The sequence below is a fragment of the Paenibacillus ilasis genome (genome assembly GCF_043195395.1).
Classification (GTDB): domain Bacteria; phylum Bacillota; class Bacilli; order Paenibacillales; family Paenibacillaceae; genus Paenibacillus_AQ; species Paenibacillus_AQ lautus.
The window spans coordinates 2,753,384-3,214,756 of sequence record NZ_JBHDJG010000001.1 but is presented as its reverse complement, the minus strand read 5'-3'; the positions used below and the strand labels follow the sequence as shown (position 1 = coordinate 3,214,756).

367 protein-coding genes, 3 pseudogenes and 1 other annotated feature (2 of these 371 only partly in view) are annotated in these 461,373 nt (G+C 48.6%); of the genes and pseudogenes, 293 read left to right on the top strand and 77 right to left on the bottom strand.

The features are described 5' to 3' along the window. The 8 genes from ACETK5_RS14445 to ACETK5_RS14410 form a co-directional block, all read left to right on the top strand. A protein-coding gene (locus tag ACETK5_RS14445; RefSeq protein WP_100536730.1) for a hypothetical protein crosses the window boundary here: on the top strand, nucleotides 1–1,469 show its 3' portion. Its footprint begins 193 nt before the window's first position; 1,469 of the gene's 1,662 nt are visible here — the last part of the coding sequence; its start codon lies off the left edge, out of view; the stop codon is at nucleotides 1,467–1,469. A 26-nt stretch (nucleotides 1,470–1,495) separates the two neighbouring features. Then, on the top strand, nucleotides 1,496–2,167 hold the full coding sequence (locus ACETK5_RS14440) for a bifunctional 2-keto-4-hydroxyglutarate aldolase/2-keto-3-deoxy-6-phosphogluconate aldolase (protein WP_100536731.1): 672 nt from the start codon (nucleotides 1,496–1,498) through the stop codon (nucleotides 2,165–2,167). Between the two features lie 247 nt (nucleotides 2,168–2,414). Then, nucleotides 2,415–3,887 (top strand): spore germination protein, encoded by a 1,473-nt coding sequence (locus ACETK5_RS14435; protein ID WP_100536732.1) that lies wholly within the window; start codon nucleotides 2,415–2,417, stop codon nucleotides 3,885–3,887. Nucleotides 3,888–3,944: 57 nt separating this feature from the next. Next, nucleotides 3,945–5,153, top strand: coding sequence for a Ger(x)C family spore germination protein (locus ACETK5_RS14430; RefSeq protein WP_100536733.1), 1,209 nt, complete (start codon nucleotides 3,945–3,947; stop codon nucleotides 5,151–5,153). Continuing rightward, nucleotides 5,150–5,371: a hypothetical protein gene (locus ACETK5_RS14425; RefSeq protein ID WP_100536734.1), complete on the top strand. Its 222-nt coding sequence runs from the start codon at nucleotides 5,150–5,152 to the stop codon at nucleotides 5,369–5,371. Before ACETK5_RS14430 ends, ACETK5_RS14425 begins: the two co-directional genes overlap by 4 nt. A 21-nt stretch (nucleotides 5,372–5,392) precedes the next feature. Further along, complete coding sequence (locus tag ACETK5_RS14420) at nucleotides 5,393–6,487, top strand: GerAB/ArcD/ProY family transporter (RefSeq protein ID WP_100536735.1); 1,095 nt, start codon at nucleotides 5,393–5,395, stop codon at nucleotides 6,485–6,487. 160 nt (nucleotides 6,488–6,647) lie between these two features. Continuing rightward, on the top strand, nucleotides 6,648–7,427 hold the full coding sequence (locus ACETK5_RS14415) for a MerR family transcriptional regulator (protein WP_100536736.1): 780 nt from the start codon (nucleotides 6,648–6,650) through the stop codon (nucleotides 7,425–7,427). Further along, nucleotides 7,424–8,080 (top strand): GAP family protein, encoded by a 657-nt coding sequence (locus ACETK5_RS14410; RefSeq protein ID WP_100536737.1) that lies wholly within the window; start codon nucleotides 7,424–7,426, stop codon nucleotides 8,078–8,080. The genes ACETK5_RS14415 and ACETK5_RS14410 overlap by 4 nt, the downstream gene beginning before the upstream one ends. A gap of 96 nt (nucleotides 8,081–8,176) precedes the next feature. On the opposite strand, the gene ACETK5_RS14405 is transcribed toward ACETK5_RS14410, so the two are convergent. Next, nucleotides 8,177–8,869, bottom strand: coding sequence for an aspartate/glutamate racemase family protein (locus ACETK5_RS14405; RefSeq protein WP_100536738.1), 693 nt, complete (start codon nucleotides 8,867–8,869; stop codon nucleotides 8,177–8,179). 297 nt (nucleotides 8,870–9,166) lie between these two features. On the opposite strand from ACETK5_RS14405, the gene ACETK5_RS14400 reads away from it, so the two are divergent. The 15 genes from ACETK5_RS14400 (at nucleotide 9,167) to ACETK5_RS14330 (ending at nucleotide 29,778) form a co-directional block, all read left to right on the top strand. Next, nucleotides 9,167–9,748, top strand: coding sequence for a biliverdin-producing heme oxygenase (locus ACETK5_RS14400; RefSeq protein WP_100536739.1), 582 nt, complete (start codon nucleotides 9,167–9,169; stop codon nucleotides 9,746–9,748). Nucleotides 9,749–10,011: 263 nt separating this feature from the next. Continuing rightward, nucleotides 10,012–12,300, top strand: coding sequence for a 5-methyltetrahydropteroyltriglutamate--homocysteine S-methyltransferase (gene metE, locus ACETK5_RS14395; protein ID WP_100536740.1), 2,289 nt, complete (start codon nucleotides 10,012–10,014; stop codon nucleotides 12,298–12,300). A 304-nt stretch (nucleotides 12,301–12,604) separates the two neighbouring features. After that, nucleotides 12,605–14,032 carry an N-acetylmuramoyl-L-alanine amidase gene (locus ACETK5_RS14390; protein ID WP_100536741.1) on the top strand — a complete coding sequence of 476 codons (1,428 nt, stop codon included), beginning with the start codon at nucleotides 12,605–12,607 and terminating at the stop codon, nucleotides 14,030–14,032. Nucleotides 14,033–14,125: 93 nt separating this feature from the next. Then, on the top strand, nucleotides 14,126–14,824 hold the full coding sequence (locus ACETK5_RS14385) for a response regulator transcription factor (protein ID WP_100536742.1): 699 nt from the start codon (nucleotides 14,126–14,128) through the stop codon (nucleotides 14,822–14,824). Between the two features lie 3 nt (nucleotides 14,825–14,827). Continuing rightward, the gene (locus ACETK5_RS14380) at nucleotides 14,828–16,285 is read left to right on the top strand and encodes a sensor histidine kinase (RefSeq protein ID WP_100536743.1); all 1,458 of its coding nucleotides are present in this window, start codon (nucleotides 14,828–14,830) and stop codon (nucleotides 16,283–16,285) included. Further along, entirely contained in the window at nucleotides 16,282–17,421 is a 1,140-nt protein-coding gene (locus ACETK5_RS14375; protein ID WP_100536744.1) for a hypothetical protein, read from the top strand. The genes ACETK5_RS14380 and ACETK5_RS14375 overlap by 4 nt, the downstream gene beginning before the upstream one ends. A gap of 309 nt (nucleotides 17,422–17,730) precedes the next feature. After that, nucleotides 17,731–18,183, top strand: a complete 453-nt coding sequence (locus ACETK5_RS14370; protein ID WP_100536745.1) for a hypothetical protein — start codon at nucleotides 17,731–17,733, stop codon at nucleotides 18,181–18,183. A gap of 73 nt (nucleotides 18,184–18,256) precedes the next feature. Then, a complete protein-coding gene (locus tag ACETK5_RS14365; RefSeq protein ID WP_100536746.1) occupies nucleotides 18,257–19,144 on the top strand; it encodes a YwqG family protein in 888 nt (295 codons plus the stop codon). A gap of 81 nt (nucleotides 19,145–19,225) precedes the next feature. After that, nucleotides 19,226–19,957, top strand: coding sequence for a class I SAM-dependent methyltransferase (locus tag ACETK5_RS14360; protein ID WP_100536747.1), 732 nt, complete (start codon nucleotides 19,226–19,228; stop codon nucleotides 19,955–19,957). Between the two features lie 395 nt (nucleotides 19,958–20,352). Further along, nucleotides 20,353–21,975, top strand: coding sequence for a histidine kinase N-terminal 7TM domain-containing diguanylate cyclase (locus tag ACETK5_RS14355; RefSeq protein WP_100536748.1), 1,623 nt, complete (start codon nucleotides 20,353–20,355; stop codon nucleotides 21,973–21,975). A 96-nt stretch (nucleotides 21,976–22,071) separates the two neighbouring features. After that, a complete protein-coding gene (gene ytxJ, locus ACETK5_RS14350; RefSeq protein WP_100536749.1) occupies nucleotides 22,072–22,410 on the top strand; it encodes a bacillithiol system redox-active protein YtxJ in 339 nt (112 codons plus the stop codon). A 40-nt stretch (nucleotides 22,411–22,450) separates the two neighbouring features. Next, nucleotides 22,451–22,783 (top strand): thioredoxin family protein, encoded by a 333-nt coding sequence (locus ACETK5_RS14345; RefSeq protein WP_100536750.1) that lies wholly within the window; start codon nucleotides 22,451–22,453, stop codon nucleotides 22,781–22,783. Nucleotides 22,784–23,350: 567 nt separating this feature from the next. Then, nucleotides 23,351–25,057, top strand: coding sequence for a methyl-accepting chemotaxis protein (locus ACETK5_RS14340; RefSeq protein ID WP_394056398.1), 1,707 nt, complete (start codon nucleotides 23,351–23,353; stop codon nucleotides 25,055–25,057). 55 nt (nucleotides 25,058–25,112) lie between these two features. After that, entirely contained in the window at nucleotides 25,113–28,841 is a 3,729-nt protein-coding gene (locus tag ACETK5_RS14335) for a non-ribosomal peptide synthetase family protein (protein WP_243390642.1), read from the top strand. Nucleotides 28,842–29,100: 259 nt separating this feature from the next. Further along, complete coding sequence (locus ACETK5_RS14330) at nucleotides 29,101–29,778, top strand: protein kinase family protein (RefSeq protein WP_100536753.1); 678 nt, start codon at nucleotides 29,101–29,103, stop codon at nucleotides 29,776–29,778. 134 nt (nucleotides 29,779–29,912) lie between these two features. Here the strand turns inward: ACETK5_RS14330 and glsA are convergent, their stop codons facing one another. Further along, nucleotides 29,913–30,854, bottom strand: a complete 942-nt coding sequence (gene glsA, locus ACETK5_RS14325; protein ID WP_394056396.1) for a glutaminase A — start codon at nucleotides 30,852–30,854, stop codon at nucleotides 29,913–29,915. A gap of 250 nt (nucleotides 30,855–31,104) precedes the next feature. On the opposite strand from glsA, the gene ACETK5_RS14320 reads away from it, so the two are divergent. The 8 genes from ACETK5_RS14320 to ACETK5_RS14285 all read left to right on the top strand — a co-directional run bounded on the left by ACETK5_RS14320 (nucleotide 31,105) and on the right by ACETK5_RS14285 (nucleotide 40,013). Next, nucleotides 31,105–31,872, top strand: coding sequence for an ABC transporter ATP-binding protein (locus tag ACETK5_RS14320; protein WP_100536755.1), 768 nt, complete (start codon nucleotides 31,105–31,107; stop codon nucleotides 31,870–31,872). Continuing rightward, nucleotides 31,859–33,796: an ABC transporter permease gene (locus ACETK5_RS14315; protein WP_394056394.1), complete on the top strand. Its 1,938-nt coding sequence runs from the start codon at nucleotides 31,859–31,861 to the stop codon at nucleotides 33,794–33,796. The genes ACETK5_RS14320 and ACETK5_RS14315 overlap by 14 nt, the downstream gene beginning before the upstream one ends. 22 nt (nucleotides 33,797–33,818) lie before the next feature. After that, nucleotides 33,819–34,184, top strand: coding sequence for a YxeA family protein (locus ACETK5_RS14310; protein ID WP_100536757.1), 366 nt, complete (start codon nucleotides 33,819–33,821; stop codon nucleotides 34,182–34,184). Between the two features lie 26 nt (nucleotides 34,185–34,210). Further along, complete coding sequence (locus tag ACETK5_RS14305) at nucleotides 34,211–36,415, top strand: M1 family metallopeptidase (RefSeq protein ID WP_394056392.1); 2,205 nt, start codon at nucleotides 34,211–34,213, stop codon at nucleotides 36,413–36,415. Nucleotides 36,416–36,506: 91 nt separating this feature from the next. After that, complete coding sequence (locus ACETK5_RS14300) at nucleotides 36,507–37,214, top strand: response regulator transcription factor (RefSeq protein WP_394056390.1); 708 nt, start codon at nucleotides 36,507–36,509, stop codon at nucleotides 37,212–37,214. Nucleotides 37,215–37,217: 3 nt separating this feature from the next. After that, nucleotides 37,218–38,639: a sensor histidine kinase gene (locus ACETK5_RS14295; protein ID WP_394056388.1), complete on the top strand. Its 1,422-nt coding sequence runs from the start codon at nucleotides 37,218–37,220 to the stop codon at nucleotides 38,637–38,639. A 102-nt stretch (nucleotides 38,640–38,741) separates the two neighbouring features. After that, the gene (locus tag ACETK5_RS14290; protein ID WP_326112570.1) at nucleotides 38,742–39,092 is read left to right on the top strand and encodes a DUF2512 family protein; all 351 of its coding nucleotides are present in this window, start codon (nucleotides 38,742–38,744) and stop codon (nucleotides 39,090–39,092) included. Nucleotides 39,093–39,296: 204 nt separating this feature from the next. Beyond that, nucleotides 39,297–40,013 carry a DUF899 domain-containing protein gene (locus ACETK5_RS14285; RefSeq protein ID WP_394056386.1) on the top strand — a complete coding sequence of 239 codons (717 nt, stop codon included), beginning with the start codon at nucleotides 39,297–39,299 and terminating at the stop codon, nucleotides 40,011–40,013. A 161-nt stretch (nucleotides 40,014–40,174) separates the two neighbouring features. Here the strand turns inward: ACETK5_RS14285 and ACETK5_RS14280 are convergent, their stop codons facing one another. Further along, nucleotides 40,175–41,221: a CotH kinase family protein gene (locus tag ACETK5_RS14280; RefSeq protein ID WP_394056384.1), complete on the bottom strand. Its 1,047-nt coding sequence runs from the start codon at nucleotides 41,219–41,221 to the stop codon at nucleotides 40,175–40,177. A 208-nt stretch (nucleotides 41,222–41,429) separates the two neighbouring features. Between ACETK5_RS14280 and ACETK5_RS14275 the strand changes: the two genes are divergently transcribed. Together ACETK5_RS14275 and ACETK5_RS14270 are read left to right on the top strand one after the other, a co-directional pair. Then, nucleotides 41,430–42,260, top strand: coding sequence for a hypothetical protein (locus ACETK5_RS14275; RefSeq protein ID WP_394056383.1), 831 nt, complete (start codon nucleotides 41,430–41,432; stop codon nucleotides 42,258–42,260). Between the two features lie 755 nt (nucleotides 42,261–43,015). Then, nucleotides 43,016–43,378: a hypothetical protein gene (locus ACETK5_RS14270; protein ID WP_326117612.1), complete on the top strand. Its 363-nt coding sequence runs from the start codon at nucleotides 43,016–43,018 to the stop codon at nucleotides 43,376–43,378. A 147-nt stretch (nucleotides 43,379–43,525) separates the two neighbouring features. Here the strand turns inward: ACETK5_RS14270 and ACETK5_RS14265 are convergent, their stop codons facing one another. The 4 genes from ACETK5_RS14265 to ACETK5_RS14250 all read right to left on the bottom strand — a co-directional run bounded on the left by ACETK5_RS14265 (nucleotide 43,526) and on the right by ACETK5_RS14250 (nucleotide 48,666). Beyond that, nucleotides 43,526–44,797 carry a saccharopine dehydrogenase NADP-binding domain-containing protein gene (locus ACETK5_RS14265; protein WP_100536765.1) on the bottom strand — a complete coding sequence of 424 codons (1,272 nt, stop codon included), beginning with the start codon at nucleotides 44,795–44,797 and terminating at the stop codon, nucleotides 43,526–43,528. Nucleotides 44,798–45,032: 235 nt separating this feature from the next. Further along, nucleotides 45,033–46,376, bottom strand: coding sequence for an ArsB/NhaD family transporter (locus ACETK5_RS14260; RefSeq protein WP_394056380.1), 1,344 nt, complete (start codon nucleotides 46,374–46,376; stop codon nucleotides 45,033–45,035). A 41-nt stretch (nucleotides 46,377–46,417) separates the two neighbouring features. Further along, the gene (locus tag ACETK5_RS14255; RefSeq protein ID WP_165789620.1) at nucleotides 46,418–46,573 is read right to left on the bottom strand and encodes a hypothetical protein; all 156 of its coding nucleotides are present in this window, start codon (nucleotides 46,571–46,573) and stop codon (nucleotides 46,418–46,420) included. A 302-nt stretch (nucleotides 46,574–46,875) separates the two neighbouring features. After that, nucleotides 46,876–48,666, bottom strand: a complete 1,791-nt coding sequence (locus tag ACETK5_RS14250) for a hypothetical protein (protein ID WP_394056378.1) — start codon at nucleotides 48,664–48,666, stop codon at nucleotides 46,876–46,878. Nucleotides 48,667–49,160: 494 nt separating this feature from the next. Between ACETK5_RS14250 and ACETK5_RS14245 the strand changes: the two genes are divergently transcribed. The 4 genes from ACETK5_RS14245 (at nucleotide 49,161) to ACETK5_RS14230 (ending at nucleotide 56,713) form a co-directional block, all read left to right on the top strand. Beyond that, on the top strand, nucleotides 49,161–49,574 hold the full coding sequence (locus ACETK5_RS14245) for a YugN-like family protein (protein ID WP_100536768.1): 414 nt from the start codon (nucleotides 49,161–49,163) through the stop codon (nucleotides 49,572–49,574). A 276-nt stretch (nucleotides 49,575–49,850) separates the two neighbouring features. Next, the gene (locus tag ACETK5_RS14240; protein WP_394056376.1) at nucleotides 49,851–53,303 is read left to right on the top strand and encodes a glycoside hydrolase family 2 TIM barrel-domain containing protein; all 3,453 of its coding nucleotides are present in this window, start codon (nucleotides 49,851–49,853) and stop codon (nucleotides 53,301–53,303) included. A 224-nt stretch (nucleotides 53,304–53,527) separates the two neighbouring features. Then, the gene (locus ACETK5_RS14235; RefSeq protein WP_394056374.1) at nucleotides 53,528–54,235 is read left to right on the top strand and encodes an alpha/beta hydrolase; all 708 of its coding nucleotides are present in this window, start codon (nucleotides 53,528–53,530) and stop codon (nucleotides 54,233–54,235) included. A gap of 93 nt (nucleotides 54,236–54,328) precedes the next feature. Then, nucleotides 54,329–56,713: a polyprenyl synthetase family protein gene (locus tag ACETK5_RS14230; RefSeq protein WP_394056372.1), complete on the top strand. Its 2,385-nt coding sequence runs from the start codon at nucleotides 54,329–54,331 to the stop codon at nucleotides 56,711–56,713. A gap of 415 nt (nucleotides 56,714–57,128) precedes the next feature. On the opposite strand, the gene map is transcribed toward ACETK5_RS14230, so the two are convergent. Together map and ACETK5_RS14220 are read right to left on the bottom strand one after the other, a co-directional pair. Beyond that, entirely contained in the window at nucleotides 57,129–57,875 is a 747-nt protein-coding gene (gene map, locus ACETK5_RS14225; protein WP_394056370.1) for a type I methionyl aminopeptidase, read from the bottom strand. A 20-nt stretch (nucleotides 57,876–57,895) separates the two neighbouring features. After that, nucleotides 57,896–58,651 carry a TetR/AcrR family transcriptional regulator gene (locus tag ACETK5_RS14220; protein WP_394056368.1) on the bottom strand — a complete coding sequence of 252 codons (756 nt, stop codon included), beginning with the start codon at nucleotides 58,649–58,651 and terminating at the stop codon, nucleotides 57,896–57,898. Between the two features lie 286 nt (nucleotides 58,652–58,937). Here ACETK5_RS14220 and ACETK5_RS14215 point away from each other — a divergent pair, with 286 nt between their 5' ends. The 8 genes from ACETK5_RS14215 to aac(2')-IIb all read left to right on the top strand — a co-directional run bounded on the left by ACETK5_RS14215 (nucleotide 58,938) and on the right by aac(2')-IIb (nucleotide 68,922). Next, entirely contained in the window at nucleotides 58,938–59,246 is a 309-nt protein-coding gene (locus tag ACETK5_RS14215; RefSeq protein ID WP_394056367.1) for a helix-turn-helix domain-containing protein, read from the top strand. Between the two features lie 33 nt (nucleotides 59,247–59,279). Further along, nucleotides 59,280–60,275 carry a GyrI-like domain-containing protein gene (locus tag ACETK5_RS14210; RefSeq protein ID WP_394056365.1) on the top strand — a complete coding sequence of 332 codons (996 nt, stop codon included), beginning with the start codon at nucleotides 59,280–59,282 and terminating at the stop codon, nucleotides 60,273–60,275. Between the two features lie 114 nt (nucleotides 60,276–60,389). After that, entirely contained in the window at nucleotides 60,390–60,800 is a 411-nt protein-coding gene (locus ACETK5_RS14205; RefSeq protein ID WP_394057440.1) for a VOC family protein, read from the top strand. Nucleotides 60,801–61,241: 441 nt separating this feature from the next. Beyond that, a complete protein-coding gene (locus ACETK5_RS14200) occupies nucleotides 61,242–62,477 on the top strand; it encodes an RICIN domain-containing protein (RefSeq protein ID WP_394056363.1) in 1,236 nt (411 codons plus the stop codon). 130 nt (nucleotides 62,478–62,607) lie between these two features. Next, nucleotides 62,608–64,206 carry an amidohydrolase gene (locus ACETK5_RS14195; RefSeq protein ID WP_394056361.1) on the top strand — a complete coding sequence of 533 codons (1,599 nt, stop codon included), beginning with the start codon at nucleotides 62,608–62,610 and terminating at the stop codon, nucleotides 64,204–64,206. Between the two features lie 551 nt (nucleotides 64,207–64,757). Further along, nucleotides 64,758–65,022: a binding site (T-box leader), on the top strand. 308 nt (nucleotides 65,023–65,330) lie between these two features. Next, nucleotides 65,331–66,416, top strand: a complete 1,086-nt coding sequence (asd, locus tag ACETK5_RS14190; RefSeq protein ID WP_100536778.1) for an aspartate-semialdehyde dehydrogenase — start codon at nucleotides 65,331–65,333, stop codon at nucleotides 66,414–66,416. A 232-nt stretch (nucleotides 66,417–66,648) separates the two neighbouring features. Next, on the top strand, nucleotides 66,649–68,025 hold the full coding sequence (nhaC, locus tag ACETK5_RS14185) for a Na+/H+ antiporter NhaC (protein WP_100536779.1): 1,377 nt from the start codon (nucleotides 66,649–66,651) through the stop codon (nucleotides 68,023–68,025). A gap of 174 nt (nucleotides 68,026–68,199) precedes the next feature. After that, complete coding sequence (aac(2')-IIb, locus tag ACETK5_RS14180; protein ID WP_326115272.1) at nucleotides 68,200–68,922, top strand: kasugamycin N-acetyltransferase AAC(2')-IIb; 723 nt, start codon at nucleotides 68,200–68,202, stop codon at nucleotides 68,920–68,922. 100 nt (nucleotides 68,923–69,022) lie between these two features. Here the strand turns inward: aac(2')-IIb and ACETK5_RS14175 are convergent, their stop codons facing one another. From ACETK5_RS14175 to ACETK5_RS14165, 3 genes are all read right to left on the bottom strand, one after another. Further along, nucleotides 69,023–69,232, bottom strand: coding sequence for a hypothetical protein (locus tag ACETK5_RS14175; protein WP_100539335.1), 210 nt, complete (start codon nucleotides 69,230–69,232; stop codon nucleotides 69,023–69,025). A gap of 82 nt (nucleotides 69,233–69,314) precedes the next feature. Continuing rightward, nucleotides 69,315–70,046 carry a protein kinase family protein gene (locus ACETK5_RS14170; RefSeq protein WP_394056358.1) on the bottom strand — a complete coding sequence of 244 codons (732 nt, stop codon included), beginning with the start codon at nucleotides 70,044–70,046 and terminating at the stop codon, nucleotides 69,315–69,317. Between the two features lie 279 nt (nucleotides 70,047–70,325). Further along, a complete protein-coding gene (locus tag ACETK5_RS14165; RefSeq protein WP_394056356.1) occupies nucleotides 70,326–71,198 on the bottom strand; it encodes a helix-turn-helix domain-containing protein in 873 nt (290 codons plus the stop codon). Between the two features lie 147 nt (nucleotides 71,199–71,345). On the opposite strand from ACETK5_RS14165, the gene ACETK5_RS14160 reads away from it, so the two are divergent. Both ACETK5_RS14160 and ACETK5_RS14155 read left to right on the top strand, forming a co-directional pair. Next, nucleotides 71,346–72,905 carry a HEAT repeat domain-containing protein gene (locus ACETK5_RS14160; RefSeq protein ID WP_394056354.1) on the top strand — a complete coding sequence of 520 codons (1,560 nt, stop codon included), beginning with the start codon at nucleotides 71,346–71,348 and terminating at the stop codon, nucleotides 72,903–72,905. A 210-nt stretch (nucleotides 72,906–73,115) separates the two neighbouring features. Continuing rightward, the gene (locus tag ACETK5_RS14155) at nucleotides 73,116–75,200 is read left to right on the top strand and encodes a DUF5054 domain-containing protein (RefSeq protein WP_394056353.1); all 2,085 of its coding nucleotides are present in this window, start codon (nucleotides 73,116–73,118) and stop codon (nucleotides 75,198–75,200) included. A 92-nt stretch (nucleotides 75,201–75,292) separates the two neighbouring features. On the opposite strand, the gene ACETK5_RS14150 is transcribed toward ACETK5_RS14155, so the two are convergent. Together ACETK5_RS14150 and ACETK5_RS14145 are read right to left on the bottom strand one after the other, a co-directional pair. Next, the gene (locus ACETK5_RS14150) at nucleotides 75,293–76,756 is read right to left on the bottom strand and encodes a 4-hydroxyphenylacetate 3-hydroxylase family protein (protein WP_394056351.1); all 1,464 of its coding nucleotides are present in this window, start codon (nucleotides 76,754–76,756) and stop codon (nucleotides 75,293–75,295) included. A gap of 191 nt (nucleotides 76,757–76,947) precedes the next feature. Continuing rightward, entirely contained in the window at nucleotides 76,948–77,733 is a 786-nt protein-coding gene (locus ACETK5_RS14145; RefSeq protein WP_394056349.1) for a M15 family metallopeptidase, read from the bottom strand. Between the two features lie 175 nt (nucleotides 77,734–77,908). Here ACETK5_RS14145 and ACETK5_RS14140 point away from each other — a divergent pair, with 175 nt between their 5' ends. The 27 genes from ACETK5_RS14140 (at nucleotide 77,909) to ACETK5_RS14010 (ending at nucleotide 116,899) form a co-directional block, all read left to right on the top strand. Further along, nucleotides 77,909–78,472, top strand: coding sequence for an SMI1/KNR4 family protein (locus tag ACETK5_RS14140; protein WP_100536786.1), 564 nt, complete (start codon nucleotides 77,909–77,911; stop codon nucleotides 78,470–78,472). Between the two features lie 36 nt (nucleotides 78,473–78,508). Continuing rightward, nucleotides 78,509–79,693: a phosphotransferase enzyme family protein gene (locus tag ACETK5_RS14135; protein WP_394056347.1), complete on the top strand. Its 1,185-nt coding sequence runs from the start codon at nucleotides 78,509–78,511 to the stop codon at nucleotides 79,691–79,693. Further along, nucleotides 79,660–80,193 (top strand): hypothetical protein, encoded by a 534-nt coding sequence (locus tag ACETK5_RS14130; RefSeq protein ID WP_394056345.1) that lies wholly within the window; start codon nucleotides 79,660–79,662, stop codon nucleotides 80,191–80,193. Before ACETK5_RS14135 ends, ACETK5_RS14130 begins: the two co-directional genes overlap by 34 nt. Before the next feature lie 203 nt (nucleotides 80,194–80,396). Beyond that, nucleotides 80,397–81,617 (top strand): amidohydrolase, encoded by a 1,221-nt coding sequence (locus tag ACETK5_RS14125; RefSeq protein ID WP_394056343.1) that lies wholly within the window; start codon nucleotides 80,397–80,399, stop codon nucleotides 81,615–81,617. Nucleotides 81,618–81,626: 9 nt separating this feature from the next. After that, nucleotides 81,627–83,099 (top strand): sensor histidine kinase, encoded by a 1,473-nt coding sequence (locus tag ACETK5_RS14120; protein WP_394056341.1) that lies wholly within the window; start codon nucleotides 81,627–81,629, stop codon nucleotides 83,097–83,099. Between the two features lie 6 nt (nucleotides 83,100–83,105). Continuing rightward, nucleotides 83,106–83,801 (top strand): response regulator transcription factor, encoded by a 696-nt coding sequence (locus tag ACETK5_RS14115; protein WP_100536790.1) that lies wholly within the window; start codon nucleotides 83,106–83,108, stop codon nucleotides 83,799–83,801. A gap of 131 nt (nucleotides 83,802–83,932) precedes the next feature. Beyond that, complete coding sequence (locus tag ACETK5_RS14110) at nucleotides 83,933–85,417, top strand: S-layer homology domain-containing protein (RefSeq protein WP_394056339.1); 1,485 nt, start codon at nucleotides 83,933–83,935, stop codon at nucleotides 85,415–85,417. Nucleotides 85,418–85,915: 498 nt separating this feature from the next. Then, nucleotides 85,916–88,075, top strand: a complete 2,160-nt coding sequence (locus ACETK5_RS14105; RefSeq protein ID WP_394056337.1) for a helix-turn-helix domain-containing protein — start codon at nucleotides 85,916–85,918, stop codon at nucleotides 88,073–88,075. A gap of 262 nt (nucleotides 88,076–88,337) precedes the next feature. After that, nucleotides 88,338–89,294, top strand: a complete 957-nt coding sequence (locus ACETK5_RS14100) for an ABC transporter permease (protein WP_326119776.1) — start codon at nucleotides 88,338–88,340, stop codon at nucleotides 89,292–89,294. 15 nt (nucleotides 89,295–89,309) lie between these two features. Further along, entirely contained in the window at nucleotides 89,310–90,215 is a 906-nt protein-coding gene (locus tag ACETK5_RS14095) for a carbohydrate ABC transporter permease (RefSeq protein WP_326119775.1), read from the top strand. Between the two features lie 129 nt (nucleotides 90,216–90,344). Continuing rightward, nucleotides 90,345–92,012 (top strand): extracellular solute-binding protein, encoded by a 1,668-nt coding sequence (locus ACETK5_RS14090; protein WP_394056335.1) that lies wholly within the window; start codon nucleotides 90,345–90,347, stop codon nucleotides 92,010–92,012. Nucleotides 92,013–92,164: 152 nt separating this feature from the next. Beyond that, nucleotides 92,165–93,310 (top strand): SGNH/GDSL hydrolase family protein, encoded by a 1,146-nt coding sequence (locus tag ACETK5_RS14085; RefSeq protein WP_394056333.1) that lies wholly within the window; start codon nucleotides 92,165–92,167, stop codon nucleotides 93,308–93,310. Between the two features lie 65 nt (nucleotides 93,311–93,375). Next, nucleotides 93,376–95,094, top strand: coding sequence for a right-handed parallel beta-helix repeat-containing protein (locus tag ACETK5_RS14080; protein WP_243390647.1), 1,719 nt, complete (start codon nucleotides 93,376–93,378; stop codon nucleotides 95,092–95,094). Between the two features lie 26 nt (nucleotides 95,095–95,120). Further along, nucleotides 95,121–97,541 carry a glycoside hydrolase family 95 protein gene (locus ACETK5_RS14075; protein WP_394057439.1) on the top strand — a complete coding sequence of 807 codons (2,421 nt, stop codon included), beginning with the start codon at nucleotides 95,121–95,123 and terminating at the stop codon, nucleotides 97,539–97,541. Nucleotides 97,542–97,781: 240 nt separating this feature from the next. Beyond that, the gene (gene treC, locus ACETK5_RS14070) at nucleotides 97,782–99,497 is read left to right on the top strand and encodes an alpha,alpha-phosphotrehalase (protein WP_394056331.1); all 1,716 of its coding nucleotides are present in this window, start codon (nucleotides 97,782–97,784) and stop codon (nucleotides 99,495–99,497) included. Nucleotides 99,498–99,524: 27 nt separating this feature from the next. Beyond that, a complete protein-coding gene (treP, locus tag ACETK5_RS14065) occupies nucleotides 99,525–101,543 on the top strand; it encodes a PTS system trehalose-specific EIIBC component (RefSeq protein ID WP_394056329.1) in 2,019 nt (672 codons plus the stop codon). A 63-nt stretch (nucleotides 101,544–101,606) separates the two neighbouring features. Continuing rightward, complete coding sequence (treR, locus tag ACETK5_RS14060; protein WP_100536797.1) at nucleotides 101,607–102,344, top strand: trehalose operon repressor; 738 nt, start codon at nucleotides 101,607–101,609, stop codon at nucleotides 102,342–102,344. A gap of 183 nt (nucleotides 102,345–102,527) precedes the next feature. Next, on the top strand, nucleotides 102,528–103,310 hold the full coding sequence (locus ACETK5_RS14055; RefSeq protein WP_394056326.1) for an SDR family NAD(P)-dependent oxidoreductase: 783 nt from the start codon (nucleotides 102,528–102,530) through the stop codon (nucleotides 103,308–103,310). A 326-nt stretch (nucleotides 103,311–103,636) separates the two neighbouring features. Then, a complete protein-coding gene (locus tag ACETK5_RS14050; RefSeq protein ID WP_326115245.1) occupies nucleotides 103,637–104,719 on the top strand; it encodes a Gfo/Idh/MocA family protein in 1,083 nt (360 codons plus the stop codon). Nucleotides 104,720–104,885: 166 nt separating this feature from the next. Next, the gene (locus ACETK5_RS14045; RefSeq protein WP_394056324.1) at nucleotides 104,886–105,404 is read left to right on the top strand and encodes a DUF3189 family protein; all 519 of its coding nucleotides are present in this window, start codon (nucleotides 104,886–104,888) and stop codon (nucleotides 105,402–105,404) included. A gap of 637 nt (nucleotides 105,405–106,041) precedes the next feature. Further along, complete coding sequence (locus ACETK5_RS14040; protein ID WP_100539342.1) at nucleotides 106,042–106,536, top strand: sigma-70 family RNA polymerase sigma factor; 495 nt, start codon at nucleotides 106,042–106,044, stop codon at nucleotides 106,534–106,536. A 21-nt stretch (nucleotides 106,537–106,557) separates the two neighbouring features. Next, complete coding sequence (locus tag ACETK5_RS14035) at nucleotides 106,558–107,997, top strand: hypothetical protein (protein ID WP_394056322.1); 1,440 nt, start codon at nucleotides 106,558–106,560, stop codon at nucleotides 107,995–107,997. A 187-nt stretch (nucleotides 107,998–108,184) separates the two neighbouring features. Further along, nucleotides 108,185–109,780, top strand: a complete 1,596-nt coding sequence (locus ACETK5_RS14030; protein WP_394056320.1) for a spore germination protein — start codon at nucleotides 108,185–108,187, stop codon at nucleotides 109,778–109,780. Nucleotides 109,781–109,811: 31 nt separating this feature from the next. Next, the gene (locus tag ACETK5_RS14025; RefSeq protein ID WP_394056318.1) at nucleotides 109,812–111,017 is read left to right on the top strand and encodes a Ger(x)C family spore germination protein; all 1,206 of its coding nucleotides are present in this window, start codon (nucleotides 109,812–109,814) and stop codon (nucleotides 111,015–111,017) included. Nucleotides 111,018–111,026: 9 nt separating this feature from the next. Then, entirely contained in the window at nucleotides 111,027–111,266 is a 240-nt protein-coding gene (locus tag ACETK5_RS14020; protein WP_100536803.1) for a hypothetical protein, read from the top strand. Nucleotides 111,267–111,283: 17 nt separating this feature from the next. Further along, complete coding sequence (locus ACETK5_RS14015; RefSeq protein ID WP_100536804.1) at nucleotides 111,284–112,408, top strand: GerAB/ArcD/ProY family transporter; 1,125 nt, start codon at nucleotides 111,284–111,286, stop codon at nucleotides 112,406–112,408. 348 nt (nucleotides 112,409–112,756) lie between these two features. Continuing rightward, a complete protein-coding gene (locus tag ACETK5_RS14010; RefSeq protein WP_394056316.1) occupies nucleotides 112,757–116,899 on the top strand; it encodes a X2-like carbohydrate binding domain-containing protein in 4,143 nt (1,380 codons plus the stop codon). A 147-nt stretch (nucleotides 116,900–117,046) separates the two neighbouring features. Here the strand turns inward: ACETK5_RS14010 and ACETK5_RS14005 are convergent, their stop codons facing one another. Further along, complete coding sequence (locus ACETK5_RS14005) at nucleotides 117,047–117,454, bottom strand: hypothetical protein (protein ID WP_394056314.1); 408 nt, start codon at nucleotides 117,452–117,454, stop codon at nucleotides 117,047–117,049. A 209-nt stretch (nucleotides 117,455–117,663) separates the two neighbouring features. On the opposite strand from ACETK5_RS14005, the gene ACETK5_RS14000 reads away from it, so the two are divergent. Together ACETK5_RS14000 and ACETK5_RS13995 are read left to right on the top strand one after the other, a co-directional pair. Further along, nucleotides 117,664–118,506: a hypothetical protein gene (locus tag ACETK5_RS14000; protein WP_394056312.1), complete on the top strand. Its 843-nt coding sequence runs from the start codon at nucleotides 117,664–117,666 to the stop codon at nucleotides 118,504–118,506. A 124-nt stretch (nucleotides 118,507–118,630) separates the two neighbouring features. Further along, a pseudogene (locus ACETK5_RS13995) lies at nucleotides 118,631–118,687 on the top strand (hypothetical protein); the annotation flags it as partial. A 3-nt stretch (nucleotides 118,688–118,690) separates the two neighbouring features. On the opposite strand, the gene ACETK5_RS13990 reads toward ACETK5_RS13995, so the two are convergent. Further along, nucleotides 118,691–118,867, bottom strand: a complete 177-nt coding sequence (locus ACETK5_RS13990) for a hypothetical protein (RefSeq protein WP_243390648.1) — start codon at nucleotides 118,865–118,867, stop codon at nucleotides 118,691–118,693. Between the two features lie 142 nt (nucleotides 118,868–119,009). On the opposite strand from ACETK5_RS13990, the gene ACETK5_RS13985 reads away from it, so the two are divergent. Beyond that, a complete protein-coding gene (locus ACETK5_RS13985) occupies nucleotides 119,010–119,549 on the top strand; it encodes a GrpB family protein (RefSeq protein ID WP_394056310.1) in 540 nt (179 codons plus the stop codon). 50 nt (nucleotides 119,550–119,599) lie between these two features. Here the strand turns inward: ACETK5_RS13985 and ACETK5_RS13980 are convergent, their stop codons facing one another. Then, entirely contained in the window at nucleotides 119,600–120,406 is an 807-nt protein-coding gene (locus ACETK5_RS13980) for a phytanoyl-CoA dioxygenase family protein (protein ID WP_394056308.1), read from the bottom strand. Between the two features lie 134 nt (nucleotides 120,407–120,540). On the opposite strand from ACETK5_RS13980, the gene ACETK5_RS13975 reads away from it, so the two are divergent. The 11 genes from ACETK5_RS13975 (at nucleotide 120,541) to ACETK5_RS13925 (ending at nucleotide 133,855) form a co-directional block, all read left to right on the top strand. After that, nucleotides 120,541–121,347: a helix-turn-helix domain-containing protein gene (locus ACETK5_RS13975; RefSeq protein ID WP_100536810.1), complete on the top strand. Its 807-nt coding sequence runs from the start codon at nucleotides 120,541–120,543 to the stop codon at nucleotides 121,345–121,347. Nucleotides 121,348–121,480: 133 nt separating this feature from the next. Continuing rightward, nucleotides 121,481–121,681: an EamA family transporter gene (locus tag ACETK5_RS13970; protein WP_394057437.1), complete on the top strand. Its 201-nt coding sequence runs from the start codon at nucleotides 121,481–121,483 to the stop codon at nucleotides 121,679–121,681. A gap of 558 nt (nucleotides 121,682–122,239) precedes the next feature. Then, a complete protein-coding gene (locus ACETK5_RS13965) occupies nucleotides 122,240–125,482 on the top strand; it encodes a hypothetical protein (protein WP_394056306.1) in 3,243 nt (1,080 codons plus the stop codon). 426 nt (nucleotides 125,483–125,908) lie between these two features. Further along, nucleotides 125,909–126,868 (top strand): ABC transporter permease, encoded by a 960-nt coding sequence (locus tag ACETK5_RS13960; protein WP_394056304.1) that lies wholly within the window; start codon nucleotides 125,909–125,911, stop codon nucleotides 126,866–126,868. A gap of 38 nt (nucleotides 126,869–126,906) precedes the next feature. After that, nucleotides 126,907–127,803 carry a carbohydrate ABC transporter permease gene (locus ACETK5_RS13955; protein WP_394056302.1) on the top strand — a complete coding sequence of 299 codons (897 nt, stop codon included), beginning with the start codon at nucleotides 126,907–126,909 and terminating at the stop codon, nucleotides 127,801–127,803. Between the two features lie 65 nt (nucleotides 127,804–127,868). After that, nucleotides 127,869–129,461, top strand: coding sequence for an ABC transporter substrate-binding protein (locus ACETK5_RS13950; protein WP_326115230.1), 1,593 nt, complete (start codon nucleotides 127,869–127,871; stop codon nucleotides 129,459–129,461). 119 nt (nucleotides 129,462–129,580) lie between these two features. Beyond that, a complete protein-coding gene (locus ACETK5_RS13945; RefSeq protein WP_394056299.1) occupies nucleotides 129,581–130,711 on the top strand; it encodes a GntR family transcriptional regulator in 1,131 nt (376 codons plus the stop codon). A 196-nt stretch (nucleotides 130,712–130,907) separates the two neighbouring features. Continuing rightward, complete coding sequence (locus ACETK5_RS13940) at nucleotides 130,908–131,867, top strand: AAA family ATPase (RefSeq protein WP_394056298.1); 960 nt, start codon at nucleotides 130,908–130,910, stop codon at nucleotides 131,865–131,867. A 14-nt stretch (nucleotides 131,868–131,881) separates the two neighbouring features. Then, nucleotides 131,882–132,538, top strand: coding sequence for an RNA ligase family protein (locus ACETK5_RS13935; RefSeq protein ID WP_394056297.1), 657 nt, complete (start codon nucleotides 131,882–131,884; stop codon nucleotides 132,536–132,538). A gap of 219 nt (nucleotides 132,539–132,757) precedes the next feature. Continuing rightward, a complete protein-coding gene (locus tag ACETK5_RS13930; protein ID WP_394056295.1) occupies nucleotides 132,758–133,219 on the top strand; it encodes a hypothetical protein in 462 nt (153 codons plus the stop codon). A 186-nt stretch (nucleotides 133,220–133,405) separates the two neighbouring features. After that, the gene (locus ACETK5_RS13925) at nucleotides 133,406–133,855 is read left to right on the top strand and encodes a DUF1569 domain-containing protein (protein WP_394056293.1); all 450 of its coding nucleotides are present in this window, start codon (nucleotides 133,406–133,408) and stop codon (nucleotides 133,853–133,855) included. Nucleotides 133,856–133,967: 112 nt separating this feature from the next. Here ACETK5_RS13925 and ACETK5_RS13920 read toward each other — a convergent pair whose 3' ends face one another. Continuing rightward, on the bottom strand, nucleotides 133,968–134,282 hold the full coding sequence (locus ACETK5_RS13920; RefSeq protein WP_394056291.1) for a hypothetical protein: 315 nt from the start codon (nucleotides 134,280–134,282) through the stop codon (nucleotides 133,968–133,970). Nucleotides 134,283–134,678: 396 nt separating this feature from the next. Here ACETK5_RS13920 and ACETK5_RS13915 point away from each other — a divergent pair, with 396 nt between their 5' ends. The 8 genes from ACETK5_RS13915 (at nucleotide 134,679) to ACETK5_RS13880 (ending at nucleotide 147,802) form a co-directional block, all read left to right on the top strand. Further along, nucleotides 134,679–136,358 (top strand): sensor histidine kinase, encoded by a 1,680-nt coding sequence (locus ACETK5_RS13915; RefSeq protein WP_394056290.1) that lies wholly within the window; start codon nucleotides 134,679–134,681, stop codon nucleotides 136,356–136,358. Then, on the top strand, nucleotides 136,355–138,001 hold the full coding sequence (locus tag ACETK5_RS13910; RefSeq protein ID WP_394056288.1) for a response regulator: 1,647 nt from the start codon (nucleotides 136,355–136,357) through the stop codon (nucleotides 137,999–138,001). The genes ACETK5_RS13915 and ACETK5_RS13910 overlap by 4 nt, the downstream gene beginning before the upstream one ends. A gap of 197 nt (nucleotides 138,002–138,198) precedes the next feature. Beyond that, the gene (locus tag ACETK5_RS13905) at nucleotides 138,199–139,569 is read left to right on the top strand and encodes an ABC transporter substrate-binding protein (protein WP_394056286.1); all 1,371 of its coding nucleotides are present in this window, start codon (nucleotides 138,199–138,201) and stop codon (nucleotides 139,567–139,569) included. Between the two features lie 73 nt (nucleotides 139,570–139,642). Next, nucleotides 139,643–140,545, top strand: a complete 903-nt coding sequence (locus ACETK5_RS13900; RefSeq protein ID WP_100536822.1) for a carbohydrate ABC transporter permease — start codon at nucleotides 139,643–139,645, stop codon at nucleotides 140,543–140,545. 13 nt (nucleotides 140,546–140,558) lie between these two features. Beyond that, a complete protein-coding gene (locus tag ACETK5_RS13895) occupies nucleotides 140,559–141,386 on the top strand; it encodes a carbohydrate ABC transporter permease (protein WP_394056284.1) in 828 nt (275 codons plus the stop codon). Nucleotides 141,387–141,419: 33 nt separating this feature from the next. Then, a complete protein-coding gene (locus tag ACETK5_RS13890) occupies nucleotides 141,420–142,421 on the top strand; it encodes a glycoside hydrolase family 130 protein (RefSeq protein WP_394056282.1) in 1,002 nt (333 codons plus the stop codon). Nucleotides 142,422–142,441: 20 nt separating this feature from the next. Further along, entirely contained in the window at nucleotides 142,442–145,504 is a 3,063-nt protein-coding gene (locus ACETK5_RS13885; protein WP_394056281.1) for a glycosyl hydrolase, read from the top strand. A 171-nt stretch (nucleotides 145,505–145,675) separates the two neighbouring features. Next, entirely contained in the window at nucleotides 145,676–147,802 is a 2,127-nt protein-coding gene (locus tag ACETK5_RS13880; RefSeq protein ID WP_394056279.1) for a galactose-binding domain-containing protein, read from the top strand. 94 nt (nucleotides 147,803–147,896) lie between these two features. On the opposite strand, the gene ACETK5_RS13875 is transcribed toward ACETK5_RS13880, so the two are convergent. Further along, nucleotides 147,897–148,727, bottom strand: coding sequence for a hypothetical protein (locus ACETK5_RS13875; protein WP_394056278.1), 831 nt, complete (start codon nucleotides 148,725–148,727; stop codon nucleotides 147,897–147,899). Between ACETK5_RS13875 and ACETK5_RS13870 the strand changes: the two are divergent. Next, nucleotides 148,727–148,936, top strand: a pseudogene (locus ACETK5_RS13870) (siderophore biosynthesis protein); the annotation flags it as partial. The gene ACETK5_RS13875 and the pseudogene ACETK5_RS13870 sit on opposite strands and share 1 nt — an antisense overlap. An 88-nt stretch (nucleotides 148,937–149,024) precedes the next feature. On the opposite strand, the gene ACETK5_RS13865 reads toward ACETK5_RS13870, so the two are convergent. Next, nucleotides 149,025–149,945 carry an AraC family transcriptional regulator gene (locus ACETK5_RS13865; RefSeq protein ID WP_394056276.1) on the bottom strand — a complete coding sequence of 307 codons (921 nt, stop codon included), beginning with the start codon at nucleotides 149,943–149,945 and terminating at the stop codon, nucleotides 149,025–149,027. An 84-nt stretch (nucleotides 149,946–150,029) separates the two neighbouring features. On the opposite strand from ACETK5_RS13865, the gene ACETK5_RS13860 reads away from it, so the two are divergent. The 12 genes from ACETK5_RS13860 (at nucleotide 150,030) to ACETK5_RS13805 (ending at nucleotide 163,977) form a co-directional block, all read left to right on the top strand. After that, the gene (locus ACETK5_RS13860) at nucleotides 150,030–150,818 is read left to right on the top strand and encodes a phytanoyl-CoA dioxygenase family protein (protein WP_394056274.1); all 789 of its coding nucleotides are present in this window, start codon (nucleotides 150,030–150,032) and stop codon (nucleotides 150,816–150,818) included. 192 nt (nucleotides 150,819–151,010) lie between these two features. Continuing rightward, nucleotides 151,011–152,774 (top strand): histidine kinase, encoded by a 1,764-nt coding sequence (locus tag ACETK5_RS13855; protein WP_394056272.1) that lies wholly within the window; start codon nucleotides 151,011–151,013, stop codon nucleotides 152,772–152,774. Then, nucleotides 152,759–154,102, top strand: coding sequence for a response regulator (locus ACETK5_RS13850; protein WP_394056270.1), 1,344 nt, complete (start codon nucleotides 152,759–152,761; stop codon nucleotides 154,100–154,102). The genes ACETK5_RS13855 and ACETK5_RS13850 overlap by 16 nt, the downstream gene beginning before the upstream one ends. A 120-nt stretch (nucleotides 154,103–154,222) precedes the next feature. Beyond that, a complete protein-coding gene (locus ACETK5_RS13845; RefSeq protein WP_394056269.1) occupies nucleotides 154,223–155,947 on the top strand; it encodes an extracellular solute-binding protein in 1,725 nt (574 codons plus the stop codon). A gap of 82 nt (nucleotides 155,948–156,029) precedes the next feature. Continuing rightward, nucleotides 156,030–156,920, top strand: a complete 891-nt coding sequence (locus ACETK5_RS13840) for an ABC transporter permease (protein WP_127590294.1) — start codon at nucleotides 156,030–156,032, stop codon at nucleotides 156,918–156,920. Nucleotides 156,921–156,940: 20 nt separating this feature from the next. Then, complete coding sequence (locus ACETK5_RS13835; RefSeq protein ID WP_100536834.1) at nucleotides 156,941–157,828, top strand: carbohydrate ABC transporter permease; 888 nt, start codon at nucleotides 156,941–156,943, stop codon at nucleotides 157,826–157,828. 28 nt (nucleotides 157,829–157,856) lie between these two features. Continuing rightward, nucleotides 157,857–159,143 carry a Gfo/Idh/MocA family protein gene (locus tag ACETK5_RS13830; RefSeq protein WP_394056266.1) on the top strand — a complete coding sequence of 429 codons (1,287 nt, stop codon included), beginning with the start codon at nucleotides 157,857–157,859 and terminating at the stop codon, nucleotides 159,141–159,143. 215 nt (nucleotides 159,144–159,358) lie between these two features. Further along, the gene (locus ACETK5_RS13825) at nucleotides 159,359–159,904 is read left to right on the top strand and encodes a hypothetical protein (protein WP_394056264.1); all 546 of its coding nucleotides are present in this window, start codon (nucleotides 159,359–159,361) and stop codon (nucleotides 159,902–159,904) included. A gap of 300 nt (nucleotides 159,905–160,204) precedes the next feature. Continuing rightward, nucleotides 160,205–161,362, top strand: a complete 1,158-nt coding sequence (locus ACETK5_RS13820; protein ID WP_394056262.1) for a type III polyketide synthase — start codon at nucleotides 160,205–160,207, stop codon at nucleotides 161,360–161,362. Next, nucleotides 161,349–162,071: a methyltransferase domain-containing protein gene (locus ACETK5_RS13815; RefSeq protein WP_394056260.1), complete on the top strand. Its 723-nt coding sequence runs from the start codon at nucleotides 161,349–161,351 to the stop codon at nucleotides 162,069–162,071. Before ACETK5_RS13820 ends, ACETK5_RS13815 begins: the two co-directional genes overlap by 14 nt. Before the next feature lie 61 nt (nucleotides 162,072–162,132). Then, complete coding sequence (locus ACETK5_RS13810) at nucleotides 162,133–163,284, top strand: NAD(P)/FAD-dependent oxidoreductase (RefSeq protein WP_394056258.1); 1,152 nt, start codon at nucleotides 162,133–162,135, stop codon at nucleotides 163,282–163,284. A gap of 144 nt (nucleotides 163,285–163,428) precedes the next feature. Further along, a complete protein-coding gene (locus tag ACETK5_RS13805) occupies nucleotides 163,429–163,977 on the top strand; it encodes a DinB family protein (RefSeq protein WP_394056256.1) in 549 nt (182 codons plus the stop codon). A gap of 99 nt (nucleotides 163,978–164,076) precedes the next feature. Here ACETK5_RS13805 and ACETK5_RS13800 read toward each other — a convergent pair whose 3' ends face one another. Continuing rightward, nucleotides 164,077–164,538, bottom strand: a complete 462-nt coding sequence (locus tag ACETK5_RS13800) for an OsmC family protein (RefSeq protein ID WP_100536841.1) — start codon at nucleotides 164,536–164,538, stop codon at nucleotides 164,077–164,079. Nucleotides 164,539–164,779: 241 nt separating this feature from the next. Next, nucleotides 164,780–165,178, bottom strand: a complete 399-nt coding sequence (mscL, locus tag ACETK5_RS13795; protein ID WP_394056254.1) for a large conductance mechanosensitive channel protein MscL — start codon at nucleotides 165,176–165,178, stop codon at nucleotides 164,780–164,782. Between the two features lie 476 nt (nucleotides 165,179–165,654). Here mscL and ACETK5_RS13790 point away from each other — a divergent pair, with 476 nt between their 5' ends. Then, nucleotides 165,655–167,151, top strand: coding sequence for an Lsa family ABC-F type ribosomal protection protein (locus tag ACETK5_RS13790; RefSeq protein WP_394056252.1), 1,497 nt, complete (start codon nucleotides 165,655–165,657; stop codon nucleotides 167,149–167,151). A 174-nt stretch (nucleotides 167,152–167,325) separates the two neighbouring features. Here the strand turns inward: ACETK5_RS13790 and ACETK5_RS13785 are convergent, their stop codons facing one another. From ACETK5_RS13785 to ACETK5_RS13770, 4 genes are all read right to left on the bottom strand, one after another. Beyond that, nucleotides 167,326–167,586: a DUF1796 family putative cysteine peptidase gene (locus tag ACETK5_RS13785; RefSeq protein ID WP_100539346.1), complete on the bottom strand. Its 261-nt coding sequence runs from the start codon at nucleotides 167,584–167,586 to the stop codon at nucleotides 167,326–167,328. A gap of 463 nt (nucleotides 167,587–168,049) precedes the next feature. Further along, the gene (locus ACETK5_RS13780; RefSeq protein WP_326119408.1) at nucleotides 168,050–168,937 is read right to left on the bottom strand and encodes a TetR/AcrR family transcriptional regulator; all 888 of its coding nucleotides are present in this window, start codon (nucleotides 168,935–168,937) and stop codon (nucleotides 168,050–168,052) included. A 93-nt stretch (nucleotides 168,938–169,030) separates the two neighbouring features. Further along, the gene (locus ACETK5_RS13775) at nucleotides 169,031–170,482 is read right to left on the bottom strand and encodes an alpha/beta hydrolase family protein (RefSeq protein WP_394056250.1); all 1,452 of its coding nucleotides are present in this window, start codon (nucleotides 170,480–170,482) and stop codon (nucleotides 169,031–169,033) included. Nucleotides 170,483–170,534: 52 nt separating this feature from the next. Then, a complete protein-coding gene (locus ACETK5_RS13770) occupies nucleotides 170,535–171,995 on the bottom strand; it encodes an MDR family MFS transporter (RefSeq protein ID WP_394056248.1) in 1,461 nt (486 codons plus the stop codon). A 377-nt stretch (nucleotides 171,996–172,372) separates the two neighbouring features. Here ACETK5_RS13770 and ACETK5_RS13765 point away from each other — a divergent pair, with 377 nt between their 5' ends. Both ACETK5_RS13765 and ACETK5_RS13760 read left to right on the top strand, forming a co-directional pair. After that, the gene (locus ACETK5_RS13765; protein ID WP_394056246.1) at nucleotides 172,373–172,747 is read left to right on the top strand and encodes a VOC family protein; all 375 of its coding nucleotides are present in this window, start codon (nucleotides 172,373–172,375) and stop codon (nucleotides 172,745–172,747) included. A gap of 194 nt (nucleotides 172,748–172,941) precedes the next feature. Continuing rightward, nucleotides 172,942–174,087, top strand: coding sequence for an NAD(P)/FAD-dependent oxidoreductase (locus ACETK5_RS13760; protein ID WP_394056244.1), 1,146 nt, complete (start codon nucleotides 172,942–172,944; stop codon nucleotides 174,085–174,087). A 139-nt stretch (nucleotides 174,088–174,226) separates the two neighbouring features. On the opposite strand, the gene ACETK5_RS13755 is transcribed toward ACETK5_RS13760, so the two are convergent. Further along, nucleotides 174,227–174,718 carry a hypothetical protein gene (locus ACETK5_RS13755; RefSeq protein ID WP_394056242.1) on the bottom strand — a complete coding sequence of 164 codons (492 nt, stop codon included), beginning with the start codon at nucleotides 174,716–174,718 and terminating at the stop codon, nucleotides 174,227–174,229. A gap of 177 nt (nucleotides 174,719–174,895) precedes the next feature. Between ACETK5_RS13755 and ACETK5_RS13750 the strand changes: the two genes are divergently transcribed. The 6 genes from ACETK5_RS13750 to ACETK5_RS13725 all read left to right on the top strand — a co-directional run bounded on the left by ACETK5_RS13750 (nucleotide 174,896) and on the right by ACETK5_RS13725 (nucleotide 181,466). Beyond that, entirely contained in the window at nucleotides 174,896–175,252 is a 357-nt protein-coding gene (locus ACETK5_RS13750) for a PadR family transcriptional regulator (protein ID WP_394057435.1), read from the top strand. A 22-nt stretch (nucleotides 175,253–175,274) separates the two neighbouring features. Beyond that, the gene (locus ACETK5_RS13745) at nucleotides 175,275–175,991 is read left to right on the top strand and encodes a pentapeptide repeat-containing protein (protein ID WP_100536855.1); all 717 of its coding nucleotides are present in this window, start codon (nucleotides 175,275–175,277) and stop codon (nucleotides 175,989–175,991) included. Nucleotides 175,992–176,193: 202 nt separating this feature from the next. Continuing rightward, nucleotides 176,194–176,802 carry a TetR/AcrR family transcriptional regulator gene (locus ACETK5_RS13740; RefSeq protein ID WP_394057433.1) on the top strand — a complete coding sequence of 203 codons (609 nt, stop codon included), beginning with the start codon at nucleotides 176,194–176,196 and terminating at the stop codon, nucleotides 176,800–176,802. A 2-nt stretch (nucleotides 176,803–176,804) separates the two neighbouring features. After that, nucleotides 176,805–177,398: a GNAT family N-acetyltransferase gene (locus tag ACETK5_RS13735; RefSeq protein WP_100536857.1), complete on the top strand. Its 594-nt coding sequence runs from the start codon at nucleotides 176,805–176,807 to the stop codon at nucleotides 177,396–177,398. 391 nt (nucleotides 177,399–177,789) lie between these two features. Continuing rightward, nucleotides 177,790–180,975 carry a bifunctional cytochrome P450/NADPH--P450 reductase gene (locus tag ACETK5_RS13730; protein WP_394056239.1) on the top strand — a complete coding sequence of 1,062 codons (3,186 nt, stop codon included), beginning with the start codon at nucleotides 177,790–177,792 and terminating at the stop codon, nucleotides 180,973–180,975. A 119-nt stretch (nucleotides 180,976–181,094) separates the two neighbouring features. Then, nucleotides 181,095–181,466, top strand: a complete 372-nt coding sequence (locus ACETK5_RS13725) for a winged helix-turn-helix transcriptional regulator (protein ID WP_326115175.1) — start codon at nucleotides 181,095–181,097, stop codon at nucleotides 181,464–181,466. 76 nt (nucleotides 181,467–181,542) lie between these two features. Here ACETK5_RS13725 and ACETK5_RS13720 read toward each other — a convergent pair whose 3' ends face one another. Next, complete coding sequence (locus ACETK5_RS13720; RefSeq protein WP_394056237.1) at nucleotides 181,543–182,106, bottom strand: NAD(P)H-dependent oxidoreductase; 564 nt, start codon at nucleotides 182,104–182,106, stop codon at nucleotides 181,543–181,545. Nucleotides 182,107–182,435: 329 nt separating this feature from the next. Here ACETK5_RS13720 and ACETK5_RS13715 point away from each other — a divergent pair, with 329 nt between their 5' ends. Together ACETK5_RS13715 and ACETK5_RS13710 are read left to right on the top strand one after the other, a co-directional pair. Next, the gene (locus ACETK5_RS13715) at nucleotides 182,436–183,251 is read left to right on the top strand and encodes a ZIP family metal transporter (protein ID WP_100536861.1); all 816 of its coding nucleotides are present in this window, start codon (nucleotides 182,436–182,438) and stop codon (nucleotides 183,249–183,251) included. Nucleotides 183,252–183,539: 288 nt separating this feature from the next. Continuing rightward, the gene (locus ACETK5_RS13710) at nucleotides 183,540–184,505 is read left to right on the top strand and encodes a DUF4097 family beta strand repeat-containing protein (RefSeq protein ID WP_394056235.1); all 966 of its coding nucleotides are present in this window, start codon (nucleotides 183,540–183,542) and stop codon (nucleotides 184,503–184,505) included. A 336-nt stretch (nucleotides 184,506–184,841) separates the two neighbouring features. Here the strand turns inward: ACETK5_RS13710 and ACETK5_RS13705 are convergent, their stop codons facing one another. Both ACETK5_RS13705 and ACETK5_RS13700 read right to left on the bottom strand, forming a co-directional pair. Beyond that, nucleotides 184,842–184,991, bottom strand: a complete 150-nt coding sequence (locus tag ACETK5_RS13705) for a hypothetical protein (RefSeq protein WP_394057483.1) — start codon at nucleotides 184,989–184,991, stop codon at nucleotides 184,842–184,844. A 460-nt stretch (nucleotides 184,992–185,451) separates the two neighbouring features. After that, a complete protein-coding gene (locus ACETK5_RS13700) occupies nucleotides 185,452–187,497 on the bottom strand; it encodes a serine hydrolase (RefSeq protein ID WP_394056233.1) in 2,046 nt (681 codons plus the stop codon). Nucleotides 187,498–187,771: 274 nt separating this feature from the next. On the opposite strand from ACETK5_RS13700, the gene ACETK5_RS13695 reads away from it, so the two are divergent. The 4 genes from ACETK5_RS13695 (at nucleotide 187,772) to ACETK5_RS13680 (ending at nucleotide 193,020) form a co-directional block, all read left to right on the top strand. Then, the gene (locus tag ACETK5_RS13695; RefSeq protein ID WP_394056231.1) at nucleotides 187,772–188,560 is read left to right on the top strand and encodes an alpha/beta fold hydrolase; all 789 of its coding nucleotides are present in this window, start codon (nucleotides 187,772–187,774) and stop codon (nucleotides 188,558–188,560) included. Between the two features lie 116 nt (nucleotides 188,561–188,676). Further along, entirely contained in the window at nucleotides 188,677–189,501 is an 825-nt protein-coding gene (locus ACETK5_RS13690) for a MerR family transcriptional regulator (RefSeq protein WP_326115168.1), read from the top strand. Between the two features lie 53 nt (nucleotides 189,502–189,554). Continuing rightward, nucleotides 189,555–190,577 (top strand): serine hydrolase domain-containing protein, encoded by a 1,023-nt coding sequence (locus tag ACETK5_RS13685; protein ID WP_394056229.1) that lies wholly within the window; start codon nucleotides 189,555–189,557, stop codon nucleotides 190,575–190,577. A 238-nt stretch (nucleotides 190,578–190,815) separates the two neighbouring features. After that, complete coding sequence (locus ACETK5_RS13680) at nucleotides 190,816–193,020, top strand: heavy metal translocating P-type ATPase (RefSeq protein WP_394056227.1); 2,205 nt, start codon at nucleotides 190,816–190,818, stop codon at nucleotides 193,018–193,020. A gap of 246 nt (nucleotides 193,021–193,266) precedes the next feature. Here ACETK5_RS13680 and ACETK5_RS13675 read toward each other — a convergent pair whose 3' ends face one another. Then, nucleotides 193,267–195,252: a beta-galactosidase trimerization domain-containing protein gene (locus ACETK5_RS13675; RefSeq protein ID WP_394056225.1), complete on the bottom strand. Its 1,986-nt coding sequence runs from the start codon at nucleotides 195,250–195,252 to the stop codon at nucleotides 193,267–193,269. 134 nt (nucleotides 195,253–195,386) lie between these two features. Between ACETK5_RS13675 and ACETK5_RS13670 the strand changes: the two genes are divergently transcribed. From ACETK5_RS13670 to ACETK5_RS13630, 9 genes are all read left to right on the top strand, one after another. Next, nucleotides 195,387–196,331 carry an AraC family transcriptional regulator gene (locus tag ACETK5_RS13670; protein WP_100536868.1) on the top strand — a complete coding sequence of 315 codons (945 nt, stop codon included), beginning with the start codon at nucleotides 195,387–195,389 and terminating at the stop codon, nucleotides 196,329–196,331. 33 nt (nucleotides 196,332–196,364) lie between these two features. Then, nucleotides 196,365–198,674, top strand: a complete 2,310-nt coding sequence (locus ACETK5_RS13665) for a helix-turn-helix transcriptional regulator (RefSeq protein ID WP_394056223.1) — start codon at nucleotides 196,365–196,367, stop codon at nucleotides 198,672–198,674. A gap of 298 nt (nucleotides 198,675–198,972) precedes the next feature. After that, a complete protein-coding gene (locus ACETK5_RS13660) occupies nucleotides 198,973–199,998 on the top strand; it encodes an ABC transporter permease (RefSeq protein WP_394056221.1) in 1,026 nt (341 codons plus the stop codon). Between the two features lie 15 nt (nucleotides 199,999–200,013). Further along, nucleotides 200,014–200,898: a carbohydrate ABC transporter permease gene (locus tag ACETK5_RS13655; RefSeq protein WP_394056219.1), complete on the top strand. Its 885-nt coding sequence runs from the start codon at nucleotides 200,014–200,016 to the stop codon at nucleotides 200,896–200,898. A gap of 36 nt (nucleotides 200,899–200,934) precedes the next feature. Further along, entirely contained in the window at nucleotides 200,935–202,452 is a 1,518-nt protein-coding gene (locus tag ACETK5_RS13650) for an ABC transporter substrate-binding protein (RefSeq protein ID WP_394056217.1), read from the top strand. A 130-nt stretch (nucleotides 202,453–202,582) separates the two neighbouring features. Then, nucleotides 202,583–206,356 (top strand): Ig-like domain-containing protein, encoded by a 3,774-nt coding sequence (locus ACETK5_RS13645; RefSeq protein ID WP_394056215.1) that lies wholly within the window; start codon nucleotides 202,583–202,585, stop codon nucleotides 206,354–206,356. Nucleotides 206,357–206,467: 111 nt separating this feature from the next. Then, a complete protein-coding gene (locus ACETK5_RS13640; RefSeq protein WP_326119678.1) occupies nucleotides 206,468–207,145 on the top strand; it encodes a hypothetical protein in 678 nt (225 codons plus the stop codon). Next, on the top strand, nucleotides 207,138–211,391 hold the full coding sequence (locus tag ACETK5_RS13635; RefSeq protein ID WP_394056214.1) for a glycoside hydrolase family 2 protein: 4,254 nt from the start codon (nucleotides 207,138–207,140) through the stop codon (nucleotides 211,389–211,391). Before ACETK5_RS13640 ends, ACETK5_RS13635 begins: the two co-directional genes overlap by 8 nt. A gap of 72 nt (nucleotides 211,392–211,463) precedes the next feature. Beyond that, on the top strand, nucleotides 211,464–212,615 hold the full coding sequence (locus ACETK5_RS13630) for a glycoside hydrolase family 88 protein (RefSeq protein WP_394056212.1): 1,152 nt from the start codon (nucleotides 211,464–211,466) through the stop codon (nucleotides 212,613–212,615). 118 nt (nucleotides 212,616–212,733) lie between these two features. Here the strand turns inward: ACETK5_RS13630 and ACETK5_RS13625 are convergent, their stop codons facing one another. Further along, entirely contained in the window at nucleotides 212,734–213,963 is a 1,230-nt protein-coding gene (locus ACETK5_RS13625) for a cytochrome P450 (protein WP_100536877.1), read from the bottom strand. A gap of 197 nt (nucleotides 213,964–214,160) precedes the next feature. Here ACETK5_RS13625 and ACETK5_RS13620 point away from each other — a divergent pair, with 197 nt between their 5' ends. The 4 genes from ACETK5_RS13620 (at nucleotide 214,161) to ACETK5_RS13605 (ending at nucleotide 219,558) form a co-directional block, all read left to right on the top strand. Continuing rightward, complete coding sequence (locus tag ACETK5_RS13620; RefSeq protein WP_100536878.1) at nucleotides 214,161–214,670, top strand: PadR family transcriptional regulator; 510 nt, start codon at nucleotides 214,161–214,163, stop codon at nucleotides 214,668–214,670. A 519-nt stretch (nucleotides 214,671–215,189) separates the two neighbouring features. Beyond that, nucleotides 215,190–216,845: a DUF6138 family protein gene (locus tag ACETK5_RS13615; RefSeq protein ID WP_326115150.1), complete on the top strand. Its 1,656-nt coding sequence runs from the start codon at nucleotides 215,190–215,192 to the stop codon at nucleotides 216,843–216,845. A gap of 951 nt (nucleotides 216,846–217,796) precedes the next feature. Beyond that, nucleotides 217,797–218,135, top strand: coding sequence for a DUF3502 domain-containing protein (locus ACETK5_RS13610; protein ID WP_326115149.1), 339 nt, complete (start codon nucleotides 217,797–217,799; stop codon nucleotides 218,133–218,135). 58 nt (nucleotides 218,136–218,193) lie between these two features. Further along, nucleotides 218,194–219,558 (top strand): BNR repeat-containing protein, encoded by a 1,365-nt coding sequence (locus ACETK5_RS13605; RefSeq protein ID WP_326115148.1) that lies wholly within the window; start codon nucleotides 218,194–218,196, stop codon nucleotides 219,556–219,558. Nucleotides 219,559–219,743: 185 nt separating this feature from the next. On the opposite strand, the gene ACETK5_RS13600 is transcribed toward ACETK5_RS13605, so the two are convergent. Further along, a complete protein-coding gene (locus tag ACETK5_RS13600; protein ID WP_165789622.1) occupies nucleotides 219,744–219,905 on the bottom strand; it encodes a hypothetical protein in 162 nt (53 codons plus the stop codon). A 191-nt stretch (nucleotides 219,906–220,096) separates the two neighbouring features. Here ACETK5_RS13600 and ACETK5_RS13595 point away from each other — a divergent pair, with 191 nt between their 5' ends. From ACETK5_RS13595 to asnA, 5 genes are all read left to right on the top strand, one after another. Beyond that, on the top strand, nucleotides 220,097–220,555 hold the full coding sequence (locus ACETK5_RS13595; protein ID WP_463510126.1) for a MarR family winged helix-turn-helix transcriptional regulator: 459 nt from the start codon (nucleotides 220,097–220,099) through the stop codon (nucleotides 220,553–220,555). Nucleotides 220,556–220,582: 27 nt separating this feature from the next. Next, entirely contained in the window at nucleotides 220,583–221,221 is a 639-nt protein-coding gene (locus ACETK5_RS13590; protein WP_100536885.1) for a nitroreductase family protein, read from the top strand. Between the two features lie 10 nt (nucleotides 221,222–221,231). Beyond that, entirely contained in the window at nucleotides 221,232–221,528 is a 297-nt protein-coding gene (locus ACETK5_RS13585; RefSeq protein ID WP_100536886.1) for a putative quinol monooxygenase, read from the top strand. Between the two features lie 278 nt (nucleotides 221,529–221,806). Further along, nucleotides 221,807–222,442: a LysE family transporter gene (locus ACETK5_RS13580; RefSeq protein ID WP_394056207.1), complete on the top strand. Its 636-nt coding sequence runs from the start codon at nucleotides 221,807–221,809 to the stop codon at nucleotides 222,440–222,442. A gap of 152 nt (nucleotides 222,443–222,594) precedes the next feature. Beyond that, nucleotides 222,595–223,590 carry an aspartate--ammonia ligase gene (gene asnA, locus ACETK5_RS13575; RefSeq protein WP_463510130.1) on the top strand — a complete coding sequence of 332 codons (996 nt, stop codon included), beginning with the start codon at nucleotides 222,595–222,597 and terminating at the stop codon, nucleotides 223,588–223,590. Between the two features lie 44 nt (nucleotides 223,591–223,634). On the opposite strand, the gene ACETK5_RS13570 is transcribed toward asnA, so the two are convergent. After that, a complete protein-coding gene (locus tag ACETK5_RS13570; protein WP_394056205.1) occupies nucleotides 223,635–225,023 on the bottom strand; it encodes an amino acid permease in 1,389 nt (462 codons plus the stop codon). A gap of 145 nt (nucleotides 225,024–225,168) precedes the next feature. On the opposite strand from ACETK5_RS13570, the gene ACETK5_RS13565 reads away from it, so the two are divergent. The 34 genes and pseudogenes from ACETK5_RS13565 to ACETK5_RS13400 all read left to right on the top strand — a co-directional run bounded on the left by ACETK5_RS13565 (nucleotide 225,169) and on the right by ACETK5_RS13400 (nucleotide 272,247). Further along, nucleotides 225,169–226,743 (top strand): spore germination protein, encoded by a 1,575-nt coding sequence (locus tag ACETK5_RS13565; RefSeq protein WP_394056203.1) that lies wholly within the window; start codon nucleotides 225,169–225,171, stop codon nucleotides 226,741–226,743. A 23-nt stretch (nucleotides 226,744–226,766) separates the two neighbouring features. Next, nucleotides 226,767–227,975 (top strand): Ger(x)C family spore germination protein, encoded by a 1,209-nt coding sequence (locus tag ACETK5_RS13560; protein WP_326115142.1) that lies wholly within the window; start codon nucleotides 226,767–226,769, stop codon nucleotides 227,973–227,975. Between the two features lie 70 nt (nucleotides 227,976–228,045). Continuing rightward, nucleotides 228,046–229,140, top strand: a complete 1,095-nt coding sequence (locus ACETK5_RS13555; RefSeq protein WP_394056201.1) for a GerAB/ArcD/ProY family transporter — start codon at nucleotides 228,046–228,048, stop codon at nucleotides 229,138–229,140. Nucleotides 229,141–229,273: 133 nt separating this feature from the next. Continuing rightward, nucleotides 229,274–229,909, top strand: coding sequence for a spore coat protein (locus tag ACETK5_RS13550; RefSeq protein ID WP_394056199.1), 636 nt, complete (start codon nucleotides 229,274–229,276; stop codon nucleotides 229,907–229,909). A 160-nt stretch (nucleotides 229,910–230,069) separates the two neighbouring features. Further along, entirely contained in the window at nucleotides 230,070–231,689 is a 1,620-nt protein-coding gene (locus tag ACETK5_RS13545; protein WP_394056197.1) for a helix-turn-helix domain-containing protein, read from the top strand. Between the two features lie 66 nt (nucleotides 231,690–231,755). Continuing rightward, complete coding sequence (locus ACETK5_RS13540) at nucleotides 231,756–232,715, top strand: ABC transporter substrate-binding protein (protein WP_394056195.1); 960 nt, start codon at nucleotides 231,756–231,758, stop codon at nucleotides 232,713–232,715. Between the two features lie 404 nt (nucleotides 232,716–233,119). Then, nucleotides 233,120–234,619: a malate:quinone oxidoreductase gene (locus ACETK5_RS13535; RefSeq protein WP_326115133.1), complete on the top strand. Its 1,500-nt coding sequence runs from the start codon at nucleotides 233,120–233,122 to the stop codon at nucleotides 234,617–234,619. 179 nt (nucleotides 234,620–234,798) lie between these two features. Continuing rightward, nucleotides 234,799–236,400 carry a helix-turn-helix domain-containing protein gene (locus ACETK5_RS13530; protein ID WP_394056193.1) on the top strand — a complete coding sequence of 534 codons (1,602 nt, stop codon included), beginning with the start codon at nucleotides 234,799–234,801 and terminating at the stop codon, nucleotides 236,398–236,400. Between the two features lie 104 nt (nucleotides 236,401–236,504). Continuing rightward, on the top strand, nucleotides 236,505–237,518 hold the full coding sequence (locus ACETK5_RS13525) for an ABC transporter substrate-binding protein (protein WP_394056191.1): 1,014 nt from the start codon (nucleotides 236,505–236,507) through the stop codon (nucleotides 237,516–237,518). Continuing rightward, the gene (locus ACETK5_RS13520; protein ID WP_326115129.1) at nucleotides 237,515–238,510 is read left to right on the top strand and encodes a FecCD family ABC transporter permease; all 996 of its coding nucleotides are present in this window, start codon (nucleotides 237,515–237,517) and stop codon (nucleotides 238,508–238,510) included. Before ACETK5_RS13525 ends, ACETK5_RS13520 begins: the two co-directional genes overlap by 4 nt. Next, nucleotides 238,507–239,567: pseudogene (locus ACETK5_RS13515) on the top strand (FecCD family ABC transporter permease). The gene ACETK5_RS13520 and the pseudogene ACETK5_RS13515 overlap by 4 nt, the downstream one beginning before the upstream one ends. A gap of 18 nt (nucleotides 239,568–239,585) precedes the next feature. Further along, complete coding sequence (locus ACETK5_RS13510) at nucleotides 239,586–240,386, top strand: ABC transporter ATP-binding protein (protein WP_100536901.1); 801 nt, start codon at nucleotides 239,586–239,588, stop codon at nucleotides 240,384–240,386. A gap of 124 nt (nucleotides 240,387–240,510) precedes the next feature. Then, entirely contained in the window at nucleotides 240,511–241,314 is an 804-nt protein-coding gene (locus ACETK5_RS13505) for a (2Fe-2S)-binding protein (protein WP_394056189.1), read from the top strand. A 189-nt stretch (nucleotides 241,315–241,503) separates the two neighbouring features. Continuing rightward, nucleotides 241,504–242,520, top strand: coding sequence for a glycoside hydrolase family 130 protein (locus tag ACETK5_RS13500; protein ID WP_394056188.1), 1,017 nt, complete (start codon nucleotides 241,504–241,506; stop codon nucleotides 242,518–242,520). Between the two features lie 301 nt (nucleotides 242,521–242,821). Continuing rightward, nucleotides 242,822–244,117, top strand: coding sequence for an extracellular solute-binding protein (locus ACETK5_RS13495; protein ID WP_394056186.1), 1,296 nt, complete (start codon nucleotides 242,822–242,824; stop codon nucleotides 244,115–244,117). A 95-nt stretch (nucleotides 244,118–244,212) separates the two neighbouring features. Next, the gene (locus tag ACETK5_RS13490) at nucleotides 244,213–245,085 is read left to right on the top strand and encodes a carbohydrate ABC transporter permease (RefSeq protein ID WP_326115122.1); all 873 of its coding nucleotides are present in this window, start codon (nucleotides 244,213–244,215) and stop codon (nucleotides 245,083–245,085) included. A 16-nt stretch (nucleotides 245,086–245,101) separates the two neighbouring features. Then, nucleotides 245,102–245,932, top strand: a complete 831-nt coding sequence (locus tag ACETK5_RS13485) for a carbohydrate ABC transporter permease (protein ID WP_100536906.1) — start codon at nucleotides 245,102–245,104, stop codon at nucleotides 245,930–245,932. Nucleotides 245,933–245,952: 20 nt separating this feature from the next. After that, nucleotides 245,953–247,803, top strand: a complete 1,851-nt coding sequence (locus tag ACETK5_RS13480) for a sensor histidine kinase (RefSeq protein ID WP_394056183.1) — start codon at nucleotides 245,953–245,955, stop codon at nucleotides 247,801–247,803. Then, nucleotides 247,766–249,340, top strand: a complete 1,575-nt coding sequence (locus ACETK5_RS13475; RefSeq protein ID WP_394056181.1) for a response regulator — start codon at nucleotides 247,766–247,768, stop codon at nucleotides 249,338–249,340. The genes ACETK5_RS13480 and ACETK5_RS13475 overlap by 38 nt, the downstream gene beginning before the upstream one ends. Nucleotides 249,341–249,379: 39 nt before the next feature. After that, nucleotides 249,380–251,704: a glycoside hydrolase family 3 N-terminal domain-containing protein gene (locus ACETK5_RS13470; protein ID WP_394056179.1), complete on the top strand. Its 2,325-nt coding sequence runs from the start codon at nucleotides 249,380–249,382 to the stop codon at nucleotides 251,702–251,704. A gap of 196 nt (nucleotides 251,705–251,900) precedes the next feature. Further along, a complete protein-coding gene (locus ACETK5_RS13465) occupies nucleotides 251,901–252,461 on the top strand; it encodes a TetR/AcrR family transcriptional regulator (RefSeq protein ID WP_394056178.1) in 561 nt (186 codons plus the stop codon). A gap of 20 nt (nucleotides 252,462–252,481) precedes the next feature. Beyond that, nucleotides 252,482–252,877, top strand: a complete 396-nt coding sequence (locus ACETK5_RS13460; protein WP_394056176.1) for a YvaD family protein — start codon at nucleotides 252,482–252,484, stop codon at nucleotides 252,875–252,877. 377 nt (nucleotides 252,878–253,254) lie between these two features. After that, nucleotides 253,255–254,220 (top strand): hypothetical protein, encoded by a 966-nt coding sequence (locus tag ACETK5_RS13455; protein WP_394056174.1) that lies wholly within the window; start codon nucleotides 253,255–253,257, stop codon nucleotides 254,218–254,220. 85 nt (nucleotides 254,221–254,305) lie between these two features. Beyond that, nucleotides 254,306–255,127: an endonuclease/exonuclease/phosphatase family protein gene (locus ACETK5_RS13450; protein ID WP_394056172.1), complete on the top strand. Its 822-nt coding sequence runs from the start codon at nucleotides 254,306–254,308 to the stop codon at nucleotides 255,125–255,127. Nucleotides 255,128–255,334: 207 nt separating this feature from the next. After that, nucleotides 255,335–256,747 (top strand): ABC transporter substrate-binding protein, encoded by a 1,413-nt coding sequence (locus ACETK5_RS13445; RefSeq protein WP_165789625.1) that lies wholly within the window; start codon nucleotides 255,335–255,337, stop codon nucleotides 256,745–256,747. Between the two features lie 59 nt (nucleotides 256,748–256,806). Beyond that, nucleotides 256,807–258,570: a cache domain-containing sensor histidine kinase gene (locus ACETK5_RS13440; RefSeq protein ID WP_100536915.1), complete on the top strand. Its 1,764-nt coding sequence runs from the start codon at nucleotides 256,807–256,809 to the stop codon at nucleotides 258,568–258,570. Between the two features lie 9 nt (nucleotides 258,571–258,579). After that, nucleotides 258,580–260,208, top strand: a complete 1,629-nt coding sequence (locus tag ACETK5_RS13435) for a response regulator (RefSeq protein ID WP_394056169.1) — start codon at nucleotides 258,580–258,582, stop codon at nucleotides 260,206–260,208. Nucleotides 260,209–260,221: 13 nt separating this feature from the next. Continuing rightward, nucleotides 260,222–262,474, top strand: a complete 2,253-nt coding sequence (locus tag ACETK5_RS13430) for a glycosyl hydrolase family 95 catalytic domain-containing protein (protein WP_394056167.1) — start codon at nucleotides 260,222–260,224, stop codon at nucleotides 262,472–262,474. 106 nt (nucleotides 262,475–262,580) lie between these two features. Continuing rightward, on the top strand, nucleotides 262,581–264,911 hold the full coding sequence (locus tag ACETK5_RS13425) for a helix-turn-helix domain-containing protein (RefSeq protein ID WP_394056165.1): 2,331 nt from the start codon (nucleotides 262,581–262,583) through the stop codon (nucleotides 264,909–264,911). 158 nt (nucleotides 264,912–265,069) lie between these two features. Then, the gene (locus ACETK5_RS13420) at nucleotides 265,070–266,731 is read left to right on the top strand and encodes an extracellular solute-binding protein (protein ID WP_394056164.1); all 1,662 of its coding nucleotides are present in this window, start codon (nucleotides 265,070–265,072) and stop codon (nucleotides 266,729–266,731) included. An 84-nt stretch (nucleotides 266,732–266,815) separates the two neighbouring features. Next, nucleotides 266,816–267,784, top strand: a complete 969-nt coding sequence (locus ACETK5_RS13415; RefSeq protein WP_394056162.1) for an ABC transporter permease — start codon at nucleotides 266,816–266,818, stop codon at nucleotides 267,782–267,784. A gap of 12 nt (nucleotides 267,785–267,796) precedes the next feature. After that, complete coding sequence (locus ACETK5_RS13410) at nucleotides 267,797–268,687, top strand: carbohydrate ABC transporter permease (RefSeq protein WP_394056160.1); 891 nt, start codon at nucleotides 267,797–267,799, stop codon at nucleotides 268,685–268,687. Nucleotides 268,688–268,702: 15 nt separating this feature from the next. Further along, nucleotides 268,703–269,827 carry a glycoside hydrolase family 88 protein gene (locus ACETK5_RS13405; protein ID WP_394056158.1) on the top strand — a complete coding sequence of 375 codons (1,125 nt, stop codon included), beginning with the start codon at nucleotides 268,703–268,705 and terminating at the stop codon, nucleotides 269,825–269,827. Between the two features lie 41 nt (nucleotides 269,828–269,868). Further along, a complete protein-coding gene (locus ACETK5_RS13400) occupies nucleotides 269,869–272,247 on the top strand; it encodes a chondroitinase-B domain-containing protein (protein WP_394056156.1) in 2,379 nt (792 codons plus the stop codon). 68 nt (nucleotides 272,248–272,315) lie between these two features. Here ACETK5_RS13400 and ACETK5_RS13395 read toward each other — a convergent pair whose 3' ends face one another. The 4 genes from ACETK5_RS13395 to ACETK5_RS13380 are packed head-to-tail and all read right to left on the bottom strand — an operon-like array spanning nucleotide 272,316 to nucleotide 276,524. Further along, nucleotides 272,316–273,554 (bottom strand): Ger(x)C family spore germination protein, encoded by a 1,239-nt coding sequence (locus ACETK5_RS13395; protein ID WP_394056154.1) that lies wholly within the window; start codon nucleotides 273,552–273,554, stop codon nucleotides 272,316–272,318. 32 nt (nucleotides 273,555–273,586) lie between these two features. Continuing rightward, entirely contained in the window at nucleotides 273,587–273,796 is a 210-nt protein-coding gene (locus ACETK5_RS13390) for a CLC_0170 family protein (RefSeq protein WP_394056153.1), read from the bottom strand. Next, nucleotides 273,793–274,887: a GerAB/ArcD/ProY family transporter gene (locus ACETK5_RS13385; RefSeq protein ID WP_394056151.1), complete on the bottom strand. Its 1,095-nt coding sequence runs from the start codon at nucleotides 274,885–274,887 to the stop codon at nucleotides 273,793–273,795. The genes ACETK5_RS13390 and ACETK5_RS13385 overlap by 4 nt, the downstream gene beginning before the upstream one ends. Nucleotides 274,888–274,889: 2 nt before the next feature. After that, the gene (locus ACETK5_RS13380) at nucleotides 274,890–276,524 is read right to left on the bottom strand and encodes a spore germination protein (RefSeq protein WP_394056150.1); all 1,635 of its coding nucleotides are present in this window, start codon (nucleotides 276,522–276,524) and stop codon (nucleotides 274,890–274,892) included. Between the two features lie 170 nt (nucleotides 276,525–276,694). Here ACETK5_RS13380 and ACETK5_RS13375 point away from each other — a divergent pair, with 170 nt between their 5' ends. The 17 genes from ACETK5_RS13375 (at nucleotide 276,695) to cntE (ending at nucleotide 295,012) form a co-directional block, all read left to right on the top strand. Further along, nucleotides 276,695–277,360 carry a GntR family transcriptional regulator gene (locus tag ACETK5_RS13375; RefSeq protein WP_394056148.1) on the top strand — a complete coding sequence of 222 codons (666 nt, stop codon included), beginning with the start codon at nucleotides 276,695–276,697 and terminating at the stop codon, nucleotides 277,358–277,360. A gap of 19 nt (nucleotides 277,361–277,379) precedes the next feature. Further along, on the top strand, nucleotides 277,380–279,071 hold the full coding sequence (gene ilvD, locus ACETK5_RS13370) for a dihydroxy-acid dehydratase (RefSeq protein ID WP_394056146.1): 1,692 nt from the start codon (nucleotides 277,380–277,382) through the stop codon (nucleotides 279,069–279,071). A gap of 246 nt (nucleotides 279,072–279,317) precedes the next feature. After that, complete coding sequence (gene ric / locus ACETK5_RS13365; RefSeq protein WP_394056144.1) at nucleotides 279,318–280,016, top strand: iron-sulfur cluster repair di-iron protein; 699 nt, start codon at nucleotides 279,318–279,320, stop codon at nucleotides 280,014–280,016. Between the two features lie 158 nt (nucleotides 280,017–280,174). After that, entirely contained in the window at nucleotides 280,175–281,629 is a 1,455-nt protein-coding gene (yfmT, locus tag ACETK5_RS13360) for a benzaldehyde dehydrogenase (protein WP_394056142.1), read from the top strand. Between the two features lie 18 nt (nucleotides 281,630–281,647). After that, nucleotides 281,648–282,517 (top strand): methyl-accepting chemotaxis protein, encoded by an 870-nt coding sequence (locus ACETK5_RS13355; RefSeq protein WP_394056140.1) that lies wholly within the window; start codon nucleotides 281,648–281,650, stop codon nucleotides 282,515–282,517. Nucleotides 282,518–282,848: 331 nt separating this feature from the next. Next, entirely contained in the window at nucleotides 282,849–283,505 is a 657-nt protein-coding gene (locus tag ACETK5_RS13350; protein ID WP_394056138.1) for an SGNH/GDSL hydrolase family protein, read from the top strand. A gap of 252 nt (nucleotides 283,506–283,757) precedes the next feature. Then, nucleotides 283,758–284,417: a type 1 glutamine amidotransferase domain-containing protein gene (locus tag ACETK5_RS13345; RefSeq protein WP_394056136.1), complete on the top strand. Its 660-nt coding sequence runs from the start codon at nucleotides 283,758–283,760 to the stop codon at nucleotides 284,415–284,417. Nucleotides 284,418–284,597: 180 nt separating this feature from the next. Next, a complete protein-coding gene (locus ACETK5_RS13340) occupies nucleotides 284,598–285,479 on the top strand; it encodes a LysR family transcriptional regulator (protein WP_394056135.1) in 882 nt (293 codons plus the stop codon). 270 nt (nucleotides 285,480–285,749) lie between these two features. Continuing rightward, nucleotides 285,750–286,631 (top strand): diaminopimelate epimerase, encoded by an 882-nt coding sequence (locus ACETK5_RS13335; protein WP_394057429.1) that lies wholly within the window; start codon nucleotides 285,750–285,752, stop codon nucleotides 286,629–286,631. Then, on the top strand, nucleotides 286,612–287,409 hold the full coding sequence (locus tag ACETK5_RS13330) for an SAM-dependent methyltransferase (protein WP_394056133.1): 798 nt from the start codon (nucleotides 286,612–286,614) through the stop codon (nucleotides 287,407–287,409). The genes ACETK5_RS13335 and ACETK5_RS13330 overlap by 20 nt, the downstream gene beginning before the upstream one ends. A 27-nt stretch (nucleotides 287,410–287,436) precedes the next feature. Continuing rightward, the gene (locus ACETK5_RS13325; protein ID WP_394056131.1) at nucleotides 287,437–288,732 is read left to right on the top strand and encodes an opine metallophore biosynthesis dehydrogenase; all 1,296 of its coding nucleotides are present in this window, start codon (nucleotides 287,437–287,439) and stop codon (nucleotides 288,730–288,732) included. 37 nt (nucleotides 288,733–288,769) lie between these two features. Next, nucleotides 288,770–290,377, top strand: coding sequence for a staphylopine-dependent metal ABC transporter substrate-binding lipoprotein (gene cntA, locus ACETK5_RS13320; RefSeq protein ID WP_394056129.1), 1,608 nt, complete (start codon nucleotides 288,770–288,772; stop codon nucleotides 290,375–290,377). Between the two features lie 32 nt (nucleotides 290,378–290,409). After that, nucleotides 290,410–291,342 (top strand): nickel/cobalt ABC transporter permease, encoded by a 933-nt coding sequence (gene opp1B / locus ACETK5_RS13315; protein ID WP_326120689.1) that lies wholly within the window; start codon nucleotides 290,410–290,412, stop codon nucleotides 291,340–291,342. Next, nucleotides 291,342–292,229 carry a staphylopine uptake ABC transporter permease subunit CntC gene (gene cntC, locus ACETK5_RS13310; protein WP_326115061.1) on the top strand — a complete coding sequence of 296 codons (888 nt, stop codon included), beginning with the start codon at nucleotides 291,342–291,344 and terminating at the stop codon, nucleotides 292,227–292,229. The genes opp1B and cntC overlap by 1 nt, the downstream gene beginning before the upstream one ends. Beyond that, entirely contained in the window at nucleotides 292,210–293,019 is an 810-nt protein-coding gene (cntD, locus tag ACETK5_RS13305; RefSeq protein ID WP_100536941.1) for a staphylopine uptake ABC transporter ATP-binding protein CntD, read from the top strand. The genes cntC and cntD overlap by 20 nt, the downstream gene beginning before the upstream one ends. A gap of 1 nt (nucleotide 293,020) precedes the next feature. After that, a complete protein-coding gene (locus tag ACETK5_RS13300; protein WP_394056126.1) occupies nucleotides 293,021–293,767 on the top strand; it encodes an ABC transporter ATP-binding protein in 747 nt (248 codons plus the stop codon). A gap of 30 nt (nucleotides 293,768–293,797) precedes the next feature. Continuing rightward, nucleotides 293,798–295,012, top strand: coding sequence for a staphylopine family metallophore export MFS transporter CntE (cntE, locus tag ACETK5_RS13295; RefSeq protein WP_394056124.1), 1,215 nt, complete (start codon nucleotides 293,798–293,800; stop codon nucleotides 295,010–295,012). A gap of 129 nt (nucleotides 295,013–295,141) precedes the next feature. On the opposite strand, the gene ACETK5_RS13290 is transcribed toward cntE, so the two are convergent. Continuing rightward, on the bottom strand, nucleotides 295,142–296,086 hold the full coding sequence (locus ACETK5_RS13290) for a ketopantoate reductase family protein (protein WP_394056122.1): 945 nt from the start codon (nucleotides 296,084–296,086) through the stop codon (nucleotides 295,142–295,144). Between the two features lie 236 nt (nucleotides 296,087–296,322). Here ACETK5_RS13290 and ACETK5_RS13285 point away from each other — a divergent pair, with 236 nt between their 5' ends. From ACETK5_RS13285 to bahA, 4 genes are all read left to right on the top strand, one after another. Further along, nucleotides 296,323–296,895 carry a TetR/AcrR family transcriptional regulator gene (locus ACETK5_RS13285; protein ID WP_100536945.1) on the top strand — a complete coding sequence of 191 codons (573 nt, stop codon included), beginning with the start codon at nucleotides 296,323–296,325 and terminating at the stop codon, nucleotides 296,893–296,895. 134 nt (nucleotides 296,896–297,029) lie between these two features. Then, nucleotides 297,030–297,743, top strand: coding sequence for a response regulator transcription factor (locus ACETK5_RS13280; protein ID WP_394056120.1), 714 nt, complete (start codon nucleotides 297,030–297,032; stop codon nucleotides 297,741–297,743). Further along, nucleotides 297,740–298,891 carry a HAMP domain-containing sensor histidine kinase gene (locus tag ACETK5_RS13275; protein ID WP_394056118.1) on the top strand — a complete coding sequence of 384 codons (1,152 nt, stop codon included), beginning with the start codon at nucleotides 297,740–297,742 and terminating at the stop codon, nucleotides 298,889–298,891. Before ACETK5_RS13280 ends, ACETK5_RS13275 begins: the two co-directional genes overlap by 4 nt. Before the next feature lie 98 nt (nucleotides 298,892–298,989). Further along, nucleotides 298,990–301,248 carry a bacitracin amidohydrolase BahA gene (bahA, locus tag ACETK5_RS13270; protein ID WP_394056116.1) on the top strand — a complete coding sequence of 753 codons (2,259 nt, stop codon included), beginning with the start codon at nucleotides 298,990–298,992 and terminating at the stop codon, nucleotides 301,246–301,248. Nucleotides 301,249–301,321: 73 nt separating this feature from the next. On the opposite strand, the gene ACETK5_RS13265 is transcribed toward bahA, so the two are convergent. Together ACETK5_RS13265 and ACETK5_RS13260 are read right to left on the bottom strand one after the other, a co-directional pair. Continuing rightward, nucleotides 301,322–302,350, bottom strand: coding sequence for a sensor histidine kinase (locus ACETK5_RS13265; protein WP_394056114.1), 1,029 nt, complete (start codon nucleotides 302,348–302,350; stop codon nucleotides 301,322–301,324). Further along, nucleotides 302,347–303,018: a response regulator transcription factor gene (locus tag ACETK5_RS13260; RefSeq protein WP_394056112.1), complete on the bottom strand. Its 672-nt coding sequence runs from the start codon at nucleotides 303,016–303,018 to the stop codon at nucleotides 302,347–302,349. Before ACETK5_RS13260 ends, ACETK5_RS13265 begins: the two co-directional genes overlap by 4 nt. A 238-nt stretch (nucleotides 303,019–303,256) precedes the next feature. On the opposite strand from ACETK5_RS13260, the gene ACETK5_RS13255 reads away from it, so the two are divergent. The 15 genes from ACETK5_RS13255 to ACETK5_RS13185 all read left to right on the top strand — a co-directional run bounded on the left by ACETK5_RS13255 (nucleotide 303,257) and on the right by ACETK5_RS13185 (nucleotide 325,659). After that, nucleotides 303,257–304,024 carry an ABC transporter ATP-binding protein gene (locus ACETK5_RS13255; protein WP_394056110.1) on the top strand — a complete coding sequence of 256 codons (768 nt, stop codon included), beginning with the start codon at nucleotides 303,257–303,259 and terminating at the stop codon, nucleotides 304,022–304,024. Next, nucleotides 304,011–307,199, top strand: a complete 3,189-nt coding sequence (locus ACETK5_RS13250; protein WP_394056108.1) for an FtsX-like permease family protein — start codon at nucleotides 304,011–304,013, stop codon at nucleotides 307,197–307,199. The genes ACETK5_RS13255 and ACETK5_RS13250 overlap by 14 nt, the downstream gene beginning before the upstream one ends. A gap of 384 nt (nucleotides 307,200–307,583) precedes the next feature. Continuing rightward, nucleotides 307,584–308,633, top strand: coding sequence for an ABC transporter substrate-binding protein (locus ACETK5_RS13245; RefSeq protein ID WP_394056106.1), 1,050 nt, complete (start codon nucleotides 307,584–307,586; stop codon nucleotides 308,631–308,633). Beyond that, nucleotides 308,623–309,612: a FecCD family ABC transporter permease gene (locus ACETK5_RS13240; protein ID WP_100536954.1), complete on the top strand. Its 990-nt coding sequence runs from the start codon at nucleotides 308,623–308,625 to the stop codon at nucleotides 309,610–309,612. Before ACETK5_RS13245 ends, ACETK5_RS13240 begins: the two co-directional genes overlap by 11 nt. Beyond that, the gene (locus tag ACETK5_RS13235) at nucleotides 309,609–310,394 is read left to right on the top strand and encodes an ABC transporter ATP-binding protein (RefSeq protein WP_394056104.1); all 786 of its coding nucleotides are present in this window, start codon (nucleotides 309,609–309,611) and stop codon (nucleotides 310,392–310,394) included. The genes ACETK5_RS13240 and ACETK5_RS13235 overlap by 4 nt, the downstream gene beginning before the upstream one ends. Nucleotides 310,395–310,407: 13 nt before the next feature. Continuing rightward, nucleotides 310,408–311,337, top strand: a complete 930-nt coding sequence (locus ACETK5_RS13230; protein ID WP_394056102.1) for an ATP-binding protein — start codon at nucleotides 310,408–310,410, stop codon at nucleotides 311,335–311,337. Beyond that, nucleotides 311,334–313,298 (top strand): VWA domain-containing protein, encoded by a 1,965-nt coding sequence (locus ACETK5_RS13225; protein ID WP_394056100.1) that lies wholly within the window; start codon nucleotides 311,334–311,336, stop codon nucleotides 313,296–313,298. The genes ACETK5_RS13230 and ACETK5_RS13225 overlap by 4 nt, the downstream gene beginning before the upstream one ends. 38 nt (nucleotides 313,299–313,336) lie before the next feature. Then, nucleotides 313,337–317,044 (top strand): cobaltochelatase subunit CobN, encoded by a 3,708-nt coding sequence (locus ACETK5_RS13220; RefSeq protein WP_394056098.1) that lies wholly within the window; start codon nucleotides 313,337–313,339, stop codon nucleotides 317,042–317,044. 212 nt (nucleotides 317,045–317,256) lie between these two features. Beyond that, complete coding sequence (locus tag ACETK5_RS13215; protein ID WP_394056096.1) at nucleotides 317,257–318,546, top strand: class II aldolase/adducin family protein; 1,290 nt, start codon at nucleotides 317,257–317,259, stop codon at nucleotides 318,544–318,546. Nucleotides 318,547–318,722: 176 nt separating this feature from the next. Continuing rightward, nucleotides 318,723–319,208 (top strand): DUF6530 family protein, encoded by a 486-nt coding sequence (locus tag ACETK5_RS13210; protein WP_394056094.1) that lies wholly within the window; start codon nucleotides 318,723–318,725, stop codon nucleotides 319,206–319,208. Between the two features lie 73 nt (nucleotides 319,209–319,281). After that, on the top strand, nucleotides 319,282–321,501 hold the full coding sequence (locus ACETK5_RS13205) for an AAA family ATPase (RefSeq protein ID WP_394056092.1): 2,220 nt from the start codon (nucleotides 319,282–319,284) through the stop codon (nucleotides 321,499–321,501). A gap of 231 nt (nucleotides 321,502–321,732) precedes the next feature. Beyond that, nucleotides 321,733–322,887: an AI-2E family transporter gene (locus ACETK5_RS13200; RefSeq protein ID WP_100536962.1), complete on the top strand. Its 1,155-nt coding sequence runs from the start codon at nucleotides 321,733–321,735 to the stop codon at nucleotides 322,885–322,887. A gap of 232 nt (nucleotides 322,888–323,119) precedes the next feature. Then, the gene (locus tag ACETK5_RS13195; protein ID WP_100539353.1) at nucleotides 323,120–323,605 is read left to right on the top strand and encodes an RrF2 family transcriptional regulator; all 486 of its coding nucleotides are present in this window, start codon (nucleotides 323,120–323,122) and stop codon (nucleotides 323,603–323,605) included. Between the two features lie 58 nt (nucleotides 323,606–323,663). Then, entirely contained in the window at nucleotides 323,664–324,740 is a 1,077-nt protein-coding gene (locus tag ACETK5_RS13190; protein ID WP_394056090.1) for a DUF1835 domain-containing protein, read from the top strand. A gap of 163 nt (nucleotides 324,741–324,903) precedes the next feature. Further along, nucleotides 324,904–325,659 carry an alpha/beta fold hydrolase gene (locus ACETK5_RS13185; RefSeq protein ID WP_394056088.1) on the top strand — a complete coding sequence of 252 codons (756 nt, stop codon included), beginning with the start codon at nucleotides 324,904–324,906 and terminating at the stop codon, nucleotides 325,657–325,659. 226 nt (nucleotides 325,660–325,885) lie between these two features. On the opposite strand, the gene ACETK5_RS13180 is transcribed toward ACETK5_RS13185, so the two are convergent. The 4 genes from ACETK5_RS13180 to ACETK5_RS13165 form a co-directional block, all read right to left on the bottom strand. Further along, nucleotides 325,886–326,710, bottom strand: a complete 825-nt coding sequence (locus ACETK5_RS13180) for a DJ-1/PfpI family protein (protein WP_394056086.1) — start codon at nucleotides 326,708–326,710, stop codon at nucleotides 325,886–325,888. 2 nt (nucleotides 326,711–326,712) lie between these two features. Then, nucleotides 326,713–327,345, bottom strand: coding sequence for a DUF2306 domain-containing protein (locus ACETK5_RS13175; RefSeq protein ID WP_394056084.1), 633 nt, complete (start codon nucleotides 327,343–327,345; stop codon nucleotides 326,713–326,715). A 112-nt stretch (nucleotides 327,346–327,457) separates the two neighbouring features. Next, nucleotides 327,458–328,498 (bottom strand): DJ-1/PfpI family protein, encoded by a 1,041-nt coding sequence (locus ACETK5_RS13170; RefSeq protein ID WP_394056082.1) that lies wholly within the window; start codon nucleotides 328,496–328,498, stop codon nucleotides 327,458–327,460. Nucleotides 328,499–328,518: 20 nt separating this feature from the next. After that, a complete protein-coding gene (locus ACETK5_RS13165) occupies nucleotides 328,519–328,737 on the bottom strand; it encodes an SHOCT domain-containing protein (RefSeq protein ID WP_394056080.1) in 219 nt (72 codons plus the stop codon). A gap of 206 nt (nucleotides 328,738–328,943) precedes the next feature. On the opposite strand from ACETK5_RS13165, the gene ACETK5_RS13160 reads away from it, so the two are divergent. Continuing rightward, on the top strand, nucleotides 328,944–329,630 hold the full coding sequence (locus tag ACETK5_RS13160; protein ID WP_394056078.1) for a response regulator transcription factor: 687 nt from the start codon (nucleotides 328,944–328,946) through the stop codon (nucleotides 329,628–329,630). Nucleotide 329,631: 1 nt separating this feature from the next. Further along, nucleotides 329,632–330,987 carry a sensor histidine kinase gene (locus tag ACETK5_RS13155; protein ID WP_394056076.1) on the top strand — a complete coding sequence of 452 codons (1,356 nt, stop codon included), beginning with the start codon at nucleotides 329,632–329,634 and terminating at the stop codon, nucleotides 330,985–330,987. A gap of 85 nt (nucleotides 330,988–331,072) precedes the next feature. On the opposite strand, the gene ACETK5_RS13150 is transcribed toward ACETK5_RS13155, so the two are convergent. Genes ACETK5_RS13150 through ACETK5_RS13140 form a run of 3 tightly spaced genes read right to left on the bottom strand, consistent with a single transcriptional unit; the run spans nucleotide 331,073 to nucleotide 335,049 of the window. Beyond that, the gene (locus ACETK5_RS13150) at nucleotides 331,073–332,164 is read right to left on the bottom strand and encodes a GerAB/ArcD/ProY family transporter (RefSeq protein WP_394056074.1); all 1,092 of its coding nucleotides are present in this window, start codon (nucleotides 332,162–332,164) and stop codon (nucleotides 331,073–331,075) included. Nucleotides 332,165–332,198: 34 nt separating this feature from the next. Next, nucleotides 332,199–333,416, bottom strand: coding sequence for a Ger(x)C family spore germination protein (locus ACETK5_RS13145; RefSeq protein ID WP_394056072.1), 1,218 nt, complete (start codon nucleotides 333,414–333,416; stop codon nucleotides 332,199–332,201). A gap of 34 nt (nucleotides 333,417–333,450) precedes the next feature. Then, nucleotides 333,451–335,049, bottom strand: coding sequence for a spore germination protein (locus ACETK5_RS13140; RefSeq protein ID WP_394056070.1), 1,599 nt, complete (start codon nucleotides 335,047–335,049; stop codon nucleotides 333,451–333,453). Nucleotides 335,050–335,242: 193 nt separating this feature from the next. On the opposite strand from ACETK5_RS13140, the gene ACETK5_RS13135 reads away from it, so the two are divergent. After that, nucleotides 335,243–335,788 carry a glutathione peroxidase gene (locus ACETK5_RS13135; protein WP_394056068.1) on the top strand — a complete coding sequence of 182 codons (546 nt, stop codon included), beginning with the start codon at nucleotides 335,243–335,245 and terminating at the stop codon, nucleotides 335,786–335,788. A 15-nt stretch (nucleotides 335,789–335,803) separates the two neighbouring features. Here the strand turns inward: ACETK5_RS13135 and ACETK5_RS13130 are convergent, their stop codons facing one another. Together ACETK5_RS13130 and ACETK5_RS13125 are read right to left on the bottom strand one after the other, a co-directional pair. Then, nucleotides 335,804–336,223, bottom strand: coding sequence for a DUF5367 family protein (locus ACETK5_RS13130; protein WP_394056066.1), 420 nt, complete (start codon nucleotides 336,221–336,223; stop codon nucleotides 335,804–335,806). Next, nucleotides 336,220–336,792 (bottom strand): TetR/AcrR family transcriptional regulator, encoded by a 573-nt coding sequence (locus ACETK5_RS13125; RefSeq protein ID WP_394056064.1) that lies wholly within the window; start codon nucleotides 336,790–336,792, stop codon nucleotides 336,220–336,222. The genes ACETK5_RS13130 and ACETK5_RS13125 overlap by 4 nt, the downstream gene beginning before the upstream one ends. A gap of 189 nt (nucleotides 336,793–336,981) precedes the next feature. Here ACETK5_RS13125 and ACETK5_RS13120 point away from each other — a divergent pair, with 189 nt between their 5' ends. Next, nucleotides 336,982–337,995, top strand: a complete 1,014-nt coding sequence (locus ACETK5_RS13120; protein ID WP_394056062.1) for a helix-turn-helix transcriptional regulator — start codon at nucleotides 336,982–336,984, stop codon at nucleotides 337,993–337,995. A 131-nt stretch (nucleotides 337,996–338,126) separates the two neighbouring features. Next, the gene (locus ACETK5_RS13115; RefSeq protein WP_394056060.1) at nucleotides 338,127–338,921 is read left to right on the top strand and encodes an SDR family NAD(P)-dependent oxidoreductase; all 795 of its coding nucleotides are present in this window, start codon (nucleotides 338,127–338,129) and stop codon (nucleotides 338,919–338,921) included. Nucleotides 338,922–339,025: 104 nt separating this feature from the next. Here the strand turns inward: ACETK5_RS13115 and tatC are convergent, their stop codons facing one another. From tatC to ACETK5_RS13100, 3 genes are read right to left on the bottom strand one after another with little or no spacing between them, the layout of a single operon-like run. After that, entirely contained in the window at nucleotides 339,026–339,769 is a 744-nt protein-coding gene (gene tatC, locus ACETK5_RS13110; RefSeq protein ID WP_100536977.1) for a twin-arginine translocase subunit TatC, read from the bottom strand. Next, on the bottom strand, nucleotides 339,766–339,951 hold the full coding sequence (gene tatA, locus ACETK5_RS13105) for a twin-arginine translocase TatA/TatE family subunit (protein ID WP_100536978.1): 186 nt from the start codon (nucleotides 339,949–339,951) through the stop codon (nucleotides 339,766–339,768). The genes tatC and tatA overlap by 4 nt, the downstream gene beginning before the upstream one ends. 18 nt (nucleotides 339,952–339,969) lie before the next feature. Then, a complete protein-coding gene (locus tag ACETK5_RS13100) occupies nucleotides 339,970–340,653 on the bottom strand; it encodes a hypothetical protein (RefSeq protein ID WP_100536979.1) in 684 nt (227 codons plus the stop codon). Nucleotides 340,654–340,778: 125 nt separating this feature from the next. Between ACETK5_RS13100 and ACETK5_RS13095 the strand changes: the two genes are divergently transcribed. The 4 genes from ACETK5_RS13095 (at nucleotide 340,779) to ACETK5_RS13080 (ending at nucleotide 344,536) form a co-directional block, all read left to right on the top strand. Further along, complete coding sequence (locus ACETK5_RS13095) at nucleotides 340,779–341,540, top strand: gluconate 2-dehydrogenase subunit 3 family protein (RefSeq protein WP_100536980.1); 762 nt, start codon at nucleotides 340,779–340,781, stop codon at nucleotides 341,538–341,540. A 30-nt stretch (nucleotides 341,541–341,570) separates the two neighbouring features. After that, nucleotides 341,571–343,283, top strand: coding sequence for a GMC family oxidoreductase (locus tag ACETK5_RS13090; protein WP_100536981.1), 1,713 nt, complete (start codon nucleotides 341,571–341,573; stop codon nucleotides 343,281–343,283). Between the two features lie 32 nt (nucleotides 343,284–343,315). Then, nucleotides 343,316–343,693, top strand: a complete 378-nt coding sequence (locus ACETK5_RS13085; protein ID WP_100536982.1) for a c-type cytochrome — start codon at nucleotides 343,316–343,318, stop codon at nucleotides 343,691–343,693. Between the two features lie 132 nt (nucleotides 343,694–343,825). Further along, nucleotides 343,826–344,536 carry an alpha/beta hydrolase family protein gene (locus ACETK5_RS13080; protein ID WP_100536983.1) on the top strand — a complete coding sequence of 237 codons (711 nt, stop codon included), beginning with the start codon at nucleotides 343,826–343,828 and terminating at the stop codon, nucleotides 344,534–344,536. A gap of 146 nt (nucleotides 344,537–344,682) precedes the next feature. On the opposite strand, the gene ACETK5_RS13075 is transcribed toward ACETK5_RS13080, so the two are convergent. Further along, entirely contained in the window at nucleotides 344,683–345,468 is a 786-nt protein-coding gene (locus tag ACETK5_RS13075; protein WP_394057426.1) for a helix-turn-helix domain-containing protein, read from the bottom strand. A gap of 285 nt (nucleotides 345,469–345,753) precedes the next feature. Here ACETK5_RS13075 and ACETK5_RS13070 point away from each other — a divergent pair, with 285 nt between their 5' ends. The 5 genes from ACETK5_RS13070 (at nucleotide 345,754) to ACETK5_RS13050 (ending at nucleotide 357,750) form a co-directional block, all read left to right on the top strand. Beyond that, entirely contained in the window at nucleotides 345,754–350,208 is a 4,455-nt protein-coding gene (locus ACETK5_RS13070; protein ID WP_394056058.1) for a glycosyl hydrolase family 8, read from the top strand. A gap of 275 nt (nucleotides 350,209–350,483) precedes the next feature. Further along, nucleotides 350,484–351,836, top strand: a complete 1,353-nt coding sequence (locus tag ACETK5_RS13065; protein WP_394056056.1) for an amino acid permease — start codon at nucleotides 350,484–350,486, stop codon at nucleotides 351,834–351,836. Between the two features lie 304 nt (nucleotides 351,837–352,140). Further along, a complete protein-coding gene (locus ACETK5_RS13060) occupies nucleotides 352,141–353,223 on the top strand; it encodes a peptidylprolyl isomerase (RefSeq protein WP_394056054.1) in 1,083 nt (360 codons plus the stop codon). Nucleotides 353,224–353,304: 81 nt separating this feature from the next. Beyond that, nucleotides 353,305–356,487: a discoidin domain-containing protein gene (locus tag ACETK5_RS13055; protein ID WP_394056053.1), complete on the top strand. Its 3,183-nt coding sequence runs from the start codon at nucleotides 353,305–353,307 to the stop codon at nucleotides 356,485–356,487. A gap of 261 nt (nucleotides 356,488–356,748) precedes the next feature. After that, nucleotides 356,749–357,750 (top strand): alpha/beta hydrolase, encoded by a 1,002-nt coding sequence (locus tag ACETK5_RS13050; protein WP_394056051.1) that lies wholly within the window; start codon nucleotides 356,749–356,751, stop codon nucleotides 357,748–357,750. An 86-nt stretch (nucleotides 357,751–357,836) separates the two neighbouring features. Here ACETK5_RS13050 and ACETK5_RS13045 read toward each other — a convergent pair whose 3' ends face one another. The 3 genes from ACETK5_RS13045 to ACETK5_RS13035 all read right to left on the bottom strand — a co-directional run bounded on the left by ACETK5_RS13045 (nucleotide 357,837) and on the right by ACETK5_RS13035 (nucleotide 359,933). Further along, complete coding sequence (locus ACETK5_RS13045; RefSeq protein ID WP_394056049.1) at nucleotides 357,837–358,892, bottom strand: hypothetical protein; 1,056 nt, start codon at nucleotides 358,890–358,892, stop codon at nucleotides 357,837–357,839. Then, on the bottom strand, nucleotides 358,882–359,457 hold the full coding sequence (locus ACETK5_RS13040; protein WP_326120656.1) for a sigma-70 family RNA polymerase sigma factor: 576 nt from the start codon (nucleotides 359,455–359,457) through the stop codon (nucleotides 358,882–358,884). Before ACETK5_RS13040 ends, ACETK5_RS13045 begins: the two co-directional genes overlap by 11 nt. A gap of 293 nt (nucleotides 359,458–359,750) precedes the next feature. Then, the gene (locus ACETK5_RS13035; protein WP_100536989.1) at nucleotides 359,751–359,933 is read right to left on the bottom strand and encodes a DUF2524 domain-containing protein; all 183 of its coding nucleotides are present in this window, start codon (nucleotides 359,931–359,933) and stop codon (nucleotides 359,751–359,753) included. Between the two features lie 353 nt (nucleotides 359,934–360,286). Here ACETK5_RS13035 and ACETK5_RS13030 point away from each other — a divergent pair, with 353 nt between their 5' ends. The 3 genes from ACETK5_RS13030 to yedF all read left to right on the top strand — a co-directional run bounded on the left by ACETK5_RS13030 (nucleotide 360,287) and on the right by yedF (nucleotide 362,406). Next, nucleotides 360,287–360,787 carry a DinB family protein gene (locus ACETK5_RS13030; protein ID WP_326115010.1) on the top strand — a complete coding sequence of 167 codons (501 nt, stop codon included), beginning with the start codon at nucleotides 360,287–360,289 and terminating at the stop codon, nucleotides 360,785–360,787. A 247-nt stretch (nucleotides 360,788–361,034) separates the two neighbouring features. Continuing rightward, a complete protein-coding gene (gene yedE, locus ACETK5_RS13025; RefSeq protein ID WP_394057424.1) occupies nucleotides 361,035–362,189 on the top strand; it encodes a selenium metabolism membrane protein YedE/FdhT in 1,155 nt (384 codons plus the stop codon). After that, on the top strand, nucleotides 362,179–362,406 hold the full coding sequence (gene yedF / locus ACETK5_RS13020) for a sulfurtransferase-like selenium metabolism protein YedF (RefSeq protein WP_015735163.1): 228 nt from the start codon (nucleotides 362,179–362,181) through the stop codon (nucleotides 362,404–362,406). The genes yedE and yedF overlap by 11 nt, the downstream gene beginning before the upstream one ends. Before the next feature lie 186 nt (nucleotides 362,407–362,592). Here the strand turns inward: yedF and ACETK5_RS13015 are convergent, their stop codons facing one another. Further along, a complete protein-coding gene (locus tag ACETK5_RS13015; RefSeq protein WP_394056046.1) occupies nucleotides 362,593–363,714 on the bottom strand; it encodes a DUF4261 domain-containing protein in 1,122 nt (373 codons plus the stop codon). Nucleotides 363,715–363,968: 254 nt separating this feature from the next. On the opposite strand from ACETK5_RS13015, the gene ACETK5_RS13010 reads away from it, so the two are divergent. The 8 genes from ACETK5_RS13010 to ACETK5_RS12975 all read left to right on the top strand — a co-directional run bounded on the left by ACETK5_RS13010 (nucleotide 363,969) and on the right by ACETK5_RS12975 (nucleotide 370,969). Further along, the gene (locus tag ACETK5_RS13010; protein ID WP_394056044.1) at nucleotides 363,969–364,220 is read left to right on the top strand and encodes a hypothetical protein; all 252 of its coding nucleotides are present in this window, start codon (nucleotides 363,969–363,971) and stop codon (nucleotides 364,218–364,220) included. Nucleotides 364,221–364,493: 273 nt separating this feature from the next. Continuing rightward, nucleotides 364,494–364,664 (top strand): hypothetical protein, encoded by a 171-nt coding sequence (locus tag ACETK5_RS13005; RefSeq protein WP_394056042.1) that lies wholly within the window; start codon nucleotides 364,494–364,496, stop codon nucleotides 364,662–364,664. A 33-nt stretch (nucleotides 364,665–364,697) separates the two neighbouring features. Then, on the top strand, nucleotides 364,698–366,071 hold the full coding sequence (locus ACETK5_RS13000) for a hypothetical protein (protein WP_394056040.1): 1,374 nt from the start codon (nucleotides 364,698–364,700) through the stop codon (nucleotides 366,069–366,071). A gap of 287 nt (nucleotides 366,072–366,358) precedes the next feature. Continuing rightward, a complete protein-coding gene (locus ACETK5_RS12995; RefSeq protein ID WP_394056038.1) occupies nucleotides 366,359–366,901 on the top strand; it encodes a MarR family winged helix-turn-helix transcriptional regulator in 543 nt (180 codons plus the stop codon). A 26-nt stretch (nucleotides 366,902–366,927) separates the two neighbouring features. Continuing rightward, nucleotides 366,928–368,382: an aryl-sulfate sulfotransferase gene (locus ACETK5_RS12990; protein ID WP_394056037.1), complete on the top strand. Its 1,455-nt coding sequence runs from the start codon at nucleotides 366,928–366,930 to the stop codon at nucleotides 368,380–368,382. A gap of 52 nt (nucleotides 368,383–368,434) precedes the next feature. Next, on the top strand, nucleotides 368,435–369,388 hold the full coding sequence (locus ACETK5_RS12985) for an ABC transporter substrate-binding protein (RefSeq protein WP_394056035.1): 954 nt from the start codon (nucleotides 368,435–368,437) through the stop codon (nucleotides 369,386–369,388). 13 nt (nucleotides 369,389–369,401) lie between these two features. After that, on the top strand, nucleotides 369,402–370,181 hold the full coding sequence (locus ACETK5_RS12980; RefSeq protein ID WP_394056033.1) for an ABC transporter ATP-binding protein: 780 nt from the start codon (nucleotides 369,402–369,404) through the stop codon (nucleotides 370,179–370,181). 11 nt (nucleotides 370,182–370,192) lie between these two features. Beyond that, entirely contained in the window at nucleotides 370,193–370,969 is a 777-nt protein-coding gene (locus ACETK5_RS12975) for an ABC transporter permease (RefSeq protein ID WP_326114996.1), read from the top strand. 69 nt (nucleotides 370,970–371,038) lie between these two features. Here the strand turns inward: ACETK5_RS12975 and ACETK5_RS12970 are convergent, their stop codons facing one another. After that, the gene (locus tag ACETK5_RS12970) at nucleotides 371,039–371,593 is read right to left on the bottom strand and encodes a helix-turn-helix domain-containing protein (RefSeq protein ID WP_394056030.1); all 555 of its coding nucleotides are present in this window, start codon (nucleotides 371,591–371,593) and stop codon (nucleotides 371,039–371,041) included. Between the two features lie 123 nt (nucleotides 371,594–371,716). On the opposite strand from ACETK5_RS12970, the gene ACETK5_RS12965 reads away from it, so the two are divergent. Then, nucleotides 371,717–372,304, top strand: a complete 588-nt coding sequence (locus ACETK5_RS12965) for a LysE family transporter (protein WP_394056029.1) — start codon at nucleotides 371,717–371,719, stop codon at nucleotides 372,302–372,304. An 84-nt stretch (nucleotides 372,305–372,388) separates the two neighbouring features. On the opposite strand, the gene ACETK5_RS12960 is transcribed toward ACETK5_RS12965, so the two are convergent. Together ACETK5_RS12960 and ACETK5_RS12955 are read right to left on the bottom strand one after the other, a co-directional pair. After that, nucleotides 372,389–373,321 (bottom strand): L-lactate dehydrogenase, encoded by a 933-nt coding sequence (locus ACETK5_RS12960; RefSeq protein WP_326114992.1) that lies wholly within the window; start codon nucleotides 373,319–373,321, stop codon nucleotides 372,389–372,391. Nucleotides 373,322–373,485: 164 nt separating this feature from the next. Further along, nucleotides 373,486–374,100 (bottom strand): thioredoxin family protein, encoded by a 615-nt coding sequence (locus ACETK5_RS12955; protein WP_326114991.1) that lies wholly within the window; start codon nucleotides 374,098–374,100, stop codon nucleotides 373,486–373,488. A gap of 248 nt (nucleotides 374,101–374,348) precedes the next feature. Between ACETK5_RS12955 and pdxR the strand changes: the two genes are divergently transcribed. From pdxR to csaA, 3 genes are all read left to right on the top strand, one after another. Then, nucleotides 374,349–375,770, top strand: coding sequence for a MocR-like pyridoxine biosynthesis transcription factor PdxR (gene pdxR, locus ACETK5_RS12950; protein ID WP_394056026.1), 1,422 nt, complete (start codon nucleotides 374,349–374,351; stop codon nucleotides 375,768–375,770). Nucleotides 375,771–375,875: 105 nt separating this feature from the next. Further along, nucleotides 375,876–376,748, top strand: coding sequence for an arylamine N-acetyltransferase family protein (locus ACETK5_RS12945; RefSeq protein ID WP_394056024.1), 873 nt, complete (start codon nucleotides 375,876–375,878; stop codon nucleotides 376,746–376,748). Between the two features lie 177 nt (nucleotides 376,749–376,925). Beyond that, nucleotides 376,926–377,255: a chaperone CsaA gene (gene csaA, locus ACETK5_RS12940; RefSeq protein ID WP_100537005.1), complete on the top strand. Its 330-nt coding sequence runs from the start codon at nucleotides 376,926–376,928 to the stop codon at nucleotides 377,253–377,255. A gap of 43 nt (nucleotides 377,256–377,298) precedes the next feature. Here the strand turns inward: csaA and ACETK5_RS12935 are convergent, their stop codons facing one another. After that, nucleotides 377,299–378,663 carry an aminotransferase-like domain-containing protein gene (locus tag ACETK5_RS12935; protein WP_394056022.1) on the bottom strand — a complete coding sequence of 455 codons (1,365 nt, stop codon included), beginning with the start codon at nucleotides 378,661–378,663 and terminating at the stop codon, nucleotides 377,299–377,301. A 338-nt stretch (nucleotides 378,664–379,001) separates the two neighbouring features. On the opposite strand from ACETK5_RS12935, the gene ACETK5_RS12930 reads away from it, so the two are divergent. The 14 genes from ACETK5_RS12930 to ACETK5_RS12865 all read left to right on the top strand — a co-directional run bounded on the left by ACETK5_RS12930 (nucleotide 379,002) and on the right by ACETK5_RS12865 (nucleotide 390,696). Then, a complete protein-coding gene (locus tag ACETK5_RS12930; RefSeq protein ID WP_394056021.1) occupies nucleotides 379,002–381,044 on the top strand; it encodes a penicillin-binding transpeptidase domain-containing protein in 2,043 nt (680 codons plus the stop codon). 77 nt (nucleotides 381,045–381,121) lie between these two features. Continuing rightward, complete coding sequence (locus ACETK5_RS12925) at nucleotides 381,122–381,514, top strand: VOC family protein (protein WP_100537008.1); 393 nt, start codon at nucleotides 381,122–381,124, stop codon at nucleotides 381,512–381,514. A 9-nt stretch (nucleotides 381,515–381,523) separates the two neighbouring features. Then, nucleotides 381,524–381,952, top strand: coding sequence for a GNAT family N-acetyltransferase (locus ACETK5_RS12920; protein WP_326120641.1), 429 nt, complete (start codon nucleotides 381,524–381,526; stop codon nucleotides 381,950–381,952). A gap of 132 nt (nucleotides 381,953–382,084) precedes the next feature. Then, the gene (locus ACETK5_RS12915) at nucleotides 382,085–382,681 is read left to right on the top strand and encodes an AAA family ATPase (protein ID WP_326120640.1); all 597 of its coding nucleotides are present in this window, start codon (nucleotides 382,085–382,087) and stop codon (nucleotides 382,679–382,681) included. A 425-nt stretch (nucleotides 382,682–383,106) separates the two neighbouring features. Next, nucleotides 383,107–384,081, top strand: a complete 975-nt coding sequence (locus ACETK5_RS12910; protein WP_394056018.1) for a metal ABC transporter solute-binding protein, Zn/Mn family — start codon at nucleotides 383,107–383,109, stop codon at nucleotides 384,079–384,081. A 1-nt stretch (nucleotide 384,082) separates the two neighbouring features. Next, nucleotides 384,083–384,811: a metal ABC transporter ATP-binding protein gene (locus ACETK5_RS12905; RefSeq protein WP_326114982.1), complete on the top strand. Its 729-nt coding sequence runs from the start codon at nucleotides 384,083–384,085 to the stop codon at nucleotides 384,809–384,811. Between the two features lie 3 nt (nucleotides 384,812–384,814). Beyond that, nucleotides 384,815–385,753, top strand: coding sequence for a metal ABC transporter permease (locus ACETK5_RS12900; protein WP_326114981.1), 939 nt, complete (start codon nucleotides 384,815–384,817; stop codon nucleotides 385,751–385,753). Beyond that, nucleotides 385,750–386,652: a metal ABC transporter permease gene (locus ACETK5_RS12895; RefSeq protein ID WP_394056016.1), complete on the top strand. Its 903-nt coding sequence runs from the start codon at nucleotides 385,750–385,752 to the stop codon at nucleotides 386,650–386,652. The genes ACETK5_RS12900 and ACETK5_RS12895 overlap by 4 nt, the downstream gene beginning before the upstream one ends. A 130-nt stretch (nucleotides 386,653–386,782) precedes the next feature. Next, nucleotides 386,783–387,310, top strand: coding sequence for a GNAT family N-acetyltransferase (locus tag ACETK5_RS12890; protein ID WP_394056014.1), 528 nt, complete (start codon nucleotides 386,783–386,785; stop codon nucleotides 387,308–387,310). 32 nt (nucleotides 387,311–387,342) lie between these two features. Beyond that, nucleotides 387,343–387,852 (top strand): NUDIX hydrolase, encoded by a 510-nt coding sequence (locus ACETK5_RS12885; protein WP_394056012.1) that lies wholly within the window; start codon nucleotides 387,343–387,345, stop codon nucleotides 387,850–387,852. Between the two features lie 17 nt (nucleotides 387,853–387,869). Next, nucleotides 387,870–388,055 carry a hypothetical protein gene (locus ACETK5_RS12880; RefSeq protein ID WP_394056010.1) on the top strand — a complete coding sequence of 62 codons (186 nt, stop codon included), beginning with the start codon at nucleotides 387,870–387,872 and terminating at the stop codon, nucleotides 388,053–388,055. A gap of 183 nt (nucleotides 388,056–388,238) precedes the next feature. Beyond that, complete coding sequence (locus ACETK5_RS12875; RefSeq protein ID WP_100537018.1) at nucleotides 388,239–389,192, top strand: glycosyltransferase family 4 protein; 954 nt, start codon at nucleotides 388,239–388,241, stop codon at nucleotides 389,190–389,192. A 24-nt stretch (nucleotides 389,193–389,216) separates the two neighbouring features. Next, nucleotides 389,217–389,915, top strand: coding sequence for a galactosyltransferase-related protein (locus tag ACETK5_RS12870; RefSeq protein WP_394056008.1), 699 nt, complete (start codon nucleotides 389,217–389,219; stop codon nucleotides 389,913–389,915). Nucleotides 389,916–389,931: 16 nt separating this feature from the next. Further along, complete coding sequence (locus ACETK5_RS12865; protein ID WP_326114973.1) at nucleotides 389,932–390,696, top strand: glycosyltransferase; 765 nt, start codon at nucleotides 389,932–389,934, stop codon at nucleotides 390,694–390,696. Between the two features lie 71 nt (nucleotides 390,697–390,767). Here the strand turns inward: ACETK5_RS12865 and ACETK5_RS12860 are convergent, their stop codons facing one another. Continuing rightward, the gene (locus ACETK5_RS12860; protein ID WP_394056007.1) at nucleotides 390,768–393,377 is read right to left on the bottom strand and encodes a glycosyltransferase; all 2,610 of its coding nucleotides are present in this window, start codon (nucleotides 393,375–393,377) and stop codon (nucleotides 390,768–390,770) included. 241 nt (nucleotides 393,378–393,618) lie between these two features. Between ACETK5_RS12860 and ACETK5_RS12855 the strand changes: the two genes are divergently transcribed. Both ACETK5_RS12855 and ACETK5_RS12850 read left to right on the top strand, forming a co-directional pair. Continuing rightward, complete coding sequence (locus tag ACETK5_RS12855; protein WP_243390669.1) at nucleotides 393,619–394,050, top strand: hypothetical protein; 432 nt, start codon at nucleotides 393,619–393,621, stop codon at nucleotides 394,048–394,050. Nucleotides 394,051–394,074: 24 nt separating this feature from the next. After that, nucleotides 394,075–394,278 (top strand): hypothetical protein, encoded by a 204-nt coding sequence (locus ACETK5_RS12850; RefSeq protein WP_100537022.1) that lies wholly within the window; start codon nucleotides 394,075–394,077, stop codon nucleotides 394,276–394,278. Here ACETK5_RS12850 and ACETK5_RS12845 read toward each other — a convergent pair. Further along, nucleotides 394,252–395,607: a glycosyltransferase family 2 protein gene (locus ACETK5_RS12845; protein WP_394056004.1), complete on the bottom strand. Its 1,356-nt coding sequence runs from the start codon at nucleotides 395,605–395,607 to the stop codon at nucleotides 394,252–394,254. The genes ACETK5_RS12850 and ACETK5_RS12845 overlap by 27 nt on opposite strands. Nucleotides 395,608–395,816: 209 nt before the next feature. Between ACETK5_RS12845 and ACETK5_RS12840 the strand changes: the two genes are divergently transcribed. Together ACETK5_RS12840 and ACETK5_RS12835 are read left to right on the top strand one after the other, a co-directional pair. Further along, complete coding sequence (locus tag ACETK5_RS12840) at nucleotides 395,817–397,628, top strand: DUF3658 domain-containing protein (RefSeq protein WP_394056002.1); 1,812 nt, start codon at nucleotides 395,817–395,819, stop codon at nucleotides 397,626–397,628. A gap of 75 nt (nucleotides 397,629–397,703) precedes the next feature. Next, nucleotides 397,704–398,777 carry an acyl-CoA dehydrogenase family protein gene (locus ACETK5_RS12835; RefSeq protein WP_394056000.1) on the top strand — a complete coding sequence of 358 codons (1,074 nt, stop codon included), beginning with the start codon at nucleotides 397,704–397,706 and terminating at the stop codon, nucleotides 398,775–398,777. 128 nt (nucleotides 398,778–398,905) lie between these two features. Here ACETK5_RS12835 and ureC read toward each other — a convergent pair whose 3' ends face one another. From ureC to ACETK5_RS12810, 5 genes are all read right to left on the bottom strand, one after another. Next, the gene (ureC, locus tag ACETK5_RS12830) at nucleotides 398,906–400,618 is read right to left on the bottom strand and encodes an urease subunit alpha (protein ID WP_394055999.1); all 1,713 of its coding nucleotides are present in this window, start codon (nucleotides 400,616–400,618) and stop codon (nucleotides 398,906–398,908) included. Then, complete coding sequence (gene ureA / locus ACETK5_RS12825) at nucleotides 400,615–401,259, bottom strand: urease subunit gamma (protein ID WP_394055997.1); 645 nt, start codon at nucleotides 401,257–401,259, stop codon at nucleotides 400,615–400,617. Before ureA ends, ureC begins: the two co-directional genes overlap by 4 nt. Nucleotides 401,260–401,536: 277 nt before the next feature. Beyond that, nucleotides 401,537–402,643, bottom strand: coding sequence for a Ger(x)C family spore germination protein (locus ACETK5_RS12820; protein WP_100537027.1), 1,107 nt, complete (start codon nucleotides 402,641–402,643; stop codon nucleotides 401,537–401,539). 6 nt (nucleotides 402,644–402,649) lie between these two features. Next, entirely contained in the window at nucleotides 402,650–403,726 is a 1,077-nt protein-coding gene (locus ACETK5_RS12815) for a GerAB/ArcD/ProY family transporter (RefSeq protein ID WP_394055995.1), read from the bottom strand. Between the two features lie 6 nt (nucleotides 403,727–403,732). Next, complete coding sequence (locus ACETK5_RS12810; protein ID WP_100537029.1) at nucleotides 403,733–405,238, bottom strand: spore germination protein; 1,506 nt, start codon at nucleotides 405,236–405,238, stop codon at nucleotides 403,733–403,735. Between the two features lie 162 nt (nucleotides 405,239–405,400). On the opposite strand from ACETK5_RS12810, the gene ACETK5_RS12805 reads away from it, so the two are divergent. The 4 genes from ACETK5_RS12805 (at nucleotide 405,401) to ACETK5_RS12790 (ending at nucleotide 410,415) form a co-directional block, all read left to right on the top strand. Then, the gene (locus ACETK5_RS12805) at nucleotides 405,401–406,183 is read left to right on the top strand and encodes a DUF3889 domain-containing protein (RefSeq protein ID WP_100537030.1); all 783 of its coding nucleotides are present in this window, start codon (nucleotides 405,401–405,403) and stop codon (nucleotides 406,181–406,183) included. A 179-nt stretch (nucleotides 406,184–406,362) separates the two neighbouring features. Next, nucleotides 406,363–407,925: an ATP-binding protein gene (locus ACETK5_RS12800; RefSeq protein ID WP_394055992.1), complete on the top strand. Its 1,563-nt coding sequence runs from the start codon at nucleotides 406,363–406,365 to the stop codon at nucleotides 407,923–407,925. Between the two features lie 126 nt (nucleotides 407,926–408,051). Then, on the top strand, nucleotides 408,052–409,302 hold the full coding sequence (locus ACETK5_RS12795; RefSeq protein WP_326114960.1) for a multidrug effflux MFS transporter: 1,251 nt from the start codon (nucleotides 408,052–408,054) through the stop codon (nucleotides 409,300–409,302). Nucleotides 409,303–409,482: 180 nt separating this feature from the next. Then, nucleotides 409,483–410,415, top strand: coding sequence for a VanW family protein (locus ACETK5_RS12790; protein WP_326114958.1), 933 nt, complete (start codon nucleotides 409,483–409,485; stop codon nucleotides 410,413–410,415). Here ACETK5_RS12790 and ACETK5_RS12785 read toward each other — a convergent pair. The 3 genes from ACETK5_RS12785 to ACETK5_RS12775 all read right to left on the bottom strand — a co-directional run bounded on the left by ACETK5_RS12785 (nucleotide 410,412) and on the right by ACETK5_RS12775 (nucleotide 413,255). Further along, nucleotides 410,412–411,233 (bottom strand): cytochrome c oxidase assembly protein, encoded by an 822-nt coding sequence (locus tag ACETK5_RS12785; protein WP_394057422.1) that lies wholly within the window; start codon nucleotides 411,231–411,233, stop codon nucleotides 410,412–410,414. The genes ACETK5_RS12790 and ACETK5_RS12785 overlap by 4 nt on opposite strands. 7 nt (nucleotides 411,234–411,240) lie before the next feature. Next, a complete protein-coding gene (locus ACETK5_RS12780) occupies nucleotides 411,241–411,729 on the bottom strand; it encodes a DUF2243 domain-containing protein (protein ID WP_394055989.1) in 489 nt (162 codons plus the stop codon). Nucleotides 411,730–412,064: 335 nt separating this feature from the next. Continuing rightward, a complete protein-coding gene (locus ACETK5_RS12775) occupies nucleotides 412,065–413,255 on the bottom strand; it encodes a styrene monooxygenase/indole monooxygenase family protein (protein WP_394055987.1) in 1,191 nt (396 codons plus the stop codon). A 265-nt stretch (nucleotides 413,256–413,520) separates the two neighbouring features. Between ACETK5_RS12775 and ACETK5_RS12770 the strand changes: the two genes are divergently transcribed. The 5 genes from ACETK5_RS12770 (at nucleotide 413,521) to ACETK5_RS12750 (ending at nucleotide 418,249) form a co-directional block, all read left to right on the top strand. After that, nucleotides 413,521–414,198 carry a response regulator transcription factor gene (locus ACETK5_RS12770; protein ID WP_100537036.1) on the top strand — a complete coding sequence of 226 codons (678 nt, stop codon included), beginning with the start codon at nucleotides 413,521–413,523 and terminating at the stop codon, nucleotides 414,196–414,198. Nucleotides 414,199–414,497: 299 nt separating this feature from the next. After that, the gene (locus tag ACETK5_RS12765; protein ID WP_207797456.1) at nucleotides 414,498–415,124 is read left to right on the top strand and encodes a GDSL-type esterase/lipase family protein; all 627 of its coding nucleotides are present in this window, start codon (nucleotides 414,498–414,500) and stop codon (nucleotides 415,122–415,124) included. 40 nt (nucleotides 415,125–415,164) lie between these two features. Next, entirely contained in the window at nucleotides 415,165–416,571 is a 1,407-nt protein-coding gene (locus ACETK5_RS12760; protein WP_326114952.1) for an MBOAT family O-acyltransferase, read from the top strand. 48 nt (nucleotides 416,572–416,619) lie between these two features. After that, entirely contained in the window at nucleotides 416,620–417,726 is a 1,107-nt protein-coding gene (locus ACETK5_RS12755; RefSeq protein ID WP_394055985.1) for a DHHW family protein, read from the top strand. Between the two features lie 22 nt (nucleotides 417,727–417,748). After that, nucleotides 417,749–418,249, top strand: coding sequence for a DUF4358 domain-containing protein (locus ACETK5_RS12750; RefSeq protein ID WP_326114950.1), 501 nt, complete (start codon nucleotides 417,749–417,751; stop codon nucleotides 418,247–418,249). Nucleotides 418,250–418,374: 125 nt separating this feature from the next. On the opposite strand, the gene ACETK5_RS12745 is transcribed toward ACETK5_RS12750, so the two are convergent. Then, nucleotides 418,375–419,568: a cytochrome P450 family protein gene (locus tag ACETK5_RS12745; protein ID WP_394055983.1), complete on the bottom strand. Its 1,194-nt coding sequence runs from the start codon at nucleotides 419,566–419,568 to the stop codon at nucleotides 418,375–418,377. A gap of 296 nt (nucleotides 419,569–419,864) precedes the next feature. Here ACETK5_RS12745 and ACETK5_RS12740 point away from each other — a divergent pair, with 296 nt between their 5' ends. The 18 genes from ACETK5_RS12740 to ACETK5_RS12655 all read left to right on the top strand — a co-directional run bounded on the left by ACETK5_RS12740 (nucleotide 419,865) and on the right by ACETK5_RS12655 (nucleotide 444,107). Further along, complete coding sequence (locus ACETK5_RS12740; protein WP_394055981.1) at nucleotides 419,865–421,508, top strand: extracellular solute-binding protein; 1,644 nt, start codon at nucleotides 419,865–419,867, stop codon at nucleotides 421,506–421,508. A gap of 60 nt (nucleotides 421,509–421,568) precedes the next feature. Further along, nucleotides 421,569–422,492 carry an ABC transporter permease gene (locus ACETK5_RS12735; protein WP_326114946.1) on the top strand — a complete coding sequence of 308 codons (924 nt, stop codon included), beginning with the start codon at nucleotides 421,569–421,571 and terminating at the stop codon, nucleotides 422,490–422,492. A gap of 10 nt (nucleotides 422,493–422,502) precedes the next feature. Continuing rightward, nucleotides 422,503–423,384, top strand: coding sequence for a carbohydrate ABC transporter permease (locus ACETK5_RS12730; RefSeq protein WP_326114944.1), 882 nt, complete (start codon nucleotides 422,503–422,505; stop codon nucleotides 423,382–423,384). A gap of 48 nt (nucleotides 423,385–423,432) precedes the next feature. Further along, a complete protein-coding gene (locus ACETK5_RS12725) occupies nucleotides 423,433–424,554 on the top strand; it encodes a glycoside hydrolase family 88 protein (RefSeq protein ID WP_326114942.1) in 1,122 nt (373 codons plus the stop codon). A gap of 233 nt (nucleotides 424,555–424,787) precedes the next feature. Then, nucleotides 424,788–427,133 (top strand): helix-turn-helix domain-containing protein, encoded by a 2,346-nt coding sequence (locus tag ACETK5_RS12720; protein WP_326114941.1) that lies wholly within the window; start codon nucleotides 424,788–424,790, stop codon nucleotides 427,131–427,133. Between the two features lie 20 nt (nucleotides 427,134–427,153). Next, on the top strand, nucleotides 427,154–428,806 hold the full coding sequence (locus tag ACETK5_RS12715; RefSeq protein WP_326114940.1) for an extracellular solute-binding protein: 1,653 nt from the start codon (nucleotides 427,154–427,156) through the stop codon (nucleotides 428,804–428,806). 198 nt (nucleotides 428,807–429,004) lie between these two features. After that, a complete protein-coding gene (locus ACETK5_RS12710) occupies nucleotides 429,005–431,671 on the top strand; it encodes a discoidin domain-containing protein (protein ID WP_326114938.1) in 2,667 nt (888 codons plus the stop codon). Nucleotides 431,672–431,925: 254 nt separating this feature from the next. After that, on the top strand, nucleotides 431,926–434,241 hold the full coding sequence (locus tag ACETK5_RS12705) for a helix-turn-helix domain-containing protein (RefSeq protein WP_394055977.1): 2,316 nt from the start codon (nucleotides 431,926–431,928) through the stop codon (nucleotides 434,239–434,241). 223 nt (nucleotides 434,242–434,464) lie between these two features. Further along, nucleotides 434,465–435,310 (top strand): ABC transporter permease, encoded by an 846-nt coding sequence (locus tag ACETK5_RS12700; protein ID WP_394055975.1) that lies wholly within the window; start codon nucleotides 434,465–434,467, stop codon nucleotides 435,308–435,310. 16 nt (nucleotides 435,311–435,326) lie between these two features. Further along, nucleotides 435,327–436,223: a carbohydrate ABC transporter permease gene (locus ACETK5_RS12695; protein WP_100537049.1), complete on the top strand. Its 897-nt coding sequence runs from the start codon at nucleotides 435,327–435,329 to the stop codon at nucleotides 436,221–436,223. Between the two features lie 31 nt (nucleotides 436,224–436,254). Next, the gene (locus ACETK5_RS12690) at nucleotides 436,255–437,925 is read left to right on the top strand and encodes an ABC transporter substrate-binding protein (RefSeq protein WP_326114934.1); all 1,671 of its coding nucleotides are present in this window, start codon (nucleotides 436,255–436,257) and stop codon (nucleotides 437,923–437,925) included. Nucleotides 437,926–437,940: 15 nt separating this feature from the next. Next, the gene (locus tag ACETK5_RS12685) at nucleotides 437,941–438,813 is read left to right on the top strand and encodes a sugar phosphate isomerase/epimerase family protein (protein WP_326114933.1); all 873 of its coding nucleotides are present in this window, start codon (nucleotides 437,941–437,943) and stop codon (nucleotides 438,811–438,813) included. Between the two features lie 325 nt (nucleotides 438,814–439,138). Next, nucleotides 439,139–439,621, top strand: coding sequence for an Rrf2 family transcriptional regulator (locus ACETK5_RS12680; RefSeq protein ID WP_100537052.1), 483 nt, complete (start codon nucleotides 439,139–439,141; stop codon nucleotides 439,619–439,621). Nucleotides 439,622–439,642: 21 nt separating this feature from the next. Continuing rightward, nucleotides 439,643–440,635, top strand: a complete 993-nt coding sequence (locus tag ACETK5_RS12675) for an LLM class flavin-dependent oxidoreductase (RefSeq protein WP_100537053.1) — start codon at nucleotides 439,643–439,645, stop codon at nucleotides 440,633–440,635. A 142-nt stretch (nucleotides 440,636–440,777) separates the two neighbouring features. Beyond that, nucleotides 440,778–441,515: a DUF4184 family protein gene (locus tag ACETK5_RS12670; RefSeq protein ID WP_326114929.1), complete on the top strand. Its 738-nt coding sequence runs from the start codon at nucleotides 440,778–440,780 to the stop codon at nucleotides 441,513–441,515. A 41-nt stretch (nucleotides 441,516–441,556) separates the two neighbouring features. After that, nucleotides 441,557–442,411, top strand: a complete 855-nt coding sequence (locus tag ACETK5_RS12665; protein WP_100537055.1) for a protein phosphatase 2C domain-containing protein — start codon at nucleotides 441,557–441,559, stop codon at nucleotides 442,409–442,411. Nucleotides 442,412–442,591: 180 nt separating this feature from the next. After that, complete coding sequence (locus tag ACETK5_RS12660; protein WP_394055971.1) at nucleotides 442,592–443,785, top strand: epoxide hydrolase family protein; 1,194 nt, start codon at nucleotides 442,592–442,594, stop codon at nucleotides 443,783–443,785. Nucleotides 443,786–443,936: 151 nt separating this feature from the next. Further along, complete coding sequence (locus tag ACETK5_RS12655; RefSeq protein WP_165789629.1) at nucleotides 443,937–444,107, top strand: hypothetical protein; 171 nt, start codon at nucleotides 443,937–443,939, stop codon at nucleotides 444,105–444,107. A gap of 147 nt (nucleotides 444,108–444,254) precedes the next feature. Here the strand turns inward: ACETK5_RS12655 and ACETK5_RS12650 are convergent, their stop codons facing one another. From ACETK5_RS12650 to ACETK5_RS12635, 4 genes are all read right to left on the bottom strand, one after another. Continuing rightward, nucleotides 444,255–445,454 (bottom strand): Ger(x)C family spore germination protein, encoded by a 1,200-nt coding sequence (locus tag ACETK5_RS12650; RefSeq protein WP_326114926.1) that lies wholly within the window; start codon nucleotides 445,452–445,454, stop codon nucleotides 444,255–444,257. Between the two features lies 1 nt (nucleotide 445,455). Continuing rightward, nucleotides 445,456–446,985, bottom strand: coding sequence for a spore germination protein (locus ACETK5_RS12645; protein WP_100537057.1), 1,530 nt, complete (start codon nucleotides 446,983–446,985; stop codon nucleotides 445,456–445,458). 3 nt (nucleotides 446,986–446,988) lie between these two features. Further along, entirely contained in the window at nucleotides 446,989–448,077 is a 1,089-nt protein-coding gene (locus ACETK5_RS12640) for a GerAB/ArcD/ProY family transporter (protein WP_326114921.1), read from the bottom strand. Between the two features lie 486 nt (nucleotides 448,078–448,563). Continuing rightward, nucleotides 448,564–450,621, bottom strand: coding sequence for a GxGYxYP domain-containing protein (locus tag ACETK5_RS12635; protein WP_394055968.1), 2,058 nt, complete (start codon nucleotides 450,619–450,621; stop codon nucleotides 448,564–448,566). Nucleotides 450,622–450,937: 316 nt separating this feature from the next. Between ACETK5_RS12635 and ACETK5_RS12630 the strand changes: the two genes are divergently transcribed. The 7 genes from ACETK5_RS12630 to ACETK5_RS12600 all read left to right on the top strand — a co-directional run. Then, nucleotides 450,938–452,086 carry a GntR family transcriptional regulator gene (locus ACETK5_RS12630; protein ID WP_326114918.1) on the top strand — a complete coding sequence of 383 codons (1,149 nt, stop codon included), beginning with the start codon at nucleotides 450,938–450,940 and terminating at the stop codon, nucleotides 452,084–452,086. A gap of 165 nt (nucleotides 452,087–452,251) precedes the next feature. Then, the gene (locus tag ACETK5_RS12625; RefSeq protein WP_326114917.1) at nucleotides 452,252–454,483 is read left to right on the top strand and encodes a hypothetical protein; all 2,232 of its coding nucleotides are present in this window, start codon (nucleotides 452,252–452,254) and stop codon (nucleotides 454,481–454,483) included. Nucleotides 454,484–454,507: 24 nt separating this feature from the next. Next, a complete protein-coding gene (locus ACETK5_RS12620; RefSeq protein ID WP_394055965.1) occupies nucleotides 454,508–457,585 on the top strand; it encodes an alpha-mannosidase in 3,078 nt (1,025 codons plus the stop codon). 47 nt (nucleotides 457,586–457,632) lie between these two features. Continuing rightward, nucleotides 457,633–458,559 (top strand): ABC transporter permease, encoded by a 927-nt coding sequence (locus ACETK5_RS12615; protein WP_100537063.1) that lies wholly within the window; start codon nucleotides 457,633–457,635, stop codon nucleotides 458,557–458,559. A 12-nt stretch (nucleotides 458,560–458,571) separates the two neighbouring features. Beyond that, nucleotides 458,572–459,468: a carbohydrate ABC transporter permease gene (locus ACETK5_RS12610; RefSeq protein WP_100537064.1), complete on the top strand. Its 897-nt coding sequence runs from the start codon at nucleotides 458,572–458,574 to the stop codon at nucleotides 459,466–459,468. Nucleotides 459,469–459,540: 72 nt separating this feature from the next. Then, a complete protein-coding gene (locus ACETK5_RS12605) occupies nucleotides 459,541–461,199 on the top strand; it encodes an extracellular solute-binding protein (protein ID WP_100537065.1) in 1,659 nt (552 codons plus the stop codon). 161 nt (nucleotides 461,200–461,360) lie between these two features. Then, a protein-coding gene (locus ACETK5_RS12600) for a glutaminase family protein (protein ID WP_394055963.1) crosses the window boundary here: on the top strand, nucleotides 461,361–461,373 show its beginning. It continues 2,000 nt past the right edge of the window; only the first 13 of its 2,013 coding nucleotides appear in the window; its start codon is at nucleotides 461,361–461,363; its stop codon lies beyond the right edge, outside the window.

Here is a 461,373-nt window from a genome sequence, read left to right as displayed (position 1 = left end):
GGATGGCAGAGGAGGTTCTGGGTCGTGTGCTTCGGCTGCAGAACAGGGACGCGAAGAGTCCAATGTACGGACACTGGCCGCTGAACCTTGGGCCGAAGCCGGAAGAGGCGAGTCCGCATGCGCTGCCGGTAGAATTGATGGGGAGCTTGATGGTTTTGTTCCATCGTAAGTTTGAAAGTGAGATGAGCGAGAGCTTGGCGGCGGAGTTTGAGGCTGCGCTGGAACACATCTACCACGGAGGTTTTTTTCGCAAGCCGCTCACCGTATGCAATCATCATGAGGCTAAATATACAGCGGCCAAGTTAATATTCGGCCAGCTCTTTCGCGATACGGAACTTCTGGAAGACGGAAAACAAAGTCTTCGGGATACTCTGAGTCTGCTCCGCCGGGAAGGTATGGCTGAGTATGGGTGCCTGCCGTGGTTCTGGCATTGGACACAGGCGTTCACCTGTGCGCTGGAATTAGCGGATGAGCCGGAATTGAAGCGGGAGCTTAATGAACTGTTGGATGAGCTGTGGAGCCTGCGCACGGCCTATTATTTGAAAGGGGCTTGGGTAGGAGCCCGCTCCAGGGAATGGCCGCATGATGCGCCGAGGGATGCCAATGTGCTTCACGACTATGTGCAGTTCGGTGATTTCAGCCTCCCGGAGGAGATGCCGCGCACGGAGTATGCCGGTTTTCTGTTCCACGAAGCGCCGGAAGCTAAACGGCGCCTAGCCCTCAATCGAGGCGAACCGACGGAAGTGCGCAAGGCTATGATGAAATCGGTTGACGGCGAGATGAGGCAGCTGCACTCTTATGCTTATGTGACGGCATATTTTGCGGCGGGCGGATTGTGGGAGCGGGTTCGTGAGTTCGACAACGAGCAGCTGCGCTGGATGTTCAGCCTCCCTGTCCGCACCGGCGGCAAGGCCAATCAGCTGTATTTTTTTCACCCGGGAGAGGGATATGATCCTTCTGGAAGCGATCCCCGTCACCAAAGCGAGTGGATGGAGGTGCTGTACCACAAAAATGTGGTGCTTGCGGTTTATCCGCTGCCGGAATCAGCTGATGATGGGGGCGGAGAAGTTGTTGGCGTTCTACCGGAAGGGGAATGGTTGTATGAGGCAGAAGCTTTGTACGGCAAAGTAGATGATGTTTATTTTGCCGTTCATTTGAGTGACGGGACTATTTATGATATTAGGGAACAGTCCGGCTATCATTTGGTTGTTTGTCAGGGAGCAGGAATCGGTCTTACCGTAGAGGCGGTGTCCGTTCAAGAAGCGGAGCACAGGGGCATCGGACAGCTAGCGGCGTTTGCGCGGCGGATGTCCGAACACAGACCGGAATTCAAAACAGACGGCGGGCATGAGGTTGTGTATACAGGATGGATGACCGAGGATCGGCTACATCTGAAGGTTATGGCTTCAGGCAGCTCAGCGAGAACGATAAATGGAGCGGAGTGTACGTTTGAATTGTATTCTGTGTAGTTATCGAATAGAAAAGAGGAGTTAAGATGAAGAAACTGCAGCTGATTCAAAAAATTGCGGAAGAAGGCGTGGTCGCCGTCCTGCGCGGCGATACGCCGGAGCAGGTTGTGGAGATGGCCGAGCAGGCGATTGCCGGCGGCATCAAAGTGATTGAGGTGACGATGACCGTACCGTTTGCGCTCCGGGCTATTGAAACGCTATCGCGTAAATATTCATGGAACGCCCAAGACCCTTCCTCCTACGCCATCATTGGGGTAGGTACAGTGCTTGATCCGGAAACAGCACGTGCTGCGATATTGAGCGGTGCCCAGTTTGTTGTTGGGCCGTGCCTGAGCAGGGATACCGTGATGTTGTGCAACCGCTATCGGATTCCGGTCATGCCGGGGGTAATGACAATCAAGGAAATCCAGGAAGCACTGGAACTGGGGGCGGACATTGTCAAGCTGTTCCCTGGCAACCTGTATGATCCATCCATGATCAAGGCGATCAAGGGTCCGCTGCCGCAGGCGAATATCATGCCGACCGGTGGTGTCTCACTCGACAACCTTGGCGAATGGGTCAAGGCCGGGGCGATAGCCGTCGGAATTGGCTCCGATCTGACAAGCGAAGCTTTGAAGCGGCAGGACTACGGCTTGATTGCCCAAAAAGCGGCCGAATACAAGCGAGCGTATCTGCAGGCAAAAGGGCAGACGCATTAACAATTAACAATACTTTAAAGTGGTAGAAAATTTCGATCAGATAACGCCTGCTGCGGACTCCCCGAGTCTTCGGTAGGCGTTATTTGTTATTTAAAAGTTCATTCTGAATATCGAATGAAAATCAGTAGTCCGTATAAAAAGTATATAATATCCAGCTGCGGGAACAGTAGAGGAAAAGATAAATGAAGGTCATTGAATTCCTTGTAAGGCAAAGCTGGCCATGAGGGAAAAACGAGGAGTCGTTTACATGACGAATAAAACCACGCGCAATCATGTTTCACAAGAAAAATTGCCGGTTTCCATAGCGGAATTTATCGAAAATATGAAGAATCGATTCGGGCAGAGCGGAGATATCATCTACCGGGAGTTGACCTTGGGCGCTATCCCTACTGTGATGGTCTATATTGAAGGGATGGGAGATCCCCGCTTGCTAATCGAAGCGATTCATGCAGATTTACCTCTATTTATTGAATTTCCAAACCAGTCACCGGAAGTACGCATGAACATGCTCAAAGAACTCACGATCACAATGGGGAAAGTGGGAGAAGCCAACACCTTTCAAGAAGTGGAAGGGAAATTGTTGTCCGGGAATACAATCATTTTCATGGATGGAACATCAACCTCACTGTACGTTGGTACTGAAGCGCTGAAGCAGCGCGGAGTTGAGGAAGCCAGCTCACAATCCGTAGTAAGAGGGCCGAGGGAAGGTTTTACCGAATCACTCCGCGAGAATACGGCTCTAGTCCGGCGAAGAATTCAAAGCCCTAAGCTTCGTATTGAAGAAAGAACGGTAGGCGAGCACACCAATACGCTAGTGGCGGTGATGTACGTGGATGGATTATATGATATCGATGTCCTTGATGAGCTGCGCAGAAGATTGGATGGAATCAAGCTGGACAGCGTCCTTGAGAGCAATTATATCGAGGAGATGATTCAGGATCATCGGTACAGCCCTTTTCCGACGGTATATAATTCAGAGCGGCCTGACGTCATTGCATCCGCTTTGCTGGAAGGACGAATTGCGATTTTTGTGGAAGGAACGCCATTTGTGCTGGTGGTTCCGGCGCTGTTCGTTCAACTGTTTCAATCGAGTGAGGACTATTACCAGCGATGGGATTTCGCCAGCCTTGTTCGACTTCTTCGATACTTTTGCTTCGGAATAGCGCTTCTTACACCCTCATTATATATTGCGATTACCACGTTTCATCAGGAAATGCTGCCGACCAACTTGCTGACCAGCTTAATCGGCCAGCGGGAAGGGGTGCCCTTTCCCGCATTTATCGAAGCGCTGATCATGGAGATCACGTTCGAGATTCTGCGTGAGGCCGGCATTCGCTTGCCTAAATCGATTGGCCAATCCGTTTCCATCGTTGGCACTTTGGTTATTGGGCAGGCCGCTGTCGAAGCGGGTCTCGTATCGGCTGCGATGGTTATCGTTGTGTCCATGACAGCGATTGCCAATTTTGCGCTGCCATCCTTCAATATTGGAATCTCGGTGCGGATATTGCGATTTGGACTAATGGGAATAGCAGCGTCGTTTGGATTGTACGGGATGATTATCGGCATGATTATGATTGGCCTTCATCTATGCAGCCTGCAGTCCATGGGGGTTCCTTATATGTCTACTTTTGCGCCTTTACATTGGCGAAGTCAAAAGGATGCTTTGCTGCGAATGTCGCGTCATAGCATGAAGAAATATTTAACCAAATCCAAGACATGAGCCGTCAATTAGCTATGACTTGAGTTCTCTATTTCATATAGATGGGACTGGTTATGTATGTTGGAAAGAAAAATACTTTCAGTCCTGCTCATATTAAGCCTGGCCGTAACACCTGGATGCTGGAGCAGAAAAGAATTGAATGAGCTTGCCGTCGTCATGGCACTTGGAATTGATACGCATGAGAATGGGTATGCCATTTCTGCTCAAGTGCTCAATTCCGCAGAGGCGGGCTCCAAAAAAGGCGGATCGATGGGGAGTCTTCCGGTCGTCACCTATAAGTCAGTCGGCAAAACCATCCCCGACGCCCTTCAGCGCATGTTAAGCATGGCACCTCGGAGACTGTATCTGTCCCACGTTCGCGTGTTGGTATTTGGCGAAGAGATGGCCCGGACAGGGGTCAGCGATGTCCTCGATTATATCTCCCGAAATCATGAGCTTCGAACGGATTTCTTCATGCTCGTTGCGAAGAACGGAAAGGCCGCGGAGATCCTGGAGGTCGTTACGCCATTTGAGTATGTTCCGGCGAACTCGCTCTATTCCTCCATTCTGATATCGGAAAAAAAATGGGCAGCGACGGGGAAAGTCACCTTGCAGCAGTTTGTGACGGAGTTAAAACGCAGCGGCTCAGATCCTGTATTATCCGGTGTCCAATTAAACGGCAGTTTAGCCGAAGGACAGTCTATGGAGAATGTGAAGGAAATCAATCCCTCAACGCTTCTTCAACATACGGGCCTCGGCGTGTTTAAAGGGGACCGGCTTGTAGGATGGCTGGGGGAACCGCCCAGCAAGGCCGTCAATTATGTCCTCAATAAAGTCGACAATACAGCGGGATATATTTCGTGTCCGGATGGCGGCATTGTCGGGTTCGCGGTGAACCGGGCAGACACAACGCTTGATGTTACGCTCAATGTGGAGGGGATTCCCGAATTTTCAGCCGAACTGGAGGTCGAGGCCGACGTGAATGCCGTTCAATGTCCGATTGATATCAGTCAACCAGCTGTCATAGACGAATTAGAGAAGGATATCGAGGATAAATACAGCACCAACATTCGGAAGCACATCGGGCTGGTGCAGCAGCGTTATGGATCCGATGTTTTTGGATTCGGCGAGGTCCTGCACCGAAAATATCCGGACATTTGGAAAAAATACCGGAATCATTGGGGAGAAACCTTTAAAACGATGAGGATCCGCGTGGATACCGATGTAGCGATCCGCCGGATCGGATCCATCATACAACCCTTAAACCAAAAGGTGGATGAGCCGTGAATTGGCATTGGTTATTCATATTGTTCCTATCCATCGTATTCATTACGGAAACCCGGCATCTTATGAAGCTGCGCTCCCTTAGGGACACGATCGTGTTCTATGCGGTATGGGGAGTAACCTTGCTGGCCTTGTTCGGGGATATGATGGAGGTCCCTTATTTAAGGCCGCTGGACTGGATCCGCGCCTTGATGCAGCCGCTGAACAGGTTAATCTCATAATGAAGAAGGGTATGGTAACACGTGATCAAATACAAGGATATCGCCGCACGACAATTTTTTATACTGACTTTCGGCTTGACCATCGGAACCTCGATCCTGGTTACCCCCTCCGGGTTAGCACATACCGCACGGGAAGATGCGTGGATGGCCTCCCTCTTCAGTATCTTCATCAATCTCCTTATGGTTGGGCTGTACATTGCCATCGCGCGTGTCTATCCAGGCCAAACGATCTTCGAGATCCATGAGAAGGTGCTCGGGAAGCTGCTGGGAAAGATCCTCTCGCTGATTTATCTATTTTACTTTTTAATTCTTACGGGCACATTGCTCGGTAACTTGGGGTTTTTTCTGAGCAGCGAAATGATGCCGGAGACGCCGATCGAAGCCATTCAAATCTTGTTTTTGATAGCGGCCGTCATGTGTGCAAGGATGGGCATCATTCTTTTGGCCCGTGTCGGTGAATTAATGTTTCCGTGGATTGTATTTCTGTTTATGGTTCTTGTCCTCTCGCTCACTCCCCAGATCGGTTGGAACCATATCAAACCTATGCTTGAGGAAGGCTGGATGCCTGTTGCCAAGGCCGGATATCATGCCTCCATGTTTCAGGAACTGATTGTGCTGATGGTGTTCCTGCCTCTGGTCAAGGGGGAGAAAAAAGGGGAGAGGGCATGGATGGGGGGAGCTGCTGCAGGCGGATTCGTGCTGAGCATCATCGTCCTGCTCAGTGTGCTGATTCTGGGAATTGAACAGACGGAGAATAGCACGTTTCCGGCATTTGCACTCGCGAAGACGATTAACCTAGGAAACTTCTTTCAACGTGTTGAAGGCATATTGATTACGCTTTGGATCCTGACTTTTTTTATCAAGATCTCTCTATTGTATCTTTCCATTCTTCAAGGAATGAAGACCGTGTTCCGACTGAAGGAACAAAATCCGCTGATCTATCCGTTGTCCGTGCTGTTTATCATCGTGGCCTGGAATACATACATCAACACCGTTTATGTTGCTGATATCATTCAGAATGTGTGGTCGAGTTACGCCCTTCTCCACTTGTTGGTGATTCCCATGGGTCTTTATCTGATCGGGTTAACCAGAACGAAAATTCTCAAATCGAAGTGAATTTCAGATTGTATTAGAACCATGCCCGATACCTCGGGCTTTTTTTTGTGCCGGCTGCATCGAATCCCACAAATGCACTATTTTTTTGTTAAAAAGCTTGAAAGTGACGTAACGTCATCTTATATACTGAAAGTATCAAAGACGATTAAGAAAGCAGGTGATGAAGTCGATTCCCATTCAAGAATTATCCAAACAGACGGGGATTACGGTAAGAACGCTGCGCTATTATGACCAGATAGGCTTGCTGATTCCTGCCGCCAAAACACCGGGCAAACATCGTATATACAGTGATGATGAATTAAAGAAGCTGCAGCAAATACAGTTTCTAAAAAAGCTGGGCTTCAGTTTGCAAGAAATATCGGATATGATTTCAAATCCGGAATGGAACTGGTCCACCAGTTTGATGAATCAGTTGGACTTCGTGTTGAACGAACAAAAAAAGCTGAACCAGATGGAATCGGCGCTGCGGGCTGTGCTTCATAGCATCGCGGTGGAAGGTGAGACAAGCTGGGATGTTATTCAGAAATTAATACACCTCTCCGGAAGAGACCCCTCGTTAAAGCATTCATTAAGGCAACAAATGTTTGAGAAGCGCGAAGTAGAGTTGTTTAGTCTGCTTCCCAATATGAACAGCACCGATCCCGACTCTCTCGAGTGGATTGCGCTGTTGGGGCAGCTCAAACGGCGGATGCAGGACGGACCCGACTCACCGGATGTACAACGAATTGTACGTCGGATGGATGAGAAACGACTGGAGGTATTTGAAGATGAAGATCCCTTCGTAGATAAGCTGTGGGAAATCCGTAAATCCCGGGCACAGTCGGAGCAGATGGGGTTATATCCCATCGAGGATGAACTTCTTCAATTCATGGAACAGGCTTTTGAAATTTATGTATTGCGAAAGGATAAAAAACAAGTTGAAGAGGGGGAGACTACTTGACGCTGGAACTTCTGCTCTCCTTTGGAGCCTTATCACTCTTGGACATGCTGAGTCCAGCCACGCTTGGCGTAACGGTGTATTTGCTCTTGACCGAACGGGACCGGTTAATCCCGCGTTTATTCATTTATTTATTCACAGTAGCGGGTTTCTACTTCCTTGTTGGAGCAGCGCTTATGCTGGGCTTGGATGCTGTTCTGCAATCCGTAACCGGCATCTTTCAGAATCGAACGGTCAGCTGGGTCATGGCCGTGATCGGCGGAGTCCTGTTTGTTGCCAGCTTCTTTATCCCAACAAAAAAATCGTCCGAGCCGCGCCGTCCAAGATCCAACAGCTTCGGGGCCATGATCGGGCTTGGTTTCACGACCTCCCTGCTGGAGGTAGCAACAGCCCTTCCGTATTTTGCGGCCATCGGACTCATGACTAAGGCGCAGTTAACTACAGTTCAATGGATGCCCATCCTGGCAGCATACAATATCGTGATGGTGCTGCCTCCATTCATTTTGCTCGGTTTACACCTCGTATTAGGCCGCATGATGCAGCGTCCGCTGGAGAAGCTGCGCCTGAGAATCGCCAAGAGCTCCGGATCGATTCTGTCATGGGTGCTGTGCATCGCCGGGCTGATCTTGTTGCTGAACAGCATGGATAACTTGTAAAGAAATCCGATTTTGAATGAAGAACTCGCTGGATGAGAGAGGGCCGAGAAGCATCGGCGCCCTCCCTCGAAATCGGGAAGGTCAGCCCATGAAGAGTCAGCCTTCCAACGATGTACGAACAGCTTCAATGGCATGTATGAAGGTTGTATCAAACAGAGGAACTTTGGAATCCTCGGGTTTAATTAATAATCCGATCTCCGTACAGCCTAGAATAATTCCTTCGGCTCCATCTTGAATCAGCCGTTCAATAACCTCTTTATAGTAAGCTTTTGAATCCGATTGGATGTTACCGAGACATAACTCCTCATATATCACTTTATTTACGATCTCTCGATCTTGTTCATTGGGAATAAGCACTTTGATATGAGTAGATTCTAATCTGTGCTTGTAAAAATTCTGCTCCATCGTATATTTGGTTCCAAGCAAGCCTACTGTGCGAATTCCCTGTTCACGGATTTGATTTGCCGTGGCATCGGCAATGTGCAGCACAGGGATATTTATTTTTTCTTCGATATCCTCTAGTACCATGTGCATCGTATTCGAACATATCACAACAAAATCGGCGCCGCCCTTTTCTAAAGAAAGCGCAACTTCGCCCAATGTTTCACCGGCTTTTTTCCAGTTCCCCTCAGATTGATAGCGTTCAATCTCTTCGAAATTCACGCTGTACATAAGGCATTTGGCCGAGTGGAAGCCGCCCAAGCGGCATCTCACCTGCTCATTTATGATTCTGTAGTATTCAATGGAGGATTCCCAGCTCATTCCCCCGATAAGTCCAATCGTCTTCATAGATAAGCTCCTTTGCGATCCTAAGTAAACCCATTATAGGGTGTTTCAACATGCATAACAAATGCTATCTCCGTATCCGATCCATGGTGTTCGCATCCGAGAGACTGCAAGGTAGAGTTTGAGTTTCTGGTCTAGAAAGGATCACCAGGCTACCGTTAAGCCTGCTAAGTATTCATATTATTCTCGTTATGATATATTAATCGCAGGGTTCATCGACGGACCGACACCTAAAACTCGCGGTTTGCAACAGATGTGCTTGTCCTGGCATTACAGCTCGAAACATTGAGGGGGTTATCCATGAGCACACGGATTTTAGAACGGTTACGAGAAGAGACGGCAGCGCAGCATGAACGAATCGAACAGAATCCATACGCCAAAGCTGCATTCGATCAGACCCTGACCATTGATCAATATCGGTCTTATTTAGCAAAGTTTTACGGATTCATTAAACCAGTCGAAGAGCAGCTTATGGAAGATGAAGCCCTGAACCATATGGGATTGGATATGGGGATTCGGATGAAGTCGAAGCTATTGGAAGATGATCTTATCCATCTGGGAATGACTCCTGATGAGATTACACATTTGCCGCCGTGCAGCCGATTGCCCGAGCTGAGAACCCGTGCGCAAATATTGGGGTATTTGTACGTTTTGGAGGGATCTACACTTGGTGGCCAAGTTATTACGAAACAGCTGATGAAGTTCTTGCCACTGGGCCCCGAGTCGGGCAGCCGTTATTTTTATGCATATGGTCAAGAGACCAAGTTAAGATGGACCGAATTCCGGGAAGTACTGCTTTCCAATGCCACGGAGGATTCGGACGTGGTTATTAACTCGGCTATAGAAACTTTCCGTTTATTGGATGCTTGGATCAGAGAATAGGACTAATTTTTGCGAACGGACTCCATCATTCGTGATTTAATCGCATGTGATTGACTTAAATCGCCTTTAATAGCCATAGAAACACTTTTATGAAAAAAAACGTGTCCATATCACGTTTTTTTTATTGGCGTGAAACAAGCTTACATATACTCCTGTCTAGCTATAGCCGTAGGCTATAACTAGATATAGCTTATATGAGTTACACTATACCGATCAATACGTGATATCTTTCTTGTAACAATTTGTATAGGAGTGTTACATAGATGGCAAAGAGCAGTGTACTGGGATATCCGCGTATTGGCGCTGATCGGGAATGGAAAAAAGCCCTGGAAGCATTCTGGGCGGGCAAGCTCGAAGAATCGGAGTTTCACAAGCAGCTGCAGGAGATTCGGTTGAATCATTTACGCAAGCAGCAGGAGAGCGGAATTGATTTGATCGCCGTCAATGATTTTAGTTATTACGATCATGTTCTGGACACCGCGACGATGTTCGGTATCGTACCGAAGCGCTTCGCTTACGAGGGCGGTGTTGTGCCATTGTCAGTATATTATGGTATAGCTCGCGGAACGAAGGACGCTACAGCAAGTGAAATGACCAAGTGGTTTAACACCAATTACCACTATATCGTACCAGAATTGGATGGGGCGGCTCCAGTTTTGACGGAGAACAGACCGCTGGCAGCTTATCGAGAGGCCAAGGAGAAACTCGGGATAGAAGGCAAGCCGGTTATTGTCGGTCCGCTCACTTTCCTGAAGTTGTCCAAAGGCTACCAAGCCTCGGAAACGGATGCCTGGCTTGATAAATTACTGCCGCTGTACGTTCAGATCCTTCAGGAGCTCACTCAAGAAGGCGTTCAATGGGTACAGATCGACGAGCCGATCCTGGTAACGAAATTAAGCGAAGCCGATCTGAAGCGCTTAACAACCATCTATGAAACGTTTGCGACTTCGGCGCCTGGCCTAAACATCATGCTGCAAACCTATTTTGAATCCGTAGAAAACTATCAGGATATCATTCAGCTTCCGGTTAGCGGCATCGGACTTGACCTGGTGCATGGTTACCAGGGCAATGTGCAAGCCATTAAACAGTCAGGGTTTCCTCCGAATAAAGTGTTGGGCGCCGGTATGATCGACGGACGGGGCATCTGGAAGGCGTCGCTTCGCGAGAAGCTGTCGCAATTGGAAGAGCTGACGACATACGTAGCCGCTGAACGGTTGATCGTTCAATCCTCGTGCAGCTTGCTGCATGTTCCAGTGACGGTGAACAATGAAACGAAACTGCAGCCTGAACTAAAAGGGGCGCTCGCCTTTGCCGACGAGAAGCTGAATGAACTGGTACTTTTGACAAAAGCAATCTCTACAGGCACAGCCCGAATCTCCAAGGAACTGGAGGAATGCGAGGCTGCGCTTCAGGCACTTAAACAATCCGAAGAGCGCAATCGACATGACATTCAGCAGACAGTTGCCGAGATTAGTGCTCAGAATCCGGCTCGCAGTCTGCCGTTCGCAGAGCGTCATGTCGCTCAACAGAATAAGTGGAAGCTGCCTATTCTTCCGACCACGACGATCGGCAGCTTCCCTCAGTCAGCCGAGGTGCGCAAGGCACGCCAGGCGTGGCGTAAGGGAGAATGGAATCATGAGCAGTATGAGCGATTCATTCAGGAGCAAATCGATGTTTGGATCAAGCTGCAGGAAGAGATCGGCCTGGATGTGCTTGTGCACGGCGAGTTCGAGAGAACGGACATGGTTGAATTTTTCGGAGAGAAGCTTCGGGGCTTTGCCTTCACTCAGTTTGGATGGGTTCAGTCTTACGGCTCACGCTGCGTGAAACCGCCCGTGATCTTCGGGGATGTGGCATTCGAGAAACCGATGACGGTGAAGGAAACGAAATATGCACAATCGAAGACTAACCGGCCCGTGAAAGGGATGCTTACCGGCCCGATTACGATCATGAACTGGTCGTTCGTCCGCGAAGACATCTCGCGGGAACAGATTGCTTATCAACTGGCCTATGCCTTAAGACAGGAAGTAGAGGCGCTGGAGCAGGCGGGCATCGGAATGATTCAGGTGGATGAGCCTGCGGTCCGCGAAGGGCTGCCGCTGAAGGAGGAAGACCAAGCGGAGTATCTTGCATGGGCTGTTAAAGCCTTCCGTATGACTACATGCACGGTTCAGCCGACCACGCAAATTCATACGCATATGTGTTATTGCGAGTTCCATGACATGATCGATTCGATTGAGGCGATGGATGCCGATGTCATCTCGATTGAAACTTCGCGCAGTCATGGCGAACTGATCCATAGCTTCGAAGTCAATACCTACAGATTAGGAATTGGACTTGGCGTGTATGATATCCATAGTCCACGGGTACCTCGTGTGGAAGAGATGACAAGTATGATCGAGCGTGCACTGCGGGTCCTGGATCCGAAGCTGTTCTGGATCAACCCGGACTGCGGTCTCAAAACACGCGGTAAGGAAGAAACGGTCGCATCTCTCCGTAACATGGTCCAAGCCACGGAGATCGCTCGGTCGTCCTATTCGCTGAACGTGTAACGTTGACACAAGCCTTCTGCCTGTACGATTGACGTCGATCTGTCATTGGAGAATCAGGGAGGAGACACGTCGCAACGGGTTTATAAATTTAAAAGTGTATGATTTCGAGAAAGCCGCACACGTGCGGCTTTTTTTCTGCGCGGTAGTTTTGCCTCGTCATGAATCTATGAAAATACTCTTGTTTGTATCTATAGTACAGTATCGGACACAAGTTGTTGACAACTTGGTAAAATCGTTGTCACATCCGGCGATTATATTCTTCTTATGGAATCGTATCTAGCACGATCACCCAGAAGGAGGAGCCATGAAATATTACAAGAAACGCAAAAAATTTGTCATCCTATTCTATATTCTACTGATTGCCATCATGTCTATTGTCGGCTTCAAAATGGTAGTAAACACAGGTGCATCTACTATGGAGCTGGTACCGGCATCATCGGCCAAACTTGCGGATTCCTTTAAGACGCTTCCTACCGTGCCCCATCATCAAGAGATATTTCGGATCGTCATCGATCCAGGCCACGGGGGAAAGGATCCTGGAGCTACAGGAGTCAGCGGCGCATATGAGAAGGCGTTCAACCTGTCCCTCGCCGGACGGGTTGCTGCCCTCCTTGAGGAGGATCCTATGTTTGAGCCTCTATTGACACGAACGGATGACCGTTTCATTGAATTGGATGAACGGGCAGCGATCGCGAATGATTGGAATGCGGATGCCATGGTGTCCATTCATGGCAACACTTATACCGATCCTATGACATCGGGTACTGAAACCCTATACCGGCACGCGGATAGCATTCCTTTGGCCGAAACCCTGCAGAAGCATTTGGTGAGGGCGATCGACCTTCGTGATCGCGGTATAAAGGAAGAGCAATTAAAAGTGCTTTCAACGCCGATAATGCCGGCAGTGCTTATCGAAGTCGGGTATCTTACCAATGGTGAGGATGAGCGATTCCTGTTAAGTAATGAAGGACAAGAGCTGGCGGCTGAAGCCATTGTTGAAGGGCTCAAGGACTATTTTGCGGGAGCGCAGGAACTTTCCCTTGAGCAGCAAGCGAAGGATGGTTCAGATGAAGAAAAATCATTGGGCACTTCTCAAAGCGGGGAGAAAAAGGTGTATTTTAATGGATCAGCACAGGACGGTAAACAGGTCGCACTTACATTCGATGATGGACCGGATGCCATGGTTACGCCTAAAATTCTTGATATCCTGAAAGAAAACGATATTAAAGCTACCTTTTTTATTCTGGGAAACCGGGCTGAGGCCCATCCTGAGACTGTGCGTCGGATTGCAGAGGAGGGGCACGCGATAGGAAATCATTCCTGGTCACATCCAAACTTTACCGAAATATCGATGGAGGAAGCGCTAAATCAGGTGAAGAATACGCAGGATGAACTGAACGACATTATCGGCTATCGTCCATCCTTGTTTAGGCCGCCTTATGGCGCTTTGGATGAGGACAAAGTGGAAGCTATACAAAATATGGATTTAGCGATCGTGAATTGGTCCGTGGATACGATGGATTGGTCGGGGGCGCCCGCGCAGGAGATCATCAGGACCATTGACGAGCAGTTGAAGCCAGGAGGCATCATTCTTCAGCATACCGCAAATGGTAAGAACCATCTTGCCAACACGCTGGAGGCACTCCAACTGTTCATACCGGATCTGAAAGATCAAGGCTACTCGTTCGTCACGGTCCCGGATCTGCTGCATTTGCCCGAATCGCAGTCTTAATAAGCCTGTAACGGATTAGACTTATCATTTGCAAACCGTATATGCTAAAATCGATTCATCAAATAGGCGTTATGGAAAAAGAATGGAGACTTCATGAAAAAAACTAAAATTCTCATTATCGAAGATGAGGGACCGATTGCCGATTTGCTTGCCTATGGTCTCCATATGGAGGGTTTCGAAACCCGTATTGCGGCCAGCGGAGCTGCGGGCTTAAGGGAGCTTGAGTCATTTCATCCCGATCTGCTCCTGCTGGATTGGATGCTGCCCGATCAGAGCGGACTCGATATATGCAAAAGAGTAACAACGGACTATAACATCCCCATATTCATGATCACGGCAAAGTCCGACATTACAGATAAAGTCCTCGGGCTTGAATTTGGTGCCGATGACTATATTACGAAGCCCTTCGATCTACGGGAGGTTGTCGCCCGAATTCGCACGATCCTCCGACGACTGGATCAGGCGAACCAAGGGGATAGGGAAGGAACGCCGGAAGCCGTGATCCGCTTTAGGGGCATCGAAATTGTAATGGAAGAGCGGCTGGTCAAGAAAGACGGAAGACCGGTTGACCTTACGCCGAAGGAATTCGACCTGCTCATGACCATGTACGGCCATCGGGGGAAGATCTATACCCGCTCGGAACTGCTGGATTTAGTCTGGGGTTATGACTTCATGGGGGATACCCGGACCGTGGATACGCATATTCAAAGGCTCCGCAAAAAACTGGATGCCGGCGATTTGATCACAACCGTATTCGGCATCGGCTATAAATTCGAGAAACAGGCGGAATAAGAGATGATCCGGACCATCAGAGCCAAGTTTATTGTTGGTTTTTTTGTGATCTTCAGTCTGTCGTTCCTCGTACTCAATCAAACTGTCAAGGAGATCATTCGGACAAGCAATCAGAAAATCGTGACTTCCGATCTGGTCGGGCTCAAAAACAACAGCAACGTATATGTAAGGCAAGCATTTCTTATCAACCACTTCACGAACAATAAGCTTTATTTCGGACAGATGGCCGAAGAGATGGTGAATGATTTGAAGCATGCTACGTCAAGCGATGTTAGTGCGTACACCGTAGACGGCAAGTTATTATTCTCATCGGATGAGCAAGAGTTCTCCGGGTCATCCGACGAGGATCTGCGGCAAGCCATCGAGGGTAAAACAGCTTATACCATCACTTATGGCCGGAACAGCGGGACCGTTCTATACTCATACCCGGTTATCATCGATGGTGTCAAGGTCGGCATCTTAAGATTTACCAAAGACTTTACCCTGCTCTATGATCAAAGCGGGCGCATCATGGACATTATTTTCTACATCGCGCTTGCCATATTCGGGGCAGCGTTCCTGTTCTCGTATATGCTATCCAGGCATATCACCGTTCCATTAGTAAAGCTCACCCGTGCATCCACGGAAGTGAAGAACGGGAATCTCGATGTTCGAATCCCGTTCCGGCGCAGAGATGAGATTGGCGAACTGGCCCTGAACTTCAATGACATGATTGACCGGATCGGAAGCCAGATTTCCATGATCGAGCGTGATCGGGATCGTCTGAAGGCCCTTAACGAGCAGGAGAAGCGTTTTTTTGACAATGTGACTCATGAACTTAAAACACCGCTGACGTCCATACTTGGTTATGCCGAAATCATTCGGGAAAAAGGGGATAACGATCGGGAGTTCTTCGATAAAGGTATGAATCACATCGTTGAAGAGAGCCGACGGCTGCATAGCATGGTGCTGAAACTGCTGGAGGTGTCGCAGCATAACGCTGGCGATAAGGATATGGAGCTTGTAGATTCAGGGGCTATTCTGCGCGATGTATGCGACTCGATGTCATTTCGGGCCAAGCGGTATAAAAAGAGCATCGTTTGCGAGGCGGAAGAGGGAGCCTTCGTGCTTGGCCAGCCTAACCGGCTGCGCCAGCTCTTTATCAATCTTCTGGATAATGCCATCAAATATAGTGCCGCCCAATCGGAAATTACCGTCAAGGCTGAGCGTGCAGACGGAAGCGTCCGTTATACCTTCGATAATCCCGGAGAACCCATACCGGCGGACCAGCTTGCAAACGTCTTTCAGCCATTCTACTCGGTGAGCCTGAAGCAGAAGGAAGAGGGCAGCGTCGGTTTGGGACTCAGTATCGTTAAGTCCATCGTCGATGATCACGACGGAACCATCCGTATCGTCAGCGAGAAGTTTCATACTGTCGTCTATGTGGAGATTCCTTATGTAAAGGCGGGGGCTGTCCAATGAGATATCGATATAAACGGTTTAATTTATGCTATGCTCTTGCCTTGATTTTACTGACCGGCTGTGCAAGCGGACTGCAATCAGAGACCGTCATCATCCCCGGCACGGAAACGGATCAAGCCGTGGTTGAGGGAAGCCGGCCATTCCAAGTGAAGACGATTTATCGAATGCCAGAATCCAGGGGTGAAGGTGTATTGCTCGGCTGGTCATCATCGGAGTCGGTGATCGGTCTTTTATATGAAACCGGGGCAGCAGACGAGGCGAAATTGATCTTGGAGCGTTTTTCACCCCCATACGATCGCGCTGACCATTTGTTTGAGGTACAAATGAATAAGCTTTCCTATCAAATGTCGCCCAATGGAAAATTTGTTTCGGGAATTGCCAAAACGGATGAGGGCGTTGTACTGCAATTGATTGCGTACCCGAGTGGGGAGGAGGAAAGCCTTGTGGCGACGACAGATGCCAATCAGCAGCTAGGGTTTGAGGAACCGGCTTGGTCCGACAACAGCCGATTCGTAAGTTATATTGTCATGGAATCAGACACCAGGCAGTCGAGCATCGGGATTTATGACACGGAAACGGAAGCGGCACGAGTTTATAGGCTAAAAGGTCTTGAAACGGAAAGTCTCCCCATGAAGGTAATGGTCTCCGATGACGGGAAGATGGCGCTAATCATTCTGGATGAATACGGTCACCGTCGTCGAATAGCTTTGGGAGCCGTCAACGGAAACGGGATTGATGTTCAGTATGAGCATGAAATCGGCACAGACCAGGCCGCATGGTTAAACAATGACCAATTTGTATTCTTAGGAACGGAGGGAACCCTCTATGTGTATGACCGCAGAAATCACGAGCTGTCCATTCTGTTGGAGAAGGTGGATAGCTTCGAGTTCTCGCTGGATCGCAAGTATGTCGCCTATTCCCAGAACGGGGAAGATACCATTTATGCAGGTAAGCTTCAAGGAAAAAATATACTGAGCGCAGAACCCATCTATCATGGGGTTATCCCTTCTAAGATGTATTGGAGTCCGGACCATCGCCGGCTGCTCGTGAATGGCCGCAAAAATTATTCCAAACAGCAGGGGCCTGTTGCGATCGAACCCTCGGATCAACAGCCATTTATAATCGAACTCAAGTAAAAGGGCTGAGGTATCTTCCACCACCCATAGCGATTCTCCGCGATGCGGCAGATTGAACGATAGGCGTTCGGTCTGCCGCTTTTTCATGGATTCCAGAGGACAATCATGTCAAGTTAGAGATTCGGTATTCTTTCAAAGAGAGGATTGACAGATCAAACCAATAGATGTTAAATTATCCCGCAACCAAACCTTGGCTGATGGGGTTTATATGATGAGAGTGCCGTGCCATTAACATGCATAAGTGGAGGGGGATATGAAAAAAGTGAATGAGATAACCCGTAACCTAAAGGGTTTCAAGGCGGTATCACGATGAGTGACAGGTCATGGCGAATTTTTTTTACAATCGTGGCGTTGATCATATTGTCGGGATTGGTCTTTTCATTGGTTCAATCCAGAACGACCTACAAGGAGTTGATGGGCGATCAGATCCATGACATACAGAAGATAGATCATATAACCATTGAGAAGAGGGGCAGTTCGTACGATGAGGAGCGACTAAAAATTACCGATCCGGCAACCATCGAGCGCATCATGAATAGCTTCTCCGACGCGAAGTTATGGAGGACGGACAATTACCCAAGGGGGACGGAGTACTGGATCTGGATTAATGTTGAATACAAGCCCTTTCAAATACATTATACGGAACCGGATATCATCCGAATCTCTCCGAATAGAGGCATACATAACAAATATACTTGGAGTTACAGGATCACCAATGGCTATGACAAGTCGATCATTGAAGATCTCTTTGAGGAAGAATAACAGGGGACTTCAGACTAGGGCAATTTCGCAATCATGGCAGAATAAAATTCATGAAAAGATGAGGAACCGGACGATGAAGCTAACCGAACAAAATTTGAGCAAAATGCAGAATATCATCAAGGAGCATCAATTCGAACATGCCGCAGACTATTTAATCGAGCATACGCGGCAAGGCGTACGATTATCCAAAAAGAAGCTGGAGGACTATGCCGAGTCAAACAACTCTCGGTTTGGCGGTGACCCGGATCTTCCCCAAGAGGTGGAGTGGCCGCTCAATTCGGAGGGAACACCAATGACGTTTCTGGCACAGCTGCAGTTGAAGGATGTAGCAGCTCAGGACGCCACTAGCTCGCTCCCGACAAGCGGAATGCTGTATTTCTTCGTTGGCGTGGATGAACCCGCCTATAACCTTGAGCACCGTGTGCTCTATCTTCCCGAGGGTCAGAGTTCGGCAGCGGTCCGCCGCCGCGCGCCCGAGGAAACCGCGTTAGATGAGGTGTTTACCGGCTACCGTATGGAAGCCAGAGCCACGCTTGAGCCTCCTAATTATGCTTATGTGGATGATGAGGTTATCGAGGATGAGGAGCACGATTTTGAATCATACGAGGACCTGTGCTTTCAATTGACGGGTCTAAATTCCGGCGACCTCGGGACCATCTTTGGCTATCCTTCGACCCAGCACGGCGATTGTGAGTTTGAGGCTGCATTAATGCTCTTAACCGGTTCGGAGTACAATTACTCTATGGATGCAGCCATGCAGCAGATTACCAAGCATTGCGGCGGCAGCGCGGAACGCGCGCAGCAGGAAATTCAGGATACGGTGCTTCTGCTGGCTGTCGATTCGGACGACGATGTCGGTTTTTGCTGGTGGGATGCGGGAGAACTGCAATTTTTCATTCGAAAAGAAGATCTGCTGGCCAAGAATTTCGAGCGCACGTATTGTTCCCTGTACTCAAGCTGATCGTAATCAAACGAGTTAGTGCGATTATAAGGCGCAGCAATGGGTAGGAATTCAGCAGGTACATATGGAGGTTATGAAGCCATGAAGGAGAAGGTTTTGAAGGCATACGACAAGCTGGCTGGAGACTACGAACGGCATGTGGATTCGCAGAGCGGGCACAATGCCTTTTACGAGAGGCCGGCCATGCTCCGGATGCTGCCACAAGAGATGGAGCAGATGTCCGTGCTTGACGCCGGATGCGCCGCTGGGTGGTACACAGAGCAATTAATTAAACGCGGGGCTCGGGTGACGGCGATCGATCTGAGTCCGTCGATGATTGAAGCCTGCAAAAGGCGAGTGGGCAGTGAAGCGACCATCGTTGAATGCGATCTGACCGAGGCCCTGCCATTTGCAGATGAAGCTTTTGATTACATCGTAAGTTCATTGACGCTTCATTATATTGAGGAGTGGATGCCAACCTTTCGCGAATTCCAGCGGGTGCTGAAACCCGGAGGCAGCTTGATCTTCTCCGTTCATCATCCCTTTATGGATTATAAACTGGTTGAACGGCAGGACTACTTCGCCCGAGCGCTATTGAGGGAAGTTTGGAACAAACCGGAATCCGGACCCGTCGAGGTTGTTTTTTATAGAAGGCCGATGCAAGAAATCATCAACGTGACTTCCTCCTGTTTCAGCATAGAAGAGATTGTTGAGCCGCAGCCTAGCTTAGAGCATAAGGACAAGCCAGAGGCGGGGGCCTGGATGGCAAAATGGTATGAGCGATTAATGACAAATCCTCATTTCTTGATCGTGAAGGCACGGAAATCAAAATAATATAATGGATTCCATCAACAAATGGCGTTGTAAAACCTTATGCATAAGGAGACATGGAAGAATAGTACGGGATTGAACCAACTCCAACCAAACCAACTAACATCCGCAAAAAGGGGAACTGCGAACATCGCGGTTCTTTTTGCTTTCATTTCGGCATTAAATGCTCGGAAGAGCAGGGGATAACAAACCTGCCGGTCCAGGCTAAGACATGATATTCACGCATGACTGCAATCGAGGCATGGTACTGATACGGGAACGAACCGTTTTCCTATTGGGAGGATGAAGCTTCCAACAGATGGAACATTGTTCCGATAGGGGCACTGTGGTAACATCGGTTTAAAGATTCGATCGGTTGAGATGACCGGTTAACCACATGCAGACTTGGAGCCTACAACATGGGAACACCTTACTCCGCTATGATTACGCTAATTGTCACGGCAGGCGTATTGAACATCATCATGGGTCTTTACGCGCTGTCGGGGCGTTCGAAACTTGCTATGGTCAAACCCTTCTTCGTCTTCAGTATGCTGGCATCGATCTATACTTTCGGCGCTGCACTGGAATTGTCCAGCAATTCGCTTCATGAGATTCAATTTTGGATCAAGTTTGAATATTTGGGCATGCCATTTCTGCCCCCCCTTAATCTGCTGATCATTCTGTCCTATCTTGGTATGGAACGATATCTGAGACGTCCTCTGCTGATTGGGATGTTTGCTATTCCAGTCGTAACCATGCTGCTCGTCATGACAAACGAAATGCATCATTTATACTATCGCGACATCGGACTCCACTCAGGCATTTCCAGTCTGAAAGTAGACGTGGTTGCCGGCCCATGGTACATCATTCAGGGCGCCTATACCTTCGCTTGCATGATCGGAGGCGTTATTCTACTGCTGCGGAGCTGGCATAAGATGCCGTCCTACCGGTTTCAACTGAATACGATGCTGATCGGTCTTGTTCTGCCCCTTATAGGCGATTTTCTTTATCTTGGCGGACTTACGCCAGATGGGATGGATCCGATTCCCGTCATCATGACGTTGACCTCGGCCCTTTATCTCTGGGCACTGACATCCAAGGGTTTGTTTCATGTGGCGCCGATTGCGAGGGATAATCTCTTTTCGAGCATGCGGGAAGGCGTCCTCGTATTGGATCTGGACAACCGTTTGGTTGACTTTAATCCGGCTGCGGCAGTTATGATGCCGGAACTGAGCCCTTCCGCCATTGGAGGGCCGCTGCTTGAATTGTGGCATCTTCATACGACCGAGCCCATCTTCGGGATGGAGCAACGGGAAGGATGGGATGCTGGAGAGTCGGACATCCAGGAAATGCGGTGGCAATTAGGGGACCAATCGTTCAACTATCAGATCAGGTCTTCCGTTGTGCGCAATCAGGGAGGACGGGAGGTTGGAAGATTGATTGTCCTCATTGACGTAACCGAAAGGACACGTCTTCAGGAGGAATTGCGGCAGGGAGCCTACTATGATGGCTTGACACGCATCTATAACCGTGCGCACTTCATGAAGCTCAGTTGCACACTTTTAAGCCAGGCTGTTCGCTCTCGTGAACCTATGGCCATCCTGCTGTTCGATATCGATCACTTTAAACGAATTAATGACGTCTACGGCCACGATATGGGCGATCAGGCTTTACTGCACATTGTCGAGTTATCGCGACAGTCTCTGCGGTCAGAGGATCTGTTCGCGCGTTATGGCGGCGAAGAGTTCGTCATTGCCATGCCGGGTCGGACGACGACAGAAGCTGAAGCCGCGGCACAGCGTATTCGTGCAGAATTAAGAACACAACCGATGGCTACGCCGCAAGGACCCCTGTTCATTACAGCCAGCTTTGGCATCGCATCGATAGGGGCAAGCTTCTATAACAGCACGATTGAAGTGGATGCAGAAGAAGTAAAGTGGGATGCAGAGCTTAAGAGATTATTGAAACTTGCGGATCGTGCATTATACGAAGCTAAACACTCCGGGCGTAATACAATTCGAGTGTCGGATGAAGAGTGTTAATCTATAAATATGAAATAGCGGAATCTATGTGTATAATAGCTATTGGTTGTATAATGAATGCAATGCGATAAATCACATCTAAGGGGAGAAAATCATATGCAATGGAATGAAATCACAACACTAGAAGAATGGGATCATATTCTGAAAAAATCTTCCGAACGCGGTCAAGTCATTCTGAAGCATAGCACGACATGCCCGGTTAGCTCCAATGCTTTGGCAGAGTATGAATCTTATTTGAAAAAGGCGCCAAACGGCAATGTGGATTATACATTGGTAAAAGTCATCGAATCCCGTCCGATTTCCAATAAAATCGCCGAGGATTTGAACGTAAAGCATGAATCGCCGCAAATTATTTATGTGAAGGACCAAGCGAAGTACTGGACGGCTTCACATTGGGCGGTTACGTCTGCGCACATCACAGCGGTTCTGGACTGAACAATTAACCTGCATGTCTCCTGAAAGCAAGGTGATCATTATGAAAGAACTGGAACAACTGACATCGATCGAGGCGATCGAACGATTTATTCAAGATCACACCTTCAGTTTTTTATATGTATCCAGGGCAGATTGCAGTGTATGCCACGCGATATTACCGAAACTTCGAGAACGGTTAACGCGGTTCCCGAGTATCTCACTGGGACATATTCAGGCCGAAGCGGTAGGGGAGATCGCCTCAAGATATTTGATATTCACCGCCCCCTCGCTTCTCCTATTCGTTGAGGGCAAAGAGTATCTGAGGGAAGATCGATTTGTACAGTTCGGGGAGTTAGAGCGGAAATTAAACAATATAATGAATTTCTTTAACTAGGCTTCCTCTTCATGTAATGAAGCCATAAGGCGATATTCCAAAGTCATCTGACTAATCGGAATGTCGCCTTTTTTTGCGTTTCCGGTGATGTGGATCCAGCGATCCCAGTTGATGAAATTTCAATGAAAATTCAAATAATTGTCGAAAGCCAGGATTATTTTGCATTCAAATATTACTAAAGTATTAAAAATATAAGGGAGAATGCCGATTTATTAATAGTACAAAAGATGCAAGGTTTATGGAATCATAACGTGAATATGGATCTATTGAACTGAAATTTCACATAACAAGAACATTATGTGGAATGAACCTATGTCAGAAGAATGATGGAGGGGGAAGGCGGTTCATTCAAGACGAACATTTTTGAAAAATGTAATGTATTCATGAGAAATTCCGGAAATATTCAATGTTTCCAGGAAAGTAGGTGATGCGACAGGTTCGCTAAAGAAATCCCTATTTTAAATGGAAGATACATAAGAGATATCAAAGGAGAGACACCAAGTGAGTGAGCGAAAAACGTTATCAAGAGGAACGCGTTTTAAAAATCTGAGCATTGTTACAAAAAACATGTTATGGACGAGCCTGTATATCATTATTACGGGTGCCATTGTGATTGGTTCAAGCTATTATATCCAGGACAGCGTACTGACGAAGCAGCTGCAATCCGATTCGGGGAAAATTATGGATACCTTGGTTAAGTCCGTATCGCTGGAAGATGCTCAAGCGGTGAAAGGCGAGACTGACCGCAATGCGGATATCCAAAAGAAACTAACCAAAACGTTTGATGACCTATCCCTAAGTCATCCCAATATTGCACAAGGCTATATTTTTGGACCGGAGCTCGAGGGTGGCAACAAGACCTCGATTATTGCCATGCCAACGGCAGTGCTCGATATGTTTGCTGAAGAAGACTTGAATCTCGGGGACTTATACGAACAACCGAAGATCCATGCCGATGCCGTGAGAGAAATGCTAAAAACGAAAAAAACCGTCTACACCAAAGGTTATACAGACAATTATGGTACCTGGATCACCGTGCTGCATCCTTTCCAGGATGCCAGCGGCGAAGTTTTTGCTTACATGGGGATCGACGTGGATGCAAGCTTAATCGCTTCCGGGAAACAGGAATTGATCACCAATACGGTTTTTGCGCTGCTGATTACTTTGCTGATTGTATTAGCACTGCAATACTTCACGATTAGACGGACATTCGCACCCATTCAAGCATTAATGGGGGCGCTTGACAAGCTGAGCAAAGGTGACTTCACCGTCCAATTAAAAACCGGCGAAGATGAGCTGGGGCAGGTTAATGCCAAGTTCAATGCAACCGTCAATCATATTAATGAACTAGTTACAACGATCAAAACGGTATCGGAGCAGTCCGCAGAGCAGTCTAAATTCCTCTTCTCGGCAGTGGAAGTCAATAACAATAACTCTTCTGCTATTACTAAAAACATGGAGGAAATGTCGGAACGAGTTGCTTTACAGAGCACGTCCATTACCGAAAGCGTGGTTTCGCTTGAGGAAATCTCATCCGGCGTATCCACGATTGCCGGCAATACATCGGATCTTTCCGAGATATCCATTCAGATGAAGGAGCAGTCGGAACGTGGTAATCACAATGTGGAGCAGGTTATCGAGCAGATGAATTCGATCGATCATTCGGTTAAAAACTCGGTGAATATCATCGAGAAGCTGCAGAATCGCTCACATGAGATCGGTCAAATCGTGCAGGTTATTACCGAAATTTCCTCTCAGACGAATCTGTTGTCACTCAATGCCGGTATCGAGGCGGCAAGAGCGGGCGAAGAGGGCCGTGGTTTTGCTGTCGTCGCCAGCGAAGTGAAGAAACTTTCAGAGGAATCAAGAAAATCGGCGGACCAAATTATTGAGTTGGTTCGATACATTCAGGATGAAACGGCATCTGCGGTAGAAGCGATCAGCGAAGGAGAATACAATGTCGCCAAGGGGATTGAGGTTGTCAAAGAAACCGGTGAGCTGTTTAAAGGCATGCTGGTGGCAACCGATACGGTGACCAGTCAAATTCAAGAGGTGTCTGCGGCTACACAGCAAATGGTTGCCGAAACCGAACAGATTACCGCTGCTATTAAACAACTGGCAGAGCTTGCGGAGAGAAACTCGTCCGTGTCGGGTGAGATCCGGATCAGTGCCCAGGAACAGCAGGCTTCCTTCGCCAAAATCTTCGAGTCTGCAGAACAGATCAACCAGGTTTCCGCTGAGTTGGAGGCCCTTGTTAACAAATTGCAAGTGTAGTGTGTAATGCTTTCGAGAACAGAAACAGTAGAGAAAAAAGATGGAGCTGAAACCTTTGAATACAACATTGATGATCGAACAAGGCAAAGAATATTGGTTGAATGAACTGCAGCTACCTTTACCGGGATTCTATCTGTACACCGATGGTCCAGCGCATCTTCAGCAGCAAGAGCTTGATCGCATGGCGATTAACCTTCGTATCGAAACCGGTAAGATCAAGCGGTTCCGCGATTCATATGACTTGAAGGCGTGGATGCTCACAAGCTATGTGGTATTTCTGTACCGAATGACACACGATACCGATTTGCTGATCGGCGTAAACAATGAGAAGGGCAATCTCCTTCCGCTTAGAGTTAACTTAAGCGGTGACGATTCATTCGCACAGATTTATGAGCAGGTTTCCGTCAAAATGGAGCAGATTGAAGGAAGCAGCTTTTCGCTTGAGGATATAGAAGGATTCACTGGTCAACCGCTCACTCTCCAAACGGTCTATGGCAATAATGGGAATGGTTATGCCTATAGTTCCAGCTCGCTGAACTGGATGGTTCAGGAGGAAAGAAAGGACGAGTGGACACTCTACGTATCCTATGCACAGCCTTTATATAAAGAAGAAACGATCGAAAAATTCAGCAGGCATTTTGAGCAGCTAGCATGCGCGGCTCTTGAGCATGGAGACATGCCGGTTAGCCGTTTGCCTATGCTGACAGAAGAGGACCGGAACGCGTACACGATTCTCAATGACACAAAGAAGGAGCTCCCGGAGGATCCTACCATTGTGTCGATGCTTGCTTCCATTGTGGAGACATTTCCGAAACGAATTGCACTATCGTCGGGTAATGAGCAAGTAACGTACGAACAGCTTGACCGGTTGTCAAACCAAATTGCACATATGCTTATAGACAAGGGGCTGCGTAAAGGCCAATTCGTCTCGATATTTATGAAGAGGGGCCTGGATACAATTATCAGTATGCTCGGTGTGCTTAAGGCCGGCGGAGCCTATATCCCGCTGGATCCATCACATCCAGATGAACGAAATGCCTATATTATCGAGGATACCGAGTCAGCGATTATTCTTACGCATCAGGATTTCACGGCAAAGCTGGATGGACTCCTGGCTGGTTTTCAACCGAAGCCAGCGTACTTCTGTCTTGATGAACAATTCCTTTCATACTCGGCCGAAGCCTGTGGCGTCTGCGTTGAAGGCGATGATTTGGCATACATTATCTATACCTCCGGTTCTACGGGCAAACCGAAAGGTGCCTTAATCGCCCATCAAGGCGTCGTGAATTTGGCACTGGCCAATCAAGAGAAATTACAGATGAGTGAACAGGATATCATTCTTCAATATTCCACATTCAGCTTTGATGCTTCCGTTTACGATATATTCGGATCGCTGGCTTGCGGTTCGCAGCTGCATCTTCTCTCCGATGAGCAGCGTTTCTCCATAGACGCCTTTACGGAGGCCGTGGTAGAAACCAATGCAACGCGTGTCGCGATTTTGCCTACGGTGTTTTTTAATCAATTGGCAGCCTATTTACCTATGGAAGATACTTACAAATACCGCAATATCAAAACGATCGTGGTCGGTGGGGAAGCACTGGCTGGAGAAACCGTTCGTATGTTCCAGAAGAAGCTGCAGATTCCAATCGTGAATCTATACGGACCAACGGAAACGACGGTTGTAGCAACAGGGCATGTCGTCGATTATCCGGTTCCGGACGATCTGGCCACCGTGTATATCGGGACGCCTTTTGCCAACTATGAATTGTATATTGTGAATGAACATAATGAGTTATGTCCAACTTGCGTAACCGGAGAGCTGCTAATCTGCTCGGTTGGCGTAGCCAAAGGGTATCTGAATCAGCCTGAGAAAACCAAAGAAGCCTTCATACTGGATCCGATAACACCGGAATCCGGAAAACAATACTACCGTTCCGGAGACTTGGTTCGCCTGCTGCCGAACGGACAAGTGGAATACCGGGGACGTAAAGATTCACAGGTGAAGATTAGAGGCTTTCGGATCGAGATTGGGGAGATCGAAGATAATCTGGCGAAGCATGAACGCGTAAAGGACATCGCGGTCATTCCGAGAATGGACGAGGACGGAACCAAAATGTTAGCGGCATTCTATACAACCCATGATGGACAGGCGGCTTCCGCTAAGGATTTGGTGCAATTTTTAAGTCAGAAGGTGCCTAGTTACATGGTTCCTAAATACATGTGTTTCGTCGAAGAAATGCCGCTATCCCCGACCGGCAAGATTGATCGTAAGAAGCTGGCATTATACGAGTTGTCGATGGAGATGGAAGAGGATGACTCCCACTATGAGGCATCGGTTAACGATATTCAGCGGGATATTGCTGCAGCCTGGGAAAAAGCACTCGGCCAAACCAAAATCGGCATCCATGACGATTTCTTCGATATTGGCGGTTATTCACTGAAAATTCTGGAGATTCTGGTGCTCCTTAAGCCGCTTTATCCACAGTTGAAGATCAATGATTTCTTTGTGTATCCGACGATTGCAAAATTAGCGGAGCGAGTAGAGGAATTGGGGCAGCAAACGAAACCATCCGATCAAACAGAGGATAGGGATCTTCCGATTCAGGATTTGGCTGAGTATCCGATCTCTTTCCCTATCCATCATGGTTCGGCACAACCCACCTATACCCAGCAGCATATTTTGCTGACAGGTGCCACAGGATATCTGGGATCACATCTGTTGTATGAACTACTGAAACAATCGACTGCTACCGTGTACTGCCTGGTTCGACCATCGAAGCTGATGGAGCCTTATGCTCGCCTTGAGCAGATCATGACCGGATACTTTGGCGAAGATGTCAAGTCTCGAATGGATAAAAGGGTGATTGCGATACAGGGTGACTTGGAGCAGGAGTTCCTCGGGCTCGGAGACCAAGACCGTGCAATGATTGAAGCGCGCATCGATTCCATCATTCATTGCGGAGCTGAAGTGAAGCATTTTGGCGATTCCGACTATTTTGCGAGAGTCAATGTCGAGAGTACGGACCGCCTGTTAGCATTGGCTCAGAGAAGACCGCATATCCGCTTCCACTTTATATCTACGCTAGGGATCCCTGAAGATTTGGCACTGGGCGGTCAATGGGATGCCATCGTTGCCGGAACGGGATATGAAGAGTCGTCCATCGAGAATGTCTACACGAACAGCAAACTGGAGGCAGAGAAGCTGGTCATTAAAGCCGGTGCTGATAGAGGCATCCCGGCAGCGGTTTATCGCGTGGGGAATTTGTCCTGTAACTCGGAGAATGGGATTTTCCAGAAAAACATCGACAACAACGCTTTTTACCGCATGCTAAAAGCGATGCTGCTGTTGAAGAAAGCACCTGGCGTGAGATGGGAAGTGGATATTACGCCGATTAACTATGCCGGGGAAGCCATTACCGCTCTTCTGCTTCAGCAAGAAACGGTCGGGCGAGTGTTCCATATCTGTAACCCGGTTGCCATTCCTTATGAGGACATGGTGGGGCATTTTAAAGCCCATGGATATGACATTTCGGTGATGGACTGGAAGGAATACGAGGCATGGTTATTGGACCCGCAGCAGCCGAAGGATAAGGAAGGCCTTGAGCTGGCGATGGCACAGTTCGAAGGCGACGGTGCGAAGAATTCCATCTACCGGTATACTTGTCCGCAAACATCGGAATTCCTTAAGCACACGGGAGTAAAATGTGCTGTACCGGACAAGCTGTTATTTGAAAAAATGATTGAGTATGCCGCTGGTATCGGATATTTCGTGAAACCGGAATAACGATCAGGCAGCAAGCATGAAAACCGCGAGAAGCTTTCGCGGTTTTTTTGTGTTTAGGATCAGCCACAACATGCACATATTTTTTTTAAGAGATAAGAAAGTATAAACATCCGAGGCTTATCATCCATATCTCGCAAGAAAAACTTCATCTAATTGCGGTCTGTCATCTGTGAAAGTTTGTCGATAGACGTTTTTCTTATGGCGTGAGTGTGGTAATATCATACTGATTTAAGTCCAGTAACACCAAATGAGGTGGCCCATGAATCACAAACATTGGAAGCAGGCAGAAACCGCACTGGCTTGCATGGAAGTTATCAAGAACGGTGAAAACGACCCTGTAACGATTGAAGGCGAATCGGATGACCTGCGCTGCATCGGAATCGGTACGGATGCTGCGGTATTCGTATACGAACCATTGCCTGCCTATGCGTTTAAACTGTATGCTGCGGAGGCGCTGCCTAAGAAGGAAGCGGAGATTAAGGTCTATCAAGAATTGGTGGGAAGCCCCTATTTTCCTGCATTTTTTGGAGCAGGTGAGCGTTATGTGGCGATCAGCCATGAATCCGGATTAACGTTGTACGATTGTTTGCTCTATGGTGTATCCGTTCCAAGGCAGGTCATCGATGATGTCGAGGCTGCACGCTCCTTTGTGCGGAGCAAGGGCTTAAACCCGCGGGATATTCATTTGAAGAATGTACTGCTGCAGGAAGGCCGAGGCAAGGTACTCGATGTATCAGAGTATATTCAGGATGGAAACGACAAGCGATGGGAGCATCTCGTGTGGGCATACGACAACGTATATCCGCTGCTTGAGGGCAAGAAGTTACCGCTCTGGGTATTGGAGGCCGTGAAGAACGGATATTACCGTCTTGACCCATCCAGTGTGAATATGCAGGAATTTGCGGACCGGATTGGGCGACTGTTCTTCAGAAAATAGGATAACCGCCCCCATTCAAAACGGTTAGGAGCATTCCCTTCTTACCCTCTTATCAAACAAAGCGCTATATTCAGAACATATACGGCGGATTCAATCCCCCTGAGGCTGTAACTGCTCCAGGGGGATTATTGTAATTAGAAGATACTCCAGTCCATTTCCCGGGATATGGTTTGCAGCAAATGTACGCCGGCATAGCTGTTGCCCTTGTCATTCAGTGCTGGGCCTAACACACCGATTCCATAACGTCCCGGCACAAAAGTTAAAATGCCCCCTGAAACGCCGCTCTTGGCGGGTAATCCTACATGAATGGCGAATTCTCCTGATGCGTTATACATGCCGCATGTCGTCATGAATGTCTTGGCGATTTGAACATATCTTCGAGGTATGAGCGCTTTGCCGGTTAGCGGATCCGAACCGTTGCAGGCTAGCACCAAGGCCATTCTGGCTAGATCGGCACAATCCACATGGATCGAGCAGTGTCGAAAATATACTTCTAACACCTCTTCAACATCGCCGCTTAGAACCCCGTTTTCCTTCAAAAAGAAGGATATGGAACGATTCAGATTCCCGGTTTCCGATTCTGAGCGGTAAACCCCCAAGTCATACTCCAAACCAGCGTTGCCTGAGAGCTCTTTAAGGAACTGAAGAATTCGGTCGGATTTCTCGTTCGGGCTGCCTCCGCGAATTAAGGAAGAAACGGTAATCGCGCCTGCGTTAATCATCGGATTGAAGGGAATGCCGGGCCTTACTAACTCCAGCTTCAGCATGGAATTAAAGTTGTCTCCGGTCGGCTCCATGCCAACCTTACTGAAGACGGCATCCTCTCCATTATCCATCAGCGCCAATATTAGCGTAAACACTTTGGAGATGCTCTGCATCGTAAAGCGCAGCCCGCAGTCCCCGGCGGTAGCGGATTCGCCCTGGGTGTTCAAAAGGGTGATGCCCAAAGCAGCATGGGGAGCTTTGGATAGCTCGGGGATGTAGGAGGCGACTTTGCCTCTGCCGACACAGGGCAAGCTGCCTTCCAGCCAGCCGGGGAGCTGCTGCCTAATGGTTTCGATTTCGGGTGACATCATTTCTTAAGCCCCTTCCACCATTCAGAATCTCGAACAAGGATTATGAAGACTTTTATAATAGAACGCTTTAGCCCGCCATGGCCATGTCCATGCTGCGGGTTTTATGTTTTGTTCTGGGCAAGCAGGTTCGTGTAAGTGTTCTCCACTAGTTTGTTAAGCTTTATGTAAGGTTCGTATAAAAATCGTGTAAGGTTCGCCTTCTATAATTACAACTGTGCTCAACTAACAACGACTTGAAGGAGAACGCAATATGACAACTATATTACAAGCAAAACATGTAGAAAAAACCTTCGGTATTCAAGGGAATCAATATACGGCATTGCAAGATATCAATCTTGAAATTCAGGAAGGCGAATTTGTTGGCATTATGGGACCTTCCGGGGCAGGCAAATCCACGCTGCTGAATATTTTCTCGACGATCGATACACCATCGGCAGGCGATATTACGATTGCCGGACAACATATCGTGTCGATGGACGAGGAGCAGCTGTCCGATTTTCGCCGGAACCAGCTCGGATTTATATTTCAGGACTACAACCTGCTGGACACGCTCACTGTCAAAGAAAATATTTTGCTTCCCCTGGCGTTGTCCAGGGTGCCTGCGGCCGAAATCGAGAAACGGGTTAACGAGATCGCCGATACGTTCGGCATTCGCGATATCTTGGATAAATATCCTTATCACATCTCAGGTGGTCAGAAGCAGCGTACCGCAGCCTCACGCGCTATCGTTGCCAATCCAAGCCTCATATTAGCGGATGAACCGACGGGGGCTCTGGATTCCAAGTCGGCAACAAGCTTGCTGCAAAGTTTAAAGAAACTGAATGAGTTCCATCGCTCCACGATCATGATGGTCACTCACGATGCTTATGCCGCAAGCTACTGCAAACGCGTCATTTTTATAAAAGACGGACAGCTCTACCAGGAGCTTCATAGAGAAGACCAACTGCGCAAGGTGTTTTTTGATCAGATCCTGGAGGTACTGGCTGCACTTGGGGGTGAGCATGATGACACTGTTTAGCATTGCCAGAAAAAACATCCGCAAAAATTTCACGAATTACTTTTTGTACTTTGCTTCGATGATCTTTAGTATCGTCATTTATTTCACTTTTGTTTCACTAAAATATGATACTGCGATCCAGTCCGCAACGGAAGGGTCGACAAAAATCAGTTCGGCCTTTAGCGCTGCGGCCGTCGTGCTGATCATATTCGTGGCTATATTCATTTGGTACTCCAATTCCTTCTTTACCCGCAAGCGCAAGAAAGAAGTCGGATTATATTCGCTGCTCGGTGTTCGGAAGAAACAAATCGGCCGGATGTTATTTTATGAAAATTTTCTGATGGGTGTGCTAGCTCTACTGGCAGGGATTGCTCTCGGCTCGGTGCTGACGCGTTTCTTTGTATCCCTATTAATGAAGGTCATGGGTTATGACGCAGTGTCGAATTTTTCGATATCGCCTGCGGCCATCATCAACACCACCATCGTGTTCATGATCATTACGCTTATTACGTCACTGCAAGGTTACCGATTGATCTACCGTTTCAAATTGATTGAGTTGTTTCATGCGGATCAGGAGGGAGAAAGGGAACCGAAGGCTTCATGGATCACCGCCTTATTGTCTCTGGCATTCATAGGCACCGGATACTGGCTTGCTCTGCAGAACCTGCTGCAATCCAAGGCCTGGGCGGCGATGGGATTCATGCTAACGCCACTCGTTATCCTGATGACGGTGATTATTGGAACGTATCTGCTGTTCAGTACCCTGACCGTTACGTTGTTGAAATTATCCAGAAATAACAAGAACCGATTCTGGAACGGGATGAACATGATCGGCGTCTCCCAGCTTCTATATCGCATCAAAGGAAACGCGCGGACGCTGACGATCATTGCGGTGCTTAGCGCCACAACACTGACTGCTGTTGGGACGGCGTACAGCTTCTATTACAGCAATGCAAGCAGCGCACAGCAAGCGAATCCGAACAGCATGATGTGGATCTCCCGCGATAGGGATAGCAGCATGACGAAGCGAGTCGACGAGTTGATAGACTCTACTCCGCATCACGAGCTGTTATATCATGTGTCCGTCCCTGTCTTGGAAGTGGATGCTGATGTTAGAGGTCTTAGCGAGGCATTCTTGCATGACATTCAAACATTCAGCATTATATCCCAGCATGATTTCAACGAGCTGGCGAAGGCGCAGGGCCGCAAAGACACCATTACTTTAAGGAGAGAAGAGGCAGTTGCCATGGACCCGGCCTATTTCGAAGGAATATCACCGGCGTATGTGGGTTCTACAGTCACTCTCAAACAAAACAAGCAGGAGCAGCAAATTACCTTTAAGGAATTGAAGAAATACAGCGTGCTGAATATGGGAACGGTCTATTCTACTATGGTGGTAAGCGATGAGCTGTTTACGCAATTGGAGAAGCAGACAAACACCTTCATGCTGGAGGCATATGGCCTATCGAATCAAGACAAAGCGAAGCAGCTGACGGAGGATATTGAAGGCGTCCTGCCGGAAGGCGCGGCATTCGCCAGCTATTATCAGGATTATGCAAGAGGAATGGAATCGTCAGGCCTGTTGATTTTTATGGGAGGATTCCTGGGGCTTGTGTTTCTCACGGCGACCGGCAGCATCATCTATTTCAAGCAATTAACCGAAGCCAATTCGGACAAGGCAAGATATCAGATTTTAAACAAAATCGGCGTGAATCGGCGTGAGGTTAAAAAGAGCATAGCCCAGCAAGTCCTGTTCATCTTTGCTTTGCCGCTCGTTGCCGGCATTGCCCACTGCGCTGTCGCGCTTTCAGCTTTGTCCAAACTTCTGCATATGAATCTTGTGATTCCAGTTGTGATCTGTATGGGCGTCTATACCTGTGTTTATTTGATCTATTACGTCGTGACCGTTAGGTCCTACTATAAAATTGTAACCAAAACAAATTAACCTATCATAAAGGAGTAGAGTCATGAAAAAAACGATGATCTTCGGCGGCATTCTTGTCGCCATCCTCATTGGATTTGTTGTATTTATTCAAAATGTGAACATTAACCGCTTCGGGACCGATTCATATTATGTGCAAATTCAAGATGGAACCAAAGTGGAAGACAAAGCAGATAACGGGGAGAAGTACATCTACTATGAGTACACCTTGGAGGGATTCAACAAAGAAGGGAAAGCGAAGACGTTGACCTTTACGGCGAACAAAGAACTGCGCAAGGAAGCGTACCTGCGTTTATACGTCAAAGAAAAGGGTGTCAGCTCCTATCAAGAGGTACAGGCAGACAAGCTTCCGGAACAAGCCAAAGTAAAGCTCGAAACGTTAGGAAAATAAGGACGATATCAGAGGGAGAGATTAACGTGACTCATGTAAAAGAAAGAACGACGATTCTATCGAAAAAGGTTATCATCGGCTCACTTGCATTGACATTGACTGCATGCCCGCTCATTAGCGCGGGTAGTGTAGCGGCAAAAGCTATTTCCCCTACTGCAATTTCACGAATTTCAGAGAGCGACGAAGCGCATGCACCGATTCAATATCACATTCAGGCGAGACTGAACGAGAAGGACATGACCATACAGGGAAGCAGCATGGTTACCTATCGAAACACCAGTCAGGATACGTTGAATCAGCTGGTATTCCACACCTATGCGGATGCGAACCGTTCAAAATCGACACAGACGTCCATGTTTAAACGATCAAACGAAGAAATCAGCAAGAACCATCCGGATAAGAAGCCGGAAGATTTTCTTGGAGGTATTGATATTCAGGAAGTGAACGCAAACGGCCAATCACTTGTTTTCCATAATGAAGATCAGGCTTTGACGATTCGATTGAAGGAGCCCATACAACCGGGCGCATCGATAACGGTACATATGGACTTCTCTCTGAACATTCCGTATGGTTCGCAGCGGTTGTCGTATTATCAAGATATTGTAAATGGCGCTCACTGGTTTCCGGTTTTGTCGGTCTATGATGAAGAGAAGCATCAATGGAATACGACCCCTTACAGTCCATCATTCGAAAGCGATTATTATACTTCTGCAGATTATGAAGTAGAGTTCAACGTTCCCGACGCTTATCAGGTGGCGATGCCAGGCACGATAACGACACGGAATAACGTGGAACCTGGCCGCAAGGTTGTTTCCACTGTTGCCAACAATACAAGGGAATTCGTATTCTTTGCCAGTCCCAATTTCAAAGTAAACAGCGCTACCCGCGACGGCTTGACGATCGAATATTTTTATTTTGATAACGAACCCGGAAAGAAACAGGTCATGGATCGGTATATCGATCAGGCATTTAAAGCGATCGAATTTTTTGGTGATAAATACGGCGCTTATCCTTATCCGGAATTCCGTATTGTCGAGTCTTACGTGGAAGGCGTGGCTATCGAATATTCGCGGGTCATCCAGATGGGACAGGTTCACAGTAAAGCCGATCCCACGCAGGACACGGTATTCATTCATGAAATCGCGCATCAGTGGTTCCACGCTCTGATCGGGAACGATTCGGAGAAGGAATCGTTCCTGGACGAAGGTTTTGCCGATTTTTCCAAGGTGTATTTTGCCGAGAAGTTGGGGGATAAGCTGAATGGTTTTAAATCCATTCAATTTGACGATTCCAAGGTGGAACTTGCTATTGCATCGACCAATGACGAGGTGGGGGACTTGGCTAGTCCGGTTTATTACGAAAAAGGTCGCCAAGCGATATACCAATTGTACCGGTCCGTTGGCGAAGAGAAGTTTGACCACTTGATGAGGGAATATTTCAAACGCTATGTATATAAAAATGCCACAATTGAGGGACTTCTCCAAACGATTGAAGACGTGCTCGGAAAAGAGGCGCGAAACGAAATGGCCACGGCTTTATATCAACCGGGTTTTGTTCTTAAGCCTGAATACCAACTGTCGGACGCAGAAAAAACCGCATATTTGCATGATCAGTTTCAATTGCTGTATCAATCAGCCCTAACCCAAATTCCAGGCTTGCCCTACGAAACGATGAGCCGCATCATGGAGAAGGCTCTTCATGGAGAGCCGTTATCGATCGTTCTGAGCGACCAAGTAAGCACTCAAACACGCAAGCAGCAAGAAGCCATGGTGAACCAGCTAACGATGCTTCTGGATATCAGCGGAGTGAAATATGATGTTATTCGGGATCGCCAGGTATTAAAAAAGAAATTGAAGAAGGAACTGGGGACAAGCAATCTGATCGTGATCGGCAACGGTAAATCAAACGGGGTGGTGCAGGCGCTGAAATCCGGTATTATCGAGCGGGCGAACAAAATGGGCTTTGCCTGGAAGGATACCATGAATCAACCGAGTGCTTCCGGGGCATATGCGATCAAGCATCCATTCAATCAAAATCGCTTAATGCTTCACTATTTTTGGAATGGTGATCATGTAACAGACGAGGTCTTGGAGACCTACATGGCGAACATGCAGGAATCTATCGGATTCACGAGCGCTTATTATCAGTATTATGTGTTGGACAAGAAGGGCAAGGTGGTGTTAGATAAAAAAGTGGAGAATCCGCTGTCGAAGTTTTTTGCGGAGGAGTAAGCTTGAAGTTCCCTTCTCGACTCTCCAAACGCTGTTGAATAGCAGCTTGGCAGGTGGGAAAAATGTTGGTTATAGCAGGGGGTGAACGAATTTGGCGTTTGATCAAAAGGTACTTGTCGTTGATGATGAGGCGGATATTGTCAGGCTTCTTCAAACCGTGCTGATCAAGGAAGGCATCGACCAGGTGTATACTGCGGGAACAGCGGAAGCGGCCTGGCTTGAATTCCAGAAATGGCAGCCCGATCTTGTCATTCTGGATATCATGCTTCCGGACGGAGAAGGATACGAAGTGTGCAAGAAAATCCGAAGCGTCTCCAATGTTCCGATATTCTTCTTATCCGCGAAGACAGAAGAAATTGATAAAATCCTGGGCTTCGCCATCGGCGGCGATGACTACATTACCAAGCCATTTAGTCCGAAGGAAGTGGCTTACCGGATCAAAGCCCGGTTTCGGAGACCGGATGTTTCTGAGCATGAGGACAAACCGAATCGCGTAATTAAGAAAGGGCCGTTTGAATTAGATGAAGCGAAGGTGGAGCTGAAGAAGAGCGGGAAGGTCATTCCACTGAAACCGAAAGAGCTGGGGCTGCTTACGCTGCTGCTTAAACATCCGGGCCAGATCATTAGCAAGGAAAGTTTATATGATCAGGTATGGGGTGAGGAATTCTTCGGTTTTGATAATACCGTGATGGTTCACATCAGGAGGCTGCGGGAGAAAATAGAAGAGGACCCTTCCAATCCCCGGTATCTCCTCACGGTAAAAGGACTTGGGTATAAGCTTGTCGTAGAGGATGAATAAGGGATGAAGTGGAAGCTGACAGGCAGGTATCTGGTCTCCGTGGTTCTTATCGTCGTCATCGTTATTATTATGAACATCGTGGTGATTATCGGCTTATTCATTCTACAAGCGGTAAATGAGGATCTCCCTCTCTTAAATAGGCAAACCTCAGCAGAATCGATATCCCGATCCTTTCAGGAACATATCGTAATATCGGAATCGGGTGCTACCATAAGCGAGAAGGGCAAGGAGATTCTGGAGAAGAATCAGGCGTGGGTTCAAATTCTGGATGAGGATGGTGAGGAAATCTACCGTTATCTTGCTCCGGAAGAGGCCAAAACCAAGTACGCCCCCATCGATATTGTACAGATATATAAGTATGTCGAGAAGGAAGTCCTTTCCACCGTCTTTATTGGTGAAAAGACAGGCTTCGAACATCGTTACAGTTACTTGGTTGGATTTACGACCCCATACCTGGAGCGGCAAGTGTTAACCATCGATTCACGGAACTTCGCGCAGACGTTTAAGGTTTTTAGTGTGTCCATTATCATTGTTGACGGATTCATCGCCTTATGTATCGCTTATATCTTCAGCAAGCGGCTGACCAAACCCATGTTTATCTTAATCGACAGCATTAAGCGTTTGGCTGGGCGTGATTATACCGTCTATCATCAACCTAAGGGGATATATAAGGACGTGTTCGCCAATATCAATCTTTTGTCCCAAGAGCTGAAATCAAGCGAGATGGAAAGAAAGAAATTGGATGCGATGAAGGAAGAGTGGATCGGAAATATCTCGCATGATATCAAAACGCCGCTTGCTTCGATTCAAGGCTATGCGGAGATGATAAAGGACACGGAATATCAGTTTTCCATAGACGAAATACGGGATTACGCCGGGATCATTGAAGGAAAGTCCAAATATTTGAGTGACGTGATCGAAGACTTGAATCTGTCCACCCGCTTGAGGAATAAAGAGCTGACGTTAAATATGAAAAATGTAAACATCGTAAGCCTGGTACGCAATGTCGTGATCGATACCCTCAATGACCCCAGGTACGCCAACCGGGATATTGATTTTAAGAGCAGTCATGAGGTCATTAAAATCGAGGTTGACGATATTCTGATACGCAGAGCAATAAGCAATCTGATCTATAATGCGATTGTTCATAACCGCGAGGATATTTCAATCAAGGTCGAGGTCGAGAAGAAGGAAGAGCAGATCGGGATTCGTGTGCAAGACAATGGAAAAGGCATTAAGCAGGAGGAGCTCGGAAGGATCTTCGATCGCTATTACCGTGGGACCCATACGGGGGAACTCCATAAGGGATCAGGTCTTGGCATGGCCATTACGCATGACATTGTGATCGCGCATGGAGGACATATTCAGGTGCATAGCAAAGTTGACCAAGGCACGGTTATGGAAATCAAACTGGGGCGTCCTTAGAGCGTCCGATATCCATGATGGTTTTCCGACGGTTAGGGATCTTGGTTAAGAGTAATAATGATGCAAGCAGGTTACACTACCGTTAAAAGGAGTGTATAGTTTATGAAACTGCTTGTTAAGTTATTGGTGCATGGAGTTTTGATTACGGCACTGCTTGTTGGGCTTACCGATGCTTCGTTCACAGGGGCTATATTGACGGCATTAGGAATTGGTATCGTTGCTTATTTGGTGGGGGATTTATATATTCTGCCCCGCACCAGCAATATGATGGCTACGATCGCGGATGCCGGCTTAGTATTTGTTATGCTGTGGATCATTGGCAGCGTTGCGAACTGGAACCTTAATTTCTCGGAGGTCCTGTTAATCGCGGTACTTGCAGGAAGCTTTGAGTATTTATATCATATGTGGCTTCGGGGCGAGAATCTGTTTAAAAAAAGACAGCGAGCCTCGTAAAACCAGAATGGAATCTATGAAACAAACACATAACGCGCGATCCGAAAAGAAGCCTGAAATCAGGCTTCTTTATTTTTATATATCGAAAAGAAGGTTTTGCTGAAAGGGCAAGGCTATAATTCTTGATTTTTGAGCAATTGAGAAGAAATTTTCAGCTGCTATTAGAGATAAACTTAAGAAAATACATGAAGGGAGAATTTCATTATGAAAAATGGAGAAAATCATTTGCAGCTTCCAAAAGTCCTATCCCCGGATGCGTGGCTATTCGATCGTAAGGAACTGATGGCCAAAGAGACTGGAGAGGAATCTCCCAAAATCGTGTCACGGGACGAGTGGCTCGTGGCTCGTAAGGCATTGTTAGCGAAAGAGAACGAAGTTACCCATGAACCGGATGCGATGCTGGTTGAACGAAGAAACCTGCCCATGGTCGAGATGGACAAGGATTACATCTTCGAAGGTCCTGACGGCAAGGCAAGACTGCTGGACTTATTTGACGGTCGAAGTCAACTCATCGTCGGGCACTTCATGTTTGACCCGGACTGGGAACAGGGCTGCCCAGGCTGCTCAGCCGGTGCTGCCGAGATTTCAGATGACCACCTGAAGTTGATGCATGACCGTGACACCTCTTTTGTATACATCTCCCGTGCACCACTGGCAAAGATCGAGGCATACAAAGACCGCAAGGGCTGGAGCTTCCCTTGGTACTCTTCGTATGGCAGTGATTTCAACTACGATTTCCACGTTACGCTGGATGAGGCCGTGACTCCTGTAGAATATAATTACCGCACCAAAGCGGAGTATGAGCAGGAAGGTAATCCACTAGACTTTGAAGGCAAGCAGTCGATTGAGCTGCCAGGAAGAAGCTGGTTTCTCCGGGTCGGCGATCGAGTGTTTCACACCTATTCTGCATACCACGGATAGTGGCCTAAAATCATAAAAGGAGCAGGATACTGAACGATAAGACCACTGCAAGGCCGCCGGAAAATGATATTAACCCTTTAGTAGGCAGTGCGAAGAATGCGCACAATCGTTTACTTGGAGGGGATAATATCATCATGAAGGCAGCCTTGTTTTTTTGACGTTTAATCCAATCTGCCCAATTGATTCATGATGTCCTGTCTTCGCTGATCAATATATTTACGTATCGTATCCGGTTCGGAGTCAAACACCTTGTCGCTCCACTTATGATTAGGGTCCTTATAGATATGGTCCGCAATCGCATTGTGCATTTTGTATACGATCGGCAGTTGGCGCCTCACGGTGAATACCGACTCAAGAAACCCTGACAGGAGAGCTTTATACCTCTGCCTGTGCGGACGGAAGGATAATATTTTCTCGGTCAGCTTATTATAACCTTGAATTTTCACGAGGTCAGAATCTACTAATTTTCCATAGCAATTCCTTCCCCAGGTTCCCTCGTAGTCCCACGGGATCATGCGGTAAGTTCGAGTTTTTCCATGCTCAAACAAAGTGTAATTCTGATTAAAGCCATCATAATTCCCGGTTAATACCGCGCCGCATAACCACCGCAAATAATTTTCGATGTCCAGGTGCTTACGGAGATACTGCTGCAATTCGGCACCTACTTTTAGATGAATCTGCTGTACGAAGTTGGATAGCTTCACACGATCGCGTTCGGAACCTTTGATCAGGTTATAACCCGAGAAGGAGGATTTACCGGATGAACGCTTATCCGTAAAATCGGCATTGTCGTTAACGGCATAAATAATGCTGCGCACGGGAATTCCCCGCTTACGAAAAAAGGGAGTTTTGACTGCCTCAATATTAAGGTATACCCCCAGATTCTCATGATTCAGATGCAGCACGCAGTGGCGGGTCGACGGGCTTGGCACATGGATGGAATTGAAAAAATGAAAGGAGAGGGCGTTTCGAATCATGGAAGGGTCATCATATTCGGCATTGAAGTGGTAGGTATATTTTGAGGTTTTAATTTCATAGGATTTTTTCGGGTATTCACGTGTATGCCCTCCACGATAGCGAATACGTATGGGTATTCTTTTTCCACCGCTAACCAGCTGTGCAGGCACAAAATGATTTGACCAAATATTGCTTTTTAACTGTTCATAATCCTTGTCTTTGATAGTTACGCGATACACAGGCAAGGGCATGAAGCTACCTCCTTCAAACTGGTAGACTATCGTTGATTTTATATGATTCGATTATATTAAACCAGTTCCTTTCTATTACGGGAAACATATGAATATATTACCGATAGACCTGATGGACAATTGAGGGGTATCCAATGCGGTCAAGATGACACCTGAAATATACCATTCATGATCTGTCGAAATATGAATCCTCGAAAGGAGCATGAACATGGCTTATAACAGGTTTGGTTTCGGGAATCTGGTAGGAAGAAACGTGAAGATCAACCGCGGCGGACCGGATTCAATCGAAGGTCTTCTGCTCGATGCTCAGTCAGACTACCTGGTTGCAGTTGCTGATGGCGGTTTCGTTTATGTTAAAGACGATCATGTCAAGAGCATTACGGATACAGGTAAATCCGGTGGAGCGAGAGAAAGCATCGTAAATCCGATCACGGCATACAACTTCGTAGGAGTCATGCAAGCCCTTCGGTATCGCCTTGTTAAAATTAATCGCGGCGGACCAGAAAAACTGGAGGGTATCATCGTTGACGTGAACCAGAACTATCTGATCTTAACCGTAAAAGGTCAAGAGGTCGTTCACATCCCTGTTAGCCATATTAAATCGATCACGGTTGTTCGTGGCGGAGGGAATAACCAATCCGGCGGCAATCAAAATCAAAATCAGAATCAAAATAGCAACTCTCAAGGCAACCAATCCAACCAATCTCAATCGCAAGGCAACCGCTCAGGCAGTAACCAATCGGGAGGCAACCAAGGAGGAAACCGTACGGGAGGCAACCAAGGAGGAAACCGTACGGGGGGCAACCAATCAGGAGGAAACCGTACAGGCGGTAACCAAACAAGAGGTAACCAAACAAGAGGTAACCAAACGAGAGGTAACCAAACGAGAGGCAACCAGACTGGCGGAGACTGGATGAATTGGACAGGCGGCAACCAATCCAGGAACCGTTCCGGCAAGCGCAATCGCAGCGGCAACCGTTCCAATAACCGCTCCGGCAACCGGAATCGCAGCGGAAAACGGAGAAATGGCGGCGAGTAACTTATCGTTCCATTACAAACGGTGTAATAACATCCAATTCCAGCCATCTTCTGCTCACTCATTTTATATAGGAAGCAATAGGAATTTAAACGTAACCAATGTTAGTCCTCCGCAGCGAAACACCTCACATGAATCATTGCGTTCTCCTCTTTTATAAGGTGAGTTGCATGAATATTCCCCCGATTCAGCCCCTTACCGATATCATTGTGCGTGCATTATTCATGTCTTGCCTCTGAATGAGCATTGGCTGCCGAAGGCATCCAATGCTTCCTTCAGGGGAATGTTTATCCAGTTCGACTATTGCAGTTATAAGCATGCACGTTGTCGTTCGATATCAACAATATATGCAGGCGCAGGCGTTAGGTGATGGTGATTCGTGATGCTTAAGATCTAGTTATATGATGTCGAAGCCATCCGTTACGCAGCGAAGTTTTTTTGTAAGGAGGGAAGAGATGGAGCCATTACGTTCAATGATAGGCAAACGTGTTGAGTTGGAGCTTTCGGGCTGCAAGACGCTGCTTCATGGAGAATTCATTGATATGGGAAGCGACGTTCTGGTGTTATATTCCAATTCAAAATATATATATACTCCAATCCATCATTTACAGCATTTACGTTTATATGAAGAATGGGAAAACCCTGCAATGGATAGCTGTCCTGATTCTAAGATTGATCTCACCAATATTTCATATCGCAAAATGTTGATGAATTCCAGGGGCGTTTTTACGGAAATATACTTGGGAGGCTCACATTCATTGCATGGTTATGTGACGGGCATTATGAACGATTTCTTTGTGTATCACTCACCGATGCATCAGGCGGTTTATATTCCGGTTAACCACGTCAAATATCTGATACCGTATCCGCCCAACATGACCCCTTACAGTCTCAGCCAAGAACATTTTCCAGTACAGCCTTCCGGTGTTGCACTGTCCCGCACCTTGGACCAGCAATTAAAAAAGCTTGAGGGGCAGCTCGTCATATTCGATCTCGGCGAACATCCCCACAAAAAAGGATTGCTGAAATCCGTCAATGATAAAATCATTCAATTGGTTCTCGCCGGCGGAGACGACATTTACCTGCATATGGATCACATTAAATCGATCCATCTGCCCTAAAGCTGATACGCTAAATTTTTAGAAAGTTTCAGACTTCCCACTGACAGTTCATCTGGCGGTGGGGTTGCTATTTAACAAGCTCTGAGAAATGCCATATGAGTCGGTACTCATATTAATGAAGTCATTATTTAATCAATGAAGCTCTCCTTAAGAGGGAGGAGGGTATCTTTTCATGCGATCGAGCAGTTGTCCATCCGTGCTCGGATTCTCGCCGCTCACAAAATCTTTCATATAATAGGACAGATAGTCACCGTATCGACTTTCGGTCTGAAGGAGTAATTCATCCACGAAATAAACCCCATTTGCAATTTCATCTTTGAGGAGCGTGCATAATGCGCCATATAGGCCGCAGGCGACCTGAAAATAGGTGGCGTTGATATGATATTGAGGGAAAATGTCATCGCTGCTCAGAACATTATACATATACCGCTCTTTGTCTGGATAAACAAGCAGAACCCCCACTAAATCTTCTCCTCCGACTTCACCATTCACCGGATCAAGCACCTGCTGATCCCATTCCCATATTTCGTCAATATCTTCAAGCTGGGAACGGATTAAATGAATGGTATGGTCGCTTACGCGGTAGATAAAACCAGTCTCCATATCGAAGAGTTTGCCGAGGGTCAATACTTCCTCATGAGGCATTAATGATCCATAGAATTGTTTCTTTCCTAACGTGACCTTGAATTCAAGCTCGTATACCGGAAGATGCATGGTGAACGGAAACCGATGCTTCATGAACATTGGATAGTTGAGAATGGCTTCATCGAGAAAACATTCTGGCGACCAAGTGGAGTAAATCGTGCGCTCTTTAACAAGAGAAGGGTCTTTGTATAGTGAAGTGTCATGTTCAACGATATAACAGGCCAGCGGTTTCTCGCCAGGTGTTTCGTTCATTAACTTGATGGCCATCCACTGGACGACACCCGGATTCATACCGGTGCCGATGATGGCGGCAGATCGTGAGGGTTGATTTCGGCCTTCCTGGAAAATTCGGTACCTTTCCAAGAGCGTATATCCTGCAAGACTCTCATTCTCATCCACTTTCGGATTTTCAAGCGCGGTATTCATATAGTGTACGCCGGTTTCTTGGCAGCATGTAAGCATATCGACCGTATCCGCCCATGATACATCGATGACATGCGTGGTGCCGGTCGAGCGCAAATGCTGGCGAAACTGTTCCAAATGGTTCAAATCGAATTGGTGCAGTGTCGCATGCTTGAGCAAATTCGGCATGAATGTTCGATAATGTGCCGCTTCTTCCTGCTTCAGGTCGATCAGATGAATCTTGCTGTGCTTCATAAAGATATGAATGGGGTCATGGATATCGCCAAGGCTTTTCTCTAAAAGCGAGAGGATTGCTTTAGCCACTCCGCCGGAACTCCCAAGTATGCTGATAACGATGGGAGGCTGCTTCATATTCTACCAACTCCTTTCTAGTAACACATTATTCATAGAGTGGTGGAAAGGTCTGTACGAACACACACGGAATGCTGATATTCGTTCGAAATCATGATATGTACATAGTCAGCGGAACGAATTGGACGTAAAAGAGAGAGCAATGAATGATGTGCGTATTCTTCATCGTTCTTAAAGAACGATGAACGGCGCGCCACATCATTTTCAATGCTCTCCTCGAGTTGCCGCATCAGCATCAGTATAGCCATTGAACCCAAAAGGCCAGAATCACCAGCGTAAATATAAGGGTAGGAGGGATGGTCAATATCGTGACCTTGATATAATCCTTCCATTTGATTTTGACATGGTGCTGTTTCAGAATATGAATCCATATAAGGGAAGCGAGAGTACCCATCGGGAGAAGCAGCGCTCCAATATCACTGCCGATTACACTTGCGAGGTAAGCAATCTTGAGAGTTAGCGGATCAAGGTTCATATTGGTTAGCGTGATGGTGCCTACCATCAGGGCAGGGTGATTGTTAAAGAGGATCGATAATAAAGAGAGAAGGCCACCCATTAACAAGCTGGCGTTTAGTAGATCTGTTGCAACGATAGGTTCGAAGAATTGGATCAAAAGCTGCGTTAAACCGATGTTATGAAGTCCATAGATGAGCACATACATCGCGAAGGCAAAGACAAGAATATGCCAGGGTGTTTTTTTCAATAAATCGTTTGGGGGGATTTTCAGAACGGCCCATCTCCAGGACAATAGAATGGTTGAGCCTAGGATGGCAACAATTTCGATAGGTATTCCTAGATAGGAAGCAACGAATAAAGCAATTCGAACAGTAAAAACAAACAGGAGAACATTACGCATAAACAAATTGCGTATGTGAACATCTGCTGGAGATTTCAGGGAACTGCTTAGCGGATGTTTACCTTCGCCCAAATGTTTCTTCACATGAAGCCTACGCGGCAGCTGATGTTTAAAGCAGAGGAATAACAGAAATACGAGCAGCAAAAGCCCGAGGGTCGCCGGAACGAACATCATCATGGTGTGCATGTAAAGATCCATGTCCACAATTTCTAAAGCGATTAAATTTACGATATTGCTGACGCCTATAGGTGCACTTGATGCAGTGGCTATGAGTGCGCCTGAGAGTAGATAAGGGATTTTTTCATGGTTTTTGAGTCCGAGTCGCTTGAGCAGAATAAGGAGGATCGGCGTTGTAATGAGTATGCTTCCATCATTGTTAAAGAATAGCGTCATTAGAAAACATAATAAATTGACATACCAGAACAGCCGAATTCCCGACCCTCTAGCTCTGGCCGCCAAGCCCTCGGCAGCCCAATTGAAAAACCCGAAACTCTCGAGTATGATGGCCATGACAATGGTGGCTATAATCGTAATGGCAGCGCTGCTTAAGGTTGACCCGATCGTTAGGAGGTCCGGCAACGATACGCTCCCACTTAATACAACGATTGCAGCACCAACGGAAGCCGGTATGGCTTCATTTAATCCATTCGGACGCCATATGATTAGAACCATGGCGATTATAAAGGCTGCAATGGTTAGTGTGATCACTGCTGGACTGAGCATGGAGTGTCTCACTCCCTTCTATCATTGATCGTTTGCAATGGTTACGTATCCTTATTGTCGGGGATCACGACACTAATAAAAGCAACTTGCTCTCTTGCAGCCTCATCCTTAATAGATTCAATTGGAATCTGTTTAGGAGGCGTTAGTAGAGAGTAAAGTCCCCAGCCTGCCAACAAAATAACAATGAGCACGATCACGAATATCACTCCTCGCCGTCACTTATTCATTTTTTGTAAAGATACCTACCATTCATAATTAGTAGATAGATATACTCTATTTATATGTATCGAGGACTGGCATTGCTCTAATGGATTTGCCTTGATCGCGCGATATTCCGCGATTGTAGGGTCGTGCATGCGATAGGTAGTCTTTTAAACATGAAGGGGATGAAGGTAGGATTCTGGAAATGGACAAAAGGGGACGAGTCTGCGGGAACATATAGAATAACCCCGCTGCTCAAATAGAGCAGCGGGGCTATTTTCACCTCAACTTACGGTATTCACGGTTTAGCATTCTTCCAATAAGCATAAGCATGCACCACGCTACCGGTAAAGGAAGGTGAATCCTTCAATAAATCAGGCAGCTTGGCAAGCTCTTCCTCCATGTAACCTGCTCCTTCTTCATAGAAGGAAATATGATCGCCTTCATGGCTGGCTTTGATCTCTACAGAAATCTTGATCGGCTTGCCCAGCTCATCGGCAAATGCAATCTCTTCCTTAGCGACCCCGACAATCCCGTTCGATCCTTCCGCTGTATCCCGGAAGGCCATGAGAGAAACATGGTCCATACGGTTGATCATCCACTTGCTGAGCGACATATCTTGGCCGGTAACTTTATATTTGTCCAGCCATACGGCCATATCCATGCTTGCTTCCAGGTTGGAATCTTTTTTCAATTCCGTAACAAAGACATCCAGATTCGCGGTCCATTCGGAAATAACCTGCTGCGAATTTTCCCTCCATGCAGGCAGCACATAAGGTTCAATGTCCAGATGAATGCCATGAAAACGCTCATTGCCTTCCACTGCGCGGTTGTAGTTCTTCACGTAATTGACCAATCGCAGCATTCTGGGCCGGTTCTCCTCAAGTGCCCATATCGGATGGCCACCCATGGCATGAACCTCAATTCCGGCTGCAGCCGCTTGTTTAACAAACGATGAGTACGAACTGTAAGGCTGCTCCAGGTCCAGCCTTACATACAGCCAGTTCAAGTTTTTCGCTTTCGCAAAATCAAGTATTTCCTGACTGTTTTGAATCACCTCATGGGCTTCCCATATATAGGTGCCTCTTACGATAGGGTCCCGTGTAACCGGATCCGCATCGGGCACGCGACCGCCTTCTCCCGGTTCAGGATCCGGATCGGGGGCCGGCGATGGAGAAGTTGGTTCCTTATCGTCTGGCGGTACGCTCTCATCATCAGACATGTTTTGCCAGTTGCGAATATCGTGGATAGCGATTCCGGCAAAGGATGCATATGAACTGAGCGCACTGGACAGATGCTCCAATTTCTCGTTCATTCTTTCCTTACCATGTCCATAAAAGCTGGTGTGAGACTCACCCGGCATTTCCTTCGTATTAACCCCAATAAGAATCTGCTTACCAAGCCTGTTGGCAAGCTCAAGCTCATCTCGCGTCAGGTCCAGAATCCCATGCTCGGATTCTACCTCGTTCCGGTAGGCCATCACGGTAACATGATCAAATGTACCGATCAGCCATTCATTCAGACTGGTTCCACTACCCAAGGTGTATGGATCAAACCAGAAGGGGATGTCGATTCCGAGCTCCAGGTCGTTCCCGGATACTTGATTCAGGAATACCTTAAGATTTTGTTCCCAGGTGCTGATGATCTTGTCCTTCTCATCCTCCCAGTGGGGAAGCACGTACGGCTCTATATCAAGATGGATTCCGTCAAATCTGGCACCAGCCGAAACCTTGCCGTTATAGTTGATCACCCAATCAGCGAGTCCGAGCATATCCTCCCGATGTTCGGTGAGGGCCCATCTTGGATCTCCTCCTAAAGCATGCACCGCGATTTGATTCTCATGCGCACGCTGTATAAATGCCTCGTAAATCTCGGACGGCAGTTGACGATCAATCTGTAAGTAGATTAGATTAATTCCCTCTTCTCTGGAAAAACGAAGCACTTCTTCGCCGCCATCCTGAATCAGATTCGTCTGCCAGATCCAAGTTGCTTTTTTTGTAGCATTTTCTCCATAAGCCGGGGTATGAAGCCCCACCAGAAGCATGACAGCCAAGAGGCCGGCAAGCATCGGGTAACTTTTTACTTTCATGTTTTTCCTCCGTTTCTCTGCGAGAACTCCACGTATTCTCTATTTAGTAAACGGGGTTATTATAGCATTGATACCTCAAAAAAAGATGAGCCCTTGTTCTCACGGGACAGGGAGCAAGGATTACATCGAACGAATGATCGGTTTAAAAGGAACTACTCTATATTTGGAAATGTTTAACTAAATGAACTAAATTATATGAATTTGAACAAGATTAAGGCTAACTGCTTAGGAAAAAAGTTGTGTTTTTGACTTCGATATGGCCTAGTGTCACTATTTTAATAAAAAACTTCATTAAATTTATGGGTTATGGAGGAGATTTGAAAGCTTACATCATAGCGACTAGTAATTTAAGGGAGAGGAGCGGCTCGTCAGATTTGGACCGCGAGACTCCGCATATATGGAAACGATTTGTCATGTTGAAATCTTAAAATGAGATCCGTATATTGCTTGGAATTCAAGCCCATGCTAGGACTAAAAAGATAAGGCGGGCGCACATGATTAATTTGGAATCGAGATTGGAGAATATTGAAGACCGTTTTGTGAATATTGATACCTATCTATGTAAACATGATTTTACGTTAGCCGGCAATTGGGATTACAAGCATGGCTATCTGGACCGGCGGTTGGACCAGGAGCGGATGGTGTGGCTTCGGATCCCTTTTCTGGTCACCAAAGGCAGCTTGGACGGCGAATGCGGCGGTTGTCATGCTACGATAAAGCTTGGCCGTCCATTCGTGTTCAGACATATATACAATACGGGAACCGACAAGCATGCGGTACCTCGTTTAATGGGAGCTCTCTTTGATCAATTCCAGGCTCCGATCGACCCTGACGCATCGGTGGATGATATGTGGATTGAACAAGCAAGAAAAGTCTTGGACGAAGTGGAGACAGGGTACTTGCACTAACACTCGGCGCTATTCGAGGAGATCAAGTTTTCTTGATCTCTTTTTCATATATCCATCATAACAAGTAAAGGAGCTCTGAGGCATGCTGCCGCCAAAGGGCTCCTTTTTTGTATGGGCAGAAAAGAAATATGGCAATTAAAGAATATCCTTTGAAAACTTTAGTACTTTTGTAAAAGCGGGATCAAATGATCAAGCATCCTGATATAGTAGGATAGACAGGCTTCAATATGCTGCCAACATGGAATGATTAAATAAATGAAGAAGGTGATACCACCCATGAACAAAAAAACATTATTTAATGATGGATGGACATTTGCAAAAAGCAGTCTTGACCTTACGGATTCGGCGAATCTAAAATTCAAACCCGTGGATATTCCCCATGATTGGCTTATTTATAACACGGAGAATTTATATGAAAACAGCATAGGCTGGTATCGGAAGCTATGGTCGTGGAATAACGAAGGCGGTCAGGTTCTGCTGTGTTTTGACGGCGTGTATATGGATTCTTCGGTCTATGTCAATGGTCATTACGTGGGTGAATGGAAGTATGGCTATTCCTCCTTTGAACACGAAATAACGGATGTCCTGGTAGAAGGGGAGAATGTCATCGTTGTGAAGGTGGTGCATCAAAGTCCGAACAGCCGTTGGTATTCGGGTGCGGGCATCTATCGTAATGTGTGGTTAAAGACAAGGGTAGCGAACCATATCGCAACGGACGGTATTTACATATCGACAAAATATCAGGAAAACGGATGGTTGGTCGAAGTCGACACGGAAGTGAACATCGTAAATGATGTGCTTATCAGCCACGTGATCATGAAGGATGGTCAGAGGATCGCAGAGGTGTCAGATCGCGTCAACGCAATCCGCACTGGCAGCATAACGAATACGCAAACTTTAGCCGTAGAGCGTCCATTGCTCTGGAGCCCGGATGAGCCTCATTTGTATCAGTTGGTTACCGAAATGAAGGTGACTGGAACAGATCGACCGGCAGACTCGCACGATGAAATGGTAGAATCGGTATCGCACAACGTGGGACTCCGCCACATTCAGCTTGATCCCAATCAGGGCTTCCTCTTGAACGGCAGTAAACTGAAATTGAACGGCGTTTGCGAGCATCATGATCTCGGAGCCTTGGGAGCAGCCTTCAACAAAACCGCCCTAGCCAGAAGATTGGCCATTTTGAAAGACATGGGAGCTAACGCGATCCGCACCGCTCACAATATGCCTGCAAAGGAATTGATGGATCTTGCGGATGAGATGGGACTGCTGATCGTATCGGAAGCCTTTGATATGTGGGAACGACCGAAAACCTCTTATGATTATGCAAGGTTCTTCCCGGATTGGGTTCGGCGCGATGTGAAGAGCTGGGTCAAGCGGGATCGGAACCATCCGTCCCTCATGATGTGGAGTATCGGTAATGAAATATATGATACCCATGCGGATGAGAGGGGGCAGGATATAACAAGAATGCTGATGGCAGAGGTCCGACGATACGATCCCAAGCAAAATGCAAGCGTTACCATCGGGTCCAATTATATGCCTTGGGAGAACGCTCAACAATGTGCCGACATCGTAAAGGTGGCAGGTTATAACTATGCCGAGAAATATTACGAGAAGCATCACCGGGAACATCCGGATTGGATCATCTATGGCAGCGAGACCGCGTCGGTTGTACAAAGCAGAGGCATTTATCATTTTCCGTTTGAAAAATCCATTCTGGCCGATGATGACGAGCAGTGTTCCTCCCTTGGAAACAGCTCGACAAGTTGGGGGGCCAAATCGGCGGAGGCCTGCATACTGGCTGAGCGGGATATGCCTTTCTCGCTGGGACAGTTTATATGGACCGGATTCGATTATATTGGAGAGCCTACGCCGTATCATACCAAAAACTCTTATTTCGGACAGGTGGATACGGCCACCTTTAAGAAGGATTCTTATTATATCTATCAAGCGGCCTGGACGGATTACCAAGTGAAACCTATGGTGCATCTGCTGCCATATTGGGATTTCAACGATGGTCAATGGATCGATGTTCGCATTTGTTCCAATGCGCCCAGCGTCGAACTGCAGCTTAATGGGGAAACCATGGGTAAGCATGATATTGACCATGCACACGGAAGAGAGCTGGTGGGTTGGTGGAAGATTCCTTACGTGAAAGGCGAATTGAAAGCGATCGCTTATGACGAAGCAGGCCGTATCGTGGCTACGGATATACGATCCTCATTTGGTGATGCCAAGCGAATTGTTTTGCGCCCGGATAAAGAAGAATTAACTGCCGACGGAACAGACCTTATCTTTGTTGAAATCGCGATGGAAGATAAGGACGGCCATGCCGTCGAGAACGCGAATAACCGGGTGGAGGTCCATGTCACGGGTGCCGGGCGATTGCTTGGACTCGATAATGGGGACAGCACGGATTATGATCCGTACAAAGGCCGGAGCAGAAGGTTGTTCAGCGGTAAACTGATGGCGATCATCGGAGCAACATTGGAGCCAGGCCAAATCCGAATCGAAGTGTCTTCGATTGGTATGGAGAGCCGAGTTCTACATTTGACATCCGTCCCTGCACGGGATGAAGTGAGGAAGGGCATATCGGCAAGCATGAATAACGAAGAGGGGCCGTGCCTGACGGGGAGTATGCTGGAGCTTCCGCTTCGCAAGATGGAACTGATCAGCGAAGGAGGTCAAACCTTTCATCCGTCCAATCGGCAAATGGTGGTGCATGCCATTTTACATCCGCCAAAAACCTCATATCAAGAGGTCGAATGGGCTGTCGTGAATGATGCCGGCATCGAATCCAACATCGCCAGTGTGGAAGCCGATGGGCATAAAGCCATCGTGACTGCTCTTGGCGACGGTGAGTTTCGTTTGAGGTGTACGAGTCGGAACGGGACGGATAAAACCAAGCTTATTTCTCAGCTTGAATTTCAAGTCGACGGTTTGGGTGCAGCGTACAAAGACCCATACTCCTTCATTTCTGCAGGACTGTATGACTACAGTCAAGGTGAGGTTGGAAACGGGAACGAAAGAGGCGTAGCTACGAGCAGAGACGGCGAGACGCAAGTCGGGTTTCGGGACATCGATTTTGGTCCCCATGGTTCCGATACGATAACCATTCCGATATTTGCACTATCAAGCGAAGCGTACTCGCTGCAAATCTGGGAAGGCATGCCCGGTGAGGAGGGCAGCTCTTTGCTGGCCGATTGTATGTATCAGAAAGAGTCCAAGTGGAACGTGTATCAGGAAGAAACCTACCGGTTGTCCAAGAAGCTGCGTGGCATCACGTCAATATGCTTTGTCCTTCGTCAGAAGGTGCATATCAAAGGGTTTTATTTTCAAGCGGGGAATCGAGCGTTCGAGCAGAATTTTGCCGCAGATAGCGATCGGATCTATGGAGATACTTTTAAGATTATGGATGACAAGGTTGTTGAAGGTATAGGAAATAATGTTTCCCTTGAGTTTGACTCTATGGATTTTTCAGAAGCAGGTACATCGAAACTGGCGGTATACGGCCGTTCAGCCATAGATAAGAACACGATTCATATCCGGTTTGCCCATTCGGAAGGGGAAAGCAATCAGCTTGTTGAATTTACGCAGTCTGATGGATACGAAGAGCGAGTATTCGATCTGGAGCATGTGACTGGCAAACAGAAGGTGACGTTCATCTTCCTGCCGGGAAGCCAGTTTGATTTTGGCTGGTTCCGGTTTGTACGATCAGGTTCATAATACACGGGTTATCGAGGCTGCTGATCCAATCGGCAGTCTTCTTTTGTTTTAATGAAGATAAGAATATCTCTGAACGGATTCATAGGCATTTAATTAACCCTGCGGTATAATTAAGTGGTTGACATACCTAGATGGAAGGGAACGTGATGGAAATGAGGCCAAACCATAGACCGAAGAGCAAGAGGTGGCGCAGATTCTGCATATGGACCCTATGCATTTTAGTCATGGTGATTATAGCGGCTGGGGTCCTGCTGGACTCCCTCACCTATGAACCGCTGGATGAAGCGCAAGCGGTGTTTCAACATGATACCAAAATAACCATCGAACAACTTAAAGACGGTTATCGTTTCGAGCCAGCGGGCAGGGAGGTTATCCAGCCTGACATTATATTTTATCCGGGTGGTTTGGTGGAGCCCGAAAGTTATGCGCCTTTTGCCAAGAGAATGGCTGAGAAGGGGCACCGTGTGTATGTTGCATCCATGCCTTTGAATCTCGCCGTGTTCGGACAGAATAAGGCGGATGCGTTTATATCGGAGCATCCCGGCAACCGTTATGTCATTGGTGGGCATTCCTTAGGCGGGGTTTTTGCTGCCAGATATGCATCTGAACATGCGGATGTTATTGACGGTGTATATTTTATGGCCTCATATGCGGATGATGGAGGCAAGCTAAACGCATTGAAAATGTCCGCGCTTCAGATGACCGGTACGCAGGATGGTGTTCTTGATCGAACAAAATGGGAAGCTGCAAGAGAGAATCTGCCGGACGATACGACATACGTGGATATTGCGGGCGGCAATCACGGACAATTCGGTTCTTACGGTTTCCAGAAGGGAGACAATGAAGCTTCCTTAACCCCAGAAGAGCAGTTGATCGAAGTGACGGAGGCTATGGACATCTGGATACAGGCTATCGATTCGTTTCAACGCTGAAACTGAAATGTAACCCGATTGAAACTTCTACGTATATAGGTTATAAACATGGGTACATGTTAAACACTTAAAGAAGTTGAGGGATTCCATCATATGAATGTGGCGTATACAGATTATGCCGATACGGGATATCGGCGGGCTGAGCAGAAGGCAGCTCAGTATTTTGCATCACTTTATGTACAGGTCAAGGAAAAGAGTTATGTGCCGATCCTGACAGAAGACATTCTAATGTGGAAAAGGAAGCATATTCATCGTCCTTCATGGCTGTCTTTTTTATCGCCGAGTAAAAAGAAACCGGATACCCGGGATTATCATAGATATATCGGATGGCTCCATTATACCGGTGGATTGGAAGATTACTTGGATCGAAGCATTTCCTATATTTATATGAGAGATCTGGGTATGGCTCTGGACTCGTCTGACACGAAGGCCAGAATTCGGCGCGTTGTTGCCGATACCAAAAAACTTCTCCTTCGCTCCACCAGTGCGAATGGAGGGGACACGCCGGATTATATGAGTTTGGCCGGGCTGTACCGCTGGGCCCAGAAGGAAGGCATAGAAAATGCCGTGATTTGGGTCATTAACAAACTGAAGCATGTGGCGACCCATATTCCGGAGGAGATGGATGCGGAGCAAGCCCAGCGCAAATTGATCAAAATTATTGTTGGCGTTGTCCTGCATGTCATTGAAGATATGGGGGCTGAGACTCCGCCAGCAGAGCGTTCGGCTCGCCTTGATGATGCCATCCGATTGGGTTATTCTTACGGGTTGACCTATCCTTTTATAGACGATCTGCTCGATTCAGGCGTCTTGAACGCTCAAGAGAAGGAACAGTACTCCCAGATGATACGTCAGGCGCTACTCACTGGAACGGTACCAGAGCTTGGTCAGTGGAGCGGTAAGAACATGGATCTCGTTCATTTCGTTCATACGGAGCTTCGGGAGGCATTTGAGTATATTCAGGGGCACCAACGCCCGGAAACGCAGCATGCTTTTTTCGAGCAGTCTAATGTGTTTTTTCAATCTCAGCACATTGACCGCATTAAGGATCTCGCAAATCCCAATTACAGCAACGAGGAATTATATTTGCCGATCATCCTGAAATCATCGTCCTCCCGATTGATCGTCCGCTCCGTCATCAGCGCATCGGCCGACGAAGGCTTTGAGGACCGGACGTTCTTCTACGGTATCTACAACCAGTTGGCCGATGATTTTGCCGATATGTTTCAGGATATGGAGGACGGGGCGGTAACACCGTACACGTACTATTTAAAATATCGCGGTCAGCGTACGGATCTTATCAATCCGTTTGAACTGTACTGGGCGGTCATCTCTCATCTGATTCATGACGTGTATCATTCGGACGCCAAGACGCGAGAGGTGATGCTGGACCGGGCCATTAATGGCCTGAAGCGCTGCAAAGCACGTGTCGGGGCAGAAAAATATAATGAAATCATGGGTGTTTTTGCATCCGGAATCCCGGAGTTTAATCGGCTTATCCAGCAAATGGTTCGCAAAGCCGATCAGGTGGATTTCTTCGATAAATTGCTGCGGGACCAGATGATTTCGGTACTCCGAAACGAGCGGAAGGAAAAGGATTTTTTTATCGATACCTTCAAAACCGTTCGGAATGAGATCAACAACAGCTTGCAAATCGCGAAGTCCCCTGGCATTCCACCAATGAAAGAGTCGCTCATTGACGCCGCCAATTATACGCTCGAAGGGGATGGCAAGCGTCTAAGACCCATCTTGACTTGGGTCATGGGCGTGAACGAATACGGACTGCAAGCTTCCGCCATCGTGCCGCTGCTGAGATCGCTTGAATACATGCACACCGCTTCCTTGATTTTCGATGATTTGCCGTCCCAGGATAACGCCTCTACGCGTCGAGGACGACCGACGTTGCATCGGGTTCATGATAGCGCGACGGCGGAAATCACCGGCCTGTTCCTGATTCAGAAGGCCATCGAGGAACAATCGTCCCTAGAAGGGTTTGATCCGAAAACAGTGCTGAACCTGATTCAATATTCGTCCCAGCGAGCGGGTGACATGTGTGCGGGCCAGGCGATGGATTTGAATTCAAAAGGAAAGGCATTGTCCTTGGAGGAGTTGAATACGGTCTGTTATTACAAGACGGGCATTGCGTTCGAGGCATCTCTCGTTATGCCAGCCATCCTTGCTCAGGTGAAGGAGACCGAAATTGCGACACTGAAGAAATTCGCTTACCATGCGGGCATTGCCTTTCAGATCCAGGATGATTTGCTTGATGTGCAGGGGGATTTGGAGCAGCTCGGGAAACCCGGCGGGCAGGATGTGGAGAACAACACATCGACCTTTGTGAGCATTTTGGGTCAGGAAGGCGCCAGTCGGGAAATGTGGGAGCATTATTGCCTTGCCATGGAGGCGCTCCAGGAGGTACCGCGCAATACGGCGTTTCTCAAGCATTTATTAAATTACATGGTAAATCGAGAACGTTAAATTGCTATAACTAAATTGTTGAATGTAGAGAAAATATCCCGGGTGGAAGTGTTGGCGTGAATGCCAGCACTTTTTTTGTTCCGGCATTCGTTAAGGCCATGCGTGTTACAAGGATGGTTTGTGAAAGCAGCAATCCAGAAGAAATACCGCGTATTCCCAAAAGATATAGGGTCAAGACCATATGCCAAATCCGGAATTGTTGCTGCCATTACTCACAAGCTTTCTTCACAAGCAGTTTGAATGGAGGAGCAAAAAGGCATCCCACCCGGAATGCCTTTTTGCTACGGAATCAACGAACTGGGAAGCAACCCATTAAGGATCATTCGACAAATGAAAAACGAAGTAAAGAAGGGTTAGCAGGCCGGATTGGCGACTTATTCCTAAAATGACGCATTCCCGTCGGTTCGCCTCGATTCTACTGGGCCGTTAAAATCAGCGGTCCGTCCGGCGTGATGGCGATCGTATGCTCATATTGCGCCGACAGCTTGCCGTCGGCCGTTCTCGCCGTCCACTGATCGTCGTCAATCGTGATACGGAACGTACCTTCGTTAATCATCGGTTCAATCGTAAACACCATGCCTTCCTTTAACCGAATGCCTTTGCCGGCTACGCCGACATGCTCGTAGTTCGGCTCCTCGTGCAGGCTCCGCCCGATCCCGTGCGCTAGCAGATCGCGTACGACCGAGAACCCGTTCGCTTCCGCATGCTGTTGAATCGCCGACGTTATGTCGCCGAGCCGGCCTCCGGGGATTGCCCGGGCGATCCCCAGATCCAAGCATTCCTTTGCCACCTTCATGATTTTCTGCGCCTCCGGCCGGATATTGCCTACCGCATAGCACCAGCACGAATCGCCGAACCATCCGCCGTATTCCACGACGATGTCGAGCTTCAACAAGTCGCCATCCATCAGCGCCCGGTTCGAAGGAATGCCGTGGGCCACCACATCGTTGACCGAAGTGCAGGTTTCGGCGGGGAAACCGTTGTACCCTTTCGTAAACTGCTTGCCGCCCAGCTTGGTGATGTGTCTGGCTACAAAGTCATTGATTTCCCGGGTGGTGATCCCAGGCTCGATCAGTTTGGTCACCTCGCGGTAGCAGTCCGCAACAATTTGGCTCGCCGGCTTCATCTCTTCGATTTCTCTAGGTGATTTTAAAATGATCATCTTTGTATATTCGCTCCATTCTATAATTTTAAAAACCGGGCGATATCCCTGGCCTCCTCATGCAGCTTTCCGCGGCGGAGCGAAAGCGAGGCGCAGCCGACCAAGGCGGCCAGCAGCATTTCCGCTCGCAGTAGCAGCGGCGGCTCCGCCGCGTTTCCGCCAGAAGCGGCAGCCCCGTCCGCCGCACGGCCGGTTTCCAGCAGCGCGGCAAGCGGCGCGAGCACCTCCCGGCGAAAGGCGGCCGAGAGCGGGACCGAGCGCGCTTCAGGCAGCGAGGCAAAGCCCTCACCGGCCAGCTTAAACAGCAGGTACAGGGCGTGGTCCTCCGCCCAAAGCTGCAGCAGCCGGACGCCGGCGGCGGCGACGGGGGCAAGCTCTGCGGCAGCGGCCGTTTCACGGCTTCCGCCTCGGGAATCCGCGGCAGCCGGGTTCCCGGTGTCTACCGCAGCCGACAAGCCGAAATGCCCGCCCGCCGGCGCCTCCCCCGAAGCCGAAGCTCGCGGGATCTCCAGCGGAGCTTCTATCGCTGCCTCCAGCGGGGCCTCCAGCCATTCCCCGGCCCGATCCAACGCATCCCATAGCAGATCGTGGAGCAAATCGCCCTTATTGCTGTAATAATGGTATACCGTGCCATAGCCGAGTCCAGCCTGCACGGCCACATCGCGGATTTCCAGTAAAGGCCCTTTATTCAAAAACACATCGGCAGCGGCTTTCCGGATTTGCACCAGACGCCGCAGCCGGATTTCTTCGTTTTGTTCCTTCGTGCGTGGAGTCACCTCGTCCGTTCACCTCTTTTATTTTTGACCTACTCTTATGTCAATATAAAACATCGGCTTGTGAATAACAAGAGATTAGCTGAAGGATTTCCGGCTCAACCTAGAAATCGGTGCTTAACTAACGGGTTAGCCTCGAACCGGCGACCGGTTTGGAAACTTGCTACGCTAACGGTTGTCATAGCAACGCTTCTCATTTTTTGATAAAAAAGTACAGTTCTTCCGGCTTGGAATTTGATATGATGACCTCATGACCAATCCACATAGATAGGGGGCAAAAGTATTTGAAATGCAGAGCAGTGAAATCGTTCAACGCGCCATTGATTACATCGAACATCGTCTTACCGAATCGCTGACACTCGAGGAAATTGCCGGCGTGGCGGCCATGTCATTGCCCAATTTATACCGATTGTTTCATAGCCTGACGGGACACCCCATTAAGGAGTACATACGTAAACGCAGAATCAACGAAGCCGCCATCTGCTTGCGGGATACCGATTTGCCAACAATCGATATCGGATACCGCTGCGGATTTGAGTCCTACCCGACATTCATTAAAACCTTCAAGAGGCACACGGGACTGACACCAGGACAATAGCGGAGATCTCAGCTGGTTTATAGTTTCGAACGGATGAATCTGAATGAACATGTATGCTATTTAGAAGAGCGGCAGTTATCAGAACGATTTCCTGAAGTAAGGGTTATCCGTCTGAATTCTCAGCAAGGGATCGGCCATCTGTTTGTTTCCGAATTTGAGAATGGCATAGAAGTTGCTGCGATCGATCATTTTCGCGAACGATTGTCTTCACACCGCGTCGACCTCAATGGGCTGAGGCTCTTCGGTTGGAACGTGGACATGGAAGATGAAACCAAGCCATTCGGTTATCAGCTGCTCGCTGTTGACCTGATGAACCAGGTCGAGAATTTAAAGCATCGCGAACTATATTCCATAACTCATAACGGCGGTCTATATGCGGTGGCTCGAACGCCATCGGTGGCGGAAGACAGTATTCAAAACACCTGGAACCGTTTGTTCTCCGAATGGCTGCCCCGCAGCGTGTTTGAGCAAGGAAAGCATGAATTCATTGAAGAATATGTTCTGAACCGGGATCAAATCGTTCGCATGAAGCTTTATCTTCCGGTGGAACGAAGCAAGCTGGTGAAGCGTATCGAAATCGTGGAGCTGTCTTCGCTGAAGGTGATGCGTTTTCGAAGGACGGGTGTAGACTGCGTGAAACAAGCGGATGAAGATTCCATTTCCTGGTTATGCCGAAATGGATTGATTGATGATTCGCGAATTCGCGTGTTCATGCACTGTGACGGTGGACTGCTGGACGAAAGCTCTACCTACGAGGTTTATATCGCTCCTCCTAAGGAGTTCCTTCCTTCCCGTGAAGAAGTAGATCTACAAGTTGAGCTGGAAGGTGGACGGTATGCCTGTCTGGAGTCAGGTGCTTATGGCACAATGACGGGTGTACTTGAAAGAGTGGATCGGTGGCTCGATATGTCAACCGAGTATAGGCCAGATCCAGCGCGCTCTTGGTACGCGAGTTACTTACCTAAGGAAGAGGCGGATGACGGGATCATCAAAGTGAAGTGTTATGTTCCTGTTCAAATCATGTCATAGTCATAAGAATGGAGGGAGTTCATGAGCCGATTGCCTATCGAAAGAGTGCAGCCGGAAGGGTATCGTCCGTTTATGACACCCCGCGTGTTAAAAATGATACATGGAGGCAAAACAATGAACGAACAAATGCAGGATCGTCACAACCATGCTCTGGCTAGCCCGATTAAGAACAAAGTGGGCAGCATATTCATTCCGGTTCGGGATATCGAAAGATCGCGCAGCTGGTACTGCCGTGTACTCGGAATAGTGGAAGATGATTGCCAGGTTATGAATGGTCATCTATGCCCTTTACCGATGGAAGGAACGGGAGTGATCCTCGATACCATGCCGAAATGGGGAGGAGATCAGCCGGGGGGAGCACCCTCTATCGATACTCCTGCGTTCATGCTGCTGACAGAGGACCTGGAAGGATCTTTAGCATACATGCAAAAGCTCGGAGTGGAACTCGTGACGGAGATTGAACATAATCATTGGTTCGTCGTGAAGGATCCCGATGGAAACAAACTCATGATATGTCGTGAATAAGTCTGGATGAAATCATATGGCCCAAATAACCTGAATCTCCCTGCGAGAGTTCAGGTTATTCTTGTTCCGTCAGATGGAACTTTGATGTCCAACCGTCGGACCTGTCAATTGAATGGATCTACGATTTTGGAAATGCTTGCAGCCGGCTTTTTTTTGATAGGATAGGGATGCATAAATTACAGATTTTAAATGTAAAAAAATATAAATTAAGGTTGATCGTGGTATATAATGGTTCTATAATGGAAATGTAAGCGCATTATTTCATATGTTATATTCTTGAACAACAAGTGAATCTACCATCATAGATTGGTTGTACGGCAAACAATAGAGAACAGAAAGAGGGGTGATTCGAAGTTTCAGTAGACGGTTCGCGCAATGAACAGCTATGCAAATACACAAAGTGTCCATGAAGCCTAAATCCGATGAAAATTAGGAGGGAACATGATGCTAAGAAAAGGAATATGTGTAGTTCTACTGTTCAGTCTTCTGGTCGTTCTATTGCCTGTCAACAAAAGCAATGCCGCACCGAACTGGAATTTGGTATGGAGTGACGAGTTCAATGGAACCTCGCTCAACAGAGCCAATTGGACTCCGGAGATCGGTACCGGCAGCGGTGGATGGGGAAACAATGAGCTGCAATATTATACCGACCGGGCACAGAATGTGCAGGTTACTGGCGGAAATCTTGTCATCACGGCACAGAAGGAATCCTATGGCGGCATGAATTACACTTCTGCCCGGATCAAAACCCAAGACTTGAAGAGTTTTACTTACGGGAAAGTGGAGGCTCGGATCAAGCTGCCATCGGGTCAGGGCCTCTGGCCGGCGTTTTGGATGCTCGGAAGCAACATCAGCTCGGTTGGCTGGCCGAAAAGCGGAGAAATTGACATTATGGAACGGGTAAACCATAACCCTTACGTGAATGGTACCGTGCACTGGGATGCAGGAGGGCATGCCGAATTTGGACGAGTGTCCGGCAATTTGGATTTCTCCCAGTTCCATGTCTATAGCATCGAGTGGGACTCCAAATATATCCGTTGGTTCGTGGACGGTCAGCAGTTCAATGAATTCTATATTGAGAACGGAACCGGCAATACCGAGGAATTCCAGCGCCCGTTCTTTTTACTACTGAATTTGGCAGTAGGCGGAAATTGGCCGGGAAGTCCGAACAATTCCACGCCGTTCCCATCGCAGATGCTGGTGGATTATGTACGTGTGTATCAGGACACGGGTGCATCGAACGTTATTAGTGATGGGATTTACACGATTGCTTCCAAGGCGAGCGGGAAAGTGATGGATGTTGTGGATGTCTCCACGGCAAGCGGAGCCAAGATACAGCAGTGGACCAACTACGTCGCCAATAATCAAAGGTTCAGAGTAGAAAGCACCGGAGACGGATACTACAAGCTCACAGCCGTGCATAGCGGAAAAGTCCTCGATGTACCGAATTCGTCCACTTCCACTGGCGTTCAGCTGCAGCAATGGGACGATAATGGATCGAATGCGCAGCGTTGGAGGATCGTTGAGGTTGGCGGAGGGTATTACAAACTTGTGTCCAAAGTAAGCGGACTGGCAGTCGATGTAGCCAGTGCTTCCACAGCAGATGGGGCTGCTGTCCAACAGTGGACGGACAATGGTACGGATGCGCAGAAGTGGTTGTTCACCAAAATTAACTAAACTTGTACAAGCAGCTCCGTGAGGGGCTGCTTGTTTGGTTTGGGTGAAGGTTGACTTAGGGCTGCTCCGGCTGACGAGCTGCATGTCTGTCTTGGTATAATAATGGGAAAAATTCGGAGGAAATAAAAACGTGCAACCTATCCTTTTTACGAACGGTAATCTTTTTTCACCACATGCTGCTTCATTGGCGGATTCTATATATGTGGAAGACGGAATCATTCGTGCTATTGGAAGCTCAGCCGAGCTGCGCCTTCAGCTGGCGGATCGGCATTATCGAACGGTGGATTGGGATGGCGCCTGTGTATTACCTGGCCTGGTCGATGCGCATATGCATCTCGGTATGCATGGACTGAAGCTTGGCATGCTTGACTTCACCAAGGCGACTTCGAAGGAAGAGATGCTGGCTATGCTGCGGGCGAGGGTCGCGGTTACGCAGCCTGGCGAGTGGATCATGGGGTTGAACTGGAATGAACATAACTTTCCAGACCAGCGGATTCCGAACATGCAGGAACTCGACGACATGACAACGGAACATCCGGTCTATCTAACAAGGACCTGTTTCCATGCTTTCCTCGGTAATTCGGAAGCATTCCGAAGAGCGGGTATTACAGCGGATACGCCAGACCCGGATTCCGGCGCTTTCGGCCGGGATGCCGATGGGCGTTTAAACGGCTGCATCTACGAGAATGCATCGATACCTTTTGCCAGGGTTCAGCCGGAGCCTGAACCCTTCAGGCTGAAATTAGCGATGCTCGAGGCATGCCGTGATGCGCTTCGTTTAGGCCTTACGGCAGCTCATACGGAGGATCTCCGTCTACTGGGAAGTGCTGAAGCCATGTTGCGGATTCATAGAGAGCTGAGGGAGGAGGGACTGTACTTCCGTACCCATCAGCTGATGTTTCATGATTATCTTGATGAAATGAAGGAGCTTGGCCTCCAGGCAGGCAGCGGCAACGAATGGGACCGTATCGGAGCCGTTAAATTATTCGCGGACGGGGCCGTTGGCGGAAGAACGGCACTGCTGAAGGAACCCTACCATGATGCGCCTCATACCCGGGGGCTGGCTATGCATACTCCAGAGGAGTTAAGGGAGATTGTTGGCAGCGCGCGCAAAATGGGCTTTCCCGTTGCTTTTCATGCGATTGGGGACGGCGCGGCAGAGATGATGACGGATGTGCTTGAATTTTTACCATTAAGGAAGGCAGCGAAACTTCCGGACCGCTTTATCCATGCCCAAATTGTACACCCGGATACGGTTAAGCGAATGAGTAAGCAGAATTTGGCCGTTGACCTGCAGCCCCGATTTGTAGCCAGCGATTTCCCATGGGTGCTGGAGCGTGTAGGTCCTGATCGGACAAGCTATTTGTATGCATGGAAAAAGTGGCTGCGCTCCGGGCTGCCTTGTTCCGGCGGCAGCGATGCTCCTATCGAGCCGCTGAATCCACTGCTCGGGATTCATGCTGCAATCACGAGACGGAAGCCGGAAGAGACTCACGATGGATTTATGCCGGAGGAGAAGCTGAGCTTAACCGAAGCGATCGAATTGTTTACGCTTGGCGGCGCCAAGGCGGCGGGAGAAGCAGGGCAGCGGGGAACGATTGAATTAGGGAAATATGCTGATTTTACCGTTGTGGATCGTTGTTTGGAGGATGATATGGATCCGGATGAACTACTGAAGGCAAAGATCAGAATGACGATTGTCAATGGGGAAATCGGTTACATGCAGTAAATGATCCAATCGAGCAGTCCAGTAATGGACTTGCTCGATTTGTTTTTATGGTTGATTTTTAACGATGTCAAGGTGGGTTATTTCAGATATGATGGATAGGATGCCGCTGGATTTACATCAGGGTGAGATGTTAGAGGCAGAGTCGTTGATCGTTCACAGGCTGCAGGTGCTGCATGATTAAGCTGGATGTGAAGCTGAGTGCTGATCTTCACCCCCTCCGTTTTGCTGCGAGGAATGATGAACTGTAACTGTTCTCCGATCTCTACGCGCAATTGTTCCCATGGAGCAACGAGTATGAAGATGATTCCGTGACTGGCCGGATCCAACATGTTTTGGCATACGATCACCCGTTGTTGAATCCATACATATGATTAAGAACGAGAATGGAAATGGCGATACATCGGGAAATGGAACTCGAGGCACGGCGACTTCAGCCATAAAATGGTTCCGTAAAGCGTTGATAGGATAACAGCTCATGAAATCAGCCGAGTTTCCAGAAAATTTTATAAATAAGGTTTACCACCGAAATGGTTTTATATATAATAATCATAACAAATGCGATGAAGAGACGAGTAAATAAACGAATTCTTGTACAGAGAGCTCCGGCAGCTGAAAAGGGGCAAAGCGTTCTTTATTGAAAAAAGACTCAGAGCAGCACATGGAACCCTCATTGTGAGGAGGATGGTGTGCCAGGAGCTCCTGTTACAGAGCTAGAGTATCTGCATTACCGTGTAATGCCGTACTCGATGAGGCGAATATGGTGACATATTGGCAAATTTGGGGTGGTACCGCGAGTATAACAATCTCGTCCCTAAGACTTATGGTCTTGGGGGTGGGATTTTTTTGTTAAGAGATAAGAGTGTATAAACTTCAGAGGCTTGCCGTCCTTATGCCGCTAGAAAAATTTCAGCTGTATGCGGTCTGTCTTCTGAGAAAGTAAGTCGATAGCGTGATTCTTAAATCAAAAGAAATACGAAGCTTCTGGGTAGGAATCCTACACGGATCGCGCCGGATTGAATAGTTATCTAGAAGAAGCATATTTACTGCATGCTATTGTCCGTACGGTAGATCAGAGTCGATGTATGGGGAACATGACGCCACTATTGAAAGGATATGAGTAACGAATGTCAGAAAAGCTTAAAGTCGGTATTGTCGGTGGAACGGGTATGGTCGGTCAACGTTTTATGCAATTGCTGGATGGTCATCCATGGTTCGAAGTCACTTCCATTTCAGCCAGCAGAAATTCAGCCGGCAAAACGTATGAAGAATCCGTTCAGGGCCGTTGGAAACTTGCGACGCCAATTCCCGAGCAGGTGAAGGGCATTGTTGTGCAGGATGCTTCGCAAGTGGAACAAGTAGCAGCAGAGGTTGATTTTGTATTTTGCGCGGTGGATATGAAGAAGAATGAGATTCAGGCATTGGAAGAAGCCTACGCCAAAACGGGCACGCCCGTCATTTCCAATAACTCCGCTCATCGCTGGACGCCTGACGTTCCGATGGTCATTCCGGAAATTAATCCGGGGCATATTGACGTGATTGCCGCACAGCGCAAACGTCTGGGAACGACAACCGGATTCATTGCGGTAAAGCCGAATTGCTCCATTCAGAGTTATGTACCGGCGCTTCACGCCTTGCTTGATTACAAACCTACCCATGTCGTTGCCTCCACCTATCAGGCGATTTCGGGTGCCGGTAAGAACTTCACCGATTGGCCGGATATGCTGGACAATGTGATCCCGTATATCGGCGGGGAGGAAGAGAAGAGCGAACAGGAGCCGCTGCGCATCTGGGGCAGCGTTGTGAACGGTGAGATCGTGAAAGCCCAATCGCCATTGATTACGACGCAATGCATTCGCGTTCCCGTAACTGACGGCCACTTAGCCACCGTATTTGCATCGTTCGAGAACAAGCCTTCGAAGGATGAAATCCTGGACCGCTGGCAGCAGTTTAAAGGTAGACCGCAAGAACTGAATCTACCGAGTGCGCCTAAACAGTTCATAACGTATTTCGAAGAAGAGAATCGGCCGCAGACGAAGCTGGACCGTGACATCGAGCGCGGCATGGGCGTATCGGTGGGCAGATTGCGCGAGGACTCCCTCTACGATTACAAGTTCGTAGGACTCTCGCATAATACGCTGCGTGGCGCGGCAGGGGGAGCTGTTCTAATCGCCGAATTACTGAAAGCCGAAGGTTACATTCAAGCGAAATAATAAATATACTTGTTAGACAAAGGCGACTGCTCGGGTGCAGTCGCCTTTTTGTGGTCTTGTTCATGGTTCGTACATTGACGAAGTTTGTACTTATCGTTTATAGTGTTACTTTGTGCTTCATTGCACAGAAGCAAAGAAGCCGAAAAGCATAAAAGCGAAAAAGTGAATCATTCATAATCAAACGGACGGGAAGGATCTCCCGCCACGACCATGTATAAGGAGTCTTAGCACCATGGAACGACATCTCAGTTTCTCAAAAAGCATCATTCTTATCGCGTTTATACTGGCAGTACTGTTTGTCTCCATCTTTCTTTTTAAGGCAGAGCCGCATATTCCGCTCCTGGCAACGACCGTGGGCATCGCCACCTTGCTGCGGTTGTTCGGATTTTCCTGGAAGCAGCTCGAATCCGCGATCATTCAAGGCATCCAAACGGCGATTATGCCAATTCTCATCCTTTCACTCATCGGTATTCTGATTGCGGTATGGATGATGAGCGGTACCGTCCCGACCATTTTATACTATGGAATGGACTATATTGAACCTCATTATTTTGCGGTGAGCGCGTTGTATGTGACGATCGTGGTTTCGATGTTTACCGGAAGCTCCTTCACGACTGTCAGTACGGTTGGCGTTGCCTTCATGGGAATCGCCGTAACGACAGGGATTTCTCCGACACTGGCAGCAGGAGCGGTAATCTGCGGCGCTTGTTTCGGTGATAAAATGTCGCCGCTTTCCGACACAACGAATTTTGCTCCTGCGGTCGCGGGCATATCCTTATTCACCCATATAGGCAACATGATCTACACCACGGTGCCGGCCCTAATCGTGACAACGCTCTTTTTCCTGCTTGCACCAACCACGAATACCCTTGATTTATCATCGATAAATCAAATCAAAGCTGCTCTGAATGGCGGATTTCAAATTCATTGGCTAACGTTGATATCTCCGCTTGCGGTTATTGCCTGTTCCATCAAACGGATTCCGATTCTCCCGACGCTTATTGTCGGCATTGTTACCGGACTCATCGTAACGGCCTTCGTTCAGCAGCAGACGGCGATCGATGTCTGGTTCAGCGTCATGCAGAGCGGCTACAAGAGCACGATCGCCAACGAAACCGTTGCTTCCATCGTCAACCGCGGCGGATTACAATCGATGATGGGGTCTGTATCGCTGATCTTGATTGCTTTAGCCTTAGGAGGGCTGCTTCAGCATTGCGGCGTCATTGAAGCCTTCTTCCGCAAAGTCATGCAACCGCTGAAGCGGAAGAGCAGCATTGTCCTGATGACGGGGGCATCCTCGATTGCGGTCAACGGCATGACGGGCGAGCAATATTTATCGATCCTTTTGCCTGGTCAGATGTTCAAGGAAGAATACACCCGCAGAGATATTCCGGCGAAGACGTTGTCCCGTACATTGGAGGATTGCGGTACGCTTGTTAACCCATTGATTCCTTGGGGGGTTAGCGGTGCCTTCTTCGCAGCTACGCTTGGCGTACCGGTCATTGAGTATGCACCGTATGCAGCTTTCTTATGGTTAAGCCCGCTCTTCACGTTTGCCTATGCGTTGATCCCGCGATTGCAGCGGAATTCGCTGGGAAGGAAGATATAACGGTTACCCATTAAACCTAATCTCAATGTTGACCTTGCCTCCCGGATAGGGGGAGACAGGGTCTTTTTTTATTAAAGCGATTCATACCCAGCCTATTCTTGGATTTATCTGTTACGATGGAAAGTGATATGCAGCCAACTTCGTGGATTCAATTCTAAGGGAGGGGATATAAGCATGAACCATTGGATAGATAAAGAGCCAACGGCTGCGGCGCTGATGGAAATGCATGTCCGGGCAATGTTTACGCATGACCGCGATATGCGAATTCGCACCATCAACGAGCCTTGGCCGGGAGAGGAGCTTGCCCCCAGATTTTTCCTGGGTCGCACGATAGACGGTTCCGCGATCTGCCGGTTTCGTCATGATGTTCCCGAAAGAATTGCCGCCCAATTGAAGGCGCTGGTTGAAGATGAGCCGATCGTAAACGATGAGGTTCCGACGAAGCCTAAACATGTTGCCGCTTATATGAATCTCCTTCGTACTGAGCACTATACGAGCGGACCCTGTTACCGGATACCTGACAAAACAACACCGGCCAAACAGACGGTATGGATCACTCGAGAAAATATGAACGACTATTCGCTCACCGGTTTTGAATGGCTGATCCCGGAAATCGATTACGGCCAGCCTTGCGTTGCGCTCATTCATGAAAACAGGGTGGTGTCGGTTTGCCGGAGCGTTCGGATTACGGAAGGAGCACACGAAGCCGGGCTTGAGACGTTAGAGGAATTTCGCGGAAGAGGTTATGCGGCTGCCGTTGTTGCCGGATGGGCAATAGAGGTGCGTAAGAGAGGCGCGCTGCCGTTGTACAGCACTTCATGGGAGAATAACTCTTCCCGGAGAGTCGCAAGTAAATTAATATTATCCTATTACGGGGTTAACTTCACGATCAGATGAGATGCCCGGCAGCGTAGACTCCTTACTGTATGAAGCCATAAAGAAATCCCTCAAAAAAGTTGAGGGATGAAGTGAAGTACTCCATGATGATGTTTAATGATTAGCTCGAGCTGCCTCTTCTGTTCTTATAATAGCCATGGCCTTGGTTGCCATGCCTGTGCTTGTAATCAGACGAGGAACCTTTACGACGCGAATAGCCATGACTGCTGCTGTATTTTCTTCCATAATTCTTCGCGGAACTGCTGTAACGCTTACGGCCATGACTATGGGAAGTAGAGTGGAGAAGCTTGTTCATGATTTTTCTTAACATGTGAAAACATCCTCCTTTCTCGTTCGTAATCATTCCATATAATTTAATCGGATCGTAACATAAATGAAACCCCATAATCAAATTAAAGGCTGCCCTTCTTATCCGAGGGGTGGCTTCTTGTTTCAGCGAGCGACTGCAGCTCGTGCATGAACTCCAAAGAGCTTGAGTAAGGTTCACTCAATTGCAGCAAGCGTTTGATCATATGCTGCAGTCCCGTCGAGAGATGCAATTCTTCCTGCCAGCTTCGCTCCACGGCTGCGCCCCGATTGTGATCCGGTTCATAGGTGGAGTAGAGCATGAACAACATAAAGTGACCAATGTCCCGAAGATCCTCGCTTTCCTTCGAATCCTTAAATTGAACAGAGGACGCCGAGCTGCCTCGCTTGAACTTTTTCCGTACAGGTACTTGAAGCGGAGGGGGTTCACCGATCCTTCTCGCCAGGCCAAAATCAATAAGGTTGATCCTGTCATCCTTAAACAGTACGTTAGGAATCCGCAGATCAAGATGAACATAGCCTTGCTCGTGTAGGTATCGGACCAGCTTCAGAAGCTGCTGTGTGATCTCGATGCATTCGTCTTCTTCGTATTTCATGTTTTGTTCAAATATCAAATCTTCAAGCGTATCACCGTTCATATAAGACATGACCAGATAACGATCGCGGTTGTTCGTGAAAAAATCCCGATATGCCGGAATTTGCGGATGCTGAAGGGATCTTAATACCGCTGCCTCCCGATCCAGCAATTGTCTGGCATAATCGCCTTTGCTGGGTCGTGACTGTTTGACCGCCACCACATCGCCGCTCTGTTGATCCATGCATTTATACAGGATGCCGTAACTGCCTTCCCCTATCCTCTGTTGAACGGTGTAACGATTCCCCAGTATCGTATTTTCTTCAGCCGGGTAATCCCGCCAATTGTTTATAAAGGAGCTTAGGTATGAAAAAAAACGCATATCGATTCCAAATCTCTCCTTTTGGTCCCTCTAGTATGTTTATAGCAAGTGCGATCCCTTGTTATCGTACATTATATGCTTTTTGAATGGATTAGACGAATAGAGGGAATATCCTGCCGGATTAGGGTGAACCTCTGCTGGTCAATCGATATCCTCTCGATCTTTCCTATAATCTAGCGGAGATAAGCCGTTAAGTTGCCGGAACAGCTTCGAAAAATAATGGATAGAAGAGAAGCCGTGCTTCTCGGCGATCTCCGTGATGCTGAGGTCCATATTGCGCAGATCCTCCTTGGCCCGATTGATGCGGAACTGGTTAATGTATTGGGTTGGCGGTAAGCCTGTCGATCTTCTGAACAATTCGAAAAAATAACCTCTACTGACCCGAAGTTCCTCGTAATACGACTCCAATGGACGCAGCTTGCCGTGCAGGATATCCTGATCCAGTCGCTCCAGTAGTTTGTTCATTCTCTGATCGGGAATGGCTTCATCCTGCAATGCGAATGCAAGAAAATACTCGATGAATTGCAGGAACCGGCTTTGTGTCCTTACGCTGCGCATGTAGGTATGCTCATTCTCGAATTGGTTCCCGGTGTAGAATTTTTCAAAGAGGTCGCTCCATACGTTGATCTTCTCAACCCTCATGAGCTCGGGTATGGCATAGGGAAAAGAAGGGCCTACATAGGAAGGAATCAGCTGGGCAATGTCATAACAGATCACGCTGGGATGATCCGCCATAGCCCGGCGGTCCACATAGGACCAGTCGAAATAACAGCAGACATGTACCATGGGATCCTGGCTGTCCGCTATCCAATCATGCGGCTGTCCTGCCGGTATATAGACTAGGGAACCCGGGTCGGTATGGTATGTGCGGCCTCTGGTGCGAAGAATGCCCTTACCCTCGGTAATTAGATAAAGCGATGACGAATAGCAGTGCCGGTTGTTATTACTTTGACCTTTGGAAAAGGGATACCGTGTCGCATAAAACACATAGGGATGGAAGACGGCAAAATCCACGTATTTATTTCCACATCCTTATAAGATAAGATTCTATAAATATTCGCATGACGATTGTACAAAAGCCTGACGTTTATGTAAATACAGCGATCGTCACCATTGCTATACTAACACTGAATTCATTTCATGCATGAGGAGGGAATTAAGATGTTGGATTGTGAATGCCTGTTGACGGATGAACAAATCATTCAATTTATTACGAAGGGGTATGTGGTGCTTCACAACGAATTGCCGGATCAGCTTCATGCTGCCGTCAGGGATAAAATGAATGTTGTATTGCACGAGGAAGGAAATCCTGGCAATAACATCCTGCCCCGTGTGCCCGAGATTCAGCAGTTCTTCGAAACGCCGGTCGTTAAAGGGGCTTTGACGAGTGTACTCGGACCGGATTACTATATGCATCCGCATCGGCATTGCCATTACAATCAGCCGGGCGATCCGCTGCCGGGAGGCGGGCAGTGGCACAAAGACGGTTACTGGTCCAGCATGCGCAGCCACCGGCCTTGGTGGGCGATGATTTTTTATTACATGCAGGATATCACTGAGGAAATGGGACCGACCGCCATCATGCCCGGTACCGCATATTACGAAAAGTTTGTAGGCGATCAAGGCGAGACGCTGCTGCCGACCGGCAAAGCCGGAACGATGGTTCTGGTTCATTTTGATTTATGGCATAAAGCTTCGCTTAATGTCTCCGACATGGATCGTTACATGTTAAAGTTTCAATTCGTTCGATTGCATGCGCCGGAATCGCCGAGCTGGAATCATCAAGAGAAGGAGATGAGCCTTACGGGCGGAACACCTTACGTGCATTTGAATCTATGGAGAGATGTATGGAATTGGATGCGCGGCGAACCGGGTCAGGGGATTCCCACTGCAACGGGAGGCAAAGCTCAAATAGAGCAATTGGCAGAAGATCTAAAGTCTGAGGACGAGACCGTTCGCGCAAGGGCCGCGGATCAAGCTGGATTGCTAGGAGAAAAGGCCGCTTCGTTGGCTCCTGAACTGGCCCGAATGTTGAATGATAGGGAGCCGGTAGCTTTGAATGCCGGTTATGCGCTTGGCCAACTGGGCTCCGCCGGCATCGATGAATTGATACGCCTCATTTCCGAAGGAACAACGCAAATCGCAGAGAGAGCGGCTTACGGACTGCAAGGTGCCGGCGCTGGTGCCGTTCCAGGACTGCTTGCACTGCTGAAACACGCAAACGAGAAGCGCAGGGCGCTTGCTGCTTTCGCGTTGGGAGCGATGGTACCTTCGACGCATGAGGTTTCATCGGCATTGATCGCGTGCTTGCAGGACCCGAGCGATTGGGTTCGCCGAAATGCAGTCGAAGCGCTGGGCATGATGGGGAGCGAGGCAGGCGATGTGTGTCAGGCCTTGGCAAACGTATTGGAACAGTCGCTTCTGCAAGAGGGAAGTGGAACCGTGGAAACCGATGAAACGGACTTCAGCCAGCAGAGCTATATCCTAAATAAAATGGGATACACTGCGGCCTTGTCGTTGCTTCGTACCGCCAAGGCTCCTGATGTTCCCCTTATTATCCATTCGCTTGAGCAAGCGCTTCACAGCAAGGATCGTTATGTAAGGGCGTATGCCTTCGAAACGCTTACCCATCTGCGGACACCCGAAGCGATAGATGTCCTGATTCGATATTATCGACCGGCCAGATGGTGTCCGGACACAACGAAGGTGAGCACTTTCTGATATCCGAATTTGCCTTCCGAAGCCCTTCCCATTCCCAGCCGAAATGAGAGGGGCTTTTTGGAATGCCTAAAGCTCCGGCGCGATTCATGGCAGGTGTCCTTTTTTTGCAAAAGCATGACCCTTTCATGCAAAGACTTGTGCGATTTGCTCTAGTAAAATGGGGCTCAAAGTTCGGCGTTAGCCGTTTATTGTTGAAAGGGGAAGTCATGGATGGCAACATCAATCAAAAGAGTTCATGTCGTATTCAAGACCCATCTGGACATCGGGTTTACCGATTTGGGAAAGAACGTAATCGAGCGTTATATGGAGCATTTCATACCCCAGGCTCTGGAACTGTCCGAACAGCTGGCAAGTGAAGAGGGGAACGTAAAATTCGTATGGACGACCGGCTCATGGTTAATCGATGAATTTCTGCGAACGGCTTCTCCTGACATGCGGGCGCGTATGGAACATGCCATTGGGGAGGGACGCATCGTTTGGCATGGGCTGCCGTTTACGACGCATACGGAGATCATGGATGCCCGGCTATTCGAATTTGGAATCTCCATTTCGGGCGGCTTGGACCAAAAGTATGGAAAAACCACGGTTGCCGCTAAAATGACGGACGTCCCGGGCCATACCCTTGCCATGGTACCTTTGCTGGTTAAACACGGCATACAATATTTGCATTTGGGCGTTAATATGGTGTCCAAAAATCCCAAGGTGCCGGAGATGTTTGTATGGCGGGCTTCCGACGGCTCGGAGATCATCGTTCACTATGCGGATAGTTACGGCAAGCCGTTTCACATGGAAGGGCTGGAAGATGCCTTGTATTTTGCCCATACTCATGATAATCATGGTCCATCTTCTATGGAGGAGATCCGTGTTTTATTTGAACAGTTGGAGCGGGATTATCCAGGGGCGGAAATCATGGCCTCGACACTGGATGCATTTGCCCGGCGGCTTCAAATCGTGAAGGGCCGATTGCCTGTCGTGAGCGAAGAAATCGGGGATTCGTGGATACACGGCATTGCCTCGGATCCTTGGAAAATTTCCCGCTACCGAGAATTGCTTCGCCTCCGGGATCGCTGGATCGAATCCGGTCAATTGGACAAGAACAGTGATGCGTACGATCGATTTTGCAACCGTCTGATGCTGATTCCCGAGCATACCTGGGGGCTGAACAATTCCGTCTATCTCGCCGATTTTGTTCATTATTCCGCCACGGATTTAGCCGCTGCAAGAGCACGGGATATCGTTGAAGACAATACATTGAGAAAATATGACTACCTATGCCGGCAGGCGATTGATACCAGGTCGTACAGCCATTACGAGAGCTCTTGGCAGGAGCAGCGGGATTATCTTGAGGAGGCCGTTCAATCGCTGCCGAAGTCGTTGGCAGCTGAAGCGAGAAGGGAGCTGGATCGGATGAGCCAGCATCATCCCCTTCCGGGATCGGAGCCGATGGAGTACAAACAACCGATCGAGACAAACGAGCTGTACGAATTAGGTCAGTTTCAGGTGAGTTTCGCCGCCGACGGCTCGATAAACCGATTATTGGATCGATCCGGGAAGGCGTGGGCGGATGACCATCAGAGACTGGGCACTTATAGGTATGAAACCTTCAGCAAAGAAAACTACGACCGTTTCTTCAAAGAATACATGACCAATCTGGATATCCATCATGGCTGGGCAGACAACGATTTCGGCAAGCCGGGAATCGAGTATGTCAAGCCGCGGCCGGAGCATCGGCGATATACTGCGTCCTTGCGGACGTTGCACCTGGAGAGGAACGCCGATTATGATATCGTAACGGCGGAAATGAAGCTGCCGGAGATTCTCAGCAATCACTATGGGGCTCCCCGCCGATTGAACGTAATCTATACGTTCCTTGCGAATGAGCCCGTCATAGAGGTAAGTCTGAGCTGGAAGGGCAAACCAGCCTGCCGTCTTCCGGAAGCAAGCTGGTTCTCGTTTGCCCCCCTTGTGGATAATCCCAACGCATGGATGATGGATAAGCTGGGCCAGCGTATATCTCCGTTATTCGTCGTGAAGGACGGTAACCGGAACATGCATGGTGTCAATTCCGGCCTCTATTATGAGGGGGCAGACGGAACGGTGGTTATTGAAACCTTGGACGCGCCGCTTGTGTGCCCGGGGGAACCGCGTTTGCTGCAATTCGACAACTCCTATGCTTCATTGACCGGTGGATTCCATTTCAATCTGCACAATAACATTTGGGGTACAAACTTTATGATGTGGTTCGAAGACGATATGAAGTATCGGTTCAGATTGAGACTGCATTCTCATTCGTGAGCTATATGTGCCCATCATGAAAAACAACACGGAAAGATGTGAGTTTATAACTCGCATCTTTTTTATATATGCACGATCATCCGTCGATCAAGTTATGATGAAGGATGGTTCTTGGTAATAAAATCGATAATCCTGCTTCGTAGCTGCCCATGCTGTGCAAAATGGTTATACATGCGATAAGCTGCCGTCTGCGCATTTCCGAAGAAAAATCGTTCAAACTGGGTTTGCCGACCACCGAACGAGCTCGCACCAAGCTCCCAAGCAAGCCTGAACAATGCGATTCGATCCCAAGCCTCCGTAGTGGATCCTTTTAAATATTGGTTAAGGTAAGGTCCGGAATCCGATTGAAAATCCAATTCGGAAGGGATCATAATCAGGCCGCTGGAGCCTAGCAGCTGAATCATCTCTACCATCTCGGGATAGAATTTGGGGAAGAGGATGCTGGATGCGAGAAGAGGACCGGCGGCAGGAACAAAATATCCGAATGGATCCTGGCTGGCCCCCTGCTCGGACGCCAATCTTAATGCTTTGAAGGTCTCCAGAAATGTAATCATTTTCGCAACATTCGAGACCATATGGGGCTCGAGCCCTACGTTCTGTTCATCTGCCAAGGATTCCAGCAAACCGAGCATGAATTCGGTTTTAACGATATATCGGATGGCCATTTGGTGGGCGATATGCGTATGAAAGTGACTCTCGCCGAATAAACGCCCGGCGTAAGTCTCGTCCCCATAGTAAAATATTCGATCATGAGGGACCAGCACGCGGTCGAAGATGACAAGCGTGTCCATCTCTTCGTATCTGGCGCTTAGAGGATAATCATAGGAAGAAGTGGCACCGTAGCTTTCGCGGCATATAAAAGTCATCCCCGGTAAATCGTTGGGAACCGCAAATGCAAATGCAGAAGGATTCACATCCTGGGACAACGTTGTGGACGGTGTCGGGAATACCAGCATTTCTTCGCATGTTGCGCCTTGTGTTGCCATCATGAAGGCTCCGCTTATGATCATCCCTTCATCGTTAATCTCTATGACTTTAGCTGCGATAGAGTCTTCAGCAGCATCTTGCTGACCGGACATCTTACAAGCATAGGGCTGGATGAAGGCGTGAGATAATGTAATGTCATGATCACGACAGTACTTATAATAGTTCCGGAGATTTTCCGCATATTTCGGGTGATGTTCCTCCAGAATATCGGCAGCGGTATATAAGGACATGATCGCGGTGTTCATATAATCGGGAGAGCGCCCTAGAAATCCGTGGTGCCTGTTCGCCCATAACTCCATCATCAGTCTGCGTTTCTGCAAATCCTCAGCGTTCTTTGGCGGGAGAAAAGACAAGCCTACGCGTTCGCCCGTATCGGGTGAGGGGTACGTCATCTGTTCGATATAACTTGCTTCACATTGCATATCGTATAGATCGGCCTGGGTTTGAATAAGACCTTGGAATGCAGGATGCTCGGATAAAGGTCCCTGGATAGGCTCTCCTTTATACCAAATGTTAATATTCTGTCGGTCAATCCGTTCGATATACTGCTTTCCCGATTTAATAGGCACGTTGTTCACCCCATTTGCGAAAATCATAGCTAACGAACCTGTCTACTGCTGTTAATGTACGTGCTTATTCTATACGAAGTACGTTGTCCGCCGGATACGAAGTAAAATATGCGAATGTACCTTAGAAGCTTAAGCCAAGAAATGCAGGCAAAAAAAACGGACCCATTATGGTCCGTTTCTTGATTGTGCGATTATTGGGATTGGCCCAGATACTGCTCAAGCGTCAGGTTTTGTCTCGTGATTTCTCCCGCTATATAGACGCCAACGTAACGAACATGCCAAGGCTCATAAGAATAGCCGGTTAATTTCTCCTTGCCTTTTCCGTAACGAATGATAAATCCGTATTTCGGTGCATTGGCTTTCAGCCATTTGCCTTCCTTGGTATTTCCGAAGCTTTGCTCCAAAGCATACCCCACGGAAGCACTGGATATATCCATGCTGAGCCCGGTCTGATGCTCGCTTTGTCCCGGACGCGCGCTTGTTTTGTTAGCGACAGCCTCGCCCTTATTACGGGCGTTGCGTTCGAATATGGCTTTTTGGGTGGCATAGGACCGGTAGCCCGACACGGCTTTGAGGTCAATCCCGTCTTTCTTGGCTGCCGCAAACAATTTTTCCAGCGCAGATGCCGCTACCTTTTTCATCTGTTTTTTAGGACTGGGCCCCGAGAAGCTGAACGGAATATGGGGTACAACCAAGTCTTGCGGAACATAACTCGATGGTAGATTTCTTTGCTTGTTGACGAGTACAACGGTACTTGATAGATTGGTGACCGTATTTATACCATGAACGGTCTTTAAAGTCCGGTGAGGTGCGTTGTTTTCCAAAAACTTAGTAAATGATAAGCTGGAAGAAGATGCAGCGGCAGCTTCCACCTTACCAATACCTGTGCTGCTGAGAACACTAGATAAGGCTAGGCTTGTGACAACGGAACCTATGATGACCGTGGGTATGATGGATTTGACGATTTTTTTGTGCATTTGAAGTCCCTCCTCGTTAGCTATCTCTGAGTATATAAGAGAGTTATATCGATAGAATCTCTGACTTGTTTCTGAATTGTAAACAAAATAGAATAGATCGAATCTAATAATAACCCAAAAATAGATGATAGTGATATGAAATAGAGACCAATTTCTACATAAGGAGACATTTTAGATGGAAATACGCAATTATATCAAACAAGGGTTTGAGACCTATTACGCCAAATACAGTCAAGTTACGGAGGAGGGATTCTGCAGGTGGATGCGCCCGGACGTTCCCGCAGAGATGAAGGCCGTCGATACGGGTGAGGAGTGGTCCATATGGAAGTTGGTGCCTTCTACTATAAGCGAAGTTCATATTGGGGCGATGGAACAAGAGTATGGATTGACTTTTCCTGAGTGGTATAAAGCATTCATCTCCACGTACCATCATTACTTTGACATCATACCAGAACAAGCTGTGGACGAGCCGCTGGATAACGTCAGGGACATGTACAATCCCTTGTTATGCCGGCTGGGATATCTTCCTTTCACATGGGATTCCGAATACGGCAAAATATGGTGTATCGATGTAAACGAAGACGCGGGCGATGGCTTCGGGGCTATCTATGAGATCGAACATGAAATATGTTTTGATCTGGATGAAGAACAAACGGATCGGGCTGAGCTTCAAAAGTCACTGGTATTTCTATATCCTGATTTCAAGGCGTATTTTGACCATACGTTCCTTGAAGGATGATGCGGTCCATTTTATACATAGAAGGAGAAGTTTCATATGCAAAATGAACAGCTGCAAGAAATTTTGAACGAATACGGCATCCGGGAACCCGAGATTACGTTTATTCGGCATAATGAAAATCGAACCTATAAGGTGGAAGACCATGACGGAAGTACATATCTGCTGCGCATTCATCAACCGGTAAAAGACGGCATGGCAGGTCAGCAGCATACCTATGACGGTTTGCTGGGTGAACTCCAAATGCTGGAGCACTTGTCAGGCCGGGATCAACTGCTTGTCCAAAGGCCGCTGCGTAATCGGGAAGGCAAACTGATTACGATCATCGAACACGAAGGGAAGCGTTGGAACAGCTCCATGCTTACCTGGCTGGAAGGAAGAGACCTGCAGAAGGATGACCTAAGCGAGCCGGTCATGGTCGAGAAGCTGGGGGCCAGTATTTCAGAGCTGCACCAATTCTATGGTCAGTACGTGCAGGAGGGCTTGGATAAGCGTCCGAGTCAGGGGATTGCTTACAATCAATACATGATCGAGGTTATCAAGCAAGGGTTAACAAAAGAATTGTTTACTTTCTCCGATGTTTCCGTCATTGAAGAAACGATATCGTTAGTTAACGCGCGGCTTAAGGACAGGCGCAACGAAGAAGCCTGGGGGCTCATCCATGGTGATTTAAGCTTGGGGAATATCATCAGGACCCGGGATGGAGAGCTGAGCTTTATCGATTTTGGTTTTTTCGGACCCAGGTATTATTACACGGATGTTGCTATGGGTGTGATGATGGTTCCTTCGGAGCTTCGGGATTTATTCCTGAAAGGGTATTATGGGAATGATCATGCGGGACAAGATGAGCTTGTTCTGTTAGAAGGCTTCATGCTGCTGGCCATTATCGGATACTACGTCTTTCAGATGGAGAATGAATCCGTGCATGCATGGATGCGTGAACGGATGCCGAAGCTGTGCGCCGATTACTGTAAGCCTATTTGTCGGGTGAACGCATATTTTATTCTGTATAGTTCGATGACGGATCTGACAGTATCCGTGAAAGTTCATTTATGCATTCAATCCCTTGGTATGGACGCTGATCGGGTGATACCATATGAGGTATACGACTTAAGATTAGAGGTGAACACCAAATGGCGGAAAGCAAGCTTCTGCTGCAACAAAAAGCTCTCCAGGACGAGGCTTCTGAGGTGGCAGAGGAACTTCGACTTTACGAGTTATTAAGTCAAGCAGGCGAACCGGTGCGTGTCGGCAGTTCAGCCCTCGGGTTGATGGTATGGAGAGACCTGGACATGACGGTAATATGCTCTCGGCTGAATCAGCAATTAATTGCACAGATCGCAATGGAGCTCATGCTGCAAGCTGGTGTACGGGAGCTGAAGTTCATCAACGATACCGGCGATTATAATACGGATCCCGCTTATCCGGATGGCTTGTACTTTGGCCTAAAGTATAAGTCTCAGCAGGGGAAGGAGTGGAAAATGGACATTTGGTTCGTGGATGAACCGGAAAGACAGCCCGACTTGAAACATATCGTAACGATGCCTGAACGGCTGACCGAGGAACGCCGGGAAGCTATTTTGAGAATCAAACATAGTTGGGCAAGCCGTGATGATTATGGCAAGAAGGTGCGAAGTTTCGATATTTATACAGCGGTTCTGGAAGAAAACGTAAGGACGCTGGAACAGTTTCAGGTATGGCTGGACCAAAGGACCATGATTTAAGAATACATCCCATGATTCAATAATAGGAGATTTACATATGGAGATTATCAAGCATAACCAGAAGAGTCATCCTAGCGGGTGGCTTTTCTTTTTTTATGTATATGTAAAACATAAGTGAATCCTATTTTTTTAATATTATCCATATCATTTTTCCTGTGATAGCATAATCGTATGTCTAGCAAGGGGAGAGAGGAATGATGGATATGAGTTCAGCATTTTGGTTAACAAATGCCCGATTAGAGAGTGGTTATGAAGTACAAGAGGGCGTTATTACGGGAACAAAGACGGAGATTCGCCATATATTCATAGATGATGGGAAAATCGCGAAAATCGTAGCTTCGGACACAACTATAACAGACGAGTGGCCGCAACACGACGTGAAGGGTTTATTGCTCCTGCCATCCTTTATCGAAAAGCACTGCCATTTGGATAAAACGCTGCTCGGTGACAAGTGGCGTGCCGTTACGCCGGTTTCCAGTATTTTCGAGCGTTTGGCTATCGAGAAAGCGACGCTTCCTTCGCTGGATACCTTGACGCAAGACCGTGCAGAAAGGCTGCTTGATGTTTACCTGGAGTTCGGCGTGACGCATGTGCGTACGCATGTGGATATCTATCCGGAAGTGGGATTAGACCATTTAGAAGCGGTTCAACAGGCATTACGAACATTTGAAGGAAAGTTATCCTATGAGATCGTTGCTTTTCCACAGCATGGTTTGCTGCGCTCGAAGTCAAGGGAATGGGTAAGACAAGCACTTCGCAGCGGAGCAAGCTTGGTTGGCGGGGTTGACCCGGCGACGGTGGATGGCGATATCGAGGCATCCTTGCAGGAAATGGTGGAGCTCGCAGTCGAAGCCCATGCGGGCATTGACCTTCATCTGCACGATGCCGATCATCTAGGGATCTTCACCATGAAGCGATTAGCTCAGTTAACCATTGATGCAGGTCTGCAAGGCAAGGTGGCGATAAGCCATGCCTTCGGACTGGGTGATATTCCACCATCCCAAGCACAAGAGATGGGGGACTTGCTCGCTGATGCGGGGGTCGCCATTATTACGAGTGTGCCCATTGGCCGCAAGTTTCCGCCGGTTGGCTTACTGCACGGGCGCGGTGTAGAAGTAGCCGTCGGATGCGACAACATCTTTGATGTATGGTCGCCATTCGGAAATGGGGATGTGTTGGAGCGCGCCGGCCGACTGGCCGAAATATCCAGATGGGTGGATGAACGCGCTTTAGCGCAAACGCTCCAATATATTACCGGTGGCATTACACCGCTTAATCATGAAGGGGAACAGGTATGGCCGCAGGTCGGAGACGTTGCCAGCATCGTATTTCTAGAAGCTTCTTGTTCGGCTGAAGCCGTTGCGAGAAGATTCAAACGCGTGGCGACGATGTTTCAGGGAAACATCGTTTCCGGTTCTTTTTAGGCGAATTTCATGTCCATCCGGATTAAGTTGCTGCTGTCCTATACCGGTATGCTGGTCATCAGCTTGCTGGTCTTTGTCTTGACTGCCAGTTTGTTTACCGTTGCGGCTACCGGCGATATTCACGGTATTCGGGATTTTTATAAAGTGCACTACCAGATTAACCCGCTCACGGAACAAGAGGAGTCTATTTTCCTCGAATTAAAATATCTTGCCAAGAACGAGCCGGATGAGCTGCAGAACAAAGAGCTGCTGACGGAATACGATTTTAAGCTGAGAACCGTACGAGCGGGCCTGTATGTCCGCAGAGAAAACGACCAGATCTTTGAGTCCCATACGATGAACCAGCCTGAACTGGAAGCGAATCTACCATCATATGACCTGAACAACAATCAGATTCGCAATACCCTCAACATCGGTGAGCGGTTTTATGCTTATGCCAAATATGATTTCCGGTATTCGGATGGTGCCAGAGGGAGTGTGTATGTTATTCGAGAGCGAAGTCCTTTCGGCGAAGTCACGCGCAAGCTGCTGCCTATTCTTGTCTTGAGTCTCGTTGGCATCGTTGTCGTTGCAAATGTATTGTTATATCGCTGGATCACGCGGAGCGTAGTCAAACCGCTTGATTTGCTCCGCCATTCGGCGGAACACATCAAGGAGGGAAATCTCCAGTTTTCTCTGGATTTGCATTCCAAGGACGAAATCGGCCAGTTAAACGAGACGTTTGAGAATATGAGGAAACGCCTGCTTGAATCGATTCAGCTCCGGCTCCAGGATGAAGAGAACCGGAAAGAGCTGATCTCCAATATCTCTCATGATCTGCGAACACCCATAACAAATATTAAAGGGTATATCGAAGGCATACGCGACGGCGTTGCGGATACACCGGAGAAGATGGATAAATATGTGAACATCATTTACACCAAAACCATCGATCTGGATAAACTTGTGGATGAGCTGTTTCTTTATTCCAAGCTAGATTTAAAGCAGGTTCCGTTCATGTTTGAGCATGTCGATATCATCGGTTTTATAGACGATTGCATCGATGAGCAGCGCTATGTTTTGGAGGAAAAGGGAATACGGCTGGCGTGGAAGGAACGCACCGGTCAGCCTGTCGAGGTCATTGCCGATCTGGAAAAATTAAAACGAACGGTGCTCAACATTATCGGGAATGCTCAAAATTTTATGGACAAGTTGCACAAAACCATCTACGTTTCCACTCAGCTTTCTCCGGAATGGGTAACGGTTGAAATACGGGATAATGGCATGGGCATCGAGCCGGAAGCAATCCCTTATATATTCGAAAGGTTTTACCGTGCGGAGCAATCCCGCAATTCTTCTACGGGCGGCAGCGGCCTGGGGCTTGCAATTGCCAGCCAGATCATCGAGGGACACGGAGGTGCGATCTGGGCGGAAAGCGAGCCCGGCGTCGGCACCAGCCTGTACTTTACCCTCAAACGAGCGATTACAAAGGAGGTGCTGTAATAACCCATGACAACACGCATTCTCATCATTGAAGACGAGACAACGATCGCTCAATTGGAGCGGGATTATTTTGAACTGAACGGTTTTCTCGTAGATCTATGCCATACAGGCAATGAGGGATTGAAGCTTGCCCTTAACGAGGACTACAGCCTTATCATTGTCGACCTCCAGCTGCCCGGTATGAATGGCTTTGAACTATGCAGTCATATCCGAAAGAACAAGGAGGTTCCCATTCTGATCGTATCCGCCAAGAATGAGGAGATCGATAAAATCCGTGCCTTTAATCTCGGTGCCGACGATTACATTACCAAGCCATTCAGCCCGAGCGAATTAGTTGCAAGAGCCAAGGCCCATCTGATGAGATATGTAAGGCTTATGGGCAAACAAAGCCAAAGTCCAAGTTCAGAAATTCATATTCGCGGCTTGGTCATCGATAAATCGGCGCGAAGAGTGTTCATCCGAAATGAGGAAGTCACGTTTACGACCCGGGAGTTTAATTTGCTTGAATTTCTGGCAAGCCATCCGAACCGGGTGTTTAACAAGACGGAACTGTTTGAACGGATTTGGGGCATGGATTCCAGCGGGGATATCGCAACCGTAACCGTCCATGTCCGTAAGTTGCGCGAAAAGATGGAGGTGGATCCATCCAATCCGCAGTATATTGAAACCGTATGGGGGGCTGGCTACCGCTTTTCGGTTTAAACAATTTAGAATTTGTTAATAAAAGTTTTCGAAACGCTTAATCCCTGCTTTCTTGGGAGTTTAGGACTCTCTTCTATCATGGAGATATGACGATCCACGTTCATACTCATCGAAATAGGGAGGGTTTACAAATGAAAACATATTCTAATAAACTGGCGGCCATGATGGTGGCGGCTGCCCTGGGAACGACCGCTTCGCTTCCGTTTCATGTTCTGCAGGCTGAGGCTGCGGAAGTCCCACTGGCTGCACAAGATATAGAGCAAGCCACTCAAGAGCTGTCCCAGCTTCGCGTGATGCAGGGATACCAGGATGGCACGATGGGGATAACCAGTCCTATCACGCGGGCAGAGCTGGCGAAAATGCTCGTTCTTGCATTTGGACTTGAAGGCAAAGGGGATGCAAAGACAAGCTTTACGGATGTGAATCCAAACGCGTGGTATGAACGGTACGCGGCTGAGCTGGTAGCGAAGGATATCATGCAGGCACCGGAAGGACGTTTTGATCCACGGGGAATGGTTACCCACGCTGAGCTTGTACAAATGGTGTCCAAGGCTCTGAAACGAGACGCGAAGTCCGTGGATGATTGGGCGAAACGTTTTTACTCCGAGGAAGGCCATACGACTCGCGGTCAAGCAGCCTACTTGATAAGCGTTGCCCATGAGGCAATTCCGTCGGAAAAAGCTAAAATCACGAGTATTCGTGCATTGAATGCCATAACCCTGATCGTCACCTTCGATGCTCCCTTGACGGCAGAGAATGAGGCGTTTGCCAAAGCCAAAGAAGATTTTAAATTTAACGACGGGCTGGAACTCACCAACATGCCGCGCTTGAAGACAGGCTCGATTTCCACTTACATCGTCCCAACCTCAGTTCAAAAACCAGGTACATCGTATACGCTTACCTATAAAGGGAAAACAGCAGGCACATTCGCAGGCAATAGCGCGAAGTTGGACATGACAGAGGCTAGACAAGTCGCTCAGGATACGTTTGAGTTGGAGGCACTTAAAGAGAATGGCGTCGTTGACTACGGCTACGTTATTTCCGCCTATAGCGGAGGTCGCGGAGCCAATGCATTCGTGCTGGATGAGAACAACAGCGCCGATGGAAAAGTCTATCAGATCATATCCTCTGGCCAAGCCAGGGAAGTCACGATTACGCCTGCAGGCGGACAACCTATCGTGGCCAAATACGTACCTTTTACCCAGTCCACGGATGGCAAACAAGAACCGAAATTCCGTTTGCCGGAAGGCCAGACGCTGACGCCGGGTGTTACTTATACCGTTACCTCGGATTGGGCACAGATGGCCAACCCGACATTCGTAGCAGGAGCGTTTGCTCCGCTGGAAATCATCGGAGCCGAGGCAATCAGCGACAGCTCCATTGCCATTACCCTGTCCGAGGATCCTGGGGACGAGCTCTTCTCCGGCCGGAGCGTTGAATTGACTGGAGCAGACGGCAACAAGCACATAGCAACCTACAAATATTCAAGCCGCAAAGGAGCCGTAGGCGTGTTTGATCTGACACAGGAGAGTAAACTGAAGTCGGGAACGACGTATACCATCAAACCGGTAGGCGAGTGGGCAGGAGAAACCGATGCGGCCCTGACTTTAAATTAATATTTTACAGCATGGACATGGCTGTACATGATCGAGAGGACGAGCGTATAGCTTGTCCTCTTTGTATTTTTTTTTTGCGGACTATGATCAAAATATTCAAAAGCATGGTTATTTTCCGTTATTGTCATAAAGCATCATGATCCTTAACAATCGGATATTTACCAAGCTCACCGATTACCCTAATATGGAGTTACTTTCTGTCATTTAGCTGCATGCACGTATCGAGGCGGAAAAATGTACCTTTCTATACGCAGAAGTACCTACCCATGCGCCGCCAACATCTATTATGATCAGATTTATTAGCTGGCGGGAGAATTTGAGTCGATATTTTTTGAAAACGCTATCACACAAGGGGGGATATTTATTCTTAAGCATTCGAAGGTATTTCGCAGCTTTCTCATCTCCTATATTGCCATTCTGCTCATTCCCACTATCGGAGGATACATATCCTACTTAACCTCCATCTCCGTAACGCAATCCGTTTCGATTGAGAATAGCATGATTCAGCTCGAGAAAAGCCAGGAGCTGCTGGAACACCGGATGGCGGAAGTGGAAGGGATGACGCGGCAGCTGGCGATTAATCCAGACCTTAACGTGCTGCTCAACGATCATCTTGCCCAAAGGGATGTTTACGGCATATGGAGAACGATGCGCAATGTGCTGACTTTCGGTCAAACCAACGATTTTCTTCAGCATTACTACATCTATTTGGCGAATTACGACTTGATTATAACGTCGGGCTCCTCTTATCGGCCGGAGCATTATTACGAGTTTTTTCATTATGACGGTCTCACGTTTGAGGAATGGAAACAACAGATTCTGGAGAAAGCCCATCGCAGTGAAATCAAACCGCTTTCTTCCTTCTCGGATAGGAACAACGAAACTTCGGTCATCACGTACATGCAGTCGCTCCCGTTGGACAGCTTCAACGATTCGTCCCCGGCCAATGTCGTGGTCGTGATTGATGAACAGACGATTGCCGGGTTGTTCTCGGGGTTAACCGACAATTACGGCGGCTGGGTCCATATCCACGACGGGAAAGGGAATACGCTTGCCCTTCAAGGAAACATGGAATCTGATGTGAGCCAAATCATAAACGATCCGGCATTCGATCAGAGCAAAGCCAGCCAGTTCTACAAGAATGACCTTGTGATCACCACACGCTCGGATAAGAGCGGCTGGGTCTATCAGGCCGGCATCCCCCGCAGCGCCTTAATGGAGAATGCCGATCAAATTAAACAAGCGTCCTGGTTCATTACCGGGGGCGCCATGATCGTGGGGCTGCTGTTCGGGTTATATTGGGCTCATCGGAACAGCGTGCCGATCCATCGCATGATTAGCATCATGAAAGAGCAGTTCGGCAGGGATGAGCTGACGGAGCGCAATGAATTCGACTTTTTGAGCGGCAATATTGCCAATATGATCAGCAAAAACAAACAACTGGAAAACGAGCTGACGCGTCAGCTTCCGTTTGTCCGGGATGCTTTCCTGAGACGGCTGATTGCCGGCGAGTTTCAATCGAGGGACGAAATTGCTTCCGCTGCCCAGCAAGCTGATATTGCCTTGCATAACGGAAAAGGCTATGTCGGCATCCTGCAGATCAAAGGATATGCCGGCATGGATAGCGTGGAGATCCTTAATGAGCTTAACGCCGCCCGGCTTCTCATGAAGCAGGCCTTTTCCGAAATCGCCGGGTCGCTGCCCATGACGGATCTGGGCTCGGACAAAATGGTGGTTTTGTTCTTTACCGACGAAGAAAGAGAGCCTGGGCCGGATGAAGAGCTTCGAATTACGAGGTTGATCGAAACGCTGACGAATCAGGTTCTGCATGAATATAAAATGTTCCTCCAAGCCGGTTTTGGCGATCCGTTCGATTCGGTCTCAGAGGCGGGGCAGTCCTTTGACCAGGCCAAGCAAGCCCTAGAATATGCCGTCTACTTGAATCAAAAAGAGACGATGTGGTACCGCGAAGCCAGAATCGTCAACACAACATATTACTACCCACTGGACACCGAGCAGCGCTTGATCAGCACGGTACGGGCAGGAGAGCTGGAAGAAGCCGAGAAGATCGTCAACCTGATCATGGATCATAATCTCCAACAGCGCGAGTTATCGGTCGAGATGAAGCATCAGCTGGTAGGTGAAATCAAAGGAACGTTCCTTAAATTAATGGATCAGAAAATTTTTGCGGAGTCGGAATGGTTTGAAAGCATAAAAAAGCGCATCATCGATATCGGGTTATCCGGGCCGCTGGAATCCATTCATAACGAAATCCATGCGATCATGGGAGAGCTGTGCAGATATATTGCCAATAAAAAGAAGGACTCCCATGCCAAACTGATCAAGCAGATTTATGAATATACGGAAGCGACGTACGCACATCCGGATCTCACCTTATACCGCGTGGCCGAGCACGTGGAACGGCCGGAGAAATACATCTCCCAATTGTTTAAGGAAGTAACCGGGGTCAATTATTCCGATCATCTGATCAAGGTGCGGATGGATCGGGCGGCCATACTGCTTGCGGAGACCAACCTCACGGTCGATGAAATAGCGGCTCAGGTGGGCTACAACAGCTCCCATTCGTTTCGCAGGGCATTCAAGCGTCTCATCGGCATATCACCGAGCGCTTACCGTCAGTCTCACGATGTCGTGTAGTATAGGTTGATCCTGACAAGCCGCATTGTCACTTAGGACGATGCGGCTGTTTGGGCTAAAGAAACGCGAATACGCGGGATTTGGCCCCTGACGAGACAGGATGCCCTGCGGAAAAGCGGTTATTTGTACGCCAAACAACCGAAGTGTACCTGTTCAAGGACCGGAATTCTCCCCTATGATCGACACATAAAGAAAACGCTGTCATTTCAATGCCGACACATCCGTTGTCATTACATTAGGGGGGATTATTCTGGAGAAGCCATTGGTAATCGAGCCGGAGCCTGTTATCCATACCGGCACCAGCACAGGCTATTGGCATGTTGCACGAAAGAGTTTGAGGAAGCATTGGCAGATGTACCTGCTCGTGATTCCGCCGCTGCTGTTTTTCCTGATCTTTAAGTACTATCCGATGCTGAATGCCGTTCTTGCCTTCAAGGACTACAACGTCATCAAGGGAATATGGGGCAGTCCCTGGGTAGGCTTCAAGCACTTCGAACTGTTCTTCGAGAATCCGTTATTCTGGACGCTCGTCAAAAACACGATTATTCTCAGCGGTTATCTCATCTTAGCCGGATTTCCGATTCCGATCGTGCTGGCGTTAATGATCAACGAGATCCGGGGCGGTCGATTCAAAAAGTTCGTCCAGCTGGTGTCCTTTGCGCCGTATTTTATTTCCACGGTGGTCATGGTGTCGATCATCATGCTGTTTCTGGCTCCGCGGCTGGGCTTTGCCAACGTGGCTTTGAATTTTTTCGGACTGGAGTCCGTGAACTTTCTCGGCGATCCGGGGATGTTTCGTTCCATCTACGTATGGTCCGATATTTGGCAGACGGCAGGTTATAGCGCGGTGATCTATTTGGCGGCATTGGCCGGCATTGACCCGACCCTGTATGAAGCGGCAAAGGTGGACGGCGCCTCGCGCTTCCAAAAGATCCGCCATGTGGATCTGCCGGGCATTGTGCCGACCATCGTCATCATTTTGATTCTGAATGTCGGTAACGTGATGGCACTCGGATTCGAGAAGGTCTATCTGCTGCAAAATCCGCTGAATCAGGTGAACTCGGAGATCATTGCAACCTATGTCTATCGGATCGGACTGCTGAATGCGAACTACAGCTTTGCAACCGCGGTCGGCCTGTTCAATTCCGTGATCAACCTTATTCTGCTGCTGACCGTGAACGGATTGGCTAAACGAATAACTAATAACAGCATTTGGTAAGGAAGGAGCTAGGGCATGGCAGTTCAACAAACAGGTACGAGAAAAATCAAGGAGTCCGCTGGCGACCGCATCTTCCTGACAACGGTATACGTCGTTCTCTTTCTGGTCGTTATTGCGGTTTTGTATCCGCTGATTTACATCATCAGCAGCTCCATCAGCAGCCCGGCGGCCGTTACTTCGGGCAGGGTATGGTTGTGGCCGGTCGATATTTCGTTCGAAGGCTTTCGGGTCCTCTTTAAAACGCCCGAGATTATGACCGGATACGCCAATTCCATTTTCTACACGACCGCCGGCACGATCATCAGTGTCTTGTTGACCATTATGATTGCTTACCCGCTGTCGCGCAGGTCATTTTTCGGACGTAACGCGTTGATGATGATCATTACATTTACGATGATATTCAGCGGAGGACTGATTCCAACCTACATGGTCGTGCGGGAGCTTCATCTGATCGATACCCGCTGGGCGCTGCTCATTCCCAATGCCATTTGGGTGTGGCAGGTGATTATCGCCCGATCTTTTTTTCAGTCTTCCATTCCGGACGAATTGCAGGAGGCCAGCGAGATGGACGGCTGCAGCGATATACGTTTTATCTGGAGCATCGTCCTGCCGCTGTCGAAGCCGATTATGGCCGTGCTTGTGCTCATGTATGCGGTTGGCCAGTGGAATGCGTACTTCGATGCGTTGATTTACTTGAAAAGCGCTGACCTGTTCCCGCTTCAGTTGATTCTTCGAAGCATCATCATCCAGAATAACAGTTCGGGAACGATGGATGCTTTAGCCATGGTCGAGAGGCAGCAGCTGGCCGAGCTCCTGAAATATGCGCTGATCGTGGTTGCCACCCTGCCTGTGCTGGTCATATATCCGTTTGTTCAGCGCTATTTTGTGCAGGGGATGCTCGTGGGTTCTGTGAAGGGCTGATCACTTTCGAGGGGACGGCTGAATTCCGCAAAGCGATTTGATCTTATGATGGAAGGGAGGTGATGTTCTCTTTACGTGCGAAGCTAGACGTTTACGTGTTCACTTTAATGAAAAAGGGAGCGATCCAATTTGAAAAGAGGCCTATTAAGTTTGTTTATGCTGCTATTGGCGAGCAGCATCGTGATGTCAGGCTGCTCGGGCAAAAATACAGAAAGCCCGAGCAGCCCGCAGGGCGGAAGCTCGTCCGGCAGCACGGACAACTCGAAACCCGTGGAAATCAGCGTTTTTGCCGTACAGGAATCAGGCATCGATATTCCGGCCAACAAATTCACCAAGCATATGGAGGAACAGTTCAACATCAAATTCAAATGGCAGATCAATCCCTCCGACGGCGCCAAGGAGAAACGTCAGATCTCTCTGGCCAGCGGCGATTATCCGGATGCTTACCTGTTGACGCATTATATCGATGAATTCTCCCAAGCCGATGTGCTCAAATACGGACACCAGGGGGTGCTCGTTCCCCTGAACGATCTAATTGAACAGCATGGACCGAACATTAAAGCGGCCATGGAAGCAACGCCGGAAATGAAGGCGCTTGTTACGGCCCCGGATGGGAATATCTATGGGCTAGGCGCATACACGGAATGTTTTCACTGCTCCTATCCCAACAAAATGTGGATCAATACCGAATGGCTGAAGAAGCTGAATCTCGAGGAACCGACAACGACGGAGGAATTCAGAAGCATGCTGCGGGCATTCAAAACGCAGGACCCGAACGGCAACGGGAAAGCGGATGAGGTGCCCCTCAGCGGTTCAACGGAGGATTTCGGCGTCCGTATCATCCCTTATTTGATGAACAGCTTCGTTTACGACGATGACCGGAACTACTTGACGATGAATGGCGGCAAGGTCGAGTCCGCGGCGATCACGCCGGAATGGAAGGAAGGGCTCGCCTATATCAAATCGTTGTATGACGAGGGATTGATCGATCCGGGCGCATTCACCCAAAATGCGGAGGCGTTCAAGAAAATCGGAGAGAACGCGGATGCGGAAATTCTCGGCGCCGGTGCCGGCATGCATCCGGCCATCTTCGTAAACATCGATCCGGGCAACACCCGCTCGGCGCATTACAATCCGCTTCCGCCGTTAAGCGGGCCGAACGGAATTTCATACGCAACCCATGATGCGGGGGGCGTATCACCGGGCGCAAAATTCGTGATCACGAACAAAGCCAGTGAAGAAGCCCGCATTGCATTGATCAAGATGGTGGACTACATGTTTACGCCGGAAGGCCAAACCAATGCCGCAACCGGCATGAAAGGGATCGATTGGACGGATCCCGAGCCCGGCGATCAAGCGCTCGGCGAGGGCGTGACCCCGATGGTCAAGACCATTCCGATGAAGGAAGGCGAAGCACCGCACAATGCGGGTTGGAGCGGAATGGGCCATTTCTATATGCCGAAGGAGTACCGCGATACTTGGGTGCAGGGAACCGACATTTATGCATCTGATGGCTATGAGCGCAGATTGTACAATGCGTCCCTGCTGTATCAAGGACATGAGCCGAAGGAAATCTTCCCGATCTGGTCGATCTGGATCGATCCGAGCGTCATCGACGAAGCCAGCATGCTTCAAACGAACCTTAAAAACTATATTGAGCAGAACCAGCTGCAATTTATTACCGGCAATAAGGATCTGAACAAGGATTGGGACGCTTACGTCAAGGGATTGCAGGATCTGAAACTGGATCGTTATCTTGAAATTCTGCAGACGGCTTACGATCAATCCGCCAAATAATAGAAGGGCAACTCGCAGCTGCGGCTGACTATAGAGCCATACGAATATCCATATGCGGGTGCCGGTCTAAAGAGATCGGCCACTCCGCATTTTCTCTGTTTTACGGGTGACTAGCGAAAAGAAATAGGCATTATACGAGGGGAGGTTATCATATGTCCCATTATAACAAAGGTACGGATCGTGCCGCGTTCATCGTTCATCGCCGAGGGCTGCCTAATGTGAAGGCCAAGCTTGCAGGGGAAGCCCCGGTTACGGTTGCCTTTTTGGGCGGATCCATTACGGAGGGAGCCGGTGCCTCAGCGGCGGATAAGACCAGCTGGCGCGCCTTAACGGCTCATTATTTAAGAGACCGCTTCGGAAAATCGCGGATTCGCTCCATTAACGCAGGGGTCGGGGGGACGGATTCGACGCTCGGAGCTCACCGCCTTCGCGAGCATGTGCTGCGCGTTGAGAACATTGATTTGCTATTCGTGGAATTCAGCGTAAATGACGGCAGCGATCGGGAGGAATCCATCAGAGGGATGGAGGGAATTGTCCGCCAATGCCGGCGTCTGTCCCCCCGCACCGATATATGCTTTATTTATACCGGGGCGGATCGAAATCTGACCTGTATCCGGCCGTATCCCATTGCCGTTCACGAAGAAGTGGCCGAGTATTACGGCATCCCTTCTGTCGATTTTGCTGCCGGGATCTATCGCATGCTGCAGAATGGTGAGGCCGTGTGGGCATCGCTTGCACCTGATGGGTATCATCCGAATGATGACGGGCATGAGATCTACGCCGGTTTTTTGCGAAGAGGTTTGAATGAGCTGCTGTCGACCGAGGTTGATTCTTTGATGCTCGATCACTGCGAATCTTTGCCCGAAGAACCGCTGATGACGGGGAATTACGAATATGCCGACATGTTCTCCTATGAGCTTGCCGATTATACCGGGGATTATCATATCGGGAAGCTGCCGCAAGGTTCAAAGCTCATGAATTGGCGTTATGCGACAGAGCATAGGTACTCTGATCATCCAAACGCTTCGTTTACGTTTACTGTGGAAGGACAAAGCGGCGGACTGCTGCTGCTATGCGGACCCGACACCGGAATCTTTGAGTACTCGATCAACGGACAGTCCTTCGTACGGGTCAATCCCTTCGATGAGTGGTGCTTGAACGCCTATCGGCCAGTCAGCGTACACTTTCCGAGACATCATCTGCGCGGGCCGATCTCGATCATGGTTCGAAACACTGGACTCAAGGATAAGCGAAGCCAGGGTACGGGCATGCGCGTGCTGAAGCTGCTTGCGAATTAGGCGGACTCCTGCGATTGTTATACCAAGCTTGAAAAGAGCTGCTATTCGTGATGGAGGTGTTGTTATTGCATTTTCCTGGTAATCAAGATAAAACAACTCCGATCGTCCTTTCGTTACGGGATTACGAGGACCCCAATAACCCGGATGTGCAATCTGCGATGAAATGCGCGATTGAAGCCGTCAGAGCAATGGAGGGCGCGGTCATTCTGGACGTACCGCCGGGGTGCTATCATTTTTATCCTCAATCCGCCGTTCGGGAAGCGTACCATATATCGAATACCACCAGCGAGGAAGAGAATCCGGATGTGACCAAAACGATCGGGATATGGCTTAAGGATCTTCACCATATGACACTCGAAGGGAACGGCGCCTTGTTTATTTTTCACGGGAAGCAGACGATGCTTGTGCTTGATGGCTGTACGGATATTGAAATCCGCAATCTGCACTGGGATTACGCCGCGCCGACCGTGACCGAAATGACGGTGGATAGATGCGGTGATGCTTACCTTGAGACGACCGTTCACCCGGATTCTTGCTATGATTGCGTAGACGGTAAATTCGAATGGGTTGGGGAAGGCTGGCGTTTTCGTGAAGGGCCGATGCAGTTATGCAGTGCAGATTTGAGTGCTACCTGGCGCGTGGATAATTGGCTGGAACGGGTGTTACATACAGAGGAGATATCTCCTCGTCGGCTTCGGTTTCATTTTGGAAACCATGCTTCCCCGCATCTGGCTCCCGGTACGATCGTGCAAATGCGCGACGGCATTCGGGACCAGGTTGGCATGTTGATCACCGGAAGCTCCCGGGTGACGCTAAGCAACGTGGGCATACATTTCATGCATGGATTGGGCGTAGTTGGACAGTTCAGCGAAAATCTGATCTTTGAACGTTTGGATCTGACGCCGCGTCCGGAGACCGGCCGAACGGTGGCGGGGTTTGCCGATTTCATCCATCTGTCGGGCTGCAGGGGGAAGGTCTCGATCCGGAATAGCCGGTTTGCAGGGGCGCATGATGATGCAATCAATGTTCACGGCACCTACCTTCGGATCGTTGATCGACCGGCCACCAATCAATTGCTTGTAAGGTTTATGCATCCGCAGACCTACGGATTTTTGGCCTTTCTGCCAGGTGATGAGGTCGCATTCGTGGATGCGGATACGCTGAACACCTACGCTTTCGGACGTGTGGCTGCTGTCGGTATGAAGTCGCCACGCGAAATGCTGCTTACGTTGGAGAAGGCGGTTCCTGCGGTCGTCGGAGTGCGGGACGTGCTTGAAAATGTGACTTGGACGCCGGAGGTCGATATTGTCGGCAATGCGTTCGTCCGAATTCCCACGCGGGGCATTCTAACCACGACACCGCGGCGGATCATGATCCGGGATAATACCTTTATGAATATGCAGATGAGCGCGATCCTGGTCGCAGCGGACGCCTCATCCTGGTACGAATCCGGCGCTGTAACGGATATGAACATTTTGGATAACCGGTTTGTGAATTGCGGCGGCCCCGGGCATTCCGTGATTCGGATTGCGCCTGAGAATAAACATCACCATGCATCGGTTCATCGCAATGTCCGGATTACAGGCAACCGCTTTGAAACGACCGGAGAAGATTGGTTAATGGCAAGAAGCACGGAGGGACTGATATTTAAAAATAACGTGATTCGGATGCAGGAGAAATACGACCGTGAAGGGAATGTCCCTTTGGAAGAACGCGTCAAGCTGGAAGCCTGCATTGGAGCGGATATTTTGTGTAACGACTTGGAGTATGACGATTTGAATTAAAGGAGGGATAGCGAGTGGGAGAAAATATGAAATTGCAGTATGTTAAGCCGGCGTCAGTCTGGACCGAAGCGCTGCCGATCGGCAACGGACGTCTTGGAGCTATGATTTACGGCGGCGTGGAACGTGAAACGATTAGCTTGAACGAGGATACGCTGTGGTCCGGTTATCCCAGGGATTGGAACAACCCGTCAGCCCGGGATGCGCTGCCGGCGATCCGGGAGCTGATACGCCAGGGGCGTTATTCGGAGGCTGACCAGCTAGGGCGCAAGATGATGGGGCCCTATACGGAATCTTACCTCCCGTTTGGAGACCTATGCCTCAGGTTTGATCATGGAGGCGTGTTTCATTCTTACCGAAGAACGCTGGATATCGCTAAAGCCGTTCAACGAACGGAATACCTTATCGGAGAGGTGTCCTACACGAGAGAATGCTTCGCATCCAGCCCGGATCAGATGATTGCATTGCGGTTAACCTCAAGCACCCCTGGCGCGCTGAACTTCCATGCACATCTGGAAAGTCCGCTGCGCTATACCGTAAAGACCGAAGAAAATATGTACTCCATGTCGGGATTTGCACCGGAACGCGTCGAGCCCAGCTACGTGTCGTCTGATCGTCCTATACGTTACGGCGATCCTGAACATACCGCCGCCATGGCTTTCGAAGGTCGGCTGGCAGTGGCTGAAACCGATGGCCGCGTTACAGTGGACGCCGCTGGCATCCATGTACTGGATGCCAGCGAAGCCGTCATCTACTTTACTGCGGCAACCAGCTTCAACGGATTCGATCAAATTCCCGGTCACCGCGATGGCGGAGACCATCCGTCGGCTGCAGCCGCTGCTAAAGCTGCGGCTTGTATGGTAGGTGTAAGAAGCCACGCTTGGACAGAGCTGCGCGAGCGGCACATCAACGATTATCGCAGCCTATATGATCGCGTAAGCCTCCGATTAGGCGAGTCACTAGCTTCCGGTGATATGGACACGGAGAGGAGAATCGAGCAATTCGGTGCCCGGGATCCAGGCCTGGTCGAGCTGTTGTTCCACTATGGCCGCTATCTCCTGATCTCAAGCTCCAGACCCGGAACGCAAGCCGCCAATCTCCAGGGAATATGGAATGCATCAACCCGGCCGCCGTGGAGCAGCAATTGGACCTTGAACATCAATGCGGAAATGAACTATTGGCCCGCGGAGATATGCAATTTGGCAGAATGCCATCAACCTCTGCTGGAGCTCATCAGAAGTTTGTCGGTGAACGGATCGGACACCGCCGCCGTTCATTACGGTACTCGAGGCTGGACCGTTCATCACAATACGGATATTTGGGCCCATACCGCTCCGGTCGGCAATTACGGGGACGGGGATCCTTCATGGGCGCTTTGGCCGATGGGGGGAATCTGGCTGATGCAGCACTTATGGGAGCATTACGCATTTAGTGGTGATGAAGCCTATTTGCGCGCCGTTGCTTATCCTATCATGAAGGAAGCTTCCTTATTTGCTTTGGACTGGCTTATAGAAAATAACGAAGGTCATCTCGTGACATCTCCGTCGACCTCACCGGAGCATAAATTCCGCACGTCGGATGGGACAGCTGCGATCAGCGAAGGGGCGACCATGGATATTTCCCTCATTTGGGAGCTGTTCACCAATTGCATGGAGGCGGCCAACATTCTCGGCGCGGATGAGGATTTCCGAGAGGAATTGATTAACAAACGAGAACGATTGCTGCCACTGCAGGTCGGTCGATACGGTCAGCTGCAGGAATGGTCCCATGACTTCGAGGATGAGGACGTATTTCATCGGCATACGTCCCACCTGGTCGGGGTTTATCCTGGACGACAGCTATCTGCGGAAGAAAGCCCTGATCTGTTTGCAGCAGCCCGAACTTCCTTGGAGCGTCGCGGGGATGAAAGCACGGGTTGGAGCCTGGGCTGGCGAGTTGCGCTATGGAGCCGATTCGGGGACGGCAACCGAGCGCTGCAACTGTTAAATCATATGCTGAGATTAGTGAAGGACGGCGAATCGGAGCGTTATGAGCACGGAGGCGTATATGCAAGTTTATTAGGAGCGCATCCACCTTTTCAGATCGACGGCAATTTCGCGGCTACAGCGGGAATTGCGGAAATGCTGCTGCAGTCGCATCGCTCCGTACTCATGCTGCTGCCGGCACTGCCGGATGCATGGCCGGAAGGCGAGGTACGTGGACTGCGGGCAAGAGGTGGCTATGAAGTCAACATTCGCTGGAAGGATGGAAAACTGACGGAGGCAGAGATCATGTCCCGGTGTGGCAATATGTGCAGCGTAGACGCAGGTCATGGAGATTTGATTGCGGTTTACCAAGGCGAAGCCCGGATTCCCGTACAGCTCTCCGGTAAAGATGTGTATTCATTTGCAGCAGAACAGGGAATAACCTATAGGCTGGTGAGGGAATCGGCTGGGGAATCTAAGACTTGATCGGCATAATGCATACCTTTTCGATTGTGTCCGTACAATTCGAAGTTGAAAAAAAGACTCCTTCAAGGAGTCTTTTTTACGTGGAATCAGAAGAAAATTCCAATTAATTTGTTAGTTTTGTAGTCGAAACGTCTAAGAAGTGGGTATTAATTGTTAAACGGTTGACAACCTGTATATACATGTATATGATTTTCCTATGTGCAACCTGTATATACAAGATGACGAGGAGGACCCAGTCACATGCAAAACTCAGGAATCCAGTCTCCCGATTGGTGGAGAACATCGACGGTTTATCAAGTATATCCGAAGAGCTTCAACGACACGACCGGCCAAGGCACCGGCGATATACGCGGGCTCATGGAGAAGCTTGATTATATAAAAGGACTTGGCATCGACATTGTGTGGCTCCAGCCGGTGTATGTTTCTCCGCAAAATGATAACGGTTACGACGTTGCGGATTATTGCAGCATAGATCCTGTATATGGGACGATGGACGATTTCGACGAGCTTGTTGCCGAGTTGAAAAAAAGAGGCATGCATCTGATGATCGACATGGTCGTGAATCATTCTTCGACCGAGCATCGGTGGTTTAAGGATGCAATTTCTTCTCGCAACAGCCCATATCGAGACTATTACATCTGGCGGGATCCCGCAGAAGACGGCGGCCCGCCGAATAATTGGCAATCCAAGTTTGGAGGACCGGCTTGGCAGTATGATGAGGGGACAGGGCAATATTACCTGACATTGTTTGACAAAACGCAGGCAGACCTCAATTGGGAGAACGAGAAGGTCCGTGCGGAGGTTGTGGATATCCTCACCTTTTGGGCGGACAAGGGCGTAAGCGGATTCCGGATGGATGTCATCAATCTAATATCGAAAGATCCCGCTTATCCCAATGATGACGGTTCCGTAGCGCCCGGTGACGGACGCAGGTTTTATACGGACGGCCCCCGAGTGCACGAATACATCAAGGAATTGAACAAAAAAGTGTTCAAGCCTTACAATCTTGTCACGGTGGGCGAGATGTCCTCCACAACCTTGGAGCATTGCGTTCGTTACTCGAACCCCAAGGAGAATGAATTCTCCATGACGTTCAACTTCCACCACTTGAAGGTAGACTATCCCAACGGGCAAAAATGGGAGCTTAAGCCGTATGATTTCGAGGAGTTGAAAAGCGTGCTCTCCGATTGGCAAATCGGCATGCAGAAGGGGGGCGGCTGGAATGCCCTATTCTGGAACAACCATGATCAGCCACGCGCACTGACCCGGTTCACCAATGATGGTGAATACCGTACGGAAAGTGCAAAGATGCTGGCCACGACACTTCACGGGTTACAAGGCACGCCATATGTGTATCAAGGCGAAGAGATCGGCATGCCTGATCCGAAATGGAATGATATATCCGAGTTTCGGGATGTTGAATCCTTAAACATGTACACCATTCTCCAGGAGCAGGGTAAAACGCCGGAGGAGGCTGCCCACATCGTCAAGGTACGCTCACGTGATAATTCCAGATTGCCTATGCCGTGGAATGACGGCGATCAAGCCGGCTTTACAACGGGGACGCCTTGGATCAAGATCGATGAGCGGTATCCGATCATCAATGCGCAATCCGAGGTGGAAAATCCGCAATCAATATATCATCATTACCGGAAGCTGATAGAAATGCGAAAGAACATTCCGGTGATTACGGACGGTGAATATGTTCGTCTGGATGAAGGCCATCCCGAAATTTATGCCTATGCCAGAACAAACAAGGAGCAGACGCTTGTTGTCATTTCCAATTTCAGCGACCGAGATGTATCGTTCGAGCTGCCCGAGAAGATGAAAGACAATCTGACCGAAAGCCGATTGGTTCAACTGGTAATTGGCAACACAACGGAAGAACCCAAGCTCATGCCAACAGTTGCACTTCGACCGTATGCTTCCTATATGTGGCTTATTCACAATAACTAAATTCATAAATGTCAGGAGCGTAGAGCTATGGCCATTGATCGTAAAAACGTGGAGCGCATTGTCGAGGCAGTCGGCGGAAAAGACAATATCGAAGCCGCTACGCATTGCGTAACCCGATTAAGATTTGCCTTGGTGGACGACAGCAAGGTGGATTCCCGGGCACTTGATGAGAACGACCTGGTGAAAGGGCAGTTCTCTTCTCAGGGTCAGTTCCAGGTCGTGATCGGACCCGGTCTTGTAGACCAGGTATACAATGTAATGATGGAGATTACCGGCGGTGCCAGAGTATCGAAGGACGAAGTGAAGAACATTGCAAGTAAGAAGCAAAATCCGCTGCAGCGAGCAATCAAAACGCTTGCGGATATTTTCATACCGATTCTGCCGGCAATCGTCATGGCAGGTTTATTGTTAGGGATTAACAATCTGCTTACGGGACCGGGCATTTTCTATGAAGGACAATCGTTAATTCAGGTCCATCCCGAGTGGGCGGACGTAGCCTCGATCATCAATCTGATTGCCAGCACCGCCTTTACTTTTCTACCTGTCCTGATCGGCTGGTCGGCGGTACGCCAGTTCGGAGGCAGTCCGCTGCTTGGAATCGTGCTGGGCTTGATCCTGGTAAATCCGGATCTGCTCAGCGCTTATCAATATGCCGATGCCAAGCTGGAGGGCACGGTTCCGATCTGGAACCTGTTCGGCTTTGAAGTGGAGAAAATCGGTTATCAAGGCCAGGTGCTGCCTGTGCTCGTCTCCGCTTATATTTTGGCCAAAATCGAGAAGCTCCTGAACAAACGCGTCCATGACTCCATCAAGCTGCTTGTCGTGGCGCCCGTTGCCCTGTTGGTGACCGGATTCCTTGCGTTCGTTCTGGTGGGGCCGATCACGTTTGCCATCGGCAATGTCCTCACTTCAGGTCTTGTCAGCATATTTGATTCCTTTGCCGCTCTCGGCGGACTGATCTACGGCGGACTGTATGCACTCCTTGTTATTACGGGGATGCATCATACCTTCCTTGCGGTGGACATTCAGCTCATCGGCAGTGAAGGCGGAACGTTCTTGTGGCCGATGCTGGCATTGTCTAATATTGCTCAAGGCGCCGCAGCGCTGGCCATGATGTTCATTATGAAGGAACAGAAGGCCAAAGGGCTTGCTGTTACATCTTCCATCTCCGCCTTCTTGGGGGTAACGGAGCCTGCCATCTTCGGGGTCAATGTTCGTCATAAATATCCGTTTATCTTCGGTATGATCGGATCCGGGATTGCCGGGGTGCTGCTGGCCATGAACAACGTTCTGGCTTCGTCGATCGGCGTGGGCGGAATCCCGGGATTCCTGTCGATCTTCCCTAACCAGTGGGGCGTCTTCTTCATTGGCATGGCGATTGTACTGGTCATTCCGTTCACAGGCACATTGTTGTTCGGGCGTTACCAGTTGTCCAAGCAGCTTCGACGTCCTGTGAAAGAGAATGCGGCCGACACCGTCACTAGAGATCAAGCGGTAATGGCTGAAACAAACGACAACCGTCAATCAGCGTCATCGTTAACGGAGCATAACCCAACGACGGAAGCTCCCCAAAAGGCTGCAGTCGATATCATGGCGCCGATTAAAGGGACTGTGGTTTCTTTGTCTGAGGTACCGGATCCTGCCTTTGCGGACAAACAGATGGGCCAGGGCATCGCCATCATCCCGTCCGAAGGGAAAGTGTATGCTCCGTTTGACGGACAAGTCGCGCATCTGATCAAGAAAAGTAAACATGCGATTATTTTAACCGATAAAAACGGGGTACAGGTTCTCATTCATGTGGGTATTAACACCGTCTCTTTAAAAGGTGAGGGATTTACCGCGCATGTGGAAACTGGGGCCGAAGTAACCCAAGGACAGCTTCTGCTTGAATTTGATATCGAACGTATTGAACAAGCCGGATTGCCCGTCATTACGCCGATTATTATACCAGATGGACAAGACATTCAAGAGGTTCACGAGTTTGAAGGTGAAGCGATCCCGGGGGAAACCCGAGTACTGCAAGTGTCTCTTGGTAATGGAATCTGACGGTTCCTCTGTTACATGTAATCGTCGCTGGAACATGATACAATAGCTGATGGTGATAATGGGATGACAAACAACATTTATTGGACGCTATACAAAGATTATGCCGATCAGATTGAAACCGGCGCTCTCCAACCCGGGAGCAAGCTTCCTTCGGAAAACGAGCTTGCGGCAACCTATCAAATTACAAGGGAAACGGTGCGCAAGGGACTTAATCTGCTGGCTCAAAATGGTTACATCCATAAAGTAAAAGGTAAAGGTTCCTTTGTGCTGGATACAGGAAGAATGAACTTCCCGGTAACGGGGCTCGTCAGTTATAAAGAGCTTGCCAAACGGTTAGGAAGAAAGAGCCGAACGCTTGTTTACGCAACAGAACGCGTCCCTGCAGGGGAGAGCATTGCGAAGGAGCTGCATACCCGTCCGGACCAGCTCGTATGGAAGGTGATCCGTGCCAGGGAAATCGAAGGGGAGCGTATCATTCTCGATATCGATTACTTGCTTGCCGACATCGTTTCTGGGTTAACGAAGGAAATTACCGGCGATTCCATTTATGAATACCTGGAGCATACACTCCATCTAAAAATCAGCTACTCGAAAAAAATAATCTCTGTTGAGCGTGCCACGGCCATGGACCAAGCCTATATGGATATCGGAAATGATACGCATGTTGTCGTCGTCCGGGGATACGTACATTTGGAAGACACCACGCTTTTTCAATATACGGAATCGAGACATCGATTGGATAAGTTTCAATTCGTTGATTTTGCAAGAAGAGAATCCAATCATGAGCTTGGAGATCAATAGAAGTAATTATTTAGCCGCGATTTCATCGCGGCTTTTTTGCTGTCTTGACAGGCTGCCGTGGATGAGGCTAACAGGGGAATAGAGCTGGAGAATCCAAGGAATGAAAGAGGAAAACTCCTCCTCGATGTTGAAGCTATCTAGGAGTAATTGTCCGATAAATCAAGGTAAAGGAGCCGATAGAACATGGACTTGGGACTGACAGGAAAGGTTGTGTTAATCACCGGAGGAAGCAGAGGCATAGGCCTTGAAGCCGCGGTGACGTTTGCGCTCGAAGGTGCCAAGGTTGCTATTTGTGCACGAGACGAGGAGCAGTTAGCCACTGCGGCAGACCATATCCGGCAAGCAGCGGATATCGAAACGCTAACCATAACAGCGGATGTGACGAAACCGGAGGACTGCATGAAAGCGGTAACCGATACCGTGCAGCATTATGGACAGCTCGATATTCTGGTGAACAATGCCGGAACCGCTGCTGCGAAGCCGTTTGAGCTGATCGATGACGAACAATGGGCATCTGATCTGGATCTCAAGCTATTTGGTGCGATTCGATTTGCACGTGCAGCCGTCCCTCCTATGCGGGAGTCCGGCGGAGGTGTGATTATTAATGTTACCACATCCTGGGCCAAGACGCCGCCTGCTGCGTCCATGCCCAGCAGCGTCAGCCGAGCGGCGGGGCAGGCCATGACCAAGGCCATGAGTCGCGATCTGGCACCTGACCATATCAGAGTAAACACCGTGTGTATCGGAATGATCCGCAGCGCACAGCTTGAAGAGCGATGGAAACGGGAAGAACCCGAACTGACATGGGAACAGTACGCAAGGGACAAGCGGCACAATATTCCGCTAGGACGTATTGGAAACACGGAAGAAGCGGCAAAAGTCATCGTTTTTTTGGCATCTGATGCTGCCTCCTATGTTACTGGAACTTCCATTAATATTGACGGGGGTTCAGCGCCGGCTTTGTAAGTAGATATGGTAGAATTCAATTTTCCATAAATTATATTATGTAAACTACTTAGAATGAGTGGCAAGAGACCATTTGCCGGTGACGTTATCATCATGATGATGTCGTAATTTTATATATGATTTGTCGCATAGTTGGACTAAAAAAATGAGTGAGATGTGATACCTTATATGTGGATGTCATGGCCGCTAAGTTCTTATCCGGAGACCGAAGAGACGTTGTGGCAGAATTACATACATAAAAGCCCGCCTGCTCTTTAAGACGTCATGGATAGGCAGGACTTTATAATTGATTATTAAAAAATAATGAAAAGTGATGGTGATGATTCATGTCAAAAGTTTATCGTATTGGAATTATCGGCTGCGGCGGTATCGCAAACGGGAAGCACCTGCCGAGCTTAAGCAGATTAAACAACGTGGAACTCGTGGCATTCTGTGATATCGTCCTTGACCGGGCGGAAGCGGCTGCTAGCAAGTACGGTATCGAGGAAGCAAAAGTGTACGGCGACTATAAAGAGCTGCTGCAGGATCAAAGCATCGATATCATTCATGTTCTGACGCCTAATGACTCGCATGCCGAGATTTCCATTGCTTCGCTTGAAGCAGGTAAACATGTCATGTGCGAGAAACCGATGGCCAAAACGGCTGCGGATGCCAAGCGGATGATGGAAACCGCGAAGCGCACAGGCAAGAAATTGACGATTGGATACAATAACCGATTCCGTGAAGATAGTCTTTATCTGAAACAAGTATGTGAAGCTGGTGAACTCGGAAATATTTATTTTGCCAAAGCTCATGCTGTAAGAAGAAGAGCTGTTCCGACTTGGGGCGTATTTTTGGATGAGGAAAAACAAGGCGGCGGGCCGCTTATCGATATCGGTACGCATGCTCTCGATTTGACCCTCTGGATGATGGATAATTACAAACCGAAGATTGTCCTCGGTACCACATACCATGAATTGTCCCGCAAGGAGAACGCGGCAAACGCTTGGGGACCATGGGATCCTGAAAAATTCACCGTAGAGGATTCCGCGTTCGGCATGATTGTCATGGAGAATGGCGCGACCATTATGCTGGAATCCAGCTGGGCGCTGAATACGCTGGATATCGATGAAGCCAAATGTACGCTGAGCGGTTCGGAAGGCGGAGCCGACATGAAGAACGGTCTTCGCATCAACGGCGAGAAATTCAGTCGTCTATACACAAACGAAATCGAATTGAATTCCGGCGGAGTGGCGTTCTATGACGGTAAGAAGGAGCAGGCTCCGGATGTTGAGATGAGAAGATGGATCGAGGCAATCGATCAGGATAAAGATCCTGTCGTTACCCCGGAACAGGCTTATGTTGTATCTCGCATTTTGGAAGCTCTATACGAATCCGCAAAACTCGGCAAAGCCGTTTACCTGGACTAAGTTTTATATTCATAGGATGATTTAATCATGCAAAAGCCCTGAGAATCAGGGCTTTTTTTATTCGAAACATGCTGAATCTAGCAAACGGGTTATGTATTTCGGTGGAATGAGATATAGATTTACGGGAATAATAAGCTCATGACATAGCGAAGGCAGGGTATATGAAATGATATTTATTTATAATGATTACGGTGGAACGCATACAACCTCGCTGGCAGCAGCGTATCATCTAAATAAATTACCCACGAATCGGCAGCTTACAACAGAAGAGATTCTGGCGGTGGACTACTTCAATAAACTCAATACTTCCGACATGGGCAAACTTGTTTTTCACGGGCTGGATGAGAACGGGAATCCGGTGTACACACTGGGACGGGGCTCATCCAAGGTTGTCATTCCAGCTTTAAAAAACCTGAGTCTGATCCTTCAAGACAAATATCAGAACACGGAGCCCATCGTGTATTCCAACACTTCACCTACCGTTCCATTGGTCATGACGATCGGGGGATTTTTGACCAAAAGATTGAAATTGAGTTTTGTCGGCGATCCTTTATTGGTCGCAGGCGCGAAGCAATGCTGCAGCAGCATCCGTGAACTGGTTCTACATACCAAACAAACCGCAGCCGCGAGGTCCGGAACGGAGTCCGTAATCGTTATGGAGAACAACAATTTCTCTTCTTCTTAGCCATACGAATCGCTTCATTCATAGGAGAAGGTAAGCCTGGATTCCACAGGGTTGCCTTCTTTTTCGTTGCCAGAAAAGATATGATCTCAAGTTATCTGGTATAATTTAGGAATGAATCGATTGGTGTTGAACCAATCGCAATGTTTGTGCCGATTCATTCAGGCTGAGTTCTGCGCATGAAGCCCAAATACGTATTTCATATTCATGGTGATCACATTCTTCAGAGGAACGTTATCCCTTCGCGGAAGTGTGCTAGCGGCCATTTTCAACGCCTTGATTGTCATTATTATATATGGGCTGACCCAACTGATCCAATATATAAATCACATGTTGTATAAGGAACTGAAACGCATGATGAAATAGGGCGCTTAGGCCTTTAAGAACAAGCATATGCGTATACTAGAGCGTCGTGGGGGCCGCAGTACCCTGCATCTAAGTTTGATGACGAATAAAAGAATGATGTCCGGGTCAACCGACTTTCTGGATGTCGTTTTTTTCGTTTGTCCGCGAAACAATTTAACGAAAAATCAATCGATTTTCAGGTGAGCCGCGTCTTACTTTATGAGTAGATGATATGGCGGCTAATTTCCCATTACCCAAAGACATAAGAAAGGGGGACGGTGGGGTGGAGAATACGATGAAGGAAGTCAAGGTCTCGGATTCAAAGGAGATGGAAGAAGAAACTTTTTTCAACCATTTGTCAAGCGAACAACGGAAATTATACTCCATAGCATTCAGTTATATGAGAAACGAGGCCGATGCGCTGGAAATCGTGCAGGAAGCGTCCTGCAAAGCTTGGATGAAGCGCAAAAAGCTGAAGGATGAGCAGGCGTTTTCCCCTTGGCTGATCCGGATCACGATCAACTGCTGCATGGACGAGCTCCGGCGTAAAAAACGCGTATTTCCGGTCGAGGCATTGAGGGAAGAGGCTGCGCAGGAAATGCAAAGCAATGATCGGATCGATCTTGAGCAGGCATTGGATCGGATGAAGACAAAATATCGACACGTCGTGATGCTGAAGTATTACCAGGATATGACCACGGCAGAAATTGCAAAAGTGCTCAAAAAACCGGAAGGCACGATTAAAACCTGGCTGCGTGAAGGGCTGAAGCAGCTTCGGAACTACGTGTAAGGATAGGGAGGCGATAATACCATGCTGGACAAAGAACAGCGCGTACTTATGAAAGATTCAACCATATTGAATGAGAAAGCCAATTCCCTCCCGGAGTCTAAGCTTTCTACTGCAGTGCGGGGGGGAATGGAACGGGGGAGGAAGTACGAAATGCGGCGCATGTATTCTTACGGATTGGGAGCCATGGCAGCAATGACTGCAGCAGCTCTCCTCATGCTCACGGGGAACGGATCTCCATTTACGGGGAAGCAGGACCGTCTTGTCCTGACGTCCAGTATCGGCAGCGTCCATAGTCTGGAATCGTTCCCGGCTGAACGGATTAAGGATGCCTCGCTGAGGAGCGCGCTTGAACGAGGTCTCATACAACCAATTAACCAGGCCATGGAGGAAAAAGGATATCGCGTCGAGATTCTGGGTGCTGTATCCGACGGCCGGAAGTCCTTTGTTCTCTTTAATGTGCTTAATCATAGTGACAAAGAGATCATCGTACGGGATTTCACGCTTGATTATGGAGGTTACGAAACCCCGTCAGTTGGAGCCATGATAGCCAATATGAGCGGGAGCGGACAGATTCCCCCAGGGCAGAACTCCTATTATGCTTATTCCACGAATCTTTTGCCAACGGATCCTTACACGAATAAGGCAAGCATTCATATTACCTTATCCGATACATCGGATCGAGCTTTGAACTCTAGCAGTAAGAAGTACTTAACCAGCATGGACTTCTCTCTGGAACTCGAACCCAATATGTTTGAAGACAATGAACGAGCTTATTACCCGGATCGTACATTGAAGGTAGACGGACAGCGGATTAACGTTCGCCAATTGCTGTTTACGCCTCTGAACACCTATGTGGATTTGGAATATGACCAAGCCAATGAGAAACAGATTTTTAAATTGCTTAATCCGGTTCTAATCGGAAAAAGCGGGGAGCATACCGAGAAGTTATATTATCCTCAATCGATCTCAAAGGATGACACCAAAGTTACGCTGGTTTACAAGAACAGCCAGCTGGATCAATTGGATACGACCTCATTCAAGACGTTTGGCATCGCGGCCGTGAAAAAGGACGAGATGAACATCGTCGTTGATCTGAAGAAGAAACAAATCATCGATGCACCGGACGAGCGTCTGCGAATGCTCCCGTCCGATCAGGAAGCTGGCGCAGGAGAAGTATATTTTCAGCGCATTCTCGAAGAAGCTCAAGCAGCAGAAAGCTTCGGGATGTGGCTGGAGGACAGCTTCACCGATGCCTCGGGGGAGAAACATAACAGGTTATCGCCAGAAAGCAGCAGTCACAGCGGACTCCTGACGTCGGTTAAAAACGATACCATAGAAGACAATACGACCTATAATTTTGGGGAGGACGCGCTTGAGTACCCGCAACCGCTTACGATAGGGGTCAAACAATACTGGATTCCGATTAAGGATCGTCAGGCTATAGAGCTGCTAAAGAAATGAAATAGTTAAATTTTATAGATATACGATTGTCCCCTCATGGCAGAAAGAGATCATGATCCCAGTGAACTCTACATTGTGACTATGGGGGATATTTGTATTTGTTATGAAAGCGATCCAATGTAAGTTTACAGCTTGTTTTCTTCGGTAATAATGTGGGAATAGCATCTGTGAGAGAAAGGATGTTCCTATGCGGTATCGAAGAAGAACTGGCCATTCCATCAAAAACAACGCTAAAGATACCTCACCGGCTAATACATCGACATCAGATCCCGATGCTTTAAGCCCGGACATAAAAAGCAATCTAAAGCATATCAGAGCAGCCCTCGGTAACAGTACCGATATCGTGATCAGGGAAATTCCGCTGGATGAAGAGGAGATACACTATATCGCTATCCTCTATACGGACGGCTTGGCTGATCAAAAGATCATTTCGGAATCCATCATGATGGTCGTAGCTGATACTGCTAAATCCCTGGTGAGGGAAGATACGGAACATCCGAAGCCTTTCGATGGGCAGAAGATATTAGAAAACATTTCATTTATCAATCATGAGATTCACTCCATTTATGATTATAAAAAGTTGTTCCATTCCTTATTGTCGGGAGACACCATTTTTCTGGTAGATGGATTGGATCGAGGCATCGCGGCAGGTACACGGGGATGGAAGGACCGCGGGGTCATGGAAACGTCGGCGGAAAATGTCGTCCGCGGTCCGCGCGAATCCTTTACGGAGTCGCTGCGAACGAATACGGCCTTGATTCGTCGAAAGATCAAGGATCCCCATCTGTGGATGGAAACAAAGCAAATCGGTCGAGTTACGCAAACGGATGTCGCCATGATGTACATCGATGGCATTGCAAACGAAAAAATCGTCGAGGAAGTCCGAACCCGGCTTGGACGAATCGATGTAGACAGCATTTTGGAGAGCGGATATATCGAGGAACTGGTCCAGGATAAGACCCTGACTCCATTTCCCACAGTGTACAATACCGAACGTCCCGATGTGGTTGCTGCCGAGCTGCTGGAAGGCAAGATTGCGATCATCGTGGATGGCACCCCATTTGTTCTGATCGTTCCGGCCCTATTTGTTTCTTTCTTGCATGCTGCGGAAGATTACTATCAGCGCGCGGATATCAGTTCATTCCTGCGGATGCTGCGCTACCTGAGCATATTCGTTTCGTTGCTTGGACCTTCCCTCTATATCGCCATAACCACCTTTCATCACGAAATGCTACCGACCCGGCTCCTGTTCGGGCTGGCTGGACAACGTGAGCAAATCCCGTTTCCCGCTTTTGTCGAGGCCGTCCTCATGGAGGTTACCTTCGAGATTCTGCGGGAAGCAGGCGTGCGGCTTCCCAAAAATATCGGATACGCTATTTCCATCGTAGGAACATTGGTCATTGGGCAAGCCGCCGTCGAAGCGGGGATCATTTCTCCCGCCATGGTCATCGTGGTTGCCATAACGGCCATTTCCAGCTTTGTCGTTCCATCGTTTAATATGTCCATTGCTTTTCGGATGCTCCGGTTTCCGTTAATGGCGCTTGCCGGATCCTTTGGTCTGTTCGGCATCCTTGTCGGGATCATCGCTCTTATTCTGCATTTGTGCAGTCTCCGCTCGTTCGGAATCCCGTATATGTCGCCTTTCGCACCGTTAATTCCGGATGGGCAAAAAGATACGATATTGCGGCTGCCCCATTGGATGCTGATGAACCGTCCCCGACTGATCAATCAGAACAACGAAAAGCGCAGAACAAGCACACCTCCCCAAAAATCGCGGGAGTAAATGCAGACCAGCGGGAAAGCGAGTGAAATGGATGAAACGGATAGTGGCGTTGATTCTTCTACATATCGTCATCACTCTTCTTTTAAGCGGTTGCTGGAACCGGAGAGAATTGAACGAACTGGCCATAGCGGTAGCCGCAGGGGTTGATTGGGTGGACGGCCGCTACCGTTTATCGGTCCAAGTCGCCATTCCCGGGCAGCTTACCGCCAAACGAAGCGGAAGTCCCCAAGCGCCGGCTACACTGTTTACAGCTGAAGGAGATACCATATTTGAAGCGGCGCGTAGGATCACCCAGATCAGCCCGCGAAAAATTTATTTTTCCCATTTACGGATGTTTCTGATGGATGAGGCGATGGGAAGGGAAGGGATAGGCAAAGTTCTTGACCTATTGTCTAGAGATCACGAATTCAGACCCGATTTCTACCTGGTCGTTACCAAAGGAGCAACGGCGGAGGAAACCTTGAAAATCATGACGTCTATGGAAACGATCCCTGCGAATAAACTCTACGATTCCTTGCAAATCTCAGAAAAGGTATGGTCACCCAGCATGGCTGTAACGCTGGATCAAATAATAAACGACATCACCAGCAGCGGAATACACCCCGTTCTCACAGGACTGGTGATCACAGGGAATCGGGATCTCGGAAAAACGAAGAAAAACGTAGAAAATATTGAAACACCAAGCCAATTGAAATATTCGGGGCTTGCCGTTTTCAAATTTGACAAACTGATTGGCTGGTTAAACGAGAAGGATAGCAGAGGTTATCGACTCATAAAGGGGCACGTGAAAAGCTCTGTAGCTTTTGTTCCCTGCCGGAATGACGGAAAGGTTATCTTGGAGACGCTAAGGACCGATGCCAAGTTGAAGGGAAGAATCATTCAAGCCCGACCCGAAATGGATATCAAGATTCGTATGGAGGGAAACATTGGCTCTGTGGAGTGCAGCGGCTTGGATCTGTCGCAACCTGCGACCGTGAGGGATCTCGAAGCCGACATGGAAGAAAAAATAACCCAAAGCTTGGAGTCTGTTATCAACAAAGTGCAAACGGAGTATAAAGTTGACATATTCGGCTTCGGGGAAGCTCTTCGCCGTTCGCATCCGAAGGCATGGAAAGAAATGAAGGACGAGTGGAACGACCGATATTTTCCGAACCTCGAGACCCATATTCAAGTGGATTACAAAATCCGGCGAACCGGTACAACCAATGATTCTTTTCTAAATGATCTAAAGGAATGAGGAGAATTGATGTTGAATATCGCGATTATTGCCGTTTCGGCCACCATCCTAACCTGGCTGGAGCTGCCGAGGATGCTCCGGGAAAAAGAATACAGGGAAATCTGGGGGTTTACTGTATTCATGATCATGGGCATTGGAATTAGCGTGGCCCAAACCATCATGAACGATATTCCAACCCCTCTGGTTTTGTTAACGATCGTATTCAAGCCGCTCAGTGATTGGCTCTCGGCCATCGGTTTGATCCAATAAGAAAAGGAGCGGACAAGATGCCCGTAGTCAAAATTTCATTGCGCCAGGTCAGCATTTTAACCGCCATGTATACGATCGGAAGCGCTATCCTTATCGTTCCTTCGGGTACGGCTAACATTGCTAAGCAAGATGCATGGATTGCCGCTTTGGTCGGGATCGGTCTCGGATTCATTATCTTGGCGCTGCAGCTGCAATTGTCCAAAAAGTATCCGGAAACGAATTTGATGCAATTGTCCGAGAAGCTTTTAGGGAAATGGATCGGCAAAACGGTAAACTTTCTGTTATTAACTACATTACTCCTAAGCGGCCCCGCTTGGGTGTTACACGAAATTAGCGACTTCATGACCATCCAAATGCTGCCCGAAACCCCGATTCAGGCGATCATTTTCCTCTACGGGGCCCTTGTTGTCCTGGGGGTGCGTTTGGGGCTCGAAGTGCTGGCCAGATCTGCGGAGATACTGTTTCCATGGTTTCTTCTTCTGTTTCTGTCCATGAGCATTTTATTATTGTCGGAGATTAAATGGGAGAATGCACTTCCCATTTTCGAATCGGGTGCCAAGCCTATCTTCCCTGCCGCAATCTCTTTCGTTAGTACTGCGTTTTTGCCGCACATCGTGTTGATGATCATCTACCCGGGGGCCGTTAACCGCCCGGCGGAGGCATACAAAGCCGTATATATCGGAAGCCTAATCGGAGCGGGGGTGCTTTTTACGATTATTGGTTTAGCGATTTTGGTCTTGGGTCCGGACATGACTGCACGAAATATGTACCCAAGTTATATGCTGGCCAAAAAAATCAATATCGGTAATTTTCTTCAGCGTATTGAAGCAGTCATGGCGGTGATGTGGTTTATCACTTTATTTTTCCGAATCTCTTTGTACTTTTACGCCATTGCGATCGGCGTGAGCCAGATATTTAATATCAAAAATTATCAGCCGCTGGTCGTGCCGTTAGGCTGGATTTTGGCTGCGGTTTCCGTCTTCATATATCCGAATGTTCCATTCAAGGTAGAATGGGATACAAAGACTTGGATACCCTATACAATTACGATCGGATTTATATTCCCGCTACTGTTGTTCTGCATGCATGGGTTGCAGAAAATCCGGTCCAAAAAAACCAAAAAGCACTCGGATTCCGTCTGAAACTATTTTAGGGATAGGTGCAGGATAACGAACCCGTTGAATGGCAGCCGTCTAGTTATAGACGGTTTTTTATATTGCAATCAATTCGGGGAAAAAGGACGGTGACCCGGGAAAAGGTACCTTCCATGTGGAGGAAATCGGGATGGTATTTCTTGAAGTGCACCTATCTGGAAGTCCATCGATCTTCTATGATCAAATGGGAAAGCGCTAACAAACATCAGCGGCAATGATGAAAGGAGGAGGCGATTACTTAAGTAATAACTAATCAGCTTTAGTCCGAATGAATGGTGAATGCTGCTAATGAATTCGGAAAGCGAGGCCTATTATACGCGAAAAGGAGAAGATGTGATGAAGAAAAAGAAAAGCGTGCTCTTGATGCTGCTGGCTGTCCTGCTAGTGGCAGCTCAGACTCATTTTGTTCCACTCCAAACGTCCCTCGTACATGCGGCGGGTAACGACCTTGCAAGCAAGCCTTATATGGGGTGGAGCAGTTACAGCCTGCAAGTGTACCATACCGGCAGTTGGATCACGGCCGATCATATTAAAGCGCAGTCGGATGCGATGCATGAGAAGCTGCAGCCGTATGGATACAATTACATTAATGTTGATGCGGGATGGAACGGCAGCATGGATGAGTACGGCAGACCCGTTCCGAGTACGACGCTATATCCGGACGGACTTCAGGACGTGATCGATTATGTCCATGCCAACGGCCAGAAGTTTGGACTGTATCTTATTCCGGGACTATCCCCGCAAGCGTATGAGGATAATCTTCAGATTTACGGCACGACCTGCCGAATGCAGGAGATTGCGGCTCAACCACTGCAAAAGTCGGATTATTGGGGGCTCGGATACAAGATCGATTTCTCGAATCCCTGCGCGCAAAAATATATCGACTCCATAGCGGATCAACTCGGCGAATGGGGAGTCAATTTTATTAAGTTTGACAGTGTAACGCCGGGCTCCGGTATATCCGACTTGTCGATGGATGCCCGCGACGATGTAAAAGCTTGGTCGCAAGCACTCAAACGCCACAATATTTGGCTCGAATTATCTTGGGCATTGGATATCAATTACGTAGACTATTGGAAAGAGTATGCCGACGGCTGGCGCGTGGATTGGGATATCGAATGCTATTGCGGATCGGAAGCGCTTACGACCTGGCCCAGCATAGCCCGTCTGTTTCCGAAAGCGGAGCAGTGGTGGCGGCATGCCGGACCCGAAGGCTGGAACGATTTCGATTCCTTGAATGTGGGCAATGGCGAAATGGATGGGTTGACAAAGGATGAACGCCAATCGGCAATGACCTTTTGGGCGATATCCTCCGCACCGCTCTACATTGGAGATGATATGACGAAGCTGGACGATTATGGCATTGAGCTGTTAACCAACGAAGAAGTGATAGCTGTCAATCAGGCTGGCCGTCCGGCGCATCCCATATCCACGGAATCCGACCAGCAGGTATGGTACGCCAACAACGGCGACGGCAGTTATACCGTTGGACTGTTCAACCTTGGAGACAAGAGCGCTGAGGTTGTCGTTGACTGGAAGGCCATTGGTTTAGAAGGCGCTGCATCCGTACGCGACCTGTGGAGCCACACCGAGCTCGGCATTTTTCAGGATGGATATCGTGTCGAATTGCCTTCGCATGGCTCCCGATTGTTCCGCGTTTCGGCGCAAGATGGCTGGGTTGCTGTGAATGATGATGATACCGGCATGAGATACAGCGGGAATTGGTCACGTAACCGCGGTTTGGAATTGGCGGCGGATATGCAAAATCTCGTGATTGACGTGGTTGACGCCAAAGTGAATGGAAGTACAATCTATCCGTCAATGGCAAGCTTCGATAAGATGGCATCTGAACAAAAGGATGTAGAAGTAACCGTTGATTGGAACGACAACCATGAGATTAGTCGAATATCCAACGGCGGCCATGATCTGGTGCCTCTAACAGACTATACTGTGAACGGTAACAGCGTCAGCATCCATAAAGCATATTTAGCGAAGCTTCCGGTAGGTACAACTAATCTGACATTCACGTTCCCCGCTGGCGCAGCGCAGCAGCTCGTACTTACGATCCAGGATACGACTGTACAGGATAGCAGGGTATATCCACCTGTTATCAGCTTCGACCGAAATGAACGGTTAGCTTCGGATCGGACCGATTCCCATCTGGCCATTGCGTGGAACGGGAATACGCTGAGTGCCGTCACGAACGGCAACACAACGCTCGAGTCTGGTACGGACTATACGGTTTCAGGCAATCAAATGCTGCTGAAGAAGGCGTATTTGGCTTCTCTGCCTGTGGGAATGTCCGAACTCGGTTTCACGTTTACGAACGGTAAGGCACAACGTATAACCATAGCGGTAAGAGATACTTCGTCAGGCGGCGTTATTTCGCTCAACGATGACGATCCCAACATTAAGTATACGGGAGCCTGGAACCGCAGCTATAATCGGGGGCTAGGGGATTACCGCGACGACGTTCATTTTGCCGAGAAGGATGGAGAACAGTTCGAATATACGTTCCAGGGCACGGGCGTTGAGCTTGTAACGGAACTGGATCCTTCACAAGGCGAAATGGATATCTACGTAGACGAAACTTTTGTTCAAACGGTGGATACTTCGAATGCCGGTCGGTTAGCCCAGCAAACGGTTTACCATCTGTCCGGCCTGGAGAACGGGACGCACACGGTTAAAGCGGTAAAAAAATCCGGCACGTTCATGCTGCTGGACCAAATCCGTATTCTGGTACCCGATCTGATTACGCCGTCTGCCGTTCGTTACGATAAGGCGGGTTCAGCTCAGGGTGACATATCCGTCACGGCTGACACATACGGACATACGTTGAGTAGGATCACGAATGGTCAAATAGAGCTTGTAAAAGACAAGGAATATACGGTATCCGATCAACAGGTGCTTTTGAAAAAGTCTTATTTGGAAGCACAACCAATCGGCATGTCCGAGCTTCTGTTCTCATTCAGCGGAGAAGCTTCGCAAACACTTGCATTGACTGTGGAGGATAGCGCGGCCCAAAACAGTCTGCTGGACATGATGGAAGTGTCGTTCGATAAAAATGAGGCAACCCAGCAGGATATCGCGGTCGAAGTGGTTTGGAACGGAAACACGCTTACCGGTGTATCCCAGCGAGGCAACGATCTGGACTCAGGCACGGACTATTCGGTAAAAGACAATCAAATCGTGTTGAGCAAAACCTATCTTGCAGCACAGCCGGTTGGTCAATCCTATCTGAAGTTCTCCTTCAGTGGGGGTGCACCGCAAACCTTGGTTATTGAAATACGGGATACAACACCGCCGAACAGCACCATAATGCCTAACCTGGGCAGCTTCGATAAGAATGCTGATGCACAGAATGTCGTTACAACCACGATGGAACTTAACGGCAATCAATTGGCTAGTATCATTCATGAATCTTCGGAACTGGAGGCGGGTACAGATTATATAGTCTCCGGTAATGAGGTTACCATCCTGACGCCGTTTCTTGAACAACTGCCGCTGGGGACAGCGAAGCTTGAACTAGGATTTAGCTCGGGCAAACCACAGGAGCTTGCCGTGGTTGTCATCGATACCTCCAGAGGACGCTATGCGACCGTTAACGATGACGATCCTGCTGTGAAGTATGTGGGCGCATGGCAGCACAATAGAAACCGGGGGTTGGGCGATTACAAGGACGACGTACATTTTACCGAGAAGAACGGCGATTATTATGAATTCAAGTTTAAGGGAACCGGCATCGAGATTATCACTGAGAAAGATAACGCTCAAGGCGATATGGATATCTATGTTGACGGTGAATTCCAACAGACGATAAGCACATATGCTGCAGAGAAGAGGGTCCAGCAGAGCGTTTATCATATTGCAGGCCTGCCGGACGGAGAGCATACGGTGAAAGTGGTTAAAAAATCCGGCTACTACATGCTGCTCGACCGTTTAAAATATCGGGTTGCCGATTTGATCGGGCCGGATTCGGCCGTCTTTAACAAGAGTGGCGGCAAACAGAAGGATATCGAGATCAGCCTTCACATTGACGACACCAATCTGCTTGCGATCCGTCACGGCTCCACTGTCTTGAAGGAAGGCAAAGATTATAGCGTATCAGGAGAAAAAGTAAGGATTAAGAAATCTTACCTGGCGAAAGCGCCAACCGGAACGAATGTGTTTGAGTTCCAATTCCGTGGCGACTACCTGAATGACGTGAATGCTACTGGGCAAAATGGCGATTATTTTGAGTATACGTTCCAAGGCACGGGAGTGGAGCTGCTGACACCTAAAGGACCGGATCAAGGAAAGATTGACCTGTACGTGGACGGCAAATTTATGAAGACGATAAATGCTCACCATGACAGCCGCCAGACAATCCAAAGTGTCTATCGTCTGAACGGGCTTAAGGAAGGCACACATACGATTAAAGGCATCAAACGCTCCGGGACTTGGATGATTGTGGATCAGTTAAAATTCAAGGTATTGTGAGATGGATGGAGATGAATTTGTGGAGATCTTAAGACGTATGGAGTAAGCTGTAACAGGAGAAAAGCCAGCCTTTCCAGGCTGGCTTTTCATGATGCGCCGTCATGTTATGAAATCGCTCAGGCTGCATTACAGGAAGACTATTGTCCTCTATGCCAAATCCTTAGGTTTATCACCGATCAAGCCCAACAAAAACATTTGAGAATAAGCGTAACCTTTATAGGTCTTGGATAAACACGAAGGAATCGTGAGATTCAGATCCATATAGGTAGTCAAGATTAATTGTGTGAACTCCTTCTGGTTCGTCAAGGAAAACTCCTGCAATTGTTTGGCGAATTCCTTGCTAACATGTTCTCTTCCTCCAAGTGCTTGCTGTAATTGGTAACCAGCCAAATATAACTCAGCAGCTGTATCTTCATCTGTTCCTCGATGCTCAGCTACATAATTGCCGATCCAGTCGCGAACAAGAGATGAAGGGTCTGTGTTATTGTCCTTCGCAATCTCTTGAAAACTCTCCTTGAGGTCTTTGGATAGACGGATGTGCAGATTGGTATCCATTGGCGTAAAGCCTCCTTAGCGTAGTACATCTATTGTATTCAATTTGAATACACAATGTCAACACAATATATACACATTACAAACAAGATAGCCGAGTTGATATCTCACATCCTATCAAGATTGATGCCGACTGAAACCCCACGTACCTTGCAGTCGTATATGATACATTGTCATCTCTGACATTGTTAACAGGGAGAGGAGATAAACCCGTGGTCAAGCAACGTAAAAATAAACCCAGTAGAACAGGTATACATACATATAAGCGGAATGCGAGAAAACACCGCAAACGATCCGAAGACACCCGCTTCGATCGGTTCTGGTTTCGTATTGTGGAATCGGTCGGATGGATCATCCTGCTCGGATCATTTCTAATGTATTGGGATTCCGCCCGGCTCACGGCCATTATATTCAAAGCTCAGCCGGTCCATCAATTGACATCCGAAACGACAGGCTATGTACGGCTCGAAGGTCAGGCAGGAGGAGAAGCGGTATACACGGATGAAGGCAAGCTTCAGGATCGTTACGCTCTGCTTCAGAAAGAGTCGTTCCGCTGGGAATGCGGCAAAGGTGGTTGCGAATACAAGCTGGATGATAACGGAAGCCACCGATTATGGGGAGGTTCAGAGTTAAACGGAGTAACGGTTCAGGCGGAACGGTTCAGGTTCTACAAGGACTGGCTTCCGCTGAATTTCGCGACGGTTGAACCAAAACAATTATCCCTGATTTACCAAGGAAATTCATCGCGTCCGCTGTTGATGGAAAGCCCCAAAGGCACGGCTTACGGTTATTATGCTGTCTCCCCCGGAGATTGGGTGACGGTAATTGGCCGGGCTAACAAAGGCCATCTGGAAGCCTTCAACTTACCGGGGGACGATACGAAGCAGTCTGTCCTGCTGATCGGTACGAGTGTTGAGCAGATGCTGTCGGAAGAGAGGGGAGTCCAGACCGTGTATTTGATCATTTCTTGTATCGTCGCATTGATGCTGCTCCCTAAAATGATCGGAAGAACCAGGCGAATCACTCTATGGATAAAGGCTAGAAGAACGAGATAGTATGAGCTGCATACGGATTTGGCATGTAAAAAACAAGGAGTACAATGAATTTGCAGCTGCTTGAACAATTGTTCAAAACGAACGTTCAAAATTTAGGATTATTATCGGATAATTGGAATAGCAAATACATGTAGGGTTTGAAGGCACCATCGTCAGGCAAATTTGTGACGAAGCAGGTGTCGCATTAGCGCTTGTATTCTACCATTTCGGAGGAAAGGACAAGCTGCTCTATGTTTTGTTCGAACCGCTTAATGATCATTTTGCGGATCTGTCCTTTAACTTGGAAGAACCGGTCGAGGCGCTTGAAACGTTTATCCGTGGTTTTGTTGCATACCGTTACGATAACGATGAGCTGATTCATATCCTGCAACAGGAAATGATGATGCAAAGTCCCCGGCTCAAGATGCTTTCGAATGCCTATTATCCTTCTTGGGTACATCTAAGAGCCATTACACATTTTCATAAACCAATTGGGTTAATAAAATCAGAGTGAGGTGAGCGTGATGGAGAATGCCATCACCATTGTAGAGTATGATCAAAGCTGGCCTGAGGCTTTTCAAGCCGAAAAAGAAGCGTTGATATCGAGCCTTGGTACCGAAGCGGCAGCAATTGAGCATGTGGGGAGTACCGCGATTCCCGGGCAGGCATCCAAGCCGGTGATCGATATCTTTGTCGGCGTAACGCAGCTGCAGCCGATCGACTATTACGAATCACGGTTCGATCCCGTAAGCTATTCGCATATTCAAACCGGAATGCAAGGAAGATATTTATTCGCCAAGCATACGGAAGGAAGGTGGACACACAATGTCCACCTTATGAAGCATGACGAATTATTCCATACGAGAAATGAAATTTTATTGCGAGATTATTTGCGCAGCCATCGGGAGCTTGTAGAGCAGTATGGTGAAATAAAAAGGAAGGCTGCCCGGAACGCAAAATCCATGGAAGCATACACAAGGGAGAAAACCGCTTTTATTCAGATGGTTGTGGATGCGGCCAGAACGGAGCTCGGTCTTCCGCTGCAAAATGTGTGGGAAGACTAGGATTATAAACGCGCGACCAGCGCCATCATGATGTGCGCTGGTCAATGAAATCAATGGGGATAAGGCGTTTCAAATTCGACGCCGCACGGCCCTCCATTCGGATTGATGTCCAGATTGATCTCCGTACCGTCTTCCCGGAACAGCGGCCGATAGAATGCACCGATCTTGGTAGCCGAAGCGTTGGCGTAGTGGCAGATGAAGGCGCGGCGGAACCGATTGGATTTGTTGCGGTAGGAGCCGTGGATCAGGTTGCCGTTAAAGAACAGCACATCGCCTTTGTCCATGATCGCGGGGAGGACCTGTCTATCCTTGGGCGGCTTCACGAAATGAGTAGTAAACGACTCGTTTGAATCAGCTTCTTCCGGGCACACCAGGGCATAATCACTTGTTTTTGGAACGACCAGTAAACCGCCGTTCTGTTCATCAGCCGCGTCGATTGCAGCCCATGCCGCGATACAGTTGCCAGGCTCGACCTGCAGGTAGAAGTTGTCCTGGTGCAGTGCTTGACCGCGGGAACCCGGAGGTTTGTAATAGAACATGCTCTGAGCCGCAAGCGCCGGTTCGCCATATAAATCGGCCAGCACCTCCATGACAGGCTTGTGCAGCATGTATTTCTTCGCGGTTGCATTAAAGCGGTGCGGATGCATCACACGGGGATAACGCTTCAGCGGTTCGGCAGTTTCATCATCCAACACCGGTTCAAAGTGGCCGGGAACGGTCGTTTGGCTGATCTCCTCAAACGTCGCTTCGATTTCCGACAGCTCTTCTTGGCGGAAGAGCCCTTTTACAATTAAATACCCCTCTGTTTCGAACCTGTGCAGCTGCTCTTCCGTCAATACCTTTAACTTCTCTCGCATACGATTTCCTCCCGTAAGATTATTGTTTTTTCCTGTTGACAATAGAATAAGGTCTGCTTAACTTGAGAGGAAGTATGATATCTGCTTATAATTACCGGGATTCTGCTATTCGAGGTACAGAGGAGGAGAGGTTTGTGCGAACGCCTGACGGACGGGAAGGCATATCCTTAGAAAGTACCGGCACCATATTCGGCGACCATTTCGATCAAGACGATGCTTATCGGCTGCGTCGTCCTCACGGGATGCAGGATTGGCTGCTTGTCTACACGCTGCATGGAGAGGGCTATTTCCGGACGCCTGCCGGGGAGAAACGCTGTGGGCCCGGGGAGCTCGGCCTGCTGCAAGCCAACATCGCTCACGAATACGGGACTGTGCAGGGGAAACGCTGGAACTTCCTGTGGATCCATTATCCCGGGCTTCCGGAAAACAGGCTGCTGCGAAACGAGGAGTTCCTGGTTGAAGCCCTGCCCGATGAACATGTCCGAAGACGTGTCGAGCTAGCATTTCGGAATGTGCTGCAAGATTCGCTGGACCGGTTAGAGCTGTGGGAGGCACTGTGTCAGAACGCCCTGCGTGAGATTTTGCTTCTGCTTGCACAGCGCACGCACAAAAGACTCGATCCCAGAGTCGAGCAGACCCTCGGTCTGTTGTCCCGTTCGTTAAAAGAAGATATTCGAATTGACGCCATATCGCGAGAGATCGGAATATCGGGGTCCAGGCTGGCCCATTTGTTCAAGCAAGAAACGGGGTACACCATCTTGGAGCATCTGAATCAAATGAGGGTTCGCCATGCCGCCTTACTGATGACCCATTCCGGCCGTACGGCGAACGAAGCCGCGCAGGATGTCGGGTTTAACAGTTACAATCATTTTGCCGATCAGTTTCGCAAACAGTACGGGGTTTCACCAAGGCAGTACCGCCAGGCGTGCAAGCCTACATGAATGCTTGGCTTAAGTACTATGAATGAATCATTCCAAGAGAAGCTGCATGCAAGAGCTCCGTTTAGAATCGCTCTGTACAACTTCCCTGATGAGATGTTAACTTATAAGGATGCCCCTAATATAGAAAGAAGGTATTAAGAAAGGGAGCCCCGAGTTCGCCACATCCGTCACCTATCTTGTTCCTGCAACGGCGATGATCTGGGGATATACACTGCTGGATGAACCGATTGGATGGAGCCTGATTATCGGCTTGATTATCATTTTATCCGGTGTATTTATCACAAATCGTGGCGGACGAACACGGAAAGAAAGAGTTGCTGCCGTTCCTAAGTAATCTTCAAAAGTACCAAGTCGGACTGCTGAGAGGCAGTCTTTTATTTTTTTATCCCCTCGCAGTATTTTATATGAATCAATCAAGTTATTCAGGAAATTCGTTATGCACGCAAATTGAGGAAATTCTTAAAGAGCTCCCTAAAGAGGGAATGATGCCGCGAGTGATATGAATCTTTACTTTACGCCGGGCCGCTTAAATTGCGGCTTTTTTTGTCGTTAACCCGCTGCGTTTTGATATTTTCTTATTGGGTTTAAAGCTTGAAAATGCAATGAAGGCTTTGCGATTATTCTACTTCTTTTGCAAAATCCACATGGACCCCTAACAGGACAAATGTAATGAAGCATGATAAATATCGATTGACACCATCTTGGTATTTGCCTAATATACGGGCCAGACGGCCCCCGTCCATGTTCTATCTTCTACTTACAAGGGGCTTATCAATCCATCGAAAAAGGAGGCTCCGTATACAAAAACAAAAGACTGAACGCCCGTTCGATATCCGTCTGCATGTGGAGCGATCTTTCGGGAAGACAACGATTGAATCTAAGGAGGTTATTTATGAGAATTAGAAAGGGTGGCAAGTACCAAGTCTTGATGTTTGCAATTTGTTTTATATTGGCATGCTCGGGAGGCGGTGGTGTCGCAGCTGCTTCCGGGGAGAGCAGGCTGGCTCAAAAAACGTATGGGACACCGGAAGAAATTCTGGTCCCTAACAACTATACGGTGGCCGTGTTCAACGGTACCACCGGCAAGGAAGAGGGCCGCAACGTGCTTTACGCGACCAGTAAAGGGAAGCCGGGTCATCTTAACGTCATTGATCTGGAGGATTATAAACTGCTGCGGAGCATTCCGATCGGACCTTCTGAAAGCTCCTGGGCACATACCACGGCACCGGACGGAACATTGTTCCTTGCGGCTGACGGCGGCGGAGCAAGGCTGTGGAGTTACTCTCCGGTTACTCATGTCCCTGTGCAGGTGGCGCAGTTTGACGGACAGTCGGTCCCGAACAGCATCACTACGGATGAACAGGGCCGTGTGTATGTCGGAACCTATCCCGGCGGCAAAGTGTACCAGTACGACCCGGCTACAAAGCAGACAAAAGATTATGGCCGCGTCATCGGATTGCTTGATCAGGAATATGTGCGCTCCATTGCTTACCAGGGCGGCAATATCTATGCCGGTACCGCACATAAGCAGATCGTACGCGTGAATTTAACGACAGGTGAGAAAACGAATATCGCTGCTTCCTTGCCGGTTAAGGAAGACACCGTATATGACTTGAGCACGATTGATAACCGTTATTTGTTTGCCAGATATACGGACGGAAGCGGCATTCCTGGAGAGGCGTTTATCTACGATACGCAGACGGAAAGCTGGCTGGATGTTGTGCTGGAGAACGTAACGGGACTGCACGCAACGGACTCGCTTGACGGAAAACTGTATTATATGTCCGACAAGAAGCTGAAAACGTTTGATCTTGCCACGCATGAGGTCGAGTTGACCGGAATGGAGTACAACAGCGGATTTCGGGGAGTAGATTGGGTGGAATTTCCGAACAATCCGGAATACCCGGGCAAAAATCTGGTTACCGTCCGATATGACGGCGGTGTTACGATCATGAACATCGACACCAAACAGGTACACCTGATGCCGCCGGTCATTCCGGGTCTGCCCGGCGTTGTAAACCGATTGAAAAGCGTATCCGATACAGAGTTGATCACCACCGGCTCGCAGGCGCGTTCTTCGCTCGTTGATCTGACGGATAAAACGGCGACGCCGTTCAGCATCGGTCAAGCAGATAGTGTTCATGCCGTGGGCAATAAGGTGTATATGGGCGTGTATCCGGAGGGCGGACTGTACGAGTTCGATTTATCGACAGCACCTGGAATGAACAATCCGAAGAGATTGGCCGTGCTGGGCAATGATCAGGAGAGGCTGGTGGATATTTCCAGTTCAAAGGGCAAATTGTACATTTCAACGATTTCCGGTTACGGAACCTTGGGCGGCTCCCTGACCGTATATGACACCGCTACCGGTGAAATAAACGTTCACCGCAATGTCGTCCAGAATCAGAGCGTGCTCAGCACCACGGTTTATGATGGCAAGGTGTTCGGCTCCACGACGATTCGGGGCGGACTCGGCTCCGAACCGACCGAGGCGGAAGCGAAAATCTTTGTATGGGATGAGGAGAAGCAGCAAAAAATCACCGAATTCCCGCTCAGGGTTCCCGGATTGGATAAACCGATATTCATCGGCGATCTTTCCGCCGGTCCGGACGGTTTGATCTGGGGGGCATCCTATGAATACATTTTTGCAATTGATCCCGATACCTATGAATTAGTAAAAAGCAAAAAGGTGTATCCAAGCTTAAACTTCAGCCAATGGGCGCATCACCCGCTGCGTTGGTCTGAGGATGGGTTGCTCTATGTGCTGTTTAACAACAAATTGACGGTCATAGACCCTGAAACGCTGGAACATCGGACATTGGCCGATACCTCCAGATTCGATTTGCATGCTGACGGGAACCTGTATTTCACAGATATGCAAACCAACACGATTCTGTATCGGATGGAAGTTGACGGAGAAGTCGTGGAAGAACCGCCGCATACGGCTGTTCCTGTTACCAATCCGGGCTTCGAAGAGGCTTTAAAGGGATGGAGCCCGCTATTCGCTCCCGGTAACGGTTACCGCTATGATCTCAGTACAGAACGCAGTTTCACAGGAACGAACAGCCTGAAGATTACGGACACGCTGAGAACGGCATCCGTTGCCGTTCAGAGTGATCCGATTCCCGTTATCCCGGGAGAGGAATATACGGCGGGCATGAATCTTTATATTGAATCCGGCCAGCCGGGCTTTATGTTCCGATTCTTTGATAGCAATAACGCGACCATCTCCACCTTGGAAACCCATTTGGATGAATCGCGATTGGCCCAGTGGCAGAAAGTGACGCTTAGAGGCAAGGCGCCGGCCAATGCAGCCTATGCTAAACTGATCGCGGTAACCTCCAGATACAATGTGGCAGCCGCATATTATGACGATTTCTATGTAACGGTAAAAGACAGTGTGCCGCCAGTCTCAACGGTAAACCCATCGCCTTCTCCCAACGAGAACGGCTGGGTGAATTCCGATGTGTCGTTGTCCATCTCTGCCGCCCGTGCCTATTCGATCGAATATTACGCGGAAGGGGCACAACCGATTGAGAAAACCACAGTAAAAGGGAGTACGGCTCAGCTTGAAATCACGAAGGAAGGCGTCACGACGGTCACCTATTCCGCCACCAACTTCTCAGGCGTGCCTGAGGTTCCGGGGACGCTGAAGGTGCAGATTGACAAGACGGCTCCGGTAGTAGAATTCACGGGGGAACGACAGTACACGGTTACCGATTCCGTATACGTCTCATGCAGCGCCGACGATAGCTTGTCCGGGTTAGCTGAGAATCCATGTCTTCGTCCACTGATTGAACGTCCTGCCTATTCCTTCGAGCCGGGATCCCATGATATTTCCGTAACGGCAATCGATCTGGCGGGAAATCAAACGGAAGCGGTCTTTAGTTTCGAGGTGTCCGTGACTTATGATAGCTTGTCCGCGCTTGCAGAGCATTTTGCCGCAAGTCACCCGGGACTCGCACAATCTCTGTCAACGAAACTCCTCCATGCCAAAGAGGCCGAGAATAGAGGAGACTCCTCTGCCAAGGAAGGCATGCTGAATGCCTTTTCCCATGAAGTCAGCGCACAATCAGGCAAAGTATTAACGGGTGAACAAGCAGAAGTGCTTGCCAAACTGGCAGGTCACCTGTAAGCGGGCGAAAGCTCTAGTCCTTCGTAAACACGATACTTTGCTTCTATATCTTCGTCCATATTTTTTAGAAACAGCCGCATGAATCACGCGGCTGTTTTTTGTATTCCATAAAGACAAGTTTCTTCATATAACAAGCATAAAACGATGTTTTCTCTTCCGTTATGATTTGGAAATGCGGTGTCGTCGAAATTTGTCATAACAAATGTGCGGTTTATACATCTAAAGTAGCAATTTTTCGATGTCATATTGACTGGAAAATAAAACCTAACTAGAATGTGTTATAACAAATAATCAAGTTCATAAAAAATGTTAATACAAGTTGTCGGGAAGGAGGTGGTGCATTACCAAGCAAGCCGATATTAGTGCCCCAACATGGCTAATATTGCTGACGCAATTTGATCGAGAAAAAGGAGGTCATGACAAAGCATGGACACCCGATTAAACTCGGCTTCCCCACAGCCCGCTCCAAAGTCCAACAAATGGACGCATGTAAAAAGGCAGCTTAAGCGAAATATCGGGTTGTACATCATTATCTCGCCGGCGGTGCTATATTTTTTGATCTGGCATTATTGGCCGATGTACGGCGTCCAGATCGCGTTCAAGGATTTTATGCCCGGGCTTGGCATTTGGAACAGTCCATGGGTCGGGTTCGAGCACTTCGAGCGGCTTTTTGACGCTTATTATTTTTGGACGATTCTGAAGAATACCATCGGGATCAGTTTATACGGACTGCTGGTTGGCATTCCCGCTCCAATCTTGCTTGCGCTTTTGTTCAACGAGATTCGAAATCGTAAATTCCGCTCATTCGCCCAAAGCATCTCCTACGCCCCACACTTCATTTCGGTTGTGGTCGCGGTCGGTATTCTGTTCTTCTTCATCTCACCGACGAATGGCGTCTTCAACTCCATCCTTGTTTCCTTGGGGAGGGAACCGGTCGATTATCTGGCAGAGCCATCGAAATTCTGGCATCTGTACGTCTGGTCGGGTGTATGGCAAGGAGTTGGCTGGTCTTCGCTCATCTACAGCGCTGCCATATCGGGCATCTCGCCTGACCTGTTCGAGGCGGCTTATATGGACGGGGCCAGCAAATTTCGGCGAATATGGCATATTACGATTCCCGGTATCGTTCCGACCATCGTAATCCTGTCCATTTTGAGCGCCGGCGGCATCATGAGTGTCGGCTTCGAGAAAATCCTGTTGATGCAAAACCCGATGAACCTGGAAACCTCCGAGGTGATCTCCACTTACATGTACAAGAGCGGGCTGCTTAACACCCAGTACAGCTTTTCCGCGGCCGTGGGCCTGTTCAACAATGTGATCAATTTTATTATCCTGATCATCGTCAATGCGGTTGCACGCAAGGCGGGGGAGACCAGCCTATGGTAAAGACTCGTCCGTGCAGGATTAAGGAGGGAATGTAAGCCGTGCTGCTGAACGTCAAACGAACGCCTGGAGAAAAGCTGGCCGATATCATCATTTTAGTGCTGTCCGTCCTCGTGATCACCATTATTTTGTACCCGCTTCTCTTTGTCTTGTTTGCTTCATTTTCCGATCCGCGCCAAATATGGGACAAGCCGCTGCTGCTGTTCCCGGCAGGTTTCAACCTGGACAGCTATGCCAAAGTGTTCGAGAACAGCGAGATCTGGAGAGGGTATGCCAATACACTCCTCTACGCATTCATAGGGACTGCGATCAATATTATGATGACGGTATTTGGCGCTTATCCGCTGTCCAGAAAGCGCTTTTACGGCAAGGGACTGTTTACGCTTCTGTTTGCTTTTACCATGTTTTTCGGCGGTGGGTTGATCCCTCTTTATTTGGTAAACAAGGAGCTTGGTTTGCTGAATACGATGTGGGCCTTGGTACTCCCTGGTGCGATCAGCGCCTACAACATGATTATCATGCGAACCTACTTCCAGACCCGGATTCCGCTGGAACTTGAAGAGAGCGCCTATGTCGATGGCTGCAACGATTTTCATATGCTGTACCGAATCGTCCTGCCTTTGTCTATGCCGATCATTGCTGTCATGATCCTGTTCTACGGGGTCGGCCACTGGAACTCTTATTTTGACGCCATGATTTATTTGACGGATCGAAATAAATTTCCGCTGCAGCTGATTTTAAGAGAAATACTGGTTCAGAACGACTTCAAGGAAATGGCCGGAATATCGGTCGGTGCCGAATATGCGGATCAGATGATGGTCAAGGAAGGCCTAAAATATGCGATCGTCGTATTATCCGCGCTGCCGCTGCTCCTGCTGTATCCGCTGCTGTCGCGTTTCTTTGAGAAAGGCATCATGGTGGGAGCTATCAAAGGGTAAAGCCGATAAAGGGAGCGGTCATTGCCGCTTGGAACTCATAACTCATGGAAAGAGGGGATACGGAAATGAGAAAAGGAATGAAGCTTCTGCTTGCCTTAACGATGACGTTCTCACTTACGCTTTCCGCCTGCAGCGGTTCGGGAGGGAAGGCAGAGCCGGAACCAGCCGGAACGGACGGAGATCCCGGCAGCATCAAGTTAAGGATCGTTAAGCGCGGATATACCGATGTGCATCCTCCGGCCGATCAATTATGGATGTGGCAAAAATACGAAGAAATGTCCGGTATTGAAGTCGAATTTGAGGAGCTGGCGGGCTCCGCCGTGACCGAAAGGAAAAATGTCATGCTCGGCTCCAACGACCTGCCGGATGCATTCTATCGCATTGCCTTTGGCACCGACGAGCTGATGAAATACGGCAAACAGGGTTTGTTTGTTCCGCTTGAAGACCTGATTGAGCAGCATGCGCCGAACTTGAACAAGCTGCTGAAGGACAATCCAGACATCAGGGGAGCCATCACGATGTCGGACGGACATATTTATGCCCTGCCGTACGTTGATTTCTCGAAAGCGTTTAATTCCGTTCGTTTGTATATCCACAAGGGTTGGCTCGATGAAGCGGGACTTGAGGTTCCGAAGACGACCGAGGAGTTTCGCCAGGCGCTGAAAAAGGTGCGGGAGAAGGACAGCTCGCGTCTGGGCTGGGTGCTCGAGTCTTCTTATTGGACTTTCCTGGAGAGCTTCCTGGCCGGCAGCTTTGGTATGGGAGAAGGCGGTGCCAAGGCATTCGGCCAATATCTATACAAGGATGCGGACGGACAGGTCAAGACGACGTTTAATGATCCAAAGTACAGAGAGCTGCTCCGCTACATGAGCGATCTGTATAAGGACGGGTCGCTGGCCCAGCAGAATTTCACGACGGGCTACGATTATGCGAAGTGGTCTACGGACGGTTCCAACAATCTTATCGGTTCGTTTGTTTGGGAAGGGCCGGGATATATCGGTAAGGATGCGGCGGAGAACTATGTGGGCATTCATGCCCTCGAGGGGCCTAATGGGGATAAAGTCGCAGGGGTGCTGGGACCGCCGGCGAAAGGAATTTTTGGATTCGTCATCACGAACAAAAACAAATATCCGGTTGAAACCATCAAGTGGATTGATTATTTCTATGGAGAGGAAGGGATTAACTTCGCCACCTTTGGACTTGAGGGCGAAACCTACGATTTGGTTGACGGCAAACCGAAATACAAGGACGAGATTTTAAACTACAAGGGTGGCGTGCAGTTGGGTGCTTTCCAATATGTCGATAATGTGTATGGTGCTTATTATCCGTATGTTGAGCCTGACGACGATTTGCGGATGGCGGCGCGCGGGACGACGGTAGCCGACGAGATTAAGGCGGATCCGGCTGAACTGGATCAGCTGGCGCCTAAAGAGCTTTGGCCGGATTTCGTTCCCACGGATGACGAAGCCAATCAAACGAGCGCGATCCTGACCGATATTAATAAATACATTGAGGAGATGCGGGTGAAGTTTGTGACGGGGAAAGCCAGCTTGGACACGGACTGGGATAACTACGTCAAGACCCTGGATAAAATGGGAGCCCAGAGCTATCTGGATATCAAACGGGCGCAGTATGAACGTTATTCCAATGTAAAGTAACCGAAATGGCGCAAAGAACGGAGGATAGGAGCGGTTTACATGCCAATGATGCAAACGCTATAATTTTAGTACGACAAGATGAACACTGGAAAATAGATAAAGATGGGATGAGAACCAAGTTGACCAAAGACAATAAACCACCGCTGTACCGCGTGATTATGGACGAGCTGAAATCGCAAATTTCATCAGGCCACTATCCTCCTGAAGCCCAGCTTCCAACAGAGGCCGAGCTGAGCTCCGCCTTCGGCGTGAGCCGTATTACAACAAGAAGAGCGCTCGAGGAACTGGAGCGGGACGGGTTTATCTACCGCATCAAGGGAAGCGGCAGCTTTGTTAAACCCCGGCAACGTGGACAGGAGCAGCGGTCGGTTGGAACGGAAAAAATGATATCGCTTATCCTGCCTTCCGAAGACGACCGCGGTACGATGGGATATATTCGCGGAGCTTCGGATTGGCTCAACGCGAACGGCTACTATTTGAGCATTCACCAAAGCGATTATGATTCCCAGAAAGAACGCGATCTTCTGGAAATGCTGACCCGAAAGGGCATTGCGGCCATCATATTGTATCCGCGGAACGATCAGACGAACTATGACATTTTGCATCGACTTTGCCTTGAAGATTATCCGATCGTGACCATCGATAAATATTTTGACAGCCTGCCGTTAGGGGCGGTGGTTTCCGACAATTTGGGCGGTTCCTATCAAGCCGTATCCAGGCTGATTGAGCTCGGTCATCGAAAGATTGCGTTTCTGACAGCGGTCAGCATTGAATCCACCTCATCGGTGCGCAACCGCTATTTCGGATACTGCCAAGCGCTGAAGGACCACGGGCTTCCCGTCGATAGCCGTTATATCAGGCTGAATATGAAGGATTATCGGGAGAAGGTTGGCTTTGAGCAATTTTATAATGAGCTGCTCGACTCTTATCAGGTGGAAGGGGTAACGGCTGTTCAGACGGAGAATGATCTGATCGCCGCCAACTTGCTGAACCGCTGTTTGGAACGAGGGATCCGCATTCCGGAGGATATATCGATCATAGGCTTTGATAATAACCCTGTCACAGAGCATGTCATGATCCCGCTGACTACCGTTGAGCAGAATTTTTATGAGATTGGACGCCAAGCGGCCGAACATGTTGTAAACTGGCTGGAGAGAGGGAAACAGACGCCGGACCGGACATTGATCCCCGTCAAGCTGGTAGAGCGTGATACAACCGCTCCTCCTCCAAAAGGGAAAGTCACGGAGTAGATTTGATATGAAGGCTGATTGCCGGGTAGATTCTTTACCTGCGCGATCAGCCTTTTTATAGGCATGTAAAAGTTGAATATAAAAATTCTCTACTTACTCAAACACGCTGCAAGGATGGTACATTATTTAGAGGTAAGGAGTCCGATAAGCGAAACATGACACCAAGCGAACCAAGACATGAAAGGAGGTGAACAGCATGTGTACGATTCATATGCTGGTGGGGATACCCGGCAGCGGAAAAAGCTATCATGCCAAACAATTATGCAAAAGCGAGCGGGCCGTCATCGTTGCGACGGACTCGATCCGTGAAAGATTGTTCGGCAGCGAATCCAAACAGAAAAACACGTATCTGGTATTTGACGAAGCGTTCGCCGCGATCGAACAGGCGCTTGCGTCAAGGCGAAATGTCGTATTTGATGCCACCAATGTCAGCCGGGAGCGGAGACAGAAGTTTCTGAAGCGATTTGGCGATAGATCGGTGGAATGCCATATTTGCACAGCCCCTTATGAAGTGGCTCTGGAAAGAGTTAAACGACGAAAACGCCGGCTCGATGAGAAGATCATGACGAAGTATGCCAAGAATCTTGAATTTCCTGTCATCGGAGAAGGATTCAGTGATTTGCATCTTGTTCACGAGCAGGGCGAAACTCAGCTTACAAGAGAAGAACTGGAAGTGCTGCTAACAAGCAAACCGGGTCATGATGAGTTATTCGGCTACTTGTCCCAATCTCCTTATTTCAACATGATGCTGGGATATGATCAGGAGAATCCGCATCATTCCAAGACGTTGTCGGAGCACACGTTTGCCGTGCTGGAATATATTAATGCTTTCTATGAAGGCGAGCATCTGCTGGCTATGCAATTAGCTGCGCTGTTCCATGACGCGGGCAAGCCGTTCTGCAAAGTATGGAAGCAGGCAAGAGGGTACTATTCCTATTATGGGCACGAGCATGTATCGGCAAGCATAACCTGCCATACATTGAAGGATCTCGGTTATGAACATGCATTTATTCAGCACGTCGTTCAACTAGTGAGCTTTCATATGGAAATTTTGCATGGAGGGGATGCCGGGGCATCCAAAATCTATCATTTGTTAGGCGAAGATTTGCTGGCTGAGCTGTATTTCTTCGCGGAAGCCGATACCTACGGCAAATAAGGAGGTGAACAACGATGAAAATGAAATATCCCAAAACGATGCATTTGCCATGGTCCAGAGGTTATACGGATGACGATAAGATTTTACGGAATACCGACCATTTTACGGGGCGGGAAGTTGTCATTACCGAGAAAATGGACGGGGAGAACACCACGATGTACCCCGATTTCATCCATGCCAGGTCCCTGGACAGCAAGGATCATTCTTCCCGTCATTATGTGAAGACACTGCATGGTAGCATCAAGTATTTAATTCCGGAAGGTTATCGTCTCTGCGGGGAAAACGTATATGCCAAGCATTCGCTCTCGTATGGAGCGCTGCCTGCATATTACATGCTGTTTTCGGTGTGGAATAAGGATAATGTATGCTTGTCGTGGGATGAGACGGAGGCTTGGGCGGAACGTCTGGGGCTAGTAACAGTTCCTGTCTTGTACCGGGGACTTTGGGACGAGGGTGCCGCCAAGGCATGTTATACGAAGCAGTCAAACTGCGGAGGGGAACAGGAAGGTTATGTGGTTCGGCTGGCTTCCTCATTCGCTTATGACGATTTTAAACGCAGCGTTGCCAAGTTCGTGCGCAAGAATCACGTACAAACCGATGAGCATTGGCTAAGCAAACCGATCGAACCGAATCGTTTGGCTGTCGGGGAATACAACAGTAAGATTGAATAATTATCGATAATTTATAGAGAATGAGGTGTTGTTCATGTAATTCCTGATTGCTTTTTATATGAGACGATGTGAATACATAGACATGAGCTGCCGCTATATCGGGGCTTTTTTTATTGTTTTTTTGTACATACGGTTACCACATTTTGTTAGTTCAAGTATAATGAACCTATACATAAGGATGAACAACAGAACCATCATGATTTCAGGATAGGAGATAAGATGAATAAGAAGAGGATGTTTCGAGTTTCTGCTCCGTCAGGGGTCAGACTGATGATTTCGATGTTGATTTTGATCGCTATTCTTCTTGGAAATATCATGAGACACCACGGGGAAAAGGATGTCTTTTATTATTTCAGTATCATATGGTCAGTTTTTTGTTCGGCCGTTTTCATCATCTCCGTATATCGAACCTATCTAATGAAACCAGGCGTGATAGAAATGGCTCAAGAAGGAATCGTCATAAACGGTACAGTTATTAACGCTGAAGCTGTGAAATGTTTACTGATCAATCATGACAGGAAACCGGTGATCGGGATCAAGCCGAAAGGGCGTGCAATAGTACCTCTAAGGTTATGTTTTACGTTCGAGGAGGAGCAAGTGGAAGGGATCAGGCAGTTGGAGACCTGGGCACAAGAAAGACAGGTGAAGGTTTCAAAAGGATTTTTTATGAGATGGTTGTAGGGAACTAGTATCCCACTTTGTTCATGTATTGGCTGCAGTTTCACTTTGCTTCACAGGTTTAATGCTATTAATTCTTTTATTAAAAAATAAAATCAAGAAAGCAATCAAGAAGAAATGTCACGAAGATGGGTCAGCTATAATGTAATCAGGTGTTTAGCCATGAACTTCATTATGGGGAGAGAAATCATGAATAATATGTACAATCATTTGGATATGACCCAAATATTAAACCGAATCGACACATTAAGCTCTCAAGCACAGCCGTTATGGGGAAAAATGGATGTTGCCCAAATGCTGTCTCACTGCTCCGCGTTCCAAGACATAGCCATGGGCATCACGAATCCTCCAAGAGGTTGGTTAGGTATATTGGTAGGAAAATTCGCGAAGCCCATGTTTTATAACGAAAAGTCGTTACCCCGCAATATGTCTACCATTCCGGACATTTTGATTGCGGATCCAAGAGAATTTGAAACGGAAAAAGAACAATTGAAAGAAAAAATTATAGCGTTCCAAAACAACGGACCCAAGAAATGTACCACACATCCCCATCCATTCTTCGGTAAAATGACCCCGGAGCAATGGGGGGTAGGATTATACAAGCATCTGGACCATCATTTAAAACAGTTCGGCGTATAAGGCTCAAGAACCTATGTAGTCATGATGCAGATATAACCTCGCAGAGCCAGCACACCATGAATGTTGGCTCTACGAGGTCGGAGGTTCTACTGCAGCTTATGTATGTATCTCTTTATATCCAATCCTCGTATTTCTCCATCGTAAACTCGCCTTCCAGCTCGAGCCGGGTATCCGGCTTACTGCCGTCATAATAGTTGCCATCCATCGTTGATCCAATCCAATATACGTAAAATACGCCATTCCCTCTATACTCGATACGTCCCTGGTTATCATTCACCTCCTGGTGTTCAGAATAATACAGCCTTGCATCCAGGCTTCTGGAGTTCTCGTTATAACCCTGGGTAATCGTAAATTCCAGCGGTGCAAACTCATCTAATTTTAACGTATCCAGATAAATCGCAAGCTCCGAGTCCGGATTGTTCAGCAATGCATCCGAATCCGGTAAACACTGGAGCGGCTCGGGTTCTTGAATCCTTACTTTTTTCTAAATGGTAGCACAAACCCGTCACGGCACCAATAAGAAAGCTTACTATCGCTACCTTCCATATCATGAAATGGATCGATCTGCGAAATTAACAGGGAGAGGGAATAAATATGCTATTGCTAATTTGATATTTTATTGTAAAATGATCCGCAATAGATTCGTTTAATCATGGCAAGTCTTCATGTTATTACAGGAGAGGTTGATCGAGCATTGATGAGACGACGGAGGTTAGAACGTGTAACGGGAAAGTTCAGCCGATGGATTTACGGCATTTCGTTTAAACAAAGAGTTCGCTTGTCCTTCGCTATTATGATAACGCTTGCAATCGGAGCGGTAGGAATGACAACCTATTGGATCGCTTCCAAGGAGCTTCAGAAGAACGCATTTGAATCCAGACAAGAGACCGTGAACAAAACGACTCAGATTCTGGACGATAAGCTGGCCGGCATCTCCAATTCGGTTCGTTCCCTGATGTTCAGTTACGCCTTCAAGGAAATGATGCTGGATGTGCAGAGCAACGACATCTCAAATTATTACGTGCATTTGTCTGAGCTTCAGTATGTGTTTTCGCAAGTTTCCTTTAACGAACCTCTAATCGAAAGCATTCTCATTGCCACACCTATCGGAGATTTCTATCCGGTATCGCAGCGCCGTTCCCAGACGCAGTCCTTTTATGAATCCGGCATGTATTACGATGTGAAAGAGAGCTATGGGGGGATTTGGGTTAAGGGGCACACCGACAAGTTTTTTACCGGGGACAGCCGCACGCTTTCCTTTGTTACCAAGGGAACGCAGGAGAACGTTTCGAATACCAACGTATTCATCGTGGTGAACGTGAACGAAAGCGGATTGATCGGCACGGTCAACCAGCATTCATCGAACGATGACAGCGACTATTTTGTCATCGATTCGAAAGGCGAGGAAGTGATTCGGACGGCATGGTCGTCCAACCACAATCTTATGAAAGATAAACCGTTCTTGTACAATGTTTCAGAAGGTAACCAAGGTTCATTCTTTCATCATTTTGACGAAACCGATTACCTGGTGAATTACACCCGATCCGCCGTGGTCAAGGACTGGAGCCTGTTCGGCATTCAGCAGAAGGATAAATTGCTCGAACAAATGAACGGCGTCAAGCGAACCACCTTTTATATCATGCTGATCTTTCTGCTTCTAACCTGGCTTCTATCTACCAACTTGACGGGAATCCTGCTAAATCCGTTATATAAACTGCAACGGCTCATGCGGGAGGTCGAGGACAACCGCCTGAATGTCCGCTTTGCCAGCCGGTCTACCGACGAAGTTGCGCAGGTGGGTTATCAATTCAACCGAATGCTGGATGAAATCAACCGCCTCATCGATGATGTACGGCTGAGCGAATCCGGGAAACGCAAGGCGGAGATGCGGGCTTTGACCGCGCAGATGGAGCCGCACTTTTTATACAACACCCTCAATACGATATACTGCAAATCGGTATTAGGCGAGAACGATGAGGTCAATGAGATGATTCTGTCCTTGTCCCAGATGTTCCAGTTAGGGCTGAGCGGAGGCAAGGATTGGAACACGCTGGAGGATGAGCTGCTGCATGTGGAGCAGTATTGTGTCCTGCAGCAAAAATGTTATGAAGGTCTGTTTGAGTTTGAAGTTACCGTGACCGACGACTCGTTATTAAATAGCCTTTTGCCCAAAATTCTATTGCAGCCAATCGTGGAAAACAGCATTCAACACGGTTTTAAGGATATAAGCGCTGGAGGTTGTATCCATGTGCGGGTTTACAGGCAAGACGAACGGCTGCACCTGATTATAGAGGATAACGGGATCGGCATGGATGCGGCTAAGGTAAGGAAGGGGATGCTGCAGCCGCCGGTCTCCAAGAAGGGTTATGCCTTGAATAATATCGTGAACCGGCTCAGTCTCTTCTATGGCGATGAAGCCGGAATCGAACTGACCAGCCTTCCTGGCAAAGGATCAAGAACGGAAATATGGATGCCGATTAGAGAAGGAGACAGTGAATCATGATGAATGAATCACCCGTGATTAAGTTATGCATCATCGATGATATTCGAAGCGTGGTCGACATGATCGCCCGAAAGCCGCCATGGAAGGAACATCATATTGAGGTCGTTGGTACGGCGCTGGATGGCGAGGAAGGGATTCGCCTGGTTAAGGAGATGAAACCTGACATTGTCCTTACGGACATCCGGATGCCCAAAAAGGATGGCTTGGCCATGACGCAAGAAATTCTCGAAAGTTCTCCTTCCACGAAGATTGTCATTCTCAGCGCATACACCGATTTTTCGTTTACGAGGCAAGCCATTCGCCTAGGCGCATTTGATTTTGTCAAGAAACCGTTCTCCATGGATGAAATCGTACAGGTGGTGTTAAAGGCAAAGGCAGCTTACGAAGAAGAACGGCAGGAACAGAGCAAGCTCATGGAATTGAAGCAGAATATGATAACAAGCTTGCCGGTCTTGCAGCAGGAATATTTATCTTTGTTGATCCATCACCGTACGAATGCTGCAGCGGCCTATCAGAAATGGCAAACACTCGGTATTAAGCTTGAGCCGCGGTATTTCAATCTCTTCATCGTGGAACTGGACCGTTTCATGGACAAATATAAAGAGCAGCCTGCGCGCGAAGTGGAGCTGATCCGGTTCAGTCTCCGAAATATTCTGGAAGAAACGATAGGGACTTTTACTCGTGGCGTCGTCTTTAGCGAGGCATTGAACCGTTTTGTCTGCCTGATCAATTGCGAGGATATGGGGAGGGCGGAGCAAATATCGGAAGCGTGCCGGCTGAACATTTACCAATTTACGCATTCAACCATCTCCATCGGGATTGGCATGTGCGTCACTTCGATTGATGAGTTACCCGATTCGTATCAGCAGGCCCTGAATGCAATGGAATATCATTTCTATACGGTTGGCAATGGCGTGAACAGATATATCGGTTCCTCGGTTGAGGAGAAAACCCTGCTGAATTATACGGCTTCAACCGAACAAGAATTTCTGTTTGCTTTACGATCCGGGCATCGGGAAAAATGTCGGCTGATTCTGGAGCAAATTTTTAATGATATATTGCAGCGTGACCCGCTGCCCAAGCCGCAGCAAGTCGAAAATTTATGTTATGAGCTGTCATCCAAGATATGCAGGGTCATGTCGGAGTTATTCCCTCACGAACGAGTAAAGAGGCTTGAGGAACAATGGAACGCGGTAAAGAGTTCCACCCTTGTTTCGTTCCAGATCATGCGGGATACGGTAAAAGGGATATGCCTTGAAGCTTGTTCTTGGGTCGAGCAGGAGCGCTCGGACGAATCAACGAAATTGATCTATCAGGCGAAGGATTATATATGTGCGCATCTACATACAAACTTAACGCTGGATGTTTGCGCGAAGCAGTTTAATATCAGTCCAGGGTATTTCTCGAATCTGTTCAAAAAAGTGCTGAATATCTCCTTTCAACAATTCGTGATTCATCAGCGAATGGAAAAAGCCAAAGAAATGCTGATCGATGATTATCAGGTACAGGAGATCGCTCTGGAGCTTGGGTATGAGCATCGGCGCTATTTTAGCGAAATCTTCAAGAAACATACCAATATGACCCCATCCGAGTTCAAGCTGTATAGTACGGGGAAGGTCAGCACACCGATGGACCTGGACTAACTGCGAGTCAATCATCATATTTCGATAAAGCCTTGTTTCCGTGTTTATTGGATGCAGGGCTTGTTTTGTGAAGGGACGGATTCATGGGGAAACCTGCCCTCGATGTGTGGTTACCCGCATTATGCGGGTGAGAGGCGGCCCTTATAATGAGAGAGAAAGAACGAGATTCCGTAGATAAAAAAAGGGAGGTAACATGGATGAAGTTAAGCAAGAAATTCCTTATATCCGCGATGTGTTTGGTGCTTTCGGGAAGTCTAGCAGCTTGCGGTAGCCCGAAATCCACGGATCAAGGAGCGGATTCCAAAACCGATGCCAAGACAAAGATCACTTATTGGACCGGAGATCGCCATGATTCTGAATTTGTCAAAGAGACCATCGCGACATTCAACGAAACGAACCAGGACAATATCGAGGTGGAGCTGGTCATCAAGGGTGATGATTTCGATCAAGCGCTCGACATGTCCTTTCAGACTTCAGAGCCGCCGGATGTTATCCGCGTGAAAGAAAACACCATACAGACGTTCTATAAAAAAGGATTTCTGGCACCGATCGACGAGTTCCTGACGGACGAAATGAAAGAAAAGTTTCCGGTGATGGAGGATCTGAACCGTTTTGAGGGAAAACGCTACAGCCTGCCGAACTACGGCACAACGATGCGATTGATCTATAATAAAGAGCTCTTTGCCAAAGCGGGTATTGAGCAGCCGCCAACCACCTTGGATGAGCTGGTCGAGACAGCCAAGAAAATAACCGAAGTGGGGAAGGCAAGCGGAGCCTATGGATTCGCCCAGAATTTCAAAAATCCTTCCAGTGCATTGGGGCGTTCCGCCCGAGTAATCGCAGAGGTGAGCGGTTACGGCGGGTTTGGATATGATTTTAAGACGGCCCGTTACGATTTCAGCGGCTTTAAGCCGATCATGGAAGCCTTCAAGCAAATCAAGGACGACGGAAGCATGCTGCCGGGTGTCGAATCGCTTGATATCGATCCATTGCGTGCTCAATTCGCCGAAGGGAAAATCGGCATGTACTTATCCTTTTCCGCTGAGGCTGGGGTCTACCAATCGCAATTCCCGGCAAAAATCGACTGGGCAGCGGCACCCGTTCCTTCCATAGACGGTCAATTCAATGGCGCTTCCGGCTTCCTTGGCGGGCAGTGGTTGGCCATTAGCTCGGAGTCGGAACACAAGGAAGCGGCATGGAAATTCCTAACGTATATGTACGATGAGTCGATCCTACAACAGTACCAAGAGAAGGGATTCGGCATATCGATGGTTCCTTCGGTCAGCGCGGTTGCGGCGAAGCCCGAAGTGAAAGGGATCGATGGATTCCTGCCCAACAAGTACGACGGTGTCTGGCCGGTCTATCCGACCGTGCCGGTACAAGGCATGAAATCGGATGACGCCTTCTTCAAATACATCCTAAGCGGAGGCGATCTGGATTCCATCATCAACGACTTGAATACCCGCTATAATGCCGCCTTGGACGCTGCCATTGCGAGCGGAGAAGTGAAGGCGGAGCCGATGACAGATTTTAATCCGTTGGATCTTGCCGGACAATACGCTAAATAGATAGATTCATGGGGGATGGGGCATGCTCCATCCTTTCTTACATTCTAAAGAGACCGCAAGGAGTTGAGAGGATATGAATAAAGCGAAGAGTGTTGCTTTTTCATACAGCTTTCTGTTGCCGAGCTTTATTCTGACCATGGTTCTTGGCATTTACCCGATCATGTGGGCGATGAGGTATATGTTTTACGATTATAAAGGATATGGCGCCGAACGATTCGTAGGATTGGCCAATTTCGAACGCGTCATGAGGGATCATCAATTCTGGGAATCCGTAGCCAACACGTTCATCTATGCCGGAGGCAAACTCCTGCTGTCGATACCGCTCGCCCTGATCTTGGCCGTTATTCTGAATTGGAGGATCAAAGGCAGAAATTTGCTGAGAGCGATATTCTTTATGCCGACAATCATAAGCACCGCTGTGATGGCGGTCGTGTTTTTTACGATCTTTAATTCTTATAATGGCATTCTCAATCAGTTCCTGCTGAAATATCAAATCATCGGGAATGCCATCGATTGGCTGGGCGTGGATTATGCCATGCTGACCGTTATTCTTGTAGCCGTGTGGGGAGCAATTGGCAATTACATGCTTTTGTTTCTGGCGGGGCTGCAAAACATCCCCGAAGATGTCTACGAAAGCTCGGCGCTGGATGGGGCAAACAAATTTCAGCAATTTCGGTACATTACCGTTCCGATGCTGGGGCCTGTGATGCAAATGATCATCATGTTGGCCATCATCAATGCGCTAAAAGGCTATGAGAGCATCATGGTGATGACCGATGGCGGTCCGATCGGAAAAACCAATGTCATGTTCCTATACGTATATAAGTTGTTCTTCCCGCCGGCTGGCTCCACGGCATCCACGCAAATCCAGGAGTTCGGCTATGGCAGTGCGGTAGCATTTGTTACGGCCGTGATCGTCGGCGTCATTACGATACTTTACTTCTATGGCTCGAAACGCATGAGTCATAACGAATAAGGGGGAAACGTTCATGAGAATCGCATGGAATACTATACTGTGGGCGTTTCTGTTCGTCGTCGCATGTTTAACGCTGTTTCCCGTGGTGATCACTTTGCTGGGCTCCTTCAAAACTAATGCCGAGCTTACGGCGGGAGCCACATTTCTGCCGGCTGAATGGCAGTTCTCCAACTATATCGAAGCCTGGGAACAAGCGAATTTCTCAACCTACACGCTGAACAGCCTGTTCGTTGCCGGGGCCGCGACCCTCGGAACGTTATGGGTGGCTTCCATGGCGGCGTACGTCGTGAACCGAATGGACTTTATCGGTAAAAAGCTATACGTCGGCCTGCAGGCATTTACGATGTTTGTCGCCATCGGCGCCGTGGTGCTGCGCCCTCAATTCGACCTCATGGTTCAGCTTCATCTGCATAACTCGCTGTGGGGCGTAATCCTAATTTTAATCAGTGCTCATGCTTCAGCATTCTTCATCCTGCTCAGCTTTATGAGCGGGATCCCCAAGGAGTTGGACGAAGCCGCGCGTATCGACGGGTGCTCGCCGGGCAGAACGTTCTGGAGAATCATCATTCCCTTGCTTACGCCCGGGCTTGGCGTGTGTGCACTGTTTGCTTTCCGCGGTGCTTGGAACGAGTATCTGCTCCCGTTTGTGTTTACGCTCAGCAAACCGGAGCTGCAGACGTTGACCGTCGGCCTTGCCAATCTGAAGTACGGTGTCGCAGCCGCTTCACAGACCCACTTCATGATGGCCGGGGCGTGCCTGTCCATTCTCCCGATCCTTATCGCTTATATATTTGCCAACAAATCCTTTATGCAAATGACCGCCGGCTCTTTAAAGGGCTAGCGGCATCCTATCCACAACCAGGAGGCTCATGCTATGAATTCAGTTCATATTGGAAATCTCATCTCTAGTTCCGTGATTCGGCGCCATCCGAGTAACCCGATTCTGGATGCGGCCCGCGTTCCATACCCGACTGCGCTTGTATTCAATGCAGGCGTGACTAAATTCAACGGAAAATACGTGATGGTGTTTCGTAACGACTACGGCAGTGCAGAACGCCAGACGCTCGATCCCCATCATACCACCGACCTTGGCGTCGCCTTCAGCGATGACGGGGTTCATTGGGAGGTGCAGCCAAAGCCGTGCTTCAAGCTGCATGACCAAGAGATCATTCGGGCGTATGACCCTCGGCTCACCGTTATCGACGGTCGCTGTTACATGTGTTTTGCCGTGGACACGCAGCATGGCATTCGCGGAGGCGTCGCGGTTACGGACGATTTTGAGAATTTTGAAATATTGAGTTTGTCGACGCCGGATCTGCGCAACATGGTGCTGTTTCCCGAGAAGATTGGCGGCAACTATGTGCGGCTGGAGCGGCCCTTCACGGTGTACAGCCGAGGAGGAGTCGATCGGTTTGATATGTGGATATCGGAATCGCCGGACTTGAAGTATTGGGGAAATTCCAATTTACTTCTAGCGGTCGAGGACGTCACATTTGCCAATGACAAGATTGGCCCAGCAGCTCCTCCGATCAAGACAAAGCATGGTTGGCTTACAACATTTCATGCGGTGGATCTTGATCCCGAAAGGGGCAAGAACGGGTGGGAATCTTCCTGGAAAAAACGCTATACCGCCGGCTTGATGATGCTGGATCTGGATAATCCAAAAAAAATCATCGGTTTGTATAAGGAGCCCTTACTGGCACCTGAGGTTCGTTACGAGACCGAAGGGGGCTTCCGGAACAACGTGATCTTTCCTGGCGGCATGATACTTGAAGATGATGGCGAGGTTAAAATTTATTACGGTTCAGCGGACGCGGTGGAATGTTTGGCCACGGCACATATCGATGATTTGATTACATTATGTCTGAATGACTAGTGCGAGGTGAGGATAAGAAAATGACGATTTGGAATCTTCTACAGCATCCTCCTGCTCGTTATCGAACGGTGCCGTTTTGGTCCTGGAATGACGATCTGAATAAGGATGAACTCTTACGGCAGATCGAAGAGATGCACAAGGCCGGTATCGGCGGTTTTTTCATACATGCCAGGGGAGGACTTACCGTACCTTATATGGGTGAGGAGTGGATGGAGGCCATACAGGTCTGCATCGAGAAAAGTCAGGAGCTCGGGCTGGAGGCATGGCTGTACGACGAAAACGGCTGGCCCAGCGGTTTCGGTGACGGAAAGGTGCCCGCACTTGGTCCTGCTTATCAGCAGAAGCGGCTGGCTTATGAATGGGCTCCGTTTAAGGACGGAAATGAAGTGACGATAGCCTATTACGTTCTGAGCGGTGAAGAGCTGCGGTTACTCACTCCGGATGATCCTCGCAGTCCTGACTTTCGTGTATATTACGAGATCAATCCTTACTATATCGACACGCTAAGCAAACAGGCTGTAAAGGCGTTCATTACAACCATCTACGAAGCTTACTGGACGAAGTTCGGCAATAAATACGGTTCGGTTCTAAAGGGGATATTCACGGATGAACCGCAATTTGGCCGGGGCGATCTTCCGTGGTCGCTGGAGCTGGAAGAAGCTTTTGAAACCCATTATGGATATTCCCTGATTGAAGCACTACCTGGACTCTTCTTGGAAACGAATGACTGTCGCAAGATAAGGTATGATTATTGGTCTTGCGTTACCGCATTATTCACTGAAGCCTATGCCATGCAGATCGGAGCGTGGTGCGGGGAGCGGGGGTGGTCCTCGGCCGGACATGTCGTGGACGAGCAAACGCTAATGAGCCAAGCGACTTCGGTAGGCGATCCGCTGCTCTTCTATGAGTATCTGCAAATCCCCGGCTGCGACTGGCTCGGCCGTTCGGTCAGCGAAGAGCCGCTTGTTCCCAAGCAAGTCAGCTCCGTTGTACGTCAGCTCGGCAAAAAACAAGCCATCACCGAGAGTTATGGCTGCACCGGATGGAATATCAGCTTTCAGGATTTAAAGCGGATCGGGGAATGGCAATTCGTTCACGGGATGAATCTCATGTGTCAGCATTTGCAGGCCTATTCGCTTAGAGGGCTGCGGAAACGGGATTATCCGCCATCGTTGTTCTATCAACAGCCTTGGTGGGAGCACTATCACCACTTTAACGATTACTTTGCCCGTTTGTCCATGCTGCTTGTGGAGGGCACACGGCAGGCCGATGTACTGCTGCTGCATCCCATCCGGACCGCTTGGGTGGAGCAAGCGGGCTCAGACTCCAGCCGGATTGAACCTTATCATCAATCGTTTGCCCAGTTGTCCCGCTGGCTGTGCCAATCGTTTATCGAGCATGATTACGGCAGCGAGGGAATCATGGAACGTCATGGTAAGGTAGCGGGTGGACGATTCATTGTAGGAGAGGCCGACTATCGGATTGTTGTCATACCTCCTTGTGTTACCTTAAATAAAGTAACCGTGAATCTGCTCCATCAGTTTATTCTTCAGGGAGGAACGTTGATCGCTTTCGAGCCTTATCCGTACCTGATCAATGGAGAACAGAGCAAAGATATTATTAATTTAATAGGAGCTGCATTGAAACCCGCCTGGAACCGGTTATCTTTGGCGAAAATGATGTCCGGCATCGTTTCCCCTTCGATCTCTGTAAATGACGGGCAGTGGAATCCCATTGCATCGGATATGCTTAACATTCAGACCCTTAAGCTGGACGACTCTTATCTCTATTATCTGGTGAATTCGGGAGAAGAGCTATATCCGGATATAGAGGTAACTATTTATCGAAAGGGTAGGCCCTTTCTTATTCATTTGGAGAGCGGCGGGATCGAACCGTTGAACCATAAAGTAATGGCGGACGGCATTCGGCTGAACTTGACGCTGCACCCAGCGCAATCCTATATGATCCGAGTTGTGCCGGATGATGAGGCCCTGAACGATTCCGATTCCAATACGGTAACTGAACTCGATTGCGGAAATGCCGAAACTCATATTCAACACTTGGATGAGCAGTGGAGTATCGATTATATCGATGATAACAACTTAACGCTGGATACGTGCAGGTATCGGGTGGAGAATGGCGAGTGGTCTGAACCTCTGCCCCTTATTTTTATTCAGGACGTTCTGCTCAAGATCGGAGCGCCCGTGCATATCGAATTGGAATTCGAGGTTGCCGTAACTTTCGATCCAGTCATTGAACGGGAATTGTATCTTGTCATGGAGAATCCGGAGAAAACGAATATCCGGGTGAACGGAAACGAAGTAGCATCTCATAGCTGTGGCTGGTGGAGAGACGTTGCTTTCAAGAAGATCGATATTAGAGGCTGCCTTCAGCGCGGTCGTAATACCATCAGGCTTGCCCTGGATTTTTGGAACGCGCCCGAAACGTATGCGGCAATGGAGCGTGCCGATCAATTTGAAGCTGAAGCGAATAAGCTTACGTTTGATACGGAGCTCGAGAGCGTTTATATCATCGGGGATTTTGCGGTAACATCAGAATCTGCGTTCGTTGATGGGGGAGATGGCGTCCTCTATACGGATGGTCCGTTCAAGCTATCCGAACCTCAGCAAGAATGCTCGCTGGCGGATGATCTGGTCCGTCAGGGCTTGCCGTTCTTTGCAGGAAGCATTCGGCTTGTGCAGACGATTTCGATTCGACCGGATAATCGAGCGAGCTGGTTATGGCAGTTTGGCTCTAGGCCGAATGCAATTGTTACGCGACTAAGCATCAATGGGAAAGAAATTCGCTCCTTCTTATGGGAGCCGTATGAGGCGGATATTTCAGGATATCTCCAAACCGGAGAGAACCTGATTGAGCTTGAGTTGATCGGGAGCTGCAGAAACTTGCTCGGTCCGCACCACCATGTGAAAGGGGAGCCGTTTAAGGTAGGTCCCCACAGCTTTAAGGATAAACCCGGTTGGACGGATAAGGATCTCGATCCAGACACCCCGATCTATCAAAACCGATATGCTTTCGTTCGGTTCGGATTGTCACATGTTCCAAGATTGGTTTCCGGGATATGAATCTGAAGAGGAAACACCCCGGAACAAATTCGTATATAGAATCTGCCCTTTTTGTGGAATTACCCTCATTATTTTCCCTTTGCATGCAGCCTATAATGAAGTGGCGGAATGCTGATTCAGACAATATTGAAACGGCTTTCAAATAATCGAACGAAAAGGAGGAAACATGTGATGACATTCGTAAGCAAATGGTTTCGTGCCGCACTTGGATTTACGCTTGCTGCTGCCTTGCTGTCACCATCTGCGAATCTTCAAGTGGAAGCATCAGAGGGAGGGGATGCATTTACTCCAATGGCACCAGCCTCAATCGTAACCTACGAGCCTTCGGAACGATATGCAAGCTCAATGAATTACACACTTAAAGCGAACGGAGTACCCGTCCCGGTGGTGAAGGGATTCAGCGATTATGACTATGCACATTTTTCCATGTCCGACGGTCCTGTCACTTATGAATTAACCATTCTCAACACAGATAAGGTGCATGAGTATTCGATAAGTCCGAAGAAACTCGGCATTCAAGCCGACAAGATTGAGGGAAGAACCATCACCTTCACGACCCGTTCGGACGAATACTTAATCGTAATGATGAATAACCGCAAGACGCGTATGGTCATCGCTGCGGATCCGCTTGAATCAGATGCACCTGCCTCAACCGGTGAGGGAATCTTCAATGTAACGTCCACTCCGTATGATGTTGTATCCTCGGGTTCATCAACAACCGAAGTTTCCATAAGAACGCGGGCCATCCAGCAGGCCATTGACGATGCCAGTCAGTACGGCACCACGCAAGGAGACGGTGCGCAGGGCATTGTTTACATACCGGCGGGAACCTATGAAATCGGCAATTTGGTATTAAAAAGCAATACGGCGGTCTACATGGAACCGGGAGCCACCTTGGTCGGCACGGGAAGAACAGACGATTACACGGAGCATTGGTTCAAGGATTCGATGGGACGACCGGCTACATGGTGGATCTCAACCGCATTTCAATCCGAGAATATCCGGATATATGGTCGGGGCACAATCGATGGCAATGGGCAGGCCCTGCACGACGACAAAGGAACCAACGGCAAGGGAATGATTAATAATCTGGTCGTTCCGATTGATACGTCCCATTTTGTGATGGATGGCATTGTCATTCGAGAATCATCGGGCTGGGCGGTTGTCGCGGTCCGCTCGAATGATCTGGCCTTCAGAAATCTGAAGCTGTTCAACAGTTTGGGGATGGGAGAGAATGACGGGATCGATATTTGCGAATCCCAAGACGTTGTCGTACAACATGCGATCGGTATTTCGCTGGATGATCCGTTCTCCACGAAAGCTTGGAAAGAGGATACCGATATCGCTTCGGGTAAAGTGCCTTGGCCGGGCAATCCGGAACCCGTTCGCAATGTGTTATTCGAGGATACGATCGCGTGGACGTTATGCTACGGTTATAAGATCGGCCAAGGCATCATGCAGGATCAATCCAATATCGTGTTCAGAAACGGAGTCGTATACAAAGCCGCAGTGGGGTTTGCCATTCATCATAAATACGGCACCGGCACGGTGAGTGACGTAAGATTCGAATCGATGGACATTGAAGATATCAGCGGCAAGAACGAAGACAATAGCGCCTGGATGACCATGTTCACAGTGAATGGAAGCAATAACGGCGTGGGACCTGTGAGAGACGTTAAAGTGAAGGATATTACAGTACGCGACGCGGGTGAAAGTTTTGCGAAGATCAAGGGTGTGGAAGGTGCCGAGATTACGGATCTGATGTTTGAGAATGTCTATATGCCTGGAGCAAGCGTACCGGCGACTACGCTTCACGAGATGAACTTCCTGAGCAAAGAACATTACGGCGATGTCACGATCAGGCCCGTTCAGAACGAGGAACCTCTACCAAGAACCAATTTGGCGCTACACCGTCCAGCTGTGGCTTCATCCAATGACGGACTGGAAGACACCGCGCCGTACGTGAACGACGGAAGTTTAACAACTCGCTTCGGATCGAAGCGGGGAGTGGATCCCGGTTGGATCTATGTCGATCTCGGAGAAACCAAAACGATAGACGAAGTCAGGCTCTTTTGGGAGGCTGCTTACGGGAAGAGCTACCGAATACAGATAGCCGACGATCCGAGCGATGAGGCTAATTGGAGAGATGTATACAGCACCACGACAGGCAAGGGTGGTCTTGAGACGATTACTTTTGACGAAGTGGAAGCACGGTATGTTCGGATGTACGGCACGATTCGGGCCACGATATACGGATATTCGATTTGGGAATTTGAGGTGTATGGTCCTGAACGGTAAGGATCAGATATCCAGATTCCCAGTTGATCAATGGGTAAAGGACACATTCTCTTAGAGGTGTGTCCTTTGTTTATGTTATCCGCAGCCATTCCATTTATTGAAGCGATAAATATTCAAGAAGCGCATCCATTTGCTCGCTTCCCAAAAGATCAGTCAGTGATGGCATCACATGGGAGATATATTCCGGTTTCGTTTCAAAGGTTTCTTCGTCGCTGATTTCCCCTTGGAAAAGCCGAGCTCCTTCGATGAGAATGGACAGCGCGTCAAAGCAATCCGCAAGCGAAGTCGCAATCAACTTCGGCTCGCCGCCTTCGAATGCGGCATATACGGGTGAACCACTCGCTTGGACATCAACGATCAGCGGATCATCGTTTACATTGGCAATGACGACGTGATGAGCCGGCCAAAGGCTCGATTCTGCCGTTTCACCGCCGACGTAAATCCAGCGATAGCCCATTTGCTGCCGGACCAGATGCTCAGGAGACACAAAGTAGATGACAGCCGATTCACCGATCTCAACCGCCGCGTTCTTCATTTTGTGGGTTCCTTCGGCCATAGCGTCAATCATCTCATAATGGCTATATAGATAAGTCAGTTCAGGAGACAGCGTGATACGGTCATCCACGGGCGGCAGCTGGACCTCGGACCGCTGCCGTAATTCATGATCGGTGAAGAGCCCGAAATCCCGATTATATAAGTCCTGTTGTTCTATGAATCTAGTTAAAGCTGCTTCCAGTTCCAGCATTAATTTCATTCCCTCCAGCATATTAAACAAATTATAACACGCCAAGTTACCGTGGGTAAGCGTCTGAAATTCAAACTCAGGAATGATATATGGTAGAATATCCAGTATGTTGAGCATCTCAATATAACGGTTTCGATCTCCGAGCTCGTATGGTATCCGGATGAACGGTCTGCTCGTCATTCATGCTGGAAGAGGGCGAAGCACTGGAAGATTGGCTCAGGTTTGAACAGACCAATCTGCTGCACGTGCCCCGTACACCGGAGGGAGAGACTCTTACATATATAGGTCGGTTAACGGGATATTACTTTCAGGCTTACGGGGCTGATACGTTGTATCTTTTCTACTCAAGGGAGCTGCGCAAGGCAGTCATATGCTTGGAATATACTTGAGAAATCAGCAGGATCTATATACTAACATCTATAAAATACACATGGTTGGGCTGTTTCGTTGCCGATTTGCGCTTATCTCTCGGAGAGATCATTCCTGGCGATCCGCCTCTAAGGCCCATCTCGCTCGATAAGCGGCGGGGGGGATGCCTTTGAACTTCGTGAACAGCCTCGTGAAGTAATGAACGGATGAGAACCCGGTTCGCTCTGCGATCACCTTGATGGGATCACGGGTGTGCTGGAGCATTAGCTCGGCTGCCCGGATTCGTTCGGTGCGAACCATGGAGGAATAGGATTCATGAATGCTCTCCGCAAACAATCGGGATAATTGCCGCTCGGACACATTCAGGTAAGCCGCCACTTCGGGTAGTGACACAGGCCCGCCGAGGTTGTCTCTTATGTACAACTTTGCCTTTTGAACGAGTTGTAACGCGGAGGATAAGAGTGGAGCGCTTTCGAAACTGCCGGAAGCCCCGAACAGGCCAGGAAAGGATTGCAGGAGTACATTTGCTAGCTTCGGCAAAAGCGATGCAGGCAGCGATGTGTCGGATTCCGAGCGCAGCAGCATGGATTTCCATATTTGAATGGCAGGCGAATCGCTGGCGTGCTCGGTCCAAACGGCACATCGCTGAAGAGCCTCGCTGTATTTCACCGTTACTTCTTGGGCAGACGGTCTCTCCATTGGTTCAAACGCGACGAATAACAGATTCAGACCGTCTACGTCTTTGATCTGATGCAACCGGCCTGGAGCTGTACAGAAGGCTACCCCTTCATATAAGGGATACATCTGATCGCCGTCCGTATATATGCCGGTTCCGCCGTCCACATAACAAATCTCATAGAATGAATGCCGATGTATGGAATTGGCCGTCAAATGCTGGACGGTCCCCCAATAATGGACAAGGAACGAGAGGCTTTCGCCTTCAAGCCGTCCAGCATAACGATTAAGGCGTTCCTCGCTTTTGCTCCAATGGTACAAGTCATTTGCAGCTCCTTTGGCGTAATTTTGCAAAACGTCGTCATTCCCGTGCAAATACGATTTCGCTCGCCCTTACTATAATGAACTTAGATAAACCATAACATATTGAGAGGGTGCATGGTGACGATGGACGAAAAGGATGTGCAATTTTACAAAGACAATGGGTACCTGCTGGTCCGAGGCGTTTATAATCAACAGGAAGTAGAGGATATGAGAGCGGCAGTTGAAGGGATTATCCAGAGGGCGGCACGCGCTAAATCGGATCAAAACCATGCATGGCAAGGCGACTTCCTGCCGCCTGAGCAGCTTAAGAAGCTGGTTCTGAAAGGCTTTCACGACGTGCACTACCATGATGCCGCTTTCATGCGAGCCGCGATCCATCCTCGAATGACAGAAGCGTTGAACGGAATCATCGGACCCAACGTGCAGCTGCATCACTCGAAAATGCTGGTGAAGCCTCCTGCTAACGGGGCCGCTTTTCCCATGCATCAAGATTATCCGTATTTCCCGCATCGCGATCATACCATGTTAGCCGCCAGCGTTCATCTCGACGATGCCGATATGGAGAATGGCTGCCTATGTGTTGTGCCGGGATCCCATAAACAAGGCGTTTTGCCGCATATCGGCGCTTACTATTTGAACCACAAGGAGTATCCATTATCCTCGGGAACCCCGTGTCCAGCCAAGGCGGGCGATGTACTCTTCTTTAATTACCTGACCATTCATGGCTCGGACGTGAACCGGAGCGATCGTACGCGAAGAAACATCCTGTTCCAATATCGTGACGCTGCGGACGTACCTACGGCGGATGTTCACTTCGATTGGGGAATGGGCCTAATGGTAAGCGGAACCAATCCGGATTTCAACAACGTGAAGCCAAAATATGAAATCATCCGTGCGAAATGACCACCCAATAGTACCGATGCCTATACTGAATTCTAAAATAGCTTAAAAGCCCCTTGCGGGGCTTTTTTCTATGCCTGGAACCCATGCCTGTCATGGTTCACAACGAATATGTAAAAATAATTCGTTGTAATGTCAGCCGGCCCCCCTATACTAGATGATAATAGATCGGTTGATACCAAATGGGGGAAAAGCATGAAACTTCAAGCTCCGGGCAAAGCATCGAAATGGTTTGTGTATCAGAAAATCGTCATCGTTTTTATTCTATTATTACTTCCTCTCATCTCTATGAATATTTGGTTGAATTATAAGGGGATGTCCGTGACGAAGGAGTCTCTCTTGAACTCCGCGACAGCAGGCGCGTCTTTCTATTCCAAGCAGCTGGATAAAGAGATGTATTTTATCCGGAATTTACAGCTGCAGCTGTTAAATGACAAGGATCTGCAGAAGCTGAGCTTTCGAGGCAGCATGCTTGAGAATTATGAAGAGGTGGAGCTCATCGATCAGGTCAGGGATCGGCTTGCCACCCTTATGGTCTCCAGCGAGTACATCGTTAGCGCCGGCGTTTACGTGAAGGATATCGGGAAAACGATCTCGACCACAACGGGCGTGACCAATACGCCCAATAAGGAAATGGAACGGATATCTTCCATGATGGCGGTGATGCCCAAGCCTTCTTTTTATCGAAGCGGTGAGCGGATTTTCCTGATTGAAACCGAAAACAACGGCGGCATCTGGTCCTATATCGAAATTTCACGAACTAAGCTGCTGGGGGCTTTAAGCGAAATCGCCAAGCTGTATCCGGAATCCGAAGTATTACTCGGGAGTATAGAAGGGGGGACCATATTGACGACGGCTCCGCGGGCCGATGAGTCATCCGAGATTTTGAGCCATATCTTGGACAATCCCAGCCCGGAACAAAGTGTGCCGGCGACGGGGAAACTGGATGGCGTAGACTATTTTATTATCCAGAATGAAGTTAGCGCGCTGCATCTGTCCCTGGTTATGTATGTGAACCAAAATGAAATTACGCGGCCTTTAAGCCAATTCATTACATGGTTTTATACGTTGTTTATTCTGGCGGTAACCGTCATGGTGCTCTATTCGTTCTCGGTCAATCTGATGATCCACCGGCCTCTGTCCAAGCTTGTCAAAGCCTTTCATATGATCGAAACCGATAATTTGAACATCATGATCGAGTCCAGAAGCAAAGACGAGTTTCATTACGTATTTAACGGGTTCAACAGGATGGCGTTTAAGCTCAAACATTCGATTGAGGAAAACTATGAGCAAAAAATAGCACTGCAGCACTCGCAGCTGAAGCAGCTGCAGTCCCAGATCAATCCACATTTTCTATATAACAGCTTTTTCAATATTTACATGATGTGCAAGGTTGGAGACTCGGACAGTGCGGCGGAGCTCTCTCAAAAGCTCGGAAGCTACTATCAATACATCACGAGAAGCGGCTCCGACGAGGTTCCTTTCTATACGGAATATAAGCATGCGCTGGATTACTGCGACATTCAAGGCATCCGCTTCTCGAACCGGATCACATACGAGCATAAGGAAATTTCGGACATCCCGCCGTTCATAACCGTTCCGAGACTCATCATACAGCCTATCGTAGAGAATGCGTTTGAACACGCGTTCGAAGACGGCATGGAGGAGGGGGAAGTGTACATCAGCAGCGATTACCGGGAAGGCCAATTGCGTGTCACGGTAGAGGATAACGGGAAGCTGTTAACGAATGAGATGCTGCAGTGTTTGCGGGACAAGCTTGCCATGGATTCAAAGCATATTGAAAAAACAGGTTTGATCAACGTGAACAACCGGCTCCAGCTTAAATATGGACCCGGAAGCGGATTGTTCATCTCGCGCAGCGACTATGGCGGCTTAAAGGTAGACCTGATCATTATCATCGATGGGATAGAGGAGGCATCATCATGTACAGACTGTTGATCGTGGACGACGAGCCCGTCATCGTTAACGGCTTGGTTCAGCTTTTTCAGGAGCATGCACAATTGGAACTGGATGTATGTAAAGCTTATTCCGCCAAGGAAGCGCTGGAGATTGCCATGAGAGTGAAGCTGGACATCCTGGTCAGCGATATACGAATGCCCCATAAGAACGGGCTTCAACTGATTGATGAAATTACATACTATTGGCCGCATTGCCGAATTATTTTCCTGACCGGTTACAGTGAATTTGATTATGTGCATGAAGCACTGCGCAAAAACGTAGATAACTACATCCTGAAAACCGAAGGAATCGATCCGATATTTCAAGCTGTCCAAGAGGCTTCATCTAAGCTTGATGAGGAAAACCGTCGCAGAATTCAGGCAGAAAAGGCAAAGGTGCATTTTCAAATCGCCGAGCCTTTGCTGAAACGGGAGCTGATACGACAGGTATTGAAAGGAGAAGCCGTCCATTCCCTGCTGTCCGATCCCCGCTATGAAGAGGTGGAGTTCCGCATTGATGTAGATCAGCCGGCATTTTTTATCATCGGAAGGATCAATGGAGCGGCGGAGTCAAAAACCAAGGATGTGGCGCAAGCTGTTCAGATGACGTTTATTAACGATTTGCCTGCCTCATTTGCATGTGAGCATGCTGTTCTGGACGATGCCTTACAGGTATGGCTGCTGCAGCCGGATGCGGAGCTTCGGAACCGTTTTCGCGGTGATGAGCCGGAGAGTGAGCTTCATTGGCACGGGGTTATGTCCTATATGAGAGGCATCCTGGAGCTGGTCCAAAATGAATGCGAAGAACTGCTCGGTGTTCATGTTTCTTTCGGAATATCAGGCAATCTGCTTCATAAGTGGGATACCTCGGGACAGCAGCTTGATGTTTTACGATCCATGCTGCAGAGCAGGGCTGCGCTTGGTCAAAATATGGTCATTGTGGACATTGAAAAGGCTAAAGAGCTTGAGGATCCGAACCAAGATTATGACCGGTTCAAGCAGGATGATATGAAATTCGACGTGATCGACCGGATCCATAAATATATCTTGGAGCATTTATCCGGGGATGTTTCCTTGACCGCCATCGCGGAGGAAGTCCATTTTAACCCATCTTATCTTTCGCGCTACTACAAGCAGCTGACAGGGCACAACCTGCTGGAGTATATCCAGGCGAAGAAGCTGGAGGGGGCGCTTCACCTGATGCAGCATACGAATATGAAGTTGCAGGAGATTGCCACGCGGCTCGGATTCGAATCTCCTTCCTATTTCACGACATTTTTCAAGAAAAAGATGGGTGTTTCCCCACAGGAATACCGAAATTCCCAATAAGTAAAAAAAGTGAAAGAGAAGTAAAAATCTTAAAATTGATAGCGCTTTCCAATAAAAACTATAATGATACCTAAGCAACACAGATATCCAGATTACGTCAGATAAAGGGGGAAAGCAATCATGAGATGGATCAAGCTAGCGAAAATGATGTTGATTAGCACGATGACGCTTTCGGTAATGGCTGCATGTTCGAATAAGGTAAAAGAATCTGAGGGGACGCCGGCCAAAACCTCTACCGAGGATGCAAAAACCAATACTGCACCGCCCGAACCTCTCGGCAAATATCCTGAAACGGTAACGGTCACGCAAGTGCTCGGCTACAATCCGCCGGAAGACCCGCGGACGCCTCAAGGGATTACACCTGAACAGAATGCTTACTTCAAAGATCTCAAAGACATGCTGAACATTGAGGTTCAGTACAAATGGACGGTGCCATCCAGTCAGTTCGAACAGAAGTTTTCGTTAGCCATGGCTTCGGCGGACCTGCCGGATATTATGGAACTGGACCAGAAGAACTTCGAGAAGCTGAAGAAGCAGGGTATGCTTGCCGATCTAACCCAAGCTTACAACGACTACGCTTCGCCGGCACTGAAAAAATACATGGAGTCTGACGGCGGCTTTGCGATGAAGACGTTTACGTCGGAAGGAAAGCTGCTTGCGATTCCCGGATTTGAGGATCCGTTCCTGTCCACTCAGCTGCTCTGGATCCGCAAGGACTGGCTCGACAACCTGAATTTGCAGCCGCCGCAAACCATGGATGAGCTGGAACAGGTTGCAAAAGCCTTTGTGCAGCAGGATCCGGACCAAAACGGTAAAAGTGACACATACGGTATCGCGATGCAGAAGAATCTGTTCTTCTGGGGCTTTGACCTGAGGGGCTTCTTCAATGGGTTTGGTGCTTACCCGTCCATCGGGGACAACCAGTCGGCCTGGATCAAGGACGACAGCGGCAAGCTTATACCTGGTCTCATTCAACCGGAAGTTAAGACCGCGCTGGGCAAGCTGCAGTCCTGGTACAAGGAGGGGATTCTGGATAAAGAATTTGCCTTGAAGGATGAGAACAAGTCTGTTGAAGATATTACCGCAGGCAAGGTTGGTATTTCCTACGGCGAATGGTGGTATCCGAACTGGCCATTGAATCTCAATGTCGATAAAGATCCTAAGGCAGAATGGATTGCCCTTCAGATTCCTGGACTGGATGGACCCGGGAAGTCGATGGTACCCAAGATTCGCAGCAATAAGCTCGTGGTCGTGAACAAAAAAATGAAGAATCCGGAAGCCGCCATTAAGATGATCAACTTCTACATCGAGATGGGCAACAAGAAGTACATGGATCAGAATAAAGCGGAAAAAGGATATGTATACAATTGGTTTAACCCACGGATTTATAATCCGGCCCAAATCGATACGATCTATACGGAGGTTAACAAAGCGCTTGACGCGAACCAATCCGAAATTACGCTGGATGACGAGAACTACAAAAATGTGGCGGACGTCTTCAAAGCAACAAAGGATTACCTTGCAGGAAATACCGCAGATGCCTCGAAAGGCGTGAATTGGGGCCAGTATTTCAGTCGGGCGGCGAAAGACGGCGGCTGGGGAATGACGCGGCAAATCAAAGAGAGTCAGGCTTACGTGAACAATGAATTCTACGGCCTTCCTACGGCAACGCAGGTGGAAAAGGGATCCCAGCTCGATAAACTGATGCAGGAAACCTTCACCAAGATTGTCATGGGGGCTTCACTGGATGAATTCGATAAATTCGTTCAGAGCTGGAAGTCGCTTGGCGGCGATCAGATTACGCAAGAGGTCAACGATTGGTACGGCCAGCAGAGTGCCAAATAATCTTTGAATGATAGAACGGGAGGATGAGCCTTGATGAAGTTGGCAAATTCCTCCCGTTTTAAATGGACGGGGAGGTTCATCTGTGAGAACGCTAAAAAAAGAATATCTGCTGCATTTGATGTTGCTGCCTGGAGTTATCGTCACATTGATTTATGCTTATGGACCTATGGCCGGTCTTGTCATGGCTTTTCAACAATTTGAGCCGCTGGCTGGGTTCTTCCACTCGGAATTCGTTGGCTTTGATAATTTTCGCTATGTATTTGAACTGCCCGATTTCAAGCAGGTATTGTGGAACACCATTGTCATTTCCGTATTTAAAATGATTTTGTTTTTACTGGTGCCTCTAATCCTGGCACTGCTTCTCAATGAAGTCACCCGAAGATGGTTCTCGCGTTTTATCCAATCCGCCATTTTCCTGCCGTTCTTTCTGTCCTGGACGGTGCTTGGCGGCGTCATCATTGAACTGTTCTCCTTGAATGGTCCGGTGAACGGCTTGGTGGGTGCACTGGATATGGAACCGATCATGTTTATGCTGGATAACCACTGGTTCCGTGGGATCATCATCGGTTCGGACGTATGGAAAGGGATGGGCTATAACATGATTGTTATGCTCGCTGCCATAACAGGAATCCATGCCACGCTGTATGAAGCTGCTGAAGTAGATGGAGCGGGAAGATGGAAGCAGATGATTCATATTACGCTTCCAGGCATGGCACCGATTCTCATCCTGCTGGGTGTATTAAGTCTTGGCGGAATTCTCAACGCCGGTTTCGAACAGATTCTGATCATGTACAACCCGACGGTTTATGAAGGGGCGGATATTATCGATACCTTCGTTTATAGGCTCGGAATGTTCAGTCAGCAATTCGGACCTGCCGCCGCAGTCGGCTTCTTTAAATCGGTCATCTCGCTGGCTCTCGTGGCTGTGACGTACTATGCTGCTTATAAATATAACAATTATCGGATCTTTTAGGCTGGAGTGGAGGTAGGAAAATGCACAAACCAACGATCAGCAGAAGGCTGTTTGTAATCGTGAATACGCTGGTTCTAACCGCAATCACCTTGCTCGGTATCATTCCGTTCATTCATTTGCTCTCGATTTCGTTAAGCTCGAATACAGCGGCGATGGCGGGGGAAGTGAGGCTCTGGCCAGTCGGCTTTAACCTGGATGCTTATCGGTACTTGGGCGAAAAGGTCGAGTTTTTTCGATCATTTCGAGTTTCGCTAACGCGGGTCGTGCTCGGGACGGCAGTGAATATGTTTTTGGTATTCATCACCGCGTATCCCTTATCGAAATCGAATCATCAATTTAAGTTTCGAACACCGTACGTGTGGTTTTTTGCCATTACGATGTTTTTCGGCGGGGGCTTGATTCCCACCTACATGATCGTGAAGAATACAGGCTTGATTGACTCCGTTTGGGCTCTGATTCTGCCTGGGGCACTCAATGTATGGAACATGGTCCTGATGCTGAACTTCTTCCGAACGATTCCGAAGGAGCTGGAGGAGGCGGCAACGATTGACGGTGCCGGACACTGGAGAATATTATGGCGTATCTACCTGCCGGTTTCGCTTCCGTCCATAGCGACGATCGGCCTGTTTACCATCGTGGGACACTGGAATGCTTGGTTCGACGGAATTCTATACTTGAATTCACCGGATAAATATCCGCTGCAAACCTATTTGTCCACGCTCATCATGTCAATCAATTCCCAAATGACTTCGATATCGATCGAACAGATCAAAGCAATGGAGAATTTGAGCGAGAAAACGCTCCGGACTGCCCAAATATTCATGGGCGCGCTGCCGATCATGATTGTGTATCCGTTCCTGCAGAAGTATTTTGTCAAAGGGATGACGGTCGGAAGCGTCAAAGAATAAGTGCTTGCATAAAAAGGAGAAGAATCGGATGAATAAGGTTAAGGTTGCCCTCATCGGAGCAGGACTGCGAGGCATCAATTATATGGAATATGCCCTGCTGCATCCCCATGAGCTGGAGGTGGTTGCCGTCGCGGAACCGAATCGGCAGCGGAGGGAACAGTTTCAAGCTAGGCATGGTCTTGAAGACGCGGCGTGCTTCGAGAATTGGGATGATTTCTTTGCAGGGCCCAAACTCGCGGACGCGGTATTGATATGCACCCAGGATAAGCAGCATTTCGAGCCGACAATCCGGGCGCTAGAGTCCGGTTACCATGTGCTGCTGGAGAAGCCGATGTCACCGGATCCCGAAGAGTGCATCCGGATGGGCGAGATGGCTTCGCAGGCCGGCCTGGTGTTTTCCATCTGTCACGTGCTGCGGTATACGCCGTTCTTCACGACTTTAAAGGAACTGCTGGAGCGTGAGACCATTGGCCAATTGATGTCGATCCAGCATAACGAGAACGTGGGCTATTGGCATCAGGCGCACAGTTTTGTGCGGGGAAATTGGCGTCGTAAGGAAGATTCCAGTCCGATGATTCTCGCCAAGTCCTGTCATGATCTCGATATTTTGCTCTGGCTTGCCGATGCCGATTGTCTCCGGGTATCCTCTTTCGGTTCGCTGAGCCATTTTACGGCTGCGCAAGCACCGGAAGGCGCACCCAAACGGTGTTTGGACGGATGCCCGGTCTCGGACCAGTGCCTCTATTATGCGCCTGATCTATATTTGACAGAGGATACGAATTGGCCAACGTCGGCGATCAGCGATGATATGAGTTATGATGCCCGTTACAAGGCGTTGCTGGAGGGACCATATGGCCGCTGCGTATACCATTGCGATAATGACGTGGTGGACCATCAGGTCGTTAATTTGGAATTTGCCAATACCGTGACGGCGGCATTTACGATGAGTGCGTTTACGCGAGATGTCAGCCGCACGATCAAGCTGATGGGAACCCGTGGGGAAATCCGCGGAGCCATGGAGAAAAACGAAATAGAGATCATTCATTTCGGCAGCGGCAAGATCGAGCGGATAACATTTGAGGATAGGGGCGGGCATGTCGGCCACGGCGGCGGTGATATGGGTCTGATCAAGGATTTTCTGAGGCTGGTACAGACAGGGGGAAGCGATCAAGGGCTGACTTCGGCAAGTCGTTCCGTTCAAAGTCATCTCATGGCGTTTGCCGCTGAGCAGTCGAGAGTGGATGGGAAGGTCATCTCAATAAAGGAATTTGAGCAGCAGTTCAACACGCAAGTAAGCACGATGCCCGGGAAATAATGTGTAGCACGCAAGCCCGATTGCAGCTGCAATCGGGCTTGTTTTTGTATTTTAACGACAAGGAATAGGCACCACTCGATGCAAGACTCTAAGGCACAACGCCAAGTGGCTGGGTATGGTAAAATAAACCCAGTGCTTGATAGAAGAACAAATAGATCGGCCGGAATATGACCGTTTTTTTGAATGCTTGTTTTAACTGATAGGAGTTGACGACTATGAGATATCTAAAAGATATTCAGGAGCCGGGGATGGGAACCTGGTATTTTGAAATAGACAACAACGGCACGGCTTATAGGCAGATCGTTCTTGATGAGGATGGCAGCTGCATTACATCCAACCGGAAGCACGATTCCTATCATTTCATGCTGGCGGAGCACCCTCTTGATCCGGAGGAACCCTATTATACAGAGATCAGTCAAGCGGCATTCGAAGAGCTTTGGATGGAACAGCTGCAAGCTGGCCAGATGGACTGGCATCGGACCCAACGTTTATTTCCAGTCGGCGCTAAAGTGGAAGGCTTCATCGAGGCCTTTTTTCCGCAAGGCACGTTGATTAACCTGCTGGAGCCGGGGGCCGTAGGCTTGGCGGACACGTCCAATCTGAAAGCAAGTGCCCCTGCTGAATGGATGTATCCTCGTTATCGGGTCATTGCTGAGGTATCCGGTTACGATGAAGTAAACCAATGGGTTCTTCTTACCGAAACAGAAATTCCGGGAAGTCCGTTTGACGAAGCTGAACTTGGCAATAAAGAAGGAGTATAGGTGATCGAAAGAGTATGTTATTACTCTGCCGTTCCATGGGGAAAGGCTATGAGTGGTTGTACTTTAACAACGTTCCGTTGATGGATGAATCGGTCACATCCTTAATAATGAGCTCACGAAACCACGGGAATCGTGGTTTTTTTTGCGATGGCGGACATGCGTATGAAGCGTTTGGTTTGAATTGGATATAATTTGCTATGCTCGGGATATCCTAATTGCAAGAAGTATATCTTTGAACGAATTCAAAATGCTCAGGGAAGGGTAATCAAGTATAATTCCAAGACGAAACAGGAGGTTAGCATGAAACATACAAACGGTATGTCCGATGCTGCAATTCTCGGGATGGGTACGGCATTGCCGGCACATTCAGTCGCACAGTCGGATATTGCGGATTTAATTGCCTCTACGCTGCAGGATAAACCCGATTTGGCCCGCTTTGCTCGAAGAGTATTTAGATCCTGCGGTGTCGAAACTCGTTATACTTGCGAATCCAACTACCTTGGTCCATTGGAAGAATGCCGCTATCTGCCTTCCCATGACGAGTCAGATATCCCGACAACCGAGGAACGAATGGATACATACAAGCGGGAGGCCCTTCCGCTTGGCGTAGCAGCAGCCGAGAAGGCGTTGAAAGATGCCGGTATGTCACCGGATCGAATCACGCATCTCATTACGGTCAGCTGCACGGGTCAATACCAGCCGGGTATGGATGTACTGCTGGTCCGTCAGTTGGGGCTTGCTCCCCGGATCAATCGTCTGCCGTTGATATTTCAGGGATGTGCTGCGGGTCTTAAGGCGATTCAAATGGCAAGGGATGTTGTAAGGGGAGCGCCGGCATCGCAAGTTTTGATTGTGTGCGTGGAGCTTTGTACCCTTCATTTTCAGCCGGTCAAGGAGAGGGAAGCGCTGTTTGCAGCCTCGTTTTTCGGGGATGGGGCCTCATCCTGTGTTATCGGTCTTCCGGAAACGAATCATCGGCATTATTTGGAGCTCGGCCCGGGTTATTCGGTACTGCTCCCGGATTCAACGGAGGATATGACGTGGGAGGTAGGCAATACAGGCTTTGATCTTTTTTTATCGCCGCGTATTCCGAAGCTGCTCGGTATTCACCTGGAGGAAGAACTGCGTATTCTGCTGAAGGACGATAAGCTTCCGGAATTGTGGGCCATCCATCCTGGTGGACGGGGCATCGTGGATTCCGTGCAGGAAGTCATGCGCTTGACCGATGAACAAACCAAATACAGCAGGGACATCTTAAGAACGGCAGGGAATCTCTCCTCCGTGACCATTATGTTTGTGCTGAGTGCGATGCGTAAAGAGATGCAAGAGCTGGACAAAGCTTCCTCGGAAGGGGTAGCTATGGCCTTCGGGCCAGGCCTGACAGCGGAGCTCATGCGTTTTACCTACGTAAAGGCTTATGCGTCATCGGTTAAGGAGCAGGACCATGTCCTTCTTTAGAACCTTGTCCATCCGGGCGCAGGAAGATGAGCTGATGGATGACTTCTCCATGGGAGGGGAAGAGTTAATTGAAGCGCTGAAGCACTTAAGGCGGCTGAATCGGATCTTCGCGGCGCCGGGACCTACCCTGAACGGCGTGGAAAAGCTTTGGAAATCGATGGGCAGCCCGAGCACCCTTAGCATCATGGACGTAGGGGCCGGTTCAGGCGATGTAAACCAGAAGCTGCTGCAATGGTCGGATCAAAGGGGCATCAAGCTGAATATTACCTTGGTCGATATGACGGAAGAGGCATGCGATGAGGCTAGACGACTGTTTCAAAACGAACCGAGGGTTCGAGTTCGGCGCGCCGACGTTAAAGATGTCCCCAGTGCATCAGCTGATATCGTGACCGGTTCCCAGTTCATCCATCATTTCCAGGGCGATCAGCTGGTGGAGATGGTGACACATATGCTGCGAGCCTCTATTCACGGGGTCGTAATCAATGATATTCATCGGCATCCGGTACCCTACACGGCTGTCTGGATTACGACGCGCATCATTTCCCGCAATCGCTATATTCGCCATGATGGTCCGTTATCGGTTGCAAAGGGATTTAAAGGGAGAGATTGGAGAGAGTTGAAAAAGCAGCTTAATCTCGACACCATGACCTATGAATGGAAGCCACTATTCCGTTATTCCGTTGTTATCCCGAAACATCGGACACCCTAGTCATCTACTCGTTTCGGAAGCCAATGTTCTTCAGGTAAAGCTATAAGGCAGGTGTTCATATATGTCAAAGCAAGCGGATGTCATAATCATCGGAGCGGGAGTAGCCGGCACCAGCTGTGCACTACAGCTTGCAAAGCAAGGGCATCGTACGATATTGTTGGATCGGCAATCATTTCCGCGCCATAAAACCTGTGGTGAATTCATGTCGCCAGAGACCCAAGAGATGCTGGATTATCTAGGCGTCCATCTAATGGGTGAAGAGGTTAAGCCTAGTTCCATGGATCATGCCAAAATCGTGATGTCACACGGCGGTGAGATTAACGCTCCGTTACCGGGACAGGCAACCGGCATCAGCCGCTATGAGCTCGATCGCCTTCTTCATGAGAATGCAGTGAACGCGGGTGCGGAAATTGTCACGGGAACAACCGTGACCGGTATTCAGAAGCTGGGTGATCATGGGTATGAAGTCGATGCGAGGCAAGGGAACGAGCGCGTTCGATATGAGGCAAGGGTCGTCATTGGTGCATATGGTACAAAAAAGCCGCGTACCGTGGCCGCTGCCGAGGAATATCGGGATGACACCGTCTATGTCGGCGTAAAATCGCATTTTAGCGGCATTACGATACCGGCCCGTGTTGAACTGTATTTTTGCGATGGGGGTTATGTCGGGATATCGCCGATTGAAAATGGAACGGTCAATGTGGCCGCGTTGCTGTCCTTGAACTCCGTGCAGGGCAGCGGCAAATCGGTGCCTGACATTCTCCGGGCCGCTTCACGGACGAACAGAAGGTTGGCTGAACGGATGGCTGAAGGAGAGCCTGTATCGGGAACGCAGGTATCCATTGCTCCGCTTCGTTTATCCCATACACCGCATCCATGGTCGGAATATCCTCACATCGGCGATGCGATGCTGATGCTTCCGCCGCTGTGCGGGGACGGGATGTCGGTTGCTCTGCGATCATCATTGCTATGCTCTGGCTGGACAGACAAATATTTAAAGGGAGAAATAAACTTCGTTCAATGGCGAAAACAATATACACTTGAAGCCAATCGTACGTTTACGGAGCTTCTCAGAAGGGCAAGGAGAATTCAGAACCTCGCTTTCGCCAAAACCAATCGCTTCTATCCAGGTATCGCCAGGATGATTCCAGGATTGGCTTCCTATATCGTAAAAGCTACCCGGTTATCCGAATCGGGCATAGGCACCAGATAATAGCCGCATAATAATTGCGGCTTTTTTGTATTAGTTATTCTACGGATATACGTTGACATTAAACAAACATTATTTTATTATGTTTACAATTCAATAGACAAAAACAAACAATGTTTATAAATTTGCGCAGAATGGAGGGGTGGAATGCAAGCTGGACAATTTTCAACTAATCCGACCGGAGTCATTCGAAGTACTCTTGATTTCCAGTTCCAAATCGCTTGGCAGCTGCTCGACTTGCATCTCGCGGGGCTTCAAGACGAGGAGTTTCATTGGCGACCTGCTTCAAAGGGGCTCCACGTTTACCGTGAATCTGAAATCTGGCTGGCAGAATGGCCGGAATCCGAGGAGTATGAAATGGGCCCGCCGAATATATCATGGCTGACATGGCATATCACATACTGGTGGTCTATGGTGCTGAATCATTCGTTCGGCAGTGGGACATTGGCCCGTGAAGAGATCCATTCTAAGGGTAACATCCAAGAGACCAGGGATAGAATAAATGAATTGAGCAGCGAGTGGAAACGGGAAATGTCGGCTTTGACGGACGAAGCGCTCCTTTCTACGGAACGAACGTTATGGCCTTTCATTGATAAGCCTTTTCATGAATTGGCAGCCTGGCTCAATCTAGAACTGATGAAAAATGCGGCTGAGATCGGTTATTGCCGTTTCCTTTATGCTGTTCACAACAAATAACCCAATGATCCATGGGACAATCCATCGTATAGATGACGATGAAAAAGAAGGGCTGCTAAGTTGCTTTGTGCAACCTGGCAGCCCATATATGTAGATGCATTAAGAATTTGTCACTTCGTTCTCGATGACGATGCGATTTAGCTTCAAATGTACCGGCGCAGCTATCGTGTCGCCCACTGGGCATTTACGCTCCAGGAATTCAACGAACTGCTCAACCTTCTCGGCGGACGAAGGGGTTTTGATGTAGAAGGTGTACCGAATATCGGAGTATCCTGGGCGTACGTCCGAGCGGTTAAAGAATCCGTCCAGGTCCAGGTCGCCTTCTACCTCAACTCTGAAATCTTCAAGGATCACATCGAATTTTGGCGCATATACACGGGCCACGATCGATTGGCATGCCCCCAGGGAGGCGAGCAGAGCTTCAACGGGGTTCATTCCGGTATCCGTACCTCCAAGGCTCTTCGGCTCATCGATGACTAACTCGAACTGCCTTACATTAGTAACAACCTTGACCCCTTCTTGCAAATGGGCAGTTGCTTTGAACGTTTGAACACTCGGCATATACCACATCTCCCTTTATGGACAGCCCCATACGGTGGGGGTGATCTGTCTCTCAATGAAAATCTATACTATATTACTAGGTTTAGTAAGGATTATAATTCTATTTGGCATGATCTGTCAATCAAACATGAGTGGGAGGATATGGCGGGCGTTTGTATTCCTAAGGGAGAGAACTGGAAGAAGGAGAAAAAAAGAGAGCGTGTTCTCGTATCGAAAACACACTCTCCAGATCGGATGCATATTATTTTTCGGAAGCCTTATTTTGTTGTTTCAGCAAATCGCGAATTTCTGTCAACAACAGTTCTTCCTTTGATGGAGCCGGCGGTTCTTCCGCCTTCGTTACTTCCTTACGTTTAAAGCGGTTCAGTGTACGGATGAACATGAAGATCGAGAAGGAGACAATCAGGAAGTCTACGACCGTTTGAAGAAATACTCCATACGTCAGGGTTGCATCCCCGATTGTCGCCTCTAGTCCTGATAGATCCACCCCGCCAAGAATCAATCCAATCACCGGCATAATGATATCACTCACCAATGAGGATACGATTTTGCCAAAAGCAGCACCAATGATAACCCCAATGGCTAAATCCAGCACGTTACCTTTAAGCGCAAAGGTTTTAAATTCTTTTAACAAATTCATAATACGTCACCTTTTCAATCCAAAATGTAGGGCGGCCATTAATCTACCACTGAAATATCCTATCAGCTACTAGTGGAATGCGCAAGATCGTTAAGTCGTATTTTTTTACGGAAACGTAGGCGAGCGGCCGCTTGCACGTACAGGTTGACCAACAGGCGGCATTCATGTTAAGTTTTTTAATATTCACACGATAACGGGATCAGTTCAAGGAGGGATAAAGCGATGACTGAATTAGAGGTTGTAGATGTTTATGTGAACCTGTCGATACTGGGAAGCATAAGACAAGGTTCACACCATAACCAATCAGATACCGGAACTTTATCCTTCTATACTTATACGCAGGCAATTTAGCGATAGCTTGATCTTCGCTTGTTTCTTTATGGTATAGTTGGTTAACGTAGCGAAGAACGCACCGGATTTCTGGTGTTTCTGCGCTTTTTTTCGTTCTGAAATTTTACCGTAGAGGAAAGATGAAAATGTCATTAATCAATGTTTCTAACCTTTCGTTTGCTTATGATAGCAGCTATGATCCAATATTCGAACAGGTGAGCTTTCAAATCGATACCGATTGGAAATTAGGATTTACCGGAAGAAACGGCAGGGGAAAAACCACGTTTCTCAATCTGCTGCTAGGCAAGTACGAGTACAGCGGGAATATTTCGGCCTCCGTGAGCTTCGAATATTTCCCTTACCATGTCGAGAACAAGGAATATCTCACTCTGGATATCATCGAGGAGATCTATCCGGAGTATGTTCATTGGCAAATTGTGCGCGAGCTTAACTTGTTAAAGGTTTCGGAAGATGTACTGTACCGGCCTTTTGCGTCATTATCCAACGGAGAACAGACCAAAGTAATGCTGGCTGCGTTGTTTATCAAGGAAAACCGCTTCCTCTTGATTGACGAACCAACCAATCACCTGGACATGCATGCGAGAAAATTGGTCAGCGACTATCTCAGCAAGAAAAGCGGATTTATTCTGGTATCTCACGATAGATCATTCTTGGATCACTGTGTAGACCACATCCTGTCGATCAATAAAACCAATATCGAGATCCAAAAAGGCAATTTTTCCGCATGGTGGGAAAATAAAAAGCGACAGGATCAATTTGAGCTTGCCAGTGATGAGAAACTCAGGAAAGATATTAAACGTTTAACCGATTCTGCCAGAAGAACGGGGAATTGGTCGCACGAAGTGGAAAAATCCAAAAACGGCACCAGAAATTCAGGCTCCAAAGTAGATAAAGGTTATATCGGCCATAAGGCAGCTAAAATGATGAAACGCTCCAAAAACCTGGAGCAGCGACAGCAGTCCGCCATTGAGGAAAAATCGAAGCTGCTTAAAAATATCGAGAGTTCCGAGAGTCTGCAGATGTTCCAACTCGATTATCATAAAAAACAGCTGGTCGAGCTGGAGCGTGTCTCTCTTTCATATGGCCCTAAGACGGTGTGTGAAAACCTGAGTTTTACGATTGAAAAAGGGGACCGGATTGCCCTTTCGGGTAAAAACGGTTCAGGTAAATCCAGTATCCTTAAGCTGATATGCGGAGAAGAGATGCAATACACGGGTCATTTCAGCAGGGATAGCCAGCTTAAGATATCCTATGTATCTCAGGACACGTCCCACCTTCAAGGCAGTTTGACGGATTATGCCATAAGCAGCGGGATTGATGAAAGCCTGTTTAAATCCATACTGCGAAAGCTCGATTTCTCCAGACTTCAATTTGAAAAGGATATTTCGACTTATAGCGGGGGACAGAAGAAGAAGGTGCTGATCGCTAAAAGCCTTAGTGAGCATGCTCATTTGTACGTTTGGGATGAACCGCTTAATTTTATCGATGTTATCTCTCGTATGCAAATTGAAGAGCTATTGCTCGAGTTTGCACCGACCATTCTGTTCGTGGAGCATGATCGTGCATTTTGCGACAATGTGGCCACAAAGATCGTTGAGCTTGATGGCAATCAAGAAATTTAAGGAACAACAAGACCGTTATCCCGAGAAGGAACGGGAGTATGTATTAGCTAGTCAATGTTCCTTAAGAGGATATTTCAAAAAAAAGCTGTCCGCTGATTAGCGGCAGCTTTTTTACATTTCATTGTCATGTCAACTGGACGTTCTTACAGTATACCTAGACCTTCCAGTAGCCGGTCAAATACAGTTCTTCCATCGCTTGATTCCAAAAGGACTCATCATTTGGACGGTCGATGGGGCCTGGAGGGTGCAAACGCCGTCGATCCCCCAATCCAATTCTTGCAGCTCAATAACCGAGGTAACATCCGAAATCGAGCTCGATATCATCCAATCAAGCGGGAAAGAAAAGCGTCTTCGTTGACGTTGCCGTAAATTGACTGATGGCCCGCACCAGCTGCCCAAGCTAATGATCATATCGTAGGCGCCTTTTACATCCATCAGCTTCACAACGTCACCACTCTCTCATGTACATCTATAATTATCGTATTCAGCCTGTTTTCAAGCCGTATGGACATTCATAAATAGGGAACCGTCTGTTTTGATCAGCGTGTCTTACAACAATGTAAGCTTGTAGAAAGGTTAATCGATAAGAGAATCTTTCATTATGGTTTAGACTGGAGTTAATTGAACATATAAGAAGGGGATGTAGGATGAGGAATGTGATGATGATTTTATTTGCAATTACAAGCATTATGCTTATGGGGACGTGCAGGGAACTGGAGTTAGAACAAGCAGAATGCGGGGAGATCATTGAAATGGGGATCAAGCGAAGGTCGAATACAAGTGACATCATACGCACCTAAAGAAAAGAAGCCGCAAAACATGCAGCTTCTTTTCTTTGAATGATTCGAAGGTACAGATTCAATGTGAATAGACAGACAGGGCTTCCTTGGTTATCCTCTCAATGACTTTCTCGAATCAACTGCTGCAGTTGATTCGTGTAAAAAGCTAGCTCATTCTCCGAATAGAGATCCTTTAGCAGCGCTTGGATCAAAAAGTGTCGGGGACGTTCTGCGGTGAACTCTTCCCGCAGCATCGCCGTTACCTCAGACAAGTCTTTTTTTCTGGAGTTCGTTATGGACATATCCGGGATAATCGACTCGATTGTATCCAGCAACGCCGTTCTTCGTATTTCTTGCGTATGAGTAAGTGCCTCTAAATCAACCATCGAATATTCCTTCATGAGTTCGTCGGTGAGCAGGGGACGGGGAGCACGTTGTTCCAATCCCAGCACGAGATCATCCATTCGCTCAGCGATGAAAACAGCCAATTCCTTTTGAATGAGCGGTTTGAATCCAAACAATACATGAAAGGTATACTCTCGGATCAATCCGTTAAAGACGGCCGTAGCATCCCATTTCCATTCCGCTATGGAATCCCCGTAATGACGGAGCAAAATATTCTGGTAATAACGAAACATATTCAATTGGAGCTGATGAATGACGGTGCCGATCTTGTCACTGTTCGCCGGTGGGAGCTCGTTGTGATCACGCGAAATATAATATCCATGCTCGATGAAAAAATCGAATTGGTAAGCGATCTCCTCAATAAATGTTTCCCTGCGGGATAAGCCTTTTTTGCGGATCTTCTCTACGGCATCAATCATATCTTGCTGTCGTTTCTCCAGAATACGGATGTACAGCTCTTCTTTGGAACCATAGTATTTATAGATTGAGCCTTTAGCGATGCTGCAATCATCCGCAATATCTTGAATCGAAGTCGCTTGATATCCTTTTTCGGCAAAGGAACGAATAGCCGATTGCAATATTTTTTCTTTTAACAAGCTCATAGCGTGGCCCCCTTAACGATGTACAAAAAAACGGATTCGATCATTATCATATCGTTTTTTGCAGAGCTAATCCACAGGCACAAAAAAGGCACCTTATTCTTGAACGAGCATAATATCCGGATATTTCTTCGACAGTTCATCCATGGCGTTATTCCGTATTCCCTTGAGATGCTGGTCAAAGAAAGCAACGCTTACCTCGTTTATGATGCGATGAACCGACCTTGGATCCTCTCCCGGGTTAGGCAGCAGCGGAGAGAATAGATGAAAATCCGTATAACTCATATGGGAAGTATGCGGAATCGTCATCGTGTATCCGCCTCCCTGCAGAGCATTCATGCGACGCCTTACCGTTTCCTCCCAAAAATCTTCGTAATACTCCCGTGTTTGGCCGCTTTGTGCCATGGCTTGATCCAGCGAGTTATCGAATATCGACTTATCGATACTCTTCTCACCATTCATCTGTAAATATGGCTTGTTTAGCCCCGTGCCGGGCATCGGGTCTCCATATAAGGTTCCATCCATATTGATCGCAGCCTTGATACGAGAATTCTTCAGCAGCATCTGGGCAGCGGTGGCTCCACCGTAAGAATGCCCGAACATGCCGATTCGCTCCAGATCAAGCCGGCCGGTAAAACGGTCCTGTTCATCCTGTTCATTCATTTGTTCAAGCCGATTCAAAATAAAGGATACATCCTGAGTCCATAGTGTCATGTGCTCATCAAGCGCTGTAAAGCCTGAAAGAGTGTGCTGGTTGATCAAAATCTTCCGGCCGTCCGGGTAAACCGTGGCAGCCGCATCATAGGCATGGTCGATTCCGACCACGATGTATCCATGGCTGACCAGTTCTTCGATCTGGAAGGTATTCTGGTTGCGGAAACCCGTCATGCCATGTGAAAAGATCAAGATCGGATATTTCCCCTCAATGGAAGACAGCGGGGTATTGCTGTAGGCATGGGTCTCCACAAGGCCCAGATGGCTTAACGTCCAAGCAGGGAAGGACAATGCCTGTTCAAGACCTTGCGTAATGGCTGCTGCGTCACGGATATAGGGTTCGGCTTCTTCACCCGAGTCGGGTTCGGAAGGATACCATATCTGTGCCATCAGCTCGCGGTGATCCGTCGGATCGGCAGAGTACTCATCGGGCCGTTCATAGTCAACAAAGTGGTATACCGCTGTTCCCACAGAATAGGGCCCTTGAGGTTGATTAAATGCGAATACGGGGAGCAAGAGCGGCAATGCGACCATGACCGATGCGTAAAAGAACAACACCGTGGTCCAGAACCAGGCTATCCACCTATTCTTGCTCTTACTGCGTTGTTGTTTTTCATGTTTTCTAAAAATGATGCAAATTGTCAGGATAACGGAAGCCGCATAACAAGGAATCATTTGCCATCGGCAATCCTCCACGATGATCTGCACAACCGTAACGATATATAACGCGATTAACGAGTAGATCAACCGGCTTTTCTTCGATCGGGGTCCCCAAATCGTTGCTATAGCCAGAGCGATAATGAATAGTATGATAACCATTTCTCCGAATCTCAAGTAAGTTCCTCCTATGTTTAACGGTTATTGTGGTTGATTCGATATCCGCCTTTTAATCGAACGAAGATTCATCGGTAATTTGTTTTGGTTTTCTAAGAAATAAGCTGAGAACCAGTCCCATACATGCGATGCAGGCAGCCAGGAAAAAGGTGTCCGCGAATGAGGCTGCATGGGATTCCAGCGGGTTGGTTCCAACAGGGTTACTCGGCAGGTTTGATGTCATCCGGGAAGATAAATATCCAGTGAACCCGGCGACGGCAAAAGAAGCGATCACCTGCTGCGACGCACTTGTAAGTGGAGTAACCCGGCTTACAAGGTGCTTAGGCGTTGCATTTAATACATGCGTATTCAGGGACATCATCGATAACCCCATGCCGGAGCCCATTAGAAACAGCACGATCATGATAAGGAATAAAGGGGTATCGATTCGAACAAAGGACATCGTGAACAATGCAATGCTCATCAGTGTCATTCCGGCCACAAGCGGGGGACGTGCTCCCACTTTATCAAACAGCTTGCCTGCCATAGGCATAAAGATCATGGAACCGACTGCCTGTGGCAGCAGGATTAGCCCGGTCGTCAGCGGAGTGAAACCTCTAATCTGCTGCAGCAGCAGCGGGAACAAAAGCACGGAGCCGAACATGGCGGCCTGCATGATCCAGGAGATGATGATACCGCGTGTGAAATCAACCGATTTGAACGCACGCAGTTCAAGCAACGGTTGTTTTTGCCGTAAGCAGGACCAAATGAAGAGGAGCAGCGCGATTCCGCCGATGATGATTCCGGACAACGTTCTGGTAGAAGTCCAGCTTACCCCTCCCTCACTGACCCCATAAGTAATCATGGCAAAAGCCACGGGTCCAAGTATCATGCCAACCATGTCCAGGGACGGAGCCTCCTTTCCTGGAAAGGAAGGCAGATGTTTGATTCCCACGAATAATCCGATCATGCCAATGGGGAGATTGATCAGAAAAATCCATTCCCAGCTGACAAACTCAATCAACCATCCGGATAATACGGGACCGAGCGCTGGGGCAAGCAGTAATGGTATTCCAAACATTCCTATAATAGAACCTCTTTTATCCGGAGGCGCCAAACGGTACACCATGGCCATTCCGATCGGCGATACCATGCCGCCCCCCATTCCCTGAATAACCCGGAAGGCGATGAGCTGCTCGGCTGACTGGGCAAAAGCACATAACACGGATCCTATCGTAAACAATCCGATCGATATGAGAAACACCCGTTTGGGCTGAAATTTATCCGACAGCCAACCCGCGAGAGGGATAACCGCTGACAATGCAAGAGTGTATGCGGCTATCGACCATTGAATGGTATGCAGGGGGCTATCAAAATATTGAACTAGCGTAGGTACAGCGACATTTACGACGGTGCTGTCCAACAGGACCATGAAGGTGCCGATGATGACGGCAAGTAATGGCGCCATAATGTCCTTGATTGTAAAAGCTCTTTCTTCCGGGGTGTTACGAACAATTGCAGATGGATCTGACATGATGGTGAACCTACTTTCTTTGAAAATTCGCAAAATAGAACTTATTAGTTTTTATAAAAACCAATAAGTCATATATAATAGTAACGATGAACGTTTGATGTGTCAAACGGGTACCCATCAAGTTTTTTATCGAAAAAATAACATTTCGATATACTCGTCCATCTAATCTTATAGAGGGCCCTCAAAAGGAGATGAATATCGTGCGAGAATTGGAACATGAAGTCAAGAGAGCACAGCGAGGAGATCGTGAAGTCAAAAATCGCAATGGATAAGAAATATAAATGCATCTGGCATGTTATGATCTGAAGAGAAAAGGAATCATAGAAGCAAGCTGGTTATGACATTTATCTTACTAATGCGAGGGAGTGCAACAATCGATGATTAGCAAAATTGGTCAAATTATGGTGTATGTAAATGATCAGGATCAAGCTGTGAAGTATTGGACTGAAATGGTAGGATTTCAAGTCATAGCTGAAGAGAACAACGGTGAAATGAGATGGATTGAAATCGCTCCTACGAAGGAAGCAGAAACAAGCATCATTCTGCATGATAAGGAACTCGTAGCCAAAATGTCGCCAGGATTACATTTGGGCACACCTTCTTTAATGTTTTTCACGGAAAATTTCGAGGCGCTGCACAGCCATTTAACCAGCCACAATATCGCGGTCGGTGAAGTGGTGACTATGCCTTCCGGCAGAGTTTTCAACTTTGCGGATTATGAAGAAAACTATTTTGCTGTCATGGAAAAATAAGAGTAACCGAGCCATACGATCAACTATAGAAGGTATGGATGTAAAGTCGCCTATATGGCGGCTTTTTTGTATAGAAGAAATGTTCCTGCTGACATGCTTTAGCCGCCGTTCCAAACCCTTAGATGGTGGACGTTATACTTTTTTCCTGTATTCGCTATAATGGATACAGTGATTTAAGGAAAGGGATGTCATGCATGAAGAAAGTGATTGTCATTGGATCGGGAATACTAGGGGCATCGACTGCTTATCAGTTGGCAAAAATGGGAGCGGAAGTCCTCATGATAGACCGCAAAGATAAAGGACAGGCTACGGATGCCGCAGCAGGCATTATCTGCCCCTGGCTGTCGCAAAGGCGGAATCAGGCGTGGTACCAACTAGCCAAGGCCGGGGCACGTTTTTACCCTGAGTTAGTGAAAGAACTCATCAGCGAAGGCGAGACAGAAACAGGCTACGCACAAGTCGGCGCTCTTAGCATTCATGACGATTTGGATAAAATCCGCAAGATGGAGGAACGGGCTCAATTTAGGAAAACAGATGCTCCGGAAATCGGTGAGATTACCCGGCTGAATGAGGAAGAAACCCATGAACGTTTTCCTTTGCTAGGTGAAGGTTATCATTCCGTTCATATTAGCGGTGCCGCCCGTATTGATGGTCGTGCGCTGCGCGATGCGCTGATCCGGTCCGCACAGAGGAACGGGGCCAAGCTTATAAACGGGGATGCCGCATTGTTATATCAAGGAAATCGTGTAACCGGAGCAGCTGTCGGAGCCAATAGCTTCGTAGCTGATGAGGTTATTGTTTGCGCCGGTGCATGGGCTAACCAACTGCTTCAGCCATTAGGCATTCACTTTCAGGTTCGTTTTCAAAAAGCCCAAATCATGCATGTAGAGGCGGCTGAGCAAGAAGATACAGGCAGCTGGCCTGTCGTCATGCCGCCTTCGGATCAATATTTGCTCTCTTTTGATAACCAGAAGATTGTGATCGGGGCGACTCACGAAAATGATGTCAAAGGCTACGATACGAGAGTGACAGCCGGCGGCATGCAGGAAATCCTGAATAAAGGATTGGCCTTGGCGCCTGGACTATCTGACAGCACGTTTCAGGAAGTGCGAGTCGGGTTTCGTCCGTTTACACCCGGCTTTCTTCCGGTTATCGGTGATGTCCCTGGCTGGGAAGGCCTTATTACGGCAAACGGGTTGGGTGCGTCCGGACTGACGATGGGTCCATTTATCGGGAGCCAACTTGCAAAGTTGGCGCTTCGAATGCCGCTGGATATCGACATCCGGGATTATGATGTTCGTAAAGCTATGGATGAAGCCCAAGCATGGCCGTCCAGCTGATCGAAACCATGAATCAGTCATAGCAAGTTTCCGTTTGTGTGGATCACGTATGGATGTGGATGTAAGTGCAGATGCATACTTGAATATAAATAAGCCGCGATAAATCGCGGCTTATTTGTTATGGTGAAGCTTCCGTACTCTAAACGGTCGTGAAGGATTCGTTCATGCGGCTTGCTTTCAGCTTGCCAAACAGGAATCGAACGGTCGGGCCTACAATGAGGAGCTGAAGCGGCAAAGCAAACACAAAATTTTTAATGAAAATGGAGAAGTAGCTTCCAAGCAGCGATTCTCCTCCGAGGCCGTTTGCATAGTAGGAGGACGCCAGTCCGTATATGGACATAAAGGTCACCATTCCTATCACCATAAAAAATGCCATCGCCACGATCATGATGATTTTACTGGAATTGTTGCGCGTTAATGAAAACACGATTTTTTTGACGGCGGGTCCGACAACAAACAACTCCAGCATGAAGGCAATCATAAAGCCCAGAACGAATTGCATGAGCAGGGCTACCAGTGATATTCGTCCGATCAATCCGTTAGTAATCAAATTGTAAGTCGTCATCATGATGACCATCCCCACACACATCATCATACCAAAATAAAAATTCTCTTTCTTCGTTGTTGGCAATTTCCTCATCCTTTCTAGTTACCTTTGTCATTATAGAGATGGGGAAAAGCTCCTCGTAAGTGAACATTATGTGAACATTTACTGAAAAAGTTTCTGCTGATAACCGATTCAAAATTGAGTATAATAATCAATTGAATAATACAACTGGCGAGATACCTTGACAGTCATAGTAATGTGATGTACATTTTATACGTGGAGGTGATCGCCGTGGTAAATAAAATCTCCTCGGACCTACTCAGGGGACATACGGATACGATTATTTTGAAGCTGCTCCAGAGCGGCGATAAGTATGGTTATGAAATATCGAAATTAATACATGCCAATTCCGGAGGCGAGTACGAGCTTAAGGAAGCCACCATGTATTCAAGTTTGAAGCGACTCGAACATGACGGGAATATAACTTCCTACTGGGGGGATGAGACCCAAGGAGGAAGAAGGAAGTATTACAAGGTAACCGCTAGAGGACGGGAAACGTATGAATTGAACAAGGAAAACTGGGAATCAGCTAAACGCATTTTGGATCATTTACTTTAAAAAGAAAGGCGGTTAACATGCCATGCAGGATCAATTAAGAAAGTATTTGGACGGCATCTTTTCGCCGTATGAGGATTTGAACGAAGTCAAGGATTTGAAAGAGGAATTGTTCCTTGATCTGAGCGAGAAATGGGTTGATTTGAAGGCTCAAGGTTATGGGGAAGCGGAAGCATACCGGCTGACGATCAATTCCATCGGAGACGTGTCGGAAATTATCGAGAGCATCACGGTTAAAACCCGGGAACTTCAACGGAAGATAGGTATGGATTTATCGAAAACCAATTTGGTGAATTCCGATTTTCAGCAGGTAACCGTTCATGATGGGAAATTCAATTACAGCAACCTGCGCGGGTCGGACTTTAGCAACGCGGATTTGACCCACAGCTCTTTCAAGTGCAGCGATCTTCGGAACGTCATATTTGATGGTGCAAACCTTTCGCACGCCAAACTCACGATGGCCGACTTGACGAGCGCAAGCTTCAACGGCTGCATTTTCGATCAAACGGATTTCAGCAAATCGGATGTATCCGGCGTGAGTTTTGATAACCAAACCTTTACGGGCACCAATTTTAATTATACAGGCTTGGCAAAGACCTCCTTCCGAAATGCCGTGTTTCACAATGTCTTATTCAAAACCAATGCAAAGAAAGCAATTTTCGACGGTGCGACCATGGATAAACTGACCTATGCCCTGCTGAAAGGCAGCAAGGCCGATTTACGGAATGTAACGGTAGTCTAAACCATTTCGGAGGAGGAAGAAAACGGATATATCATCCGGTTTGTGCACGACTCCATTCAGAATATATATTCAGCCGAAATAGGCCGACCAAGCAGTTTTGGTCGGCCTATTTTTTTACAAAAAAACATTCACTGTTGGCTTGTTGATACAATCACAATATTTTATAATGAGTAAAAACTCACTCATAAAAAGGAGAAGCAGCTTGCCACGTACAAAGGAACAATACGAAGAAATGCGTAACGCAACCAGACAAAAAATACAATCGGCCGGGATGCGGCTTTTTGTTCAAAAAGGGTTCGGCTCCACGAATGTGCAGGACATAGCAGATGCAGCCGGTATTAGCATTGGGCTTTTATACCGGCATTACAAAACAAAAGAAAGCTTGTTTAATGAACTTGTTGAATTTGCGCTTGACGGCTTGATCCAAATCATCCAAACCTTCGAGAACGCTGATTCACCGAAACAACTCTTGGCGCAGTTCGTTGACGAAATATATCGCGATATGCAAGATGGGGAAGAGCTTGCCAATTTGCTGATACTCATGAATCAGTTGTTTTTCTCCGGTGATGGAACCAATCGGAAACAAGCTGAGGTTTTAGAGGTAAATGGTCGGCTGTTGCGTTCTACCGCCGAACTTATTAAGAAGGGACAGGAGTCAGGCGATTTCCGTTCCGGAGATGCTCATCAAATGGCCGTGTTGTTTTATTCGGCATTGCAGGGCCTGGCTGATATGAAAGTGATTTTGAAGAACAACTTTGTTATGCCATCCACGCGCGTACTCACATTATTCCTTTTCAAGGAGGAAGATTGACTATGTTTACAGTTAGGAAAGCCGATCAATTAGGAATGGATGCAAGGGTTCAAATGTCCCGTATTTTTGCAGAAGGATTCTCGCAATGGCTTGGATATTTCTCTAAAGATAAGGAGCAAATCGCCAGAGCCTTTGCGCACATGTTTAACCTGGATCAATTTTATGTTGCCGTTGCCGGCGAGAAAGTGGCTGGGATGGCTGCATGTTCTGACGGCACCTCTTTATCCGTGAAACTCAACAAAAAAGAGCTGCGGGAGCATTTGGGATTATATAAGGGCAGCCTTGCGCACATGTTTTTGAAAAAGGAATTTGAAACACCACTTGCGAATCCGTCTCCGGTAAAGTGTTCGATTGAGTTTGTAGGGACGGCCGCGGAATATCGAGGACAGGGGGTAGGCTCGCTGATCATAGGCCATATACTTGAAGCTTCTCCATACCGTGAGTTTTTAATAGAAGAGGTAGCCGATACGAATATACCAGCGATGAGACTCTACGAAAAGATGGGGTTTGAGGAATACAAACGGACCACGATTCCCCCGAAGAAAGCAGGAAAAATAGGCATTAATCATATCGTATCTCTAAAGCGCGTAAAATGAGGATTACGGCTAGGATCCACTCAGCGTAGATCCGTGAATGTCAGCTTGCATGTAGGTTATGGCCATTTCGGTTCAAACAACATTCTTCATTCATAGTCCTAAAGTTTCAATAACGGATCATATCCTGGTTGAAAAGTAATAATCGAATATCAGCGGAACTAATTGATATTACGGACCTCCGGCAGATGTGCGGGATATCCAGATCATGATAGGGTAAAGGCAGGATCAGGCAGCCATTGTAAGTGAAAACGAACGATGCAGCGTCGAATCCTCCTTTTTTATTTTAAAATGACCACATTACGATTTTGGTCATTTGGTTCTAGTCGAGATTCATCCCGCCCAGTATAGGGGCGAATACAAAGAGATTAAAGGAATAATGGAGGGAGATAGCATGACACAAACCAAGTTAGTGCCTCAACCTAAAACCTACGGTCCACTCGGCAATCTGCCGCTGCTGGATTCCGCCGCTCCGGTCCAATCGCTTGTGAAGGTGGCCTCGGAGCTCGGACCGATCTTTCAATTTCAATATCCTGGCGGACGCAAGGAGCTGTACGTCTCGGGACATGAATATGTCAAGGACGCTTGTGACGAGAAGCGTTTTGATAAACGAATCTGGGCACCGCTTCAGAATGTTCGTCCGTTTGCGGGGGATGGACTGTTTACGAGCGCAACGCAGGAGCCCAACTGGAAAAAAGCCCACAACATTCTGCTCTCCAGCTTCAGCCAGCGCGCAATGCAAGGCTATCATACAAAAATGGTCGATATTGCCATGCAGCTCATCCAGAAATGGGCTCGGCTCAATCCCGACGAAACCGTGGACGTTCCTGCTGACATGACGCGCCTGACGCTGGATACCATCGGCTTGTGCGGATTTAATTTCCGGTTTAACAGCTTCTACCGCGAAGACAACCATCCATTTATCGATAGCATGGTGCGGGCGCTTGATGAGGGCATGAACCAGCTTCATCGTCTGGGCATCCAAGACATGTTTATGATTAAAAAGAAGCGGCAGTTTCAGGAGGATATTCAGTTCATGTTCTCCCTTGTGGATGAACTCATCCAAGATCGCAAGACGCATGGCGGTGAAGAGGGGGATTTGCTCGCGCATATGCTGGAAGGCGTCGATCCTGATACAGGCGAGCGCCTCGATCATGAGAACATCCGTTACCAGATCATCACGTTTCTTATCGCGGGGCATGAGACGACTAGCGGCTTACTGTCCTTTGCCATTTATTTTTTGATGAAAAATCCGGATACCTTGCATAAGGCGATAAGCGAAGTGGACCGCGTCCTGAAAGATCCCGTTCCGACCTATAACCAGGTGAGGGAACTGAAATACGTCCGCATGGTACTCAACGAGTCGCTGCGCTTATGGCCTACGGCTCCTGCTTTCTCGTTATATGCGAAGGAAGATACGGCGATCGGCGGAACCTATCCGATCAAGAAGGGGGATAGCGTAACGGTCTTGATCCCAGGACTCCATAGAGACTCGCGTGTGTGGGGAGACGACGTGCAAGCGTTCAGACCCGAACGCTTCGAGGATCCGAGCAAGGTGCCGCATGACGCCTACAAACCGTTTGGTAACGGACAACGGGCTTGCATCGGGCAGCAGTTTGCGCTGCAGGAAGCAACCTTGGTGCTTGGGTTAGTGCTCAAATATTTTGAACTGATCGAGAACCAGCCTTATGAGCTGAAGGTGAAGGAAACACTCACACTGAAGCCGGAAGGGTTCCATATTCAAGTTCGAAGCCGTCAAGACGGGACTGCACTTTTGGTTCCAGGAGGAGGTAAGACGGTGTCACCCGAGTCGGAGAAGCGGGAGTACGTCACGTCCGAAACCTCTGCGGCACATGCACATCATACACCACTGCTCGCGTTGTACGGTTCCAATCTGGGCACGGCAGAGGGAATTGCCAGAGAGGTGGCGGATGCTGCGAAGCACCAAGGGTTCGACAGCCAGGTCGGTGCACTGGACGACTTTGCCGGAAAGCTTCCGAAGGAAGGGGTCGTAGTTATTGTTTCTGCCTCGTACAACGGGCAACCGCCATCCAATGCCAAAGCTTTTATGGAATGGCTGGAAACGGCGGATGAATCCGAAATCGAAGGCGTCCGTTACGCGGTATTCGGCTGCGGGGATCACAACTGGGCAAGCACGTACCAGCGTATTCCCCGCTTCATTGACGAGCAGCTTGCCGTCAAAGGGGCGCAGCGTTTGCTCCAGCGCGGCGAAAGTGATGCAAGCGGCGATTTTGAGCGGGAAGTCGATGAATGGACGGAGCATTTATGGCCGGATCTGATGCAATCGCTAGGACTACCTCTTATGTCCGTAAATGAGCCCAAACGCAGTGCTTTGTCCGTCCAGTTCGTGCAGGGTGCGGCCGCCGTTCCGCTGGCGGAAACCTACCACGCCGTGACGGGGCGTATCGTCCACAGCCGCAATCTACAGCATGACGACAGCGGAAGGATCACGCAGCATATCGAAATCTCGCTGCCTCCGGGAACGGAATACCGGGAAGGAGATCATCTAGGGGTGCTTCCGGTCAATCCGATGTTACTGGTTCAGCGTGTTCTCCGAAGATTCAAACTGGACGCGGGTGCACACCTTATTTTGTCTGCTGAAGGAAGAAGCGGTGCACATTTGCCCACAGGCATTCCTGTCCGCCTGGACGACCTGCTCTCCCGCAGCGTGGAGCTGCAGGATCCGGCTACAAGAGCGCAGATTCGGGAAATGGCCGCTTGTACGGTATGCCCGCCGCATGCCAAGGAGCTTCAGGAACTGCTTGCGGAAGCGAACTATCAGGCCGAAGTACGGGCCAAACGGATCACCATGCTCGACCTGCTGGAGCGATATGAAGCCTGCGAGCTGCCGTTTGAGCGGTTTCTTGAGCTCCTGCCTCCATTGAAGCCGAGATATTATTCAATATCCAGCTCACCGAAAGTTAGCCGGAATACGGCAAGCATCACGGTCAGTGTCGTGCGGGGTAGTGCTTGGAGCGGCAAGGGAGAATATCGGGGCGTTGCTTCCAACTATTTGGCCCAGATGGAAACAGGCGCGGAGGTCTTGATGTTTATACGCTCTCCTGAGTCGGGCTTTGCGCTGCCGGAGGACCCGGCGACGCCCATGATCATGATCGGACCGGGTACGGGCGTGGCTCCGTTCAGGGGGTTCATCCAGGCAAGACAAGCGCTTTGGGAGGCTGGTCAAGAGCTGGGTGCCGCGCATCTGTATTTCGGCTGCCGGAATCCGGAGCAGGACTATCTTTACCGCGAGGAGTTTGAGCAGGCGGAGCGAGAAGGGCTGGTCACCCTGCATACAGCCTTTTCGAGGATTGACGGTGTAGACAAATGCTATGTCCAGCATTTAATGAAACAAGACGGAGCTTTATTGTTGTCGCTGCTTGAGGGAGGAGCGCAAATGTACATTTGCGGCGACGGCTCCCGGATGGCGCCTGAGGTGGAACAAACGCTGATCCGTTCCTATCGGGACCGACATGGCGTGAATGCGGAAGAGGCTGCTGCCTGGTTATCCGGACTGGAGGCCTCGGGACAATATGTAAAAGACGTCTGGGCCGGATAATCATCATGCCAGCGGAAATCGCACCCTAAGACTACGATCTCCTTGCGATCCCGTACTGTTTTTATGTTAAGATGATCAGTACATGATAAATGGAACAGATTAGAAGGAGAGTGTGACTTATGCGTGAGACTGAGACCTGTGTTCCGACTGGCGTGAAACCCCAAGACACCGGCTTTGGTTATACGTTATCCTTGATCGGCGGCAAATATAAAATGATCATCTTGTATTGGCTGTCTGAAAATAAGGTGATGCGGCATAATGAGCTGAAGCGAAGCATTGGTTCCATATCCTTTAAAACGCTAAGCATCATGTTAAAGGAGCTGGAGGCGGATGAGCTAATCGTTAGAACGGAATTTCCCCAAGTCCCTCCAAAAGTCGAATATACCTTATCGGAACGCGGACTTTCCCTCATTCCTGTGTTACATATGATGTGCGAGTGGGGAGAGAAGAACAGTTTGCCGGCTCTGGAAGCTGTGCAGCGGGAAGCATGAAGATTGGTTATATCCAAAGAAGTATTTCCTGAACAAGGAAATACTTCTTTTTTAACGGCTCCATTCCGTTCATTCATCACAGGTTGTCTATGAACTTCAAATAATCTCGTGCACTGATATCCAATGCGTTATCAGGAGGCGATAGGTCCATGTCAGGCGTGTTCCCGCCAGGAGCAGCCTCTTGCCCGTAAAAAGCAAAGAACGAACGATAATCTGCGTCGCAGTAGCGGAAGGTCGTTTCAAAAGGGGTTAGTATCTGTGCAAGCGTGTAGCGATACCTTCCGTCTTCCCGATAATCTTCTTTTTTTATGCCGGCCGATACTGCTAATCCAACTTTGCGTTTCTTTAACTTATCCCCTCCATTTGAACCGTAAGCCCACCCGTAAGCCAAAACCTCGTCAAGCCATGTTTTGAGGAGCGGCGGGCAATTAAACCAATAGATTGGAAACTGTAAAATAAGATTGCTATGCGATTCAATGAGCTGCTGTTCTTTTTGTACATCCAAGTTTCCGTCTGGGTAAACCCGATGCAATTCGTGAACCGTATACCGCTCCGGATATTTTTGGAGTTCTTCGACCCAGCGCTTATTTATAACCGAGTTTTCCAGGCTTGGATGTGTAACGATAACAAGAGTTTTCAAAGATTTGTCCTCCTTGAGCATGATTTATTTTCTTGAGTATAAAGGGATCGCAGCCATGATGTAAGTATGCACTTTTAGTACAGGTACTTACCAAAAGGTGAGTGCTGTGGAGGAAAACAGCGTTTATAAATTCCTGAGTTACAGAAAAATAAATAACAACCATGATGGCATATTATGATATATAATAATTTGCACTGACTGTTATTAGAATGAACTCTCGCGGGTACATAAACTTTAGATTACTCTCTAGATAATCGTTACACGTATGTAAGGCCTATATTAGGTGATATTATTTGTATCATATTATTTATAAAAGGAGTCCTTGTTTAATGGTAGATTTTTTTATGAATTTCAATCCCATTATCCAAGCATTACTTGCCACCTTGTTTACTTGGGGAATGACGGCGTTAGGGGCGGCTCTTGTTTTTTTTACAAAAACATTGAACCAGCGCCTGCTGGATAGTATGTTGGGTTTTGCTGGCGGTGTCATGATTGCGGCCAGTTACTGGTCCTTATTGGCTCCAGCCATTGAGATGTCGGAAGGCAATGCGATCGGGAACTGGTTTCCGGCTGCATTCGGATTTTTATTAGGCGGCATCTTTATATGGGGAATCGATAAGGTATTACCCCATCTTCATCCCAATTCTCCGATTGGAGGAGCGGAAGGGTATAATCCAAAAGTCAGAAAACGGAGTACGCTGCTGGTACTCGCAATTACCCTCCACAACATTCCGGAAGGATTAGCGGTCGGGATTGCATTTGGCGCGCTTGCCAACGGAGGGACTGAAGCATCGCTGGTAGGCGCTTTGACGCTGGCTCTGGGCATCGGCATTCAAAACTTCCCGGAGGGCGTTGCGGTTTCCATGCCCCTGCGAGGTGACGGAATGTCTCAAAGAAAAAGCTTTTTCTATGGACAATTCTCGGGTATGGTGGAACCCGTTGCCGCGGTAATCGGCGCGGTAGCTGTCGCCTTTATAGAACCCATGCTGCCTTACGCATTGAGCTTTGCGGCCGGTGCCATGATTTTCGTTGTAGCCGAAGAGGTAATTCCAAGCTCGCAAGAAAAAGGCAACAAGGATTTGGCTTCCATGAGTTTGATGTTCGGTTTTGTATTGATGATGATTCTTGATGTGGCATTGGGATAGGTGTCTTTTTATTGAGGAAAAGTCGCGATATTTGCGGCTTTTTTTGTTTTCAAGGATAGTCTGCGGTTTATTCCCGATGAGCCGGCTTCCATACGAGGACTTCAGTTCTAACGAATTGGCGCCAAACGGCTGTGAAGTATCGAGCTTTACTAGACTAAGGTCGGGGTTTCAATCTCATTCGCGGGCCCAATGCTCATTCCTCTAAGGGATGCTATACTGAACAGGACTTAGGAATTGGAAAATAAAGAAAGCTCATAAAGGGACGATGGAAGGAATGAGGAACACGTTATGAAGAAGAGAACGGGATATTTGATCGTGGCAGCCGGCGTTCTGCTGTTGATCTTTACGATGAACCCGAGGAACATTTTTTCGGATGTCCATTTCGGCTTTTCCTTTGACACCAAGAAGATTAACGAAGAGACAACATTGGCCGCTGATGATTTCCAGGATATGATCCTCCAGACTGGAAGCACTGACATTATGGTCACAAAAGGAAATGCAGACGAGATCAAGGTTCGACTGAATGGAAAGGTAAGTTCGAAATATGCGGACCAAGTGAAATTGAAGGTCGAGCCGAACGGAGATTCGCTGGTGCTTGGAGTGGATGAGGATCACGGTATCGATCTGGGCATAAATATTATGGATATCGAATTATCTGTGGAGTTACCGGAAAAGCAATGGGCAGCGGCCAATATTGAAAGTGGAAGCGGCGAAATCGAGATCGGGAGTATACGGGGGGACGAGGTAACGGTCAAGGCAGGCAGCGGCAATGTAACTGTTCAGAATGTAAACGCTGGCGAGCTGACGGTGAAGACCGGCAGCGGCAATATCGAGGCCGAGGAGATTGAAGCCGAATCGGTTTCGTTGGTATCAGGGTCCGGCCAAATTTCAGCAGACCGCTATCATGCCACGCAGCTGGACTTTCAAAACGGCAGCGGCAATGTCGAGCTGAAGGATGGAGAATCGGCTTTACAAGGAAAGACGGGATCCGGCAATATACGCGTGGATATGGAACGATTGATTCATGATGCCGACCTGCGAACCGGCAGCGGCAACGTGAGCATTGATCTGGATGAAGAGCCTACATCGCTGGAAGTCGATTTCCAAGGAAGTTCCGGTGAGGGGAATATTCAGTTGGACGGAATGCGTTATGAGGTTAAGGACGAAGACAAAGGAAGACTGAAGGGAACGCTGGGCAGCGGCGAGGTCCTGCTGAAGGTTCGCACAGGCTCTGGAAACTTCAAGCTGGAATAAATCCTGATACGCAAAAAAAGAGACGAGAAGGAGCTGTCCCATAAGTAGGTTTGCCACTTGACGGACGGTTCGTCAGATTAAAAAATGTGTCAAATGTAGAAATGGCGGTGCTCAGGATATTATCCTTGCACCGCCATTTCTTGCTTTTCGGTCCGTTGCCGCTTGCTTGAGCAGATTATGGGCAAGCGAAATCTTTCGTCAGTCCTCGAAGCAGAAATCGCCGGAATCTCCGGTTATTCTTCAACTGCCCAAACGCACTCTCCGGTTCGACCATTTGTCGCACCGACGTATTCGGCAGTTTTCAGAGAGCGGCGTTGACTTTTTCTAAGTGAGGCTTTAAGCAAAGCGTATCCGTAGGGAGTTGGTGAAGACTGTTACCGCAATCAACTGATTTTCCGTTCCAATCTGCACATTGTAGCCTGGCTTCAGTTGACCATTACCATGTGTTCTTCCTTCATTCGCCCCCGAAGCGATTAACCGCTTCATGAACGACGCGAACAAAATGATGCGGACGAATATCGTCTCCAAGTGCATTAGAGATGAGGATGGTTCATGGTATATTGAATGTAGAAAGAAACCGTACCTTTCGTAAATGGTGGGTCACACTTCCATTTTACCAAGAAACGGTTTCTTTTCGTATGTCTAACGTATGTTTTCGCACAACGCAGCGGAGAGGACGAAACGATTCCGGACAAGCGAGAGCGGTCGCCTTTGTCCCCGAATTTCTTCCTTGCTTCAAACCATTCCAAGAAATTTGGGAGCAACAGCGATGGGAGGAACGATTCGTACACGGAGCGTCTCCTAACAGGAAAAAGGTGGCATCCCGCCAAATCTAAGATCTTTTGGGACATCCCCCTTCTTAGTTATGTTCGAAGTCAGCAGAGTGCTAAATCTAAGGTTAATTTCTATCGATTGGAAGCGATTCAACGAGTAAGACTGGACTAAATTAAAACCCAAAAGCCTGTTGAATCAGCCTCGCATAGATGGCAGCAGCTTCTTTGCGCAGAAGTTGATCGGCCGGACGGTAGTCCGCGGCGCCGTTTGCGTCTTTTGTCACTTCGGGTCCATGCATCCCGGAGCCGACCATGAACTGTACGGCTTCATCTGCCCAGGCAGCCGGTTTTGAGCTGAGTTTAGCCGGAACCGCCTTGGCGCCAAGCGCGTTGTGTGCCACACGCCATATGATAGCAGCAGCCTCTTGGCGCGTGATTGGCTGATCGGGTTCAAAGTTCTGGGTCGGAGTGCCGGTGACGCCCCCCATGTCCGCGACATTCTGCACATAACCAGCGAGTGGGTGCCCTTGCATATCCTTAAATGAACTCGGGCCTTCGCTAGGCTTCATCCCGGCCAGTCGGCTGATCGCACTGACAAACTCTGCCCGCGTGATCGATTCATTCGGTCGGAAGCTGGATTGCTCATTCTCGTCAAAAGCCTTGAGGGACTGAACAAAGTAGATATCCTTGGCATAAGGACTCCCTTCCGGGACGTCGTTATAAGCAGCAGGCTCATCGAGCTTCTCGGACATGCTGTCTATCGCCGTGTAATACATATATGCCACATTGCCGTTATCATCTTCCTTGAAGGCGGCCGGCGTACCGTTCTCATCCACGAATCGCAGCGGACCCACCGGCGTGAGTTTATGCTCGCCCATGGCATCGGTAACCTGCAGCTCGCCTTGGCCCGCTATCACCTGCGTGGCGATAATCGGTGTTCTTAAGCTTCTGAACGTGCCCTCGAATTTCTTGAGCTGCTCCTGATTAAGCGGGAAGTCTTTCTGCTGAACCTGCTTTTTTGGATAAAAATGATCCATGAATGCGGTGAAAAATTCGGTTCGGATCGATGTGCTCGTGTCGCTGTTAACAACGATCAGGCCTCCGACATTCTGGTCCGGAAGGAGCCAAAGCCAGGAATGGTAGCCATCCAAATCGCCGCCCTTACCAATCACGGTTTGGCCATTGTGGCTGCTGTGCATAAACGACTCGAAACCGTATGACATCAACGGAATGCCAGCTGCATCATAATGCGTCTGATGCATCAAACGCAGGGTCTCTTCCTTCATGATGCGGGAAGATCCAAATTGGCCATTGTTTAGATGGGCAGTAATGAAATTGGCCATATCGGTACCGCTCGCGAACATGCCGCCTTCCGGTGCGATGGTAGGTATGTTTTGGTATGCCTTAAACGGTTGACGTTCGACATTATAGCCTGTGGCAAGGTTCGCGATGATATCCTCATTCATCCGAAATGCAGCGTGCTCCATGTTTAATGGGATGAAAATATTCTTCCTTACATAATCTTCAAACGGCTCCCCCGATACCTGCTCGACAATGTAGCCCTGCATGGAGGAGGCAAGATTATCATACCGATAAACCTCTCCAGGCGTGCGAACCACAGCTGGCGCATTATACCGGATAAAGTCAGCGAGCGGCACCTCCCCCTTCTGAACGATATGCGGCGGAACCGAGTAGTTGTCCGTAAAGTCGAAGCCTGTCGTATGAGTCAATAAATGCTCAACGGTGACGGGCGTCCCGGTGTTGTTGGTGATCTTAACATCCGGTATATATTCAGTGATATCTTGCTTCAGGTCGATTTTTCCGTCCTCTACCAGTTGCATGACCGCCGTCGCGGTTATCGATTTGGATATCGAGGCCATGCGGAACAAGGTTCGATCGGGATCAATCTTTTTCTTGGATTCAACGTCGGCATAACCGTAGCCCGTATTCAGCAGCACCTTGTCATCTTTTACGATCACAACAAGCGCACCCGCCAGCATGTCCGAAACATGGGGTTTGGCAAAATAAGCATCGGTGAACGCCTTGACTTCTTTGGAGCTCAGTATCGGTGTTCCCGTAAGCTGTGTTGCGGTTGTACCTGTGGACGGTTTCGCCGTATCGGCAAAGATATCGGCAGGGAAAGCCAGCAGGCTAGCGGACAGCACGGAGGCTGCCAGTACACGAATGGTTCTAGACTTACTATGTTTATTTAGCTTCATGGGTTCCTCTCCTTGTTCATCGCATTTGATTTCCATTTCATGGTAGACGATGGAGGGAGAAGGAAGAACCGTCCGCAGAATGAGTTTTAACTGGCTTTTCGACGGGAACCGGGCCTGGACTTTGGTCCAGGGGGGATGAATAAATGTGAAGCCAACCGTCTAAATTTATACTAAAAATTATGTTGAAGTACAATAAAAATTTAATATAAACAATAAAATATCGATCTATATACTATATAATTTATAATAGTATAAATTATTCATGAGACTGGGGATGGACATTCTGAATCTATACATCAAGGAGTGCGGAAACAAAAAGGCAGCAAGAATGATCGTTTTTTTGCATGGGGGAGGTGTGAGCGGCTGGATGTGGAACAAGCAGATTGCCTTTTTTGAAGACCACTTCTGCCTGATACCCGACTTGCCTGGACATGGGCGCAGCCCCGGCAATTCGCCTTTTTCCATAAGCCGCACCGCGGAGCATCTTAACGAGGTCATTTCGACTAAGGCTGACGGACGGGAGGTTGTTGTTTTCGGATTTTCACTAGGGGCGCAAATTCTCGTGGAGATGATAGGTCAACGACCGAGCCTTATTGATTACGCAATCGTAAACAGCGCATTGCTGAGGCCGATGCCGGCAGCGCTTAAACTGATTGAACCTTCGGTTCGAATAAGCTTCCCGTTGACAAAATACAGATGGTTCTCCAGATGGCAGGCAAGCACGCTGTACGTGAACGAGGTTGATTTTGAACAGTATTACGCGGAAACTCTGCATATGAAACGGGAGATGCTGGTTTCGGTGCTGAAGGAGAATATGTCCTATTCCATCTCTCCAAGGATTCAAGAATCAACAACGAAGCTATTGGTTACGGTTGGGGAGAAGGAGAGAGGCAGTGTCAAGAAATCGGCTGAGGATCTCGTGCAGATGAGCGAAAGCGCTGACGGGATTATCTTTCCCGGAGTTGGGCATGGCATACCGCTTGCCGATCCGGCACTGTTTAATCGGGTAGTGGACCATTGGCTTAACACCGGTACAATTCCGGAAGGTATTCCTCATATATAGTAGGGGTGGCTGAGTGATTCAAGTCCCCTTCTCATCATTTGCTGTGGACTTTTCCCTTGGGGGAAGGTGTATAGTGATCTTGAACCAAGATCCAAAACCAGAGATGAGGTGAACCTTTGCTGTCGATTGGAGAATTCTCCAAAATATGCGAAGTATCTACAAAGACGCTTCGATATTACGATGAAATCGGATTAATTCATCCGGATCAGATCAATCCGGAAAACGGTTATCGATATTATTCCATCAGTCAATTAAAGAAAATGCTCTATATCAACCGTTTGAAGTCCTATCATTTTTCGTTGGAAGAAATCAAAGAGCTTCTGGACGAGGAAGCGGATCCATCCGAAGAGAAGCTTCGCTTCGCCCTTCATCGCAAACGTCGGGAAATTCAGGAGAAGTTAAACACGTATGAATATACCCTGAAACAAATGAACCAAGATATCTTGAATCTGGAGCAGGGCATACATTTGATGTCTTACCTGGATGATATCGAAGTACAGCTTGTTGAAACGGGGCCTATGAACATCCTTTATATGCGTCAGATGATGAGCAGTGATGACTATGCTTTAGGGTATGGCAGGTATTACAGCAGATTATACGAGAAGATTGCCAGGGAGAAACTCACCTTGGTTGGAACGCCCATGACGATATATCACAGCCCGGAATTCAATCCCGCAGGCAATGACACAGAGTTTGCCCTCCCGATCAAGGAGGCTGTAAAGGGAACGAGAGATTGGTGTGGGGGCCTTTGTGCGAGGTCTGTATTAAAGGGGGCTTATTCTAATTTAACATCGGTATATGCCAAGCTGAGGGAATGGGTAGAAAATGAAGGATATGCATTGACACAATCACCCTACGAAGTCTATGTAACCGACCCCTATCAAGCCTTGGCTGCCGAGGAAATGGTTACTGAAGTATATTTTCCCGTGACAAAAAAATAAAATATTTACATATACCATATGGCTTGAATAACAAATTCTGCGAGGTATTTATAATGAAAAGAAGCTGCTGGCCAACAACAGCGTGGCAAACCCTAGCCCCCGCGACCTTGGGAATGGATGCTGACAAGCTTTCAGGGCTGGACTCATGGATCAATACCGAATATCCCAATATTAATGGTATCGTTGTAGTTAGAAACGGAGCCATCGTTTATGAAAAATATGATCATGGATATGGTCCCGAGGATAGGCACCACGTTGCATCGGTTACGAAAAGCATCATATCCGCACTTATAGGCATTGCTATCGATGCAGGCTATATTCAACATGCAGATCAGAGCGTGCTGGATTTTTTTCCCGAATATGAACAAGAGGCTGCCGCTCGTCAAAAACGAGACATTACGATACGCCATCTTCTCACGATGACGGCTCCTTATCCATTTGAGGACTGGCACGAACCCCTGGACAAACTGTGCATGCAATCGGATTGGGTACAATATACGCTGGATATGCTGGGCATCGGTGGAAGCCTGGGAGCATTTAAGTATTCCACCGCAGGGGTGCATCTTCTTTCAGCTATCCTAACTCGCAGCACCGGAAAAAGTGCCCGCGCGTTTGCAAACGAACACTTGTTTAAGCCGATCGGCATGAACGAAATTCCGGATTATGACATGAGCTCATTCGGATTTGATGATTTATTCGGGAAAGACGTCAGGGGATGGGTCAAAGACCCGGCCGGCAACTCTACTGGAGGGTGGGGGCTTACGTTAAGTCCTCGAGATATGGCTCGTTTTGGCTTTCTTTATCTGAACCGCGGCATATGGGACAATCAACCGATTATATCGGAGGCATGGGTGGACCAATCAACGGCGATGAATTCCAACCATTATGGATATTTATGGTGGCTGCGCGATGAGGACGGGGTGTCTGCATACTCGGCAGTAGGCGACGGCGGCAATATCATTTGCTGCATTCCGGAAAAAGACTTGGTCGTAGCCATTGCATCGGCCTTTACCGTCAATCCTCGGGATCGATGGACACTGATTAAAGAAAGCATAATCCCGGCGATCCTCGACTAAATATGTACCCGCTATCTTAATCTCTTATCTTGCGCACAACTAATTGATGATGTCAAAAGAACAAGAATATCTGCGCATATGAAGCCGCCAAATTGGCGGCTTTTATCGTTACTGCACACTGTTTCAGGCAAAAATCGCTATCAGTGGCCCTTCTTAACCATTCTGATGTTACATGTGTTTTCATACAATGTATGGACAAGCGAAAACAGAAATATGCAGAGGGTGGGGAGGAACCGTTGTGAAGCTGCATCAAATCCATGTGACGGGCATGACTTGCACGGCTTGTGCAGCCCGGATCGAAAAAGTTCTTCGTAAAGTGGAAGGCATTCAATCTGCCCGTGTCAGTCTTGCCTTGTCTCAAGCCACGATCCAGTATGAACCGACGCAGATTGGATTAGACAAGATCACGGAGAAAATCGAAAAACTTGGCTATGGAGCGACCGACAGGCTGTCGCATCCGCAGGCAGGGATCGAATCGGAGACGGGGGCTTATCGCATCCGGTTCATCATCGCCGCTTGTTTATCCATGCCGCTCATATGGGCAATGTTGGCGCATGTTGCCAATTGGCCTGCACAATGGACGCCGAATTTACTGATGGAACCTGTATTTCAATGGGTGCTCGCTACCTTGCTTCAGTTTGGTGTGGGATATCCTTTCTATTATGGAGCTTACCAGGCTATGATCCATCGTACGGCAAACATGGATACCCTCGTTGCGTTAAGTACCTCGGTGGCTTATTTCTACAGCCACTATGTCATGTTTGAATCCAGGCAGAGCCTAACGCATCCCATGCTTTACTTCGATACGATTGCGATGGTGATGACAGCGGTTCTGCTGGGCAAATGGCTTGAGACCATGGCCAAAGGCAGAGCGTTGAAACAACTTAGTGCCTTATATGAGCTTCAGGTTAAACGGGTTCGAGTCATACGCAGTCATGGGGAAGAATGGATTTCTGCGGATCAATTGCAGATCGGGGACCGCATCCGGGTGAACAATGGGGAATGGATCTCCATTGACGGTTTTGTTCAGTCGGGATCGGCGGATGCCGATGAATCTATGCTGACAGGTGAGAGCACAGCGGTGGCCAAGGGCATGAGGGATCGAGTCTACGCCGGAACGCGTTGTCTGGTCGGAAGTTTGGACATCGTGGTTGATAAGCATCATGACGAAACCCGCCTATCTCAAATGATCGGGCTAATCGAATCCGCACAACAGGAGAAACCGGCCATTCAGCTAACCGTTGACCGTATAGCGGCAATTTTTGTTCCCATGATGATCGGTTGTGCTGCGCTTACCTATGCGGGATGGCTCTGGTTTTTCCATGCTCCCGATGCATCCGAAACGGCCATGCGCCATGCGCTGTCTGTTTTACTGATCGCCTGTCCCTGTGCGCTTGGTTTAGCTACGCCGGTATCCATCCTGATCGCAACCGGATCGTCCGCCCAAAGAGGCGTTCTATTCAAAGACGGCCGGTCCCTGGAGAGCTTGCGGCGAACCGATGTTGTATTGCTGGATAAGACAGGCACGTTGACGGAAGGAAGACCTCAGCTCACAGCGATTCGCACTGCGGAAGGCAGCAACGGTGCCTACGCGCTATCCATGTCGGCTGCACTGGCTTCACGGTCCAATCACCCGTTAGCACAAGCCATTGTACGAGCCGCCCAAGACAAACATTCCCCGCTATTGGAAGCACAGAAATTCCAAGAGCGGGTTGGGAAAGGGATGGAAGGCTATGTCAAAGGAGAGCACGTATGCGTGGGGAACCGGAGATGGCTGCTGGAGCAGGGCATACAACTAGGGAGCCCTCCAGACCAACCTGGCTATACCAGACTTTTTGTCGCCGTGAACGGGAAGTGCATCGGATCGCTTGTGTTGATTGACAAGCTAAGAAAAGATGCTAAGAAGACGGTACAGGAGTTAAAGCGCAGAGCCGATGTGTGGATGGTAACCGGTGATGAGGAACAGGCTGCCGTGGCGGTGGCTGCCGCTGCAGGGATCGATCAGATGCGTGCGGGCATGCTTCCTGAAGACAAGCTGGCGTTCATTCGCGAGCTTCAACATCAAGGACGATCCGTTGCCATGATTGGCGATGGCATAAACGATGCGGCTGCGCTAGCCGCGGCGGATGTCGGCATGGCGATGGGCGGTGGAGCGGATGCGGCTAAACAGGCCGGTGACATCGTGCTGATCGGAAACAAACTCTTCAACATTATCGATGCTTATAGATGGAGCCGCCAAACGATGCGGAATGTTCATCAGAATTTGCTCTTTGCTCTACTGTATAACGCCATAACCGTGCCATTGGCCGCATGCGGTTATTTGGACCCGCGCATCGCTTGCATCGGCATGGCCGCAAGCTCCGTGCTTGTTGTTGCTAATGCGCTAAGATTGCAGCTTAAGGTGCAGAGATGGGATAAGAACCGCATAACCGTGAATGGTTGAACGAATAAACCGTGAGGCTATGGTCACGATCACGAGGATGAGGTGTATTATTTCGATACCTCCACCAAGGATGAGCAGGGCGAGTTCCCTGTCATGCGTTATGTCCTCATGAATGATTTGGTCGAGGCGTATGCTCATGCGAACCGAGCTCTAAATGATAAAATATGAAAATGCCGCAGTCCAGGGACTGCGGCGATTTCTATAGGCAGAGTTGTTGCCATCGCTCCGATGTAGCAAGCAGGATATCTACGCCAACTCCAGCACAACCATCTGGTGATTATCCAAATAGGGAACCGTATAGCTGAGTTCGCCTTGGTTACGAATCTGATAGGGAAGATCCTCCATCGAGGGGGCCAGGTAAACCCGCTTGATCGAAGCGGCAGATGGGAGACGCAAGCTGGTGGATATATTCTGCAGCGGAACGATGTCCTCGATGACCTCCACGCGGCCCTTCATTACGGGGGAAGCATACAGGAGATGATGAACATAGCGATTTTCCACAGGCTGATACTGCAGCGTCGCTATGCCCCGTGCAGGCAAATCGCAGTGCAGAGTAGGCTGCGGCAGGAGCCGGTCAATCGCGTGCAATACCATCTCTTTCAGAATGAGATGGCCGTTGTCCGCATAGTCGCCGAACACATTCCAAGTGATGTAGATACCGTTTGTGCTTTCAATCATGCCCGGGCCGTCGTCTTCTCCAGCGCTTGGCGTGTGCTGATGTGAGCAGAACGTGAATACGTCCCGGTTGAAATACGGATTTTCCCGACTGCCAAGCGCCTGGCCGCCATTCAATTCAACCTGCTGTCCCTCGCCGTACATGACAAACGAAGCAGGCAGAAGGGAGCCTGGAGTAAAGTCCGGTCGGAAATACGACGGGTGGTAAGGGCTGGCGCCTTTCCAGTTCAGTCCAAGATCGAGCGCAAACACGTTGCCGGCTGGATCCAAACCCGAGCGGCCCGTGGCCAGAACCTTGCCGCCGCTTGCGGTAAATGCGCGGATGGCTTCTCCCAATGCCGGCCATACTGGCACTTCGTCCGGCAATATCAGCACCTTGTAACGACCGAAATCCGCATTGGCATCCACGATGTCGTACAAGTAATGCCCTTCGGTCAGGATGCGCACCGCTCCGGCATCCGCCAGATTGTTCCGGTCTTCTGATTTCCGCGCTTCCGGACAAGCCTCCCAAGCAGCCTCCAGCGACAAGACGGCAATGTCCGCCACGGACGTCGTTTCGCTGCACCATGGCTCCTTTGCTTCCACCTCCGCGAAGGCGGTGCCGATCAAGGCGTAGGTGGCTTCATCCATCAGACCTGATGGGTGAAGCTGGTCGCCGATCGAGCACTTGGCGCCGTGCGCGAGGCTGAGCGCCGTTTCGAATCGCAGCGCGTTCGGATGCTTATACCCGCCGAATTCACCCCAAGAGGTGTGGAATTTGCCCGTCATGCCGAGAAAATCCATGCCCAGCGTCTGCGCGTAGCGCGCTGAGAGCGGAAAATGATCGTAGCCCCAGCCCCCGGTTGGCAGGGATTCCAGCTCCAAATGGCTGTTGACATGGGCGAGGTCGCGGCGGCCGCGACGTTGATGCCCGCTGTTATGAAAGACCGGCAGACCGGGCTTAATCTCGTCCACCGTTTCCCGTACGCGGCGAGCATAGTTTAGGTAGGTCGCCTCGCCCAAGGCGGCAACGGCCGTTTCATCCCGAGGATCTTGGCCGGCTGATCGCAGCGCTGCCACACAATGCTGGCAATGACATTTTCGGATGCCGACGATATCAAGGAAAATGCCGTCCGCATCATAGCGGGAAACAACCTCGCGGATTTGAGCCAGCAAGAGGTCCAGGTAAGGCGTGTTGAAGCAAAACTCATGGTACCCGGGCGTCATGAAATCTTTGGCCCATCGCGTACGATCTTCCGCATCTCGAATCAGCCATTCGGGATGGCGACGCGCCAGCTTCTCGTCAAGGCCGGCGGACAAATATACAGGCGTTTTGACGTCGATTTCGTGGGCGGCTGCAATCATTTCGCCTAGCAGATCGAACGAAAGATGCGGGTGCGTTTCGTTGGCTTCGCTCGGGTGGTAAGCCCAGCCGTGATGACATTTAGAGAAAACGGTAATGGAGTCGACATGCCCGGCACGCAGCATGTTCTGAAACTGTTTTTTTGAAAACTGGCTTCCGATGCCCGGAATGGCCTCGGATGTGTGAAAGTCGAGATGAACCTGACGAAATCGCATGTGTGAACAGCCTCCTTTGCCGCATGATGATAACGGTTTCTTTTGTTCAATGTACCTCTTTAATACGCGGGTAACCAGTGATAATATAGACTTTGATTAGCACAAAATGGACTTGCGAAAAGGAGAGAACCGCTGTGCTGTGCTTAGAATTCGCCATTCCGCCGCTGCCGCAATTCGTAACGGCGGGACATGCCGTCTGGAAGCCCGGAGACCGGCATTTCGCCCGCTCCTTCGGCGTCTACGACCTGCTGCTGGTAACTAAGGGAACGCTTTATATGACGGAAGAACAGACCGAATATGAGGTCTGTGCCGGAAAGCTGCTCGTGCTGGAAGCGGGACTGCGGCATTTCGGGCATCGGGCCTGCGTGGAGCATACGGAGATTTATTGGGTGCATTTCATCCATGGACATCCAGCTTCATACATCTCGCAGGAGGATATTCCTTGGTCGGCCCTGCTGTCCAAAGGCACGGTCGAGGATGTCGAACCGTCCACGCAGCAGCGCATGTACATACCGAAGTTTGCCTCCGTCGAGGTGCAGACCGTAGAGCCGATGCTGCGCGGGTTGAATGATATCCACAACCGGCTGAACGGGGAGAATGCGCTCAAGCTCCATTTATTGCTGGCCGAGCTGTTCGCCGCACTGCAGGCTGACTGCGCGCGGATGACCGAACCGGAGCCTTCCATCCGACTGGCACAAGCCGCTGCCGCTTATTTAAACGAACACTGGAGGGAGCCGTTTGAACGGGCCGCATTGGAGGAGAAGCTGCATTTCCAGGCGAGTTATATCGCCAGATGCATGAAGAAGCATATCGGCAAAACGCCGCTCCAGTACGTACTTCATCTGCGCTTGGAGGAAGCCAAAAAACTCCTCGGCGGCACGGTGCTTGGCATTTCGGAGATCGCTGAAAGGGTGGGAATCCGCGATTCGAATTACATGACGCGCTTGTTTACCGCCAAGCTTGGCATGACGCCCGGCGCGTATCGGCAGATGCTGCGGCAGATGAAGGAAGAAGCGGGGGAAGGGACGGCTATTTTTTGGAAAATGCCGATTGACAACGAAAAACCCGCAGGATTATAGTAAAGCCACCTAACCTTGCAGGAGAGTGGTCCCATGAAGTTGCTGCAAACCCTCCGCTCTCGCAAATATTTGCAGCGGATTATTCTGAGCTTTATGCTCGTCGTCGCCATGCTCGCCATCGCCTCCCTCTTCCTGAACGCCGCTGCCCGTGATAAAGTCCTGAGCCTCCAACACGAAGCCGATCGCAAGCTGCTCACCCAAATCAACTACAATATCGAGAACATGAACGGGATCGTGAAGGATTTGGCGGTGTCGTTGTACAATGACGAAGAGCTGATCGCGCTGAAGTCCGGGGCGGATTATAAGCAGAGCATTCTGAAAATCGAACGTTTGAACCGGACGGTAGCCGCTTCGCCGTACTTGCACGCCGCCGTTTTTTACAACGGCAAGCAGAACCGTTTTTTCTCGTCGCTGAGCCATGATATGGACACGCGGGCCCTGTACGGCGCGCTTGAAGATTATATGGCTTCCCGAGCCGATCTGCCGAAGCTGCAGCTCATTCCGCTCGATCTCGACGGGGAGAATGAGGGCATCGACGTATTCGCTTTTTTCATTTATGACGGGCCGACCCTCGGTTCCGTTAACCGGAACGCCCTCATTTTGACAGTGAAGCCAGGCTGGATGCTCGACAATGTGAAAGCGCTTAATCGAATGGCCGAACGGGAAAACGACGTCCTGTTCGTCACCGACGGCGATGGACAGGTGCTTATGGCAGGCGAGCGCAAGCTGCCGCCCGGGCTGGACATCAAGAAGGATTTACTGGGACGAATGGGCTCGACGGACAATGCACCGGACTCTTTCATCCATAAACAAGGAGAGAAGGAATATAAGGTAACCTATTTGAACAAAGGCTTGAACAACTGGCAGATCATCAGCCTGCAGGATTACGATGACGTGCTGGGCAGCGTACGCCAGATGAGATGGACCGAAATGGCCGTGACGCTGTCCGTTGCCCTGCTGGCCTTGCTCTTGTCCGTATTAATCTCGCTGAGGCTGTATAAACCGGTAGGCCGTCTGCTTATGCTGGTTCCCCATGACGGGCGCGGTGATAGCAGGGCAAAAGATGAGTTGTCCCTCATCGCGGAGAATGTGACGGAGATGATAGGCAAACTCAAAGGCTTGGAGCAGGAACGGGCGACGCAATGGAATATCGCCAAGGTTTATCATTTGCGGAGCCTGATCAGCCTCAGCGATAGTATGGACGAAGATGCATTTCTACGGATTAAGGAGCAGTATGCGATTGATATAACGCATCCATCGCCGCTCCGGCTTGCGGTTGTACAGCTTGACGATCTGCAGAGCCTTCTCCTGCAGCCGGATTCCCAGACGGAGGCCCTGTATTACTTTGCTATCGCGAACATCGGCCAAGAGCTGCTGCAACGTGGCGGTTCGTGCGAAGCCGCGGACATGAAGAGCGGCCATCTTGTCTTTATCGCCAGCGGCAATCCCGGTTACCTCGAGATGCTGGATGAACGGTTCCGGGAGCTTCAGGAGACCATACTCCGCTTTTATCGGGTTACGTTCACCGTAACGCTTAGCGATGCATTCGAAGATTACCGCAGGCTAATGAAACATTACAACCTGGCGATGCGTCATTCCAACTATCGCATGATTTTCGGCAAGGGGGCCGTGATCCAGCCTGACATGATCCGCCGTAACGAGGGGAACGAGTCGTTCGCCATTCCGAAAGAGCTGGAGCGCCGGCTGACGGAGGGGTTGAAAAGCGGAGACTCGGAGGAGACAGAGCAAGCGATTCGAAGCTGGAGAGGGCTCCTGGGCGAGTTCAGCTTCGATAACATGTTCTCGGCGCTGCTGCATTTGACCATGACACTGAGCCATACGCTGGGCGAGATGAATAACAATAATCTGAATCCGGTATCGGTTAATCTGCAGGCTATCAATCGGCGCATTCTCGAAAAAGAGACGCTGGATGAGATCGAGGGCGTGCTCCTGGACGTCGTGCGCGATGTATTCGAGCAGCGCAGGAGCGGAAGGGAGGACAAAAACCGGCTGCTTGTGGACACGGTCAAAGAAATGATCGAGAAGCATTACGCCGATCCGGACCTGAACGTTCAGAAGATCGCCGAAATGCTGAAGATGAGCGCCGTCTATTTGGGCCAAGTGTTCAAAGCCCAGGAAGGGACAACGGTGGTCGACCAGATCAATGCGACTCGACTTGCCCGAGCCCAGCAGTATCTGGAGCAGCAGCATTTGACCGTGGCCGAAATCATGGAGAAGGTGGGCTTCGGCAATGAAAGCTATTTCTATCGGCTGTTCAAGCGCCGCTACGGAGCGACGCCGAAAGAGTACCGTCTGAAATCAGCCATCGACCGCAGTACCTAAAATGATGTTTCATAAGACCCGCAGATGAAATTTACCGTTTGCGGGTCTTTGGTATGCCGCGGTTATGTAGTGGGTGATTCGGTGGCTTTTTTGAGTTGCGCTGGTTCCGATTGATCCAGGTACAGCAATCCTGTTTCTATACAGCCGGCTGTACAGCATTCCGTAATCCTTACAGCCCGCCCGTACAGCAATCCTGAAATTGTACAGTAACGCAGAGTCCCGGGTTTGAGCTATCGTTAATCATGCAAAGCCTGGGATGCAGGCGAGGAGTGCATAAGAAAAGGAAGGGGCTTTCGCTATGTTGAAGAAGGTAACACTATCGGGTTCTATTGATGCAGACCCGGCTAACCGTTCGGGACCCGAATCGGAACCGAATCCTGGACCTGCCGGCGCACGCCCAAAAAAATCGGCGCTTCGCAGAGAACTTCGCCATTTCCGCAACAACCGGGAGCTGTTTCTGCTATCGCTGCCCGGGATTCTGTACAAGCTGATTTTTGCCTATATCCCATTAGTAGGATTGATCATTGCCTTCAAGCATTACCGCTACGATCTCGGCATATTCGGCAGCGAATGGGTAGGTCTGGAAAACTTCCGTTACTTGTTCTCGACCGACACGGCTTGGCGGATCACGCGCAATACGGTGCTGTACAATGCTGCTTACATTGTAGTTACCACCGCTGCAGCGCTGCTTCTGGCCATTCTGATGAACGAACTCAGGGCGAAATGGAGCAAATTTTATCAGACCGCGCTGTTCTTGCCCCATTTTTTATCCTGGGTGCTGGTCGGATACGTGGCCTATGCCTTCCTGAACCATTCCGACGGTTTCATTAATCGAACCTTACAGATGTTCGGCATGGAGCCGGTCAGCTGGTACCAGACGGCTGAGACTTGGCCAGCCATCCTCATTCTTGTTCATTTATGGAAGGCGGTCGGATTCAATACACTTATCTATTTCGCTGGCATACTCGGCATTAACAGCGAGTATTACGAGGCAGCGCGGATCGACGGAGCGACGAAATGGCAGATGGCGATGAAAATTACGGTTCCGCTGCTGGCTCCGCTGGTCATTATTTTGCTGATATTGTCCATCGGCAACATGTTCCGCGGCGATTTCGGGCTGCATTATTTCATTCCGAACAACTCCGGCTTCCTGTACGGGTCCACGGATATTATCGACACGTACGTATACCGTGCGCTCCGTGAGATCGGCAACGTCAGCATGTCGGCGGCTACGGGCTTTTATCAGTCGGTTGTCGGCTTCGTACTGGTGCTGGTGGCGAACGGGATCGTTCGCAAAATCAATCCCGAGCATTCCCTGTGGTAAGAAGGAGGACATCCGATGCCTAAGAAGTTCGAACTACCCAAACTGTTGATCCATCTGCTGTTCATCCTGCTCTCGCTGGCGGTTGTCCTGCCATTTCTGCTCGTCGTCGCCGTGTCGTTGACGGATGAAGCGTCGCTAACCGACAACGGGTATCAGTTTCTGCCCGAATCATTGAGTCTGGAGGCGTATCGCTATCTTCTGGATGCACCCGACATTCTGCTGCGGGCTTACGGGGTTACGATTACGGTGACCGCCATCGGAGCGCTGGCAGGCCTGCTGCTCACCGCCATGACCGCGTACGTCATCTCAAGGCCGGATTACCGCTACAACCGGGCAACGACTTTCTACGTATTTTTCACGATGCTGTTTAGCGGAGGGCTCGTTCCTTCCTATATTCTCATCACACAGTACCTGCATTTGAAAGACAGCTTGCTGGCACTGATCTTGCCAGTGCTGCTCTCGCCGTTCAACATTATGGTCATGAAAGGATTCATGTCCAAAATTCCGTTAGAAATCGTGGAATCCGCCAAAATCGACGGGGCGAGGGAGCTGCGGATATTTTTCAGGATCATATTACCGCTGTCAACGCCAGCCTTGGCTACGCTTGGGTTGCTGATCTCGTTCACGTACTGGAACGAATGGTTCAATGCCATGCTGTACATCGACGATCCGAACAAGGTCCCCTTGCAGCTGCTGCTCGTGCGGACCCTTGGCAGCATCGAGTTCATTACTTCCAATTCGGAATTTGCGCAGCAGCTGGGCATCGATTTATCCAGCTTTCCGAACAACTCGGCAAGAATGGCGATCGCGGTGCTGGCTGGTGGACCGATGCTGATCATCTTTCCGTTCTTCCAGCGGTTTTTCGTGAAAGGGCTTACGGTTGGCTCCCTCAAGGGTTAACATACAAAACCAATTAAACACTCAGGAGGTCATGTTATGAAAAAAAGACTGCTAGGGCTCTTGGCGATCATCTTCATCGTGATGTCCGCGCTTGCCGGCTGCGGCGGTAACGGCGCGACGGATAGTGGAACGCCGGACACGCAAGGATCGTCACCGGATACAGGCGGCACGGACGCGCTTGATCCCGTCGAGCTGACTTGGTATTACCCGCTGCTGCAGCTGCAGCCCGACCAGAAGAAGGTCGAAGAGGAAATCAACAAAATCGTGAAAGAGAAGCTGAACGCCACCGTAAAACTGATGCCGGTTGCAATCGGGGATTACGTGCAGAAGATGAATACCGTACTGGCAGCAGGCGAGAAATTCGACATTCTCTGGACCGGTTATATGCTGAAACCGGAAGAGCTGGTACGAAAGGGAGCGATTCAACCGCTGAACGGGCTCTTGGATGAGTACGCGCCTCAGTTGAAGGCGGATGTCCCTCAGGTAATGTGGGACGGTCTCTCGGTGGACGGGGAAATTTACGGCATTCCGAACCAGCAGATCAATGGTTCGAGATACGGCTTCATCGTACAGAAGCGGTTTGCCGACAAATACGGCTTGGATCCTACCACGATCAAAACGATAGCGGATATCGAGCCGTTCCTTGAGCAAATCAAGCAGAACGAGCCTGGGATTATCCCGATCGGACTATTCGGCGGCTCGTTTGTCAATCCGCAGGCGCATGACGATCAATACTGGGTCGTTCCGGGGGTTGACGATCACTTCTACATCAAGACCGATGACCCGTCTTATACGCTTCATCGCTATCCCGAAGAGGAGCTGGACAATTTCAGACTGGCCAGCAAATGGTATAAAGCCGGGTACATTCACAAGGACGCGGCTACGGAAAAAATGACCGACTACCAATCCAAAGGCCAGATCGCGGTCGAGTTCGACGTCACGCTGAAGCCGGGGGTCGAGGCGGAGGTCAAGCCGAAGAACGGCGGCAACGATGTCATCATCATTCCGCTCAGCGATTGGTTCTCCAACGGCTATTCAGCCACAACCAACCAGTCGATCAGCCGAACTTCCTCGAATCCGGAACGGGCCCTGATGCTGCTCAATCTGATCAACACCGACAAGGAGCTCTACAATTTGTTGATCAACGGTTTAGAGGGAGTGCATTACGAGAAACTGAGCGGCGATTATATCAAAGCGATGCCGGATTCCAGGTATCGTCCGAACATGGATTGGGTGTTCGGCAGCGTGTTCAATTCCTACCTGAAGGAAGGGCAACCGGAAAATATCTGGGAGGAAACGAAAAAAATCAATACGAGCTCCGAAATCAATCCGGTCGGCGCATTCAAGTTCAATTCCGAGCCAGTCAGCACGGAAATCGCCAACCTGAACGCCGTATGGGGCGAGTACAAACGGGGACTCGTGACCGGAACGCTTGATTTTGAGGAAACCTGGCCGGTTCTTTACGGCAAGCTGAAGGAGGCGGGCGAAGATAAATACGTCGAGGAGGTGACGCGTCAGTTCGAGCAATTCCTAAAAGAGAAGGGCTTGAAATAATCGGCCCGTAGGCTTGTAGACGGATGGAGACGAAACGGGAGAAACCTGCTGCCTGGGTGGGCTTTGCCGACACTGCGCACGGCGTAGGCAAAGCTGACCGGATTCCACGCTGGAGGAAGGGGAGCGATTTATGAAGAAGCTTGTGCTTGCGGCACTGGCGGCAAGTCTGTTGTTCGCGCTGTATCCATTTCTACCGGCCGCCGAGACGGCGTCGGCTTATGGAAATCCGCACGGGACGGCTTATTACGTGGCCATAGACGGAAATGACTCGAACAAAGGGACGATCAAGAAACCGTTTCGAACGTTGGAAAAAGCGCGTGACGCCATTCGGGCGTTGAAAGCGAAGAAAGGACTGCCTCGCGGCGGCGTCACGGTCTATCTTCGCGAAGGCCGGTATGAGCGGGCAACCAGCTTCGAGCTGGGTTTGCAGGATTCAGGGGAATCGGGTAAGCCGGTCACCTATACGGCCTATCCAGGTGAAACGGTTATTTTGTCGGGTTCTAAGCAGTTGGAGAAATCCGCATTCGTTCCGGTAACCGATTCTGCCGTACTGAACCGTATGATCAGCGAAGAGGCAAGAAACGAAGTGCTGGTCGCCGATCTGGCCGCCCTCGGCATTACCGATTACGGCGAGATGAGCCGGCATGGTTATTATTTGGCCAACGATTTAAGCAAGGTACCGCCGATGGAGTTGTACGTGGGCGGGCAAGGGATGACGCTGGCCCGCTGGCCGAACGAGGGAACCGTACAAATGGACGAAATTCTCGATCCGGGACCAACGCGGAAAGATCCAAACGGGGAGGTTCATACGAGAGGCGGGACCTTTACGTACACATATGACAGACCGCAATACTGGACGCAGGCGGACGACATCTGGCTGGATGGTATTTTCGGCTACAGCTGGGAATGGTCCTATAACAAGATCGCTTCCATCGACACCCAGGCCAAGAGCATTACGCTCCGGTATGGAGAAATGAGCGGCATTTTCAAGAACTGGTACCCGGATTTCCATTTCGCTCAAAACCTGCTGGAGGAGATCGATATGCCCGGCGAGTATTACATCGACCGCCAGGCCGGAAAGCTCTATTTTCTGCCGAACGCCGAATTCATGACCGCGAATCCATCCATTGAAGTGACGATGCTGAAGACGCCGATGATCAATGCGCTGGACGCATCTTATATCGATTTCTCGGAGCTGATCCTGGAGAACGGGCGCGATTCGGCGGTCGTCTTCATGGGCGGCAGCCATATGCGCGTCCTCCATAGCGAAATACGCAATTTCACCAATAGCGGCGTGCTGGTCAACACTCAGAGCCGGTTCCATTACAACGATTTTACCGGCGTTCCGGGAACGGACCACAAGATCGAGTTTACCCACATCCACCATATCGGGGGAACCGCCGTCACGCTTACCGGAGGCGACAAGACAACACTTTCGCCGGGCAACAACGCGGTGGAGAACTCGCACATTCATGATTTTGCCTATTATCATAAGGCGTACAACCCGGGCGTCCTCCTGTCCGGAGTGGGCAACCGCATGTCGCATAACGAGCTCCACGATGCTCCCCATCCCGGCGTGCTGATATTCGGCAACGATCATCTTGTGGAGTACAACGATATTTACGACGTATGCAAAACCTTCTCGGATCTCGGCGCCATCTACATGAATGCAGGCGAAACGCCCCAGCAGCGGGGCACCGTCATCCGTCGCAATTACTTCCACAACATCGGAGAAAGCAAACCCGGCGTAGAAGGGGTCTATCCTGATAATTTCACGATGGGGCTTCAGATCGATGAGAATATCTTCTATCGTATGGGGAATTCGGCAATCAAAAACAACGGAGGCGCGCATATTTTGTCCCGCAACAATATCTTCGTGGACAGCAAGGTTCCATATGACTACGCGGATTTGTTTCTCGGCGATGAGCCGGACGATCAAGTTCCGCTGAATTACATGCCGAAGTGGGAGGCGCTGTTCGAGGCCAACAACGACTTCGTCGGCACGCCGTACCTGGCCAAATATCCGGAGCTGGCGAACTTTTTCACGGAAAATCGTTATTATCCGGATACGAATACGTTTCACGGCAACGTCGTCTACAATCCGACGGTTCCACGCAGCACGACAACGAACGAGCAGGGGGCGTACGACAAATTCAATCTTGTCCAATACGCCGATAACTGGGTAACCGACGAGGATCCCGGGTTCGTCGATTTGGCAGGAGGCGATCTGTCGCTGCGTCCGGATGCGGAAGTATTTCAGGCCATCCCCGGCTTCCCTGATATCCCATTTCACGAGATTGGCATCAACGGGAAAGCGGGCACGACCAACAGCCCGGACAGCTACCCAGTGCAAAGCGTGGTGGTCTACGACAACGAAATCACGGTGGACCGGTGGAAAACCGTGAAGCTGCGGACGGCGGTTCTCCCGTGGAACGCCGATAACCCGCAGCTGGTCTTCACGTCGGCCGATCCCGGCATCGCCACGGTTGACCTTAACGGCATCGTCACAGGCCAGGCGGTGGGTCAAACGGTCATCACGGTGGCGTCGGCGGAGAATCCGCAGCTCACAGCAATGGTGGGGGTCACGGTCGAAGCCGGAGACGGGATCATGGATTTCACCGATTTCGAGTCAGGTGCTAACGGCTGGCCGCAGGATGCGAACCGCAGCATCGCCAAGGAAGGCGACAACCGCTGGTATAAAATACTGAACGGCGCTACCGCACTCAGCGACAAAACCTTCACCGATTATGAGCTGAGCTTCAAACTGAAGACGCCTGAGTCGATCGGGGAAAACGCAACGCTGTACGTGTTCGATCGACAGGCGGGCAGCGGCTCGACCCGCGTCGGATACAAAACCCGTCCGGACGGCTCCTCCTCCTGGCTGCTATATAACGCAGCCTGGACCGTACTGCATGAAGAGAAACTCCCCGGACACGACCTGCAGCCGAATACGGAATACGAGATCAAGATGCGGGTCAAAGGAGGCGATATCAGCGTGTACGTGGACGGCCAATTCCGCCTGAAGGCCGCCGATCCCGGACATAACGCGGCGGGGAAGGTCGGATTCTACGTCAACAACGTCAGCTACATGCTGTTTGACGACATCCGGTTCAAGGCACTGAGCACGGAGCTGGCCGGGATCATTCCGTCGGAGCGCGGAGTGCGGCTTACCGCCGGCGAGCAGCATCAGCTGCAGCTGACGTTCGACCCCGCGGATACCCCGGATACCGGCGTTACTTGGCAATCCGCCGATCCGGCGGTGGCTGAGGTGAGCGATACGGGCGTTGTTAACGCCGTTTATGAAGGCCAGACCGTAATCACAGCCGTGTCCGTGGTCAACCCGCTCATCAAAGCGGATATCGCCGTGACCGTTTCGAACATCATGCACGAGACCGACTTCGAATCGGGGGGCAACGGCTGGCCAGTAGACCCGAATCGCAGCATCGCGGCCGATCCGGACGGTAATCGCCGCTACAAAATTATGAACGGGGCAACAGGCCTCCTGGACCGAGTCTTCGAATCGTATGAGCTGGAGTTCACGCTGAAGACCCCGGCCGTCATGCCGGACGACGGCACGATGTACGTCTTTGATCGGCAGGATGCAAGCGGCTCCATCCGGATCGGCTATCGGACCCGCGTGGATGGGACATCCGCCTGGATTCTCTACGACACGGCCTGGCAGAAGATCGCCGAGTCCGTCTTGCCGAATCGAGACCTGCAGCCGGAAACGGAATATGCAGTCAAGGTCAGCGTAAAGGACGGGGACGTCTCCATTTATGTGGACGGCGAGCCGAAGCTTGCCGGCACCGATCTGAATCATCGGCCATCCGGCAAAGTTGGCTTCTACGTGAGCGGATTCGACTACATGCTGTTTGACAACATCCGGTTCACGGTGGTGCCTTAAGGTATGAAGGCGCTTCCTCCCGGTATATGGGGGAGCGCCTTTTACAATCGTCAAATAAAAAGGATACGAATTTTGATCTCCACAGCTTCAAAATTCACGAGGAGGTTCATCATGCAACGATGCCTATATAGGGCGGAGGGAATCGAGGAAGATATCCTTATGCTGTTACGGGGCGAAAGTATTTCACAAGAGGTCCATGCGGCGATGGAACAAAAATGCGTGTCCCGATTAAGCTTGTTTGCAGACGGAAGCCAGTTGTTTCTTTATTATGAATGCCATGGGGAGAAGGTCCTTCCGGAAAGTCTGCTGCCGCAAGCTGAGGCATGGCTGGCCGTTTGGCCAGGAGGGGATCCGGGACGCAGGTGGACGTCGATGGCCGACATTTTCCATTATCAAGCACCCGTTTCCGAGCAGCATTGGGTACGGGGAAATGTTCACAGTGTACCGTATGGAAGGATTGCCCGGCTAAAGCCCGAAGAGGTGTCAAGCTACGTGTACTATCATTACCAGTACCAGGAAGAACGGCCGGGCGACGGAGATAAATTTGGCATCATCGGTTTGCATGAGAATTTGCTCTTTTTTTACTCAGAGCTTCCAGCCACTCTCGAGCCAGCCCCTTATGAAGGAAAACTGAAAACGACGCTACGGCCGAACGATTGGGCGGCGGTGATGGATCCGCATTTTATGAAGTGGGAGGAAGCTCCCTCCGGTCAGGAGATCTGGCGGGAGTTGGAGCTTGTACTGGATGCACGCTCCTTCTTCGAAAGGAAGGGAGCACACCATGGGTAACCGGTTATGCCTGAACGGGGACTGGGACTTCATGCCGCTCTATGGGCAGCCGCAGTGCCGGCAGCTTCCGGAGGAGATCGTCTACGAGCCGCAGCAAATCCAGGTTCCTTCCAGCTGGAGACGGTCCTATGTGCAGGCGAACGGCAGAACGTTTGGCGAAATTTGCGAGCATGGGTATGCCCCGATGGATCTCTACGGCTACCCGAAAGAATGGGACCGCGCGGAAGCGGGCGTGTTGCATAGAAGTTTTCAAATTCCCGAATCCATGTCCGGGGAGCGGATTGTGCTGCGAATGGACGGCATCATGCAAAAGGCCGTCCTATTTCTTAACGGGGAAGAAGTCGCCGTATGGGAAGACGGCTACCTGCCGCTGCATCTCGATATCACGCCTTGGGTCGAGCGGGGGCGCGAGCATCATCTCCATGTCGTATGCGGCAGCTTCGATAAAGTAACGTTGGCAAACGGCATGGTGAAGGTGACCGGGCTGATGGGCTCCTGGTTCGGCAATGTTGCCCGTGGAATATGGCAGGACGTTTACCTAGAAAGCCATCCGGTCCTGTCTATAGAGGACGTAACCATCCGCACATCCGTTCGGAGAGGGCGGCTTGAACTGGACGTCACCGCTGGGACGGCGGAAATAGGTGGGGAGCATGGTCCCCTTCACGTCAGGTTGAACATACGGGAGATTGGCGTGCTAAGGCAAGAGGAAGAAAAGTCAGATACGAGGGAAGTTGCAGACTCGATAAGCAGTAGCAGCAGCCGGTATGCGGCTGATGAGAAGAAGTCATTGCAAAGCCGTAGGCTTGGAAGTGAAACGGAGGGATTCTGTGCACAGGAGGGGGAAGGAGGCGGACTGCGATTCGGAGACGGAGGGCGGGCCGTGCCTGTCCTCCAGGCAGAGAAGACGGCACAGCGCATCGATCCAGCGGCTGCGGTGAAGGTTAGGCTGTGCGAAAACAAACGCGGCGGGGCGGTCTACCGCGCTTCCTTTAATTTGGAGTGGAGTGACGCCATGTTATGGGATCCGGATACGCCGTATTTATATATGGCGGAGCTTGAACTTGTAGAGGGAGAGAAGGTCCTGGACCGGCGCGAGGAAATGTTTGGTTTCCGTGAATTTTGGTGCGAAGGTCCTCAATTCATGTTGAATGGCATCCCGATCCGTTTGCGCGGCGATTCGTGGCATTTTCAAGGCGGACTGCAGCAGACCGAAGCGTACATCCGCAACTGGTACCGGATGTGCCGCTCCGTCGGAATCAACAGCATCCGGCTGCATGCTGAGCCTTATCCGGAGGATTATGTGCGAATCGCCAACGAAGAGGGCATGCTGATCATCGACGAAACGGCGATATACGGATCGGGCAAATCCATGCTCGCCGACCATCCCGATTACTTGGACAACTGCCGCTTGCATGTACAGCGGCTCGTGAAGCGAGATAAGAATCATCCTTCCGTCATCATGTGGAGCCTGCAGAACGAAATGCGCTGGGTGGACGGCCGGGACGGCTATAAGTTGCATATTCCAGGCCTCATGGAGGCGATCCGGGAACTGGACGCCACGCGTCCGATCGTCGCCGAAGGCGACAACCGACTGGTGTCCAAAGCCCATACGGAGGTGGAAAGCCGCCATTACAATATTGACGGCACCATCGCGCAATGGGACCGTTCGGTCCCATTGACCTTCGGTGAACACGGTGGCTGGTGGTACATATGCCCGCAAAACGCCAGCATGTATGCGGGGCTGCAGGCATATCGGAGTACGGACGAAAGTACGGCCGGGCTGGCGCAAAAGGAACGCCTATTCGTGGAGTATGCGCGGCGGCAAGGCGTCTCGGGCATAGCTACGTTCAATTTTGCTCATTATTTCATGCGGTCAATGCCGGAGAACGACGTCGCTGTTCCATCGTCCGGACCAGGCTTGCCGGGGGTAAAGCCCAAGGTGATACCGGCCTATTCGCTTACGATCAATAACGGCCTGCTGCCGGAACACCCGACGTACGTGCCTAATCCGGCATTTGCCATCATGGGGGAGGCGTTTAAGCCGGTCACGATGTTTGCAGCCGAATACAACCGCTGTTTCTTCGACGACGCAACCATTACACGCAGCTTTGACGTCTTCAACGACACGTTGTCCGCTCAGGATGTTCGGATTGAGTGCGTGATTAGGCAAGGGGAAACGGTCGTTCATGAACGCTGTTTCGCTTTCCGTCAGGAGCCGGCCGAGCAGAAAACTATCGAGATGTCGTGGGCACCGCTCTCCGTTGAGACGGAAGGAACGATAGTATTGACGGCAGAGCTGTTCCACGGCGATCGGCTTATGCATGAGCTGCGGAAGGAATACCGGCTTGTGTCGGGAACCCTGCTTCACGAGCCGGTCGATGTTGATCGTCCGGCGGCTTATTGGGGATCGGATGAAGATTACTTCAAGATTCGAAATCTTGTTCCCGGCTGCAAGCGGGTAGCCCGGGAAGGGCTTGCTCTCTTGTCATGCGATCAGTTGCTGATCATCGGGAGCAAGTTGGAGGACCCGGATGGCGGGTTGGAGGCGCTGCTAAAAGGCTTCGTCGCACGCGGCGGTCGCCTGCTGCTGCTGGAGCAGACAGGATTGTCGCTCGGCGGCCGGCTGAGGCTGTCGCGAAGACCGTTTCTTCGGGCCCATGCCGGCGATTACCAACATCCGGTGCTGAAGGGTTTAAGCGACCCGGATCTGATGTTCTGGCACGAAAAGCTTCGCGAAGAGGGCCCGCTGCCGATCATTCACGCCGCATTCGAAAAGCCGCTCCAAGGCGATTTCACCCTGCTGCTGGAATGCAGCGCCGGCGACTTCGGCGACGGTGGGGATCTATGGACACCGCTCTTGGAGTACCGAAGCGGAAGCGGCATGTTTGTGGCCAATCAGCTGGAGCTGATGGCTAATCTTCGGTGCGCTCCGCAAGCCTGCCTGCTGCTGCGCAACCTGCTGGCTTACACCGGTCGTACTGAGATAGCTCGCGGTGCGACTGGGCGGCCGGTGGGTGCGCTGGTCCGTCCCGGCGGGGAAGCGGCTGCGTTCCTCGACCGGCTTCGGCTGCACTGCACGGTGCTGGATGCCGATGCGCTGATCAATAAAGACGCGACTCACGACGAAAATGGATGGGGCGACCTTCCCGTATCGGCTGCGCATTCATTCGGCCTGTTGGTAGCCGAAGCAAGCCTGCTTGCGGCTCCTGGCGCAGCCGAGGCCGTCCGGCGTTATGCCGAAGCCGGCGGGCATGTGCTTGTCCTGCCGGCGGACAGCAGTCAGCAGAACACGCTAGCCCGCTTGTTGGATCGGCCGGTGCGAGCGGAGCCGCACGAGACGTACCATTTAGCGGCGGATTACACCAACGAGGCCGTACGCGGCTTCAGCCCGGTTGACCTGTTCGGCTATGATAAAGTGTTCCTTTCGCCGCGTGATGTCACCAACCGGCCGCTGGCCAGTAACCGGCTTGAGGTGCAGGGCACGGACGCTTTGTGCGTAAGCATCGAGGGAACCGCTTGGAAGGATTATTTTGCGAATGGCTACACATCCGAATACAGCCGTCTCGCACTGGTCGAACTGAACCGCAGGAAAGCCCGTTCCTCCGGAGCGTTTCTGGTCCAAGAGAGGACGGGGGCAGGCTCCATCCTGTGCTCCCAGCTTCTGCTAGACCCCAACAATGAAAAAGCACTGAGACTCTATACCCGTTTGCTCGCCAATCAGGGTGCCGTCTTTGATGACGGCTTGCTGGAGAGCGAGAAAGACGACGGGGCGTGGGCCGTGGAAGCGGTTATGGTACTGCCTTGCCCGTCTCATGTCGATTACGAGGCGATGAAGACCTACTATACCGATCCCGAATTTTCGTTGAACAATTTGGGTGAAGGCCTATACGGCTGGATGCAGAAAAAAGAGCGGCAGCCCGAGGATGGAATGATGCGGATTGCCTGCACCGGAGATGAGCCATGGTTTATGAGCTGTTTTGTGCAGGTACCTGGAGGTGCTAAGCCAGTCAGCACGGGACGTTTGCGAGTTCATACCAATGTGCCGTATGCCATTTACCTGAACGGTGAGCATGTGCGTGAACCGGAGCGCGAGCTTGTCTTGAAGGGCGGACTTAACCGGCTGATCGCGATCGTCTGCGGAACCGGCGAGGATATTGCCTTCGGCATGACCTTTCTGCACGCGGACGGGACGTACATGAAGGATCTGGAATACCGCATGACCCTGGATGAAGTCGAACCGAAATAGTCGAACTATAGACGGTATCGGTATCGGGATGGAGCCAGAACAGATGAAACAAAATGGATATGGGAGGGCATTATGGACTGGAACGCTGTCATCGAACGAACCTTACACACAACCCAAGCGAATATCGCCCGGTTTGAACATCGGTTTCCGCATGTCGGAAACGGGGACGGCAAGTATCAGCTGGTGAATCATACGGATTGGACGGAGGGATTTTGGCCTGGCATTTTGTGGCTAAGTTACGAGTACGGCAAGGATCCCTGCTTTCGTGAGGCAGCTATCCGATCCGTGCGTTCGTTTCAAGAGAGATTAACGCAAAACCAAAAGCTGGAGCATCATGATATCGGCTTTTTGTATTCATTATCCGCTTTGGCGGAATGGTTCGTGGAACGAGACGAGGCTGCCAAGAACACGGCACTGCAAGCCGCAGATGCGCTCATGAGACGATGGAGGCCCTCGCTTCAGCTTATCCAGGCATGGGGTCCTGAACATGATCCTCAAAACGGCGGAAGGATCATCATCGACTGCCTGATGAATCTGCCCTTGTTATGCTGGGCCACCGAACAGACTGGAAATGCTGCATATGCCGATGTCGCACGCATTCACGCTGACAAAAGCTTGAAATTCCTGGTGCGCGGAGACGGCTCATCCTATCATACTTTTTATTTTGATCTGGAATCTGGCGATTCCGTGCGAGGCGGGACGCACCAAGGATACAGGGATGGGTCTACGTGGTCGCGGGGGCAGGCTTGGGGCATTTACGGATTCGCGCTAGCTTACCGTTATTTCCAAGAGCCGCAATATTTGGACGCTGCCATTCGAATGGCGCGTTATTACATCGACCACCTTCCGGATGATCAGGTCGCCTATTGGGATTTCGACGTCCCGGCATCGGCGCTAACGCCGAGGGACAGCTCTGCCTCTGCCATTGCGGCATGCGGGATGCTGGAAATCGCGGATCAGCTGCCAGGCGATGATCCCCGCAGGGAATTTTTCATAAATGCCGTTCGGCGTTCGATGGTCTCGATGGTTAACGGTTATTTTACGGACGGTAACCCGGATGAAGAAGGTTTTCTGCGGCATGGTTCGTATTTTGTCAGGGGAGGGATCGCGCCGGACGATTTTGTTATATGGGGGGATTATTTCTTTCTTGAAGCGCTCATGCGTTTAAACAACGGGCGTCCCGGTTATTGGTATGAACCTAAGAGGAACAAAGTGAAAGAATGAGTGCATAAAAAGTGAGAGACCCTGTGCCTTTAGAAATAGACAGGGTCTCTTGATACCATGAGCCCTTGCTGTGCAGGGCTTTTTTTGATCGTACATCATGAATGGACATAGGTCAGCATTACCGATGAACACGGATTGGAAGCTGCGTCAACATTTGTCCTGCCGCAGACGGACTCAGGTTATCCTCCAGTTTAAAATCGGCAATGGGCTCAATACGCGGGAAGTAATCCATAAATCTGCTTATCGCAATGTTTGCCTCAAGTCGTGCTAGCGGAGCTCCCAGGCAGAAGTGTGCACCGTTACCAAAAGTTAAATGCTTTTTATTATTGGCGCGGTGGATATTCAAGGTGAAGGGATCCTCGAATACCTCTTCATCCATATTGGCAGCGCTCATCCATGCGACGACGACATCGCCCTGCTTTAAATCCACGCCGAGTATATCGTTATCCTGTTTTACGGTCCGGTCCATTTTGGCAATGTTAAACCGATATCGGAGCATTTCCTCTACGGCATTAGGAAGAAGCTCGCGGTCGGCTCGAATTTCTCCATAAATTTGGTTGTTGTCATATAAGAAGGAATAGAACGTGTTGGCAAGCAGGTGGGTCGTCGTTTCAATACCCGCACCGAGTATGAACATCGTCGTTCTGACGATCTCGTCATCCGATAATCGATCCCCATCCACCTCGGCTTGAATGAGGTCGGAGATGATATCGTCAGATAGATTTGCTCTTTTTTGGACGATATGAGGGTAGAGATAATTGTAATATTCCTTGGCTGCTTGACGTTTCAGTTCCTGTACATCTTCCGAATGGTTTTTAGGCAAGGGGAGGAATAAATGGTTGACCCATTCCTTAAACAACAAGCGGTCTTCCGAAGGGACGCCGAGCAGATCCGCTATGACGATGGTCGGCAGCGCACTCGCGTAATTTTGAACGATATCAATGACATCGGCGTCTCCCATTTCGTTCAGAAGCTGCTCCGCTATCTCTTGAATGCGCGGCTCCCAGAGTTTTAAACTGCGAGGGGTAAAAGCTGCAGAAATCAATGCTCTGCTTTTTTGGTGCTCCGGCGGATCGGATTGAAGGTTGATTTTACTCATCTTCTGGCCTTCAGCATTGTCGGCGCCGACGCTAATCGTTGTTCGGGTTCTTGCACTAGAGAAATATTCATGGTCCTTTAGAACCCTCTTTACATCATCGTAGCGGAAGACGTTCCATGTATTGGTCGCCTGGTTATAAACGATGGGCTCATGCTGTAATTTGTGCTTGTACCAATCATAAGGATTGAATTCTTCGGTCGGTGAATGGAATTGCGTGATTTCCTCTAAGGAGATGATATCATGATTCATTACATTCCCTCCAATGCTAGTTTAATATAACATATGATAATTTAACATAACATCGTAAATGGTCATAGTTTCCAATGGCCCATGTCCAAAGTTCCGTTTATATTCTTCCTTGTCGGATTTTAGTAGAACATATACGCTAGAGGTGTGCTGCATTTCAGCAATATTGCCAAATCTGTTGACGAAAGGCCTGAACGATCATGTATCTTGAACTTCTTATTTTGATCCAAATCGAAAAATCCCCGAAACACGGGTATGAAATAAAAAAAGAAATCCAAAAAGATCTCGGTTATTTGATGGACGTCAATCACAACATGTTATACCCAACATTGCGAAAATTTACGGATGAGGGATTTGTTCGGAAACATCGAAATGAGCAGGAAGGCAGACCGAATCAGTATGTTTATGAAATTACAGAAGCAGGGAGGGAAAAAATCGCAAACCTCATTAACGAATTCACCGAAAAAGATGCAAAACATCAAATCGAATTCATGGTAAGAGTGTCCCTGTTCGATCGTATTTCTAAGGAGGACCGGATTCGGATTTTACATAGGAGGAAGAAGGACTTGGTAGAACTGCTGTCAGATATCGAGAGAAGACTGGATGAAGGCGGAGATGCGTTGTTCCGGGACGAAGTTCTGCGGTATTCGATCTCCCAGGTTCAAGGCGAATTGGCATGGATTGATAGGCTGGTCATCAGCTTAACCTGATGGGTAAGTACGGTTTCGACCAGATCATGGATCAACGTAGCATCAAGCACGAGGATGTTTCAGCGATAGTAAAGAAGCCGAGAAATGGCGGCTTTTGCATCTAATGCAGCTACTGGATAATTTCACTCAAGGTGACTCCGCTGAAATCCTCTTGCCCTGCATCTGTCACGCCAAAGGGAGAGGAAGGGAAACTCCGTTCTTTTTTATGCTTATTTTTGTTTGACTGTAACGGCAGCCAAAGCCTGATTCACTTCGGCGGTTTGTTCTTTATCCCATCTTTCGATCCATTGTTTTTGCACTCAATGAACAACCTCCTTATTCCAGAATCGCATGTATGCTCTTAGAAATGATCTTTAATTGAGACGGTTTTATAGTATCATAGATGAAGCAATAGATTCCAAGATTTGTATGGGGTCAAATCCATGAAGGGGCGGCGAATAGAGGTTTAAGTCATGATCATGGAAAGTGTAAGGGTGGATGAGGGACAATACGGAATGATATAAAGGAGTATAGTGGAACATGGATCAGACACTGGATACACTTTTGAACGAAATGAAACAGGAGATCGACAAATGGATGGCCTATATCAGCGATAAAAACGCGGACAAAATCGTGAAGCGTACTCCGCTGCAGATCGGGATTCACGACTATGCGCTGCTTGAATATGACAAGGGCAGGGTGAGCATGACGGATGATGAGCTGGATTTATCGATGCCGGTAGACAAGGGCATGCCTGGTGAGCCGTTGACTGAAGAACATGTGCGAGAGCACATTGTTCCTGAGCTATCCTCTTATATGCAGGATAAATTGGACGAGGTTCCGAGCTCGTTCATCGATTATCAGTTTACGTTTAACGGCAAGTTTCGAGTACGGGAAGGCGACCTGAACCTTTGTATTCTTACATACGTAGATGAGACAAAGAAGAAGCAATTACAGGAACGAATCTCAATCTATATTGCCAATAAGCTAGAAGCGGGAACCTATCCGACGAAACCGTTGGAGACGTTTTTCCTGTCCAGGCACATCCTGGACGAGGGACTGTTTCCTGACGCGGATCCCGCATGGATCATTGCCGTTTTTGAGCGGGTTCAGCAATTGAACAAAGGGAACCAACATCTCGCAGAGCATCGTTCTTTTCTAATCACGGCTTTGCGGAATTGGGCTGAGCAGTGTTGGCTTCCGCGTTATTTCGATAATATCGGGACGCAATGGCAGCGGGAATACAAGAAAAAAATCGACATTCATTTGGAAAATACCGAGCAGGGTCCAATCGAACTGCTGATCTATGCCGCCATCCTAATTCTGAAATACGAGCCCTCCTATAGCAGAAGCACAGGATTGGCCATGTTGGATTGTGCCAAGGAACTGGGGAGCGTACGGGCCAAACGATTGGCCAAGGAAGGAAGCGGGACTTTCGTGAAGGAAGACATCTCCTTGCGTGATGAGATGGTGGAATGTACGGCTAACGATGTGTTTGCCGAGGTCTCCATAGCCATTAAACAGGAAACAGGGGAGAGTTACGCTCGCGCGCTCCGGTTTTTGACACGCCTCTTTAACCTGGGATTCCCGAAAAGCTATCAAATCAAACTGAAATCCTCGGTCAAACAGTGGCTGCCGATCAAAGGATTGGCCAAGTCGGGAACGCATCGGTTCTTCGCCAACGCCGTGGAATACCCGGATATGTATCCTTACTTGGAGGAGTATGCCAAAGCAGCGATGGAGCCGTTTGAATGGTATGCGGATACGGAAGGGGAAAACAATTGCATGCCGGGAAGTTACGCTGTCTTTGGCCTCGGATTGAAGGATCAAACGTATTTCCCGTTGGTGGAAGAATACATGGGCAAAGTCGATGACGAACATCAATCCGTTCAAAACCACTTCACGGTATCTTTTATTGAGCGGCATGGTGTTAGCGTGGAAACCGTTCCAACCTTGGTAAAGTGCATGCTGCACTGCACCGATTCGATGAAACTGAAGGTCCAATCGGACATGGAACACGGTCTAAACGTCAGGCTGCTGCTCGATCAAGTTCGCGACCTCCCGTATTACCGGGTGGAGCATATCGTATATTTGATCTGGGGCGGAACCGACAAGCTGAAGAAGATAGCCGCCAAAGCCGAAGGGGAGAGGGCACAGTGGCTCTCCGAGTTGGCGGAGGCCGCTCGTCGGAAGTAATCGTGTCCACTAGCGTAGCATGCGTTGTAAAAACATAGACATGAGTATGGCTGGCAGCTTAGAGCGGCAAGTCATCCATTTCATTTCAGCCGATTTTTTTAATATCAACAGGCTGCCTACATTAAATAAGTCAAAGATTAGCTGCTGAATGGCAGCTTTTTTTATCTTAATCCTACTGGTCTTGGCAAAAAAGATGGAATCGGTGCCGATTATATAGTAGCTAAAGAGAGATGCGATGATATAAAATACGGACAAGAAGGCATGGAAGCATAGAGCCATCCGATAAGTTGAAAGCGTTGTCTTTACGAATCTGAGGAACTTATGAATACAGGGGAGGGGAGGGAGCCATTCGGTGAAAGTGCTGATTGCCGACGACGACGTTTACACAAGGGAGGGCCTCGTTGAGGCGATCGAATGGAAGCGGCTGGGCATACAAGAAATCTTTTAGGCAGTCGTTGCTGTCGGCCAAGTTCACCCATCTTGAAGATATCTCGTTGATGATCATGAGACGAGCAGATCAACGAGAATTTCTCAAAAGAGCCGAAGCGTATGCAGGTGTGGGAACAGCTATCGTCATTTGAGCGGATTACCGATTATACCCGAATATTGCAGACCAATTCCGAGATGAGTGGCATTATTTCCTCATATTGAAAACATGAGGACAGAGGATCCGCTTCATGCTGGAATTGCCTCATATTGTAAACATAAGGACAGAGGATTCGCTTCGTGCTTGAATTGCCCCATATTGTAAACATGAGGACAGAGGGTTCGCTATTTCGCCGAAATGAGCTCGTTATGGTGATCTTGCGGACACAGGATCCGTTATTGCACCATAATCGCGAATGATTCCAGGCTAAATCCTGCAATAGCGGATCTCTTGTCCGCATATTACTGTGAAATAGGTAAAACAAAGAAATAGCGGAACCAGGGTCCTCTAACATCGGCAAATCCATGGAGTTAAACAAAGCTGGATCGATGGCGGTGGTCTCAATATATCCGGGAGAATGGCAGGCCATCGTCGAGCATTTGCATTCGGAAGGCGCGAAACGGGCCGAAGCGAATGGTGAGAGCCCGCTGGCGGCATTCCGTTTCGATACGGGGGCGATAACGGAGGAGCTTGCAGCCATGGAGGCAGTCAGATCGCATTACATCGTACCGCTGTCCGTCGGCATGTCCGAAGACATCGAAGCGGATTTGGCGCTTGCGAGGCGGCGGATGAACGAAGCTGGATTTCCGAGCTTCATGGAGGAGCTGCAGAATCAGCTGGATGCATTGGCTGGGATGAAATGATAGTGGATCATCATGAAACAATCAAGTGATCCGACAAGGAAGCGAGGAGGTCTCTCAGATGACGAATTCCAATAGTAACCTTAATGCTGAACGCATTGAACGCATCCCTTCAACCCTTACCGATGACGGTGCCTGGTGCTGGTTTGCCGATCCGAGGGCGATGCGATATGTCAATGCCGCGACAGGCAGCGACAAGACGTATATCGGATATATCGATGTTGCGGGTAACATCCAGGCGGTTCAATATGATCATATAACCCAAGAACGCAAGCAGGTACAGGTGCGAACGGGTTTTCAGCAGGATGACCATAACAATCCAACGTTTTTGGCACTGCCTGACGGCCGGGTGATGATTTTTTATTCCGAGCACTCGACAACCCCGTATTTCTATTATCGCGTAACCACCCGTCCTGACGATCTTGAGACGTTAGGGCCAGAAAAAATCATCGATACCACGGGATATGGGAATACCACCTATCCTTCTCCCTTCGTGATGACGGATCAGCCCGGTTATTTCTATCTGCTGTGGCGGGGCGTGAACTGGCACCCGACCGTCGCCAGGTACACGCTGCCGGATCCAGATGGCGACGTCTCATGCGACATGGAACCGAAGCAGATCGTGGATTCTAGGAGCCATGAACAAGAAACCGGAAAAAGGCCGTATGCCAAGTACGAAACGAACGGAAAAGACAAAATTATGATGACGTATACCTATACGCATCCGGACAATATGATTCCGAATTCGTTATACTATTCGTATTTGGACGTGAATACCCTGACGCTGCACGGCGCTGATGGACATCAGCTCGCAGATCTGAACCGTGGGCCGCTAAAGCTGGATAACAAAGAAACGGATCCGGCCCATTTGGTGGATCGCCAGCCGGGCATACGCAACTGGAACTGGGATATTGCCGTGGATAAAGAGGGATACCCGGTGATCTTGTTTGTTAGGATCCATGAAGAGAAGGACCGCCACCACTATTGTTACGCCAAGTGGTCAGGCACCGAGTGGCGAATTACTCCCTTGGCGGATGGCGGACGTTGGTTCCACCAAAATGATCAAAGAGAACATTGCTATTCCGGAGGCATGACATTGGATCATAACGACCCTTCCACCGTGTATATGTCAATCCCTGTACAGGGTAAACACGGTGAGGTCTTCGAAATTCATCATTGCGTCATCGCGGATGACGGGACGATCGCTACAATAAATCAAGTCACCGAAAACTCGAGCCAAAACAACGTTCGACCTTTTGTCGTTCGCAATGCAGCCCTGGGCGAAGCGTATGATTTGATATGGATGCACGGGGATTACTACTATTGGGATCATACGCAAGGGCGATTGGGTTATACGACAGGGCTGCGAACCTTATGTGATATCGTTGTGAGTGAAGACGAAGCAAGGACCGATCCTTCGGCATAAGTATTTGCGGCTATACCGAAGAGCATTTTGGGAGTCGACCGTTTCCCGTTAAGGAGAAACGGTCGATTTTATATTAGAGGTAGGGATTTTTGTTTAAAAGAAGCTGCTTCCCGATGAACGCAGTGCAGATTATGGCTAAATCAGACAAGCGCATAAGGATCGCGACATTGCATGCGATAGGAGGCTTAACGCGAGAAATACCAGATCGGTATGGTCGACACAAGGGAGCGATTGCCGGATACGACGCGAATCGAAGGGTGACAGGCGTTCATTTCCGGAATTTGCGTATCAACGGTGAGCCTATCATGAACGCCGAAGCGGGCCATTTTCAATGCAACGAGTTTCAAAGGAATGTGACGTTTGATTAAACGCAATTTGCATGAATGTTCATGCAAATCGAATAGCGGCATAATCGCACCTTATTAATAGACCGGATCGTTTCCATTCACGGAAATCATTCGGTTTTTTTATGCAAAGACTTGATTTTCAGAAATCAAAGGTATATCATTGACCCATCAAACATTGAGGGATCAATGAATTGAAGGAGGTCTCTACCATTTCTACATGTCATACAGAAGACCTGCTGTACTTGCTAATGCATCTGAATAAGCATATTGCGACTCGGTTTGAACGATGTGCTGGAGTTAGTCCTAATCGGCTGGAACTCCTCTGCAAACTAACGGGTGGCGAAATTAGCCAGTCGGATCTGCAGAAGGCAGTGTCTATTGATCCAGCTGCGGTGACCCGTCATGTTCAGCAGTTGGAAGCGGAAGGCATACTTCTGCGCACCAGATGTGAGAATGACAACCGGATAACGTTAGTTCAACTAACCGAAGCGGGCAAAAGTAAAGTAGCAGCGTTTAAGGCGGAGAAAGATCAATTTATGGAGAAGCTGCAGGCAGATCTCACTGAATCCGAACGACTTGTGTTAGTTCAAGCTCTCCAGAAGCTGAACAGCCAGATTCAACAGATGAAAGAACCAAGTAAGACCAATTAACTTATAGAGATTAAAGGAGAGAATATCATGACTGTAACTTCCCTTAACAATAATTATAAAGAAATTATTACATCCCGTCGCTCTGTGCGGGTATACGACCCATCGGTCAAAATCAGCCGTGAGGAAATGACTGAAATTTTGGAAGAAGCGACTTTGGCACCGTCATCCGTTAATCTTCAGCCGTGGAGATTTCTTGTCGTTGATAGCCCAGAAGGAAAAGCAACGCTTGAAGAGCTTGCACCAGGCAACAAAACACAAGTTTCAACTTCTTCTGCAGTCATAGCTGTATTTGGGGATATGAACGCATTCGACAATGCAGATGAAATTATGGGTACTGCTGTGGAACGCGGTTATCTGCCACAAGAGATTAAAGATCAGATGATGGCAAACTATACCGATCTGTTCGGACGTATTCCGGCACAGGCTTTCCGTGAAATGATCCTGATCGATAGCGGCTTGGTTTCCATGCAGCTTATGCTTGCTGCTCGTGCCCGTGGATATGACACCAACCCAATTGGTGGATACGACAAATCCCGAATTGCAGAAGCATTTGGTATGGAGAAAGAACGTTACGTGCCGGTAATGCTCATCTCTGTAGGTAAAGCTGCCAAAGAAGCGCGTTTGACGACTCGTCTTCCTATTGATCGCATTGCAGAGTGGAAGTGAGGTCATAGAGATGATTATTATTCATGCAGAAATGAAAGTAAACAGTGAACTAGAGGCAGAATTTCTGGAATCCGTAACAGAACTTATTGAGGCTTCCCGTGCAGAACAAGGAAACGAATCTTATAAGCTGCTCAAAGATACGGAGCAGGATCATACGTATCTCATGGTTGAACAGTGGACAGACCAGGAAGCTCTGGGGCTCCACAATGCGAGTAGCCATTTTCAGGGGTTTGTAGCCAAAGCTCCAAAATTCCTGACAGCTCCGCTAAATGTGCAAGCATATGCAGGCCAACGGATCAACAAATAATGAACGGACTACAGATCGTATTAAAAAGCCAACTCATATAGTCATACCCCTGTTAAATAGACCGAACTAAAAAAGACAGCTTTAAGCAGCAACCGTTTCTCGGGATTCCACCGGGGAACGGTTGTTTAATTTTTCTGAATTGGCGATATGAAATGCCTTGGGGATAATATCCGCCATAGGCGGTTTTTTATTGGGTGAGGGAAATTAGAAGTCATAACCAACCGCTTTTTTCACATAAAATGTACAAGCTTTGGATTTGTGGGCGGGAGTGAATGCGATTGAATGTGAATTTATTGATCAGCTACATTATTCTGGGATTAACTTTGGCCGCTCCCATCGGGCCCGTGAACTCGGCCAGGCTTGATAAAGGCATCAAGAACGGATTTTGGCATGCCTGGGTAGTCGGAGCCGGATCCATGCTGGCAGATGCAGCTTTTATGATGTTCATTTATTTAGGTCTCGTTCAATTTCTCAATATTCCGATCGTTCAGATCTTTTTGTGGCTCTTTGGCGGATTCGTTCTGATTTACAGCGGGGTTGAAAGCATTATGAAAGTGAATAAATTGAAAATCAGTTCGGCAGCGAGAAAAAAGGATTCGTTGTTAAGCTGTTTTTTGCTCGGATTTTTCATGTCCATTACGAGTCCGTTATCGATTTTGTTTTGGCTGGGGATCTATGGCTCCATCCTGGCGAAGACCGCCTCCACGTTTGGGACGAGCCATTTGCTGTTGTATAGCAGCATGATCTTTTTGGGCTTGACCCTATGGGATCTATGCGTTGCCGGTTTAACGACGGGACTTCGTCGCTTCCTGAATGAGAATATGCTGACTGTTATATCGGTCATATCGGGTATATCACTGATCGGTTTCGGCGTGTACTTTGGTATTCAGGGCATTCTTGCTGTAACAGGATAACCGAGTGGTTATCTGCCCAATTATGTTCAATATACATTGGACAAAGCGACAGTATTGGAAGGTAAACATAAACTGTTCTCAGTCAATTAGGCAGAAGTTTACATTTCAATATGTTGTGAAGGGGAGAAGTCGACTTGCTGAGATCTATCGTGATTCCTGAGCGTTACCAATCCAGGCTAAACAGGTTGGAAACGGCCGTCGCCATACAAAAAACCAAATCGTATTTTAAGACCGAGCTTGAGAAGGCACTCCGCTTAATCGAAGTCTCCTCACCCGTTATGGTAAAGGAAGGCACAGGCATTAACGACAATTTGAACGGTACGGAACGGACCGTATCTTTTGATGTGATGGATATGAAGGAAGGCAGAGTCGAAATTGTGCAATCTCTTGCGAAGTGGAAACGGTCGGCCCTTGCCCAATACGGCTTTAAGAGCGGAGAAGGTTTATACACCGATATGAAAGCGGTCAGACGGGATGAAAACATGGATAATCTGCATTCGATCTACGTCGATCAGTGGGATTGGGAAAAAGTGATATGCGACGACATGCGTACCCTCGGCACCTTAGAACACGAAGTTGTAAGGATATATGATGTGATCAGGTCCACGGAAAAGCACCTCTATGAACTCCATCCCTGCCTGGAGCCGATCCTCCCGGAGCGAATTCTCTTCATTACGACGCAGGAGCTGGAAGATCGTTTTCCTGGTTTAACGCCGAAGGAAAGGGAGAATGAAATTGCCAGGATGCATGGTGCCGTATTTATTATGCAAATTGGCGGAAGGATGAAGTCCGGCCAGGTGCATGACGGCCGCTCGCCGGATTATGATGACTGGACCTTAAACGGTGATATTGTTTTGTGGTATCCGGTATTGAATTGCGCGGTGGAAATATCATCCATGGGAATCCGGGTTGATGCTCGATCGCTGTGTCAACAACTCCACGCAAGCAACAATATGGAACGTTTGCGTCTTGACTTTCACCAAGCCATCGTAAGAGGAGTGCTACCGCCAACCATCGGGGGAGGTATCGGACAATCGAGGCTGTGCATGTTCCTTCTGAGAAAAGCCCACATCGGCGAAGTGCAGGTTTCCGTATGGAATGAGAAAACACTAAAAGAATGCGAAGAGGGGAACATCCCGCTCCTATAAGTAGCAATAAAGAAAGGGTATCTTACTAAGAAGATATCCTTTCTTTATTCATTGCTGATTGTGTTGGTCTGCATCTTATTCCATATCTTAACCATGATCAGCGTCACGATAGCCACTAGCGCAGCCAAGATTAAACTGACGAAAAAACCGGGCCGAATGCTCTTCTCCATGATGGTTCCGGTTACGGCACCCAGCAGGAGAATGATGCCGATTCCACCCAGAATTATATCCCACATTCTGACTTTTAGAATTTTGTAAGCCGAAATGATAATGAACGACCAATTATACATCTGCAGGATGCCGGCCGCGGTTGTTATATATTCGTATATTTTTCCGGGCAATAGGAGTGCCGTGACGATTGAAGCGGACAGTCCGACCGCAGCAAGCACCAGAGAAGGGAGTGGCAGCTTCCGGAACTTTTCCAGTTTCTTCGTAAAGATAATCGGTGCATCGCCGTCCTTGGCCATCGTCACAAGCAAATTCACCACGGCAAACAAGGAGGCGCTCATCGTCGAGAATCCGGCCATAATGATCGCTCCATTGAATACATGGGGAAAGAAAGTCAGCGGATAGCTGGATAGAGCTGTTACGAATGGGCTTTCTTTCTCGCTCAAGAGTTTGTAGGAAACCATGAAGACAGCAAGCCCGATGGATATCATGTAAATCACGGTCAGTCCAATGAGCATGACTTTTCCCGACTTGGGAGCATCCTTCTTGTTTTTGAGCTGCATGGACATCAAACCGATAGTTTCGACACCCCCATAGGCATAAAAAGCATATAAGAGCGAGGACCAGAATGCGGGAAATCCGCCGGGGAACACTTGTCCAATCGAGTCGGGAAAACCCGGTCTGCCATCGCTCCCCCCGCGAATCCAGCCCATAAGCGCAGCAGTAGAAAGAAGGATGAACATGAGAATCGCCGCGGTTTTGATGACGGCCAATACATTTTCCACCTTATCGAAGCCTTTTGTGCCAAGCAGAACGACGGCAATCGATAATACGGCATAGATGGCTGCAAATATCCATAGCGGAATATCAGGGAACCAGAACTTGGTCAGGATGGACAGAGCCGTCAGCTGACTGCCCATGATTAGAATTTTCGTGCTCCAGTAATTCCATGCGCTTCCGAAACGTGCCCACCGCCCAAACGCTTTTCCCGCATAATAACAAAAGGATCCCTCTTGAGGATCCGCCGTCGTCATTTTAGCCAAAAAATGAAAGACGATATAGGTTCCTATGGCAGCGATAAGGAATGATAAAACCATGGAAGGTCCCGTCAGCTTAATACCTATGCCGGAACCTAGGAAATACCCCGTACCAATCGTACAACCGATGCCAAGCAGTGAAAGCTGCCACCACTTTAAGCTGCCTTTATTGCTCTTTTGATCCGACGATGTGGAATCGTTCGGTTCTGCACACCCAGGTGAATCCATAGCACATACCTCCTCTATGGTTAAAATGTTCATGTGTCGTACGGAGTATGTATCTGGGTGATGCATTGAGCAGATTAACCATTATTGGAATAATTAAATTGTAAGTCCCCATAATAGCTATAGGATCAATGGGGAGTGACTGACAATGTTAAGTCGATTACTGATAAAAGTGCTGAAACGAAGCAGCCCAAAGAACAGAACAAAAAAAACAACAGCTTCACCACATCAGATACCCCCTTCTCTTCAAGACACCATGGAAATCATGAGTCAGAGAATGGGGAATAGTTCTGATTTTATGGTCAGAAAGGTGCCGGGCCGTGACGGTATACCGGAAATTGCGCTGTGCTATATAGAGGGACTCGTTGATCCGGATCAGCTTAACAGCATCATGGATGCATGGTTGACCGCTACAGTGGATGTCACTGAAACCACAGGTATGGATTCGTTACTGAAAAAAGTATTGCCAGCAGGACAAGTCAGTCAGTTACAAACCGTTAATGCCTTAATTCCTGCCGTGTTAGAAGGTAAAGCCGTTATTCTAATCGATGGTTCGCAAGTCGCTTACTCAGCTTCGATCGCGGGTCTGGAAAAGCGATCGATTGTTGAGCCGAGTTCCCAGACGGTGATCCGAGGTCCTAAGGATGGGTTTACCGAAGATATTTCGACCAATCTATCGCTCATCCGAAGAAGGCTTCGAACGCCGGATTTACGGGTTCAAACCATGGTGATCGGCAAATATACCAATACCAAAGTGACGACAGCTCATATTGATGGTATTGCGGATCCGAATGTGGTATCGGAGATTATGTCACGGCTACATTCCATTGAAACGGATAGCATTCTGGAAAGCGGATATATCGAAGAATTTATTCAAGACGCTTCAGTGACACCTTTTCCAACGATGATTAACACAGAGCGACCTGATGCAGTGGCTGGAAGCTTGCTGGAAGGTCAAGTTGCTATTTTGATTGATGGTTCACCCTTTGTACTGATAGCCCCTGTTACTTTTTTTAAGTTCCTCCATTCCAGTGAAGACTACTATCAACGATATGATTTGAGCACATTTTTGCGGGCCATTCGTTTTGTTTCATTTGTGGTATCCTTGCTGCTTCCCTCCCTGTATATTGCCTTCTCGACGTTTAATCAGGAAATGATTCCGACTCCACTTTTGATTAGTTTGGCAGCACAAAGGGAAGGCACTCCGCTTCCGGCGCTGATTGAAGCCTTCATGATGGAATTAACGTTTGAGATCATTCGCGAAGCGGGGGTTCGGATGCCAAGGGTCATCGGACCGGCCATATCGATTGTGGGGGCGCTCGTTTTGGGACAGGCTGCAGTACAGGCGGGACTTGTGTCCGGTGCGATGGTGATCGTAGTTTCCTTTACAGCTATTGCGAATTTCGCGATCCCAGCCTTTAGCATGGCTGCAGCTATTCGCTTAATTCGTTTTGCCTTGATGCTGCTGGCAGGGACGCTTGGATTGTTCGGTATATTGGCAGGCATCGTGCCTATTTATGTTCATTTGGTGTCCCTGACTTCGTTCGGCGTTCCGTATCTATCGCCTTTTACACCGTTCCGCTTCTCTGAAATGAAGGATCTGATTGTCCGTCTGCCATGGCCATTGCTTAAGACCAGACCTAAGGAGATCAGTCAACGAAACCTTGTTAGACAGAAAGAGAAACAACGTTTTAAGGATACAACAGAGGATCGGAGTAAGTGACTTCAAGTAACAAGAGGTGAAATATGCGCACTTTCGCTCATTTAACACTTTTACTGGTCATGACATTTTCAATGACTGGCTGCTGGAATCAAACCGAGTTAAACGAGATCGGTCTCATCTCAGCGATCGGTATAGATCGGTCAGGGGATCAGTGGATCGTTTCTTATCAGTTAATTAACCCGTCTGCGATTTCATCCGGTGCTGGTGGTGCTGGCAAAGCTGGCGGTTCGAACTCTCCGATCCATGTATTTTCCTCAACAGGTCCAACGCTTCGGGAAGCGATTGATGTCAGTTATACGGAATCAGCCAGGCGTCTATATTTTCCGCATACGGATATCCTTGTGCTTGGTCAGGAGACAACGGAAAAGGGGATTAACGAAATCATTGATTTCTATTGGAGAAACACCTATATGCGCGAGACGGTTAATGTGCTGGTAACGAATGGGCAGGCTAGCGAGCTGTTAAAGCAACTTGTACCGACAGAACGCTTACCGGGGGCAGCCATCGCCAATATTTTGGAGAAAACGGATGAATTTAACGGGAATTACCCATCCACTAAAATGTATCAGCTAGCTTTTAGTTTGGATTCGGAGTCGCAAGCAGCCGGTGTTCCCCAGATTGAATTAGTGGGTGGGCCGGAGGCTAAAGTGGAGTCCGTTGATCAACTACATAAAACCTCAACCCGCGGGAAGCTCAGAATTACGGGATTATCCGTATTTGAAAAAGACCGGAGGGTCGGAACGTTAACACGGAATGAAAGCTTCGGAATATCCTGGTTGACCGATAAAGTGAGCATTAGTACGTTATCCATTCCTTGTCCAGAATCCAATACAGAAAGAGAACAAATATCATTTCAATCGGCTTCTGCAAAAACCAAAGTGACACCTCACAGAACGGCTAACGGTTATCAGATGCGGGTCTCCGTTAAAGTCAAAGGTACAATATCGGAGTCTCATTGTCGCAGCAACCTATCCAGCTTACCTACACTGCATGCGGCACAGAAGGAAATCGAGAAAGTCATCAAGGATTATATGGAACAGGGATGGAAAGCCGCCAAAAGACTTAAAGTCGATTTGCCGCATTTTGCCGATAAGATCCATCGCAGATATCCGAAGGATTGGCAGAAGCTGAAGGACCGTTGGGAAGAAGAGGAGATGCAATCCATCCAACTAGTACTAGAGGTAGATGCAACGATCAGCCAAACCGGCATGTCACTGTCGTCTTTTCGATAGACGGGAGCTCTTAGTAAGCCTTAGCACTTAGCACTTTCGATGGTAAGGGCACAGAAAGGGACAGCTGCTTATGAAACAGTCCATTCGAGTTACCGAATTAGTGTGTTATCTGGCTCTTTTTGAGGTTGGAAGCACAACCTTGTTTTTCTTGGGAGCTGAAGCCAAGAGGGATGCTTGGTTAGCTATGGCCCTAGCCGCCTGCATTGGACTGCTCCTGCTCAGTATGTATCTGATGATCCATCGGACAGATCCCGATCTCGATTTGTATGATTTGTGTAAACGTTATTTCGGTAAAGTCATCGGTTATGCAGCAAACTTTGCCTTTGCCGCTTATTTTACTTATGAAGCCTCCCGTAATCTAAGGGATTTAGGAGAACTTACGGTGTTGACGCTGTTAAACCGAACGCCGCTTGCATTTATCATGCTGGTCGCCATTATAGTTATAGCAAGTACGGTGATGTATGGTCCGCGTGTTGTCTTTTTGGTCAGCAGTGGCCTGCTGCCCATCGTTGTTTTGAGTTATATCATTATATATTCTCTGCTGATTTCGACAGGACTTATTAAAACGGAGATGATGCTGCCGGTTCTAGAGCATGGTTTCAAACCAGTACTCTCTGCGGCCATACCGGAGCTGGTGTCATTTCCGTTCGGACAAACGCTCCTGTTCCTTGTGTTTTTTCCTTTGGTTAAAAAGAAGGGTAAGCTGCGGAAAGGCGTGATGATCACATATATCATTACGGTGATATGTTTAGTGATGATCAATCAAGTCAATATTTTGGTCTTAGGGCCGACACTGGCAGCCAGAAGTACGCTTCCGCTGCTGCAAGTGGTGCAGCTCATCGAAATTGCAGATGTCTTTGAGCGCATTGATGTTTTATTCGTTCTTGTCCTATTTCTAGGGTTGGGTGCGAAAATGACGGCATTTTATATGGGAGCTGTAGTCGGACTCACGAAACTTACGGGAATACCCTATAAGATATGTACCGTTTTATTAGGTGTTTGCTTATATATACTTTCTTTTCTGTCCCCTAATTACCCACATCATTTATGGCTTGGGATCAAGGTCGTCGTTACTTATGTAACACCCATCTTCCAAGTAGCGCTGCCGTTGATGCTGCTCTTTACGATATGGATCCGACAAAAGATGGAAAAACATCATCAATGAAAATACCCTGAATACTTTTGGCTTGTTTAATTAACAATAAACCTGAACTGCAAAAAGAAGCCGTCTGCAGCTACCACCCCGTTAAATCATTACTTGATTGAAATCTAGGCAAACCATATTAGGAGGTACGAGAATGCAATTCGAACAACAAAATCACCAAAACATGGAAACCGGTATGATTCCACAACAATTGAACCATGGCGGCCATGAAATGTTTGATGTCCACGAAGTATTGGCAGGGGCCATCAACACCATGAACACGTATACCATGCTGAGCGGGCATGTACAGGATCCGGAGCTAGGGGATATCTTGCAGCGCCAGAAACAATTTATGGCAGATGAATATAACATCACGTTAGAGTGTTTTAAATCCGGACAAGATCCGTCAAAGCCTACGCAGAGCTATAAAATGAAGCAGGGTAATGACTTTATTTACGGCATGAAACCAGGCCAACCGAAAAAACCGATGCAATCCACGGCCGAGATCAACGATGAAACGATTGCACTCAGCATGTTAAATGCAGTGAAATCGGGTGCTACGATGAAAACCAATGCTGCCATGGAATCTACGAATCCGGTAGTGCGCCGCGTGCTAGCCGATTCCTTGCCTAACTGCATTGAAATGGCATATGAGATTTCGCTATATCAAAATAAGCATGGCTACTACCAAGTGCCGCAGCTGCCTCAGCAAGATATGCAGTATATGCAAAATAGTTACGCCAGCGCACCGATGCAGCCGCAAATGCCTGGCAAAATGGCCCCTCACTAATAATCAAAGCGCCACGTCCTTAGGGACATGGCGCTTTTTTATTTTTCTCAAAGATGGAGCCATACATAGCCTCGGCGACTGGATTGATATTGAGAATGATTATCATTCTAATTATAATAGGATAAAACAATAGCTACAGTCTGAAGGGGTGGCCGTCAGCATGGAAGAAACACATTATTCGCTGTTGGGAGTACGCTATATGAAGCTTGGTCATACCGAAGAGGCTGCCGGCGGATTCATGAAGACGCATACCATGTTAATGGTAAGTAAAGGTTCCGGTGATTTGTATTTGAATGGCGTGAGGCACCGAGTGAAAGCGAGATCGATCTGTTATTGTCCACCGGGAACGATGGCGGACATTCGCCGGACGCCAATCTCCTCGGTTCCGCTCGAGGTCTATGAATTGCAATACGACGTATGGGAGTTCGAGGAGCGGACAACAAGCCGTATCGTCTACGGCAAGCGAATCTCCGCACTGATGGACGTCGGTAAGCTTCCGGTTGCCGCTACTCCGGAAGCTCTTGCTCTGGTCCAAGAACTATACCAATACAAGCAAGTTCCCGGCGTCAGTGGAAGAGTTGATGCAAACCTTCGCATAGACGCGATATTCAAACAACTGTTGAGTACGGTGCTGCAGTCAACGGAGGATGAGGAGCGGGAAGAGGATTGGCTGGAGCGGATGAGACTTGCGGTGGATTATATGGAGAAGCATTTTGCCGAGTCGATTACGCGTAAGCACATGGCGAAGCGGGTAGGACTTACTCCGGAACATTTCTCCGTATCGTTCAAAAGAGCAACGGGATCTGGTTTTGCTGAGTATCTGACGCGGATCCGCCTTGAGAAAGCCAGAGAGGAATTGCTCAGCGGCGACGATCGCAACCTTGACCGCATCGCGCGGGAAGTCGGTTATCAAGATGGCTTGTATTTAAGCCGGAAGTTCAAGCAGCATTTCGGTCACTCTCCGCGCGATTATATCCAGCGTCCGAAACGCATTGTGGCCCTGCAATACCTGGGCCATTTGCTGGTGCTTGGACTTACGCCCGCGGCAGCTTCGACCAATCTGCTGCGGGCTCGCCCCTATAGCGGAAAACTGGGGAATGTTGCGGATATAGGAGACGCACGGTCGCTCCAGGCGATCTCATCATTGCAACCCGATCTGATCATCACGTCCGAACCGAACAACGAGCCCTTATCCCAGCTTGCTCCAACCATTTCAATTCCTTGGGGGCGGGAAGACACCTTCGACGAACTGCTTCGATTAGGCAGAGCACTCAATCGCGAACTTGAAGCGAAGAACTGGATTGATGGCTTTCGAGCGAAGGAGGAACAAGCTGCCGTTCAAGTAGCCGAAAGGATCGGTTCACGTGCTACGGCAGCCGTATTCGAGTTTTGGGCAGATCGGCTATGGGCAGTTAATATCGCGTATGGCAGAGGCCTGCGCATTTTATACCAGACGTTCTCGTTTCGGCCACCGGAGCCGCTTGCAGAACACGTGTTAGGTGACGGAATCGGCTTGGAGCTAACGCCGGACATGCTGGCAGCGTATGCCGCAGATTATATGTTCGTAACCATCTGGGAGGCTGGTGGCGGTGCAGCTTATGCAGAACGTGTCATGAACGGCAAAGAATGGAGGAGTCTGCCTGCCGTTCGGAACGGGAACGTGTTTTTTCTCGATCTGGAGTTGTTTAAATATAATGATCCGCTTGCTTTGGAGCAGCAATTGTCCATTCTCACGAAACTTCTAACAAATGTCCATAGAACCGCATACGGAACGCAATAGACGCATTCCATCCTTGTCGGTATGATAATAATGATAATCATTATCAATAAGATGGAGGGTTCAAAGATGTGGTTGCTTAGAGGATTGATGTTGTCTCTGATCGGAAGTATGGTCATTGTGCTGGGAGCCTGCGGAGACACGCAGCAGCAAAGCGAAATTGTCGAAAACAATGGCGCCCCGCAAACAGGGGCAACACGTAAATATGAAACGGTCATGGGGGAGATCGAGATTCCGAAGGATCCGAAGCGCATTGTCGCGACGCAATATCTCGGCCATCTGCTGACCTTGGGAGTTAAACCAATCGGCGCCGGAACGGCCAGCCTGAATCAATATTTTTTGCAGGACCTGACCGGTGGCATCGAGGATATCGGCGACGATCAGGCGGCGCTTGAGAAAATCGTTTCTCTTGACCCGGATCTCATCATTAGACCGTCGGATAAAAACTATGAGCAATTCGCCAAAATCGCTCCTACGATCGTTATTCCCTGGGGAGCAAAGGATCTGTATGCGGAGCTGCGGGATTTCGGAGAATTCCTCGGGAAATCGGAGGAAGCGGAGGAAGCGATTCGTCATTATGAGGAGAAGCTTGCAGAGGCCAAAGGGAAGCTGAACGGAGTCGTGAAGGAAGGGGAAACGGTTGGCGTCTATGAGATTTGGGCGAAAAACTTCTGGGTTGTGGGAGAGAGCTTTGGGCGCGGTACCCGCAACCTCTATTCGGGCCTTGGTTATCAGCCGCCAGAAGCCGTGAAGGAGCAGATCGTAAATGGAGGAGCCGGTCTGGACATTTCCCTGGAATCGCTGCCGGAGATGGCCGCAGATTATATGTTCGTAACGGTCTACGATGCGGACGGAGGCGGGGATCGTGCCCAGGAAATTTTGGAGAGCGCCATCTGGAAGTCACTTCCGGCTTACAAAAACAATCGTATCTACACATTGGATATCAATCAATTTTCGGCAGGCGATCTCATCTCGCTTGAGAAGCAATTGGAGATCCAGACGAATCTGCTCCTGGGCAGCGGGAAGTAGCTAGATGATAAAGTGTCGGAGGACAAGAACAGCATCAGAAAAAGTCGCGAATCTTGCGGCTTTTTTTTGTGATGAAGTGGTTAGCACATGTCTAATCCCGCTGAAGAACAACACAGATAACGGTAAAAATGGACTTCATCCCCCGTATGAAACGAAGTTAATGCTATGTTTATTGGGCGTTTAGGTTTTGTGGAGGATCTTCTCACTTTGTTAACAAGTTTAAATGGTTTATAATGATTAGATAATAGTAGATATTTTAATCTATCAATATTTATAATAGACTATAATATGGTGATAATTGACACAGAAAAGGTGTGTTTTCAGGGGACGCCTTGCTTTTTAATGACAATTTTAGCAGGGACGCCTACCCTTTTTTCAAATATATGGGATAAGGAAGGTTTATAATGAGCAACATGGAGAAAAAAACAGATGTAATCTTAATTGGTGCCGGAGTTATGAGCGCGACATTGGGAGCCCTACTGAAAGAGTTAGTGCCTGAATGGGAGATCAAAGTGTTTGAGAAACTCGCAAGCGCGGGGGAAGAAAGCTCCAACGAATGGAATAATGCGGGGACCGGCCATTCCGCACTGTGCGAGCTTAACTATACATCCGAAAAACCAGACGGATCTATAGACATTAGCAAAGCGATCAATATTAACGAACAGTTTCAGGTTTCAAGACAGTTCTGGTCTTATCTGGTCAGCAGCAATCTGATTCGCAATCCGCAGGACTTTATCATGCCTATTCCTCATATGAGTTTAGTGCAAGGCGAAAAAGACGTGGCTTTTTTGAAAAAACGTTTTGAAGCGCTGTCAAACAATCCGCTCTTTCAAGGGATGGAATATTCCGAGGATCCGGATCAGCTGAAGGAATGGATTCCGCTTATTATGGAAGGGCGTACATCAAATGAGCCGTTAGCGGCAACCAAAATTGACTCCGGGACGGACATTAACTTTGGCGCTTTAACGCGCATGCTGTTTGAGCACTTGAGAAGCAAAGATGTTGAGATCAACTACAGACATAGCGTCAAGGATATTAAACGCACACAAGATGGTTCGTGGAAAGTGAAAGTGCATGATATCGAGCACGGTAAAACCGACTATCATACGGCCAAGTTCATCTTTATCGGCGGCGGGGGCGGAAGTCTGCATTTGTTGCAAAAAACCGGTATACCCGAGTCAAAGCATATTGGAGGATTCCCTGTAAGCGGACTATTCATGGTATGTAAGAACCCGGAAGTAGTAGCGCAGCATCATGCCAAAGTATACGGAAAAGCCAAGGTTGGCGCTCCTCCAATGTCCGTTCCGCACTTGGACACAAGATATATTGACAATCAAAAAGCATTGCTCTTTGGTCCGTTTGCCGGCTTTTCGCCTAAGTTCTTAAAAACGGGGTCGAATTTTGATTTGATAAGCTCCGTCAAACCGAATAATCTTTTCACCATGCTGGCTGCCGGGGTAAAAGAGATGGCATTGACCAGATACTTGATCCAACAAGTGGTGTTATCGAATGAAAAGCGCATGGAAGAATTACGCGAGTTTATTCCGAACGCCAAAAGCGAGGATTGGGAAATCGTTGTAGCGGGCCAACGCGTACAAGTGATTAAGGATACTCCTAACGGTAAAGGAACGCTTCAATTTGGTACGGAAGTGGTCAGTGCCGCGGATGGATCGGTCGCTGCCTTGCTCGGTGCTTCCCCTGGCGCTTCGACGGCCGTTCACGTTATGCTAGAGGTATTAGAGAAATGCTTCCCGCAACAGATGAAAGAGTGGGAGCCGAAAATAAAAGAAATGATTCCTTCTTACGGCATGTCACTTGCGAAGAATCCGGCTCTTTTTGAAGAAATTCAAGATTCAACTTCGGAAACGTTAGGTTTAAGCTTGAAAACATTGGTTCATAGTTAATCTCTTTTATGATGGAAAACCAACCCGGTATAGCGGTTGGTTTTTTTTCGTTCCGTGGGTTTGCAGTGAATTCAGCGATGCTTCACTTCAAAAAGGATAAAAACTTTGCATTGATAAGTCATACCTTCACCCATAGAATATAATGAGAATGTTTCTCAATAACAAAGGGGGAAGTTGATATGTTCGAGGAGTTAACGGAAATGCATGGTTATATGTACAAGCTTGTCCATGCACGGTCTCCGGAAGATACGCCCGGTATGAAAGTTGATAACAACAATCACCTTATGCTTCTTGTGTTCTCTGATAAGCAGAAGATAACAATTGAGCGGAAGCCTTATCATGTCGGCCCTCATAAGGTCATCTTGCTGCCGGCAGGTCTTTGGATTGAGGATGAGTCCGAATCGATGGGCAGTTTGGCATTGGAGTTTGTCATGCTGGAAGAAACGCAAGCTAATCATTATGCGCCTGTAAGCTTAAGCCAAGTTATCGAGGTTGAGCTGGGTCCTTTCCCGTCGTTGTACCAATCCGTGCTGGATATCAGAACCAAGTGGCGTGGGGAACGTGTGGATCAGCTGAAGGCCCAGCATATGTTTCTAGAGCTGCTAATAATGATCATGGAGAATGCAGCCGAAAAACCTCATACCGAACATGAACGACTGGTCAAGCAAACCGTTGAATACATTCATCATCACTATCATCGTAATATCAGCCGAGAGCATTTGGCAGAGCGTGCAGGTCTTAGCAGCGATTATTTCACAAGAATCTTCAAGCGGCAGCTTGGAAAATCGCCGATGTCTTACTTATCGGCGGTCAGGCTGAACCACGCAAAGCAAGAGCTATTATTAACGAAGGACTCGTTTCGGACGATCGCCCAGCGCATCGGTTATGCGGACGAATTTTATTTTAGCCGCAAATTCCGAATGATGACGGGCATGTCGCCGTCCATGTATGTGAAGCAAATGAAAAAGGCGGATAAAATCGTATCCCTTCACCACCATCTGACCGGCCATTTGCTTGCGCTTGGAATTGAGCCTTACGCTGCCATCGTCAATTCCTATTATCCGATCGCGTTACATAATACGATTGAAATTGGTCATTTCCGACCTGATCTGGACAAGCTGGCCTCGGTGAACCCCGATGTCATTTTTACATGCGATATCTATGACGAGGAAACCTCTGCCAAGGCAAAAATGTTTGAGCATATCACGCAAACGATAAGCATTCCTTTCTATGACGATTGGCGTACCCAGTTTTGTAAAATAGCCACGGCAACCGGGAAGGACAAGGAGGCGGGGCTATGGCTTGAAAGGTATCAGGCAAAATCCCTGAGTGTTCGCACCAGCATCAAGCCGTATGTCGAAGGAAAAACAGCCCTGATCATCGGTCTCGGCAACGGTATACTCTGTCTGTTCGGTCAGCGCAACGTAGGTGCGGTGGTTTATGACGATTTGGGGCTTAAGCCGCCCTCGGGCTTGGGCTCCATTCCTCTGTACCGCGAGATAGCTTATGAGGATATTTTCGATTACGATCCCGATATCATTTTTTTGACCAGCTTTCGAAATGATGGCTCGCAACAAACCAAAACGGCCATCCGGCAGACCTTAAATCAATGGTATCGGGACCCGAGATGGAAGTCGAAAAGGGCGGTGCGGAATCAGGAGGTATACTCACTGTTGGAGAGCCAGCATTTATATACAATGTATACTGCCTATTCGCATGATCTGCTGCTGGACCGTCTGCATGACTTGCTTGTGTCGGATTTGTCCAAAGAGTGGACGTAATTACCTATGTTCATGCCCTAGGCTTTTTTTATAATTAATAATGAGAATCAATATCAATGATATTGATTTATTAATTCATAGAGATGACGGGGGAGAAGAAACAGATGCAAGTTTGGAAAAAACCGTGGCTGTTTGCCATGTTGCTGGTGATTGTACTCGTTATATCGGGGTGTGGACAAAATCAGGGAAGTGTATCGAAGGAACCTGCTTCGCAACAAAGCGGATCGCCAACAATAGGCAGCCAGAGCGAAGCGATAACCCCGGCCAACGAATCGGAAGTGCGTACCATAAAACATGAGATGGGCGAGACCAAAATTCAAGGTAACCCGACTCGCATCATCACCTTATATCAAGGAGCGAACGATGCAGCGGTCGCTTATGGGATTAGGCCTGTCGGCATTGTCGAATCCTGGCTACAAAAACCGGTGTATGAATATTTGCGAGATGAGTTAGGCGACGTTCCCCAGCTCGGCACGGAGGTTCAGCCAAATCTTGAAGAAATCTACAAGTTGAAGCCAGACGTTATCTTCGCAACGAAAACGAGACATGAAGGCATCTATGATCAGCTTAGCCAGATTGCACCCACGGTCATGATCGGTGAAGTATACGACTGGAAAGCCTCGGTCAATTTGATGGGTGAGGTTCTGAACCAGGAAGATAAGTCCAAAAAACTTATGGCAGAATGGGACTCCAGAGTTGACGACTTTAAACAGAAAATGGGGGATCGCCTCCCCATCGAAGCGACCATCACTAATTTCAGGGCGGATCATGCGAGAATCTTCTACATGGGTTATGCCGGAGGCATTCTGAAAGAACTCGGATTCGCTCGTCCTGAGGGACACGATGCGGAGGTATGGGGCGTTCAGTTGACTTCCAAGGAGAGCATACCCGATATGAATGCTGACGTTATTTTCAATTTCAACTCGGGTGACGATATGGCAGCGGTAGAGAAGTATTACAAAGATTGGACAAGCCATCCTCTCTGGGCAAACCTGGATGCCGTCAAGAACAACCAAGTCTATATGGTTGATGAAGTCTCCTGGAATATGGCCGGAGGCATTCTGTCGGCGCACCGAATGCTCGATAGTCTGTACGATTTGTTTGAGTTGGACAAATGAACAAGCGCAATGCCCTGTTATTGCTCAGCGTATTCATTCTGATGGCCGGCGCGTTCATTGCGAGCCTGCTGCTGGGGCGGACGAATTATTCTTGGGTTACGCTCGTATCTTCGTTTACCCATTATAATCCGGAACAGGTCGACCATCTCATTATTCGGACTGAGCGTCTGTCCCGGGCAGTCATTGCTTTGTCGGTAGGGGCTGCGGTCTCCTTGGCAGGGGCCATGATGCAGGCATTAACCCGGAATCCGCTTGCCTCCCCGGACGTTTTCGGCATTAACTCAGGCGCGATCCTGCTGGTCGTGCTGGCAACGCTCCTCAATCCAAGCAGCCCGATGCTGCATTTGGCCTTCTACGCGGTAGGAGGTGCGACAGTGTCCGCATTCATCGTGTACGGGCTGGGCTCGTTGGGACGCGACGGGCTCACTCCTATTAAGCTAGTTCTAGCCGGTTCAGCGATAACCGCCTTATTCTCGTCCGGTACGCAGGCTCTTCTTGTCATGAATGAAAACGGGCTGCAGGATGTGTTGTTTTGGCTGGCAGGTTCCGTGAGCGGCCGCTCGATTGATCAGGTCCTGCCACTGTTCCCGTTTATGGCGGCAGCGGGCGTGGCAGCCCTGTTCATGGGCCGGGCGGTCAACCTCCTTACGACCGGGGAGGACGTTGCGAGAGGACTCGGACAAAACACCGTGCAGGTGAAACTGATACTCGGCGTCCTGATCGTCGTTCTTGCCGGCGCTTCGGTAGCCATCGTCGGCGCGGTGGGTTTTATCGGCCTGTTCGTTCCGCATTTGGCCCGCTCTTTGACAGGACGGGATTACCGTTGGGCTTTGCCCTTCTCTGCCGTATTGGGGGGGCTGCTGTTAATCATCGCGGATATAGCGGCACGGCTGTTGATTATGCCTAATGAAATTCCGATCGGCGTAATGACGGCGGCTATCGGAATTCCGTTTTTCATTCATGTCGCTCGTAAGGGAGGGGCGTGGAAGTGAAACGATATACCCATATTCGAAGTCGAACGGGAAGCATGGACCTACAATTCGAGACGATAAGTTTGATCTGGATACTACTGGGTTTATTGGCCTTTGTCGTGGCCATTGCCATGGGAACAGGGTGGGGAGATACCTACATATCGCCGAATGCCGTCCTTTCAACCTTATTCGGCACGGGATCGGGAGAGCACGATTTTATCCTGCTAACGCTTCGGCTGCCGCGGGTATTGACCGCATTGTTCGTCGGAGCGGCCCTTGGCGTAGCCGGTGCCATTCTGCAGGGGATTATTCGCAATCCGCTGGCATCGCCGGATATTATAGGCATTACCGGCGGGGCTTCGGTAGCCGCGGTGAGTTTCATTACGTTTGCCGGCGGTGTCGTAAGTATCAAGCTCCTGCCGGTAGCCTCCATTGCGGGAGCGCTTCTGATCTCCTTGCTAGTGTATGGCCTGTCATGGAAAAAGGGAGTTACGCCGATTCGTCTGGTGCTGATCGGAATCGGCTTATCTGCTGCCGCTAAAGCGGCAACGACGCTAAAGCGGCAACGACGCTAATGATTGTCATGAGCCCCGCCATATCGGCCGGCAAAGCTTATCTTTGGCTTACCGGTAGCGTTTATGGGGCTTCCTGGCAAAACGTTTATACGATTGTTCCGGTTGTTGTGCTTGGTACTTTGCTTGCCCTGGCATTCTGCCGAAGCCTGAATGCCCAGGAGCTTGGCGATGATATTGCCAGCAGTCTAGGCGTCAAGGTACAGCGGCATCGATTCCTGCTCATCCTCATCAGCGTAGTTCTGGCGGGGACTAGCGTATCCGTCGCGGGCGCGATCGGTTTTATCGGTTTGATCGCGCCGCATATCGCGCGGCGATTGGTTGGCCGATTGTATGGGGGAATGATGCTGGTGTCCGGTCTGATCGGCGGGCTTCTCGTCTTCATGGCCGATCTGATCGCCCGCACTCTGTTCTATCCGCTGGATATTCCGGCAGGTATCTTCACGGCCGGTATAGGAGCTCCGTTCTTCATCTATTTACTGTTCAGGAACCGCAATCAGATATAGCTAAGGAGGGAAGCCGTTTTGACAACGCTGCAAGTAAAAGAGCTGACCGTAGGGTATGGGCCCAAGACGGTTATCAAGGGTATGAACCTGACGATTCCTGAAGGAAAAATAACCGTATTCATTGGTGGAAACGGGTGCGGAAAATCGACTTTACTGCGCACGCTTGCCCGATTGCAGAAGCCTGATACCGGCGCGGTTTTGCTGGATGGCAGGCAAATTGCCCAGATGTCGACCAAAGAGGTGGCCAAGAGCTTGTCCATATTGCCTCAGGGTCCATCGGCGCCGGAAGGCCTTACTGTCCGTCAATTGGTTCGCCAGGGAAGATACCCGCATCAGAGCTGGTTGAAGCAGTGGTCACCGGTTGATGAAGAGATGGTGAACGTTGCATTACAGTCTACCCGCGTGGAAGCTTTTGCCGATCAGACCGTGGACTCCCTCTCCGGTGGCCAGAGGCAGCGGGTATGGATTGCCATGACCCTGGCTCAAGGAACCGGTATGCTGCTGCTCGACGAACCGACGACATATCTGGACCTGTCCCATCAGGTAGAGATATTGGATATGCTGTATGAACTGAATGAGCGGGATCAGCGCACCATCGTCATGGTGCTGCATGACCTGAATTTAGCTTGCCGTTATGCACACTTCATGGTGGCTGTAAGCGAGGGGAATATCTATGCGTTCGGAGCACCTGAGGAAATCGTGACGCCGGAAACTGTTAAAGACGTCTTCCAATTGGATTGCGAGGTCATACCGGATCCCTTGTTCGGCACGCCGCTGTGTATCCCTAGGGGAAAGGGTAGAATTATCGGGCAGTTTTAAGCGTCCCTGTTTGGATCGTTGTTTGTAGGAAGGTCTTTCATACTTGCTGCATCGGTACGGGTATCCGTTGAAGGTTGAATACGAACAGAGTGAGGTGAGGACAAACGATATGGAACCAAAGTGCTTGGACGAGTTACAAAAGAAGTTCGGCATTCGGACGGATGCCGTGACGGGCAGTTATTCAATTGAGCTTCGGTTACTGCTGCAAGACGAGGAAGCGAAACGGTTTCTCGATGAATACAATGTCGTTATTCGTGGGGAGGATCGAGCAGTCGCAGCTGTTTTTTGCGCGGGTTGGCTGAGCAAAATCGCCTTGGCTCTGCAATATGCCATTTCCGTTTGGCAAATCGCACCCGATTTTTCAATACCGTATATGACTCTGCATTGGACGACCAACAACCATAAAACGAGCTATTTCATAGAGATGAGTCATTGGCAGGCTGTATTAGCTCCTGAGAACGAAGTGGATCGACGGGATTGGTTAGAGAGCGTCATGGAGAGATTCTACTTCGCTACAGCAAGACCGCTATTGGAAAGCTTGTCAGCGGCAAGCGGACTCCACACCCAACAGCTCTGGGGGCAATGGCCATCCCGATTCTATCGGGAACATCAGACATGGCTGGAGGAGCAGCACAACGAAGCGATAAAGAACCGTCTTCATGAGGATTATCGATTTTTACGTGAAGAGCTGGACCCCGAGGCAGCTTTTGCTCGGAAGAAAAATCCCTTCGCAGTGAAAATTCGTCCGCTTCCGCCGTTGGTTGACCCCGACTACCGGCCACCGATGAAAACGGCCTGCTGTCTTTATTACCGCACGGAAGGAAGCGATTACTGTTATACATGCCCGCGTTTGAATGAACAGCAGCGTGAAGTGAAAAGAAAGGAATACATAGCGATGTTACAGGAAAATACGCATTCGTGCTCTTAATGCGAAAAATATGAGTCCAGCGGTTCATTATTGAACCGCTTTTTTATGTTATTTAACAGCCAGGACATCACTGATAACAATAATTCGGATAATATTGAAAGTTTGCAGGATATTATGAATGGGCCAAGCCTCTTATAATGAAGTGAAGAAATTGATAACACTTACATAACGATCATAGGAGGCTTATCCATGAAAATTACCCGGCATCCGGAAAATCCGATCGTAGTGCCTGGACTCTACGACTGGAGAAAGGTGACGGTATTCAATCCGGCCGTCATTATCGATAACGGAAAATTTTATATGATTGAACGGACGGCGGGATCCCTGACTCCCTGCAAAAACTACTTGGGTCTCCTGGAGAGCACGGACGGCGTGCATTTCACCCATGTGCTGGACGAGCCCGTCGTAACACCGGACCAGCTGGGATTTCCTTACGGCAGCATCCAGGACCCGCGAATCGTCAAAATCGACGATACCTTTTATTTGAACTATGCATTGCGTCCGTGCGCCATGAACTATTACCCGACGGGAGCCGGCATCCCTGAACGCTCGATTCCCGAATATCCGGACGGCTGGGGCGAAGAGGAAGGCCATTGGCTGACGCGCTCCGGGATATTGACCTCCAAGGATCTCATTCACTGGGAATACCTTTGTGATACGACGCCGCTAGATATTAATGATCGCGACAATATTCTGTTCCCGGAGAAAATCAACGGCAAGTATGTGCTGCTTCGCAGACCGGAAGAATATGTAGGGGAGGAGTACGGTACCGAAAAAGCAGCGATGTGGATCAGCTACTCCGATGATTTGGTGCATTGGGATGAGCCCAAGCTGCTGGCAAAAGCCGAAAACAACGACTGGGAGTACAAAAAAATCGGTGGCTCGACGCCTCCGATACGAACGGACAAGGGCTGGCTGGTCCTTTACCACGGCGTAGACCAAGATACGGTGTATCGCGTTGGGGCCTTGCTGCTGGATCTGGAAAATCCGGAAAAAATCATCGCCAGAACCCGCCGGTTCATTATGGAGCCGGAGACGTATTATGAGAAGTTCGGCTATCAGATTCCGAACGTCGTTTTTCCGACAGGCAATGTAGTCAAGGACGGGCTTCTCTATATTTATTATGGTGTGACGGATACGGCGATCGCGCTCGCAACGGTTCCTTTGGATGATTTGGTAGATTATATTTTGAACGAACCGCAATAACGCAGGGTGAAGGCGTGGCAGAGTTAAAATTGGTTTCTCCGCCACGCTTTCTATAGAACCTAATATGTAAGCGATACCATTAATTTGGAAATTTGTAAAGTTAATGTCATCAATATTGACGTATATCAACAAAATTGTGCATTATATAAATTCCACTTATTCGAAACAACTTAAAAAAATTAGATGAAATCGTTTTTTTAATGGATATTGGGATCTGCAGCCCAATTGTATAATTAACATATCTTATATTGTCAAATATAAGAACATTATATGTAACATATATAGAGAGGGGTATACGAACATGAAAACGTCTAAGAAGCTTAGATCGATGCTGCTCACTGGAACAGCTGCACTGCTGCTCATGTCAACGGTGGCCTGCGGTTCCGGGGAGAAAGATGCTGCCGAACCGGAAAAGGTTACTTTGAACATCATGCATCCATGGACCTCACCGAACGTGGATAACGAGGTGTACAAGGAGCGGATCGCCGAATTTGAAAAACAGCATCCCGACATTATCATCAAGCAGGACGGGGTAGCGGCAACCGAGTATAAAACGAAACTGCGAACGCTGGCTGCCGCCAATAACCTGTCGGATATCAATGTCGTATGGCCCGGTGCCGATCTGGCTCCTCTGGTAGCCGGGGATCTGCTGATGCCGCTGGATGGCCTGATGGACAACTGGAAGGATATTTTGCCGGAGGACGCATTAGCCGGGTTTAACCAGAACAACAGTCAATTTGCCGTGCCAACCAAACAAACCTTCGTAGATATTATTTATTACAACAAAGAGATGTTCGCAGAGGTCGGTTACGACCAATTTCCGGCTACTTACGAAGAGTTCATCGATGCGGTGAAAAAGCTGAAGGAAGCCGGCATCACGCCGATATCCTTGGGCAATAAAGAGAAATGGCCACTGCAATCGTCCTTCTTATCGATTATCGGGGACCGTTACGTAGGCAGTGATTTCTTGCAGAAAATCCTGAACAAGGAAGCCAAATTTACCGATCCCGAATATGTGAAAGCGATTGCCGTCATTGACGAACTCGCCAAGCTGGAGGCTTTCAATACGGATGCGAACAACATGGATTCCGTGCAGGGTCAGGATTACTTCATTCAAGGCAAAGCAGCGATGCATATCTCTTCTTCTACCGTTGACGGAAGAATCCGCATCAACAACGAGGAAGGGGACAAATTCGGCATTGCGCTCTTCCCGAGCGTCCCTGGCGGATCCGGTGATCCGGTGAAAAGCGCGGGCGTCGTTCAGTACGGGATCTCCATTAAAAAAGGATTGAGCGATGAAAAGAAAGCGGCGGCCGAGGAATTTATCAAGTTTTTTGTTAATGAGGACTTATACAAAGATCTGATCAGTAAAGGCGTTGTCGTACCGGCCAACGTGGAAATCCCTGAAGATGCGAGCCCGTATCTCAAGGAAATGCTGGAGCTGACAAACAAGGGAACGGCGCCGGTGTTCGACAGTGTCATTCCGACGCAAGTTACCGACGTCATGCAGAACGGATTGCAGGCTCTAACCATCGGCAGAGGTACGCCGGAGGAGCTCGCCCAAGAGGTGCAGGAAGCTTTCGACAGCATGAAATAAGCGATAAATTTCCCTAGGTCAACTTTATGATGGTACAAAGAAAAACCCGGCAGCGGGTTTTTCTTATTAAAGGCAGAATGAAAGGAGTTACGCCAATGCATACGCTTAAGCATACGAAATGGGCTATTTTCTTGGGCTTGGCGCCAGCACTCATTATCTATATATGTATTGCCATATTTCCCATCGGCTTATCTGTTTATTATTCATTAATGAACTGGGACGGAATCACGCCCATGCGTTTTATCGGGCTGGACAATTTCGTAGATATTTTCAAGGACGATATCTTTTGGTTGTCCGTTAAGAACAACGTCATTATCATGTTTACCGGGATAGCGGGTCAGATCCCGCTTGGCCTGCTGCTGGCCCTGCTGCTGAATCGAGGGCTCAAGGGCTCCAGTTTCTTCCGGACTATCGGATTCCTGCCGGTCGTCATTTCATCGGTTATGGTATCCCTGATCTGGGGCATGGTCTACAACACGGAATACGGGATGCTGAATAACCTGCTCGGCGTTTTGGGGCTTGAGAGCTGGCAGCAGAATTGGCTGGGCGATCCGTTCTGGTCCATGATTTCTATCAGCATCGCTTATATATGGCAAAACTGCGGACTGTATATGATTATTCTTTTGGCAGCTTTGCAGAACATCCCCGATGAAGTCAATGAGGCGGCTGCCCTGGATGGGGCGACCGGACTAAGCCGGATCATGCGGATTACCATTCCGATGATCCGGGGAACATTGCTCGTCTCCGTTGTCTACAGCATCAGCAATTCGTTCCGCGTGTTCGATCTGATCCAGATCATGACGGGCGGAGGACCTGCCCATGCGACGGAGGTTATGACCGTCTATATGTATAACAACTCGTTTATGAATATGAGATTCGGCTACGGCAGCGCGGTATCCGTATTGATTCTGCTGTTTAGCCTCATCGTCATCACGATCGTAAATCGATTGGCAAGAGAAAAAGAATAGAAGGGAGAGGGAGGAGATGTACAGACAAACGAAATGGTTCCATTTATCGGCATACACTTTTTTGGGGATATTCGCTATTATTAATATAATCCCTTTCTTTTGGATGATCGTAGATTCGTTCAAAACGGAGCAGGAGTATGCGGCGAACCCGTTCTCCATACCGACTGAACTGCAATTCTCCAATTACGCAAAGGCGTGGGAAGTGGCGAATATGGATACCTACTTCCTTAACAGCATTATTGTAACGGTCGTGTCATTGATCGTGACGGTCCTGCTCGGATCGCTTGCGGCGTACTTTTTAGCCCGGTTCAATTTTAAGCTGCGCGGTGCGACTTACGCGATATTTCTGCTGGGCATGGTCGTTCCGATCCATGCGACCTTGATTCCGATCTTCTTGATCATGCGGAATCTGCATTTGCTGGACACCCACTTATCGTTGATTCTACCTTACACGGCCTTCCATTTGTCGTTGACGATCTTTATTCTGGAAGGCTTTATGAGAGGGTTCCCGAAGGATTTGGAAGAGTCGGGCGTCATGGACGGTGCGGGTGTGTTCAAGATTTTCTGGTCGATCATTTTGCCGATTACGCGTCCAGCGATTTCAACCGTCGTGATTTTGAACTTTATCTATAATTGGAACGAGTACTTGTTCGCACTCGTCTTGATCAGTTCGTCGTCGCTGAAAACATTGCCGCTGGGGCTCGCCAACTTTGTCGGCATTGAAACGGCCAGCCTGACGCTGCAAATGGCTGCACTGACGATCGCGCTTATACCGATCATTATATTTTACCTGCTCCTGCAAAAACAGCTCGTTAACGGCATGACGGCAGGCGCAGTCAAAGGCTAATCCGGTTACTGTTCAACATCATGAAGACATCGAAAGAGGGAATGGACATGCGTAGCGGCTTTGGCTGGATCGGGAATTATGGTCTGAAACAGAAGGCTCTGGTCATTTTCCTCTTTTTTGTCATTCTGCCTACGCTTGGGGTCGGCGTCCTGGCCCAAGACAAGCTGAACGAAGTACTGCGCAGCCAATTTATCCAATCAAGCCAGCGTAGCCTGGAGATCGTAACGAACCAGCTGGAAGAGCAAACGACCATGATTGAGGATATTGCCGATTATTTGATCCTCAGCAATGACATGCGCCAATATTTGCGGCTGAACCCACCGCCCGAGAGCGGGAGAGCAGAGCAGTTGAAGCAAAATCTCGAAGGATTTCTGACGTTTCAGTTGATGTCCAAAAACTATATCAAATCGATATCCATCACCGGCTTTAACGGCAATTCCATAGAGATGGGCGAGCCGATTCACGGCAACGAAGAGTCATGGAACCGCCTTGCGGACGAGCATAAAGGCGGGATCGTATGGAGCAACGGCTATCCTTCAACCAGCGGCTGGTATGGAGAAGTAAACCTCGTCTCATTGTTCCGTGTGCTGAATTCCTATGACGAGATCACATTGCCGCTTGCCCGGCTTGTGATCCGCATGGATGAAGCCAGTATACTTAAACAGCTGCAGCGGGGGTTGACACGGGACGAGGGCATGGTGTTTATTGTAGATTCGGAAGGTCAAATCGTACTGCCCTCCAAAGAAATGTTTCCCATGAATATCGGCGAAGGGGAAGAATTTACGGATATCGTGACCGCAGGGACGATGGGTACTTCCACTTACCGCCACGACGGGGAAGCGTATTTGACCTTTCACCAACGGATGGAAAACACCGACTGGAATATCGTTTCCATGGTGCCCAAGGCTGCGCTGGATCAGGATATACGCGGCGTAAGAATTCTGATGCAAGTCATTCTTGTCGGCATTCTCCTTTTGGGTTTATCGGCCTTGATCGGCTTCCACTATACGATCATCAGGCCGATTCTGCGCTTGAAGATTGAGACCAATCGCGTAAAGCTCGGCGATTTCTCCGCGAGGGTACCTATTCGTTCCAAGGACGAGATTTCCGAACTGAATCGCAGGTTTAACGATATGGTATCCACGATTCAGGAACTGATCGAGCATAAATACAAGCTGGAACTGCGGGAGCGCGAATCCGAGCTGCGCTTGCTGCAGGAGCAGATGGACCCGCATTTTCTCTATAATACGCTGGATATGATCCGCTGGACCGCCAGGCTGGAGAAGGCCAGCGAGTCCAGCCAGCTCATCGAAATTTTGTCCCGATTCCTGCGTTCCAGTCTGAACAATGGTCATTACGAGACCAGTCTCGCTAAAGAAATGGAGTTTGTGCGCTCCTACTTGTATTTGCAGCAGAGGCGGCTGGGTCAAAAACTGAAATACGCGCTGTATATGGAATATGATCTGGCGAATTCGCTTACGTTGAAGGCTACCATTCAGCCTTTGGTTGAGAATTTTCTTAAACATGGCATAGATCGGCGCGAACCGGCAGCGAGAATATCGGTCATCGCGTATAAGCGGGAGGATGAGATTTGGATCGACGTGCAGGATAACGGCCGCGGAATGGACGAACTTACTTTAGAGGAAGTTCGGGAATCCCTTCGAAACGGGGTTCAAGCCGGTCACAAACGAGGTGCGCTCAGCAACATTCATGAACGTCTATATCTATATTTCGGAGAACGCTACGGATTGGAAGTGCTTGAGGCTTCACCTCAAGGAACCTTGATTCGCCTCAAGCTCCCATATTCTGAAACCTACGGTGGTGAATCGTACGATGCAACACGTGAAGACAGTAAAAATGCTGATCGTTGACGATGAACCCGTGATCTGTCAAGGCTTGCACTATACCATTGACTGGGCGAATTATGGAGTCGAAGTCGTCGCGGAGGCTTATGACGGCCATGAAGCTTTGCAGGTGGTGCAAAAACACGGGATTGATCTGGTTCTTACGGACATACGGATGGAGGGAATGGACGGGCTTCAGCTTGCTAAAGAGCTGAAGCGCTGCCACCCTGAGGTTCGGGTCATCATGATCAGCGGTTATGAGGAATTCGAATATGCGCGCCAAGCCATCAAGCTTGATGTAACCGATTACTTGCTGAAGCCCGTCGATATTGACGAATTGGTGGCGGCCGTGACCGGAATCGTGGAAGACATTCGCAGCAGGGATACCCGTGTCAACAGTCCAACGAAGGATGCGGAGCTTTGGCTTTCCGAGATGGCCGCGCATTATGAAACTTCATTAGCCAAGTCGATACCTCCATATCTGTTAAACAGTGCCGAGTATAAACTCATAGCCACGCAGCTGGAGAAGTTCTCGATCCTTGCGGCTTCCCAGACGGAACAGGATTTTATGATGCTGCAGCGTTTGTGGCTCCAGACGGTTCGCGAAAGCCTGGAAAAAAGCGGTATCCGTCAAGTATCCGTGTTTGTGCATAAAAATTTGCTGATGACCCTGCTGATGACGGATCAACCACGCTCAAAGCGGCAGTGGGATGAAATTCTGCAAACGATGCTGGATGATTGGCCAGAAGAGCATCGCTTGTATGGCGCGGTATCGGATACCTATGTTTCCCTGGACCAAACGGCAGCCATATGTGCGGAGGTGCGCGCGTTACTGCCTTATTATGCCTTGGAGAAGCACTCCTTGCTGGATCGCGAATATAAGACTGAGGTGGATAACGGGCGGGCCATGCACGATTTCGACAGTGCCGAGATGGTCGCGAAACTGTCCGTGGCATTATTCAAGCAGGATGCCGATATGCTGGAAGAGCTTATCGACGGCATGTTCCTATTATTCCTTGATCAGCGCTACCTGTTGACGGATATGGTCAAAGTGTGTGATGAACTATCCATCATGCTGCGGCAGCGACTTCGTCAAAGCGGCCTGACCCAGCTGGAGCATGGTCTGGAGCGAACGATCGACCTGGAGGTGTTCAATCATCCCGATGCGATCCGGCAGGCGATATCCACGGAAGTGTTTGACCTGCTGCAGTTGATCGACAAAGTTGGCATCGACAGATCGTTCTGGATCATTGAGAAGGCCAAGAAGTATATGGCGGATCATTATCTGAGCGACCTGAAAGCGTCGGAAGTGGCGGCGTATTTGAAAATTACGCCGAGCTACTTCAGCAATATTTTCAAACAAAGCACGGGAAAAAGCTTCAGCGAATACATGAACGAATTGCGCATCAACGAGGCCAGAAAGCTGCTGCTGACGACGCAGGACAAGGTGTTTGAGATTGCGGACCGCGTCGGCTATAAAGAATACAAGTATTTTGTATCCGTCTTCAAACTGTACACGGGCATGACGCCCAAGAAATATCGGGTCTTGAATATCAAAGAATGATCAGAAGTATGACGACCAGGATGGAAGGAGTATGGGAATATGGAGAAATATCGGAATGCTGCGCTACCGGTAGACGAGCGTGTAGAGGATTTGTTATCCAGAATGACGCTGAGGGAGAAGGTCGGACAGCTGAATCAGCACTTGTACGGCTGGATGGCTTATCGTCGAAGCGAAGGAAATGAACCGGAGTTTGAACTGACCGACTTATTCAAGGATCATGTCGAGTGGGGGGCCGGCATGGGGGCGCTGTATGGACTGTTCCGGGCGGATCCCTGGTCCGGGGTGACCTATGAGAACGGGATTCCTACGCAGGACAATGCGAAGGTAGCGAATGCGATCCAGCGCTATGTGATCGAACACAGCCGGCTGGGCATTCCCGTCCTGCTCTCGGAGGAATGTCCCCATGGCCATCAAGCGCTTGATGGAACGCTTCTGCCGGTCAATACGGCCATCGGTTCGACCTGGAATCCCGAATTAATTGAACAAGCCTATTCCCAGGTAGCCTCCGAGATCCGCAGCCGAGGCGCGCATTTAGGGTTGGTCTCGGTATTGGATATCCTGCAGGATCCGCGGTGGGGACGCTCCGAGGAGTGTTACGGAGAAGACCCTTACCTGGCTGCACGAATGACGGAAGCGGTTGTGTTTGGCATGCAGGGAAGAAACCCGGAAGAATGGAAGAGTCACAATAAGGCAGCTGCCGTGCTCAAGCATCTATGCGCACAAGGAGCAGGGCAGGGCGGACGGAACGCAGGCCCGGTTCCCGCAGGCGAGCGGGAGCTGCGGGAAATTCACCTGCCTGCCGCAGAGGCGGGGATCAAGGCAGGAGCGGCTGGCGTTATGGCGGCCTATAATGAACTCGACGGCATTCCATGCCATGCCAATGATAAGCTGTTAACCGGCATTCTGAGAGATGAATGGGGATTTGATGGGATTGTCATGGCGGATGGAACGGCCATCGACCGTTTGGTGTCCATTACGGGAGACTATGAGTCGGCAGCGGCGCTTGCACTCTCCTCCGGGGTCGATCTAAGCCTGTGGGACAAGTCCTTCACAACGCTTGAACAAGCGGTGAAACAAGGGAAGGCCGATATGGAGAGCATTGACCGCGCGGTGGCTCGAGTACTTCGGCTTAAATTCCGATTGGGACTGTTCGAGCACCCATACGTTGACGAAGGCTTGGCAGCTATAACCGTCAACAACGCAGCCGCTAAAGACTTGAATGCATCCGTCGCGAGAGAAGCGGTTGTACTGCTTAAGAACGATAAAGACGTACTGCCGCTGAATGGCGGCAGCATCAAACGACTGGCGGTTATCGGCCCTAACGCGGACAGGCTCTACAACCAGCTTGGAGACTACACCAGCGTTCAGCGCGAGGGCAGCGGAGTCACGGCGCTTCAAGGCATTCGGATGGCTGCCCCCGAAGGTACGGACATCGTTTTCGCTCCCGGATGCAGCGTCCGAGGCATGTCCACGCAGGGCTTGCCAGAAGCGATCGAAGCCGCCCGTTCCGCGGACGCGGTCGTGCTCGTACTCGGAGGCAGCAGCGCCCGTCAATTCGGAGATACGTTTGATAGTAATGGTGCAGCCATCGTAGCTGAAGGAGATCCGACGGAAATGGATTGCGGTGAAGGCGTCGATCTAGCCGATCTCCGATTAGGCGGCATACAAGAGCAATTGGTTCGGGAAATTCACGCGCTCGGAAAACCAGTGATTACGGTACTCATTCAGGGACGTCCGCTGGCTATCGACGAGGTGGCTGAACTCAGCGATGCTTTGCTGTGCGCCTGGTATCCCGGCAGCGAAGGCGGCCGTGCCATCGGAGAAATTCTGTTCGGCCAGGTGAACCCGAGCGGCAAGCTGCCCGTCTCGATCCCGCGCTCCGTAGGTCAATTGCCGGTTTATTATAATCAGAAAAATGCAGGGCGCCCTCGCCCTTATGTCGATATGCCGTCCAAGCCGTTATATCCGTTCGGATTCGGCTTGAGTTACAGCACGTTCGATTACTGTTCTCCGACCATCTCGCAGAGAGAAATGACGCTTGAGGAGCTTCGATCCGGAAGTCGTGTCGAGGTGTGCGTGGAAGTGAAGAACACCGGAAAGATGAAAGGGGACGAAGTGGTACAGCTCTACATACAAGCCGATCAATCCGGGATCACCCGCCGCCTGCGAGAATTGAAGGGATTCAAAAAGGTAGCGCTGGAGCCCGGTGATATAACCACCGTCACGTTTGAGCTCGGCTTCGAGGAGTTGGCTATTTGGAATCGAAACATGGAATTCGAAGTGGTCCCTTGCAGAGTCAACATCGTTGCGGGAGCTCATTCGGATTGGGAAACCGGCGTTGTTGAATTAAGGTTAAAGTCCTAAAACATAGCTGAAAACAGAAGGATATTCTTATAACATTAGCAAGGAGCATCGATCATTTGGAGGCAGCATTTATGGCTGTCTCTTTTTGTCGTACAATGAGCGCTTTCGTTGACATGAGGAAGGAATTAGGATATGATTTTAGAAATTTAGGAAAATATCATCTTTTTATAATTTTCCGGACAAGGAAGTGTACCTATTGAGAGACCGAATTGTTGAGGCGGCAAGCAATGAAATCAGGAGAAGAGGATTGCGATTTACGATGGGTGATCTTGCCAAACGGCTGGGTATGAGCACGAAGACGCTGTACGGATACTTCCCTTCGAAGGATGTGCTTATTGCAACGATTCTTCATGATGCCATTGTCGAACTTCAAGAAAAAGAAAAGGAGATCATGGGTAATCCTGACCTGACGACACTCGATAAACTTAAGCAATGCCTCATCCTCATCCCGACTGATTTTCAGTTTATCGGATTGAACCTCATAACCGAGCTCCAGCGTTATTATCCTGATCAATGGAAGACGCTGGATCAATTTCTAAATAAACAATGGGACAGCATCACAGAACTATTTCATGAAGGAATCAATCAAGATTGGTTACGCCCTTTTAATACTAAAATATTTATTGATTTGTATGTAGGAGGTCTTTATCGATTAATTGAGGACTCGTCTGAGAATAAGAGCAGCATTACGCTTCATGAGGGTCTGCGGGATATGGGAGAGATCCTTTTATCCGGTATTATCAAGAAGGAAGGTTGAACAAGAGGAGAGGGTATGGATTGAGTAAAACGTTAAAAGGTTTGTTTTTATTTACGGATATCGGATTTATTTTGTATTGGGTCGTCACCGCACTTGCGTTAATTCCCAAGGAATATTTATATCAGGATTATACCAATGAGCTGTTGGTGGTATGGAATTGGTCGTTCTTCCCGCTGGATATACTCATTTCCATCACCGGAATGTATAGTCTATACTTACATAATCACATGAATGTAAAGTGGAGAAGTTTTGCCTTAATTTCGCTTATCCTGACATTTTGTTCCGGGCTTCAGGCGATCGTTTTTTGGATCATGAAATCCGATTTCGACATCATGTGGTGGGCGCCAAACCTGTACCTCATGTTATATCCTTTGTTCTTCATCCCAAAACTGCTTGAGACCAAGGAGCCGCGTTAATTCGCGGTTTTTTTGTTTTTCGTATGACTGTTTCGGATGAACATTCGATACAAATCTCTTCCGACATATTCTGCGCTCCAACGTAAAAAAAAGGGCTAAAGGACCAGGCGATTCATCTAACTTTAAGTATTTTATACACGGGAAATTCTTGAGGTAAATGATAAACTCAATAGTGGATCCCCCACTTTCTGTAGAGAAGCAGAAACTTGAGTTGAATGAAGCGATGTTTCTGTAACAAGAGAGGAGGAATGTATCCTATAGCCATGACAGTAAAGCCCGCTTGAACCATGTTTTTAGCACGCTTTCGGCGGCAGTCCAATTTGATTCCTACTATTAATGGAGGTGTATTGATGGTTGACGTTCAAGGGTTGAACCATATGAAAAGGCATTTAAAAATTCTCGCGTCAGCAATACTTGCAGCGCTCGTGTTTTGTTTGTCCGGATTGCCGGCATTCGCGGCAACACCTGAGAAAACGGTCAACGCTTCAGCAACGCTCGCCTACAATCTGAAGGGACTTAATCACAACGTGGCGGTTCAAAAAGCTTACATTGCGGATAAGTATCTGTATGTAACACAGCGCTCTAAGGGAACTTGCTATCTTTCAAGATTGCTCATTAACGGGAAAGACGCTACCTATGTAGATGAAATGACCGTCACGAATACCGGTCACTGCCAAACGCTGGATATGTATACCTACAACGGCGTCAATTACTTTTATTTCAGTTCAAAGGCAGATCCTTCGACGGACTATTACTGGTCGCTGCAGGTAGCAAGACTACAATATTCGGCCGGCAAAACTGTGGATTATACGGATTTGCATCGGTTTACCTATATGAATTACGCCAATAAAACGGGGGCAAGGCTAGGCGAGACCTACCGTGTGGATGGCGGCGGCAACAGTACGCATACGGTGTTCCGCGTACAAACAAAAGAGGGGACGGTAACTTGGTCCATTTATGACACAGTCGCACTCAATAAGCTTCTTGATAGCAATGAACAGGTGCGGATGGACAGCGCAGCAGCGGTGAACGCAGCGGTTGGCAGCTTTACGCAGTCGGGCACTGGGATCGTAAGGCCGAACGGATCCTTCCAGGGGGCCGATATGCTGGGTCAGACGAAAATATATACATCAGGCGGAGCGGAAGGTGACATCCCGCAGATTGCCATGATGACAAACGCAGGGACATTCAAAACCCTCGTGAAAATCACGAATGTGGGAAACCATGAAATCGAGGGAGTGCAGACAAAGAACAGCAACGTTTATTTTACGATTGTGACGGACCCAGTAAACAAAAAAGATACGCAAAAAGTGTATTACGTTCCGGATAGCATATTTAATTAACTTCCACGCGGGTCAGCCTCTGAGAGCTGTAGCAACAGAAAAGTTAGCATCGTTCGGCATTCGACAATGAAAGGGAGAGTCGTCCATGAAAAAAAGCTTGATCTCGTTTATCGCTTGCTTGTTGTTTGTTCCCGTGTTTACAACGGGGGTGATGGCGGCTGGAAAAGGACAAGGCAAAGAAGTAAGCACGACCGTAATGTCTTACAATATCCATCACGGGGTTGGATTGGATGAGCAGCTAAGCCTGCAAAGAATCGCCGATGTCATCCGTGATTCCGGCGCAGAAATTGTCGGCCTTCAAGAAGTGGACCGGTACTACGGGGAGCGAAGCGACTTTCAAGACCAAGCGAAGGAACTGGCGGGTTTGCTCGGATATCACTATGCTTATGGTGCCAATCTTGATTTGGAGCCGGCGGAGGGACAGACGAACAACCGTCAGTACGGAACTGCCATTGTTAGCAAGTACCCGATCCTTCGATCCGAGAATGTTTTGTTAAGCAGCTTCGGGAAGGAGCAGCGCGGTGTACTGCACGCTGTCGTCAATCTGAAGGGGATTCACGTCGATGTGTACAATACGCATCTTGGACTGGATGTCACCAGCAGAACGGCACAGGCGCAGGAAATCATTGACCTGGCGGCTTCTGTCTCTGAGGGACCGGTGCTGCTGATGGGCGATTTTAACGCGGAACCTGACAGTTCAGAGTTTCAGCTGCTGCTCGACAGCGGTTTATTCGTGAACAGCTTTCAGGGAATAGACGATGCCTATACGTTTCCTGTAATTAATCCGTCGGCAACGATCGATTACATTCTGACCTCTCCAACTGTTCAGCATTCGAATCAGCGCGTGATCCATACGGAAGCTTCGGATCATCTGCCCATCGCAGCCGATGTGTCATTCCAGCGTTAGGACCTTGAGGTGGGCTTAAAATTAGGTTCAAGCTAGACGTAAGCATGACATAAGAATCATGAGAAGGCTACCGCCAGGCATTTGCTTGGGGTAGCCTTTTTCGTATGGGAGATGAATCGATATTCTTCCCTTTACAGTTTTTTTACCGTTCTGTCTATATCCACAAAATAGGTTATGCTACGATACAAGCACAAGGAGGGTGTGTGCATGATCACGTGGAGATTACCGCTGGTTGTATTGATGTGCTTGAGCATAACCGTAACAGGGTGCATGCAGGGTGGCAAAGGGCAGGGCTCTGATCGTATATTTTCGTACTCAACGGCATCGGATATGGCTGGTGCCGCAGAAAAGACAAAGCTGAGATTCTGGTCAACGGGGCGTCATGACGCGAACTATATCAAAGAGGTTATTCATCGTTATAACCAAGAGAACGCCGATCATATTGAGGTTGAGATGACGGTAATGGCAGATGATTTTTCCCAATCGCTTGATTTGTCATTTGCCAGTGAGCTATCACCTGATATTTTCACCCCGATCGATCTTGCTGAAATGACCCGAAAAGGCTATGTGGAGCCATTAAACGAATATTTAACGCCCGAGATCAGAAACAGGTTCGGAAAGCAAGCCTTCATCGAAGGATATAACGTGTTTGATCCATTCATATACAGTCTTCCTAACAGCGGATCAACCTTGCGGCTTATTTATAATGTGGATCTGTTTAAGCGGGCCGGCATAACCTCACCTCCGAAATCGCTTGACGAGTTGGTGGAAGCCGCGAGCCGGATCACCGAAATTGGAAAGGCGGATGGCGTCTACGGTTTTGCGCTACCCTATAAGATTCCTGCCAGCGCTCTCGGCCGCTCAGCCGTTCCGATTGCGGAAATAAGCGGAATCAGCGGCGATGGTTATGACTTTTCGACAGGCAACTATGATTTTACAGGCTTTATACCGATTATTAGCGCATTCCGGACCATGATGGAGAACGGCAGTACGCTGCCGGGATCGGAATCCCTGGACATCGATCCGCTACGGGCACAGTTTGCCGACGGGAAGATCGGGATGTATTTGTCTTATTCATCGGAACCCAGCATTTATAAGTTTCAGTTTCCGGCCAAGATCCATTGGGGAGCTGCTCTTCCCCCATCAATTGACGGAACCTATAAAGGAGTGATCAACCAGGGAGTTGGAGCGACGAGGTGGTTATCCATTAGCAGTCAGTCGAAGCACAAGGAAGAAGCTTGGAAGTTTCTCCGTTATATGTACAGCGATGAAGTGCTGATCGGGTATCAGGAGGCCGGACTGGGCATTTTATCGGTGGATGCGATAGCCGCGAAAGCCAGGAAACCCGACATCGAAGGCATCTCCAGCTTTTTCCCAGGTGATTATGACGGGATATGGCCTGCATCGCCTCAAGGATTCAAACCAAAGGGAAGGGAGTGGGAGGACGAATTTGTAAAGTACATCATGATCGGCGGAGATCTGGAGCGATTGGTTGAGGATCTGAACGAGCGTTACAATGCAGCATTAGATCAGGAACGGGCCGCCGGCAGAGTGAATATACAAGCTATTCCGTCATTTGATCCGCTGCATCCTCAGGACGTCTCATGGCAAAGTGATTGATCATTAAAAACGGACAACTGCTGCCACAGCCGAAACTTAGAGACGGAGGATGTTGATCTATGCTCTACCGACTATCGTTCAGACGCCGAATCTGGATCGCGTTTATGCTCATTGTCATTTTTGCGGTTACAACCGCAGGCGCGTTAAGCTACATGATCGCGGAGGAAGTTGTGAAGGACAACGCGTACCAGCTTAGTCAGGAAACGATTCTTAAAACATCGAAGGTGTTGGATGAGAAGCTGAATCATGTCACGCAAGCGGTTTACTCGATGATGGTCAATACGGCTTACCGAAGAGCGTTAGGGATGGACAGCAGCTACTCCGAGGTCGAGAATTACTATACCCATCTGTCCGGACTGCAATCGACTTTTGTGCAGACCAAGCTGTATGAACCCATTATCGATTCCATTCTGATCGCCACGCCTGAGGGTGACTATTATCAAACAAGTCAGCAGCGTAACTTCTCCCATTCGTTTTATGACTCGGAGCTGTATACGCATATCAAAAGCGAGAAGCGCAAATTATGGGTGGCCGGTCATGAGGACCGTTTCTTTTCCAGCAGGGAGAACGTCATTTCCTTTGTGATGGAGGGCATTCCCTCTCATTACATCGAAGATATTTTCGTTGTAGCGAATGTCAAAATCGACTCGATTCGATCATTAATTGCCTCGGAGGATAAAAATCGCAAACAATTCCATCTCCTGGCCTCATCCGATGGAAGCGATGTGTTGTTAAACGATTCCATCATCGCGGATACGCTGAAACTTGAGCCTAAATACAGGGAGGCCTTAACAGCTGAGCAGGGAAGCTTTGAGTATTCGGACCAAGGTTATGAGTACCTGGTTAACTTTACCAAGGTGGGTGGAGTGAAGGAGTGGACGCTGTTCAGCTTTCTGCCCAAATCAGAATTGATGAAGCAGATGGACAGCATTAAGTTAACCATTCTCGGGGTGATCACGGGATGCTTGCTCGTGTCGTTTGCTTTTGCGAATATGTTGACCCGATTGCTCATAAGACCGTTAAGCCACCTGCAATCTCTAATGAAACGGGTGGAGATGAACGATCTTAACGTTCGTTATGAAAGCGAATTCAATGATGAGATTACACAGGTCGGTTATCGCTTTAACCGGATGCTGGAAGAGCTTAATGAAATGTTTGACGTTGTGAAGCAGGCTGAGAAGGATAAACGACAGTCCGAGATGAAAGCCCTGCAAGCTCAAATTGATCCTCATTTTCTATATAACACGCTGAACACGGTTTACTGGAAGTGCCAGTTGAATCAATTGGAGGATGTGCAGGAAATGGTGCTGTCCTTATCACAGCTGTTTCAGCTCGGCCTCAATCGCGGCAATGAGATGACGACGCTTGAACATGAGCTGCTCCACGTAGAGCAGTATTTAAACATTCAGCAGAAATGCTATGAAACGCTGTTTACCTACACCATCGAGGTTGATCCTTTAGTGGATATGCAGCACCCGATCTTAAAAATTATGCTGCAGCCGCTGGTTGAAAATTCAATCCTGCACGGCTTTAACGATCGTAATGAAGGTGGTTTCATTCGAATTCAGGTGAAACAGGATAGCACCTATCTGTATTTCAACGTGGAAGATAACGGTATGGGGCTGAACGAAAAGAATCCAGCCGATCCACTACTTCGACAACCGGCATCCTCGGCTACATCGGGTTATGCGTTAAATAATGTCCGATTGCGATTACAGCTTCAGTATGGAAGCACGGCTGATTTGTACATGGAAAGCGAACCTAATGTATGTACCCGAGTTTCAGTTATCATCCCTCGTTACCCACGACTTGAAGGGAGTTGACCCAAGCAGATGAGCACAATAACGACAACGATTTGCTTTATTGATGACATACAGAGTGTCGTCGATGGCGTATCCAAGCAAATCAACTGGGAACGTCATGGGATAACCGTAAGCGGAACGGCAATCAATGGAGAAGATGGACTCAAGTTGATCACCTCGTGCAGACCGGATATCATCGTGACCGATATTCGAATGCCGAAGCTCGATGGTCTGGAATTGACCCGACGCGTCAAAGAAATGCTGCCCCGCAGCAAAGTCATATTGATGACAGGTTTCAGCGATTTCGAATATGCCAAGCAAGCGGTTCAGCTTGGGGCGTTTAACTTCATAACGAAGCCCTTTTCACTGGCTCATATTGAGGAGATTGTTGTAAAGGCCAAAAAAGAAATTGAAGCGATACGAGACCAAGAGGATCATATCGCTGAATTGGAGCAGCGCGTTCAGGAGAGTATGCCTTTCCTGCGTCAGGAATTGTTCACGTTACTGTTACATCATAAGGTGAACGAACAGGAGGCGGAGCAACGGTGGGACTATGTAAAGCCGGATTTGGAGTCTAGGGACCTGCTCGTCATGATTCTTGAAATCGACGGATTTACTGACAAGCATCGAGAGTCACCGATGAATGAAATAGAGCTCGCCCGGTTTGCATTAAAGAATATTACGGAGGAGACCATCGCTTTGTATACAAAGGGGATGGTATTCCGGGATTCGGCTAACCGCCTAGTAGCGGTGCTGAATACACCGTTATCAGCTTCAGCGGCAGCTATAGCGGAGGCGTGCTGTCAGCATGTCAGATTATATACTTCATTAACGATATCCATAGGAGTTGGCAGACCCGTAACGTATATCCATGAGCTGCACTCATCGTATGATCAAGCTTTGCATGCCCTGTCATACCATTTCTATACCGGAGGCAACGCGGTGATCTCATATGAGGATATAGCAAATACGGAAATCTCCTTGCCGCGAAGCATACGGACCGCAGAGCAGGAAATGGTATATGCCTTGCAATCCGGAAACGTCAACCAAGCCTCACTCACGCTCGATCATATCCTGAATGAGTTTACGGACAGGTCGCCGCTTCCCAAGCCGGAATACTTCATCAGCCTGTACTATGAGCTTGCCTACATAATGCTAAGGGCGATTCAAGATAAGGTACCGATGAATGAACTGTCCGATTTGAACATGATCGTTCGGGAAGGGCGGGTCAGCTCGGAGAGGTCCTTAACCGACATGAAGAAGATTCTGCATAGCATCGTGACGCTGGGCTGCGAACGCATAGAGAATCAGAATCGCTCCGCCGCTGCACAGATCATCCAGGAAGCCATTCATTATGTGAAATCCAATCTGGATCAGGACCTCAGCCTAAGTGTTTGCGCGAAGGTAGTTCACTTGAGCCCAAGTTATTTTGCCGGTTTGTTCAAGAAAGTGACGGGAATGGCATTCAGTCAATTTGTCACTCAAGAACGGATGGAGGTGGCCAAGCGGCTGCTCTTGGAGGATCGGCAAATCCAGGAGATTGCGGAGTCGCTTGGTTATGAGGAACGGCGCTATTTTACCGACGTGTTCAAAAAATATGCGCAGATGACACCATCGGAATTCAAGCAGGCGCACATAAGAAACAACATTTCATTGTAATAGGAGGGGAATCGTGACTACCCGCATAGAGAATACCATCGACTGGCCGATGTTTATGTCCAGACACGATATGTTGTGGACGACGCGTCCGATCAGCTGGGATGAAGGGGCTTTTCTTGGAAACGGCATGCTCGGAGCGATGATCTATAGTGAAGAACATCGGGATAAACGGAACGTGCTGCGCTTTGTGCTTGGACGTTCCGATATCACCGCATCACGTCCGGGTGAACAGGCTTTCCCGGTACGCGTACCGATTGGCGAGCTTGCATTGGAGCTGGAGGGATGGATTTATCAACCCTACGAAATGCGGTTGGAATTATGGAACGCGGAGCTCCGGGCGGTTATACCGACAACGAAGGGAGAAGTCAGAATTCGCGCGTTTGTTCACGCATTAGCTCCCGTACTTGTCTTGGAGCTGGATGCAGATGAAGGCGAACGCGATGCGAAGCTGAAGTGGTACGCCTATCCGGAGGTTGATCCTATTTTGAAGAACGCGGACGGGATCAATCTCAACCAATATATTCCTGAAACCACCGTTCAGCATCTGGAATCCGGTGAGGTATCGATCGGCGTTCAGGAATATGGATGCGGTGAAGGCTGCACGACGGCCTGGCTAACTCGCGGTCCTGACCAGACGGAACAGGCGCCGGGAAGCCGGCATCGGCAAATTTGTATCTTAACGGTGATGAATGGCATGGACGATTCGGTTCGTGATCAGGCGGTACAGGAGCTTCGGGCAGTGCCGAACTCAGCTTCAGGATGGGAAGCCTGGATACATGCCCATCGCAGGTGGTGGCATCATTACTATCCGGAAAGCTTTATTTCCATACCGGATACCCAGCTGGAAAGCTTTTACTGGATACAGATGTATAAGCTGGCGTCTGCGACCCGGGCGGACTCCTTCCCTATCGATAATCAGGGGCCGTGGCTCACATCTACACCCTGGCCTGGATTATGGTTCAATATGAACGTTCAGATGAGCTACTCTCCGATCTATACAGCGAATCGCCTCCATCTGGGCATGTCGCTGATTCGTTCCTTGCAGGGGCAGCAGAACCAGCTGATCCGTAATGTTCCCGAAGCTTACCGTGCGGACTCCGCAGGACTCGGTCGAAGCTCAAGCTATGATCTGGACAGTCCGGTCACGGATGAGGTGGGGAATTTAACTTGGGTGATGCATAACTGCTGGCGTCATTACCGTTATGCCATGGATGATCAAATGCTGCGAAGCTTGGTATATCCTCTTCTGCGGCGCAGTATAGGTTTATATTTGCACCTTCTTGAGGAAGGACAGGACGGCCACCTTCATTTACCTCCCACAGTCTCACCGGAATACGGGTCTTTCAAGCAGGTGAAGACAGCTGATTCTCATTATGATTTAGCGCTGCTGCGCTGGGGATGTGAAACCTTAATCCGCATGGCGGATCAGCTTGGTGTTCATGATCCGCTGCACGGTCGCTGGCATGAAGTCCTAGAGCGATTGGTACCTTTTCCGGTGGATTCATCCGGATATATGATCGGCGAGGGACAGCGTATGGAATTCGGACACCGCCATTTCAGCCATTTGCTGGCGGCCTTTCCGCTGCATATCGTCGGCGATACCGAAGAGGAGAAGGCGCTGATTCTTCGCTCGCTCCGGCATTGGATCGGCCTTGAAGGAGATTTGCGCGGATTCAGTTTTACCGGAGCCGCATCCATCGCAGCCAAGTTAGGTTTAGGAGATGAAGCCCTCGCGTATTTGCAAAGTTTAATGCATCTCATAAAGCCCAACACCATGTATAAAGAAGCGGGACCGGTCATCGAAACGCCGCTCGCCGGGGCGGAATCGCTCCATGATATGCTGCTTCAGAGCATAGGAGAGCGGATATACGTTTTCCCGGCAGTGCCTAAAACGTGGCCGGAGTCGGTATTCCACCAGCTGCGGGCAGAAGGAGGCTTCCTTGTTAGCGCCGTTCGGGAGGAGGGTCGCACGGCTTGGATACATATTTGCAGTCTTGCCGGAGAGCCCTGCCGGATCGTAACGGATATGGTCACATCTCCGGACGACGGCCTGGTTATTGACATCGGGGGAATATCCAAGGAGTGTGTTATCCAGGCAGATGGGGTGATCGATCTAGCTTTGAAGCCTGGTGAGGAAGCCTATATTTACAGGGCCAATTGGGGCGGGTCCACTCTATTCCACATCTCGCCTGTTCCTGCTGAGAAGGCCAAATGCAATCTGTTTGGCAGTCGCAAACCGTGGAGATTGTATGGGATTCCGCATTAAACCGTAATCAGTCATACCCCTGCAACCGTATTCGTCTTAAGAGCAGCCTTATCCCTAGAAGGCTGCTCTTGTTATCACAGGAGGCAATAAGGAGGAGGAAAATCACATGTTCAACATCCTTCGTAAATATAACCGCAGCGTCATTGTGGCATGGCTGTTCTCTTATGTCACCGTATTAATGGTGCCGATTCTGATCAGCTTTGTGCTGTATTCATTCTCATACCATCAAGTGAAGAGCGAGACCAATCGGGCAAACGAATTGCTTCTTCAGCAGATGGAGATGTCCATCGACAGCAAGCTGAAGAGTTTGGAGCGTTTAAGCCTGGAAATCGCGCTGAACAAGGGAATTTCGGCTTTTTCCAGCGTGGAGTTACCGCTTCGTGATTCTCAGTATTACGATGTGTTCAACATTTCGGAAAGCCTGCGAACCTATAAAAATGCAAACGATTCGATTGAGGATATTTACGTGATGTATTTGAACAGTGATACGGTGATTTCAACGTATGGTCATACAAGCGGCAGGGGGCTCTATCAGAAGCTGAGGCAGAATGACGAAACCTCCTATGAGAAGTGGATGGGATTGTTCGAGCAAAGATATGTAAACGTTTACAAGTCGATGGAGTTTAAAGATGGCCTTCAGAGCTTCCCGGTGGTCGTATTTGCTCATTCTCTCGTATTTAATTCACCGGCCCAGCCCCCGGCTGTGGTTCTGTTCTTAATCAAGGATTCGAAACTAATCGAGAGCGTTCCCCGGCAAAAAGATGCCAGCATGTTCATTATAGATGCGGATAGCCGGTATATCGCCGCATCACGACAGGATCCGGCCGTACCTGCTCGACTGAGTTATGAGCAGCTTCAAGGAGACAGCGGAATGATCTATATGGATTCGGACGCGGGGCAGTTCGCGGTTTCCTATATCACGTCCCAAGTAACCGGATGGAAATATGTATCCGTGCTGCCAGCGGCATTATTCAATGAGAAAATGAAAGATTTACGCCATCTGACATGGATCAGCATCGCCCTGAGCTTGTTTATCGGAGGTATTGTTACGGTATTGTTCTTACGCAGAAACTATATGCCGGTTCAAGTGATGCTGCAAAGTTTATCCAAGCAATTCGGTCTGAGGTTTGACGGAGGAGCCAATGAATATTCGTTCCTGCAGGGGACGATTCAGCAATATTTTCATGAAAAGGAAGATATGCAAACGGCGCTTCACAAACATCGCAACACAATCCGAGCGCATTTATTGCGGCGTCTGTTAAAGGGGTATGCCGATCATGATCAGTCTCTCCATACAACGCTGCCTGCTCACGATATACAGTTTCAATCCGACCGGTCGGTCGTCCTGCTGATATCGATCGATCATTATGGCAAATTTGAGCAGTTCGGCATTCGCGGACTCCCGGATCAGAAGGAGCAAATGCTTTATTTCATACTAACAAACGTGCTTGAGGATACGGCTGCCGATGAAGCGCTTGTGTTCACGACAGAAATGAACGATGCGCTTGCTTGTGTCGTTAATTTCAAAGCGAGTATGTCAGAGGAGCAGGAGCAAAACGTATTGAATCGAATACTGGCTCAGGTTCAAGATTTCATGCGAAAGCATATCGAAGCAGAGCTTACGGTGGCTGTCGGCCAGGTTCATTCGAATTTGCACGAGATCGCTCTTTCTTATCAAGAGGCGCAGGCCGCGCTTGAATACCGGATTGTGATGGGGAGCGGACAGTTCATCCCATATACGGACACTCTTATGGACAGGAGCACCCAAACCCGTCAATTTTATTATCCTTTGAGTGTCCAGCAGCAGTTTATTGGCTTGGTGAAGAGCGGGAACTACGACAAAGCGGAAGCCACTTTGGATGAAATATTCCAAGCCAACTTTTCCAAGCAACCGGTTTCGGTTCCACTCGCCAAATGCCTAATGTACAACCTGGCAAGCACGATGCTGAATACGCTTGAGGAAGTGAGAGCGGGCAGCAAGCGAACATATGAAGAAAATTTCATCGATGCGGATCTATTGCTCGAGTGCGATCATGTTCCGGAGATGAAGGAACGGATGAAACAGTTGCTTGCGCAAGTGTGTGAATGGATCCTGGCCGAGAAACGAAATCACCACCGTTATTTAATCGAAGATGTCCGGCAGTATGTCCAAGAGCATCTGTATGACCCGAAATTGAATATTTCAATGATTGGCGACGCGTTTCAAATGACCCCCTCTTACGTATCGAGACTGTACAAGGAATTTACAGGAGAAGCCTTGCTGGATACCATTAACCACCTCCGTCTGTCTAAGGCGAAAGAACTGCTCGTTCTGCAAAAGCTTACCGTCAATGAAATTGCCAGCCGGGTCGGTTATGCGGATGTCAGCACGTTTTTGCGAATCTTTAAAAAATTCGAAGGCGTGACCCCGGGAAAATATCAGAAAGCCGCACTGTAAACCGGATTTTTCATAAAAAACCATCGATTTTTAAGGAATTGCCTGCGATTTTAGATTTTGTCTATGGTAAGGAACACGGGTTTTATTGAACAATGACATCGGATAGGGCAGCATGCAGGCTTTATCCGACACCTAATCTTACAATCGGGGGAATGATGATGGTTCAACGTTTGCTGGTCAAAGACAGCTTGTTGCGAAATGTAAAGTCAGGACTGACCGCCATATTGTTAACAAGTCTGGTGCTTGCGGGATGTTCGTCAGGAAGTAAGGATAACACGCCGGACGCTAAGCCGAACGAGGCCGGGAAGGGTACATCTACTGCAATCGGTTCATCGTATCCGCTAAATACAACCGAATCGATCACGTCATGGGAAATCTTGAACATGAATGCGGTAACCTTCTACTCCAACCTTGCAGATACGCCGTTTGGGAAAGCGCTTGCCGACAAAACAGGTGTTCAGGTGGAGTATATTCATCCGAATGATCAGCAGACGGCTGAACAATTTAATCTGATGATCGCGTCCGATGAGCTTCCGGATGTCATTGAATACGACTGGACCGGACGAAGTGCGGGATCTTATCCGGGCGGACCGGAAAAAGCCATTCAGGACGGCGTCATTCTGGAGCTCAATGACCTGATTGATCAATACGCGCCGAACCTGAAGAAGAAACTCGAAGCGGATCCGACGCTTGACCAAATGGTCAAGACAGACAGCGGCAAATATTATGTATTTCCCATGATTCGCAATCCGTCCGGGCTGGTCTTCCGTGGCCCCATGATCCGTCAGGATTGGCTGGATGAACTTGGTCTCCCAGTTCCAACGACTATAGAGGAGTGGGAGAAGACGTTAATCGCTTTTCGCGACGAGAAGGGGGCCAAAGCACCGCTCAGTGTAACTTACACTGGAGGGAATTTTGAGATCCGCGATGCTTTCATCGGAGCTTACCGCACATCAAACTCCTTCTATGTGGACGATGAAGGAAAGGTGAAGTATGGACCCATAGATCCGCAGTATAAAGATTTTCTGGCCTTATTCCGCAAGTGGTTTGCGGAAGGATTGTTTGACAAGGATTTTGCGCTCACCGATACCAAAGCGTTGGATAACAAGATTCTGACCGGGCAGACGGGAGCAACGGTAAATCTCCTCAGCGGCGGTATGGGAAAATGGATGGATGCCATGAAGGAGCAGGATCCGAAATTCAAGCTCGTGGGTGCTCCATATCCAACGCTCCTTAAAGACGAAGTTCCTTTTATTGGACAACGGGATTTCAAGTACAATCCGGGACCAAGCAAAGCCATCACAACCGCTGCGAAAAATCCGGAACTGATCGTACGCTGGCTTGATTATGCTTACAGCGATGAAGGCGCGATGCTCTTCAACTTCGGCATTGAAGGAGAGAGCTACGTGATGGAGAACGGTGCACCGGTGTATACCGATTTGATTAAAAACAATGAAAAATACAATCTGCAGCAGATGGTATCGCAGTATTCCAAGCCGAATGGTCCCTACGAAGCGGATGAACGTCGGAACTGGAATACGTTCCCTGAACAGGATGAGGCCGTGAAAGTGTGGGCGAAGACGGATGCCGAGAAGCATATACTGCCTGGCTTCCTGACGCCAACCGCTGAAGAAAGCAAGGAGCTTGGTAAAATTCTAACCGAAGTCAGCAACTATAAAGAGGAAATGTTTGTCAAGTTCATTGTCGGCAGGGAGCCGATGGAGAGTTACGACAAGTATGTGGAGCAAATCAAGAAGCTGGGGATCGAGCGCGCGGTTGAAATCTACCAAAGCGCTCTGGATCGATACAACAGCCGATAACGAAATCTTAGGCGAGGGGAATGGAGCGGCATTCCCCCAATAATTTGATACTTCAATAGACAGCACAAGAGGAGTGAGAACGGCATGGCGAAACTTCCGCCTCCGACACGCACGTCAATTCCTTCGAACTCAGCAGGACTGAATCCTCGAAATTGGGGCTTGCTGAAGGACATTAGTAAAAATCGTTTCCTGTACATCATGTTAATTCCGGTACTTCTATACTTCGCGGTATTTCATTATTTCCCTATGTACGGGGCGTCCATCGCCTTTAAGGAGTTCTCACCACGCCTTGGCATCATGGGAAGTCCATGGGCCGGCTGGGAGCACTTCGAATCGTTTTTTAACGGCATTTACTTCTGGCGGGTTGTCAAAAACACGCTGTTAATCAGCTTTTATGAACTGCTCTTTGGCTTCCCTGCGCCCATTATATTGGCACTTCTGCTGAACGAGGTGAGAAAGACCGTATTTAAACGCACGGTTCAAACCATAACGTATATGCCGCATTTTATTTCGCTGGTCGTTGTTTGCGGCATTATTAAGGAATTCACGATGAGTGACGGTTTAATTAACGATATGTTGGCTTTTTTCGGATGGGAACGGGTCTCCCTTCTGCTGGAATCTGAATATTTCCGGACCCTCTTTGTCACCTCCGGAATTTGGCAGAACATCGGTTGGGGGACCATCATCTACCTTGCAGCCCTGGCCGGTATCGACCAGGAACAATACGAGGCCGCGAAGATCGATGGAGCCAATCGGTGGAGACAGATGTTGAACGTGACGTTGCCTGGGATCATGCCTACGATTATCATCCTGTTCATTCTTGAGATCGGCAGGCTGATGAACGTTGGCAGCGAGAAAATCATCCTGCTCTATAACCCGTCAATCTACGATACCGCTGATGTCATAAGCTCCTATGTGTACCGGGTCGGGCTGCAGGAATTCAATTACAGCTTCAGCTCGGCAGTAGGGCTGTTCAATTCGGCCATCAATTTCACGCTTGTCATCGGCTCAAACTGGCTGAGCCGCAGAATGAACAAAACCAGCTTGTGGTAGGAGGTTAAAGGAATGGAATGGAGAGCTGGGAACAGGTCGGTCGGTGAAAAGCTGTTTGATGTTTTTAATTACGTCTTGTTGACCGTAATCACGTTATGTACGTTATACCCATTGATTTACGTGCTGTTTGCTTCTTTGAGTGATCCTACCCGTTACATGCAGCATTCGGGGATTCTGTGGAAGCCGCTGGATATGACGTTTAATGCTTACCGGCTGGTGTTTGATAATCCGATGATTATTCAAGGATACCTGAATACGTTCCTTATCGTTTCTGGCGGCTTGGTGCTCAATATCACATTGACGGCGTTCGGGGCGTATGCTCTCTCCCGTAAGGGACTGCGCTACCGAAAGCAGCTGATGCTGTTTATCGTATTCACCATGTTCTTCAGCGGCGGTTTGATTCCGCTGTATTTTACAGTAAAATGTCTGGAGCTCACCAATACGCTGTGGTCCTTAATTATCCCGCAGGCCATATCCGCATTTAATCTGATTATCATGAGAACGGCTTTTGAAGCGGTGCCTGATAGTCTGGAGGAATCGGCCAAGATCGATGGAGCCAATGAATTCGTCATCCTATTCCGGATCATGATGCCGCTGTGCATGCCGGTTATCGCCGTCATGCTGCTGTATTACGGTGTCAGCCACTGGAACTCATGGTTCCAGGCCATGATCTATTTACAGGATCGCTCCCTGTATCCTCTTCAGCTCGTCCTGCGAGAGCTGCTGCTTCTGAATGATGCAAGCTCCATGGCAAGCGGAGCGAGCGGAGGGGAGGTCGCCGTCATCGGCGAAACGCTGAAGCATGCGACCATTATCGTAGCAACGGTGCCGATTCTGCTGGTCTATCCGTTTTTACAGAAGTATTTCGTGAAAGGTGCTCTTATTGGAGCCATTAAAGGATAACGACAGGAGGATATGATGAGTAACTTAAAGATTCAACATGAACTCGACCTGGATATGTGGTGGAACGGTGCGCGGTTGAAGGTGGACCGGATGTTGGCTAGAAAGCCTGAACTTGCTCCGCATGCGGCCAAGGACGGGGAGTACGACGGCCTAACCCTGGACAACTGGATTTCCGGGTTTTGGCCGGGCATGCTGTGGATTTTTTACGATATGACTGGAGAGGCGAAGTACCTGGAAGCGGCTTGGGAGTGGGATATACGGATGGAACGATTGACGCTCGAAGAGAGTCGCTTCCATCATGATGTCGGGTTTCAGTATTTGCCGACAGCCGTATTGAAATACAAGTTAACCGGCGATGAAGACGGCAGAAGGCGAGGGCTTGCGGCGGCTAACTTTCTGGCCGGACGATTTAACTTGGCTGGACAGTACATCAGGGCATGGAACAAGGATCTCCCGGGCTGGGCTATTATCGATTGCCTCATGAACCTGTCCCTCTTGTACTGGGCTGCCGAAGAAGGAGAAGACCCGAGATTCCGCCACGTTGCGAATGCCCATGCGAATATGGCTTTGCAGCATATGATCCGTGCCGATGGATCCACCTGTCATGTTGCTGTGTTTGATCCGGAAAGCGGGGAATTGCTGGAATATAAGGGATGGCAGGGCTATGCCCCGGATTCCTGCTGGTCGAGAGGGAATGCGTGGGCGCTGTACGGGATGGCTAACGCTTACCGTTTCACGATGAATAAGGATTTTTTGTATGCCGCGAAGCGGGTAGCTCATCATTTTATAGCTTCCTTACAGAGTTACGGGGTACCGCCATGGGACTTCCGGGTACCGAATCCCGATACCGAGCCTCGTGACACCTCCGCTGCGGCCATTGCCGCTTCCGGGTTGTTGGAGCTTGCGGCCTTGACAACTCCGGAGGTTGGGGCTGTCTACCGGAAAGCCGCTGAGCGCATCGTCCTGGCTTTGTCGACGGAGTATGCTGCATTCCAGGCTCCTGAGCATGAGGGGATCCTGTTTGGCGGAACCGGCCATAAGCCGGCGGATACCAATATCAATGTGTCGCTTATTTATGGGGATTATTATTACATCGAGGCTCTCGCGAAGCTTCGGGGCTGGACCCATCGCGTATTCTGATTGGTTATGGGACGTTAATATTCGAGGAGAGGTGAACGGATATGCAAACGTTATTAAACGCATTAAACCAACGGTATCACAGATTGATAAGTATGGGGCTGGCCATGATCCTTTTGATCGGAACACTGGTGATGTCGCCTTCAGAAGCCCAGGGGGCTTCGAGCGATGCAGGAGGGAGCAGCAGCATGAAGCGGATTGAGAGCACGGTAACGGCAAGCAGCTACCAGCCAGGCACGAATTACGTACCGGGGAATGTACTGGATGGGGTATGGGGCGAGGACACGGAGAGCCAGCAAAGCCGCTGGTCCGCTTCCGGTCAAGGTCAATGGCTGCAGTTTGATCTAGGCACGGAACAAACCGTCACTTATGTGAACATTGCCTTTCTGAATGCTAGAGAGCGTCAGTCCAGCTTTGAGATATTAGCTTCGAACACTGAAGATTTCCAATCCAGCACGGTTGTTTTCGAACGACTGTTCAGCCGGCAGCTGAAACCGGAAGACAGCATCATGCAAACCTATGTATTACAGAGTCCGGCGAAGGCCAGATATTTGCGGTTGATCGGATATGGCAATAACGCCAGCGGAAGCTCAGGAAACTGGAACAGCATCATGGAAGTAGAGCTTTACGCAGGGAAAGTGCCGGGTGAGCCTCCGGAAGAGCCACAACCACCGCTCCCTCCAAACGCTGGCGAAGAGAAGGAGGAAGACGTGAAGCTCCCGGAGATGAAGCGAGTTTCGGTCAGTACGGCGGAACAATTGCAGCAGGCACTGGATCAGGCTGTGGCCGGTACGCTGATTGAACTGAAGGATGGGACCTATGAGCAGAACGGTCCGTTTGTTGTGAAGGATAAACACGGCTCTGCGGTCTATCCGATTCGGATTACCGGGAAGCCCGGCAAGGCAATCATTAGTGGGAATAGTTATATGCACATTGAAAATTCAAGTTATATTGAAGTGAGCGGACTCACGTTCCGGAACGGGATCGGTGATGAGAATGGAAAGCAGACCTTGAATGACCGTGGCTTGGCACATCGGGCGCTTACAGGAGTTCATCCAGGGATTCAGCTGGAAAGCTCCAGCCGAATCTCCATTTTGGGCAACACTTTTGCCTTGGATGAAACAGGTCAGCCCTATCGATTTAAAGCTCAAAACCGATATGTATGGTGCCTGCTCAATGTGGAGAACAGCTGTCGGTACAGTGGAGAACGGTATGACCCGAACGGAGAAGTATATGAGGGATTAACGCCATATGAAGATTCGAATCTGATTACGGACAATGGCACGCACAGACATTATATCCGAGTCGAAGGAACTAGCAGCTATAACCGGATCGCTTATAATGATATTGGACCGAAGAAGGGCTTTGGCGCAGTCGTGATTTATGATGGTGAAGGGCATAGCGGACAGCATATATCGCAATACGACGTCATCGAGTATAACTATTTTCACGAGATTGGTCCCCGGGTAACCAACGGGTTGGAAGCCATCAGGCTCGGGCTTTCCAGTACCTCGCTCTCCTCTGGTTATATTACGGTTCAATACAATTTGTTTGACGGGTTTAACGGTGAAGATGAAGTGATATCGGTGAAGAGCAGTGACAATATCATTCGGTACAACACGATTCGTCATTCATACGGCGGGATTGTGTCACGACATGGAAACCGCAACAGCTTCTACGGCAACCATCTGATTGGCGATGGAGTGACACCGGGCAGCAGCGGGTTCCGGATATATGGCAACGATCACAAAATCTATAACAATTACATGGAAGGTCTTACGGACAAAGTGATTCGTCTTGATGGAGGAACACATGACGGCGGACCGGAAGGCAGTACGAATCCAATCGTTCGTTGGGGTGGAAACCAAGAGCAAACTGCACGGCTTGGCGATCTGCCGGCCGAACAAAGAACGGAGCTTTTGCGCGGACATTGGCGGCAGTATAACGTCCAGATCTACAATAATACCATCGTGAATGTCGGCAATCAAACGACAACTTTCAATCTGGGCGGCAGAACCTATCAGCCTGTAGGGACTAAGATTTACAACAATCTGATATTTAGCCATGCAGGTACGATGTTTCATGAAACCGATGCGGTGATCCAAGCACCCGATCAGGAACGGGCTGTGTACAAGGGAAATATGCTCTCGGGGAACGCACCGGTTTCTAACAATCCTATTGTGGACAGGGAGATGACCAAACAAGAGCTCCATTTGGTGCGCAGCAGGGACGGTCTCATCCGTTTATCCGTCTATAGCCCAGCCGTGGACGCTGCCCTGACTCCATACGCTGCAGCGGACGACATGGATGGTCAGATCCGCTATATACCTGACGTGGGGGCAGACGAATATGCGCCAGGCAAGCAGCGGTCCAATCCTCCGCTTACCGTCCATGATGTAGGCCCTGAAGCCTGGACGAAGTGAAGGTGAGTCTGCTCGGCGGATGATTACCCGCTCCTTAAATTTCGGTATTCTTATGACAAACGGCACCATCATTCTGCCTTCATCCCGATTCTTCGAACTTTGGACGTTACACGGAATTCAAAGGTTACGTTTTTATAGATTTCACTCCATTGTTCCGCGGATTTAACATGGCTATTCCAATAGGATGGTTTTCTGGCACGTACCAATTCGCCGAATCCGAATATATCGGATTCTTTTTTTTGCGTCTTTTGGACTAATCCGATTAATAATTGTTTAACGGAATGCTCGTTCTCGCGTGCAATTTCCTCCAGAATTTTCGAGTGATTGATCGGGATGGTATCCGTGTTTTTTTCTTCGACATTAATCTCCGTAAGCGCCGTGATCGTAAAATGGGGAATACCGTTCTTAATTTCGACTTTGATATCCGACTCCCGGTTCGTAGCATGGATCGTTACTACCTGAGAATCGTCTCCTAAATGAATGATTCCGCGGTATCCTGCGGGACTAATTCCCTTGATGACCAGGTATCCGGCAATTTCAAACGGTTTTGTCACGCCAACCAATTTGGCGCCTTTAAAAAAAGCCATTCCGCTGATTTCCACGTTATCTCCCTTCATAATTTTGATATAAGGCAGAAATCCTTCCTGACCTTTCTTTGAAGAATTGCTCCAGAACGTCCCAATGTAGTTACTCGGAAATTTGCCTTGTTTTACGGCATCGTCCAATGTGGACGCTAGATACAGCGCAGGGACACGCTCCAATTTAGGTGCTGCCTGCATATGATTTTTTGCCTTCCCTTTCGACACCATCAACCAGGCCATACGGCGAACTTCCGCGTTACGGTGAAGATAGTCGTTCAAATTCTGTAATCCTTTTCTGGCAAACTCTTCCGATACGACAATGACGCGCAGATGACCAAAAAACAATTTTCCGGATATTTGCTGCTGTAAATTCATCATGGCGTCGTCGACCGTGTGTCCTACAACATCAAGCACCCACACGGTTTCTTGCTCACTTTGTCCCGAACCGCCGCCTTCACCTGGCCCGAGCGGTATTCTGCCGGGAAGAGCAATTTGCACGGATAGTTGGATTAATTCCTGTTTAGGTGCCGGGTACTTCCCGCGAAGATGAGATATTTCATCCTCGCGTGCCTCAGCATCCTTATCCGCCGTATCGATCGATATTCCCAGAACGACAGCACGCTCTTCAATCTCCATCCGATCCCAGCAGCTTGTTAGGAGTGAGCAGGATAGAAGAAGGACGATCATGAATTTTACGTTTAGGCTAACGCTTATTCTTTTCCTCATTGAAATCCTCCTAAACTTTGTAACATGCTCACTCACACTAGGACTTTGACAAGTATGACACTTAGAAACAATACCGTTCCGATCACGATATGGATCCAGCCCAGTATACGAGATACCTGTTTTTCCTTGGCCATGTTCGACTGTTCATACTTATATTTATCGATGAACAGATTGAACATGCCGGATAACACCCAGATCAGGATGGCGACATCCAAATAACCGCTGTATAGATTTCCGATCATTTGGACGCACCTCTTTTTTTACGCAGCATGGCGATGATAAGCAGCACTCCAGGATATACGATCGTTATCAGCAGACCGTATTTGGCGATCAAGCTGTTCACTTCATTCAATTGAATCAAGCTTTGGGGCAGCATGGCCAGAACGAACAGAATGGGGAGGATGAAAAAGGACAGCATCCCATGATCCGCTAATCGGAATAACTTGCTTATCGAGTAAATCGTAAAGTAGTAGCAAGAGAACAAGGATGTAAAGACAGCCGTTACCCAGACGGCTAGAAAGACTGCATCCAAGCGTTCCAGTATATTGGCAGGTAATGAAGTTGCTTTTGCCAGCTCCAGCGTCGGCCATAACAGCTTCTTTGTCTCTTCCGCCCCAAACACGCTGACCGTTGCCGTGACGATTAATATATACAGCACTCCGGTAATCAGCATTGCCCATATGCTGGACCGCATCGCTCTTTCCGGTTTGCACATGGCAGGAATGACCATCATTATAATGAAGTATCCCTGGAACATAGTGGACAACGTAATAATGCCTGCCGGTATTCCTCGAATTTCGTTCCCTATTACAGGGAGAACATTAATCATGTCCGCGTTTTTTAACGACAGGGCAACGATCAACAGCGCAGGAATTAGGATAAAGGGGCTGTAAAATAAGTGAATGTAAGCAAAGGTCATGATATTTCGGCGTGAAGAAAAAGCAGCCAGGAGCAGCATGACCAATACAGTGACCTCGAGTGGCGTGTTTTTCAATACGGCTGTGACAACGACCTCTCCGAATTCTCTTGCAACAAGAGAGCTTAAGACAGCAAAGAAAAGAATCGACAGAAGACTTCCGATTCTCCCGAGCCATTTGCCGATGATAACCTCGCTATACTCGATGTAAGAGTCATTCGGAAACCGCATGCCAAGCCGGGTCATGAAAAAAAGTCCGACAAACGCTAGCAGCATTCCCAAAAAAGTGACTAGCGGAGCTCCTGCATCCGCGGCCTTCACCGCAGCTAACGGAAGTGCAAGAACGCCTACTCCAACGATGGTGCTGATCGTAACGGCAGAAGCCTGCAAGACAGTGATTTGGTGCTGTTCTTTCATCGTTAACGCCCTTTCTCGTCGTTAGGATGGACGGGATCCATAATATGGGATGAAGAATGATCCACCTGTTCCTTCATTTGATCACCCATTCTTGTCTTGGTAAGCGGATGGAGAAAGGAAGGCCGGTTCTTCATTTTCCACAACGGCCCACGGGTCAGGAGATCACGCATGCCTTGAAAGTTGCCAGGCACAAATGGGCTTAAGTACGGGACCCCGAACGATTTAAGTGACAATAAATGATTGGTGATCAAAATGATTCCGACCATGACACCATATAGACCGAAGATACCGGCTAAAATGATCAGCGGAAAACGAAGCAAGCGAAGAGCCAGAGCCGCATTGTAGGCCGGCGTTGCAAAAGAGCCGATAGTCGTTAAAGCGATAATAACGACGGTGATCGGGCTTGCGAATCCGGCCGCTACAGCGGCTTGCCCGATGACAAGCACGCCGACAATGGATAATGCCCCGCCTACCTGTTGCGGCAAGCGTATGGTTGCTTCCCTTAAAACCTCCATCGAGATTTCAATGACAAGCACTTCGATCACGGCTGGAAAGGGTACGCCCGCACGCCCGCCAGCAACGGCGACCGCAAATTCTGTGGGGATCAGCTCCGGATTAAACGAAATAATCGCCACATACAGCGAGGGAAAAACCAAGGAAAATACTAGAGCAACCAGACGGGACATTCGGATCGCACTCATCAGGACGAAGCGTTCGGTATAATCTTCAACGGTCTGATAGAACTGGCTAAACACCGTAGGCGCGATTAAGGCCAGAGGGGAGCCGTCCACTAAAACGGCGACTCTTCCTTCCAGCAAATTCGCCACGACTTTGTCGGGGCGCTCGGTATACTGGATTTGTGGAAAGGGAGACCAATGGTTGTCTTCGATGAATTGCTCCAAATAACCTGAATCCAGAACAGCGTCGATTTCAATGGCATCCAGCCGCTTTTGTACTTCTTTTATGATTCCGGGATTGGTTATGCCGTCCATGTAACACAGGGCAACTTTGGATTTGGTCTTCGTTCCGATCTCCATGGATTTCACTCGAAAATCCGGCGTTTGCAGCCGATAGCGGAGTAGAGAAATATTAGTCCCCAGGGACTCTATAAATCCCTCTCTGGCCCCGCGGATGACCTGTTCCGTCGCCGGCTGCTCAATAGAGCGCTGCGTGGTCTGCCGTGTGTCAATGATAATCGCCTCGTCCAGCCCTTCAATGGCTACGACGGATTGCCCCCTTAGCAGGTTGTCGGTAAGAACGGATATTTTTCTTTCCGTATAACCCTCGCTATGATAAAGCGTATCTTTCATTATGGTTTTCATTAACGCATCATGCGGGAGGTTATGAACATCGATATGGCGCGGCCCATATTTGAGAGGCTTCAATATCGTGTTATTGATAACGGCATGATCCGTCATATCGGAGAAATATAACAATACAGCCGGATGCTGGCCGAACACATGGAAGCCATATACCATAAAATCGTCACTATCACCCAGGACTTGCTTGATTTCGGATATGGTTTCTTCCAGGTTCACCGATATGTCCATATCCTCTGAGTTCTTCCCATTTGGATTGACAGAAATATGATCGCTATTGTTGGGTTGGTTCGAACCCGCCCATGTGGAAAATGACATTGTACCAACACCTCTCCTGATTCAACGGGCTCACAGCATTTGGATATTTTGCTTAAGTATTTCCTCCGGTTGTTATTTTTATCAATGGAAGCAGTCTGAAATGTGTTGTATTTAATATATGAATGCGATATATTGCATATAACAAACATGAATAGTAAGGATGATAAGCGATGCCAGTACCTAAGAATTTTGTCTCTCCAGTTCGGATGACTGCAAAGGAAAGAGCCTTCTCCCAAATTCAACGATGGATTATCGATGGCACGCTGCAGCCCGGCGAGAAATTGCTCGACGCCGAATTGGCGGAATCCCTTGGCGTAAGCCGGACGCCTATCCGGGAAGCTTTTCAATTGCTCGAAGTACAAGGACTCGTGTCCACGCACCCTGGGAAAGAAACAAAAGTTACGGCCATTGAGAGGGAAGATATCTTTAAGATGTATTCGACCATGGCTGCTCTTCAAGCATTAGCTGCCGAAGTGACCGCTACCCTTATTGTTCCGGAGCAGATTCAGCAATTGCGGGCGATGAATCTGGATTTTGAAAATGCCATGAAGAGCGGGCAAGCTTATCAAGCCATGGAGATGGATGAACAGTTTCATAACTTCATCGTAGAGCTCTCAGATAATCCTTATGTCGCTGCATATAGTGCTTCTCTACAGATGCATATCCGGCGGTTTAAGTACGTGTTCTTAAAACAGCCGATCGCGGCTGCACAGGCTTCTGTCGATGAGCATGCATCGATTATCAGCGCTTTCGAGCAGAAAGACAGTGATCGGGCACAGGCCATGATGAAACAAAATTTTATGCGTCCGATGCAGGAACTCCATGAGTTGCTTTAAATAGAAGGGAGAGGGAAGAATGTCAGACAAAAAAGATTTACGCTTTCGCAGTAAGGTAATCAGCGAGGGTGTCAATCGGGTACCGAATAGAGCGATGCTGCGGGCTGTTGGTTTTACGGATGAGGATTTCAAGAAACCGATGATTGGCGTAGCCAGCACTTGGAGCGAGGTGACTCCGTGCAATATGCATATAGACAAGTTAGCCTTAGAGGCCAAGCAAGGGGTCCGCAACCATGGCGGCGCTCCGCTTATTTTCAACACGATCACGGTTTCGGATGGCATTTCAATGGGACATGGCGGCATGCTGTTCTCCCTGCCCAGCCGTGAAGCCATCGCGGATTCGATTGAGATTGTAACGGGGGCCGAACGTTTCGATGGTCTTGTGGCGATCGGCGGTTGCGACAAGAATACGCCCGCCTGCCTGATGGCGATCGGACGGATGAATCTTCCTGCGGTTTACGTTTACGGCGGCACGATACAACCCGGGAAGCTCGAAGGTAAGAACGTGGATATCGTCACGGCTTTCGAAGCGGTCGGGCAATATCATGACGGAAAAATGACGGACGATCAGCTCCATAAGGTGGAATGCAGCGTCTGCCCGGGACCGGGCTCTTGCGGGGGCATGTATACAGCCAATACGATGGCCGCGGCGGCAGAAGCCATGGGGATGAGCCTGCCCGGTTCCTCCTCCACGCCGGCTATTTCACCTGACAAAGCAGCGGAATGCGCTGCGGCTGGAAGGCAGGTCATATCGCTGTTGGAGCAAGAAATCTATCCCAGAGACATTATGACGAAAAAGGCATTTGAGAATGCGATAACGGTCGTCATGGCTTTGGGCGGTTCAACCAACGCGTTCCTGCACTTGCTTGCCATTGCTCATTCGGTAGGCGTTGATTTGACGTTAGACGATTTCGAGCGAATCCGTTTGCGCGTTCCCCACCTTGCAGATCTGAAGCCGAGCGGTCGACATGCCATGCAGGACTTAAACGAAGTCGGCGGCATACCGGGCGTCATGAAATTATTGCTGGCCGAAGGACTTCTGCATGGCGATTGTCTGACGGTCACAGGCAAATCATTGGCAGAGAATCTGGCGGAAGCAGCGCCGTTACAGGGAAGCCAGGAAATTATACGCCCCATCGATAAGCCGCTGAAGCCGAATGGGCCATTGGTTGTATTAAGAGGCAACCTCGCACCTGAAGGTGCGGTTGCCAAAATGTCGGGCATGAAGAAGCTCCGATTTGTCGGACCGGCCAAGGTGTATGACAGCGAGGAAGAGGCAACCGAAGCGATCCTGAGAGATGAAATACGCAAGGGCGACGTGTTAGTCATTCGTTATTGCGGTCCAAAGGGCGGACCGGGGATGCCGGAGATGCTGTCGGTCACGGCCCTCATTGTAGGAAAGGGTCTCGGCGGGGAGGTTGCGCTGATAACGGACGGCAGGTTCTCTGGCGGTTCGCATGGGTTCGTAGTCGGTCACGTATCGCCTGAAGCACAGGTAGGTGGGCCGATCGCACTGTTGAGGAATGGAGACATGATCACCATCGACAGTGAAACGCAAGAAATGACATTCGACGTATCGGATTCCGAATTGGCTGCAAGGGCACAAGCATGGCACCAGCCTCCACTCAAAGTATCCACGGGCGTATTATACAAGTATGCAAAATTAGTGTCCTCAGCATCTAGAGGTGCGGTTACTGACTCTGCAGAATAAGGGAATGCACAGTCTGATATATGGCTGTAGCTTAACAAGCTCTTGCGATTTCGCAAGAGCTTGTGTCATTGGGCCCTCCCCGACGATTTCTTATCGGATTCCCGTAGTCCTTCCGATACTATCGTTCACATAGTGTTACATTTCAGTATGACTGCAATCACATATGCGGGGATGGGAGTTTCTTATACTTGAGTTGTAAGAGTGAAAAAGTTCACAAACACGTATTTAGTCTAGGGAGGTTTGAATATGAGTTCATTCACGCTTCAGAGCCAAGTATCCGATATTGTAACATCCATCCCGCAAACCGCGGATTTATTTCGATCCCTCCGCATCGATTTCTGTTGCGGTGGCCAGGTGCCTTTGGAAGAGGCGGCCAAGCAGCGTTCGTTGGATCCAGCCGCCGTCCTGGAGGAAGTTTGGTCCGTGGAGAGCAAGTTTGCCAATTACCAGGAAAGCCGTCCTGCTTCACTGAAGGAATCCGAATTGATTGATCACATCCAACAAAAACATCATGCCTTCCTGCGTGATGAATTACCGGCATTAACGCCATATGTCACGAAATTGGCCCGTGTGCATGGAGAGCATCACCCCGAGCTTCTTCGAGTGCAGGAGCTCTTCTCGGAATTGAAAAAGGAGCTGTTGGAGCATACGAAGGACGAGGACGAGCTTGTATTCCCGCTCATTTTGAAGTTTGTAGCAGATCCCAGCCACCAAGCGGCAGCAGAGCTTAAGCCGCATGTATCCGAACTGGAAGATGAACATGCTCATGCCGGCAGCTTGCTGCAGGAGCTGAGAGACGTAACATCCGATTTCGAGCTTCCGGCTGATGCCTGTGGTACGTATCGGCTGGTCTTTCAACGGTTAGCCATGCTGGAAAAGGACACCTTCGAGCATATCCATCTGGAAAACAACATATTGTTTGAGCGGTTGCGCCAAGCGGTATAGCTTTGATTAATACCCCTTCTTCACTAGGTGAGGAAGGGGTATTTCATTGCCATGCTCTGAGAGGAAGAAGAGGTCAAAGAAAATTCACTTAACAATTACCTGTATTTAGTCGATAATTATATAGATCAGTTGGAATTATTCGACACAGGAGGGTTCATATGGATTATTCGAAATTAGGAAAGCAATTCATAGGCGGGCAATGGCGAGACGGCAAGAGCGGTAAAACGCTGCCGGACATTAATCCATATAATGATGAGGTCATTACCGCATTTCAAATCGCGAGCGTTACAGACATCGATGATGCATATCAAGCTGCCTATCAAGCTAAGCTGGAATGGGACAAGGTTAATCCTTACCATAAACGCGATATCCTTGAAAATGCTGTTAAATATATTGAATCGCATGAGGAAGACATTTCGTCCATTATTGTTCAGGAGCTGGGCGGAACGCGTCTGAAGGCGGCATTCGAGATCGGCCTTGTGAAAAATATGATTAAGGAAGCGGCTACGTTCCCCCTTAGAATGGAGGGAAAGATTTTACCTTCCACAGAGGATGGCAAGGAGAACCGCCTGTATCGGATTCCGGCTGGCGTGGTTGGGGTTATCAGTCCGTTTAACTTCCCTTTCTTCTTGTCCATGAAGTCCGTCGCCCCTGCACTGGGTGCCGGCAACGGCGTCGTGCTGAAGCCGCATGAGGATTCGCCGATTACGGGCGGAACCCTGATCGGCAAGATTTTCGAAGAAGCGGGTATACCGAAGGGCCTGTTGAATGTTGTGGTAACAGATATCAAGGAGATTGGCGATGCATTCGTCGAGCATCCGATTCCGAGAATCATTTCGTTCACGGGTTCGACCAAGGTCGGAAGCCATATTGGCCAGCTGGCCGTCAAGCACTTTAAAAAGCCGCTGCTGGAGCTCGGCGGGAACAGCGCGTTCATTATCCTGGAAGATGCTGATATCGATTACGCGGTACAAGCGGCAACGTTCAGCAGATTCACGCATCAAGGCCAGATCTGTATGTCGGCCAATCGGATTCTTGTACAGAAATCGATCTATCAGGAGTTTTTAGATAAATACAAAGCGAAGGTTTCTACCTTGACAACAGGTGATCCGAGCAATCCGCAGACCATTATCGGCCCCGTCATCAACCATCGGCAGGCAGAAACACTGGAGAAGCTGATTGAGAAGGGCATCGAGCAAGGCGCAGTTCCACTGGTGCGAGGGAATATCACCGGCAGAATGGTGGAGCCTACCGTCCTCGTCAATGTCAAGCCGGATATGGAGGTAGCACAAGAGGAGTTGTTCGGCCCGGTTGTGTGTATCATCCCGTTCGAAACGGAAGAGGAAGGAATCGCAATCGCCAACGATACACGTTTTGGGCTTAGCGGGGCTATTCACACCTCCAATCTTGAACGTGGGGTTGAAATGGCGAAGAAGGTCCATACAGGCATGATCCATGTCAATGATGTCACGATTAACGACGAGCCGATTGTAGCATTTGGCGGAGAGAAGCAGTCGGGGTTGGGTCGTCTGAATGGGCAATGGAGCCTGGATGAATTTACGACCATGAAGTGGATATCGGTTCATTACGGACAAAGGAAATTCCCGTATTAAGGGTTGGGGGAGATAGGCATGAATAATGTGACTGAAGAGCAAACACAGCATGAGCTGATCCGTGCTTTTGTAAAGGTAGCTCCATTGCTGAAAAGTCTTACGAATGATGACATCACGATCGGCATTTATGATAGGGAGAAGCTGATCATTAATATTCCGGGCAAAACCTTCTCACTGAATGTTAGCCCGGGAGACCCGCTGGTTGAGGGCGATATTGTCACCAATGCGATTCGAAATAATACACCTTTATCGGCTGTCGTTCCGAAAGAACTGTTCGGATTTCCGCTAGCTGCACGCGCGATCCCGCTGCACGACGAACAGGGCAGGGTTATCGGCGGTGTCGGCATGGGGACAAGTCTTGAGAAAGCGAACGCGCTGTTTGAGATGGCCGAGAGTTTTTCCGCAATTGTCGAACAGACCACCGCATCCATTGAAGATATCAGCCAATCGATTGCTCACCTGACCGAACGTGTAACCGACGTAACGAACCAAATGACGGACGTCAGCTCCAGCGCGCAGCAGATTGGGAAGATCTCCAGCGTTGTTAAGGAGATTTCGGATCAGAGCAGCATGCTAGGTCTTAATGCTTCGATCGAAGCGGCAAGAGCGGGGGAAGTCGGAAGGGGCTTCTCGGTTGTTGCCGATGAGATTCGGAAGTTAGCGACAAGCTCCAAAGAGAACGTGGATCAGATTAATGGCATTACGAAGAACATTCAGGAATTTTTGCAGCGGTTGAATCATGCTTTTTCCGATATCCATACCCTAACCGATACCCAGTCAAGGACGATCCAGGAATTCTCGGCAACGATCCATGAGATTAGTATCAAAGCAGAGGAGCTAGCGCAGGTTGCTGAAGAAAGCCTGTATGCCAAAGAAAACAAGCAATAGAAAGTCAGAATCTCCTGTTATACTTTAACTTTTATATACAGGCGCCAATAAAGCAGAAAAGCAGAAATGCATCGATGATGTATTTCTGCTTTTTGTTAGGTAAACGATATCTCCTTTTTGACCAAAGGACATGAGCAATTCACGCAAACCTATGATGATCCGGTTCATTATCTAATGTTGATATGCTTTTTAAGCCAATCGATAGGGTATTTTCGCTTCGCTGCATGGTTTATCATCAGGTAAAGGGTAGTTTTGAAAGTAATAGCATGCAACGAAATCCAAGCTCCGTATAGCTCTCAGGAAGCTATTGGAAGAAAGGTGCAGTGAAGTGATGACAAAGACAAGCAAAACCGTACTGTTTCAAGGCGACTCCATAACGGACGGGAATTGGGGGCGCGACAACGACCTTAATCATATCCATGGACATGGCTATGTCTATCTGATTGCCGCAGAGCTGGGATTTGAACTAGCGGAAAATCGACCTCAGTTCATAAATCGAGGGATTAGCGGCAATCGTGTCTCGGATTTGTACGCGCGTTGGAATGAAGATGCAATTAGTCTGCGACCTGACCTGATCAGTATGTTGATTGGAGTTAACGACGCAGGTCGGATCATCGAAGGCTCGCCAAGCGGTGCTACCGACAGGTTCGAAAAAGCCTATCGGAACATACTGGAGGAAACGAAAGAAGTGCTTCCACAGACGGGGCTGGTGTTATGTGAGCCATTCGTGCTGAAAACGGGCGCCACCGTGCAAAATTGGGACAAATGGCGTCAACGGTTGGATGAATATAGCCTAATTGTCCGGCAATTGGCTCAAGAATATGAAACGCTGTTTGTCCCACTGCAAGAAGCGTTTGATCATGCGGCAAAACGATCAGGCGCCGAATATTGGATATGGGATGGCATTCATCCCACGACAGCCGGGCATCGATTGATCTCACGTGAATGGCTGAGGGTCGTCCAGAATAGCCCATTGGCTGTTCGTTGATAAAGGTATATAATCATGATCTTTGTCGTGAGTTCACAGATAACCCAGTCAGTTCTGTTCTCAGATGCAACTCTTTCGCCGTGAGGTTGGGGGAGTTTTTTTCTTGCACTGAAGTGGACTCAACAATGGGTCGGTAGATCGATCTATAAATATAATTATGGAAGCACTATAATAACCTAATTTGTCTTATCGAGTAACGGATTGTAGAATAATCTCTGTAAACAGCCAACAAAATAAGGGAGGAAGAAAAAAATGGAGAAAAGCATACTGATTGTAGTTACCAATCATTCAGATATACAAGACCGAAGAAAAACGGGCATCTGGTTATCAGAGTTCGCTGAAGCTTATATTGAGTTTGTTAACAATGGCTATCAGGTTACCGTGGCAAGTCCACTCGGCGGACAAAGTCCAATCGATCCGAACAGCGTGAATGAGGATACCCCGAAGGATATATGGGAAGCAGCAGTACACCTTGAAAACACGGTTCGTATCCGTGATGTTTCTGCAAATGATTTCGATGCTGTTTTCCTGCCGGGTGGGCATGGAACGATGTATGACCTGCCGGATGAACAAATGCTTCATCAATTAGTCCGTGACTTTTATGAAGCTGGAAAAATAGTCGCTGCAGTGTGTCATGGTCCTGCGGGATTGACAGGAGTCACATTATCGGATGGACAGCCCCTAGTTGCTGGGAAACGGGTGAATGCTTTCACAGATAGGGAAGAGGCGGAAACCGGACTAAGCGAAATTCTTCCTTTTCTACTTGAAAGTAAACTTCGGGAACTGGGAGCCGTTTTTGTGGCTGCGCCAAACTGGACTATACATCATGAAGTTGACGGGAATTTGATTACAGGCCAGAATCCTCAGTCTACCCTGGCAGTGACCAAAGCTGTTATTGATAAACTCGGCTAAGAAGCATGGAGGCTGCTGCTTGTATAAAGTAGTGGCCTTCATGCTTTTCTTTTGTATAAAATGAGTAGGAAATCATTCTTTACAGAAAACAAGCCGGTATCGAAAAGCGCAGCATGGACCGACATTGCGCTGATATTAGGGGCATTCACGATTGTATCTATATGCAAAGGGGGAAGAATAATGGTGGATTTTGAATGGTACCGAAGTTTTATCAGTATCTATAAACATAGATCCGTATCGGAAGCCGCCAAAACTCGGTTAATGACTCAACCCGCAATGAGCCAGCATCTTGCCGCATTGGAGGCCGAGCTGGGCGAAACATTGTTTACGAGAACCTCAAGAAAGATGGTTCCGACCGAGAAAGGAAAAGAACTTTATACTCAAGTGGTTCCGCTGATCGAAGCCTTGGAAGAAGCAACGCAAACATTCATGATGAACACTTCTGCAACAGCTCCCGTCATCCGAATTGGGACAGCCCACGAATACTTTCGGGAGAATCTTGCTCCCCGTTTGGGAAAGTTTCCGTTTCGAATGATTGCTCAATTTGGCGTTGCCTCACATATTTTGGAGTTATTATTGGAAGAAAAGGTTGACATAATCATAACGTCCCAAAAAATATCTGCCCCCGGCATTGAATATATCCATTATGTTCAAGAAGAGTTTGTGCTGGTTGCACCTTATACCTTTAAAGAAATCAACTTCGAAGATCCCGACCGGTTCGAGGCCTGGCTGTGCGCTCAAGATTGGATCAGCTATGGCAGTGATTTACCGATTATACGCAGATTATGGAGGGAGCACTTCAAGAAAAGGCCACATATGCAAATCATGCACGTTCTGCCGGACCTTCATTCCATATTAGCCGCGATAGAACACGGTTCGGGAATAAGTGTCCTCCCCACTTATATGCTGGAAAAACCATTACACAATCATCAGGTAAAGATCATCTTTCCTTCGTTCAAGGTAAGCAACGAGCTGTATCTGGCTTATCCTATCAAATTTCGAAACCTTCCTATAGTGAAAGCAATGATTGAAGCGTTGCGAAAAAATCACGATACGTCGTGAAGAGACCCGGAACAAAAAAACACCATATAACTATCTAAACCGCTGATTCGATACGGAATTCAGTGGTTTTTTTGTTAGGTCAAATGGGGAAATCAAATACGATATCAAGTCTTACCGGAATGATGCTAATGCAAAATCCATGGAAATAATTGTTGACTATTACAAAATGCCATGCTATATTCTTTTCAGTTTAAATCGTAATAATTACGATTAAAAAATTGGTCAAGCCAACTACCATCATTCGGCGTAGAGGGGAGCCCGTGTTACGTGATGAAGCAGAAGATCAATTTTGTGAAATGTAATCCGACGCAAAATATGACGATTCTAATTAACACCATGCTTCCGTCCGATGAACATAAACGCATTGCTTCTAAAATTATGTCATATGACAACGTTTATGCTGAACAAGTTGGTTTCATTGTGCCATCCATGAACCAGGAAGCTGACGCGTTACTGCAAATGGCGGGAGGTGAATTTTGCGGTAATGCCTGCATGGCCTTGGCGGCATACCTCGCTGAGCTGCAGGAGATGAATCGTCATGAAACAACCGAGTTTCGATTAGAGGTTTCAGGAGCTGAGCAATTAGTGGCATGCCGCATAACAAAAAACAGGGAGGATTATCGCTGCCGGGTCAACATGCCGCTCCCGGTGAAAATGGATCAAACGGTTCTTCAGGAAGGGGGGGCCCCTGTTAACGCGGTTGCCGTCCGGTACAGCGACTTTATTCATTTCGTGATTGAAGTGGAACACATCGATGCAAATATGAAGAACCAAATGTTATCCTTGGCCAAGCGCATCGGACCATTTGTAGATACAAGCATGCTTGGGATTTTGCTATACAATACCAGTTCAAGTCAGCTAACACCGCTTATATACGTCCCGAAGTTGAATAGTGCGGTGTGGGAAAGAGGGTGTGGCTCCGGTACGGCTTCCATAGGCGCTTACTTAGCCTGGAAGAATAGGCGCAATATCGAAGCTCATATCCATCAACCTGGCGGGACGATGCTTGTAAAGGCACTGTATGACCAGGACCGACTGACCCATCTGGAAATCGAAGGTTCCGTTGGAATCGTAGCACAAGGCACAGCGTTTATTGATATGGATTTTAACCTGTCTGTGGGAGAGGATATTCATGAAATTAGCAACGTTTGAGCAATCCTTACGTGATTACTTAACTAGGTTTGAGTACTTCGCTGACCGATTCGATTATTCTCATCGTCATCGAACCGAGCTGGAACGTCTAATTGACCAATACTCGGCGTTTATTACAGACGAAACGAACATCAAAGTATGGGATGAACTGGAGCAACAGGGGATCGGCCGAATAAGCGATCTGATCGATGGACTAAGAAAAAATTCGGCGCGCTGCGTCGCGATCCTGGAGAAATATCGTGCGCTCAAATTGCAAAAGGGAGATACGGAGATCACCGATTATTTCAAAAATATCGAGGATTGCATCGAGAAAGAGTTTGGAAGTTTCCTGATCACTTCTAAATCGAGAGTGTTGCTGGTTGGCTCTGGCTCTTTCCCGATGACGGCGCTATTGATCGCAAAGCGTACAGGTGCTCCGGTGGTCGGGATCGACATTGATGTTGAGGCAATTGAGCTTGGTGAGAAGGTTGTAGAGAAATTGGGTCCGGGGTTGAAGATCCGTTTGGAAAAGACATCGGTTGAATTCCTAGATGATTTGAAAGAGATCACCCACATCATTTTTAGCTCGACGGTGGCTGATAAGTACGCGTTGTTGGAACAGTTATATCCATTGACCAATGAACAGGTTGTAGTCGCCATGAGGTATGGAAACCGATTGAAGTCTTTATTCAATTATCCCATGAAAGAGACGAATGATCGCAAATGGGAATTAGTGGATAACGTACTACGCCGAGACGATATATTTGACATTGCTTTATATAAAAAAATCATAGCTTAGCTAACGGTAACCGAAGTGAGGTGTCTAATGAGAGAGATGAAGCATGTCTTGTTGTTGGGAACAGGCCCTGCAGCCTTGCAGCTGGCAGTAACTCTAAAAAAGGGATTCCATTGTCGTCTGGGGATTGCCGGACGGGAATCGGTCCGGTCTGCTGAATTCTTCGACTCGCTTGCGGCAAATGATCAAAGGGTTCTCGCAAGCATCCAAAATGAAAAGCATCGTTCCATGGAAGGCGAGTGTCGCATTGACGATGTGTTTCGGGGTTTTGAAACCATTGAAGGCGAATGGGACACTTTATTTTTGGCGGTGACCACCGACGCTTATATGGAAGTCATGGGACAGATTCACCATAACGTTCTACGTAAGGTCAAATGTTTCGTACTGATATCACCGACTTTCGGTTCCAACAGCTTAATATCCGGTTATATTCGAAGCTTGAATCCGAATGCGGAAGTCATTAGTTTTTCTACATATTATGGAGACACAAGATGGATGGGGGGCCGAGTTTCTAATCATGTCATCACCGCGGGGGTCAAGAAAAAGGTTTATATCGGCTCGACACGGGGGCGCTCCGGTCTAGTTGACAGTCTCTGCGGTCTCTATGAGCAATTGGATATTGCTCTGGAAGTCATGAAGACGCCGCTGGAAGCAGAGGCGAGAAATATTTCGTTATATGTTCATCCTGCTTTGTTCATGAATGACTTCTCATTAAACGCCATTTTTGATGAGTCGGGTTCGCGCAAGTACGTCTACAAGCTTTTCCCTGAAGGCCCGATTACGCAAGATCTGATCCGCAATATGTTATCCCAGTGGAAAGAGATGATGAACATCTTAGACCAATTAGGGATGACGGGCATCAATTTGCTAAAGTTCATGACGGATGACAACTATCCGGTGAGAATCGAGAGCTTATCGCGCCAGGATATCGTTCGCTTTGATCAATTACAAACGATTCATCAGGAGTATTTATTGTATATACGTTACGCCTCATTGTTAATTGATCCTTTTTCCCAGCCGGATCCAGATGGAAAGTACTTTGATTTTTCGGCAGTTCCGATCAGGAGTTTGTTTATCAATCAGGAAGGCTGCTTGGATATCCCGAGAATGCCCAAGGAGGATTATTATCGGATCAAGATCATTCAAGGAATAGCCGGATTCTTAAAGGTGGATTGTCCGACGATTGATCATTTCATACAAACGTATGAAGACAAAATCGTAAATGTTTCACTTGCTCACAAGAACCGGTTGTTATCCATTGCATTCACGGTTCAGAGCTTCGGGCATGATCTGGAGCTGATATGCACGGAATTATCAAACAGATGAACGAAACAATAAACAAGTGGGTAGCAGGAGGAAAACCGTGAACAGAAAAAGTGTCAAGCTATGGTTGTTGTTGATGATCTCGATCGCGCTTCTGGCAGGGTGCGGCGAGGCGAATCAGGGAAGTAAGGCCGAATCGGCAAACCAGAATGAACTCATCTATGCAACAGCAAAAGATATTCATGATATGAATCCTCATTTATACACCGGATCCATGCCGGCTCAGGGTATGGTATATGAATCGCTGGTGGAGAACACAAAAGAAGGGATTAAGCCTTTGCTGGCGGAGTCCTGGGACATTTCGGAAGATGGGAAAACCTATACCTTTCATTTGAGGAAAGACGTGAAGTTTCATGACGGGGAACCGTTCAATGCCGAGGCTGTCAAACTGAATATCGACGCCGTGCAGCATAATGCCGAAAAACACGCCTGGATTAAGCTGTCAACCAAAATTAAGAGCGTGAAGGTAGTAGATGCTTACACCGTCCAATTGGTTTTAAGCGAAGCCTATTACCCTGCACTGGTCGAACTGTCCATGACGCGGCCGTATGTATTCCTCTCACCCAAGGATTTCATTCAAGGGGAAACGAAGGATGGCGTTAACGGACACCATGGTACCGGTCCTTACCGGTTTACGGAACATAAAATCGATGAGTACGCTACCTTTACCGCCAACGAGGAGTATTGGGGAGGTCCGCCAAAAATCAAAAAAATTACGGCCAAGGTACTGCCTGCAGGGGAGACGACATTTTTGGCTATGCAAAAAGGGGAGGTGAATTTTGTATTCACTGATGATCGGGGGGCTGACAGCATCGATGTGCAAGCAATGAATCGCCTGGTTGAATCCGGAGCATACCAGCTGGTTCGCAGCGGAGCCATGAATACGAAAATGATTGTGGCCAACAGCAGTAAGTCGGATAGTCCGGTAAGCGAAACCGCCGTGCGTGAAGCGATCTGGCATGCGATCGATCGCGAAACGATCAGCAAGGACATATTCGAGGGGAGCGAGGCGGAAGCGAATCAATTGTTCTCGTCCAACGTGAACTATGCGGATGTCCAATTGAAGGAACGCGAATATGACCCGGGAAGGGCTGAGCAACTTCTGGAGCAGGCCGGATGGGTGAAGGGCAGCGACGGCGAGGCCAGGATCAAAGCCGGGAAGAAACTGGCCATGAACTTATACTATGACAGTAATTCATCTTCGCAAAAAACGCAGGCGGAATTCATCCAAAATGCGGTGAAAGGGATCGGAATCAAGCTGGATATCATCGGCGAAGAGTCGAGTTCCATCGCGAATCGAAGATCCACGGGGGATTATGAGCTGTTGTTTAATCAAACCTGGGGATTGGCGTATGACCCTCAGAGCACCATCTCTGCCTTCACTTCCGAGGCTTCTTATCTACATACAACCAAAGGGATCGCGGAAGCGGATCATCTTTATGAGCATATTCAGGAGGTTATGGTATCCAAGGACGAGGAGACCCGCAAGTCGTTATACGCTGACATCATGACAATGGTTCACGATGAAGCGGTATTTATCCCGATTTCAAGCGGAAGCGTCACGGTTTTGGCACCCAAGGATTTAAAAGGCATTGCATTCAAACAAACCCAGTTTGAGCTGCCCTTTGAGTTAATGTATTTTGAATAGGTCGCGAACTCAATATTGGATAAGGAGTCGTTATGGGAAGTTATATCGTTAAACGGTTGTTGCTGTCAGTTCCGATTTTGCTCATCATTTCGTTTTTGACCTTTCTGTTGATCAATCTGTCCCCCATGGATCCTGCCGAAGTGGTGCTTCGCGCCCAGGAGGTTCCGGAAATCACGGAAGAACTGATCGCACAGACGCGTGAAGAGCTTGGGCTGAATCAGCCGTTCTTGAAGCAGTATGCCGATTGGGTGATGGCCTGCCTTCGATTGGACTTTGGAGAATCCTACGTGACGGGACAGACGGTTTGGTCCATGATCAGCCCGGCATTTCTCAATACCTTAAAGCTGACTATGGTTTCGTCTATCATTATTATCGTCATGTCCATTATCTTGGGGGTTGTCTGTGCATTAAACCAAGGCAAAATATGGGATCGATCGGTGAGAGGCGTTTCCTTCTTTCTGACGGCGATGCCTTCCTATTGGCTGGCATCGATCATGATCTGGTATTTTTCCGTCCGATTGGACTTGCTGCCCACCAGTGGCATGGATTCCTATCGAAGCTATATCCTTCCCGTGACGGTCATATCGGTGAGTTATGTCGGGATATATTTCCGAAGCGTCAGAAGTTCGATGCTGAATAACTTACATGAAGACTATGTTGTATACGGGAGAGCCTGCGGTTTGCCCGAAAAGAAGATTACCCTGCGCATCCTGAGAAATTCGCTTCAAGTTGCCGTATCCATATTTTGCATGGCCATCCCCATAATTCTGGGCAGTACCGTCGTTATCGAAAATGTATTTGCATGGCCGGGACTTGGGCGGCTGAGCGTTAAATCCATTCTGAGCAGGGACTTTCCGGTCATCCAGTCGTATGTTCTTATTTTGGCGGTAGCCTTTGTACTATTTAACACCTTGTCGGACATGATCAATGCTGCATTGAATCCGAAACTAAGGAAGGAAATCTGATGAACGTACTTAAAAGTCTAAGCAGAGACAAGCTGGCCAGCCTGTCATTGGTCATCATTGCCGCCATCGTAATCGTCGGCCTGTTCGCCCCTGTATTTGCGCCGCACGATCCGAATCAAGTCGATATGAAGCTGCGTTATGCCGGGTCCTCCTGGTCGCATTGGTTCGGTAACGATCATCTGGGAAGATGCATCTTATCCCGGCTGATTTATGGCATACGTCCCAGTATTTTATGGGTTCTGGCAGCTTTGTTGGCGTCGGTAGGAGTTGGAGGGATCGTTGGTTTCATCGCAGGTTACTTCAGAGGAAAAACAGACGCAATCCTGATGCGAATTTGCGATATCATGCTTTCATTTCCCGGCTATGTCATGACGTTGGCGGTTGTCGGCATTCTGGGAGCAGGGCTTGAGAACATCCTGATTGCCTTTGTCGCGATGAAATGGGCGTGGTTTGCCCGCGTTATCCGAACGTCGGTCCTGCAGTACGCGGAAATGGATTATGTGAAATTTTCAAAAGCAGCCGGGATCAGCAATCGAAGGATCATTCTGAAGCATATCGTTCCCGTGACATTTTCGGATATTGCCGTCATTGCAAGCGGTTCGATGTGTTCCATGATTCTGCAGATCTCCGGATTATCATTCTTAGGGCTGGGCATCAAGGCTCCTAACGCCGAATGGGGGATGATGCTGAATGAAGCGAGAGAAGTGATGTTCTCACGCCCGGAGCTCATGTTAGCACCCGGCTTGGCTATCGTGATTGCCGTATCGGCTTTTAATTTTCTGGCGGATGGGCTTCAAGTCGCGCTTGATCCCAAACGGATGAACTCCGGTAAACAGCCGCGAACAACAGAGGTGGAGAAACCGACTTATGAATATGCTAGAGGTTAATCATCTGAGGGTATGGGATGCGAACGAGGGAAAAGAGATTATCCATGACAGCTCCTTTCAATTGAAGGCGGGAACCTGCCTGGCGATTGTGGGGGAAAGCGGGAGCGGAAAATCCCTGACGTGCCGATCGATCATAAGGCTGCATAAACCCTGGATTCGACAATCCGGGGAGATTATCTTCAAGGGAGAACATTTGAATCAGCTTTCAGAAAGGGACATGAGGAAAAGAAGGGGAAAGCAGATTGGCATGATCATGCAGAACGGCATGGGAGCATTCGATCCGTCCAGCGTCGTCGGCGTTCATTTCCAAGAAACGTTGAAGGCGCATTTCGGTTGGAGCAGGGGCGAGGCTGAAACCAACATGAAAAAAGCCATGGAGAGCGTCATGCTTCCCCATCCTATGGAGATCATGAATAAGTATCCTCACCAGCTATCAGGCGGCATGCTGCAGCGTTTGATGATCGCGCTCACGCTGGTGCTGGAACCCGATATCGTAATCGCTGACGAACCGACGACCGCACTGGATACAATCTCGCAATACGAGGTCGTGGAACAATTCATCCAGCTTCGCGAAAGAATGGGAGGCTCCATGATCTTTGTTTCGCATGACTTGGGTGTCGTGAAGAAAATCGCCGATGAAGTCTTGGTTATGAGAAGCGGTGTTATTGTAGAAAGCGGAAGTATTGAATCGGTATTTACGGAACCCCGGCATCCTTACACGCAATACTTGGTTTCTACGCGCCTAGAGCTCAGCAGCCATTTCAATAAGATCATGAACGGGGGATTATAACGTGCTGAAAGTCGAGAACGTCCATAAATCCTACCGGGTAGGCGGCTTGTTTTCGGGGAAAAGGCAACGCATTTTGGAGGATGTAAGCTTTGAATGCGGAAGCGGGGAATGCCTCGGCATCATCGGTGAAAGCGGAAGCGGTAAATCAACCCTTGGACGACTGATCTTGGGAATAGAAAAACCGGACCTTGGACACGTCTTATTTGAAGGGAAACATGTCATGAATCGCCATGTGCGATTTGGCAATATAAGTGCCGTATTTCAGGATTATACTTCGTCTATCAACCCGTTCTTTACTGTGGAAGAAGCGATCATGGAGCCTTTAACGGCGCAGGGGTCATTGAATAATGACCATAGGGCCAAAATCGATCTGCTGCTGAATCAGGTCGGGTTGGACGCTTCCTATAAAACGAAATATGCTCATGAGCTGTCCGGTGGTGAGGCCCAGCGAGTCTGCATTGCCAGGGCAATTGCTACGGAACCCAAGTGCATCGTACTCGACGAGGCGATCAGCTCTTTGGACGTGTCCGTCCAGATACAAGTCCTTCGATTATTGAAGGAGCTTAAAGACATTTATAAGATGAGTTACATCTTCATCACGCATGATATACAAGCTGCTGCTTATCTATGCGACAGGGTTCTGTTTTTCAAAAGCGGCAGGGTCGAGGAAACGGTTCGAATGGAGCAATTAAAGCACGTCCAGTCGGACTATGCCAAAAAATTAATGGAGCATTTGATTACGTTTTAAGGATCAGTCGCTAGCAGGAGGAGAGAAATAGTGAGTGGAGCAATGTCTTGGCCATTTTTGCGTTTATATATGCTGGCGCTGCTTTATTTCAGTGCGAATGCGTTACTCAATGTATTAATTCCGCTGCAAGGAGCCGCTTGGGGAGCCAGCAGCTCTACCATCGGTCTCGTCATGGGAGCTTACATGTTTACGACGATGTTCTTTCGGCCCTGGGCCGGACATTTGATTCAAAAGCATGGTCCGGTCAAGGTGCTGCGCCTAATCCTTTTGGTCAATGGCGCTGCCTTAATTCTGTACACATGTACGGGATTAGGAGGATATCTGATTGCTCGAATACTGCAAGGGGTATCGACGGCTTTTTTTTCGATGGCACTCCAGATCGGCATCATCGATGCGCTGCCCGAGAAGGAACGTTCGCAAGGTATCTCGTTTTATTCCTTGTTTTCGTATATTCCCGGCGTCATTGGTCCCGTTGTCGCATTAGGCCTCTGGCAGACCGGAGGCATGGATTCATTCACCATCATCTTCGTAGCTATCGCCATTTGTACCGGTGTATTCGGATATAGCGTCAAGATGGATAAAGAAACGGTTCCAGCGGAGCAATCGGCAAACCGTTCAGGCATGTTTCACTCCTTCGGACAAATCGTAAAGAACCCGTTTCTGTTCAAATGCAGTGTCTTAATGTTGTCGGCATCGATCGTATTTGGAGCCGTAACAACGTTTATGCCTTTATACGGCTCGCAGTTACGCAGCGGCAGTGCCGGCATTTATTTGATGCTCCAGGCTGCTGTCGTTGTCGCTTCCCGGTTTCTTCTAAGAAAAAGAATCCCGTCGGATGGTAAATGGCATTCGTTTTTTATCATGGGTACCATGCTTCTGCTCACCCTCGCTGCAGTATGCATTAGCATTTCCTCAGAACAGGGAGCGGTTCTTCTATATACCGGCGCGATTCTTATGGGCATTGCGCAGGCGCTCCTATACCCGGCGTTAACTACTTATTTGTCCTTTGTACTTCCCCCATCAAACCGCAATGTATTGATCGGACTGTTTATTGCAATGGCTGACCTTGGGGTATCCATGGGCGGGGTTGTGATGGGACCGATCGCCGATTATTATTCATACTCCGTCATGTATATGATTTGCGCTGTATTAAGCATGATTATGGTTGTTGTTGCGTACGAGCGAAGAGGAAGCTTGGCTGCTTCGAACCAAAACCATGCAAGGGAGAGTGAAGGGGATGCTTAGCTGTTTAGGTATGTTCAAGGCTGGCGGTGGATGTCTGTGATTGAAGCATCAGTCAAGGCCCGCCGGAAGGTTCATAAAATCTCTGCTCGTGGGTTGAGCAGAGATTTTTTATGAACATCAATTCTTTCATTATGATCTCTGAACAGGCGCGGAATAATGTTGGAGCTCATCCCAATGGGGTGTCGCCATGTTCGCGCGAATTTTCAATTGATCAAAAGCTTGCTGTAAAGCAGTCACCTCGTTTGCTGACACCGCCTTATCACTTAACAGGATTCTGCCAATGGGGTTCGACAGCATCATCTTCAACAGGATGTAGAACAGCTTTCTTTTTTTACGGGCGAATTCCTTTTGAGCGGCAGGCGTAATTGTAAACCCGTTTTTCTCCAATACTTGATGTCCCTCATCAACAGCATGGATGACAAGATTCAGCAGCTGCTTGTCTTTTGCGGCTTTGCGCAAATCCCCGTGATAGGTAGAAGCAATGGAATTCAATGCCAAGATCATGACAAAATGACTTTTCAGCCATTCATTCATATTGTTCTGGTAGGTCCACTTATATTTGGTGTTAACCAAAGCCTGATCGATCACTGAACGCCAAGACAGCTCCTCACCTAAACCGCCGATATTGATTTTGGTTCTTGGTCCGCGTACGCTAATGACCCGGCCATTCTCTCTCCAGCCAGCGATCGTCTGAAAAGCGAAAGCAACCTTTTTCGCTACCGGGCTATGGGTTTGCAAATACTCCTCCATTTCCCCAGGACTCGCATTGTTGCCCATTATAACGATGTGGCTGCTATGGTTCGCTGCAAGTGCAGGCAGTACCGCTTCGAAATCCGGATATTTCATCACAACAAAAATAAGATCATAAACATCGTCAGGCTGTAGTTCCCGGATCACCCTTACGTTATGAGCCGTTGTTTGGAACTGAAAATAATGCCGAATGACATTGCCGCTCTTTTCCAACTCATCCGCTCGTTGTCCTCTGGCCAGCATCGAGACGTTGTGACCTCCACGCACCAGCTCGTGGGCTAAATAACTGCCAAGAACCCCAGCGCCATAAACCAATATTTTCATAGTAGTTCCTCCATTCGAGTTATACGATTTGATCAAACCGTGTTCTCAAACACTTATTTTTGTTGTTAATATAGTTTTTAAATAATCGTCGTGATATTTAAAAATTACAGCTTGATTCTATATGGACATCGGCCGGACTGTCAAGAAGTTTTTAAATATCGATCCCAAAATTTAAAAACCACTCTTTTTATGGTAAACTACTTGTAGCGACGAATACGGGAAGTGAGTGAAAACGGATGAATAAATTCGAAATCAGAACGCAGCAAAAGAAGGATGCGATCATTCATGCCGCGTTAAAGCTTTTTAAAGAAAAAGGCTTCGTCCATGTCAGCATCAAGGACATTGCCGAAGAATCCGGTGTATCGTCTGTATCGCTGTATAACTATTTCGGCAGCAAAGAAGGGGTGGTCAAAGAATGTGCGAACGTTCTGATGCAAAATACCATCCATATGGCCAAGGAGCTGTTGAAACAAAATATCGAGTTTAAAGACAAGCTGTCCCAAGTGCTGGAGATCTGTGCTGACCAAGACTATCAATTGCTGGGTACACCGGGTGCAGTTGAGGATCAGGTTCTGGCGAGCTTATATAGTGAAAACACCAATAAAATCAGAATGGAGCTTATTCGGGAACTTATTGAGCTGGGGAAGAAGGAAGGGGCGATTCATTCCTCTGTTTCTCTGGAGACTCTTTTGGAATTATTAAGTGTTGTCGGGACACTTCAAGCTTCCTGGGCAAAATCCGGGAATTATACCAATAAGATGGCTGAACTTAACCAGCTTCTCTTGTTTGGTTTTATTGGACGCCAATAAAATGAATCATAGAATGACCTCCGACGATCCAGGCAGGAGGTTATTTACGCTTAACGATGCTTACGGAAACAACGCAAAAAAGGAAATTAGCCTCCCAAGGAGAACCATATACTACTTGAAGGAGGATGCTTTTTATGCCTAAAACCATACTTGTTGTCGATGATGATCCGGATATTATAGATATGCTTAAACTTTATCTGGAGGCAGAAGGATATAGGACTTTGGAGGCTTTCGACGGGAAAGCAGCCCTGGAGCATCTACAAAGCAAGCATGTGGATCTCGCACTCCTCGATATCATGATGCCGTTCATCGACGGAATCCAGCTGCTCCGCATGATGCGGCAGGATTATAAAATTCCGGTCATTCTCATTTCGGCCAAAAATCAGGAACTTGATAAAATAACCGGGCTCAAGCTGGGGGCAGACGATTATGTGTCCAAGCCGTTCAGTCCGCTTGAAGTGATGGCGAGAATTCAGGCCCAGTTACGACGTTTCTATGAGTTTAACGAGTCTTCGGAAGCTCTGCCGTTATCCGAAACCTGCGTCGGGGACTTGCTGCTGAATCACCGCGAATGCATGTTGTACATCAAGGGAACACCGATTTCACTCAGCGCTATTGAGTACAAATTGTTAAAATTGTTTATGCGGGAACCGGGGCGCGTATTTACGAAAAAACAAATTTTCGAACAAGCCTGGGACGAGCATTATCTGGCTGACGATAACGCCGTCATGGTACAAATCAGCAGGCTGCGCGATAAAATCGAAGTTTGTCCGAGGAAGCCTGTCTATATCAAGACCATTCGCGGACTCGGTTACCGATTTTCGAAGAAAGATGAGTTGCAGCCATGAAATCCCCTAATCGCCTGCAGCGTTCGCTGATTCGCCAATATATTTATTTTTTTGTTACCATAGCACTCATCGCTGCGGCTTCTCTGTATATATTAAATGCGCAAATCTTGAATTATTTTATGGATATATCCGGACAGATCAAGGCAGAGGATACCGACCTTGGCACTCCTACCGCCGTGCTTGACGTCCCCAGCGATCAGCACGAGTTGGTGTTTTATAGAATGGCTCTTCAAACCCTGCTTCTGTTTCTCGCTTTGTTTGCGATCACCGTGTACGCATTCGGAAGATGGACGGCTTCCCGGCTCACAACCCCGCTTCGATCGATTACGGACGGCATCCGAAACATCGCTCGTGGGCACTACCACCAAAGATTAAATTTTCGAGCGAGTTACGAACTGGCGCAAATCCAGGAAGATTTTAATGATATGGCGGAACGCCTTGAACGGATGGAGAAGGAAAATCGGGAGCTTGCGGAGAGCAAGCAGCGCATGCTGATCGACATTTCCCATGACCTGAAGACACCGATGACCACCATTAAGGGTTATATCGAAGCGATGGAAGTGGGGCTCGTTGATTCGGAAGAGAGAAGGCGGCAAATCCTGCGTATGATCTCCGACAAAGCCAGTCTGATGTCGGAGTTGATTGACGGCATCTTCGAACTGTCCAAGCTGGATAGTCCCGACTATCCTTTTGCCGTTGAGGCATCCGACCTTACGGAATTTATGAGGGAAATCGCAGCCGAGTATTACGAGGTTTTCGAAGAAAAAAAGTTTCTATTCCAGTATGATATTCCCGATCGTGTAATCATCGTCCCCTTCAACGCGACCTGGTTATACCGGGCGGTTTCCAATATTCTGTCCAATGCCATCCAATACAACCCGCCTGGCACAACCGTTGGATTGAAATTGGCAACGAGGGGAAATGGAGTCGAAATTCACGTTTCAGACGATGGCATCGGAATTCCGGATGCCATGAAGGCAAAGGTCTTCGATGCCTTTGTCCGCGGAGACCAAGCCCGTAAAAGTGATGGGGGTACGGGTCTAGGTCTTGCCATTGCCAAACAAGTGATAGAAAAACATGGGGGTAACATCACGCTGACCACGAACGGGCATACGAACTTCGTTCTTTTTCTGCCTGATCATTTGTAAGATTACTGAAAGGTTCAGGAAAGTGTAGAGAACGAATTCTCCGATATAATCAGAAGTAGAACCAATAACGATATGGGGATACAGGAGGACTGGAGAGATTGGAAACACAAAAAGAGAAAGAATTTGAGAAGGGCGGTACCTTTTTTCGAGGAATCATTGCAAACCGGAAGGGCCGGGGGCCGTTATCCCCTGGATGGAAGGGTGCGTCACTGGGGCTTGGCGCCATCGCCTTTACCCTGATTCTGATACAGGCCAATTATCTATTGACGGGGCATGGTTTCGGTAAATTCATCGTGGGTACATTCCTGTTTGTCTTAGCGGCAGCGCTTATAAGCGGCCTGGCTGCATTATTGCTGCACGGAGTCAAGAAACTGCCAAGCCGTTATATTTGGGTGTTGCTGTACTCCCTGATCATGCTTTTATTCTGTTTCATTGGGCCGCTGGAAGTATCGTTCGTTTTCATCGTGTTGTTTGCCGTAGTTTTTTCTTTGTTTGGTGCATTGGTTTATAAATTTGCAACGGGAAGTTACAAGCAAGCGTCCAACACTAGGAAGATCGGCGCCGTGGCCTGTTTATCCCTGATCACTGTCGTGATCGGCGCCGGCAGCTTCTGGTTGATTCGGGCCGGGGATGAAGCCGCTCCGGACGTGACCTTGAAACAGCTGAAAACTTCAGCCCGATATGATGGTACGGCGAGGAAAAACCCTGCCGAACAAGGCGCATATCCCGTTAAGAGCCTGTTATACGGAAGCCCCGACAACTACAGGAAAGAGTTTAACCAAAGCGGATCCCTGGCTACCAAAACGGTGGATGCCTCCGAGTTTGTCGCGAAATGGTCTTCTGTGCGAACGAAATCGCTTGGATTCGGACCGGATGCCATGCCGATAAACGGTAAAGTGTGGTATCCCGAAGGGGAAGGCATCTTTCCGCTTGTCCTGATTGTACATGGAAACCACTTAATGAACGATTACTCCGATCCGGGTTATGAATACCTGGGCAAACTGATGGCGAGCAAAGGGTATATTTTCGTCTCCGTGGATGAAAATTTTCTTAATGTTTCCCCTTATGAAGATCTTTTCCTGATCAGCCCGCCGCAGAATGAAAATCCGGCAAGAGGCTTGCTGCTGCTGGAGCATTTGAAAACCTGGAAAGGCTGGAACAGTGAACCGGACCATCCGTTTTATCAAAAGGTCGATATGGAACGAATCGCCCTCATCGGGCATTCCAGAGGCGGGGAAGCGATCGCTATTGCGGCTGCCTTCAACAAACTCGGCAATCACCCAGATCACGGCCATGTCAAGTTTGACTATAACTTCTCGATCCGCTCGCTCATTTCCATTGCGGGTACGGACGGGCAGTATAAACCTCAAGGCAAACCGCTACCGCTGCAGGACGTGAATTATCTGGCTTTGCATGGAGCTCATGATATGGATGTCAACAGCCTGGACAGCGCGAAGCAATATCACCGGATTCGTTATACTAAGGGCACAAATTACATGAAATCGCTGGTCTATATTTATGGAGCTAACCACGGCCAGTTTAACGGAGGCTGGGGCAGAGGGGATGTGGCAGGCTTGGGGAACCAACTGTTTAACCTGCGTCAAATTATGCCGCGGGATGAACAGGAAACGATTGCAAAAGTGTTCATATCTTCTTTTCTGGATGCCACGCTGAAGGACCAGCGGCAATATCGCGAGGTGTTCAGAGATTTGGGTTATGCCAAAGAATGGCTCCCCGATACCCTGTACATCGGCAATTATTACGATTCGCAAACGATCTTACTCGCGGATTATCAAGAAGATATTGATTTACAGAGCACCACGATTCCCGGCGGCAGCCTGATGGGCGAGAACCTCCGGCAATGGAGGGAGGAAAAGGTGAAGGTCAAGATGGGTGAAGCGGCTTACAGTGCGGTTCGCTTAGGCTGGAATTCAAACGGATCGACTGAACCGGCATCCTATACCGTTACTTTGCCGGATCAGGGGGCAAAAACAGGGAAGGAAAGCTCCATCGTATTTTCGCTTGCGGATGCCCGCAGGAAAGAGGAAAACGGCAACCCGAAAGAGTTTATCAATTTTACGATTACCGTCGAAGACAAGAAGGGCCATCAGGCAAGTCTTCCCCTTAGCCATATATCCAAACTGCCGCCTGTCATTGAAGGTAAACTGCTGAAATGGCCATTTTCTAAAGCAGGGAATACCTGGGAACCCGTATTTCAAAGCTATGATTTTCAGCTAGGCGATTTCTACAAAATGAATCCGGATTTCAATCCGGAGCAGCTAAACAAGATCCGTATGGAGTTCAACCTGAACGAGCGGGGAACCATACTGCTTAGTGATGTGGGCATCCGATTATAAAAGGTAAAAAAGTCGCCATTTAGGGCGACTTTTTTTGGTTTATTGATATACATTCATGTGCAGGTTCAAACGGTTACAGTAAGCTGTGATACGTATCCGTTTTAGGAAAATGGATTGTGACCTTTGTATACGTTCCTGCCTCCGACTGGATAGACAAATTATGACCCAGCTTATGCGCCAATTGATTTGCAAGGTATAGTCCCATGCCGGTCGATTTGGGATGGCTTCTTCCGATAGATCCGGTAAATCCTTTCTCAAAGACGCGATGAAGATCCTCCGGCTGGACCCCGATCCCGGTATCTACAATGTTCAAGCGTTTTTCTTTACGGTCTTCTTCGACCGTGAATGTAATGTTCCCGCCTTCGTCCGTATATTTCAACGCATTTGCAACGATTTGATCCAGAATGAATCCGAGCCATTTGCGGTCGGTATGGATGGTTTGCCGAAAGTCCTCCATCTGTATCCGAATCTGTTTATTGATGAAGGTTTTGGCGAATTTTTTCGCGCAGGTTTTAATGATCGAGTCTAACGGTTCTTCCGTGATGAAATAATCCTTGGAGAACGAATCGATTCGAGAATAGTACAGTGCCTGCTCCACGTAATTTTCTATTTTATCCAGTTCATCCTCTAGCTTATCGGCAAGGGAATCTGCCGTTTCCCCCGTGCTGTTTTCCATGAGCAGACGACTTGCTGCAATCGGCAGCTTTACCTCGTGAATCCAGGACATGATAAATTCCTGGTGATCTATTTTCTCTTCATTGAGTTTCCGGAGGTCTCGTTCATGTTGACGGCGCAATTTGGCAAAAAGCTCAAGGTACAGCCGTTGCTGCGAATTTTGCGGTTCAGGGGCAGCGACAGGCCAATCTTCGCGGTCAAGATCGATCAGCTCCTGCAGCTTGCGGTAATAGGATCTGCGATAAGCATAGCCAATCAGTAAGTAGGCTGTGGTGAAGGCAAAACAAACGATTTGAATATACAGAATGCTGCCTGCGACTTGACCCGGGGTGACCGACAGGGCAAGGATCATTGAAATAAAGCCCATCATCCCCGCGTACAGCAACAAAAAATAACGTTTGTCCTTTATGTATTGAATGAAACTCATGGGATCATATAACCTTGCCCTTTCTTGGTTACAATCCAGTTTTCCTTGCCGATGCCGGCCAGTTTTTTGCGCAAGCGGACGATGTTGACGGTTAACGTGTTTTCGTCCACGAAGCTTTCATCCTGCCAAAGATGACGCATGATTTTCTTGCGGTCTACAACGGTTCCTTTCTGCTGCATCAGAATCTTCAATATACTGACTTCGGTTTTGGTAAGCTCCGCTTGTTCGGTTTCATAAGTGAGCATCCCTTTGTCCGGAAGGAACATGACCCCCTCATGCTCGAACACATTGGAAAGCAGGTCCGAATAGGAATACGTTCGGCGCAGCAGCGCATTGACTTTAGCGGTCAACACATCCATGTGGAACGGCTTCTGAATATAATCGTCCCCGCCCATATTCACCGACATGACAACATCCATGGGCGAATCGCGGGACGAGAGAAAGAGCACCGGTACATTGGAGATGTCCCTAATTTTTTGACACCAGTAAAATCCATCATACGATGGCAAGTTGATATCCATGATCACAAGATGGGGCTGGTCATGAATAAAGCACTGTACAACATGGTCAAAGTTTTCGACGATGACCGTTTCCAGGCTCCATTTAGACAATGCTAACTGGATCATCCCGCGAATGGTCGGGTCATCCTCTACGATCATAATTTTCATAAACGATCCTCCCGGGCGTTACTAGCGGCAAATTAAACACATTGTATACGATCTTCCCGCGGCAGACAAGCAAGTTTCCGGGGCTGCTTCCTTTGTCTAATGTGACAGGAATGTAAGGTAGAGGGGGAAGTTGTAAGCTAAAGTAAAGGTGACCTGTATTAAGATTAGGATAAGCAATCATGATTTCGAAATCGTGCTGATATTGTTTCATATTGATAATCAGGAAGGATAGATCAACATGAAAATGGTAGTGAACGCGGCTCAGGTACGAAAGGTTTATGGCGTGAAAGGAAATGTCTATACCGCCCTGGATGATATCGATTTGACCGTGCAGGAGGGAGAGTTCGTGGGGATCATGGGGCCGTCGGGCGCAGGCAAATCGACGTTGCTCCACGTGATTGCGACGATCGATCAGCCTACCTCCGGAGACGTTGTCATTGACGGGGTCGACGTGCTGAAGATGGATGAGGAACAACTATCCGCTTTTCGCCGGGATAAACTGGGATTCATTTTTCAAGATTACAATTTGCTGGACACTTTAACGGTGAAGGAGAACATCTTGCTGCCCTTGGCGCTGGCCAGGATGGATGTCAAAGAACTGGAGCAGAGGGTGGGGGAGATCGCGGACAAATTCGGCATCACCCCGATTTTGGGCAAATACCCGTATCAGATTTCCGGAGGTCAAAAACAGCGGACGGCGGCTTCACGCGCCATGATATCCGGTCCCAGCCTGCTGCTGGCCGATGAGCCGACCGGCGCTCTGGACTCGAAATCGGCGACCGACCTGCTGGAGAGCCTGAAGGATCTGAATGAATATGATCAGGCAACGATTCTGATGGTCACTCATGACACGTTTGCGGCAAGCTATTGCAAGCGCGTGCTGTTTATTAAGGACGGTCGCATTTTCACGGAACTGACGAAAGGCGAAACATCCCGCAAACACTTTTTCAAAAAAATATTGGATGTATTGACCGCTCTGGGAGGGAATGCAAGTGACCTTGTTTGACATCGTGAAAAAGAACATGAAAGGGAACTTCAAAAACTACTCGATCTATTTCATTTCCATCCTGTTCAGCGTCATCATCTATTATACGTTTCTTTCTTTGCAATACAGCCAAGAAATTGCGAGTTCAATCGAATCGTCGCAGAGCATGCAATCCGTTTTCATGATAGCGTCCATCCTATTGATTGTGTTTGTTGCCGTCTTTATCCTATACTCCAACCGTTTTTTTTCGAGACAGCGTAAAAAGGAAGTAGGCTTGTACGCGTTACTTGGTTTGCCCAAAAAAAAGATCGGAAAAATGCTGTTTTATGAAAACCTGATCATTGGGGTGACGGTTTTAATCATAGGAATCATGATCGGCACATTGTTGTCCAAGCTGTTTGCCATGATATTAATCAAGCTGCTGGGGACGCCGGTACAGGTAGGCATGGCTTTCTCCCTTCGCGCGCTGGTTCATACGCTCATCGTGTTTATGGTGATTATTTTGGCGACATCGATCCAAGGCTATCGATTGATCTACAGCTTTAAACTCATCGAATTGTTTCGCGCGGAGCAGGAAGGGGAGCAGGAACCGAAAGCGTCATTTCTCTCGGCGGTGGGTGCAGTCCTCTGTCTGGCTGCGGGATACGGATTCGCCTTCCGTGATTTTTCCGTCACCGAAGAAATCCTAGTCAATCTGAGCGTGATGACCGTCGGTATTGTAGCTGGAACGATTCTGCTCTTTTCCTCCTTGGTCATTGTCTTGTTAAGAACCGCCAAGAAGAGAAAACGAAGTTACTATAAAGGCATGAATCTGGTCATCACCTCTAATTTGGTGTACCGGATTAAAGGAAACGCTCGTTTGTTAAGCGTCATTTCCCTGTTATCCGCTGCGGCTTTGTGCGCCTTCAGCGTCGGATTAGGTGCGTATTTCACTTTTGACAAAACATCGAAGCTCACAGCACCGTTTAGCTACATGTATATTGCCCAGGACCATGCCTTTAATCAGAAGGTAGACGATGTCATACGCGGGGATGAAGCGCATCCGATTATAGCGCAAATGACGATTCCGGTGCTGGAGACGAAAGGGGAGGCTTCCGATCCCGAGATCTTTCCGGAGAGAATGATCGAAGCAGATAAAACCCCGCTCAAAGTGGTTTCAATCGATCAATACAACCAGGTGGCCAAGGCACTGCGTCTCCCGAAAATGGATTCGATCGAACAGGATGAAGCTGTTGCGATCCGGCCCATGTATACGGACTATGAATGGTCGGATTATGAAGGCGAAACGATCGACATCGAATTGCCTGATCAACGGATAACCCTTGCTTTTGCGGGGATGACCGAAGAACGAATCATCCATTGGAGTTATCCGGATGTGATGATTGTTGTAAGTAACGGCACGTACGACAACATCGAGGCGCAAGTTTCGCCGACCCGCTATGTCGGTTATTCCGTGCAGGAACAGAAGACGACGAAACACACGGCCGATGCGCTCGCGGCGCTGAAGACACCGGAATCGAACTTGTCTTCTTTTTATTCCGAATACCGGCTAGGAATCGAAGAAGCGGCCTTTAATGTGTTTATATTGGGATTTCTCGGGCTCGTTTTTGTCATGGCGACAGGAAGCATGATCTATTTCAAGCAATTGACCGAAGCGGCGGCAGACAAACCTCGGTTCGATATTCTTAAAAAAATCGGCGTAAGCGGAAAAGAAATCAGCATGGCCATTATCAAACAGAACGCCTTCATTTTTGCTCTGCCGCTCGCGATCGGGCTTGCTCACTACATGGTCATCCTGCAATTGTTGAAAAGGTTATTCAGCAATATGGCAGGCGCCAGTCTCATGCTGCCCATCCTGATCTGCGTCGCTGTGTTTGTCCTGATCTATTCGGTTTATTATGTGCTCACGGTCAACTCCATCAGCAGGATCGTCCATGGAAAAGCGGCCCCCGTGGTAAGAATTGCGGCTATTGCAATCATGGTCTGTCTACTGGTTCTGATTGGCATATTCTTCGGCACGGAAACCCCGACAACGCAGGATGAGAGGGGGCAGGCAGAGAAAATCCAGTTACAGCTTCCGAAACCTACTGGAGAATATTCTGTGGGGACGATGGAGATGCACTTCAAGGATGACAACCGGGTGGACCCATGGAAACAGGATAGAGACAGGGAGCTGATGGTCAGCATATGGTACCCTGCTTCGGGGAAAAGCGAGCAGAAGGCTTTGTACATGCAGCCCGGGGCAGCAAAGTATTACGATGAAAACACGATTTCAACGATCGGAGTGGATCCGGGGAGGGTCGATCTATCCGGTATCGGGACACATTCTTGGGTGAATGCACCTCCAGTGAACAACAGGGAGGGGTGGCCTATCCTCATCTACACACCTGGAGGATCTGTTCCAAGAAACTTCGGGACGGCTGTAGTCGAAGATTTGGCCAGCAGAGGTTATGTGGTTGTTGCCGTCGATCATACGTATGAAGCCTCTGCGGTCCAATTTCCCGATGGACGTGTGGCAACCGAGTTATTACCGTCTTTCAGCGCAGAAGTGATACTGAAGATGCTAGAGGTAAGAGTGGATGATATCCAATATGTGTTGGACCAACTTGAACTCATTAAGGAAGGCCGTCATCCAGGCGATCAACCTTTACCCGCTGGACTTCAAACAACATGGAACCTGTCAAAGATCGGAATATTCGGACATTCCGCCGGCGGGGCTACCGCTGCTCAGGTGATGTATGAGGATGACCGGGTTGACGCAGGCATCGATATGGATGGAACGATGGGCCACATGCCCGATAACCCGCTGCCGGTGGCGCAGCACGGATTGGATCGCCCGTTCATGCTCATGAATTCAGGCTACAATAAGGAGGGCGAGGTCGATTCCCATCTTACCGCGATGGACCGTCAATCGTTCTGGCAGCATTCGACCGGGTGGAAGCTCGATTTAAGCATACCCGAGGGAGCACATTATACGTTTACAGATTATCAGTCGCTTCTCCCACAGCTTCAAGAGAAGCTCAGTCTTTCGCCGCGAGTTGTCCAGCAGTTTATCGGAACAGCTGACCCACAGCAGACGATCGCTGCCCATCGAAATTATGTCGCTGCCTTTTTCGATTTTCATTTAAAGGGTGCTCCACAGCCACTGCTGGACTCCCCGTCTGCAGACTATCCTATGGTTGATTTTATTAAATAATGTCGAGCCTGAAGCGCCGTGGCGCTGCTGACCGCACAAATTAAACACACTTGCGAAGTCGCCATTTTGGCGGCTTTTTTTATGAATAAAGAAAGTATAACTTCGGGGGCGTAACCATCCTTAACTCGCAAGAAAAGCTTCAGCTAAAAGCGGTCTGTCTACTTATAGAATGTACGTCGATAGACGTTTTTCTTCTCGATATCAGTTCATGACCTAAACTAATAAGAATGATTACGATTTTCTGAAAATGATTGACATAAACGTATAATCGGGATAAAGTATATTTTGTTAATCGTAATAATTACGAATAATATTACCTCTGAAGACCAAACGCAAGATTGGTAGCTTAGAGACAAACTTATCATCGGGAGGGGAAGTAAATCCATGTACTTCAGATTCAACCAACGCAAGAAAACAGCTTATGTCGTAGCAGTCAGTTCATTTCTCTTATTCTTCGCATTCATCATGTCAGCTTGTGGGGGGAATGAGACTTCCAGCAGTCCGGATACCAAGCAAAGTGACAATGCATCGATACCGGTACCGTCCGATACCGATACTTCCGCAGTTCAGGAAGATTACATAACATTCCAGGATGCGACGGATCGCACTATTACGCTTCAGCAGCAGCCTGAGCGCATCGTCGTGCTATCGCCCGAATTCCTTGATCTATTATACGAGGTCGGCGGAGAGGCTGTAGGACGGATGGAGGCTACCGGCGTTTCGATTCCTGAACAGGCTGAAGCGATATCGTCCGTTGGCAGCGTCAGCCAGATCAACCTGGAACAGGTTGTAGCGCTCAGACCCGATCTGGTTATCGGGCAGGTACGGTTTCATAAAGAGCTTGTACAATCGCTCGAGAGCAGCGGGATTCCTGTAGCCTTGATGAGTCTGTCCAGCTATGAGGATATGAAGTCCAAAGCCGAATGGATGGCGAAGATAGCGGGTACGGAAGAGCAGCTCCCGGAAAAGCTTGAAGCCCTGGATGTGCAGGTAAACGAAATACTGGCAAAATTGCCGGATGAGGATCGTACCTTTATCAATCTGAATGTCACGCCGGGTGGAATTTCGATTCAGAAGAATGGCACATCGGGTCTCGAAATTGCGAAGATGTTGGGTCTGACCAACGCTGCCGAGAATCTGGAATCGTCGCCTAACAGTCCAACCACGACGCCTTACAGCATGGAGACGCTTGTGAAGCAGAATCCGGATTATATCTTTTTGATTATCCACGGACAAAAGACCGTTGGCGAGAAGAAGATTAAAGAGGAGCTTGAGAACAATCCGGCATGGGCCTCCATCGGAGCCGTCAAGAAGCAGCACGTCATTGTCGTACCATCCGATCTGTTTCTTACCAATCCGGGGCTTCACTATGATGAGTCTTTGGCGTATTTAGCCAAGCTGGTGTATCCGGAGATTTTCGGTGATGGTGAATAAAAGGGTCCGTCATGTATCCCTGATCATTATTTTCACGATCGCCGCAGTTTCGGCGTGCTTGATCAGTATAGCTACAGGGGCCGTCATGATTCCGCTTCGGGACATTATCACGGGTATCCTGCATCATGAACTGCCTGGGATGAATCGGGATATTATCTGGAACATCCGGCTTCCGCGGACGCTTGTTGCGATGCTTGTAGGCGCGAACCTGGCGGTCTCCGGGGCGCTATTGCAAGGCGTCATGCGCAATCCTCTGGCTGACCCCCATATTATCGGGGTCTCCAGCGGAGCCGGATTATTCGGGATTTTCCTGCTTGTGGTTGTACCGCAGTATGATTACTTACTGACGCCCGCAGCATTTCTTGGAGCGACTCTCGCCGCGTTCATTATCTATCTCTTGTCATGGAAGGATGGCGTAAGCCCTCTGCGAATCGTTCTGTCCGGGGTGGCTGTCTCAGCCTTTCTTGGATCCGGGATTTCGGCGATGCTTACCTTTTACAGCGATCGGGTGCATGGTGCCCTGATCTTCATGGTCGGCGGGCTTGCCGCCAAAAGCTGGCCGGATCTCTCGACCATACTGCCATACTCGCTTATCGGCCTTCTCCTGGCGATGATCTTCTCCAAGCAGATGAATATTATGATGCTGGGTGACGTCAACGCACGGAATTTGGGGACGCGGGTAGAGCTGTCCCGTTTATTGATAACCGCAATAGCCACGCTGCTCGCAGCCAGCGCCGTCAGCATCGCGGGCTTGCTTGGATTCGTTGGGCTGATCATTCCACACATCGCCAAGCTGCTTGTTGGCGGAGATTACCGGATTCTCATCCCGTCCTCTGCTTTGCTAGGCGCTGCAGTCCTGACGTTCTGCGACACGCTGGCAAGAATGATGTTCACGCCGATTGAGCTTCCGGTTGGAATCATCATGGGGGTGTTAGGCGCACCCTTTTTCCTTTATCTGTTAAGGAGGAGGAAAGCATGACACGTTTGGAGATTCGCGATCTTTCACTGAAATATCAGGATAAGTTTATCATTCAACATCTGGACATCTCCTTTGAGGCGGGATCCGTATACAGCATTATCGGGCCGAACGGATGCGGAAAGAGCACATTGCTTAAAGCACTTGCGCGCCAGCTGAAGCCCGCAGGAGGGCAGGTTCTGCTTGATAGCAAGGCGTTATCCGAGTTGAACGGGAAGGATGTGGCCAGGCAGCTGTCCTATATGGCCCAATCGCAAGAGCCCATTGAAATCACCGTGAAGGAATTGGTCGGATACGGAAGAACGCCGCACCAGCCTTACTGGAATCATGTTAGCGCCAGGGACCGTGAGATCACGGATTGGGCATTGAAAGTAACCGCTCTTACGCCTTATGAGGATCGACTTCTGCATACGCTGTCTGGCGGGGAAAGACAGAGGGCGTGGATTGCCATGGCTTTGGCTCAGCAGCCCGGCGTGCTGCTTCTGGACGAACCGACCACTTATTTGGACATTGCCCATCAATTAGAGATTTTGGAGCTAGTACGGGGATTGAATCAACAATTAAAGATGACCGTCATCATGGTTCTGCATGATATGAATCACGCTTCGATCTACTCGGACTATATCCTGGCGATGAAATCAGGAAAGGTGGAAGGTTATGGCTCACCATCCGAGGTCTTGACTCCGGATCTGCTGGGCAGGGTGTTCGGTGTTGAAGCTTCCGTGGAAACCGACCCGGCTCGTGACAAGCCCATTTGCCGGATTACCGGATTAATCAAGAAATAAGGAGGCGAACGCAATGGAACATATAGATCAGCAATATCCCTTTACAGCCATTGTCGGCCAATCCAGAATGAAGCTGGCTCTCGTTCTGAATGTCGTGAATCCGAAGCTCGGGGGCGTTCTGATTCGAGGGGAGAAAGGAACGGCGAAATCAACCACAGTACGTGCCTTATCGGGGCTTGTGCCTGATCTGAACGTTGTCAATTTGCCGGTGAGTGCGACGGAAGACCGGGTAGTCGGTGCTTTAGACATCGAGCATGCGATCAAGCAGGGAGAAAAGAAATTTGAACCCGGATTGCTGGCTGCGGCCCACGGCCATATTTTATACGTCGATGAGATTAATCTGCTCGATGATCATATTGTGGATGTGCTTTTGGATGCAGCTGCCATGGGGGTTAATACCGTTGAGCGAGAAGGCATCTCCTATTCTCATCCGTCACGGTTCCTATTGGTAGGGACGATGAATCCCGAAGAAGGGGCCCTGCGTCCGCAGCTATTGGACCGTTTTGCGCTGTCGGTGGAGATCGGCGGGGAAAGGGACGTTCAAGAGCGCGCGCTTGTAATCCGCAGACGATTGGAATATGAACGTGACCCTGCTGCATTTGCTGCGCGATATGAGCCGGAGCAGAAGCGGGTGTTGAACCAGATCCTACAAGCCCGGGACCGTCTGGACCATATCCCGATCTCGGACGATGTGCTCGAGCTGGCAGCGAAAATCGGCATTGCACTGGAGGTGGAAGGACACCGTTCCGACATCACCCTTATCAAAACAGCGGTTACTCTGGCTGCCTGGCAAGGGAAGGGGACTGTAAGCAAGGAGCATATGCAAGAAGCGGCGTACTTGGTTTTGCCTCATCGCATGAGACGGCAGCCGTTTGAAGATACCGGCGGCATTGAACAGCGATTACAGGCGATGCTGACATCAGTCGAATGGGTACCGTCATGATAACGGAAGAGTTGAAGAGCGCCGCTCCAGTTTACCCATTCAGTGCGATTTTGGGCCAAGAGAGGGCCAAACGAGCGGTACTGCTATTTCTTGTCAATCCAGCGATCGGAGGCATTCTCATTAATGGCCATCCCGGGTCGGGTAAAAGCGCTCTGCTGCACGCGGCCTCTTCTTTGGTCAGGCCGCGCCGAATGATATCCATACCTGTCAACGTTACGCCGGACCGGTTGCTCGGCGCTTTGGATATGGCAGCCGCCATGAAAAGCGGAAAGCTGGCGCTTGCTTCAGGATTGCTGGAAGATGCCGATGGACAGCTTCTGCTTGCGGATCATATGAATCTAATACCTGAAGCGATTTTGAAGGAGATTGTCAGCGCGCTGTCTACGGGCTGGATATATCTGCAAAGAGAAGGGGTATCCGCGGTTCGGAGAAGCCGTTTCATGCTGCTTGCAGCTATGGATCCCAATGAAGGCAGTGTATCGCCTCCCCTACGGGACCATTTTGGTTATAGCGTTACGTTGGACGATATCCGCGATCCCATATCTAGAGCAGAAATTATTCGCCGAAGTCTTCAGTTTGAGCGTGATCCATCGGCGTTCCAGAACCGATATCGGCCACTAGATGAAACGCTGCGTCTTCGCGTCGAAGCCTCCGCACAATCTCTTACCCAGGTCCAGGTGTGCGCTGACATGATTCAATTGTCAGCCTCCATCGCTAGAGAAGCTGGCATCAGCAGCTCCCGAGCTGAACTTAGTCTCATTGAAGGGGCAAAGGCTGCCGCCGCATGGGATGGTCGTACCGAGGTCACTTCGGCCGACATCCGGGAGATAGCAGAATTTGTGCTTCCCCACAGAATGAGACATGCAATGGAGAAACCCCGTGCTTCTAGCGGCGGCTCGCCTGACCAGGGTAACAATAAGCAGCCGGAGCAATCGCTTGAGGATCATGCTCGCTCTTCTCACATGCCTCCGCAGAAAAGTCCTGAACAAAAATGGAATCCCCATAATCCCGGCAACGATTCTTCTGCCAGCCACGACGCAAATAGCCGTACGACAGATCAGCAAGCGGATGATCGACAGCGCGTATCAGAAGGTTTGGAGGAACGGGTCCTGCTGCCTGACGAAACGTATAAAATTAAGCCGTTGCAGCTCGAAGGGATGCGTAAGATCGATCATGAGGGATCGGGTAAACGAAATAAATCATGTGCCAACCAGAAGAAAGGCAGAGCTATGGGATATATGTACCCGAGCAGGAACCTGCGAACCGACGTGGCTTTTGATGCCACGATCCGCGCGGCGGCTCCCTATCAGACGATCCGAACCAAAAGAAAGGGAGTGGCGTTTGCCATTGAGTTTGATGATTTGCGTCAAAAGAAAAGGGAGAATCGGGTTGGGGCAACCTTACTGTTCGTTGTTGACGCCAGCGGCTCCATGGCGGCTCGAAAGCGAATGACCGCCGTCAAAGGTGCTATTCTGTCTCTGCTGCAGGATGCTTATGAGAAGAGAGATCGAATTGGCATGATCGCCTTCAGAAATAACGGAGCCGAGCTCATTCTCCCGGTAACGCGCAGCATCGAAGCCGCGTCCAAGCAACTTCGGGAAATTCCCACAGGTGGAAAGACGCCTCTGGCAGACGGGCTTGTCCATGCGTACAAGGTGCTCCATACGGAGAAACGCAGAAATAACGATACGCTGCCGATCATGATTATCGTAACGGATGGCCGAGCCAATGAAAGCTCCATCGGATTAACCGCGTATGCTGATATTTGGAACGAATGTCTGGAGGCAGCAAAGCTGATCCACGCCGCCGGGATTCGCTGTCTGGTGCTTGATACAGAGCAGGGATTTGTCAAATTGGGACGTTCGAGAGAACTGGCTGATGCTTTAGGTGCGGAATACAGATTCCTTGACCACGTAGATGACAAAGGGATTGCAAGGGCCGTCCGCGCCACCATGAAATGAACCGAAATCGCGTTAAATATAGAGGGGAGGCGACAGGAGTGAAGATCGCTGTTTTGACGACATCGCATGCAGCGATGAGGGATTTGTCGCAGCTATATAAGAAATGGGACGCATCTCTTCGCAGTCGTCTATCGTTATCCGTGTTTAATATAGAAGGAACGTTATCGGAAGAAGAATGGAAACGGCTGAAAGCAAAGGTAGAAGAAGCGGAGTTCATTATTCATGATCCGCACGGCACGCCAGCTCTAACCCTTTCCCGCATTCATGATCTTTGTGCAGGTCTTGAGGCCGAGCAGGTGATTCTAGGAGGAAATGCGGATGGGATTCAAGATATGTTCAGATTGGGCTCGCTGCGTTATGAAGATATTGCCGGCAGCGGTCATCGGGGGGATCCGTCGGCTTCTTTCGTTCAGGTTGATAAAAGACAAGATCTTGAGCATTACCAAACCTTACTCGAATACTGGAGACATTCAGGTATCGACAATTTGGAGCATATGCTTGGCTACATCGCTACAACCATTGGCAAGGTAACGGATTGGCCACCGGTGGAACGGCCCTTTGTTCTAGAGACGTTAGGTATTTACGACCCCTTCTTGAAGCGATCGTATGAATCTTTGAAGGCGTATCAGACCTTCGCACCCGTTCGGAACAATGTGCCGACGGTAGCCGTACTTTTTATGGGGTACAGCTATCCGCTCCATACCGGGGAAATCGTTGGCGGAATCATACAGGACCTTCGAAAATTTGCGAACGTCCTACCCATCGCACTCACTTCCTTGGTACGCGTCGATCCCCAACGGCTGCGAAATTTACTGATGCAAGGAGGCGCCGAGGGTGGGAAGATCGATCTGATCGTAAATTTTGTTCCGTTCCGGCTTGGCGCGGGACCAACCGGAGGGAAGAGCGATGAGATCCTATCCTTATTAAAGGATGTTGAAGCGCCGATGTTCCATCCGTTCTTCTTAACACGAAGGGAACGGGAAGAATGGGAAGGCTCGCTGCAGGGTTTATCGCCTTCCGAATTTTTGGTCCAAATGATGCTGCCCGAACTTGACGGGAGCATCGACATGCTTCCGGTTGCCGCATTATCCGGCCGTGAATACGATGAGGAAATGCAGCTGCATACGAAGGAACTGCAGGTCATAGAGGAACGAGCGCAGCGATTGATCAGCCGGGTTAAGCGATATCTGGACCTTCGAACCAAGCAGCCATCCGAAAAGCGTATTGCCATCATCGGCTATAACTATCCTCCCGGGGAGGGGCATTTATTTCAGGCATCGTTTCTGGATACGTTCGAATCCATATCCCGAATCGCGACAGCGATGAAAGATCACGGATACACGACAGAGGTTTTTACCGGAGCTGAATTAAGGGAGCGTTTCATTCGGGAGGGAGCAGTCAATTCCGGAGTCTGGACGGACGAGCGTTGGTCCGTTGAGCTTCCTAAGTTCGACAATAAGGCCTATGAGCAGAATAATAAGGTGTTTGCCAATCGAAGGAACGCGCTTATTTCGCAGTGGGGTGAGGCGCCGGGCAATATCATGACAACGGAGGATGGCGCATTCAAAATCCCTGGTTTGCTCACCGGAAACCTGTTTATCGGGGTTCAGCCCAGCCGGGGCGTTCACGAGCATCCCGAGGCTGCTTACCATGATAAGAGCCTCCTTCCGCACCATCAGTATTTAGCCTTTTATCAATACATTCGGGACGAATTCAAGGCGGATGCCATCCTGCATGTGGGAACCCACGGTACCATTGAGTTTCTAGAGGGGAAAGAGAGCGGAATGTCCGGTGATTGTTTGCCGGATGCCCTAATTCAAGATCTTCCGCATTTTTATGCGTATTATGTTGGCAATCCGTCCGAGGCAATGATTGCGAAGCGAAGATCGCATGCGGCCTTGATCGGCTATCAATCCCCGCCCTTCGCGACAAGTGGATTATATGGCGAATATGCCGGGCTTGAAGCGATGCTGCATGAGTACCGGGAAACGGAACGGCTGAATCCAATGCGTCTTCCCGACGTAAAGAAGAGGATACAGGACCAAGCTGCATCGCTTTCGATGGAAACGGCTGATCTGGAAGAGCTCGAAATCGAGCTGTATCGGATTCGAAGATCCATGATCCCGAACGGCCTGCATGTTGTCGGTGAGGGCTACGACCATGAACAAGCGGCAGGGCATATGAAAATGGTTGTGAGCCATGATCAGGGAACGCTTGGTTCACTGCAAAGAGTATTTGCAGCTTCCATGGCTTGGGATTATGATGACCTGCTGGAAAACACGGACATTGAAAGACTGCAACAACTGGATGCGAGTGTGGAAAATGCCGTGTTATCCTTCATTCAAAATGAAATGATCCCAGAGCCACCGCCGCTGACGGATGAAATGATGGCACGCTGGAAGGACATTTGGAATACTGGCTTAACGGCTTATCATTCCACCAAAGCGGATATGGAGCTTAAGAACCTGCTGCGGGCACTGGATGGGGCATATTTACCGGTTAGTCTAGCCGGCGATAGCATTCGCAATCCGGAGGTCTTGCCGTCCGGGAACAATCTGGTTCAGTTTGATCCGAGATCCATTCCAAGCCGGACGGCGGCTGCAAGCGGTTCGAAAATCGCCGAGAATACCCTGAAGCTGTATTATAAAGCCCATCAGACATATCCTAAAACGACGGCACTCGTGATGTGGGGGCTGGAAACTTCGCGAACCCAAGGGGAGACGCTAGGCCAGATTCTGGCTTATCTCGGCGTCAGGATCAAGGAACGGGGACATTCCATGCATATGGGATATGAAATCATTCCACTTTCCGAGCTGAACCGACCGCGAATCAATGTAGTCGTGCATATCTGTGGATTTTTCCGCGATATGTTTCCGGACCAGCTGTCAACGCTTCATCGCATTTTTAGAGAAGTATCCGAGCTGGAGGAGCCGCTGGATCAAAATGGGTTCAAACAGCACTCGGAGTTACTGTACCGACAGCTGCGCAATGCCGGCGCCGGGCACGACGAGGCTTGGGACTTGGCATGCGCCCGTATTTACGGTCCTGCCGAAGGGGAATACGGAACGTCTGTAACCAAGCTGATCGAGACCAAACAGTGGGAAGAGGAAAGCCAGCTTGGGACGGCATTTATGAGCAGCCTGAAGCATGTGTACAGTTCCAACCACAGAGGCAAGGAAATGCTTGAGCTGTATCAGTCCAACTTGGCTGCCGTGGATATCGTTTCGCAAATCCGGAGCAATCATGAACACGAAATTACGGATTTGGACCATTATTACGAATTTTTCGGAGGGCTGGCGAAATCGGTTGAGATCGTCAAGGGCAGTCGAGCGGAAATGTATATCACCGATACCACGCGCGAGCAGGCATTAACGGAGGAAGTGCGCAAATCGATACAGCGAGGCGTTCGAACCCGCTTGCTCAATCCCAAGTGGATGGACGGATTGCTGAAGCATGAATATCACGGTGTACAGAACATAGCCGACCGGACGGAAAATTTGCTCGGTCTGGCAGCAACAACGAACCAGGTGGACTCCTGGATTTTCTCATCGGTTCACAAGGAATATGTTGCGGACGAACAGCGCAGCAAGCAAATGCGGGACAATAACCGTTCGGCATATCACCATATGCTGGAAACTCTGCTGGAGAGCCATCAACGGAACTATTGGAACGCATCGGAGGATGAATTGGGTGTGTTGCGGGATCGTTATTTGGAGCTTGAAGGAGATCTGGAAGGCGGTACCTAGGTCGTAAAGTTGAAGATAAACTATGTCACAACCGGGATAGCAGGGATGATATCATCCCTGTTTTTTCTTTTTTTGGTTCAAGATTAGCATCATCCTTATATTCGGCTATTGTTATGTTTTTGCCACAATTGTTCTCGAATATCAATAGAAAAAACAGTATAATAAAAACAAACAAAACTAAACAAAAACATTCGGATAAGGCGGTGGCAGGGATGAATCAGAATTTTTTGCATCCGGCAGATCAGCTCCTTCAATTTATCAATCGTATTTACAACCATGGCATGACGACCACGTCCGGGGGCAATCTGTCAATCAGGGACCAGAACGGAGATATTTGGATCACGCCGGCCGGGGTGGACAAAGGCTCTTTAACCCGGATGGATATGGTATGCGTGAAGGAGAACGGCACGGTCCTGGGCATTCACAAGCCGTCCAGCGAGTTTCCGTTTCACAGGCTTATCTATCAAGCCCGTCCGGACTTGAAAGCGATCATTCATGCCCATCCGCCCGCACTGGTTTCGTTCAGCATCGTCCGGCGCATTCCGGATACCAGGCTGCTTCCGAACGAACGGCAGATTTGTGGCGAGATCGGGATCGCGCCTTACGCCCTGCCTGGAAGCGAGCAGCTCGGGGAGAACATTGCGGCTGTTTTCAAGCGCGGGATCGACACGGTTATGCTGGAGAACCATGGCGTTGTGGTCGGAGCTGGGGACCTTTCTCAAGCGTTTAACCGGTTTGAAACCCTGGACTTCTGTGCGCGGCTGGAGATCGAGGCGCGTCGACTCGGAAATCCCGTCCTGCTGACCGATGAGGATTACGATACCGTCCGCAACAAAAGCACGCTGCAGTTGGATACGTATATCTACGACACCTGCACGTCGGAGGAAAAAGAAATCCGCCGAGAGATGTGCGCACTCATGCGGCGTGCGTATAAACAAGGTTTGTTCACAAGCACGCAGGGCACCTTTTCCCATCGATTGTTTGGAAATGATTTTGTCATCACACCCTACGGCAAAGACCGCAACGATCTGGAACCAGGTGACCTTGTCCGTATTGAGAACGGTAAAGTCGAGGCTGGCAAACAGCCGAGCAAGTCTGTCTTTCTCCATGAAGCGATCTACCAAATGCAGCCGCATGTCCATTCGGTCATTATCGCGCATCCTCCCAACATCATGGCATTTGCCGTAACCGATACCGCATTCGATTCAAGAACGATTCCGGAGAGTTATATCTTGCTTCGCGGAATGCCAAAGCTTCCTTTTCATGCGGTTTACAATGAACCTGAGCGTACCGCTTCACTGTTTAAAGCCGATACGCCGATTGGCATTGTAAATAATAATTGTGTAATTGTTACCGGTCAGAGCCTGCTCAACGCGTTTGACCGATTGGAAGTTGCCGAGTACAGCGCCAAGTCCATTCTGTCGGCAAGTACGCTCGGCAATGTTATACACATCGATGACGACCGGATTCGCGAGCTTGAAGCAGCGTTTCATCTAGAATAGGAAGATCATGGGATACCTCAGCTGTACCAAGGCTGCCGCGGGAATAGAGCGGCAGCCTTTCGTTTGTTCTGGCTTGAAGCATGGAAGTTGGTATTTACAATAATAGCGAAGATGTCTATTATATATATAGACAAAACGTAAATACGTTTATAAATGTTTAGAAATGAGGAGAGACCATGGAAAACCCTGCTTCTACAAATCATAAACCCGTGATGATTTCGGATAACTATGGGAAAGTGGATGGACGTTTCGCATATAAGACAGATGTAAGAGCCCTATCTTTGGGATTGAGCGGGCAGAATGAGGATGGCAAGGCGCATATTGCCGCCAAAGTATGGAGAACTGCCGAGGGACAAGGGATTGGATCTTCGGATGAGATCCCCATCCATCGAATTCTAGATTTGTCCATTCTCATTTGCAGTGCCCTGACCCATTTTAGCGAAGCCTATAGATATGAACATTTATATGATCCACAACATCCTGTGATCGACCGGATCGGATTGCAGGGGAACGCTATGACGGTGGCTGTTTGTACGGATAACGAAGAGATTCATGAGGATATCAAGCTGTTCAACGAGTCATTGAGCGATAACGGTGAGATGATTGGAGAACGTCTGCGCACTTTAACGAGAATGTTAGAGGAATTGGGTTATGCACGATGAGAAACCCGTCAAACGGGGAGTTAAGAGGCTTTTCCCGTGTTCAGAGTTAACGAGAGTTTGGAGGTGAGCGGTCATGAACGACCAGAATGACAATGAATCTTGCGTGCTGTCTCCTGGGAGAGAATGGACTGACGAAGAAAAGAGCCTTGTCTGGAAAAAACCATTAACGCATAAAGTAAGCGAGGAAGAACGCCGAATCACGAATGAAATTAAGCGTAATTGGCATCGCGGCGAGATGAAAATCGCCAATATTCTATTGGAAGGAGATGCCGGCTCCGGAAAAACACAGCTCGCCAAGGCGCTGTCTGCAAACTTCAGGTTACCCTATACCAAAGTAACTTGTTTTGCCGATATGGATAAATCGGATATTCTTGGCGCCATTTTACCGGTTATTTCATCGGATCGAATGAAGCAGCTGGAAACCGCCGACCAAGCGGCCTTGAAAGCATTATACGAAAGCGATGGCTTTCGAAGCTCGACGGAGATTTTAATGGAGGCGCTGGAGATTCCACAAGAGATGGCTGCCGCCAAGATAAAGCATTTATTGAAGCTGGCTGCGAATAACGCTCAGGATGGAGCTGTAGAGTATCGATTTTACGCTTCCGAGATCGTCAGAGCTTTTCAAAAGGGATATCTGCTGGAAATACAGGAACCGAACGTGATTCGGGATGCTGGCGTATTGATGGCATTAAATTCCGCATTGGAGCCGGGCGGCAGTCTTAATCTCCCAACGGAGATCGTGCACCGGCATCCGGATTTCATAGCCGTGATCACGGCAAACCGCAGTTATGCGGGATCCAGGCCGCTTAACGAGGCATTGCGCGACCGAGTGCAGCATACGGAGAAGATGGACCTGCCGACCAAAGAGATCATGATGGAGCGGGCAATGGCCAAAACCGGTTATCGGAACGAAGAAATGCTGGACGTGCTGGCAAGCGTCATTATTCTATTGGATAAAACGGCCCGGGCTAATGCCATTAAAGGCGTGGCTGGCATGCGCTCCTACTTCTATTGGGTGGATGCCGTTGCTCAAGGTGCTCCTGCGAGGGAGGCACTTTACCATAAAGTGATCTACAAGATAACTACCGATTCGGAAGAGATCAAACTGCTGGAAGAAGCGCTGGTAGGCGAAGGCTTATTGGATACGTTGGAGGAAGTCCCGATTGAAAATAATAAAAAGCGGAATGCAGATGCAGTGGAGATCACGACATGGGGCAGCGATATAGACCCGGACTCCACTTCTGATGGGGAAGCCGAGGAAGAAGGGCTCCGGTTAAAAAAGTCCGCTGAAAGCGAAAACAGCACAACCATCCTCGCGGATGAATCAGCGGATATGGAGAGTACGGATTCAGGGGAGGACGGATCACCGCAATATCATCAGGCCAATCCCGCACCCATGTCGGAGGAGGAGAAGCAGAGGGAGCGGGACTTCCGCAAAAAACTGAATCAAGTCTCCAGAGCCATCGTGTCCGACTCGATTCATCAGGCTGTTAAGCTGATCGTTCACCGTCCTGAATACGAACCGAATCAGCAGGAGGAATATTCGAGTCTGAGTAAGGGCCTTATGCCCATCGTTCGGGAAATCGCCAGAAAGACGCTGCCGCTATTGGAGCATGAGATCACCGCGGAATATGCCAAAAACCATTACTATGGTTCTAAATTTCAGGCTGACAGCGTGGCCTATCGCGATTTCAAGTATTTTGCCAAGAAACGTCCTCCGACGGAATCCCCTGGTCTTGTGGTCGGTTTGAGGGTGGATGAATCCGCATCGATGGCTGCTTTCGGTAGATTAGAGGCGGCCAAGCGGGCGGTCATTACTGTCTATGAATTCTGCCAAATTTGCCATATTCCTGTTTTAATTTACGGGGATACTGCGGATGTTTCCCGTTTGGAACAAATGTCCATCTTCGCATATGCCGATTATGATCAACCGGATGTTCGGGATCGGTTCAGGTTGATGGGGATCCGTGCCAGAAGTAATAATCGGGATGGTATGGCTTTAAGAATTATGGCGGAACGGTTAGCAGCTTCACCGAAGCAAACCAAGCTGTTGATCAGCATCAGCGACGGGCAGCCAAAAGCCATGGAAGACTATACAGGAAATCTGGCTATTCAGGACATGCAGCAGACGCTATCCGAATACGAAAGAAAAGGAGTCAAATTTTTGGCGGCCGCCATCGGTCAAGACAAGGATGTCATTAGTCAGATCTATGGTGCCGAGAGGTTTTTGGATATGACCAACCTGAATGAGCTGCCAGCGAAATTGGTGCGCATCATTTCCCGGTACTTGTAAGATCATACTGAACAGCTTCCGCCTGCGTGTCCTTGTGACATGCGGGCTTGTTCCCGTATTTATGTCAGTGAATACCTGAAATGCCTTCTTGGTAAACTGGACATGTGCCCTGTTCAAACATTATAGTTAAAAGAATGAAGATCACGTCATTTTGTCGGATTTTTTCGGTGTCGTGAATCAATAATCAGCTTTACATCTTGAATATGTATACATAAGTAAGGGAGGACATGTATGGAGCAACCCCGTATTTGGCCGGATCGGTTCAAGCGCTTTTTTCTGAACAATAAGTTTGTGCTTCTTTTGCTTGTTCTGTTGCTGGTTGGACTCAATGTGTTGGTTCTAAGCAAGATTTCGTTTGTGCTGCATCCGCTCGCCGTGTTAATCAAGACGATCGTGTTGCCGATCATTTTATCAGGAATTCTCTATTATTTGCTGAACCCTCTGGTAGATGTAATGGAAAAATGGAAGATCAAGCGCGGATGGTCCATCCTGATCCTGTATCTGGTTATTGCCGGTATTCTAACGATCGTGGTGCTCGCGGTCATTCCGGTGCTGCGCAACCAGATTATGGGGCTGATTGATAATTTTCCGACATATAGCGAAAAGGCTAGACAGCAGTTTGAAGATCTAACGGGCAGCGAGTTGTATAATCAGATTCAAGAAACCATGAACATTAACTCCCAAGAATGGTGGACAACCGTCACGCAGAAGGCAACGGAAATTCTGAACCATACATGGAGCAGAGTGGGCGGGTTTCTGGGTGCTTTTACGGAGGTTGTGCTGTCGATTGTGACCGTACCCTTTGTGCTGTTTTATATGCTGAAAGACGGCAAAAAGCTCCCTCTGAAAATATTGTCTTTCCTGCCGACGAAGAGTCGTTCCGGAATTTTGCATGTGCTTCAGGATATCAATCATCAGATCAGCTCGTTTATCCGCGGGCAGATTATTGTGAGCTTCTGCATTGGGATTCTGCTCTATATCGGTTACATGATCATCGGTCTGGATTACGCGTTGATTCTTGCGATTATTGCATCGTTCACCAGCGTGGTGCCCTATCTGGGACCCGCAATTGCGATTACGCCTGCGCTCATTGTGGCTTTGGTCACTTCTCCGATGATGCTGCTGAAGATGGTGGCGGTATGGACGATCGTGCAGTTAATCGAAGGGAAGTTCATCTCACCGCAAATCATGGGCAAAACGCTTAAGATTCACCCCATTACGATTATCTTCGTCATTCTGACGGCCGGTAATCTGTTCGGTGTGGTTGGCATTCTGTTAGCCGTTCCCGGTTATGCGGTCCTCAAGGTTTGTGTATCCCATATCTTCGAATGGTTCAAGGACACATCGGGATTATATGATCCTCGGAATAACAACACGCTGAAATAGTCCATCAAATTTCGGCGGTTGCATGCCCCGTTGACCGTAAGGCTATCATATGAGTTTGCTTGCGAAGTCGCCATGTTGGCGGCTTTTTTTGCGGACAAATCTTTTCAAAGAATCAGAAGGTAAATGTAACCAAGACCCACCCTATAACCTGGGTTCATTGCAAAAACGAATCCGAGTTAATATAATGGATATCATAGGTCTATGTAATTCGAAATTAAAGGAGGAAACCGCCATACAGTTTTCCAAAAGCGTTGATTATGCTCTCCACGCCTTAATCCATTTGGCTCATTCGGAGCGTGACCAGAACATCGGAATCAAGGAGTTATCTGCGACGCTGGGCGTTTCGGAAAGCTATTTGTCCAAAATCATGTCCAAGCTGAGGCAGGATGGAATCGTGCGGGCAGTGCCGGGCGTGAACGGAGGCTACGAGCTTGCAAAGACGGCCGAGCAGATTACATTCCTTGAAGTGATACAGGTGATCGAAGGAAGGCAGCAGCTCTTTGAATGCTCAAATATGAATTCGCGGCAGCATCGTTTGCTGACCGAAGAGAAGGCTGCCGAGAAACAAGAGGACCATCCCCGTGAGTGCGTATGCCTGGTCAAACAGGTGATGGACGGTGCCGAACGGCAATTGAATCGATACTTGGAGGAGCAAACGATCCAGTCGGTATTGGACGCGGCATCAAAACGTGGCAGCTGTGCTGAGAACAAGAAGTGATGAACTTCTTGCATTCCGAATGTGGATACATTAAGTCTATAATACATGTGCACATGAAATGAAGGTAACTTCTCATCAAGCCGAAAGTTTGGGAGGGATTGTAATCGATAAACTCTTTGAGAAATTAAGCGGGTTTGGAGAAAGAGAGCATTGGCTTTTACTTCGTCAGTTGGTGAATACAGCGATACACGATTCTACGCATGGTGAGCACGAAGATAGAATGTTCGGTCAAAGATTGTATAATTTGATGGAAATGCACATAGATACCGTTAGCTACCAGAGACTGCAAGAAGAGAAACTTCAAACTCACGTCCATATTGTGTTCAGTCTCTCTGAAGCCGGTTCATTAAAAGTTGCGCTCAGTAAAGTTGGTAAACGGGAGGAATCTCGGGTAGTAGCATTTAATGATTGGTTTTCAGTTGGTCCCATCACGGAATTAAGCACAAAGGAGGGGCAGCTCCGAAGGCAAATGTGGTTGATGGAACATGACAGGGACTCATATTATTCAGACAGTATAAACCAGGAACACCAAATCGAGCGTATGATCGATACGCTGAAGAATATACCGGAGAGCAAGACCGTTGTGATATGGTGCGGGGATAATGCCCATGATCAAACGGGGCTTCGATTTGCAATGTATCTGCTGAGGGAGCGGACGAGTCCAGTCCATATGGTCAATGTGACACAAATACTCACAGAAACGGCGCAGGGTAATGCTCCAGTATCGCAGGCATTGGTCGAACGAGATAAATACATCGAAATCGTCAGAAATTATGGTGAGGGAATCCCTCTTAATTCTGATCTGAGGAAGCGTTATGAGTCAGAATGGTTGGAGTTGGCTGGACAGGATGATGTGCTTCGACTCTGGGAAGAGGGAAAAATCATAGGCTGCCAAGAGGATAAACTGGACGAGGTTATCGTCAAATCGGTCATGGAGCTGCAAGATAAACTCAATCCTGGTAATTTTGTTAAGGCTGGAGACGTCGTGACTAAAATACTGGAGAGCTCACAGCAGCGTATAAGCTATTCCTTTATCATCTACAGAATCTGGAGTTTGGTCAATGATCGTGTTTTAACGTTCAAGGGTTTACCGGGTTATCCTCATCAATTCTGGCTAGGTTTATCGCATGTTTAAGAAGCCGCCATGGGCGGCTTTTTGTGTTGATTTGGACAGTTCTTACCCCATGTAAGGAAAGGCACTTGGATTTCACGCGTTTTTCTATTGACCGAATGTTCAGTCTTAAATTATATTAGAAGCATAATCTGAATCATCATCCATAGGAGAGAGGAGTTTTCAAATGGATTTAGCTTATCAGACTCAAGGCAGTGGGACACCCGTTGTGTTGGTACACAGCCCAGGTGTAGATTCAAGAGAATGGAAGTATATTGCTCCGCAGTTAGCCCGGAATCATCAAGTCATCACGTATGATGGTCGCGGAACGGGAAAATCCCCTGCGCCGCAAAAGCCAACCAGCTTGGTTGAAGACCTACGGTCATTGCTTGATCATCTGGAAATTGACCGCGTTTCGCTTGTCGGTCATTCCATGGGAGGGCAGGCAGTTACGAATTTTGCCTTGACTTACCCTTCTAGAGTCGACCAGTTGGTATTAATCGCACCATCGCTAACCGGATTCGAGCACTCCCAGCCCTTCATCGATTGGATGGCCCAAGTTAATGCTTGTGCACCCGATGTCAACCGTCTGGTTGAACAATCGTTAAGCGGGCCGAATTATCGGGTGACGATGTCCAGCTCTGAACGGGATTTTATGCGCGAGATGCATACGTTGTATATGACCAGAGTGTTTAGTGAGTGGAAGAGCTTCGAGGTGGTATGGCCGATGCCGCCAGCGATCGAGCGGTTGGAGGAGCTTGTTGCAAACACGCTGTTTATTCAGGGGACGGTCGAATGGGAGGATATGCAGCGAATTGCGGAACAGTTCAAGCGAGTTCAAGACGTCCGTTTCGAGGTAGTCGAGGGGGCTGACCATATGATCACGCTGACGCACGCAGAAGAACTGGCTGGTTTGATTCTTACATTTTTAGCGAGAGGGTAAAGGGACTCATCCGGCAGAACTACAAATAAAAAAATAGGCGCTTTGCTTGGTAGAGTGACCAAAGATTGCACTTAAAAAAGCCGCACAAAATGCGGCTTTTTTGATGAATTCACGCGATTTTTCTCAACGAGTAAGTGAAATGACTTTTATTCATTGCGACTGTTATTGTCCAATAAACGGAAGATGGGAGAGAGACGGTTTCACGCCCCCCGATTGCCTCGGCTCCTCACTTGTCGGCTTTTTTCTCCGGTGCAGCCGGGGGTGCTTTTTTAGATGTTTCCTGGCTCGTCTCAAAGCTAATCGGCGTTATGCCTTTTGCCTGCCATACTGTACCTCTACGCTCGTACTCGAATAACTGTTCAATGGCATTCGCAATCTGCGGCCCGACTTCGCGCTCAACCAAATACAAGGCCACATCAAGTCCGGAAGTGACACCTCCGCCAGTCACCAAGCGCGGACCATCTTCCACGATTCTTGCTTCAACCGGAACTGCACCGAGAGCTCCTAGCGCCCCCATGCCGATCTGATTGGTGACTGCATATCTGTCTTTCAACAAGCCATCCATAGCTAGCAGCAATGAACCTCCGCACACGGTAGCCACCGTGACTTCTTTATTATTCATCGCTTGTTTCATCATACTTGTTAAACCAGTATCCTTAGCCTGCCTTAAAATGTTGGGAATAGCGTCTTGGGAATTCCCCGCCGGCTTTCCCGACGCTCCAGGAACCACTATAATTCCGGAACGGTTAGGGTCTAATACGGCTTGCGCTTCGAGGGTAGGCCCATTCAGTCCGCTCGGGACCGAACGTTTACCTTCTGCAGATACCAATTCAACCGTGACTTTTCCACCAGTATACATGCCAGCGGCAGCAAATACTTCATATGGCGCTAATGCGTCCAGCAGATCAAACCCATCGAATAATACGATTTGTACATGTATGCTTTTGTCCTTGGATGGATCTTGCTTCTTAGTGCTTTCCGCGCTTGCTGCGGGGGCTAACAGACTTAGAATGAGCGTGAACGACATGAGTAAGCTAAGTATTTTTTTCATCCTTACATCAATTCCTTTCGATTCGTTCTGATGATCATTTCAGGAATAACTAGCAGCAGCGCAATCGAACCGTAAACGCCGATGGTGTAGCTGGTAGCGTAAACGTACCCAAACCCCTGATGAAAAAGGGAAGTAATGAGATGAATCAACATGTTCGTGAAGCAAAAGGCGTAACTACGAATCATCCAGTTGCGATGACGATTGATCCGTTTCCTCTTGATCTGGACGAGCGCCGTAATGGTGATAACCAGCCAGATCATATTCAGCAGATTGAATCCCATGCTGCTTATTTTTCCGCCGGTGGCGTAGGGGGCCATATAGCCGGAAGTCAGCACAACTAGCAGTACGGATACGATATATACATAGCCGTTTATGCGATGGAGCCTGAGGCTTTTTTCAAAAGTCCGATTCGAAAAGTTAATCAGCCCCGATGCCATGGCCATACATGCGAATGCAACATGAACGTACATGACATTTAACCAAACCGGGAGATTAAGCTCGCGCTTCAGCCCGGTTTTATGGCTTAAAAACCCCGCAGCACCGGGATCGATCCAGTAGTTTTTAACCAAGGCGTATAGTATAAATAGAATACTGACACAGGCCAGCAGTAGGTATAACGATTTCCGTTTCTTCATCCGTTCCCAACTCCCGAAGCGCCATATTTGATACATTCCATTCCTGAAAAAAACTCGATCGATGTACATTCATGGAAGCCAGACCGCGTGTAGGCCGCGGTTTTTCATAGGATTAGAAAACCCGTTTTCCTGTTAATTTGGATGCAGGCAGGAGGCCGGCTTTGGCCATACCGATCATGTGATCTCCATCGACGACAACTTCAAATTTGAGGTTCAAGCGCATGGGTTTCGTGATTCGCAGCGACCAGGTCAGCTTGTTATCCAGAAGCACGGGGTTTATAAACTCGATGGTTTCATCTCCTTGCGTTGCGGTGCCATGGATCATCTCATGTCTTGTCGCAATGGAGAGCTTGACCTCCAGCTTCCCGACAGGCGTAGCGAGGGTGGTATCCCAATCCCCGTCGAAGACCGATGTCTGTGTGCTATTGCTATGCACGGAGCTGGGCGTGGTTGTCATCGCTGTTTTGTTCACCGCGGTGCTTGGTTCCTCACTCGTCAATGGTTTGTGAACGCTAGGCGCAATCCCTTTATCCTTCCAAACCGTTCCTCTTCGTTCATATTCAAACAACTGCTCTACCGCGTGAGCGATACGAGGCCCAAGTTCACGTTCCACCAGATATAGCGCAACATCGAGTCCTGAAGTCACGCCGCCGCCGGTAACCAGATTGCAATCGTCCACGACGCGAGCCGAGACGGGAATTGCACCGGTTGCACCAAGTAGATCCATGCCCAGGTGATTGGTTACCGCCGGCCTGCCTTCCAAGAGGCCTCCCATGGCAAGCACCAGGGAGCCGCCGCAGACCGTAGCGACGATGATGTCTTTGTGCTGGAGCGCCTGCTTGATCAAATCGGTCAATCCCGTACTCATGGCCCGGCTTAGAATAGCCGGAATCGAATCGGGCCCTTCATCTACGACATCGCCGGATGCGCCAGGTACGAGAATGATGCCCGCACGTTCCGGGTTCAGTCTGCCACTCGCTTCAATCTTCAACCCGTTGATGCCGCTAGGCACGGATCTTGGACCTTCGGCGGTGACCAGTTCTACGCTTAACGCGTTTTCAGCATTCATGGCTGCGGCGCAAAAGACCTCGTAAGGTGCTGTTGCATCCAGAAGGTCGAAGCCGTCAAACAACACGATTTGAACGTTTAGCATTCCATAATTCCTCCTAGTCTCTATTTGATCAGAAGATCTTTCAGCATGCGATATTCCTTCTCATCAATTTCACCTTTGGCCATTCGATTCTTTAGAATCATAGCGATGTCATCCTTTTGATGATCGCTTTTGTAACGTTGACGAATCGCGTATACTCGAACCGCCAGGAAAGCAAACAACGTGAGACAAAACAAAGCGCCGAAAGGGAAGAACGAGAAAGCGCTATTTTCCAAACCCATATGTAAACCTCCTTTATCGATGACTGCGCCCGACAATCACCCGAAATATGGGCTGTCCGTGTGCGCAAGTAGAAGCATAACAAACGAATATCTCAAACGAAGATGTAGAAAGGTCACAAAAGTATAAACAAACCATCACAATACATAAGCTTGCGTTGGTTCTTGCTAAAAAAATGATAAACTAGGAAAGCAAAGGTGGGATAAACATGAGAGGATCAAAGACGATACTGGTTGTAGACGATGACCAAAGTATTGTTGAGCTATTAAGAGATTTTCTGGAGAATGACAACTTTCAAGTAATGACTGCATGCGATACCGCTCAAGCGTGGGACATATTCAAGCACAACTCCATTCAGTGTATGGTTCTTGACATTATGATGCCGGGACAAAATGGATTTGAGTTTTGCCGCCGGATTCGTGGGGAGAGCGATGTTCCCATCCTCTTTTTGAGTGCTCGCAGCGATGATGTGGATAAAATTCGCGGCCTGACTCTCGGAGGCGATGATTACATCGTCAAAACGGCTTCGCCGGGAGAGATCGTTGCTAGAGTGAAAGCCGTATTGCGGCGTTCCGCTTCCTCGCAGCCAATGGATAGTAGGGTCTTGGATTACGGCCGTATCAAGTTAAACCTGTCCACAAGAGAAGTACTAGTGGATGGAAATAACGTCGTGCTCACACCCAAGGAATATGAGTTGCTTCGATTATTTGCCGAACACCCGAGACATGTTTTCTCCTATGAACAATTACTTGCGAAATTTTGGGATGGGGTGGGGGATAGGCATACGATTCGGGTCCATCTCAGCCGGCTTCGCGAGAAAATCGAAGCCGATCCGAACCAACCGATATTCCTGGTCAACGTATGGGGAGTAGGGTATCGCTTTGAGGGAGGGTAACATGAGGTCACTCCGCATTCGTACGTTTACAATGCTTTGCTTCTTCTTTATCCTCTTATTGCCTTGGATCTTCTTTGTTGCCGCACACTTTATGGAAACCAAGACGCTCAGCTTCGAAAAAGGTCGGCTGCAAAACGAAACGCTGCAACGAAATATATCGGAAATAACTCAGCGAATTGAAACGGACACAGACCAATGGTCGGATCCGAACTGGCAAAACCAATTGTATACAGCGCTGCGCGAAGCGAAGATGGATGTTCTCATTCAATCCGCAGCAGATCAGGAAATTTATCGTTCCAATCCGGAACGACGAGGAACTACGTTATCGACCGAGCGGTTCTCTGTCATAGAGGACGGCCAATTGCTGGGAAGGGTTATTCTGTATTTGCCTCAAACCAATCAAGTTCAAGTCATGTCGGCTTTTATCGGGCTCCTGCTTGCGATCTTTGTTGTCGGAATGGAAATGAGAAGATTCGTTCTTAAACCACTCGAGAAGATGGGAATCGCAGCTAGACAAATTGCAACAGGGGATTGGGATGTTCGGTTACCTATGTCCAGGGTCACCGAAATCGCTGAAGTCCGCGACGGATTCGATGTTATGGTGAAGGGACTGGAGCAGTCCTATCGGAAACAGGCCGAATTGGAGGAGGAACGCCGATTCGTCATTGCTGCTGTTGCGCATGATTTACGGACACCGTTGTTCGCTTTGCGTGGCTATTTGGATGGACTCGAGCAAGGGATCGCACAATCCCCGGAGAAAATGGCCCAATATGTGGCGGTTTGCAAGGATAAATCGGCACAATTGGATCGTTTGGTAGAGGACCTTTTCACCTTCACAAAAATGGAGTATGTGGAGTCGGAACTGAACCATAAAACGGTTGAATTTAACCAGGTAATTCGGAATTCAAGGAACAGTCTAAGTCCGCTGGCTCGGCAAAAAGGCATCTCGATTTCATTCCATGTAACAGATGGCTGCACTATCAATGGAGATATGCATTTATTAGAACGTGCCATGAACAATCTTTTGGATAATGCTGTCAGACACACGCCAGCAGGTGGTGAAATCCAAGTCCATTGTAACAAGGATGGCAATAAGGTTAAGTTTACGATACGCGATACCGGGCAGGGCTTCTCTCCGGAAGAACTTGAGCGCGTATTCGAACCTCTATATCGGGGGGAAGCATCCAGAAGTCGTTCAACCGGTGGCAGCGGATTAGGCTTAACCATTTCACGAAGAATTGTTAGGCAGCACGGAGGCGAACTTGCTGCAGGCAATCATCCGGAAGGAGGAGCACTGCTTGAAGGATGGTTACCTGCAGCAGCATCTGAGCAGATGGGTGGTGTGGATGTTCTTTAGTACACACGATTTGTTACACGCTAAAAAAAGCCGCGACAACGAGGCTTTTTGGTTTGCATGAAAGTGTCGTTGTGGACAATGCTGATCACCCGGGCTTGGATGAACGAGATCCTTTGACTAGAATAATCAACGCTAGAATCAGCGGTATCCAGATCTGAAAAATAGGAAAATGATATTTCAAATTTTGATTAAATCCGATCCAGATATGATATATAAAGTTGGGGGAAAGAAACGAAATGGTATAAATGAAGGCACCCACGATCACTGTTAATTTTTTATGGCTCACTTTGATTAAACTCGAAAGACCAAGCACGGCTCCAAGGTAGAATGCCGTCATTTTAACGAAAATTCCAATATAAATCAGCATGATAATCAAAGGATCCAAACGTTCAAGGAAATTGGCGATTTGGATGAGACGGACAGAACGAAGCAGCGGAAAAGTCGAAATACTTGTAATCGAAGGGTCCAGAATAGCAAGGTTTAAAATGTTGAATAGCAATAAAAAGATGCCGACGAAAATATAAGCAGAAACAGATGCTTTGGACAGCGTTTTCTTGTCGTCGAGATGACTCCAAAACATGAGAAATACCACGATTTGTCCAAAGGGAAAGCTAATCACCTCTGGTAAGGAAGCACGCAACACCGGCAGAATGCCACTCTCTAATATGGGCATAAGACGCTCAAGATGAATGATGTTCGAGCCGATGAACATGATGATGATGAGGATATAGCCTATTAGAGTGAAAGGAAGCATGAATTCGACGACACGAAAGAAAACCTCAATGCCTTTTGATACCGCGTAGCCGGACAGCACGATCATCAAAAGAATAAGGATGTACAGCGGCGTACTGGGGAGAAAGGAGATATTGATAATGTCCGAGAACTCCCGGGTATTCCTCATGGATTCATACGAAAAATAAACGATGTAGGCTACAGTAATGAATGAGCCTAGATACTTGCCCAAGTGTTGATTCAATATTCGGGGGAGACTAAGATCCGAATTTCTGTTTTGAATATATAGATAGACATATAGCAACAATGATCCCGCGATCATACCAGCCAGCATGACAAGCCATGCATCTTGCTTAGCTTCGATCCCCAGTTCATACAACGGGGTACTGCCAATCATAAACAAGATGGTCATGGCAATGATTTGGTATTTACCGATTTTCTCCATGTTGAACCTCCTTATTCATGGGATCGAATGCCGGTTAATTCTTCGGTTCAATCAAATTTGAGAATGGTTTATTGATCATATTCGTGTGCTCAATGGTCACATTGATGTTCAGGTTAAGTTCCAGTTCCTGAAGCGGTTGTTCGGACGTTGATAATCGTCTGCTTACTGAAGGGTACCTTCTATGAATCATATCCATGAAGCCTACCGGATCGCTATTCAATTCCTGCATCCTCTTCCAAGCTGTCCCTATCTCGTCCTTGATTTGTTCGGTAATCGTCTCCTCAAGTTTCGTTATGACATCCGGCTTTGTTAAATCCATCGTACAGCTGGTTTCATCAAGGGCACCTTTCGTTTCAATGTGTACCCGCATATTTATAGATCCGTTTACCATGACTGGCTCCACCTGGGTCGATGAATGGACTACCCGATAGCTCGATAGTTGAGTATTTTCTCGATCACTGCAAGGAAAAACAATGATCAAGTTTTTGACGCTGTTCGACAGCCAAGCAACCCCTCTGCTTTCTTCCCGCTTCATCCATCCAACCAGCTTGTCCCCTCGAAAGACCCCCAGATCCCCAAGTTTGATTACCGCTTTATTCCGGGTTGACTTGAGGGCATCCAGGGTGGATTGTTCCTCTTGATCGCCGGAAACCTTTAGCTCTGGAACGACGGCACTTCGGTAAGGATTTGCGATCATCGATGCAAAATCGATCAATTTAATATTTTTAACCTGGGACAGATTCTCTTGACCTTGCGTAATGACTCGTTGAATCGCGTTTCCCGTTATTTTCTCTAATGGAATTAGTACTTCTAATAGATTTGAGGCTTTGCCCTTGGTCAGGAGAACAGACATCGTTTCCCTGCTTTCCAAGGGCCGGAGGAAAAAATCAAGAATTTGCCGTACTCCTTCCTTCCGCGCGACCTGCTCATTCAATATCAAAATGGAGTTATGGGCAAAAAAGAGCGTTCGAGGTGCTTCTAAATTGGCATTCTGCATGGCTTCACGAATCGTCTTACCCCTCGTCGAAAAGATGGTGATCGGAGATTGGCTGCCGCCGGCTCCACCGCCTGTCTGGGTAGCAATGGACTGCGGGATGACGACTTGGAAGGAAATGACCCATTCGTCATTGCTTCGGTCAATGGATGTCGCAGATACAATGCTGAGCGAGTTAAGCTCCCGGCTATCCCAGCAACCGTTTAGCAATAACGGGAGGATCAAGGTGAGAATCAGGAGATTAAGTTTACGGTTCATCTAATTCTTCACCTCCTAGTTTACCGGTTGTTGACTACTTCCTGTCTTCGGTAGGCGATGGTCGCGGACTCATTTTTTGACGTTTCCGGTTATTCTGACTGATTAAGGTCGGTCTTGCCAGCATGGCCCACCATGGAACACGAACCAACACGTCTTTTTGGTCTGACGGGATAAATGGAGCGAACGGGGCAAGGTAGGGCAAGCCGAATGAACGTAAACCGCATAAATGAATTAACATCGCGATTAATCCAGCCATAATGCCAAACAGCCCTAATGTCGCTGCCAGTATCATAAAACCAAAACGAAGCAATCTGGCCGAGTTCGATATGCTCACGGACGGGGCCACAAAGCTGGCAATGGCCGTGAATGCAACAATGATCACCATGGCAGCAGATACTAAACCGGCCTGGACTGCCGCCTGTCCCAGCACCAAAGCGCCTACAATGGATATCGCAGAACCCATAGCTCTCGGCATTCGAACGCCGGCTTCCCTTAATACTTCGAATGTAATTTCCATAGCCAGCGCTTCGACAACGGCCGGAAAGGGGATGCCTTCCCGCTGGGCCGCAAGGCTAATCAGCAAAGTTGTTGGCAGCATTTCTTGATGAAACGTTGAGATAGCAATATAAAGTGAAGGAAGAAGCATCGATACAACAAAGGAGATGATGCGTAAGAGACGCAAAAAGGTGGCGATATCGAATTTTTGATAGTAATCCTCACTCGATTGAAAAAGCTTAAAAATGGTGATGGGGGCGAGCAGCGCAAAGGGAGTTCCATCAACCAATATGGCCACTTTCCCTTCCAGAATCGCACCAGCGATCGCATCGGGGCGCTCTGTGTTAGTAATGGTAGGAAAGGGGGTAAACGTATTGTCTTGAATGAATTCTTCGATATAGCCGCTCTCCAGAATACTGTCGGTATCAATTCGGTCTAATCGATTCAGTATTTCTTGTACTACCTTATCATTGGCGATACCATGCAAATACATGACGGAAACATGCGTTTGGGTGACCCGGCCAATCTTTCGATCTACAATCCAGAGATTCGGGCTTTTAATCTTCCGACGGATTAAAGCCGTATTGGTGCGGATATTTTCCGTGAACCCTTCCTTTGGACCGCGAACCACGGTTTGAGATTGGGGCTCCTCTACGCCCCGCTCTTCGCCTCCTGTAGAGCTTGCCATAATGCCGTGGCATGATCCGTCTATGAGAATGACGGTATTGCCTTCAAGCACGGCGGAGATGAGTTGACCCAGATCATTCAAATCGCTAATGCTGCCGATGGATAAGAAGCGGTTTTTGATCATAGAGAGGATCTCAGTTGGGTCGGATGTGTGCAGCTTTTCATGGTAGTCTTTTGGTGTTAAAGATTGCATGATCGAGTTATTAATCGTAAGCGTATCAACCAGCCCATCGATATAAATGACCGCAATGGTATGGTCGCTTCCGAAACTATGTTGTAACGTACGAATAATGATATCTCGGCTGTTACCGGTCTGCTCCCTGAGCTTATGCAAATTCTGGTCCAAGCGATCAGAGAGGGGAGAAGGGGACGGCATTTGATTCGTTTGATGATTTTGTTGAGATCGATCTGGTTTGGATTTTGTTTGCTTTGATTTTTTGAACAATGGCATGTGATCAGCTCGCTTTAACAATGATTCATACGATCTAATCGTTCCCTAATTCTGGTTTAATATTCGGTTGGTTTGAGCACCTAGCGCATTGATTTATTGTGTATATCTATAAGCGTTATTCAAACTATATATTGGACCTATAACCGCCTTAATTCTATGATCTTTGTATAAAAAGCAAGAAGGAGTGTGACCGATGTCCATTTATCAATTTCAAGCCAAGTCCATTCTCGGCCAACCCGTAGAATTATCAACCTACCGCGGCAAGGTTCTTCTTATCGTTAATACTGCCAGCAGATGCGGCTATTCCCGTCAATTTGCTGATCTTGAGCAGCTTTATGAGTTTCACCGTGAACAGGGCTTTGAAGTACTCGGTTTTCCGTGCAACCAATTCAATGAAAAAGAGCCTGGGAGCAACGCGGAGATTCAACAATATTGCGAGGGGCAATATGGAGTGACGTTTCCTTTGTTTGAAAAAGTCGAGGTTCGCGGACCGTCGGCTCACCCGTTGTTTCCATATCTTACGCATCGAGCGCCTTTTCAAGGCTTCGACACACAAACCTCGAGCGGGCGCTGGATGCAGGATTTCCTGCTGGATAAATACCCGGATATATACGCCGGTGACGAAATCAAGTGGAATTTCACAAAATTTTTGATCGACCGTAACGGTAACGTAGCGGGGCGATATGAAACTGTGACGGATCCGCTAGAGATCGAGCCGACTATCGTATCGCTTCTCTGAAGAAGTTCATTTCCTTCATGAATGGCGCCGAGGAGCCATCCTTATAGGTGGTCTCAGCCCTACCAGAAATATCAAGCTGTATGCCCAGAATAGCCAGGCAGCCAGAACGTGGATGCTCTGCTCTGAAATAACCGGGAATACGACAGAGTGGAAGAGTAGCGACAGAATGTCCAGCAGCATGCCAGGCAAAGCGATGTAGACGGAAAGACGAGGGCGATCTGAATTCGGAATATCGAGATAGGAGAACAAAGGAGCGATACATCCATAAATCAAGGGGATCGCGATTAGAAAGCTGACGGCGGTTCTCATGGGATGCCTGACATCAATCAACCAATCACCCCAGAAATGAAAGATAACTGTCGCTGCCAGCCAAAGGACGAAACCCCATGCCAGAAAAAATCCATGACGCTGCCTGTTTATAGGAATGCTGTTCATTTCTTCACCTCGCTGGACATGAAGTCAAAAAACAGTTGTAATGCATGAAAGATATCGTCTTTTGGAAATTCTTCATTAAGCAAAGCTTGCACGGCCAGCCCATCCATTAATGCGTTCATTAAAATGCCCCAGTGCTCCATGGACATTTCCTCTATTGGTGATTCACCCCACCGAGCAGTAAGAATTTGAGTCAGGTATTTGTTTTCTTCTTGAATCATGGCGCCCATTCGGCTGCGATTCTCTTGGATCTGAAAGCTTGCAGCTAATGACGAAAAAAATAATCGGTGATAAACAGAATGATAATCGCATCTTTCCTTGGCTTCTTGTATGGCTTCTTCAATTGATCGATTGTTTTGCTCCAGCGAAACCCATGAAGCATTACATAGACTCTCAACAAGTTCGATTATTAATTGCTCTTTCGTTCGAAAATGATAATAGACCGTTCCCTGGCTGACATTAGCCTGATCGGCCACTGCTTTCAAAGTTAATTTATCCATACCTTTTTCTGAAACACACTTTTGGGCAGCCTCGAGAAGCTCTTGTTTGCTAATTACATTTGGTTTCGCCATGAACGTTTCACCTTCCTATAAAGTAAGTTATTCAAACAACTAACTCTAATGTAAAAAAATAAACTTCATTTGTCAAACAGATGAAAAAAGGCACAACGATCAATATTGTCAGCAATATTCATGGTTTTGATGTATAATAACGTCTCATATTAACAATTACAATTCATAGTAGCTAAAGGAGCCCTATATATGAAGTCTTACACCTCTGACCAAATTAAAATCCCGCCGGGATTTTGGGAAGGATTACATCAATTAGGGATTGCCGCCCATGACGTAGCTCGACAAGCACAATTACCGCTTACCATCATTACGGAATCTATAGTTACTACCGCCCAATATTTCGCGATTTGGGAGGCTTATTCCGATCTCATTGGGGACACTGCCCAAGCCATCATCGAACTTGCGACGGTCTTTGAAACGGCGAAGTACCCACCGACCGTCTTAGCGCCTTACCACGCTCGTGACTACCGCGATGCTCTAAACCGGATGGCTCGGTATAAACAACTATGTCCGCCCGAAGGCTTGCTTATCAACGAGGAGGGCGAACGCTGTACCATCGACCTGGAATGGCTGAATCTAGGCGAGCAGCCCGGTCCATCGCTGCTTGTTGGTATCACACTGGCATGTCTTTTGGAGCTTGGACGCCGGGGCACAGGTCAACCTTTGACCGCGCAGTTGGTCGAATTTTCGGAGCCTATGGGCGATCTACAGGCGCTTGAAGCTTATTTTGGCTGTCGGATCCGGACGGGCGCAAAACGTAACCGGTTGACGCTCTTTCGAAGAGATCTGGACCGACCTTTTCTCTCGTACAACGAAGAATTGCTGGAGATTCTGACTCCCGCACTGGACCGATCGCTTGATGAACTTCAGAGTAATCGCTCCATTACCGAGACGGTCAAGTGGATCATCAAACGCTGTCTCACAGCAGGACGCCCTGACATTCAGTCTGTGGCGAAGGAGCTCAATGTGAGCGATCGCACCTTACAGCGCAGGCTAACGGATGAAAACACGAGCTTCAAGCAACTGTTGACACAAGCTAGACATGAACAGGCCATCGAGTACTTGGCAGACCCTTCGCTCGATATCAAAGAAGTTGCCTTTTTGATCGGATATGAGGATCAGAACTCGTTCTACCGTGCCTTCCGTCTTTGGGAAGGAGATACTCCATCGAATTGGCGAACTGAACATTTCAGTACCGGTTAGAGGTTGCAGGTTCCTTGGTATTCACAATTGGCGTGTTGTACAAGTACTTTGGCGTTATATGCTAGTTACTCTTCATTCCTGACAAAGTAATATAATCACTATCCGGATCGCAAAGGAGAATTGATTATTTTATGGATATGGGATTAAACAATAAAACGGCTCTAGTAACTGGGTCATCAAAAGGAATAGGTAAGGCCATTGCCTTTGAACTAGCTAAAGAAGGTGTTCATGTACTCATTAATGGACGAAATCATGAAGAGGTCGAGCAAACCGTGAATGACATCAAGTCCAAGTTCCCGGCGACTTCTCCTCAAAATGCTACCGCCGATATCGTGGATTCGAAGCAAAGAGAAGCACTGTTTGAAAAATATCCCACAGTGGATATTTTAGTTAACAACATGGGGATTTATGAGATTATGCAGTATGAGGATGTGGATGATGAGGTATGGGAGAAATATTTCCGTACGAATGTTCTTGCTGCTAATGGACTAACTAAATTTTACTTGCCTCAGATGTTGAAGCGTGATGATGGGCGCATTATTTTTATAGCAAGCGAAGAAGCCGTTATGCCATCCGGACAAATGCCTCAGTACTGCATGACAAAATCAATGCTGTTATCCTTGTCAAAGAGTTTGTCCAAATTAACCATTGGAACGGAAGTAACGGTCAATACGATCATGCCAGGACCCACCCTCTCTGAGAATGTGTACGGAATCATTGAAGGGATGTACCCTGATAAAGATATGACTTTTGCTGAAAAAGAAAAAGAATTTATGGTTACGAATCTGCCTCAATCCGAAATACAGCGATTTATCAAGCCTAACGAAATAGGTAGGCTGGCTGCATTCCTAAGCAGTCCGTACGCATCCGCGTTTAAAGGTTCTCCAATCCGGATGGATGGGGGAATGGTGCCTACGATTTTCTAACGTTTATTTAAATAGGTCTGCACATAGTTAAAGCTTGGGATCTAAAACAGATCTCCAAGCTTTTTTTAGTATCCGTAAGCAGCGTCCCTGATGTGAACCGGGTTTTATTCGCCTATCAATTCCAGCTTGGTCTGCCTTTTGTGATATACAATGCGAGACAATCCAACGCTAATCTCATATAGAAGGAACAGGGGCACAATAACGAGGATGTCCGACACGATATCCGGCGGTGTAATGGTAACGGCTGCTATCGTCAGCAGCAAATAGGCGATTTTCCGCATTTTAGCTAAGCGGAGCGGGTTCAGAATGCCAATCGAGGTCAAGAACATGATGACAACGGGCATTTCGAACAGCACACCGAACGGTACGGTCATGTGCACCATAAAACGGAAGTATCTCTCGGCGGTATATGCTGTTATGAAATGGTGCGACAGCGAATCCAGGAAGGACAGGACCATGGGATAAATGACAAAGTAGCCAAAGGCCAAGCCCAATAGAAAAAGGGCACCGATTGCGGGGATATACGCCAGTGAAGCACGCCGCTCAATGGTACTCAAGCCGGGTACAACGAATCGCCATACCTGAAATCCGGCAACAGGCATCGTCACCGCAAGAGCTATAACCCCTGCAATCATGAAGTATACCCAAATCACGTCCGTCGGTCCCAGCACTTGAAGCTGACCCTCCACGTCGCGAGTCAGCATTTCATACAGCGGTTCGACATATAGAAAAGCGGCACAAAGGGCTACCAAAAAGGTGCCCAGTGTGATGAGAATCCGCTTGCGGAGCTCTGTTATGTGCTCTATTATATGCTGCTCCTGTTCGTGTCCCTGCTCGTGCGGGGTCATTTCAATTTATCTCCATCCTGGATATCTTCGCTTGAAACCAGTTCACGTGTTGAGTTTTTGAACTCGCTCAGTGTTCGACCGAAGGCACGGCCCAGTTCAGGCAGCTTCGAAGGACCGAAAATAATTAAGGCGATCAACAAAATGAGGATCAGCCCTGTCACGCCGATGTTTCCTAAAGGCATATGATCAACTCCTTTACCCTATTTTGTATCCGAAGCCATCCGAAGCAGTTCTGAAATATCTCTGGCTATCGACTCGTCGCGCGGTGCATCATGCAGCTTCGAGGCAATTCGGTCGATCAGCGCAGGAGCTTGCGGATTCGTTACCGTTAGAATTTGCACTTCTTCATTAAACATGCTCTTCACTTGCTCTTTGGCTTGCGACATATTATCGTTGTCCGCAATCTTTGCCCCGCTTACGCCTTCATCCGGCTCGCCTTTGCCTGACATTCCTTCTGTCTGACTTAACACCTTTTGCTGCATGTTGTCATAGTGGTTGGACGAAACCTGTGATTCTGCGCGTGCCAGAACAATCGTGTCATTAAGGACAAAAGCTTTCACCCCATCAATGCCTAGACCTGCAAGTCTTGACTGTACATGGGAAGAGACACCGCCCTCATGCAGGCTGGATGAACCGATCATGCTGTACACGGACATACCCATACCGCTTGTGGTATTGCCATGGACATTGGTCGTTTCGGTTTTCGGCCCATGATAGCTTGGGATGACATCGGTACTGTGCAAGTGCACGGCATCGGCATTACGCTGCTCCATGGATTGTGCATTTTGTTGATTGTCGTCGGTTTGATTTAAGCAGGCTGTTAAAGAAAGAAGCAGTGCCGAGCCCAAAATCGGGCCTTTCCACCTGCTCCACAATTGATTCATGAGCATTCGCCTCCATATCGGTTAGTAATTTTATCATGCCCGGATGGAGAATAATGTATGAATGAAATTTTGATGGGGACAATACCCATTATTCAAAAATGAAGAAGAGTAGGGGTGCAGAGAGTTTGAGCGAACAAGACGAACAACAAACCAAACCATCGAAGCCTGGCAGCTCGCAGACCATGTCACGGCGGAAGTTTCTGAGAAACTCCGGTTATGCCGTGGGAGGGGTCGTGCTGGGCGGTGTGCTCGGTTATCTGCTGCCGAAGCGGGAAACCCCGCCTGCAGCGCCGGCGCCTGAGCAGAATGAAAACAACTACAACCAAGCCTTAATGTTTTTTAACCAGGAACAATACAGGATCACGGAAGCAGCCGTAGAGCGCATTTTTCCTGCGGATGAGAATGGTCCGGGCGCCAAAGAGCTGGGTGCGGCATTCTTCATCGACCATCAGTTGGCCGGTGATTGGGGCTTCAATGCAAGAGATTATATGCAGCCCCCTTTCTATGTTGGAGAGAAAACGCAAGGCTATCAGGGTCGATTAAGACGACGTGAGATATTCTATATTGGTCTCCGCGAGATTCAGAACTACAGCCAAAAAAAGTATCAAAAAGATTTCCCGAGCCTGGCGCCAGAGGAACAGGATGCCGTGTTAACTGCCTTTCAGAACGATGAGGTCAAATTGACAACGATCTCAGCCAGCGGGTTCTTTAACCTGCTGCGCAGCAGCACATTGGAAGGGGTATACAGTGATCCGCTGTACGGCGGCAATAAAAACATGCAGGGCTGGGTCATGCGTCAATATCCGGGTAACCAAATGGCTTATACCAACATCATTGATAAAGATTTCACCGTGATCCCGCCGAAGAGCTTAAAGGATCACCTATAACCGCTCATATATAGCGAAAGGAGTACAGATATGGCCAAAAAATTACCGAAAACGGATGTTGTCATTATCGGCGTCGGCTGGGCTGGCGGGATTATCGCTTCGGAATTGACCAAGAAGGGATTATCCGTTGTCGGATTAGAAAGAGGGAAAGAAAGGGTAACGGAAGACTATTACATGGCTCATGATGAGCTCCGTTACGCGCTTCGGTACGATTTGATGCAGGACCTCTCCAAAGAAACGATTACTTTTCGGAGCACCGAAAAAATACGTGCGCTTCCGATGAGGCAGTATGGTTCGTTCCTGTTAGGGGAGGGGCTCGGAGGGGCCGGCGTGCATTGGAACGGGCAAACGTTCCGTTTCCTGCCCTACGATTTTAAAATCCGGAGCATGACGGAAGAACGATATGGGAAAGATAAAATACCGCCGGAAATGACAATCCAGGACTGGGGTATCACCTACGATCAGCTCGAGCCGTTTTTTGATAAGTTTGAGAAAACGACCGGTATCTCCGGCGAGGAAAATCCCATGGCAGGGAAACGTTCGAATCCTTACCCGACCCCGCCTATGCTCCACACGCCATCTATGAAGATGTTTGCAGAAGCGGCGAAAAATCTGAAGCTCAACCCCTATACGGTGCCTTCAGCCAATCTGTCGGAAAGCTACACGAACCCGGATGGCATTTCCAGAGCGGCCTGCCAGTATTGCGGATACTGCGAGCGCTTTGGCTGCGAATACGGAGCGAAAGCGGACCCTGTCGTTACCGTGATTCCTGTTGCGAAAAAAACCGGGAAATTCGAAATCCGTACCCATTCTTATGTTAGAAGAATTCTGCATAAGGGCGGTAAGGCAACGGGTGTCATGTACACGGACCTAACGACCGGAGAGGAAATCGAACAGCCGGCGGATATCGTAGTATCTACGGGATATGTATTTAACAATACCCGTTTGATGCTCCTCTCGAAAATCGGCAAACCATACGACTCGTCCAGCGGGACGGGTGTGATTGGCAAAAACTATGCCTATCAGGTTATCAAAGGGAACGCCGCCGGATTTTTTGAGGATAAATTCAATTTATTTGCCGGTGCGGGAAGCCTGGGAATGAGCTTGGACGATTTTAACGGCGACAATTTTGATCACTCGGACTTGAAGTTCATTCATGGAGGGAACATTGCCCATACGGTAACCGGACAAAGGCCAATCCAAAACAATCCGGTTCCGGAGGAATCACCGCGTTGGGGAAAAGAGTTTAAGGCGAATTCCTTAAAGTATGCAAACAGCGTGCTGTCCGTGGGCTCTCAAGGTTCTTCTATGCCATTTCGGCATCACTATCTGGATTTGGATCCCACCTATAAGGACGCATTCGGAGACCCGTTGATTCGAATCACGTTTGATTTCGAAGAGCAGGACCGCCAGTTGGCCAGGTATCTGTCCGATCGCTGCGCGGAGATCGTGCAGGAGATGGGAGGCCAGAACATAATGAAACTGAAGGAACTGGGACCTTACGAAATTACGACATACCAATCGACTCATAATACCGGCGGGGTGATTATGGGAGAGAACCCTGGCAATTCGGCCGTCAACAATTACATGCAAATGTGGGATATGGAAAACTTGTTTGTAGTAGGCGCATCCGCTTTCCCACATAATAGCGGTTATAATCCGACCGGAACGGTCGGAGCTCTTGCTTATCGCACCGTGGATGGAATTCTGGAGTACAGCAAAAAGGGCGGGCTATTAGTGTAGCCCGCATTTTACAAAAGGAGGCAGTTTCAGACATGTTCAAAAAAGGGTTACTGTTTGTTATGCTTTTGACAACTTTTGCTTTTGCAGCGGTAGCATGCGGCGGCGGCAATACATCCGAGCCTGCTCCTGCTGAAAACGGGGGACAGGCCCCACAAGAAGGAGCAACCGGCGGAGATGCCGGCAATGCTGAAGCAACGTCGCTCTACAATGCCAACTGCATGGCTTGCCACGCAACAGACTTGGCCGGGGGCGGAAATTTCCCAAGCCTGCAAAACGTAGGGTCCAAGTATGATGCTGGCGAAATTGCGGGTATTATTACGAATGGACGCAATGGAATGCCGGCATTCCAAGGCAAGCTGACGGAAGACGAAATTAATGTGCTGTCCCAATGGCTGGCTGCAAAAAAATAAGGTGAACTAAAAATGAAATATGAGGACCCTCATGCTACAATGCAGATAGGAATTGCGTTGTTATCATGGGGGTTTCTTCATATGATTACAACGTAAGAATGGAACACTTTTTTGGAGGTGGACTGTGAAGTCATGACAGAGGCGTTCGTATCCTCCTATAGCACATGTTCAATAAAGTGCCGAACGGTGGTTTGCTTTTTTGCCGGCATCCTCACCTATCGGAATAATTTTGAAGACGCTGCAAGCGAAATCGCCCTTCGATATCCCGATGCCAAAATAGTGGTGATTTTTCCGTATGGGATGGCAAACGGCATAGCGGGTTCCGCGTTGATCCGTTTACTAGCCCGGCAGCTTACTCAAGTCGGTTATGACGTGGTTCGAGAGTACTCTCGTCGGGTAGTGAACGCAGGGCAGATCCTCCGCAAGCATGCAGCAGATGCAGATCAACTGATCCTGATCGGTCACAGCGCCGGAGGCGTTATTGCTTATAAGGTTGGGCTATATTTGGAGGAGAATTTTGACTTTCGAGGAATCCATGTATTTGCTGTGGGATGCCCAAAGTTTTATTTGAAGGACATTCCATATAACGACCGCTTTACATATATTACGGGCCAGAATCCGGACAGGATCACCCGAATTGGAAGTTGGCGCAAGCCGGGTTCCAGGGTGTACCGCGGAAGGCCGGGGCGCGAGGTTCAACTGGATTTTAATCCGGATCATCAGGGATGGCGGTTTCATGCCTCTTACTTTCTGAAATCGGCCTGGACGGATTCAAACGAAGCGTTCCATACCAATTCAGTAGATCTGGTATCCAAAATCCATGAATTGTACCCCGGAAATTGATAGTTACGTAATAAATATTATGTAAACTAAAAGTGCGTGTAGGTTGTGTCATTTGCTGCCTCATCATGTGAATGGTCAAAGCGGTGAGGAAGAGTTATAGGACAAAGAGCCGAATTCCCTAGAAGGAATTCAGGCTCTTTGTTGCTTTACGGCCGTATATTCGTCTGATGATTTTTACGAAATTTCAGAGGAGAGAGACCGATTATGCTTTTAAACGTGCGGCCGAAATGGGTAGAATTCTCGAAGCCGACGCTTTCGGCGATATCGGAAACCTGCAAATTGGATTCTTTCAACAACTGACATGCTTGCTTGATCCTTACGTTATTCACATACTCGATCAGGGTAAATCCCGTTGATTCCTTGAAGGTTCGACTAAGATGGGAGGGACTTACATGGAATCGGCTGGTGAGTTCCTCTAATGTCAGGCGCTGATCGTAGTGGTGATTGATAAAGTGGGCAATATGGGAGATGCGCTGATGAACCTGGTTGGTTGAGACAGTTATGTATTGACGACCACTGTTTAGAATGCGGTGGATGAACACCAAAAGCTCGGACAGCAGGATTTTGAGATAGAAATTCGACTCTGGGAATCCGTTTGCCGATTCGGCGGCCATCTTCGCAAAAATCCCTTCGACATACCCCTGCTCCTGGCCTTTTAACCGGACGGAACCGGAACCTGCCTGGAATGGGGAGAGGGGATGAAAAGACGAATCCTCGGTTAATAACCCGCCTAAAAATTCCTCTTGAAAGAGCAGCGTTACTCTTTCAAATGGGGCCCCGTTAGGATTGATCAGACGGTGCCCGTCATTCTTGCGAATGAGCAGCATGGAACCGCCCACGAGCTGAAACGGCTGGCTTCCAATACAATAATGCAGTTCGCCCGAGACAATATACAAAATTTCATAAGCGTCGTGATAGTGGAGTGAAGGAATGCTTGACCGGGATTTGCTCTCTCGACTGATATAAAAGGGATCGGAGCAAAAAAAGTTGATGTCATATCACCTCTCACGGAATCCAGCTAGGTCATGATGTCCTCATTGTACCCGAAGCCGTTTGAATTGTTAATCAAAATCACAGCAATATATGTTGAAAATGGCCATTTTTAGATAAGATCCCGCGAGAATCCAGAGAAAACATGGGATATATTCAAGAAGGCGGGATTGAATCGAATCCTCAAGCCAAGCCGTTCATGTTGAACGGGAAAGGGGTTGCAAAGCATGCGAATCAAGAAGAAAAGAGGAAGGAATCCACAGCGGATGGTCTTATTGTTTTTAGCATTATTGTTGATCCCCTGGACATTGCCGGCAAATTCCCATGCCGACTCCGTGACGTCCAAGCCCGAGCTAGCCTCCGATGGACCGGGGAAAGCGGCCGAGGCCTTAATCGCTGAATGGGTTTTCAAGAACAAGGGAGAAGGAGGCATCCATCCTGCAACCGGAGGACAAAACATGTCTTCCTCCATCCTCCAACAGGTCGGAGGATATTTCGAATACTACGACAGCAAAGCCCAAGACATCAGCTATCAGGGCTGGGACAATGGCCAGGGCAAGAAATATTGGTTGGCCATGGTTTCTACTTCAGCCTACAAGAATGTCAAACTATCCTCGGAGCAAAGCTCTTCGGGTTCCGCTCCTAACGATTTCAAAGTACAGGTAAGCACCGACCGAACGGTATGGACGGACGTACCGGGAGGCACTGTACAGATGAATATGGTTTCAAGTTACAATTGTCCGAATCAATCCTGTATACTCCGTAACATCCCCCTGCCGAATGCAGACGATAAGCAAATGCTGTATATCCGTTGGGTGGTTAACTCCAATAAGCCAACCAACCCCAAAGATAATCCGAACGGCATAGGATCGGGAGGTTCCAGTAAAATTCGGAACATTCGCGTAACCGGGGAACCGATATCCGGAACAACGCCTGAACAGCCTACCATCGACTTATCTTATGTACCGGAACAAGGTGCGGAAAAGGTATCCGTGACGACGCCGATTGAGGTGAAGTTCAACAAACCGATCACGTTAACGGCCAAACAGGACATCACGGTTCGGGATGGCCAGAATCAGGCTGTTCCAAGTCTTGCCGTCGAAGTTATAAACCAAACGACCTTACGCATGGGGCATGGAGGTTTAGGTCAAGGGAAAAGCTACAGGGTTACCATTCCCCAAACCGCGGTCCAAGGAAAAGACGGCTCCCCCCTGATTCGAAATATCGAGTGGAGTTTTACGACTGTAGGAACCGTCTCTTCGCCGAAACTCATTAACATGACCTTGAACGGCGATCCAAGGACGAGCATGGCTTTCGCTTGGTACACGGATACGCCGGCCGGAACCAAAGTCCAGGTTGCCGAATCAACGGGGACCGGAAACCTGTTTCCGAAAGAGGGGGTTCTTGAATTCACCGGATCTTCGGAAGAAATTTCGACTTATATGACCAAGAGTGACAGAACGACCGGAAAGAAGAAAACGTTTTTCAGCCATAAAGCAAGCGCGAATGGATTAAAGCCGGGAACCGATTATGTATTCCGGGTAGGCGATGGTTCGATATGGAGCTCTGTTGGATCGTTTAAAACTGATACGGCGACACCGCAGCCTTATCGCTTTATCGTGGGAGCCGACTCTCAGGCCTCGAGCAAATCAGGCTTTGAACCATGGACAGATACCTTTAAGAAAGCCTACGAACATATTGGCAACCCCAAATTTCTGATCAATGCCGGCGATCTGGTCGATAATGGCGACCTGGAAGAGCAGTGGCAGTGGATGCTTGGGCTCGCGCAGGAGCATCTGATGAAAGTGCCATTTGTACCCGTACTAGGCGGACACGAAGTGTCGGATTGGGACGGGGATGCCACGACGCCGAATAACAACTTTTACAACCATTTCAATCTGCCACGGAAAGTGGTGGATGCAACACATGACGGCTCGGTTTATTCTTTTGAATACGGCGATGCGCTTTACATGGTCTACAACTCGCAGTTTGACGGCAAGTTGAACGAAGACGGCTCCGTCGACTGGGATGATGATCAGCACGAACAGTTTTGGAACCAGATTGATTGGATGCGGAACACGGTGGCGAAGACCGACAAGAAATGGAAGTTCGTCACGCTTCACAAAGCGCCTTATGCAGCCGGCGATAATTCGGCTCAATGGGAAGGAGATCGCGTTGAATTTTACAGAAAAAATCTGATTTCTGTTTTTGACGAGCTTGGCATCGATATGGTGTTCGAGGCTCACGATCATATGTACATGCGTTCCTTCCAAATGTATGGGGACAAGGTCATCGATCCGAAAAAACTGGAAAAAGACGAAGCTGGCAACGTCGTCAATCCTCAAGGAACGGTGTATCTGATGTCCAATGCATTTGGAAACAAATTCTATTACAAGAACGAACCGTATGACGATTACTTCGCGGCAATTAACAACCAGCCGAAGAAAAAAATGTTTACGGATGTGTCGGTTTCGGATCAAATTCTGAAATTCGATGCCTATACGGCCGCTATTGAAGATGAAGGAAAGAGCGGATACGGAAAAAATGGGCTGAAGGTATACGATCATTACGGCATCAAACGAACTGACACCAAACCGGATCCGGTGGAGGGAGCTCAGGTTAAACTCCAAGGTACCAAGGCTACGTTGACCTGGAAGACACCTTCTTCCAGCAAAGAGCAGGTAAGAGGATTCCGTATTTACGAAAAGGATGACAAGATCAGCAAGCATTGGAGCCTCTATGTGCCCGTGAAGTCGGGAACGTCGCAGTACAGTGCCGTCATCGACAAATTAAATCCGGATATCCAATATAATCTGGTGATCAAATCTGTTGGCAGAAGAGACAATTCCAGTCCAGTCACGGTAAGCACGTCGGATCATGCCGAGGGGAATGAGCCTCCATCTGCTGTGGATGGTTTGGCGGGCAAAGGCGTGTCTCCTTTCCAAATTGACCTGACCTGGAGAGCGCCTTCCGGCAAGGCACCGGATCGGTATCATATTTACCGCAACGATCGTCATGTTGGAACAACCAAGGAAATAACGTATATCGATACCGGGCTGACGCCCGACACGGAATATCGGTACAAGGTGACGGCCGTCTCCGCGGGAGGAGTCGAATCGCTGCCGTCTGCAGAAATCCGCTTGAAAACGATGCCTTCTTCGCAAGGCACCGGGCCTTACAAGCCGTTCCCGCAGCATACGGCTTACACCGCCGGCTCGATCAAGCCCAATCATCTGCAACAAGCGCAGCTGGATGCGACCGTTGCCCGGCTGTATGATGAATGGAAGCAGAAATACTTGAAAAAGAAGCCGTATCTTCAATCTTCGGAGCCGGATCAGTACTACGTCTGGTATGCCGACGGGGACTGGTTCCAAGAAGAATATGACGAGGAGCTTAAAGTCAAGTATCAACCGATGACCGTTTCGGAAGCGCACGGATACGGGATGCTGATCACCGCACATATGGCGGGCCATGATCCTAAGGCCAAGGCTTATTTTGACGGGTTATATCGTTATTTCAGAGCACATCCGAGCAAGATCAACCCGGACCTTATGGCTTGGAAGCAGGGCGATACAGGTCAGGCCGTCGTGAATGTCGGCGGTGTTGATTCGGCCACGGATGGTGATATGGATATCGCATACGCTTTGCTCCTTGCGGATCGCCAGTGGGGAAGAGATGGTGAGATCAATTACTTGGCCGAAGCCAAAAAAGTAATCGACGCGATCATGAAGAGCGATGTCAATCACGCTGAGTGGACGTTGAAGCTTGCGGATTGGGTGAGCGACAACGATGCTAAATATGGCAGTGCTACGCGTCCTTCCGATTTTATGCTTCAGCATGTGAAAGACTTTAAAAACGCGAGCGGAGACGCCAATTGGGACCGGGTCATCGACAAAACCTATTCCATTAGCGAAGAAGTATACAAAAAGTACAGTCCGAATGCGGGGCTGCTGCCCGACTTTGTGGAGAAGAAAAACGGCAGCTATGCACCGGCAGATCCGGAATTCCTCGAGTCTGAAACAGACGGAGACTTCAGCTATAACTCTTCGCGTATTCCTTGGCGGATCGGCACGGATGCTCTTATGACTGGGGAAACTCGTGCCAAGGAGCAGCTCAATAAAATGACGTCTTGGATTCGCCAAGCGACCGGGGATGATCCAAGCAAAATATATGGAGGATACAAGCTGGACGGGTCCAAAGCACTCGTGGATTATACGGATACATCATTTTCTGCGCCGATGATGGTTAGCGCCATGATAAATCCGGCCAATCAAGCGTGGCTTAACCGATTATGGGACCACAATGCCTCCATCTCCACGAACGATGACGTCTACTTTGGGAATACGCTGCGTCTTCTAAGCATGATTGTCGTTTCGGGTAACTGGTGGTCACCGACCATCGCGGACACCGAAGCGCCGATGCAGCCAACCATCGAAGAAGCGGTAGCCGTATCCGATTCATCCGTGGAACTGAAATGGATTCCATCTATTGATAATACGGGAATTGCGGAGTATAAGGTTTATCGGAATAATAGCGTTATTGGAACGTCGAACACGACGGATTATAAGGATAGCGGCTTGACGCCAAATACAACGTATCAATATTTTATCGTTGCGTACGATATTTCCGGCAACATGTCCAAAATCAGCAATGTCCGAATCGTCTCGACGGGGAAGCAGTGAATGTAATGCGATGATGATTTTACGATGAAGTGCTCTTCCGCATTGATAGCATGGGCTAAGCGGTAATCATAACGAAGGAATAAAGAGCCTGGGACCACCCGGGCTCTTTATTGTCCGCTCCTGATAACAACCTATTTACCGTTTGTTTAAGAATAAGGGGGATTAGAGCTATACCTGCTTCCTTATTTGATTGCGAATTTCTTAAGTTGTTTCCTTAGCCGAAAAGGTTATACTTATCAATAGGTTAATTTGAAAGTCATCAGGAGGATATGTGAATGGCAAAACAAGATGAAGTTTCATTACAGAAGAAATTGAGGCCAAGGCATATCAGCTTTATGGCGATGGGCGGTGTAATCGGCACCGGCATATTTAAAGGAAGTGCGGAGACGATCAGTCTCGCCGGTCCGGGCGTTATTTTCTCTTATATCTTTGCAGGACTGCTTCTTCTGGTCGTTATGGGAGCCATGACGGAAATGGCAACGGTATATCCGGGCCGCAATATGAAAGATTTTGTTCGGGAAGCCTTTGGAAAACGGGTTTCTTTTGTCATGGGCTGGATGTATTGTTTCATGTGGCTGTCAGTATGCGTAATTGAAGTGATTGCGGCAGGCAGCTTTCTGCAATACTGGTTTCCGGAGGTTCCGCTGTGGCTGCTGAGCCTTGCAAGCGCGGCGCTCATTATTTTAATCAATATGATGAGTGTTGGAAGTTTTGGCGAAGTGGAATTCTGGCTTGCCGGGATCAAAATCGCCATGATAATTAGTTTTATTGTATTGGGAAGCTTTCTTATGTTTGGCATTATTCCAAGTTCGGACACCCCGTATCTTCAAAATTTCACCGCTCACGGCGGATTTTTGCCAAATGGGTGGTTCGCCATATTCTCGGCTCTGCTTGTCGTTACCTTTTCGTATGGAGGTTCAGAGCTGATCGGTCTCACATTAACCGAAACCGAAAATGCGGAGAAAATCCTGCCTAAAGTCGTGCGCAACTTTATTTTAAGGGTGATTTTGTTCTTTACACTGCCCATCCTGATCATATGCGGATTGATTCCGTGGAACCAACTGGGAGGAGAGGCAAGTCCTTTCGTTCAGGTGTTATCCGCTACGGGATTGCAGGGCACGGCCCATATTATGAATTTCATATTGGTAACGGCCGTGCTGTCGGCAGCCAACTCCGGCATCTATGGTGCGATGCGCATGATTTATTCCATGGCAGCCGCAGGGGAGGCTCCCCGGAGCCTGGCCAAGACCACGAGCAAAGGCATTCCGCTTAATACGCTGAAACTTTGCGCGATCATTCTTTTGGCGGGCTCCCTGCTGGGACTGATCGCGCAAGACCAGTTGTTTCGGATCTTGATGGCGGTTCCGGGCTTCGTTGTGGTGCTGGTATGGATCTGCATTTGTTTCTCGCAGCTGAAGCTTCGCAAAGCATATCCGATGCAGCCCAGCTTCAAGGTGTGGGGTTTCCCTTATGTGACTGGGATTACTGCGCTTTGCCTTTCGGTAATCACGGTTCTTTTCCTCATAGATGGACAGAATCGGGTCAGCATCAGTGTATGTCTGTCCGTTCTGCTGTTATTGGTTGTCTGGTCCATCATGAAATTCAAGAACGAGAGCAGAAGCGGATAACGGAATGGATGTCGGGCTTCAACTTCATGGTCATCGGACAAGCGGAAATGTGTCATGATCCGGTTGTGAACCGCATGGCTGCGATTAAGAAAACGGAAAGTACGAAAGAGAAGGCGGCAGAGGAATGAATCCTCTGTCGCTTTTTTTATGCGTGGGAACAAGTAAAGAAAGTGAAAGGAATGTAAAAAAGGAGAAATTGATAGCGCTTTCTTATGGAAATTATAATGAATTATACATAAATTTGCAGTGGTCTAGGTAGGATCGTGTTCATTAAAAAATCCTAATGACGAAGGTGCTGATGGGTATGATGATACATAAATTTTGCAGTCTGAAATGGCTGTTCCTAGCCGGAATCTTAATCTTGATCATCGCGATTATCATTTTTATCACAAAGCCTGAATTTACACAAACACATCATGAAGACACCTATATCGCGACTGTTGACGGTATAGAGATTCATATAAGCGAATTTCAAAGAGCCATTCAAGCCAATAGAGCTGGAATTATCAACTATTTCCATGAAAAATATGATGCTGCCCAGTCGGCCGCATTTTGGTCCACGCCATACGGAAATGAAATCCCGCTTGAGTTGATCAAAAAGAAGGCGCTGGAAGATAGCATGAATCTTAAAATTCGACAGATCCTTGCCAAAGAGCAAGGAGTGCTTTCCGATATCAGTTACGACGGTTTTGTACACAACTTCAACCTTGAAAACGAGAGAAGGCAAAAAGCAATCAAGAATCATCAGGTTGTTTTTGGACCCGCTCAATATACGGAGGAAACTTATTTTGAATATGTGATGGGAAATACAACCTTATCGGTCAAAAACCAGCTGATGGAACATGACTGGAAGCCGAATGAACAACAGCTGATTACGTTTTACGAGGCGAATAAGAGCCGGCTTTACGATGCCCCTGCAACGGTGAAGGTACGACAATTATCGTTATCCTTTCTTGATGCAAGTCGGAATGTCGATCCACTTCTTAAGACGCAGGAGAAAAAAAAGATGGAGATTGCCAGGGAGAAAATTTCATCCGGGATTTCATTTGAGCAAGCAGCCAAGGACATCAATCAAGCTGACCAGGTTTCGGAGCAGTTATATAACTTGGACAGCTACAGGCACAACGCCAGAAGTCCGGTAGCTCAAGCTTCAGCCAACCTTCGTCCAGGAGAGGTTAGCGAAATTGTTGAAGAGAACGGCCACTTCTATCTAATCCAATGCATGGAGAAAGGTCAGAAGGGTTCCAAGTATCTGGCATTTGACGAAATTCGAGAACAAGTGTTAAAGGACTTTATCGATAACAAATACGAGGAATACATACGTGAGCGGGTAACCGATGCGCAGGTTGTATTGAATGAGGAGCTGTACAGAAAATTCCAAATGTAACCGCCAATTTGGCATTTACATAAATAAAAATGAAAGGAATGAAGTTGATTGCGCCAATCGTTTTTCAAAAAGCTTATCTGTATGGTTTCGATTTTATCTTTCGTTTGCAATTGGGTTACCGTTTCACCGTCGACTGCTTCTGCAGCCGGAACCACTTATTATGTGGACAGCACAGGAGGAGATGACGGGAATAACGGCACAAGTCAAGACGCTGCATGGAGATCGTTAGATAAAGTTAACGCAACTACCTTTGCCCCAGGCGACAAAATCTTGTTTAAAGCTGGGGAGAGCTGGAACGGCAGGCTGTGGCCTAAAGGTTCAGGTTCAAGCGAACATCCGATTATTATCGATATGTACGGTTCCGGTAGCAAACCATTAATCGCAGGGATTACGACCGAACTGGAAGCCGTTTTCTTGAAAAACCAGGAGTACTGGGAAATCAACAACCTGGAGGTGACAAACAGCTCGCCGCTGCCTTTTGATCGAGATTGGGAGAATCCGCGGGGCCAAAGACGGGGTGTTTATATCTTAAATGAGGAAGCAGGTTTATTGAACCACATCCATATCAAAAACATGAACATCCATGATGTTGATGGATCATATACCACACGCTCCGGGGGCATCATTTTTGATTCGGTTGGGTCGACTACACCCAGCGCATTTAACGATATTCTCATTGACGGAAATATACTGACGGATGTGGATGCCTATGGCATTTATATAGGTTCCAACTGTATCTTGCGGTATGGAATGGGTGATTTATGGCCATGGGTACCTAAACCATACGGGCCATGGACGCCGTCTACCCATGTGAAAATATCCAATAATACCGTCATTAGAGCTGCAACAGGCGGGATCGCATGGAATGTCACCGATGGAGCGGTGGTCGAGCGCAACACCGTCCAACAAGCTACGTATCTGGCAACCAATGCTTCCATTTGGTGGGCGTATGCGGACAATAATCTCGTTCAATTCAACGAATCGTTTGCCAGTGTGAACGGCGCGGAAGACGGGCATGGCTTCGACGTGGATGCAGGAAACATCGGTTCGTTGGTTCAGTACAATTACAGTCATGATAACGCTGGCGGCTTCATGCTGTTCGTAAACGACACGTACTACACAATCAATACCATCGTCAGATACAACATAAGCCAAAACGACAGGAAAAGTATATTCCGATACAGCGGATCCATTGATCATGTCTATAACTACAATAATACGATTTACGTAGGAAAATCGTCAGGCAACCCGGTAATGAGCGATTACTTCACCAAGGCTTCGGGTGCTCCGCGCAACATTCATAACTATAATAATGTGTACTACAGCGTCGGTGATAAGGGATGGGACTTGACGGGTCAAACATTTGACTACAATGCATATTACGGAGGAAACACATTGGTGCAGGCCGATGCACATAAAATCACGGACGATCCGAGATTCGTTGATCCTGGAAGCGGTGGCAATGGCATGGGTACGGTGAATGGGTACCAATTGCAAGCGGATTCACCACTCCTAGGGGCAGGCATTCGCATAAAAGATAACGGAGGAAGGGATTATTTCGGCAACCCGTTATATAATGGTGCTCCCGATATCGGTGCCCACGAATACGAGGGCGGTGTGCCACCAGCCGGGAATATGCCAGATCCGATCGTCATCGTTCCGAAACGGCCAGCCAGCACACCTGTTGACAATCTAGCTACGCAGGCTGTTGCAAGTACGACATTTCAAACGTCATCAACAGGACCGGTCGAAAACATTATTGATAATGATTATGACACGGCATGGGAAACCGATGCTGCGCCAGCATTTCCGAACGATATCACGCTCGATTTTGGCAGTCAAACGCTTATGGCCAACCAATTGAAGTTAAATACTAGATACGGAAAAGAAAGGGGGATTACGAACTTTGATCTTGAATACAGCAATGGTTCGGCATGGATTCCCTTACGCACGAACATCAATCTCACTTGGGATCTGAACACGGGCGCGGATGAGATCAAATCCGTGGAATTTCCACTGACTCGATTCTCTCAAATCAGATTGAAGGTCCATGACGGAGCCGGCCAATCGGGGCGAATCGCACTGAACGAACTTGAATTGTATAACAATCCTGAACTGTCCAAAGATATGGTAACCACAACCTTTGCTACAGGAGCAGGCACCATTACTAATATCATCGACAACAATTTGAACTCTGCATGGGGAAGTAGTGGAGATGTGAGTTTTCCTGGTTATATTACCCTTGATTACGGCAATCATAAGGTTCCGGTCAACAAGGTTACATTGGTCACATTTTTCGGAATCGGCCAAGGCATTACAAATTTTGATGTAGAGTATTACGACGGAAGCCGGTGGGTGACGGCATTATCCGACGCATCGGTTGAATGGGAGCTTAACGACAGCACCAAAGAACACCAGAGCGTTTCTTTTCCAACGGTAAACGCCTATAAACTTCGATTAAAGGTTCATGACGGGAATCGGATCTGGGGGAACATTGCGTTAAATGAACTCATCGTTGAGCATATCTCTGATAACGTACCCGTTACTGGAATTATGATTGATAGACCAGAGCTTGTGTTTAATTCCTCTTCCGGCCGCAGCGTAGAGCTCCATGCAACGGTTATGCCTGATCATGCAACCAATAAGAATATGACATGGAGCACGAATCAAGTCCAGGTGGCAACGGTAGACAATCATGGAATCGTAACTGCCGTAGGGGAAGGAAGGGCAGTCATCACGGCCACGACGGACGACGGTGATTTTGAGGCCTCCAGCCATATTACGGTGGATTGGACAGCTCCGGAGATTACGATAAATCAAGTGGTAACATCTGAATTCAACACGGGTGTGTTTCAACCCGAATTTGAAGTGGCAGACACGCTGTCAGGCGTCGACCAAGCAAAAACCGAAGTCATGTTGGATGGAAAAGCACTAACGGATCTAATGGATATTCCTTTATACAAACTTGAGCTGGGTACACATACGTTTACGGTAAAAGCTATGGATGCAGCAGGGAATTCATCGACGCAATCCGTAGATTTTCAAGTAAAAACAAGTTATGCTGCTCTTGAGGAACTGGTTCAACGTTTTGCAGACGAGGGCATAATTAACAACAAAGGGATTGCTAACAGTCTGTTGAAAAAATTGCAAAAACAAAACCTAAGCAGTTTCATTTCAGAAGTCCATGCACAAAAAGGGAATCATATCTCCGCCGAAGCTGCGGAATATTTGTTACGCGATGCAGCGACGCTCCTTAACCCATAGCAGATTTTTTATAGCCGTCATTGTCACATTGCCATTGACAATGCCGTCAGATTCAATAGATTCATAGTAAAATTCCAATTGTCTACTTCGTATTCTCACAGCTACGGCTCATGTGCAAACTTCCTTGCATGTGAGACCGTAGTTTTTTATGCCAGTTCATACTCCGTTCATATTGACGTCACGGGGAGTACATCTTCATTGGTTAAGATTCCATTAGCGGCGTATGGAGGAAGCCTAATAGACAGATCAGGACAGGAGAAGATGAGCGTGACACAAACAGAGAAAATGACGACGAGGAATGGGACGAAATCAAAGAAAGTACGAAGTGTTTTACTTAAAATCATAGGAGCAATCGTTATCGCCATTGTTCTTTTTCTAGGTATTGTTTATATCACCAATGTGATCAGCAGTCATTCCGAGGCGAAACGAATAGAGCCTTACGGCCAGCACGTGTCTGTAGACGGGAAAAATATGAATGTGTTCATTCAAGGCGAAGGTAAGGAAACGATCGTGCTTCTTCCAGGTTATGGAACAGCTGCACCAGCGCTTGATTTTAAGCTGCTCATTGATGAGCTATCTCCATATTACAAAGTTGTGGCGGTTGAGCCTTTCGGTTATGGATTAAGTGATGGAACTGAAAAAGAACGAACCATAGAGAATATCGTAAGTGAAGTTCATGAAGCGCTACAGCAACTTAACATTAACCGATATATGCTCATGGGCCACTCGATTGCAGGCATTTACGGCATTGATTATGTGAACAAATATCCGAATGAGGTCACTGCATTTGTCGGCATCGATAGCAGTGTTCCAACACAACCGGGTATGGATGTTAAATTCCCGTTAAAAACGTTTGCATTTCTTAAAAATTCAGGTCTCCAAAGATTGGCGGTCAAATTTGGTGGCGACCCCTATGCTGACCTCGCATTTGATGATCAAACCGTAGAGCAGATGAAAATGCTGTCGAATAAAAACTCGAATAGTTCCACGATGTTAAGTGAGATGGACCATATTTCTTCCAATTTTAAAGAGGCTCAAGGCTTAACATTCCCTAAAGACCTTCCACTTCTACTCTTTGTACAAGCGGATAATCCAGACTTTCCAACCTGGATTCCGTTGCATGAAGAGCAAGTCAAGGATTCTGACCATGGAAAAGTAATACCACTTGAAGGAGAACATTATCTGCATCATACCAAATTCAAAGAAATTGCTGAAAAATTTAGAGAGTTTATGAAAGAAGTAAAAGGGGAGCCAGCCCTTTAACGAAAATATACGAAGAGAACGGGATTCATATTAAAAAGCCGGGTTTTCCTTCTTTAAGGAATCCGGCTTTTTGTTGGATCAAAAAGTTATTTCTTCGATGGCGTTACTGTTTTGTATTCAATGACTTGCAATACTTTTGGTTCGACAGCTTTTAACATTTGTTCTTTTGAAAGGTTGTTGTTAGGAACTTCGCCATTAGCTTCAGCTTGGATTTGCAAATCAACCTGTGTTTCTGCAATGACATCCACAACTTGCTGCTTCGAGACATGTTTAGTTGCTGCAATCTCCACTACAGATTTACCTTTTGCTAATTCTTGTTTTAATTCGGTTGGATTCATATTAAGTAAAGAAAAGAGTTTATCATCATTTAAAAAGGCGTCTGCAAAATAATCGGGCTTACCATTTGTAGTGAAGAAACCTTCCACTTTACCGTTTGAAGAAGCAGTCTCTCCTCCAATCAGAGAAACACTGATAGAATTACTCTGCACCATAACCTGGTAGAACGGTGTTTTTGATCCCTTTTGGGTGTAATTCAACATCAACGTTTTCTGATCCGGGTTCTCCAATTGCTCCAAAGCAAACTCATACGCTTCGATGTTGCCATACATTTTAACCAAGAGATCATCAACCTTCGATTTGATTTCCCGATCGGTTAAAGCCGTGAGTGGCTTCTCCTTAGGCTCCCAATTCTCTTGAATCACATGTTCAATCTCACCCGTCGTACTGTTTGTATGAAGGGTGATTTTTTTGCCGATTCCCCCTTTTTCCTGGAGAATGATGCTTGTTTGGACACCTTGGACGTTGCTTGCCTCGATAATCTCAAACGATTTGGTTTCAGGAAATGCACGATACAGCTTCTCAAGAGTTGCTTTGCCAACCTCATCCGTCTTGACTTGTTCAGCAGTCATCGGGGTTCTAGTCAGCATTTCAATCAGCGTAGGGGCAGCAAATGCTGCGGTTGGAATCAAAATCGCAGTCGCAACAATTCCAGCTATTAATCGTTTTTTCATAGGTTTCCCGCTCCTTTTTTGTTGCACATATTGTGAATAGGATCGTGCTATTCGGTTGGAAATTGCCGGCGGGCAATCCAACGTCTCTGCTTCTTTGCGCAGATGTTCACGGATATTGCGTTCAATAGTCATTGATCTTTTCCATCCTTTCCGGGGGGAGATTCCATATGTTTTTTCGAAGCGCCTGGATGCCTGCATGATATCTGGACTTGACTGTGCCCAGCGGGATGTCGAGTACGGTCGCGATTTCCTCCAACGTATAGTCGTGAAAAAAGCGGAGGATAATCACCATTCGCTGTTTATCAGTCAGTTTCTGGATGGCCTGCGATATCATTTGATTCGAGCCGTCCATCAACACAGAAGGTTGATCCCAATGCGACTCTTCCCGTGAGAAGGCACGGATGCGTTCAAAAATTCGGAATCTCCGCCAGCGCTTGACCCGAAATCTCTGCACTTGACGGATGACCAAGCCGTGCAGCCAGAAACGGAAAGGTCGATTCGTATCGTAATTGGCAAGCGACGTCCACATTTGCATATAAATCTCATTCATGACATCTTCCCGATCCTGCTGATGATCCACCAGAAAGGAAACGGTCCGGTAGACGTCCTGATAGGTGGCATCGTACATCGTATGAAACGCCTGTTGATCACCATCCTTCATTTGTTTGAGCAATTGGTACATATATTCACTTTGCATTCAGAGGGCCCTCCTGGGTAAGCTTACACACTATATTGTCTCTCTATCAAAAAAAGGTTCGGTTTCATTATTTATTTTTTTCGAGAACGATTCCGTAGGGGGGGGACAACCCGGTTACTTAACTATTATACAGTCCGTCTGTGTATGCGTTTGTTGCGAACCTATATAACCGCGGAGGTTAACCAATCGAAACTAAAAAAAACTCGTATCCTTCACGGATACGGGTTTTTTAAATCATGGAGGGAGTTCATGGCGAGATCATTGCAGATCTCGAAGAGAGATTGGATTGAACGTTAATGGTTAATATCGCATTTGTTCATAATGAAGGAGATTTGATTCTCCAGTCGGTTGAGTTGTTCCTGTGTTTCCTTGTCTTCAGCACCCTGTTCCCGCAGAGCGGTAAGCTCCTGTTTGAGCCGATGGAGATCGTCGCTGGCTTTCGCGCAGTCATAGTCGCTTTCCAGATTGTCGAGCATCATGGTTCCTCCTTGGTTGTATTGTGTGGTTCTTCACTAGTATGGAGGATACTTCCAAACTTATTCATGGCTTCGGTTAAACGAGTTTTTTGCGAATCGCCCCTGAATTCATGTCGGTCAAGGTAATCATGACGATAATCCCGAGCAAATGCAATGAGGGCATAGGGGCGGAAGGCCGTGTATCGGGCTTGGAGGTTTAAAAAATATAACTATGACAATCCTTGTCACTATTAGCAGATAGGATGGAGTTAAGGATGAATTTCTTACATCCAATTTCAATGGGGAGGGAAGATGTAGAATTAACGATTACCATCAAATATTGAACGAGTTTCTTAAGAAGGGATGAACCAATCATGTATATAACCGTTTCAGATTTTATTACAGAATGGAAAAGAGAAGCAGAATTAACACAAAGGGTGTTAGACAGTTTAACGGATGAATCATTACTGCAGCAAGTATACCCAGAAGGCAGGAATCTGGGAAGAATTGCATGGCATTTCGTAACGAATACCCCCGAATACTTGACTGAATTCGGGCTTGTCGTCGATCAGGTACAAGATTCTGCTGAAGTACCCTCCGCGAACCAAATCGCCGAGACTTTTAGAAGAATAAGTTCTGATGTAGAAACAGCTCTTGAACAACAATGGACGGATGAGACTTTAAAACAATTTCAAAATGCCTTTGGACGTCAGGAATCCAATGCTACCATTTTTATGGGATTGATTAAGCACATCGCTCATCATCGAGGACAGGTTACCGTCCTGATGCGTCAAGCGGGATTGAATATCCCTGCGGTATATGGTCCTTCAAAGGAAGGATGGATACAAATGGGAGTAGAAAACCCGCCGCTTTGAACATGAATGAGCTCGGAAAACATGAACATACACGCATAGGAAGTCGCGAATCATCGCGGCTTTTTTTGTTATTACGATGTAAGATCATGAACAAATTTCATCCCCGCATTGAAGTTTTTATAGTAAAATGGAATTTGTGGGTTTTACCATAGATTAGAATCGTGATTTTAGCGGAAGAGGAGTTATTGAGCAAGTGAAAAAGTTATATTCAACATGGTTCGGAAGCTACTGGAGTCCTTATCTCGTTATGGCTCTGGCCGGTATCCTCAGCGCGGTCTACTTCGGAATCACCCATACGGTATGGGCGGTAACCGGTGAGTTTACTCGCCTCGGAGGGCATATTCTGGAATTCATCGGGGTGGATATATCGGATTGGGCGTATTTCGAACTCGTCCATATGGACGGAACGACATGGACGCGGACCGACGGGTGGATCGTATGGGGCATGTTTATCGGAGCCCTCATTACGATTCTGCTGAGCAGCAATTTCAAGATCCGAATGCCGAGACAGAAACGGCGGTACGTTCAAGGATTTGTCGGCGGAATCATCGCGGGCTTTGGAGCCCGGCTGGCTCTGGGCTGCAATCTGGCAGCCTTTTTTACCGGCGTGCCTCAATTCTCCCTTCATTCCTGGATCTTTATCGTTGCTACCGGTGCGGGCACGTTTTTGGGTGCTCGGCTGGTTAACACAAGATGGTGGAAAGGGAAGCCCGTACTCAAAATGGGCGGTACCGTGCCGTCCGTTAAAACGGGTAAGAACCGGCAACCTCTACTAGGGGCTGTGTTAGGTCTTGCGTACATCGCGCTGATCGTATACTTCTATGTAACTGGCCGCACGATGCTGGGGACAGCCGCCCTTTTCGGAGCGGCATTCGGCATCCTGATCGAGCGGGGGCAGATCTGCTTTACTTCCGCTTTCCGCGATCTGTGGATCAGCGGCCGGGCCACGATGACAAAAGCGATTGCCGTCGGTATGGCAGTCAGCTCCGTCGCTACGCTTATCGTAATTCTTGTATACGGTCTGGACCCGATTACAAAAATTGCCGCCCCTAGCACCTTTATCGGCGGATTGCTCTTCGGCCTGGGTATTGTCATGGCCGGCGGTTGCGAAACCGGCATGATGTACCGGCTGATGGAGGGACAAGTTGTCTTTTTACCCGTGTTTATCGGCAACATTATAGGCGCAACCGCTTTGGCATATGCATGGGATCATATGGGAGTATTTAACCTTCTCGTGAAGAGCGGCTCGCCTATTAACCTGATCACCGTCATGGGTCCGGCGGCTGCATTGATTGTTACGCTGCTCGTACTCGGTGGCGGATTCGCTGTCGCCGCATACTGGCAAAAAAACTACCGCTTCGGCGTAGGATTCAAGAAAGGGGATGCAACCCATGTCCGTTGATTTCACATTGGACCTCCGGGGGGAATCTTGTCCATACCCGGTCATCTACACACTCGAAACACTCCGTGATATGAAAAAAGGACAAACGCTTCAGGTCATTTCGGACTGTCCGTCCGCATTTCGCAACGTGCCGGAAGAAGTCGTAAAACACGGCTACACCATGGCACAGGAGCCGGTCAAAAACGGCCAAGAATTCAGCCTGTTTATCCAGGCGTAATGCTATTCTCATAACCGCGAAAAAAGCCTCCCTTCTGACAGGGGGCTTTTTTGTGTGTGGCTGTTCTGCGGCAACCGTAAGCAACAGGGAATGTTACGGTAAGCTTACGGGCTGTGGAGTGTGAAAAGCTCTCCAAGTTAATTGAATGACTTGGGGAGCCTTTTTATTGGAGAAGATCACATGGAATCAGAACTTGATTTTAAGCGTGTCACCATCCAGATAGACACCCTCGGAACGCATAATCGGCAGCTTCTGCTCCGCCGAAAAGCCAATGGTTTCCCCGTCTCTTAGTGTGACGTTCTGTTCAACGATGTATAAAGAAATATCCATAAGGAATTCACGAAGCTCGGCAGGTGTCACCTGGCTGTCCAGCACTTCGATCTCGTCTTTACCAAAGGCTCTGAGCCCATATGTATATCCATTGACTCCGGATTCCGTGCGAACTAGCCCGAAGTATACCAGATTTAACAGCGGAAATAGATCGTCGGATTTCATGGTTTCAGCCATTTCCACAAAGAGCTCAGGCTGAAATACCGTGCCGGATGAATAGAGTCCGACGGCATTAGGCAGCTTCAAACAGCTCGCCGCCAGCTTGGTGTACACCCTGCCGCTATCAAGCGGGGAGGCAGCACGCGAAAACACCGCCAGAATAAGCTGGCTGACATGGGTTTTGGTTACCTCCACAGCCTCTGGCCACAGGTAGTTGCCTTGCGCGTAATGCTCAGCCTCGCCATCCGGTACCGGAGCATCAACGAAGCTGACCGCGATCATGCAGCCGTCTGACTCAAAGACCAGAATTCCTTCTTTTTCCTCTCCGGAGCTGCCATCCTCCGGGGAAGAGGAAATATTCCAATCGTGCAGAAGATTTGCTTTGATCTGTTCCAGGTCGCATTCCGGGGAGTTCAACAGAACGAAGCCATTAAATATCCCGGATGATTCATTGGAATCCAACGTGTTATCCTCTGAAGCTTCCCCTGCCTCATATTGTGCAGCCTGCTTCATCCAATACTCACGAATCATGTTAACCATGGCTACAGCTTCCTGTTCCGCGGTGGAAGGATGATAGGGCTGCATCTCACTGAATACATGTCCACAATGCTCGGTGTCTGACGGACTTTCATAACCGCCGCAAACGCCGACCAGCCATTTGCCAAACAGGGTCTTCTTATATTTGAAAATATAATAATGCATGTCGTGGAGATCAAATTCTCCCGCTAATTCGATTTTGCTGGGCTTATGGCCGAGCTCTTGTTCATTTGCCAGCCATTCGATCATGGAATCCTTAGCTGCTTGTGGTTGAACTGTCATTGTGTTCCTCTCCTTATGTATGTGCGATAGTGTAACTGTTATATTCTACCAACCTTTATGATGTTGGGCAATACTAGAAAAACGCGGATGATTAACCGATGAGGGAACGTTTTTTTGGCTGCGGTATTCTCAAATATAGGCAGGATTGATCCATAACCATATTGAATATTTTTACATGCATACGGAGGAATGGTGGTGGGTAGGTGGAACTTCTAAGGGTTTCATATGAGCAGAAAATAATATTACGTAACCTGATGGAACTCTATCAATACGATATGAGTCCATATGAAGATGAGCGTGAGAATGACGTTAACGAATTTGGCCTGTACGATTATAAGTATTTAGACCATTACTGGACGGAAGAGGGGCGGTATCCTTACCTTGTTATACAATCGGGGAAGCTGGCCGGATTTGTATTGGTGAGAGAAATCAAAACAGCAAGTGATGCAACTCCAAACTATTCCATGGCGGAATTTTTCATCTTGAAAAAATACCGAAAGCAGTAATTGGTAAAGAGGCAGCTTTCAAAGTGTTCGAAATGTTTAAGGGCAATTGGAGTATCGCTTGGTTGGAAAAAAATCTGTCAGCCCAAGCTTTTTGGACAAAAGTCATCTCAGAATACAAGGCCGGCGAATATTCCAATACCATGTTCTCAGGTAACCCTGCAATTGAATTTTATGCATAAGGATTGATGAGAAATCTTTATGATTGAATTTCTTGAACGTCAACCGATGGGAACCTTTGAACTGATTACACCAATCGTAATTTGAGGTGAACTTATGGAGCATCGTTACCCCTGGTTCAGGGTCGCGATGCTCGATACGCCTCTTCGGCATGAATCGGCCATCATGTTTCTGGTGGAGCGTTATCTTTTCCAGAGGAGAAGACAAATGGAAATGAAGAAGTGTCATAAATCCATCCGGGACGGTCGCCTAACCGCCATCCACTGAATATATCTGAAGTATCAGATGATTCAAGAGAGGATGTTGGCCTTGCAAGCAGTTTCTCATGTTCTCGATCAAGGGTGGATTGCCTACACATCGAATCGCGGCGGACCGTTCGACATTTGGCTGTACCGACCGCAGGACGGACTTCATGTTCAACTTACTCGGGGACTTGGCGCGGAATTTTCCGTTCCCTATTGGTCGCCCGACAGCAGGAGGATCGCATTTATCGGAATTGGAAATGTGGTCTACTTGCTGAGTATCGCCACGCGTACTGTAGCCAGGATTGACCAAATCGCCCCCTTCACGCTGTTGGACTGGTCTCCTGACAACCGGTCTCTGGTGTATGTTAAAAACGACCGCATCGTCGTTTATGATACGATCACGCATCGGAGCTATACCTTCTCAGAGCCAGGAGCTAGTGATGTCCAATGGTTCCCTTCGGGTACGGAGCTTCTTTTTGCGGCTCCCGATGCCAGCGGCATCACGCAGCTCTTCCGCATGCGAACCGATGGCACGAACCGGAGACAAATCACGCAAAATACGAACGGACCGCTCCACGACGTTCGGATATCCCCGGACGGAACCTTCGCACTGTATACATTCCCTGGTGCAAGCATCTCCATAATTTCAACTGTGGATTTGGCAACGGGTACCATCTATACGCTGGAAGGCGGACCGCTCGCCAAAAACTATTTTCCGTCATGGTCCCCGGACTCCCAGAGCATCGCCTACAGCGCAACCGCTTATGAAGAGCCTAATTATTATTCTCTTATCCAGATCGACAGCCGCACCGGTCAGAATCAACGAACGATAGCGGTATCCGACTGTTTTGCCACTCCCGTAGGGTGGTCCCCGGACGGTATGAAAATCGCGTATTTATCGGGATGCGCAGGTGTAGAAAGCGCAAGTCAGCTCTGGATTGTGGATCTCAGGGATCAGGTGCCGATGAACGTTGTCAGTGGCGGCTGGATTACAGCTTTGCAGTGGTCTCACAGAGCCAGAAGGATTTCGGAAAACATCTTCACCAGCTTTGTGTACCGGGTATCCTTTCCATATCCCGCAAGCTGGCGTCGGGTCAGTGAAGAGAGATACGAGGGGGCCGACGGTTTTTTTCAGGTATCTGCCATTTCATCGAGTGAAGGTATTACCGAAGTGTGCCACTCTGAAGCCTTTCACCCATTGATGCCTTACGGCTCATCACCAAGAATTGTTCCTGTGAAGATACAAAATCAAGAAGCGTGTTTCATTTTTCCGTCAGCCGACCAACCAGCGGAGATGAATAAGCAGTCCGCCCTGATCGTAAGATACCCACGCCCTGTCCAAATTGGGGAAACGTTCTACAATTATTTTATCTTGTTCGCTGACGTCAACCATATCCGTCAAATTGGTGCGCGGTTGTCGTTCATTTAGTTAACTATTCATTTCTTTCGAACCATGTAGAATAAATCCTACTTGACAGGTGGTATTAATTGGTTTAATCTAGCCACAGGCATTTCCCTTCAATGATCATTAAATGATCATTCATTATCTTAGCATTGAACGATACGGTCAGCCGATTGGTCCACCAAAGGCTCCTGTTTACTCGTTTTGTCGTTAGTACGACAAAAGGGGTAGATGGGGGTCTTTCTGTATTTCAAGAGTTAGCTGCGGGAGATAAGGACTGCATATGGAGGTTTATGACCCGAGAGAGGAGCGACATGGAAGAGAAGGATTGGGATTTATTGGAGGAGGCTGATTGGCATTTTCGTAAAGTGGTACGCAGGTTTGTCAAAGAGCGTGACAAAATCTCGGTAGAAGGCATCTCACTGCCAGGCTTGTTGATTCTCAACACGATATTCCGGAATGGCGAGCAAAGGCTTGGCGAGCTGGCGGAACAGCTCGATTTCACATCTGGAGCGGTAACGGCGATATGCGACAAGCTGGAGACTTCCGGATTCGCGATCAGAAGGCGAAGCAAGACAGACCGGAGAGCGATTGCCTTAGACATTACAGAAGCAGGAAGACAGATGCTGCAGCGTAACGAAAATGTTGGCGGGTACATGATTGAGCTGATCTTCGGCGCATTCTCGCACGAGGAGCTCAGGGAACAGATTCATTATTTTAAACGGCTCCATGAACATCTTGAGGGTTTCTCGGATTCCGTGCAGCGACAGTGCGCATTATCCACCGAACCCAACGAAGGAAATGTTCAAGGTCATCGCGGCGCCTTGAAACGTTCGAATGCATTTATTTCTTACTAAATTCAAATTTGAAAGGAAGTTGTGACATGGGACATCCGACGATTTATCCAACAGGTACAACGGTATATAACCCAAAGAAGGCTTGGAGCGGTTACACGATTTATCAAGCAGCGGATACAGGGGCTCTCCTCATCGATATGAATGGGAAAGAGGTTCATTTGTGGAAAGGACTTCGAGGTTTTCCCAACAAGCTGTTTCCGGGTGGTTACGTGCTTGGCAGCACGTCAGAGCGCGATCCGAAATACGGGTTTCAGGATGAGACCAATCTGGTGCAGGTCGACTGGGACGGTAATATCGTCTGGAAATTTGACCGTTATGAATACATAGAGGATCCGGGGCATCCGCCGCAGTGGATGGCACGCCAGCATCATGACTATCAGCGGGAAGGCAATCCCGTCGGTTATTATGTTCCAGGGCAAGATCCGAAAGTCGATTCGGGCCATACGCTCATTCTGGCCCACAAAAATGTGAAACGTCCCGAAATATCCGACATTGAGCTATTGGACGACACGATGATCGAAGTGGATTGGGAAGGGAATGTCGTGTGGGAGTGGGCCGTCAGCGATCACTTTGATGAACTCGGATTTGATGAGGATGCGAAGCACGCATTATCCCGCGATCCGAATACGCGCGGCTTTGGCGCTCATGCGGGCGATTGGATGCACATTAATTCGGCATCGGTGCTCGGGCCTAACCGATTCTATGATGCGGGGGACGAACGCTTCCATCCCGATAATATAATCTGGGATGCTAGGGAAACGAATATTATTGCCATCATTGATAAAAAAACCGGGGATATCGTCTGGAAGCTTGGCCCCGATTATTCCACGGAGGAAACAAAGCATATCGGCTGGATTATCGGTCAGCATCATGCTCATCTCATTCCACAGGGCCTTCCGGGCGAAGGTAACATTCTCATCTTTGATAACGGTGGCTGGGGCGGTTACGGAAAGCCGAATCCGGAAGCGGGAGACGGCCTGAAAATAGCCCGGCGTGACCATTCGCGCATTCTGGAAATCAACCCCGTTACTTTTGAGATTGAATGGCAATATACGCCGACGGAAGCCGGATTCCAGGCTCCGCTTGACTCATACCGTTTTTACAGTCCATATATCAGCTCGGCTCAGCGGCTCCCCAATGGCAACACCTTGATCACCGAGGGGGCTGACGGGCGAATATTCGAAGTGACACGAGAATTCGAGCTGGTGTGGGAATATATTTCGCCTTATAAAAACACCCGCAACTCCAATATGGTCTATCGCGCATACCGGGTTCCGTATGAATGGGTACCTCAGCTTGAGTTGCCTGTTGAGACGGAGATTGCTCCGCTTGATGTTGCCGATTTCCGCCTGCCGGGGGCCGCACAAAGAGGTGCCGTTACGAGCGTGGAAGTAGAAGGCACGATCTCGTATGGAGAGGGAGCGCTTTGCGTGGCCAGAACGGATGAACTCGTGCAAAAAGGAAGGGATCGCAATGAGTAGAAACCAATCTTTGAAGCAATGGAGTTTTCGGTTTCTGTCAATGATTCTCACCATGAGTATGCTAAGCGGGTGTGGAAATGCTTCGGGCGAGCAGCAGGGGAATCGGCTCAAATTGAAAATCGCGGATATTTCCACCAATACCGTGTTTCGTGTGGCTAAAAGCAAAGGGTTCTTTGACAAACACGGAATTGATGCCGAATTGGTAAACTTCGCTACGCCGGCTGAAGGCGTGAACTCCTTATTCATTAAACAGGCAGACGTTGCATTCGGTGCGGACTTCCCGCTCCTGAACGCTGTCAGCAAAGGCGATTACTCCATCTTCGCTTCATCAGGAACAGCAACGGATGTAAGTGCGAGCGAATGGAAGCTGTTCGTCCGTAAAGAAATTGGGAGCGCTGCTGATCTCAAGGGTAAAAAGTTAAGTTTCTCAAGAGGCACTTTCATCCCTTATCTATGGGATGTTTATTTGGCCGAAAACGGAGTTGCGTTGTCGGATGTGGAACTGATCGGACAGGGAGGTTTCGACGAGGCGTTTGTGGCCCTCAAAAAAGGCGATATTGACGCCGCCTGGGTATATGGGGCAGTGCTGAACGAGAAGTTCGGAACGCTTACCGAAGCTAAAGAACTGTCGGATATGTCCAAGACACCGGTAAGGCTGGGTACTGGATTGATCGCTTCGAATGAATTGATCAACAGCAACAAGAAAGGTTTCGTAGCGCTTCTGAAAGCGCTGGATGAAGCGTCAGCCTATGCCCAGGCGCATCCGGAGGAAACGGCGGACCTAATGTATGAAGAAGTCAAGCAGCCGAGAGAAGCGACCCTAAAGGATCTGCCGAAGAATCCATGGAACATAGGTTTTACGGATAAAGCCTACGAAGGATTACAGGGACAGAAGAAATATATGGTGGATAACGGTATCATCGAGAAGGATTTCGAACTGAATGAGAAATTGAATCTAGATTTGGTAAGAGAAGCATTCCCGGATCGAGTCATTGAATTGAAGTGAGGAGATGAAGATGATGAGAGCAGCGTCAAGGCAGAATGAAATCCATATTGAACAGTTGCATAAAAGCTACACACAGCAACCCTCGGCAGGTGACTTGCACTATATTATCCAAGACGTCAATCTGGCGGTAAAAGGCGGCGAGTTCTTTGTTCTTCTGGGTCCAAGCGGGTGCGGGAAGTCGACGCTGCTTAGTCTGATCGCCGGCTTTGTATCCAAGACATCGGGGCAGGTGAGAGTAGGCGAGAAGGAGGTGGACCGTCCGGGCCAGGATCGCGCCGTTGTCTTCCAGCAAGCGGATTCCTCCCTGTTCCCATGGCTGACCGTAAGAGAAAATGTGGAATTTGGACTTCGCATGAAACGCATACCTGCCGCGAAGCGAAAGGACATATCCAACCAGTTTATTTCACTAGTGGGTCTTGCGGGGCATGAAAGCAAATATCCACGCGAACTCTCAGGCGGCATGAAACAACGGGTACAACTGGCAAGGGTATTGTCCAATGATCCCGCGATATTGCTCATGGATGAACCGTTCGGCGCATTGGATGCGATGACAAGGCGGACCATGCAAAGGGAGTTGGTGCGCATATGGCAGGACACCGACAAAACCGTCATCTTCGTGACGCACGATATTCAGGAAGCCCTTCTACTGGGAGGACGCATCGGCATCATGTCAGCGGGACCATCCTCGAAAATAACGGATATCTACGAGGTGCCTCTCGCTTACCCGAGAGATTTAACAGATCCGGCTTTTCATGCGCTGTATTACCAAATCCAATCGCACTTTGACGAGTAGGGAGGAGACCCATGAGCGAGAAAATGAAGAAATGGTCGCTTCATATCCTGCTGTGGATTGCCGGCCTTGGCGTCTGGCAGTTGCTTTCCCTTGCGTATGGGCCTGAAATACTGCCGGGCCCTATCTATACCGCCAAGGGCGGATATGAATTGTTGACGGACGGTACCTTGATTCAGTATATCGGGATCAGTTCATACCGGGTGCTGCTCGGCTGGACCCTTGGCAGTCTGATTGCGATACCGGTCGGACTCATCATCGGAAAGGTCGGGCCGATTCGAGCTTTCGCCGAACCTTTCCTAAATTTCATCCGGTTCATCCCGCCAATTGCCTTCATCACCTTGTTTCTGGTCTGGTTCGGCATCGGGGAAACATCGAAAGTGATGCTTATTCTGTATGCAACCTTCTTCATTGTGGTATTAAATACGTTGACAGGTGTCCTATCCGTAGAAGAGGATAAGATTCGCTCCGCCCGCAGCATGGGGGCATCCGAGTGGCAGATTGTGCAGCATGTCATCATTCCGGCAACGGTTCCTTTTATGTTCACCGGCATTCGGCTGGCCATGGGAACCTCGTTCATGGCGATTATCGGGGCAGAAATGATTGCATCCAATGAAGGCGTGGGGTATCTGATCTGGAATTCACGTTTGTTCTTCCGCACAGATTGGATTTTTGTCGGATTGATTTGTCTGGGATTGATGGGGTTCATAACGGACCGTGTCGTGGGTCTGCTCGGGCGCAAGCTGTTGTCCCGTTACGGGGTGGTTAGTACGAATTCACTGCGTCGTTAAACGTGGAGCAATATACGAAGCAGCAGTTCCCTCTTATGGAGGGGGCTGCTGCTTTTTTAAATCTCCTGGTTATTTGGAATAATGGATCACCATGCTTAACCTGTTTATGGAGGCGCCGGAGTTATGGTAAACATGAGGTTTATCGGCCTTAAACCGAATGGATTTACCTGGAGTCACCGTATATTCCTCGTTATCGACACGAATGGTAAGCTCACCTTCGAAAACAGTAATAAACTCTTCCGTCCCCTCGATGTGAGCCTCTGCACTTAAATAACCGCCAGGCTCCATTTCTAATGAATACATCTCGAAGCGTCGTCCGTCCTCATAGGGGAAATAAGGATAAATCCGAATTTTTCCGTTATCCTCCACCAGCGCTTGGATCTCTTCTTGAGATACCACGACCGTTTCAGAATGAGGCTCATTGATCAATGACGTAAAAGAAAGCTTTAATCCGTTCGCGATTTTCCATACGGTTGTTATGGAGGGGCTCGATTCTCCGCGTTCGATCTGCCCCAGCATCGTCTTGCTGATTCCAGTCATCTCCGCGACTTTATCTAGGCTTAGCTTCCTTTGCTCCCTTAGCAGCTTCAAGTTATTCGCCAATATTAGATTGATAGGCTTCAAGGTATCATCGACCTCCATATTGCACATATTGTGCGTTATGACATACATAATGTATAATTATAACAAATGAACGCTATAACGTACAATTTTGTTCATTATAACACACAAGAAAGGAGGGGGAGCATGTTGATCGTTCCGCTGTTGACCTATGCGATTGTCGCTTCATTTACGCCCGGCCCCAACAACATCATCTCGATGACTAATGGACGGAGTCACGGATTTAAAAAAACGCTGCGCTTTATCGGAGGTGTAGCGGCTGGATGCTTGGTCATTATGCTGTTGGCCAGCTATTTCAATCTGGTATTATCCCCATTCATCCCGAAGATCAGGTTTGTTATGAATATCATCGGTTGCCTGTACCTGATCTATCTGGCCATTAAAATCATGCAGAGCAAGCCGCATCGTGCAGATGATAAGGCGCGTGGATTCAATACCTTTTCCTTCGGGTTCATCTTTCAGTTCATGAATCCGAAGGTTATTTTATACGGGATTACGGCCATATCGACCTTCGTAATGCCGATCTCTACATCCCATGCGCAGTTGTTATCATACTCGTTCTTGCTCACGATCATCGGCATTTGTGCCAATATGACCTGGGCGTTGTTCGGCTCGCTGTTCCAGCATCTGTTGTCCCGGTATGAGCGCCTGTTTAATATATCGATGGGATTGCTTCTGCTTTACAGTGCAATTTCTATTTATACCGCCGACTGATATGCCCTTCTTCGCGCGTCATCGACGCCCTAGCCAAAAGAATAAGGCTTCCCGGATCGCTCATCCGGAAAGCCTTGCCTTGTTTTATTCGTAAATTTTGGAAATCTGCTCTTTCAGTTTGTTGGAGGATGCATGGAATTGGGTTAGTTCCTCGTCATTAAATTCGAGATTCAGAATTTCACGAACCCCTGTACGATCAACCACACATGGTACGCCTAAGTACACATCGGACACACCGTGGTAGTCCGTGAGCAGGGTGGATACATTGAGAACGGAACCTTCGTTTTGCAAAATGGAGACGATGATCCGATCAAGCGCCAATGCGATCGCATAGGAAGTGGAGCCCTTGGCGTTAATGATTTCATAAGCCGCATTCTTGGTGCGGTCGAAAATATCCTCTTTTTCGCCGTCTGTCAGATCGATCCCGATCCCTGCGATGTTGGCAATGCTCCAAAGCGGCAGCTCGGAATCGCCGTGTTCTCCGACAATATGGGCGTGAATGCTGCGCGGATTAATGCCTTTGTTTTGTCCGATCAAATACCGGAAACGGGCGCTATCCAGCAAGGTACCGGAACCGATTACGCGATTGACCGGGAAGCCGCTCTTCTTCAAGGTGACGTAAGACAGAATATCAACCGGATTCGTGGCCACGAGAATGATGCCGTGATCATTGTATTTCACGATGTTCTGGATAATTTCGTCAAATATCGCCGTATTTCGCTTCAATAAGTCAATTCGCGTCTCGCCAGGTCTTTGGTTGGAGCCTGCGGCAATGACAATGATGTCTGCATCCTTGCAATCGCTGTAATCTCCAGCCCAAAGCTTCACGCCTCCGGCAAAAGGGAGGCCATGATTCATATCCAAGGCTTCGCCAAGAGCTTTGTCATGGTTCGCATCGATTAATACCAGTTCAGATACTCTCTCACGTAAAAATAAGGTGTACGCAGTCGTTGCTCCTACAGCTCCTGTACCAATGACCACCACGCGGGACGGACGCTGAACTTCATTTTTTGTCATAAGTGTTTCTCTCCTTGTACTGAGTTAATGAAATCTGGTGAATGGTTATACCTCTATTTTACTTACCCTCATAAGCCGCTGCTCGAACAGTGACTCCCTCAGGCATCTTCGATAGTAATGATAACATATTCAGGAAGATTTAAGCAGCGGGAGTGTGATTTATTTCATACAGTAATAGAAGTAAATAGTTGCCTTGTTTCCTGAATCATGACTCTCTGATATTCATTACCGTCATGGTAGAGCTCGCCAATCTTCTTGTACGTTTGGTCCAGTTGTTCTTGATATCCTGCAGCTTGTTTATCGGGGTGGTTCCTTTTGAACTCGTCCATGACGTTTTGGATGTATGCCGGTCGAGCGCCCCAAGTTCCGAATACTTCTCCGGTGCTAGCATGGAGGAAGACTGCAATCGGCTGTGCGCGTCCGCCATCCGTGAGAAAAAGATCCATTGTCTCCATATGATCTTCCATGATGAGCACTTCGGTCGGAATACGGCTATATTCCAATATTCTAAATAGTACAGGAACATTCCATATGACATCCGGACACCAATCCGTACAGAGAATAAGGCAGTGCAGTTGCTTGAATATGTGCAGCTCAGAAGTGAAGAATCGCTCAGCCTCTTCGTTCTCCCATTGGAAGCGATCATAGACTTGTCGACATAATTCCTTGGTGTTTGGGATGCAACTCAATTTCATTTCTCGAATCTTCATATTCTCCATAAATTGGTGAGGCGTTAAACCCTGGCCGATTTTGTGATGGAGACGGATGGAATGAGTCATGGGATCATACGTCCTTTCGTAACAGATTCATATGGATATACATCCAAGCTATCGTTAGCGTAAAATAAAACTGACCATACCGAAATGGTCAGTTTTTATCTGTTTATGAAAGTCAGATATTATAAAAGTGGTATTATCGAAAGAAATGTTTCGTGACTAGGGATGCGCATAACGTGGACCGGATTTATTGTATAATCTAGTAAAAGTATCTCCTATTTAGCTATAAAGAATGCCTGAGGTGGTCCAAATTGTTTGATATTCTTTTACCCGAGCAAAGCGAGTTCCCGTTATACCAGCAGTTATATCTTCAAATTCGTGAGGGTATCCGTAATGGCACCATTCCCGACGGACAACGATTGCCTTCCGTTCGTTCTCTTCAGCTTCAACTCAATATAAGCAAAACGCCGATAGAAACAGCTTATCAAATGTTAACGTCAGAAGGGTATGTGACCAGCAAGCCGAGGTCAGGGCTATATGTCATGAACCCATATCAGGAACTATCACACCACCATCAACAGCAGATTCCCCCTATAACCACGATGTCTGTCATGCATTCCTATGGGCGCTTGAATCCAGGTTTTATTGACTTTAATCCCACTCGATTAGATCAAGCGTCTTTTCCGCTGCGAACCTGGAATAAAATGTTGAAGGAAGCGCTGGAACAGCATGTGAGTGACATTGGAATGTATGGAGATCCGCAGGGTGAATACGGGCTTCGCACCATGGTTTCCGAATACTTGCGGAATTCCAGAGGGGTTAATTCAACACCTGAGCAAATTGTGATAGGTGCCGGAACGGCTTATAGCATGGGGCTACTTTCCAGAGTGCTGCAAGGGATTAAACATATCGCTGTTGAGGAACCGGGTTACAGCTTGGTACGAGATCAATTTCAGCTGAATGGCTGCCATTTACTTCCGATAACGCTTAATGATAAAGGAATCTCGCTTGACCAGCTGGAGCGCAGCCATGCCCAGCTTGTATATGTCACGCCCTCTCACCAATTCCCGACAGGAAGCATTATGCCATATCCGGAGCGGGAGCGATTACTGGAATGGGCCCATGCCAAAAACGCATACATTATCGAGGATGATTATGACGGCGAGTTTCGATACCAGGGGAAACCCATTCCTTCCTTGCAAGGATTGGATAACAACGGGCGGGTCATATATGCCGGCACGTTCTCGAAAGTATTGACTCCGACATTGCGAATGAACTATCTCGTTCTGCCGCCGGCGCTGCTGAATCAAATATCCCACATGCGTCAGGAAGTGTTCTTTGCCCCTTCACGCGTGGAACAGTGGGCAATGACTGCGTTTTTTGAACAGGGGCACTGGTACCGTCATATTCGTAAAGTGCGTAATCTGTACAGGAAGAGACATCATCAGTTCATCGGGTTGATCGAAGCTTATCTTGGCGGGTTTGTTGAAATTACGGGTCAGAATTCAGGACTCCACATTCAGCTGATCGTTAAAAAAGATGTGTCCTCGGAAGAATTGATTCAGGAGGCGGCGAAGGTCGGGGTTGTCGTATATGACCTGCGAAAAATGTGGATGAACCACCAGCAAGATGCTAACCAGTACCCGAGGTTATACATGGGATTTGCGGGCTTGAACGCAGTTGAAATGGAATCAGGAATACGGCTTCTGCAAAAGGCTTGGAACATGGGCTGAACACGGTTAATGTTTAACCTGTCTTTTATAAAACGTTGAAACTGACCATTTCATCAGGGTCAGTTTATTGTTTATGATAAAGCAAAAAAGTAGGAGTGTACACTTATGATCAGCCAAAGTGAGGTAAGGGCATATTTAGACCGTTTAGGCATCTCGGATATTCAGGCTCCGTCGAAGGAATATTTGTTCGAGCTGCATAAAGCACACGTGGCGCGAATACCTTGGCAGACCTTGGATATTTTTGCTGGGAAACCGACATCCATCGATATACAAGAATCGGTACAACTTATGATCCAGCATCGAAGCGGTTATTGTTTTCATCTAAATGGAGCCTTTACCGCGCTTCTTCGAGGCTTAGGTTATAAGGCATATTGGCATCAGGCAGGAGTCCAGCCCTTAGGACAAGAACCTCGGATTAACGGCTTCCATCTCGGGATAACCGTATGTCTATTGAATGAACATGGGGAAGAAGAGAGGTGGCTCGTAGATGTCGGTCTGGGCGATATGCCCTGGGAGCCGATCCCATTGAAATTCGGAGAATACCTACAGGGACCTTTTCAATATGTGCTTGAGCCGTCTCGCATAACGGATCGTGGCTGGAGGCTGATTCATGATCCCCATTATTCTTTTGTAGGCGTAGATTATGCTCCTGATGTGGTGAACAGCCTGGATATGTTTAAATCAAATCATGCATTTTATAGCCGATCACCGGAATCTCCATGGATGGATCTGTTCATTATCAGGCAACGGCACGAGTTGGGTATGAATGAACTCAAAGGCTGCATATGGAGAAAGTGGAGCGGCAACGCCCTGGATAAGGTAGAGATTTCATCGAAGTCGGAATGGTTTGAGATCCTGGCGGACATATTTAATGAGCCGCTCGTCAACTATTCCACATTCGAACGGGACCTGATATGGGAGAAGGTATATAGGCAGCATCAGAATTGGAAGAAGCTTATGGAGAATGAGTCAATATAGAAGGCGTCGAATGCTTTACCTCCATTTGGTTCTCGAGCTGATCCCCAGCGGTATAGAACACGCTAAACCAATCTGTCACTTGAATTCCCGAAAACGCAGGTGATAAGATGAAACATAAAATTTGTGTTGTGAAGCATCATTAATTGCTACATAACCTAGCTGTAAGGAGATATAGTCATGGCAACCATCGATGATTTGACCAAGCTGGATATTCGGATCGGGACGATCGTGGAGGCAGAGCCTTTCCCGGAAGCACGCGTTCCGGCTATCAAAATGAAGATTGATTTCGGCCCGCTCGGGATCAAACGCACAAGTGCCCAGATTACGAATCGATATGATGCGAACACCCTCGTAGGGAATCAAGTGGTAGCTATCGTCAATTTTCCGCCGAGACGCATAGCTGGCTATCAATCCGAAGTGCTTGTGCTCGGCGGGGTACCGGAGCCAGGAGACGTTGTGCTTCTGAAACCGGATGTCGATCTGCCAAATGGAACGCCCATCGCTTAAACCTATTTCATCGGTCGGTCCGGTCGCCTTCGACCTGGTCCGACTAGATGAACCTCACCTCGCTACGCCTTTTCAACAATTCCGCGGCTCCTTCCGCAATTTTCTGAACACCGACTTCGATTAGTTCCTCCTTCACTTGAGATACGCTCAGCCGTATCATGGATTCGTTCTTAAACTCAGGCAAGAACATGCTGCTGGCATCCTGAACATATACGTTCTCGTTCTCCAGATGGCTAACCAACTGATATGCTTTCAATGGCACCGGCAGCTGAATCGTGGAATAAAACCCGGATGGCGAACCCGTAAAGGATAAGAAGGGCGGCAGGTGAGTTTGGTAAGCCTGCTGGAGCAGAGCTCCTTTCTGACTATAGGTCTGCCGCATCCTCTGAATATGTGCACGGAACATCCCGTTCTTCAGATAAATTTCGAGTGCGCCTTGCATGAGCACGGGGCTATGTATGTCTGCAGCGTGCTTCGCCCGCTGGAACATTTCACTCATCTCTTCGGGGATCACGGCCAAGCCCAGCCTTAGTCCCGGGAGCAAGACTTTGGAAAAGCTCTTCGTGTAGATCACCCTGCCGGACGGATCGTAGGCAAACATCGGATCATGTTTTGAATCCCGATCCAAATCTCCCATATAGTCATCCTCGATGATATAAACATCATACTTCTGCGCCAGCTCTACAATCCTCTTCTTCTCCTCATTGGAATAGCTGTAGCCTGTAGGGTTATGGAACCTTGAGACCGTATAGAAAAACTTGATATCGCGAGTTTTAAAAATGTCCTCGAGCTGTCCAAAGTCGATTCCGTCGTTCGTAACCTCAATCCCGTATGTCACAGCTTGATGGATCTTGAGGGAGTCCATCATGCTAAAATGCGTGGGCTGCTCCACGCAAATATTGTTCTTTCCGTTAGGAAAAGGGAGGGAGACAAGCAGATGCAGCGCTTGCTGCGAACCGGATACAACATAGATCCTCTCAGGAATCGTGAAGACCTGCAAATCGAATAAATGTCGGGCTAACTCAACACGAAGTGACTTCAAACCCGGAATCTGGGAATAGGTGAACAACTCTTCCTTATATATTTCAATCGCTTGGTTCATGCAATGCTGAAAGTCTCGGTAGGGCATGACCGCTTTGTCAGGTCCCGCAGATCGGAAATCGATCACTTGGTCCGCGGGGTTCTGGCGGTTTGTGCGTACACTGCCCTCAACGATGTAGTAACCACTCTTGGGAACAGCGTAGATGATATGTCTCTTTTCCAATTCAGCATAAGCCCGTATGGCTGTATTTTTGCTGCAAGAATAGGATTCTGTCAAAGCACGGATGGATGGCAGCTTGCTGCCTGGTTTCAATAATCCATTCAGTATTTGGCATTCTATTGACTGTATAATGTCGGTGTATTTCATATCTCGTTATACCTCCAATCGATCTGTACGGGTACAGAGTCGGAAAACATGCATTCTCACAACGATACGCTATAAGTATACTCTACAATACAGCATGCTTCGGTTAGATATTATTTTTTTCTGGGTTGTTCTCCTTATTCCGCTTATGGAGGTCTCATTGTGGAGGTGGAGCTTGCTTGCCGTTTCGCTCATTGAAACCGGGATAACGATTCATCGGAGACGGCATGCCAAGTTGTTGATGCTGATTGGGATGGATTGTGTCCTGATCATGATACTTTTCATGGTTAGGAGAACGATGTAATGACGTCTAATGATATGGGGTTTGAGGAGTGGAATCGATGCATTTGAAGTGGGTATGGGTCTTCTTGTGCCTGAGTTTGGTGCTAATACATACGGGCTGTGACCGCAACCAAGAACCGGATCCGGAAGAGATTGCAAAACGGTATGTTGAATGGTGGGAGGAAGGCAGCTATGAATCGATGTACGATCTGCTGTCACACAAATCCAGACAGGAGATGACAAAGGAGGAATTTATAACACGATTTCAGACTATTTATGAAGGGATTGGAGCTGCAGACCTCACCATAACGCCTGACTTTACGGCTAAAGTAACTGAAGAAACAACGGATGAGCGAGTACTCTATCCATACCATATCCAATTGGAAACATCGGCAGGCCGGGTGCAGGCAAAAGGTTCGTTTGAGCTTTCAAAAGAGGACGATGAAACCGAGGGTAAGAGCCTGTCTTGGCGAATAGTGTGGCATCCATCCTTGATTTTACCAGCCATGAATGACGGGGATAAAGTGAACGTACAGACGTTGCCATCCAGCAGGGGGGAGATTTTGGATCGAAACGGTCACGGATTGGCCATTAATGGCACCATGGAGGTCATCGGTATCGTTCCGGGTAAGCTCGGTGACGATAGAGAACAGATCTTGCTTGAGTTGGCTGAGCGATTGGGAGTATCGACCGAGATTATAAAGCGAAAGCTTGATGCGGCGTGGGTGAAGGATGATCTGTTCGTACCCATCCTAAACCTGAATGCGCAGCAGAGCAGAATGGATTACAGTGATTTGGCAGGCGTAGTAAAGAAGAATGAACGTGCTCGAGTCTACCCTTACGGTGCTGCAGCAGCACATCTAACAGGCTACATCCGACAAGTGACGAAGGAGGATTTGACCAATGCGCCCGAAGCGCAGTATGGAACGAATGAACTTATCGGTAAATCAGGATCCGAGCAAGTATATAATGAGGTGCTGCGCGGCCGGGACGGTAAACGGATATCAATCGTGGATTCCTCGGGTAAGGTCAAAGATATCGTAGCCGAGAAGGAAGCCGTAGATGGTCAGGATATTCAGCTAACCATTGATGCTGAACTACAACAATCCATATTTGCTTCATTTCGTGAGGATGCAGGTACCGCAGCGGCCATCAACCCTAAGACCGGAGAAATTTTGGCATTGGTTAACAGCCCGTCCTATGATCCTAATGCTTTCATTGTTGGATTATCGACCGAGCAGTGGGATGAGTGGAACCATAATCCGGATAAGCCGCTATTGAATCGTTTTACTAAGCTGTATGCTCCGGGCTCGGTATTCAAACCGATCACGGCTGCGATTGGTCTGAAGCTTGGGGTCACTACCCCCGGAAAAGTAAGGGAGATCCACGGCTTGCGTTGGTCCAAAGATCCGAGCTGGGGAAATTATTACGTGACACGCGTGAAGGAAGTTCCTGTCCTGAATCTAAGAGATGCTCTTGTGTATTCAGATAACATCTATCTGGCGCAGGAAGCATTGGAGATTGGTGCGGATCCTTTTTTGAAGGAAGCTGTAAAGTTCGGCTTCGAAGAGGGACTGCCGCTTCAATTCCCTTTCCCGAAAGCAAGCCTAGCTAATGAGGGGATAAAAAGCGAAATTCAACTCGCGGATTCCGGATATGGTCAAGGGGAAGTGCTCATGAGTCCTCTGCATTTGGCACTAGCCTATACCCCCTTTATGAATGGCGGGAAACTGATTCAGCCTGTGCTGGATTCATCTGAGCAGGAGATCCGTCCTAGTGAGACGAAAGAGGTGTTGGATTCGCATACTGCCGAGATCATCAAGAGTATGCTCGTAGATGTGGTTCAGGATCCAAAAGGCAGCGGACACGGTGCTGATATTTCGGGCATTGAGCTTGCTGGCAAGACGGGAACCGCCGAACTCAAAATCAGCAAAGCCGAAAAAGGACAGGAGAACGGATGGTTCGTTGCGTTTGACACGACGGAGTCCAAGCTCCTGCTCGCGATGATGGTAGAGCATGTTGAAGGACGGGGAGGCAGCGGGTATGTCGTGAACAAAGTCGCGCCGATTTTGCAAAAATATTACGGGAACAAATCGCCTTGAGAATAAGCTCACGAAAAGCTCTTGTTAAGCGAATTGGACGGTTGTAATATGGAATAAAACTAGTCGGAGATGATCTTATGAACAAGATTCAATTCTCAGTCCAAGTTCGATTGGTATCCGATCTAACACGTTCCAAACAGTTCTATCAAGAAGTGCTGGGTTGTGAAGTGAATGACGTTTGGGCGGTCAGGGATGATTTTGCGCTCGGATTCAAACTGATTCAGGCAGAATCCCGCTCAGATGTCACGCCGAATCCAGTAGGCAAGGACCAAGTGACGAGATGGGATACCTATGCTTACGTGGATACACATCACGATTTAGATGCATTGTATGAGGAACTGACCTCCAGGGGGGCCGAAGTGGCACAGGAACCTGTATTTATGGAAGCGGACTGGGGCGTGTGGAAGGATTTTGCGATTCAAGATCCGGACGGCTACGTGATTGCATTCGGCTCCGGGAAAAAGAACTAGGTGGGTGCGATGACGGACATCGATATAATGCAGGTCCTTATTAGCAGCGATCCTTCCCTCTTGGATTTGGACGCCATTGTACAATTTTTGCGGGAAAGCTACTGGGCTAACGAGCGCTCGGACCAGAAAATCAAAAAATCGCTAGAAGGCTCTACGTGTTTCGGCGCATATTACAACAACCGACAGATCGGCTTTGCTCGCGTGGTGACGGATGGCGCAACGGTTTATTGGCTGTGCGATGTGTATGTGGATGAAGCTTATCGGGGGCTTGGAGTGGGGAAGAAATTAATCGAAACGATTACTACCCACGAGGATTACCGAAATGTATTCGGCATATTGTCTACGCGGGATGCCCATGGTCTGTATGAACCATACGGTTTTGTCCGTGATCACGGAAAAACGTTGACTCGAATACCGGACTTTCTAAGGAAAAATTAATTGAAAATAAATCGTATCCCGTGCTAACCAAGGCAAAGGAATCGGTGAATTTCCATTAATCCCTCGGATATGAGGACCGTATCATTAAAGGGCTTTATAAAAGCTTGCCCTGTTAAGAAGGGGGATTCATCTATGATTATATGGGTAAACGGCGCATTTGGTTCAGGGAAGACCCAGGCTGCGCATGAGCTTCAGCGAAGAATCCCGAACTCGTACGTGTACGATCCGGAGAATGCAGGTTACTTCATTCGCGATAATGTGCCGAGGGATGCGAAACGCGATGACTTTCAGCATTATCCAATGTGGAGGGAGTTTAATTACTCCATGTTTAAGTATTTGAACCAGGAATCCGATCAATTGATCATTGCGCCGATGACCATTACGAACGCGGAATATTTTGATCAAATCGTTGGTAATTTGAGACGTGATGGCGTGGTGGTACATCATTTTACGTTGTGTGCTTCCAAGGAAGTACTCCTGAGACGACTGCGCAGCAGAGGGGAAGGCCCGAACTCATGGGCCGCACAACAAATTGACCGGTGCATTAGCGGATTCTCGAATGAAGTGTTCCAGCATCATATCGACACGGATCACCTATCGATTGATGAAGTGGTAGAGAGTATCGCAGCATGGGCAAATGTGAAGTTATTGCCAGATCATCGCAGCTCAGCCAAGAAGAAACTCGATCGAATGAAAACCAAATTTGCGCACATCCGATTTTTTGGATAACAAGTGGAAAAGGTATATTCTAAAGTGCGTGGTGTAGAGTTTTAGCGATACCGGGAATATTAACAAAAGAAAAGACGATTTCTCTTATAGAGAAGTCGTCTTTTTGTGTGTTTAAGAAAACAAAAATCAAATCATTAAAATATTTTATATATAGCTAAATATTTTGCCTTGATGAAAAACGAGCCCTTCATGTACGTATATTATCAATAAAATCAAGGGGTAATGGAGAGCTCCATCAGAATTGGATGTTCGAATTCACAAAATTACATTGACAAATACCTAAAGATGGATTATTTTTTGTACATAGGAATTAAAGTTGCATTTGAGCAAAATAATTGGTTCGTGGCAGGACGGGGCTTGAGATTTTCCCGGGTTGTCTAAGGATTGAGTAAACTCATTATTGATGTGGAGTGGAGGAGAAGAAGATGGAGAACAAGAGGACTAGTAGAAACAGGATATTAATAGGGGCAGCCGCCATTCTGAGTTTGCTGCTGGTGTTATCCGCGTGCGCTTCGGGAGAAGTGAAACAGGAAGGAGCAGCGGGTGAACAGGGAAATAAGAAAATCCGCGTAGTTACAACCATTGGACAGATTGCGGAACCCCTCTCCGTTATCGGGGGAGATCGGGTCGAGGTACTGAGCTTGATGGGGCCCGGCGTCGATCCGCATTTATATAATGCAACCCAAGGCGATATCAAGAAATTGGATAGCGGTGATGTTATTTTCTATAGCGGGCTTCATCTCGAAGGCAACATGACGGAAATATTCGAACAGATCGGTAAGAACAAACCTGTACTGGCGATTGCGGATGCCATCCCGAAGGATCAATTGCTGCAGAATGATACGCAGGCCATCGATCCCCATGTATGGTTTGACATCGATTTGTGGAAAGCGTCTTTGGATTCGGCTGTAGAGAAGCTGAAGTCCCTGGCCCCGGATGATGCCGACTATTTTGAAGAGAACAAGCAGAAGTATTTTGCCCAGTTGGATGAATTGAAAGCGGAGGCCAATGATAAGTTGAGTCAGATTCCGCAAGAGCAACGGGTCATGGTAACCGCTCATGATGCCTTTGGATATTTCGGCCGCTTGCATGGTCTGGAGGTAGTTGGACTGCAAGGCCTGAGTACGGAGGATGAAATCGGCCTCTCGGATATCAACGGAACGATCGATATTCTCCTGCAGCACAAGGTGCCTGCTGTATTCGTTGAGAGCAGTGTCAATCCAGCATCGATTAATGCCGTTATTGAAGGTGCTGCCAAGAAAGGGCTGGATTTAAAGCTTGGAGGAGAGCTTTTCTCCGATGCTATGGGCGAAGCGGGAACAACGGAAGGAACTTATATCGGAATGTATCGTCATAATGTTGAAACCATCTATCATGCATTAACAGGAAGTGGTGAATAAAATGTCTGTACTTCAAGTTCAAGACCTCAATGCATCCTATCGTAAAAATAAAGTGCTCCACCATGTCTCTTTTAATGTGGAACAAGGCTCTTTAACCAGTATTGTCGGGCCGAACGGCGCCGGTAAATCAACGCTGTTAAAGGTCATGCTGGAGCTTCACCCCAAGCTGTCCGGTAATGTCTCATTTTTTGGATCAAGCTTAAGCAAAACCAAAACTCGTGTCGGTTATGTGCCGCAGCGCGGATCCGTGGATTGGGATTTCCCGACCGATGCACTGGATGTTGTCATGATGGGTTTATACGGCCGGGTAGGCTGGCTGAAGCGACCGAATAAGAGCCATAAGGAAAAAGCGATGGCATCGCTGGATCAAATGGGCATGGCGGACTTTGCCGACCGGCAGATCAGCCAGCTCTCCGGTGGACAGCAGCAGCGCGTATTCCTCGCAAGGGCGCTTGTCCAGGATGCCGACCTCTATTTCATGGATGAGCCGTTAGCCGGTGTGGATGCTGCAACCGAGCGGGCGATTATGACCACGCTGAAGGATCTGAAAATGGCCGGTAAAACCGTAATGGTGGTCCATCATGATCTCCAGACGGTTGAGGATTATTTCGACCATGTGCTGCTCCTGAACCGTACGGTCATTGCGCATGGGAAGACAGAAGACGTATTCACGAAGGAACATGTATACCGCGCCTACGGCGGTTCGCTTCGCTGGATGAAGGAGGCGTAACGCATGCTGAATTCATTACTATCACCAAACACGCAATGGGTGCTATTGAGCACGTTAATCCTGGGCATGGCAGCCGGCATGATCGGCTGTCTCGCCTATTGGAAACGGCAAAGTTTGATGAGTGACGCGTTGTCTCATGCGGCTCTTCCCGGTGTCGTGGTTGCATTTGCATTGACCGGAAGCAAGAATCTGCTGGTGATGATACTCGGAGCTGCTGCAAGTGCTTTAATCGGAGCCTGGATGATCCAGTGGATCCGCACCTCCAGCCGCATTAAGGAAGATACGGCCATGGGCATGATCCTTTCTGTATTTTTCGGATTGGGCATTATGCTGCTTACGATAGTGAACCGTACAGCGGGCGGAAATCAGAGCGGGCTGGATAACTTTATTTTCGGTCAGGCTGCGTCCATGGTTCGTAAGGATGTTTTTACGATGCTCATCCTGGCAGCTTTAGTTATTCTGGTCGTCTCGATTGGCTTTAAGGAATGGAAACTGTTTCTGTTTGATCCCGATTTTGCTCGGGGATTAGGGTTGAATAGCCGTCTGATGAATACTTTCTATATGGGGGTGCTCGTTCTCGTCATCGTCATCGGCATACAGGCTGTCGGCGTTATTCTGATGGCGGCCATGCTGATCATTCCGGCTGTCAGCGCAAGATATTGGACTCAATCCTTCAAAATGATGGTCATTCTGTCAGCCATATTTGGAGGGGGCGCCGGGTTTGTCGGGACGCTGGTCAGCACGATAGGAAAAGGGTGGCCTACAGGGCCGTTCATCGTTGTGGCTTCTTCCGTATTGTTCACGATCTCCCTGGTTTTCGGAGCCGAGAAAGGCCTGCTGATTCAGGCACTGCAGCTCCGGTCCCAGAAAAAAGAACATCTGGACGCGGGCAATCAAGCCGTTCTTAGTCCACGGCTATCCGAAAGGGGTGGCAATCAATGACCTATACAGGATGGATATTGCTCACGGCTTCTCTCGTCGGATTGTCTTGCGGCATCGTCGGCGTGTTCCTGATATTGCGCAGAATGGCGATGATGGCCGATGCGATCAGTCATACTGTGCTGCTAGGGATCGTAACGGCTTTTATCGTCACCAGAGAACTAAGCGGACCTCATATGCTGATCGGTGCGATTATTGCCGGATTGCTGACAGCGGTCCTCGTTCAATGGTTTCATTCCCGGGGCGTTCAGCAGGATGCATCGATCGGTGTTGTCTTTACCACCTTGTTTGCGATTGGCGTTATCCTGATTGCAACTCAGGTTGGCAATGCGCATCTGGATACCAAGCATGCCCTTATGGGAGAGATAACGTTTGTGCCTTGGGATGTGATGCACGTTCCCCTTTTAGGGGAGGTGCCAAAAGCTACCTTCATGCTTGCAGCCGTACTCATCGTTGTGGTCCTCGTGATACTGGCATTTTACAAGGAATGGAAGATTACGTCCTTTGATCCGGCCCTTGCAGCCAGTATCGGCATTCCTGTCGTACTCATGCACTATGTATTTATGTCGCTGGTCTCCATCACGACGGTTGCATCGTTTGATGCCGTGGGAGCAATCATGGTGGTAGCTATGCTTATAACACCTGCCGCAGCAGCCTATCTATGGACGGATAAACTCTCCATCATGCTGGTATTAAGCGGAGCATTCGGCGTCATTTCTGCATTCATGGGTTACTATGTCGCGTTATGGCTGGACACCTCCATCTCGGGCTCTATGGCATTTGCCACGGGTATTGTATTTATTCTCAGCTTCCTGATCTCTCCGAGACATGGCGTGCTCTCCCGTTATTTTCATAAATTTCATACGTACGGCAGCGAAGAGAAACTGGACGGTGTATCCTAATATAAGGGTTGCCATGAAGCTTGGGCGATGAGATGCCCAGGCTTCTTTTGTCTTCCAAAATCCAAGGTGTGGTATAATCAGGAAAAAATGCCGTGTTGTGATGAAGGTTAATTTCAAGGAGTGAGTACATATGCAGATGGAGTCAACAAGACTGGTGATCCGGGATTTTCAGGAGAAGGATTTTGCTAGTATTCATGCTTACGCCTCTGACCCATTGGTGACCGAGTATACGATGTGGGGACCGAATACGGAAGAGGAAACTTTAGAATATTTAAAGGAAATCCAACAAATGAAAGAGCAGAGCCCCCGTGACAGCTATGAACTGGCGATCGTACTGAAAGATAGCGGCCATTTAATCGGCGGTGTGGGTCTTCACCGATCCAAGACAAACGCAGAGCTTGGGTACTGCTTGAATTCCGCCTATTGGCGACAGGGTTATGCTACGGAAGCGGCTAGCGTCATGTGCCGTTTTGGTTTTAAGGAGCTGGGAGTTCATCGGATTTACGCCACCTGCCGGCCTAGAAACATCGGGTCAGCTGCGGTTATGCGCCATATCGGAATGAAGCAGGAAGGACATCTTCGTCAGCACCTGTGGTTTAAAGGGGCTTACCATGATTCCTATTTATTCTCCATCCTCAAAGATGAATTCGAAGTATAAATCTATCTTATTGTTAAGGAGCTTCTGCCTGCATGGTTAATACCCAATTGTTGATCCGTCATAACGGAATTTCGATTTACGAGGAAGCGTCAGGTAAAGTGTATTATACGAAAGAAAATCATGTGTCCGTTGTTGTTCTGGCTAAGCATGGCGATCAACTGCTGCTGATCCGTCAATATCGCGCCGCGGTGGATGACTACGTCATTCAGTTACCCGGCGGTGGCGTAGGCGAGGAGGAGGACCTGGAATCGGCAGCACGCCGTGAGATGATGGAGGAAACGGGCTGCACCTGCGGCAAGCTTCATTATCTGGGCAAGCTGTATCCGGCGTCCTGGAGATGCAATGAGATTGCCCATGTTTATTATACGGATGAGGTAATCAGTCAAGCGGATCAGCAGCTCGAGGGATACGAGCACATCGACGTAGTAAGAATGAGCGTAACGGAATGCCTGCACCGAATTAAGGAGAATGAGCTTCAGGACTCCGAGCTGGTCTTTGCGATGATGCAAGGTTTGCTAAAGGGATTTATTCAGTATAATTAATGGAGGTTTCATATTTTATGGAGTTTGTTGGGATTTTCATGACCGTGTTAAGTATCGTCGTTGCCATCATTGTCATTCGTTACGCGATCAATTCATCCAAAATCATCATTAGAATGGATGCCATGCTTCAAGAGATGAGAATGCTTCGAAAGGATGTAAATGAGTTTAAGGAGAACAAACATATCGTGGATAAAAGAGCATAAGTCGATCTCGATCCTCCATGAACTACAATCCGTACGAAGAGCCATGCCAATACAGAACTTATCTGTATGGGGGGCTCTTTTTTTCGTGAATTATGGACAAATTCATCATTTATGCCGCGGTGACAAACTTGGAGACCTGGGAACGAATATAATCCAATATGAGCATAAAGGAGTGTTCGAACTATGGGAAGGCATCTGCTGATCTATGATGTGGAGTGGTGGATCTTAGGAAAGCATGCAAAGGTCATTCAACAGCATCATCCCGCTCTGGACCTGATGTCCATCGGAGAATTGGATCGGTTTCTGGAACAGCACAGCAGCGATGATATCAATCAGGCCTATGAACGAATAGGTTCGTTGTGCCTGGGGATCGCAGCTTACTGCATATTCAAGCATATTCGAATCGATGCTTCAGCCGCTGTCTCCTATTATTACTTCAGTCAGAATTATGAGACTCTTCGGGAATGGCAACTAGATGAACTTGTCCCCGACCCGGAGTTTCTCAGGCTTGTCATCCCTAGAATCGGGGTTATTGGCGCGATGAACGAAAAGCTTAATCAAGCTCTGCGAAAGGTTGCGCCGGAGGCGAACGTGGAATATATCGGGCATTTTGTAGATCATCGAATCTTTCAACCATCAACCCGATTACGCAGGAGCAGCAGCCCGCTTGTGATCGGTTGGGCCGGTGATCCTGCTAAACGATCTAAAAATTACACTACATTATATAAGCAAATCCGAGACCACTTCCGTCATGATGAAAGGATTACATTTATGGAAACGTCCGGGGCGTATTCTTATGAAGATATGCCTAACTTTTATCATCAGCTGGATCTTCTTCTGATCACATCGGCGAATGAGGGAAGCGGAGCAACAGCGCTGGAGGCCTATGCATGCGGGGTACCTGTACTAGGGACCCATGTGGGCAACGTCAAGGCAGCGGCTCACCCGGAAGCGCATGGCTTGATCCTGGACAGCGACAATCCGGAAGATTTTATGAACTTGATCCATTCATGGATAGGACAAAAGCGCAAGCTGAATGACATTGGAGCGCAGTGCAGACATTACATTGAGTCATTCTGGACGATAGAGCAGGGGATTGGGCGCTGGTTAAGCGTATTATTCCAATTGGATAGGTAGTATGGCTATGAAGGAGGGATGCGTGTGTTAAATCGAGTATCCGTGCTGATTCCGTATCAATCGGATGGTAACGGACCCAGGGATTCAGCTTTTGAATGGGTATTGGGCTACTACGCGCAGGTTATGCCGGAAGTCGAAGTATGCGTAGGCGAAATAACGGATTCCGGAGAGCTCTTTAGCAGATCCAAAGCCATCAATCGTGCCTATCAACAGGCTAACAAAGACATTATTGTCATTGCAGATAGCGATATTGTATACGATCCGGCTTTATTGAAGGAGTCCTTGACTTACGTAAATAGCGGGCAGTGGGTCATTCCCTTCAGCCGGATCCTTCGTTTATCCAAAGAAAAATCGCATTTGCTGCTGCAGCAAGAAAACATATGGCCATTGACCGTTAAAACTGAAACAGCCGCGGAGCAGGCGACCGCATTTGTTGGCGGATTTAATGTGCTTGGCCGCGAAGCCTATGAAGCGGTAGGAGGATATGATGAACGATTTGTCGGTTGGGGCGGGGAAGATGAGGCTTTTGCCTATGCGCTGGATACCTTGGTCGGCAGCCATATCCGCCTGGAAGGGGAAATGGTTCATTTTTGGCATCCATTCGTAGGACCTGACGGGAATCCCAATTACGATTCCAATTACGCGCTGTATCAGCGGTATAGCCTAGCAAGAGGCGATGTTAATGCGATGCGAAAATTGATACTCGAACAATCTTCTCAATAAGGAGGAGCAAATCGCTATGAAGCTGTCAGTTATTGTACCGGTATTAAATGAAATCACCTTCATTCCCCTGTATGTAGAAAGCGTAAGCCGCTTCGCGGATGAAATCATCATTGCCGATGGCGGCAGTACAGATGGAACCATCGAAGAGATTGAACGTCTCCAGAATCGGTATGCGATCCGACTGTTTCATGTCCAGCAGAGCGGATTGCCATACACCGAGGATTGGAACGAGTCCGTGGTACGTAACTTTCTGATTGACCAGGCTCAAGGAGACTGGATCATGAATCTGGATATCGATGAAATGATGGAGGATCGTTTTGCTGAAGTGTTGCCGGAACTCATGAACCGATCCGATGTGGATATCTATCAGTTTCCCTTCGTTAATTTCTGGGGGGATCCATGGACGATCCGGGTGAACAGTCCCGGTGATGAACGCTGGTCAAACGACATCACCAGAATGTGGCGGGGCAAACAAGGAATACGCTATCGTGACGAGAAGCATCACTGCACGCTGGAGGCGGCAGAAGGCAAGAGTATATGGAGCATACCCCGCGGGCGAAGCGATGTGAACGTGTATCATTACCACTATGCACTCGGCAGCAAAATCAAGTTCAACGATAACCGAAGAGGCGATGTCAATGTGCAGATGAATCTCGGACAGCCGGATTGGAACTTCAAACCCGAACAATATGATATCGTCACACGGCCTTATGAGGGTCATCATCCTGAAGTGGTCATGAACTATTTGAGTCGGCGGAAAGACCAGGAATCAACCGAATAAATCTATACAACAACAACCCCTCCATGATCTGAACGTCACATTCAGTTATCATGAAGGGGCTGTTTTTTAACTTATCTTTCTATTACCTCATGAACAGACAAGCATAGATGGCTAACCGCTTGAGATACACCGATCGGTTCCAATACTTGCAGCTTCGATACTTTAGTATGCAGGGAATTGAGCTGTTGTTCATGATAGCTTAAGGAATCGGCCCAGTATTGAACGGAATGGACCTGAGGGTGGATATCCGTAGAGCCGCAATAAATGACTAGATCAAACCTGACCTCAGAGAACAAATCAATCCGGTTTGTAAAATACAGCTGGGGTCCTATTTTTCGAGTTCCCACGATTTGATTGCCATGAAATAGATGGGTATACACGATCACCAAGAGGTCCTCGTTCTCGCATAATCCCTTCACGATCTGCTGCCAGCGCCTGGAATTGGTTTCCCATACGGTAAGTCCGAGCACCAGGACTACTTTCTTCCCGGTTTGGTTGACTCTGGAGGCGATTTCGGCCGGTCGATCCACTAAATGAAAAATACTATTCGGCCCTTTTGGCATTCTCCACGGTTTGTTCCACTTTTGTTCATAATAAGCTTTGTTCTTATTCCATAACTCGTTATAGACATTATTATTCAGCTTATTGATCGTAACGCTGCCGTGATGATATACAAAGGCATCTTCAACGATGGCCAGGCGGTACCCGGCATTCCTGACGCGCTCGCAATAATCATCGTCCTCAAACATTCCAAGGCCGAAAGCGGGATCCAGTGCACCCACATGTTCCCACACACTCCGCCTGATGGCTACGCAGAAAAATCCAAGCAGATCCGTATATCGGTATTTTCGCCGATAACGTTCGTAGAATTCGGTAAGCCAACGTGGATGGGCACCTTGAACAGCATCCCCTATAAAATGATCCAGCGCTTGATCATTTCCCACATGATTGGACATCGGACCTGTCATAGCAAGCTTGGCATCCTCTTGAAAAGGTCTGAGCAGACGAGAGATCCAGCTTCCGTCGGGAACAAGTGTATCGTTATTTAACAGGACGATAAATTCTCCGTTGGCGTGCTCACACCCCAGGGTGTTGCCGGCGGCAAAACCAAGATTCGTAGACGAGGTTATCACCTGGATCAACGGATGACGCAGGCTCTCGAGATAGGAGGATGTCTGATCCTTCGAGGCATTGTCAACAACGATAATCTCCAGGTTAGGATAGTGACCCGGTTGGAGGAGTCGTTGAAGGCATTGCTGCGTATAGGACCAGTTATTATGAACAACCAGGATAACACTGACCTTGGGATATAGATGTTGCACAATATAATCATGAAGTGCTTCATAACGTTGAGACCAATTGTTGCATTCGGCAAATTGCCGCCGCTGTTCAATTGCGCTGTTCTCGGACTCAAGCAGAGCTGCTTCAATCGCCTCTTCAAATTGCACTTCCGTATCGGCAATCGTGACGATGTTACCTGCAACCGTCCTTACTTCAGGAAGTTCCGTAGAAATGACGGGTTTACCGGCTGCCAAATATTCATACAGCTTGACGGGATTGGTCGCTAACGTCAGTTGGTTCTTCTTGAACGGAATTAAAGCAACCTGGAACCGATGCAGGTACGCCGGAAGTTCATGATACGGTTTTTCTCCCAGCAATAATACGTTACTCAGCTCCTCGATCCCCGAGGTGTCGCAGCCAAAGGTGTGTCCAATGAGGACAAACGTCCATTCCGGCCGGCTTCGGGCCAGTGATTCCACCAGTTGAATATCAAACCAGTCCGAGATAGCCCCGTAGTAACCGATGATGGGCTGATGGATGGATTCAAGTTCGGGCAGAACCTCATCCGGAGGCTTCGAGAAGTAATCGGAATCTACTGCATTGCGGATAAGTACAGTGGCCGGATTGTAATGGGCGGCCCAATCATACAGATGCTGAGAGGTTGTCACCACAAGCTCTGCTTCCCGAAGCAGCTGTTCTTCCAGCAGGAGCATGGATTTGTCGTTCGTTGAGAAGCCGCCATGATGGTCCATGCAGTCGTAGACGATATGATGCTGATCCATCGCGGTAACGAGCGGAGTCCAGAACGGGAGATCCACAATCGAGACCAGTTGGGATAGTCCGAATTTATCCCGAACATATTCAACCGACCATTTTAAATACTGAATATCCCAACGATCCATTTCATCTTGGTATAGATTTAACGGCCGATTCGCGCATAAGGTGACAAGCCATATATTTCGATCAATATTTTTGACCTTTACCTGGCGACTGATTTCTTCTCTGGATGTATCTTCTTTACCTATGCTAATCATCTCCGGAGTTACATAGAACACCCGGTTCCCCTGCTGCGCAAACTGCTCAGACAGTTGTTGGGGCCGCTGCCATCGAAACTGCCAATCGATAACGGGAAAACGTATAACATCGTATAGGGCCTTGGTCTTTGGCCCGATCTTCTCGGCAGTCAGCGTAGCCGCCGCTGTGGCTGACTGAACAGAGACAGGCTCCATGTGTTGTACGGACCGCGAGTACGTCGTTGGGAATGAGACCGCGGGAGCGAGCGGGGAAGCCGTTGGCTTCTTGCGGTTGTACTTCAGGTTCAGGCGGCGATGTTTCCCGCGACGTGATGCGGCTCGATGGGTTGTAGACTTGCGTCGGCGGTGCTGCTTGATTTTATTCAAGATTAGCCTCCTCACTGGTGCAATGGTCTATTTAACAAAATATGTATCATCCCAAACATCTGTATGGGTAGAACACCAGGTGCAGCGGAAAATCCTTTAATGATCAGGAAGCATTCCTCGAGCCATGGACAGCTGAAGCCTATAGCTTTAGGCCATTTTCTTATCTTTGTACATTCCGAGTTACCACTGTCCCGACGCTAACATAAGGTACCAATGAACTACAAAAAGGGAGGAAGCTCTTGTGAGGAGATATTGGAACCTTGGTCATGATTGTGAGTGCAAGGAAATCACTGGCCGAAGAAAGAAAAAGCAGGCGAAACCTTCTCATTCGGTGTGGAGGAAAATCCTGATTCTACGTCGCAAACTCATACGCAGCATTGTACAGATCCGATTACAGATTGCTCAGTTGAATGCACGCATCATCGCGCAGCAGGAGCAGGTGAGTGCACGCATCAATGCGCTGCAGGAGCAGGTGAATGGTTTAGAAGTAGGACAAAGCAGCGGTGTCCTTGCTTTATTAAGAGGAAGGCTGAATACTCGGATTACTATTGTAACCACGGCAGGTTCCGTATTCGGAACGCTCATAGCCATCGGTGAGGATTATATACAGATTGCCGAGCCGAACGGCAGCATAGACATCATTCCGTTCCGCAGTCTGTTGTCTATCGCTTAGATAAAAGAGAGGAGGGAGAACAGAATGGATTTTTCAGAAATTCTGGCTACATTCGTGGGCAGGACGGTAGAGGTTATTCAGACCAATCAATTTCTGCAGGGGCAGTTGCGTTCCTCGGCAAACGGATTAATTACGGTGGAGGTTGTGAGCTCGAATTATATCCCTACCTCACAAGTGGTCACCGTATTTAATGATACGATCTCATATGTGCGCATTCTGCCCCTCTGAGTGATTTGCCAATTCCGATTCATTTAACTTGTCTATTAAAGAGCTCTTCCATGCCAGATAGCGGTGGGGATAGCGATGGGTCATGCTGGCTTTTCTTAGTCTTCGGTGGTAAAGCGCCTCCGGGACATGGTGAAGCTTGCTGGTTTTGGATAGCTTGAATAAAAGCCCAATATCTTCATACAGTCTTCCTTCATAGAGGGTATTATGGACCCAGCCTTTCTGCTGCTTGATTATAGAGACATTGAACATGCGCGGGGCAACAGCCGGGGCATCGTTCAGCAGCAATAGGGAAGACAGGGGAAAAGGCGCAGCCTTAACTCCTTGATATACCAGTTCTTTATTTGAGCGTTCAAGCCATTCCATATGGTCACCATAGATGACGGCAGCGTTCTGCACACTCTCTGCTTCCCGTAAGAGAATTTCCAGTGCATGGGGGGGCAGCCAATCATCGGCATCAAGCTCCAATAACCAGGGGGCTGTCGCCATATTCAGAATTTGATTCAGTGCTCGGGACTTCCCTGAATTTTCCTCCAAACGGACCAACTTCATTCGGGGATCCACAGGCAGTCTCTGCAAATAAGCTGTCGTCTCTTCATCGGATGAACCGTCATCCAGAATGACAAGCTCCCAAGCCCCACAGGTCTGTGCCAATACGGATCGGACAGCCCAAGGAAGATATTCGCCATCATTATAGGTGCACAGAGCAATCGTCACCTTTGGAGGAGTGGCGGCTCTTAATGTTGGTGTATGTCCTTGGGCTGCAGCTTGAAGAATTGGTGATACTGCGTTCCATTCTTCCGGTTCTTTCATCCAGGCAGGGGCGATGCGATGAGGATATAAGATTCCATCGGAAACCATTTCCGTCCACTCATATCGGGTTGATAACTGGAGTTGTTTATCGATCAACACGTATTTTTGGAATGGCAGCAGATCCCTCGTCGTAAAACCCGGTGTCTGTTCCTTCATTACAATCTTCGTGCGCCATAACAGGGGACCGCGGGGAAAACGGAAGGATGGAACAGGTCTGTAACTAGCGGCCGGTTGATCTATGATCGTAACGGGATTCACACTAAAGCCAGGTGAGCGGTCAGTGCAGGTTTGCAGCCACCGTTCGATTTCTTTCTCGGCATGAGGTTGTACAGCATCTCCGGCATAGAGTGTCATAAACCACGGATCCATTTCCCGGGATAGGGCTTCATTCATTATAGCTGCAGATTGTTCTTCGATTTGAACCACGATAGGACGCGCATTAGAAATAAATCGCTTAACCGTGGATAATGTATACTCGCTTAGATGCGGATTTAAACCTGGAAGAATAAACACGAGCATGGTCGTTATCGTTCCTTTCTCGATCCTTATGGAAACGGCTTGTATACGGATTTAAACGAATGGATAGCACAATCTGTTTATCATATGCCCATATGCACGCGCGGGATACAAACTATTGCCTGAAACCGACTCTTTGTTGCGACGTTCTGGTAAATCGGGAATAATAGAGTTTAGAGTTCGACAGCCAGGGATGGGGGATAATGATTCAGATGAAATCGACATATAGTCAAATCATTCAGCAAGCACAACAATTTGCGCGTTCTGTTCTCGGACAGGATTCAAGCGGTCACGATTGGTGGCATGTTCAGCGTGTCACCCGAATCGCGCGAATCCTGGCATATCTTGAAGGTGCGAATGCATACATATGTGAATTGTCAGCATGGCTCCATGATGTAGCCGACGAGAAGCTGAATGAATCGAAGGAAGCGGGTTACGAACGGGTTCAGCATTGGTTGCAACAAGTCGGTGTGGAAGCTTCCGACCAGGAGAACGTGTTGGAGATTATCAGTACGATGTCATTTTCGGGCGGAACAGGAAGTACAATGCGTTCATTGGAAGGCCAAATTGTACAGGATGCAGATCGTCTGGATGCGATAGGTGCTATTGGGATTGCCCGAACATTTGCTTATTCCGGATGGAAGGGGCAAAGCATGTATGATCCATTCATTCCCCTTCGGGAGCATATGACACGAGAGGAATATCGAAAGGGCAAAAGCACAGCCATGAACCATTTCTATGAAAAGCTTCTGAAGCTGAAGGACAAGATGAATACGGAATCAGCAAGGCTGCTGGCAGAAGGCAAGCATCAGAGTCTCGAACTCTTTCTCCAGTTATTCGATAAAGAGTGGGCGATGGGGAATGAAGCCTACCTGCACGAATCCCCGATGCATCGCGGGAATGTTTCGCGTGTCCATATTGCCTTCGACGATTCAACCGCAGGGTCGTTAAAGATGATGCTGCGATCGAAACCAGGAGAAATCGTAGTTACATTGGGCGATGATCTCATGGTTGGGCCGCTTCCGAAAGATGAGGATTTCTCCCGTTCGTTTGCCATCCGAAATGAATGGTTTATGGAGCGGTATAGCATTGGGCATGCGGATGACAGGAAGTTAGGGATGCTGCAAGCAGCCTTCGCTTGGCTTACTTGGCCCGAGCAGCTGAGGGAGGTGCCGTGCTTGGTTTGGGCAGGGGATTCCGCCTCGGAACAACTTGGTCTGCGCAGACTGTTATCACTGATTCCGGACCATCTCGATGTTAGGTTGGTGAATGCGACAAGTTTTCTTCACAAGCAAAACCCGAACATTTCGTATCGAGGTACGTTTGAGTTAGCTATGGATAAACTTCAAAACGTGCTGGATACTGCCGAGCAAGTTCCATTGTCGCCGCAGGATCAGGCTGGCTATCGTGCGGATTGGCAGCGTCTCGTAAACGACGATGGGTTCCTGCGCGTCCTTCAAGGCGAGCGGTTGTACACTGTTCCTGAATCTTACTATGATGCAGATATACTGCAAGCCGTTTATCGTCTTGAGGCCATACATGGATTCTTCAAGAAATCAGCCCGCATTATTGGCGAGGTGATCGGAATGTGTGAATTAACCGTTTCCGACTCCTTTATCGAGTATCGGGTTCGTCATCTGATTCAGGAAGGAGCTTTAACCTACTCTGGCGAGCTGGATGCCATGCGACACTACAGCGTATCGCTTGTGGATGTTTCGACCCCCGAGGAGCAGTGGAGTAATGAACAGCGCCTGGCGAAGGTCGTGAAGCTGAAGTCACTGCTGCTTGAGATGGTGGAGATCAACCATGCAGAGAGAGCTCTGATGGAAGAAATCCGGCAGCTGGATGCAGATGATCTGGGATTATCTGTATCCTCCAAGCCGGAAGCCTTAAAGAGCAGCTTGCAATCTCAAATCGACAGCCTGTTGGTCGTGTATCAACATCATCAAGAACAACGCGTGTCCTTCATGGGATCCCTGGAGAAGGTGTTAATCCAGATCGATGATACGGCTCCGAAAGAATAGATTAAGTACATTCGTACCAGGTCGGAATCATTATATTATTTTGACAGAGAAATGTTAGTGGAAAGCGGTGGAGTTATGTTATTTACAGCACATCAGATTCAAACCATAAGAGAACAAGCACTTGGGATGGACAAGCACAGACAAGTAACACCCGAAGTGCTGGCAACGATATATGATCATCGATTGTTTCACTTGTTTGTGCCCGATGAGCTTGAGGGACGAATGACCTCGCTGCCGGAGGCTGCGCGCATTTTTCAGGAGAGTGCGAGGATCGACGGTAACCTAGGATGGCTGGTTACGATTGGAGCAGGCGGAGGATTCTTCGCGTCACTGATGAGCCGGGAGGTGAGCCGCCGCGTATTCGCACACCGAGAAGCGGTGATTGCGGGCAGCGGGATGCCGACAGGTACGGCAAGACAAGTGGACGGCGGATTTATTGTGAACGGCAGCTGGAAGTATTGCAGCGGTTCTACCTATGCTACGACCTTTACAGCCAACGCAGTAATTGAACCGGGTTTCACGGTACAAGACGCGACTGGCGAACTGACTGCAGATCAGAATCAGTCCCTAATTCGATCCTTTATCCTGAATCCTGGTCAAATCGAGATTCTGGAGGATTGGAATGCCTTTGGGCTGCGGGCAACGGCCAGTCATACGATTTCCGCTGTGAATGCTTTCGTGCCGTTTGAGATGACGTTCTCACTTACGGAAACCCAAGGGTATGAGAACGAAACGATCTATCAATATCCCTTCCTTCCGTTTGCTCAAGTATCTTTTGCCGGAGTCGCCGCCGGCATCGCTGAGCATTTCCTTGAGGCTGCAGAATCACTTGCGACACAGAGGGGAGGCTCTTCTCATGTGGTCGGCAAGCTGGAGGAGCGTAAAGCTGCGTTGGAGCAATCTGTTTCGGATTTTTATGAGTCGGTGGAAGGCTCATGGGAGGAGCTGCTGCGTAACGGTGAATTATCAAATGCAACAGAAGCAGAGATAACCGCCCGAAGCATAACAGCAGCCCAAACCGCGTTATCTTGCGGCCAGCAGGTGTTCCCGCTGCTGGGTTTATCGGCTGCGATGGAAGACGCCGAAATCAATCGCTGCTGGAGGGACCTTCAGACGGCATGCTCGCATGCGCTGCTAAGAAGCTTCTGATTGAGAACTAAAGCTAGTTCGAAGTAAAACCATGGGCTGCATACCAGGCAGCTCATGGTTTTTATGTTTTTGGCTTTGACAGAGATGTCTTCATTCGCTTCATTTGACAGGACTTACAAACCAGGTCGTCAAACCAGGAAATAACGCTGCGATAACGGCAGGTGGGAAGATGGGGCGCTTGTCAGCCTTTCTCCGTTAACGCTTACCGCATAGGTCACCGGATCCACCATAATTTCCGGCGTCTCTCCATTGTGAATAAGATCCGTTTTTCTCACAGTTCGGCAGTTCCGGACAGGCAGGAGCTGCTTCCGCAATCCCAGTGGATCAAGCGTACCCAACTGAAGGGAGGATTGGGATACGAAAGTAGCGCTTAGCGCAGCCTGGGCTCCGCCATAACTGCCGAACATCGGCCGATACATATAAGGCTGCGGTGTGGCGATCGACGCGTTGGGGTCGCCCATGACGGCATGGACAATCATGCCGCTCTTCAGCACGATCTCCGGCTTGGCTCCGAAGAAGGCGGGTTTCCAGAGTACGAGATCGGCCATTTTTCCGACTTCGATGGAGCCGACGTAATCGGATATGCCGTGGGTCTTGGCAGGGTTAATGGTGTATTTGGCAATATAGCGCTTGATTCGGAAATTGTCCGATTTCGTATCCGATCCTAGCGGGCCGCGCTGTTGTTTCATTTTGTCCGCCGTTTGCCATGTGCGGATAGCGACTTCGCCAACACGGCCCATCGCTTGCGAATCGGAGCTGGTCATGCTAATCGCTCCTATATCATGTAGAATATCCTCAGCTCCGATCGTCTCTGCCCGAATCCGAGAGGAGGCGAAGGCAACATCCTCGGGAATACGCGGATCGAGATGATGACAAATCATCAGCATATCCAGATGTTCGTCAATCGTATTCACCGTATAGGGCATGGTCGGACTGGTCGAGGAGGGGAGGACATTCGGCATGGAAGCTACTCGCAGCAGATCCGGGGCGTGACCGCCTCCTGCACCTTCGGTATGGTAGGTATGAATCGCCCGGCCGTTAAAGGAGCACAAGCTGTCTTCAACAAAACCCGCTTCATTCAGCGTATCGGTATGGATGTTAACCTGCACATCCAGTTCCTCGGCGACGTTCAGGCACTTGTCGATTACGTAGGGCGTGCTGCCCCAGTCTTCGTGGATTTTGAGTCCAGCCGCACCGGCATGGACTTGCTCGGCCAGCGCTTCCGGACGACTGCTATTCCCGCGGCCCAGAAAAACCATATTAATGGGAAGGGCATCTGTTGCTTGCAGCATCCGCTGCAGGTTCCATACCCCAGAAGTACAATTGGTTGCCAGTGTTCCCGTAGCAGGCCCGGTACCTCCACCAACAAATGTAGTGACACCGCTTTGGAGCGCGATTTCGACTTGCTGTGGACTGATAAAGTGCACATGCGAATCCACGCCGCCGGCTGTTACGATCAAGTTCTCGCCGGAGATGACTTCCGTGCCTACACCGATAATCATCCCGTCGGTGACGCCATCCATCATGAGTGGATTCCCCGCTTTTCCGATACCGCTGATGAACCCGTCCTTGATCCCGATATCCGCTTTAACAATCCCCCAAGTATCGATAATGATGGCATTCGTAATGACCAGATCCAGGACGCCTTCCGCGCGGGTCGCGAGAGGATGCTGGCCCATGCCGTCACGTATCACTTTACCGCCGCCAAACACGCATTCATCTCCATAGACGGTATAATCCTTCTCAATCTCAAGCCAGAGGGAGGTGTCGGCGAGTCTAACCCGATCCCCTGTCGTAGGCCCGTACATGCTGGCATAGGTAGCACGATCGATTGTTGTCATAAGCTCACCACCCCATTGGTTTTTCCGTTCGTTAAACCTGCAAAACCGTGAATCTCCTGGCTGCCGCCAATTTGAACAAGAGTGACCTCCAAGGCTTCCCCGGGTTCGAACCTGGTCGATAATCCGGAAGCGATATCGAGTCGATAACCTTGCGTGCCGTTACGATCGAATTGCAGGGCCGGATTGCATTCGTAAAAATGGAAGTGCGACCCTACCTGGATCGGGCGGTCTCCGCTGTTCGTAACTTCGCGCGTAATGCGAGGGCGGCCGGGTACCAGCTCGATCGGCTCATCTCGGAGGTCGTATTCGCCTGCAATAATGCCGGATGAAACGTTAGCGCCTTGAATCGGGTCATGAACGCTGACCAGCTTGGTACCGTCCACAAAGGTGGCTTCGACCTGAACTTCTCTAAGCAGGTGGGCCACCCCGTCCATCACTTGATCGGCTGACAGCACATGACGCGCTTCCTCCATTAATTCGGCTACAGACTTACCATCACGAGCTCCTTCAACAACAAAACCTGAAATGAGTGCCGCCGCTTCCGGATAGTTCAATTTCAACCCGCGGGCTAAACGTTTCTGCGCTAATTCCGACGCGAGAAAAAGCAATAATTTGTCTCTTTCTTGGTAAGTGAGGTGCATCCAAGCCACTCCTTTTGCATTATTAGCGTTACAATACATAACATTAAATGAGGTGAATAGAGACTGTTTGAAGTAATAAGACATTTATTTTGGATAAATGTAGCACTATACAAAAAAATAGTCAACAACAATGTCATATTATATAACATTGAATTCATTTCGTTTTCTGATGATCTCCAAGCGTGATAGAGGATTTTGTTAGGCACAAAAAGGCCAACCAGAAACCTCTGGCTGACCTAAAAATACGAAAAAAACCTTAGTAAGGGCCTTTTCCTTATTATCGAAACTTCCCGTAATCTTTAATGTGCACATCAAACGAGCATTCCACCGGAATCTTTTGAAGCTCCTGCCGCCAGTTCATTTTTTTCCATTGTTCATAGCCAACCCGATTACGAACATGACTGCCGATTCCGAGATTATCCACCTGATGTTTTTTCATCAACGTAATCATGGCATCGCTTTTTTTTGAAATATATTGACTGATTCGCTGCTCCAGCTCACGCCGTTCCCGCTCGTTGTTTAACCTGGCATCACCGATGTATTCCAGAACAGAGCCGGTAACCTTGACATGAAACGTAACCTTCTCAACGCCTTGTACTCCGCGGGTGATCTTGACTTTTCGCGTGCTGATTAATGAACTGAACATGACGTTTTCCTGCTTGCCGTTAATCTCCGTCAGATCAATATTAATTTGGCCTTCTCGGAATTTGTCTTTCAGAAAAGCGAAGACCAATGCGTCCTGAGGTTCAATCTTCGTAACATAACGATCATCTCTAAATAAGGCGATACCATCCGTTGTAATGTAATTGTTCTCATGCTTCTTAAGAATCGGTGCAACAGGGTCTACGCCCTGATCAAAAAAATCCCTGGCGAAATTAAATAACGTGACCTTGGGAATAGTCTGCCCGAGTGCTTCCTTCTCAAGCAGCATATCGATATATCTGCCGGTTCGCGGGTGCTGCTTGTAATCGTCAATGAGCAATTCACCTGCACTGCCTTCAACCACGCTGATTTTTACCTGCGAAGAGATGGAGGGATCCCGAAACAAGGTATCCAGATGACCGTGCAATCCGCTTTCCGCCAACGAAGTACCAAACAGCACATTACGCAATTGTCCACTCACCAGCAGCATCCCCGTTTGTCTGGACATGATCATTCTCGCTTCCTTGCTGCTCTTGGCTGTTGCCGTCAGCACTTCACGCTTAGCGGATGTCTCTGGATCGGCTTGGGGTATCGAGACTGAGAAGCTTAACTCGCCATTCGGGAGCAAATCATAGCTTGTCGTTTGGATGAATCCTAGATCTTCCAAAATGCGTTGATCCCCGCAGCCGGATACAGGGATGATACACAGCAGTAGGAGTAAGCACGTACATTTTTTTAACATATCACATCACGCTGCCTTTTTGCGCCGCTGCCATAACAGCAGAAGTATTAATATCAACGGCATTATGTAGGCGAATCCAATCTGGATATAACCCAGAAACAAAAGCCACTCCCGGATTGTGTTCAATACCGTTGGAATGTAGGAAATGAGCAAAGCTGCCAGAATGATAAAAAAATAGTGGACATGGACTTTGACCTTTGGAAAAACTCTTTGGGTGCTTTCGCCAGCCGCCCAGAAGTAAAGGACCAGGGTAATGAGGGTGGTAAACAAGAAAAAGCCGTAGAAAAGATTCTCGATTCGCTCAACGAATGGAAGCTTGATATAAGCCAGCAAGTCCAGTAACGGGAATAACATGACTTTAAGCATATCCGAGCCAATTACGCCAAACGAAACAAAACCCAAGAGCGTATAGGATACCGTACGAATTAAATTTCCATAAAATACCGCTCTGAACAGTTTGGTCTTCTTATCGGTATAGGGAAACAAAAGTAAGCACAGCTCATAACCCAAGTACGCCAAATAAATTTGAAAAAGACCCTCGGTCATGCTGTAACCGTCTTTAAAAATATAGGGGGATAATCTCTCGATTTTGAATTCCCCAACGTAATATAGCATAAGCAAGCTCATCCAGATGGTGGTCCAGAAGAAAACGGTCGAAGCCTTGGAAATGTTATAGAGCCCTTTGGTCAGCAGTATAAATGCAAGAACATCGATCGCAATCTTGAACACCATGGGGTTGGTTGTTGGGAACGCGAACATCTGAAAGATCAGTACATACTCCTTGGCAACGAGACAGCCAATAAGTGCCCATACCGTACTAATCGCCAGATAGAAGGGGACCAGAATGAACTTGGGAATACTTTTTTCTAATATTTCGAAAATGGACTTTCCTTGGCCCAGCCGATACACCCAATACATCATGTAGATATTCAGACAGACCATAAGGGACACCGGGATGGTGATTAGCCAACCATTTGTTCCGAAATAATGGGCTTCTACCTGGGTAATGCTGAATACATAGACACCCGTTTGAATCATGTAGATGAGGATCGCGGTATGGAATTGGGATAGTTTTTCTTTCAATTGTCCTCACCTTTTCATTTTTAACTTCACTTTATTTCTTGCTTTGACTTGGGTTGGCCGCTTGGCCAAAGTGGAAAAAGGCAGTCTCAAGAATACATCTTTCCAGTCATAGGGCTCAAAAGGAGCAATGGGTGACAAATAGGAGGAGCCGACACTCGTCAAACCACTTAAGTGAATGACGATATAGGCCAAGCCAAGAGCCAACCCCATATTCCCCCATAATCCAGCCATTACAATAAGCCCAAAACGGAAGAGGCGAAAGGATGCGCTCATGACATAATTGGGTATAACAAAGGAAGCGATAGCAGAAGAGGCAACAGCAATGATCAGTATGTTACTGGTTAATCCCGCTTGCACGGCAGCCTGACCTATCACGATACCGCCTACGATGCCGATGGTCTGTCCAATTTTGGTAGGTAGTCTGGCACCGGCTTCCCGCAGCAGCTCAATGGTAGTCTCCATCAGGAGCGCTTCAAAAATCGGGGGGAAGGGCACTTTACTTCTGGACTCTGTCAGTGTCAGGATTAGATTCTCCGGAATCATCTCATAGTGGAAGGAGGTTACCGAGACGTAAAGGGCCGTCAATGTCACCGTGATCATGAGCGCTGCAAACCTCAGGAACAAGGTTGCCGTGCCTATGCTCCACCTTTGGTAATAATCGTCGGAAGACGAGAAAAATTCAAAAAAGTTGACCGGGGCGCTGAAGGCGGTGGGGCTCCCGTCCATAATCCCGACGATACGACCCGATACCAGCTTGGATGCGATCGTATCCGGCCGCTCGGTGGTCAGAAATTGTGTAAAGATCGAATACGGATCATCATCAATGCACTGAATCAGCATGTTCGCATCATGGATAGCATCGATTTCGATATCCTTAATTCGCTTTATCACTTCTTTTACATAGATCTCATTGGCGATGTCTTGGATGTAAAGAACATAGACATCAGATTTGGTCACTTCACCAACGGACAATTTAATGACTTTGAGATGAGAACTCTGCACTCGCTTCCGGATCAACGAAAGATTGGTATAAGCTTGTTCCGTAAACGCCTCGTGCGGACCAATAATGATGGACTCCGTTTCGGATTCGGCAACCGTACGTGATACCGGGAAAATAACATCGATCAGGTATGCATTTTCTTCGTAAAAGATAGCCGCCATACCGCTAAGAATGCCTTCCACGCATTTTTTGGTTTCCGTTACTTGTTTAAATTGGGATTGCTCTGTTAACAGCTCCAACGGCGTCTCAGATTTCAACAATGGAGGGAGCAGGTCACGCTCCAGCCGATCCTCATTGACCAAATGGCTGAAATACAGTACATGCAAACGTTCCTTATGATAGGTTTTATGGACAAAATCGGCGGCATTATCAAATTGATCCATGATATGCTGCAGCGTTAGTGCAACTTCTTCCTGGGGGTTAGGGTCCTGTTGATTTTCGTGAGTATGGCCTTCTTCAGAATGTTCATGGCTAACCAGAAACATGGATTTTAACTTCTGTTTCATCCTCACGCCTTTTCACCTCGGATTCCTGCATAGTCTGTCACAGTGTGTGTACTTTTCCCTCAATTTATCCAACGAATCCCATGTCGAATTAGGATGAACATAAGCGGGAATCTTAGGCATGAGAGACAAGCGCCAGATTTATCTAGAGGTGTAAAGAGGAGGTTTACTATGCTGGGCAGCATCTTATTAGCCGGTGTTTTATCGCTTGGGATAAGTCCTGGCGATGATCAAGGAATAAAAGAGTCTTCGAAAAATCAGTTTCAGCAGGCTATCTTTGAATCTCGCGGTGAGCTTGTGGAGGAGGCTGTGAGGACCTGTGAGAAACATTTCGGTACAGCCATCTTCTTACCGCCGCAGTTGCCGCCTGTAGCTTTCACGCATCAGTATGGCCGCTGCTATGACATGAAGGGCGGATTGGACGAGCATTTGGAGGTTCATTACCAAAACCGATATAAACCTGAACATGACTACAAAATCGAGTTATATCCCCTGGAAAATAAACAGCAGCTGAACCATCTATCCTTTCAAGAATCGGAGCTGGCAGATCATACAACCGCAAAGTTCTACAAGGGACCGATCAATACGCTTCAGCTGTTCGTACTCGAAAAGGGAAACTGGCAATACCTTCTAACTGCTGCAAATCGCACTTCATCAAAAATCAGGCAGCAGGAATTGACGGAAATTGCAGAGTCCCTGATCCATGCCGTGAACAGTAAAGACCCTGCTTCCGCCACATGGGGAACTCTCGCGGTGACGGAAACGAAGCGTAAATACAATATGGATGTCGTCGACTACCTCTATATGGGAAGAACCACGATATCCAGTGAAATGGCGGAGGAGAAATTTAAGCTATGGCTGAAGAAAGGGGCTCGTGAATTCGGTGTATACGTAACCGTTTCGTTTCATCCGACAACTCATCAGTTCATATCGATTCGGTACGAAGAATTGTAGCTGGAATTCGAGCTGGATAGCAGGAATACACATGATTTTCAGATAGAGATTCACGTTTGCTATTTTGAGTGTCGTGTTTTCCTGCTGTTCAGAAGCATGCATATGGTGTACCATATTTGGTGAAACTTGCCTCCGTTCTACATTTTGCGCCAGTAATAGTGATTTAGGAGTGATTCGCTTTGTCGTTTATAGTACTCAAGCTCCTATTTGTACCAATGATATCGGTTTTTATCATGGTGTCGTCAGTTTATCTTGGATATCAAACGTCAATCCCTTTGATGCTGGTCACGGCATCGTTACTGTATGCATCCGTTTTTTTCGATCGAAAGTACGAATGGCTTCGCAGTATACAATTTCTCTTTCTCGGGGCGTTTCATTATGTCAGCCAATTGAATTGGTGTATCTTGCTGTATTACATACTAATCATCAATCTCATTCATAAAAAAGAGCGTTTCATAGAAACGATGCCGCTGTGCCTTCTTATGGTCCTTCAATATTCCATCATTCGTCTGACGTATGTACCTTTTACAAAATACCATATTCTGGTTTCCGTGTTTGATTGCTTAGCATCCTTTGTCGTCGTCATTTCCTTTCATTTTGTTAACTTTCTCGAATCGGAGAAGAAGAAATTATATAAGCAAAACGATTACCTGACCTATCACGATCCCTTGACGGGACTTCTGAATTATGATGGATATTTGCATAAAGTTCAGCATCTCATTGAGGTGAACAAGCCCTTTCAGTTGGTGTTACTGGACATCAACAACTTCAAATCGTTAAATGCCAAGGATATCTCAACAGCCAATGAGATTCTGATCAGTTTCTCACGGGCCGTGCGCAAACTGTTCCTGAACGATATGCTGGCAGCCTCCCGATATGCGGGAGACCGCTTTGCTATACTGCTACCCGAGCACGTCAACATCGACAGCAGCATGTTCCATTTTGAACATATCGGTGTACAGGTGACCTATAGCATCACTTGTTACCCGCATGAAGCTATAAATTATCAAGAGATGATCAGCACGGCAGAGGACCGGATCTTTCAAATGCGGCGCAATTCCTGGATGAGAAGCCAGGAGGAAATGATCCGAACGGAAAAGATGAAAATGGTGGGGGAATTGGCTGCCGGGATGGCCCATGAGATTCGGAATCCTCTTACCTCCATTAAAGGGTTTATTCAACTCTCCAAAACTCAAAGTTATAACATTCAGCCCTGGTATGAAGTCATTATGGGGGAGATTACGCGGGTAGGGGAGCTGACGGCAGAATTTTTGCACTTCTCCAAGCCCCATGCCAGCAATATGAGGGTAGAATCACTTACGGACTGCATGACTCGAGTCTATTCATTGTGTGAATCCGAAGCAGCCTCGCATGGACATTTATTTATGCTGGACATAAGCGATGAACCGATCCAGATCGTCATGGACCGTGATAAGATCATCCAGGTGCTAATCAACCTGATTCGTAATTCCTTTCAAGCGATGGAGCACACCGGCTCCGTCCGAATCTCGCTCAGGGCGGAAGAACGAATGGCTGTCGTCGAAGTTGAGGATACCGGTAAAGGCATTGCCGATGAAAATTTGGCCAAGATTTTTGATCCGTTCTATACAACCAAAGAAGAAGGGACCGGCCTTGGGTTATCCCTGTGTCAAAAAATTGTAGAGGACCATGGCGGCAGAATAACAGTGCATAGCGAGCTGGGTATTGGCACAACATTTACCTTGCGAATTCCATTGGCTTAGAAAAAATGGATGGCAATCTACCGAAATATATCCTATGATAGGATAGTTATTTAGCAACCTAAGATGGTTTGCTGAAATTTTATACTTATGCATCAATGTGTTGCAGGAAAGGAAGTAACAAAACGTATGTCGATGACCACAAATGAAGCCGGCTCAGCCATGGTTCTAACTCGCAGGAAGAGGCTTCAGTTTGCCTTGATTCTCGGATCTCTTTCGGCTTTCGGGCCGCTTTCCGTTGATATGTATTTACCTGCACTGCCTAAACTCTCCGAGAGTTTGGGGTCGCCAGCATCGTTGGCCCAATTAAGCCTGACGGCGTTTTTGCTTGGTCTTGCTCTGGGACAGCTTGTGGCAGGCCCTCTCAGCGATATCCGGGGGAGAAAAGCACCGCTCATCATATCCTTGATTATGTATTCGATTACCTCCTTGCTGTGTGCGTTTGCCCCAACGATATGGGTTCTGGTTGTGCTTCGGCTTGTACAGGGAGCAAGCGGAGCAGCCGGTATCGTCATATCCAGGGCTGTCGTCCGGGATTTATACACCGGTTCGGAGCTGACCAAATTTTTTACATTGCTGATGCTGATCAATGGTTTAGCACCCATTATCGCTCCCGTATTCGGAGCGTTTATCCTTAATTTCGTCTCTTGGCGCGGAGTTTTTGTCGTCCTGTTCCTGATTGGATTGCTTATGCTGCTCGCTGTATGGTTTGGTCTTCCGGAAACGCTCAATCGGGAGAAAAGGGCCAACGGCGGGATCAAGCAAACCTTCCGTACCTTCGGTACGCTGGTTCGGGACCGCGTATTTGTCGGCTATGCGCTTTCCCAAGCGTTCGTATCAGCCGCGATGTTTGCTTATATCTCAGGGTCACCATTTGTATTGCAGGATATCTTTGGCGTATCCCCTCAAATGTACAGCCTGTTCTTTGCGGTAAATGGGATCGGTATTGTCCTGTTCTCTCAAATTACGGGCAGATTAGCCTCCCGCACAGGGGAAACCAAATTGTTGACAACGGGTCTGGTCATTGCGGCCTTTGGCGGTACGTCGCTGTTCGCGATCACATGGCTCGGCGGCGGATTGCTGCTGATTGCACCCATGTTGTTCCTGATTGTTTCTGCCGTCGGCATGGTCAGTGCAACGACTACATCCCTGGCGATGCAGAAGCAAGCAGCCCACACATCAGGCAGTGCGTCTGCACTTCTTGGATTACTGCCATTGTTATTAGGTGCAGCCGCAAGTCCACTCGTGGGCCTGGGAGACGGAACAACCGCGGCCCCCATGGGAACGGTCATCGGGATCGCAGAATTGCTGGCCGTAAGCTCGTTTCTGTTCCTTGTTTTGCCCTTTAGTCATAGGAAAGAGACTCCTGTCTCCTTGTAAATGAAAGTCATGACATATAGAGAACCCGCACATTCATGGTGGTGCGGGTTCTTTTGTTTATAAAACAATCTGAATGAATTACCTGTAATGCAATCATAATACCAGAGAGTGAACGAAACTGGATATGTACAAAAACGCGAAAAATAGAGAAAAACACAAAGATAAAGCAGGTGAACCAGCTTGAAATGGATGTCAGTCCTTGGTCTATTGTTTATGCTCATGCAAGGGGATGAACCGGAAAACAACAATTTAATGATAACGCAAGAAGGCAAAGTCATGGCAAGCGTGAACCGAAGCGAACATGCGCTTGATGTTTTCCCGCTGCTGGATATGGATAAATACGATCAATGGGTGGATGCGCTTGATCGGAAAACCTATCTGGAAGCCCGGAACGCCCGGATTGGCAGCAGTGGCCAAATCATTCCGGGGCAGAATGGTCATAGACTGGATCGACGCAAGCTGCTGGAACAATATTATTCATATTGGTACGGCACTGGGGGTGCTTCCGTCGAAGCACCGAGGTATCCGATTTATCCGAAGGTGGATACCGAGCTTCTGGCCTCCATTCGGGTTAAACCGATAGGTTACTATGTCACCTATTTTAATTCCAACAACAAAAATCGTTCCCACAATATCGCGTTAGCTGCTCAGGCGATAGACAGTGCAGTTGTATTCCCCGGAGAAACCTTCTCGTTTAATCAGGTGGTTGGCATGAGAACAGTGGACAGAGGTTACAAGCGTGCCGGCGTTATCGTCAGGGGCGAATTATCAGAGGGAGTGGGAGGAGGGATTTGTCAGGTCTCCTCCACACTGTATAATGCCATTGACCGTGCAGGCTTACAGATTGTAAAGCGCTATTCTCACAGCCGGAACGTCCCGTATGTGCTGCCCGGGCGCGATGCTACGGTGAGCTGGGGAGGACCTGATTTTGTTTTTGAGAACGCCTATAATCAGCCTATCCTCATCCGGGCATTCGGTAATGGGGGAAGAATGACCGTTGCGATATACTCTTCTGAACTCATTGAATATAAGCCACGTAACGTACCGAGCATCTCCAACATGCTGCCGGAGGAGACGAGTGACAACAAGCACAATCCGGTTAATGGTGATTAATCCAAGGGTTGGATGGATGCAGCAGGTCGCGGGCTCGCTGACCTATACCATTGCATACACAACCAAAACACTAGAATAAGATCAACCGCGTCGCCACCGTAATACATCAGCATTCCGCCGAGCTGGGCCTGTTCCGAAGATACGCCATCGGGTGGATGGGCATATAGGTATTTGGAGAGTATTCCATGTCCGGCAATGGCGATCATCAGGATGATCGCACGAGCCTGAAAGCTGCGACGGTGCGGAGCCACATCCACGTAAATCAAAGATACTGTAAATAAATACCCGGCTGCAAAAACATGAACATGCACGACGATATGCAGCAAAAGGTTATGATGCATGGCCATGAATAAGCTGGTTGTGTACAGGATCCATAATCCACCGATATTCAACAAGGTCGCTACCGCCGGATGAACAATGATTTGGGCCGGTTTGCTCTTCAGCAAACGAGTGATTTGTCTGGCGATTGGAACGGGTGTAGATCTGAGCAGCAGCGTCATCGGCGCGGAGAATGCAATCAGCAGCGGTCCCAGCATACCGAGCAGCAGATGTCCGAGCATATGGACCGTAAAGTTCTCAGGGGCGAGTCGCGCTAGCGGACCGATCAGCGGCAAAACCATGCAAAGCATACCCGCAACCCAGCAAACATAACGATGGATCGGCCACATTCGGTAGTTGCGATTGGAGACCGCAGCAGCAATGATATATAGAAGAATGAGAAACGCAAAGATTAAGCCACCCATGATCCATTCCCAGAAGGTCCATGAAGCAGAGGCCACGGACATTCCAGCCCCATGATCAAGCGAATGGTTACTCATCATAGGATTAGGCCTCCCTGGAACGGTCACGATTTTGAGCTCGCACGATGAGTATCATCCCAACTATGATCATGGCCGCTGCAATCAGGTTCCAGACCCAATCGTAGGGACGGATATCGACGTTATATCGAATCTGGTGCAGCCGCATCCATTTATGCTGAATGATGCCGTCATACAGCTGGAAGGCGCCGCCTCCAAGCAGAATGCCTCCAATCCACCGTTTAAGCCAGAATGCATTCCGGCGATGCAGATCGGCAAGCATGAATGAGGACCCGATGGTAGCAAACCAGCTGAACGCATGAAATAATCCATCAGATACAAGTCCAATCTCGGTTGTAGACTTATCGTAGAAATGATGCCAGTGCAGCAGTTGGTGGAACACAACCTCATCGATAAAACCGACCAGACCTAATCCGAATAAGATTCCGGCCCATACATTACGCGCGGAGTATCTTATGCGCTGTAATTGGTTTCCTTTGGCTGTTGTTGATTTCATTCGGTTCATCCTCTTCCAGTTTATAAAAATTCGAGGTGTATCGGTTAAAAGGGTGCCATTATCTAAGTTTACCCATTTTTACCATATCAATAACCAGAAGAGGTAGAGCGGTATGTTCTTATCGATGTCACCTCGATCAGATGGGTACTTATGCCAATTCTTCATGAAATTTGCCGGAAGTGCAAACGGGTGGGAACCTCCTCGATTGCGGCGATTCCATGAACGTTACGGTGTGTTTCTGAGGCGGGGTAAAGTCAAACTGTCATCCACAAGGAACGTCAGTTCGATTGCTTAACACGGTTGTATCCCTAGAACAGTACCAACCGTTTCCCCGATTAACGGGGAAACGGTTGGTTTATTGGATGTTTATGAAATGCTTCATAAGCTTTGATGGGATTTTCGAACCAGGCGGCAATTCCGTCCGCCGTCATTTGATCGGAGGCAGCTTGCATCAGCAGTCCAGCGATAGGCTCAGGAAGCGGCTCCGTCATGGCGTTGGTCCATTCCGTAACAGCCGTAATATATTGCTTGGTACGGTTCCAGTAGTCTATACCAACAGCTTCATCCCAAGTCGATTCCTTATGTGTTATGAGGGTTTCATATAACTGTTCAGCGGCATAAGAAGCGGTATTACAGCCTTGGCCTGTTATCGGGTCACTGAGAAAGACGCTATCACCGCACCCAAGTATCAGCGTTCCGTCCATTATTGCATATGGCCTGTGAATGACAGGCGTAATCGCGGTTTGTAGAAAGGCGTTCTCATCGATGAGTGCAAATCGATCCAATTCGATTCGTTCATATATAGGATGAAAGTGCTCTTCAATTACATTCGCCATACGTGCTACAAATTCGGAAGTGTTCTTAATCCCTTTAAAAACATCCAATATTCCTTCAGGCACAGCTTCAATGAATAAGATGGTGGCACGCCCTGAATCGGTCATAGCGGGAATCTCGAACATTTCACCGTTCCCCGGAAGAACCGTAATGGAAATACCCTCAGGCTCCACGGGTCGTACTCCGGTAAAATAACCAACAATGCATTTCCGTTGAGGCGCTTGGTAAGGAGTGAGTCCCGTTTCTACAGGGAATGGTGCCAGCGGCCCGGCCTTTCCCGTTGCGTCGATGATGAGATTGTAGGATGGAATTAGGTCCAGAAGATCTTCCGGCTTCAAACGCCCGTGAATTAACTTCACGCCCTGCGCAGCTAAATCATTCATCGATTCGGCGAAGCGTAAGCGCTGGTCCATCGATGCTGCGATTCCGGAAAGATTGCCCGTGAACAGTTTTTGTTGACCTAACTGAAAGTGAATCGTGCGGATGTGAGGCGCGTTATCCTCGGCAGGCATGCTAAAACGCCGTTCGCGTTCCAGTGTGGGATGAAAATGAACCTGTGTGGATCGAATTCTCCCATCAAGGATGTTCTGCGGCTCTTCATAATGATGCAACGTGACATCAAAATCATTTTTCAGAGAATAGGCAAGCTGGATTCCGGCGGTACCGCAGCCGATGATACCAATACGTCTCATTACATAAGTCCTCCTTGAAAATGGCTTTTAAATAGAATACAGTGATGCCGTTTGGATAAAAAGGGTGGAATTAACTATTATTCACTCCTGCATTTGAACTAAAGGAGAAATGTCAATTATGAGGTTTAGTTTACATAATAATTAATATGTAACCATATAGAGTATTCTTAGAGATTACTCATGAGATATCTGCATCTTATCTGCATCTGCTCATGGTATTCTATTAAGATCAGAATCATCTATTTTATGAACGGGAGATCGAACGGTGCAGAAAACAATTCTTATCGTTGAAGATGAACACATTCTAAGAGAAGTCATGAAAGACTATTTGCTTCATGAAGGGTTTGAAGTTCTGGAAGCTGTTGACGGGAAAAGAGCAATGACATTATTTGAAGAGCATGAAGTGAATTTGATCATTCTCGATATCATGCTGCCTGAACTGGACGGCTGGTCCGTCTGTCAGCGTATTCGCAAAATATCGAACGTCCCGATCATTATGCTGACCGCCCGTGTCGATGAAGACGATACATTACTCGGTTTTGAGTTAGGAGCGGATGATTATGTAACCAAGCCATACAGCCCTCCCATATTGTTGGCAAGGGTAAAACGGCTATTGGAGCGTAAGCAAAATCAAGGAAATCAAGGAAATACGCTGACAAGCGGCGGAATCAAGGTGGATTTTCCTTCCCGTACGGTCACGGCACAAGGGGTAAACATTCATTTAACCTATACGGAATTTGAGATACTTGCGTATTTAATGAAGAATACAGGCGTTATTATTACGAGAGAGCAATTGATAACTAGAATCTGGGGTTATGATTATATCGGGGATGAACGGACGATTAATAGTCATATTCGAAATCTACGCACGAAATTAGGTTCCAGCGCTATTCATATTGTAACCGTCGTTCGTTCGGGATATAAATTTGAGGGATGCCCTTGAGGTAAAATTCGAGGAAGCAGGGTATCGTTATTTTAACCCTTTTTAATTAACTACAGGTTGATGCCGCGATGGCGTGTTTTTCACATGAAATGCATTTAAAACATAATGTTCACGTAAAGGGCGCAGAACTTCGGTTCTGTGTTTTTTGTTGTTCATGCCATACCTGTGACCGTCCATCATGAAGTCGATGTCGCGCACCCATTTTTAAACGATATCAATATAATCTGCATTTAATCTTTATCGAGCCGCATTAAACTCTGACGTGTAGAAGATTTACACAACCTGAGAGGAGTATTGCAATGCGAAAGATGATGATGGCCATTCTAGTTACGGGAATAATCAGCCTAACGTTGATGGCTTGCGGCAATCAAAAACAAGTGATGGAGGAGGAATCCTATCAATCCATCTTCCAAGACAGTGTATTTCTTGGAGATTCTATAACGGAAGGACTCTCGTTTCATGATGTATTGGATGAAGCCAATGTCATAGCGGGTGCCGGGAAAACAGCCGAAATCTCGATGGCCATGAAGGATGTCAAAGACATCGCAAGCAGAAATCCGAAGCGGGTGTTTATTCAATTGGGGTCGGATGACATTCTATGGCCGACGGATGAGCCCATACCCTATTCGTTGTCCCATTATGCGAAATTAATCCGCAGCATCAAGGATGAACTTCCTAATGCCTCGATTACCCTGCTGTCCGTAACCCCGGTTACGCCGGAGGCGGAGAAGAAGGAGCCTCGTTATAAACAAATTGGGGATTACAATCAAGAACTGCAAGAGCTTGCTCTTAGCGAACAGGTAGGATTCGTCGATCTGTCTCCGATATTCAATAACACGCAGGGACTGCACGATACGGACGGGATCCATTTTAAAGCTCAATTCTATACGCTTTTGCTGGATTTTCTCAAGGATCAGTTAACTTAATGGCGGCATGTATTGCTGGTTGTCCGGGAGGTGAGGGGATTTGGTCTTTAGCAGTCTAACCTTCCTGTTCGTCTTTCTGCCGGTTACCCTTGTCCTCTATTATATGGCTCCACGCCGAATTCGTAATGCCGTCCTGCTTCTTGCGAGCTTGGTGTTTTACGCCTGGGGTGAGCCATTGTATATCGGGATCATGGTCTTTTCCACCGTCTTCGATTATGCGAATGGGCTGCTCATTCATCACTTCAGGGGACGAAAAGGATTAGCCCGCACGATTTTTATCGGCTCTATTTTCGTAAACCTAGGCGTTCTTGGTTTCTTTAAATATATTGGATTCCTGGTCGACAACCTGAACCTGCTGTTTGGTTTCCAGCTCGAGGCTTCAGAGCTTCCGCTTCCGATAGGAATCTCTTTCTACACGTTTCAAACGATGTCTTATGTGATCGATATCTATCGTGACAAAGTACCTGTGCAGAAAAACCTTATATCCTTCGGTGCTTACGTCACGATGTTTCCTCAGCTTGTAGCGGGTCCTATCGTTAAATATGGTGATATTGCCAAGCAACTAGCCTGTCGTACGGTAACACTGGCCCGCTTCGGCGAAGGGGCGGAGCTCTTCCTTAGAGGGCTGGCCAAAAAGGTGCTGCTTGCCAATAATATCGGACTACTTTGGACCAGCGTGAAGGCTGTGCCTGCAGGAGAGTTGACGATCGCTTCCGCCTGGCTCGGCATTATCGCATTCACCTTCCAAATTTATTTCGATTTTAGCGGATATTCCGATATGGCGCGCGGACTTGGTAAAATGCTAGGCTTCGATTTTCTGAAAAACTTCAATTATCCCTACATGTCTGTGAGCATTACGGAATTTTGGCGGAGGTGGCATATTTCCCTGGGCACCTGGTTCCGGGAATATGTTTATATTCCGCTTGGCGGTAATCGGGCTGGTATACGGAATCAGACTCGAAACTTACTGGTTGTCTGGTTTTTAACCGGCTTTTGGCATGGAGCGAGCTGGAACTTCATCTTGTGGGGGTTATATTTCGGCTTCTTGATCTGGATGGAGAAATGGTTCGTTCTCGGATGGCTCAGCAGGCTGCCAAGCTTCATTGGTCATATATATACACTTTTCGCCGTGATTATCGGATGGGTACTGTTTGAGTTTGAGCAAATATCAGCAGCGGCTGCATATTGGGGCGCGATGTTCGGTTTTGGAGGACAAGGGTTCTACAATGCCGACCCCCTGTATGATCTGTCTACGAATGTTGTAATGTTGCTTGTTTTGTCCCTGTGCGCAACACCGTATCCTAAGAAGGCTTTATTATTATTCAGGCAAAAGTCGGGGATGGGAGGGGCCATCGTTGTATGCGGCCTTTATATTGTGATGTTCTTCATGTCGACCGCCTTCTTAGTCAATGAAACCTATAACCCCTTCCTGTACTTCCGGTTTTGAAGGGAGGTGATCTTTCTGAGTAAGCATGACCCATTCTATTACGGCATAATGGCTATCGCCTTTATGTTATTTCTGGGAACAATCATGGCTCTGCAAATGTGGACACCGGTAAGATCTTTCTCGGAGTCGGAGAATCGGGTGCTGGAGCAGCGGCCAACCTTAACGTTCCAGCATATGATGACAGGCCATTTCACATCTCAATATGAGCGATATGTTTCTGACCAATTTGTTCTGCGGGATAGATGGATTGAATGGAAGTCCGGGATTGAACGGGGGATTGGCAAGAAGGAGAGCAACGGGATCTATTTGGGTAAACAGGGCTACCTGATCCAAAAATTTAATCCCCCAACGAACGAAGAGCTTGAAGAGAAGGCGGCTGCCCTTCTTGCGTTTGCAGAGGATACGCCTCAACTTCGTAAATATGCCATGCTTATACCCACCGCTGTGAGCGTGCTTTCCAATCAATTGCCGGACTTTGTCGATAATGACGATGAGTTAGCGCATATAGACCAATTAAGCACAAGGATTTCACCTGCAATCACGATGATTGATGTGTATCCGGCACTCTTCGCTAAACAGGAAGAATACATTTATTATCGAACCGATCATCATTGGACAACTAAAGGTGCATTTTATGCCTACCAGGAGTTAAGCCAAGCGATGGGATGGACGCCAAAACAAAAAGCGGATTTCAACGTGCGAACGGTGACGGAGGATTTCTACGGTTCTCTGTATTCGAAGAGCGGCTATAGACATTCCAGTCCGGACTCGATCGAAATTTATGAACTGAAGAAAGAGGAGAAGTACCGCATCGAGTATGTTGATGAACATACAACCGCAGAATCTTTTTATGAGCTGAGTCATCTCAATAAGAAAGACAAATACGCGCTTTTTCTCGGCGGAAATCATTCTTTAATCAAAATAACGACCAAGCATCAGGTAAACAAGAAGCTGCTTGTGGTCAAAGATTCCTATGCCAACAGCATGATTCCGTTTCTAACACCTCACTATGGCGAAATCTATGTCGTAGACCTTAGATATTATGATGAAGAGCTGACATCATTGGTGAAACGGCACCGAATTCAGGACATGCTGCTGCTGTATAATGCTGTAACTTTTTTTGAAGATCCGTTCGTTAAGAAACTGGCAGAATAAGAAAATAGAGAAGGTGAGAAATATGGTTGAATTGCTTAAACTAGGCCGTATGCCATGGTTCATCATCTGCTGCTGCATCATGTTATCCATGGCCGGCATATTCACCGGCTGCTCAAACATGAATGACAGAACCGGGAATTGGTCTGCGACCGAAGTCGGTCGGCGCATTCAGGAAACAATAGCGTTCGATCATATGAAGGAAGGGGATCTGGCAAAACTCCAGAAGTTATACCGTATCCCTGCCGAACAAGTTGAAGATTTTGTACTGTATACGTCCTCGTCGAATGTGAAAGCAGAGGAATGGACAGTCATGCAATTCAGCGATGCGGCGGATGCGGACGCTGCCATAGCCAAACTAAACGAAAGAATCAAAGAACAGGAGGCAAAATTCAGGGACTATCGTCCGGATGAATATAAATTGGTAAAAAACCATGTATTAAAAGCCAAGGACAGATTCCTTTTATTCGCGGTTTCAGCTGAAGCGGACCTCATTGAACGCACCTTTGACGAAGTTGTCCGGTAGACTTATGTTCTAAAAGGCCCTATTCAATACACTTTGTTTGTCTTAATAAATAACATAGTCAAAAGGCGAATCCCTAACGGGATTCGCCTTTTTCATGGTAGCAGCAAAATTCATCATGTTGAGCATTAGCCATGAAGCGATATCGGAATCTCCTTTACACCGCGGACAATCATACCTGGTCTCCATTCAAGCTCATCGATGTCCCGTTGAAGCTCAAAATGGGGGTAGCGGCGGAGCAGCGTGTTGATTGCGATTTCACCCTCCAGTCTGGCGAGGGGGGCTCCCAGACAGAGATGAATCCCTTTGCCAAAGGCTAAATGCTGACTCTTCTCCCGGGTGATATCAAAGATATCCGGGTCGGCAAATTGGGAGGCATCCCGATTTGCGGAATTCAAAGCAATGACAACCAAGTCGCCTTTCTTCATGTGAACGCCATGAAAATCCATATCCTCCGCCGCCCAGCGGGAGGTGCTGAATTCAACGGGGCCGTTGTAGCGCAGCATTTCTTCAATAGCGCCATGAATGAGTTCGGGCTGCGCCTGCAGAAGCCGGCGTTGCTCCGGATGCTCCAGTAGCGCAAGCACGCCATTTCCGATGAGGTTCACCGTTGTTTCATGGCCGGCAATAATCATTAAGGTAACGACGCCATACAGCTCTTGTTCCGATAAGCGCTCACCTTGATTCTCGGCAATGACCAATTGACTAATCATATCATCGCCGGGATTTTTGCGAACCTTGGCAAACCAGCCCTTCAAATAAGCGATAAACTCGTTCATATGCTGACTTACTTGCTCGTTCATTTCCTGGTTGGAAGCGCCGATGATGGAATTGGACCATACCCGGAACTTGTCCTGATCCTCGGTAGGAACGCCAAGGATTTCACTTATTACAATAATGGGAAGTTTGAACGCGTACTCGTCAATGAGATTCATGGTGTCTTTGGAGGAGACAGCATCCAGCAGGCCGTCCGCGATCTCTTGAATATGGCTTCGCATATCCGAGATCCTCTGCGGCGTGAAGCCTTTCTGGACCAATCCTCGAAGCCGTTTGTGATCCGGCGGATCGGAGAACAGCATGTTGGTGCTGAACACGCTGGCCTGTTCCCCACCCATTGCTTTCGCGATGTCTTTGCTGAACCGGCCATCCTTCAGTGCTTCAACGGCATCAGCGTAACTGCTGATCAGCCATCCGAAACGTCCATCCGGAAATTGCAGATTCAGTATGGGATCGCTTTGCCTCAATTTCTCGTACACAGGATAAGGGTTATGGGTAAATTCTTGGGTAAACAACGCATTTTTCAGAGATTCGTTCACATTCATCGGTATGGTCTCCTCTCGAAAATGATAGTTTCATATCCAGTATAAGGGATGGCGAAAAGGATAACCAATTTACGGTTGAAATGACGCCAGTCTCCAGTTCCTTCATGTCTCCTGTTAATGAATCATTGAGTTTTTTAGCTCAAGACTTTTTGCAATATGCCAATCGAATTGTATAAATCGTCATTTGCTTAAGATGAAATCAACATGCCGTTGTATGTTTTGCGAATATCGCCCCGGCGGACCCTCCATTAATCTGGGATAGACACAAACATTCGAAACGTTGGAGGGTTAGGTCAATGAGAAGAAAAGCACTGTCCACGAGTTTGATCATCTTGTTATTAGGCACGATACTCATGGCTTGTTCGTCAGGAGGAGGCAAAACGGGCGAAACGAATACGGGGGAGGGAGGTACGGACCCCAGCAGTACAACCGAAGCGGGAGCAACGACTTATCCGATCCAAACAGATAAGAAGCTTACGTATTGGGGCGAGATTAACGGCAATCTGATCGGAGTCAAAAATTCGCACAGCGAAATTCCGTTTTTTCAAAAATGGCAGGAGAAAACCGGGGTTCCGCTGGAATTCACAGCTCCGCCTACGGGTCAGGTCCGGGAATCCCTGAACGTCATGCTCGCTTCCGGGGATTTGCCGGACATGATTGAGTACAACTTCATTGGAGACTTTCCGGGGGGGCCGGAAAAAGCAATTAATGACGGTTACATCCTCAAGCTGAACGATTTGATCGACCAATATGCGCCCAACTTGAAAAAGTACCTGGAGGAGAATCCGGATATCGACAAAATGGTCAAAACCGACAGCGGCAGCTACTATGTATTCCCGTTCATCCGCGGGGATGAGTACCTTCGCGTCTTCCAGGGACCGATCATCCGTAAGGATTGGCTTGACGAGCTGGGACTTCCGGTTCCGGAAACGATAGATGAGTGGACGACAACCTTACGGGCGTTCAAAGAGAAGAAAGGGGCAGCCGCTCCGTTCTCGGTAGTGAGCAAGCCAAGATTTTTCAACGATTCCGGGAATGGCGCTTTTATTGGAGCGTTCGGCGTGAATCGCGGTTTCTACCAGGAAGACGGGCAGATCAAATTCGGCCCTTCGGAGGCCGGGTTCAAAGAGTATTTGAAACTGTTCCAGGATTGGTACAAGGAAGGACTCATTGATAAAAACATCGCAACAGCTGATACCAAAGCCGTTGATGGAAACATGGCGTCCGGCGCTACCGGGGCTACCGTCGGGAACGCCGGGGGAGGTATCGGGAAGTGGCAGCCGCTGGTAGAGGCAAACGATCCGGATGCGGTCCTAGTAGCAGCCCCGTACCCGGTGCTGAATAAGGGCGACGTGCCGAAATTCGGCCAACGCAACCAAGGCTATGCCTCGGAGGGGACGGTCGCCATCACGACTGCGGCGGAGGATCCGGAGCTTGCCGTTCGCATGCTGGATTACGGCTACAGTGAGGAAGGGCATATGTTCTTCAACTTCGGTGAGGAGGGCGTCAGCTACAATCTGGAAGGCGACTATCCGAAATTCACGGATCTGTTAATGAAGAACCCGGATAAACTGGCTCCGGCGCAGGCGATATCGCTGTATGCCCGCAGCAGCTATAACGGACCGTTCGTCCAGGACAAGCGTTACGCGGAGCAGTTCTTTGCCTTGCAAACCCAGCGGGACGCGATTGAAGTGTGGAAGAATACGGATGCAGCCAAATACAGCCTGCCACCGATTACACCAACGCCGGAAGAGAGTTCTGAATACGCAACGATTATGAACGACATCAACACGCTTGTGGATGAGATGACCATCAAGATCATTCTGGGGAACGAATCGGTGGATGAATTCGAAGGCTATGTGGCCAAAATGAAGTCGCTGAATCTCGATCGTGCCATCGAGATTCAGGCCGCAGCGCTGGAGCGTTACAACAACCGGTAAACAATACAAGGGGAGGGCGCTCCTGCCCTCCCCATTTGAAACGAGGTGAAACCCTACATCATGAATGATCGTCTGTCCTTCAAGAGCCGGTTCATCCGGGACTTCGTGATGAACAAGTATTTGTACATCATGATGATTCCCGTCATCGGCTATTACCTTATTTTCCATTACGGTCCGATGTACGGCGCGATCATTGCCTTCAAAGACTATTCTCCGATGAAGGGCATTCTGGAAAGCGATTGGGTCGGACTCAAGCACTTTGAGGAATTCTTCAACAGCTATTATTTCCTACGCGTTTTAAAGAACACCATTCTCATCAGCTTGTATACGCTGATCTTTGAATTTCCGGCACCGATCATTCTGGCGCTGTTGATCAATGAAGTGCGCAAGAAGAAGTTCAAACGGGTCGTCCAGACGATAACCTATATGCCTTATTTCATATCACTGGTCGTAATCTGCGGCATTATTACGGACTTCACGAACGCCGACGGATTAATCAACCGACTGTTCATGTTGCTGGGATACGACGGTCAAGCCATGCTGCAAAAGCCGGAGCTGTTCAGGCCCATCTACGTCCTGTCCGAAATATGGCAGCGAATCGGTTGGGAATCCATCATCTATATCGCCGCGTTGATGAGCATCGACTTGGAGCAGTATGAAGCCGCTCGCATGGATGGAGCGAGCCGTATCAAGCAGATGTTTTACATTACGCTTCCGGGGCTGTTGCCCGTCATTACCATCATGTTCATTCTGCGCATGGGCAATATGCTGAACGTCGGGTTTGAGAAAATCATTCTCCTCTATAATCCGGTCACGTACGAAACGGCCGATGTCATCTCTTCCTTCGTGTACCGGAAGGGATTGCTGGAATTCGGTTGGAGTTACAGCTCCGCGGTCGGTTTGTTCAACTCCGTTATCAATCTGGTGCTCCTGATTTCGGCGAATTACATCAGCCGCAGGGTGAGTCAAAACAGCTTATGGTGAGGTGGTATTTTTGAAGAAGGAAAGCGGTTGGTTTGACCGGATATTTAATGTCATTAATTATACATTTCTGGTACTGCTCGTCATTGCCACGTTGTATCCGCTGCTCTACGTATTGTTTGCGTCATTCAGCGATTCGTCGCAGCTGTTGGCCAACAAGGGTTTGTTATGGAAGCCGGTCGGCTTCAGTCTGGATGCCTACAAGAGCGTCCTTGCGAATCCCGGTATCGGCATCGGCTTTCGGAACACGTTATTCATTGTGGTGTTCGGCGTGATCGTCAACCTCTTCATGACGGCGCTGGGAGCATATGTGCTGTCCCGCAAAAACGTGATGTGGAACAAAGTGTTCATGTTCTTTATCGTATTCACGATGTTTTTCGGCGGCGGGCTGATTCCGTTGTATTTAATCGTAAAAGGAGTCGGCCTGCTGGATTCCTTGTGGTCAACGATTCTGCCATTCGCCATCAGCACGTTCAATCTGATCATCATGCGAACGTCCTTTATGGGCATCCCGGACAGCTTGGAGGAGTCGGCCAAGATTGACGGAGCCAATCACTTCACGATTCTGTTCCGGATCATTATTCCGTTATCCATGCCTGTCATTGCTGTAATGATTCTGTATTATGCGGTAGATAAGTGGAATGGCTGGTTCTACGCGTCGGTGTTTATCAAGAGCCGCGAGTTGTTTCCGCTGCAATTGGTGCTGCGCGAAATCCTGATTGCCAATTCCACGGAGAGCATGTCGGCCGGCGCATCGGCGGGGGATCGGTTCCAGATTGGAGAAACCATTAAGTATGCAACCATTATGGTGGCTACGATACCGATCCTGTGCATTTATCCATTCTTGCAGCGTTATTTCGTTAAAGGCGTCATGGTTGGATCGTTGAAAGGTTAATCCCATGAATCATAGCAATCGCATAAAGGGTAAGGAGGTCTGGCTTTAATGAACAGCATGATTGAGAACAAGCAAGAGGTTTGGAACCAAATCAAGAGCAAAACGGATCGGATGCTGGAGGCAATCGGGGACAAATCTCCGCACGTTGCCGGCGCGGACGGTAGGTATGACGACATGAGGCTCGATTGGTGGACATCGGGCTTTTGGCCGGGAATTCTATGGATCGTCTATGATATGACCGGTGATGAGAGATACAAGAATGCAGCTTGGGATTGGGATGAACGACTGTCGGAGCGATTCCTTGAGAATCACTATTTCGACCATGATGTAGGCTTTCAATTCCTGCCGACCGCAGCAATCAAATACAAGCTGACGGGAAATGCGGATGCAGCCCGGCGCGCTTTGTTCGCAGCCAATTTTCTAGCGGGCCGGTTCAATGCCCAAGGCAGCTTCATTCGGGCGTGGAATGGTGATAAGCACGGCTGGTCGATCATCGATACCATGATGAACCTGTCCTTGCTGTTCTGGGCATCGGAGGAAAGCGGCGATCCCCGATTCGCCCATATCGCAAGAGCCCATGCAGACATGGTGATGAAACAGTTCATAAGGGAAGACGGATCCGTCCATCATATCATCCGGTTTGACCCGGTGACCGGTGAACGGGCAGAAGCTATGGGCGGACAGGGAGCAGCGCCGGATTCCGCTTGGAGTCGGGGGGCGGCATGGGCCCTATACGGTTTAACGAATACGTATAGATATACGGGAAACCCGGCATATCTGGGAGCCGCGCAGCGCGTAGCCAACTTCTTCATTGCCAGCCTGCCCGACCATCATGTGCCTTCTTGGGATTTTCGGGCAGAGCGAGAAGGAGCAGAGGACATTCCTCGGGACAGTTCGGCTGGTTCAATCGCCGCCTCGGGGCTGCTGGAACTTGCCGACGCGCTGCATGAACCGGAAGGCGGGGGGTATAGCGCGGCCGCAAGACGCATCTTATCGTCGCTGCACGAACATTACGGAACCTGGAACGAACCTGACCATGAAGGCATTCTACTCGAAGGCACCGGCCACAAACCGGCAGGGCAAAACGTGAACGTGTCCCTCATTTACGGAGACTATTTTTACGTGGAGGCCATAGCGAAAATAAACGGCTGGCAGCATCGTATTTTCTAATAATGAAATGGTGCCGGGATGGAATGATTCCTGCTGCTGAGCATAGGAAGCCCGATAGACGAAAGCTGTCTATCCGGGCTATTTGTGCTGTGGCTGTGGGCGCATCGAATTATCGGATCGTCTTTTTGTCAATCGAATTGAACTTTTTATCTATATGCCAATGCAAGCTCTTGCCGTATAATAAACTCCTGATCTACACATAGACAATTTACGAGGATATGGGTGATGAGCTATTGCTGAACATTCAATATTTATGGCAGAAACGGGAGAGCATTATCGTGACCTGGCTCGTATCGTACAGTGCCGTTCTGTTTGTGCCGATTCTGATCAGCCTGGTCATTTACGCGCAGGCAAACGATACGCTGAAGAGCGAAATTCACCGGGCAAACGATTCCTTGCTGAAGCAGATGCGCTACACCATCGATACGCAGATCGATCTCATGAAGCGGCTCAACATGGAGATGACGTGGAGCCCGACACTCCAAACGCTGATGTATTCCAATCAACCGGCTAAGGAAGCGCCCTATACCGCTTACCAATTGGTCAAGGAGTTCCGCTTATATAAAACGTCTTACGCATCCATCGACGAATTCTATGTGGTGTGGAAAAAAGACAACTCCGTTCTACGTTCCGGCAATATCCGGGATATGAAAACGGCATTCCATACGATACATAATACGGGAGCGCTAGCTTATGACGCATGGAGGGAACGGATCCTAGGCGCGGGTACGAATCAATTCATGCTTCTGCCGCATCTGAATGCGGCTCCGGCCGAATCATCCATCGCTTACGTTACTCAACTGCCGAACGATCTGAATGGACAGGAGACTGGTACGGTCGTGGTTATGGCGGATACCGGCAGGTTTCAGGAAGCGATCGAGAGCATATCGGGTTTTAGCGGCGGGACGCTGATGATCCTGAATCAGCACAACGAGATTCTAATGAGCAATCGACCAGGATCGGAGGAGCTGAAGCCCTTCATGGACGGAAGCCGGGTTATGCTGGATCAATCGAGGGCCGGCGAATCGGAGCTGTTCTACATGGACTCCTCGGTGTCGGATTTGAAGTATGCCTTAATCATCCCCAGCGGATTGTATTGGGAAAAAGCCGTCTATGTCCGGAATTTCACCTATATCAGCATATTGGTAAGCCTGATCGGCGCCGGCGTGCTGACCTGGTTCTTCATGCGTCGGAATTACTCGCCGATCCAGCAGCTCGTGGAATCGTTGAAGGACAAAGGTACGCAGAGCTTGCCCGCTGAACGCAACGAGCTTCGGTTTATTCAGAAGGTCATCATGAACACGAGATCGGAGAATAACGAAATTGCCCAGCAGCTGCAGAAACATCAGCATGTCCTTCGGTCCAATATGATCAACCGGCTGTTAAAAGGAAAGCAGGACACGCTGGTTCCTTACGAAGAAGCCTTCCGCTCCTTCCAAATGCCGCTTTATTCCAGTGAATTCGCCGTCATTCTGTTCGTGATCGAAAACGAGGAGAATCTGTATGCGAAGCTGCCGGGCATTGATATTAATGAAAGAAACAAATTGATCCACCTCATCATTTCCAACGTTGTGGAGGAGTTATCCCTTCAGCAGGGCCATGCGGGGTACGTAGCCGAAGTAGACGATATGATGGTTTGCCTCGTGAATTTGAAAGCGGATTCTTCCGACAAGCATCACGATTTGCATACCATTGCGGCTGAAGCTCAGCGTTTCTTGGACCGGTATGACATGGAGTTGACGGTCTCCATCAGCGGAATACATTCGTCGTGGATCGGTATTGCAGAGGCCTATCAAGAAGCCGTGGATGCAATGGAGTACAAAATGGTGCTCGGCAAGAAAGGCATCATTACCTATGAAGAAGTCCGAAGCGATGCGATGGCAGAAGATTCGTTCGGGTACGATTATCCGCTTCAGGTGGAGCAGCAGTTAATTAACTTCATTAAGGCCGGTGACATCGGCCAGGCCAGCGCCTACATGCAAGAGATCACGCAGCGAAATTTCGATAAGCCGATGATGTCGCTCACGTTGGCAAGATGTCTAATATTTAATCTCGTCGGCACGATGATCAAGGCCATGAATGAGCTGGGCGACAGCGAGAACAGCACATTGGCCAACTATTCGCAGCGAATGGACGACATCATAGCATGTGATACCATTCAGGAGATGCAGACAGCCTTGCAGACTCTGCTTGAGGAAGTTTGCGCTTACGCCGCCGAGAAGCGCTTAAACAACGTATCCCAAGAGCGGGAGGACGCCATCCGCCATCTCGTCGCGCAGGTTACGTCATACATTGAGCACAATTATCATGATGCGAATTTGAACGTCAATGCGATCGGCGAGCATTTTGAACTGAAGGGCAGTTATTTGTCCAAGCTCTTTAAGAATCAAACAGGCGAAGGCCTGCTCGACTGCATTCATAAATATCGAATCCAACAAGCCAAAGAAATGATCCGGCACAAGCAGGAATCGATCAACGAAATATCCCGATTGGTCGGTTATAACGATGCGGCGACTTTTATTCGGGTATTCAAGAAATACGAGGGCATTACGCCCGGCAAATACAAAGAAATCTATTGATGAAGGGAGTAGGCATGCGTATGAAGCTGCAGAGCGAATGCACGCGGATGGCGTTGATGGTTGTCTTCATTGCGCTCACCTGCCTGTTGACAGCTTGCGAACACCCTGGGACCGATTCGGCCGTTAAGACCAGTGACCGATCGTCTCCTTCTAAACAGCAAGGGCCCCACACTCCTGCTTCGGACGAACAGCTGACTTTAACGTACTGGGCTGAGCTGAACGGCAATGCCGCAAGCGTCAAGTCCAGCTTCTACGAAGTGCCTTTCTTTCAGGAGTGGCAGCACAGAACAGGGGTCAAGCTTCAATTCATCCAGCCGCCGACCAACCAAGCAAAGGAAGCGATCAATGTCCTGCTTACCTCCGGAGAGCTGCCGGACATGATCGAATACGAATGGATCAACTATCCGGGCGGACCGGAGAAAGCGATCAATGACGGCTATATTTTGCGGCTGAACGACATTATCGATCAATACGCGCCCCATCTGAAGCAGTACCTGAACGAGCATCCGGATATCGACATGCAGATCCGGACGGCCAACGGGAGTTATTACGCTTTTCCGTTCATTCAAGGAGACGACAAGCTGCGTACCTACCAAGGTCCGATCATCCGTAAGGATTGGCTGGACGAGCTTGGACTGGAAGTGCCAACGACGATCGACGAATGGCATAATGTCTTGACCGCTTTCAAGGAACGGAAGGGTGCTGAAGCACCGCTGACCTTCCTGGGCGTACCGAATCCGCTGTTCGGCATCGAAGGCGGCGGCTTTATTGGAGCTTATGGCATTAAGAAGGGGTTTTACCAGGAGGACGGCAAGATTAAATTCGGAGCCCAAGAGCCGGAATACAAGGAATTTTTAACGTTGTTCCGCGATTGGTATGCCGAAGGCCTCATCGATAAAAATTGGGCTGCCGTCGATTCCGAAACGCAGGATATGAGCATGATCATCGGCCGCAGCGGTGCAAGCATTTGGAATGCAGGCGCAGGCATCGGCACCTGGCTGCCTATTCTGCAAGGAAACGATCCATCGGCGGAGCTCGTTGCGGCGCCTTATCCTGTCCTGAATAAAGGTGACCGACCGAAATTCGGCCAGCTCGCCCCAGCCATAGGCTCCAGCGGCGGAGTCGCAATCTCCAGCAACAGCCAGCACGTCGAGGAGGCGGCTCGCATGCTGGATTATGGTTATGGGCCGGAGGGTCATTTGCTGTTTAATTTCGGCATCGAGGGAGTCAGTTATGTGATGAAGGACGGCTATCCCACGTATACCGACACCATCCTGAAGAATCCTGACAAGCTGGCACCTGCCCAAGCTCTCGCAATGTATACCAGAGCCAGCTACTTCGGCCCGTTTGTGCAAGATACGCGGTACATGGAACAGTACTATAATTTGCCGGAGCAGAAGGAGGCGGTTCGATTATGGTCCAGCACGGATGCGGCGCTGCATAGCTTGCCAACGCTGCCCAAAACGGAGAAGGAAAACACGGAGATGTCGGTCATCATGCAGGAAGTGAACAAGGTTGTCGATGAGATGTCGCTGAAGATTATTTTTGGCACCGAACCGGTCGAGTCCTTTGATATCTACGTTGAGCAGATGAAGTCGCTCCAAATCGATCGCGCCCTACAGATCCAGCAGCAGGCTTTAGATCGCTATAATCAGGCCGTTTCTGTCAGGTAAAGTCCGTCAGTGGAGGAAATGGGCATCGGAATGTAGTTTTTGAACATAGGACTCCATTCGTTCATGCCCTACAATCAAGGTGAAATGCCGACATGGCTTTGCCGTGAATCTTGCCGAGCAGCGATGGGAGGTGCAAAACACAGCTTGTTGTAACCGTTCACATCCGAATAAATCGTAATCAAGGAGGAGAATGAGGCAATGAAAAGAAAATGGCCCTTCCTAGTGTTGGCGCTGACTTTAGCTGTTGGAATATCCGTACCGGCAACGAATGAGGTTCAGGCATCGGTGAAGGATCAACAACCATCGCAAGGGAGCGCAAGTGAGGGTATGTCATTGAACAAGGATGGCAGAAGCCGACTCTATCCTAAGAACTGGTATCCGGGATATCGTGATGAGCAGGGAAGATTTTTGCACGATTTCTCCTATGCCGGTTATCGGCGCGGGGAAGAAGAGATTCCGAGAACGAAAAAGAATAAGCGGATCGATGTGACAAAAGCGCCGTATCATGCGGATTCGTCCGGCGGAAGCGATGCGACGGCGGCTATTCAAAAAGCGATCGATGACGCATCAGCACTTGGTGGAGGCGTAGTGTATCTTCCAAAAGGCACCTATCAAGTCGCTCCACAGCCCGGCAGGGATTATTCCTTGAACATATCGGCAAGCCATGTTGTCCTGAAAGGCGACGGCATGAACAAGACCCATATCTATAATGCGCAGGAAAACATGAAGAATAAGGATATCATCCGGGTCAGCAGCGGAGATTGGAAGAAAACAGGGATTTCCACGAAGCTTCGGAAATCCCTTACCGATCCAACCGCGCTCTTGCCCGTTGAGGATACCAGCGGGTTCGCGGTGAACGATTACGTGGTGATCACATTCGAAACGACCCCGGGCTTCTTGAGCGAACTCGGCATGCAGAACAAGTGGTCTTCCCGTCTTGGTAAGGTAGAGCCGTTATTCTACAGGCAAATCGTTGCCGTGGATCCTGAGAACAAGACGCTTACCTTGGATATTCCAACCCGGTATCCGATGAAACTTCGAGACAATATCACCATTAGCCAGACGGAAGATCCGATCGCTGAAATCGGTTTGGAGGATTTCTCGTTGGCCAACGCTCAGAATTCCAAGCCGGGGCTTGGCGAGGATGATTTCAAGGTCATCGGAACGGCCGGTTATGAAAGCGATAATGCCAAAGCAATTAATGTCGTGGCTGCGGCCAACAGCTGGATCCGGAATGTTAACACCTATAAGCCGTCTGGCAATGAAGACTATCATATTCTGTCCAAAGGGATCATACTGGACCGAACCAAAAATGTCACCGTCGAGGATGTGACGATGCAGTACCCGCAGTATCGGGGAGCGAACGGGAACGGTTACTTATATCAGTTCATCGGCAATGATAATCTCATCAAAAACAGCAAAGCGGTTGGAGCCAGACACAGCTACACGTATGCCAACTTCTCCGCGAACGGGAATGTGCTGCAGGGTGCGTACTCCGAAAATCCTTCGCTTCTGACCGATTTCCACATGTATCTCAGCATGGCGAATCTCATTGACAATCTGGTCGTTAACGGCGATGCGATATCGGCGATTACGCGAGACTACGGTTCATCGGAGACGAACCGCCACGGTGTCGTTACCACGGAGAGTGTATTCTGGAATACAACCGGACAGGCAGCACATCGCAGCAAACCCGGAGTCATCGTGGAATCGGAACAATTCGGCAACGGCTACGTGATCGGAACGAAAGGCAGCGTCACCGGCGTGAACGTCCATATTGTCGGCTCCATTCCGGATGCGAATACCCAGCCGTTTGATATGGCTGAGGGAATTGGCGAAGGAACACGTCTGTCGCCACAGAGCTTATATCAAGACCAATCGAAGAATCGAATGGATCAGATCAACCTGGGCTTGCAATCCCTGCTGATTGATGGCGAGCCTATAGCAGGCATGCAGTTTTTAAGAACGGAGTATGCCCATACGCTGCCATATGGAACATCGGAGCCTCCGGTCATCGCTGCAACGCCTTTTTCCAGGGATGCTAAAATCAGCATTAGGCAGCCGCGCGGAGCTGACGGCACAGGCGAGATTATCATAACGTATCGCGGGCATACCCGGAAAGTAAAGGTGAATTTTAATGTAGCGGCGACGCCGGTCTTGCCGGAGAATATCTCGATTACACCCAACAAAGCCGTTCCGGGGTGGAGAGTCGCCGGAAATGCAATTAGTGCCGGGCGGAGCGGTGAACTGGCATCCTATCTCACGCTTGATAACGGGGAAGTGGTCCAAATCTCGGATTTGAACATTCCCGTAACGTACACATCAAGCGACGAAACGATCGGATATACGGAAGGGAATACATTCCATGCCACGAAAGCAGGCATTGTCGACATCATTGCAAGGTGCGTGTTTCAGGGAGTGACCGTTGAAGCACGCGAAAGATTCGAAGTCAAAGAACCGATGGCGGAGCCGGAAGGCCCTTTGGCCGCTGTAACCAAGGTTACTGCAAGCGCTGACGACGGCAACCTGCCGATTCATACGCTGGACCGCGATCCGGATTCCAGGTGGTCCGCGGATGGCAAAGGGCAATATTTGCAGCTGGAGCTGGAGCGGCCGACGCTGGTGGATCAAGTCAGCATCCTGTTCTACAACGGGCATACGCGAACGAATGCTTTTGATCTTGAAGTTTCAACCGACGGAGTCAACTACCAGAAGGTGCTCAGCAGCGTTTCCAGCAAGAAACAGGCAGCATTCGAAACCTTTGCCTTTACGCCGGTTCAGGCGAAATACATTCGTTATGTCGGACAAGGGAATGAGATCAACACCTGGAACAGCATCATCGAATTGTGGGTTCATGGGGAGTAGCTGAAGAGGGGCATCCTGCCACTGTGATCAAAGCAGCGGCGGGATGCCTTTTTTCCTTTGTTCAGGTGCCGGGCATAGGGATATGACGCAACGTTGAAATAACGATTAAACCGAATGGGCGTATCGGAGACCTGCACCAGCAGGTCTGTTTGCGTTACGATTCTGGAGGGAGAAATCAGTGCCTTTTGGTCTACTGACTATGCGCACAGTTCTTTGATATATTGGATCATATCTGAAAGGAAGAAAGGGGGAATATGCCGGTGAAATCCGTTTCGGGGGAGAAGGCTGGGCTGTTGTTTCGATTTTTTATACCATATGCCGTCATTCTGGTAGGCTCGCTATTGGTTGGTTGGTTTGCATATGGGAAAACCTCAAATCTGATTGAAAACGAGACGGTGAGGAGCACCTCCGCGGCACTGCAGCAAATTCAGGAAGCGCTCGATCAGAGATTTGCCGAAATCGAAAACATTGCAAGGCAGATGTCGAGCGAATCGAAGATTCAATCCTTTCAATTCGAGAAAGAACCATTTGCCGGGACAGGTCCGTACCGTCTATGGGATTTAGAAAAGAGTTTGTTTAACTACAAATTGTTTAATCATTTCATCGTGGATTATTACATCGCGTACAAGAACAGCAGTATGATCATCTCTCCCCGCAAGGTGTATACGGCAGATCAGTATTATCGTTCGCTGCTGCGCTATGAAGGTCAATCATTAAGCGAGTGGAAGCAAGCTCTGTTTGGGCAGTACCATTATAAAACGTATGCGCCGGGGCATTCGGTTGTTTATGAAGGTAAACCTTACTCGGTCGTGAGTTATATGCAATCCTTCGGGAATAAAAGCAGCAGCGGGGTGGTCACGATTCTGATTAACAACAGGCAGATCCAGGACATGCTTCGCAAAGTCGATCCGGAACAAGAGGGTTTTGCCTACATCGCGGATCAGAACGGCAACCTTATCAGTTCTATTGGTTTGAAAGAACCGGACGTTTTGAAAGCGCTTCCCAAACAAGGGGGCTACTCCCATATCCGAAGGAGCGGTCAGGAAATGCTGGTGACGCAATCCACGTCCAAATACAATGGCTGGAGCTATGTATCCGCTCAACCGAAATCCGTGGTGCTCCAAAAGGTAAATTATATCAAACAGCTGACATTGACGATTTTTATCACGGCTCTTCTGTTGGGGCTTGGCATGGCCGGCTATTTCGCTTATCGAAGCAGCAGGCCATTCCTTAAGATCCTCCAGCTTCTACCCTCTTCGCGTCGGGATGTAAGGCTTGCTGTCTCTCGTAACGCCGTTGACTATATTGGACATTCCGTATCCGAGCTGATTGAAAGCCATGATACGCTGAAGGAACGGTTAGAAGAACAGATTCCGATGCTGCGAAATGTCGTGGTTGACAGGCTTCTGAAAGGAAGCTTCACATCGATGCAGGAGATAGATGCTGCCATGGAGCACGCACAAGTCCAACTTCGGGGATCTCACCATGCGGTAGCTCTTCTTCATATTCGGGGATACCAGGAGCCGGTTATGGAAGAGATGCTGATGGAACTCGATATTGTAAAAATCAACATCCGTGACCGGATTCAAGCGTTATGCGGGGAGAGGGTGCTGCTGCATGATTTTGGTGAAAACCAATTGGTCCTGATCCTGTCGGGAACAGCAGCAGACAACGCGGATTTTACGACACAGATGCGAGCGAATGTACAGGTAATTTATGAGCATTTGAGCGGAATCTCAGATACGGGTTTGTATCTGGCTGTAGGAGAATGCCAGTCCAGCGTTGCTGAGCTGTACCGTTCCTACGGGGAGGCCAGGTTTGTGCTTCATCACGCAGGATGGAGCGAGAAGACTCCTATCTTATATCATGCTGAAATGGAAATGCCGGCCTTCTCCTATTATTACCCGGCCGATGAAGAGATGAGGCTGATACAGCTTGTGAAGGCAGGTAATCTGGATGAGACGCAGCAGCTTCTGCTGCAGATCAAGGAGAAGAATAGATCGGAGCGGCAATTGCCGATGGCCGTGGAGAAGCTCCTTGCCCAGGAGCTTAGCGGTACCTTGATGAAATGCTGCGAACAGACAGGAAATGATGGAAGCGGAAGAACGGAAGAAATGGACGCTGTCATCCGAGCAATAAACCCGGTCATGCCGCCTGCCGAAGCTATGAATATTCTCTACACCGCATTCACTCGGCTCTGCCTGAAGAACGAGGAGAGGAAGAAGAGCCACAATGATCATTTAACGAACCGGCTGCTTACCCATATCGAGAACCACTATGGAGAGAGCGATCTGAGTTTATCCACGCTCGCCCGGGAAACCCGCACCTCCGAAGCTTACGTATCTTACTTCTTCAAGGAGCAGACGGGTTTGAATTTCTCGGAGTATCTCGAGAAGCTCCGAATGGATGAGGCAAAGCGGGAGTTGGCGGCGAGCGAGAAGCCGGTAAGTGACATCGCTGCAGCTTGTGGTTATCTGTCGCTCAACACCTTCAGTCGGGCGTTTAAACGGGTAAATGGCATCAGCGCTACCGAGTATAGACGCCTTCACCGGGCCGGAGAACATGCTTAATCTAAAGAAATGCGTAATGCCGGATTGGTGAATAACAGCCCATTCTAAAATTCTGAATAGCGACCGGAAACATGAAGATTTACGCCGATCAATCCGGCTGTATATACTCCAATCACGGACCGGATTGGGACGAATTCATTAACGATTGGAGTGGTAACTGCTGAGTGGCTGGAAGAGTATCATCCGTAGCTGGCAACTGTACGCTTTTTTTTTGCTCCCGTTGTTGTACATCATCATATTTAAGTATGTACCGATGTACGGCGCGCAGATTGCGTTTAAAGAGTTCAACGTCACGAAGGGAATCAACGGAAGTCCATGGGTAGGCTTTGCCCAGTTCGAACGCTTCTTTCAATCGCATGAATTCTGGCGACTGCTGAAGAACACATTCTCCATCAGCTTGTACACGCTGATAGCCAGTTTTCCGTTTCCCATTATGCTTGCGCTTGGACTGAATTATGTAAGGAACCGGCGATTCAAGAATACCGTCCAGATGGTTACATACGCGCCTTATTTCATCTCTCTGGTCGTACTGGTGGGCTTGATGCTGCAGTTTATGGATCCAAGAACGGGACTCATCAATACGATGCTCGGCTGGATCGGCATAGGTCCGTTTCATTTCATGGCGGAGGCTTCCTGGTTTCAGTCGATCTATGTGTGGTCCCATATTTGGCAGAATGTCGGGTTTTCCTGCATCATTTTTTTGGCAACGCTTTCAGGCATTGATCCGGCTCTCCATGAAGCAGCTGTCATGGATGGAGCCACGAAGATGCAGCGGATGCGCCATATTGACCTCCCGGGCATTATGCCCATCGCCATCATTCTGCTCATTTTGAATACGGGTCAAATGCTGGAGACCGGCTTCGAGAAAATCCTGTTAATGCAGAATGCGCTGAATTTGCGATCATCCGAGGTCATCGACACGTACGTGTACAAGGTTGGATTGGTATCTCAAGCGATGAACTTCTCATATGCCACGGCAATTGGGTTGTTTAAAGCGATTATCGGTTTCGTTCTGCTGCTGATCGTGAATCAGACGGCCAAAAAGCTGAAGCAGGAAAGTCTTTGGTAAGGAAGGGAGGACATGTATGCAATCACCTGCCATGAAGGAATCCGGCTCGGACCGCGTTTTTACGGTGGTCAACTACATCATATTATCCGTTTTCCTAATCGTTGTGTTATATCCGCTGATTTATGTAGTCAGCGCCTCATTCAGTTCCAGCAGCGCGGTTTTGTCGGGAAAGGTATGGCTGTGGCCAGTCGACCCGACGCTCGAGGGTTACCGTGCAGTGTTCAAAAATACGATGGTCGCCAAAGGCTTCATGAACACGCTGTTCTATACGCTGGCAGGCACCTCGATCAATCTCATTCTGTCTGTTTTGGCGGCATACCCGTTGTCGCGCAAGGATTTTCGGGGCCGCAGCGTGTTCATGCTGCTGTTCGTGTTCACGATGCTGTTCAATGGGGGGCTCATTCCGACCTACCTGCTGGTGAAGGATCTCGGCATGATTGACACGGTATGGTCGATGCTGATTCCCGGGGCGCTATCGGTGTGGAACGTCATCATCATGCGGACCTACTTCCAGACGACAATCCCCCCGGAATTGCTGGAGGCTTCGCAGCTGGACGGCTGTACGGATTTCCGGTTTCTGTGGCGCATCGTGCTGCCGCTTTCGGGTCCGATTCTGGCCGTCATTGCCCTATTCTATGCCGTTGGACACTGGAACCAATATTTCAACGCCATGATCTATTTGAAGAGCGCGGATTTGTACCCGCTGCAGCTGGTGCTCCGCGATATTCTGGTGCAGAACGAGGTCAATATCGAAATGCTCGGCGACGCCAAAACCGCTGCGGCCCGGCAAGGGCTGCGGGAGCTGCTGAAATATTCGCTGATCGTGGTCACTTCAGTGCCGCTGTTGATTGTTTATCCATTCTTGCAGAAGTTTTTTGTCAAAGGGGTCATGATCGGTTCGTTAAAGGGATAATACATCCATCATTTCAGGAGGGCGGGACGTAATGAGAAAAAGAACACGGGTTATCATGAGTGCTTTCACCGCATTTAGTATCCTTCTTGCAGGCTGTACGGGTTCACAGAGCCCGAAGGGCACGGATGAGGAGCAGAAAGCCGGCACCGAGCCTATCGCATTATCCGAACCGGGAACCTATCCGCTGGTTCAAGAGAAAACCACCTTGAAGGTAATGGTGCGGGGAAATCCACTGGTCGAGAATTTCGAAACGAATGAATTCACCAAATGGTACGAAGAAAAAACGAATGTGCATATCGAATGGGAGGTCGTTCCGGAGCAGAGCATGCAGGAGAAGCTGAATCTCGTTCTTGCCAGCGAGGATTATCCCGATGTCATCATGGGCTTGAACATATCGCCGGCGCAGCAGATGATTTACGGCTCGCAGGGCGCCTTTCTTCCATTAAATGATTTGATTGAGAAGCAGGGCCCGAACACGAAGAAGTTGTTCCAGGAGAACCCGGAGATCCAATCCACGATTACGGCGCTGGACGGCAATATCTATGCGCTTCCGGAAGTGAATGAATGTTATCATTGCTCCATGAGCCAGAAAATGTGGATTTATGAGCCTTGGCTGAAGAAACTCAATCTCAAAATGCCCGAAACCACCGATGAGCTGTACGAGGTGCTGAAGGCTTTCAAAGAACAAGACCCGAACGGCAATGGAATCCAGGATGAAATTCCGCTGTCGATTTCACCGAAATCCTGGAGCTCCTCCATCGATGCGTTCTTGTTGAACTCTTTCATCTATAATCCGGTTTATGGCTCAAGTTACAAGCATATATTCATAAAAGACGACAAGCTTGACGTTGCCTTCAACAAACCGGAGTGGAGGGAAGGATTGCGGTATATGAATAAGCTGTATGCTGAAGGGCTGCTCGCTCCGGAGTCGTTCACGCAGGATGACAATCAGCTGATCCAGATCGGGGAGAATCCCGATACCGTGCTTCTTGGTGCTTCAACCGGCGGCCATCAGGGTATATTTACCCAACTCCTCGGCGAAAGCGGAAGATGGTTGGAATATAAGACCGTGCCGCCGCTCAAGGGACCGAATGGGGTTCGCTATGCGGCTCTCGATTCCACCGGAATGAACCCGGGTGCATTTGTCATCACGAAGAAGGCCAAGCATCCTGAGCTCGCCCTGAGGTGGGCGGATGGGCTGTACGAGCGGGAGCATACGCTGCGAAGTGTGTATGGCCGCCCGGACCAGGAATGGCGGGAAGCGAAGGACGGAGAGATCGGCATTAACGGGGAGCCTGCGGTCTGGTCTGAGTTGAAGTCATACGGTACGGTCCAAAATATTGCCTGGATTCAAACCGGCCCGAGTTTGCGTACAAATGATTTCCGCCTGAGCGCTGTTGCCAAGGGAGACGACGACCTGGAAGTCGTATTGTACAACGAAACGAAAAATAAATACGAACCTTACAAACCAACCGATGTCAGCACCGTGCCGCCGTTATTTCTAACCAACGAGCAGGCGTCCGAGGTAGCGGATCTGTCCAAGACGATCAACGATTACGTGGATGAAATGATGGCCCGCTTCGTGATCGGCGATGCCGATCTGGATAAGGACTGGGATAGCTACGTGAAGCAGCTGGAGGCGATGAATGTAGCCCGTTACCTGGAAATCTACCAGGAAGCTTATGATGGAAGAAGCAAATAAAGGAGGGATTGCAGGATGAAGGTTGGTGTGAGCACCTACAGCTTGCTGCCGGCTATTCGCGCAGGAGAAATGACGGTGCTGGATGTGGTGGATTGGATCGCGGAGAACGGCGGCCAGCACATGGAGATTGTACCCTACGGATTTACGCTGGAGGACAATCCCGGGCTTGCCGATGCGGTGCGTGAGCGGGCGGCGGAAGTCGGCATCGCGTTATCCAACTACTCCATGCCCGCTAATTTCGTCCAGGAGAGCCGGGATGACTTCGATGCGGAGGTAGAGAGGATCAAGCGCCACGTGGATACGGTCAACCAGCTGGGAATGAAGCATATGAGGCATGACGTAACGGCGTTCACACTGCCGCCGGAGAAGATGGGAATTGATTATGTGGAAACCCACCTGGATATGATCGTGGAAGGATGTCGCCATATTGCAGATTACGCAGGCCGTTACGGTATTACGACCACGATCGAGAACCACGGCGTGAGCGTACAGGCGAGCGACCGGGTACAGCGCGTGCTGCAGGCTGTCGATCGCCCGAACTTCAAAACGACCCTGGATATCGGCAACTTTCTATGCGTTGACGAGCAGCCGCTGGTCGGCGTGAAACGCAACTTGCCGTTTGCCTCGCTCATTCATGTGAAAGACTTCTATTATCGTCCATATGATCAGGATCCGGGCGGGGGAAAGTGGTTCCGAACCTCCCATGGCAATTACCTTCGAGGCTCCATCTTCGGCCAAGGGGATCTTGATGTGCGACGAATTCTCCGACTCATTAAGCAGTCCGGTTATGACGGAGATATTACGCTGGAATTTGAGGGCATGGAGGAGTGCAGGGAAGGAACCCGGTTGGGCTTGGACAATCTGAAGCGGTTATGGGACGAAGCCTAGGTGGTTTCGTAAGAGAAATAATATTATCATATTGAAACAGATATGGAATAACAGAATAGCAGAAAAGTCGCGCCTAGCGCGACTTTTTTATTTATTATACTTCGACTTCGAGACATTTATTTCATCATATTAACTAATAACATGGTGCGTGGGTTATGGATGGGTTTCATTCTTCATCTGCATCAGGTAGGCTTTGATTTTACTTTCGCTTCGAATTCATATAAGATATAACGTGGATAATGTTTATCCGCTTTAATCGCGAATAGATGTATGGATGTGTTGTTAAGATAATGAACCGATATTTTCGTAAATTGAGGTGCTGCTTATGCATATGAAAACAGGCGTGGAACAGTCGGTGTATGCCCTGGTTCTATTGAATATGCTGCCGGACAAGGCGGTGCTGCCTGGGGAAGCGATTAGCCAGCAGCTGGGGACATCGGTAACCTATTTTCAGAAACTGTTAAGAAAGCTGGTAACAGCAGACATCATCACGTCTGTGCCCGGAATCAAGGGCGGTTTTAGATTAAAGAAGAAACCGGAGGATATCCGAGTATACGACGTATACCTCGCAGTGGAAGGGCAGCAATCTCTCTATTCATCCAACGGAATTCTAGTAGATTTGCTGGACTTGGAGAAAGAAGAAAGCTGCTGTCTGTTATCCGATTTAATGGAGGAAGCGGAGTCTTCCTGGAAGGCCGTATTAAAGCGGGAGACCATCGCTTCACTGTCAGAGGAAATGTGCGGTGAACGCTTTAAGGACAAGGTTGCGGCTTTAGAGGAATGGATCAATAACAAAATGGTCATTTAACCGAGGAAGGGATGAAATCGCATGAGATTAAGCGTATTGGATCAGGCACCCGTAACAAGCGGGAACACGGCGGAAGGCGCCTTGAAAAAAGCGGAAGAACTGGCTATCCTGGCAGATGAATTGGGATACAGCCGAATGTGGATGGCCGAGCATCATGGAGGAAATACGTTTGCCAGCTCCGCACCCGAAGTGACGGCAGCCCGGCTTGCGGCCAAAACCGACCGGATTCGCATCGGTACCGGCGGCGTCATGATGATGCATTATTCTCCCCTTAAACTCGCGGAAGTGTTTAAGACGCTAAGCGCTTTTACTCCGGGAAGGATTGATTTCGGTGTAGGACGAGCGCCGGGCGGCGATACAAGTGCCATGTACGCTTTGTCGGAAGGGCGGCAGCTGATGCTTCATAATATGTATGATAAGCTTGCAATTACCATGCAACTCCTTCGTGATGAGGTCCCGGAAGATGAGCTGTATGCCCAAAACGCTGCTGCTCCAACCGGCGTTGCGCTGCCGGAAGTATGGCTGCTCGGCTCAAGTGGCAACAGTGCGTTAAAAGCGGCTCAGATGGGGGTTGGCTACTCCTTTGCGCAATTCTTTAACGGAGCGATGAGCAATGAGATCTTGGATCATTACCGCGATAACTACCAGCCATCCATATTCATGGAAAAGCCGGAGATTAACGTATCCTATATGGTGACTACGGCCGAAACGAAGGAAGAAGCCGAGTATGAAGCGCTGCCGCAGGATATTTTCCGTTTGATGATGAGCAAGGGTCGGATTACGCAGGTGCTGACGCCCGAAGAAGCTCAGAATGTGTCCTTAACGGAAATCGACCGGATGGCTATCCAGGAAGGCCGCAAGATTCATCTTGTGGGAGCGGTTCAAGATATCGCGGCACGCTTGCAGGAAGAGCAAGCCCACTACGGGTTTCAGGAAGCCATGATATGCAGCATTCCGCATACGCAGGAAAAGCGACTGGAGGTTTACCGCTTGCTCGCACGCGAACTGCTGTAATACTATAAAGTAGACTAGGGATAGGCGGATGCCTGTCCCTTTTTATAAAGGTGAAATTTTATTGATCCCTAACGAGAGTGAATCTGTTAGAATAGTAAAAAATTAGCTATTTTCATCATTCACACAGCAGTTAGGAGATCTTATGCCGTTTACATTCGCTCACCCCGTCATCACGATGCCTTGGTGGAAGAAGAAATCGCTGCCGGTGTCAGCCCTCATTATCGGCTGCATGGCACCGGATTTTGAATATTTTGTCCGATTTCGGGCAGCTGGTATATGGAGCCATGAGGGTCCTGGTATCTTGCTGTTTAATCTTCCCATGATCTTGCTCCTGTACGTTTTATTCGAGACCGTGGTACGACCCGTTCTATTCGTATATTTGCCTTCATGGTTCCCCTACCGCTGGGATCGGGAAGGGAAGCTCCCGACCTCACTTAAAGGTTGGCTTACCGTAACCCTCTTGGGATTGGTGGGCGTTGGCACGCACCTGCTGTGGGATCAGTTTACGCACAAAGGTGCCTGGATCGTGAATCAGATTCCTATACTTACCCAATGGATACATATCGACTCCGTACAAATACAGGTGTATAAATTATGTCAGCACGGCAGCAGTCTGTTGGGGCTGATTCTGATCGTATGGTGGATTCATCGCCATTTGTATGTAGCATCAACGCGAAGAGAGCATTCGTATCCGGTTTTACCTTTTTGGGGCGTATTTGTGGTGATTTATATTCTGGTTATGCTCATGGCCATGTTGAGAGTTGTTGATGGTGATGGGATGACGTTGGTATTACACCTTGTCGTTCCGGCCATCAGCAGCTTTCTGCTTGCAATACTTGTAGCTTGTCTTGTCTTTTGGCGGGCTGCAAGGGGTAAGTAGCATATCTAGTACACAAAATCGGAATTAACAGGAGGATGGTTATGGTAACCGTTGAGCAATTCACGCATAGGGGAATCCATTTCTTAAATGAAGATGCACTAGTCGTAAACGAGCGAGCTGCCGTGTATGGCGTGTTAGATGGGGTTTCATCCATCGTCCCATACCTTAGCGACAAGAAGGAAACCGGAGGTTACATCGCTGCTCAAGCCGTGAAAAACTACTTCGAATCACTGGACCGGGTCGAACAGCTTACGGAGCATGCTGCGGCAGCGAACCAAAAGCTAAGAGAGCTTATGGTGCAAGCCAATATCAACCTGGAGGAAAAAGATGGGCTTTGGGGTACTGCTCTTGCTCTTGTACGAATTCAAGAGGATCGCGTGGAATTTATACAGACAGGCGACTGCATGATTCTTGCCGTATACCAAGATGGAGAGGTTCGCCCGTTGACCTGGAGACAAGTCGCTCATTTAGAATCTCCGGCCATCGAGAAATGGGAGGAAGGCGTGAATAAGGGATTGTCCAATCAAAAAGACCTCCACGGGACGGTTATGGATATCATCAGGGAGAATCGCTTTCAGAGTAACACGAATGGAGGCTATGGCGTATTGAACGGGGAAGCCCGAGCCGCCCATTTTCTCGAATACGGAAAGATCAACAGGTCACGATTGAAGCACGTGATCTTGTTATCGGATGGTTTATTCTGGCCTTCCAAGGATGTGCCCAGTGATCGATCCTATTGGGACTATACCGTGCAGCGTATACTCGAAATGGGTGTTGAGCAGTATGCACATGAATTGCTAGAGATCGAAGAGGCTGACCCTGAATGCCTAACCTATGCAAGATTTAAAAAATCCGATGATAAAACAGGTATGGTGCTTCACTTTAACAGCCCTTAGATGGTCAATCGATAAAGCGTTTATGGTCTCCCAGAGCCCGTGTATATCACGGGTTCTTTCTTGATTTCGGAATGATGAGGCATCCTTATAATTAGGGGAATCCTTCCACGAAATACTGACATATTGTCGTCAGTGTTTCGCATCTATAATGAAGAAAAAATTCGAAAGCGAGGTTATCCCATGTCTAACAATCATCACGATACCAAGTACCAAGATAAAATCTCGATCCGTCCCTTCAATATGAACATCCCTCAACGGAACATTGACGAGCTGCGAGCTCGTTTAGCTCAGACCCGGTGGCCTTCTCAATTACCTGGAGCTGGATGGAATCGGGGGATTCCTGTCGCGTATCTTAAAGAGCTGGTGGAATACTGGCAGAATGAATATGACTGGCGTGAGTATGAGCAGCAGCTTAATGCATTTCCGCAATTTATAACGGATATTGAGGGTCAGCAGATTCACTTTCTACATGTACGATCTCCCGAGCCTGATGCCCTACCGTTGATCATGACGCATAGTTGGCCAAATTCCATTGTTGAATTCATAAATATGATTGGACCACTATCCAATCCAAGAGCATACGGTGGAGATCCAAGCATGGCATTTCATATCGTGGCACCTTCACTTCCAGGGTTCGCTTTTTCCACTTTTCCGGAGCCGGCAGATGAGAGACCATGGAGCATCAAACGCGTAGCCCGTGTTTGGGCTGAGCTGATGCGCAGACTCGGTTATGAAACTTATGGGACACATGGCAACGATGCGGGCGCTTTAGTTTCCCCCGAGTTGGCTATCCTTGATGCTGAGCATACGATTGGTGTTCATATTACAGGAGGGCTGGGTATCCCGATGGGAGACCCGAATGAATTGGATGGACTTAGTGAGGAGGAAATGGCCGAATTCACCCGTCTTGCCGAGCTTTTTGCAGGAGGAAGCGGTTATGCACCTTATCTGTCCAATCGGCCGCAGACACTCAGTTATGGGCTTCTTGACTCACCGGTAGCTGGACTTGCTTACCTTGTCGAGCGGTTTAAAGAATTTGACGGATGGCCCAACAACTCAGAAGAGCTACCTCAAGAACCGATCCATAAAGATTTGCTGCTCACCAACGCAACGTTATATTGGTTCACGCAGACAGCGGCTTCCTCGTCCTGGACTTATTATGAAGGGGCAGCCGGGATGCCAGCAAATCAAATGAAAGTACCGACAGGGGTTTCACACGGGGGAGGTTCTGTCTTCCGGCGTATTGCTGAAGCCAAAAACAACATTGTGCACTGGTCAAATCGAGAGAGTGGTAGTCATATGGTTGCCATGGCAGACCCGGATTCGCTCATTGAGGATATCAGAGTATTTTTCAGCAAGCTTCGCTGGCTTTAGGCACGTTGTGAAATCGGTATAAAACAAGAGCATCATTAGAAGGGTTTGGGGCCCTATATCATGAAAAATATACAAACGTGCTTTGCCTAACAACATTTTCATGTCCGAATCATATTTTATTGTAATGGCATGGAAGCGGGAGGTATGTGGCATGGGCCAACGAACGCAAAGAAAACGAAGACAGCAAACAACCTCGCATAAAGCTACGATTAAACAATTGGCGTTTATTGCAGCTATCTTAGTGTTAATTGCCTCAGCTATAGGCCTCTACGTTGCATACGATGACTTGTTCGAGGATGAAGACGTGGAAGTTATCGTATAACAAAGCGTGTTGGGACAAACCGATCCAAAAAACGTTTATTTATCTTTTTCATATATGGCACATGAAGGTTCCACTTCAATACAAAGGCAGCCGTTCTTGACCATTAGAACAGGCTGCCTTTGATATGGCTTCTTTTTATGGCAAGAGTCAGGAATCTGCTTCGTTTTTGGTCGTAGGTGTCATTGGACCATTTTGATGGGGGAGCAATTTCATGCCAGCGTGCTCCAGATGGACTTCGACGTGAACGGTCTCCAGAGCGTCTGCTTCAATCGGTTGGGCAGAGGACTGATTGATTTTTTTCCAAAGCTGGGGGTCCTTCCTGAACAATACGTGCTCAAAACCGAAGAGGTCCGTTTTTGAAGTTACCCCATTTTTAAACGTAGCTAGAATTTCCTTGCGTACTTCCTTAGCTGCCTGTAGTTCCATATCCGTCTTGTTCATATCATCGAGCGCTTCCACCACGTTTCCAGTTAACTTGACGCTAACGTGGTATTTAGGCATGCCGTTGACAATCTTTAGTTTCCTGCGGATTTTGGGGTTCGATAAAACCAAGATTCCAGCTAATTCGCCACTCTTATTTGTAATCAGGATGTGTGAACGTTTCGTATCGGCTTCTAGCCAGCGCAAACCGGTGAGCTTGTCATTGGTGAATAAGCCTTTCGATTCCCCTTTGGCTATAGGAAATACTCCGTTAACCACCAACTTCGGATTTTCTTTTTGGTTTAGGCTCCATGTCTTTTTATCAATCGTGAGATTTGGAAGCAGCATCGTCCAGCCTGGTTCTGTCATCAGCGCCATGAAATCGAAATATCGAATGGGTTCAATATAGGATCTCTGTTTATATTCCTCAACAGGTTCATGGGCTAATGTGTTTAACGGGGAAAGGTTGAAAAACGCCGGGACATTCAATAGTTGTTCGATCGAATCCTTTGTGCCAAATACCCACGGGGTCATTCGAACCTCCTGATAACGGCCGATGGTATCCAATTTGGTTAGGACATTCGATTTCAATACGTTCTCACTAATGAGTATACAGGAAATATGGCTCCAGACCGTTCGTTCCTGGGAAGAATCATAGATGGCATTGATCGCCATGTCCAAGGTCCTGCCCTTTGTTTTGGAAGTCCATATTTGGGAGGGCTTTTCCGCCTTACCGGTTTCGGTTTTGGCAACGGATGTAAAATCCATCATCTGAGTGTAAACAACAAAGTGATCCCCTTCTTGATCGATTCCGATGGCCGTGATGTAATTGATGTCTTGTATTTCCTTGATGTCCCAGCAGCCTGTTAACATATTGAGAATGACCATTAACCACATTAATTTTAGGATTCTGACGCAAATTGTCATCTCATGTAGGTTCCCTTTCTTCAGATGTGTCATCTATCGTTTGATACATTTGCGGTCGTTTTTTGTTGAAAGCCCAAGGTTTTTTCAAGAGGGAATTCATCAGATCTTTGATGGTTAATGGTGACAAAGGAGCTAAATACGGAAGACCGAAGGATTCCAACACAGAGAGATATGCAATGAGGCTTAGTACTCCAATGAAGAATCCAAGCATCCCCAGCAAGGAGGACCAGATTAACACATAGACTCGGATAATGCTGACCGTCCCACTTAGCGTCTGATTAACCAAAGTAAAAGTTGCGACCGCTGTCGTTGCAGATACAACCAGCATGGTTGGTGATGTAAGGCCCGCGCGGATGGCGGCATCACCGATAATCAGACCGCCTAACACTGCGATGGTTTGACCGACTGCTTTGGGCAGCCTGATGCCAGCCTCTCTGAAAAGTTCGAACATACCCAGCATTAACAGGATCTCCATCGGCCCGGACAGCGGAAGCCCGAACCGGGAAACGGTAACGGTCGCTAGAAGCAGAAAGGGGAGCTGATCCATGTTATAGCTTGTCAGCGCTACCCAAAATCCCGGCAGCATAATGGCGAGAAAGAGACCCAGCAGCCTGAGAAGTCGCTCAAAGATTACAAAGTAATAAGGAAAATAGGAATCTTCTGGCGTTTTTAATAATTCCATCAAATTGCATGGGGCTATTAATGCCATTGGCGAACCATCCACAAGAATAACGAAACGTCCTCGAAGCAAGCACTCCACTACAAAATCCGGTCTGCCAATGTAGTCCATCAGCGGAAACAGGGAGAGAGTAGAGTCGGAAAGGGCTTCTTCCAGTTGACCGCTGGTTACGAGAGCATCGACTTGGATGCCTTTTAATCGCTCTTTAGCCTCGTTGACTACTTCCGGGCGTATGATATCGGAAATGTACAGCAGCGAAACTCGGGTCTGACTGCGTTCGCCGATAACCATTTGTTCATTATGGAGCGTGGCGGTGCGCAGTCTTTTTCTGACGAGTGCCACGTTCGTGATGATATCCTCCGTAAAAGCGTCTCTTGCGCCTTTGATGGCCACCTCGGTATTGGATTCCTCAGGCTGTCTATTGGGACGCGCGGCGATATCGATGGAATAAAAGCATTTTTCGGTTGAAAAAAATAGTATCAATCGCCCTTCAAAGAGAAGCTTTACAACATCGGCATGCTTGTTAACTTCACTCCATTCCATCGATTTATCCAGTTCTCTGGCAAGTGGTTCCCAATCTTTGAAGTGCTCCAGCTTTTCTTCCAGATCCGGCAGCACGTATTGAGTCATCACCATGGCATCAACCATACCTTCACTGTAGATCAGCAAAGCAGGAATCGCACTAACATTCTTTGCCGGGAAGGATTTGATGACAACGTCTGCGGAAGAGGCAAACATGGAACGCAGGGTATGTTCATCCAATGTGTCGAAAGTGGGCTGACGGTCAACAGCACCCCGTACTTGTTTTGAATTTCGACGGAACATTCGATTTCGAGGTCTGTGATGTGTCATCGTCTACCCGCCCCCTTTTGTTTTAGGTCTAAATGTGACTACGATCGCAATGAACAGTGTCAGCCCAGATAGGAAGCCAAGGAATGCAAGTGAATATTTGCCCAGAACGAATAACTCGATTTGTCTATCGATTACCGGAATTAAAGAGAAGGCAGACAATGCCACCCCGAGCCCTAACAAATACCAAAAGCGCCGCTTGGATTTTTTAAAGGATATGCCATCCGCCATAATAAACAGGAAAAGAGAGATACGGATTAATGTCCCTGAAATCCATTGGTATAGAGCCAGAAAATCGACATGCGTTATATATTTCGTAATCGTGACCAGCATCCACTGTTCGTAAGCGGGATAGCGGGATTCCATCGCAGGAACAGGACCGAATGTGGCGATCGCTCCCATCAACGGTCCAAGCGTGAGCCCGCCGAGAAGGACGGATAATATAACGATGGAGAGGTAGTTCATCTTTCGTTTCATATGATGCTGAAGAAAGATCAGCACAATCATCTCCATAAAACCGCCGCCGGCTACCATCATGCTCTTGAGCATCGGGGTGTAACCTTCTACGAATAGTGGTGTCAACAAGGAATAGTCCTTATATTGAAGATTCGACACAGCTACAAAATGGCCCAATACCCACACGATGGGAAGTAAGATTCCGGATATAATGGCTATTGAGCGAATGCCGTTATTCGCCACATAAACGCATAACAGAATAATGGCCAGCGAGACGACCGTTTTGGGCGTTTGCGGTAGGTAGGTGACCCGAATCCAAGTCGCTGTTTCTCTTAAAATGACCATGGACATCCAAAAAAAGTAGAGTGTCATGATACTCACAAATATCCAACCGACGACCGAACCAAAACAATCCTTGAACCAGGTGAATATCGATTGCTGCTGCGTTCGTTTCATGATAAAGAACAAAATGTAGACCCAGCCAATATGCAGGATCATCGTCAGCAGGGTACCCATCCATGCGTCACGGCCCGCGTACTGCAGAATAAGCGGAATCAGGATAACATGATTGGTGATACCCAATGACAACAGCATGATGAAGTAGACCTCAATCAATGATATCTTTTTGCTAGTGGGCATTATACTAATCTCCATACAAGGGAATACATGCTAATCGATATAGTGAGTATTCACCATTTGCCGCATTTTATGTATAAGAGAAGGAAGTACAGCAGAGAGTCCTTCAAGTTCATAACTAGTTCGAGCATCTGTCGAATGGATGTGGTTTTTGCGATTACCCAAGAAATAATCAGGGGAAATCATCTGGCTGCAGATTAATTTGACATCGTAAATCGGGTCGATTGATGGGGGAGAGGAGGGTTGAACGATGTTAATTAATGATATTAACTAAATTAATTAACGGCATTAAACACCATCAATGAATAGTGATTGCGGAGATAATTAATGCCATTAACTAATTATATTTAATGACGTTAAATATTTTCTCTAAAGGCCGCAAACAAGGGGGAGGGCAGGATATCTATTACATCATAAAAGCATCGCAGGTCCAATCCTAATCGGACCTGCGATGCCCCTATACATCTGTCACTTGTTTAACAGGAATCATCATTTCTTAATTGGCGGCAAGTTGTAGCTTTCACGGATCAGAGAGAAATAATGATCGGCGCGAACGACTTTGAAATCTGCCCCGAGCTGTTCGGTTAGGGCCAGCGCATCGGAAGGGGTCATGCTCCATGCGAGCATACCGAGTGAGACAAACAACGGTGACTTACCGTCCCAATTCGCTTTGGCTTCATTGAGCACCTGCAATCCGTCTTGAACGGTGCTGATCCCGCGGATCGTGGATACGGGCAGGCTGTCGCCAACGATTTCAACCCCGTATTTGTCTTCATAACTAATAAATAAACCGGGTACGTTATATTCCTCCTCATATGCTTTTGCTTTAAACGGAGATAACGGCACATTCTCGCTATCGACTCGGTTCAGAACATAAGGGATCGTCATTCCCGTCTTTTTCAGATATTTCTCGGTTTGCCGTAAAAACTGCTGGAAGCTTGCATCCGGCCAAGGACTAGGGTAAAAATATCCGGCACCAGACGGCCCGGCAATCAGCAAATCGTTCTCTGTAGCCGAGTTGAGATAATAATTCAAAATCGCGGGAGCACCTTCATAGAGCAGCGGGCTGGAGGTCCAGTTGATCGGAACTTTGCCCCTCGCCGGGTCATCCCACATGACGCGCATGCGATGCTGGTTATATTGAAAATTGTCTCCTTCCGTAAAGGTATAGGTCACGTAGATTTTGTTCTCAAGTGCCGGTTGTGGAGGTGTTTTCGCGAGCTTGAACTTCGGCTTGGTTCCGGAGAAAACGGTCAGATTGCTGAACCAATCGGCCGCCAGAACATAGACGCCATAACGGGAAGCGATCTCGACCGAGCTGAACTCGCCCTCCACATCATTGCTGAACCAGCCAAGGTAAGGAGTACCCGGCTCCACATCGGACATGATTTTCTCGAAGAGCGCTTTTTGCTCAGGCACATTAGAATCGAGCCAGAATACCATCGCTTTATTGGCAACGGCGTAATCTCGTAAATAGCCATAGGGTTCCTGCTGCTCGGCAGAAGGAGGGCGGATATTCCCCGCCGAAACCTTGTACTGGTTCCACATATCGACTTCAGCGGTCAGTTTCTCAGTTCCCGCAGGAGGGGTGAATTCATATACAAAATAACTGCCGTTATCGGCAAAGCGGTGCCCGCCTGAGCCTTCACTAAACTTGGAGTTTTGCCGATCATAGAGATAAGTCTCTTCTTCAGGGGTTCCTGCGATGAAGGTCGCTATCTCTTTGCCGTCTGCCTTAACCGTCACTTCATGTACCGCGGGTCCCCAACCATCCTGGGTGAAAGCATCATCAAAGCGCAAATAAACCGATGATTCTCCCAAGAGGGAGGAGAGGTCGAGGTTATAAGTATCACGGTTGCTTGCATCCCGCACCTGCTGCTTCTCTTCTGCAATTGTCACGAACGATTCAGGCAGTCCGGAAGGAATACGAATCGCTGTATCCGGATCCAGCCCGATCAGCATCTGATGAGTTGTCTGCTTCCACAGATGCTCATATTGCCAGGTGTATGCTTCAAGCCGGCTATCGAATTTGCCGCGAAGATCGTCCAGAATCTTCAAGTCGTATGGAGCTTTGGACAATTTATCGGCCAGCTCAGGGCTGGCAACGACCGCCTTCTTCAAACCTGCGAGCGTGGTGGCGACATTAATCGTGTCAGGAACTTCCGGATCATATACAATCATGCCTTTTGCCTCGCTGCGATAAGCGGAGAACACGTCCCAATAATCTTCATGAAGCGTGTAAGGCACGTTTATATCGTTAAGCCAGGTCATTTTCCCTTCTTCCTGGGATTCAATCAAATAGATCCGGGGCTGTTCCCTGTTAACGATTCCCTGCAAGGTCCCTAACAACAATTTATTGTCACCTGGCGCATCATAAATATCTGCGGCGTCCAAATGCTTAGGCTTCTTGAAACTTGGCAGTTCACGATGATTGGAGCCGTCAGTTTGCGCTGACTGTGGATCCGTTTCGGAAGCGTAAGCTGCGCCGGTCGTTAATGAAAAAGCACATAGGATGGCTAAACAGAGAATCGTGAATCTACGAGCCATGGCGAATTCACTCCTTGTTATGGTCTATGGTCAGAAATTGAAGCGTGTGTTCATCCGTAAACCTCTATCCTCCTTTTGCGGCCCATTAGCAGGTCAACACGCTTATCAACACATATTAAATATATTCAAATATAGATTTACAAGTGGTTCGACAAAACCTCCTATAATTCTTGAAAATTAGGCAATTTAAACACAGGTATAGCAAGGGTTTGTCGTCATGGGCTGTTGATCGACTCATGCTTGTTTATTGCGCTTGTATGTGTAAGGATATATTATATATTTCAAATATTATGAATGAATTGGTGATGTGATTAGAATGAGTGTAAACGATCGAATTCCGTTGTATCAGCAAATCCAGGACTATATCCGACACGTCATAGCAACAGAAAATATGAAGCCAGGTGATCGTATTCCGACAGAGAAGGAGCTGATGGATCAGTTTCATGTCAGTAAAATAACGGTTGCCAACGCCCTGACCGGATTAGCGAATGAGAAATTAATTGCCCGCGTCCCGGGCAAAGGCAGTTTTGTAGCAGAGGAGGCCAGCTTCTTACCTGCGGGCCAGGCATCGACGACGCCGCTTAAGGGAAGAGACGGGAAACGGGCCACGGGCATGATTGGCGTGATTATGCCCACCATCCATGATTATTTCGCGATCAGACTTATCGAGGGCATCCAAGAGGCACTGAATGACGAAGGTTATCGGAGCATGATCATGTTGACTGACGGCAAGCTGGAAAAAGAAAAGGACGCCATCAAAGAGCTGAAGGCACTCGGAGCCGAAGGCCTGTTAATTTTCCCGGTCGACGAGGAGAACTACAACGAGGAAATACTGGGTATGAAGCTGTCCGGGTTTCCTTTTGTGCTGATTGACCGGTATTTGCCTGGGGTCGAGACGCATTATATTGCCGCCGATGGAAGGCGCGGCACGAGACTCGCCGTTGAACATCTATGGGAGCTGGGACACCGGAACATCGCCATATGCTCCGATTCTCCCCTTCAAACCGTCACCGTTCAGGAGCGGATCGAAGGATATATTGATGCATTAAAGGACAAAGGCGCATTAATCAATCCGGCGCATATGATTACGGATTTCAAACCGCTGAGCGTGCTAAAGGATGCCGAAGCTCATCCACTGTACCGGTATATCCGAAATCGTATGGTTACCGCCTATATTTCGCTGAACGGGAGATTGGGCGTACAAATCTATCAGATGGCTAAGCAAGCGGGGCTTAACGTGCCGGAAGACGTTTCGATCGTCAGCTTCGACGATCCGACTTCCATCGTGGAGGAATTCAGCATATTTACCCATGTCAAGCAGTTTGAATGGGATATGGGATATCAGGCTGCCGGCAAACTGCTCGAAGTTTTACGAGGTCATGGAGAAGTGAAGAGCTACAGCAAATTGCTGATTGAGCCTGAGCTTGTGATCCGCCAAACTTCGGGTCATGTTCCACAAACTTAATCATTACGCTAAGGAAGAGCCCTTTCCGTTAACTAACGGAGAGGGCTTTTTTTAATTCTCTCTAAAAAACATATTGAATATATTAATATTATATATTATATTCTAGAAAATGATGGATTACCTAGAAGCACAAGTACATCTAACCTGAGCAGGGAGGTTGAGAACGTGCCAAAAGATCGCAGAGAAGAGCGAACCGGGTTTCAGGAATCGGCTCCGTATCATCCCGACTATGATCTTCAGACTGACTTTGTGATGGTCTACGGAATTGACGAATCGATGCCGGAGCGCATTCAGCAATGGAAGGAAAAGGGATATATCGTCCATCTGATGACAGGCGTCGCATGGGGGACATACAACAACTATCTGGACGGGGAGGTTGACGGCTTATCCCATTGGGATGAAGCTCAGACCGATCGTCACGGGGAGATGATCCTGCATGGCAAACGACCGGTTATTCCTTACATGGTGCCAACGATTTCCTTTGGCCGCTATCTAGCGGATCGAATACGGATCGCGGTTGATGCGGGCGTCGAGGCCATCCATCTGGAGGAGCCGGAATTCTGGGTGAATGGCGGTTATTCGGAAGCGTTTAAGCGGGAATGGCTGCTGTTTTACAAAGAGCCATGGATTCCACCGCACACTTCACCTGACGCACAATACCGAGCCTCCAAATTGAAAGCGCATTTATACACGCGTGTGCTGGACCGGTTATGTGCAGAGATGAAGGATTACGCACTAACTCGTTACGGCCGAGTCCTTCGCTTTTACGTTCCGACCCATAGTCTGATCAATTATACGCAGTGGCGAATCGTCAGCCCGCAATCCGGACTCGTTGAGCTTCCATCCATTGACGGATACATTGCACAGATCTGGACGGGTACATCAAGGACGCCAAACGTGTATGAAGGGCAACGCAAGGAACGAACGTTTGAAACCGCTTACCTTGAATATGGTGTGATGCAGGAGCTGGTTCGCGGAACTGACAGACGCATGTGGTTCTTGCATGATCCGATCGAAGATAACCCGAACCACACATGGGCGGATTACAAACAGAACTACTTAAAGACCGTTGTCGCCTCACTGCTGCATCCCGGGGTTGCCCATTACGAAGTTTCACCCTGGCCGCGAAGAATCTTTAAAGGAACTTATCCATCCGATGACGGCTCGGGTAAGGAGTCCATCCCGTCGGACTATGCAACGACGCTGCTCCAGGTCATGCATACGCTGGGCAACATGGGCCAGGAAGAGATCGTATCGGCGGAAGATGAAATCCAAGTTGGCGTCCTTATTGCCGACTCCGCTATGTTTCAACGGATGAAGCCGGAACCGGAAGCGCCCGATGCCGGCAAATACGACGGTACCGACCCTGAAGGATTTCAGGCGGAAGGGGACACGGAGCTTCTTGATTTTTCCCCTTTTTACGGTCTGTCGCTGCCGCTGCTGAAGCATGGAATACCCGTTCGTCCGCTTCAGCTGGATAATGTAAGGCGGTATCCGGGGTATTTGGCTCCATACCGAGTGCTGGTTCTGAGCTATGAATTCTTCAAACCGGAGTATCCGGACATTCATAATGCGCTTGCCCAGTGGGTGCACGAAGGCGGGGCGCTGATCTATGCGGGCGATGACAGCGACCCGTATCATGGCATTCGTTCATGGTGGAACCATGATCATAAGGATCAACCGTTTGGCTCGAAGTACAACTCACCGCGAGAGCATCTGTTTGAGCAGCTTGGTCTGAAGGAGAAAGCGGAAGGGATCCATCGGGCAGGAAAAGGCGTCGTGTGCTGGTTGGATCAACATCCGACTGAACTTGCCCTATCCAAAGCCGGGGCAGACCGGCTGCGGCACGCTGTCCAAGCCACGCTGGAGGCACTTCAAGGCACAGAACGAACGGTGATTCCCAAACATTATTTCAAGCTCAAACGAGGTCCTTATCTTATCGTTTCGGTTCTTGAGGAATCGATCACCGATGAGCCGTTGAACATCGCAGGCCCGGTTGTGGACTTGTTCGATCCAAAGCTATCCGTTCTGCCTCAGGTTATGTTAAGTCCAGGGAAACAAGCACTGCTCTATGATGTTGAGGCCGGACGCCCTTCGGACGGCAAGGTATCCGTTATTGCCGCTTCCTCCCGGATCGAGAATCTTGTCCAGACGGAATCAGGTTTCCGATTCATTGCGAGAGGGCCGTCCAATCTGCAGGCAAGCGCGAGATTATACTGCCCAACAGAGCCGATATCTGTCCAGTACATCATTCAGGATCAAGCCGTACCTGCCGGATGGGCATGGGATCCGCAGTCGCTAACCGTCCTGCTGCAGTACGAACATGGCGGCGCGAACCTGGCAGAGATCCAGGTTGATTGGACAGCGCAATTCATACCTGAGCCTGCAACCGATTGATGCCATAGAGAGGAGCAAATCATCATGCCATACGAACCGATAAGGCTGGAACCGTTAAAACAAATGTTAAAGCATCTCCGGGAAGCTATATATGAGCCCGTTGCCGAGTTGGAAGTGACGGCATGGGTTACGCCCGAGCCCGTATCGTACATGGATCGAATGACAGGCACGCCAATGACGCTTGTTCATGGAGAACGATGGGGCAGACTGTGGGACTGTGCCTGGTTCCGTTTTACCGGGAGTCTTCCGGCTAATTGCCGTAAGGAAAACGTCGTCCTCTTACTCGACATCAACGGCGAGTTGTGTCTGGTAGACCAGGAAGGTTCGCCGGTTCAGGGATTGACTACCGTGAATTCGGAATTCGATTTTTCATTAGGACTCCCCGGCAAACGTGTTGTCCGGCTTCATGAGATGTACATGAACGGATCTGACATTGAAGTATGGGCAGATGCAGGCAATAACGATCTCTTCGGCAAATATCGGGGAGGAACCTTGAAAGAGGCTGTCATTGCGATCTGCCGGGAAGACATTCGAGGTCTCTATTACGATGTCGAAGTGCTATTGGAAGCTGCGGAGCAGCTCCCTGCCGGAACCGCACGCAAAGAGAGAATCTATCATGCGCTGTATGACGTATCATTGCAGCTTACGGATTTCTCGCCGGAACCGATCAATCAAGCGAAGAGGCAATTGGATAAACAATTACGCTTGCAGGGGGGCGATCCGGTCTTAACGATCAGCGCGGTGGGTCATGCACATATTGATTTAGCCTGGTTGTGGCCCATCCGCGAAACGATCCGGAAAGGTGCCCGAACGTTCTCGACCGCACTTCGCATGATGGAACGCTATCCGGAGTATGTATTCGGCGCAAGCCAGCCCCAGCTATACGACTGGATGAAGTTGCATTATCCCGCGCTATATGAACAGATCAAGGAGCGGGTACGTGAAGGCAGATGGGAACCGCAGGGGGCCATGTGGGTGGAATCGGATACCAATGTGCCGGGCGGTGAATCCCTGGTACGCCAGATCCTGTACGGCAAGCGATATTTTCAGCAGGAATTCGGTTTGGAGATGAAATCGCTCTGGATGCCGGACGTATTCGGTTACTCCGCAAGCCTGCCGCAGCTGCTCAAGAAGTCGGGCGTGGATTACATGATGACCCAGAAGCTCTCCTGGAGCGAGTATAATCGACACCCTCACCATTCCTTTCTATGGGAAGGGATTGATGGTTCCGCCGTATTAACGCATATGCCGCCTGAAGATACGTACAACAGCCCGGCGGCCCCGCGTTCCATCGCCAAAGCGGAGCGGGAATATTTAGATAAAAATGTATCCGCCCATGCCCTGATGCTCTTTGGCATTGGCGACGGCGGAGGCGGTCCGGGCGAAGAGCATTTGGAGCGGCTGGCACGCGAGAAGAACCTGCTCGGCCTGTCCCCCGTCAGGCAGGAGCCCTCATGGAAGTTCTTTGAGCGATTGAATGAAGAACGCGAGTCATTCCAGACCTGGCGCGGTGAGCTTTATCTGGAGAAGCATCAAGGCACCCTGACCAGCCAGGCCCGAAGCAAAAGGTACAACCGAAAGATGGAGAAAGCACTGCGCGAGCTGGAGTTTGCTTCCGTGCTGGCTGCCCGGTTAGGCAAGACATACCCATCCGAAACGCTGGAGACGATCTGGAAGGAAGTCCTGCTGTATCAATTCCACGATATTCTTCCGGGATCTTCAATTAAGCGGGTGTACGATGAGTCGTTAGAGCGGTATGAAAAGCTCCTTTCACAAACGGAAGCCATGATTACTGAAACCTACCGCTATCTGGCAGACCACATTTCACACGATGCCGAGGCTTCTTCTGGAACTGTCGTGTTCAATTCGCTGCCTTGGGAACGCCGGGAGTGGCTGCGCTCAAATGGACGATGGCATAACGTGTTGGTTCCATCGATGGGCTACGCCGTCATATCAGATGTCGCCGATCCTGGCCTTGGAGTCGAAGATGAAGTAGCGTCAGGGATCGAAATGCTTCTGGAAACACCGGAGACGGAAATAGACGTTACAGCCTCGGAACGAAGTCTGGAGAATGACAAATTGATCGTTACATTTGATCAAAATGGAGGCATTGTATCGATCCTGGATAAGGCGGAAGCACGCGAAGTCATTCAGCAAGGCCGCTCGGGTAATGATCTGCGCGTGTATCATGACGACGGGGATGCTTGGGATTTCCGTCATGATTATTCGGCAAATCCAGGTAAGCCGTTAAATCTCCTTCATATTCAGGAGCTGCGGGACGGCCCGCGAATCGGGCTGGTCTTCGAATACGCTTATGGGGAATCCACGCTGACTCAGAGCGTTGTGCTAACGGAGGGCAGCCGACGCATCGATTTCGAGACGGTCGTTGATTGGAGAGAGAACGGCAGGATGCTAAGAACCTCGTTCCCGGTCAATATACGCACGGATCAGGTTCACTGCGAAATTCAGTTCGGCAGCTTGAGCAGGCCGACCCACCGCAATACGATGTGGGATTTTGCGAAAGACGAGATTTGCGCTCATCAATGGGTTGACTTATCGGAGCCGGATTATGGTGTCGCGCTGCTCAATGATTGCAAATACGGCCATCGGGCGATCCATAACGTGCTGGATCTGCATTTGCTCCGCAGCAGCTCTTACCCGGATCCGGAAGCGGACCGCGCGGAGCACCGATTCACCTATTCGTTATATCCGCATCAAGGGAACCATGTCCAAGCCGAAATCTACCGAAGAGGCAATGAACTGAACATCCCGCTTCGTACGATGACCCTGCCTTCCAAGCCTGATCAAGAGGAAGGAAAGCTTCCTTCATCCCAAGCATTTCTGCGGCCGGATCATCCGAACATTATGGTGGAATCCGTCAAGAAAGCCGAGGATGGCGACGACATCGTGGTTCGTCTCTACGAAACATCGGGAACACATGCCAACACGGCACTTCATTTCGGATTTGAAGCGGCCGAAGCCTGGACTACGGATCTGATGGAAAACATCCTTACTGCGCTGCCGATTGACAAAATATCCAATACCCTTGCGCTTTCCTTCACGCCGTTTGAAATCATCACGCTGCGTTTGAGATTCCGTTAATATAACCGGGGCGGTCCATCCGCCCCACTGAAAGGAGAGGTGGGAATGTGAGCAAGTCACGATTAACCAACAACCGATTCATGAAACGAATCTGGCAGCACAAGCTCTTTTACTTGTTCATGCTGCCAGGCATCGTCTGGTTTTTTCTATTCTCTTACGTGCCCTTATACGGAATTCAAGTTGCTTTCCGGGACTATACCTTCGTTGGCGGATTCACCGGGAGTCCCTGGGCAGGATTTAAATACTTTGAACAATTCTTCAATTACTATCAGTCTGGTGACATCATTCGCAACACGGTCATCATCAGTCTCATGAAGCTGCTGATCGGATTTCCGATGCCGATCGTGCTTGCGCTCCTGTTAAATGAAGTTCGGAAAATGAAATTCAAGAAGACGATTCAGACTCTTTCTTATTTACCTTATTTCGTATCGTGGATCGTGGTTGTTACTCTCATGCAGCGTTTACTGACTCCATACGGGGGTCCGGTCAATGACTTGCTGGGGTCATTCGGAGCCGAATCGATCCAGTTCCTGAACAACCCTACCTGGTTCTACCAGATGATTGTCGGGTCGGACATATGGAAGAACATCGGCTGGAATTCCATTATTTTTATGGCCGCCATTGCGGGTATCGATCAGCAGCTCTATGAAGCTGCCAAGATGGATGGCGCAGGACGTTTCAAGCAGATGTGGCATGTGACACTTCCAGGTATCCGCAATGTGGCCATCATATTGTTCATTCTCGCCGTGGGGAATCTGATGAGCGCCGGGTATGAACAGCTCCTTCTCCTGAATGGTCCTGCGACTGCCAGTATGGGCAGCGTGCTGGACGTGCATGCCATCAATTCCGGTATCCGGGAAGGGCGTCTCAGTTACGCCGCTGCGGTCGGACTGTTCCAAAGCATCATCGGGCTCATTCTGGTTCTGACCGTTAATCGAATCGCCCGCAAAGTCAGTGATGTATCCCTGTTCTAAGGAGGTGACGTTATGAAACGTAAATGGTCATTATTCTCGGTGTTCAATTACACCGTTCTTGCCATCATTGGATTTTCCATGATCTATCCGTTTATTTATATTTTGGCGTATTCCCTTAATGACGGGAAGGATTCCATGATGGGGGCGATCTATTTTTTGCCCCGTAAATTCACGCTGGAGAACTACGCCCAGGTATTCGATAATGCCCGCATCTGGAAAGCGTACCAAATTACGCTCATGCGCACCGTGCTGGGTACATTCCTTCATGTTGTGCTGTGTACGCTCATGGCCTATGCGCTTTCCAAAAAAACATTGCCAGGCCGCACTTTTTTCACCTTTTACATCTTTTTGCCGACGATTTTCAGTGCCGGGTTCATCCCGTTCTTCATCACGCTGCAAAAACTGCATCTTATCAACAGCTTCTGGGTGTATGTTCTGCCGATGCTGTTCAATTTCATGCACATCGTCATTATCCGGACCTTTCTGCAAGGCATACCCGAAGAGCTGGAAGAGTCCGCCCGCATTGACGGGTACGGCGATTTTCAAATCTTCGTTCGGATCATACTTCCGCTTTCGGGACCGGTGCTGGCCACCATCTCCCTGTTTATTGGAGTGGCCCATTGGAATGATTGGTTCTCGGGGGCGTACTACGTATCCAACAAAGATTTGATACCCGTGCAGACCCTGTTGCAAGAAATGCTGACGGAAGCTGAAGCACTGTCCAATTCCATGCAGCGGGCCGCGCAGCAGGGAGGGCAGACGGTTGGTGGAACCAGCGGTGCTGGCGCAACTCCGGAATCGCTCCGGATGGCCTTGCTTGTCATTACGGTCTTCCCGATCTTGTGCATTTATCCGTTCCTGCAGCGATATTTCGTAAAGGGGGTTATGATCGGTTCGGTTAAAGGTTAGGTCATCCTGACCCGGAATTTGTCCAAAGCTTTACCAAGATCATTGATATCCATATTCCAGGAGGCGATTGGTTTGAAGAGGGTTTGGTCGAAAGGCGTATCCGCATTGCTCGTGTCCATCATGGTTGGAGGTTTGCTGATCAGCTGCACGAATTCATCAGGGAACGGAGATAACGGAGAAGGGGCAGAAGGAGAGAATTCATACAAACTCAAAATATTACACAATTGGAATGGCTCAAACGGTTCCGATGCCATGACACCGGTGGAGGAAGTCATCAAAGAGAAGACGGGCGTTACCCTGGAGTGGGAATATACCAAGGGCAGCGAGACGGAGAAGGTCAACCAGATCTTCGCCACGCAGGATTTGCCGGATATCTATACCGGACCTGCCTGGGGCGGGGAACTGGATGGCATCATTAAGGCTGCCAACGAGGGACAATTGGTGGACATATCGGACAAGCTGAAGGATTATCCGAACCTGTCCAAATCCATTGCGGAAGAAAATGTGCCGCCGGCATTATATGAGAAAGCGATTGATGCTTACGACGGCAAAAAATATTTGCTGCTGCAAAATCAGCCGGCCACGAACGAAGACGGTATGGATTGGCTCTATGGCTTCTATGTGCGCAAAGACATTGCCGAGAAAGTCGGCGTCGATCCGCAATCCGTTGTCACGAAGGACGATTTCTATAACTTCCTCAAAAAAATCAAAGATGCCAATCTGCAAGAGAACGGCCAGCCGGTCTTTCCGCTGGGCGGTTTCAGTAACGGCTGGGCCGTTGGCATCGGCAACACTATGTTCTACCCGGGTGCAAGTTATGTAGATAAAGGTGACGGCACGGTTGAACATAACTTCTTCACGAAGGGTTATGAAGAGTACACGCTGTTCTACCGGAAGCTGGTTGAAGAAGGGCTGCTGGATCCGGAAACCTTCACCCAGACGGACCCGATCGCCAAGGAAAAAATCAATCAGGGCCGCATCGCTATCCTTGCCGCGCACTATCCGGCCATTCTGGATGCTTCCAAGGAGTATGTCTCCTCGCATCCGGGCAGCGACTACATTCCTCTCGGCCCATTGGAGCGCGCTGACGTCGAGCCGGACAGGCCTGTTGATCTCGGAATTCAGGGCAACAACGTGACGGCGATCACGAAGAACTGTAAAGGCGCTTGCGTCGACGCAGCGCTGAAATTCCTGGATTTCATGGCCTCGGACGAAGGGTTCATGCTGGCAAGATACGGAGTGCAGGGCGTTCACTGGGACATGAAAGACGGCAAGCCGGTTGCCAATCAAGAATGGTTTGACAAATTCAGCACGGACACCAACATGAAGCTGCGCAAGAACGAAGGCATCAGCATTGGCCTGGAGTCGCTGACGGGTCTTGACCGGATCAATTCGGTTGCTGGCGGAGACATCTGGGCTGAACAGGAACGGCTGGACGCCATGGAGAACGCACGCAAAATCCTCCGACCGAACGGCATTCACGTGATTACCGCCTATAACCCGGGCGATGTCATCACGAAAGCGCCGGAATGGGAAATGCTGAAGCCATCGATGGATCGGATGGGCGATGCCTGGAAGGAAGCGGTTTTTGCCAAATCGGATGAAGCCGCCATGAGCATTATCAACGAACTGCGCGAACAGCTCCGCAAGACCGGATACGATAAGGCGATGCAGTTCACGAACGAAAATCTGAAGGGGAAAGACGTGGTAACCGTTCAGATGCCGAACTGATGACGTCCATCATCAAGGGAGCCCGGTAATACGAAAGGCTTCGCAGCACCTTGGCAATCAAGGGGGCGAAGCCTTTTGCGCTCTTCTCACTTTTGTTTCCAAATCGCAAGGATATGAAAGGCATTATCCAGAATAAAGAAGAATAAAGGAGTTGAAGTCAGATGACAACGAAAT

Coding starts and splice junctions, on each gene's coding strand:
- ACETK5_RS14440 (WP_100536731.1), top strand. CDS start 1,496: ATGAAGAAACTGCAGCTGATTCAAAAAATTGCGGAAGAAGGCGTGGTC.
- ACETK5_RS14435 (WP_100536732.1), top strand. CDS start 2,415: ATGACGAATAAAACCACGCGCAATCATGTTTCACAAGAAAAATTGCCG.
- ACETK5_RS14430 (WP_100536733.1), top strand. CDS start 3,945: ATGTTGGAAAGAAAAATACTTTCAGTCCTGCTCATATTAAGCCTGGCC.
- ACETK5_RS14415 (WP_100536736.1), top strand. CDS start 6,648: ATGAAGTCGATTCCCATTCAAGAATTATCCAAACAGACGGGGATTACG.
- ACETK5_RS14405 (WP_100536738.1), bottom strand. CDS start 8,869: ATGAAGACGATTGGACTTATCGGGGGAATGAGCTGGGAATCCTCCATT.
- ACETK5_RS14400 (WP_100536739.1), top strand. CDS start 9,167: ATGAGCACACGGATTTTAGAACGGTTACGAGAAGAGACGGCAGCGCAG.
- metE (WP_100536740.1), top strand. CDS start 10,012: ATGGCAAAGAGCAGTGTACTGGGATATCCGCGTATTGGCGCTGATCGG.
- ACETK5_RS14390 (WP_100536741.1), top strand. CDS start 12,605: ATGAAATATTACAAGAAACGCAAAAAATTTGTCATCCTATTCTATATT.
- ACETK5_RS14385 (WP_100536742.1), top strand. CDS start 14,126: ATGAAAAAAACTAAAATTCTCATTATCGAAGATGAGGGACCGATTGCC.
- ACETK5_RS14380 (WP_100536743.1), top strand. CDS start 14,828: ATGATCCGGACCATCAGAGCCAAGTTTATTGTTGGTTTTTTTGTGATC.
- ACETK5_RS14375 (WP_100536744.1), top strand. CDS start 16,282: ATGAGATATCGATATAAACGGTTTAATTTATGCTATGCTCTTGCCTTG.
- ACETK5_RS14370 (WP_100536745.1), top strand. CDS start 17,731: ATGAGTGACAGGTCATGGCGAATTTTTTTTACAATCGTGGCGTTGATC.
- ACETK5_RS14365 (WP_100536746.1), top strand. CDS start 18,257: ATGAAGCTAACCGAACAAAATTTGAGCAAAATGCAGAATATCATCAAG.
- ACETK5_RS14360 (WP_100536747.1), top strand. CDS start 19,226: ATGAAGGAGAAGGTTTTGAAGGCATACGACAAGCTGGCTGGAGACTAC.
- ACETK5_RS14355 (WP_100536748.1), top strand. CDS start 20,353: ATGGGAACACCTTACTCCGCTATGATTACGCTAATTGTCACGGCAGGC.
- ytxJ (WP_100536749.1), top strand. CDS start 22,072: ATGCAATGGAATGAAATCACAACACTAGAAGAATGGGATCATATTCTG.
- ACETK5_RS14345 (WP_100536750.1), top strand. CDS start 22,451: ATGAAAGAACTGGAACAACTGACATCGATCGAGGCGATCGAACGATTT.
- ACETK5_RS14340 (WP_394056398.1), top strand. CDS start 23,351: ATGTTATGGACGAGCCTGTATATCATTATTACGGGTGCCATTGTGATT.
- ACETK5_RS14330 (WP_100536753.1), top strand. CDS start 29,101: ATGAATCACAAACATTGGAAGCAGGCAGAAACCGCACTGGCTTGCATG.
- glsA (WP_394056396.1), bottom strand. CDS start 30,854: ATGATGTCACCCGAAATCGAAACCATTAGGCAGCAGCTCCCCGGCTGG.
- ACETK5_RS14320 (WP_100536755.1), top strand. CDS start 31,105: ATGACAACTATATTACAAGCAAAACATGTAGAAAAAACCTTCGGTATT.
- ACETK5_RS14315 (WP_394056394.1), top strand. CDS start 31,859: ATGACACTGTTTAGCATTGCCAGAAAAAACATCCGCAAAAATTTCACG.
- ACETK5_RS14310 (WP_100536757.1), top strand. CDS start 33,819: ATGAAAAAAACGATGATCTTCGGCGGCATTCTTGTCGCCATCCTCATT.
- ACETK5_RS14295 (WP_394056388.1), top strand. CDS start 37,218: ATGAAGTGGAAGCTGACAGGCAGGTATCTGGTCTCCGTGGTTCTTATC.
- ACETK5_RS14290 (WP_326112570.1), top strand. CDS start 38,742: ATGAAACTGCTTGTTAAGTTATTGGTGCATGGAGTTTTGATTACGGCA.
- ACETK5_RS14285 (WP_394056386.1), top strand. CDS start 39,297: ATGAAAAATGGAGAAAATCATTTGCAGCTTCCAAAAGTCCTATCCCCG.
- ACETK5_RS14280 (WP_394056384.1), bottom strand. CDS start 41,221: ATGCCCTTGCCTGTGTATCGCGTAACTATCAAAGACAAGGATTATGAA.
- ACETK5_RS14275 (WP_394056383.1), top strand. CDS start 41,430: ATGGCTTATAACAGGTTTGGTTTCGGGAATCTGGTAGGAAGAAACGTG.
- ACETK5_RS14265 (WP_100536765.1), bottom strand. CDS start 44,797: ATGAAGCAGCCTCCCATCGTTATCAGCATACTTGGGAGTTCCGGCGGA.
- ACETK5_RS14260 (WP_394056380.1), bottom strand. CDS start 46,376: ATGCTCAGTCCAGCAGTGATCACACTAACCATTGCAGCCTTTATAATC.
- ACETK5_RS14250 (WP_394056378.1), bottom strand. CDS start 48,666: ATGAAAGTAAAAAGTTACCCGATGCTTGCCGGCCTCTTGGCTGTCATG.
- ACETK5_RS14245 (WP_100536768.1), top strand. CDS start 49,161: ATGATTAATTTGGAATCGAGATTGGAGAATATTGAAGACCGTTTTGTG.
- ACETK5_RS14240 (WP_394056376.1), top strand. CDS start 49,851: ATGAACAAAAAAACATTATTTAATGATGGATGGACATTTGCAAAAAGC.
- ACETK5_RS14235 (WP_394056374.1), top strand. CDS start 53,528: ATGGTGATTATAGCGGCTGGGGTCCTGCTGGACTCCCTCACCTATGAA.
- ACETK5_RS14230 (WP_394056372.1), top strand. CDS start 54,329: ATGAATGTGGCGTATACAGATTATGCCGATACGGGATATCGGCGGGCT.
- map (WP_394056370.1), bottom strand. CDS start 57,875: ATGATCATTTTAAAATCACCTAGAGAAATCGAAGAGATGAAGCCGGCG.
- ACETK5_RS14215 (WP_394056367.1), top strand. CDS start 58,938: ATGCAGAGCAGTGAAATCGTTCAACGCGCCATTGATTACATCGAACAT.
- ACETK5_RS14210 (WP_394056365.1), top strand. CDS start 59,280: ATGAATCTGAATGAACATGTATGCTATTTAGAAGAGCGGCAGTTATCA.
- ACETK5_RS14205 (WP_394057440.1), top strand. CDS start 60,390: ATGAACGAACAAATGCAGGATCGTCACAACCATGCTCTGGCTAGCCCG.
- ACETK5_RS14200 (WP_394056363.1), top strand. CDS start 61,242: ATGATGCTAAGAAAAGGAATATGTGTAGTTCTACTGTTCAGTCTTCTG.
- asd (WP_100536778.1), top strand. CDS start 65,331: ATGTCAGAAAAGCTTAAAGTCGGTATTGTCGGTGGAACGGGTATGGTC.
- nhaC (WP_100536779.1), top strand. CDS start 66,649: ATGGAACGACATCTCAGTTTCTCAAAAAGCATCATTCTTATCGCGTTT.
- ACETK5_RS14175 (WP_100539335.1), bottom strand. CDS start 69,232: ATGTTAAGAAAAATCATGAACAAGCTTCTCCACTCTACTTCCCATAGT.
- ACETK5_RS14170 (WP_394056358.1), bottom strand. CDS start 70,046: ATGGATCAACAGAGCGGCGATGTGGTGGCGGTCAAACAGTCACGACCC.
- ACETK5_RS14160 (WP_394056354.1), top strand. CDS start 71,346: ATGTTGGATTGTGAATGCCTGTTGACGGATGAACAAATCATTCAATTT.
- ACETK5_RS14155 (WP_394056353.1), top strand. CDS start 73,116: ATGGCAACATCAATCAAAAGAGTTCATGTCGTATTCAAGACCCATCTG.
- ACETK5_RS14145 (WP_394056349.1), bottom strand. CDS start 77,733: ATGCACAAAAAAATCGTCAAATCCATCATACCCACGGTCATCATAGGT.
- ACETK5_RS14140 (WP_100536786.1), top strand. CDS start 77,909: ATGGAAATACGCAATTATATCAAACAAGGGTTTGAGACCTATTACGCC.
- ACETK5_RS14135 (WP_394056347.1), top strand. CDS start 78,509: ATGCAAAATGAACAGCTGCAAGAAATTTTGAACGAATACGGCATCCGG.
- ACETK5_RS14125 (WP_394056343.1), top strand. CDS start 80,397: ATGAGTTCAGCATTTTGGTTAACAAATGCCCGATTAGAGAGTGGTTAT.
- ACETK5_RS14120 (WP_394056341.1), top strand. CDS start 81,627: ATGTCCATCCGGATTAAGTTGCTGCTGTCCTATACCGGTATGCTGGTC.
- ACETK5_RS14115 (WP_100536790.1), top strand. CDS start 83,106: ATGACAACACGCATTCTCATCATTGAAGACGAGACAACGATCGCTCAA.
- ACETK5_RS14110 (WP_394056339.1), top strand. CDS start 83,933: ATGAAAACATATTCTAATAAACTGGCGGCCATGATGGTGGCGGCTGCC.
- ACETK5_RS14105 (WP_394056337.1), top strand. CDS start 85,916: ATGATTCAGCTCGAGAAAAGCCAGGAGCTGCTGGAACACCGGATGGCG.
- ACETK5_RS14095 (WP_326119775.1), top strand. CDS start 89,310: ATGGCAGTTCAACAAACAGGTACGAGAAAAATCAAGGAGTCCGCTGGC.
- ACETK5_RS14085 (WP_394056333.1), top strand. CDS start 92,165: ATGTCCCATTATAACAAAGGTACGGATCGTGCCGCGTTCATCGTTCAT.
- ACETK5_RS14075 (WP_394057439.1), top strand. CDS start 95,121: ATGAAATTGCAGTATGTTAAGCCGGCGTCAGTCTGGACCGAAGCGCTG.
- treC (WP_394056331.1), top strand. CDS start 97,782: ATGCAAAACTCAGGAATCCAGTCTCCCGATTGGTGGAGAACATCGACG.
- treP (WP_394056329.1), top strand. CDS start 99,525: ATGGCCATTGATCGTAAAAACGTGGAGCGCATTGTCGAGGCAGTCGGC.
- treR (WP_100536797.1), top strand. CDS start 101,607: ATGACAAACAACATTTATTGGACGCTATACAAAGATTATGCCGATCAG.
- ACETK5_RS14055 (WP_394056326.1), top strand. CDS start 102,528: ATGGACTTGGGACTGACAGGAAAGGTTGTGTTAATCACCGGAGGAAGC.
- ACETK5_RS14050 (WP_326115245.1), top strand. CDS start 103,637: ATGTCAAAAGTTTATCGTATTGGAATTATCGGCTGCGGCGGTATCGCA.
- ACETK5_RS14045 (WP_394056324.1), top strand. CDS start 104,886: ATGATATTTATTTATAATGATTACGGTGGAACGCATACAACCTCGCTG.
- ACETK5_RS14040 (WP_100539342.1), top strand. CDS start 106,042: ATGAAGGAAGTCAAGGTCTCGGATTCAAAGGAGATGGAAGAAGAAACT.
- ACETK5_RS14035 (WP_394056322.1), top strand. CDS start 106,558: ATGCTGGACAAAGAACAGCGCGTACTTATGAAAGATTCAACCATATTG.
- ACETK5_RS14030 (WP_394056320.1), top strand. CDS start 108,185: ATGCGGTATCGAAGAAGAACTGGCCATTCCATCAAAAACAACGCTAAA.
- ACETK5_RS14025 (WP_394056318.1), top strand. CDS start 109,812: ATGAAACGGATAGTGGCGTTGATTCTTCTACATATCGTCATCACTCTT.
- ACETK5_RS14020 (WP_100536803.1), top strand. CDS start 111,027: ATGTTGAATATCGCGATTATTGCCGTTTCGGCCACCATCCTAACCTGG.
- ACETK5_RS14015 (WP_100536804.1), top strand. CDS start 111,284: ATGCCCGTAGTCAAAATTTCATTGCGCCAGGTCAGCATTTTAACCGCC.
- ACETK5_RS14010 (WP_394056316.1), top strand. CDS start 112,757: ATGAAGAAAAAGAAAAGCGTGCTCTTGATGCTGCTGGCTGTCCTGCTA.
- ACETK5_RS14005 (WP_394056314.1), bottom strand. CDS start 117,454: ATGGATACCAATCTGCACATCCGTCTATCCAAAGACCTCAAGGAGAGT.
- ACETK5_RS13990 (WP_243390648.1), bottom strand. CDS start 118,867: ATGAATCAGCTCATCGTTATCGTAACGGTATGCAACAAAACCACGGAT.
- ACETK5_RS13985 (WP_394056310.1), top strand. CDS start 119,010: ATGGAGAATGCCATCACCATTGTAGAGTATGATCAAAGCTGGCCTGAG.
- ACETK5_RS13980 (WP_394056308.1), bottom strand. CDS start 120,406: ATGCGAGAGAAGTTAAAGGTATTGACGGAAGAGCAGCTGCACAGGTTC.
- ACETK5_RS13965 (WP_394056306.1), top strand. CDS start 122,240: ATGAGAATTAGAAAGGGTGGCAAGTACCAAGTCTTGATGTTTGCAATT.
- ACETK5_RS13960 (WP_394056304.1), top strand. CDS start 125,909: ATGGACACCCGATTAAACTCGGCTTCCCCACAGCCCGCTCCAAAGTCC.
- ACETK5_RS13950 (WP_326115230.1), top strand. CDS start 127,869: ATGAGAAAAGGAATGAAGCTTCTGCTTGCCTTAACGATGACGTTCTCA.
- ACETK5_RS13940 (WP_394056298.1), top strand. CDS start 130,908: ATGTGTACGATTCATATGCTGGTGGGGATACCCGGCAGCGGAAAAAGC.
- ACETK5_RS13935 (WP_394056297.1), top strand. CDS start 131,882: ATGAAAATGAAATATCCCAAAACGATGCATTTGCCATGGTCCAGAGGT.
- ACETK5_RS13930 (WP_394056295.1), top strand. CDS start 132,758: ATGAATAAGAAGAGGATGTTTCGAGTTTCTGCTCCGTCAGGGGTCAGA.
- ACETK5_RS13925 (WP_394056293.1), top strand. CDS start 133,406: ATGAATAATATGTACAATCATTTGGATATGACCCAAATATTAAACCGA.
- ACETK5_RS13915 (WP_394056290.1), top strand. CDS start 134,679: ATGACAACCTATTGGATCGCTTCCAAGGAGCTTCAGAAGAACGCATTT.
- ACETK5_RS13910 (WP_394056288.1), top strand. CDS start 136,355: ATGATGAATGAATCACCCGTGATTAAGTTATGCATCATCGATGATATT.
- ACETK5_RS13905 (WP_394056286.1), top strand. CDS start 138,199: ATGAAGTTAAGCAAGAAATTCCTTATATCCGCGATGTGTTTGGTGCTT.
- ACETK5_RS13900 (WP_100536822.1), top strand. CDS start 139,643: ATGAATAAAGCGAAGAGTGTTGCTTTTTCATACAGCTTTCTGTTGCCG.
- ACETK5_RS13895 (WP_394056284.1), top strand. CDS start 140,559: ATGAGAATCGCATGGAATACTATACTGTGGGCGTTTCTGTTCGTCGTC.
- ACETK5_RS13890 (WP_394056282.1), top strand. CDS start 141,420: ATGAATTCAGTTCATATTGGAAATCTCATCTCTAGTTCCGTGATTCGG.
- ACETK5_RS13885 (WP_394056281.1), top strand. CDS start 142,442: ATGACGATTTGGAATCTTCTACAGCATCCTCCTGCTCGTTATCGAACG.
- ACETK5_RS13880 (WP_394056279.1), top strand. CDS start 145,676: ATGACATTCGTAAGCAAATGGTTTCGTGCCGCACTTGGATTTACGCTT.
- ACETK5_RS13875 (WP_394056278.1), bottom strand. CDS start 148,727: ATGACGAGCAGACCGTTCATCCGGATACCATACGAGCTCGGAGATCGA.
- ACETK5_RS13860 (WP_394056274.1), top strand. CDS start 150,030: ATGGTGACGATGGACGAAAAGGATGTGCAATTTTACAAAGACAATGGG.
- ACETK5_RS13855 (WP_394056272.1), top strand. CDS start 151,011: ATGAAACTTCAAGCTCCGGGCAAAGCATCGAAATGGTTTGTGTATCAG.
- ACETK5_RS13850 (WP_394056270.1), top strand. CDS start 152,759: ATGTACAGACTGTTGATCGTGGACGACGAGCCCGTCATCGTTAACGGC.
- ACETK5_RS13845 (WP_394056269.1), top strand. CDS start 154,223: ATGAGATGGATCAAGCTAGCGAAAATGATGTTGATTAGCACGATGACG.
- ACETK5_RS13835 (WP_100536834.1), top strand. CDS start 156,941: ATGCACAAACCAACGATCAGCAGAAGGCTGTTTGTAATCGTGAATACG.
- ACETK5_RS13830 (WP_394056266.1), top strand. CDS start 157,857: ATGAATAAGGTTAAGGTTGCCCTCATCGGAGCAGGACTGCGAGGCATC.
- ACETK5_RS13825 (WP_394056264.1), top strand. CDS start 159,359: ATGAGATATCTAAAAGATATTCAGGAGCCGGGGATGGGAACCTGGTAT.
- ACETK5_RS13820 (WP_394056262.1), top strand. CDS start 160,205: ATGAAACATACAAACGGTATGTCCGATGCTGCAATTCTCGGGATGGGT.
- ACETK5_RS13815 (WP_394056260.1), top strand. CDS start 161,349: ATGTCCTTCTTTAGAACCTTGTCCATCCGGGCGCAGGAAGATGAGCTG.
- ACETK5_RS13810 (WP_394056258.1), top strand. CDS start 162,133: ATGTCAAAGCAAGCGGATGTCATAATCATCGGAGCGGGAGTAGCCGGC.
- ACETK5_RS13805 (WP_394056256.1), top strand. CDS start 163,429: ATGCAAGCTGGACAATTTTCAACTAATCCGACCGGAGTCATTCGAAGT.
- ACETK5_RS13800 (WP_100536841.1), bottom strand. CDS start 164,538: ATGCCGAGTGTTCAAACGTTCAAAGCAACTGCCCATTTGCAAGAAGGG.
- mscL (WP_394056254.1), bottom strand. CDS start 165,178: ATGAATTTGTTAAAAGAATTTAAAACCTTTGCGCTTAAAGGTAACGTG.
- ACETK5_RS13790 (WP_394056252.1), top strand. CDS start 165,655: ATGTCATTAATCAATGTTTCTAACCTTTCGTTTGCTTATGATAGCAGC.
- ACETK5_RS13785 (WP_100539346.1), bottom strand. CDS start 167,586: ATGGATGTAAAAGGCGCCTACGATATGATCATTAGCTTGGGCAGCTGG.
- ACETK5_RS13780 (WP_326119408.1), bottom strand. CDS start 168,937: ATGAGCTTGTTAAAAGAAAAAATATTGCAATCGGCTATTCGTTCCTTT.
- ACETK5_RS13770 (WP_394056248.1), bottom strand. CDS start 171,995: ATGTCAGATCCATCTGCAATTGTTCGTAACACCCCGGAAGAAAGAGCT.
- ACETK5_RS13765 (WP_394056246.1), top strand. CDS start 172,373: ATGATTAGCAAAATTGGTCAAATTATGGTGTATGTAAATGATCAGGAT.
- ACETK5_RS13760 (WP_394056244.1), top strand. CDS start 172,942: ATGAAGAAAGTGATTGTCATTGGATCGGGAATACTAGGGGCATCGACT.
- ACETK5_RS13750 (WP_394057435.1), top strand. CDS start 174,896: ATGTACATTTTATACGTGGAGGTGATCGCCGTGGTAAATAAAATCTCC.
- ACETK5_RS13745 (WP_100536855.1), top strand. CDS start 175,275: ATGCAGGATCAATTAAGAAAGTATTTGGACGGCATCTTTTCGCCGTAT.
- ACETK5_RS13735 (WP_100536857.1), top strand. CDS start 176,805: ATGTTTACAGTTAGGAAAGCCGATCAATTAGGAATGGATGCAAGGGTT.
- ACETK5_RS13730 (WP_394056239.1), top strand. CDS start 177,790: ATGACACAAACCAAGTTAGTGCCTCAACCTAAAACCTACGGTCCACTC.
- ACETK5_RS13725 (WP_326115175.1), top strand. CDS start 181,095: ATGCGTGAGACTGAGACCTGTGTTCCGACTGGCGTGAAACCCCAAGAC.
- ACETK5_RS13715 (WP_100536861.1), top strand. CDS start 182,436: ATGGTAGATTTTTTTATGAATTTCAATCCCATTATCCAAGCATTACTT.
- ACETK5_RS13710 (WP_394056235.1), top strand. CDS start 183,540: ATGAAGAAGAGAACGGGATATTTGATCGTGGCAGCCGGCGTTCTGCTG.
- ACETK5_RS13705 (WP_394057483.1), bottom strand. CDS start 184,991: ATGAAGCGGTTAATCGCTTCGGGGGCGAATGAAGGAAGAACACATGGT.
- ACETK5_RS13700 (WP_394056233.1), bottom strand. CDS start 187,497: ATGAAGCTAAATAAACATAGTAAGTCTAGAACCATTCGTGTACTGGCA.
- ACETK5_RS13695 (WP_394056231.1), top strand. CDS start 187,772: ATGGACATTCTGAATCTATACATCAAGGAGTGCGGAAACAAAAAGGCA.
- ACETK5_RS13685 (WP_394056229.1), top strand. CDS start 189,555: ATGAAAAGAAGCTGCTGGCCAACAACAGCGTGGCAAACCCTAGCCCCC.
- ACETK5_RS13675 (WP_394056225.1), bottom strand. CDS start 195,252: ATGCGATTTCGTCAGGTTCATCTCGACTTTCACACATCCGAGGCCATT.
- ACETK5_RS13665 (WP_394056223.1), top strand. CDS start 196,365: ATGAAGTTGCTGCAAACCCTCCGCTCTCGCAAATATTTGCAGCGGATT.
- ACETK5_RS13660 (WP_394056221.1), top strand. CDS start 198,973: ATGTTGAAGAAGGTAACACTATCGGGTTCTATTGATGCAGACCCGGCT.
- ACETK5_RS13655 (WP_394056219.1), top strand. CDS start 200,014: ATGCCTAAGAAGTTCGAACTACCCAAACTGTTGATCCATCTGCTGTTC.
- ACETK5_RS13650 (WP_394056217.1), top strand. CDS start 200,935: ATGAAAAAAAGACTGCTAGGGCTCTTGGCGATCATCTTCATCGTGATG.
- ACETK5_RS13645 (WP_394056215.1), top strand. CDS start 202,583: ATGAAGAAGCTTGTGCTTGCGGCACTGGCGGCAAGTCTGTTGTTCGCG.
- ACETK5_RS13640 (WP_326119678.1), top strand. CDS start 206,468: ATGCAACGATGCCTATATAGGGCGGAGGGAATCGAGGAAGATATCCTT.
- ACETK5_RS13635 (WP_394056214.1), top strand. CDS start 207,138: ATGGGTAACCGGTTATGCCTGAACGGGGACTGGGACTTCATGCCGCTC.
- ACETK5_RS13630 (WP_394056212.1), top strand. CDS start 211,464: ATGGACTGGAACGCTGTCATCGAACGAACCTTACACACAACCCAAGCG.
- ACETK5_RS13625 (WP_100536877.1), bottom strand. CDS start 213,963: ATGAATCATGATATCATCTCCTTAGAGGAAATCACGCAATTCCATTCA.
- ACETK5_RS13620 (WP_100536878.1), top strand. CDS start 214,161: ATGTATCTTGAACTTCTTATTTTGATCCAAATCGAAAAATCCCCGAAA.
- ACETK5_RS13615 (WP_326115150.1), top strand. CDS start 215,190: ATGGATCAGACACTGGATACACTTTTGAACGAAATGAAACAGGAGATC.
- ACETK5_RS13610 (WP_326115149.1), top strand. CDS start 217,797: ATGGAGTTAAACAAAGCTGGATCGATGGCGGTGGTCTCAATATATCCG.
- ACETK5_RS13605 (WP_326115148.1), top strand. CDS start 218,194: ATGACGAATTCCAATAGTAACCTTAATGCTGAACGCATTGAACGCATC.
- ACETK5_RS13590 (WP_100536885.1), top strand. CDS start 220,583: ATGACTGTAACTTCCCTTAACAATAATTATAAAGAAATTATTACATCC.
- ACETK5_RS13585 (WP_100536886.1), top strand. CDS start 221,232: ATGATTATTATTCATGCAGAAATGAAAGTAAACAGTGAACTAGAGGCA.
- ACETK5_RS13570 (WP_394056205.1), bottom strand. CDS start 225,023: ATGGATTCACCTGGGTGTGCAGAACCGAACGATTCCACATCGTCGGAT.
- ACETK5_RS13565 (WP_394056203.1), top strand. CDS start 225,169: ATGTTAAGTCGATTACTGATAAAAGTGCTGAAACGAAGCAGCCCAAAG.
- ACETK5_RS13560 (WP_326115142.1), top strand. CDS start 226,767: ATGCGCACTTTCGCTCATTTAACACTTTTACTGGTCATGACATTTTCA.
- ACETK5_RS13555 (WP_394056201.1), top strand. CDS start 228,046: ATGAAACAGTCCATTCGAGTTACCGAATTAGTGTGTTATCTGGCTCTT.
- ACETK5_RS13550 (WP_394056199.1), top strand. CDS start 229,274: ATGCAATTCGAACAACAAAATCACCAAAACATGGAAACCGGTATGATT.
- ACETK5_RS13545 (WP_394056197.1), top strand. CDS start 230,070: ATGGAAGAAACACATTATTCGCTGTTGGGAGTACGCTATATGAAGCTT.
- ACETK5_RS13540 (WP_394056195.1), top strand. CDS start 231,756: ATGTGGTTGCTTAGAGGATTGATGTTGTCTCTGATCGGAAGTATGGTC.
- ACETK5_RS13535 (WP_326115133.1), top strand. CDS start 233,120: ATGAGCAACATGGAGAAAAAAACAGATGTAATCTTAATTGGTGCCGGA.
- ACETK5_RS13530 (WP_394056193.1), top strand. CDS start 234,799: ATGTTCGAGGAGTTAACGGAAATGCATGGTTATATGTACAAGCTTGTC.
- ACETK5_RS13525 (WP_394056191.1), top strand. CDS start 236,505: ATGCAAGTTTGGAAAAAACCGTGGCTGTTTGCCATGTTGCTGGTGATT.
- ACETK5_RS13520 (WP_326115129.1), top strand. CDS start 237,515: ATGAACAAGCGCAATGCCCTGTTATTGCTCAGCGTATTCATTCTGATG.
- ACETK5_RS13500 (WP_394056188.1), top strand. CDS start 241,504: ATGAAAATTACCCGGCATCCGGAAAATCCGATCGTAGTGCCTGGACTC.
- ACETK5_RS13495 (WP_394056186.1), top strand. CDS start 242,822: ATGAAAACGTCTAAGAAGCTTAGATCGATGCTGCTCACTGGAACAGCT.
- ACETK5_RS13490 (WP_326115122.1), top strand. CDS start 244,213: ATGCATACGCTTAAGCATACGAAATGGGCTATTTTCTTGGGCTTGGCG.
- ACETK5_RS13485 (WP_100536906.1), top strand. CDS start 245,102: ATGTACAGACAAACGAAATGGTTCCATTTATCGGCATACACTTTTTTG.
- ACETK5_RS13480 (WP_394056183.1), top strand. CDS start 245,953: ATGAAGACATCGAAAGAGGGAATGGACATGCGTAGCGGCTTTGGCTGG.
- ACETK5_RS13475 (WP_394056181.1), top strand. CDS start 247,766: ATGCAACACGTGAAGACAGTAAAAATGCTGATCGTTGACGATGAACCC.
- ACETK5_RS13470 (WP_394056179.1), top strand. CDS start 249,380: ATGGAGAAATATCGGAATGCTGCGCTACCGGTAGACGAGCGTGTAGAG.
- ACETK5_RS13455 (WP_394056174.1), top strand. CDS start 253,255: ATGAAAAGGCATTTAAAAATTCTCGCGTCAGCAATACTTGCAGCGCTC.
- ACETK5_RS13450 (WP_394056172.1), top strand. CDS start 254,306: ATGAAAAAAAGCTTGATCTCGTTTATCGCTTGCTTGTTGTTTGTTCCC.
- ACETK5_RS13445 (WP_165789625.1), top strand. CDS start 255,335: ATGATCACGTGGAGATTACCGCTGGTTGTATTGATGTGCTTGAGCATA.
- ACETK5_RS13440 (WP_100536915.1), top strand. CDS start 256,807: ATGCTCTACCGACTATCGTTCAGACGCCGAATCTGGATCGCGTTTATG.
- ACETK5_RS13435 (WP_394056169.1), top strand. CDS start 258,580: ATGAGCACAATAACGACAACGATTTGCTTTATTGATGACATACAGAGT.
- ACETK5_RS13425 (WP_394056165.1), top strand. CDS start 262,581: ATGTTCAACATCCTTCGTAAATATAACCGCAGCGTCATTGTGGCATGG.
- ACETK5_RS13420 (WP_394056164.1), top strand. CDS start 265,070: ATGGTTCAACGTTTGCTGGTCAAAGACAGCTTGTTGCGAAATGTAAAG.
- ACETK5_RS13415 (WP_394056162.1), top strand. CDS start 266,816: ATGGCGAAACTTCCGCCTCCGACACGCACGTCAATTCCTTCGAACTCA.
- ACETK5_RS13410 (WP_394056160.1), top strand. CDS start 267,797: ATGGAATGGAGAGCTGGGAACAGGTCGGTCGGTGAAAAGCTGTTTGAT.
- ACETK5_RS13405 (WP_394056158.1), top strand. CDS start 268,703: ATGAGTAACTTAAAGATTCAACATGAACTCGACCTGGATATGTGGTGG.
- ACETK5_RS13400 (WP_394056156.1), top strand. CDS start 269,869: ATGCAAACGTTATTAAACGCATTAAACCAACGGTATCACAGATTGATA.
- ACETK5_RS13395 (WP_394056154.1), bottom strand. CDS start 273,554: ATGAGGAAAAGAATAAGCGTTAGCCTAAACGTAAAATTCATGATCGTC.
- ACETK5_RS13390 (WP_394056153.1), bottom strand. CDS start 273,796: ATGATCGGAAATCTATACAGCGGTTATTTGGATGTCGCCATCCTGATC.
- ACETK5_RS13385 (WP_394056151.1), bottom strand. CDS start 274,887: ATGAAAGAACAGCACCAAATCACTGTCTTGCAGGCTTCTGCCGTTACG.
- ACETK5_RS13380 (WP_394056150.1), bottom strand. CDS start 276,524: ATGTCATTTTCCACATGGGCGGGTTCGAACCAACCCAACAATAGCGAT.
- ACETK5_RS13375 (WP_394056148.1), top strand. CDS start 276,695: ATGCCAGTACCTAAGAATTTTGTCTCTCCAGTTCGGATGACTGCAAAG.
- ilvD (WP_394056146.1), top strand. CDS start 277,380: ATGTCAGACAAAAAAGATTTACGCTTTCGCAGTAAGGTAATCAGCGAG.
- ric (WP_394056144.1), top strand. CDS start 279,318: ATGAGTTCATTCACGCTTCAGAGCCAAGTATCCGATATTGTAACATCC.
- yfmT (WP_394056142.1), top strand. CDS start 280,175: ATGGATTATTCGAAATTAGGAAAGCAATTCATAGGCGGGCAATGGCGA.
- ACETK5_RS13355 (WP_394056140.1), top strand. CDS start 281,648: ATGAATAATGTGACTGAAGAGCAAACACAGCATGAGCTGATCCGTGCT.
- ACETK5_RS13350 (WP_394056138.1), top strand. CDS start 282,849: ATGACAAAGACAAGCAAAACCGTACTGTTTCAAGGCGACTCCATAACG.
- ACETK5_RS13345 (WP_394056136.1), top strand. CDS start 283,758: ATGGAGAAAAGCATACTGATTGTAGTTACCAATCATTCAGATATACAA.
- ACETK5_RS13340 (WP_394056135.1), top strand. CDS start 284,598: ATGGTGGATTTTGAATGGTACCGAAGTTTTATCAGTATCTATAAACAT.
- ACETK5_RS13335 (WP_394057429.1), top strand. CDS start 285,750: ATGAAGCAGAAGATCAATTTTGTGAAATGTAATCCGACGCAAAATATG.
- ACETK5_RS13330 (WP_394056133.1), top strand. CDS start 286,612: ATGAAATTAGCAACGTTTGAGCAATCCTTACGTGATTACTTAACTAGG.
- ACETK5_RS13325 (WP_394056131.1), top strand. CDS start 287,437: ATGAGAGAGATGAAGCATGTCTTGTTGTTGGGAACAGGCCCTGCAGCC.
- opp1B (WP_326120689.1), top strand. CDS start 290,410: ATGGGAAGTTATATCGTTAAACGGTTGTTGCTGTCAGTTCCGATTTTG.
- cntC (WP_326115061.1), top strand. CDS start 291,342: ATGAACGTACTTAAAAGTCTAAGCAGAGACAAGCTGGCCAGCCTGTCA.
- cntD (WP_100536941.1), top strand. CDS start 292,210: ATGAATATGCTAGAGGTTAATCATCTGAGGGTATGGGATGCGAACGAG.
- ACETK5_RS13290 (WP_394056122.1), bottom strand. CDS start 296,086: ATGAAAATATTGGTTTATGGCGCTGGGGTTCTTGGCAGTTATTTAGCC.
- ACETK5_RS13285 (WP_100536945.1), top strand. CDS start 296,323: ATGAATAAATTCGAAATCAGAACGCAGCAAAAGAAGGATGCGATCATT.
- ACETK5_RS13280 (WP_394056120.1), top strand. CDS start 297,030: ATGCCTAAAACCATACTTGTTGTCGATGATGATCCGGATATTATAGAT.
- ACETK5_RS13275 (WP_394056118.1), top strand. CDS start 297,740: ATGAAATCCCCTAATCGCCTGCAGCGTTCGCTGATTCGCCAATATATT.
- ACETK5_RS13265 (WP_394056114.1), bottom strand. CDS start 302,350: ATGAGTTTCATTCAATACATAAAGGACAAACGTTATTTTTTGTTGCTG.
- ACETK5_RS13260 (WP_394056112.1), bottom strand. CDS start 303,018: ATGAAAATTATGATCGTAGAGGATGACCCGACCATTCGCGGGATGATC.
- ACETK5_RS13255 (WP_394056110.1), top strand. CDS start 303,257: ATGAAAATGGTAGTGAACGCGGCTCAGGTACGAAAGGTTTATGGCGTG.
- ACETK5_RS13245 (WP_394056106.1), top strand. CDS start 307,584: ATGTACTTCAGATTCAACCAACGCAAGAAAACAGCTTATGTCGTAGCA.
- ACETK5_RS13240 (WP_100536954.1), top strand. CDS start 308,623: ATGGTGAATAAAAGGGTCCGTCATGTATCCCTGATCATTATTTTCACG.
- ACETK5_RS13235 (WP_394056104.1), top strand. CDS start 309,609: ATGACACGTTTGGAGATTCGCGATCTTTCACTGAAATATCAGGATAAG.
- ACETK5_RS13230 (WP_394056102.1), top strand. CDS start 310,408: ATGGAACATATAGATCAGCAATATCCCTTTACAGCCATTGTCGGCCAA.
- ACETK5_RS13225 (WP_394056100.1), top strand. CDS start 311,334: ATGATAACGGAAGAGTTGAAGAGCGCCGCTCCAGTTTACCCATTCAGT.
- ACETK5_RS13215 (WP_394056096.1), top strand. CDS start 317,257: ATGAATCAGAATTTTTTGCATCCGGCAGATCAGCTCCTTCAATTTATC.
- ACETK5_RS13210 (WP_394056094.1), top strand. CDS start 318,723: ATGGAAAACCCTGCTTCTACAAATCATAAACCCGTGATGATTTCGGAT.
- ACETK5_RS13205 (WP_394056092.1), top strand. CDS start 319,282: ATGAACGACCAGAATGACAATGAATCTTGCGTGCTGTCTCCTGGGAGA.
- ACETK5_RS13200 (WP_100536962.1), top strand. CDS start 321,733: ATGGAGCAACCCCGTATTTGGCCGGATCGGTTCAAGCGCTTTTTTCTG.
- ACETK5_RS13190 (WP_394056090.1), top strand. CDS start 323,664: ATGAAGGTAACTTCTCATCAAGCCGAAAGTTTGGGAGGGATTGTAATC.
- ACETK5_RS13185 (WP_394056088.1), top strand. CDS start 324,904: ATGGATTTAGCTTATCAGACTCAAGGCAGTGGGACACCCGTTGTGTTG.
- ACETK5_RS13180 (WP_394056086.1), bottom strand. CDS start 326,710: ATGAAAAAAATACTTAGCTTACTCATGTCGTTCACGCTCATTCTAAGT.
- ACETK5_RS13175 (WP_394056084.1), bottom strand. CDS start 327,345: ATGAAGAAACGGAAATCGTTATACCTACTGCTGGCCTGTGTCAGTATT.
- ACETK5_RS13170 (WP_394056082.1), bottom strand. CDS start 328,498: ATGCTAAACGTTCAAATCGTGTTGTTTGACGGCTTCGACCTTCTGGAT.
- ACETK5_RS13165 (WP_394056080.1), bottom strand. CDS start 328,737: ATGGGTTTGGAAAATAGCGCTTTCTCGTTCTTCCCTTTCGGCGCTTTG.
- ACETK5_RS13160 (WP_394056078.1), top strand. CDS start 328,944: ATGAGAGGATCAAAGACGATACTGGTTGTAGACGATGACCAAAGTATT.
- ACETK5_RS13155 (WP_394056076.1), top strand. CDS start 329,632: ATGAGGTCACTCCGCATTCGTACGTTTACAATGCTTTGCTTCTTCTTT.
- ACETK5_RS13150 (WP_394056074.1), bottom strand. CDS start 332,164: ATGGAGAAAATCGGTAAATACCAAATCATTGCCATGACCATCTTGTTT.
- ACETK5_RS13145 (WP_394056072.1), bottom strand. CDS start 333,416: ATGAACCGTAAACTTAATCTCCTGATTCTCACCTTGATCCTCCCGTTA.
- ACETK5_RS13140 (WP_394056070.1), bottom strand. CDS start 335,049: ATGCCATTGTTCAAAAAATCAAAGCAAACAAAATCCAAACCAGATCGA.
- ACETK5_RS13135 (WP_394056068.1), top strand. CDS start 335,243: ATGTCCATTTATCAATTTCAAGCCAAGTCCATTCTCGGCCAACCCGTA.
- ACETK5_RS13130 (WP_394056066.1), bottom strand. CDS start 336,223: ATGAACAGCATTCCTATAAACAGGCAGCGTCATGGATTTTTTCTGGCA.
- ACETK5_RS13125 (WP_394056064.1), bottom strand. CDS start 336,792: ATGGCGAAACCAAATGTAATTAGCAAACAAGAGCTTCTCGAGGCTGCC.
- ACETK5_RS13120 (WP_394056062.1), top strand. CDS start 336,982: ATGAAGTCTTACACCTCTGACCAAATTAAAATCCCGCCGGGATTTTGG.
- ACETK5_RS13115 (WP_394056060.1), top strand. CDS start 338,127: ATGGATATGGGATTAAACAATAAAACGGCTCTAGTAACTGGGTCATCA.
- tatC (WP_100536977.1), bottom strand. CDS start 339,769: ATGACCCCGCACGAGCAGGGACACGAACAGGAGCAGCATATAATAGAG.
- tatA (WP_100536978.1), bottom strand. CDS start 339,951: ATGCCTTTAGGAAACATCGGCGTGACAGGGCTGATCCTCATTTTGTTG.
- ACETK5_RS13100 (WP_100536979.1), bottom strand. CDS start 340,653: ATGAATCAATTGTGGAGCAGGTGGAAAGGCCCGATTTTGGGCTCGGCA.
- ACETK5_RS13090 (WP_100536981.1), top strand. CDS start 341,571: ATGGCCAAAAAATTACCGAAAACGGATGTTGTCATTATCGGCGTCGGC.
- ACETK5_RS13085 (WP_100536982.1), top strand. CDS start 343,316: ATGTTCAAAAAAGGGTTACTGTTTGTTATGCTTTTGACAACTTTTGCT.
- ACETK5_RS13080 (WP_100536983.1), top strand. CDS start 343,826: ATGACAGAGGCGTTCGTATCCTCCTATAGCACATGTTCAATAAAGTGC.
- ACETK5_RS13070 (WP_394056058.1), top strand. CDS start 345,754: ATGCGAATCAAGAAGAAAAGAGGAAGGAATCCACAGCGGATGGTCTTA.
- ACETK5_RS13065 (WP_394056056.1), top strand. CDS start 350,484: ATGGCAAAACAAGATGAAGTTTCATTACAGAAGAAATTGAGGCCAAGG.
- ACETK5_RS13060 (WP_394056054.1), top strand. CDS start 352,141: ATGATGATACATAAATTTTGCAGTCTGAAATGGCTGTTCCTAGCCGGA.
- ACETK5_RS13055 (WP_394056053.1), top strand. CDS start 353,305: ATGGTTTCGATTTTATCTTTCGTTTGCAATTGGGTTACCGTTTCACCG.
- ACETK5_RS13050 (WP_394056051.1), top strand. CDS start 356,749: ATGAGCGTGACACAAACAGAGAAAATGACGACGAGGAATGGGACGAAA.
- ACETK5_RS13045 (WP_394056049.1), bottom strand. CDS start 358,892: ATGACTATTGAACGCAATATCCGTGAACATCTGCGCAAAGAAGCAGAG.
- ACETK5_RS13040 (WP_326120656.1), bottom strand. CDS start 359,457: ATGCAAAGTGAATATATGTACCAATTGCTCAAACAAATGAAGGATGGT.
- ACETK5_RS13035 (WP_100536989.1), bottom strand. CDS start 359,933: ATGCTCGACAATCTGGAAAGCGACTATGACTGCGCGAAAGCCAGCGAC.
- ACETK5_RS13030 (WP_326115010.1), top strand. CDS start 360,287: ATGTATATAACCGTTTCAGATTTTATTACAGAATGGAAAAGAGAAGCA.
- yedE (WP_394057424.1), top strand. CDS start 361,035: ATGGCTCTGGCCGGTATCCTCAGCGCGGTCTACTTCGGAATCACCCAT.
- yedF (WP_015735163.1), top strand. CDS start 362,179: ATGTCCGTTGATTTCACATTGGACCTCCGGGGGGAATCTTGTCCATAC.
- ACETK5_RS13015 (WP_394056046.1), bottom strand. CDS start 363,714: ATGACAGTTCAACCACAAGCAGCTAAGGATTCCATGATCGAATGGCTG.
- ACETK5_RS13010 (WP_394056044.1), top strand. CDS start 363,969: ATGGAACTCTATCAATACGATATGAGTCCATATGAAGATGAGCGTGAG.
- ACETK5_RS13005 (WP_394056042.1), top strand. CDS start 364,494: ATGGAGCATCGTTACCCCTGGTTCAGGGTCGCGATGCTCGATACGCCT.
- ACETK5_RS13000 (WP_394056040.1), top strand. CDS start 364,698: ATGTTGGCCTTGCAAGCAGTTTCTCATGTTCTCGATCAAGGGTGGATT.
- ACETK5_RS12995 (WP_394056038.1), top strand. CDS start 366,359: ATGGAAGAGAAGGATTGGGATTTATTGGAGGAGGCTGATTGGCATTTT.
- ACETK5_RS12990 (WP_394056037.1), top strand. CDS start 366,928: ATGGGACATCCGACGATTTATCCAACAGGTACAACGGTATATAACCCA.
- ACETK5_RS12985 (WP_394056035.1), top strand. CDS start 368,435: ATGAGTATGCTAAGCGGGTGTGGAAATGCTTCGGGCGAGCAGCAGGGG.
- ACETK5_RS12980 (WP_394056033.1), top strand. CDS start 369,402: ATGAGAGCAGCGTCAAGGCAGAATGAAATCCATATTGAACAGTTGCAT.
- ACETK5_RS12975 (WP_326114996.1), top strand. CDS start 370,193: ATGAGCGAGAAAATGAAGAAATGGTCGCTTCATATCCTGCTGTGGATT.
- ACETK5_RS12965 (WP_394056029.1), top strand. CDS start 371,717: ATGTTGATCGTTCCGCTGTTGACCTATGCGATTGTCGCTTCATTTACG.
- ACETK5_RS12960 (WP_326114992.1), bottom strand. CDS start 373,321: ATGACAAAAAATGAAGTTCAGCGTCCGTCCCGCGTGGTGGTCATTGGT.
- ACETK5_RS12955 (WP_326114991.1), bottom strand. CDS start 374,100: ATGACTCATTCCATCCGTCTCCATCACAAAATCGGCCAGGGTTTAACG.
- ACETK5_RS12945 (WP_394056024.1), top strand. CDS start 375,876: ATGATCAGCCAAAGTGAGGTAAGGGCATATTTAGACCGTTTAGGCATC.
- csaA (WP_100537005.1), top strand. CDS start 376,926: ATGGCAACCATCGATGATTTGACCAAGCTGGATATTCGGATCGGGACG.
- ACETK5_RS12935 (WP_394056022.1), bottom strand. CDS start 378,663: ATGAAATACACCGACATTATACAGTCAATAGAATGCCAAATACTGAAT.
- ACETK5_RS12930 (WP_394056021.1), top strand. CDS start 379,002: ATGCATTTGAAGTGGGTATGGGTCTTCTTGTGCCTGAGTTTGGTGCTA.
- ACETK5_RS12925 (WP_100537008.1), top strand. CDS start 381,122: ATGAACAAGATTCAATTCTCAGTCCAAGTTCGATTGGTATCCGATCTA.
- ACETK5_RS12920 (WP_326120641.1), top strand. CDS start 381,524: ATGACGGACATCGATATAATGCAGGTCCTTATTAGCAGCGATCCTTCC.
- ACETK5_RS12915 (WP_326120640.1), top strand. CDS start 382,085: ATGATTATATGGGTAAACGGCGCATTTGGTTCAGGGAAGACCCAGGCT.
- ACETK5_RS12910 (WP_394056018.1), top strand. CDS start 383,107: ATGGAGAACAAGAGGACTAGTAGAAACAGGATATTAATAGGGGCAGCC.
- ACETK5_RS12905 (WP_326114982.1), top strand. CDS start 384,083: ATGTCTGTACTTCAAGTTCAAGACCTCAATGCATCCTATCGTAAAAAT.
- ACETK5_RS12900 (WP_326114981.1), top strand. CDS start 384,815: ATGCTGAATTCATTACTATCACCAAACACGCAATGGGTGCTATTGAGC.
- ACETK5_RS12895 (WP_394056016.1), top strand. CDS start 385,750: ATGACCTATACAGGATGGATATTGCTCACGGCTTCTCTCGTCGGATTG.
- ACETK5_RS12890 (WP_394056014.1), top strand. CDS start 386,783: ATGCAGATGGAGTCAACAAGACTGGTGATCCGGGATTTTCAGGAGAAG.
- ACETK5_RS12885 (WP_394056012.1), top strand. CDS start 387,343: ATGGTTAATACCCAATTGTTGATCCGTCATAACGGAATTTCGATTTAC.
- ACETK5_RS12880 (WP_394056010.1), top strand. CDS start 387,870: ATGGAGTTTGTTGGGATTTTCATGACCGTGTTAAGTATCGTCGTTGCC.
- ACETK5_RS12875 (WP_100537018.1), top strand. CDS start 388,239: ATGGGAAGGCATCTGCTGATCTATGATGTGGAGTGGTGGATCTTAGGA.
- ACETK5_RS12865 (WP_326114973.1), top strand. CDS start 389,932: ATGAAGCTGTCAGTTATTGTACCGGTATTAAATGAAATCACCTTCATT.
- ACETK5_RS12850 (WP_100537022.1), top strand. CDS start 394,075: ATGGATTTTTCAGAAATTCTGGCTACATTCGTGGGCAGGACGGTAGAG.
- ACETK5_RS12845 (WP_394056004.1), bottom strand. CDS start 395,607: ATGCTCGTGTTTATTCTTCCAGGTTTAAATCCGCATCTAAGCGAGTAT.
- ACETK5_RS12840 (WP_394056002.1), top strand. CDS start 395,817: ATGAAATCGACATATAGTCAAATCATTCAGCAAGCACAACAATTTGCG.
- ACETK5_RS12835 (WP_394056000.1), top strand. CDS start 397,704: ATGTTATTTACAGCACATCAGATTCAAACCATAAGAGAACAAGCACTT.
- ureC (WP_394055999.1), bottom strand. CDS start 400,618: ATGACAACAATCGATCGTGCTACCTATGCCAGCATGTACGGGCCTACG.
- ureA (WP_394055997.1), bottom strand. CDS start 401,259: ATGCACCTCACTTACCAAGAAAGAGACAAATTATTGCTTTTTCTCGCG.
- ACETK5_RS12820 (WP_100537027.1), bottom strand. CDS start 402,643: ATGTTAAAAAAATGTACGTGCTTACTCCTACTGCTGTGTATCATCCCT.
- ACETK5_RS12805 (WP_100537030.1), top strand. CDS start 405,401: ATGCTGGGCAGCATCTTATTAGCCGGTGTTTTATCGCTTGGGATAAGT.
- ACETK5_RS12795 (WP_326114960.1), top strand. CDS start 408,052: ATGTCGATGACCACAAATGAAGCCGGCTCAGCCATGGTTCTAACTCGC.
- ACETK5_RS12785 (WP_394057422.1), bottom strand. CDS start 411,233: ATGAGTAACCATTCGCTTGATCATGGGGCTGGAATGTCCGTGGCCTCT.
- ACETK5_RS12780 (WP_394055989.1), bottom strand. CDS start 411,729: ATGAAATCAACAACAGCCAAAGGAAACCAATTACAGCGCATAAGATAC.
- ACETK5_RS12775 (WP_394055987.1), bottom strand. CDS start 413,255: ATGAGACGTATTGGTATCATCGGCTGCGGTACCGCCGGAATCCAGCTT.
- ACETK5_RS12765 (WP_207797456.1), top strand. CDS start 414,498: ATGCGAAAGATGATGATGGCCATTCTAGTTACGGGAATAATCAGCCTA.
- ACETK5_RS12755 (WP_394055985.1), top strand. CDS start 416,620: ATGGCTATCGCCTTTATGTTATTTCTGGGAACAATCATGGCTCTGCAA.
- ACETK5_RS12750 (WP_326114950.1), top strand. CDS start 417,749: ATGGTTGAATTGCTTAAACTAGGCCGTATGCCATGGTTCATCATCTGC.
- ACETK5_RS12745 (WP_394055983.1), bottom strand. CDS start 419,568: ATGAATGTGAACGAATCTCTGAAAAATGCGTTGTTTACCCAAGAATTT.
- ACETK5_RS12740 (WP_394055981.1), top strand. CDS start 419,865: ATGAGAAGAAAAGCACTGTCCACGAGTTTGATCATCTTGTTATTAGGC.
- ACETK5_RS12735 (WP_326114946.1), top strand. CDS start 421,569: ATGAATGATCGTCTGTCCTTCAAGAGCCGGTTCATCCGGGACTTCGTG.
- ACETK5_RS12725 (WP_326114942.1), top strand. CDS start 423,433: ATGAACAGCATGATTGAGAACAAGCAAGAGGTTTGGAACCAAATCAAG.
- ACETK5_RS12715 (WP_326114940.1), top strand. CDS start 427,154: ATGAAGCTGCAGAGCGAATGCACGCGGATGGCGTTGATGGTTGTCTTC.
- ACETK5_RS12710 (WP_326114938.1), top strand. CDS start 429,005: ATGAAAAGAAAATGGCCCTTCCTAGTGTTGGCGCTGACTTTAGCTGTT.
- ACETK5_RS12705 (WP_394055977.1), top strand. CDS start 431,926: ATGCCGGTGAAATCCGTTTCGGGGGAGAAGGCTGGGCTGTTGTTTCGA.
- ACETK5_RS12695 (WP_100537049.1), top strand. CDS start 435,327: ATGCAATCACCTGCCATGAAGGAATCCGGCTCGGACCGCGTTTTTACG.
- ACETK5_RS12690 (WP_326114934.1), top strand. CDS start 436,255: ATGAGAAAAAGAACACGGGTTATCATGAGTGCTTTCACCGCATTTAGT.
- ACETK5_RS12685 (WP_326114933.1), top strand. CDS start 437,941: ATGAAGGTTGGTGTGAGCACCTACAGCTTGCTGCCGGCTATTCGCGCA.
- ACETK5_RS12680 (WP_100537052.1), top strand. CDS start 439,139: ATGCATATGAAAACAGGCGTGGAACAGTCGGTGTATGCCCTGGTTCTA.
- ACETK5_RS12675 (WP_100537053.1), top strand. CDS start 439,643: ATGAGATTAAGCGTATTGGATCAGGCACCCGTAACAAGCGGGAACACG.
- ACETK5_RS12670 (WP_326114929.1), top strand. CDS start 440,778: ATGCCGTTTACATTCGCTCACCCCGTCATCACGATGCCTTGGTGGAAG.
- ACETK5_RS12665 (WP_100537055.1), top strand. CDS start 441,557: ATGGTAACCGTTGAGCAATTCACGCATAGGGGAATCCATTTCTTAAAT.
- ACETK5_RS12660 (WP_394055971.1), top strand. CDS start 442,592: ATGTCTAACAATCATCACGATACCAAGTACCAAGATAAAATCTCGATC.
- ACETK5_RS12655 (WP_165789629.1), top strand. CDS start 443,937: ATGGGCCAACGAACGCAAAGAAAACGAAGACAGCAAACAACCTCGCAT.
- ACETK5_RS12650 (WP_326114926.1), bottom strand. CDS start 445,454: ATGACAATTTGCGTCAGAATCCTAAAATTAATGTGGTTAATGGTCATT.
- ACETK5_RS12645 (WP_100537057.1), bottom strand. CDS start 446,985: ATGACACATCACAGACCTCGAAATCGAATGTTCCGTCGAAATTCAAAA.
- ACETK5_RS12640 (WP_326114921.1), bottom strand. CDS start 448,077: ATGCCCACTAGCAAAAAGATATCATTGATTGAGGTCTACTTCATCATG.
- ACETK5_RS12635 (WP_394055968.1), bottom strand. CDS start 450,621: ATGGCTCGTAGATTCACGATTCTCTGTTTAGCCATCCTATGTGCTTTT.
- ACETK5_RS12630 (WP_326114918.1), top strand. CDS start 450,938: ATGAGTGTAAACGATCGAATTCCGTTGTATCAGCAAATCCAGGACTAT.
- ACETK5_RS12620 (WP_394055965.1), top strand. CDS start 454,508: ATGCCATACGAACCGATAAGGCTGGAACCGTTAAAACAAATGTTAAAG.
- ACETK5_RS12610 (WP_100537064.1), top strand. CDS start 458,572: ATGAAACGTAAATGGTCATTATTCTCGGTGTTCAATTACACCGTTCTT.